This window comes from Paenibacillus amylolyticus, assembly GCF_036894225.1.
GTDB lineage: Bacteria > Bacillota > Bacilli > Paenibacillales > Paenibacillaceae > Paenibacillus > Paenibacillus amylolyticus.
Genome location: NZ_CP145892.1, coordinates 1 through 461,373 on the forward strand (window position 1 = coordinate 1; position 461,373 = coordinate 461,373).

Consider the following 461,373-nt stretch of genomic DNA (forward strand, 5'->3'; position numbering starts at 1 on the left):
GTGGACAGCCATACTTCTGATTTATGGCAGCAAATTTTATCAATCATACAAAACAAACTCAGCAAACCCAGCTTTGACACCTGGTTCAAAGCAACCAAAGCCACCAAGCTGAATGACCGTTCAATCGTCATTTCCGCACCAACCACGTTTGCCGTCGAATGGCTGGAGAGCCGTTACACCAAATTGGTTGGCTCGACGGTATACGAGTTGCTTGGCAAGCAAGTCGATGTGAAATTTGTCATCGAAGAGAACAAGCCTGCTGAACCGGACCCGCAACTGCCGGCTCCAACGCCTACAGTTGTACAGGAAGAAGCCGTACTCAGCATGCTGAATCCGAAATATACGTTCGATACATTTGTCATCGGGCCGGGCAACCGTTTTGCCCATGCCGCATCGCTGGCGGTCGCTGAAGCGCCCGCCAAAGCTTACAATCCTCTCTTTCTGTATGGAGGAGTAGGTCTCGGTAAAACTCACTTGATGCATGCGATCGGACATTATGTTCTGGAGCATGATCCGGGCAGCAAAGTCGTTTATTTGTCGTCTGAGAAGTTCACGAACGAATTCATTAACTCGATCCGTGACAACCGCGGGGAGAGCTTCCGTAACAAATACCGGAGCGTCGACATTTTGCTCATTGATGATATTCAGTTCTTGGCGGGAAAAGAATCAACACAAGAGGAATTTTTCCATACGTTTAATGCGCTGCATGAGGAACGGAAGCAGATTATCATCTCCAGCGACAGACCACCGAAGGAAATTCCGACATTGGAAGAACGGCTTCGTTCTCGCTTTGAATGGGGGTTAATCACGGATATCCAGCCTCCAGATTTGGAGACAAGGATCGCAATTTTGCGGAAAAAGGCACGTGCGGAAAACTTGGATATTCCGAATGAAGCGATGATGTACATTGCCAACCAGATTGACACCAACATCCGTGAACTGGAGGGCGCCCTGATTCGGGTCGTTGCTTATTCTTCACTGACTAATCAAGATGTAACCACTCATCTGGCAGCTGAAGCACTGAAGGATATTATTCCTTCCAGTCGTCCCAAAATGATCACTATTCATGACATCCAACAAAAGGTCGGCGAGTATTATAGCCTTAAGCTTGAAGATTTCAAAGCACGGAAACGGACCAAGGCAGTTGCTTTTCCAAGACAGATTGCCATGTATCTCTCTCGTGAACTGACAGACTTTTCTCTGCCCAAAATTGGGGAAGCATTCGGAGGACGAGATCACACCACTGTCATACATGCTCACGAAAAAATCTCCCAAGCGATTAAAAACGATCAGGATCTCTATAAAGTTATCAACAACTTAACCGAAAAAATAAAGAATCCAACCTGAACAAGTCCCAAGCCTATGCACAACGTATACACATGTGGATAGGCTTGGGTGTACGGGTTTATACCCACTTATCCACATATTCAGTGCCCCTATTACTATTATTACTAAAAAGATCTTAAAGATATCATCTCCAAAATAGCCATTTCGGAGCTTAGCCTTCGGCCTTTGAAAAACACCTTTTAACACCCCAACACCCAAAAAAACAGCTAGGAGTGAAACCATGAAAATCAGCATAATGAAAAACTACTTAAACGATTCCATACAGCAAGTATCCAAAGCGATCTCGAGCCGTACGACGATTCCGATTCTGAGCGGTATTAAATTCGACGTGAATCATCAAGGTGTAACGTTGACAGCAAGTGACACCGATATATCCATTCAATCCTTCATCCCGCTTGAAGATGGAGATAAAAGCGTAGTTCAGGTAGATCAACCCGGCAGTGTAGTTTTGCCAGCCAAGTTTTTTGTGGAGATCATCAAAAAGCTGCCATCACAGGAAGTGCACATGGAAGTCAAAGAGAACTTCAACACCTTTATCTCCGCAGGTGCTACCGAAATTCAACTGGTAGGTTTGGATCCGGAAGAATTCCCGGTACTGCCAAGCATCGAAGAAAACCAAACCGTCTCCATTCCAGGAGATTTGCTGAAAAATATGATTAAACAAACGGTCTTCTCCATTTCCACACATGAGACTACTCCAATCCTGACAGGTGTACTCTGGAGTTTGGGTGACAATGAATTGAAATTTGTGGCAACAGACCGGCACCGTCTTGCTACTCGATCAGCAATGCTGGATAATGCAGAAGGTATCCGCTTTAACAACGTGGTCATTTCCGGTAAAACGCTGAACGAGCTCAGCAAAATTGTTCCGGATCAAAATACCCTTGTGGATATCGTTGTTGCAGATAACCAGGTTCTGTTCAAAATCGACCGTGTATTGTTCTACTCCCGTATTTTGGACGGAACATATCCGGATACTTCTAGAATTATTCCAACGTCATACAAAACAGAACTTGTTTTAGATACAAAAAAATTAAGTGAATCCATTGACCGGGCTTATTTGCTGTCGCGTGAAGAGAAAACAAACATCGTGCGTATGCAAACGATGGATTCGGGATCCGTTGAAATTTCTTCCAGCTCTTCCGAGCTAGGTAAAGTAAGAGAAGAAATCGAACCTGCCGAGTTTACAGGAGATCCGTTAAAAATCTCGTTCAACTCCAAATACATGCTGGATGTGCTGAAAGTTGTTGAAAGTGAGCAGCTGATGATTGCTTTTACAGGAGTCATGAGTCCAATTATCTTGAAACCGCTGGATGACAGTCACAGCCTTTACGTGATATTGCCATATCGGACGACCAACTAACGAAAGGAAGATCATAGTGAACCAAGTTACGATTCGTACGGAATATATTAAGCTTGATCAATTTTTGAAACTGGCTGATTGCATCCCAACTGGAGGTATGGCCAAAGCTTTGCTTCAGGAAGGTCTTGTACGTGTGAATAAAGAGCCTGAGGAACGCCGGGGACGTAAGTTATACCCTGGGGATATCGTTGAAGTGGACGGAGAAGGCACATTCGAAGTTGCTGCAGAATAAGAAGACCAGTTCGATCCTGCTGCCTCCTGACGGACGGGATAAAAGGGAGGTTACCGCGTGTTTGTGAACAGCATTGATCTGCAGAATTTCCGCAATTATGAACATCTGAGACTGGATTCTTTTGGTCCCGTAAACTTGTTGATCGGGCAAAATGCCCAAGGCAAGACCAATCTTGCAGAGGCGATTTTTGTACTTGCACTCACCAAGAGCCACCGTACATCCCGTGACAAGGAGTTAATCCGTTTCGGTGAGGAACGTGCCAGACTTGCAGCAGAGGTCGACAAAAAGTACGGATCGGTCAAGCTTGAACTATCTTTGTCGCAACAAGGCAAAAAAGCAAAGATTAACGGCCTGGAGCAGCGCAAGTTAAGTGATTTTGTCGGAGCGCTCAATGTTGTGATGTTTGCGCCGGAGGATCTGGAGATTGTAAAAGGCACACCGGGGGTCCGCCGCCGGTTTCTTGACATGGAGATTGGACAGGTTGCACCAGGTTACCTGTATCACCTGCAGCAATACCAAAAAGTGCTCGTCCAACGAAACAATTTGCTTAAGCAGTTATGGGGAAAAGGGGCATCGGCCCAGACCATGCTTGAGGTGTGGAACGAACAACTGGTCGAGCATGGTGTTAAAATCGTCAAAAAAAGGAAACAATTCATAAAGAAACTGCAAAAGTGGGCAGAAACGATTCATCAGGGGATCACCGGAGGCGGAGAAGTCTTGCGGCTGGCCTACCTTCCTTCCTTCAGCGAAGCCGCTGAGGAAGATGAAGCTGTCTTAATGGACCAATTTATGATAAAATTATCACAAATGAAAGAGCAGGAGATTCGCCGAGGCACAACCCTTAGTGGGCCGCATCGGGATGACCTGTCCTTTTTCATTAACGATCGGGAAGTACAAACATATGGCTCGCAGGGGCAGCAGCGCACAACGGCGTTGTCCCTTAAACTTGCGGAAATTGAACTGATTCATGAAGAAATCGGAGAATATCCAGTTCTGTTGCTGGATGATGTTCTGTCCGAGCTGGACCCTTTTCGCCAGACGCAGCTGATCGAAACGTTCCAGAGCAAGGTGCAAACCTTTATTACGGCTACGGGGATCGAGAGCCTGAACGTTGACAAGCTCAAAGATGCCAGTATTTATCACGTTCATGCCGGACAGGTTGAACGCTAAGGAGTGAGGGGCTTATGTACATTCATCTGGGCGGTGAGAAGATCATCCGTTCTTCCGAATTGGTCGCTATTTTTGATATATCGATTGAAAAATCCTCAAAGATCTCCAAGCAGTATGTCACGCATGCCGAGCAGGAAAAAACAGTGGAACACATCGGCGAAGAGGAAGCCAAGTCCATTGTGGTGACCAAAAACATTGTGTACTACTCGCCTATTTCCTCAGCCACGCTGAAAAAGCGGGCTCACATTTTTCCGGATCTCTAGCGTTGTGTGGCATAAAATTAGTTAACGCATATTTACGATATTGAATCTATAGAAGTAGGTGAAAGGCATGTCTATGAATCAACCGTCATATGATGCGAATGAAATTCAGGTCCTTGAAGGATTGGAAGCCGTACGGAAGCGTCCGGGCATGTATATCGGTTCCACCAGTTCCAAGGGCCTGCATCATCTGGTCTGGGAAGTAGTGGACAACAGTATTGACGAAGCGCTTGCAGGTTACTGCGACCACATTGAGGTCAGTATCCATGAAGACAATAGCGTGACTGTAGTCGATAACGGACGGGGTATTCCTGTCGGCGAACATACCAAAATGAAACGTCCTGCACTTGAGGTAGTTATGACTGTCCTCCATGCAGGGGGAAAATTTGGCGGCGGCGGATATAAAGTATCCGGTGGTTTGCATGGTGTTGGTGTGTCCGTTGTGAATGCACTCTCTGAAAAAGTGGTTGTAACGGTTAAACGTGAGGGACATATCTATCAACAGGAATATCGCCGTGGAGCTCCACAGTATGACCTGAAAGTGATCGGTACAACCGACGAAACAGGAACAACGGTTAGATTCCATCCAGATCCTGAAATTTTCACGGAAACAAGAGTGTTCGAATATGACATCTTGCTTGCCCGGATTCGTGAGCTGGCATTCCTGAACAAGGGCATCGGTCTTACATTGACGGATGAGCGTACAGGTGCAACCAACTCGTTCATGTACGAAGGCGGCATTATCGAATACGTCTCCTACCTGAACCAGAAGCGCGAAGTCCTGCATGAGAATCCAATTTACGTCGAAGGTTCCAGAGATAACATCCAGGTGGAAGTTGCCCTGCAATACAATGACAACTACACCGAGAATATCTATTCCTTCGCGAACAATATCAACACGCATGAGGGCGGAACGCATGAATCAGGTTTCAAGAGTGCCCTTACGCGGATTATCAATGACTACGCCCGTAAGGCGGGGGTAATCAAGGACAGCACGGGGAACCTTTCCGGAGATGACGTGCGTGAAGGTTTGACGGCCATTATTTCGGTCAAGATTCCGGAACCACAATTTGAAGGACAGACGAAGACCAAGCTGGGCAACAGCGAAGTGCGTGGTATTGTCGAATCCTTGTTTGCCGAGAAACTTCAGGAGTTTCTGGAAGAGAATCCTTCCGTATCCCGTCGCATTTTGGAAAAAGGGCTGCAAGCAGCACGTGCGCGTGAAGCTGCCCGTAAAGCCCGTGAACTGACACGTCGTAAAGGTGCACTCGAAGTAAGCTCACTTCCAGGTAAACTGGCAGACTGTTCATCCAAGGATGCTTCAATTAGTGAATTGTACATCGTCGAAGGTGACTCTGCAGGCGGATCAGCAAAGCAAGGTCGGGATCGTCATTTCCAAGCGATTTTGCCGTTGCGTGGTAAGATTTTGAACGTGGAAAAAGCGCGTCTGGACCGGATCTTGGGTAATGCCGAGATTAGAGCAATTATTACGGCGATGGGTACAGGTATTGGTGATGACTTCGATATTGCCAAAGCCCGTTATCACAAAATCATTTTGATGACCGATGCCGATGTCGATGGTGCTCATATCCGAACACTGTTGCTGACATTCCTGTATCGGTACATGCGTAAAATCATTGAGGCAGGCTATGTATATATTGCTCAGCCGCCATTGTTCAAGATTGAGCGTAACAAAGTGATTCGTTATGCCGGTTCCGAGAGAGAGCGCGATGAAATTATTGCAACGCTCGGCGAAAATGCGAAATTCAACGTTCAGCGTTACAAAGGTCTTGGCGAGATGAATGCCGGACAATTGTGGGAAACGACGATGGATCCGGAGAGCCGGACCATGATGCAAGTATCGATTAATGATGCCATACTTGCTGATACCATGTTTGACACCCTGATGGGGGATAACGTTGAACCGCGTCGTGACTTTATCCAGGAAAATGCAAAATACGTGAAAAACCTCGACATTTAACATATTCGAAGAGGCGCCTGAGAGGGCGCCTTTTTTATATTAGGGAAGGTATGGAACAGGGAAGGCGTATACTTAGATATCCATATCCCTTTGTTATCTGCGTACACGTTTTTTGGCAGATGAAGCCTGTGCTTTAGGGGATGGCCGGGAGCTCTTACCCTTTTTGGAGGGCAAACGACCGTACGCAATCGCATAACGTTTGATCTTCCGGTACGCCTCCTTGTCCGGTAATAAGCCAAAGGCATAAATGCCTGGCAGTGTGTTGACTTCAAGAATCCAGGGACGCCCTGCTTCGTCTAGCGCAATATCAATACCAATCTCTTTGAGTCTTGGAAATGATGTTTGCAATTGCACAGCGGTATGAATACCTAAGCGGTACAGCTCAGTGCGAAGTTTTTTGAAGCCATCCTGGTGAAGATGGGGGAGTACAAGTTCTTCAAACGTAGCCAATCGCCCACCACCATGAATGTTAGTGATGATTTTGCCCGGGGCAGCAATACGTCCCAGAACACCTGTTGTTTCCCAGTTGTGTTGCAGATTTTTCTGAGTTAACACACGCAAGTCAAAAGGCAAATTTTCATGCTTCATCAGCGAGATTCCCTGTTGAATGATATATTCACGTTCCTGAATACGATCATTCAGTGCTCGTTCGAGTTCGTCAAGGGAATGAAATGATCTCTCCTCTGTACCGTATTGGAGATGATATGTTGTTGTGAGATAGGTAGCTCTGGAGATAACAGCACTTGCTTCGGGTTCATCAGCCAGGTTTCGATCATTGGTTTCTTCCGAAACCTCTGCATCTGTGGTGGAATCTTCGGAATTAACAACAGGTTCGTATAAACGGGTTGTTCTCACCCGCATAACGCCATTACCGTAAGTGCCACGGTCCGGTTTGATATAGTTGGACTCAAATAATTCAGTCATTCGTTCCAGAGTTTGACGGCTATATTTTCGGGTCACTGGGATATATTCATTCACAATGCGACTGCGTTGTAACACGGCTGTTTTGGCCCATTTGCTGGAGACGCGTTGGATACCCAAGATTCATCAGTCCTTTCATGTTTTGTTCAGTTCTAAAGAGGGACCAGACACGGAGAAATCAAAGGACAAGAGACGATTTCAGTGGTATAATAGAGAAATATGGCGTTTTGTGCGATGAGCTGCACAATTTGCAGTTTGATCGTAGGACGGGAATGGCTTTAGCCTCGGTAGGCACAGTACATATGCCGTTTTTCTAGCATTGTATGTGCAATTGGGGAGGAAGGCAGGGCGTATCCCCAGACACGCAGAAGTTCCCGGAAGAAAGGCTATTGCCCAGCGGACGTTTAATTGTGTAACTTTTGTGAAAGTAATATAATAAAGAGTAGCGTTCTTGCGCGGTTTTAGCCTTGTTAGGCTTTTCACATATAATCAACTTTTTTGCATGACGGAATGGAACGTTTGTTGAAGGACAAGAAGGAGGTCCAGCATGGCGGAAGAAATGAACTCTCAGATTACAGATCGGGATATAGGCGTCGAGATGCGTGAATCGTTTATGGATTATGCGATGAGCATCATCGTTAGCCGTGCCTTACCTGACGTGCGTGATGGATTGAAGCCGGTTCACCGGCGTATTCTGTACGCGATGTCAGAGCTCGGCATGACACCCGATAAACCACATAAAAAATCAGCCAGAATCGTCGGCGAAGTTATCGGTAAGTATCACCCACACGGTGACTCTGCTGTTTACGAGACGATGGTACGGATGGCACAGGATTTCTCCCTGCGTTATATGCATGTAGATGGACATGGTAACTTTGGATCGGTCGATGGTGATATGGCAGCAGCCATGCGTTATACCGAAGCACGTTTGTCCAAGATTGCTATGGAAATGCTCAGAGATATCAACAAGGATACGATTGATTTCCAACCGAACTATGACGGTGAAGAACATGAGCCAATCGTTCTGCCTGCTCGTTTTCCTAACTTGCTTGTCAATGGGGTTGGCGGGATCGCGGTAGGTATGGCTACCAATATTCCTCCTCATAACCTGGGTGAGGTCATTGATGGTGTACAGGCCATGATTCAAAATCCGGACATTACATCCATGGAACTCATGGATTACATTCAAGGACCAGACTTCCCTACGTCCGGCTACATTTTGGGCCGCTCAGGCATTCGCCAGGCGTATCAGACCGGACGTGGTTCAGTAACGATGCGGGCTAAAACCAACATCGAAGAGAATAACAACAAGGCACGAATTATCGTTACAGAGCTGCCTTATCAGGTAAACAAGGCGAGACTTGTTGAGAAAATCGCTGAGTTGGTACGTGATAAAAAGATTGATGGTATTACTGACCTTCGTGATGAGTCTGACCGTAATGGTATGCGGGTTGTAATTGAGCTTCGCAGAGACGTGAATCCGGGGGTTGTCCTGAACAACCTGTACAAACATACATCGATGCAATCCACTTTCGGGATTAACATGCTTGCGATTGTTAATAAAGAACCTAAAATCCTGAACTTGCGCGAAGTGTTGTATCACTACCTGCAGCATCAGATTGAGGTTATTCGCAGACGTACGCAGTTTGAACTGAAAAAGGCTGAAGCTCGTGCACACATTCTAGAAGGTTTACGTATTGCGCTGGATCATATCGACGAGATTATTACGTTGATTCGTTCATCCAGTAATGCGGATGCAGCAAGAGAAGGTTTGATTGAGCGCTTCTCACTCAGTCATGATCAGGCTCAAGCTATTCTCGATATGCGTTTGCAACGACTCACAGGTCTGGAACGCGAACGTATTGAAAATGAATATAACGAACTGATGGTCAAAATCAGAGAGTATCGCGAAATTCTGGCCAATGAGCATCTGGTGCTTGAGATTATCAGTACGGAACTGCAAGAGATCCGCGACCGCTTCAGCGATGATCGTCGTACGGAGATCACTGTAGGTGAAGAGAGTATTCTGGATGAGGACCTGATTCCACGTGAAGAGGTTATCATTACGATTACTCATACAGGCTACGTGAAACGTCTGCCGGTATCCACATACCGCAGCCAGAAACGTGGTGGACGTGGAGTCGTGGGTATGGATACAAAAGATACCGACTTTGTCGAGCATCTGTTTGTGACAAACTCCCACAATTACCTCATGTTCTTCACTGACAAAGGTAAAGTGTACCGTCTCAAAGCTTACGAGATTCCAGAGCTTGGACGTACCGCACGGGGAACGCCGATTATCAACCTGATCCAAATCGAGCAGGGCGAATCGGTCAATGCCGTAATTCCGGTCCAGGAATTCGAAAGTGACAGATACTTGTTCTTTGCTACCCGCCAAGGGGTTGTGAAGAAGACGCCACTTGAGGATTACACCAATATTCGCAAAGGCGGCTTGATCGGTATTTCCTTACGTGATGATGACGTTCTGATCGATGTTAAGCTGACCGATGGATTGCAAGAGATCATCATGGGTACAGCTCACGGAATGTCTATTCGATTCTCGGAAGGTAACGTACGTTCCATGGGACGAAGCGCAACCGGGGTCAAAGGGATTACATTGGATGAACAGGATGCTGTTATCGGCATGGATGTAGTTGATAAAGAGCTTGATGTTCTGATCGTTACAGCCAAAGGTTACGGTAAACGTACACCTGTCAGTGATTATCGGATGCAGACTCGTGGCGGTAAAGGGATCAAGACTATTAATGTCACAGAGAAGAACGGCTCAGTAGTCAGCCTCAAAATGGTTAAAACCGAAGAGGATCTGATGATTATCACGTCCAGCGGTACGTTGATCCGGATGAGCATGGAAGGCATATCCACTATGGGTCGATACACGCAGGGTGTGAAGCTGATTCATATTCGTGACGAGGATTCAGTAGCTACAGTCAGCCGAATTGACAAAAATGAAGAGGAACCAGACGATGAGTCGCTTGAAGGCTTGGAAGGCGAGGAGTCCCAAGCTCCGGAAGTAAGCTTGGAAGAAGGCACCGTTTCTGACGCTGAGGTTAATGAAGTTGAGGGCGACGACGATTCCGGTTCGGAAGCATAAAATAGAATTTTATAAAGACTGATCTCTTTGAGATTGGAAGAAGATTGCGAGGGCTCCCACCGGGAGCCCTTTTGTTTGTATAAAGGAATCTCTTCTTTTATTCTTCCGAATCTGGGATGTACAGCCTGATTCCTGAGTAATATAATGGGAAATATCATGAAAAACCGGGACTATGGTCTTGTTTGTATTAACATAGAAGAACGATGAGTGAGGGGAATACATATGGGATTAATCACCCTGTCAGAAGTCAAACCAGGACTCAAACTTGGGAGTGATGTGCAAACACTTCGCGGCAACGTTCTGCTTCAGAAGGGAAAAGTCATTTTACCCAAGGATATGGAAGTGCTCAAAGCCTTTATGATTCAACAGGTAGATATTGAACAGGAAAGAATGGTGTCGAGTAGTACAGGAACCAAAGGTGCATCTGTGTCCGCAGGAAGTTCTGCCAATGACAACAATGGTGAACGGACAGGGAAGACAGGGAACGTCACCACAGCTCCTGTAGTAACGTCTTTGCAGGATGAGTATGAGAAGATGGTCGGACTAACGAAAAATGCTTTCCTGTCCTCTCTGGCGGCTGAATTACCGGTCTATGAGTTACGTACACAGTTGGAGGCTGTGTTTGCACATCTCAAACAATATAATGTGCTTACCTTCAGTCCACGAGTAATGCAAGAACATGATTATGTATATCACCATGCCGTACTGAGTGCGATCACATCCTATCAACTGGCTCAATGGATCGATCTCCCCTCCAAGGATTGGATGCAAGTGGCTTTTGCAGGCTTGTTCCATGATATTGGTAACAACAAGGTAGATCCGCAGATACTCCATAAACCATCCACGTTGACGGCTACAGAGCAGGAAGAGATTCGTCAGCATACGAAATATGGTTATCAGATCCTTAAACAGGCAAAGGCCATTAATGAGGGAGCCAGACTTGCAGCTTTACAGCATCATGAAAAAGTGGATGGTTCAGGCTACCCGTTGCAGCTTAGTGGGACGCAGATTCATATTTATGCCAAGATTGTAGCTATCGCTGATATTTTCCACGCCATGACGCTGGAGAAGATCTACCGCAAGGCGCAATCACCATACCTAGTCCTAGAACAGATCCAAAGTGAGGCATTTGGGAAATTGGACCCTGCAATTGTAAGAGTATTTGTTCAACGGTCGACCCAGATCCATAATGGCATCCGAGTAAAACTCAGCAATAACCAGATTGGAGAGATCGTATTCTCTGATCGAGATCATCCTACACGGCCTATGGTGTCAGTAGAAGGAACCATCATTAACCTGATGCAGCAACGGCAGCTTCACATCCAAGAGGTTATCGGATATTAATAGATATTAAAGTAACTTGATGAGAGGGCCTTTCTTTTATAGAGAGGCTTTTTATGTGAGATAAATGTGGAAATGTAGAAAAAAACAAAAAGATTATAGAAAGATATATAATTACTCAAAAAAAGACTTGCATTCAATATCTGTACATGGTATATTCTAAGTCCGGCCAAGAAAACACGGTTTACACGGTGCGGCAAGCAAATGAAATAAGCTTCGAAAGAAACTTAAAAAAAGAGCTTGCAAAGTTGGTTCGGATGTGATAAGATATAAAAGTTGCTGAAGAGAACAACATTCGGTAACGAAAAAAGTTTGATCTTTGAAAACTGAACAACGAGTGAGTAAACATTCTGCTTGCAGAATGAACGCGAAAGTTTGAAACAAGCCTTGGCTTGAATCGACTGGAGCACAAATGAGATTTTAATCTCGTCAGATTCAAAATGAGCTTATCGCTCTTTTCAATACTTTATTGGAGAGTTTGATCCTGGCTCAGGACGAACGCTGGCGGCATGCCTAATACATGCAAGTCGAGCGGACTTGAAGAGAAGCTTGCTTCTCTGATAGTTAGCGGCGGACGGGTGAGTAACACGTAGGCAACCTGCCCTCAAGTTTGGGACAACTACCGGAAACGGTAGCTAATACCGAATAATTGTTTTCTTCGCCTGAAGGAAATTGGAAAGACGGAGCAATCTGTCACTTGGGGATGGGCCTGCGGCGCATTAGCTAGTTGGTGAGGTAACGGCTCACCAAGGCGACGATGCGTAGCCGACCTGAGAGGGTGATCGGCCACACTGGGACTGAGACACGGCCCAGACTCCTACGGGAGGCAGCAGTAGGGAATCTTCCGCAATGGGCGAAAGCCTGACGGAGCAATGCCGCGTGAGTGATGAAGGTTTTCGGATCGTAAAGCTCTGTTGCCAGGGAAGAACGCTTGGGAGAGTAACTGCTCTCAAGGTGACGGTACCTGAGAAGAAAGCCCCGGCTAACTACGTGCCAGCAGCCGCGGTAATACGTAGGGGGCAAGCGTTGTCCGGAATTATTGGGCGTAAAGCGCGCGCAGGCGGTCATTTAAGTCTGGTGTTTAATCCCGGGGCTCAACCCCGGATCGCACTGGAAACTGGGTGACTTGAGTGCAGAAGAGGAGAGTGGAATTCCACGTGTAGCGGTGAAATGCGTAGATATGTGGAGGAACACCAGTGGCGAAGGCGACTCTCTGGGCTGTAACTGACGCTGAGGCGCGAAAGCGTGGGGAGCAAACAGGATTAGATACCCTGGTAGTCCACGCCGTAAACGATGAGTGCTAGGTGTTAGGGGTTTCGATACCCTTGGTGCCGAAGTTAACACATTAAGCACTCCGCCTGGGGAGTACGGTCGCAAGACTGAAACTCAAAGGAATTGACGGGGACCCGCACAAGCAGTGGAGTATGTGGTTTAATTCGAAGCAACGCGAAGAACCTTACCAGGTCTTGACATCCCTCTGATCGATGCAGAGATGTATCTTTCCTTCGGGACAGAGGAGACAGGTGGTGCATGGTTGTCGTCAGCTCGTGTCGTGAGATGTTGGGTTAAGTCCCGCAACGAGCGCAACCCTTATATTTAGTTGCCAGCATTTCGGATGGGCACTCTAGATAGACTGCCGGTGACAAACCGGAGGAAGGTGGGGATGACGTCAAATCATCATGCCCCTTATGACCTGGGCTACACACGTACTACAATGGCCGGTACAACGGGCTGCGAAATCGCGAGATGGAGCCAATCCCAACAAAGCCGGTCTCAGTTCGGATTGCAGGCTGCAACTCGCCTGCATGAAGTCGGAATTGCTAGTAATCGCGGATCAGCATGCCGCGGTGAATACGTTCCCGGGTCTTGTACACACCGCCCGTCACACCACGAGAGTTTATAACACCCGAAGTCGGTGGGGTAACCGCAAGGAGCCAGCCGCCGAAGGTGGGATAGATGATTGGGGTGAAGTCGTAACAAGGTAGCCGTATCGGAAGGTGCGGCTGGATCACCTCCTTTCTATGGAGAATCGTTTCCTGCAACGGAAACATTCAAATAAGCAGGTTCTTAGAACCTGCAACAGCGATTCATTTCGGTCCGCCACTTCGGTGTGGATGAAATGAAGAGCACAAAACACTCACTCGTTGTTCGGTTTTGAGAGCTCAAACTCTCAAAACAGCTTGCTTTTGCATGGAGCTTGTTCTTTGAAAACTAGATATCGAAACGAAACAAACGCGAATTAGAACATTCCTTTAAGCTGATCTTGTGTAAACAAGTCAAGTGTATAAAGGTAGTTAAATTGCTTTTGTGAGGGTATCGGGTGAGAGCGACTTTTGGCTTTGCGCAAGCAAAACAAGGGAAGCGAGCGACCGAAACCGGAACAAAATGGTTAAGCTACTAAGAGCACACGGAGGATGCCTAGGCGCTAGGAGCCGATGAAGGACGTGGCGAACAACGAAACTGCCTCGGGGAGCTGTAAGCAAGCTTTGATCCGGGGGTGTCCGAATGGGGAAACCCAGCTGGGGTAATTTCCAGTTACACCTAACTGAATACATAGGTTAGTGTGAGGCATACCAGGGGAACTGAAACATCTAAGTACCCTGAGGAAGAGAAAACAATAGTGATTCCGTCAGTAGCGGCGAGCGAACGCGGAGAAGCCCAAACCAGAGAGCTTGCTCTTTGGGGTTGTGGGACGTCTCACATGGAGTTACAAAGGAACCGGTTAAGCGAAGAGGTCTGGAAAGGCCCGCCAAAGAAGGTAAAAGCCCTGTAGTTGAAAGTCTGTTCCCTCCGAGACGGATCCCGAGTAGTGCGGGGCACGTGAAACCCCGTATGAATCCGGCAGGACCATCTGCCAAGGCTAAATACTTCCTAGCGACCGATAGTGAAGCAGTACCGTGAGGGAAAGGTGAAAAGCACCCCGGAAGGGGAGTGAAATAGAACCTGAAACCGTGTGCTTACAAAAAGTCAGAGCCCGTTTTAGGGGTGATGGCGTGCCTTTTGTAGAATGAACCGGCGAGTTACGTTCCCGTGCAAGGTTAAGGTGAAGAGCCGGAGCCGCAGCGAAAGCGAGTCTGAATAGGGCGACTGAGTACGTGGACGTAGACCCGAAACCGGGTGATCTACCCCTGTCCAGGGTGAAGGTGCGGTAACACGCACTGGAGGCCCGAACCCACGCATGTTGAAAAATGCGGGGATGAGGTGGGGGTAGCGGAGAAATTCCAATCGAACTCGGAGATAGCTGGTTCTCCCCGAAATAGCTTTAGGGCTAGCCTCGGAAAACAGAGTCGTGGAGGTAGAGCACTGATTGGGTGCGGGGCCCGCAAGGGTTACCAAGCTCAGTCAAACTCCGAATGCCATAGACTTACTTCCGGGAGTCAGACAGTGAGTGCTAAGATCCATTGTCAAAAGGGAAACAGCCCAGACCATCAGCTAAGGTCCCCAAGTGTGTGTTAAGTGGGAAAGGATGTGGAGTTGCACAGACAACCAGGATGTTGGCTTAGAAGCAGCCATCATTGAAAGAGTGCGTAATAGCTCACTGGTCGAGTGACTCTGCGCCGAAAATGTAACGGGGCTAAACACACCACCGAAGCTATGGCTTGATGCTTTGCATCAGGGGTAGGGGAGCGTTGTATAAGGGTTGAAGGTGTACCGTAAGGAGCGCTGGACATTATACAAGTGAGAATGCCGGTATGAGTAACGAAAAGATCAGTGAGAATCTGATCCGCCGAAAGCCTAAGGGTTCCTGAGGAAGGCTCGTCCGCTCAGGGTAAGTCGGGACCTAAGGCGAGGCCGAAAGGCGTAGTCGAAGGACAACAGGTCGAAATTCCTGTACCACCGTAAGCCGTTATGAGCAATGGGGGGACGCAGTAGGGTAGTGACGCGGACTGATGGATGTCCGTCTAAGCAGTAAGGCTGATGTGTAGGCAAATCCGCACATTGTAAGGCTGAGCTGTGATGGGGAGCGAAAATTGTAGTAGCGAAGGTCATGATCTCACACTGCCAAGAAAAGCCTCTAGCCAGGTGAAGGTGCCCGTACCGCAAACCGACACAGGTAGGCGAGAAGAGTATTCTAAGGCGCGCGGAAGAACTCTCGTTAAGGAACTCGGCAAAATGACCCCGTAACTTCGGGAGAAGGGGTGCCCCGGTAGTGTGAATAGCACGAGGGGGCCGCAGTGAAAAGGCCCAAGCGACTGTTTAGCAAAAACACAGGTCTGTGCGAAGCCGTAAGGCGAAGTATACGGGCTGACGCCTGCCCGGTGCTGGAAGGTTAAGGGGAGTGGTTAGGAGCAATCCGAAGCTGTGAACCGAAGCCCCAGTAAACGGCGGCCGTAACTATAACGGTCCTAAGGTAGCGAAATTCCTTGTCAGGTAAATTCTGACCCGCACGAATGGCGTAACGACTTGGGCGCTGTCTCAACGAGAGATCCGGTGAAATTTTAATACCTGTGAAGATGCAGGTTACCCGCGACAAGACGGAAAGACCCCATGGAGCTTTACTGCAGCTTGATATTGAATTTGGGTACGATCTGTACAGGATAGGTGGGAGCCTTTGAAACGTGAGCGCCAGCTTGCGTGGAGGCAACGTTGGGATACCACCCTGATCGTATCTAGGTTCTAACCTGGTACCGTAATCCGGTGCGGGGACAGTGTCAGGTGGGCAGTTTGACTGGGGCGGTCGCCTCCTAAAGAGTAACGGAGGCGCCCAAAGGTTCCCTCAGAATGGTTGGAAATCATTCGAAGAGTGCAAAGGCATAAGGGAGCTTGACTGCGAGACCTACAAGTCGAGCAGGGACGAAAGTCGGGCTTAGTGATCCGGTGGTACCGCATGGAAGGGCCATCGCTCAACGGATAAAAGCTACCCTGGGGATAACAGGCTTATCTCCCCCAAGAGTCCACATCGACGGGGAGGTTTGGCACCTCGATGTCGGCTCATCGCATCCTGGGGCTGAAGTAGGTCCCAAGGGTTGGGCTGTTCGCCCATTAAAGCGGTACGCGAGCTGGGTTCAGAACGTCGTGAGACAGTTCGGTCCCTATCTGTCGTGGGCGTAGGAAATTTGAGAGGAGCTGTCCTTAGTACGAGAGGACCGGGATGGACGTACCGCTGGTGTACCAGTTGTTCCGCCAGGAGCACCGCTGGGTAGCTATGTACGGACGGGATAAACGCTGAAAGCATCTAAGCGTGAAGCCCCCCTCAAGATGAGATTTCCCAGTATGTAAGACCCCTTGAAGACGACGAGGTAGATAGGCTGGGGGTGGAAGTGCAGCAATGCATGGAGCTGACCAGTACTAATCGGTCGAGGGCTTATCCAATAGCAAGTTGTAATTCGCGTGTTTCGTTTCGAATCTAGTTTTCAGAGAACAACAACTCTGAAATGTAAGCTACGCGTTTGGTGGCGATGGCGGAGGGGTTCCACACGTACCCATCCCGAACACGACCGTTAAGCCCTCTAGCGCCGATGGTACTTGGACCGCAGGGTCCTGGGAGAGTAGGACGCCGCCAAGCAAAGAACCACTGCCGATGTTATTCGGTGGTGGTTTTTATTTGTTTATAAGGATTAAATATGATAAGTGGAAGCTCTGACATGATCGATACTGGAAGGTAACATTTTTGTTACGGATAACAGCGGCAAAACCAGTATAATAGGACTATGTTAAATATGCTAAAAGTACCTGACCACAGAGCTGGAATGTGCAGCTGTGAAAAGGAGGGTGTGTGTGTTAAGTTGGCGGAGACTTGGACTACAATCATTTCTGTTGCTTTGTTTGACCGTTGTTCTAGCAGGATGCGGTGAAGCTTCAGGATCTGTATGGACTTCATATGAAGGTGCGGTGAACGAGAAGAGTTTTCCGGTGCCGAAAGTAGCGAATAAATCTGACCAGTCTGAAAATAATTCGGATATGGATTATGTTCGATATACGCTGTCTGGTATTAGTGAGAGTACTAGCTTGCCTGAGGTATATCTAGACGAGATTAAAAGCTGGGGTTGGACAGAGAGGCAAGCCAAGGGTACATCCAATGAATCCAGTACCTTGCGTGTATTTGCAAAGGAAGGACATACTGTGCATTTAGCAGTACATGATGGTTCCTTTACACTAATGGTTCCTAGAAATGATGCTACTCAAACGACAGTTAAATCATTGGCTGAAGATGATTAAGCTGGTTAAAGTATGGTTTGGTATGATTAATTAACGCTGTGATGTTCCTTATAATATAGTAAAGCTCCCGTGTACGATCGGGGGCTTTTTTTTGCGAAGTAGGCTTTAGTAATGATGGGAGAATCTATCACGTATGGTGGATCAGAGGTCATAAAGGTACAGAAGGAATGAATGGCTGATGGAAAGCAGCTTGAGGGCATATAGAGCTGAGACTGAGTGAGAGATCGCTCAAGGCGTAAGTTCTACAAGATATCTGGGGTTATGAGGATATGGAGCAGCGGGAGGAAAAGAGGAGAAGAACGGAGTCACGAGTGGGGATAACTCATTTAACTATGCCCATGCTGTGGATAATGGATGAGAAGGGAACAAGAAATAAAGGTTATCCACAGTGGATAACCTTTATTTGAGCATGTGAGGCTGAGTCAACTGAACGATACACGATTATGTTTTTGCATCAGATTATTCGAAGGGCTCAGCGGTTATGTATTACAAGTAAGTAAGGTACATTGAGTATTGCATAAATGAGGGAGTGTTATTGCAGATAATATGAGACATCTTGTTCATTCAATTTGATGAGTCCGTCTTTACGCTCACGGGAGAGAACCATTACAACATACAAGCGAGGACCCAGCAACCACAAATGCCAGAAGATCAGCGAGAGGGTGAAGGACAATGGCGACCATATCAAACATACTGTAATGATACATAGTCCAATCCAGCTCATGTTAAGGTGTACCCGGACAAACATCCGGAAGCTAAAATGCTGATCAGGGATATAACCTAACCAGGGCATACGCATATTCCAGCGCCAGCGTTTGGCGTAAGAGGTACGGACCAGAAGTAATATGGTTCTGGCGATGACATAATGAATCCAGATGGTGATTGGACCTGCCAGTACAAAAAAGAAGAGGCCAGTCCAGGAGAATGCGAGTAGATTGAATAAGAGCATGATGACCGGCAGACACAGATAGCTGTAAATGACACTGCGGGCGATAGCCTTTTTTTTCAGAAGCCGGTATTGATAAAATGTTGCTTTATTCTCCGGTTCGGCGATCATACGATTATATATCCTCCTTCGGATTCACGTTTGTGTGGGGTAGGTATTCATTGTTCTTACACGAGTAAAAGGGAATGAATCATACATGTATGTATATATGAACCTTGTATCTCACGCCATGACGATTGTACAAGATATTGAGATTCGACGGAGCTTATCTCAGTATACTCCCGAGTACACGGACTGTCAGGCTTTAATATCGTTATCATGTATTATATATCGGCTGGGATTCCAAGTTTTTTTAAGGAAATTAAATATAAGTTTGAGTCAGGCCAAGGGATACGTGATGTAGAGGTAAATGCGATGGAATGTAGGATAACTGTATATACATAAGCAGGTGAATGTTCTTGTAGGGAGAATGAATGTATTTTTCGGTACAGACACCCAAGAGGGGGTGGGCGAATATATATATTTTATAGAAAGAAAGCACTATGAAAATGTTTAAAATAATAGAAACTGTGCAATACTGATAGTAAACGTAAAACAAGGTGGGATGGTTCATGGAAGAACATGCCGAACACACATGTATTATCTGCGAGCAAAGAAAAAGAGAAGGCATTTTTATTGTATCTGAATTCATATGTGACACTTGTGAAGCAGAAATGGTTCATACCGACGCGCAGGATGCCAAGTACAATTATTTTATTCATCAAATGAAGCAAATTTGGGTACAAAAAAACGCATAATAAATGTTGCTAATAGAAGTAGAAGCGAAACATCACATTGTAACGATGCTGATGTGTATAGAGGCCCAATGGGCCTTTTTCTGTTTTTAAGAGGAGAGATTGTCTTGTATGCCATCTTGGGAAGGCGTATGCTGATATAATGGTATAGATCATTTGCAGTAACGCGTGTGGAGATGGGGGAAGAAGTGAGTTCCTTGGATTAGGAAGCATTTTGAAGCGCATAGGACGCACATAATATATGTACAGGATGGTTATTTCATGGAACATAAAAATAAATCAAGTAGAGCCCCTTTATATGAAGCGTTGCTTGCGTATCGTGATTCGAAGCAGCGTTCTTTTCATGTGCCTGGGCATAAGAATGGACAAGCTTACCGACATTTGCTGGAACAAGCAGAAGCAGGGCAATCTCCAGCTAAGGATATCGTTAATGAGGAACAACAGCACAACGGAGTGATCCAGAACGATGGAGGAAAGAATGTTAACCAGAAGGTAGAGCGTTTCAGTTCGGTGGGTGAACATGGGGCTGATCTGGAGAGTGTGGAACGACTCAGCGTTGAAGGGGCTCACTCGGAATTAGAACTGGTACCGGTGCGTTCATTTCTGGAGATGATGGAGATGGATGTTACGGAGATTACGGGCACCGACGATTTGCATCATCCGGAAGGTGTAATCCAGGAAGCACAGGAGCTTGCGGCAGATTGTTTTGGAGCGGAGGAGAGTTTCTTCCTTGTGGGAGGCAGTACGGCAGGTAATTTGTCTCTATTACTAACTGTGTGTGATGAGCCGGACAGTATTGTGCTGGTGCAACGAAATGTGCACAAATCGGTTATTCACGGGTTAATGCTGGCAGGCGCAAGAGCTGTATTTCTGGAGCCGTGGGTCGATCCTGCGTCTGGACTTGCGGTCATGCCGTCGGTGGAGACGGTTCAGGCTGCTGTCCAGTCCTACCCTGAGGCAAAGGGCGTGTTAGTCACGTTGCCCAATTATTACGGCATGGGCGCTGATCTGACGCCCATAGCCGAGGTATGCCACGCCGCTGGCATGCCATTGCTCGTGGATGAAGCGCATGGCGCGCATTATGGGCAGCATCCGGAGCTGCCTGTCTCTGCACTGTCATGCGGAGCAGACGGTGTCGTGCAGTCGACACATAAGATGCTGACGGCCTTCACCATGGGTGCCATGCTGCACATTCAGGGACCACTGTTAAACCGGTCCCTGTTAAGGCAGCGCCTGGGCATGGTGCAAAGCTCAAGCCCATCATACCCGGTGATGGCTTCGCTTGATTTGGCGCGCCGGCTGTTGCACGTGCAGGGCGCGAACACTTTCACGGCGGGACTCGCCGCCGTGAATGCCTTTAAGCGCGGCCTCGCGGAGCTACCGCGCTTCCAGTTGCTGCAGCCTGCACAGCCGCTGCAGCCAGAACCGCCAGCCGGAACAGCGAAGCCGGCTGGCATGTCCGTGTCCGCTGCGCAGCAGACACGGGAGGGCCTGACCGCGGCGGCGATGCCAGCTGCCGCGGGGTATACCGCTCAGGACCCATTCAAGGCCGTCATCTATGACGGCGCAGGGGTGCTGAGCGGTTATGGGCTACAGCAGCAGCTGGAAGCATGCGGCTGTGTGCCTGAGATGAGCGACGAACGGTACGTCGTCTTGCTCTTCAGCCTGGGCTCAACGGTGCAAGATGCTCAGCACCTGTTGCAGGCTTTACACCATATCAGCTCTGCCAACGGGCATGAGCAGGTCCAATCTAATGCAGAGCCATCGCAACAGATTGCGAAAGGTTCGGCACATTATATTTCCACGTGGAACAATTTACAAGAAACCACTCGCTACTCGGAACCGATCTCCTTTACACTGCAACCAATTGTGGAGACGAATACGATCAATGTGCCGATAGAAGAAAGCGTAGGCTGTCGATCAGCTGAGATGGTAGTCCCGTATCCTCCAGGGATTCCGCTTGTATATCCGGGTGAACGTATTAGTACATCGATGGTGGCTCGTATACAACTCCTGCGGGATGAGGGTGCAAAATTTCATGGGGTATCCGATGCATCTCTACGGTCATTGAAGGTTATGAAGGAATGAAGGGAACACATGAGGATCTGAATTGCATTCACCAATAGGTAGGCAATATGACCAATACGGATAGCGATACCGGACCCTACACATGTGAGGGTCTCTTGGTCATTAATCTAGTTGCTAGGGTGTGTCTTCAAACTCAGGCATGCAATACGTTGAAGGATGTCAGGGTCCAACATCTTGAAGTCAAGGAATGCTGATCCTGGCGAATTGTCCAGACGATTTTCTAAGGAAGCGAGGACGTCTTATTTAGCCTTCGAGTACTCCTTTTATTTTGTAAGGAACCTGAGACACGTTATTAACCAAATTGACCTAACAAACACGCTGTAAACGGCTGGTTATTCCAATATAACGTGTTTCAGATTCCTTAGATTGCTGCGGGCGCTTCAAATCGCTGAATAAGACGTCACAGGGTCGTTAGCGCTCCCGCTCCGTGCCCTGCTCCAGACACATTCAGTTTGAAGACACGCTTTAGTTCAACTTATACAGATAGACATAAGAAAGAAGGGAACACTTTGGGTATTCCGCTAAAAAAATATACAGGAATAGTCCTGCAAGTTTTGTTGATGTACGGTTTTTATTGGATTGGAAACTTGATTCAAGCTGTACTACATCTGCCGTTAACAGGAAGTATTGTGGGCATGCTGGTATTGTTTGTCGCCATTCAACTGGGATGGATCAAAATGAGCTGGGGAGAAGAAGGGTCGACGTGGCTTCAATCTCATCTGCAATTGTTGTTCATCCCGCCAACTGTGGGCATTATTAATCATTTTGATTTTTTTAGAGCGAACACCTTGTTATTGGTTCTGGGTTTGATCGTTAGCACATTAATCACATGTCTGATATCTGCCAAATTAAGTGAGTGGCTTATGACATGGAGATCGTCTCATTCAGGCAAAAAGGAGGCGATCACTTGTCAGCATTCATCCTCGGAATTGGAATGATCGCGCTAACCATCGCTGTATATATTCCAGCTACTCGTCTATATAAAAGGCTGAAATGGCCGATCCTTATGCCTGTACTCACAACGACTGCCATACTGATCCTGATATTGGTGATTTCCGGTATAAAGCTGGATACCTACATGCTGGGTGGAAAATGGATACAGGAGCTTTTGGGTCCAGCAGTTGTATCGCTCGCTTTTCCCTTGTCCAGATATCTGCATGTGCTGAAGCAAAATATCATTCCAATTGTGGGTGGAACAATCGGAGGCAGTATTACAGGTATCGCTACAGGCGCTTTAATCGCCATTCTGCTCGGCTATCCGCAAGAGATGGTCATCGCTTTATTGCCAAAATCAGTGACAACTCCTGTGGCTATTCAACTCGCTAATCAGGTTGGGGGGAATGCTTCATTCACATCGCTGTTTGTGATGATTGCAGGATTCTCAGGGATACTATTGGGGCCGATGCTCTTGAAATGGGCCAAAGTCCGCAGTAAACATGCCTATGGAATTGGACTGGGTTCAGCATCTCATGCCCTCGGCATGGCAAGGTCTTTTGAATATGGAGAGAATGCGGTAGCCCTCAGTTCAGTTTCCATGATTGTCAGTGCTATTGCCGGATCAATTATGCTTCCATTATGGGTATGGATCATCTACGGTTGAATGCTTTACTTTGTTGTTCATGTTGGAGTAACCGCTGACCTATAGTATGATAGAAAGAAACAAGCTTGTATGATCTTGGTGTTATTAATACGTACCGATATAGCTGTAGCTATACACCTCTGGGCAGGGGATATCATATCTTGTAGCAAGAGGGTCTAAGCATATTCCATTACAGCAGCAATACATGCAATTATCGACATAGAAAGCAGGGAAGCATATGCAGGGCAGAGGTAAATTCATTACGCTGGAAGGGGGAGAGGGTTCCGGTAAGACAACGATGATCGGTAGAATAGGTTCTTATTTTGAAGAACGGGGTATACCTTACGTAGTTACGCGAGAGCCTGGTGGAATTGAGATTGCGGAGAAAATACGTTCAATTATTCTGGACCCTCTTCATACGGCAATGGATGCTCGAACCGAAGCGCTATTGTATGCAGCTGCACGCAGCCAGCATCTGGCGGAGAAAGTAGAGCCTGCGCTGAGAGCTGGAAAAGCAGTCATCTGTGACCGATTTGTCGATAGCAGTCTGGTCTATCAAGGATACGCCCGTGGACTCGGGATAGAGAATGTATGGGCCATTAACCGTTTTGCGATTGGTGATCTCATGCCGGATGTGACCTTATATCTGGACATTGAGCCTGAAGTGGGGCTTGCCCGGATCGATGCTCATGATGGCCGGGAAGTAAACCGTCTAGATCTGGAAAATCTGGAGTTTCACCGTAAAGTGCGAGAGGGTTACTTCCTATTAAAAGAGCAGTTCCCGGAACGGATCAGAGTTATCGATGCTTCCATGAAGCAGGAGGATGTCTTGGAAGCAATGATTTTGTCGCTGGAGACAGGGATTTTGAAGGATTTTGACGAGTAATTGTCTAATATATAGACAGGGCATTTGATAAAGGTGCTTATTCTAAAGGAGGTTATGCAGGATGAAACTGATTGTTGCGATTATACAGGATAAAGACAGCAACCGATTATCCAGCGCATTGGTCAAAGCAAACTTTCGGGCAACGAAGCTTGCCAGTACGGGCGGATTTTTGAAGGCAGGCAACACGACGTTTATGATCGGTGTCGATGATGGTCAAGTCGAATCCGTAATGAACGTCATTCGCAGCAGCTGTAAGGTTCGTGAACAGCTCGTGACTCCGGTCACACCGATGAGTGGAACAACCGACTCTTACCTGCCGCTACCTGTTGAAGTTCAAGTAGGCGGAGCTACTGTATTTGTTCTCCCGGTAGATCGCTTCGAACATTTCTAATTAAACCTATTGCATGGATCTCATGAGGGTCCTTCATGATTGATAGCATGTTGGAAACGATGGATGCAAGAAGAGTTAACAGAGTTCGTGCGTGCCACTTACGGAACGCCTTTCTTGATGAGAAGAATCAGCATACTCTTTCCGGATGAGCATTTCCCAGCTGGGGGAATGGTTCATTTCGGAAAGAGGTTGACTACAAAGAACAAGTCCTTGATGGTGATGTGTATCTACCATTATATATAGAGTGTGATCAGCATATATAAAAGCCTCATTCTCACGCACAGGCGCAACGCGCACTGTGCTGATGGGCGATTGGCTAACTATGATAGAAAGCGGGCGTATCCATGAAAATCAATCCTGGATTCAGACCGATTCAGAGCGGGATCAGTTCTACTGATTCAGGTTCCAAACCGGTTCAATCCAAAAATTTCTCTGATATGATGAATCACCAGGGGGAACGGGCCTCACAAGCTGAACTGAATCGCCGGTTTAGTGAAATCCAGCTTCAGGGAGATCGCTTGGCACGTTCCATGACGATTCGTGAACTGAAGGCATATAAGCAACTTGTTAAAAGGTTCCTGGAAGAGACCGTTCGTCGCGGTGTATCCATGAAAGAGACAAGGGGTTGGGATCGTCGTGGCAGAGGTAAGCGGTATAAGCTGATTGATGAAATTGACTCCGCTCTGTTATCCATGGCTGATGAATTGCTGGATACAGAAGAAGGAAAAATCTCTCTATTACAACAAGTAGGGGAAATTCGGGGGATGCTTATTAATTTAAGCTTCTGAGGAGGAAGTATGTCCTTTCAACAGATTATGGGTCAACAAGCGGCCAAGAAAATGTTACAAAGCAGTTTGAGACGTAAGGCAATAAGCCATGCGTATTTGTTTAGCGGTCCAGCTGGTAGCGGGCAACGGAAGACGGCAATTACCTTTGCCAAGGCAATATTCTGTACAGAGCTTGAAGATGACGCTTGTGGGCAGTGTCTTGAATGTCGTAAGGTAGATCATGGTAACCATCCGGATCTAACCATGCTTGCACCAGATGGAAACAACATTAAAATAGATCAAATCCGGGATCTGCAGCGTATTTTTTCATACCGATCAGAGGCAGGCCATCCCAAAGTATATATTATAGAACAAGCCGAGAAAATGACGGTGCAGGCAGCAAACAGTTTGCTCAAATTTCTGGAGGAACCGCAGGTACCAGCAGTCGGCATCCTGATTACAGATAATGGACAGGCCATGTTGCCAACGATCCGCTCACGCTCCCAATTGGTACCGTTCAGCGCACTGAATCCGGAAGAGATGCTGCAATCACTAATTGAGGAAGGGCACCCTGCCAATCTGGCTCGCTCTGCCGTCCATTTAGCGTCAGGATTGGAAGCATGTAGAGAAATTCTCCAGCAGAATTGGTTTGCAGAAATTAGAAACGTAATGTTACAATTAGGGAAGGAGTCCCTGGGTAGAGGAAGTACATCATTGATCTCTGCACAGCAGAAGCTTTTTAAAACCGGACTCTCTGAACACCTGGACATGTTACTCAGTTTGTTCCATCTATGGTTTAGGGACATGCTGTATGTTCAGTACGATAGGCATGAACATATCGTTTTTATAGATCAGTTAGACATGTTATCTCAGTTGGCACATACCCGCAGCACAGAGCAGTGGGTCTCCTATATGGATATGGCCGCAGCATGCAGAAAAAAATTGCGTTTCAACGTCAATGGCCAGCTTTGTCTGGAGCAATTTTTGATCGGTTTGGCATAAGACTGGGAGAGGGCAAAGTTAGCTCCAATCATATGCAAACGGTTATAACTTCGGCCGGTTCCCTAAGAAGACGGGGCTTCAGACGAAGTGGGGTTGGCTTACAAGGGGGTTAATTTTTTGTACAGTGTAGTGGGTGTCCGTTTCAAAAAAGCGGGCAAAATTTATTACTTCGATCCCCTGGACCTTCCCATTGAGAAAGAAAACTGCGTTATCGTGGAGACAGCGCGGGGGGTTGAGTACGGTAAGGTTGTCGTAGGTAAGAAGGAAGTGGGCGAGTCCGATGTGGTGTTGCCGCTGAAGAAAGTCATCCGCGTTGCGGGCGATACAGATGCCCGTGTGGTTGATGAGAACAAACGTGCAGCCAAAGAAGCATTCGGTACTTGTTTAAATAAAATCAAAGACCATGGCCTCAAAATGAAGCTGGTCGATGTGGAATTTACGTTTGATCGCAATAAAATTATATTTTATTTTACAGCTGAAGGAAGAGTTGATTTCCGGGAGCTGGTCAAGGATCTGGCAAGCATATTCCGGACACGAATCGAGCTGAGACAGATTGGTGTACGTGATGAAGCGAAGATGCTTGGCGGAATCGGACCTTGCGGCCGTGTGTTGTGTTGTTCTTCCTGGCTGGGAGACTTTGAGCCGGTATCAATCAAGATGGCTAAAGATCAGAGCCTGTCACTGAATCCGACGAAAATTTCAGGGTTGTGCGGAAGACTCATGTGCTGTCTGAAATTTGAGCATGATAACTATGAAAGTGTGAGAGAAGAACTGCCAGCTGTAGGCAAATTGGTCGTCACCTCATTGGGTGAAGGAAAAGTTGTCGGAATTAATGCCGGTAGCCGCACAGTCCATGTTCAACTGTTCGACATCAGTAAAGTCAAAGAACTTCCGCTGGATGACGTCGTTATCAAGTAAACCATAAAGGTTGCTTCGGGGTGGAAACTTGGAAAAGAAAAATCTGTTTACGCACATTCATGAAATGGAAACCCAACTGGGTCAGTTGCACGGTGATTTAGGAGAGTTAAAAATGATTGTGAAGGAGCTGCTTGAGGATAATCAGCGGCTTACCATCGAGAATGAGCAGTTGCGCAAACTGCTCAAACGTGAGGCTCCGGCAGATCTGCCAATCTCCTCAGCACTCGCTCCTGTAGCAAGACCAGCAGGTCCGGCTACAGGCGAGGATGTTGTGGGTGAAGGGTATGATAATCTGGCTCGGTTGTATCACGAAGGCTTCCATATCTGCAACGTCTATTATGGACATTTGCGGACGGAAGGCGATTGTCTGTTCTGCCTGTCTTTTTTGAATAAATGAAGTGACCGTAGGGATCCCCTACGGTTTTTTTTCAAGGTTATAAACCTAAAATAAACGAACATGAGATATAGAGTACCGGAGGATGAGCGTAACATATGGAAGAAAATGAAGTTGTGTTACATGAGTCAGAGCGGATTGATGATCTGCTCTCTCATGATCTGAGAATCATTCAAAGTGATGAAGTGTTTAGTTTTTCGATGGATGCCGTATTATTAGCCCGGTTTGCTTCCGTACCTAAACGGGGTCGTATACTTGATTTGTGTACGGGTAACGGGGTGGTTCCCATTTTGCTTACAACGCGTACGCAGGCTAGTCTGGAAGGGATCGAGATTCAGCCACGTTTGGCTGATATGGCGCGTCGCAGTGTGCAATTAAATGCATTGGATGAATCGATTATGATTCGTGAAGGTGATTTGCGAGAACTCGTGAAAGAAACAGGACATGCTGTATACGATGCAATAACCGTTAATCCTCCATACATGCCTCTGAATGGCAGTGATCTCAAGATGAACACACATCAGGCAATGGCACGTCATGAGATCGGATGTACCCTGGAAGAAGTGATTCAAGCTTGCAGTCGGCTTGTACGTAATGGCGGCAAAGTATCGATGGTTCATCGTCCGCAGCGCCTTGCAGAGATTATCTCGCTCATGCGCGAATATAAGCTGGAACCAAAACGGATTCGGATGGTACATCCCCGTGCTCATCTGGAAGCCAACATGGTGTTAATTGAAGGAATGAAAGATGGTAAACCCGAAGTAAGGATGCTTCCTCCACTCATTGTCTACAATGAAGAGGGGAAATACTGCGAAGAGATTATGGATATTTACTATGGTCAGCAACATGCTGAGCGTACTACGAAAGGAGGGCTTTAGATGACTTTGCATATCCAAAAAAGCTATGCGGAGCAGCCTGAAGGATCAGGCAAGCTCTATCTGGTTGGAACACCCATTGGTAATCTGGAGGATATGACCTTCCGTGCCATCAAGACATTGCAGAGTTGTGACATCATTGCAGCAGAAGATACACGCCAGACCCGAAAGCTGCTTACCCATTTTGAAATTACACCTTCGATGCTGTTTAGTTATCATGAGCATAATAAGGGGGCGAGTGGACCTGAACTGATACGATATATAATAGAAGGAAAAAATTTGGCACTCGTCAGCGATGCCGGTTTGCCAGCTATTTCGGACCCTGGTTCTGACCTTGTACAGCTTGCACTGGAAGCCGGAATAACGGTCATTCCCATCCCGGGGCCCAATGCTGCGTTGTCTGCTCTGATCGTGTCCGGATTACCGACGGAGCGTTTTACATTCGGCGGTTTTTTGCCGCGGGAGAAAAAGGACATGCGAAAAGTGCTGGAGGCGTTTGACGAATCCAACGGGACTTTGTTATTTTATGAATCGCCTCATCGTATTCGGAAAACATTAGTCCACCTTGAAGAAATTCTGGGTGATCGCTCGATTGTCCTGGCTCGTGAACTAACCAAGCGTCATGAGGAATTCGCAAGGGGTACTGTGAGGGAATGCATAGACTGGCTTGAAGAGCATCCACCTCTTGGCGAGTACTGCTTGCTAGTAGAAGGCATTAAGGAAGAGGAGCGTAAGGCTGAGCGCGAAGCATGGTGGCAGCTCATGTCACTCGCGGATCATGTCAGCCATTATGAGGGTGAAGGACATAACCGCAAAGATGCAATGAAAAAAACGGCTACCGATCGCGGTCTGGCGAAGCGTGATGTATATAATGCATTAATCGAGTAGTAATCTAACCAAATATCTTCTGTTGTGGGGAACATAACCTGAAAAGAAGCTTATATCCAACCTTAGTGGAATATTAAAAAGAGCAGAGTGGCTAAAAAAAATTCCGAACAAATTTCATCGTTCTCTCCCAGTTCGCGTGTGACAGAATCATTTTGGGTAATGGAACCCATAACAAGGCAAAAAAATACCTTCCGCGGTGGGGTTCACACCGGGAAGGTCATTAAGGAATATTAAAAAGGTTAGAAATAACAATTTAGATAAGTCCAGTATACCTGGTTTTTCTTATTTTGCCACAGGTGCAGGGATTTCGGAAATACATTCGTTACAAACAATTTTACCTTTGAAGTAAGTAACGTTCTCTGCATTACCACAGAAGATACAAGCAGGCTCGTATTTTTTCAACATGATGCGCTCGCCGTCAACGTAGATTTCCAGAGCATCTTTTTCACCAATACCGAGCGTACGGCGCAATTCAATTGGAATAACTACCCGTCCCAGTTCGTCCACTTTTCTTACAATACCTGTTGATTTCATCATTATAATCAGTGCTCCTCTCAGCTAACTATCTTTGTCATTATTCGACATTATTTTATGTTTTATGATACTCATCATACCAACGATTCCCAAATCAGTCAACCTTAAAATTAGCTTAAAATTAAGGCTGTTTTTCACAAGGTTACTGGTGGTAAGGGATTGGAAGCCATTTTTCGCATTTAAACCTCAATGTCAGCTTTGTCGATTTGGAAAACGACAAAACTACTTCATTCGACAAAGTTCGTCATATGGTGTCGAATCTTAGGTGAATCGCAGAGCTCAAAGCGTTAATATAAAAGAAATTAAAGGAGTGAGTCGACATGGAACAACGTTTAACGGAAGAGAAAGTATTCAAAGATCCGGTACATAATTATATCCACGTGCAAGATCCGGTTATATGGCAGTTAATTAACACCCCGGAATTTCAGCGTTTACGCCGGATTCGTCAACTGGGTACTTCTTACCTTACCTTTCACGGAGCAGAGCATAGTCGGTTCTCACATTCACTAGGTGTTTATGAGATCACACGCAAGATCATCTCTCAATTTGAAAGAAGTCATTATTCGGATTGGCCGAAGGAAGAAAAGATTGTAGCTCTGTGTGCAGCTCTACTTCATGATCTCGGGCATGGGCCATTCTCTCACTCCATCGAGGAAGCTTTTGACATGAATCACGAAGATTGGACTTGTCGCATTATTACAGGTGATACCGAAGTAGGGGCGATCTTAAGACGGTATGCTCCTGATTTTCCTGAGAAAGTAGCGTCTGTCATTCAAAAAACGTATGAAAAGCCGATTGTGGTGAACTTGGTGACCAGTCCGCTTGATGCAGACCGAATGGATTATTTGCTCAGGGATGCCTATTTTACAGGTGTAAATTACGGCACGATTGACCTTGATCGTATCCTTCGGATGCTACGTCCTTATCATGGGCGGATTGTAGTCAAGGAGTCAGGCATGCATGCTGTGGAGGATTACCTAATGTCTCGGTATCAGATGTATTGGCAGATTTACTTCCATCCGGTAACTCGTAGTTCTGAAATTATATTGCGGCAAATATTCAAGCGAGCGAAAACACTCCTACAACATGGTTTTCAATTCCGCTTCATGATTGATCCACTCCCTCAATTATTTGAAGGAGAATTATCCGTGGATGAATATTTGCAGTTGGATGAAGCATTAATTCAGACGGCATTTACGCAGTGGCGCAAGGAGGACGATACTGTTCTGAGTGAGTTATGCGAACGTTTTATGGATCGCAAGTTATATAAGTATGTAGAGCTTGAACAGGTCGACTTGACAATGATGGAAGAGATTCGGGAAGCTTTTGTACAGGCTGGCCTCGATCCCGAATATGATCTTGAAATTGATTTTCCTTCGGATAATCCGTATGATGTGTTTCGTCCGGATGAATCCACAGATAAGCAGATTCTTCTTCTGGATCGACAGGACAATTTACGTGAGTTGTCAGAAGTATCTGACATTGTCCGTTCCATCAGTGGGCTTCACCGAGGGAAACATCATTTGTATTACCCGCAAAACAAGGTGGATGCGATTATTCACGAATTACCGTCACATATACGCCCCTATTTCTTGTAATCATGTGGGTATAATCCGATGAAGAATTTCGATATCAAAACACTTTCTAAAAGAGCTATTTTCCATGATACAGTAATCTGCTTTAATGGGGAGTATATGTAGATCGACATAATTTTGTAAATGCAAGCAGGCAGAATGAGCACAATTAGCAATATATAGATCAGAATATCCGTATATCTTCTATATATTGTAGTTGTGAAGAAACAAACGTAATGATGTAATACACAGATTACCCAAAATGTTTTATGTATGAGTCATTGAATTATTGAATTTTACAAATTGGATTTTGAAAAAAAAAGATAGTCGTTATTTCGACATGAAGGGAGATACAGACATGATGCTGTTCGACACACATACACATCTGGATGCACCACAATTCGACGAGGACCGCGAGGACATGATTCAGCGTGCTGTGGATGCAGGAGTTGGTCGCATGATCAACATTGGCTTTAACCGGGAGACAATTCCAACCACAATGAAACTCGCTGAAACATATGACTTTATATATGCAGCTGTAGGGTGGCATCCTGTAGATGCGATCACAATGCAGGAGGGCGATTTGGAGTGGATTGCATCTTTATGCAAGCATGAAAAAGTGGTTGCGATCGGTGAGATTGGATTGGATTATCACTGGGATACTTCACCAAAAGAAATACAGCATCGCGTATTACGACAACAAATTGCTTTGGCGCGTGAAGTGAACATGCCAATTGTCATCCATAATCGGGATGCGCATGAGGATATCATAAGAATTTTGCGTGAAGAGAAGGCGGGTGAAGTTGGTGGTGTGATGCACTCGTTCTCGGGCAGCTGGGAAACAGCAAAAAGTTGCCTCGATATGGGCTTCCATCTCTCCTTCGGAGGACCGATCACATTCAAAAATGCAAAGCAACCCAAAGAGGTGCTGGAGAAGGTTCCTATGGACCGGTTTTTCATTGAAACAGATGCTCCATATTTGACACCGCACCCTTATCGTGGGAAGCGAAATGAGACAGCGCATGTACGTCTGGTTGCAGAGGCAGCTGCGGAAATTAAAGGCATTTCGGTGGAGGAAATTGCTGCAATAACAACCAAAAATGCCATGGAACGATTTGGGATTCGTTAAAAAAACGAGCAAATGAGGTGAAAAAGGCAGGTAAGCGGAGGTAATTTGCCCTTTGATCCAAATAAATCAAGAATATTACAATATTTTAACCAAATATTCAGAAAAACGTACTTGATCAACGCTTTACAACATGCATCAAAACAGGATATCATCTTTTCAGTGAATTGTTGTGCGGAAAATTGGACAGATGTTCGGGGGATGAACAAAGGGACACTTTCCGATGAAACAACATTACTTTCATGAATCAGTCTCGCTGAGTCTCCGTTAACGGAGAGCGGGGGAACCAATAGGGCTTAAACATCGGTGTATTTGGCCGATGCGCAACGTTCGCTGACCCAAAAGCAGCGAAGGGAACTGCGAAGCCGTATTTGATTTCTTCTTTGGGTCTCGGGGTGAATTCAAGGGCGTCCGCCATGAGCGGGTGACCCAAGATAGGGCGGCTCTCTTTCGCCCGAACCCGACAGCTAACCTCGCAAGCGGAAAAAGAGAGGCAACCTCGTGCATGAATTTCCGATATTCAGAATCATTCGGAAGCCACGAAAGAGTTCCTCTTACACTCTTTCTTTGGCTTTTTTGTTTTTGAATAAAAGAAATATTGTCATCATACGGTAGGTATTCAGGAGGATGACATCATGTTGCGAAGATTGATTCATGGTGCAGAACCGGATTATGTTGGTCCAATCTGTGTTCTGTAGAAAATTTGGTATAGTCACGTCAAAGACATCATGCATTACTTTAGACGGCGAGGCTATGAAGGAGGACGGAGAAGTGGGCACATTCCAACCAGAAGAGACCCATGAGTCACGATCATCCAGTAAGTCTTTCGCGTTGCGGTGGAAGCATGAGAACATGCGTCAAATGGCATTGATCGCGATTTTCTCAATTGCGCTTACAATCATGATCTTGTTAGTCGTTTACGGTCAGGCCGGGAAACAAATTTCGCTGGTTATTGATGGCAAAGCTCAGGTGGTAGAGACTCGTACAGGAATGCTTCAGGAAATGCTGGAGGAGCAGTCGATCACAGTCAGCCCTCACGATAAGGTATCCATGTCCATGAATGGGGCGATTACAGATGGAGACCGAATCGTTATTGAGCGGGCCGTTCCAGTTAACATTACGGCAGACGGAGACACCAAGACTCTGTATACAACCGATTCATCGGTAGAAGATGCAATTCAAAAATCAGGTATTCAAGTTGAAAGTAATGATAAAGTGTATCCGGCGCTTGGAACTGCTATCAAAGCGGAGATGAAGATCCGTGTAGTGCGCGTAACAAAGCGTACAGTGGATGTAGAGCAACCGATCGCTTACAAAGTCATTAAAACGGCTGACCCTAGCTTGTACAAAGGTGATAACCGTGTCGTTGTGAACGGCAAAGAAGGCACAATTGTACAGCATATCGAAAAGGTATTTCAGGATGGAGAATTGGTCTCCAAAAAAATGGTCGGCAAATCTGTCGCTAATAATCGTGTAGATAAAGTGATCGCTGTCGGCACCAAAGCAAAACCGGTCGTGAAAGAACCTGAGATTCAGACCGTATCGGCTCAAACTTCAACAACCAAAAAGGCTACAACAACGAACTCGAAGAAAACATCTGCCTCGGGCAGCAAAGTGATTACCGTATCCGGGACTTCTTTTAAATACTCCAAAGTACTTAAAAATGTATCCATGACTGCCTACTCTTCCGAAGAGCCTGGCATTGGAACTAAAACAGCTTCCGGTACTCGTGTAACGGAAGGACGCACCATTGCGGTTGATCCCAAAGTCATTCCAATTGGCTGGTGGGTATATATCGAAGGTCTGGGATTCCGTCGTGCGGAAGATACAGGCGGTGCCATTAAAGGCAACAAAATTGATGTGTATTATGACAGTGTGAAGCATGCCCTGAATTTTGGACGTAAGAAAGGCAAGACGGTCTACGTGATCGGTCCGGTGAAGCCGGAAGCGAACTAAAATCGTTTTACTTTGAAATGGGAATGCTATAAAATAGTTGCATGAATGATTCATGCGGAATATGCGGCGGAGGAGTCTGAATTCAGTCTCCCCCGCCGTTTGGCAGAGAAGAGGATATTCCTCTTCTTTTTGCGTTAGAAAGGAAGAAATGGAACATGATAAAAGAAGTCATTGTGGTGGAAGGCCGTGACGATACGGTAGCTATCCGTCGGGCCGTGGAGGCCGATACCATAGAAACAGGTGGATCAGCTATCAACCAACGCATTCTGAAGCGGATTGCGCTTGCTCAGGAGAGACGGGGAGTCATTATACTGACAGATCCGGATCATGCTGGCGAACGCATTCGAAAAATTATTGCGAACAAGGTGCCAGGTTGCAAGCATGCCTTCATTCCGGAAGCCGATGCAACGCGCAAAGGGGACATTGGGGTGGAGAATGCCTCACCAGAGGCGATCCGTCATGCTCTGGCGCGCGTACATACTTCATACGAAGGTGCTCCGAGCCTGATCGATTGGGAGGACCTGATCGCGGCAGGACTTATCGTGCATCCGCAGGCTGCTGCACGTCGCATGGAGATGGGCAATCTGCTAGGCATCGGTTATTGTAACGGGAAGCAGTTCCACAAACGTCTCAGTGTATTTCAGATTACACGGGAAGAATTCTCTACAGCATTAGCGCAAATTGAACGTGAAGGATTGTGAGCATATGAAGAACATGGAAGAGACGATTGAAATTGCAACGCCCAAGCGTACGAAAGAGATTATTCAAAGACACGGATTCTCATTTAAGAAAAGTCTGGGTCAGAACTTTCTGATCGATCAAAATATACTGAACAAAATCGTTAATGCAGCCGATCTGGACGAGTCTAAGGGCGCACTGGAGATCGGGCCGGGTATTGGAGCCCTCACGGAGCGACTGGCTCGGGTAGCCGGTCCCGTCACAGCCGTAGAGATTGACCAGCGCTTGATCCCAATCCTGGGAGAAGTGATGCAGCCTTATTCGAATGTACGTGTTCATCATGGGGATGTGTTGAAGCTTGATCTGGCTGAGTTGTTTAATACGGATTTTGCATCCGTGGACAAAGTCAGTGTCGTAGCTAACCTGCCTTATTATGTAACGACTCCAATCATGATGAAACTGCTGGAAGAGAAGCTGCCGGTAGACAGCATTGTTGTCATGATCCAAAAAGAAGTGGCTGAACGCATGGCTGCTGCACCTGGATCAAAAGACTATGGCAGTCTGAGCATCGCAGTTCAGTACTACAGTATGCCGGAACTTGTGTGTATTGTGCCTCCTACGGTCTTCATTCCGCAACCTAATGTGGAATCAGCTGTCATTAAGCTGAAGGTGCGTGAGCAGCCACCAGTGGAGATTCCGGATGAAGCACACTACTTCGAAGTGGTACAGGCTTCTTTTGCTCAGCGGAGAAAAACAATCTCAAACAACTTGAAGGCACGTTTCTTCACAAAGGAGAACCGGGAACAGGCAGACATTCTGCTGGAGCAGGCAGGTATTCAACCGTCCCGGCGTGGAGAGACATTGAGTCTGCAAGAGTATGCCACACTCAGCACCGTAATGTGGGAAGCAGGGGTACGTGCAGCGCTGTAAAATTTGAATGAACCAAACCGGGTCTCTGCCCATACGATGGGGTAGAGGTGATTACGTTGATGAATATCGGAGACTTGGTCGTTCGGAAGTCATACGGCGGCGATGTGACTTTTCGGGTGGAAGGCCTCCAGTTGGATGCTGCGGTCATTAAAGGGACTGAGTTCCGGCTGATTGCCGATTCCCCGGTGGACGATTTGATACAGGTTCCCTACGAACCACAAAGCGCCAAGACCAGACAGGCGCATATTAAAGCACATCAGACCCTGTCCCGTCTGCAGCAGAATCGTATGGAACAGGCTGAGCGGAATCGTGAAGGTCTGGTACAGGATTGGTCTGCCCAGCAGGAACCAGCTTATTTTGAAATGCCTGGAAAGGTGCTTCATCTGGATGGAGATCCGAACTATTTGAAAAAAAGTATGGATCTCTATGAGCAACTTCGTGTGCCCGCAGAGGGACAGTATGTCCATGAATCGGCAATGGCAGATACCTTATACCGCTTATTACCCAAAGTACGTCCGGATATCGTAGTTATTACGGGTCATGATGGGGTGTTAAAGACACGTCAGCCCTATGACTTATATAGTCTTGGTAGCTACAAGAACTCGCAAAATTTTGTGTCGGCCATTCAGGTGGCCAGACAATATGAACGCCATCTGGACGCACTCACTATTGTGGCAGGGGCCTGTCAGTCCCATTTTGAGGCACTGCTGCGCGCTGGAGCGAACTTTGCCAGTTCTCCAGGCAGAATTCTCATTCATGCACTTGATCCGGTCTATGTGGCAGCCAAGGCTTCCTTTACCTCTGTGCGGGATACGGTCAACATGAGTGATGTTCTGCACAATACCATCAGTGGTAGTCAGGGTGTGGGTGGTGTCGAGACACGGGGGAGTTACCGGGTAGGCCTGCCTGGGCTGAATGATTTATCTACGCTAAAAGTGAACCCGTCGGCAGTCTGATGTAGGCCATTTAAAGTCCCAATTTGGGGCTTTTTTTGTTTGCAAAAAAATTCATTGACAACAACTTTTTGATGCTGATATAATAATTAGTTTTGATTTGACAATGACTGTAAAATCCGGTATAATGGACAAGAAAAGAGGTGGTCGTCGACAATGGCTAAAAACACGCTGTTGGATATCAAACGCAATCTCGATGCACATATTGGTCAGAAAATTATGTTGCGGGCTAATGGTGGCCGCCGTAAGACCATTGAGCGTACGGGTGTATTGGAAGAAACGTACCCTTCTGTTTTTATTGTTAAGCTTGATGAGGAGCAAGAAACCTTCAAGCGAGTATCTTATAGTTATGCGGATATACTTACGGAATCGGTGGAAGTCATGGTTTATGACCCGGGCAGCCAGACGCATAGCTCCTATATGGAGACGTAAGTATCGATTTACAGGCGATTCGCCCCACAAGGCGGATCGCTTTTTTATTTTCTTTAAACATCAATTCACCCTCTATCGTAACCCATACATACTCAGGAATGAGCGAGGAACGGTCGCGGCATACTATATGGACAGGTGAAGGGACAGTTTCTTAAGCAATGCAGGAAACTGAATATGGCCTGGTGACAAAATGTCCAAAACGTGAACGAACAACGAACTCATCACATTATGAAGGATACTTTGGAGGAGGATGGTTCATGAGTCGCAGAAGAAGAAGTGTCATGTCAGAGGATCTGAAGAATGAGCTCGCGAAAGATCTGGGCTTCTATGATACTGTGCAACAGGAAGGCTGGGGCGGAATTAAAGCCAAGGATGCAGGAAACATGGTAAAACGTGCAATTCAACTTGCTGAACAGGCTGCGCGCAAATCTTAATCCGTTTCAAGCAGACTGAAAAGCGGGGAAATCCGTCAGGAACAACCCCGCTTTTTCCCCTTAGATGCGGAATACAAATGACTTGACAGCCCCATTTTGATATAATATGTTAAGTTGTCTTAGGGAAAAGGTGAGGACGGGTGAACGCCTTGAAAATTTACGAAAAAGCGCCTGCTAAAATTAATTTGATGCTGGACGTTTTACATAAAAGAAGCGATGGATTCCATGAAGTTGAAATGATCATGACCATGGTCGATCTGGCTGATCGGCTGGAAATGTCGGAGCTGCCGCGAGATACTATTTTCATCTCCAGTCAGGCGGGTTATATCCCGCTCGACGAGAAGAATCTGGCTTTCCAGGCAGCCAGACTCATTAAGGAGCGCTATAACGTGCGTACGGGTGTCCATATTCATCTGGATAAAAAGATTCCAGTTGCAGCCGGACTCGCCGGCGGCAGCAGTGATGCAGCAGCAGCGCTGCGTGGATTGAACCGTCTGTGGCGGTTGAATATACCGGATCACGAACTTCAGGAGCTTGGGGCTGAACTCGGGTCGGATGTTCCATTCTGTATCACAGGAGGGACTGCACTCGCTACAGGCCGTGGTGAGAAGTTAACTCCCATTCCTAATCCGCCGCAATGCTGGGTAATTCTGGCCAAGCCTCCGATTAATGTGTCTACAGCCGACGTGTACGGAAGGTTCCGCAGTGACAAGATTGTTCGTCATCCGAGTGCAGCTAAAATGGAGCAGGCTATTCGCAATCAATCATTTACGGAAGTCTGTGACCAGATGGGCAATGTGCTTGAAGATGTAACGTTGAAGCTGTATCCGGAAGTTCAGCATCTGAAGGATGCCATGATTCGATTGGGTGCAGACGGCGTGTTAATGTCTGGTAGCGGTCCAACGGTATTTGGCCTGGTTTCCAAAGAATCCAAGGTTGCCCGGATATACAACGGTCTGCGTGGGTTCTGTAAAGAAGTGTACGCTGTGCGTATGTTGACGTGAAATTCGCTTTTATAATGTACAAACACGTATAAAGGTGTTATATTCTTAAATAATTATTCGGATTTGGATGTTTCCGTGATCGTGAGGATGGATCTCTGTGAAGAAGTTAAAACGAAGCGCAAGGCTGGTTGAAATGACGCAATACTTATTGTCCAGACCGCATACGGTTATTCCGTTGACCACATTTGCCGAACGTTATGGTGCCGCAAAGTCTTCAATTAGTGAAGATTTGGCGATTATCAAGGAAGTGTTCGAAGAAGGTGGGTCAGGAGAACTGCATACACTGGCTGGAGCAGCCGGGGGAGTAAGATGGATTCCGAAGGTATCCCGAGAACTGGCATTGGCATTTGCGGAGCGGCTCTCGACCCAGCTCGCGCAACCTGATCGGATCTTACCTGGAGAATACCTGTACATGTCCGACTTGCTTGGTCAGCCCGCATTGATGAATGAAGCCGGCAAGATTTTTGCAACGGCCTTTGGCAATATGAATATTGATGTGGTTATGACGGTAGAAACCAAAGGAATTCCACTGGCTTATGCGACCGGAGCCCAGCTCAACCTGCCTGTCGTGCTCGTACGCAGGGACCATCAGGCTACAGAAGGATCGGCCGTAAGTATCAATTATGTATCCGGGTCCCATAAAAGTCTGCATACCATGTCACTCTCTCGTAGGGCGATGCGTGAGCATTCCAGAGTACTTATTGTGGATGACTTCATGAAGGCCGGGGGTACGGTGCAAGGAATGATCGATCTTTTGGCCGAGTTTAATGCTACAGTTGCCGGGGTAGGGGTACTGGTGGAATCTGGTTCTGTAGATTCAGAAGAACGCCTGTTAACAGATTACGTATCTCTGGCGAAACTGACAGCGGTTGATGCCAAGAGCAGACAGATTTCCGTCAAGCCTGGCAACTATTTTGACCTGTAGAAAGATGACGAATGTTATGTCGTTAAAAGGTCTTTTCCATCGACCTGGCACTAACGTTGTCGAATTGTGTATTAAATAAAAAAATTCCTGAAATTAGGAAATTTTTGTGGTTATAAAAAGAAGGAGTTCGTATATGCTGTGTGGAATTATACACCAAGTTCTGATGGAAAAAGGTGGTGAACACACACATGCAAATTACGGATGTCAGACTCCGCCGTGTTAACTCGGAGGGGAGAATGAAGGCTATCGCATCCATTACCATCGATAACGAATTCGTCGTTCATGACATTCGTGTCATTGATGGTAACAACGGAATGTTTGTTGCTATGCCGAGCAAACGTACTCCTGATGGAGAGTTCCGTGATATCGCCCACCCGATCTCTTCCGGTACGCGTGAGAAGATTCAGGCAGCAGTTTTGACTGAATACGATCGTGCGGCAACTGAGGAAGAAGTCATTGAAGAAGGTGCCTGAGAACATTATTGGGGTTCGAAGGAAAAGAGAGCCATGTCTTATGGCTCTCTTTTCTTTTTGACCGGAATAAGATATATTCAGTATTGAGTTTATTAGCAGAGAACAAAAAGCGCATCGTGCGCTTGGTGGCAGGGCGGCATCTTAGGAATCATTGGGATTCGGTTAAGCTCGCAGGTACACGGCGTATACATATAGGTCACGATTCGTTGGTGTCCGCGTTGTTACGTGTGATTACAGAGACAGCAGGCGATGAACAGGACCGGCTTGAAGCCGGCTGAACGATACTCATTGGATACAGATCAGCAATGCATTTCAATGGGATTTTCAGAACAGGAGGTCGTTAATTTTGAAACGAATGGCAATCGTTCTTGCCGCAGGGCAAGGAAAACGAATGAAATCAAAATTGTACAAAGTACTGCATCCCGTATGCGGTAAACCTATGGTTGGACATGTGCTGGATGCAGCACTCAGCGCAGGCGTTGAACGCAGTGTAGTTGTAGTCGGTCATGGTGCCGAAGCGGTGCAGTCATTTTTGGGTTCCAGAGCGGAGTATGCACTTCAGGCGGAACAACTGGGTACAGGTCATGCAGTGAAGCAGGTTAAATCCTTGCTTGGCGGTGAAACTGGCTCTACGATTGTGGTCTGCGGAGATACACCACTTGTGACCAGTGAGACGTTGGAAGGTCTGATGAAGCTGCATGAGAGCAGCGGAGCAGCAGCCACAGTTCTTACGGCTCAGTTGGACAATCCCAAAGGTTATGGCCGCGTCATTCGCGGAGAAGATGGATCTGTACAACGGATTGTGGAACAAAAGGATTGCACAGAGCAGGAAGATGCTGTGAATGAGATTAACACAGGCACATACTGTTTCGATAATGCAAAATTGTTCGCTGCCTTGGAAAAAGTGACGAACCAGAACGCTCAGGGAGAGTATTATCTCACAGACGTGGTTGGCATTTTCCGCAATGATGGAGAAGTGGTTGAAGCTTACATGTCGGATGACATCGCAGAATCCATCGGGGTTAACGACCGACTTGCACTTTCGCAAGCCGAAGCCTTCATGCGTGAACGTCTTGCCGTACGCCATATGTTGAACGGTGTGACAATCATTGATCCGTCATCGACATATATCGGAGCGGATGTTACGATTGGATCAGATACAGTTTTGTATCCGGGGACAATCCTCAAAGGCACAACTTCCATTGGTGAAGCATGTCATATTGGTCCTCAGGCAGATGTGGAAGACAGCGTTATTCAGGACGGAGTTACGATTAAACATTCGGTAGTATCCAATGCCGAGGTTGGTTCTGATGCAACGGTAGGCCCATTTGCTAATTTGCGTCCAGGGACCAAACTGGGTCGCAACGTAAAAATTGGTGACTTTGTTGAAGTGAAAAATGCTACAATTGATGAAGGTTCCAAAGTATCTCATCTCAGCTATATTGGGGATGCCAAAGTAGGGAAAAACGTAAATGTTGGATGCGGGGCAATAACTGTCAATTATGATGGTTATAATAAAGCTGTGACAACGATTGAAGATGATGCTTTTGTAGGCAGCAACGTCAATCTGATTGCACCGATTACGGTAGGAAAAGGCGCTTATGTGGTTGCTGGCTCCACCGTTACCCATTCCGTTCCCGAGAATGATCTGGCCATTGCTCGTCCACGTCAGGAGAATAAACCTGGTTATGCGGAGAAGATTCGCGGACGTGCCAAAGCCAAGAAACAAAATGCCAAACCCCAATAAGGGGTTTTGATAACAAGATTGCCTCCCGAAGATCGGGGAGGTGCCGACATGTCGCAGACGCTTATTGATTCCAATGAACCAGCACGGAGGGTTTTTATTTTATGACTTATTTTGATTCGAAATTAAAAATATTTACTTGCAATTCTAACCCCAAGCTCGCCCATCAAATTGCTGATTATATCGGGATCCCTATGGGTGAATCTCACACAACCAGCTTTAGTGATGGCGAGATTCAAGTGAAACTCTCCGAGAGTGTTCGGGGTTGTCACGTTTATATCGTGCAGTCCACTTGCTTGCCGGTTAATGATAACCTGATGGAAATGCTCGTTATGATTGATGCACTCAAACGGGCATCTGCCAAGACGATTAACGTCGTTATTCCTTACTATGGCTATGCAAGACAGGATCGCAAGGCACGTTCACGTGACCCAATTACTGCGAAACTGGTTGCCAACCTGATCGAAAAAGCGGGTGCAACCCGTGTCATCGCGATGGACTTGCATGCAATGCAGATTCAGGGATTCTTCGACATTCCAGTCGACCATTTGCTTGGCGTGCCAATTCTGGCTCAATATTTCCGGTCGAAACAGATCGAAAATCCGGTTGTTGTGTCGCCTGACCACGGTGGCGTAGTGCGCGCACGTAAACTGGCTGATTTCCTGAATGCACCCCTGGCGATTATCGATAAACGTCGTCCTGAGCCAAATGTGAGCGAAGTGATGAACATTATCGGTAACATCGAAGGTAAAACAGCCATCCTGATCGATGACATTATTGACACGGCGGGAACGATTGTACTGGGAGCGAATGCTCTGATGGAAGGCGGCGTAAAAGAAGTATACGCGTGCTGTACTCACCCGGTATTGTCCGGACCTGCGATGGAACGTTTGGAGAATGCACCATTGAAGGAAGTCATCGTAACGGATACCATTCCAATTACGCATGCTAATCCGACAAGCAAACTCAAAGTGTTGTCTGTAGCGCCTTTGCTCGGAGAAGCGATTATCCGGGTTCATGAGGAATTGTCAATCAGCAAGCTGTTTGAAATTGAATAAGGATGTCTGCATAAAGTAGTAGAGGGGTTACGTTTTCCGGTTCAATGGAAAATGTAACCCCTGTCGGCGTGCCGTTTTATTAAGAGTGAAACAGACGCTGGTCAGCTAATACCCCGGGCGGGAGATAAATCGGAAACGACGCCGATGAAAAAGCGTGTCGGCAATTTCGACGAATTGATTATCGAAACGTGTGATTAGACCAATCTCAATATGGGTGTCGCGGTCGTATACCTGTACAGGTACGTGATATTCGAGATGATAGATAAAATCGCTATGTTGAGTCAGTTGTCCATTGTCTTCGCGCAAAACCCGCTCACCTTCCTGGGTCGATAAAATATTAACTGTGAACACTACAGTAAATCGATCTTTACTTTCTTGATATTATATGAAATATAAGATTCGAAGTCTATGCCTCACCTCAGGCTAATCCGAAGGAGGGAACAAGATGAAGTGGATTGTCGGACTTGGAAATCCAGGCTCGAACTATGCCAAAACCCGTCATAATATCGGTTTTATGGCACTGGATCGGTTGGCTGATCGTCATAATATCTCCATTACACAGAATAAATGTAAAGCGCTGATTGGAGAAGGCAATATTGGCGGTGTGAAAACCGTACTGATCAAACCAATGACCTATATGAACTTGTCTGGTGAATCGGTTCGAGCATATATGGATTTTTATAAAGTTAGTCTTGAAGATCTGATTGTTGTGTACGACGACATGGATACAGAGATTGGCAAAGTCAGATTGCGTTACCAAGGTAGTGCAGGCGGACATAATGGAATCAAGTCCATTATTCAGCATACCGGTACACAGCAGTTTAACCGGGTGCGCATGGGAATATCCCGGCCTGAACCAGGACATGCCATTGTTGATTATGTACTGTCGACATTTATGAAGAAAGAAAAGGAAGCCCTTGATCAGACCATTGAGCAAACATGTGATGCCCTGGAGCATAGCTTGACTCATACGTTTGAACAAACAATGGCGAAGTTTAACGGTTAATTTTGTAAGACATACTGGTAAAATGATCATAAAGACGGGTTCGATTCAGCCATACTGGACATACTGGATGTATAAACCATGTTCAGGAGGCATAAACATGTCAGTGAATTACGTGTGTAGGCATTGCCGTACCTTTATTGGACGAATCGATTCTGCCCGGATAACGGAAGTAGAGCTCGGCTTTCATTTCTTGACCCCCGACGAGCGGAGGGATATAATAGCGTATAATTCCGGTGGTGACATTACCGTTCGGATTACATGTGATTACTGTAAGGAAGCCCTGGAGCACAATCCGGAGCTTAGCCTGCTCGCGAGTCCGCTTCAGTAGACATCGCCTGTACAGGATCGAATGACAGTTGAGGGCGGTTGCGTAATAACGCTCCACCTTTTATAGCCTTGGCAGCCTGCTGAGGCTTCTTTTCAGTTGGCATGAAAGTCATCGCTATTTCGAAATCAGGCTCAGCCGCATCAACAGATGTGGCAATGTTGCGAGTAATCCGATATGATGAAACAGGACAAAAAGGAATTTGTATCCATTTTAATAGTGATGCTACGCGTATGCGTGAGATAATCAAGTAAGTTATAAGAGAGGTGCCCCTTTTGTTACAAGCACTTATACAGGCTTTTTCCAAAGATCCAGACTTCGGATCCATTACAGCCGGAATCAAGTCCGGCATGAAGGAACAATTGGTTTCGGGTTTATCCGGCTCGGCGCGTCAGATTATGCTGGCTGCCTTGCATCAGGAAATGAACCGACCATTGCTCGTAGTAACACATAATATGTTTTCAGCTCAAAAAATTGCAGAAGATTTACAGGAAGCGCTTTCACCTGATCAGGTGTTGATCTATCCTGCCAACGAACTTGTCGCTGCGGAAGCTGCTGTTTCCAGCCCGGAAACATTGGGTCAGCGTATTGATGTGTTGGTCCGCTGCGCCCAGGGATTCAGGGGCGTTGTTGTTATTCCTTTTTCCGGGGTAAGACGTTATGTTCCGCTTCCGGAAGTGATGGCCAATGCTCGAATTTTGATTAAACAGGGTAACACACTTCAACTGGACTCCTTCCTGCTGGAGATGGTAAAGCTCGGGTACGAGCGTGTGGAACGCGTGGAATCTCGTGGTGAGATGAGTGTACGCGGAGGTATCATCGACTTCTATCCGGTTACTTCATCGATCGCATATCGGGTGGAGTTATTTGATGATGAGATCGACTCCATTCGGACATTTGATCCAGCGGATCAGCGTTCAATTGAACGGATTGAAGAAATTACGGTTTTACCATGCAAGGAGTTAATTGCAGATCGTGAACGTATGGAAAAGGCTGCTGATGCGGCTGCTCTTTTGCTGGAGCAACAGCTGGAGAAAATGACGGACCGGCAGGCGAAGCTGCGTCTTCGTGAGGAAATTCACCGGGAGATCGAGCTTTTGCGGGAACACGTGTATTTCTCCGAAATGTATAAATATATTTCTCCGCTCTATCCGGAGAACAAAACGATCTACGATTATATGCCAGAAGATACCCTGCTGGTTCTTGATGAGCCTGCCAGACTATCGGAGACATCGAAACAGCTGGACCGTGATGAATCAGAGTGGAACCTACATTTGATGCAAAACGGAAAAACACTTCCGGATCTTCCATTATCCGCAGACGGTGATGAACTCTTGTATGAGCGTCCATTCCAGACGCTGTTTATGTCGATCTTTTTGCGCCAAGTTCCACACACTCAACCACAAAACATTCTGAACTTCATCAGTCGTGGCATGCAGGATTTCCATGGACAGATGAACGTACTGAAGGCAGAGATGGAGCGTTGGCAGAAGGCCGGAGTCAAAGTGCTCATGCTGGCGAACGGTGAGGAGCGACTCGAGCGGATGCGCCGGGTACTGATGGACTATGATATTCCAGAGCCAGAGATGATGATCGGTAATTTGCAAACGGGATTTGAAATGCCGTCCATTCACTTGGCTGTTGTGACCGAGGGCGAGATGTTCTCGCAAAAACAGCGTAAAGTACGCAAACCGATTCGGAATGTGGATAATGCTGAACGGATCAAATCATATAGCGAGCTAAAAGTGGGCGATTATGTCGTTCATCAGAACCACGGGATTGGTAAGTACCTGGGGATCGGCACCCTCGAGGTTGGCGGTATTCATAAGGACTACATGCATATTCTCTATGCGGGTGGAGACAAACTGTCTGTACCTATTGAGCAGATCGATCTGATTCAAAAATATGTTGGTTCCGAAGAGAAAGAACCGAAAATATACAAGCTGGGCGGCAATGAGTGGACACGGGTTAAAAATAAAGTCCGCACATCTGTACAGGATATTGCTGATGATCTAATTAAGCTGTATGCAGAGCGTCAGACCTCCAAAGGGTTTGGATTCGACAAGGATTCTGCGGAGCAGCAGGAGTTTGAGGACATGTTCCCTTACGATGAGACACGTGATCAGGTGCGTGCGATCGAAGAAATCAAAAAGGACATGGAACAAAACCGTCCAATGGATCGTTTATTGTGTGGGGATGTTGGTTACGGCAAAACCGAGGTGGCTATTCGGGCTGCATTTAAAGCAGCTATTGAAGGCAAACAGGTGGCTGTCCTCGTGCCAACAACTATTTTGGCACAGCAGCATTTTGAGACGTTCCGTGAGCGCTTCTCCGGTTATCCGTTCAACATTCATGTGCTTAGCCGGTTCCGCTCCCGTAAAGAGCAGAATGAAACAGCGAAAGGCATCAAGGCAGGTACAGTGGATATTGTCATCGGGACACATCGATTGCTGTCGCAGGATCTGGTGTTCAAGGACCTGGGACTGCTCATTGTTGATGAAGAACAGCGCTTCGGTGTAACCCATAAGGAAAAACTGAAGAAGCTGAAAACCAATGTAGACGTGCTGACACTGACGGCAACGCCGATTCCGCGTACGCTTCATATGTCCATGCTGGGTGTGCGTGATCTGTCCGTTATTGAGACTCCACCAGAGAATCGTTTCCCGGTGCAGACCTATGTGGTTGAACACAGCCAGGCGCTTGTTCGTGAAGCGATTGAGCGTGAGCTTGCCCGTGGTGGGCAAGTGTATTACCTCTACAACCGTGTTCAGGGAATTCAGGAGATGGCTGCCGAAATTTCTGAGCTTGTGCCTGAAGCCAAAGTTGGTGTAGGACATGGTCAGATGTCGGAAACAGAGCTGGAGAAAACGATTCTGGACTTCCTGGATGGTGAATATGACGTGCTTGTGAGCACAAGTATCATCGAGACCGGGGTAGATATTCCGAACGTAAATACACTGATCGTACATGATGCGGATAAAATGGGACTCTCCCAACTGTATCAGCTGCGCGGACGTGTGGGTCGTTCCAACCGTATTGCGTATGCCTATTTCACGTACCAACGGGATAAAGTGCTTACTGAAGTTGCTGAGAAACGTCTGCAATCAATCAAAGAATTCACCGAACTGGGTTCGGGATTCAAAATCGCCATGCGTGACTTGTCGATTCGTGGGGCGGGAAATCTGCTAGGAGCGGAGCAGCATGGTTTCATCGCTTCCGTCGGGTTTGATCTGTATTCCCAGATGCTTGCGGAGGAGATCAACAAACGCAAAGTTACGATGCTTGGCGAGGAGCCGGTACCTTCAGATCAGTGGAACACAACCCTGGATCTCAGTATCGATGCCTACTTGCCGTCCGATTATATCTATGACAGTATTCAGAAGATTGAGATCTACAAAAAAGTGGCGGTCATTGCATCCTTCGACGATGCGATGGAGTTGGAAGACGAATTGGTTGACCGATTCGGTGATCTTCCGGAAGCCGTCATTAACTTGCTGGCTGTTGCGCGGATGAAAGTATACGGCAAAATCTACGGTATTGAGTCCATTTCCCAACGTGGTGAGGACATTACCGTGAAGTTCTATGAAGGGCGTGAACATGCCTTTGAACTCTCGAAAATCGCGCACATTGGAAATCAGTTCGAAAGACGTGTACAATTTGAACAAGGACCCCATATGCTGATTCACGCAAAAGGCAAGGGGCTTGGGGATAAGCAACTGATGGAGCTGGTAGAGAAAATTCTGGAGTCCATGAAAACTGCTTTTAAATCAAAGGGGGAACTAAAGGATGTTACCAAAGTATAAAAAAGTAGGAAAAGTACTGTCTGTGAGCATGGTCGCAGTACTATCCTTATCACTGCTTGCTGCATGTGGCAAGAAGGAAGAAGCAAAAACACCTGAATCGACGGATACAAGTGCTGTAGTCGCAACGTATGATGGTGGTACTATTACAGCCAATGAATTCGATATGGAGCAACGTGTCATGAAATTCCTCTATCCGGAGTATGCACAAATGATGGATATGGACGATTTCAAAGAGTATCTGGTAAAACAGGAAGTTGCTTATGAATATCTGAGTGGCAAAGCAAGTGAAGAAGCCAAAACAGCAGGTACAAAAGCGGCAACTGAGCAATTCGATAAAATGAAAGCTTCTGTTCAGGCAGATCAATGGACAGAAATGCTCAAAGCTCAGAAACTGACTGACGACAACATTAAAGACTACATGACTCGGATCATGACAGTAATCAAAGATAAAGAAACAGGCGTTACGGACGATGCAATCAAGGCTGAGTTTGAGAAAAACAAAGATCAGTTCACAACGGCTTCCGTTCGTCACGTGCTGATTAACTTCACAGATCCAAAAACGCAAAAAGAGCGTAAAAAAGAAGATGCACTTAAAATTGCAAAAGAAGTAAAAACCAAGTTGGATGGCGGAGCTGATTTTGCTGAAATTGCAAAAAAATATTCCGAAGATCCAGGTTCTGCTGAAAAGGGTGGACTGTATGAAAATACACCTGTAGGCAGCTGGGTAGAGGCATTTAAGGAAGCTGCAAAAACATTGCCACTGAACAAAATCAGTGATCCAGTAGAGACAGAGTACGGTTACCACGTCATGAAAGTGGAAGCTCGTACAGAAGCTGACTTTGCCAAATTGACGGCTGAACAAAAAGAAAGTCTGAAGAGCCAATTGGCTGCAGCTGAAATCGATACGTTCATGCAAAATGAATTGGACAAAATCGTAAAAGAAGTTAAACTGCCAAAAACAGAAAAAGCTGAAGAAGGTAAGACTGAAGGCACAACTGAAGGTACTACGGGTACAGGAACTGAAGGAGAGAAAACAACCGAACCAAAAACGGATGACTCCACAGGTACGGATACCAAGACTGACCAAGGTACGACTGGAACAGACAAAGATGCAACTACAGATGAAGGTACAAGCAGTAAGTAAGCTGGTAAAATTGCTGTGTTTGCATACGTTCAGGTTAAATTCGCCCGAATGAATGCCTTGTACTACGTAAATATGGACAACCATACAGAGAAGCAAGGGGAGGACTTAGGACCTCCTTCTTGCTTCTTCTTGTATCTATTCAAGTCGTATGGGTACATGGTCGCCTTCTTCGAAAGTTACACAACTATATTCTCCGAAGCATGTATAAGGAAATGGGAACAGATGAATACTATGGTCAAGATATCACACTAAACGTTCTGGGACTTTCCTCTACCCATTAAGGAACAGTAGTTGAAAAATCTTCTCGAGAAAGTGGGGCAACATGTGAAATGAAAGCTACTGGTATTGTCCGCCGTATAGATGACCTTGGTCGTGTGGTCATTCCAAAAGAAATCCGCCGTACGTTACGTATTCGTGAAGGTGATCCACTGGAAATTTTCGTGGATCGTGATGGAGAAGTTATCCTTAAAAAATATTCGCCAATTGGCGAACTTGGTGATTTTGCCAAAGAATATGCAGAATCCCTGTATGAGAGTACAGGACATGTAACGATGATTTCTGACCGGGATACCATTATCACGGTGGCAGGTGGTTCGAAAAAAGAGTATTTGGACAAGCAGGTAGGTCAACTGTTAGAGGGATGTATGGAAAACAGAAAGACCATTTTGGAAACAAACAACGGTTCTTATGAACTTAGCAAAGATCATGACGAGACGTTATCCTCTTTTGTTATTGCGCCGATTATTTCAGGTGGTGACCCCATCGGAACGGTTATCCTGTTCAATAAGGACGAATCAGTTAAGATGTCTCAGATGGAAGTGAAGATGTCTGAGACGGCTGCTGGTTTCCTTGGCAAGCAAATGGAACAATAGACCGCAGATCAACTCCTGGTGCCCTGTCTTGGGCATACGGGAGTTTTTGCATTTTAAGGGACAACGAAGTTAATCCGGATGATTGTGATGGGGGAGGGTTAGTCTGTGTGCCTTCAGGCAGTTATAATAGCAAGGTATGCTTAAAAGGATTACGCGGGAGGGAATTATGAAACAGCCGTCTACAGGCTCAAGGTTGCTACAGGGTGCTTTTATACTTGGGCTTGCTGCCATTATCTCTAAAATCATTGGTGCTTTTCAGAAGATTCCGCTGCAGAACCTGGGGGGAGACGGTGTATTTGGCATCTACAATACGGTGTATCCGTTATATATGCTCATTATCACGCTTGCTGCTGCAGGACTGCCGCTGGCCGTATCCAAATTCGTAGCAGAACAGAACGCACTCGGAAGACCAGACGAGAGCAGAAGAATTATTCGACTATCTTCCCTACTGCTCGGGGGAATTGGAATTATAATGGCGCTTTTGATGTATGCAGGTGCGCCGCTGATCGCTGACATGATTGGCAACCGCCATGTGGTTCCATCGATTCGTGCTGCTTCATGGGCGTTATTGTTCGTACCGGTGATGACAGGGCTGCGGGGATATTTTCAGGGATTACAACAGATGGTTCCAACAGCAGTATCACAAGTGGTGGAGCAGACGATACGTGTCACCGTCATGATTGTTCTTCTTCTGTGGTTGATGAGACGGGACGCTTCGCTTGAGACTATTGCCGCTGGCGCCATGATGGGCTCCGTTGCTGGTGGAATGGTTGGGCTGTTAACCATGTTAGGGTACATGGTCCGTCATCGGCGGAAAGGCAGAGAAGTGGTCACCGAACAATTGGATTCGGAATGGAGCAGTAACAGTGGAGAGGTTGGATCAGATCATCATGAACGTCAGGAGAATACACCGGTTACGCCGCTGAAGAAAACGGTGAGTGCTATTAACCCGACTCTGGCAGAAAGATCACGATCCAATGGTGAGTGGATCAAGACGCTACTCATGTATGCCATTCCCGTCTGTCTCGGGTCACTCGCCGTGCCGTTGATGAATCTGGTGGATACCTTCACCGTGCCACGGCTTCTACGAGGAGAAGGGCTGGATGAACTCCAGTCGATGGTTTCCTTCGGCATCTACAACCGTGGATTGCCGCTGGTTCAACTGGTGACGATGCTTGCCACGTCACTATCTGTGCTGTTTATTCCGGCGATGGCGGAAGCCCGGTTAAAGGGCGGGCCAGAAGCCGTCCGGCAGCAAGCAGGCCTCGCGCTACGCTGGTTCTGGTTGATCGGCCTGGCGGCATCCGCGGGTCTCGCGGTGTTGGCGGAGCCGATTAACCGCATGCTGTACGGAGATGCCGCAGGCACCGAAGCACTGCGGTACATGGCGCTGACGGCTGCGGGCAGCACCGTCAGCATTATTGCGGCGGCGCTGCTGCAAGGCCTCGGCGCCGTGCGCGCACCCGCGTTCAGCATGCTGGCCGCCGCAGGCATCAAGGCGCTGCTGAACGTCATGCTTGTGCCGGCGCTGGGCATCAGCGGCGCGGCTCTGGCAGGCGCAGTCGCCTACATGCTGGCGGCTGGCCTGAATGTGACGCTGCTGGCGCGACTTGTCGCCCTGCGCCCTGCCCCTGGCGCCGTCCTGGCGAAGCCGGCGCTGGTGATCGCCGCCATGAGTCTGGCGGCGTTAGGCACTGCCTGGGCCGCCGAAGCGATGCTCGGCGGCATGGGTATCGCGGCCGACCGCCGGCTGGCCGCGATGGGCGTGAGCCTGCTGGGCATTGCCGCAGGCTCGGCCGTGTTCTTGCTGGCGGCGGCCTGGACAGGGCTACTGACCGCCGCGGAGCTGGCGGCTGTGCCCAAGTTGGGGCCTCGCCTTGCCAAGCTGCTGCGCAGACTGCGTGTGCTGCGCTAGCTCCATGCTCACGGTGCTTCTACACCCATCACAGCTAATATGCAATTATAGGATATCGAATGATTCTGGTATAATACGTGTAATTAGTCCTCTTCAGGCATGATGAATCAGTGAGCCTGGACAGGATAGTCCGGATGGAGGTTTACGTAATGAGTGCAGCTTTAACCGTAGTGGGTCTTGGATCTGGAGATGCAGACCAACTGACCGTAGGTATTATCAAAAAAATGAAACATGCAGCTACGCTGTATGTACGTACCCTGGATCATCCCGTATTGAATGATCTGAAGCAAGAGGGGCTGGAGATGACATCATTTGATGCCATCTATGAGGCGAAGTCCTCCTTCCCCGAAGTATATGATGAGATCGCGAACCAACTGATAGAAGCTGCTCGCAAGGGTGAGGCTGGAACGGAGATTGTGTATGCCGTACCTGGTCATCCGATGGTGGCAGAAGCAAGTGTACGCCTGCTCAAAGAACGTTGTCCGCAGATGGGCATTTCACTGCGTGTCATGGGCGGAGAGAGTTTCCTGGACGAAGCCTTTATACGGCTTGGATTCGACCCGATTGAAGGGTTTCAACTTCTGGATGCCAGCAGCCTGAACACGGAATTGGTACAACCACAGCTACATACATTGATTGGACAAGTCTACGATGTGTTTACTGCTTCGGATGTGAAGCTATGCCTGATGGAGGTTTACCCGGATGATTATCCGGTATTTGTGGGTCACGCGTTGGGTGTACAGGGCCAGGAGGTCATTCACAAGATTCCATTGCACGAACTGGACCGGATCGAAGGGTACGGCAATCTGTCACTGATCTATGTACCGAAGAACACTGATGATGCGATGCGTCGCCGTTCCTTTGCGCGTTTGCATGAGATCGTCAATATTCTTCGCAGTCCGGGTGGCTGTCCATGGGATCAGGAGCAGACACATCAGTCCATTCGCAAAAACCTGATTGAAGAGACCTATGAGGTCATTGAGACGATCGATGAGGATGACCCCGACCATATGAAAGAAGAACTGGGTGATCTGCTGCTGCAGATTTTATTGCATTCCCAGATGGAAGAAGAAGTGGGCACATTTAATGTGTATGATGTCATCGAAGGTTTGAATGATAAGCTGATCTTCCGCCATCCACATGTTTTTGGCGATAATCAGGCAGAAGATGCGAATGAAGCTCTTCAGAACTGGGAACAGATGAAGGCAGAGGAGAAGAAGCGCAAAGGGCAGGATCAGCAGCAGGTTTCCGTGCTGGATGGCATACCGCGTGACTTGCCTGCATTGATGAAGGGATACAAGTTACAGAAGAAAGCAGCCAAAGTAGGCTTTGACTGGGATGATGTTGAAGGTGTGTTTGCCAAGATCGAGGAAGAACTGGCGGAGTTGAAAGAAGCGGTGCAACAAGGCCAGTCTGCGGAAGAACGGAAGCTCGAACTGGGTGATTTATTATTCGCAGCTGCCAACGTTGCAAGATTCATTGATACGGACCCGGAAGAGGCGCTTGCTGCGACCAATCGCAAGTTCATCGGGCGGTTCCAGTACATCGAGGGGCGTTTGCGTGAACAGGGAAGAACACCAGCAGATAGCAATGTAGAAGAGATGGAGCAATTCTGGCAGGATGCGAAGAAGGCAGGATTATAACGGGTTCAATTTTCTGGGAAATACCGATAAACCTTATTCCATCATGTTATGCAGTGTGTTATGATATACGAAATACGAACATGTGTTCATCTGTCTTGACTGGGATAGGTGTTTAGCGACGGAGGGTTTCGGGTACTGGTCTTAGACTGTTGCCTGCGGACCATCGACAAAAAGCTAAAAAAAGTCGCGGACTAAGGCAGGATTTCAGATGCCAAGCCAGAATACATGTGTAGTGACCTAACGCGAATCAGCGGCAATCGATGTATTGTCAGGAATCGCAGATACTTTTTTTTCAATTTGGGAGGCTTTTAAAAATGAACAAAACAGATCTGATTAACAACATTTCAACCAAAAGTGGTTTGACTAAAAAAGACGTTGAGTCCGTATTGAACGGCTTTTTGGGAGAAATTACAGATGCACTTGCCAGCGGAGACAAAGTACAATTGATCGGCTTTGGCACTTTTGAGACCCGCAAACGTTCCGGTCGTACCGGACGTAACCCACAAACAGGGAATGAAATCGTGATTCCTGAGTCCACTGTTCCTGCATTCAAAGCAGGCAACAAACTTAAAGAAGCCGTAAAATAATGCGTCTTGATAAATTCCTGAAGGTCTCCCGGCTAATCAAACGCCGCACTGTGGCCAAGGACGTCTCTGAACAGGGACGTGTTCTGGTAAACGGACGTGAAGCTAAGCCCAGCGCCGCTGTCAAAGTGGGCGATGAGCTGACGGTTCAGTTCGGTCAGAAACTGGTCACTGTGAAGGTGGAACGAATTGCCGAGAGTACCAAGAAGGATGAGGCGAGCAGCCTCTACACCTTGGTGAAGGAAGAGCCGATCGCCAAGGATAACGGAATGAACTGGTAACAGTACATCTGGTATAAATATTCATTCAATGCAAGTTGAATCGAAACGTCCTCCTGTAACAGGGAAGGGCGTTTTTGTTTTTTACTGAATGCCGGGTTATTTGTTCAACAACGCTGGTTCTATTCCAACCTCCATACCCATAAGCTAGGTGTAAGAAGGAGGGGTACATGCCATGGTTGAGCACGGTAAGGCCAAACAGCATCATCTGAGCATGCAGAATCGGAAACTGCTGGATCTGACGGGTGTCTCCAATGTGGAGAGCTTCGACAGTGAGGAATTTTTGCTGCAGACTGAACTTGGGCATCTGACCATCCGGGGGCACAATTTACATATCAAAAACCTGAGCCTGGAGGAAGGTCTGTTATCCATTGAAGGCACAGTCAGTTCGCTCCAATATCTGGACCCCGGTTCCCAGTCCAAAAATGGTAAAGGCCTGTTTGGCAAGATGTTCCGATGAGTCCGGATACTCAATGGATCACATTGATGTGGATGCTTACTTCGGGGGTCGTGATGGGAATGGCCTACGACAGTTACCGGGTACTGTCCGGACAGCTGCGGTTTCCGAGATGGAGTATTCACACGCTCGATCTGTTGTACTGGGTTGCTTCCGCGCTGTTCGTTTTTCGGATGCTATACGCCGGAAACCACGGACAGTTGCGGTTTTATGTCTTTTTGGGGCTGATTATAGGGGTTTGCTTCTATTTTTGGCTTTTAAGTGTTACAACCCAGCGTTTTGTGGTAATGTTAATTAAACTCGCAAGAACGCTGATTCATTGGTGTGGACATATCCTTAACATCCTGATCGTTATGCCGGCTAAAGGAATTTATAAGTTAATTCGCGTATTATTCGGTTTTGTAATTGCGATACTATTATTCCTGGGCAGGCTGGTGCTACAGTGTTTGGTACCTTTCGGCAAGTTGTTCCGCTGGATGTTTAGGCCGCTCCTGAAACATTGGGTAACGCCACGCTTCATGATCCGTGTGGGTACAAGAATTGCAGCGATGTGGAAACGCTGGTTTTAAGGAGGTCCGTAATGGGTAAAACACCTGTGGGCAGATCAAAGGCTCCAACTAACCAAGGAAAATCTGCCGGTGCAAAAAGGCGCCTCATGCTTTGGATGACGTTTATGATTGTATTTGTAATATGGGCAGGATATACATTCCTTGTGCAGACTGCACAAATTTCGGACAAGAGTTCTCATCTGGCCACTCAGCAAGCTTCAAAGGAAGATACGTTGAAGAAGCTGGAACAGTTGAAGTACGAAGTCAGCCGGTTGAATGACCCTGAATACATAGGACAGCTGGCACGGAAAAAAGGATATTATCTTCCTGAGGAAACGCCGATCCAGGTTGAAGAGTCAGGGAACTGATGGAATTCGGTCTATTACCGAGCTAGGTTTGTTATCCGTGTGTCTGAAGCCGTTAAACCGGAAAAAATAGGCTCTCTGATGGGGTAGTGTTCAGTTGACCTTGGTTTATGGCATAAGGTATAATTACATTAGCGCAGCATTGATTTTGGCATTCAAAAAATCGGGTTGTATATTTTTAAGGGAGGATCATTTTATTCTATGGCAATTGAAGTGGGCACCAAGTTAGAGGGCAAGGTGACAGGAATCACGCATTTTGGAGCATTTGTGGATCTGTCAGGAGGTGTCACGGGTCTCGTTCACATCTCGGAAATCGCCGACAATTATGTCAAAGATGTCAACGACCACCTGAAGCTGAATGACCTCGTTACAGTGAAGGTTATCAACGTTGACAAGGATGGCAAGATCGGACTTTCCATTAAGCAAGCTGTTGACAAACCGGTTGAGCAACAAACCCAATCTAGACCCCCGAGAGCTCCTAGACCGGAACGCAGTGGAGGAGATCGCGAACGATTCAGCGGCGGAGGCCCAAGTGGTGGCCAAGGTCGTGGTGGTGGCGGCGGTGGATTTAACCGTGGTGACCGCGGAGGCCGTTCTTTCAAGCCCGCAGCAGGCAAACCTTCATTTGAGGATAAAATGTCACGCTTCCTGAAAGATAGTGAAGAGCGGATCTCTTCGCTTAAGAAGAACACAGAAGGCAAACGCGGAGGCCGTGGAGCCAAGCGTGTGTAATCTGTCACAACCTGATCTAAACATATAAGTAAAACCGTTAGCCCATGGGCTAACGGTTTTTTTGCGTTTCTTTCACAGATAAGTAGTTGAATAGCTTTTTTTGTAAGGTGAAGCTCCATATCCCCAGTTTTTCTGCACGGCAAAATGAAACCATAAGAACATTTGTCGTCTACCATTTTTTACCGACAGGTTTCCGTGGCATTCCACAGTTATCCTGCTCAAATGGTGGCGAGACCAAACCATATCCGGTTCAAAATCAGACATTCCGATTGTCGGAATCAAGTAGGAGAATGAATGAAACCACAATAAGGCCGGGGTTTCGCTCCACCGCGCCAAGCTTGTTTCTTTTGTCGTAAACTTTTTGGACCCTGCCCACCTATTCTGACAAACTACGTCTTCTAATCTATCTATAATCAGAACCATCGAGAACGAAACACGAAAATTCAAATTAATCGAATGGGGTGCCTTGAGGATGATGGAAAAGTGGAATGTCATTCAATTTCCGGGAATGAAAGCAGGTAAAGGAGGTACGGAAGCTCGGGAGGAGCTGTCGGTACGTCTGAAACAATGGCTTGGCTCCCGCAAGGCTGTCCAGATGGTTGCTTCCCGCAAATGGGTACTGCTGCTTACGTTTATGGGGTTCCTGCTCGGAAAGGCAATGATCCTGAATGAGTTATCTCCCTTTGCCATTGCTTACTTCGCTGTAATTGCTTTCATGCGCAGGGATTACATCATTCCGGTAGGCGCCGCTCTACTCGCAGGTAGTCTCTTTGCACCGTTTCCAGTACCACTCATTGTTGCATCGGAGATCGCCATCTTTTATCTGCTCTTCCGCGGTCTGGAGTCATATGATCGTGCTGAGTTATCTTATGCACCAACGATGGTGTTTACGACTACATTTATGGTCAAGTTATTCGCGGTTGTGATTGGACCATCCTTCAGCTGGTACGCGATGCTGATGCTCACGATGGATTCGGTATTAAGTTTCGTGCTCACCCTAGTTTTTATACAAGCCATACCGATCTTCACCTACCGCAAAAAAAAATTCAGCCTAAAGAACGAGGAGATCCTCTGCCTGATCATATTGCTCGCTTCCGTTATGACGGGAGCCGTAGGGTGGACCATTCAGTCTTTATCCGTCGAGCATATGCTCTCCCGTTATCTCATATTAATCTTTGCGCTGGTGGGCGGAGCCCCCCTTGGAGCCTCAGTTGGGGTCATTACCGGCTTGATTCTTAGTCTGGCTGACATGTCAGCGGTGTATCAGATGAGCCTGCTTGCTTTTGCCGGGATGCTGGCGGGTATGCTTCGAGAAGGCAAACGTGCGGCGGTTGCACTGGGCATGCTACTGGGTTCGTCCATTCTATCCATATATCTGGGCGGACCGGGCGATGTGATGAACTCATTATGGGAGACGTGTGCAGCTATCGTACTATTCATGTTAACACCTAAAAGCCTGATGACGGCGATATCCAAATATGTACCGGGTACGCAGGATCATACCAAATCGCAGCATGAGTATGCCAAACGGATACGGGATATCACGGCAGAACGGGTAACCCGGTTCTCACAGGTATTCCGTCAATTGTCACGTAGCTTTGATCAGATGTCCGGTGCAGGGGAGCAGGTACAGAAAGAAGGTGGAATGGACCATTTCATGAATGCGGTTGCCGAGGGCACATGTGCAAGCTGCTTCAAGCGTACACAATGCTGGGATGCGAAGTTTATTCAAACCTACAAATATATGACGGACGTGATGAGTACGATTGAAGGAAACCCCGAGATTTCAGGCAAGCAGATTCCAGTCGACTGGAACAGGGTGTGTGCGAAACCGGAAGAGGTCCTTGAGGTCATGCGTGCCCAGTATGGACTGCATCAACATAACATGCAGTGGAAGCGTCAAATTATCGATAGCCGGCAGCTGGTTGCAGAGCAATTATCTGGTGTATCTCAGGTCATGGAGGACCTGGCCAAAGAAATTCAGCGGGAAAGTGATGAGATGGTACAGCAGGAGGAGCAGATTCGGGACGCACTGGAGTCACTGGGCTTGTCCATTCACTCCATTGAGATCATCAATCTGGAAGCGGGCAATGTAGAGATTGAGATTGTACATGCATATACACGTGGATTCGATGAGTGCCGGAAAATGATTGCTCCGCTGATCTCGGATGTACTGGACGAGCATATTGCCGTCTTGCATGAGACCATGACCGATCCTCGTCAGGGACTGGCAACCGTCACGTTTGGTTCGGCCAAAACCTTCGAGGTTACCACGGGTGTTGCTGCCGCCGCAAAAGGGGGAGATGTGATGTCAGGCGACAGCTTCAGTACGGTTGAGTTAGGCAACGGTACATTCGCGGTGGCGCTCAGTGATGGAATGGGCAATGGAGAACGGGCACGCATGGAGAGCAGCGCGGCGCTGAACATACTGGAACAGTTGCTACAGTCCGGCATGGACGAGAAACTGGCGATCAAATCCGTGAACTCCGTTCTGATGCTGCGCTCCCCTGAAGAGATGTATGCCACAGTGGATATGGCGCTGATTGATGAATATACGGCAGAGACCACGTTTATGAAAATCGGATCGACGCCAAGTTTTATCAAACGAGGCCAGGAGGTTATTCAGGTTTCGGCCAGCAATTTGCCAATCGGTATTATTAAAGATATTGAAGTGGATCTGGTGACGGTACAGCTTCAGCCAGGGGATATCCTCATTATGATGACGGATGGCATCTATGATGCACCGGGGTATGCGGTGAACAAAGAGTTATGGATGAAACGGCTCATTCAAGAGATTGATACAGATGATCCGCAAGATTTGGCCGATTGCCTGCTTGAAAGTGTCATAAGATATCAGCAGCATGAGATATTGGATGATATGACCGTCGTTGTTGGAAAAGTAGAGCATTTCCGCCCTGAATGGGCCACACTGCGTGTGCCTGGCATCAACCGGATGGAGCGTCCACGGACCGTCAGTTAATTGCATATTCTTCTGTTTGAAGTCTCTTCATTCTGGCAATGCTAGTCATAGAGTTGGAGAGTAACGAATAACGGAGGGATATCGGATGAAGCAAATCTTATTGATCACCGACGGTTGTTCCAATGTAGGACCAAGTCCGGTGCTGGCAGCGGCCGAAGCGCTGGAAGAGGGGATTACGGTTAATGTGGTTGGCGTGATTGATTATGGAACCATTGGTGAGTTGGGTAGCCGGGAGATTGAGGATATTGCCAGAGCTGGAGGTGGAATCAGCCAAATTGTAGGTACACGTCAGCTTGCCCATACGATGCAGATGATGACAAGGAAAACGGTGGTTCAGACCATTCAGCAGGCGGTTAATAGAGAGTTAACACAAATTTTGGGAGAGAAGGAGCCCAAAACGGTAACCGATCTGGAGCCTGCACAACGCGCCCGGGTCGTGGAAGTGATGGATGATATGGCTGAAACTACAGCGTTACAAGTTATATTGCTAATAGACGTCAGTGCCAGCATGAAGCCCAAACTGGCTGCGGTAGAAGAAGGCATTCGTGATTTAATGTTAAGTTTGCAGGCGCGTATAGGTCAGAGCAAGCTTTCCGTATTTCATTTTCCCGGACGACACAGCGGAGAAGATGCGGTAATGGATATTGACTGGACAACGGATCCAGGCCGTGTTCGGTCCTTGTTTGGAAGGTTGCAGATGAAGGGTGCAACGCCGACAGGTCCTGCAATTCAGAAGGTGATTGATTTTTACCGTTATGGTACACTGGAGAAACAGCAGGAAATAGAAGGGAACTATCGCATTGAAAGAGAAGGGATGCTCGGTGACAACGTTGTCTGACGCCTCTTTCCCACCAGGAACAGTGGTTACAGGGAAATGGAATCGCAGTCGTTACACGATTCGGAAGCTACTGGGCAAAGGAGCTAATGGCATCGTTTTTCTTGTCCAACGGGGTGAAAATGGCAAACACTATGCGCTAAAAATGGGATTTGATCCGGTTGATCTGCAATCGGAAGTCAATGTGCTCAAATCTTTTCAACTACAGCGTAATCATGAGGCCCTTCGGCAGAGCGGCATTCCTTCCTATCTTAAAGATGTGGATGATTATGCCGTTCGTGGCCGGGATATTCCCTTTTATGTGATGCGTTACGTTAGAGGTGAGGCACTTCATCACTTTATTCGGCGTCAGGGGACAGACTGGACACTTCTGGTGGGACTTAGACTCTTGCAGAAGCTGGCACAATTGCATCAGGCGGGATGGGTGTTTGGTGATCTCAAACCTCAGAATGTGTTGGTATCCGACTATGGGCAGGTGGAATTGATCGACTACGGCGGAGTTACGTCGATTGGTCGAAGCGTCAAACAGTTCACCGAATGGTATGATCGGGGCTTCTGGAATGCAGGCAGCCGTACGGCAGATGGTACCTATGATGTATTTGCATTTGCATTATTGTTGATTCATGTACTTGAAGCAGACGCGCTCAAGGCACTGGCAGCCGAGGGATTACCGCAACTGCGAAGTGTGAATCAGCTCGTAGCACTGGTGGAGCGCAGTGAACGACTGGGTCCTTTTCGCAATTGGACAACTCAGGCATTACGAGGTCAGTTTCGTGATGCAGGTCATGCGGCACAAGGGTGGAAGGAAATGATGGCACGCCCCACACCTCTCCGCCGTCGTTCCAAAAGCACAACACCGCGCTGGCTTAAAAACGCATTCGCTGTATCTGTGATATTACTTATTGGAGTGCTCATCTATGCACTACTTTTCTGATCTGTGAGAGTGCATATACATAACGCAAGGAATGAGGAACAGGTATGGAGGCTTTACGCTGGAACATGCTGGTGAAGAACGTGCTGGATGCAGCGGAAGAGCATCAGTTATGGGTTCCCGGGGATCGGATTGTCGTCGCAGTATCGGGCGGGCCGGACTCGGTAGCTTTTTTGCATATCATGCACGAGATCAGCAAGCGGCATGTGCCACTTGAATTGATCTGTGCCCACGTGCATCATGGCTTCCGGAGTGAATCTGATGATGAAGCGGAGAAAATGATGGAACTGGCACAGCAGCTTGGTATTACATTTGAATGGACCAAGGCCGATGTACCTTCATATATGGAGTTGACGGGTCAAGGACCACAGGAAGCAGCCCGCAACAAGCGATATGCCTTTTTGCACGAAGTGGCTTCCAAATATAATGCGGCAAGCATCGCTTTGGCACATCATGCCGATGATCAGGCGGAGACGGTCATGCTTCATTTGCTTCGTGGAACCGGCTTGTCGGGACTCTCAGGAATGAAGTTTAAAAGACGAGAAAAAAATGTGGAACTTATTCGTCCATGCCTTCGTATAAACAAGACAGACCTTGTAGAAGCTTGTAATACCCAGGGTTTTATGTATTTCAATGATGAGAGCAACGCCCTGCGTAAATATCGGCGTAATGCCATTCGCTTGGATGTGCTTCCTTTTTTGGGGCAGTATAATGGACAACTCACGCCGTCATTGAATCGGCTTGCCGAAATTGTGGGTGATGAAGACGATTTCATGGAGCAGAGTGCATATGACACATACAGGTGTCTAGTGCAGGTGAACGGCGGAAGGCAAACCTTTGAGGTGCCTTCCTTCTTGAAGTTACATGTCGCTTTACAACGAAGGTTGATTAAACTAATATTGAATTATCTGCCTTTGGACAGTGATTTTGTCGACTTTACCCGTATAGAAACCATTCGGCGCAAGGTCATGGAGACCCATGTGACGACCTGGAGCCTGGATATAGGACAGACACTCGCCTGCACTCGGGAGTATAATCTGATTTCTTTTGGCATACGGACGGACGTACAGGATCAATCTTACGAGTATCGTCTTGCGCAATGGAGTGGAACTTATGAGCTTTCACTCACCCCAATTAACCGGTATATTCGGTTGATGACGGTGAGTCCCGAGGACTATCATGTACCGGAATCGGCGGATCAAGCCGCGTTTGATGCGGATCAACTGCTTATGCCGCTGGTTGTGCGTTCACGGTTACCTGGAGATACCATGAAAGTGATGGGATTAAACGGAAGCAAAAAGGTGAAAAATATTTTCATCGATGAGAAAATCCCCCCATCTGTCCGTCCACGTATTCCTGTGGTATGTGATGGAGCAGGTCATATCATCTGGTTACCGGGTGTTCGACGGTCCAATGTGGCTCCTGTCAGGGAGGGCACTTCCGCAATCCTGTACATGACTGTAGGCGATTCAGCGATTCAGGGGTAGTGGTTATGGTTCAGGTAAGGCTTTCATAGTATAACTTAGGAGGTTCGCACAGTTGCAGAACGACATTCAGGAAGTATTGATCAGTGAAGAAGAAATTCAGAGTAAAGTCAAGGAATTAGGCGCAACACTAAGTGCCGAATATGCAAATCGCAATCCTTTGGTCATTTGTGTGCTCAAGGGTGCGTTTATATTTATGGCTGATTTGGTTAAAAACATAACGGTACCTGTTGAAATGGATTTCATGGCGGTATCCAGTTACGGCGCTTCCACCAAGTCATCAGGTGTTGTCAAAATCATTAAGGATCTGGATGTATCCGTAGAAGGACGGGAAGTTCTGATTGTCGAAGATATTATCGACAGCGGACTTACACTCAGCTATCTGATTGAACTGCTAGAAAACCGCGGTGCCGAGTCGGTGCGAGTGGTTACGCTGTTCGACAAGCCTTCAGGCCGTAAAGTTGAGTTGGAAGCTCATTACACAGGCTTTGACATTCCTGACGCGTTCATCGTTGGTTACGGTTTGGATTTTGCGGAGAAGTACCGGAACCTGCCCTATATCGGGATTTTGAAGCCGGAAGTCTATAGTAGCTAATATCCTGCCCGACCCAAGCCTTGAGCTGTTCTTGGCTTCTGTTGAGAAGCCATGTCGGGCTATGTTAAAATAATTAAAGTGTCTCGAGAGGAGGTAGGGGATGAATCGGTTCATCCGGAATTCTGGTTTTTATTTGATTCTTTTTTTAGTTGTGGTGGGGATAGTCCAGTTCGTCAGCAATGGCGGCGAAGCCACCGATAATCCTAGATATGATCAGTTGCGTGCAGCGATCAAAGCCAACAATGTCTCTGAATTGACGGTTCAATTCAACGGTCAAACGTATCTCGTGACCGGTCAATACAAGAAGGCACCTGATGGCGCCAAATCAGAAAATTTCTCAACGTATATTCCTCCTACGGATGAGGCAATTAGTGAGCTTGTAGCTGCAAGTGAAACTAACAATTTCCAATATCATCAGGAGCCAATGAAAGGTGACAGCATCTGGTTGACGTTGCTGACTTCCTTTATTCCTTTGATCATTATGTTCCTGCTGTTCTTCTTCCTGTTTAATCAGGCTCAAGGCGGCGGCGGTAAAGTAATGAACTTTGGTAAAAGCCGTGCTCGTCTCTACAACGAAGAGAAGAAGCGGGTTACATTTGAAGATGTTGCGGGTGCTGACGAAGAGAAACAGGAACTTGTTGAGGTTGTAGACTTCCTCAAGGACCCTCGTAAATTCGCAGCAGTAGGTGCGCGGATTCCTAAGGGCGTATTGCTCGTAGGGCCTCCAGGTACCGGTAAAACATTGCTCGCTCGTGCCGTAGCCGGTGAAGCGGGTGTACCATTCTTCACTATTTCAGGTTCCGACTTCGTGGAAATGTTTGTCGGTGTCGGTGCATCACGTGTTCGTGATTTGTTTGAAAATGCGAAGAAAAATGCCCCATGTATCATCTTTATCGATGAGATTGATGCTGTAGGACGTCAGCGTGGTGCTGGTCTCGGTGGTGGTCACGATGAGCGTGAACAGACACTCAACCAGTTGCTCGTTGAGATGGACGGATTCGGAGTTAATGAAGGTATTATCATCATTGCCGCAACGAACCGTGCAGATATTTTGGACCCTGCCTTGCTGCGTCCTGGACGTTTTGACCGTCAAATTACGGTTGACCGCCCTGATGTAAGAGGTCGTGAAGCTGTCCTGAAAGTACATTCCCGTAATAAACCACTGACCAAAGATGTGAAGATGGATATTATCGCGAAGCGTACAACAGGTTTCTCTGGTGCGGATTTGGAGAATCTCTTGAACGAAGCGGCATTGCTTGCAGCGCGTCGTAACCGTAAAGATATTTCCATGAAGGAAGTTGACGAAGCGATTGACCGTGTCATCGTTGGTACGGAGAAGAAAAGCCGTGTCATCAGTGATCGCGAGAAACGAATCGTTGCTTATCACGAAGCAGGTCATACCATTGTTGGATACTTCCTCGAACATGCTGATATGGTACATAAAGTGACCATTATTCCGCGCGGACGTGCGGGTGGATATGTAATCATGTTGCCAAAAGAAGACCGTATGCTGGTTACCAAGCAGGAATTGCTGGATAAAGTAACCGGACTTCTCGGGGGTCGTGTAGCTGAAGAATTGTTCATCGGAGAAATTGGTACTGGTGCATACAGTGACTTCCAGCAAGCGACAGGTATTGTTCGCAGCATGGTTATGGAATACGGTATGAGTGAGAAATTGGGACCTATGCAATTCGGAAGTTCACAAGGACAGGTATTCCTTGGTCGGGATATCGGTCATGAACAGAATTACTCGGATTCCATTGCTTACGAGATTGATCAGGAAATGCAACGCTTTATCAATGACTGTTATGAGAAGTGTAAGGACTTGCTTGTTAAACATTCAAAAGAGATGCACCTGATCGCTCAAACTTTGCTTGAGGTTGAGACTTTGGAAATGGATCAGATCAAGCAATTGATCGAAACAGGTTCTTTGACTCCAAAAGCAGAGAATGACAATGATGGTGAAGGCACACCAACTGAAGGCGGAGAGCCAATCATCGACACCATCGGTGATGTGCGTGTTCGTATTCAAGGTAAAGATGAAACGCCTGAGCCACCAGCCGGAGATATCCCAAACGAAGCTCCAAATCTGGAAAAGGGTAATAACAATAACCCGGATGATGGCGGAACTAAGCCAACGTCTTAATGCACAATACATCTGGCTATGATAGCAGGTGAAATCAAGAGAGCCCTCGGGGCTCTCTTTTTTTATCCATTATTTTAAAAGAGGATAGATAAAGATAAACGGGAGTTAGATGGCGAACCAGTTAGCAAACAGGTGGTTACAGCGCTGTCCCGGGCCTTTTTCATTTATTGACAGAGTCGTGAACGTTGTGTAAATTAGTTGTTAAACCGCTTGTGATTCGTTTCTCAAGCGAAGATAACGACTTAGGTTAGCCCACGAAACAGCGCATGACGCTGTCCCGATAAAGGAGAGGATCACAGGTGGAAGCTCTGGCTTTAGAGCGCAAGGCTGAGATGAACCGCGAGCTGCGTGAGCGGCTTATGGTGTTGAAGAAGGAACGTAATGCCATTATTCTTGCCCATTATTATCAACGTGACGAAGTACAGGAGGTTGCCGACTTCCGTGGAGATTCGTTTCTGTTAGCCCAGAAGGCAGCACAGACAGATGCGGATGTGATCGTTTTCTGTGGTGTTCATTTTATGGGTGAAAGCGCTAAAATTCTTGCGCCAAATAAAACAGTTATTATCCCGGACGAACGTGCGGGCTGCCCAATGGCAGATATGGTGAATGTGGATGGACTACGCAAATTGAAAGCACAACATCCTAATGCCAAGGTGGTTACGTATATCAATTCCTCGGCTGAGATCAAAGCAGAGACTGACATCTGTTGTACATCAGCGAACGCAGTCCGGGTTATTCAATCGGTGGATTCCGACGAAATTATCTGGGTACCGGATAAAAACCTGGGACATTATGTGCAGCAGCATACAGACAAGAAAATGATTATCTGGGAAGGCTACTGCAACACTCACGATATGCTTACAGTCAAAGATGTGGTGGAGATGAGAGCCAAGCATCCCAATGCGGAGTTTGTTGTCCATCCAGAGTGTCGCCCTGAGGTTGTAGAAATGGGTGATTTTGTAGGCAGCACAACAGCTATTCTGGAGTATTGCAAAAATTCATCAGCGAAGGAATTTATCGTAGGTACCGAAGATGGTACAGGATATCAGCTTCGTCTGGATAGTCCGGATAAACAGTTCCACTTTGCTACCAAGTTCCTCGTATGTCCCAACATGAAGGTGAACAACTTGAAGAAACTGGTGAAATGCCTGGAAACGATGAAGCCGCAAATCTACGTGCCACCGGCCGTTGCCGACAAAGCCAGAGAATCGCTAGAGCGCATGTTGTTGGTAAAGTAGGATGCGCTACTCTTGCTCCAAGACAGGTGAATAACATGATACCGCAATATTTAGTTGATTTCGATCTGTCTGCGCTACCCATGGTAGAGACGGATGTACTGGTTATAGGCTCAGGGATTGCTGGTTTGTTTACTGCCATTAAGGCAAGCGAACAACAACGTGTATTAATGATCACAAAGAAGTCATTACTTGAAAGTAACACCAGATATGCGCAGGGAGGCATCGCTGCGGTTATTGCTGAGGATGATTCGCCTGCTTACCACTTGCAGGACACACTTGTAGCAGGAGCGGGCTTATGCCGCTCCGAAGCGGTAGAGGTATTGGTGAATGAGGGGCCGGACGGAGTGAAGGAACTGATTCGTTTGGGTACTTTATTTGATCTGGAGAACGGCGAGTTGGCGTTGACGCAGGAAGGTGCGCATAGCCACCGCCGTATTTTGCATGCTAACGGAGATGCAACAGGATATGAGATTGTACGTGCGCTTGCTGTTGAAGTGAATGAGCATCCCGGGATTGAAGTTTGGGATGAGCATTTTGTTGTTGACCTAATTACGGATCGAGATCGAGGGGAATGCATTGGCGCTCTGGTTCAGAAGGATGACGGATCGCAAGTGTTCGTGAAGGCACAGGCAACCGTTCTTTGTTCTGGTGGGGCAGGACAACTGTACCGATACACGACGAATCCGGATGTAGCTACTGCCGATGGTGTAGCCATGGCTTATCGGGCTGGGGCTATTGTTCGTGACATGGAATTTATCCAATTCCACCCCACCTCTCTATGTTACCCTGGGGCCCCGCGTTTCCTTGTGTCAGAAGCCGTACGCGGCGAAGGAGCATATTTGCGCAATGTGAAGGGTGAGCGCTTCATGGATCGTTATCATGCCCAGCTTGAACTGGCCCCACGAGATATCGTGGCACGAGCGATTGTTAGTGAGATGGAGTCCACCAACAGTACCTTTGTGTACTTGGACATTACACATGAACAGCCAGAGATGATCAAGCATCGGTTCCCTACCATATATGAGACTTGTATGCGTTATGGATTAGACATGACAACGGACTGGATTCCCGTTGCACCTGCTGCCCATTACATGATGGGTGGAGTGAAAACGGATTTAAGTGGAGAGAGCAGCATCTCCCGATTATTTGCTTGTGGCGAGGTGTCTTCTACAGGAGTGCATGGAGCCAACCGCCTGGCAAGCAATTCTTTATCAGAAGCGATTGTATTTGGGCGGAGAATTGTTGATCGTATTCAATCTCTCCCTCCGCTTGGTTTATTACAAGCAAGAGGGGCTAAGCCTTCATCTGTGGACATGAATAACATGAATAGCAAGATCATGAAAGAGCAAAAACCTATATCTGAAAGACGTTTACGACTACAGAAAATGATGGTTCGTCAGGTAGGCTTGCGCCGGAATGGTGAGGACCTGCAGAAGGCCATGGACAAGCTGCAACAGGAATTGCAATTTTTTGATCAGACACTCACGCATAAGGAAGAGCTGGAGTATGCCAACCTTCTGACCTGTGCCTGGTTAGTTACCAGCGGGGCATTACACCGCGAGGAGAGTCGGGGGGCTCACTATCGAGAGGATTTCCCGGCGCGTGATGATATCGTGTGGCAGAAGCATAGTCTGCAACAGCGAGAACAAGCGATTGTGGAGGAATTGATGTCATGATACTGAATGGATATAATGAAGGGCTTATCGAATCGATCAAAAACTGGCTTCGTGAAGATGTTGGTGCAGGTGACGTTACAACGAGTGTGACGATCCCGGCAGGCAACCAATCCAAGGCCATTATACACGCCAAAGACAATGGTATTATTGCAGGCATGACCGTAGCTGAACTTGTATTCCAGGTCGTTGATCCTGATCTTGTATTTACACCGAAGGTAACAGACGGAGACAAGGTTAGCCATGGCACAATTTTGGCTGAGGTAGAGGGAAGTACACATTCACTGCTTACGGGGGAACGACTGGCACTTAACTTGCTGCAACGTATGTCCGGAATAGCTACGCGTACGCGTGCCTACGTGGATGTGCTGGATGGTCTTGAGACCAGGCTCGTGGATACACGTAAGACAACGCCGGGCCACCGACTACTTGAGAAATACGCAGTGCGCGTGGGTGGCGGAGCGAATCATCGATTTGGACTGTACGATGCCGTTATGATTAAGGATAACCACATCAAGGGTGCAGGCGGAATCACCGAGGCGGTACAGCGTGCGCGAACCGTTATCCCACATACGATGACGATTGAAGTGGAGACTGAAAATCTGGAGCAGGTGAGAGAAGCCTTGCAAGCCGGGGCAGATATCATTATGCTGGATAACATGCATCCAGAGCGGATGCGTGAAGCGGTTGAACTTATTCGTGAACAGGCTCCTCATGTGAAGGTTGAAGCATCCGGTAACGTGTCTCTTCAGACCATTCGTGGTATTGCAGAGAGTGGTGTGGATGTAATTTCGGTTGGCAGGTTAACCTATTCCTTTGAGAGCCTGGATATTAGTCTGGATTTAAATGAAAAGAAAGAGGGGTGAACCTCTTTGATTCTAGTTGTAGACGTGGGGAACAGCAATATGGTGCTCGGCGTATATCAAGGCCGGGAATTGCTGCACCACTTTCGTCTGAGTACATCACGTCAGTCAACAGTGGATGAATACGGCGTATTGATTTATAATTTATTTCATATGTCCGGCATCAGGGCAAGTGACATCGAAGGTGTCATCATCTCATCTGTGGTTCCGCCACTGGTGAATGTAATCGAAGCGATGTGTGAGAAGTATGTAGGCAAAAAAGCTTTGCTCGTTGGGCCTGGTATCAAAACTGGCTTGAATCTGCGATACGAGAACCCTCGTGAAGTGGGTGCAGATCGTATTGTTAATGCAGTGGCAGCCGTTGAGAAGTATGGCGGCCCTCTCGTCGTGGTCGATTTCGGTACCGCAACGACTTTTGACTGTATTGACGAGAAAGGCCACTATCTGGGGGGAGCTATTGTACCTGGCATTCAGATCGCCACTGAAGCGCTCTATGAGCGGGCATCCAAGTTGCCTCGTATAGAGCTGGAGAAACCTAAAAAGGTTATTGGCCGTAATACTATTCATGCCATGCAAGCAGGTATTATATATGGCTATGCAGGGCAGGTAGATGGTATTGTAGAACGTATTCGCGAGGAGATGGGAGCGAAGCCCCGAGTCATCGCGACGGGTGGTCTCGCTACACTTATCGCAGAAGAAACCCGTAGTATAGAGGAAGTTGATCCGCTGCTTACGCTTGAAGGGCTGCGTATTATATATGAGCGGAACCGGGAAAGGTGAGCATAGTGACGGCATACAGCGGGCTGAGATTACAGCTTAAGTGTTGTGCCGTTTTTTCTGTGTTACGACTATTATGGCGATACGCCAAAGGAGGCTGAATGACTTGGAAAACAACAACAAGCATGACCGGTTAATTCGTGGTACAGCAATGAATGGAAAGGTAAGAGCCTTTGCTATCCAGACTACGGAACTGGTTGAGGAACTACGCAGAAGACACGATACGTTTCCCACGGCTACAGCAGCCATGGGGCGTACGGTTACAACAGCAGCCATTATGGGTGCAATGCTCAAAGGTGAAGAGAAGTTAACGATACAAGTCAACGGTGATGGGCCCATTGGACAGATTGTAGCTGATGCCAATGCGAAAGGCGAAGTACGAGGATATGTTTCTAATCCGCATGTACATTTGCCAAGTAATAGTATGGGTAAACTGGACGTTGCAGGCGCAGTTGGAACGGAAGGTTTCATCAACATAACGAAGGATTTGGGGCTGAAAGAGCCATATCGTGGCAGTGTGCCTATTATTTCAGGAGAACTGGGCGAAGACTTCACGTACTACTTTGCTCAATCGGAGCAAACCCCTTCTGCTGTAGGTGTTGGTGTGCTCGTTGATACGGATAATTCCGTTATTGTCTCAGGTGGATTCATTATGCAGCTGTTGCCGGGATTGACAGATCCAGAGATCACGGCGATCGAAAACGCCATTAGTACGTTGCCGCCAGTGACGACGTTGCTGGAGCAGGGACTTGAATTGGAAGAGTTGCTTCGCCGATTGTTGCCAGATGTACAAGTGATGGAAGGATTGGATATTCATTTTAGCTGTGAGTGTTCACGTGAGCGGGTAGAGAAGACACTAATCAGCCTGGGCCAAACGGAGATGGAGCAATTAATTGAAGAAGAGGGCCAGGCTGAAGTGGTCTGCCAATTCTGTAATGAAGCCTATGACTTTAACAAAGAACAACTTGAGACCATCCTAGAGCAAGCCAAGAACTGATCTATGCGGGGACGGGATGCGGAATGACAAGACAGGAAAAAGGGTTGTGGACGGCTGTAATTGTCTTGACGCTAGGTATGCTGGTCATGGGTAGTGTGATGGCTATGCATGGTCTCAGACAGGGCAAAGACGAGGCAGATGCGTCTCATGATGCCAATACGGAAGAAGGAAGCACCGTAGCGACGATCAACGGAGAAGTTATCACGGACAAAGAGTGGACCGATGCGCTGAAAAAACGCTATGGCAGCGAGTTATTACTCCAGATGTTAAACCGTAAAGCAGTATTTGCCGAAGCAATTGAACGCAAGCTGATCGTCACTCCCCAAGAGATTGCAAGAGAACTTGCCGCCGCGATGGATGGGTACGATTCAGAGAAATCATATTTTGACGAAATGAAGTCCCAATTGGGTCTGTCGAAACAGGAGCTTGAGTTGGAAGCCGGTTACAGGCTGCTGCTTGAGAAAATCGCAACGATCGGCATACAGATCAAGGATGCAGATATTGAGCATTACTGGACTGAACACCGTGAGGATTACGTTTCCCCCGAGAAATATGACTTATCCATCATCGTAGTGAAGGAAGAAGAGGAAGCCGATTCCTTACTAGATGCGTTGGAGAAGGGGGAAGACTTTGAAGAAGCTGCTCGCAAGCAATCGACAGACAGCTTCTCTCGTGATGCTGGTGGCAGGCTGGGATGGATTGAGCGGAATGATCCATTCCAGTCAGAAGAAATCCTTCAACTTGCTGCCGGGCTGGATGTAGGCGATATTGCCGGACCGGTTCGAGTGGAAGAAGGTTATGTTATTATCAGACTTAATGATAAAGAAGAACGCCAGGTGCAATCTGCCGAAGAAGTCCGTGAGGAGATTCGAATGGAACTGGCTCTGAGTCAGGCTGATCCGTTGCCGCAGGTAGAGCAAATGCTGCGTAACAAGTATGAAGCCGTAATCCTGTCCGAGATTCCTGCCTCCTGAATGCAATGGAAAATATTGTCTCGTACTGCTGCATCTTGATAAAAATACTCTGTCTGCGGTCTTAGGGCCAAAGGCAGAGTATTTTTTTTGAGTACTCATATTGACAATAAGGGTTAACGTTGATAAGATAAAAATAATAAATACCTACTCGTTTACTCGGATATAAAAGATTTATTTATGAACAAAGAAACTTTCGGAAACCTCCGCCCTGTCTAGAAATCTTAGCAGTAAGGGATAGGATCAACAGGATTTCCGCAGTTCTTCTATAACAGCTAGAGGCTATCGGCCGCACAGTATAGGTTAACAGGACTCAAGTTTTATTCATCCACTAAGGAGGGCATTCATATGGCTAAAGTAGTTAATAACGTAACAGAACTCATCGGAGGTACTCCGCTTGTTCGTCTGAACCGTATCGTACCTGAAGGCAGTGCTGAAGTATTCGTGAAGCTGGAGTACCAGAATCCAGGTTCAAGCGTGAAAGACCGTATCGCAATTAGCATTGTGGAAGAAGCGGAAAAAGAAGGCAAGCTAAAACCAGGTGATACCATTATTGAAGCAACAAGTGGTAACACGGGAATTGGACTCGCGATGGTGGCTGCAGCCAAAGGCTACAAGTCCGTTATTGTAATGCCTGAGACGATGAGCTTGGAGCGTCGTAACTTGCTTCGTGCGTATGGTGCTGAGCTTGTGCTTACACCTGGAGCTGAAGGTATGAATGGTGCTGTTAAAAAAGCCGAAGAACTGCTGAAAGAAAACCCATCCTATTTCATGGCTGAGCAATTTAAAAATAAAGCCAACGTGAAGATCCACCGTGAAACGACTGGCCCTGAGATTGTTGAAGCAATTCAATCTGTAGGCGGTACGTTGGATGCTTTCGTTGCAGGAATCGGTACAGGTGGAACAATTACAGGTGTAGGGGAAGTGCTGAAAGAAGCTTTCTCTGGTATTAAAATTGTTGCAGTTGAGCCAGCAGCTTCGCCAATTCTGGCGGGCGGCAAACCAGGACCACATAAGATCCAGGGGATTGGCGCCAACTTTATCCCTGAGATTCTGGATCAGGAAATCTATGATGAGATCATTCACATTGAGAATGATGATGCATTCGAGACGGCTCGTCAGGTAGCGAAGGAAGAGGGCATTCTGTCCGGTATTTCTTCCGGTGCGGCGATCCGTGCAGGTCTTCAGGTTGCGAAACAGTTGGGTGAAGGCAAGCGCGTGGTCGTAATCGTGCCAAGTAACGGCGAACGTTACCTCAGCACACCTCTTTACAACTTCGAAGGCTAAGTCTACAAATGACAAAACCAATCCTCCTTGCCCGTATGACGGGTAAGGAGGATTTTTGGCGTAATGCTTTTAAAAGGGGCGACGCTTTAGTATACTATCAGACAATAGAACTAGCGACAGATGGAGGGCGGCACACCGCAATGACACACCTGATGACAACATACGCCGACTGGATGGAGTGGGCTGAACAAAACTGGACCATGATGCCCTATATCACAAAGTCGGATGAGGGACCGTATCATGGCGGTTTACCGTTATCGTGGGAGGCAGCCTGGGAGCAGGCGTCACCATACGCAATTGTGCTGGAGAATGGCAAAGGCGGGAGATATACATTTCTGGGGTTAGACCCCGTATCCGTTATTTCCGGTAAAGGTCAAGAATCGGTTATTCATGATGTGACGCAAGGAACCACCTCGACGGACAGCGGTAAGCCGCTTGATGTATTGAAGAGATGGACTGCCCCATATAACGCACCCAAGGTTAATGGGGCTCCAGACTTTGGGGGTGGATACGCAGGTTATCTCAGCTACGATGTAGCAAGATCATTGGAGAAGCTTCCAGTCTTGGCTGAAGATAATCCGGCTCTACCGGATTATTGGTGGATGCGCTTTGAAGAAATATGGGCGTATGACCATGAGCAGCAGGCACTTTTCTGCATGGTTCATCTGGCTATAGAGCCTAACCGGAACGAAACGGATATCCGTAGTCTATATTCAGCGGCAGAAGCACGAGCGACAGCGATGCAGAAACGTTGGCTTCATATTATGGGGGCTGCACAGGCTGAGGAACAACAACAGGCACTGGAACGCCGCAACAAGCAGGTCAATCGTACCCCGCAGCCTGAAGATGCGGAAAGGGAATCGGAAGGATGGGAAACCTCCTTTCCCCAGGAGGACTTTGAACAAGCTGTGCGTACGGTACAGGAATATATCAGGCAGGGCGATGTGTTCCAGGTGAATCTGTCCTTAAGACAGGAAAAGCGTCTTCATTCGAGCGCTGAGCATATTTATGAATGGCTGCGCCTTGTGAATCCATCACCATATATGGGTATGCTGCGTAGTCCAGACTTTCAACTGGTAAGTGGTTCTCCCGAACTTCTGGTCAAAGTGGAGAATGGCAAAGTCAGTGCACGTCCCATCGCAGGGACCCGAAGAAGGGGCCGGGATAAAGCAGAGGATGAAGCTATGGCGGATGAACTGCTCAGCAGTGAGAAGGAACGGGCGGAGCATATTATGCTCGTTGATCTGGAACGTAATGATATCGGACGGATTGCAGCCTACGGTTCGGTTCATGTGCCTGAATTGATGACCATCGAGAAGTATTCCCATGTCATGCATCTCGTTTCCCAGGTGGAAGGCAGGCTGGCAGAAGGGTTATCCGTATTTGATGTGATCGCTGCGACATTCCCGGGTGGAACGATTACCGGAGCGCCGAAAGTCCGCACCATGGAGATTATCGAGGAACTTGAGCCTGTGCGGCGTGGGCCTTATACGGGTTCCATCGGGTGGATGGATTACAGTGGAAATATGGAATTGAACATCGTCATTCGTACACTTGCCATTAAGGACGGTATTGGTTATGTACAGGCCGGGGCAGGGATTGTTATTGATTCCGATCCATATCGGGAATACAAGGAATGCCGCAACAAGGCAAGAGCCATGATGAGAGCTGTGAATTACAGCGAAGAGGCGGAAGCAAGCAGAGCTATTGAACAAGAACAAGCGAAAAGAACAGAAGCTGTTAACTAAACTAAACTAAACTAAAATAAAATAAAACGAAGCAACCGTCACTTGCATTGACGGAAGATGAGGAGGAGCAGGCATATGATACTGGTTATCGATAATTACGATTCCTTCACGTACAACCTGGTTCAATATCTGGGTGAACTGGGTGAGACGGTGGAAGTTCGCCGCAACGACGAGATTGATCTGGCAGGCATAGAGGCACTAGCACCTGATCATATTCTGATCTCTCCGGGCCCGTGTACACCGAATGAAGCAGGCATTAGCTTGGCAGTCATTGATCATTTCAAGGGAAGCATTCCGATCTTTGGTGTTTGTCTGGGGCATCAGTCCATTGGACAAGCGTTTGGTGGCAATGTCATTCGTGCGGAGCGCATGATGCACGGCAAAACATCCGAGATGCACCACAATGGGACATCGGTATTTGCCGGATTGCCATCTCCATTCACAGCTACCCGTTATCACTCCCTGATTGTCGAGCGCAGCAGCTTGCCTGACTGCCTGGAGATTACAGCGGAGACAGCTGAAGGCGAGATTATGGGTCTGCGCCACAAAGAATATGCGATTGAAGGTGTTCAGTTCCACCCGGAATCCATTATTACAGACCATGGTCATCAGATGCTTCGTAACTTTTTGTCCCAACAAGTGAAGGTATAACATGCAATATGCCGCGATAAACGGAGAGTTGGTCAATATGGCGGCGGCCGTGGTTCCTGTAACGGATCACGGCTTTTTGTACGGACTTGGACTGTTTGAGACGTTCCGGACGTATCAAGGTGTCCCCTATCTTTTGGAACGGCATCTGGAGCGCATGGCCTCGGGGTGTAAGGAACTTGGCATTCCTTTTACAACGACCGTGGCAGAGGTGACAGATTGGATTGAACGTCTGATGAATGCGAACGGACTTCGGGATGCGTATGTACGTTATACGGTATCAGCCGGTGAAGCACCGCTAGGCTTACCTTCTGGTGATTACTCGAAGCCAAATCATATTGTACTGGCAAAAGCATTACCTGAACCTTCTCCTTCTTTATATGAGAGCGGCAAAATGCTCCAACGGTTGTCTACACCTCGCAACACGCCCGAAGGAGAAGTTCGGTTCAAGTCGCTACATTATATGAACAGCATTCTAGCGAAACGGGAGCTTAATGGATACGGGCAGCATGTGCTGGGTGCGGAAGGGTTACAATTAACCCGGGATGGGCATGTCGCTGAGGGTATTGTCAGCAATGTGTTTTGGGTACGGGAAAATGTGCTTTACACGCCAGCACTCTCAACGGGCATTCTGCCGGGTATCACGAGAGCTTTGGTACTGGAGATTGCCTTGCAGCAAGGAATCCCCTGCATAGAAACGTTAGCTTCCTGGGAAGAACTCCTGCAAGCAGATGAAATATTTCTAACCGGCTCGGTGGCCGAACTGGTTCCGGTGACAACTCTGCGGGATCAGGACGGAGCCGAAACGATAATTAGCAACGGACATATTGGCCCGGTTACAGCAGTCCTTCTGGGTATGTACCGGCAGAAAGCGGGGTATACTTCATGACACTTACACCTGTCATCTATGAACGGAACTATGCATGGGGGCCAGCTGAATTGAAGCTGGGTACAAGAACACAGATCATGGGCATTCTTAACGTCACGCCTGACTCATTTTCAGATGGCGGACGTTATACCAACGTGGAGCGGGCAGTTGCGCATGCCAAGCAGATGATGGAGGACGGGGCGGACCTGATTGATATCGGCGGGGAGTCCACCCGTCCAGGTTCAGATGTCGTGGGCGCCGATGAAGAGCTTAGCCGGATTATTCCGGTTATTGAAGCATTGCATCAGCAAGCCCCGCACATTCCGATATCGGTAGACACGTATAAGGCCGAGGTTGCACGTCAGGCTATTCTGGCAGGTGCTCATATTATTAATGATGTGTGGGGTGCCAAGGCAGATCCAGATATGGCCCGCACGGCAGCAGAGCTGGGGTGTCCCATCATTCTGATGCATAATCGGCAGGATCGGAATTACACCGATTATCTGAGTGATGTCGTGAGCGATTTGCAGGAGAGCATACAGATTGCATTAACAGCGGGCGTGAAAGCAGAGCAAATTATCCTGGACCCGGGTATCGGTTTTGTGAAGGAGCTCGGAGAAAATCTGAAGCTCATGTCATCGCTCGGTTTGCTCAATGAAATGGGATATCCCGTTCTGCTAGCCACCTCACGCAAAAGATTCATCCAGAACACCCTGGATGTCGGGGCGGATGATGCGCTGGAAGGAACGGCTGCGACCGTTGCATTTGGCATCTCCCAAGGCTGCCAAATGGTTCGGGTTCATGATGTGAAACCGATTCGGCGGACGGCAGACATGTGTGATGCCATGTTGTATGCTTCTCCGGGTATACGGAGGAAATAATGTTGGCGGGTCCGAATGACCCGTCCAGTGGAAGCGCAGCGTTTTTCAAAGGCGAAGCTAAGGCATAACTTCAAATAGATTAAAATTTCAATATATATAGAGGGTAGGCGGATCGTATGGATAGAATGGTATTGCATCGTATGGAGTATTACGGATATCATGGTGTTTTTGCAGAAGAACGGAAGCTTGGGCAGCGGTACTATATTGATCTGGAGATTGATATGGACCTGGGTGAGGCCGGACGTAACGATGATCTGACCAAAACGATTAATTATGCGGAGATCCATGAGCTGGTAAAACAGATTGTAGAGAATAAGTCATTCCAGTTAATTGAAGCTTTGGGCGAACATATTGCATCTTCTTTACTAGACACTTATACTATTATCAATGCATTGACAGTCAAGGTGACGAAGCCACATCCGCCATTCGATATTCATTTTGAGGGCGTAACGGTAGAGCTTCGCCGCACAAGAAAGTGAGAACCGATCATGATTGCACATTCGACCTCTGAATCTTCAGAGGCTTATATTGCTTTAGGGGCCAATTTGGGTGACCGGGAACAGACGCTGTTTGAAGCATTGTCTTTGCTGGATGAACACCCTCATATATCCGTTCTGCGTTGTTCTGCACTATATGAGACGGAGCCTGTGGGATATGTAGATCAGCCTGCATTTCTGAATATGGCAGTCGCCGTACAGGCGATGCTGACACCTGAGCAGTTGCTCACGGAATTATTGGATATCGAGAACCGTCTCGGTCGTGTTCGTGATATTCGCTGGGGACCGCGCACTGTTGATCTGGATCTGCTCTGGATGCACGGTGAGACGCGAGATACCGAATTGCTTCAATTGCCTCATCCTCGTATGGGAGAACGGGCTTTTGTGCTGGTCCCACTGTCGGATATCGTACCGGAGGGCGAGATTTCAGGTTTGTATACCTTTGTACACTCATCGTTGTCTGTACTGGATGGAAAGGATGGAATACAGCTTTGGAAAACATGCAATTGGCCAACCGAATCCGGGCATTCCGGAAGCTGAAAGGTTTAACACAACATGAACTTGCGGCCGAGACCGGCATCTCGCTGGCCATTCTGGGAACCATTGAACGGGGAAACCGTAAGGTATCACAGCAAGAGCTCGATCGAATTGCTGGTGTGCTGGCAATCAGTATCGAGGAGTTGCGGGGCAACTAGGACCGTTTCGGTCTCGCCATGTTACAACAACCAAGACACCGATCGAACTTTATATCGTGATATATACAGAATTAAAAAAGGAGTGGAACGACTACCGTGCTTAACATTGGTGGCATTGAAATGAAAAACCAGGTCGTACTTGCGCCGATGGCTGGCGTATGTAATCCGGCTTTTCGTTTGATCGCAAAAGAATTCGGAACAGGCCTCGTATGCGCGGAGATGGTGAGTGGCAAAGCCATTGTCCATGGCAACCAGCGTACGCGTGAGATGTTGTTTGTAGATGAGCGTGAGAAACCGCTGAGCCTTCAGATTTTTGGGGGAGATCGTGATTCCCTTGTAGAAGCAGCCAAAATCGTGGACAAAGAAACCAATGCAGACATCATCGATATTAACATGGGATGCCCTGTGCCAAAGGTAACAAAATGTGATGCCGGTGCACGTTGGTTGCTTGATCCGAACAAAATCTATGAGATGGTATCCGCTGTCGTGGACGCGGTGGAGAAGCCGGTGACCGTCAAGATGCGTATCGGCTGGGATAACGAGCATATCTTCGCGGTGGAGAATGCGCTCGCGGTTGAACGTGCTGGTGGACAGGCGGTAAGTGTACACGGCCGTACGCGTGAGCAACTCTATACAGGCACAGCTGACTGGTCACACATCAAAGATGTAAAAGAAGCTGTCTCTATCCCAGTGATCGGCAATGGTGATGTTCATACGCCAGAGGATGCACGCCGTATGCTGGATGAAACGGGTTGTGACGGAGTTATGATCGGTCGTGCCGCCCTGGGTAACCCATGGATGCTGTATCGTACCATTCAATACTTAAGCACGGGGGAATTGCTTCCTGACCCGAATGGCGAAGAGAAGATCCGTGTTGCCATCCTGCATATGGATCGCCTGATCGCATTGAAGAATGAGACAGTTGCCGTACGCGAGATGCGCAAACATCTGGCTTGGTATTTGAAAGGCCTGAAAGGATCTGCCCGCATCAAGGATGTTATTATGGAAGGAACCAAGCGGGACGAGATGGTACAGATTCTGGAGAACTTTGTGAGTCAGCTGAAAAGCGAAGGTAATTTGGAGTCAGAACCGGTAATCGCCGGAAATGCATCTTAATTATAAACGCATCTGTAAAACGTTTACACCTATAGGGGACGTAACATTGACTTTTCGAGATCGTTCCCCTATAATTTCTCAGTATAAATTCGCCATGTGCGTTAATAAGGATATAGCATCAGGAGGAATATTCTATTCCTCTGGAGAACTTCATATAGTTTTGAAGATGTATGCGAGCGGAGCTCTGTAACAAGCACTGATTCCGTTGCCGTACAATCAAATTTATTCCCATGACAGGAGAATCGGTTGAGATGAGCGACAAGGAAGTTATCCTTACACCAGAAGGACTCAAGAAGCTGGAAGAAGAATTGGAAACATTGAAATCAGTGAAGCGCCGCGAAGTGGCTGAACGGATTAAGGTAGCCATCGGGTATGGAGATATCAGTGAAAACTCTGAATACGAAGACGCGAAGAATGAGCAAGCTTTCATCGAAGGACGTGTAATCACGTTGGAGAAATTGCTTCGTAACGCGCGGATTATTAACAGCGACGAGATCGATACCGATGCTGTAAGCGTGGGTGCAACCGTCACTGTAGAAGATCTGGAGTTTGGCGACATCACGGAATATACGATTGTAGGTACTGCGGAGGCAGACCCGCTTCAGAACAAGATATCGAACGAGAGCCCTGTAGGTAAAGCGATTCTCGGCAAGAAAAAAGGTACAGTTGTTGATGTAAGTGTGCCTGCTGGCGTAATTCAATATAAAATTATGGACATTAAAAAGCTATAGCAACGAAGCAGTTGGGCGCGGTAAACAAAAGCTTCCTTAGGGAAGCTTTTTCAACATTAGAGGAAAAACGTCCTCTCGCGATGCCTGCAATGTAAATAAGGAGATGAATACAGATCATGACGGATGAAGTCTTGAATCAGGAAACCGAACTTAGCGAGCTTTTACAAATTCGCCGTGACAAATTGGACGAGCTCCGCAAATTGGGAATCGACCCTTTTGGCCAAAAATACGTACGTACCGAAGAAGCCGGCTCCATTCTGAAGAAGTATGAAGAACTGACCAAGGAAGAGCTGGAAGAGAAGCACATCGAAGTCAGTATTGCCGGACGGATTATGGCGAAGCGGGGAATGGGTAAAGCAAGCTTCGCACATATTCAGGACCTGAGCGGCAGAATCCAGATCTATGTTCGTCAGGATAGCGTGCCTGAAGACAAGTATGCGGCATTTAGCCTGCTGGACCTTGGCGATATCGTTGGGGTAACGGGTGTGATCTTTAAGACCAAAACAGGTGAAACTTCTGTCAAAGTGAAAGATATTGAAGTGCTGTCCAAATCGCTCTATCCGCTTCCGGATAAATTCCATGGTCTCACTGACGTAGAGCTGCGTTACCGCCAGCGTTATGTTGACCTGATTATGAGCCCGGACGTACAACAGACCTTTATCGCACGTTCCAAAATCATTCAATCGATGCGTCGTTACCTGGATTCCCTTGGATATCTGGAAGTGGAAACACCTACGTTGCATACGATCGCAGGAGGAGCGGCAGCACGTCCGTTCATCACACATCACAATGCGCTGGATATGGAACTGTACATGCGGATTGCGATTGAACTTCACCTGAAACGTCTGATTGTTGGCGGGCTGGAGAAGGTATATGAGATCGGCCGTGTATATCGGAATGAAGGTATGTCCACACGTCACAATCCGGAGTTCACCATGATTGAATTGTATGAGGCATATGCCGACTACAAGGATATTATGCAATTGACGGAGAACCTGGTTGCTCATATTGCACAGGAAGTACTGGGTACGCAAGTGATCCAGTATGGAGATTATGAAGTAGATCTTACGCCGCAGTGGCGCCGTGTTACGATGGTGGATGCAGTTAAGGAAGTTGTAGGCGTAGACTTCTCCGTACACATGACGGATGAGGAAGCACACAACTTGGCGAAGGAACATAAGGTTCCGGTTGAAAAACATATGACATTTGGTCATATTCTGAACGCGTTCTTTGAAGAATTTGTAGAAGAGACGTTGATTCAACCGACATTCATTATGGGACATCCTCTTGAGATCTCACCACTGGCGAAGAAAAATGATGTAGATCCGCGCTTCACGGATCGCTTCGAATTGTTCATCGTTGGACGTGAGCATGCCAATGCCTTCACAGAGCTGAATGATCCAATCGATCAGCGTCAGCGCTTTGAAGCACAGATGCTGGAGAAAGAACATGGGAACGACGAAGCTCATGAGATGGATGACGACTTCATCCGTGCGCTCGAATATGGTATGCCACCAACAGGCGGATTGGGAATCGGGGTTGATCGTCTGATCATGCTGCTTACCAACTCCCCGTCGATTCGTGACGTACTGCTCTTCCCGCACATGCGTCCTCGTACGCAAGATTAAATAAGGAACGTAGGATACGTTCATAATAGAAGAGGAACCTGCCGTTCAGTATCATGCTGGGGCAAGTTCCTCTTTAGGTTTACATAGACGCTAAAAATAAAGTTTGTCAGAAGGCCCTTGGTCACAGCACACCATAAGGGTAACACCGCGTCTTGAAATTGTTAGATTAACCTGTTCGTATTTTTGTTAAAAGAGGTGCCCTTCATGAAGTTCAGGCTTCACTTTGCCAAATTCTTATCTCCTCCGTTAATTCTGGTCGGTGGTTTTCTGCTTATCATTGCGATTGGAACGGTGCTTCTCATGTTGCCAATCTCCAACCAAAGCGGTATGCATTTGGCGTTTATTGACGCGCTCTTTACATCAACCTCTGCCGCATGTGTAACTGGACTTGTCGTTGTGGATGTAGGGACAACGTTTAATTTGTTTGGTCAGTTCGTCATTATGGTATTAATGCAGCTTGGTGGACTCGGATTCATGACCATGGCTACTCTCTTTGCCCTTGTATTGGGCAAGCGAATCTCACTCAAGGACAGGTTATTACTTAAAGAAGCCATTAATGCAGACAGTATGGAAGGGATAGTACGCATTATCCGCAAGGTGTTGATTTTCTCCTTTACCATTGAAGGGGTGGCTGCTGTCATACTTGCGCTGCGCTGGGCAACGGAGATGCCATTGGGTCAGGCCGTATACTATGGAATATTTCATTCCGTTTCATTGTTTAATAATGGCGGCTTTGATTTGTTCGGCAACAGCTTTCAATACTACACCGGAGACTGGATATTCAATGTGACTGCTTCTGTGCTCGTTGTCTCTGGTGGACTGGGTTTTGTTGTATTAAATGATCTGTTCGAGTATCGCAAACGCCGCCGTTTGTCTCTTCAGTCCAAACTGGTGCTGTCTGTATCCGGAGCGCTGATCGGTATAGGAGCGATTGTGTTGTTTGTTTTCGAATTCACCAATGGACATACACTGGCTTCACTCACATGGAGCGAGAAGATCTATGCGTCCTTCTTCCAGTCTGTCTCTACACGTTCGTCGGGAACGAGCACAATCGATATCACGGAGATGAGGCAGGCTACCCAATTCTTCTTCATTCTGCTGATGTTTATCGGGGCTTCCCCAGGATCGACCGGGGGCGGAATCAAGACGACTACATTCCTGATCATGATTGGTGCGGTGTATGCCATGATTCGGGGAAATAAGGATATTGTGTTTTTCCGCCAGCGTGTTCCGAAAGAACTGCTGATGAGGGCGTTGACCATTATTATGGTTTCTCTGATCATATTCATGATCGTGGTGATGCTTCTGCTTACGACAGAGGATGCGCCATTCCTTTCACTGATGTTTGAAGCTGCATCCGCAATCGGTACCGTGGGTCTTTCTGTGGGAGTGACTGATGAGTTGACCAATTGGGGAAAAATTATTATTACCTTTACCATGTTTGTAGGTCGGATCGGGCCATTAACCATCGCGTATGCTCTTCGTCCGCGCAAAGAGAAGAAACTGTATCGTCATCCGGAAGGCCGGATCATTATCGGATAAAAAGAAAAACCGTCAGACATTCAGAACTAACTCCTGTTATCGTAACGGGCCTTAGTCACAACGAATGTGCTGCGGTTTTTTTTGGTTTAACGACACAAGGAAGCAAGATGCAAAGTGAGAACATCGTCCATGAGCTTGGCATTCATCTGATCCGGTCTAAGCACGGTGTGTATGCCTAAGCCATCTACCAGTGCATACAATCTCTCGATCTCCAGTTCTTTGTCCAGATCGGGTCTGGAGAGGTCGAGCTTTATCAGGTAGGTGATAACAGAGCCTACAGCTTGTCTGAGTTCATCATATACGGTATTAGCAAGTTCTTTGAGTGTAGGATCGGTTTTCGATCTGGCTGTAAAAGCGTACCACACCTCCATTTCGGCCAGTTTTTCTTCCGTGTTTGGTAAGAATTCAAGCAATAGGCATTTCATATTGTCCATGGGAGAGCCAGTAAAGGACATTTTTTGGACTCGATGAGACACCCGTTCAGATACCAAATTCATGGCATATCGTAGTAGTTCCGATTGAGTAGAAAAGTAGTGACGCATCGAACCGACCGAAACTCCAGCTTCTTCAGCAATATTCCGAACAGAGGCCTGTTCCATGCCATCTCTTCGTATAATACGCCAAGCTGCCTCGGCCACGAGCACGCGCTGTTTATCGTGATCAACAATTTTAGGCATAGGCATATTATATCACTGTTGATTATTATAGTACACACGTGCTAAATTGTAATTAATACATTTGTATCATAAAAAGGAGAGGCTGAAATGATTGGTTATTTCATTATAGGTTGTGAGATTGCCTTTTGGGTGTTTGTGTTCGCAGGTCTGAGTGTCAGGTATCTTCTTGGCATGAAGCGGTTAGGTATCGGTTTGTTAATGGCAACGCCGGTTATCGATCTGTTATTGCTGGTAGCTACAGTTATGGATCTACAGCGAGGAGCTACAGCAAGTATGATTCATGGTATAGCTGCGGTGTATATAGGAGCAAGCATTGCCTATGGTCACCAGATGATCGCTTGGGCGGATCGATATTTCCTATATTGGTTCAAGGGTGGAGAAAACCCTCGTAGCAACAAGTTATATGGTAGAGAACATGCCAGTCGTGAGCGTGGTGGATGGTTTAGACATCTATTGGCTTGGGCTATAGGAAGTGCTTTTTTATTGGCCATGATATGGTGGATTGGAGATGCTGAACGTACAGCTGTCTTCAATAATCTGATCAGAGTGTGGGGATTGATACTCGGTATCGATTTTCTGATAAGTTTTAGTTACAGTTTATGGCCAAGAAAGGTTCCTGCTAGGAATGTTAAACGTTAAAGTAAAAATGGACGTGTGTATGAACTTGCTAAGTTGGGAGAATACCATATGTACGTCCGTATTAGATCAAACCGATTGTTAATATAGTTTCAAAAAAAGACTTGCATTCAATATCTGTACATGGTATATTCTAATTCCGGCCAAGAAAACACGGTTTACACGGTGCGGCAAGCAAATGAAATAAGCTTCGAAAGAAACTTAAAAAAAGAGCTTGCAAATTTGGTTCGGATGTGATAAGATATAAAAGTTGCTGAAGAGAACGACATTCGGTAACAAAATAAGTTTGATCTTTGAAAACTGAACAACGAGTGAGTAAACATTCTGCTTGCAGAATGAACGCGAAAGTTTGAGACAAGCCTTGGCTTGAATCGACTGGAGCACAAATGAGATTTTTTAATCTCGTCAGATTCAAAATGAGCTTATCGCTCTTTTCAATACTTTATTGGAGAGTTTGATCCTGGCTCAGGACGAACGCTGGCGGCATGCCTAATACATGCAAGTCGAGCGGACTTGAAGAGAAGCTTGCTTCTCGGATGGTTAGCGGCGGACGGGTGAGTAACACGTAGGCAACCTGCCCTCAAGTTTGGGACAACTACCGGAAACGGTAGCTAATACCGAATAATTGTTTTCTTCGCCTGAAGAGAACTGGAAAGACGGAGCAATCTGTCACTTGGGGATGGGCCTGCGGCGCATTAGCTAGTTGGTGAGGTAACGGCTCACCAAGGCGACGATGCGTAGCCGACCTGAGAGGGTGATCGGCCACACTGGGACTGAGACACGGCCCAGACTCCTACGGGAGGCAGCAGTAGGGAATCTTCCGCAATGGGCGAAAGCCTGACGGAGCAATGCCGCGTGAGTGATGAAGGTTTTCGGATCGTAAAGCTCTGTTGCCAGGGAAGAACGCTTGGGAGAGTAACTGCTCTCAAGGTGACGGTACCTGAGAAGAAAGCCCCGGCTAACTACGTGCCAGCAGCCGCGGTAATACGTAGGGGGCAAGCGTTGTCCGGAATTATTGGGCGTAAAGCGCGCGCAGGCGGTCATTTAAGTCTGGTGTTTAATCCCGGGGCTCAACCCCGGATCGCACTGGAAACTGGGTGACTTGAGTGCAGAAGAGGAGAGTGGAATTCCACGTGTAGCGGTGAAATGCGTAGATATGTGGAGGAACACCAGTGGCGAAGGCGACTCTCTGGGCTGTAACTGACGCTGAGGCGCGAAAGCGTGGGGAGCAAACAGGATTAGATACCCTGGTAGTCCACGCCGTAAACGATGAGTGCTAGGTGTTAGGGGTTTCGATACCCTTGGTGCCGAAGTTAACACATTAAGCACTCCGCCTGGGGAGTACGGTCGCAAGACTGAAACTCAAAGGAATTGACGGGGACCCGCACAAGCAGTGGAGTATGTGGTTTAATTCGAAGCAACGCGAAGAACCTTACCAGGTCTTGACATCCCTCTGATCGATGCAGAGATGTATCTTTCCTTCGGGACAGAGGAGACAGGTGGTGCATGGTTGTCGTCAGCTCGTGTCGTGAGATGTTGGGTTAAGTCCCGCAACGAGCGCAACCCTTATATTTAGTTGCCAGCACTTCGGGTGGGCACTCTAGATAGACTGCCGGTGACAAACCGGAGGAAGGTGGGGATGACGTCAAATCATCATGCCCCTTATGACCTGGGCTACACACGTACTACAATGGCCGGTACAACGGGCTGCGAAATCGCGAGATGGAGCCAATCCCAACAAAGCCGGTCTCAGTTCGGATTGCAGGCTGCAACTCGCCTGCATGAAGTCGGAATTGCTAGTAATCGCGGATCAGCATGCCGCGGTGAATACGTTCCCGGGTCTTGTACACACCGCCCGTCACACCACGAGAGTTTATAACACCCGAAGTCGGTGGGGTAACCGCAAGGAGCCAGCCGCCGAAGGTGGGATAGATGATTGGGGTGAAGTCGTAACAAGGTAGCCGTATCGGAAGGTGCGGCTGGATCACCTCCTTTCTATGGAGAATCGTTTCCTGCAACGGAAACATTCAAATATGCAGCTTAGCTGCAAAACACTCACTCGTTGCTCAGTTTTGAGAGCTCAAACTCTCAAACAGCTTGCTTTTGCATGGAGCTTGTTCTTTGAAAACTAGATATCGAAACGAAACAAACGCGAATTAGAACATTCCTTTTTAGCTGAACTTGTGTTAAACAAGTTTCAATAAAAACGGTAGTCAAATTGCTTTTGTGAGGGTATCGGGTGAGAGCGACTTTTGGCTTTGCGCAAGCAAAACAAGGGAAGCGAGCGACCGAAACCGGAACAAAATGGTTAAGCTACTAAGAGCACACGGAGGATGCCTAGGCGCTAGGAGCCGATGAAGGACGTGGCGAACAACGAAACTGCCTCGGGGAGCTGTAAGCAAGCTTTGATCCGGGGGTGTCCGAATGGGGAAACCCAGCTGGGGTAATTTCCAGTTACTCATAACTGAATACATAGGTTATGCAGAGGCATACCAGGGGAACTGAAACATCTAAGTACCCTGAGGAAGAGAAAACAATAGTGATTCCGTCAGTAGCGGCGAGCGAACGCGGAGAAGCCCAAACCAGAGAGCTTGCTCTTTGGGGTTGTGGGACGTCTCACATGGAGTTACAAAGGAACCGGTTAAGCGAAGAGGTCTGGAAAGGCCCGCCAAAGAAGGTAAAAGCCCTGTAGTTGAAAGTCTGTTCCCTCCGAGACGGATCCCGAGTAGTGCGGGGCACGTGAAACCCCGTATGAATCCGGCAGGACCATCTGCCAAGGCTAAATACTTCCTAGCGACCGATAGTGAAGCAGTACCGTGAGGGAAAGGTGAAAAGCACCCCGGAAGGGGAGTGAAATAGAACCTGAAACCGTGTGCTTACAAAAAGTCAGAGCCCGTTTTAGGGGTGATGGCGTGCCTTTTGTAGAATGAACCGGCGAGTTACGTTCCCGTGCAAGGTTAAGGTGAAGAGCCGGAGCCGCAGCGAAAGCGAGTCTGAATAGGGCGAATTAGTACGTGGACGTAGACCCGAAACCGGGTGATCTACCCCTGTCCAGGGTGAAGGTGCGGTAACACGCACTGGAGGCCCGAACCCACGCATGTTGAAAAATGCGGGGATGAGGTGGGGGTAGCGGAGAAATTCCAATCGAACTCGGAGATAGCTGGTTCTCCCCGAAATAGCTTTAGGGCTAGCCTCGGAAAACAGAGTCGTGGAGGTAGAGCACTGATTGGGTGCGGGGCCCGCAAGGGTTACCAAGCTCAGTCAAACTCCGAATGCCATAGACTTACTTCCGGGAGTCAGACAGTGAGTGCTAAGATCCATTGTCAAAAGGGAAACAGCCCAGACCATCAGCTAAGGTCCCCAAGTGTGTGTTAAGTGGGAAAGGATGTGGAGTTGCACAGACAACCAGGATGTTGGCTTAGAAGCAGCCATCATTGAAAGAGTGCGTAATAGCTCACTGGTCGAGTGACTCTGCGCCGAAAATGTAACGGGGCTAAACACACCACCGAAGCTATGGCTTGATGCTTTGCATCAGGGGTAGGGGAGCGTTGTATAAGGGTTGAAGGTGTACCGTAAGGAGCGCTGGACATTATACAAGTGAGAATGCCGGTATGAGTAACGAAAAGATCAGTGAGAATCTGATCCGCCGAAAGCCTAAGGGTTCCTGAGGAAGGCTCGTCCGCTCAGGGTAAGTCGGGACCTAAGGCGAGGCCGAAAGGCGTAGTCGAAGGACAACAGGTCGAAATTCCTGTACCACCGTAAGCCGTTATGAGCAATGGGGGGACGCAGTAGGGTAGTGACGCGGACTGATGGATGTCCGTCTAAGCAGTAAGGCTGATGTGTAGGCAAATCCGCACATTGTAAGGCTGAGCTGTGATGGGGAGCGAAAATTATAGTAGCGAAGGTCATGATCTCACACTGCCAAGAAAAGCCTCTAGCCAGGTGATGGTGCCCGTACCGCAAACCGACACAGGTAGGCGAGAAGAGTATTCTAAGGCGCGCGGAAGAACTCTCGTTAAGGAACTCGGCAAAATGACCCCGTAACTTCGGGAGAAGGGGTGCCCCGGTAGTGTGAATAGCACGAGGGGGCCGCAGTGAAAAGGCCCAAGCGACTGTTTAGCAAAAACACAGGTCTGTGCGAAGCCGTAAGGCGAAGTATACGGGCTGACGCCTGCCCGGTGCTGGAAGGTTAAGGGGAGTGGTTAGGAGCAATCCGAAGCTGTGAACCGAAGCCCCAGTAAACGGCGGCCGTAACTATAACGGTCCTAAGGTAGCGAAATTCCTTGTCAGGTAAATTCTGACCCGCACGAATGGCGTAACGACTTGGGCGCTGTCTCAACGAGAGATCCGGTGAAATTTTAATACCTGTGAAGATGCAGGTTACCCGCGACAAGACGGAAAGACCCCATGGAGCTTTACTGCAGCTTGATATTGAATTTGGGTACGATCTGTACAGGATAGGTGGGAGCCTTTGAAACGTGAGCGCCAGCTTGCGTGGAGGCAACGTTGGGATACCACCCTGATCGTATCTAGGTTCTAACCTGGTACCGTAATCCGGTGCGGGGACAGTGTCAGGTGGGCAGTTTGACTGGGGCGGTCGCCTCCTAAAGAGTAACGGAGGCGCCCAAAGGTTCCCTCAGAATGGTTGGAAATCATTCGAAGAGTGCAAAGGCATAAGGGAGCTTGACTGCGAGACCTACAAGTCGAGCAGGGACGAAAGTCGGGCTTAGTGATCCGGTGGTACCGCATGGAAGGGCCATCGCTCAACGGATAAAAGCTACCCTGGGGATAACAGGCTTATCTCCCCCAAGAGTCCACATCGACGGGGAGGTTTGGCACCTCGATGTCGGCTCATCGCATCCTGGGGCTGAAGTAGGTCCCAAGGGTTGGGCTGTTCGCCCATTAAAGCGGTACGCGAGCTGGGTTCAGAACGTCGTGAGACAGTTCGGTCCCTATCTGTCGTGGGCGTAGGAAATTTGAGAGGAGCTGTCCTTAGTACGAGAGGACCGGGATGGACGTACCGCTGGTGTACCAGTTGTTCCGCCAGGAGCACCGCTGGGTAGCTATGTACGGACGGGATAAACGCTGAAAGCATCTAAGCGTGAAGCCCCCCTCAAGATGAGATTTCCCAGTATGTAAGACCCCTTGAAGACGACGAGGTAGATAGGCTGGGGGTGGAAGTGCAGCAATGCATGGAGCTGACCAGTACTAATCGGTCGAGGGCTTATCCAATAGCAAGTTGTAATTCGCATGTTTCGTTTCGAATCTAGTTTTCAGAGAACGATCTCTGAATGTAAGCTAAGCTATGCGTTTGGTGGCGATGGCGGAGGGGTTCCACACGTACCCATCCCGAACACGACCGTTAAGCCCTCTAGCGCCGATGGTACTTGGACCGCAGGGTCCTGGGAGAGTAGGACGCCGCCAAGCAAAGAACCACTGCCGATGTTATTCGGTGGTGGTTTTTATTATATAATCATATTATGTAGTATGGGATTAAAATACAGATTGAATTTGTTGATTTATCAGCACAATAGGATGTATATAGGTAACGTTATTCGATACGAATTGACGTTTTTTTGCGTAATAACTAGACTTGTCCGCTCTGGAAAAACAGTTGTGTTCATCAGGCAATACACCTGATATAACCAAGTACTTTTCCTTGACAGTCTAAATATCGCTTTGCTAAGATGGCAATAATAAATTTTTCAGAAAACGTATTTTCGGCGTAAAATACAGCCTGGAATCTTCGGGTTTTGGACCGTAAAGCTGAGCAAACATAAGGAGGAACACTTGCGTGTGGGAAGATAAATTTGGTAAGGAAGGCCTCACCTTTGATGATGTATTGCTAGTGCCACGGAAATCGGAGACACTGCCTAAAGAAGTAGATGTATCTATTCGTTTGAGTGATACTGTAAAGCTAAATATTCCTTTGATCAGTGCGGGTATGGATACAGTAACTGAAGCGACATTGGCTATTGCCATTGCGCGTGAAGGCGGTATCGGTATTATCCATAAAAATATGTCAGTTGAACAACAGGCAGAAGAAGTAGATCGTGTTAAGCGTTCGGAGAGTGGTGTTATTACGAACCCATTCTCACTGACGGCAGATCATCTGGTATCTGATGCGGAAGCAGTAATGGCGAAATATCGGATCTCCGGTGTACCTATTATTGAAGGAGATCAGAAGCTGGTTGGTATTTTGACCAACCGCGATCTGCGTTTTATCCATGATTACGGCATCAAAATTAGCGAAGTCATGACTCATGAGAATCTGGTTACCGCTCCTGTAGGCACTACACTTCAAGAAGCTGAGGGTATCCTTCAGAAGCACAAGATTGAGAAACTTCCATTAGTTGATGAGACAAACACGTTGAAAGGTCTTATCACGATTAAAGATATCGAGAAAGCCATTCAATTCCCTCATGCAGCCAAAGATGCTCAAGGACGTTTGTTGGTTGGTGCAGCGATTGGTATTTCCAAAGATACATTTGAACGTGCAGATGCTTTGGTACAAGCTGGTGTCGACCTGATTACGGTAGACTCGGCTCACGGACACCACATCAATATCATTGAAGCTGTACGTCAGCTTCGTGAACGTTTCCCTAGCCTGACCATCGTTGCAGGTAACGTCGCTACTGGCGCTGCCACTCGTGACTTGATCGAAGCAGGGGCTTCGGTAGTCAAAGTGGGTATTGGTCCAGGTTCGATTTGTACAACACGTGTTATTGCTGGTATTGGTGTACCTCAAGTAACTGCAGTGTACGATTGTGCAACGGTGGCACGTGAATATGGAGTTCCGATTATCGCGGATGGCGGAATTAAATATTCTGGTGAAATTACAAAGGCACTGGCTGCAGGCGCACACGCGGTGATGCTGGGAAGTTTGTTTGCCGGCACAGCAGAAAGCCCGGGAGAAACTGAAATCTTCCAAGGACGTAGCTACAAAGTATACCGCGGTATGGGTTCAATGGCTGCAATGAAACAAGGTAGTAAAGATCGTTACTTCCAAGATGATGACAAGAAACTGGTTCCGGAAGGAATCGAAGGTCGTGTCGCTTACAAAGGACCATTGTCTGATACGATCCACCAACTGATTGGTGGTCTGCGTTCGGGTATGGGATACTGTGGTACAAGTAACTTGGAGCAACTTCGTAACGATACAGGCTTTATCCGAATTACAGGTGCGGGTCTGCGCGAAAGTCATCCCCATGATGTACAGATTACCAAAGAAGCACCTAACTACTCGTTGTAATCTGAAGAGAGTTAATCATTTCCAGGACAGGCTCGGTGATTTTCACCGGGTCTGTCTTTTTTTGCAGATACCCCTGTGATAGAATAGAACAAGCGGTGACGATCCATGGATGGATTAAGGCGTTGCGGCGGCTTTTTGACGTGAATCTATGAATATGGTTTTGAAAAGCAAATGCAGTGCCAGAAAAGGCTGCCAGGTAAACAGAAGCGCGGACGTCCTTTTACATAAGCATTTGCAAAATGCGGACTAAGTGACAATCGATAACGAACTTTGGGAGCAATAATATTGCTCGTTCGATACAGCGCATATAGCACACATCTCATACATCAAACACACAGGTTAGGGAACAAGAAAATCGCAGCATAAGCTGCACTGAAGCAATTAACAATGCTTTGGATCGAAGGGAGTATTCATCATTGAAAGCCAAACACATGAATAAAAAGAAACGCCAAATGCTCAAAAAGAGCGTAGCCTCGGTAATGCTAATTAACATGCTTTGCATGTCTGCAGTAATGCCGGTCATGGCTGCTGCGGACAACTCCAGTCAGCTTCTGACTGCTGCGGCAACAACAACAAAGACGGAAAAAGCCGTAAAGGTGCCTGGGGTAGACTCACTTGGGCTTGAGGTTAGATCAGCGGTGCTAATGGAAGCCTCAACGGGACAGATTCTACTAAATGTCGATGCGGATAAAGCGATGCCACCTGCAAGTATGACCAAAATGATGACAGAGTACATTGTCGCCGAACAAGTCAAACAAGGTAAATTCGGTTGGGACGATATTGTAACTGTTAAAAAGAATGCTGCACAAAGTATCGGGTCGCGAATTTTCCTCGCGGAAGGTGACCAGCACACAGTTAAGGATCTCTATATTGCTATGGCTGTTGGCTCTGCCAATGATGCTACGGTTGCTTTGGCTGAACATGTTGCCGGTTCGGAAGAAGCTTTCGTGAAAATGATGAATGATGAAGCGAAGCGTATGGGCATGAAGGATACGTTCTTCATCAACTCTTCGGGTCTGGATCGAGCAGATATGCCTGCTGACTTCCGCCCAGCTGAAGACAAGGAAACAGTGATGTCCGCTCTGGATGCTGCAATTCTATGCCGATACATCATTATGGATCACCCGGACTACACAGAATTTACAACGATTCAATCCTACAAGTTCCGTCCCAATGATAAAGCTCCAATTATCAATTACAACTGGATGCTGGAAGCGAATAAAAATATAACCAATTTCAAAAGCTATGCCTATGAAGGTCTGGATGGAATGAAAACAGGCCATACCACGAACGCAGGTAATAACTTTACAGGTACAGCAGAACGTAACGGTATGCGTCTAATTAGTGTTGTTATGGGCACAGATTCGGAATCCGCACGTTTCAGAGAAACTAAAAAGGTATTGGACTATGGATTTAACAACTTTGAAGTGAAACAGGCTGTTGCAGGCAAGACCAAAGTGACGGGCTGGGAAGCGGTACCTTTGAAAAAAGGGAAAGAAACAACCGTTCCTGTTGTAACAGATAATGCGGTAAGTTTTGTTGTACCCAAAGGTACTCAGAACCTGGATGTGACGTTCAAAGCCAACGTAACTGAGGCTGACAAGTTGGTAGCACCACTCAAGGCAGGTACGAAGGTTGGTACGGTAACGTACACGTATAAAGCAGATGGAATTGAGCCACAGGAAAAAACAGTGAACTTGATCACTGCTGAAGAGGCTGAAAAAGGCGGATGGTTCCGTTTGTTCTTCCGTGCTGTGAAGGATTTCTTTGTGGATCTTTTTGACGGGATTAAAAACCTGTTTTAGTCCATAACAAACTTCATGGAAAGAGTATGATCATGATTTTAATGTTTACATGGTCATATCATTGACAAAATACAAGTTATTCCGACCGGATGGATTGTATATTTACAATTTTTCCGGTAAAATATCAAGTTAGAATTCACGTATGATGAAGTGAAAAAGTACAATGTTCGTTTACCGTATGCAAGATCGTGGCTGGTAAGAGAAGGGGAATGAGCGTATGAAGATCGGCGTTTTAGCACTTCAAGGAGCTGTCACAGAGCATATTCGAAGTATTGAACGTGCTGGAGCAGAAGGTATAGCTATCAAGCAGGTTCAGCAATTGGAGGACTTGGATGGTCTTATCCTTCCTGGCGGGGAAAGCACAACGATTGGTAAACTGATGCGCAAGTATGGGTTTATGGATGCCATTCGGGCGTTTGCTGCTGAGGGCAAACCGGTATTTGGTACCTGTGCTGGCTTGATCGTTATGGCTAAACACATTGCAGGGCAAGAAGAAGCTCATTTGGAGCTAATGGATATGACAGTATCCCGAAACGCATTTGGACGGCAGAGAGAAAGTTTTGAGACGGATTTGCCAGTCAAAGGCATTGAGGAAACGGTAAGGGCTGTATTTATACGGGCGCCCTTGATCGAGAGTGTCGGAGACCAGGTGGAGGTTCTCTCCACATACAAGGATGAGATTGTTACGGCTCGTCAGGGACATTTGTTGGCTTGCTCCTACCATCCGGAATTGACGGATGACTATCGTCTGCATACTTATTTTGTAGACATGGCCAGATCCTACAAACACACGGTAGACTCTAAATAATGCATGATGTACAACCTATGATCTCCCGGTCATCGGATCACTTCACCAGAAGCCGTGTAAGGCCACTGGTTGGCAGTTGCATCTGAACGGATGCCTGATGTTGCCTGTATCTGCTTCATAGCGGGAATCGCAGCGGAGGGTGACAAGGGGGATATAGGTTGTTTTTTGGGTTACAGGTTCCGATAAGTATATAGTAAGGTGTATACAGTAGAGTTATGAGAATGGATTTAACATAAGGCTTCACGTTGTGAGGTTATTTAGGAGGGGTATATCGTGCTTGATGTGAAAATATTGCGGAATGAGTATGCACGTGTAGAAGAAGCATTGACTAAACGTGGCAAATCGCTGGATCTTATCGCTGGATTTACCGAGATGGATGCCAAGCGTCGGGAATTGCTTCAAGAGAGTGAAACACTGAAGAGCCGTCGGAATACAGTTTCCGCAGAAGTTGCTAGACTGAAGAAGAATCGTGAGAACGCTGATGATCTGATTGTGGAGATGCGTGAAGTCTCTGATCGAATCAAAGCCATGGACGAGGAAGTTCGGGAACTGGAAGTGAAGATCAATGATCTCACAATGGCGATTCCGAACATTCCTAACGAAAGCGTACCTATTGGAGCTTCTGAAGACGACAATGTTGAGATTCGTCGTTGGGAAGAGCCGAAGTCATTTACTTTTGCACCAAAAGCACACTGGGAAATTGCGCAGGATCTCGATATTCTTGATTTTGAAGCGGCTGCCAAAGTAACAGGTTCCCGTTTTACCTTTTATAAAGGATTAGGAGCACGTCTGGAACGTGCATTGATTAACTTCATGATGGATCTGCACAGCGATCAACATGGATATGAAGAGATTCTGCCTCCATACATCGTTAATCGGGACAGCTTGTTTGGAACAGGTCAACTGCCTAAGTTCGAAGAAGACCTGTTCAAGTTGAAAGATACCGAATATTATCTGATCCCTACTGCTGAAGTTCCGGTAACGAACTATCATCGCGAAGAGATTTTGAATGTAGATCAATTGCCTAAGCACTTTGTGGCATACAGCTCTTGTTTCCGTTCTGAAGCCGGTTCGGCTGGGCGGGATACACGCGGTTTGATTCGTCAGCATCAATTCAACAAAGTAGAGCTGCTCAAGCTCTCTACTCCGGAGACTTCGTATGAAGAGCTGGAGCAAATGACTCAAAATGCGGAGCGTGTGCTTCAATTGTTGGGCTTGCCGTATCGCGTCCTGACATTGTGCACGGCAGATATGGGCTTCACTTCAGCTAAAACGTATGATATTGAAGTGTGGTTGCCTGAGAGCGACACTTATCGTGAGATTTCTTCGTGCTCCAACTGTGAGGACTTCCAGGCACGTCGTGCCAATATCCGTTTCCGCAGAGAGCCAAAAGCCAAACCGGAATTTGTTCATACATTGAACGGGTCAGGATTGGCTGTTGGACGGACGGTAGCCGCTATCCTGGAGAACTATCAACAGGAAGATGGTACGGTTGTCATTCCTGAAGCATTGCGTCCTTATATGGGCGGTGCAAGTGTGATTGCACGTCGCTCTTAAGTAAGAGTTAGCTAACCATCCTCATCAAGGGGAATACAAATTCAATCCGTCATTTCGGAATGGCGGATTGGAGTGTTTTGTATAACTGAGGAAGTTGTCTGATACGGGATTATCAATTTTAATATAAAAAGGTTGCATTATAATGTCGAGATGTGGTATGATACTTTTCGTGGCAAGTTTATAAAAGTTAATTTCCCTGGAGAGGTACCGAAGCGGTCATAACGGGGCGGTCTTGAAAACCGTTAGGGGGCAACTCCACGTGGGTTCGAATCCCACCCTCTCCGCCATACTACACTTATAACAAGGATTCGAGCGATCTCGCTCGGGTCCTTTTTTGCGTTGTGAGTTTGTCCAGCGTAGTGAGCAATACAGATTGGTGACCGATGTATACGTTGCTCAGTACAACGTTATATTTTGAATAAGGCTAATATGTATAAAAACATCTTCATCGCCGCACTTTATAGGAGTGGAGGTGGTAAGATGAACCGCGAGTTAAACATCGATCAGACAGAGCTTGTAGGGGCTTGGCAAGAACGTTTGCCTCAAGTCCTGAATGTTGGAGACCAGGCTCAGGTAATGGCCGATGAAGCCGATCAGCAGGCGATTCGGATACACATTGCTACAGCAGGGCACGAGATGTACTCTTTTGATTTCAAATGTGCATATGTCGATTCCCGTGAAGTCAGCGTACAGCTGATTGATGTGGAACGGGATGGACGAACGACGGATGAGCGTACAGAACCGATTCAGGAACTGGCTCACGATTATACACGGCACATTCATGAATGCGCCCAGTCGTTACAATCCCAGACAAGATAATAGCCTGAAATCTGAAGGAGTGAACTCAATTGACTAAAGCCAAAGCGGGAGTAGACAAAAACCTGCAAAATGTAGTCGATGATCTGGAGCAGCCTGCCGTAAACAGTCATCATGCCCAGCAAATTCAGCAAGATATTAATGATCGCCGTCATCAGGATGCACTGAATCATGACAAAACGGAAGATAGGGACCCATCCCATTCCTAACAATGATGAGGGGGCAATAATATGAGCAAACCAAAAACAATTCCCGTGCCGGAAGCGCAAGCATCCGAACAGCATCGTCATTCATCCAAACGCTCTTCCATGCAGGAACCATTATCCGGTTCCAAAAAAGTAAAAAATCAAAATCATGTGGATCATTTGAATCCCCAAGGTTAATAGAAGAAACAGAATCACGCAAAAGTCCCTTGTTACCTAACAGGGGGCTTTTGCGTATTCATACATATATAAAGACAGGCACATGGTTATTCCCAAAGCTGACATAGGTCTTTGTAGCCATTTTAAAGAGGAAAGATCACATTTTTCCCAAATTAGGTTTCGGTATCTGGTGATATGGTATATCATTGATATTGAATTACTTTTTTTTGGGGTTATCACGAGAGGAGAGAAACAAATGACTAAACGTATGGGGGCGCTTCTTCTCACGTTGCTGTTGACCGTATCTATGGCATTGACAGCATGTAGCAGCAAGCAGGAACCAAAAGAGGCATTGAAGACGGCTGCGGCCAATGCTTCCAAATTGACTTCGTATGAAATGAGTTCTAATTTCACTATTAATGAATTGAGCTATAAACCTGGGGATGCTTCACAAACTGATCCTACCATGACTCAGTTTATGAGCATGCTGAAGGATGCTCAGTTGAATGTAACAGGTGTATACCAAAGTGAGCCAATGCAGACAGAGATGACTCTTGGCATCGAGCTTAAAGGCGACATGGGTATGACTTTTAACATCCCAATGGTGATGACGGCAGAGAAACTCTATGTGAAAGTGCCGAATATTCCGTTCTTCCCGATTCCGGAGAATGTTGTTAACAAGTTCCTAGAGTTGGACCTGAAAGAACTGGCTGAGCAAGAGGGTACGGAATGGAACCCTGATGCTATGGACGCAGCCAAAACGCAAAAGCTGAGCAACGAAGTCATGGACGCAGTGCTGAGCGAGTACGATCAAGCTAAATTCTTCAAAAATCTAGACACCAAAGATGCACAACTTCCTGAAGGCGTAGATGCGAAGCAGGTTGTACAATTCTCGGTGAATAATGACAATGTTAAAGAAGCAGTTACTGTACTGGTAACAAAAGCTATGCCTAAAGTATTGGATATTCTGTCCAAAGAGGAATATCGTGAAATGCTGCAAATGGATCAGGCTGATATCGACAAAGCTAAAGAAGATCTGAAGATCACTGAAGCAGATCAGGCTGAAATGGCTAAAGACTTGGATAAATTGAAAGATGTTCTGACAATCAACCAATTCAACATCGATTTCGCATTGGACAAAAACGACTTCCCTGTATATCAAAAGATGGTCGCTGATGTGCTGATCAAGCCAGAAGGTACAAAAGACGAAGTGAAATTGGCATTTACCGGTTCCAATACGTACACCAAGATTAATGAAAAAGCAGCATTCAAAATCAACATCCCTACTGGCGATGACGTAATTACTATGCAAGAGTTCGAAGAACTGATGAACGCTTCATACGGATACTAATCTCGCTGAGTTCAAACCGTCTGTGATTCAAGTGAAGGATAATTTCCTTCCGCTTGGGTACAGGCGGTTTTTTTTGTTAGACAGCGTAAGAGGGGACATACGCAAAATAATGATCTTTGATTTTGAATCGTGGCTGGTGATCTATAAAAATAAAACCGCACTCTCTCCTACATAACTAGGGTAGTGCGGTTTTGTACATTAAACTTGTATATTGTTAAATTGGGAATACAGACCAGACAGCTTTATTGGGAAGCTTCTAAATCAATTAATTCGTAAGTTCGTCCAAGTCTTCAGCAAGTACAGCATAGATCTGATGATCCTGATATTTGCCGTTGATCTTGAGGTATTTGCGCGCAGTACCTTCAAACTGGAATCCGTTCTTCTCCAGTACGCGCTGTGAACCTTTGTTGGAGGGCAATACTGCAGCCTGAATCCGATTTAACTTTAGCGCACGGAAGCCATAAGCTACGGCCAGTTTAACCGCTGCTGTCATTCGTCCGCCACCCTGATAATCTGGATGGATAAAGTAACCCATATCCGCATAATTGGCAACGCCCAATACGACATTGTTGATACTTACTTGTCCAATTAGCAGGCTGTCTTTAATAGTATAGATTCCAAATTGATATCCTGTACCATCTTCTGCTGCCTTGACCCGATCCTCAATCCGCCGAGTCTGAGCATCCAGTGTATAGAATTCATCGTCTCGCACGGGTTCTACAGACTGGTAGGGGACGCGTGTGACCTGAATCAGGTCCAAATAGGACTGTGTATCTTGGGGTGTGAGCAACCGAAGGCTTATGCCATTGGCTGTATCATAGAGTGTTAGTGCCATTACAGCACACTTCCTTTCTAATTGGGATGTTTGTAGTCGGTGACTACTTTAACTTTTGGCGCAGACTTCTGAAAAATTGAGTTAGCATCGTGGAGCATTCAGGTTGGAGAATATCCGCAATAACCTCGGTGCGATGGTTAAAACGCGGCTCCTGTAGCAGATTCATCAGTGTACCTGCACAGCCTGCCTTGGGATCAGCCGTACCATAGATTACGCGGGGGACCCTGGATTGTACAATTGCACCTGCACACATTGGACAAGGTTCCAGTGTGACGTACAGAGAACAATCCAACAAACGCCAAGCTCCGATGGTCTCGCTGGCCTGACGAATAGCCACCATCTCTGCATGGGCGGTGGAATCCAGTGTAGTTTCACGCAGATTGTATCCCCGACCAATAATTTGGTTATTTTGTACGATTACAGCTCCAATCGGCACTTCCCCAAGAGCCTCAGCTTTGTAGGCCTCGGCAATGGCCTCCCGCATCCAGTGCTCATGCTGAGCTTCCTCAGATAAATGCGCAAGATCGGTCTGAAGAAAATGGTCAGTCATTACTATATAACTCCTTCCAAAATCGTTTATTCAGCGAACAAATATTCGGGTTGTTAACATGTTGTGTATAGAATTGTGGATAACCGTGTAGTTGCTCACATAGTTATAAACAAACTATCCACAAGCCTGTGGGTATGTGGATAAATATAGTGATTAATTTCATTGTAGAGTTCGAAAATGCAAAAAACAACGAATTTCGAGCTTTTCAGTCATTCGGTAACTTTTGGACACAGGTCAATTATCCTTTTCAAAAAGACATACAAGCGTTATGATGGAGATAGGTTTTGCCATATATCGCCAGAGGGTACAAGCCGAGAGGTGAACAAAAAAACTTGTCTATTAAAACGAAATTATCCATGATTATGTCGTGCTCAGTGCTCGTTATTTTAGTGTTGAATATCGCACTGAGTTATTATACTACAGAAGAGAATCTGAGGCAGGACAGTGAAACCAAGATGGTGCTCACTGCAAAGCAGATTGCAATTGCTGTCGAACAGAATCAATACAGTTCGGATTATGTAAAACGGCAGATTGGAAACAATCTGTGGCTTGCTGCTGTCATGGCAGCGGAAGAATTGGACCCGGATATTAATAATATCACAAATGAAGAACTTGTACGCTTGAGCCAAAAGGTCGGCGTCTCACATATTTCGTTAATGGAACAGACGGATGATGACATCGTTGTTAACCGCTCCTCAGATCCGAGAGAAATCGGGCTGTCCACCAAATCCATGACTTATTGGTATCAGGCCTTTAAGCAATTATTTGAAAAACAACAGGTGACGATTCCCCAAGGACAGAAGTTGGAGCATTTCTGGTCAGATGGATTCGAATATTCGACATCCAGTCCTTCGGATATTGATATCTGGGGTTACTACCATGATGGAAAGAGAAACTACATAATCAATCCCTTCTATAATAATACGGAAGTTGATGACTATGTGAAAATCTCTAGTCCGGATGAGATTTTAAATAAAATTCGTGAGGTCAATCCCTCCATTCTGGAGATTACAGGCATCAATCCGTTGACTTTTGGTAGCCCGAACATGAGTGATGACGGAAGAGATTCGAACTTTAGCAAGTTGAATAACAGACCGATTCGTTTTGGTACATACCAGTATGGTTCTACGGATGAGGATCATCGTGCTGTGGTGCGCGCCATTCGAACAGGCCAAAATGTATCTTTTGTCAGTGAAACGCACGAACAGAAGGTACTGAAGAGTTTTATTCCCATTTTTACACCCAATCAGTCTTCCTATGTGATCAGTATTGTCATGGACTATAAGCAAATATCCTCCATGGTATCTGAGCAGTTGGTGAGCCATGCCTCCATATCGTTGGTTTTGCTGGAGATTGTGATCTTTGGCAGCTATTTGCTCGCAGGGTATATTACACGTCCGATCCAATCCATACTGGGCAAAGTGAATGATGTAGCGGATGGGCACTTTGATTTCCGTCTGAAAGTACGGAGGAAGGATGAACTTGGCCAACTGGCCAATCGTATTAATGCCATGATACGTAATCTGGGCCATTATACGAGTCGTCTGAAACAGATGTATGAAGAGAATCGGGCGGTGAAAGAACATCTGGAGTCCATTATCAATCAGACAGCGGACGCCATTCACATTACGGATCTTGAAGGAAAAGTGCTGCGGGTTAACCGCGCATTTGAACAATTATATGGCTTTCGAAGTCGTGAGGTGGAAGGTCGTAATCTGAAGATCATCCCGCCAGAGGCAGAAGAAGAAATGAAACGTCAGCATGCCCAACTCGTTGAGGGGATGTCCATTACGTCCAACGAAACCACCTGGATGAAGAAAGACGGAACCCGAGTAGAGGTCAGTGTCAGTACGGCTCCGGTACGAGACGAGGCTGGAGAGATTACCGCGCTCATTAGTGTCTCCAGGGACATTACAAGCCGTAATCGGATGGAAGAGCTACTGAGACGTTCTGAGAAGCTAACAACCGTGGGCCAGCTTGCAGCAGGTGTGGCACATGAGATTCGTAATCCACTGACCACGCTGCGCGGATTCCTGCAGTTACAGCAAGAGAGCAACAAGCTGAATCATCGTCATCTGGATCTGATGTTATCGGAGCTGGATCGAATCAACCTTATTGTTGGTGAATTTTTGATTCTGGCGAAACCGCAGGCGGTTCATTTTCAGAATCGGGATATTCGTTTTATTCTTGGCGATGTCATCTCGTTACTGGATAGTCAGGCGCATCTGCATGGTGTAGAATTTGTACTGCGTGCCTCATCCGATTCGGCTATGGTACACTGTGAAGAGAACCAATTGAAGCAGGTATTCATCAATTTGCTGAAAAATGGTATGGAGGCCATGCCAAATGGAGGAAACATCCATATCAAGCTCAAGCATGACGAGCAATCGAAACGCGTCAGAATTGAGATCAGGGATGAAGGGATCGGTATCCCGGAAGAGATGATGCCCAAGCTTGGGGAGCCTTTCTTTACGAATAAAGAGTCTGGAACAGGGCTTGGCCTGATGGTCAGTCAGCGCATTATTCAATCACATAAGGGCATGATGGATATTAAAAGCGTCATGAACAAGGGAACAACGGTTATTATTGAACTGCCTGCATCCGAGCAACAACCGGAAGTTATTGAGGTGGATCAGGTAACAGATGACACACTTACAGATGAAGAGAAATAGATGAGGTGAGATTACCTTTTGCGTATTAATAAATTTATTAGTGAAACAGGTTATTGCTCCCGGCGTGAAGCCGACAAGTTGGTGGATAGTGGTCAGGTAACCATTAATGGAGTTAAGGCTGAACTGGGCAGTCAGGCAGAAGAAGGCGACGATGTACGAATCAATGGCAAGCCAATCAAGGAAAAGAGAAAACACGTATATATCGCGCTGAATAAACCGATCGGGATCACAAGTACAACCGAGCAGCATATTCAGGGCAATATCGTTGATTTTGTCGGGCACGATGAACGTATCTTTCCTATTGGACGTCTGGATAAGGACTCGGAAGGTTTGATCCTGATGACCAATGATGGTGATATCGTTAACCGGATTCTTAGATCAGAAGGGCGCCATGAGAAAGAGTATATCGTTACTGTTGATCGATCTGTAACCCCGAGTTTCCTTAGAGGTATGAGCACTGGGGTGAAGATCCTGGGTGAAATGACCCTGCCTTGTACAGTGACCCGGATGACGGATCGAGTATTCCGTATCATCCTGACTGAAGGAAAGAACCGTCAGATTCGGAGGATGTGTAGTGCCTTTGGTTACGAGGTTCGTAAGTTGAAGCGTATTCGGATCATGAACATCCATCTTGGAGAAATGGCGACAGGTTCATGGAGAGAGCTTACTCCTGCTGAAAAAGCGGAGCTGGGCGGTCTGTTGGACTATTCGCTGGAATAGTTGATTCGAGTTCGACTAATTAACTGATTGAAGCCCTGCTTTCCGAAAAGGAGTGCAGGGCTTTTTGGTGCAGATTTAATGAAGACTGGTCAATAATACCGAATAGTACGGAAATATGTAGATGAACCAGGCATAAGCCTTATAAAACCAAAAAGACCGTTCTCCTTGTAACTGGAGAACGGTCTTTGGTTAATGAATCGCTGCAGGCCTCTAGTTTCCTCCGCCAACGGCTTTTACATTTGTATTGTTACTTTGATACTTCCGAATGATAGATACCTCTACACGGCGATTCTGTGCCCGTCCAGTATTGGTGTCATTGCTGGCAATTGGGTGATACTCTCCATAACCACTTGGTGTGAATTTGGAAGGGTCCAATTGAGAGTTCAGCAACAGGATTTTCAGGAAGTTGAGCGCACGATCTGCGCTTAGATCCCAGTTATCCTTATATTGGTTGTTCGAAATGGGAATATTATCGGTATGACCGGATACAACCACTTCATATTCAGGGAACTCCTGCAGCATGCTTGAGATTGCTTTGGCCAGGGATCGTGATTCAGGCTTCACATCTGCTCGGCCTGAGGAGAACAGGGCGTTATCACTGATGGTGATCTTCAATTCAGACTGATTCAGCTTGGTGTTCAGCTGGTCTGAAAGTCCGTTCTTCGAGATATATTTGTCGAGTCGCTCTTTGAGTTTCTCCAGGTCTTCTTGTTCTTTCTTAGCCATCTGTGCATCTGTAATCTGAGCTGGTGTTTTCTTGGTGATTTCTGTAGGTTCCTGTTTGTTCTTACCCAAATCAGCACCTGGCGTATCCGGATTCATGGACGAATGGTCCAGAATTCCGGAACCTCCATTTAATGCACTGTTTAGTGCGGAAGCCATCTGCTCGAACTTAGCTGCATCGATTGAACTCATACCGAACAATACAATAAACAGAGCGAGCAACAAGGTCATCAAGTCGGAATAGGGAAGCAACCAGCTCTCGTCTATATGCTCTTCATGTGGTTCGTGCTTCTTAGCCTTTTTCACCTGGTGATCCCTCCTTCTCTTCCAGTTGTTTACGTTCGGAAGGTGTCAGGAATACGGATAACTTTTGGTTGATGGCGATGGTGGAGACACCGGATTGTATGGATAACAGTCCTTCAACCATCATCAGCTTGATCTCCATTTCTTGCTTGGACATCCGTTTCAGCTTGTTAGACATCGGGTGCCATAACACGTAACCACTAAATATACCAAGGAGTGTTGCGATAAATGCTGCCGCAATCGCATGGGAGAGTTTCTCCATGTCACTGAGATCGGCAAGTGCTGCGATGAGACCTACAACGGCCCCGAGAACCCCGAGCGTTGGTGCGTACATCCCCGCCTGAGCGAAGATCAAGGCACTGCCACGGTGGCGCTCCTCTGTAGCATGAATATCTTCCATGAGCACATCACTTACAAATTCCTGATCGTTGCCGTCTATAATCATACGCATACCGCCACGAAGGAACTGATCGTCAATCTCTTCTACTTTTGATTCCAGTGCAAGCAAACCTTCACGACGGGTAGTGGAAGCCCAATCCATAAATGTGCCGATCAGGGATACGCGATCAATAAGTACTTGATTTTTGAAAACAATCCCGAAAAGCTTAGGGATTTTCTTAACTTCAGACATCGGAAATGCGATAAAGATGGTTCCTGCCGTACCAACAAAGATAATAATGTAGGCTGCGGGATTGTTAACCAGGTTGATTAAGGGCGCACCCTTCAAGAACATACCAAATACAAGGGAGACCAGCCCCAAAATTAGTCCAATAATCGTTGAAATGTTCATCATACACCTCATCCATGAGATAAAATTGAATCCTTTCAAGCGGCTGTGTTCGGGCTTCCGGACGAATTTTTGGCCGCAATCCGTTCAATGTTAGGCATTCCTTACGGTTGCTAAAACAGTTAAAACGGTCATATATGTATTTATCGACCAGAAGGCCTTTTTTTTTAAGGGCTATTTTCAGGTATAATAAGATCAAATCCGCTCCTTAGGGGCCGAATAGGAGTGAAAAGCCAATGGGCGTAAAGCATGGACGGGATTATGAAGGAATTTTGACAGATCTGACAACGGCAATCGGACGCATACCGGATCGGTATGTTTTCTTTGAAATGGACGCGGAAGAGTGGGGGAGACTGGCTGCATCTGACCAACTTGAAGTGGATGAGGCATTGGCGGAGGATTTGTTCTATGCGCTGGGCGAGGAGTCCGTTATTCCGGTTGGAAGTGGCGTGGTCATCCATGATAAGGAACAGCACCGCATTCATATTTTGATCGGGGAAGAAGAGTTGACATTTGTACCTTTAATTTAGTGTGTTTACATGCATTTTCAGGGGTGTAAATGGAATTGGAATTCCCCTCAAAGCCTTATGGTTATTGGTTCTATGCCATGTAGTTGATTGGATTTTGAAGCTTGTCCGTGGTAAGATGTTAGTCGTGAAATGGGCCAACCGCATGGCGGTGAGCCTGGCCTTTGAGGTTGCTGTTGATAGCGCCGAAGGTGTCGGTGGTTATACGGACGCATGTCTGTAATGTACCACCCTATGGGGAGGAAGATAACGCATGGTTTTTTCGCAAGAGGAAGTCGAAGCTCATCTGGGAAGGCTGGAAGGCTGGGAACTGGAAGAGGGACGGTGGATTGTACGTAAATTCGTGTTCTCCAACTACATGAAAGGGATTGCATTTGTGGATGAGGTCGCTGCGATCTCGGAAGCATTCAATCATCATCCTTTTATTACGATTGATTATACAACGGTTACGCTGCGTCTCACATCATGGGATGCGGGTGGTATTACATCTGTAGATATCAAGGAAGCAGGGCAATATAACGAAGCTTATGACAAAATGAGGTCGCAATAACGAGGTTGGTTATTATCACGCGGCCAGAAGTGAGTGAACCATACATGTCAGACTATAATCAGAAACAACCTCTTATTGCTGTCGTAGGCAGTCTCAATATGGATCTTGTAGTGAAGACAGACACGATTCCGGAAGAGGGAGAGACGGTGAGCGGTGAGGAGCTGCATTATCTCGCTGGTGGCAAAGGGGCGAACCAGGCTGTTGCTGCTGCGCGTCTGGGTGGACAGACTACGATGATTGGTGCGGTGGGATCGGACGGTTTTGGCGAACGTCTGCTGCACAGTCTGACGGAAAGTGGTGCAGATGCCTCGCGGGTTCGCATATTGGAAGACACGGTTACAGGGACGGCTTCCATCTGGCTTTCTCGGGGAGACAACCGGATTATTGTTATTCCTGGTGCGAATGGGCAAGTGGCGCCTGAAATGCTGGAAGAGGCGGATACGGTTAAAAGCCTGACTGCAGCCGCAGCGGTGCTGCTACAGCTGGAGATCCCGCTGCCAGCGGTTACCCGCGCCGCCCAACTGGCGGCTGAAGGCAGCGCACTGGTGGTGCTCAACCCGGCTCCCGCGGTGCCGGGTCTGCCCCAGGAGCTCCTGCGGTGCGTCGACGTTGTCACGCCAAACCGCAGTGAGCTTGCCGTGCTTACCGGCCGGGATCATCTCCGGCCGGAAGACCTGGATGCGGCGGTCGCAGAGCTCGCCGCATCCCTCGGGGCCGCTGTCGTCACGACGCTCGGCCCCGAGGGGGCTGTCTACGCGGCGGCGCCTGGTGGCCGCGTACAAGCAGGGCGTGCCGGCGCGTGCCGTGCGCCCGGCTACGCCGTAAGCGCCGTCGATACGACCGGCGCTGGCGATTGCTTCAACGGCGCGCTGGCAGTAGCCCTCGCGCGCGGTGAGACTTTGGACGCGGCCGTAGGCTTCGCCATGGGTGCGGCCGCGTTATCCGTGACAAAGCTCGGCGCCCAGTCCGGGATGCCGTCCGCACGTGAAGTTGAGGCCTTCCTGGCTGAGCATGCCGCAGAGGCTTAATAATTGATATAACAAAGAGGCTCTTATTCTCCGAAAAGGGGATTAAGCGCCTCTTTGTTATGCGTGTGCAGAGATTATTTCTTCTCTGACAGCCACATGGCGATATTTGCAATCTCTTCGTCCTGCAGTTTGCCCTTGAAGGAAGGCATACCACCTTTACCTTTGACAATCGTAGAATAGATCTTCTCCAGATCATCCTGGCTGCCGATGTTGGCCAGAGCAGGTCCTACGCCACCTTGAAGCTGATCCCCGTGACAGGAGATACAATTGGCTTTGACCAGTGCTTCAGCTTGTCCGGCATCCAATGTTACTTCCGGCATGGTTGGCTTGGCTTCTTCAGCTACTTCTTCTTTCCCTGGAAGCGTAAACATTAAAACAATAGCTAAAGCGCATGCTGCAAAAAATACTCCGCTCATGATCCATTTGTGCATCCCTTATGTCCCCTCCAGAATGAAAGATCATCTAACCTGAAACTATCCATATCATTATAACGGAACCTGTACTGACATCATAGCATTTTGTGGGAATTTTTTGAACTAATCACATAACAAGGGGCAAATTTGGTTGTTTTGCAATGGATTCTAACCGCGAGGCCCTTCATAAACCATACAGTGAAAGGGCTTCAAGCCGCTGGGGGTCTGTCGTTCGTATGTATCCTGGGTGACAAATCCACTCTTCAGATAGACTTGAATGGCACGAGCATTCCAAGTGAGTACTTCCAGATCAATCTCATTCGTGGGATTTCGGCGAATAGCTTCTTGTACAATGGCAGTGACAAAAGCTGTCCCTTGACCCTGACCACACAGCTCTGGATGCATGCCAAGGCCAATCCGGGTTACCCCTTGAAGTGGGAAGTATTGAGCAAACCCACATATACGATCGTTCTGATCCAGGACGATCGCATATTGCTCCTGCCGCAGCTGTGCATCTCCGAATTCCACTTCCAGAGCTTTCATCTGCTCCCAGGGGAGCCAGCTGTAGATATTGTAAGGCGGATCATACTGCCAACTGCAGATAAGCTCCGCATGTTCTTCTCGCATGGGTACAACGTGAAACGTCACAGGGGTTTCCTTCATACACCTGCATGCTCCTTTCCTTGAAACAGAACTCTTTGTCCACTCTACAAAAGAGATGTTCATTTAGCAAGTCTTCCTTCCCAAGAAAAAAAATGAAACAAAAGTTCCGGTAATTTCGTTTATATTATAACGGGATGGGTAAAAACATCATAAGGGCACGGACGAACGAACGCAAAATGAACCTGTTGATGTCGCAGGATATGCCCCGAGTATAACTTGCAACATGAATAAGGATTGAAGCACAAAAAAACCGCCGGATACATTCCTGCGGAGAATGTACCGGGCGGTTCTGTTATGCTTCTTGCTTCGTTCCAATATGGTTAATGGTTACAGCATCATGTTGCTCAGCTTGTCCCTAGTCAAGGGCCAGTGATTCATATGCGTCCGTGCTCATAATCCGTTTTGCGCCAACATAACGATTGGCCCAATAGTTTTCACTCAATGCACTGATCGTAACGCCTTTGGAAGAAGAGGAGTGTGCGAACTTTCCATCCCCTACAAAGATTCCTACATGGGACACGCCTTTACCTGTTGTATTAAAGAACACCAGATCGCCAGCTCTCATCTCCATGCGGGATACGGAATCGCCCATGTCGAATTGGGAACTGGATTGGCGTGCCAAATCAATACCCAACTTGTCGAATACATACCGGGTAAATCCGGAGCAATCAAAGCCGTTAAGCGTTGTTCCCCCACTTTTGTATGTAGTTCCCATTGCTGAATCAATTACTGTGTCCATCTTTGAATCTGCGAATGCGCTACCTGCACCAAGCGATAAAGCGAATGTGATGCTAAGTACAGCTGCGGTTAATTTCTTCTTGAACAAGAGATATTCCCCTTCCAATGCCTGCGAGGTTAGCTTAAGGATTCGGTTGAAGGTCCCCTATGATCCCTCTGTAGCAAGATCAATTCACCCATAACTGGTTCCCCCGCTTCCCAGGTGCCAGGAATTTGGCTATGCTAGTTATGCACCTGCGAAATCAAGAAATGACGATTTAATTTTAAGTAGTTACAAATATGAATGTAAAGATTACAAAGTTGTTACTAAAAACTCACTGCGATTATTGTAACAGAGGAGTACGGCTTTGGCAACGTTTAGCAACAAATTTAGCAAAAAAAACCTCGACCTTTGACGGGGAAAGGTTGAGGTTTGCCTATTTATAAGTACATATTAGGCCATGAGTTTAACATGTGATGGTAACAATTTTTAAACTATCTGCTCTCGCCTTTGGATATTTTGGACTGCCATAATCGGAAATGGCTGCATATTTTCCACAGACTCAATAGACATCTGGCAAGTGGATACGTCTGTTGTAGTATAAGTCCGGTCAGTCCAGTTAATAACCATGAGGCTGTAGTGAATGCCCCAAAGACGAGCAGGTGTACTCCGCCCAGCAGTAATGCAATGCCGATTACAGCGATGAGATGACGCAGTGCAATCCAGAGTGCTTTGAGGGTACCGTGAGCCCCGCCTTCTCCTTCTGGTGCCGAAACACCGAACTGCATATAGAGTATGACATGGTGGATGATCCAACCATATACAATCCAGGCAGCAACATAAGGTATGCCAGGTAAAAGTAATTGAAGGGAATGAAATCCGTCCATGAGAATCGAGTAGAGCTTCGGTATGAGCCAGTAGGCGGGCAGAAGTATCAATAATGTACGTATGGTGTGGAGCAGCAGCATCGGTTTCCACAGATTTTTGATTCCGCGGACAAAGGGAATGCGCTCTTCTGTAGAATTAAAGTGCTGAAGTGAGTAGAGCAGTCCTGCCTGAATGAGGGGGCTGATCAACATGCGAACCAGCAGCATGCCCCCGAGAATCCATAGATAACGATGAACCTCCGGATGGGTAGACAGGTTAAGTTGACTTTCCATTTTGAACAAAAGTGTACTCAGCTCACCGGCATCAGCATCTGGATAGCGAAGGAGCAGTGGGATGACGGCCGATTGTACCATTCGATAGAAGAAATATCCCCAAATGAGTTGATAGAGAAATAAGAGTGCGGCAATGAACATATGCTGACGGACGAGAAACCAGCCTTCACGTATTTTCGCTTTCACCGTTTCCACCTCACCATGACAGACCTCCGAATATGGCTTCTATTAGTTTGGTTACACTCATGCTCCAGCGGGACTTCGTCTGCTCATCCAGTCCGGATTTCAGGAAATTGTTCATATGGCGGTTCTCCAGCACGATCGAGTACAGGGGATCGGTCATGGCCCAGGATACGGGGGATGTGTGAGTTAATTTATACGTGATGCGATCTTCTTTGCCATTCCATTGCTTGGTGAGGATATGCCCGTCTTCAAAGGCAATGCGAACAGGAACGGCGTTGTAATCACTCCCTTTTTTTGCGATCGTCACGGATGACTCGTACAATGTTTGACCGTCTTTCTGTACGGGCGTAACACGAATCTTCTCTACAGCAAAGTCAGCCATCCCGTTACTATAGACATATTGGTCAAAATAATCAGACCAGGAAGTGCGGGTCACTTGTTCCACAATTTTCTGAAAATCAGCCGAAGTGGGATGTTTGAAACGGTACTTCTTCACATAGGTAGAGAGAATACGCTCCATCTTCTTGGCACCAACTTGATGTTCAATGCCGAGCAATACTAGCTTGCCGCGTGTGTAGACATTGGCTGCATACTCATCCTGTGAATCGAACTTCCAGGACTCTTGTGTTAAGGATGAAGGAGATGTAATCAGTCCCGATTGTACCGGCAGATTCGGAATCAATCCGTATTCCTGCTCCATCAGTTTGTCTTCAGCATAAGAGGTGAATCCCTCATCCAGCCAGGCTTCTTCGAATTCGTTGCTGGCAACCATGCCGTAGAAGTACTGGTGTCCGATCTCGTGGACTACGGTACGTTCCAGGTCATAACCTGGCGTAGTGTCATCGGCTCCAAAGGCCGTAACTAGCGTAGGGTATTCCATACCTCCAGCACCGTTCCCCGCTTTGGGTGGAACTACGATGGATAAGGTGGCGTAAGGATATGGGCCAAACCATTTGCTATAATTGGCTAGCGCGGCCTTCGCGGCGTAGAAATAACGTTCTTTCAGATCCTGATGAGCTGGGTCCAGATATAACTTGATTCGAACACCAGGCACATTGGGTGCAGAGAAGGGTTCCTCGGCGTAGACAAAATCCGGTGAAGCTGCCCATGCGAAGTCATGCACATCATCGGCGTAAAATTGATAGACCTTTTCTCCATTCTTCACCATGGCTTGCTGCGTCGGAAATCCGGTAGCAGCCACTTTGTATGTTTCAGGCACCCGAATACGTACACTATATATACCGAAGTCAGCGTAAAACTCTGAATTGCCATGGTACTGGTGCAGATTCCAGCCTTCCGTTGTTCGTCCACGTCTGCCCACAGGTTCATAGGCACTTAATTTGGGAAACCATTGACCTGCCATGACAAAATGATCAGCAGTTCCCATCCGGGCAAAAATCTTCGGCAGATTCACTTCAAATCGGGTGTGGAGCGTGATGCTTTCCCCGCCTTTGACGGGTTTGGGCAAGCGTACTTTAATGAGGGTGGTGTCCTTGATATTTCCGTCATCTGGTTGCACATACTGCATCCGGTGCAGCAGAGAGAGCCCGTCCTCCGTTTTCATTTCGGTAATGTTCATGGAGCCGTAGCCATTGGTAGGCATGACATCACCCCGAAGCTTTCCACCGGATTCCTTCATAAAGGTGGTGTCAGCAGAAGAGAAGGCGTTGGGATACATATGAAAGTAAAGCTCGCTGACGGTTTTTTTACCTGGATGTGTCCAGGTAATCGTCTGAGTCCCTTCCAGTACATTCCCTTCGACCAGTTTTACATCCATGTGATATTCCACAACACGGTTGCTGTACACTTCGGCAGTAGGGGTCTGTACACTTTCTGGAGGTGCTGGCGTTGGGGCTATTGCCTTAGGCTTGCCCGATTCGGGGGCGAGTACTGGCAATTCGGAATGAGTTGAGCGATTATAACCCAGAGTGATCCATATCCCTCCGGCAAGTACACACAGGGCCAGGGATGCAGTGAGCCAGCTCTTGGCGCGTCGTGGAATCATCGTTAAATACCTCCCGTTGACAAGCATCTACAGCATGTATATGTTTGCAATGGGGCAATTATTAGTTAAAATATTTGTATCAACCCTTGGAGGTTATAAACATGGACCAAAATGAGCAAAACGGCAAAAAACAGATTGCCTTGAATATCGTTAGTGCAAAAAGCAAGCATAAAGGCTTCGGTGCAGGCTCCATTGAGCTGAATAACCTTTCCCCGGTCATTATTGATAATGGCGAAGCCAAAATCGATATCGGTGCGATGCATGCGAAGAGCAAAGTGGAACGCAATATCAAGTTCTCTACCAATCGTGAAGATGTGCCCAACGGACGCCAGGTATGGCTGGTGTGGGTAGCTGTCGATCGCACGGAGGAAGGCCAACTCTATGGTGGAGCAACGGCATGTGAGATGTGGATTGATACGGAAGCAAGACGTGGATGGAAACTGCTGGCGGAACATGTGAATCGCATGGATTATGCCTTGAAGCGTCGCTTCATGTTGGATGAGCTTGGACCTGAAGCTCGAGCTGCACTTAAGACACTGCTGATCTCACACAACGAAGACTGGTGGAATGCTTCTCCAGATGTATTGAAGGAAGCACTCGCCTAAGGCAGATCTTTCAACACAGTCTAAAAGAAAAAAGGCAAAAGGCCCTTGACCGGAAAGTTCGGTTGGGGGTCTTTTGCTTGTGCCTTAATCATATTCATCGATCTGAATAATTATGAGTTTTCATCCAAAGTGAATTTCCAATTGTTCAATATAACCAGGGGTTATAGGTGACGCAACTAAGTCATTGCGCATTTGCGTCATTCTACCCACCAACGTTTGAAATCTCCCCACCAAGAATGTTTCTCTTCCTGTATGCCTTGTTGATTCTGTACCTGACGAGTCTTCTCATCTTCTCCAGAATCCGAATCATCCGTCGTGCCATGGCATACCTCTGTCGGTTCAGTACCATCAATAAAAACTTCCAATCGTTTCTCTTCACAACCGTTGCCTGCCAGCTTGCCGGATTCCGGATCAATATATACACTTACGACATGATCAGGCACGGTGAAGATTTTGGGTGGTACGCTCGCAAGGGCCTGTTCTGTGAACTGGGCAAAGATCGGCGCTGCCCGGCGGCCATCCGAAGTCGAGATGGATTTGCCTTGATCGTAACCAACCCATACAGCGGTGGAAAGCTCCGGTGTGAATCCAACGAGCCAGGCATCCGTGTTGGTTGTTCCTGTCTTTCCCGCTACCGGACGTTTGATCGCCTTAGACACGCGGTTGCCCGTTCCTCCATTTTCGAAGACACTTTCCATTAAACGAGTCAGTACATAAGCTGCCGCAGGTTCCACAACGATCTCAGCCTTCGTCTGAGGCGATTCATAGAGCACACGTCCTGCGGCATCCGTCACTTGCAGAATGGCGACAGGTGGCGTCCGTTGTCCACCAGCAGCAATGACGGAAAAGGCCGACGCCATCTCCAGCGGGCTGACAGGTGACGTTCCCAGTGCAAGAGAAGGTACGGCACTCAGGTTGCTTGTAATGCCAAGGTTTTTGGCCATACTCACAACCTGCTCAGGACCGATCTGCATAATGGTGTTCACCGCATAGATATTGTCTGAAGCGGCGATCGCCTGTCTTAGATCAATCTCACCCAGATACTTGTCTCCAAAATTGCCGGGTTTATAGGTTTTGCGGTCATTGTCATAGTGAAAAAGGGTAGGTTCACTGTTAAATATGGATGCACTGGTGAGCTGCTTGGATTCCAGGGCTGCCAGATACATAATCGGTTTAAACGCCGAACCCGGTTGGCGTGTAGTCGCCAATACATGGTTAATCTGATTGGTGCGGTAATTCTTGCCGCCTACCATGGCTTTGATGTAGCCCGTACGAGGGTCGATGGACACCAGAGCCGTCTCCAGCTCACTTTTGGCATCCATACCCTTCGCTATGGCGTCTTCCGCTGCTTTTTGTACACGCAGATCTAGGGTGGTGTAGATGTTCAATCCCCCATGATCCAGCATCGCTTCACTGATTCCCAGCTCTTTGATGGCCAGATTCCGGATATAGTCACGGAAATACGGGGCGCTTTCCACCGTTTTACGCTCGCTCTCCGGTTTGAACGAAAGCATTTTCTCATAGGCCTTATCCGCTTCGTCCTGGGTGATCTTGCCTATATCGGCCATGGCATTCAGCACAATCTTCTGTCGGTCTTTGGCATTCTTCATATGGTTATAGGGTGAATAGTAGGTAGGTCCTTTCGGAATTCCTGCCAGCATGGCACTCTCTGCAAGATCCAGCTGTTTGGCTGATTTGCCAAAATACATTCGTGAAGCCGCTTCGATTCCGTACGCACCATGCCCATAATAGATTTCGTTCAGATACATCTGCAAAATTTCATCCTTGCTGTATTTCATCTCCAATTGCGCCGTGTACATGGCTTCCTTGGCTTTGCGAGTCCATGTTTTCTCATGAGATAGATATAGGTTACGCGCCAGCTGTTGAGTCAATGTACTCGCACCTTGCGACATCTGCATATGTTCGAGGTTAACGAGCACAGCCCGTCCCATCCCTTGCACGTCGAACCCGTAGTGATTATAGAATTTGCGGTCCTCTACAGCCAGAGTGGCATGGACCAAATCTGGAGCGATATCCTCCAGTTGAACGGGTACAGAGTCTTTGCCACCTGCGGAGAAGGTAGCGATGACTTCACCCTGACTGTCCAGTAATCTGGAATTCCGATCAGAGTCTGCGAGGGGAAGGCTGGTTGCGTATAGATAGACCAATCCTGCAGCGGTAGCAAGTATGGCGAGCACGGCGAGCAGAGACAGGTTTTTAAACAATTTACGTACACGGAACCCGCGTTTGCGGGTCTTTTGATTTGGCTTGGTCATGGAACGGGCTCCTCTCTTTTCTTCCAGTATGGGACTTGATTGGCAGGGATATTCAATCGGGTGCATAAGCAAACAAAATGTAGCATTTCCGCCTTAAAAACCGTTTTGCAGTATAAACGTCAATCGCGTATAATGCAAAAGGGTAATGAAAAGGTAAGATTCGGCACAAGATACTATCTATATAATGAAGTGAACCGCGGACCTTTCCCGCAGGCCAGCAATGATAACGCGATATGGCGCCGAACGCTGGACGTGCTTGGGCGAACCGATTATAGTGCACAGCGCTTGGTCGGGTATGGCTGATCATTAACTTTACGGAAAGAAGGTAGAGATTATGGAATTGTGGTTTACGGAGAAACAGACCCCGGTATTCGGGATCACCGCGAAGATTAAGCAGACCTATGTTACAGAGAAAACGGATTTTCAAGATTTGGCCATGGTAGAGACCGAGGAATTCGGTAACATGTTGCTTCTTGATGGCATGGTGATGACGACTGTAAAAGACGAATTCGTATATCACGAAATGGCGGCACACCCTGCGCTGAACACTCACCCGAATCCGAAAAAAGTTCTGGTTGTCGGTGGCGGCGATGGCGGAGTCATTCGTGAAGTCATTAAACATGCTGCTGTAGAAAAAGCTGTTCTCGTCGAAATTGACGGTAAAGTTATTGAATACTCTAAAAAATATTTGCCTGAAATCGCCGGCAAGTTGGACGAGCCTAATGTTGAAGTGCTCGTGAACGACGGCTACATGCATATTATTGAACATAAAAATGAATACGATGTGATCATCGTAGACTCCACGGAGCCTGTAGGCCCGGCTGCACCATTGTTTGAGCGTGGGTTCTACCAAGGCATCTACGAAGCATTGAAAGAAGACGGAATCTTCGTTGCCCAAACGGACAACCCTTGGTTCAAGGCGGATCTGATCCAGAAGGTGAACAAAGACGTCAAAGAAATCTTCCCGATCGTACATGTGTACGGCTGTAATATTCCAACCTATCCAAGTGGTTTGTGGACATTCACTATGGGTAGCAAGAAACATGACCCGCTCGAAGTGGATGAGACTCAAATCCCGGAGATGGATACCAAGTATTACTCTCCGCGTCTGCACAAAGCAGCATTTGTACTTCCTAAATTCGTGGAAGATTTAACGAAATAAAAGGGGAAATCATTAATGAAACTGGATCAAGCTTATTCAGGAAACGTATTTATTTGCAGCTCTGAGGATTATGAGAACTCCAAAGCGGTTATCTATGGCATGCCGATGGATTACACCGTCAGCTTCCGTCCGGGTTCCCGTTTCGGCCCATCTCATATCCGTCAGGCATCGGTTGGACTTGAAGAGTACAGCCCATATCTCGACAAAAGCATTGTAGACATGACATACTTTGACGCTGGAGACCTGCTCTTGCCTTTCGGTAACGCGGGACGCAGCCTTGAAGTAATTCATGAATACATCGGCAGTCTGCTCGCTGACGACAAATTCCCAGTTGGTCTCGGTGGCGAGCATCTGGTTACTTGGCCAGTCATCCAACAGATGTACAAGAAATACCCGGATCTTATTCTGATTCATATTGATGCACACGCAGACCTTCGTGAAAACTATGAAGGCGAGCCATTGTCCCACTCCACACCAGTGCGTAAAGCAGCTGAGTTGATGGGTGGCAAAAACATCTATCAGTTCGGTATCCGTTCTGGTTCCCGTGAGGAGTTCCAGTATGGTCGCGAGAACATCAACTTCTATCCATTTGAAGTGGCAGCTCCGATGAAGGAAGCTCTTCCGAAGATGGGCAACCGTCCGGTGTATGTGACCATCGACATCGATGTGCTTGATCCGTCAGCAGCGCCAGGAACAGGTACAGCAGAAGCGGGCGGCATTACGTCCAAGGAACTGCTGGAAGCCATTCATATGATCGCAGGATCTGATGTAAATGTAGTTGGTTGTGACTTGGTTGAAGTTGCACCAATCTATGATCCAACACAACAGACACAGATTGTAGCTGCGAAGCTGATTCGTGAAATGCTGCTTGGATTCGTGAAATAATCACAGAATAATCGATAAGTATAACGCTCTCTGTCTGCGCGGGTTCAACTTTGCGCAGGGGAGGGCGTTTTGTATTGTTAACTTTTGTACAGAGCTGTGCTATACTGACTACATAAGTATTCAGTAGTATATTAATTGATATATTACATTCGTGAAGTATATGGTGATCGGGTTCGGTCATATACTAAAAAGAGCCTTTACCGCTGCCAACGGTAAAGACTCTTAGGACCCGAAAGGCTGTGGATTGCCACGGCGCGCATGAACTAAATAATGCTATTCAAGCAAAACCCACCGTCAGGCTTCCGACCTTATGAGGTGGGTTTTCGCTTGCTACGAAACTTTTTGCGCAACCAACGGTAAAGCTTTCGCCCACTCAGTACAATACTGAGGATCGCAGCAATCCATCGGATTACATCAAGCAACGCCACAAGTTTGACCAACGACGTCACCCCCTTTCGGGAAGCTGCGCCGTGGTCTGGAAAACATCCACCGATATTCAAAAGTCCATAACATTAATTATAGCACGTATGTTCCCTTGCCTCTACCATTTATTTCATGTATTTAGTATAGCTCGCACATGCAGATTTCCTGCCTTGGCATGACTCCATCTTAATATTTATGCCTTTTATTAAGTATCAGTTTTGTTATCCTTGCTGTGGTGACGTATCCCATTTAATTTAGAGTACACAATGTTTGGTGATGAACCACCCTTGCCTACATGATCCAATCATGGGTAAAGGTGGTTTTTTTCTTGCGAAATTGTCATCAGGGTTAATCAGATTGTTACGTTAGAACCATCATATTTGGGTAAAACCATAGAAGGAGGTGTTACGATGACAACCAAGAGTACAATGACATGGAAACGGATTAGTGCACTCGCATTATCGTTAACGCTGGCTTGGGGGATGGGTCCGGTACATACGCTATCAGGTGCTAACGCTGCATCCTCACAGGCATGTGGAAAGGGAGATCATGGACTATCTGCTACATTAAAAAAGGGCAGCGGTGTGGAAGAGCAACACCTGCAATTTACGGACATTGATTTTCTTAATGATATGACTGGACGAGCTGGGGGTGAAGGCTTCCTGATCGGTACCTCGAATGCAGGATGTACGTGGCAGTCCATATATACCGGGCAGTGGCAATTCACTCAGCTTGATTTTCCGAATAATGTGAACGGATATGCGCTAGCGCGAGTGAAGGATTCACCTGCAACCTATCTGATCCGTACCCATGATGGGGGATCGCACTGGACGCGGCTCGATACGCCGGGCATTCAATTCAAACGAATTGATTTTCGCAATAAAGATGTAGGTTATGGTTACACCTATAATGGTGCATATCAGACGAAGGATGGTGGGGTAACCTGGAGTAAAATGAATACACCTGCCAACACGCGTGCAGCTGCCTTTGCAACAGAGAAACAAGGGTATGCCGTCGTGGTTGTACCTGGATCGGGATATCATCTGAAGCAAACGAGTGATGGCGGCAAGAACTGGACAACCTCTCTTCGAGTTGTCTCAGACACATGGAGCGGAGGGGATCTGTATGCACATGGCCAGCAAGTATGGGCCCTTCTGTATGGTGATGCAGGCATGTCCCAACAATCGTACTCCCTCTATGCGAGCGGTAATCAAGGCAAGAACTGGACCCAAGTATTTGCGCAATCCACAGCAGGGGGAGGTCCTGCACCGGGTACAAACAGTACGGGCAAAGGAAACGGACCAGCCAACCCGGGTGGTCATCCCGGCAACATGGCGTTGATTGGTAATCAGACGGCGTATCTGTCTGCAGGTTCACCCGCAGCTGGCAAAGTGGGTATTGGACGTTCTTATGATACAGGTTCCACGTGGAAAAATATTGACCTGAAAGATCCGGGATACAGTTCCCGTATCTCGTTCCCATCGGCCAAGACGGGTTGGCTCGTAGTCACAAGTGATAACTCTCCTGCGATCTATCAGACTATAGACGGTGGAACGACGTGGACACAAAAAATGTTGTTGCCTTCAGAGCAGGATTAAGTAGCCTGTTATTCTGAAATAATAAACGGGCAAATCCAAATTAGAAATGTATAAAAATCAATTTGGTAAGTCTCTGTATGAATTTCTATAACAAACAAGCCTCTTCCTAATCAATTACACAGGAAGAGGCTTGTTTGTGTAGAAATAAAAACGGTTGAAACCTACTCAGAAACGAGTTATTGTAAGCGATAACAATATAATTTTTGGGGGTTGAAATAATGGTTGATGTTATTTTAAAGGCCGATTCAGATCAAGGATTAATAAATCGCAATATATATGGTCACTTTTCCGAACACTTGGGACGTTGTATTTATGAGGGGCTGTGGGTAGGAGAAGATTCACCTATTCCGAATACGGATGGGATTCGAAATGATGTATTGACGGCCTTGCAGAAGCTTAATATTCCAGTACTTCGCTGGCCAGGCGGTTGTTTTGCCGATGAATATCACTGGAAAGATGGTGTAGGTCCGAAGAGTGAGCGTGCTCGTATGATCAATACACACTGGGGCGGTGTGGAAGAGAACAATCACTTTGGTACACATGAATTCTTGAGATTATGTGAGCTACTCGGCACGGAGCCATACATCAGTGGCAACCTGGGTAGCGGTACAGTGCAGGAGATGCAGGAATGGGTGGAGTACATCACATTTGACGGCGAATCCCCGATGGCGAACTGGCGTAAGAGTAATGGTAGGGAAGAACCGTGGAAAATGAAGTATTTTGGCGTGGGAAATGAGAACTGGGGATGCGGCGGCAATATGCGCCCTGAATATTATGCGGATGAATATCGCCGGTATGCTACATATGTACGTAACTATTCCGGGAACGAGATTTATAAAATCGCTTGTGGACCGAACGAAGGTAACTATGAATGGATGGAAGTCCTGATGCGGGAGGCTGCTCGCTTTATGGATGGAATCAGTCTTCATTATTACACCATCCCTACAGGAGAGTGGAATGATAAAGGCGCAGCTACAGGATTTGGTGAGGCTGAATGGTTCACGACCTTGAAAAAGACGCTCCATATGGATGAATTACTGGTGAAGCACTCCGAGATTATGGACAAATATGATCCAGAGGGCAGAGTCGGCATTATTGTGGATGAATGGGGCACGTGGTATAACGTTGAGCCGGGAACCAATCCAGGGTTCCTGTATCAACAGAATACGATGCGGGACGCTGTGCTTGCAGGTGTTAACCTGAATATTTTCAACCAACATAGTAAACGGGTACACATGGCAAATCTTGCGCAGATCGTCAATGTGCTTCAATCGCTTGTGCTCACGGAAGGGGACAAAATGCTCCTGACCCCTACGTACCATGTATTTGATATGTATCAGGTCCATATGGATGCACAGCGACTGGATTTGAATTATGAAAGCCCAGGATACACATTCGGAGAAGAGACCATTCCGCAGCTCAGCTTATCAGCTTCCCGCAACAAGGATGGGGTCATTCATGTGACAGCTTGTAATCTGAGTCACACGGATGAGTTGGAAGTTGTGTGTCAGCTGGACGCAGCTCAAGCGGCTAAAGTAAACGGGCAGATTCTGCACCATACTGATTTTGGTGCATTTAATACCTTTGAACAGCCGAATCATGTTCAGCCTGTGGCGTGGGATGGAATCACACTGGAGAATAACACACTGCGTTTTGTCCTTCCACCAGCATCGGTTGGGGTGCTCGCTGTCGAGGGTTAATGCATGAAAAGGCAGGAACCTTGCAAAGGCTGTAATAATCAGTACGATGTGAAGATTAGCGATGCCAAAATGGCCAGACTTGTGGAGATTGCCTCACGTTCGCGTCCGACGGTACAGGATGAGGAATATGAACGTCGGCTATCCATCTGCTCTGCTTGTCCGGGATTGCAATATGGCACAACTTGTCGGCATTGTGGTTGTCTCGTACAGGTGCGAGCGAAGCTGAGTGAGTCGACATGTCCTTTTCCTTATGAATCCCAATGGGCCTGATCGGAGGAACGAATCTTATTATAATGAAGCAAAAGGGAGTTGCACTTTACAGGTGCGGCTCTTCTTTTTTGGCTTGATGAGGAAAAAACTCTGAATTTGGATTTGAATTGAGCGAGGGAACTGGATATAGTTATACAGTAGAGTGTAGGATAGCGAGCTATCCGGGAATATGAGCGCGTATAGCGACACAACAATACGGGAAGGGCTGTTCTCACCAGCCGTGCCTGATTTTGCGTCGCCTCGAATATAATGGAGGTTAACATTCATGTCGAACATGCGACCGGTACACATCCGGCTGCACAGCCGTTATGAAGGTGAAGATGTGCTGCAGGAAATGCAGGGTGAAGCCGTGTTAAAAGGGTCTGTTCTTTATGTTCGTTATGAAGAACCGCAGGTTGGACCTGAGGGAGGTACAACCCGTACAACATTGAAGCTGGGCGGACAATCCATCAAGATTATACGTCATGGTGAGGTGGAATCGGAGCAGACTTTTGAATTGAATCGGAAGCTTCCTGGTTTCTACCGATCACCATACATGTCGTTTGCCCTGTCCACGCATACACAGAAGCTGGAACTTTCCATTCAGGGATTGAGCGCACGCGCAGCGTGGAGCTACGACTTTTACCGCTTTGATGAAGAATCTGGACATTTCGCGATTAGTTTGCATATACAGGAGGAACCAATTTCATGACACGTAATCCACTAGATACGATTAACGAACGGGTAAGTACGGCCATCGGCAACGCCATTGTGACGGCCGGAATTGTTACGCAGGACGAATTGCCAGCCATCACATTGGAAGTGCCACGTGAGAAGACACACGGGGACTTGGCGACCAATGCTGCCATGCAGCTGACCAAGATTGCCAAGCGCAATCCGCGTCAGATTGCTGAAGAGATCATTGCCAATCTGAATCTGGCTGAAGCCGGAATCGAGAAGGCTGAGATTGCGGGCCCAGGATTCATTAACTTCAAATTGGACAAGAGTTACCTTTATCCAGTACTTGCGCTTGTGCAGGAGCAGGGTAAAGATTACGGAAGAATTAACATCGGAGAAGGACGCAAAGTCGAGATGGAGTTTGTCAGTGCCAACCCGACAGGCAGTCTGCATCTGGGCCATGCCCGTGGAGCAGCTGTAGGTGATGCGCTGTGTAACATCCTTGACTACGCAGGATATGATGTAACCCGTGAATACTACATTAATGATGCAGGTAATCAGGTGTTTAATCTGGCTCGTTCCATTGAAGCTCGTTATCTGCAAGAGCTGGGTCAGGATGCTGAGATGCCTGAAGACGGTTATCACGGTGAAGATATCAAAGGATTCGCCAAGCAGCTTGTTGCTGAAAAGGGTGACGAATTGCTGTCCATGCATCCGGGTGACCGTGCGGCTTATTTCCGTGACTTTGGCCTAGAGAAGGAACTGGACAAGATCAAACGTGACTTGAATCGCTTCCGTGTTAACTTTGACATCTGGTTCAGCGAAACTTCCCTGTACGACAACGGAGAAGTGCTGCGAGTGCTTGATGAATTGCGTGACCGTAATGAGATCTATGAGCAAGATGGAGCAACTTGGTTGAAAACGATGCAGTACGGTGACGACAAAGAACGTGTATTGATCAAGAACGATGGCACGTATACTTACCTGACGCCAGATATTGCTTATCACCGCGACAAATATGCTCGTGGATACGACACGATGATCAACATCTGGGGTGCCGATCACCATGGATATATTCCACGGATGAAAGCCGCGATGCAAGCACTGGGTAATGACCCTGAGAAACTGGTGGTCTTGATTGCACAGATGGTGAGTTTGTTCCAGAACGGTGAAAAAGTGAAGATGTCCAAGCGTACAGGTAAAGCTGTAACGATGGAAGATCTGATGGATGAAGTCGGCATTGATGCCATCCGTTACTTCTTCACAATGCGCAGCATGGACTCCCATCTGGACTTTGACATGGACCTTGCGATTTCGACATCCAATGAGAATCCGGTATTCTACGTACAATACGCGCATGCACGTGTATGCAGCGTATACCGTCAGGCTGAAGAACAAGGTATTGAACTGCTGCCACTGGCACAGATTGACCTGTCCAAGCTGACAACAGAGCACGAGTATGACCTTCTCCGCAAAATGGGAGAGTTGCCTGAGGAAATCTCGGCAGCAGCAACAGGATATGCGCCTCATCGTATCATCCGTTATGTATACGAGTTGGCATCCCTGTTCCACAGCTACTACCGTGCAGAACGTGTCATTACGGAAGACACGCAGCAAACTCAAGCACGTCTGGCACTGATCGGTGCTGTACGTACCGTTATCGCAACAGCGCTTCGTCTGGTAGGCGTAACCGCTCCTGACAAAATGTAAATTCCAGGCTAGCGGCACATCCGCCGCTCTGCCTAACAAAAAAGTCTCCAAGTCCACGTTGCAACTGCAACGTGGTACATGGAGACTTTTTTTATTGTGTACCCGGAGTTGAAGAAAACGAAATGCCTGACCCATCCAAGGCACACTAGCCTGCTCTGACATCACAGTGGGCGTAACCTAGAGTTTCAGCCGCTACGTAATACTCCCTCGTTGCCTAGGCCGGGCTACTGCGTTTCGCCACAAGCCTCAATCAAGTTCTGCTGACGGCTGACAGAGCTGGCTCACTCCCCGCCCTCCTGCATTAGCTTCAGGGCATCAATCTCACCACCACGCACCTTGCTCTTTGCTGTGGTGGTCTTGCGAGCACGCAAAGGGATCGTAGCACGTTTGACGAGTGTCTTGATTTCACTAGGGGATAACCCCGGATGTTTGGAGAGTAGCAAGGCGATAGCGCCACTCACATGGGACGTCGCCATGGATGTGCCGCTCATCTCGTGATGCTTTCCTTGTACCCAGGAGGAGACAATTTTATCACCGGGTGCATAGACATCCACATATGCGCCACGATTGCTGAAGGACGCAATACGTCTGTTTTTGTCGGTTGCCCCAACAGATATGGTCTGGGGATACCGTGCAGGGTAATCAATACTGCGGCGTTTGCCGTCATTTCCTGACGAAGCAACAATAACGATTCCAGCATGGTATGCACGATTGACAACGTCAAGAAGCGCCTTGCTGCGTGTTTTCATGCCAAAGCTCATATTGATGATATCGACCTTGTTGCGCACACACCAGTCGATGCCAAGTACAATATCGGATACATAAGCCGATCCGTTGTGGTCAAATGCTTTCACCGGATAGATCAGGGAGCGTGGAGCTACACCAATCATGCCTGCGGTACTGTTGGCAGCAGCGATAGTCCCTGCTATGTGGGTGCCGTGTCCGTTATCATCATGAGGAAGCAGGCTGCGGTTTAACAGATTGATTCCGCGTGCCAGGGAATAACGAAGATCAGGATGGTGATAATCAGCACCTGTATCAATCACACCGATTTTAATCCGGTGTCCGGTAGACACAGACCATACTTTGGGCGCCCGAATCTGCTTCACTCCCCAGGGTATGCCTTGAGCATTGCTTGGTTTGCTGTGGAGTGCGTTGGCATGAAGGGAGATGGGAACGTCTTCTTCAATCGTAATTTCATCCCCATAGCGGTATAGGTCCTCCGGGCGTTGGACTGGAGCGATAATGGAACGAGCTAGTCGCGAGGAACGGACAGCCCCAAGGTCGGTGAATTCATTCCGCATTCGGGACAATTCTACGAGACAGGCCTCGTACTGCTGCGGTTTGGCAAATCGGATCAAATATCGCCCTCCCTGTTCTGGTTCAGGGCGTCGCATTCCGTCAATCAATTGATGCAATAAACCAGTATAGTCCATAATGGGCAGCCCCCTTCGGGATGAACATGCTGAGGTATTCTATGAATGCGCTCATCCCGCCGCATGGGGAACTTGCCCTTTTTTTACAAAAACACATTCTCTTCGTGTCAAAACGGGCGCAGGGACATATGATGGATGGAGAGCTAGAGGGCTCTTGCGGGGAACCTGGTGAGGAGTAATCCTCCAAGGGTATACAGTCAGAAGGCGGAGGGGACTCCGTCTTTTTTATTATGGATTTGTCTCTTTGGCAAAGAGGATATTCCTGTGGGTTTGATGTCACTTCACGTTTAATATGTGGACATATTGTTGCTGCTCTCCGCATTTGCGTCACATCCGTACATAAAAACTTGCTTTTTAACGCTAAATAGGTTTTACTTAGGTTTGTTAATGGATATGTTATACGTAACAGTCCAGTTCGTAGGGGTTAAAAAGTGAATTTTGTGTGAGAGGAAGTGTCTGCAGTGAGTACCTCGCTCAATTTGAAAATTGATAAAGAAAAGGTAAAAGAGATCCCTTTGGTGGACCTTGCCTTTATGGTGCTGAAAGCGGCTAATACGCCGTATTACTATCGTGACTTAATGAATGAGGTAGCGAAGCAGCGCGGAATGACTGATGAAGAAATCAACGAGTTTATCGCCCAGCTATATACCGAGATTAATATCGATGGCCGTTTTGCTTGCGTCGGTACAAGTCTGTGGGGCTTAAAGCGCTGGTATCCGGTAGCTGGAACAGAAGATTCCATGACGGGTGCGAAGCGTCCGCGTATCATCAACGATGAAGACGATGATCTGGAAGATGAAGACTTCGGTGAAGAAGAAGACAGCTATAGCAGCGATGAAGGCTTCGACAGCACGGATAAAGACGAAGAAGAAGACGAAGAAGAGGAAGAAGAAGACGACATCTTTGACGAAGAAGACAGCGAAGAAGAAGTGCTGGTTGAAGATGACGATCTGGAAGATGAAGACCTCGAAGAAGACGAAGAAGAGTCCGAAAACGAGGATGAATTTGACGACGATTCTGATAATCGGTAGTCATTTTTGACGTCTATAATTTACCCGTTTCCCCGGAATAGTCAGCCTTGACAGCAGACGGGGTAACGGGTAAACTATTGCATGGGCTTATGAATGAGCGACAATATATTTATGTTTTTTATAGAAGGTGCCCCGTCCTGCGGGAGTACTTTTTTTTGTATTTTTAGAGGCATAATTTTGCAAAATGATTTTTTTTCGTATGCTCCCGGCCAACATTTCGTGGCCCGTTTTTGTATATCAAAAACACCAAATGGAATGAAGGCCAGCGGAATATTTGCACCATTTTTTGCTGTAGAACAACGTGTATTTAAACCGTCTTCGCAGAAAGAGCAGTTCGCAGATGCAGGGAATTTCTGCCATTGCTCTTTTTGACGATGATTACCTGGGAAACAGGTTACGATAACACCATATATCGCCTGAATTTCTGTACTTATATTAGGAGGGTAATAACAGTGACAAAGTATATTTTCGTGACGGGCGGAGTTGTGTCCTCCCTGGGCAAAGGGATTACGGCTGCTTCTCTGGGCAGATTGCTGAAAAACAGAGGGCTTAAGGTAACGATCCAGAAATTTGATCCATATATTAACATCGACCCGGGAACAATGAGTCCTTATCAGCACGGTGAGGTTTTTGTAACGGATGATGGCGCGGAAACGGATCTGGACCTTGGCCACTATGAACGTTTTATTGACATCAATCTCTCCAAAAACAGCAACGTCACGACTGGTAAAGTATACTCTTCCGTCATCAGCAAAGAGCGGCGCGGGGAATATCTGGGCGGAACGGTACAAGTTATTCCACACATTACGAACGAGATCAAAGAGCGTGTATTCCGCGCTGGACGTGAAGCGGGTTCGGATGTGGTTATTACGGAAATTGGTGGAACAGTGGGCGACATTGAGAGTTTGCCTTTCCTGGAAGCTATCCGTCAAATCAAGAGTGATGTAGGTCGCGACAATGTGATGTACATCCACGTAACACTTATTCCTTATATCAAAGCAGCTGGTGAAGTGAAAACCAAACCAACGCAACATAGTGTTAAGGAATTACGCAGCATCGGTATTCAACCGAATGTGATTGTATGCCGTACGGAGTATGAATTGTCTAAAGACATGAAAGCCAAGATTGCTCTCTTCTGCGACATTGATGAGAATGCCGTGGTTGAATGTCGTGATGCAGACACCTTGTATCAAGTACCTTTGAACCTGCGTGAAGAAGGCTTGGATGAGATCGTGGTAAATCACCTGAAACTGACTACTCCTGCACCGGATATGAGCGAGTGGGAAGGGCTGGTTGACCGGATCAACAAGTTGGAGCATACAGTTGAGATCGCTATTGTTGGTAAATATGTAGCGTTGCATGATGCATACCTGAGTGTTGTTGAGTCGTTGTCTCATGCAGGATTTGCATCCAATGCTGATGTGAAAATTCGCTGGGTTCCTTCTGAAGATATTACGGATGAGAATGTAGGCGACCTGTTACATGGTATTGGCGGTATCCTTGTTCCTGGTGGATTCGGAGATCGTGGTATTGAAGGTAAAGTATCGGCAATCCGTTATGCTCGTGAGAAACAAATTCCGTTCTTCGGTATTTGCCTGGGTATGCAGGTTTCCGTTATTGAGTATGCACGTTCCATCGTTGGTTTGAATGGTGCGAACAGTTCCGAGATTAATCCGGCTACGGAATTCCCTGTGATCGACCTGTTGCCTGAGCAAAAAGATATCGAGAATCTGGGTGGCACGATGCGTCTGGGTCTGTATCCTTGTAAGCTTCAGGAAGGTTCTTTGGCGATGGCTTGTTATGATGACGAGCTGGTGTACGAGAGACACCGTCACCGGTATGAGTTCAACAATGAATACCGTGAAACGATCGAAAAAGCAGGACTAGTTATCTCGGGTACATCCCCGGATGGACGTCTGGTTGAGATCGTGGAACTTCCAGGACACCCATGGTTCCTGGCGGTACAATTCCATCCGGAATTCACTTCCCGTCCGAACCGTCCGCAACCATTGTTCCGTGATTTTGTAAAAGCTTCTCTGGTGAATGCGCAGAAGTAATAAATTTTTTTGTGTTAACGTAATAGATATTGGGGATGTTCCTGGCAACCATAGCGGCTGCCTGAACATCCCCTTTTTTTTGCGTAAAGAGCAGGTGGGAATGCTTTTTTGTCATTTTGTGAAGGTAGCAGGATTTTAATGGAAGAGGTAGAATACTTATCATGACGACTATGGGATAGTTATCCAGATTCGAAGGTGTGCATGCTTTCCTAATTCTAGGAGGTTACAGAGTGGAAGATAAAAAAGTTTTGATTGTTGATGACCAGAATGGTATTCGAATCCTGTTAATGGAAGTGTTCAGCAGTGAGGGGTATAACACGTTTCAAGCACCCAACGGCAAGGTTGCTCTGGAGATTGTGAATAATGACAAGCCTGACCTGGTATTGCTCGATATGAAGATTCCTGGGATGGACGGTCTGGAAATCCTGAAGCATATTAAAGAAATTGATCCGGGTATCAAGGTGATCATGATGACCGCTTATGGTGAACTGGACATGATTAAGGAAGCCACGGATCTCGGAGCGCTCATGCACTTTACGAAACCGTTTGATATCGACGAGATGCGAGTGGCTGTGAATATGCAACTTCGCAACGGTACCGCCAATAAATGCAGCTGAATCCTGTTGATACAGGATTTTTTTGCGTGTGGAGAACATACAAGGTACTTGGTGGGAAAATGAGGTATTTCACTCCTTTATCCGGGGAATATTGGAAATGGGGAAGTTATAAAGCGGTGTCTATGAAAACTGTGCTGCAAAGCACAGCATTTTTGCAAATGCTTGTTTAGTATTTGACATGGGATGTGGTATAATAAGCCCGTATGTGATTTCGGCTAAAAACCATAGACACAACCCAAACCCCTAGGAGGATTGAAACCATGCCATTAGTATCTATGACAGACATGTTGAACAAAGCACTTGAAGGAAAATATGCAGTTGGTCAATACAACATCAATAACCTTGAGTGGACTCAAGCGATTCTTGGTGCTGCTGAAGAAGAGAAATCCCCAGTAATCTTGGGTGTATCCGAAGGCGCAGCACGTCACATTGGTGGCTTCTACACTGTAGTTAAAATGGTAGAAGGACTCATTCACGACATGAAAATCACTGTTCCAGTTGCAATTCACCTGGACCACGGTTCAAGCTTCGACAAGTGTAAAGAAGCGATCGACGCTGGATTCACATCCGTAATGATCGACGGTTCCCACCACTCTATCGATGAGAACATCGAAATGACTAAAAAAGTTGTTGAATATGCACACGCTAAAGGCGTTTCTGTAGAAGCTGAAGTAGGTACTGTAGGCGGACAAGAAGACGACGTTATCGGCGGTATCATGTACGCTGACTTGAACGAGTGTATCCGTATCGTTAAAGAAACAGGTATCGATACATTGGCACCAGCTCTTGGTTCCGTACACGGTCCTTACCATGGCGAGCCTAACCTGGGCTTCAAAGAAATGGAAGAAGTTCGTGACGCGGTACAAGTTCCACTCGTATTGCACGGTGGTACAGGTATTCCTAAACACGACATCGACAAAGCCATTTCTCTGGGTACGTCCAAAATCAACGTAAACACAGAGAACCAAATTGCTTTTGCAAGAGTGGTTCGTGAAGTGCTTGCAGCTAAACCAGACGCTTACGATCCACGTACATTCATCGTACCAGGCCGTGAAGCAATTAAAGAAACCGTTAAAGGTAAAATCCGCGAGTTTGGTTCTAACAACAAAGCGTAATTTATCTTTACCAGTTCCATACTGTGAAATGGAAAAACACCGCCTAGCCGGTGTCTTTCCATTTTCACACCTTATTTCTACATCGGAAGCCAACAGCACGTATTGCCGTTCATCGGCTGCAAAACACGTAGGGGGACATTAAGCTTTATGGAAAAATTGATGATTAGTGGCGGACGTCCGTTACAGGGAACTGTAACTATAAGCGGCGCCAAGAACAGCGCCATTGCGCTTATTCCTGCAGCATTGCTTGCCGAGTCAGAAGTCGTGTTGGACAACCTGCCGCTTTTGAGTGACGTGGCGGTTTATGCAGAAATTTTGGAGGAACTCGGAGCACATGTGACTTGGGAAGGCAGTCAGATGAAGATTGACCCTTCTGACATTAAATCCATTCCTATGCCGAATGGTCCCGTGAAGAAGCTTCGTGCTTCGTATTATATGATGGGTGCATTGCTAGGGCGTTTCAAAGAAGCGACCATAGGTTTACCAGGGGGCTGTAATTTTGAGCCTCGTCCAATTGATCAACATATCAAAGGGTTTGAAGCGCTTGGCGCAACCGTAACAAACGAACATGGCTCCATTCATTTGCATGCCAAAGAGCTGCGCGGAGCAAAAATCTATCTTGATGTAAGCAGTGTCGGCGCAACCATTAATATCATGCTGGCGGCTACTCGTGCCAAAGGCTCTACAATTATCGAAAACGCGGCTAAAGAGCCTGAGATTATAGATGTAGCAACACTTCTGAATTCCATGGGTGCCAGCATCAAGGGTGCAGGTACCGAAACGATCCGTATTGAAGGGGTCTCGGAGCTTAAAGGCTGCCGTCATTCCATCATTCCGGACCGTATCCAAGCAGGTACGTATATGATCGCTGCAGCGGCGACGCGCGGAGATGTTCTGATTGACAATGTGATTCCCAAACATCTGGAAGCTTTAACGGCAAAGCTGCTAGAAATGGGTGTTGGCATTGAGGAATTGGATGAAAGTATACGTGTCATTGGTAAACCAAGCTATAACCATGTGGACGTGAAGGCACTTGTATATCCTGGTTTCCCAACGGATCTACAGTCACCAATGACTAGTGTTTTAACACAGGCAACCGGTGTGAGCGTCCTGAGCGACTTTGTATACAGTAATCGATTCAAACATGTGCCTGAGTTAGTGCGGATGGGTGCAAAGATTCGAGTAGAAGGACGGTCAGCGATTATTGAAGGCAGTGCATTAAACGCGGCCAAAGTAAAAGCATCCGATCTTCGCGCTGGAGCAGCGCTGGTGATTGCAGGTCTCACCGTCAGTGAAGGTGTGACTGAAGTAACGGGGGTCGAATATATCGACCGCGGTTATGATCATCTGGTGACTAATCTGCGCCTGCTCGGTGCAGATGTATGGCGGGAAACTGAATAATAGGAAGCATTATGCATGATTCGGTCCTACACATGTTTATTTTAACTGAACTGCATATCTTTTTGATGATTAGGTAAACCTGTTTTAATAGAGTTCTCAGTCTCTCCGGCATAAGACGAAATGTTTCTGTTTCCTTTACCGGAGGGTCTTTTTTTGAAATAAACTTCATATGGCTGTAAGAACATCATTTCTCATCCCCAACCCCCGGTTTTGTTTGAACTGCGCTCCATAGCCGGTCTATCCGGATTGATCGCCTCAATGCATCGTTCACTCAATAGCGGATCTTGCCGAATGTTGGCCATCCCACCCGGAAACTTACACTCAAAGACAAGTATTTGCATTATAACGGTTACATTCCGTACAATGGACAGAAGGGATTGTGGCAGACGCCGCTCTCTATAGCCGGAACATCTAGCGAAACTATCCATTTCACACGGACTTATTAATTGAATAGGTGGTTATTATATGGATCTACAAATTTCCGATTTGGAAGAAATGAAACTAACGGACCTCTACAAACTGGCCAAAAAATATCAGATACCGTACTATGGTACGTTAAAAAAGAAAGAATTAATCTTTGCTATACTGCGTGCACAAGCTGAACAGAGTGGCCTGATGTTCATGCAAGGCGTACTCGAGATTTTACCTGAAGGTTACGGATTTCTTCGGCCGATCAACTACTTGCCAAGTACGGAAGACATCTACATCTCAGCTTCTCAGATTCGCAAGTTTGACCTAAGAACAGGTGACCTCGTATCAGGTAAGTGTAGAACGCCTAAGGAAAACGAGAGATACTTCGGTTTGTTGCAAGTCAACGCTGTAAATGGTGAGAATCCATCGGCGGCTGCAGAGCGACTTCACTTCCCGGCACTAACCCCACTGTATCCGCAGAAAAAACTGGTTCTCGAAACATCCCCCAACCATTTGTCCACACGAATTATGGATGTGCTCGCCCCGGTAGGATTGGGACAGCGCGGATTGATCGTAGCACCTCCCAAAGCGGGTAAAACGCTTCTCCTCAAAGAAATTGCCAACAGCATCTCAACTAACAATCCTGAAATTGAACTGTTTGTCCTGTTGATTGATGAACGTCCAGAGGAAGTAACGGATATGTCGCGTTCGGTAAAAGGGGAAGTTGTGGCTTCGACATTTGATGAACTGCCTGAGAATCATATCAAGGTGGCGGAATTGGTGCTTGAGCGTGCGCTTCGTCTGGTTGAGGCCAAAAAGGATGTTGTTATCCTGCTGGATAGCATTACGCGTCTTGCCCGTGCATATAACCTGGTTATTCCACCATCCGGTCGTACACTTAGTGGTGGTATTGATCCAGCTGCGTTCCATCGTCCGAAACGTTTCTTCGGTTCTGCCCGGAATGTGGAGGAAGGCGGAAGCTTGACGATCCTGGCAACGGCATTAATTGATACGGGATCACGTATGGATGACGTCATTTATGAAGAGTTTAAGGGTACAGGTAACATGGAGCTCCATCTGGACCGTCGTCTGGCAGAGCGCCGCATATTCCCGGCGATCGACATTCGTCGTTCGGGTACACGTCGTGAAGAAGTGTTGCTGAGCAAGGAAGAGTTGGATACAATCTGGGCAATTCGTAAAAACATGAATGATTCCCATGACTTTGTTGAAGGATTCCTGAAAAAACTTCGTAACAGCAAGACAAATGCAGAGTTTTTGGCGGCATTTGATTCGGCTGGTAATAGCCCGACAAGCAATTCGGGTACAACAACAACCCGTCGCTCACCTAGACAGACAGCAACGTCAGGTACATCGACTTAAGTGTCGTTCGACCAATAACATACTTTTACAGCGTTGCTGTGAATTTTACAATACACTCGTCGTTAGGTTTAACCCATTAGATGTGAGGAGAACATCATGTATTTAGTATACGCAGATGAAAAAGGTAATGTATTTGATCATCCTTCCCTGTACGGGCTTGCCCGCAGTGGAGATATGATCGTTGAGATTATGGAGGATGAGTTGATTCCTCTGCCAGAAGGTGCAACGTTGGTTGGACTCCCGAGCACCCGGCCCATTGGTATGGACCCGGATACCGGTGAGATGCTACCAATGCCAACGGACACACAGGCTGTAGGTGCTTTGCTTCCACAGGGATTCACTCGTTTGTGTCTCCCTGGATACGTGAAGACGGATAAGGAGTATAAGTTGCCTTTGTTCGGTTATTCCGCTGTAGTCTGGAAAGATGGCGGTTTCTATGTCACCGCTTCGAAGTCGGATAGTCCTGAAAAATGGAATCCACTCAACTGTGATCGTGACGATGTGCGTTCCGGGGTCAAACGATTGACGGAGCAATACCCCGAGAACCGTCTTTACACCCATCTATCCAACTGTGCGCTTGGATATGAATGTCTAACTTCATCAAACACGTTCCTGAATCGTTGGGAAGGTGGAGTGCCGGTATCCTATTCTTGCAATGCGGGCTGTTTCGGGTGTATCTCCGAGCAACCGGATGATAGTGGCTTTGTTTCCCCGCAGACACGTATGAACTTCCGACCACGTGTGGATGAGATTGTGGAGGTTATGCTGGAACACCTGAAGACGCCGGAGTCCATCATTAGTTTTGGACAAGGTTGTGAAGGGGAGCCTTCCACGCAGGCCAAGCTGATTATTGAAGCGATTCGCGAAGTGCGTTCCGTAACGGACATGGGGTATATCAACATTAATACCAATGCCGGTCTGAATGATCACATTAGAGGTATTGTAGATGCTGGATTGGATCTGATGCGCGTAAGTACAATTAGTGCACTGGATGACCATTATAACGCCTACTATAAACCACGTGGTTATACCTTAGCCAATGTTGAGAAGTCGATGAAATACGCAGCGCAGCAGGGTGTATACACGTCCATTAACTATCTGATCTTCCCAGGCGTAACAGATCGTGAAGAAGAGATTGAGGCGATGATTGAGTTTGCAAGAAGAACCGATCTACGCTTGATTCAGATGCGTAATCTCAATATTGATCCAGAGAGCTATCTGGAATTAATTCCTCCTGCTCAAGGTGATATCTTGGGCATGAAGCAGATGATTGAGATTTTTGAAGACGAGTTGCCTGGTGTTGTGATCGGATCGTATACCCATGTTCCACCCGCTGGAATGGCACGTCCAAAACGGTTGATTACCTCTTAACAATAATGGATTGCAACAGGCGCGAGGTCGTGTTATAATCTCAGGGTTGTGCCATTTACTCTGGGTCCGCTTGAGGCTCAGGGCGGAAAGAGGTGAAAGGTAATGAAAGAAGCAATTCATCCTAATTACACGATTGGTCAAGTATCTTGCGCTTGCGGGAATACTTTTGAGACAGGTTCGGTTAAAGACGGACTTCGTGTAGAGATTTGCTCCGCGTGCCACCCGTTCTTCACAGGTAAACAGAAGTTTATCGATGCTGGCGGCCGTGTTGATCGTTTCAAAAAGAAATACGGAATCTAATTGGACAATTCTTGGAGTTGTCTGCTAATTGCATCCAACACACCCCTGCTGATCTGGCAGGGGTTTTTATATGTTATATGTTAATCATAATCGCATTCACGTTCCTCTGGTTGCAATTTGGATAACCTTACGTTATACTATTTCTTACCGTGCTAGATGGGGAGGTAGCGGTGCCCTGTAACTCGCAATCCGCTATAGCGAGGTTGAATTCCTGCTAGAGGTTTTGCCGATGTGAGGTTTGGTCCCTAAACGTGGTGTTGACGGTTGGGTCCTCCGCAATGAGTACTCATGAACCTGGTCAGGTCCGGAAGGAAGCAGCCATAAGTGAGATCACTCTTGTGCCGGAGGGTTGCCTAGCCCGAGCTATTGTTCAGGGGTGCCACTTGGATCGCAAATATCGATAGCAGGTGCACGGCTTACCTTTTAAATGTAGAGACCTTTGCAGTTGTATGTATGCAGAGGTCTTTTTGATATGTCTTAATAAACCACGCATGAATGAGTCAGATAAAGTTTGGATTCACCCTAGAATATAGTATAATAGGGGAACGACAAAGGACTCGAATGCGAAGTGGAAGGAAGGTAACGCATCATGGAGCATATCGCGTTATACCGGGCTTGGCGTCCCCAGTCGTTTCAAGATATGGTGGGGCAACAGCATATTATTCAGACCTTGCAGAACGCGATTCGTGAACAGCGGACTTCCCATGCCTACTTATTTAGCGGGCCCAGAGGAACGGGAAAGACAAGTGCCGCCAAGATTTTGGCCAAAGCTGTGAACTGCGAACGTGGGCCTGCGCCTGAACCTTGTAACGAGTGTGAAGCTTGCCGCAGAATTACGACTGGCGCTGTGATGGATGTGCAAGAGATTGATGCTGCATCCAATCGGGGCGTTGAAGAAATCCGTGATCTTCGGGAAAAGGTTAAATATGCGCCAACCGAAGTCCGGCAGAAAGTCTATATTATTGATGAAGTGCACATGCTGACAACGGAGGCATTCAATGCTTTGCTCAAAACATTGGAAGAGCCACCACCACATGTGATGTTTATTTTGGCAACAACGGAACCGCACCGCCTTCCGGCTACCATTATATCGCGCTGTCAGCGATTTGATTTTCGCCGGGTATCCCTGGAAGAGCAGACAGCAAGACTTACACTGATCTGTGAACAGGAAGGCATGGAAGCTGACCAGGATGCGCTCCAATACATTGCCCGTTTATCGGACGGTGGAATGAGGGATGCACTTAGTGTGCTGGATCAGATCTCTTCATTTACGGATGGACGAGTAACGTACCAGCAGGTTATGGACATGACCGGTGGGATTGCTTCAGAGCAATTTGCCAAACTGGCTGCTTCGCTGCTCAAGGGTGATGTTGGTCATATTTTGCAGATGATTGAAGGTTTCATGCATGAAGGAAAGAGTGCAGACAAGTGCATGGAGAATTTACTGTATTATTTCCGTGATTTGCTTATGATTAAGATGGTACCTGATGCAGACAAACTGACGGACCGGGTGCTTAATCCGGAGTCTTTCCGTGATATGGCGGAGTCATTCACCAAGGAACAATTGTTCCATATGATCGACACCCTTAATCGGTACCAGAGTGAAATGAAATATGCAGTACAACCACAGACATTATTTGAAGTTGCATTGCTTAAACTGTGTAGTATTCCAGCTCAAGGTGAGGCTTCTGTTCAGGTGGGAGCTTCAGCTCATGCAGCACCTGCTGATGGGGGGGAGATCAACCGCTTGAAGCAGCAGCTTGCTGAGTTGGAGAAGAAGTTGGATCGTGCATTGAAAAGTGGTTTGTCTGGTGGAGAAGGTGCATCGAGTGCTCCATCTCGTCCGGCAACAAGGGCCCCTGTATCGAGAGGCAATTCGCCTGCGAAGCTTCCTGCACAGTTGGATCAGTATGTTGCGCGCAAGGGAGCCCCTGAGTTCGCAGATATCAGCAAAAAATGGAGTCAGATCCTGCAACGAGTGAAGGAAGAGAGGGTTACCGTTCACGCCTGGTTTGTGGATGGTGAGCCGGTATCATTGCTTGAAGACAATGTATTGGTTGCTTTTAAAAACAACATTCACCGTGAAACAACGGAGAAGCAGGCTAACCGTGAAGTCATTGAGCGGGTGTTGTCCGAACAGCTTGGGCGACCTGCACGATTGGTGACGATGATGCTCAAAGATTGGACCGGAGCAATGGAGGGAGCTTCTGAAGCGCCAAAGGAGGACTTTAAGCTTGAACCTGAGCATGAAGACGGCGGTTCAGGCAACAAACAGCCTTGGATTGATGAAGCGATCCAGCTCTTTGGTGAGGACCTTGTAGTGATCAAAGAATAATGCGCATAGCGCGATAACCATAACAAAGGAGATGAACAATTATGAACAACATGAACCAAATGATGAAACAAGTGAAGAAAATGCAGGAGCAAATGCTGAAAGCACAAGAGGAACTGGCGGACAAAACAGTCCAAGGTACTTCTGGTGGCGGTGTAGTGACGGCTGAAGTTAACGGACACAAGAAATTGCTTGCTATCACGATCAAACCTGAAGCGGTAGATCCGGAAGATGTTGAAATGTTGCAAGATCTCGTTATGACAGCTGTTAATGATGCAATGGCCAAAGCCGATGAGATTGCCAACAAGGATATGGGCAAGTTCACAGGCGGCATGAATATTCCGGGATTATTTTAATTAAAAAATTGATCCTGTCAAAGGAGACACAATCGATTGTATTATCCCGAACCAATAGCCAAGCTGATTGATGCCTTCACCCGGTTGCCGGGTGTGGGTCCCAAGACGGCAGCGCGTTTAGCTTTTCATGTGCTTAACATGAAGGAAGATGACGTTATCGATTTTGCCAAAGCGCTCGTTAGTGTGAAGCGTAATCTTCATTACTGTTCTGTATGTTGTAATATTACTGATACGGACCCATGTCGCATCTGTCAGGATAAGTCCAGGGATGTATCTGTTATCTGTGTAGTTCAGGATTCGAAAGATCTGGTGGCCATGGAGCGCACCAAGGAATTCGATGGGTACTATCATGTGTTACAGGGCGCGATTTCACCTATGGAGGGAATTGGCCCAGACGATATTCGTTTGAAGGAACTCCTGGTTCGATTAAGTGATGAACGTATAAAAGAGATCATCTTGGCAACGAACCCCAACATTGAGGGTGAGGCTACAGCGATGTATATCTCCCGGTTGGTGCGTCCGTTTGAGATCAGTGTGACTCGTATTGCGCATGGATTGCCTGTAGGTGGCGATCTTGAGTATGCGGATGAAGTGACCCTTTCCAAAGCGTTGGAAGGTCGCAGGGAGATGCGTTAGTGTGATCAATTTGTATTACGCAGCGGACTTCCTTGGAAACTTCGGATGCTAAATAAGTTTCGATATGCAAAGAGAGCCTTAGGGCTCTCTTTTTTTATGGAAAAAATGAATGTCCGAGTTCTAAGTTTGTCCTTTCCCTGATAAGTATGAGAATATGCTGTGCTGATCAGGAGGGGGAGAGATTATGTTTTTGTGGCGAAACACACGGAACTCGGTAGAGAAACACAACAGAATGTTGAAGGAACTTGAGGCGGATCAGATCTATGCAGATATTCAGATGGCTAAGCAGGAATGGGAACGGGCTATGAGACAGTTTGAAGATGCACAGGGACAGGATGAGATTGATTATGCTATTTATGTATTGGAGGCAGCTGAGCGGAAGTACCAGATCCACTTGAGAAGAGCAAAGCGAGCCAGAGCTAATGATGATGTTACATCACAGCGAGGGGTTAGTATGTAGAGTCACGTTTACATTAAACACGGAGGTGAAACATATGAAGAGTATTATACTGGGAAGTGTATTGGTTATATCGTTACTGGGGCTTATCGTTATTTTATTCAGAAAGCGGATAGGGTTATCATTTTTCACGTCATTAGGAATTCATCTGGTGCTGGCTGCAGTAGGGATATATATCGTGAATTATTCCGGCTGGATTACAGGAACCTACATCCCGCTGAACCCTGCAACGATAGGGACTGTAACTGTTTTGGGATTGCCAGGTGTGGGGCTATTATTAGGGCTGAAAATTTCTTTGTTCGGATAGTTGACTCGCAGGATATTTATATGGTACATTATATCTCGTTGCTTTGCTTGCTTGGTTAGATGCTTTAGATGAAATCAAGGAGTTCATTACGAACTTCGAAAAAGAATTTCAAAAAAACACTTGACCAAAACAAACGAAGTATGATATATTATAAAAGTCGCCGCTGAGAGAAAATGGTGACGAAAAAACGAGTTTGATCTTTGAAAACTGAACAACGAGTGAGTAAACATTCTGCTTGCAGAATGAACGCAAAAGTTTGAGACAAGCCTTGGCTTGAATCGACTGGAGCACAATTGAGATTTTTAATCTCGTCAGATTCAAAATGAGCTTATCGCTCTTTTCAATACTTTATTGGAGAGTTTGATCCTGGCTCAGGACGAACGCTGGCGGCATGCCTAATACATGCAAGTCGAGCGGACTTGAAGAGAAGCTTGCTTCTTGGATGGTTAGCGGCGGACGGGTGAGTAACACGTAGGCAACCTGCCCTCAAGTTTGGGACAACTACCGGAAACGGTAGCTAATACCGAATAATTGTTTTCTTCGCCTGAAGAGAACTGGAAAGACGGAGCAATCTGTCACTTGGGGATGGGCCTGCGGCGCATTAGCTAGTTGGTGAGGTAACGGCTCACCAAGGCGACGATGCGTAGCCGACCTGAGAGGGTGATCGGCCACACTGGGACTGAGACACGGCCCAGACTCCTACGGGAGGCAGCAGTAGGGAATCTTCCGCAATGGGCGAAAGCCTGACGGAGCAATGCCGCGTGAGTGATGAAGGTTTTCGGATCGTAAAGCTCTGTTGCCAGGGAAGAACGCTTGGGAGAGTAACTGCTCTCAAGGTGACGGTACCTGAGAAGAAAGCCCCGGCTAACTACGTGCCAGCAGCCGCGGTAATACGTAGGGGGCAAGCGTTGTCCGGAATTATTGGGCGTAAAGCGCGCGCAGGCGGTCATTTAAGTCTGGTGTTTAATCCCGGGGCTCAACCCCGGATCGCACTGGAAACTGGGTGACTTGAGTGCAGAAGAGGAGAGTGGAATTCCACGTGTAGCGGTGAAATGCGTAGATATGTGGAGGAACACCAGTGGCGAAGGCGACTCTCTGGGCTGTAACTGACGCTGAGGCGCGAAAGCGTGGGGAGCAAACAGGATTAGATACCCTGGTAGTCCACGCCGTAAACGATGAGTGCTAGGTGTTAGGGGTTTCGATACCCTTGGTGCCGAAGTTAACACATTAAGCACTCCGCCTGGGGAGTACGGTCGCAAGACTGAAACTCAAAGGAATTGACGGGGACCCGCACAAGCAGTGGAGTATGTGGTTTAATTCGAAGCAACGCGAAGAACCTTACCAGGTCTTGACATCCCTCTGATCGATGCAGAGATGTATCTTTCCTTCGGGACAGAGGAGACAGGTGGTGCATGGTTGTCGTCAGCTCGTGTCGTGAGATGTTGGGTTAAGTCCCGCAACGAGCGCAACCCTTATATTTAGTTGCCAGCATTTCGGATGGGCACTCTAGATAGACTGCCGGTGACAAACCGGAGGAAGGTGGGGATGACGTCAAATCATCATGCCCCTTATGACCTGGGCTACACACGTACTACAATGGCCGGTACAACGGGCTGCGAAATCGCGAGATGGAGCCAATCCCAACAAAGCCGGTCTCAGTTCGGATTGCAGGCTGCAACTCGCCTGCATGAAGTCGGAATTGCTAGTAATCGCGGATCAGCATGCCGCGGTGAATACGTTCCCGGGTCTTGTACACACCGCCCGTCACACCACGAGAGTTTATAACACCCGAAGTCGGTGGGGTAACCGCAAGGAGCCAGCCGCCGAAGGTGGGATAGATGATTGGGGTGAAGTCGTAACAAGGTAGCCGTATCGGAAGGTGCGGCTGGATCACCTCCTTTCTATGGAGAATCGTTTCCCGAGTGGAAACATTCAAATACAAAATCTAGCCAGGTTGGCTAGTTACTCACTCGTTGCTCAGTTTTGAGAGCTTAAACTCTCAAACGTTTGGTGGCGATAGCGAAGGGGTTCCACACGTTCCCATCCCGAACACGACCGTTAAGCCCTTCAGCGTCGATGGTACTTGGACCGCAGGGTCCTGGGAGAGTAGAACGCCGCCAAGCGTAACCCATTTTGGGTTCAAATAGTATATGTAATGTGGGCCCTTAGCTCAGTTGGTTAGAGCGCACCTCTGATAAGGGTGAGGCCGGTGGTTCGAGTCCACCAGGGCCCACCATCTATACCTTTAAACTTTATATGGGGCCATAGCTCAGCTGGGAGAGCGCCTGCCTTGCAAGCAGGAGGTCAGCGGTTCGATCCCGCTTGGCTCCACCAAAAATGTTTTACAAGTTTGTTCTTTGAAAACTAGATATCGAAACGAAACAAACGCGAATTAGAACATTCCTTTAAGCTGATCTTGTGTAAACAAGTCAAGTGTATAAAGGTAGTTGAATTGCTTTTGTGATGGTATCGGGTGAGAGCGACTTTTGGCTTTGCGCAAGCAAAACAAGGGAAGCGAGCGACCGAAACCGGAACAAAATGGTTAAGCTACTAAGAGCACACGGAGGATGCCTAGGCGCTAGGAGCCGATGAAGGACGTGGCGAACAACGAAACTGCCTCGGGGAGCTGTAAGCAAGCTTTGATCCGGGGGTGTCCGAATGGGGAAACCCAGCTGGGGTAATTTCCAGTTACTCATAACTGAATACATAGGTTATGTAGAGGCATACCAGGGGAACTGAAACATCTAAGTACCCTGAGGAAGAGAAAACAATAGTGATTCCGTCAGTAGCGGCGAGCGAACGCGGAGAAGCCCAAACCAAAGAGCTTGCTCTTTGGGGTTGTGGGACGTCTCACATGGAGTTACAAAGGAACCGGTTAAGCGAAGAGGTCTGGAAAGGCCCGCCAAAGAAGGTAAAAGCCCTGTAGTTGAAAGTCTGTTCCCTCCGAGACGGATCCCGAGTAGTGCGGGGCACGTGAAACCCCGTATGAATCCGGCAGGACCATCTGCCAAGGCTAAATACTTCCTAGCGACCGATAGTGAAGCAGTACCGTGAGGGAAAGGTGAAAAGCACCCCGGAAGGGGAGTGAAATAGAACCTGAAACCGTGTGCTTACAAAAAGTCAGAGCCCGTTTTAGGGGTGATGGCGTGCCTTTTGTAGAATGAACCGGCGAGTTACGTTCCCGTGCAAGGTTAAGGTGAAGAGCCGGAGCCGCAGCGAAAGCGAGTCTGAATAGGGCGATGTAGTACGTGGACGTAGACCCGAAACCGGGTGATCTACCCCTGTCCAGGGTGAAGGTGCGGTAACACGCACTGGAGGCCCGAACCCACGCATGTTGAAAAATGCGGGGATGAGGTGGGGGTAGCGGAGAAATTCCAATCGAACTCGGAGATAGCTGGTTCTCCCCGAAATAGCTTTAGGGCTAGCCTCGGAAAACAGAGTCGTGGAGGTAGAGCACTGATTGGGTGCGGGGCCCGCAAGGGTTACCAAGCTCAGTCAAACTCCGAATGCCATAGACTTACTTCCGGGAGTCAGACAGTGAGTGCTAAGATCCATTGTCAAAAGGGAAACAGCCCAGACCATCAGCTAAGGTCCCCAAGTGTGTGTTAAGTGGGAAAGGATGTGGAGTTGCACAGACAACCAGGATGTTGGCTTAGAAGCAGCCATCATTGAAAGAGTGCGTAATAGCTCACTGGTCGAGTGACTCTGCGCCGAAAATGTAACGGGGCTAAACACACCACCGAAGCTATGGCTTGATGCTTTGCATCAGGGGTAGGGGAGCGTTGTATAAGGGTTGAAGGTGTACCGTAAGGAGCGCTGGACATTATACAAGTGAGAATGCCGGTATGAGTAACGAAAAGATCAGTGAGAATCTGATCCGCCGAAAGCCTAAGGGTTCCTGAGGAAGGCTCGTCCGCTCAGGGTAAGTCGGGACCTAAGGCGAGGCCGAAAGGCGTAGTCGAAGGACAACAGGTCGAAATTCCTGTACCACCGTAAGCCGTTATGAGCAATGGGGGGACGCAGTAGGGTAGTGACGCGGACTGATGGATGTCCGTCTAAGCAGTGAGGCTGATGTGTAGGCAAATCCGCACATTGTAAGGCTGAGCTGTGATGGGGAGCGAAAATTATAGTAGCGAAGGTCATGATCTCACACTGCCAAGAAAAGCCTCTAGCCAGGTGATGGTGCCCGTACCGCAAACCGACACAGGTAGGCGAGAAGAGTATTCTAAGGCGCGCGGAAGAACTCTCGTTAAGGAACTCGGCAAAATGACCCCGTAACTTCGGGAGAAGGGGTGCCCCGGTAGTGTGAATAGCACGAGGGGGCCGCAGTGAAAAGGCCCAAGCGACTGTTTAGCAAAAACACAGGTCTGTGCGAAGCCGTAAGGCGAAGTATACGGGCTGACGCCTGCCCGGTGCTGGAAGGTTAAGGGGAGTGGTTAGGAGCAATCCGAAGCTGTGAACCGAAGCCCCAGTAAACGGCGGCCGTAACTATAACGGTCCTAAGGTAGCGAAATTCCTTGTCAGGTAAATTCTGACCCGCACGAATGGCGTAACGACTTGGGCGCTGTCTCAACGAGAGATCCGGTGAAATTTTAATACCTGTGAAGATGCAGGTTACCCGCGACAAGACGGAAAGACCCCATGGAGCTTTACTGCAGCTTGATATTGAATTTGGGTACGATCTGTACAGGATAGGTGGGAGCCTTTGAAACGTGAGCGCCAGCTTGCGTGGAGGCAACGTTGGGATACCACCCTGATCGTATCTAGGTTCTAACCTGGTACCGTAATCCGGTGCGGGGACAGTGTCAGGTGGGCAGTTTGACTGGGGCGGTCGCCTCCTAAAGAGTAACGGAGGCGCCCAAAGGTTCCCTCAGAATGGTTGGAAATCATTCGAAGAGTGCAAAGGCATAAGGGAGCTTGACTGCGAGACCTACAAGTCGAGCAGGGACGAAAGTCGGGCTTAGTGATCCGGTGGTACCGCATGGAAGGGCCATCGCTCAACGGATAAAAGCTACCCTGGGGATAACAGGCTTATCTCCCCCAAGAGTCCACATCGACGGGGAGGTTTGGCACCTCGATGTCGGCTCATCGCATCCTGGGGCTGAAGTAGGTCCCAAGGGTTGGGCTGTTCGCCCATTAAAGCGGTACGCGAGCTGGGTTCAGAACGTCGTGAGACAGTTCGGTCCCTATCTGTCGTGGGCGTAGGAAATTTGAGAGGAGCTGTCCTTAGTACGAGAGGACCGGGATGGACGTACCGCTGGTGTACCAGTTGTTCCGCCAGGAGCACCGCTGGGTAGCTATGTACGGACGGGATAAACGCTGAAAGCATCTAAGCGTGAAGCCCCCCTCAAGATGAGATTTCCCAGTATGTAAGACCCCTTGAAGACGACGAGGTAGATAGGCTGGGGGTGGAAGTGCAGCAATGCATGGAGCTGACCAGTACTAATCGGTCGAGGGCTTATCCAATAGCAAGTTGTAATTCGCATGTTTCGTTTCGAATCTAGTTTTCAGGGAGCAATCCTTGAATGATGTTGATGATTGTTATTTGGAGAGATACCCAAGTGGCTATAAGGGGACCCTCTGCTAAGGGGTTAGACTGCGTAAGCGGTGCGAGGGTTCGAATCCCTCTCTCTCCGCCATCTTTACCTAAAGATGGACAAGCAATCAAGACACAATTAATATGGCGGTGTAGCTCAGCTGGCTAGAGCGTACGGTTCATACCCGTAAGGTCGGGGGTTCGATCCCCTCCGCCGCTACCATATTACCCAGGAGGCTTAGCTCAGCTGGGAGAGCATCTGCCTTACAAGCAGAGGGTCGGGGGTTCGATCCCCTCAGCCTCCACCATATACGCCGGTGTAGCTCAACTGGTAGAGCAACTGACTTGTAATCAGTAGGTTGGGGGTTCAAGTCCTCTCGCCGGCACCATTAATGCCTGGAACCGTGGTGTAGTTGGCCTAACATGCCTGCCTGTCACGCAGGAGATCGCGGGTTCGAATCCCGTCGGTTCCGCCATTAATCCTAAAAATTAAATATGGCTCGGTAGCTCAGTCGGTAGAGCAGAGGACTGAAAATCCTCGTGTCGGCGGTTCGATTCCGTCCCGAGCCACCTTTAATCCCTGGAGGATTAGCGAAGTGGCCAAACGCATCAGACTGTAAATCTGCTCCCGTACGGGTTCGGTGGTTCGAATCCATCATCCTCCACCAGTTTTATGAGTCATTAGCTCAGTTGGTAGAGCACCTGACTTTTAATCAGGGTGTCGAAGGTTCGAGCCCTTCATGACTCATCTTTAAGAAAAGAGTGATTAATCATTAATTTGATTAGTTGCTCTTTTTTTGTTATGTAATTTTAGCTCAATATGGATATTTATTAATGCTGGGCAAGATATGATAAACTAATAGAAAACATGCAGAGTGGTGACGTTCATTATATGAAGCTCATACCTGATTTAAAACAGCAAATTGAAGTCATTATAGGCACAAATTTGGACGAATATGAAATTACAATAGAAGAATGGATGCAATCTGTTGCCAATCTAGTTGGTAATCATGAAAATTTAGAGACCTTTGGTGATGAAGGTGAGTGTCAGGAGTTATCTGATCAATCTGCATCTCCAATTTCATCCGATGTAATCAGTTTGAATACGGGAAAGCGTATATTTTTTAAGGTTCGGATGAATGAGCAAGAAGAGACTGTCGTGTGTTGGGGATGCCCTGCAAAATCAATTACCGTAGAAACACGACAATTGATTGAGCTTTTGATCCGCACTAACACGGCTCTACCCGATGAGGTACAACCTGTTGTATATGAGAATGATAGGGAGCAGTATTTGACTGAATTGGGTCTCTGGCTTAAAGAGCAGATCGAAGAACCAACCAAGCAGGAATCTGAAGCGGTTCCTGATCGCTTTGTGGTGCCCGCAGGATTAAATGCTGAGAAGATTCTCTTCTTGCTGCAAGGCGATACACCGGATGCACATCGTTTACGGTCCAAGGAACTCAACAAGTTGCTTGAGAGTTACTTTGGCGAGGAAATTGTCTTGATTCCTTTGGGGGAGCAAGAGTGGATTTTCATGGGTGATAAAGAAATTGTTACTGAAGAAGCCGAAGAAGATACAACGGAAGCCAAAAAGGATTCACTGAACGCTTTTTGTCTGGGGTTGCATGAATTGGTTGCCAGTGAGTGGGCTGGGGTGTTCCATCTGTCTGCATCTCTGCCATGCATTCCTGCGCAACAACTTGTATCGGTCACAACTCTTCTTAGAGAGAGTGTTCACTTAGGGAGAGCATTCCATGTTACGCAGCATATTCATCTCCCATGGGATCTTCACCTGGAGAGGTTGGTAGCGAGCATTCCAGATGATCAACGTATACGTTTTATAAAGGAAACTGGTAAAGACACGGTAATCTTCAATGACAGTGAGACACTTGCTACGCTGGAGACTTTTTTTAGCCTGGACTGTAATGTCAGCGAGACAGCGAAACGACTTTTCATTCATCGTAATACGTTGGTATACCGCCTGGACAAGATCAAACAGGAGATTGGCTATGATGTGAGGCACTTCGAAAGTGCCGTTCTAGTGCAGTTTTTACTACTAATGTACAAAGTGACGAAAAAGCATTGATATTTTTGTGCAGTTTGCGAATAGTCAAACCTCACGTAGATAGGGTATTATAAAAATACAAATTGTATTCGATTACAAAATGATCTCTGAGGAGGCAACAATCATGGCTGGAGTACGTTTAGAGCATATTTTCAAAAAATACCCGGGTTCTGATAAAGCAACTGTAGTTGACATTAACCTGGACATTAAAGATAAAGAATTTCTGGTACTGGTAGGTCCGTCCGGTTGTGGTAAGTCAACAACACTTCGTATGATCGCAGGCCTTGAGGAAATTTCTGAAGGTAAACTCTATATCGGTGACCGTGTCGTTAATGATGTTGCACCTAAAGACCGCGATATCGCGATGGTATTCCAATCCTATGCCTTGTATCCACATATGAGCGTATATCAAAACATGGCGTTTGGTTTGAAATTGCGTAAGGTTAAAAAAGATGAGATCGACAAACGTGTACGTGAAGCAGCTAAAATTCTGGATATCGAACATTTGCTTGAGCGTAAACCTAAGGCATTGTCCGGTGGTCAACGTCAACGTGTCGCTTTGGGACGTGCGATTGTCCGTGATCCACAAGTGTTCTTGATGGATGAGCCTCTCTCCAACTTGGATGCCAAACTGCGTGGTCAAATGCGTGCTGAGATCACTAAACTTGCGAAACGTTTGGAAACAACTGTTATCTACGTAACGCATGACCAGATCGAAGCTATGACGATGGGTGATCGGATCGTTGTTATGAAGGATGGTATCATCCAACAAGCAGCTTCTCCGGAAGAGTTGTATAACCTGCCCGCTAACCTGTTCGTAGCTGGTTTCATCGGTTCCCCGACAATGAACTTTATCTCGGGTAAACTCGCTGAGCAAGGTACTAGCATGCATTTCATAGCTCCTGGTGTGGATGTTGAAATCCCGCAAGGTAAAGCACAAGTGTTGAAATCTAGAGGATACATTGGTAAAGAAGTGATTCTGGGTGTTCGTCCAGAAGACATTCACGAAGAGCCAGTATTCCTGGAAGCATCCCCGAACTCTGTATTCTCTACACACGTAGATGTTACAGAGAACCTGGGTCACGAAATGCTCCTCTACTTGAGCGGTGTTGGTAATGATACAACGATCGCACGTGTAGACGGACGTTCTAACACTCGTGATGGTTCCACAGTTAAAATGGCCATCGACATGAACAAAGTTCATATCTTTGACAAAGAGACTGAAGTGAACGTACTTCTTCAAGACAAATAATACTGGGATTCCTCGGTGACGATGGAACCTGACAGTTAACGCAATTATACATTGTAATGAGAGCCCCTTCCGTTATTGCTGGAAGGGGCTTTTTTAAGATTAATGAATTTATAAGTTTCGACAGAGTTGAAGGATTAATAATCGTAAGAAAAACACCCCTTAAACTACGAATGTAGTATCCTAGAAGGTGCTTCGATCAGAAGACTTTTCTTACTAATGGTTGTCGGAGGCTGCGATTGCATTCATCCCGGAATTCATTTAAGATTATTTGAAGGTCTGTCTTCATATATTTGAGAGAATCGACTGTTGGAAGGGTATGCATTCTGTACCCCATGTTGTGAATGCGCTAATAATGGAAATAACTGATACACGATCTGATGTACATAGAGGGACAGCTAATGCTGAAAGGAAGAGACAAATGGCGAAAAAAGTGAAAGTATCTGAACTGGTGCAGCAATTTCAGTTGGAGGTTGTTTCTGGATCTCACGGATTGAAAAGAGTCATTACGGTAGATGACCTGAACCGTCCTGGTCTGGAAATGGCCGGTTATTTTGAATACCATCCACAAGAACGGGTACAGCTGCTTGGAAGAACGGAGTTAGCTTTCTTTGCAATGTTACCTGAGCAAGAGCGGCGCGATCGTATGCAACGTCTTTGTACGGAAGAGACGCCTTGTATCGTTGTCACGCGTGGACTGGAAGTTCCGCAAGAGCTGATTGATATCAGTGAAGAGCAGAATCTGGCTGTACTTCGCAGCAACATGGCTACTACGATTCTATCCAGCCGGATCACGGGATTCCTGGAAAAGAAATTGGCACCAACAGCAACCATTCACGGTGTACTTTGTGATGTCTATGGCGTAGGTATGCTGATTACAGGTAGCAGCGGTATTGGTAAGAGTGAAACAGCGCTTGAACTGGTGAAACGTGGACACCGACTGATTGCCGATGATGCGGTAGAGATCCGCCAAACGTCAGATTTTCAGCTGCACGGTACTGCACCTGAATTGATCCGCCACTTGCTCGAGATTCGAGGTGTCGGTATTATCAACGTCATGACATTGTTCGGGGCTGGTGCGGTTCGGAATAACAAACGGATTACTTTGGTTGTACGTCTGGAAGCATGGCAGCAGGATAAACAATATGATCGTCTGGGTCTGGATGAAGAGACTACACGTATCATTGATACGGATGTACCTCTCGTTACGATTCCTGTTCGTCCGGGACGGAACTTGGCGGTTATTATTGAAGTGGCAGGTATGAACTATCGCCTGAAACAGATGGGTCTGAATGCTGCACTGCAATTCACGAACAAGCTGACAGCAACCATCTCGGAAGATATGGAAGACATGGATTAAGAAACATTTTATACAAGGAAATGAAGATAAATGGTTGACATGTACTGCTTCTCTTAAGGCGCAGTGTATGCCAACCATTCGTCATGCGTGCGATTGATTGAATAAATAGGAGTGTGAATGAATGGATACATTATTACTGTTGAACCCGATTGCGTTCTCTATTGGAGCGTTAAAGGTTCACTGGTACGGGCTTATTCTTGGTGCTGCGGCACTTATAGGACTCCTGCTCGTGATCCGGGAGGGCAAACGTTACAATATTCCACAGGAAGTGTTCATGGACATGGTCTTGCTGGGCGTGCCTTCTGCCATCATTGGTGCCCGCATCTACTACGTCGCATTTAAATGGGAAGATTATAAAGATAATTTCTGGGATGTCTTTAAAATATGGAATGGCGGTATCGCCATCTATGGTGCCCTTATTGGTGCAATCATCTGTGCAGTTATTTTCTTCCGTCGTAAAGGGTATAACTTCTGGCGTATGGCCGATATCTGTGCGCCTGGACTGCTCGTTGGACAGTTGATCGGACGCTGGGGGAACTTTGTGAATCAGGAAGCCTACGGCGGACCTGTAGAAGAATCATTTTTGAGAGACAAGCTTCATCTGCCGGACTTTATTGTGAATCAAATGAACGTAGAAGGCGTATTCCACCACCCTGCATTTTTGTATGAATCGATGTGGAGTCTCGTTGGTCTGGTCTTGCTGCTGGTTCTGCGTCGTCAGAAGTTTCTGCGTTCAGGTGAACTGTTCATGTCTTATTTCATCTGGTACTCTATCGGTCGCTTCTTTATTGAAGCTTTGCGTACGGACAGTCTGGGCTTCCAGGCTCCGCAGTGGGTTGCTTCACTAGTGAACGGGTTGTGGTCTCCAATGACTGCAATGGGCTTTGAACAAGGATATCTTGATCCTGCTTACGGTAACGTAAGAATCTCGCAACTGCTCGCGATTGGCATCATTATTGTTGCTGTTGTATTCATTGTGGTGAGAAGAGTGACAGGTAAAGCAGATGTTCGTTACAGTGATCCGATTGTATCGTCCAAAGTTACCTCAGATGATATGGAGCATACGGGAACAGTTGCTGGCAAAGAGAATAAGTTAACACCTCCAGCCAAAGATGAATTCAAGCAAGTTGATGATAAAAAGGAGTAATGCAACATGATTGACACGGTATTGTTTGATCTGGATGGAACAATTATTGATACCAATGAGTTGATTATCAGCTCATTCCAGCATGTCATGGGGGGATGGGAGCATTCAGCTCCATGGACACGGGAACAGATCATTCCACATATGGGTGGCACACTGGAGCAGCAAATGCGCACTTTCTCTGGCCAGGAGGAAGTCTCCGAGTACGTGAAAGGTTACCGTGCTTATAATGATATCCATCATGAAGCGATGGTTAGACCTTTTCCACATGTTATTGAGGTAGTAGAGGCGCTGCATCAGGCGGGCATTGTTATGGGTGTGGTCACAACCAAAATTCGTCCATCTACATTAAAGGTGCTAGAACGTTTTGACCTATTGAAGTATATGAAGACGATTGTAACAGTAACTGACGTAACGAATCCGAAGCCGCACGCTGAACCTGTACTGAAAGCGATGACGGAACTAGGTGCAGATCCTGCCAAAACGTTAATGGTGGGTGACAGTCCAGTGGATATCCAATCGGCACAGAATGCGGGCGCACTCTCGGCGGGGGTTGCATGGTCCCTTAAAGGGGAAACAATCCTGAACGGATATGGACCCGATCATATGTTGCATGACATGAGAGACTTGTTGAAACTCATCCGTATTGACACGGGACGTTCATGAGAAAAGTAACCCGCTATCCGGTAGAGGACCAGAATGCACTTTGGCATATCTACAAGACAGTGAGTCCGTGGAAGGGCGTTCGTAATTTTATCTGGATCCAGTTGTCACGTTATTGTCCGATCCTATCGGTGAAGAATTGGATTTACCGCCGAATGCTCGGTATGAAGGTGGGAAAACACACGGCCTTTGGCCTGATGGTGATGGTGGATGTGTTTTTTCCGGAGAAAATAACGGTCGGCGAAAACTCGGTCATCGGTTACAACACAACGATTCTCGCTCATGAGTATCTCATTAAGGAGTACAGGCTCGGTGAGGTGATTATCGGGGAAAATGTACTAATTGGTGCTAACACAACGATACTTCCCGGGGTAACCATAGGAGATGGAGCCGTTGTGGCTGCTGGAGCAGTCGTACATAAGGATGTTGCACCAGGAGCTTTTGTTGGAGGTAATCCACTGCGTGATTTATCCCGCGCGGCAGCTTCTACGGAAGAAACTGTCTTTAACACGGATGATTCTTCTCAGGGTAGTGTGCATTGAGTCAATAAAGTAATGAATGAAGATGAATCAATGAAGATGATTCGAAGTAAAAAGCTGCTGACGGCAGCTTTTTTCGTATATAAATACCGATTGGCGAGCGTTACGGTGTGTATATAAAACGATATGTCGATCCAAGGGCAATCAAGCTTTGGTATTGTTGACGGTAGTGCGGATTTCATGTTATCATATCCCATATCCTTTAGTTTGTTAGCACTTTACCATGTGAAAGTATTCTTGGAGAAATGAAGCATGATAAGGATTGGAATAAACCAATAGTTGAAGGCTTATGCGATAATACTGTGATTCAGGTTTATAAGATAGAATGGGGATTTACACTACATAAATCCTGTTGAAATAGAACGAGTGCAACTCTTAAATTACTGACTCGGGGTGAATATTACCAATGTCCAAACCAAAAGGTTTTGAAAAACCGACCGGATTCCGCGACTATACACCACATGTAGTATCCAAGCTGCGGACGATTGAACGCAATGTACTGGAATGTATGGAACGCTGGGGTTACCGTCAGATTATCACACCAACGATTGAATATTACGATACGGTAGGTGTGGCAAGCTCTACATCAGATCGTAAATTATTTAAATTGCTAAACAGCAGGGGAACCACACTGGTACTCAGATCGGATCTAACGGCTCCGATTGCACGCGTCGTTTCATCCATGCTCAAAGATGAGCAGTTGCCGCTGCGTCTGTCCTATCATGCGAACGTATTCCGTTCTATTGAAGAGGAAGCTGGACGTGAAGCTGAATTTTTCCAGACGGGCGTGGAGCTGGTTGGAGACGACTCACCTGAGGCGGATGCAGAAGTTGTTGCGCTTGCGATTGCCTCTTTGCAGGCAGCGGGTGTGTCTTCTTTTAAAATAGCGATGGGTCATATGGGATTCCTGAACGGATTACTGGAGGAAGTGATTCCAGGCCAGACCGCTGAGCAGGAGCAATTGAAGGAAGGGTTGCTCGGACGTGATTATGTCGGCTATCGCCAGTCAATTGAAGCATTGAATCTGGAGCCGAAGTTGAAAGAACAGCTTGAAGCGATCCTGCGTCTGCGTGGTGGCAAGGAAGTATGCACACATGCGGTAGAGCTAAGTTCAAGTGCTGAAGCAGCACAGTCGATTGCACATCTGTGTGCCGTATTCGAAGTGTTGGAAGCGTACGGTGTATCCGAGCATGTGCTGATTGATCTGACGATGATCGGTGATTTCTCCTATTATACGGGCATGACCTTTGAAGGGTATGCAGCCGAACTGGGATCCCCGGTATGTAGCGGCGGACGGTATGATAATCTGTTACAACAGTTTGGTCGTTCATTGCCAGCTACAGGATTTGCACTGAAAACGAACCGTATTATTGATGGTGTTCATGGCATTACCATTGAAGAGAAAAAACCGGTACTTATCCAATATACCCCGAAACGTCGGGCCGAGGCACTAACAGAAGCGGCAAGATTACGCAGTATGGGACAAAATGTAGTGACACTCCTTCTTCCCGAAGACGGGGCTGGGGCAAGTGCCGTATCGGTTGAAGCAAGAACTGCTCAGGCTGAGCAGGTTATTACTTACGGATCTGAAGAAGGAGGACGCTGAGATGTCGGATATTCTGAAGGTGGCCATGCCGAAGGGCCGAATCTATAAAAAAGCCTCCAAATTGTTTCGTGAAGCGGGGCTGGATATTCCAGAAGACGTGGACGATACACGCAGATTGGTCATCGAAGTACCGGAAGCGGGAATGGAATTCATTATGGCTAAGCCAGTAGATGTTCCAACATATGTGGAGTACGGTGTTGCCGATATCGGAATTGTTGGTAAAGACGTGCTGCTGGAGGAAGATCGGGATGTGTACGAACTGTTGAATCTGGGAATCGCTCAGTGCCGTATGTCTGTGATCGGACTTCCAGACTGGAAGCCAGGCATCCAGCAACGTGTTGCAACGAAGTATCCAAGGATTGCATCACAGTATTTCCGGGAGCAGGGGCAGCAGGTCGAGGTGATCAAGCTGAATGGTTCCATTGAGCTAGCGCCCCTGATTGGTCTGGCAGACCGGATTGTCGATCTGGTGGAGACAGGTCAGACGCTGCGTGAGAACGGATTGGTGGAGATGACAGGCATTCTGGATATCACGAGCCGTCTTATCGCCAATCGGGTAAGTTACCGGATGAAGAATGCACGAATCCAGGCTTTGTGTGATGCACTTCAACAGGTCATACCGGTATCGAATGAGATATCGGCGGGAAGCTTTCGGGGATAAATTACTGCTTCGGAAACATAGATGAGAAACATGCAAAGCAAAAGCAAAAGTAAAAGTAAGAGTAAGAGACAAAATAAAGAAGCAAATCGGCCACAAGAAGGCAGGTATTACAGAGGGTGAGGAGGTTGTACGTATGAAAATTGTACCTGCACGGGAGTTTGATCTGAAGCGGGAAGTGGAGTATGGCACGCCGGAGCAAAATGAAACGGTACGGCGTATTGTCAGCGACATTCGCCGTGAGGGTGATGCGGCACTGCTGCGTTACACGGAGCAGCTGGACCGTACAAAGCTGACGGCCGCGGAGTTGCGCGTGCCGCAGGAAGAGCTGCAGGCGGCTTATGCAGCCGTGGAGCCATCCTTTGTGACGGCGATCCGGCAAGCCGCCGCCAACATTCGTGCGTTTCATGAGAAACAGAAACGCAACTCGTGGATGGATTGGCAGCCGGACGGCAGCCTGCTGGGCCAGGTCATCCGACCGCTGAAGCGGGTCGGCGTCTATGTACCTGGCGGCAAAGCAGCGTATCCATCGTCTGTGCTGATGAATGTGATTCCGGCACAGGTGGCAGGCGTGCCGGAGATTGTTCTCGTGACGCCGCCGTCAACGAACGGTGGCGAAGGTATTAACCCGTACATCCTCGTTGCTGCTGCGGAAGCAGGCGTGAGCGAGATGTACCGGGTTGGCGGCGCTCAAGCTATCGCCGCCTTGGCTTACGGCACGGAGAGTATTGCACCGGTCGACAAGATCTGTGGACCGGGCAATATTTACGTGGCGCTCGCGAAGCGCGAGGTGTACGGTGCGGTCGATATCGATAGTATCGCCGGGCCGAGTGAGATTGTGGTGCTCGCCGATGATACGGCGAATCCGGTGTATGTCGCCGCCGACCTGTTGTCGCAGGCGGAACATGACGAGATGGCATCGGCCATTCTCGTCACGAATTCGGACACGCTGGCGGAAGCCGTGCAGGGCGAAGTGCAGCGGCAGCTTGAAGTGCTGCCGCGGCGTGATATCGCTGCTGCTTCCGTGGAGCAGTATGGCGCTATTATTGTGGTTGATTCCATCGATGAGGGAATTGACGTGGTGAACCGGCTCGCACCGGAGCATCTGGAGATCATGGTGCAGGAGCCGATGGCTTACGCTGGCCGGATCGAAAATGCCGGCGCGATTTTCCTCGGCCCGTACAGTTCGGAGCCGGTGGGGGATTATTTTGCAGGACCCAATCACATTATACCGACCAATGGCACTGCGCGGTTCAGTTCGCCAGTGGACGTGGATGATTTTATCAAGAAATCGAGTCTGATCTATTATAGTAAAGAAGCGCTGCTGCAGAACGGAGCGGCTATTATAGAGTTGGCCCGCCATGAGGGTCTTGAAGGGCATGCCCGTGCAATTGCTGTACGGTTAGAACAGGAAGGAAAGGCGGAATCGGACAATGGATAAGCAAAATAATGGTGTGGAACTTGAAAACAAAGGTGCAGCGCGCCAAGCAGAGGTTGACCGCAAAACAAACGAGACCAATATCCAATTGGCCTTTACTGTAGATGGAACAGGACAATCCACGATTGAAACGGATGTACCTTTCCTGAATCATATGCTGGATCTGTTCACAAAGCACGGACAATTCGACCTGAACGTGCAGGCCCGCGGAGATATTGATATCGACGATCATCACACGGTTGAAGACATCGGAATCTGTCTCGGACAGACGTTGCGAGAAGCGTTGGGTGACAAACGTGGAATTAAGCGTTACGCCAGTGTTTTTGTACCAATGGACGAGGCACTCGCTCAGGTCATTATTGATGTGAGTAACCGACCTCACTTTGAATACCGTGCAGAATACCCTTCCCAACAAGTAGGCAGTTTCTCCACGGAGCTGGTACATGAATTCCTGTGGAAATTAGCGCTGGAAGCTCGGATTACGTTACATGTCATTGTGCACTATGGTCAGAACACCCACCACATGATTGAAGCGATCTTTAAGGCGCTGGGACGTGCACTGGATGAAGCAACGATGATTGATCCACGTGTAACGGGTGTGCCTTCCACGAAGGGAGTGCTGTAGACGATGGCGATTGCAATTGTCGATTACGGTATGGGTAACCTGCACAGCGTCGGCAAAGCGGTCGAACGTCTTGGCTACGAAGCGCTGGTCACGGGTGACCGGGAAGAGATTCTTGGCGCAGATGGTGTCATTCTGCCAGGCGTAGGTGCTTTTGGTGATGCGATGGTTCATCTGCGGGAGAGTGGACTGGATACGGTGGTGAAGGAAGCCGCTGCCGGGTCCAAGCCACTGCTCGGTATCTGTCTGGGCATGCAATTATTGTTCAGCTCAAGTGAAGAGCATGGCGAGCATGCGGGACTGGATATTTTGCCAGGTAAAGTGGTGCGATTCGCACCAGGAGAGCTGAAAGTTCCTCATATGGGATGGAACCGTTTGGAATTCCTGCACGCGGAAAATCCTCTATTTACGGGGCTTGAAGCAGGGCACGTCTATTTTGTCCATTCCTATCATGCGCTCACTGAAAACAGGGACGATCTGCTGGCCGTAACGGATTACGGACATCCGGTGACAGCCATTGTAGGCAGAGGATCCAACTTCGGCATGCAATTCCACCCGGAGAAAAGTGGAGAGCTTGGTATAAAGCTGCTCGGTAACTTTTTGGCTCTGACAGGAGCACCTGTACAAAGGTAAAACATCATCTCTTCTTAACTATAGAAAGCGTACAAATCTAATTCATATTCAGGAGGCCTTGTATGTCATCTTTTATCCTATATCCGGCGATTGATATCCGGGACGGCAAATGTGTAAGACTGGTGCAGGGAGATTATAATCAGGAGACCGTGTATAACGATGACCCGGTTCAAGTGGCTTTATCTTGGGAGAAACAAGGCGGTACATATGTCCATCTGGTGGATCTGGATGGTGCGAAAGCAGGGCACCCTGTTAACGATGAGCTGATCGGGCGGATTGCCTCGGCTGTGAACGTACCTGTTCAGGTGGGCGGCGGACTTCGTACGGTAGCGGATGTAGAACGTTTGCTGGGTCTGGGTGTTAGCCGGCTGATCATTGGAACAGCAGCGATTGAGGATCGTGCTTTTACAGAGGAAGTACTGGGACGTTATGGCGACAAAGTGGCAATTGGCATCGACGCTCGTAACGGTTACGTGGCAACTCGCGGTTGGCTTGAAACATCGGAAGTGCAAGCAGAGGTACTCGCAAAGGAATTGGCGGCATATGGGGCAGAAACGTTTATCTTTACGGATATTTCCCGTGATGGCATGATGCAGGGTCCTAATGTGGAAGCGATTGTGTCTCTAGCCAAGGCAAGCGGACGGACGGTTATTGCTTCCGGCGGTGTGAGTGTAATGGATGATCTGCTCCGTCTGAGTCGCCACGCGGATGATGGTGTTGGTGGAGCAATTGTGGGTAAAGCACTGTATACGGGAAGCATCGATCTGTCTGAAGCAGTACGTGCGGTCAATAAGTAAGGGATATTCGGATAGAGAGGAAGAGGTAGCATGCTGGCAAAAAGAATCATCCCCTGTCTGGACGTGAAGGACGGCCGGGTCGTCAAAGGCGTCAACTTCGTTAATCTCCGCGATGCGGGTGATCCGGTAGAGCTGGCGGCACTATATGACCGCGAGGGCGCGGACGAATTGGTGTTTCTCGATATCTCCGCTTCGGTAGAAGGTCGCGAAACGATGGAAGAAGTCGTGCGGCAGACGGCGGGCGAGATCGCTATTCCCTTTACGGTAGGTGGTGGCATCTCCAAAGTGGAGGACATGAAGCGGATTCTCCGTGCAGGTGCCGACAAGATTGCAGTGAATACAGCCGCAGTACTTAATCCACAGTTGATTGCCGATGGCGCACGTCGTTTTGGTTCACAGTGTATCGTCGTAGCGATCGACGCCAAGTATAATGAAGCTTGGGGTGAGTGGGAAGTCTATACCCATGGTGGACGGAAACCCTCCGGGATCAAGGCGCTGGAATGGGTTAAACAGGCTGAGAGCTTGGGCGCGGGGGAGATTCTTCTCACAAGTATGGACGCGGACGGAACAAAAGACGGCTTTGATCTGAAGCTGACGGCAGCGGTATCCGAATCTGTGCGTATTCCAGTCATCGCATCGGGCGGTGCGGGCAAGGAATCTCATTTCTATGATGTATTTACCACAGGCAAAGCGGACGCAGGGCTGGCCGCAACGATTTTCCATTACAAAGAAATCGCCGTACCGGCGTTAAAACAACATTTGAGAGAACAAGGGGTGGAGATCCGTGACTAAAGTGAGCGATGAAATCAAGGAACAGTTATCCTTGGAACAGGTTGTGGAACACATTCGTTGGAGTGACGGTTTGGTTCCTGCCATTGTGCAGGATTTAGATACTCGTGAAGTTTTAATGATGGCTTATATGAATCGCGAATCCCTGAAGTTGTCGCTGGAATCCGGTGAGACCTGGTTCTGGTCACGCTCGCGTCAGGAGTTGTGGCATAAAGGGGCAACATCTGGCAACGTGCAGACGATTACTTCCCTAAAATATGATTGTGACGGCGATACCTTGTTGGTTGAGGTGAAACCGAACGGTCCGGCTTGCCATACAGGGGCGGTAACTTGTTTCCATAATGAAATCATTGGTTTGCCAGAGAAATCGGCAGACGAGGCTTCGGATGAAGCGGGTGCGGCATCTGCTTCTGCAAGTTCCGGTTCCGAAAGTCGCTTTGAGGTATTGGCTGAACTGGAATCCGTTATTGCAGAGCGTGAACGTGAGCGTCCTGAGGGTGCATATACAACGTATCTGTTTGATAAAGGTGTAGACAAAATACTGAAAAAAATCGGTGAAGAAGCGTCCGAGACGATCATCGCCGCCAAAAATAAAGATAATGACGAGCTTCGTCTGGAAGTCAGTGACCTGATGTATCACCTGCTCGTCCTGTTACAAGAACGCAAGCTGCCGCTGGACGACATTATGTCAGAGCTGAGCCGCCGTCATGAACGGCCTCGCCGCGATTAGGAGGCGAGTTTCGTGCGTATAGACTATCATACACACCATGAGCGGTGTGGACATGCCGTGGGCAAACTGGAAGAGTACGTGCAGCGTGGTGTGGAGATCGGACTATCCCAGATTGGATTGTCCGATCACATGCCCTTGTTGCATGTCGATCCGGCTCAATATTATCCGGAAATGGCGATGCCTATGGATGAACTGCCGCGTTACGTAGAGGAGTGTTTCTCCCTGAAAGAACGTTACCGTGGGCAGATTGACGTACGTGTTGGTCTGGAAGGTGACTATATCGAAGGCTGGGAAACAGAGATCCGTGCAATCATTGAGCGTTATCCATGGGATTATGTGATTGGCTCTGTGCATTTTCTTGGGGAATGGGACATTACGGATTTCCGCCAGACCCATCACTGGGAGGGCAAAGACATCCTTGAAGTATATCGTCAGTACTACGATGCCGTAAGCAAGGCAGCCGCCACGGGCATGTACGATATTATGGGCCATACGGATGTCATTAAACGGTTTGGCTATGTTCCTTCAACGGAGCAGACAGAAGAACGTATCTCACTGGAGAACGCAGCGCTGCAGGCTATTGCCAAAAGTGGTTGCGCCATGGAGCTGAATGCTTCCGGGATATCGAAGCCTTGTGCCGAGATGTTCCCTAGTCGCAGAATGCTGACAGAAGCCATTCGCTTGGGTATTCCATTAACCATGGGCTCTGATGCACATGACCCAATGAAGCTGGGCGATTATTTGCCTGAAGCTGAAGCACTTTTACATGAGTTGGGCTGTACGGAAGTCGCTGTTTTTGAAGGCCGTCATCGCTCGTTCATTCCTTTAAATGTATAAGCCATTGGAGTATAATGAGGGTAGGAAATAACCTTTTAGAGGTAGTTCAAAAATTCCGCCTTTGATTACGAAGGATGCCTAATGGCATCTTCAGCATCGAAGCTGGAATTCAGCCGAAATGTCCGTTGCTCACGTAGTTTTGCCTACGCTCCGCTACTCCATTTCTAGCTTTATCCCATCTTCTCGGTACTGAAAACCGGTCTTTTTGAACACTCGCTTTTAGATAAGGGATTATATAGGGACTTCAACCCTCGGGAGGGCATTATGCAGCATTCGTTACGTATTTTTTCCGGTTCATCGAACCCTAAGCTGGCAGAACAGGTATGTGACAAGCTGGGTGTACAACTGGGCAAGATCAAGCTGTCCAGGTTCAAGAGCGGAGAAATATACGTTCATTATGAAGAAACGATTCGTAATTGTGATGTGTTTCTGGTACAGTCGTTGTCTCATCCGATCAACGAGCTGTTTGTCGAGTTGCTTGTGATGATTGATGCTGCAAAGAGGGCTTCAGCGCGCACTGTTAACATCATTGTTCCGTATTACGGTTATGCTCGTCAAGAGCGCAAATCCGCACCACGGGAACCGATCTCGGCCAAGATGGTAGCAGATGTATTAACTACGGCTGGCGCCAATCGAGTGGTAACGATTGACCTGCACGCAGCGGCCATTCAGGGATTTTTCAACATTCCGGTTGACCATATGACATCACTGGATCTGATTAGTGATTATCTGTTAAGCAAAGGAATCGAGAACCCTGTTGTCGTCTCCCCGGATGCGGGACGAGCATCGATGGCAGAGAAGCTGGCGAACCGTCTGGATTCTCCATTTGCCATTATGATCAAGAAACGTCCAAGCCATAATGAATCGGTGATTACCCATGTCATTGGTGATGTAGAAGGACGGACACCTATTATTATTGAGGATCTGATCGACACTGGAACAACCATTCTGAATGTCGTGGAAGGGTTGAAGGAACGTGGCTCCAAAAATGTATATGTATGTGCAACACACGGATTGTTCTCGGATGGTGCAGTAAGTAAATTGAATCACCCGTCGATTGAAGAGGTGGTAGTTACGGACTCGATCGCACTGCCAGATGATCACCCTGAATGCTTCAAAGTGTTACCTGTTGCGCCAATGCTGGCCCGCGCTGTACGCATTATTGTGGATGGTGGCTCCATGGCCACATTGTTTAAGGATTCTGGCATTTAGAGCATCGAAGATATAACGGTGTGCTGCCAGATGAATTGTTCCGTGTCTGAGTTGTTATCTGCTCAGCACGGTTTTTTTTGTTTTGGCTCTTTGAATTCAATTCTTGCTTTGCTGCTCAGAGGCTTGTGCTATAATAACATAAAATCAGTTATGATAGCGTTATCATATAGTATTCAGCCCCTAAGGTGAGATGGATGCTGAACAGTAGAACCACGGCTGAGAACATTGGCATCGTGGAGTGAGGAGTGGGGTCTATTGTCTCGTAATTGGTACTATCGGTTATTGTTCTCGTACTTCCCAATTTTTTTTCTTACGGTGACCATACTCATTTTCATCGCGTTTGTTTTCATCAATGACATCTCTAAAGAGGAAACAAAAAAAGCAGACCGGATTTCCTCCAGTTATATGATAGACACGGTGGATCGCACAATCAGGGATATTGAACTATCCATCCTGGAAACGGTACAGAGTCAGCAGGCATACAAACTCTATTTTAATAACACAAACCTGACCAGCTCGGACACGGTGTATGCAATTGCGCAGAATTTACGTGAGCTATCCAATTCGTCCTCATGGATTCAGTCCATCTATCTATATGACAAGCGAAATAAACATGTTCTGACCGTAAGTGGTTCCAGAGAAGTGGAAGGTTTCTCGGATAAGGCATGGATTGATCAGATGGGTACCGGGTCGATCGGTTCAGGCTGGCAGCCGGTCCGGGAATTCGATGCGGACTCTGTTCAACGTACCCCTATTCGCGTATTAACCGTGAACAAGGACATGCCTTTGCCTTTTGGCTCTCAGGGCACATTGGTCATTAATATCAAGATGAGCAGCATTGAACAGAGTGTAGATAGTATGGTTAATGGTCAGCTCTCATTCCTGACGATTACGGATCGGGACGGTAAGGTTGTGTATAACGCACATTCGGACCAAGAGGGCTCGATAGACGGTCAGGAACTGAATAGGCTAGCGCTAGAAAGACTGGGCTGGACAATATCCAGTGGAATTAAGGCTGGCAACTTGTTTGGCTGGGTATCGGTCATATCTTATGTATGGGTGATCATTGCTATTGTGACTGTCATCTGTGCGATTGTATATATCGTGTATATTACTCGCCGTAACTATAAACCCATTCAGATCATCATGAACCGGATTGAGTCTCATCAGATTCGGGCGTTCGAACACTCAGGTGCTCGCACGGATGAGATGAAGATGATTGACGGTGTGCTTGAGAATCTGATTAATCATATGATGGATTATGACAAGAAAAGCAGGGAAAATGTACTTATGCAGCGCAGCAAGTTGTTCAATGCCCTGTTGCATGGTGAACACATGGAAAATGCAGCAGAGCAATTAAAAGAGCTTTCTCCATTGAATGACGTGCATGACTCGTCGCGTTTTGTCGTTGTTGTTGGAGAGATTAACCGTTATGAGAAGGGATTTCAGGAGAGGTACACGAGAGGTGAACAAAATACGCTGAAATTTGCCTTGATGAACGTTTTGCAAGAGCTGTCACGTAATACGGGAGTCCAATGCTGGACGGAATGGATTAGTGTGGATCGAATTGCAATCCTTTTTGTGTTCAAAGAACAGAATGATAACAACTTGGATATGTCTGGGCAGATTCGTGTTGTAGCTGAGGAATGCAAATCTTGGGTAGAACAAAATCTACGCATTTCCTTAAGCTTTGGCATTGGACCTATCGCTCAGGGAATCGGTACAATACGAGATTCCTATGCGGCCGCAGAAGCGGTAATGCAACGTAAACTGTTGATGACTGGAGATGTCGGCCAAGCCGACTGCGGTGAAACGCAGCATCCTTTGCTGGATACCTATACCTATCTGCAGATGATTGCGGACTTTGTTAAGCGGTTCCGGATGTCGAGTGGACAGTGGCGGGAACAGTTGGAGGAGATCTTTACAGCGTTTGAACAGAACAAACTGCCGGATGATGAGATTCGTTCTCTGATTCAGGCCATGTTACAGATGCTCAGCCGAGAGGTGGCCATGATGTCGGAAGGACTCCAGGAAGAGCTGTCCGAAGAAAACATCAACAGATGGTTGAGTGCTGTAGAAGAGGCAGAGACGCTTGCGGATGTGAAAAGTCTTTTGTTTGATGGTCTGACGGACTTGTTCAGAACGTATGTAGCGGTAACGGAAACCAAGAGCTACAAAGCCATGGTCAACGAAATGAAAAATTATATCGAAGAACAGTTTGCGAATCCTGATCTTTCATTGAAACATCTGAGCGATCGATTCCAGATTACGGGCAAACATGCGAGTTATTTGTTCAAGACAGAATTCAACATGAAGTTTGTTGATTTTGTTACAGAGCTTCGCATGAAGGAGACGGAGCAGCTTCTGCTCAATACCGATTACTCTTTGCAGGATATTGCCCTGAAGGTGGGGTATGCAAATGGAATTACGTTGGGACGTGTATTTAAGCGGGTAACGGGTATTACACCAGGAGATTATCGTCGTTTGAAACGTGAACATCGAGAACCCGAAGAGTAAAGCAAAAGTGATCCTATTCTGAGATCTGTACATCAGGATAACACAGGGTGAATTTCATGTAGTCACTTTCCACTTAGGAGAGAGGCTTGCAGAGGTTCGCCCTGTTTTCGTTGAACAATACTCTTATACTAAATCGGATGCAACTGTTTTCGCAGGATAACAAGCTAATATTCCTGTTTTTTTCCCGTTTACGAATATAGGCAGTGTGTGAAAATGGTTTATCCGACTTGGGACAGGCAGTTCTGATCCTTGAGGCGAAGAGTGCCGTCAAAGCCTAGAGCAGCGCAGCTTTGGGAAAAGAATCAGTCTGCGAAAATAGGCTTAACATATAAACCATAATCCGTTTGTAAGCGCTTCCGAAAGAGGTTTATTGCAGGATGACGGAAAAATGTGAAATACTCTGGGCAAGCTTTAAACATTCACGCAAAGCCAAAGGGGATGACAAAATGAGAAGCAAAGCAACCAAAGGGAGTCTAAAGAAATGGATGGGTTTGGCGCTTACGATGGTAATGGGCGTTTCTTTACTTGCGGGATGCTCATCAGCATCAGAAGAATCAGCTGAAGGCGGAACATCAGGCAATGGCGAGCGCGTTACCTTAAAGGTGGAGATTTTTGACCGTGGTAACAGTCCTTCACCGTACACAATTACGAACAACTATCTATCTAAAATGATTCAGGAGAAGTTCGGTGATCCCAACAATATTGACGTACAGTTTGTACCCGTTCAGCGTTCTGAGGAAGTTACCAAGCTGAACGTCCTGATGGCTAGCAATACGGATGTCCCTGATATTGTCTTTGTTTATGACTCAAGCGTGTTTTATCGGTATGCCCAGCAGGGTGGTTTGACTGATGTTGGAGAGTTGATTGATCAGCACGGTCCGAACCTGAAGAAGTTCCTGGGTGAAGATACTTTGAAGTTTGGGCAAGTGGAAGGACAACAGTTTGCTGTTCCGGGTAAACGTGCTATCACAGGCCGATACAGTTCTTACATCCGTCAGGATTGGCTCGATAAGCTGGGATTGCCAGCGCCGAAGACCACGGATGAATTATATACAACTTTGAAAGCGTTCAAGGATAAAGATCCTGGTGGTCTCGGAAGCAAAAACATCCCAATGGGTATGGCTCTTGCACCAGCTCAATTCGAAACGCTCATCTACTCATTCATCAAGCCAGTTAGTGGCGACCTGACCTATGGTCAACGGTATGAATTGCCACTGCATGAAGGATTCAAAGAATCGATGCAGTTCCTGAACAAACTGTACAACGAAGGTCTGATCAGCAAAGACTTCAGTTTGGATGAAGACAAAACGCAGTTAGGGAAAGACATTCAAAACGGTAACGTAGGTTACTGGTCTGAAGATGTGGATGCCATGTTCTACGGAGATGGCACACTGGATAATTTGCATAAAAATGTGAGTGGCAGTGAAGTGTTGCCGGTTGATGTGTACACCAATCCAAATGCAGACAACAAACACATCAAGTCACGCTACGGAACAAATGGTATGTACATTATGATTCCGAAGAGCAGCAAACGTTCTGTCGAAGCGATCAAATATCTCGACTGGATGGCATCTGACAACAATCTGATTGATATCTACAGTGGTGTGGAAGGCGAGAACTATGATTTGGTAGACGGCATTCCAGTAGTGAAAGAGGATGCATCCCAGGAAGCGCAGGATCGTCTGTTTAACGCAGGGGATACAGCCATTATCTCGAACGGTAAAAACATTGGTGATCAAGCGACGAATGAAAAGGCATGGATTATGGGCTTCCCGCAAAATAATCAGGAGATGCTGAAACAATCCATTGATATTGCTAACACCGATACGGTAGGACCAATCATTTTCGACAAACCGATTGAAGCAGAGATGAAGTACAGCACAGCTCTCAAAGACAAATTAAATGTCATTATCGTAAAAACAGCGATGGCTAAGCCAGCAGAATTCGATGCGGTATATGAAAAAGAAATGGCTGATTTCATGTCTCTGGGTGGTACTGAACTGAAAAAAGAACTTGAAGAAGCAGTTCAGGCACTTCCTGCAAATTAAGTAGCTCCACATTTCAATCTCCAAGACAGATACCCATACTACTGCTTAACTAGAAAGGAACGTGTGCCGCCGGACTGGCGGCACAGCCGTTTCCTTGTTGATAGGAGGAAACCGACTTGACCACCACATACTTGAAGAGGTATTGGCAATTATACGCTCTGATTTCACTGCCCATTATCTACTTTTTAATCTTTCGTTATGGACCGATGTACGGTGTACAGATCGCCTTTAAGGACTTTAACCTGTTTCAGGGAATCAGCGGCAGTGAGTGGATCGGTTTTGATGCTTTTCGCGAAGTATTTGGAATGCGGGACTTCTACACGACATTGCGCAACACCTTTATGCTGAATTTTCTTGATCTGGTCGTTTCATTTCCAGCTCCTATTATTCTGGCGATCATGCTTTATGAAGTTCGATTCAAATGGTTCAAAAAAATCTCACAAACGATATTGTACATTCCTCACTTTATCTCATGGGTAATCATCGGGGGAATTGTGTACCAATTGTTCGGTAATCAATCCGGTATGGTTAACGGTGTACTGGAAAGCATGGGCTTAAATTCAATACCATTTTTGACAGAAAAAAATCCATGGCTTGTGACGTATCTCTTCACAGGTGTCTGGCAAAGTGCAGGATGGGGAACCATTCTATATCTGGCCGCATTAACCGGCGTCAACAAGGAATTGTTTGAAGCAGCTGAGATCGATGGAGCATCGCGGCTGAAGAGAATCTGGCATATTACATTGCCAAGTATTAAACCAACCATCGTGACCTTGCTTATTCTCAATCTTGGACATATGGTCAGCATCGGTTTTGATCGGCCTTATATCATTGGTAATACGGCCGTGCGTGAATATTCCGATGTACTCAGTACCTTTGTATACAGAGTTGGTCTTGAATCAGGACAATACACGCTGGCAACTGTCGTCGGACTGTTCCAGGCAGTGGTGGGACTCATATTCGTGCTAGGATCTAACTATATTTCGAAGAAAGCAACCGGTGAAGGTATTTTGTAGGTTGTGGATGAACGGAAGAGACGCCAATCGGCTTGTTTGTATAGACCATCAGTAAAGGAGCTGTGCGCATATGAGTGAACGCACCTCAAACCGGATTTTTGATATCGTTAATATCTCCTTTATCACCTTGTTTGTTATATTCTGCCTGGCTCCATTTCTGCACACGATCGCGATCTCATTCAGTTCTAACCGTGCGATTACGTCAGGCGAAGTGACCATATTCCCGAAAGAATTCAATTGGGATGCGTATATCCAGGTGTTCTCTGATCAGTCGATGATCTATTCACTGGGTTACACGACAGTTCTGACAATTGCTACTACTGTGCTGTGCATGGTGTTCACACTGGCAGCTGCATACCCGTTAACTAAGAAAAAATTGAAAGGGCGCAAGCTCTTCATGTATGTCATCATCATTACGATGTTCTTCAGTGGCGGGATCATTCCCGAGTACTTGCTCATTCGTGACTTGAACTTGCTTAATTCCGTGTGGGCACTGATTCTGCCAGGACTGGTCAGTCCGTTTAACCTGATTATCCTGATTTCCTTCTTCAGAGGTATTCCTGAAAGTCTGGAAGAATCCGCTGAGATTGACGGCAGTTCCCATGTACACACGCTCTTCAAAATTATATTGCCACTATCCATGCCAGTACTGGCTACACTAGCGCTATTCTATGCGGTTGGACGCTGGAATGGATTCCAGGATTCCCTGATGTATATTAATGATCCGAAGCTGTACCCGCTTCAACTGAAGTTATTCCAAATGGTACAGAACAATATGGTCAGCGAGCTTACCCAGATGGAGGGTGCTAACCGTACGCCATTGACTCCCGAGAGTCTCAAGGCCGCAACCGTTATTTTCGCAACCGTTCCGATTCTACTCGTTTATCCGTGGCTGCAAAAGTATTTTGTCAGTGGTGCGATGCTTGGCGCGGTAAAAGGTTGAGTTAAGGCTGATGTAAAAAGTTTAGCCAGAGGGAGGAGAAGGAAAACAGATGCAGCACATAGACAAGGGCGAATACTCATTCTCAACATGTTGGAACATCAGGAAACATCCCATAGGGGAAGATATGATTCGGGAGATTGCGGATCTCGGCTTTCGTCGGGTGGAGCTCAATTATAATGTGACGAAGGAGATGCTCACGACGATTGAGCCCATGATTGAGCGTGGAGAGATCGGAATTTCTAGTGTCCACAACACCTTTCCACATGACCCTGATCCAGACTACGGTACGGATTCCATCTTGCTCGGCTTCGAAGATGAAGTGAAACGCAAGCGGGCGATCGAACTGCTGGTAGAGTCGGCTGAATATGCCCAACGTTATGGGGGAGAAGCTGTTGTTGTACACCCGGGAGAGGTACCTTTTCCTGAGGATATCAGCAAAGACCTTGGAAAGATCTATAACGAGGAAGGTCCGGATTCACCGAAGTATCACAGCAAATGGGCTGAATTGATGGAGCGGCGGGAAGCTCTCAGTTCAGGGTATGTAGAGAAAATTATCGCCAGTCTCGATGAGGTATGCAATCGGGCGGCAGCTAAAGGTCTGGATGTTCGTTTTGGTATCGAGACGAGATCCCGACCACAACAGATTCCTACCCTTTCCGAAGCCAAGACCATCATCACAGCTCTCAAAGGGGCTCCGGTTGGTATCTGGTACGATACCGGTCATGCCATCATGATGGACCGAATGGGCCTTTATGACAGTGTGGGAGAAATGCAAGGCCTGATGGATGATATCGTAGGGGTCCATATCCATGAGACACTTGGTCTCTCGGATCACTGGTGCCCGTATGTACACAGTAAGGATATGAACTTCTATGATGCCTATCTGCCGATGATTCGTCGCGCACAGGTGAAGGTGTATGAGTTGAAGTCTGCCTGTAAGGCAGAAGAGATTCATGAGAGTCATGACTTGCTAATGAAGAAGCTTGGAGTGACAGAGTAGGCGCGGTGAAGTGGGGAACAGTTTGCATGTTCACAGCCTGTGTTCAACGACTGTTTCCTCAGTGACGGAGACACATGAGTATTTAGTAAAACAAGCACAGATTTTCTGGCGACTTTTGTAGAAATATGATATATACTGACGAGAAAAATGAACTCACCTACGGGCGGTATGAGTAGGCTTCCGGTCTGAATTGAAGGCACTGAAGCAACATACTCCGCACATCGGGAGAATGCATTGGTATGGAGGGGACTGCACATGTACAAACAACTGGTGGACAGTAATGACAGAGCGGTAGAAAGAGGCATATCCCGGCAGATGCTTGACCCGGAAAGCCGTTACTATGGAGGGACAATTGATCCCTTCACAGGTGTTGCCTGGGTCAACCATACGACTGGAACGCCCACGGATATGTGTTACTGGGGAGCTGCGCTCTCCAATCCGGACTCTATCTATTACCGGGATGAATCGTTGTTAAATCGACTGCTGTTAGCTACGGAATTTGTACTCCGCTTCCAGCATGAAGACGGTTCAATATCGCCTGGCTGGACCAATTACCATTCCCCTCCAGATACTGCATTTGTCGTTGTGGGGTATTCACAGTTGTATCAGCTTCTTCAGCAGCAAGAATGGGAGCCGCTTCAACCTGTATTGAACAATATGAGGCTGTTTCTGGAACGGACAATCCCAACCATGCTTACGGGAGGTTGTCATACGCCCAATCATCGCTGGGTGCTATGCGCGGCGCTTGGTTTCCTGCATGAAATATTTGATCTGGAGGAAGCTGTGCAGCGCGCAGAGCAGTGGATGGATGAAGGCATGGATATTACACCCGATGGGGAGTGGACAGAACGGAGCAATGGGATATACAGCGCAGTTAGCGACATCATGTTAATTCATGCTGCGCGCCTGCTCAATCGTCCTGAATTGCTGGAACCAGTGAGGCTTAATCTCCGCATGATGGTGTATCTGGTCCATCCAACGGGTGAAATTGTTACGGATTATTCAGGGCGACAGGATCTGGGCAGTGTTCATGATCTGTCACCTTATTATCTGCCTTATGCCATTTTGGCTCGGCTGGACGGTGATCCACTCTTAGCCGGTATGGCAGCCTGGGCTGGAGATACATTGACAGATCCGGGAGTATGTTCGGTGAATACGCTCATTCGATTAATGCTTGAGCCGGAGCTTCAGCAGACGAATGATACACGTGATGCATTACCGGAACAGTATGAGGTCATGCTGAATGAACATTTTGTACGGGGAGAATATCTGGAGCAGATGGACTCAGTAGGGCATCACGGACGGATCTCTCACAGTCGGATGCATACGGATTTTGGTGCTCCAGTAGCCCGAATTCGGGATGGCGCTACAAGTGTGACTGTGATGACAGAAGTTCCTTCTTTCTTCGCTCTTCGTCATGGCAAGGTGCGCCTGCTGGCTGTGCAACTGGCCTCTTACTTTAATCCAGGGTATGTACCTATGCAGCAAATGACGAGGCTGTCCGAAGGCTATCGACTAACTGGTGAGCAGAAAAAAGGTTATTACGGCCCAATCCCTGCGAACCTGCTGCCAGAATCGGCTGCATCAGATATAAGTCCATGGTATTTGTTACCTCATCAGAGTCGTCAGCTTACTCATGAGCAGACATTCCGTGTAGGAGCAGAATTACAGCCAACGGAAAACGGATGGAACATGCATCTATCTGGACAGGAACCGGAGGACATTATGATGCAGTTATCCTTTGTATTCGGAAGCGAAGGTGAGCTGACCTGTGAGGACGCGATTGAAACGAGTGAGGGTCACTATTTGTGGAAAGGCGGTACATTACGCTATACCTGCGGAGAAGACTGGCTGGAGATCACCGGGGGCGAACTGGGTCATCTGGCGGCAACGGTACGTGAGGCAAAACTGCCGGACAAGTGTAAGGTTGTGCTGGTCAATTTCATGACGCCGTTTGATAAAACCCTTCATATTTCACTTTCTCCTTCGATGGCGTCGAAAATCTAGATTTATTAGATATTTAAGCCATAATAGTTAGAAGACCGAGCCCAAATGCTCGGTCTTCTTTTTTTACGAACGACGAATGACTGCAATTAACGTTCTAAAATGATATTCCCACTGTCCAGCTCAGTCCAGTAATGTATGAACTATGATCATTTAAGTTGCTCTAACGCAGTTTCGATTGGTTTAGTGAACAGAGGATCATCTTTGGTTTTGCTCCAGTAAACGATAAGAACATTTCCTTTCTCATATAGAAAAGGGAATGTTGTGAATTGGGCGCTTTCCATGTGTTTATTGAATTCTTTTGTCCCGTTGATGCGACCCTTTTCTGAATTGAAAATATAAAAATGTATAAATTCAGGGCTATATGGTTCTTCTTCCACGGGCACTTCAACGGAGTACACCTCAGGTACAACATCATCTAATTTCAAAGGATACCCGGTTATACCAAAGGACACTAAATCCAGTTCTTGAGACTCGAGCGCGCTCAGTACATCCTCTAATGTGAACTTATTTTCTATGTTTTCTATATCTTTTGAACATCCATTCAAAGCAAACAAGCATATTAAGATGAATATAAGTGGTTTTATCTTTGAGATCCTCAATATAACATCCCCTTAAAATAATAATGATGTGTCTTTATTTTTTATTACATACGCGAAAAAGAGGCTGACGGACAGAGCTAATATACGTTGTTTAATTTTTAATGGAGATAAACCACTAAAAAGGACAATGAGGATAATAATACCATAGACTACACTCGTATTATTATAACCGGACCGAATCCAGTTAAATGCCGCGTAACCGACAAGAATAGACTAATGCAATACTGCAAAGAGAGCCTATGGTAAGTGAGTGTAGGAGTCTCTAGGTAAACATGGTTTTCCTTTGAATAAACAACGCTCCAAGGTGATAGGTTTCCGCAAAATGGAATATCATCTTCTTTTGCATTTTTTTCATAAACGACATGAAACTACATATTGAGAAGTGGGCCTTAAGATGTGGTATACTGAAGAGTATGAATGAAATGCAAAGAGGAGGTGCCTTGGAAGATGAAGGGCAAGCTAGTGCGGGCTGAGGGACACCTTGCCAATATTATACCGATTCACTTGGATGCTTCTTTCTTCTTTGAAAGAGCTGTCCGCTCGCTGGACCGTAATCATGTCGACAAGGCATTAAAATATTTTCGCAAAGCTGTTGAATACGAACCGGAAAATCCGGTAAATCATTGTAATATGGCGGGTATATTATCGGAGAAGGGGGATTACGAAGCCTCCAATGCCATTCTGGCTAACGTGCTGGAAGTGGTAGATCCATCGATGACGGAATGTTATTTTTATATGGCGAACAATTATGCAAATATGGATCGGTTTGAGGAAGCCGAGCAAGCACTTGTTACCTATCTGGAGGAGGACACTCAAGGTCAGTTCATGACGGAAGCCGAAGAGATGATGGAGCTTCTGTATTATGAGCTGGATCGTCCGACTAAACTGAATCGAATCAAATCACGCAAAGGTGTAGTGGAGCACGATCAGGCACGGGAACTGCTGGAAGAAGGAAAATTTGCACAGGCTGCTGAATTGCTCGAAGGCATGTCTTCTGATTATCCTGATTACTTGGCTGCCCGTAACAATCTGGCACTCGCCTACTATTATATGGGTCTGTTTCCCAAAGCAAAAGAGACTATTGCCGAAGTGCTTGAACAGGAACCAGGGAATCTGCATGCACTCTGTAATCTGGCCATTTTCCATCAAAATGAGAACCGGGCTGATCAAGTACTGCTTTTGATCAAAAAATTGCGGGTCATCGTGCCATTCCAGCACGAACAAGTCTACAAACTGGCGACAACGATGGGAATTCTGGGCCAACACGATACGGCTTATGTTCACTTCCGGCGTTTGCTCAAGGACGAAGAGACAGCTGCTGATCCGGCACTTGCTCACTATGCAGCAGTGGCGGCTTATAATACAGAACGTTATGATGCTGCTGAGCGTTTATGGCATCATGTGTCCAAGCTTGATCCGGGTTCCGAAGTATCCCGGTATTATCTGTCAGGTCTTGAGGCTGTAAAACAAGGCGAGCAAGAGCCAGAGAAGCTGAGCTATCACTATCATCTGCCATTTGATGAGCAATTCAGACAGTGGGAGAACTACGGTAGTGGCATACCTGAAGAAATGAAGAATGATCCACTGATTCGCTCATCCTTCTTCTGGGCATTGCGTCATGGTGATCGGGCAACCAAGCTACAGGTTATTCATGCGCTTGGGATGATCGGTGACTATGAGGTGCAACAGGCTCTGCAATCCTTTATTGAAGAGCCTGGAGAAGAAAAGGATCTGCTTGAGGCAGCACAAACTGTACTGAACGGATTGAAATCGGCTGAACATGAGGATCGGAATTCTCAGGTGGTTCGCCCCTTTTCTCCTATAGCCTTGAAGTCTATTGGGAAGGTTCCATCCACATCAGAGCAATCGGACACTGGATCAACTTCCCATTGGCAGGCTGTTGTTGATCGTGCGTTACAGATGTCTGAAGCAAAGGCTGAGTTGCAGCACGAGATGGAACGGCTCTGGACGGATTATGTATCCCGGGTACATCCGGAAGTTCCGGGTACGAAGCAGATTGAGGGTTGGGCTGCAGGACTTGAATATTTGGCAGCGAAGAATCACAGTCGGCCCGTTACCTATCAAAGCATTGCTGAGCGGTATGGGATATCGGCATCAACGGTTAGCAAGTATGCTAAACAGATTCATTCGGTTTGTAACAGCAAGCCACCACTAGTATAGAAAGTTCGCTTCAACTCGTTTTCAGAAAGACATCATCAGGTGAAGGATACAACAACCGGGAAAACGGGTAAACTTAACGAATGGGCTTCGTAAACGCCTGTAGGATATCATCTTGGCAAGTTCATCGCTAGTACAACACATTCTCACCTTAATTAAGGAGGCTGTATCTATATGTCTAAATACAGAACGATTGTGATCGGAACGGGACCTGCGGGTCTGACAGCAGCGATATATCTGGCTCGTGCTAATCTGAAACCACTGGTTATCGAAGGTCTTCAGCCGGGTGGTCAATTGACGACGACAACGGAAGTTGAGAATTTCCCCGGTTTCCCGCAAGGTATCATGGGTCCGGAACTGATGGACAACATGCGTAAGCAAGCTGAACGTTTTGGAGCGGAATTCAAAAACGGTTGGGTGGAAGAGGTTGATTTCAGCAAACCGCCCTTCAAGGTCAAAGTTGGAGGAATCGGTGAACTGGAAGCTGAATCGATCATTATCTCCACAGGTGCTTCCGCTCGTTATCTCGGTATTCCGGGCGAGCAGGAAAATGTGGGACGTGGTGTAAGTACATGCGCGACATGTGACGGTTTCTTCTTCCGTGGCAAAAAAATCGTGGTCGTGGGCGGTGGAGACTCCGCGATGGAGGAAGCGAGTTTCCTGACTCGTTTTGCAACAGACGTGACATTGGTTCACCGCCGGGATGAATTACGTGCATCCAAGATTATGCAGGATCGGGCTCGCAGCAATGAAAAGGTGAAGTGGGCGCTGAACCGTACTCCACTCGAGGTCGTACCAGAAGCTTTGGGTGTCAAAGGGCTGAAAGTGCGCAACAACGAGACGGGGCAGGAAGAGTTGCTTGAAGCAGATGGCGTATTCGTTGCCATTGGTCACACACCGAATACCGGATTCCTGGGTAATGCGATTGCACTGGACGAACATGGCTATGTTGTCGTTAAACCCGGAACAACGGAGACCAATATTCCAGGTGTATTTGCCTGTGGCGATGTTCAAGATACGAAGTATCGTCAAGCTATTACGGCTGCAGGATCAGGATGTATGGCGGCAATGGATTGTGAGAAGTTCCTTGAAGGAAGCATTGTCCATGATTGGAGCGAAACGTTGGATAAATAAGCATTACATGCGTGAGGTTAGGCATATGCTGGGAATAAGAGACAACGGGAAGTCTCATGAAATGAGAGAAGCCGGAAGGCTTCTCTTTTTTTGAAACTACAGTGGGCATGAGATCGTATACATATAGGGCATATTAGCTGTGAGGTGAAGATTTTGGGGGAAATGATAAAAGATTGGTTACAGAATGCGACAGTGAGACGATTTTTAATCCTGCTCTTGTTCTGTTTAATTTTGTTCAGTATGGGGAGTATGCTGCACATGATTCTGCTGTTGTTCCTGGTGACGTATGTCATGAACAGGTTACAGCATTTCATTACAGGTGGTTTAAATCGGTTGTTTCCAATCAATTATAAAGTTGTAGTCATCCTACTCTATATGATTGTGATTGCAGTCATTGTGCTTGGCATTTCCAGATATTCACCACGGATCGTGGATCAGGTCGTCCAGTTGACAAACGAGATTATGAAATTTCTGGATAGTGCAGACGGTGATAATTTTGCGTCCAAAATTGCGGGTTATCTTCAATCCTTCGATATTAAAAATTACACCAATGATGCATTGAAATATATTTTCGCTTTGAGCAAATGGCTGGAGTTTATTCTGCTCGTCATCATTCTGAGTCTGTTCTTCTTGTTGCAGAAGCAGGAGATATCCAAGTTCACGTCCAAGTTCAAAACAAGTAAAATTGGATGGTTCTACAATGAAGTTGCTTATCTGGGAGACAAGTTCGTATCTTCTTTTGGTAAAGTCATTGAGGCACAGCTTCTTATTGCGGTGTTTAATACGGTACTGACGATACTGGGCTTATGGATTCTGGGTTTCCCGTATCTGTTCGCTCTGACCATTCTGGTGTTCATGCTCAGTCTGGTTCCCGTTGCGGGGGTTATCATCTCACTTGTACCGCTCTGTCTGATTGGGTATCAGATGGGTGGACTGAAATTAAGCATTATTGTGATCATCATGATTATTGTTATTCATGCTTTGGAGACGTACTTCCTGAATCCAAAACTGATGGCACACAAGACCAAATTGCCAATGTTCTACACCTTTATCGTACTAATTCTGTCGCAACACTTTCTGGGGATCTGGGGACTGATCATTGGTATTCCGATCTTTGTCTTCCTGCTCGATATTCTGGATGTGAACAAGATGGAGAAGACGGAAGAGCCGGTACGTGTGGAAACGAAGTTATAACGTAGAAAAATCAACTGAGTCAGCCCAATTTCTACAATTTTAGATTTTCATAAAAGTAAGGGAGCCTTCCTGTGGATGGAAGGCTCTTTTTTTGTTGGCAATACCGTCATTAGATAGCTTTCTGCGTAAAAATGACAGGTGGCGGGGTGCATAAGATGAGTCACCTATATGAGGGGACGATGTTGATCTTTTATGAATGGAACGAGTGAAGATGCAATATCATGAGTTGAGGCTTCCTCTGTTATGGGGAGGAAGGAATAAAGCGTGCGTTTATAAATGAAGGTAATGAGGATGTATACGTATTCAAAAACGGTGCGTGATGTGGTTCACAACCCCGGCGGAGCAGGAGGTACTAGAGGTCTTCTCGTCTTGACCCAGGCGTATCCTTCAATTATAGTTGGTACGTAGGACTTAAACTATTTTAGATAGATAAAGGTGGCTTGCAGCATGTCTGAGAAAATCTACGTTGGGGTCGATCTCGGCGGAACAGCAATCAAGGTCGGTATATGCGATGAACAAGGTCAGCTAATGCATACGTATGAAGGACCGACTGAAGTGGATAAGGGCGTAGACACGGTCATCGCCAACATCGAGAAGTATGTCCGACATATCGTAGCCGAATCACCGTACAGTTGGGAACAGCTTGAGGGTGTAGGTGCTGGAGTGGCCGGTTTCACGAATGTACGCGAGGGAATTATCGTTCATGCCCCTAACATCGGATTTCGGAATGTGGCCATTCGTTCGATTCTGGAAGAACGTCTGGGCAAGCCAATCAAAATAGATAACGATGCAAACGTGGCTGCACTGGGTGAAGTCTGGGCAGGTGCGGGTAAAGGCGTAGACAACTGCGTATGTTATACACTCGGTACGGGTGTTGGCGGAGGCTTGATCCTGAATGGTAACATTTATCAGGGTTTCTCCGGTATGGCGGGAGAACTGGGTCATATCAGTGTTGTACCTGATCTGGAAGCCATCAAATGCGGTTGTGGTAAAATGGGATGTGTAGAAACAGTATCGTCTGCAACGGGTATTATCCGTATGGCAAAGGATGCCGTAGAGCGCGGGGATCATACGTCACTGGCACTCGTCGACAAGATTGCAGCCAAAGAAGTATTTGATGCTGCCAAGGCAGGCGATGAAGTGGCACAGCGCATTGTGAATCGTGCGGCCTTTTACCTGGGCAAGTCCATGGCTACTGTAGCAGCTGTCATTAACCCGGAGATGTTCATCATCGGTGGCGGCGTATCCAAAGCGGGCAATTTCTTGTTTGATGAAATCCGTACTGTGTTTGCTAAGCTGACGCCAGAACCGTTGCAAGATGGGGTTCAGATTCTGGAAGCTACACTTGGTAATAATGCAGGTATTGTGGGTGCAGCAGGTCTTCTCTTGCGTTCCTAGTATCCTCGTAACAATATATGAAGACAGCAATATGATAAGGAGGGGACATTTATGCTTGAAGGTGAAGGATCACCAGGCACAGGCGCCACGCTCATTATCATTACGGGCATGTCCGGAGCAGGTAAAACCATTGCAGTACAAAGCCTGGAGGATCTGGGTTTCTTCTGTGTGGATAATCTGCCGCCGGTATTGATTCCAAAATTTGCGGAACTAATTGAACAGTCAAACGGCAAGATTGGTAAGGTTGCATTGGTTATCGATCTGCGCGGGCGTGAATTCTTTACGGCTCTGTCCGAGTCTTTGAACTATATTAAAGATCATTTTACCATTCATTGCGAGATTTTATTCCTGGATGCTACAGATTCTGTACTTGTTCAGCGTTACAAAGAAAGCAGGCGCAGACATCCTCTGGCTCCTGAGGGCATGCCGCTGGATGGCATCCGACTGGAACGCAAGATGTTGGAGGAACTCAAAAACTCTGCGACTCAGGTACTGAATACAAGTACAATGAAGCCTGCTCAACTGAAAGAACGTATCATATCCCGTTTTTCTCATCTCGAGAGCCAAATGCTGTCGGTGAATATTACATCGTTTGGATTCAAGTATGGGATTCCGATTGATGCTGATCTGGTGTTTGATGTACGTTTTTTACCGAATCCACATTATATTGATCATTTGCGACCGAATACGGGACAGAATAGTGATGTGTACGAATATGTTATGAAGTGGCCAGAGACACAGGCGTTTCTGACCAAGCTGCTGGATATGCTGCATTTCCTGATTCCGCAATACCGGAAGGAAGGCAAAAGCCAGGTTATTATTGGAATCGGCTGTACCGGAGGCAAGCATCGTTCGGTAGCAATATCGGAATATTTGGGCAAGATGTTGGGAAGCAGCGAGACAGAAGCTGTTACCGTGAGCCATCGCGACGCTGACCGGGACCGTCATTGAAGAGGGTGAAGGGATGAAAGAGGCCGGACCACGAAGAGAACGTCCGAGAATAGTTGTAATGGGCGGCGGAACCGGATTATCCGTGATGCTGCGCGGTTTGAAAGAGAAGCCGCTGGATATCACGGCCATCGTCACAGTTGCAGATGACGGTGGAAGTTCAGGCATCCTGCGCAATGAGCTACAGATGCCGCCTCCGGGCGACATTCGCAACGTGCTTACGGCACTGGCTGATGTAGAACCATTGCTTTCAGATATGTTGAAGTACCGTTTCAATACAGGCGCGGGGCTTGCAGGCCACAGCTTGGGAAATTTGATTTTGGCTGCAATGACGGATATTTCGGGCGACTTTGTGACCGCAGTGCGGGAGCTTAGCCGCGTGTTTGCCGTTCGAGGTGAGGTATTGCCAGCCGCAGGCCAGGCCGTTGTGTTGCATGCCGAGATGGAAGATGGGACAATTATTACAGGTGAGTCCAAAATCCCTGAGGCGGGTGGACGCATCAAACGTGTTTTCCTTGAACCGGATCACGTGGAGCCGTTGCCAGAGGCAGTAGAGGCCATTCGTCAAGCTGATGCTATTCTGATCGGGCCAGGCAGCCTCTATACAAGCATCCTTCCCAATTTACTCGTACCTAAGCTTGCAGAAGCTGTGGTAGAGGCTGATGCGGTGAAGATGTTTATCTGTAATGTGATGACACAGCCGGGAGAAACAGATAACTATACGGTAAGTGACCACCTTAAGGCGGTACACGAGCATATAGGTCATCAGCTCTTCGACTATGTTATCGTAAATAATGGTGATATTCCGCTGCAAGTGCAAAATAAGTATGCGGAAAAAGGAGCAAAACCGGTTGTACTGGATATGAATGTACTCGAAAGTGCCGGTTATCAGGTGGTTGCAGATACCCTTGTTCTGTTCAAAACCTATCTGCGTCATGATGCTGACAAGTTAAGTCATCACATCTACCAACTGGTACAAAATTGGATGTTACGGAAGAGGTGAAGTCCCATGTCGTTTGCAGCACAGACCAAAAAAGAATTAACCATGATCGAGAGCGAACCGTGCTGCGAAAAGGCGGAACTTTCAGCCCTCATCCGTATGCTTGGTGCAGTGCAGTTATCGAATAAAAAAGTGATCTTGGATATTTCGACGGAGAATGCCGCGATTGCAAGACGGGCATACTCTCTGCTTAAAAAGCATTTTCAAGTGCATACGGAATTACTGGTCCGCAAAAAAATGCGGCTGAAAAAGAACAATGTATATATTGTTCGTATTCCAACCATGGTACAGGAGATTCTCAATAGTCTTCATATTGTATCTGAGGGCTTTCTCTTTACCCCAGGGATCAGTACGGAATTGTTTCAACAAAACTGTTGTAAACGGGCCTATCTTCGCGGTGCATTTCTGGCCGGTGGATCGGTTAATAATCCGGAAGGTTCCTCGTACCATCTGGAGATTGCGTCCATGTATGAAGAGCACTGTCAGGCACTGGTTGACCTGGCCAATGAATTTCATCTGAATGCCCGGTGTATAGAACGGAAAAAAGGATTCATCCTATACATTAAGGAAGGCGAGAAAATCATTGAGCTGCTCAGCATCATTGGTGCTCATCAGGCCTTGTTCAAGTTTGAAGACGTACGGATTATGCGCGACATGCGTAACTCCGTTAATCGGATTGTCAATTGTGAGACCGCCAACCTGAATAAGACCATCGGAGCGGCGGTGAGGCAAATCGATAATATCCGGTTGTTACAAAAGGAAGTTGGTCTGGAATCTTTGCCTGAGAAGCTTCGCGAAGTGGCGGAAGTTCGACTCGCTCATCCGGATATCAACTTGAAGGAAGTTGGCGAGCTCCTTAAAGGTACAGTCAGCAAGTCGGGAGTGAACCATCGGCTTCGTAAAATTGATGAGCTGGCTGAGAAAGTACGCACAGAACGTTATGGTTAAGACGGAGTAGGGTAAAGTAACAAGGTCGGGAAAGTCAGCCGTTAAGGATCTGGGAGACTCACTTAGGTCATTGGATGCGCTGTGCAAAAGATGAAATTAGGGCAAGATAATGTCCTCCAAAGCACCCTGAGTTTTTTCTTCTAGTGTCCTGCACGGGTTAATGGTATAATGTTGTATAAATATAATTGTGTATTTAATGTCCAGATTTCATAATAGGGGGTAAGTTTCCATGACAAAGCACCCGGTAGTTGTCCGTTTGAAAACGGGTCTCCATGCCAGACCTGCGGCACTGTTCGTTCAAGAAGCGAATAAGTACTCGTCTGAAGTGTTCGTCGAGAAGGACGACAAAAAAGTTAATGCAAAAAGTATCATGGGGATCATGAGCCTTGCAATTAGCACAGGTACGGAAATCCAGATTAGTGCAGAAGGCGCGGATGCCGAACAGGCTGTAAACGCTTTAGTTAGTCTGGTAAGCAAGGAAGAGCTCGAAAACCAATAAGATATGATCAATCTAATGAAGAAGTCCCGAAAGGGGCTTTTTTGTGTTTTTCACGTTTATGCTATCGTCAAGTGCAACATTATGGAATTTGTCCCGTCTGTTAAGGTATCAAATCGTTTAAAGTTTGAGATGTTAACACATAAGGAGGCTATCGTGATGGGTAAACAATGGATGAAACCGTTTGGTGCGGTGCTGGTGGCAAGTACGTTGCTTATTGGAGGAACAGCATGGGTTGCACCAGGTAACTATGCTTACGCTGCAGAGGTTCAGGGTGTACAACAGAATGTGATTAATGTTGTGGGTAAAGGTGAGATTCAGGTGAAGCCTGATATCGCTTATCTGTCCATTGGTGTGAACAGTACTGCAGAGACAGCTGCATCTGCTCAAAAAGCGAATGCTGCCAAAGTTCAAAAGGTATCCAACTTGCTGAAGAATACGTGGAAGATCAGTGCAGACGACATTCAAACGAGTCAGTTCTCTGTACAACCCAACTATACGTATAGCGAAAAAGACGGACAACAAATTAAAGGATATACAGCGCATCATACGCTGACAGTCACATATCGTCAGATGGATAAGATTGGCGAGTTGCTCGATGCTGCTTCGGGTGCGGGTGCCAACAATATTGAAAACGTGCGCTTTACTGTAGAAAATCCGGAAAGTTATGAGTCCCAAGTGATTGAAAAAGCTGTTGCCAATGCAGATGTGAAAGCGGGCGCCATTGCAAAAGCAGTTAAACGTCAACTGGGTGCTGTTCTTTCCGTGAGCCAAGGTGATGCCAATGTGCCTGTATTCTATGCAAGCGAGGCGTTGATGTCCAAAGCACAAGATACAGCAGGTGGCACTGAGATTGAAACAGGCCAGGTTAAAGTAAGCACAATCCTGAATATCACGTATGAAATGAAATAAACAAGAGTGAACTAAGGATTGTAAGCTCAAGTAACCTTTATAAGTGTCATTTGAAGGGTACAACGAAATAATGACAAAGACTTTGTCCTGTGGACAGAGTCTTTTTTTGTTGGAAAAGCAAACTTTGATGAAGTTAGATAGGAGGGAACTTTATTCGAAGCAACATGAAATGTTGTATATTGGTATCTTTTTTGTATAGTTGTTCGTGACAAAAAGGTCATATCCCCATATATTTTCCTACTGATATTCATCAACATTGTAACTCGAGCTGTAAACCTTTCCGAAATCGGGTTAATTATAATAGAGAGGTGAGCGTATGAGATATGCGATCAGGTCAGGATTACATACGCAATGATCCCTAATTGTGAATTCGGAGAGGAGTTTTATATATGACATCATGGAAAAAATGGACAAGTGCATTGCTCGCAGCAGGAATTATTGTAGGTAGCGGTTCGGTGTGGCAGGACAGTTCGGTTCAGGCGGCATCGGTATCCTCGAAAGTGACAACCACAGCTGAGGTGACCCTGAAGTCGGGTGGAAAAACACTGACTCAAAAAGGACTTCTTCAAGGTGGTTCAACTTGGGTATCTCTTACGGCAGTTAAAGATGTGGCAGGTGGAACGCTGAAATATGATGCGAAAACCAAAGAGTACGCTTTGACAGCAGCCAATAACACAATGACGATCAGCCTATTGGATGGCGAGCCGAGTGTTCGAATTAACAACTATTATCCTCAAGTGGACGCAAAGCTGATCAACGGCAGATTATATATCCCATTCTCGGCAATGAGAGATTATCTGGGTGTACAGGGGAATTGGGATAGCAAAACCAAAACGTTGACACTCAGCAAAGTGAAACAAAATAACGTTAAAATTAAAGCGGCAACAGTTAATGTTACTGTAAAAAATGCTGAAGTAGATGTTCAATATCCGCAAGTGAGTGGACTTGCCAGCAAAGAAGCTGAAGCGGCGATCAACAAAGTGTTGAAAGACGAAGTGGATGCGTATGTAGCTGACTTCAAGAAACAGACATCTGAATTCGGCGGTGCAACAGCCAACCGTCCATATGCATTTGAGAGCTCCTATGTAGTGACGTACAACGAAAAAGGCGTGCTGGGACTCATTACACAACGATACGAAGATTATGCTGGCGCTCATGGTATGACGTACCGTACGGGCCACACCTTTGCACTGGACACAGGTAAGGAGCTTACGTTAGATGATGTGCTGCAAAATAACAAAACCATGCGCGAGACGTTGAGTAAAAAAGTGGGTGAACAACTGAAAGCCCGCGGTGGATACCTCGACGGTTATAAAGGGTTAAATAAAGATCAAGATTTCTATGTGACACCAACGGGTGTAGTTGTGTTCTTCCAGTTGTATGAGTATACGGCGTACGCAGAGGGATTCCCTGAAATGCCATTTACGTACAAAGAGCTTCTCCCTAAAGGCACGGAACCTTTCAATAATGTAAATGGAACCAAATAAAGAATCATTATTATGCACTCTTAAGTTTTCTTCCTTATAAAATGAAAAAAGAAGCCCCCATCATAATTATGATGAGGGCTTCTTCTCGTATAGACAACACAATTATATGTTGCTGATTACGTTAGGTGTTGATTATGTTAACGCATAGACCGTGGTCTACGTCACACTTAGATGCCTTGTGATCCTACGTTTTCGATGACTTTATCAATGATACCGTAATCGGCGGCTTCAGCAGCACTCATGAAGTAGTCACGATCTGTATCTTTCTCAATCCGCTCCAGCGGTTGACCTGAACGCTCAGAGATGATGCGGTTCAACGTATCACGCATTTTCAGGATGCGACGAGCACGGATTTCGATGTCAGAAGCCTGACCTTGTGCACCACCAAGTGGTTGGTGAATCATAATTTCACTGTTTGGTAATGCAAAACGTTTACCTTTTGCACCGGCATTCAGCAAGAATGCACCCATGGAAGCCGCCATACCTACACAGATGGTAGATACATCCGGTTTGATGAATTGCATTGTATCGTAAATGGCCATACCGGCTGTAATCGATCCGCCTGGGCTGTTGATGTATAAGTGAATGTCTTTCTCCGGATCTTCCGCAGCCAGGAACAACATCTGTGCCATAATGGCATTAGCCACTACGTCATTAACATCGCTACCAAGGAAAATAATACGATCCTTCAGCAATCTGGAGTAGATGTCGTAGGCGCGCTCACCCCGGTTGCTCTGTTCAACGACCATTGGAATAAAACTCACGTGAAAAACCTCCTTGGAATGTAAATGTTATTGGTGTTTATACTTAAACTGTTACCGTATTACCCACATAATAAACAATTCCAAACAAAAAGTCAAAGAAAGTCAAACTAACTTGCAAAAAAAAGAAACCTTTCCGGTTTCATTGGTTAAATGGGTTATGAGCTGTTAAATAAAAATGGCGCGCCCGCCAAGAATCGAACTTGGATCTCAGGCTTCGGAGGCCTACGTCATATCCATTGGACCACGGGCGCACATTATGTGACAGCAATAATGATTATAGCTCATGGAATATTTAATTGCAAGCAGTTCGTTATGTATGTTGGTTTGGATTGAGCTAAAAATGATCATGATGAAGAAGAGTGGATAAAGAGTGCATTTAAGTAAATGCTATTAGAGGTTTTGGACATGCCGTATGAAATGTGATTCTGAGCGATATGTAGATTGAATTCATTTGTTTCTTCTATATATGGTATGCGTGAGCTAGTCCTTGATCATGGAAGTCTAGGATTGTGAAAATAGGCGCGTACAAACGCTGAATGCGTGTCGAAATAACACGTTGAAACACTTGCATGTCACGTCAGTTTTAGGTAGAATAGACGTGGGACTTAAAAAGTTAACCCGGGACGTTTTAGGGCCATGAAAGAGAGCTTAGAACGAGAACTTGCGGGAGTGGAAAGCATGCGAACGATTTTAGAAGTACAAAAGCAGCTTCTGCCTGATCTCATGGATATCTTGAAAAAGAGGTATACGATTCTACAACAGATCATGTTATCGGATGTGATCGGACGGAGAACGTTAGCTAATTCCATGCAGATGACCGAGCGGGTTCTGAGGGCTGAGACCGATCTGTTAAAGGCTCAGGGACTTATTGAAATTGACAGTGCAGGAATGAAGATCAGCGAGGCAGGGTATGATTTGCTGCAGCAGTTAGAGCCCGTAGCCAAAGAGTTGTTCGGATTATCCGAGCTGGAAGAGCGCATCAAGCAAGCCTACGGTCTGCAAAAGGTAGTTGTGGTTCCTGGCGATTCGGACGTTTCTCCATTTGCCAAAAGGGAACTGGGCAGAGCCGGAGCGAAGGCTCTCGGCAATATCATGAGTGACAACGACGTTGTCGCCGTTACTGGTGGTTCAACAACGGCCGAAGTCGCAGAACAACTAAATCCGCCAACATCGCTCAAAGGTGTCTGGTTCGTACCAGCACGCGGTGGACTTGGAGAAAGCCTTGAAATTCAGGCTAATACGATCGCATCCACAATGGCAAAACGGGTAGGGGCGCAATACAAACTCCTGCATGTACCGGATTTGCTCAGTGATCATGCCTATGAATCATTAATCCAGGACCCTAGTGTTCAGGAGATTCTGCAGCTGATCAGGCAATCACGGATTGTTATTCATGGAATTGGTGATGCCGTAGAGATGGCCAAAAGACGCAAACTTGCGACGGAGATTATAGATGAACTTCAGGAGCAAGGGGCCGTATCTGAATCTTTCGGTTATTACTTTAATGATCAGGGTAAGGTGGTACATACCATGCTTACACTGGGTATGCGACTTCAGGATATTGAACGAACCGATGTTGTGATTGGAATTGCAGGTGGCAAAAGCAAAGCTGCTGCTATACATTCCGTGTTACGATTTGGTCAGGAAGATATTCTGATTATTGATGAGGCTGCTGCCGAAGTCATCGTTGCTGAAATGGAATAAGGTTTTACTTTGTATCACAACTATTGTTGTCTTGACGGACTTCACCGTCTGTCTTGAATATATAAGTTTCATAAAAAATTAATCAAAACTTGGGAGGAACTTACTCATGATTAAAGTAGGTATTAACGGTTTTGGACGTATTGGACGCTTGGCATTCCGCCGTATTCAAAATGTAGCAGGCATCGAGGTAGTAGCAATCAACGACTTGACTGACGCTAAAATGCTCGCTCATTTGCTCAAATATGATACAACTCAAGGTCGCTTCGATGGCGATGTTGAAGTACACGATGGCTTCTTCAAAGTGAACGGCAAAGAAGTTAAAGTATTGGCTAACCGTAACCCGGAAGAACTTCCTTGGGGCGACCTGGGCGTAGATATCGTTCTGGAATGTACTGGTTTCTTCACAACTAAAGAAGCAGCTGAGAAACACTTGAAAGGTGGAGCTAAGAAAGTTGTTATCTCCGCACCAGCTACTGGCGACATGAAAACCATCGTTTACAACGTAAACCATGAAATCCTCGACGGTACTGAAACTGTAATCTCCGGCGCATCTTGCACAACAAACTGCCTGGCACCTATGGCAAAAACACTGCAAGACAAATTCGGAATCGTTCAAGGTTTGATGACTACAATTCACGCTTACACTGGCGACCAAAACACGTTGGATGCTCCACACCCTAAAGGTGACTTCCGTCGTGCTCGCGCAGCAGCTGAAAACATCATCCCTAACACAACTGGTGCTGCTAAAGCAATCGGTCTGGTAATCCCAGAACTGCAAGGCATCCTTGATGGTGCAGCTCAACGTGTACCAGTAGCTACTGGTTCCCTGACTGAGCTCGTAACTGTTCTGAACAAAAAAGTAACTGCTGAAGAAGTTAACGCAGCTATGCAAGAAGCTTCCGATCCAGAAACTTTCGGATACACAGAAGACGAAATCGTATCTTCCGATATCCAAGGAATCACTTTCGGTTCCCTGTTTGATGCAACTCAAACTAAAGTTCTGACTGTTGGCGACCAACAATTGGTTAAAACTGTAGCTTGGTATGACAATGAAATGTCCTACACTGCACAATTGGTTCGCACTTTGGAGCACTTTGCAAAAATGATTAAGTAATATCTGTAATAACATAGAGCGGAAACAGATGCTATATTGTTTCCGCTCTTTATATATCTACATTTTGCAAATTTCTCAAAAACACCAGGATTTACGAGGGATTTTAGCTCTTGATTGGTCCACCAAATACATGGGTGCGGAGGAAATACAGATGAACAAAAAAAGTGTACGCGATATCGAATTGACAGGAAAACGGGCTTTTGTCCGTGTAGATTTCAATGTGCCGCTCGAAGATGGTAAAATTACAGATGACAAACGTATTCGTGCAACGCTTCCTACAATCAACTTCTTGATTGAAAAAGGCGCTAAAGTCATTTTGGCAAGCCACATGGGTCGTCCTAACGGCGAAGTGGTTGAATCCTTGCGTTTGACTCCAGCAGCTGAGCGTTTGTCTGAATTGCTTGGTAAAACAGTTGTTAAAGCTGACGGTTCTGTTGGTGACGCTGTTAAAGCTCAAATCGCTGAACTGAACAACGGCGACGTATTGTTGCTTGAAAACGTTCGTTTCCACGCAGGCGAAGAGAAAAACGATCCGGAACTGGCAAAACAATTTGCTGAACTGGCTGACGTTTTCGTTAACGATGCGTTTGGCGCGGCTCACAGAGCACACGCTTCGACTGAAGGAATCGCTCACTTGCTTCCAGCAGTGTCCGGTTTGTTGATGGAGAAAGAACTTGAAGTGTTGGGTAAAGCAATCTCCAACCCTGAGCGTCCTTTCACAGCTATTATTGGTGGATCCAAAGTTAAGGACAAAATCGATGTAATCGACAACCTGCTGAACATTGCAGACAACGTAATCATCGGTGGCGGTCTGACTTACACGTTCTTCAAAGCACAAGGACATGAAATTGGACAATCCTTGCTGGATGACTCCAAACTTGATGTTGCTCTTGGTTTTATCGAAAAAGCGAAAAAATTGGGCAAAAACTTCTACCTGCCGGTAGATATCGTAGTGTCTGACGATTTCAGTGCGAAAGCAAACACACAAATCGTTGACATCGATGGTATCCCAGCAGATTGGGAAGGTATCGACATCGGTCCTAAAACACGTGAGATCTATGCTGATGTAATCAAAAACTCCAAATTGGTTGTGTGGAACGGACCAATGGGCGTATTTGAAATCGAGCCATTCTCCCACGGTACTCGTGCAGTAGCGGAAGCTTGCGCTGAGACAGAAGCTTACACTGTAATTGGTGGCGGTGACTCCGCAGCAGCAGCTGAGAAGTTCAAATTGGCTGACAAGATGAACCACATCTCTACAGGTGGCGGTGCATCGCTCGAGTTCATGGAAGGTAAAGTACTTCCAGGCGTAGTGGCATTGAACGACAAGTAAGTTTTAGTAGCCTATAGCATGAAGGAGTTGAAACCCATGAGAACACCGATTATCGCAGGTAACTGGAAAATGTTCAAAACGGTTTCCGAATCCAATGACTTCATTCAGGAAGTTAAAGGAAAAGCGGAAGTTGAAGGCGTGGAAACTGTAATCTGCGCACCGTTTACAAATCTGCCATCCCTGGTAGAAGCTGTTAAAGGCACAAACATCAAAATTGGTGCACAAAATCTTCATTTTGAAGATAACGGTGCATTCACAGGTGAAATCAGCGGCGTGATGCTGAAAGACCTGGGTGTGGATTATGTCATTATTGGTCACTCGGAGCGCCGTCAATATTTTGCGGAAACCGATGAGACTGTCAATAAAAAGTTGCATGCAGCATTCCGTCACGGATTGACTCCAATCTTCTGCCTTGGTGAGACGCTTGAAGAGCGTGAAGCGAACCAAACAAAAGACGTATGCAAAGTGCAAACAGTAGCTGCTTTTGCAGGTCTGTCTGCAGAGCAAGCGGCACAAGTTGTTATCGCTTATGAGCCAATCTGGGCGATTGGTACAGGCAAATCCTCCACTTCCCAAGATGCGAATGAAGTTATTGCTTACATCCGTACGCTGGTGAAGGATCTGTACAACGAGACGGTTGCGAATGCAGTTCGTATTCAATACGGCGGCAGTGTTAAACCAGAGAACGTAACAGAATACCTCGGACAAAGCGACATCGACGGCGCACTTGTTGGCGGTGCCAGCTTGCAGCCGGCTTCGTTCATCGCGCTTGTTGAGGGGGCGAAGTAAGATGACAGCTCCAAAACCTGTAGCACTGATCATCATGGATGGCTTTGGTCTGCGTAACACGGTGGAAGGCAATGCGGTAGCGCAAGCCAAGAAACCGAACTATGACCGTTTCATGAGCCAATTCCCACATACAACGCTCACTGCATGCGGTGAAGCTGTAGGTTTGCCAGAAGGGCAAATGGGAAATTCCGAGGTAGGTCACCTGAACATTGGTGCCGGCCGGATCGTATACCAGGATTTGACCCGTATCTCCAAATCCATTCGTGACGGCGAGTTCTACGACAATGAAACACTTGTCAAAGCCGTTCGTGAAGCGAAACAAAGCGGCAAAAAACTTCATCTCTACGGCTTGTTGTCTGATGGCGGCGTACATAGTCACATCGACCACCTGTTTGCTATGCTAGATCTGGCCAAAAAAGAAGGAATGAATGATGTATATATTCATGCTTTCATGGATGGCCGTGATGTTATGCCAGACAGTGGTAAAGACTTCATGCAGAAACTGATCGCTAAGATTGAAGAAGTCGGTGTAGGTAAAATCGCTACGGTTCAAGGTCGCTATTACGCGATGGACCGTGACAAACGTTGGGAACGGGTTGAGAAATCATACCGTGCCATCGTTTATGGAGATGGACCAAAATACACTGACCCACTCAAAGCGGTTGAAGAATCGTATGAGAAATCCGTATTTGATGAATTCGTTGAACCAACGGTTATCGTTAAAGCGGATGGTGAGCCGGTAGGTTTGGTTGAGAGCGGCGATTCCGTTATCTTCCTCAACTTCCGTCCTGACCGTGCGATCCAGTTGTCGCAAGTATTCACGAACCAGGATTTCCGCGGTTTTGATCGTGGTCCGAAGTTCCCTGTGGGCTTGCACTTTGTATGCTTGACTTTGTTCAGCGAGACGGTTGAAGGTTATGTGGCTTATTCGCCGAAGAACCTCGACAACACCCTGGGTGAAGTTCTGGTACAGAACAATAAAAAACAACTGCGTATTGCAGAAACTGAGAAATACCCGCACGTTACCTTCTTCTTCAGCGGCGGTCGTGATGTGGAGCTTCCGGGCGAAACTCGTGTACTGATCAACTCACCAAAAGTTGCAACGTATGACCTGCAACCAGAGATGAGTGCGTATGAAGTAGCTGATGCATGTGTTCGCGAGATCGAAGCAGACAAACATGACGCCATCATTCTGAACTTTGCTAACCCTGACATGGTTGGACACTCCGGCATGCTGGAGCCTACCATCAAAGCGGTTGAAGTAACAGATGAGTGCATGGGCCGTGTTGTGGATGCAGTACTTGCCAAAGGCGGCGTTGTACTAATCACTGCGGATCATGGTAACGCGGATATGGTGTTCGATGAGAAGGGACGTCCGTTCACAGCTCATACAACGAACCCGGTTCCATTCATCGTTACCGATGCAAATGTAACCCTGCGTGAAGGCGGAATCCTGGCAGATATCGCGCCAACGATCCTTGACCTGATGCAATTGCCTAAACCGGCTGAAATGACAGGTACATCTGTCATCGCTACCCGCAAATAAGTTACACAACAACATATATAATTGGGCGGTTTGGTGTTTGCGCATTGAACGAAGGCAGCAGAAATAGTCTGAAGAAGCGAAGCGTTCGCCTTTATCACATGATTTCAACTTATGAAAATAAGTTCAAAGAAATCAGGGGATAACAGCGATTGGAAGACGATTCTGCTGATGTAGTAAAATAAGGGCAAACACAAGTTGGTCCAAAAATTAAATCCCAACTATAAAGGAGATTATCACAAATGACTATTATTTCTGACGTGTACGCTCGCGAAGTCCTCGACTCCCGCGGTAACCCTACAGTAGAAGTTGAAGTATACCTGGAGTCCGGCGCAATCGGACGCGCAATCGTTCCATCTGGTGCATCCACTGGTGCCCACGAAGCCGTTGAGCTTCGCGATGGTGACAAATCCCGTTACCTCGGTAAAGGCGTTCTGCAAGCTGTTAAAAACGTAAACGAAACAATCGCTCCAGAAGTTATCGGTATGGATGCATTGGATCAACTGGGTATCGACAAATTGATGATCACTTTGGATGGTACGCCAAACAAAGGTAAACTGGGTGCTAACGCAATCCTGGCTGTATCCATGGCAGTAGCTCGCGCAGCTGCTGACGCTCTGGACCTGCCATTGTACGTATACCTGGGCGGATTCAACGCTAAAGCATTGCCAGTTCCAATGATGAACATCATCAACGGTGGTGAGCATGCTGACAACAACATCGACGTTCAAGAGTTCATGGTTCTTCCAGTTGGAGCACCAAGCTTCAAAGAAGCTCTTCGCGTAGGTGCAGAGATCTTCCACAACTTGAAATCAGTATTAAGCTCCAAAGGCTTGAACACAGCTGTAGGTGACGAAGGTGGTTTCGCACCGAACCTTGGTTCGAACGAAGAAGCAATCACTACAATCATCGAAGCAATTGAAAAAGCTGGTTACAAACCAGGCGTTGACGTATTCTTGGGTATGGACGTTGCTTCCACTGAGTTCTACAAAGATGGTAAGTACACACTTGCTGGCGAAGGTAAATCTTACACTTCCGCTGAGTATGTTGACCTTCTGGCTTCATGGGTTGAGAAATACCCAATCATCACAATCGAAGACGGTATGTCCGAAGATGACTGGGATGGTTGGAAATTGCTCACTGAGAAATTGGGAGACAAAGTACAACTCGTTGGTGATGACCTGTTCGTAACAAACACTGAGCGTCTGGGCAGAGGTATCAACGAAGGTATCGGTAACTCCATCCTGATCAAAGTTAACCAAATCGGTACATTGACTGAAACATTCGATGCAATCGAAATGGCTAAACGCGCAGGATACACAGCTGTAATCTCCCACCGTTCCGGTGAGTCCGAAGACAGCACAATCGCTGACATCGCTGTTGCAACTAACGCTGGTCAAATCAAAACGGGTGCTCCTTCCCGTACAGACCGTATCGCGAAGTACAACCAATTGCTTCGCATTGAGGATCAACTGGGTGAACTGGCTCAATACAATGGTCTTAAAGGATTCTACAACCTTAAAAAATAAGCTGGATATTCAGCTTTTACAGGCAAGCCGGGTAACCGGCTTGTCTTTTTTATTGCAACGAAGTAATGGTATAAAGTAAGCATCACGCGATGGTGAAATTTAGGGCATTGTATAAACTGTACTACTTGTAGTACAACCATAGCTATGTTACAATTAAAGTATCTGTTTTTATGGTGAGATGTATGCCCACATGGGTAGGAGGTGGAAAGAATGGATATTGCTTTGAAATTGCTGCTCGTTGTTTTCTCGATCGGTCTAATCACTGTAGTATTGCTGCAGCACGGGAAAAGCGCTGGTTTGGCGGGTGCCATCTCCGGTGGTGCGGAACATCTTTTCGGTAAAACGAAAGCGCGCGGATTGGATCTCTTCCTGCAACGTGCAACGGTGGTACTGGGTGCAGGATTTATGATTTTGTCTATCGTTGTTACGGTGGTTTCCAAGTAAGAATTGGAACTGCTGTTCAATGAATAGCTTAAGCTAATGGCTTAATTGATGAACCTTCGTTTCGTGAAGAAACGGGGGTTTTTTAATAAATTCTTACGCGTCCAAACTTTTCCAACAATTTAATCTATAGACTCCATGATTTTCGGTCTTCTTCTCACTTCTGTTTGGTTTTCCTTCCTTAACATGCAACACACCCCTATCATGTATGGTATGTCCCTCGCTTATTCGTTACGCGAAATCACTCCCTATAATGAATGTCATGTGTACGAAAATTTTCGGATGTAGTTCTTTGCCAGATGCGCACAGCACGTGTATCGCATAAAATGTCTGTATAGATACGTGAAAGCGTGATTTTAGAGGAGCGTCCGGGAACTGTGGTTTTTTTGCGAGGTACGGATGGGTCGGATTGAATTCGTGTATACTAGGGTATGAGATAGTATGGTTGCACTACTACGCTCTTCACAACAGTGAAATTGCATTGCATGAAAATGGTAATAATTCCGATACATAAAGAGATGAGACTTGCTTACACTTTTATGTTTCCCGAGGTGAATATATTAATGATAACAGAACAACAATTGCTCGACTTCATGCGGGAAACCGCTTATAAACCTATGACTTATCAGGAGTTGGAACAGCACTTCGCTATTGAAGATGCAGCTGATTTCAAAGCCTTTTTGATTATGCTTAATACGCTGGAGGAATCCGGTAAAGTTTTGCTGACCCGTAACAATCGCTATGGCATGCCAGAGCGTATGGATTTGGTACGTGGACGTTTACAGGCTCACGCCAAAGGTTTCGCTTTCCTTATCCCTGAGGATCGGGAGCACCCGGATGTGTACATTCACGCCAATGATATGAAAAGTGCGATGAATGGTGATACGGTATTGGTTAAAGTCACATCTCAAGGACCTTCAGGTGGTCGTTTGGAGGGTGAGATCGTCCGTATTGTTACTCGTGCTGTGACACAAGTCGTTGGTGTGTTCCAGAGCCATGAGGTGTACGGATTTGTCATTCCGGATGATAAACGGATTAATCGCGATATTTTCATCCCACGTACCAACTTTGCTGGGGCGGTTGATGGACAGAAGGTCGTAGCCAAGATCGTCAGCTATCCGGAGGGCCGTGCGGCTGCCGAAGGTGAAGTGATCGAGATTCTCGGTCATAAGGATGAGCCGGGTATTGATATTTTGTCCGTCATTCGCAAGCATCAGTTGCCTGAAGCTTTCCCTGATGAAGTGGTAGAAGAGGCGGAAAAAGCACCCGACTCCATCACGGATGAAGAGATTGTACAACAGGGTCGCCGTGATCTGCGCGGACTTAACATTGTCACGATTGATGGCGAAGATGCCAAGGATCTGGATGATGCTGTAAATGTAGAGAAACTGCCTAACGGGAACTACCGTCTGGGTGTTCATATTGCCGACGTTGGCTATTATGTGCAGGAGAATTCCAAGCTGGATCAGGAAGCCTACAACCGTGGATGCAGTGTGTATCTGGTAGACCGGGTTATTCCTATGCTGCCACAACGTCTGTCCAACGGAATCTGTAGTTTGAACCCCCAGGTAGACCGCCTGACCCTGTCTTGTGAGATGGAGTTTAACGACCAGATGAAGGTTGTTAAACATGATATTTTCACGAGTGTAATCAAAACCAAAGAGCGGATGACGTATTCCAACGTCCGTAAAATCCTTGAAGGTGAAGAGCCGGAATTGCTCGAACGTTATAAGGATCTGGTAGATGATTTCCATCTGATGAAAGAGATTGCCTTGAAGCTGCGTGCTATGCGTATGCGCCGTGGTGCGGTTGACTTTGATTTTGAAGAATCCAAAATCATTGTGGACGCAGAATGCAAACCGGTAGATATCGTAAAACGGGAGCGTTCGATTGCAGAGCAAATCATTGAGGAATTCATGTTGGCAGCGAACGAAACAGTGGCAGAGCATTTCCACTGGTTGAAGGTTCCTTTCATTTATCGTGTGCACGAAGACCCGGATCAGGAAAAACTGCAAAATTTCCTCGCCTTTGCGGCGAATTTTGGACACCAGGTCAAAGGACGTGGCAATGCGATTCATCCACGGGCGCTTCAATCGTTGCTTGAGGATATCAAAGAAACGAAAGAACAAACCGTGATTAGTACGATGATGCTGCGTTCCATGAAACAGGCGAAGTATGACTCTGAAATGTCGGGTCACTTTGGCCTCGCGGCAGAATTCTATAGTCACTTTACGTCTCCAATTCGTCGTTATCCCGATCTTGTCATTCACCGGGTGATTCGCGAAGTCATTGAAAATAATGGTGCATTGCCGGAGAACCGTCAGGAGTATTTGGCAGCACGTATGTCCGATATTGCGCAGCAGTCTTCGGAACGTGAACGTGTGGCGGTAGAAGCTGAGCGGGATACGGAGAAAATGAAGAAAGCCGAGTACATGCTCGACAAAGTAGGCGAAGAGTTCGAAGGCATGATCAGCAGTGTGACCAGCTTTGGTATGTTCATTGAGTTGGAAAACACGGTTGAAGGCTTGATTCGCCTGAGCGCACTCACGGACGACTATTACCATTTTGACGATCAGCATATGGCTCTGATTGGTGAACGTACCTCGAAAGTCTTCCGCATCGGTGATGAAGTGAAGATCCGTGTGGCACGTGTAAGCATGGAAGAGTATACGATTGATTTTGAAATGGTAGATATGAAACCTCGCGGTGAACGTCCTGGCGGCTTCGGTGGCGGACGTGGCGGTAAAGGTGGACGCCCAGCAAGTGGTGGCGGTCGCGGCGGTGCCAAGGGTGGACCGGGTGGTTTCGGCGGTTCACGTGGCGGCAAAGGCAGTTCGGCAGGTGCTGGAGCCAGCCGTGGTGGCAGATCAACGGAAGAAAGCAGCAAAGGTGGACGTGGCGGTCGCGGTGGAGCAGCAAGTGCAGGCGCGGGCGCAGGCTCATCTGGTGGCTACGCAGGTAAAGGCGGCGGCAAACCTAAAAGTGAGCGTCGTGCTGGTGATGCTGGTGGATCAACTGGTCGGGGCAAAGGCGCGGTGAGCTTTGGTTTTGGCTCAGGTAAAGGCGGATATAGCTCTACATCGGGTGGATCGGATAGTAGTTCAACCGATGGACAAGGAAGTGGCCTGAACAGCGGCAGCGGTCGCGGTGAAGGAAGCTTTAAGTCCGGCAAGGGCGGCGGTAAAGGTGGCAAAGGCGGAAGTGGGCGCAAAAACACTTCGCCAAGCGGCGTATTTATTGGAGAGAATGCAACTCCTGGTGGCGCTCAGGAAAGCGGAGCACCACGACGCAAGCGGAAGAAGAGCAAAAGTGCAGCTGGTAACGGCACGGCAGCTTTTGTACGGAAAAAGAAAAAATAAAGCTAACGTAACTTGGAGAGATGGATTACAATTCGTTCCTTCAGGTTAATCGTTGGAGAAAATACCCACTTCAGCCGGTGTGTTGTTTCGCACAGTCTGGAAGTGGTGTAATGAGGAGGGGCGGCAGAGGTCGCCTCTTTCTTGATTTTAACAGCCGTACTTGCTACAATTAAGGTCTGGCACGTGGTACCTTGGTGCAACATTGGGTGCGCTGCTATAGAGCATGGTACCGGCTTATTTTACGGAGAAGGAGTGAGGACATGGGCAAGAATGATGGACAGAGTAAAGTGCTCGCACAGAATAAAAAGGCTTCCCATGACTACTTCATTGAAGATACGTATGAAGCGGGCATGGTGCTTACCGGAACGGAGATCAAATCTCTTCGTAACGGCCGTGCGAATATTGGTGATGCATTTGCCACGATTCGAAACGGTGAGATTCATATTCACAATATGCATATTAGTCCTTTTGAACAAGGGAACCGAAATAATCCGCTCGATCCAACACGTACGCGCAAGTTGTTGATGCATAAAGTGCAGATTCACAAGCTGCTCGGGCTGTCGAAACAGGATGGGTACAGCATTGTTCCGCTGAAAATCTATATCCGCAATGGTTATGCAAAGCTTTTGCTTGGACTGGGTAAAGGTAAGAAGCAATACGACAAACGTGAAACTGCCGCGAAGCGCGATGCTCAACGTGATATCCAACGGGTACTGCGCGACAAGCAGAAGGTTGCGCGTTAAGTGGAGCGCTGGGCGTAAATGCTTTACTTTTAAGTGTATAAGATAGTTTTTTTATGATGAAGCTAGGAAGATTGATGTATGAGTTAAGGAGTCTCAAGGTTTGTCCTGCAATGGGCAAGATTGAGGCTTTTTTTATTTGTGTTTGGGGAAGGTGATTTGATGTGAATAGCCGAAGTGTGCAGTTGGCTGATTTTTGTTGTGTGTGACTAAGAAAATTGCCAGGAGCATGGAGAGTGCGGTGATGAATTTAAATTATCAGCTGTTGCGTAGTTTATCAGGCGCGTGGGTAAAATACTAAGGTACAGTTGTTCGTGAGCCGATCTGGGTAAACTTTACTTCCGATTGGCGACGCGGTATAATATGTAGACGATTGAGCCTGTTGTATTGGATAACCTTGTACACATGCTCAGCCTGCTGGAATGTCTTCCAGCAATCTGTACTATTTCGGTGATGTGTCCTGTGTTATGATTACTCATGTAGCAGACTGGAATGCCGAGTTTGAAAGAAGCATCTTTTTACCTTGGAGGAAAAAGATGTGCAGCACCTTTGCTCCGTATTCACGGATTAATCCTGGAGCCCTTCTTCATTGAGGGGGCGTTTATGGATTCGACGGGGATAGTTCGAGCATGGGTAGCGGGTAGTGGGGACGCGTCCGCTTTATCAACGCTAAAGCCTATTAAACGGCAAACAACAAACAAACTACGCTTTCGCAGCCTAAGAAACTGTGTGCGTGCTTCTACCCTGCATCGCCCATGTGACAGGGATAGGGGCTAACTAGTAGTGGGATACGCTGTCACATCTCCGCCTGGGGTGTGCTGAAGAAGACAATCAGGCTGACCCAACGTATAGCCGGTTACGGGGCGATACTCGGGTGACATCAAAACTGTGACTACACCCGTAGAAGCTTATGTGTCGTTATCTTCGGACAGGGGTTCGACTCCCCTCGCCTCCATTAGAGTCAAAAACCATCAACCAGTAAATCTGGTTGGTGGTTTTTTAGTTTATGATATAATAAACAGAAATTTAGATTGGGGGACTCAGGATGTTTACAAATCGAAAACAACTCCAAGAAATTTTAAACAAAGCAAGTCAACATGCACGGAAACAAGCTAAAGAATCAGGCGCCTCTATTTATTATATAAAGAATAACAAACGCGTTCGTGAGGATGCTGCGGGTAATAAATTTGAAATTATATTTGATGCTACTGGGAAACGCCAGGAGTTTGAGTATCATGAGTGAAATCAGACCAGTCATGACGGTATTTGCTGGAACCAATGGAGCAGGGAAAAGTACACTCAGTATGCAAATGAGAGAGTGGCTTGGTGAACTGGTTGATCCGGATCAAATTGCAAGAGAGTTGAAGCCAGAGAATCCGCGCAGTGCTGACCTGTCTGCTGGCAGGGAAGCTGTGAAAAGAATCCGATCTCTCATTAAAAGTGGTGTAAACTTCGCTATTGAAACGACATTGTCCGGATCATTTGTTTTAAAACATATGGAAATTGCAAAAGAAAACAGTTACGAAATTGTCGTATACTATATCGGCCTTGAGGATGTGCAAATGCATATAGATCGTGTTGCCTCTCGTGTTGAACAAGGTGGACATTGGATTGCAGAAGAAGACATTCGTTATCGATATGGTCAGTCTTTGAAGAACCTTAAACCGGCTCTATCTATCGCAGATCGGGTTATCATCATTGATAATACATACGAGCCTTTAATTGTTGCTGAAATCATACAGGGTGATTTGATCTATTGTGTTGAGTCCATACCTGCTTGGGCTAATCCTGTTCTTGTGGGTTACTGATACACGGGACATCACAACAGTGACTATACCCGTAGAAGCTTTTGTTCCGTTATCTTCGGACATGGGTTCGATACCCCCTCACCTCCATTAGAGTAAGCAAAATCCACCAACCATTGTTCTGGTTGGTGGATTTTTATTTTATGATATAATAACCTAAATTATATAAATGGAGGGAATCGAGGTATATGTAGGTCGAAAAGCTTTAAGAAAGTATATCAGGTACATTTAGGTTCTGAAACGTATATAGGTATCTATAGCCTGCTTTAACTAGACCAAATTATGATAATAGAAAATACATACGGGCCATCCATTGTTATGAGGATTTTTAATAGCTTGTTGATTCTATTTTGTGGAGCCTACGTTGATTTGTGCTCGAATTTAGTATTAAGAAATTAGATTAGGTAACATCCATACTGAGACTACTCCCCGCAGATCTTTGGAAGAGGCTTGACTCTCAGGGTCTATTTTATGAAAAACTAATTTTATAGTGTGTAACATTACATAGCACAATGTTGATTCTATAACAGAGTAAAGGAGTAGTTATTTTGGATCCGTACTTATATTTGTTTTTTCATGTTCTATCACATGCTCTTCTTGGGGCGGTAATTGCATACTGCTTTTTGCCAAGGGATACATGGAAAAATCTTATGATATGTCTATGTTCGGGTGCACTGTGTGGAATATTTCCTGATATTTTTGGGGATAGAAGTGTAGCTCCGTGGTCTCATTCTATATTGTTTACACCCCTTTTAGCTTTAGGAATAGCATATTTGACAAAACTGTTCTATAAAAAGACAAGTTTCAAATTAATCTGGGGATCTTCTATTTTGTCTGTCTTGTTTGGACACTTATTTTTAGACTATATGGGACATGATTTACCAGCATTCTATCCCCTTAGCGATAAGTCATATATTATGGGAGCCATTACATTGGGAGATCCATGGATATGGTTTCCATTAATTATTGGTCTTGGATTGAGTGTTTTTTTGAGGAACAAGCCTAAATTACCCGTAGTTACTTCGATACTATTCATATTGGTATATTTAGTTTTTCGAATAATATCCAAAGAAATAATCGAGCATAAAGTTCAAGTTCAACACCCAGTTCCTGAAAAGTCATACATTATAGTGGAGCCCGATAGTCATTATGAATTTCCTTTAGATCCCAGAAAGTGGTTAGAGTTCAGGTTTCGAGTCATCAGTCCTCATTTCTCTAAAGGTGGTGATGCGGGTATACTGGGAGAGAAATCAGACAAACTATTCTGGTACGATTTTTATCCAGTAGCCTTTGAGATAAATTTATCAAGAGGAAAGTATGTTCCAATAAATTCACAGGATTCTAAAGTTGTGATATCTGTTACTAAGGAATGGAAAGAAGCGGGTTCTAACTTTATTCAGGGAAAGTATGATGGAAACCTTCTTACCTACAAAGAAACCACCAATGGTCAGTGGGAAGAAGTTATACCGCAATAGTTTTCTACAGTTTCTATCCACCATCAACCAGCGGTCTGGTTGGTGGTTTTTCTGTTTATGCTATAATCTTTGTAAAATAAGCTGATGCAAGCCTAATTTACTCTGTAATCTCCCAAAGGAGGCAAAAAAGCATGAGCGAAACGCAGCAACATATCTGCGAGTTTGTTGCAGGGATACAAGCATATGTCTCGCCAGTAAATGTGATTAATCCTTGGAGAGATTATGTGACGGGCTATGATATCGGCCCCGAAGCGGTGAAGATTCGTTCTGAACATTTGGTCAGGTATTTGGAACCACGAATATCCAAGGCTCGGTACATTTTTATTGCTGAAGCCGTGGGATATCAAGGGGCGAGGTTCTCCGGCGTACCTTTGACGTCCGAGCGAATGGTTACCGGGAATCACTCACTGGTGAATCACCAGATGATTTTTGCAGGTGATCCGGGTGTCCGAACAAGCCTGCCCAATATCGCCAAACCTAACCGGAGTCAGGCACTGTATGGTTTCGCAGAACCGACAGCATCCATCATATGGGGCGAAGTGTTATCCAGTTCAAGGTGGAAACCAACGGACTTTATATTTTGGAACATCTATCCCTTTCATCCTTATCAATCTGCCGAAAACAGGATGACGAATCGAACGCCGACTTTGGCAGAGTTGGAGGATGGTGTGGTATTCGCCAGACAGCTTATGCAACTGAATCCTGATGCTCAGATCGTGGCTATTGGCAGAAAGTCAGCAGACACGTTAAGCTCCCAACTCATTAAACATCACCATGTTCCTCATCCTGCAAATGGAAGGGCAGTACAATTTCAAAAAGCAGTAAGGTCAATGATCTAGCCCATTTTGAACTGGAGAAATGTAAGGCTGACATATGCATTTTTATCGTTCAAGTGCCCTACACATAATGTAATGTCCTATCATATAAAGATTGGTTGGTGAAGCTAAATGAATGAAAAATACTGGCTTGTGGTGCAATATCCGCTGAAGAGCGCGCAGGGTAGCAAACGTGATCATTGGTTGAAGGAAAAGGTGATGGAATATCTGGAAACCGTTCTGACCCAGGCGGAGTTGGGAGAGGTGGATGGATGTGACCTGGGCAGCCGTATGGCTGATCCGAAGGAATATGTAATGAACATTTTCTGTGTGGTAACGGATGAAGATCGGAGCATAGCGCTAGTTAAAAAAGTGCTGAGAGAGAGTCGGTTGGATTATACCCGCATCCAAATCGCTACGATGCCATATGGCACAGAAGGAAGCTACACGCTGAAATATGCCTCCAAAAAAGGCGTTACCGAATTCTCGCTTTGATCACGCTTCGTTGTTTCTTACCATAACGAACGCTATGCTTGTCCTGCACTAGGGCAGTATGCTCCCGACATTTTTCCCACTTAAATTCATCATACGAGAAAACGATAATTGGATTTTCCCAACCTTAACCACTCGATCAACACTCTGTAAGTAGTAAGAATTATGCCCGTAGATATTGTAATTTTGCTCAAAAGTATGTACATATCAAGGTAGACGTTTATCATCGTCTTTTGTGTATCCAGACCCTCCGCTTCTGCCCCGCTTCACTCTCCATCCGGCACAAACCACAGCTTATTATCTGTACCTCCAACATTTTATAAAGCAGTACTTCTTGCGGCTCCAATTAGGGGCCCCTACCCGCAGCATTCACCACGATCAGATCCCCAAAGCCTCATTTCACTTCACTCAGTCAAGCTATATCCAAGCGATAAAAAGAGTTGAGCCTCCTCCATACACAGTCCTATAATATACAATTGTATAAAATCCGAGAGAGTGGTGGATATCACAACAGGTCATCCGATCCCAGCCGATAAACCCATCACACCTCGGAAACAAAGGAGGGTTACAATGCAAAACAGAGCAAAGGATACAACAACAGAGGCAACAGAAGCAGCAGAAGAAGATGCCACGATTGAAGCGAAAGCAACAGCAACAGCCCAATCAGATATTGAGACCGATGCAGAAGTAAACGCAAATACAAAAGTGAACATTGGTGCAATGAAGAACAATTGGACTCCCCGTTTCAAAGAGTTCATTCAACGCAAGCCCAAGACACTCGCTTTTAAAATCCCGTTTGCTTACTTTGTCATTATTCTGCTAACGGTGGCGTTCAGTGCGTTGGTGTTGAATCGAATCTCGGAAAGTGACGCGCAGCGAAAGATCAATGAAGCATCATTGCAAACAATTACATCCATTGAGACCAACGTTAATCTGATGATCGAGAACGTGAACAATTATTCGAAAATGATTTTCTCTGATCCCAACTTGCAGAACCTGCTGCGGCAGGGCAATGTGTACTCCAATTTACAGACACAGTCCAAGGTCAGCGCGTATTTGACCAATCTTATGCAAGCGGTTCCAATTATCGATTCAGTATATATTTACGATAATTCGGGGCACCGATTCTCGGTTGGTACACAGGAATGGCTCACGTTTATGGAAGCGAATGTGAAGGAAGCGCCGTGGTACGAACAGGCACTGAAGCATAACGGAAGATATCTGCTCAGGCTGAATGGTGGCAACAACGACAGCGGAGTCTCGGCGACGGGGGAGAATGATAGGCAAGAGGTGGTCTCATTTATTCGCCTCATTCGGGATTTGGATGATACGTCTCCACTTGGATTTCTGGTCATGAACATCAAGGGGAAATCCATTGCTCAGGCCTATGCCAACCTGTCTGCACCGGATTCATTTCAGGTGGCCATCCTGGATGAGCATCAGCGGGTGATCGCAACGAACGCAACCGATGGAAAGAAGGCCGTGCCTACTGTATCGGACTCATCCATGTCTACCGCTTCTGGACAGGAAGGGATGCGCGAGATATTAGAGGCCAATCAGGCCAAGTTAAAACAAACATTTCAAGAGCAATCCTCCGGCTTCATCACCTTGCAATCGGGTGGTCAGGAATATGCTGTGACCTATCGATCGGCTGGTGATGATCAGTGGAAATTCATCAGCATGAGCCCATACCAGGCTACCGATACCCGCAATAAATCCATGGTGATGCTTGCGCTGATCCTACTGGCGGTAAACGGGACTGTCTTTTTTGTCAGTTCATTCATCATCTCGCGCAGCGTCATTAAGCCGATTCACAAGCTGCTTCGCTCCATGCAGAAAGCACCAAGCGGCAACTTCCGCAAAGTGACGGTTGAGCTGAACAGTTACGAATTCGCACAGCTATATGGAGGTTACAACCAGATGATCGAGCAGATTGAGCAGATGTTGAAACGCATCATTCAGGAGCAGCAGACGATCCGCCGAGCAGAGCTGAATACACTTCAGGCGCAGATCAAGCCACATTTTCTATATAACACACTTGATTCCATTACCTCCCTGGCGATGTCCGGCATGAACGAAAAGGTATGTGAGCTGTTAGAAGCGCTCGGAAGTTATTATCGGCTGAGTGTCAGCAAAGGGCGTGAACTGATTACACTGCACGAGGAGGTTGAGATTGTACGCAATTATCTGACGATCCAGCAGGTGCGATACCCCGGTGTATTTGAGGTGCAGTATGATATTGCTCCAGACTGTGAGCGAGTGATGATTCCCAAGCTTGTGCTCCAGCCGCTGGTGGAAAATTCGCTATATCATGGCATACGCCCTAAAAGCAGTCCAGGCACGATACGCATCCAAGCTCGTCGATCCAAGGAGGGAGTACTTCTAACGATCACTGACGACGGAGTCGGCATGTCCGAGGAAGAAGTGAAGCAGATTCAACGAACAGAAATGAACAGGTCTAATCGCTCGAACTCATCTAACCCATCTAACACTTCTAACTCTTCTAATCCTACTCATAACTCTAAACACAATCCAAGCTTTGGCTTGTGGGGAACGATGGAGCGGCTTCGCATTTTCTATGACAGAGAAGATGGACTCAAGCTGCAGAGCGAAGTTGGAAAAGGAACCACCATTATCATAACGATCCCGAAGGGAGCCGATGAATCATGGAACTAACTGTGGAACCATTAAAGGTATTGATTGTGGATGACGAGTACCTCATCCGTAATCTGCTGCGCATGCGTATCGATTGGGAGCAGCAAGGCATGAACATCATTGGCGAGGCCTCCGATGCTGCAGAGGCTTTGGAACAGGTTGAGCTGTTGCGTCCAGACATTGTGTTCACGGATATATACATGCCAAAGATGGACGGCATTGAACTGAGCGGCATCCTCATGGAGCGTTACCCGAACTTAAAAATCGTGGTTGTGACGGGACATGATGAATTTGAATATGCTCGTCAGAGTGTGAAGCTGGGCATATCCGATTTTATTTTGAAACCTATTCGTGCTTCTGAGTTATTACAGGTTACGGCGAAGCTGCGAGCGGCAATCGAGCAGGAGATGGGGCGTGAGTACGAGCTGATGAAGCTGCGGGAGGAGATGAAGCAGAGTTTGCCTTATCTCAGAGAGAGGTTTGTAAATCAATGGTTAAGTGATGTGATACCTGAGGATGAACTACAAGAGAAGGGGCGTTTCTTCGGCATTCCTATCTCGTCTGGCGAACCAGGATTGCGCATCGCAGTAATGGAGGTGGAGGTTGCTGTACCGCAAGCGAAGATATCTGCACCAGAGGTATATCCACATCTGTCCGAACCATATCACCAAACACCCGAAACACTCCAAACACTCCAAACACATGAAGCACATCGAGGACCCCAACAACAACATGGTCAGCCCCAATTAAGCCAGCATCAGACTGAAGCCCATCGACAACCCGTTGAGGAAATACATATTTTGCTGCGAATGGTAGGCATGAAGCAGGTGCAGGCATTTTATCCGCAGGATTCGCAAACCATTATCGTCATGGACCCGCATAACCGGATAGTTGTGCTCTCATTTGGTGAGGATACGGAATTTGCCAATCAGGTGCAGCAGCTTCAGGAAGAACTTCAACATACACTTAAGCTCAAAGGGTGTGAAGTTGATGTGACCGTAGGGATTGGGCAATGGCAATCAGGATGGGGAAGGGCCTGTGTGGGATACCGGGAAGCTTGTCGTGCACTCGATTATCAGGCGTTTGTGGGGAAAAATCAGGTTATTTGCTTCGAGGATCTGGTCATCGAAGGCGGAAAAAGGCGGTACCACTCGGATGCTCAGCTGCTCCAACAACTGCAATTTTACGTCAGTGTTGGTGCGGGGGAAGAAGCCGTATTGTTGCTGGAGCGTATGCTGTCTGTGCCGTTCTCGGACGTTTCACAGTTTCGGATGGCTGCCATGGATGTGGTTACGGAGTGCCAGCGTGCTGCCATAGAGCAGCAACTTGAGGGAGAACACGCATTGAACAAAGAGGCCGTTGCGGCCATTTTTACAGCAGGTCATCTGCCTGAACTAAAAAGCATGCTGGAGCAGCATGTTCGCACGGTATCGGATGTCATACAAGCCAAACGACAGGCCAAGGAAGGTAATCTGATCGACCGGGTGATGGCTTATCTTGAAGAGAACATAGGCAATGCGGAAGTGGGGCTTTCCAGCACTGCGGCTGCTTTTTACGTAAGTTCGGGCCATCTGGGACGGCTGATGAAAAAAGAAACCGGGCAGACATTTGTGGAATATATGACGCAGCTTCGTATGAGAAAGGCCGAAACGTTGCTGAAGCAGACCGATTTAAAGGGGTATGAGATCGGGCAGCAGGTAGGCATCCCGGACCCACACTATTTCAGCGTCTTGTTCAAAAAACATATCGGACGATCCATGAACGAATATCGGAATGTAAAAACCTGAACAACGAGAATACCAACTCGGGAGTGTAGAGAAGGTGTGAGCGTATCCCCACTTCCAATTCCACATATGTTCGAATATTACAAATCGATGCCTGTTTTCTAAATGGAGAACAACGCACGGTTCGCCTAAAATATGGGCTAGAACGAACTAAAACACATAGGGAGGTCCATAGAGATGAAAGCGCTATTAAAAAAATCGGCAAGTCTAATTCTGACTCTGGGAATTGTAAGCAGTCTGGCGGCATGTTCATCCGGTTCGTCCGGTGGTACACAGGGGGAAAGTAATGGCAAGATCAAACTGACGCTATGGGATCAATCGGTTGGCAACACCGATCCTTCGGCCAAGCTGCTGCCCGAGATTGTTGAGAAATGGAACAGCGAGCATCCGGACATCCAGGTTGAACGTACGGGCACGACAGGAGAACAGTATAAAACCAAAGTCAAAACATCGATTGCGGCTGGTGAGGCGCCAGACCTGTTCTATGGCATGGGTGGCGGCAGCTTCATGCAGCCGTACATCAAATCCGGCAATGTGCTGGAAATCTCAAGTTACCTGACGGATGATATCAAAGAACGAATGGGCCCGGGAATGGCTGAGGCCATTAATATGGACGGCAAAATCTACACCTTGCCCGTATACACACATATCGCCAACCTTTACGTGAATACGGAACTGTTCGAGCAGGCGGGTGCCAAGATTCCGACCACCTATAACGAACTGCTGGATGCAGTCTCCAAGCTGAAAGCGGCGGGGATCACCCCAGCTGTGATTGGAGAGAAGGACCGCTGGCCGGGCATGTACTGGTACGACATTATTGCGATGCGTCAGGCAGGCAATGCTGCGGTGATGGAAGCCTTTAAAGATCCGTCGAAGTGGGATTCGCCCGACTTTGTAGCCGCTGCGACTAAGATGCAGCAGCTCGCGCAAGCAGGAGCGTTCAACAGCAGCATGTTCAGCATGAGCTATGACGAGATGCTTGGGGCATTTAATGCAGGCAACGGGGCAATGATGTTCCAGGCCAACTGGGTAAATGCAGGAATTGAGGACCCGTCCTCCGCAGTCAAAGGCAAAGTGAAAGTGATTCCGTTCCCGGTGTTTGAGGATGGAAAAGGCACAAATACCGAAATCTTTGGCGGAGCCGTCGATGGTTTCTACATCAACCAGAATACCAAACATCCGAAGGAAGCCGTGGAATTCCTCATGTATCTGAGTGAGCAGCTTGGTACGCAAGGTTTCCTGGCTGGAGCGGGTCTGCCAAGCTGGAAAACCGATGCACTCGACACATCCAGCCTGTCCTCCCTTGATCTGTCTGCGGCAGATATTATGAAAACGGCGACCTCATTCATTGCGTGGTGGGATAACATTCTGCCTGCGGAGTCTGCCGAAGCGCACAAAAACCTGATTGCCCAGCTGCTTGCCGGCGATGTAACACCTGAAGAGTTCTGCAAACAGATGGCACAGCTCAAACCAACAGAGCTAAGTCTATAGGAAACAGGTAGGCAGGTATGAGTACGTGCAAGCATACAAGCTTAAATGCTTACAAGTCCTAGAGGGTCCTTACACGACATGTCTTTGCCAATTCCCCGTGAATACCTTACGCATAGACCTTGTGGGCTTGCCCGTCTGAAGCATGCTAACAATGAAGATGAACCCAAACAAGGCGTGGTCCGGAATATCCCGGTCACGCCTTTGAGAGGAGAACAACAATGAACTCTGTATTTTCCAATAAAGGCACGATCGCCGTCTTTGTACTGCCCACCCTGCTTCTGTTCTGCGGAATCGTGCTTATTCCGATCTTTGTCTCCAGTTATTACAGTCTGCTGGACTGGAACGGCGTAGGCAGGGGTACATTTATCGGCCTGGACAACTATGTAGAGATGTTTAAGGATACCCGGGTGCTGAATTCGATCAAAAACTCCCTGTTATTCGCGGGTGCTTCGGTGTTCATTCAACTGCCGATCTCGCTGGTGCTCGCACTGATTCTGGCGTCCAACGTCAAGGGGGAAGGTTTCTACCGGACCGTATATTTCATCCCGGTGTTGATCTCAACGGTGGTTATTGCCCAGTTGTGGTCAAAAATCTACAATGCCGATTACGGCCTGCTGAACGTGCTGCTGCAAAGTATCGGCTTATCCAGCCTGGCACAGGACTGGCTGGGGCAGAAGGACACCGCGCTGGCGGCATCTTTTATTCCAACCTTGTGGCAGTACGTGGGGTATCACATGCTGCTGATGTATGCAGGTGCGAAGTCCGTGTCTCAGGATGTGCTCGAAGCGGCTCGAATGGATGGTGCTTCCCGTATTCGGACGGCGTGGTCCATTATGATCCCGCTGATGAAGCCCATTCTGAAGGTAAGCCTTGTTTTTTCGGTCATCGGTGCATTCAAGGTGTTTGACCTGATCTATGTGCTGACAGGTGGCGGGCCATTTTACACCACTGAAGTGCCAAGCACACTGATGTACGCTACCATTTTTGATACGTTCCGGTACGGATATGGCAGTGCGATCTCGGTCTTTATCATTGTGGAGTGTTTGGTGTGTACGATCCTCATTAATTCATTGTTCAAAACGGAGTAGAGGGAGGCATAAGGCATGAGTACCGTAGAAGTCATGTTGCAAAAAAAGCCCAAGCCGGGGTCCATCTCCGGACCGATCGGGAAAGTGTTCCTGCAAGCGTTTCTGATCCTCGTCGCGATTGTGCAGATCTATCCGCTCATCTGGCTGGCGCTGTTTTCCCTGAAGGATAACAGTGAGATTTTCAGCGGTGATGTAGCCGGGTTGCCCAAAGCGTTTCTGTGGAGCAACTACACCAAAGCAATGTCCGACGGCCATGTGCTGACCTATTTTATGAATAGTGTGCTGGTTACTGCGGCCTCCATTGTCTTGGTACTGATCCTGTCCTCCATGACGGGTTACGCAATCACGAGAATGAACTGGAAGCTCAGTGGGTTGACGATGACGATTATTTTGCTGGGCATGATGGTGCCGATTCATGCGGCGCTGCTGCCATTGTTTATTATTTTGAAGAATCTGAGCCTGCTCAACAGTTACTGGTCTCTGATCATTCCCTATGTGGCATTTGGCATTCCGATGGCGGTATTCATTCTGGGCAGTTTTTTCAAAGGTATCCCAAGAGAGATGGAGGAGTCGGCGGTTATCGACGGCTGCGGCATATACCGGACGTTTTTCTCCATTATCCTGCCTCTGGTAACCCCGGCTATATCAACGGTAGCCATCTTCACATTTCTGTCATGCTGGAATGAGCTGATGTTTGCAGTTACGTTTATCAATAACACGGCTTACCAGACGTTGACGGTGGGTATGATGTCGATGGTGGGAACGTACATTACGCAATGGGGTATCATTGGTGCTGGACTGATGATTACGACAGTGCCAACGGTGGTCATCTATCTGCTGCTGAACAAACAGGTGCAGAAGAGTATGATCGCAGGTGCAATCAAAGGTTAGCTGGAGGCTGGACTGGAGGGCGTGGCGGTAGAAGGGCTTGCTGCTCGCTCGCTTGCTTGTACTCTCTTTCTGGTAGATCTCGACTTGATTCGGGATTTCGCAAGGTGTGATCTCTGGACTAGACCGGAGCCTGTGGTCATGGAATAATAAGGGGGTATGTAGCCAGGCAGTTGCAGAGAGGGGTCATTATTTATGGTCAATATCGTGATGGTAGAGCAGGAGTCTGTTCGGGAAAAGGTTGTGGCGTTCACGTTTGATGACGGGCCACATCCGGTGTATACACCTCAAGTGCTTGAGATATTCCGCCGTGCGGGTGGGCGGGCGACGTTTTTCATGATTGGTCAAGAGATGGAGAACCACCCGGAGATTGCGGCGGAGGTACACCGGGAAGGGCATGAGATCGCCAACCATACGTATACGCATCCAGACCTGACCAAGTTGACGCTGGAGGAAGCCGGGGAGGAGCTGCAACGCGCAGAAAATCTTGTTCAAGAAGTTACGGGGCAACCTGCCCGCTGCTTCCGCCCGCCGTATTTTGGCGTAAACGATGATATACTGTCTCTGGCGGCGGAGCGTGGATATCGTACGATTGGTGCTGTCAACGGTGATGCGAAGGATTGGGACAATCCCGGCGTTGAGCATATTCTGGAGCATACTCGGTCTGTAGTGAAACCCGGCAGCGTGCTCATATTCCACGATGGGTACGGGGATCGTTCCCAGACGGTGGAGGCGGTTCGTGTGCTGGTGGATGAACTGGTCGCGGAAGGGTACCGTCTGGTGACGGTGAGTGAGTTATTGGACATTTCTCGTGATCATGATGCAAAGACGACATAATTAAGTGGACCCATCATTCTTTGAATGATAGGGTCCTTTTTTTAATATATATAATACATAGGAAGAATGAAGCGGGAGCACAAACTTTGCTTGCCCTCTCAAACTACTTTATAATAATAGGCTAAACTAGATTATGTCAGGAGGAAACAATGGACTTTATCAGAAATCAACTAGAAGAACTCGGCATGAGTGGACCCTCCATTGGTTATCTTTCAAACATCATTATGATTATTTTTATAGCAGTGATCTCGATATTGGCGAATGTGATTGCCAAGCGAGTGGTACTGAAGACGGTCCATCGTATCGTAAGTAACAACCGTTTCAAGTGGGGCCATATTGTGGTTCAGAAAAATTTATTTCAGAAGCTGTCGCATCTTGTGCCAGCCATTATAATCTATTATTCTGCTTATATTTTCTCGCCCTATCAGGCCATAATTGAAAAATCAGCAATGACCTATATGATTGTTATCATGATTACGGTTCTGAATGCTCTGCTGAATGTCTTCGATGATATCTATCGTACCTATGAGGTGTCGAAGATTCGCCCAATCAAGAGTTACATTCAGGTAGCCAAGATTGTCCTGTTCATTATCGGGGGCATCATCGTCATCTCCAGCCTGATTGGACAGAACCCGCTCATTATCCTTAGTGGACTTGGGGCGTTATCGGCGGTATTAATGCTCGTATTCAAAGACTCGATCCTGGGCCTCGTGGCCGGTGTACAGCTATCGTCGAACGATATGGTACGCGTTGGTGACTGGATCGAGATGCCAAAGTATAATGCGGACGGTGATGTCATCGACATTACATTGAATACGGTAAAGGTTATGAATTTTGATAAAACCATTACGATGATTCCAAGCTACGCCCTCATTTCGGATTCGTTCCGTAACTGGAGAGGCATGCAGGTGTCCGGCGGCAGAAGGATTAAGCGGAGTATCTATATTGATATCAGCAGTATCCGTTTTTGTACGGAAGAGATGGTGGCTGAATTTGAGAAAATCCACTACCTGACTGATTATGTCACGGAAAAATTAAAGGAAATTCAAGCATACAATATGGAGCACGAGGTGAATACCGAAAGCAACGTGAACGGCAGACAACTGACAAATGTCGGTGTATTCCGGGAATATATCCATCAATATTTGAGGAATCATCCAAAAATCAATAAAGATATGACGATGATTGTGCGACAATTAGCACCGGAAGATCGCGGGCTGCCTCTGGAAATCTATGCATTCAGCAATGATATTAACTGGGGTGTATATGAGAACGTTCAGGCGGATATCTTTGACCATATTTTCGCGGTGGCGTCAACATTTGGACTACGGGCCTTCCAGAATCCAACCGGACATGACATTGTGCAACTGAAAGAGGATAAGCAATATGCGCGAGAGTACTAAGAAGATTTATTAAAATAGATGTGACGGCCACCATATTGGTGGTCGTTTTTACGTTTGGATGCCCTCCATTTCGGCCACGGGTGAGGATATGTGGAGTCTTAACAAGTTGGCTAATTTTAAAATCACAGGAACACATCCAAATGTTTTATTTATGAGACTGACGGCACAGTTCTGGAATCGGGATCAAATACAGTTAGCAAAACAGAATTACTGTAAAAACAAGTAGACAATACATATATTTTTCATTATATTATAATTAATTCCATATTTTGAAAGGAGTGATTTGGAGCTTTTTCTGATCATGCGTGTCTATGAACGAGGGAAAAGCATGAAGTCTCTTTGGCGTGCTAACTTTTCAAAAGAAATGGAGGGAGAATGAAATGAAGAAAACATTGTATTCTGCTATTATGATAACGCTTTTATCAGGATCGATTGTGGGTACGGCCTTGGCGGATAATTACGAGTCGAATGACACTTTGAGCAGCGCGTATAAAATCCCAACGCAAACGGTGGCCACTCCCTACGGTCCGGCTTACTGGGGTGGAAGTGCTTGGTCTTATCTATCATCCCCGACAGATGTAGACTACTTTACATTCAGAGGGCATGGCAAATCTGTCGTGCTGGGTTCTCCTTCCGGCTATGATTACGATCTGTACGCCTATGACAGCGCTGGAAATTTGGTTGCTTCTTCTACGAATACGTCAGGAGCGGATACAGTTCTTGTCGACTACAATAATGTATATTTTAAAGTGATAAGCAAAGATGGACGATACAGCGATACCGATGCTTACAGCGTAACCTTTTATAAAAGGGATGTCTGGGTGCCGTGACCAGCTCGTGAGAGTAAAAAACGTTAGGTATCGTAGACTTTAATGCTTCCGTCTCATGAATAGGAACTCTACCGCCTCAATGAGGTAGTAGAGTTTTATTTATTCAAGCCAATGGTCTGGAAGAATGGGTTACCATATCCCCCACTTGAGTGCATTGGAAAATTTAATGGAGGTGAGTGCCGTGGCACGTGTATTAGTTGTGATGATCCCTGCAGAAGGCCATATCAATCCGTCGCTTGGATTAATCAAGGAACTGGTAGAGAACGGTGATGAAGTGGTTTACTGTTGTACCGAAAAATACCGGACGAAGATTGAAGCGTTAGGCGCACAATTTAAGGCCTATTCCTTCAACGAGGCAACCCTGCTCAACAACCCTGGTATGAAGCCATTTGAACTCAAGCATCCTTACCAATTTTTATATATGATATTGGCAAAAATTATTCAACGGTTTATTCCAGATGTTCTGAATCTGATCGAACATGAAACCTACGATTATATCATTTTTGACTCCATCATAGGCTGGGGAGGACAAATTCTAGGTGAGAAGCTAGGTATACCAACGGTATGCTCAACCAGCACCTTTGTTTTTGTGGAGCCTCTTGGGTCAGACAAACAACTGAATGATGATACGGAGGAGGTCAAGGAGCTATATAACAGCATCGTGGAAGTGTCCCAGCAAATAGCTTCCCAGTTCGATGTGGCTGTACCTTCCCTGGCGGAACTTTCAGGGCATTCAGGACAACTGAAGATTGTCTATACAAGTCGTTATTTTCAACCCATGGGGGACAAGCTGGACGACAGCTTTGTGTTCACCGGCCCATCCATTATCCCACGCAAGGATGCGCCAGCTTTTGCAAATGAATCTCTGCATGCTCTTTATAAGCAGGTCGTTTATATTTCGATGGGAACCATTTTAAATAAAGATCTTGAGTTTTATAAGCTTTGCTTTACGGCCTTTCGTGATTTGCCTGTGCAGTTTATCTTGTCTTCTGGGAAGGATACCGATTTGGAGCCCATTGCTGATCTCATTCCTGACAATTTCATCATAAGACCCTATGTCCCTCAACTGGAAGTGTTACAGTGTGTAGATGCTTTTCTGACACATGCAGGCATGAACAGTACCAGCGAAGCTTTGTATTACAATGTACCGTTAATCATGCTTCCGTTAACATCGGATCAGCCGCGTGTAGCAGGCCGGGTACAGGAGTTGGGAGCAGGAGTCATCGTGGACAAAAATAACCTTACACCCGATGTGCTTAGAAACGCAGTATTAGAAGTGCTCGGTAATGCCTCCTACAAGGAGCATGCTGAGGTTATTGGGGAAACGTTACGCGATGCTGGCGGGTATAAGCAGGCTGCTATGGCTATTAAGAACTTTATAGGCAATCAACGGTTATCGGCCACGCCCATCTCTTCGTTTGAATGAAAAGGAGACCGTTCTTCATGAGAGCTAGAAGAGGAAGCCGTCATCGACTAAAACGGAGTGGTGACTTCCAATTGATTCAAGCACGTATGGAGGGGTAGATAAACGGAGAGGGGCATTATTTTTACCATATTGTTCGTATACCTTTTGCAAAGGAGAGTCTTCAGATGAATCATCGAATTCCGGAATATACATTGAACGATGGCTTGAAAGTGCCTGCAATTGGATTTGGTACCTATAGTTTAAAAGGTGAAGAAGGTGTTAAATCGATCGCCTCCGCAATGGATGCGGGTTATCGATTAATTGATACGGCGTATAACTATGAGAATGAGGCAACGGTGGGCAAAGCAATCAAACAAAGCTCCATCGCCAGAGAAGATCTGCTCATTTCCTCGAAGCTGCCGGGGCGTTATCACGCTCATGATAAAGCACTTGTGGCGATTCAGGAATCCCTGTACAGAGCGGATCTTGATTATTACGACCTGTATCTGATTCACTGGCCCAATCCGAAGAAGGATATGTATGTCGAGGCATGGCAAGCGCTGATCGAAGCCAAAAAGCGTGGATATATCCGATCCATTGGAGTCAGCAACTTCCTGCCTGAGCACAATGAACGGCTGATTAAGGAAACGGGGATAGCGCCGAGTCTGAATCAGATTGAGCTGCATCCGTTCTTTGACCAAGCTGATCAGCGGGAACAGGATACAAAGCATGGCATCGTGAACGAATCCTGGAGTCCGATTGGACGTGGCAATGATGCCGTACAGGATATTCTGAAGGATGAGAACATTCTTCGGATTGCGGGAACGCATGGCAAAACACCAACCCAGATCATTCTGCGCTGGCATGTTCAGCTGGGTTCCATTCCCATTCCGAAAGCTGGCTCCTTGCAGCATCAACAGGAAAATATCGATATATTCGATTTTGAGTTGAGCACAGAAGAGATGCAGGTCATCTCTGCATTTAATCGTCCAGATGGACGTTTGTGGGATCAGGACCCAAGCGAGTACGAAGAATTTTAAAGAACGACAAATGAAGGGCTGCTCTCATGTCAGATATGACAGGAGGCAGCCCTTTATTGCTTTATTGTTGAAGCATATTAAGCAATGTTGCAGTTTTTCATGTTGCGTAATTTCTGTTTACTGTTCAGCAGGGATACGGAAGGTCAGAATCTCATACGGTTTGATATCAAAAGAAATTCGACCATTTTCCACGGCGCATTCCGCTTCGTTGTTTTCGAGCAAATCACACGCGTACGCCGTAGCACCTGCTTCCTCAGGCAATTGCAGGGAAGCACGGCTGCGGCGGCCATGTGCTTCGTAGACTCGGATGATCATATCATCGTTGTTCTCGGCTTTTTTGATAACCTCCAGCACGACATTATCCTGATCGACCGATGCAATTGACCATGTTCCCGGCAACGTACCGGTTTGCGATGTAATCTCACGGGCAACCAGCGGACGGTTGAGATCATAAGCAGCTTGGATGACACGTCCTTCACGGAAGTCGCCCTGATGCGGATAGAGCGCGTAGGTGAATACGTGCTGCTCTTTGTCGGCATTTTCATTCGGGTACGTTGCGCTCTTGATCAGCGACAGTCGCATCACCGAGTTATGAATATCATATCCGTATTTGCAGTCGTTCAGCAGAGCAGCACCGTACCCGTTCTCCGCCAGATCGGCCCACTTCTGCCCGCATACTTCAAACCGGGCCTGATCCCAGCTCGTATTACGGTGGGTAGCACGCTCAACGTTGCCGTACTGGATTTCGTAGACGGCCTTTTCACTCCAGATATCCAGCGGGAAAGCGGCTTTCAGCAGCAAATGCTCTTGCTTCCAATCCACAAACGTACGGAAATCAATCCGGCGCGTGTGCGCATAGAAGATGATCGTCTGCTCAATGACCGAGTCCAGGAACTGTCGCTTCACTTGAAGCACGGAACGTACCGGCCCACTTTCAACCCACTCCAGCGACTGCAGGTCATTAATCTCCCACATATGCTGTTCATAATAATCGTCAATGTTCCATGCCTCGTATTCCGCAGGTCGATCCTCGAACACTTGCAGCACGTTACCACGCTTGCCAGACTGAAGCAGCTCACGGCCCTCCAGCTTGTCCCATACGGATGTGAACTCGGCACTTTCATTCAGATGAATATCGTACCAAGGTGTATGGATGTGGCGCCGATCTGCTTCCCACTGTGCAACCGATACGCCCGCAACAAGCTCGTCTGTCAGATCTGGTGTGATTCGGAAGGATTTATACCCGGATGCAGGCACGTTCTCTGCAAGGAACACAAGTCCGCCTTCGGGAGTCCGCTGGCTTGGTACAGGGCGATCTCCATCATAGACGGTTACTTTTCTCGCAAAAGCAGGCAGTTCAACCACATCCGTCCGTACAAATCCGGTCGTGTTGAATACTACAATGGCTTCGCCATCAGATGTAATTTGGCTTGCAATGCCGTTCAGCGCACTGTCTTTCAGCTCATCCGTGACACGCAGAACTTCTTCATATTGCTCCTTGGAATCCACATATACCTGCTCAATGGAGCTGCCCGGGAGAATATCATGGAACTGGTTCAGCATCGTCAGCTTCCATGCATGCTCCAGTGCATCGGTTGGATAGGCCGCCTGTGCATTCGCCTGACGATGAATCATGGCATACAGCTCGGCATCAGCCAGCGCAAATTCGCTATGACGGTTGTACCGTTTGTTACGCGCCATGGAAGTATAGGTACCCCGGTGATACTCCAGATACAGCTCACCCGACCAGCGAGGAACGGAAGGAACATCAGCCAGATTTTGCTCCAGCTTCTCGAAAAACTCGCGTACAAAGGTGCGTTTCACTGCGGGTACACCCGGCAGTCCAATATCAAGTCGTCTGCCATGCTCCAGCATCTCTTCGGTTGGTCCACCGCCGCCATCTCCGAATCCGAAACATTGCAGGACATCTGCATTGATGTTTTTGTTCTGGTATCGCTGCCACGTACCTTTTACTTGCGAAGCATTAAACCGACCATTATAGGTCGTTTCGAAGCGACGCTGCCTGAAATCAGGGTGTTTGTCATAGTCTGTTGCTGTGATGAAATGGGTCAGGACCTCTGATCCGTCGATTCCTCGCCAGTACATCGTGTCGTTTGGAATCTGGTTTGTATCATTCCAGGCAATTTTGGTTGTCATAAAATAATCAATGCCGCTCTTGCGCATAATCTGCGGCATCGCTGCACTATAACCAAATACATCCGGCAGCCAGAGCACACGGTTCTCTACGCCGAATTCTTCCTTGAAGAAACGTTTCCCGTATATAATCTGACGGATCATGGATTCACCCGAGATCAAGTTACAATCAGCCTCCAGCCACATTGAACCTTCCGCTTCCCAGCGGCCTTCGGCCACCTTTTCCTTAATTTTCTCATATAGGGATGGGTAGTCTGCTTTCAAGTACGCATACAGCTGGGGCTGAGAGGACATGAAGGTATACTCTGGGAACTTGTCCATCAGATACAATACACTCGCGAAGCTACGAATGACCTTCTCCCGAGTCTGATCCAGCGTCCACAGCCATGCCACATCGATATGCGTGTGTCCGATACAGTGCACGGTAGGGATGTGATCACCGGCAGGGCGGATATCACCATAGACATGATCTTGCAGATATCGGCGCGCTTCCAGTACCGATGCATGGAATTCTGAGCTGTTTTCCTGGCGCAAATCCAGCAGATTCACGGCTTTATTCAGATGTTCGACCAACTTCAGGCGCTCCAGATCATCCTCACGCAGTAGATCCGCAGCATCCAGCGCAGCCTTGAGATCGTAATACAAATCGGAGACTTGCTGATGATGCTCGGCGATATATACATTTAGAAAAACATCCGCGGCAGACGTACTGCAATACGCATATAATGCCAGTTCGAATTCATCACCTTTTGCCGCAGCGGGTGTCAGGTCAATTTCCGTATGGTTCACGTCTAGACCGCAGATCAGTTCCCCATTGAGGAATGCTAAGAATTGCGGATTATCGTAATTCCAGATATCGTCAGCACCGGTGACGATGGCACAAACGACCTTTTTCCCTTCCATTTGATCCGGGATTTGAATGCGGGTTTTGAAGCAACTGTGTACGTCTTTGCCACCCCAGCCATCACCCTTACGGAATACGTTCCAGGAGGAAGGGTCCTCATGCACCAGTTCCCAGGAGTGGTAACCACTTTCTTTATGATAAAGCTCAGGGATATATGTCTTTGAGGTAAGTCGAGCACGTTCCAAGTGTTTAACAATGGTATGGATTCGAGTATATAAGGAATTCATTTTCATGTTGGTTTCCCACCTTGGTTTGTAGTAAGTACAGGCTGTAGTCGTTGTTGGAGTGATAATACTGCAAGCGCTAACATATCAACTCTATCATAACAAAAGAGAAATGGGCGAAACTATGTATTGTATGCTGAAAATAACGTCTTTTTATTGCATTTCATGCTAAAATAAAATCATTAGAATCAGGATAGGGGGCATGTCCATGACACCATCGGTTTTGGCATACGAGCAAGGATATGCGATCCATGTGAACCAGCCTGGAGATTCACTTTTTTATCATCTGGATTATGACGAGCGCTCCCATGAACTGAATATGGAATTTCAGCATTTCCATGATTTCTATGAAATCTGTATCCTTCTCGATCGCACGGCTGCACACATCATTGAAGGCAGTTTATATGAGATCCAGCCTCTGGATATCGTTCTGCTGCGGCCTTCATTGCTGCATAAAACGCAATATCCGAAGGGTGCCCCGCCGAAACGATTGATGATCACCTTTGCCATGCCACGTAATACACCTGGTCTTGATAGCGGTTACACAGAGCTGTTTTCGATTTTTAATAAACCGGTCCCGATATTCCGATTTACAGAAGAAAGACGCAAGGAAGTCCTCGCGCCAATCAATGATATTTTTGCTATATCGCAGCACCCTTCTGTCCTTCAATCGGTTATGATTCATAGCAAGTTCGTGGAGTTTCTCTGTGCTCTTCATCGTTACTCACCAGAGAACGGGTATGTGCGTGAAGAGACTGGATCAACGATGTCCAGGCGCATGTATGCCATTGCCTCTTATATTCACAGCCATTATCAGCAGGATTTATCTTTGGACGAGGTATCCAAGCGCTTTTATGTAAGTGCCCATCACTTGTCTCGCCAATTCAATAAGGTTACCGGCTTCACCTTCACAGAGTACGTGCAGATGACCCGTATTCGGAATGCCCAGCAAATGCTGCTGAATTCGAGTGAGAAAATCACAGATATTGCTGCACAGTGTGGGTTCACAAGCTTTTCCCAGTTCAACCGCATCTTCAACAAACAGAACGGAATGTCACCAAGTGCATATCGCCGAAGCAGACATTCGCAGAGCGAACGTGAAGTGATACTTGTGGGTGAGAGACCCGAACCACTTGGGAGCCTAGAGTGAGAGGGACGAGGAGAGTGATGGACAGACCTAAAATCTACTTAACATGTTACTCTTTTCTGAATAGAAGCTTTTTATAAAAGAAAGAATAGAGAAGAGAAATGGTATATTGTTTGGTCCATATATTTACGATTCAGCTAGGGACAAACCGCCATCATACATCCGATATACTCTGTCACAATATTCAAGCATACGCTCATCATGGGTAACCATAATGGCCGCTTTTTGGCGTGATTTCACTTCTCGCGCGATTAGACTAACCACTTCATGGGCTCGTTTGGTATCCAAACTGGCGGTTGGTTCATCGGCTAAGATGATGTTGGGATTATTCATTAAAGAACGAGCAATGGCTGTCCGTTGTTTCTCACCACCGGATAACTCTTCGGGAAAACTTTTTAACTTCAAACCCAGCCCCAGTTCTTCCAGCAGCTTGGTTGCAAATGCCTTATCCTCTTTTTTAATCGTCCCGGCCATCCTTTTTACAACTAGCAGTTGATCCAGAACATTTAGATAGGGAACTAGATTTGAAGATTGCATAATAAATCCAACTTCTTGCAGCCTTATATTAGATAACTCTTTCTCCGTAAGCTTCGAAATATGATTTCCGTTTAGTTGAATATCTCCTTCGGAGGCTTTCAGCATGGCCCCAGCAATAGATAAGAATGTACTTTTACCAGAACCAGAAGGTCCAACTACAGCAACAAACTCCCCCGGTTCCACGGATATGGATACATGATCAAGCGCGGTGATCCGATTGTTTCCTTCGGCATAATACATGGTGACTTCCCGCATGTGTAGTCCCGTACTCATTATTCAACCCTCCCGAGCGCCTTAAGCGGATCAATCTTAGTAATTTTGCGAACAGATACCAGTGAACTTAACATAGCAATAACCAGCAAGATAATAGAATAATTGAAGACAAGACTGGTTTCCAGCTTAAATGGCATTCCTTTTGGCATAATTGCTGCTGTCCCATAAGTCAGCAAGATTCCAACAACAATACTAGTCAGCGAAAGTACAAACACTTGCGAGATAATGGCTTTTCCCAAGAAACGGTTACTAGCGCCTATCGCTTTCATAATGCCAAACTGGTTGGTTTTTTGCATCGTAATGACATAGAAGAATACCCCAAGTACAAATGCAGAGATCGCGAGTAGGAATGCAAGCATCATTAGAATCGTACCGTTCTCTTCTTTGTATCCGGGCATTCCTTGTACAGCTGCTGCTCGGGTAACTGTATCTGTGCTGGATAACTCTTTATTTATAGCTTCTGGATCAATATTCTCGCCTTGTAACATGATCGCATTAACCGGTCCGGCGATTCCTTTATCTGAACTTGGAGCCGCGAAGGTAATCTTCCGCCATTCAGCCATTGGGGTAAATACGGATGCAACGTGGTTATACGTCTGATTCTCCACATATCCGATAATTGTCAATGATTCCGTCGTGCCATCCAGTTGAAAGGTGTCCCCGATATTATAGCCCTCATCTTTTAGGGTCGAATTCACAACCACCCCGGTGGGATTCTCGGAAGACAGGCTTTCACCTTCTACAATAGCTGGTTCCAGGAAGCTTCCTGGGTTAACTCCTATAATCGCTATATCGACTTTATCTTCATTCTTGGTACTCGTCTCTTTCATTGCTGTTGCCATCGTACTTCCCATAGGGGATGCAGCATCCACATTAGGAAGTTGTTCCGCCTTCGCCACCAGTTGATCTGACAGCAGTGACTTGCTCATGGAAGACTGAGCTCCTTCTTCAAAGATGACATAATCAGCCTTCATGGTCTTGAATGTTGATGCGGCTAGCGTAGACAATCCATTCCCCAGACCGGATAAAATAAATACCAACCAAGCCATTAGTACGAAGATAATGATAATCATTAAAAACTTCATTTTACTATGCATTAACTCCTTCATCGCTAAAAACATGATCTGTTCAACTCCTTCTTTCATTTTTTATTGACACATGTGTCAAATTAGAGGTACAGCCACGTGGTTTATATAATTAAACGATATAAATGACACTTGTGTCAAATTAAAGCCAAGAATAAAGTTAGCTCTTGGCTCCTCCGATCCACATTTGGAACAGCAACTTTCCCCAATCAGGCGTAGGGATATTTAGCATATTAGGCGTATTAATTAAGTTAAAAAAAACACCAATAAGTACAGGTAGAGGAATATCTTGTCGCAGGGCTTGATCCTGCTGAGCGCGTTCAAACAAGCGTGATAATTGAATTTTTAGGGTCCTATGTGCTTCCTCAATAAATTCAAGATCTCTCGCTGCCGCAGCAGAATTAGTTGTATTAATTTTACTGGCATCTCCCAGAAGTTGATGGAGCGTAGATTCTTCTGCGTAGATCAGAAGCAGTTGCTCAAGAGCATCCATTGGATCAGTCTCATCAATGGCTAATGAATTCTCTAATACGGTTGCAATTGATCGCTTCATACAAGCAGCAACAATCTCTTCTTTATTAGAGTAATATTGATATATCGTGCTCCGGGCTCCGGACAGATGCTGTGAGAGCAGCTTGAGATGAAAACCGTCATAGCCATGCTCAAGTAATAATTTTTTAGTTGTGTCCAGTAGCTCTGTTTCAGTAAAAGATTGTTTTCGTCCCATTAAATCTCTTCCTTTTTATCATTTAAAGTCGGTGTGAACTTCACGTAATCGATGTGTACTGCAGGTCTACAGGAGTTCTTCACTTTACTTGCTTATTATGATCAGTTTAGCATATGTTTGATGGCCATAATACCAACCAAGACTATTGGTCTGGATAAATGGGTGGACGATATACAAAAAGTCAAACCCTTAAACTTACAGAGGGTTTGACTTTTTCCTTCTATTTATTGAATACCGAATATATACCGATACGAATACAATTGATCTTACGATCAGACTCACGCATGTACCGGATGAATCTTGATGTTAAACTTGATCCTTCGGCGCCAGCTCAATAGCAGAGCGGATGGCAGCCAGCATGCTTTTATCATCTGCGATATTTTTACCGGCGATATCGAAGGCCGTACCGTGGTCAACGGATGTACGGATGATACCACCTTTCAGGCCAACGGTGATGTTTACACCTTCCTCAATGCCCATCACTTTGATCGGCGCATGACCTTGGTCGTGGTAGCAGGCTACAACGATATCGAAGTCACCTCGACCAGCGCGGAAGAACAGTGTGTCCGCCGGGAGTGGACCAACGACGTTAATGCCTTCCTGCTGCGCACGCTCAATGCCGGGCTGCAGTTTCTCTTCTTCTTCTCCATTACCGAACAAGCCGTTCTCCCCGGCATGAGGATTGATTCCGCATACGGCAACGCGCGGATTCTCAAAGCCTGCTTTTTTCAACGTATCATGAGCAAGCTTCACGACGGTGTAGGTTCTTTCCGGGTTAATACTTGCAATGGCATCGATCAGACCCATGTGTGTTGTCAGGTGAATAACGCGCAGATTAGGCGTGGTCAGCATCATCGAGAAGTCTTGTGTATCCGTCAGGTCCGCCAGAATCTCGGTGTGCCCCGGATACAGATGCCCTCCTTGATGCAGAGCTTCTTTGTTCAAAGGCGCGGTGCAGATGGAGTGAATCTGCTGTTTTTTGGCAAGATCAATGGCTTTGGCGAGAAACTGGAATGCTGCATCTCCAGCCACGGCAGATACTTTACCATATTCCAGATCCGCAGGAACGAGGTTCAGATCAATCACATCCACTGTACCGAATTCATACTTGGCTTCAGAAGGCTCTTGAATCGCATTAACGTTCAGACTTGAACCGATGACAGGCAACACACGCTCCAGAATCTTTGCATCACCGATAACGAGTGGATTGCACTGATCGTACATTTCTTGATGACCCAGTGCTTTCATAATAATCTCCGGTCCAATACCTGCTGCGTCGCCCATCGTAATTCCAATTGTAGGTTTCATACGAGAATACCCCCTTTTAATTTTTGAATCGCATGGATAAAGACATCCGGTTTGCCGAATCCGCCTGCTTTGGTAATCACATGCAGATCATCAATCCCGATAAACTTGGAGATCGGCACGCCGATTTCAAGCTCATCCAGCAGCTCGAAGCCGCTAATATTCCATTTCAGACAGATTTGTTTTGCCGTATCACCGCCGGTCATGGATACCCCTTTGAACAATCCCTCTTCCAGCAGTCTGGCACAGATCTCACCCATCGCAAGTACAATCTCGTTGCTGACTTCCGTGTGATTGAGACCACGAATTTCGCCCGTTGCTCGTGCCAGTTCGATATCCACCTGTTCAGCGGTGGAGTAGAGGACAACATCTTGTCCTTCCAGCGCTTTGTCTCGAACCTCGTTATAGACACGTTCCATCTCTTCCGTGCGGTCTGCGGTTGCGGATACCGCTTTGAAGGAATGGAAGGAGACTGAAGCTACGCGGGACTTGCGCATCAAGCGATGCAGCTGCTCTCGGGAGTTTTTGTTCACGCTGCCGACCACCGTTAGGATTGGACCGGGATTCTCCGGGATATCAAGTGACGCAGCCCTGGATTCCAACTCGTAATGTGCGGGGAGGTAATTGGCAATGCCCGCCGAACCTGCCCAAGTAAACGTATACTCCAACTCGCGAGTCATCTGCAGAATCAGTTCCAGATGTCTTTCTTCGGTGGAGTCCACCATTACATACGGAATATTATTTGTTTTCAACTGCTCTAGCTTGGTGCGAATATGATTCTGCCCGGCTTCCAGATCGGCGACGGTGATTTCGCCAACTTCGTACTTGGTCTGTTGTTTCAACAAGTCCGGAAGGTAGGAAATCGTTACAGGTGTCTTCGGATCATGGGCAATTTCAGTATCTGCCAGCGGAACGCCGTTCAGGTAGTGGATTCCTTCCAATATCGTCCGGTTATTTTTGGGATAACCCGGGGCAATCATCATAAAGTCCGGCTTTACGACATCATATACAGCATCAATCTCGATGCCGATATTACCACGCATGGTGGAGTCCATTTTTTTGAAAATCGTCTCAAATCCGTTGTTCGTCAGCAATTCAGCAGCCTGATATACACGGTCATACGATTCCTGCGAGGATATGGAACGACTATCTGTATCAAAGACGACGGCATCGTAACGTGTAAGAGGACCTTCATCTATATTAAAAAGAACACTGGTCTTCAAGCCGTGACGGGCAAGCTGCACCCCGCTGTCATTGGCACCGGTCAAATCATCTGCAATAATGGCTAATTTCATGCAGTCATCCCTCCTTGTAAGCACAATTTAATAAAAAGTCCTTTCAGATCATCCATTAAGCACAGATTAAGCACATTAAATCAGGTGAAACCCATTTATGTGGTTGGTCGTTGATTGTATTTCTCAACTCCACCTGATTTCTCCAGTCGTTTGGAGAGGAACCCGATGAAGATCGGCAATAGGATGGCTGTTGTTACAACGCTCGCTGCAATTTGTACCGTAGCAATCTCGGCAATTGGGCCAAATGAAGCATTAGCAGCCACGATGGCAGCAGGTGTACCTACGGCATTCCCTGCAGTTGAACCTTCGGAAGCACCAACGATGGGGTTCCAGCCGATGGCTTTAAAGAGCAGGAAACCGATTCCGCCCGTTAATAACACGGTTAACACACCTAGTAAAATTCCGCTAAGACCACCTTGAATGATGGAGGAGAAGCTAATGTTCATACCCAGAGCAAATGCAAAGAACGGAACAAGTTTGTCACTGCCTTTATGCAGCCATTCCCCCAGATTGCGGTCCAGATTACCAATAATGACACCAACGATGAGCGGAAGCAATACCGCGACAAAGGCCATAGGGGAAAACATGCCGTTTGCAAAACCCATCGCACCAAAGATGGAGAGCGCTACCATGGTAAGGAAAGGACCATCACTGAGAGCCAGGAAAGGGTAGGCTGCTTTGTCATCTTCCTTCCCGTATTGGCCGGCCAGAGCAATGTACAAACCGCCGTTGGAGTTAGTCATCGCAGCAATAATGGCAAGCGGGGCAAGACCGAGAAATAATCCGTTTGAATCCGCGAACAAAATAGCGATAAAACCAAGGGCTGCACCAATCACCCATTTGAACGTAAGCAAGGTCAAACCTTTGCCGACAGAGGAACCTGCTGTTTTAAACGTAATCTGTGTACCCGCAATGAACAGGAACAGGGCAATCAAAGTACTGGCACTGTTAACAAAAAGTGCTTCCGTGAATCCGCCAATGCGCAGGGCATTTGGGAAGAATGTATTAATGGTTGCACCAAGTAACAGGGGAACGACCATCATACCGCCAGGGATGCGATCTAAAGTTGCTTTAATGTTCATAGTAGTAGCTCCTTATGAAGTAATCGTTTTTATGAAGCGCTTGCAGGGATTATATTATCCCATATCGTTTAATATAGCAACAATAAATTATTGTAAATTTTAAATACGCTGTTAACTGTTTAAAAACGCAACACATAAAGGCGATAAAAAAGACGCAAACTTAAAGTTAATCTTTAAGTTTACGCCATAATGTGGCCCGGTTAATCCCCAGACGCTCTGCGGCCTTTGATTGATTGTTATTTTCCTCCTGAAGCACGAACTGAATAACTTCCTTCTCAATCTCCTTCAGCGTACCGTTCAACTTCATTGGGCTTGAAGAAGGTTGCTGATCCAGCAAGCGGGACAAGGTAGCCGTGGTGATTACATAATCTTGTTCGTTGAGTGCAGCCTGCTTGATCAGATGTTTCAGCTGGTTGACATTCATATGTGTGATCTGATCTTGGATCAGCTGTAGAGCATCTTCTTTGATTCTCACCGCAGTAGTTCCGTATTTGTGGTAGTAATCCGTCAGGAAATGCTGCATCAGTGGAGCCAGATCCTCTGGTCTATCCGCAAGATTTGGCATCATGATTGTATTAAGCTCCAGATCGAGTGACCACTGCGGGTTCAATATCTGTTCCCCGAGTATAAACACACCTATTTGGTTTTGAAGGCAACTCTGGATAAAGGCGAGCAACTCCGAATCTTCCATACGTGTTTCCATGTGGTTGATCTCTACATTTCTAACCTTGGCGAGTGGTATCTTGTGCAAATGACCGGGCGGAACTTGCGTGAGATCCATCTGTAATAACAGTCCACCACCGGAGTACATCTGATGAATATGTTTGACCAGAAAAGATTTACCGGAATCTGCTTCACCCCACAGATAGATCGGTTCATGATTCTCGTAAAGTGCTCGCATGTTCTTCAATACCGCCTGCATGGCAGGGGATTCGGCAACGATAGGCTCCATCGATGCGTCCGTAAACGTTGTTATGCCGAATTGTGCAAAGGCATAGGGTTGTCCTTTTTCCAGCATATATACCTTGTAGTTCTTGTTGTCCAGGGTCGTTTCATAGGCGTTAACCGTGAGCTGGTAATCGTCCACCATGAACACATTTTGGATCTGGGATTGATGGAATTCCAGACTGGTATTGGTCAGATATATGTGATTATCGGTCAGCGGATTTTTCCCAAAATCGGTCAGGTTCTCGAATACAACTTCATTCCGTTCATTTAAAATAAGTAAATTGGGATGTTCCCGTGTAACCAGGTCATTCAGGATGATCGATATCGCATGATTTTTGCTCAAATAACGGTAGACCAGCTGTGCATCCTCCATCGCTCTAAGGATGGATTCCTGGCCAGATTGGATTAATAATCCCTCCAGACCATAGGTCTTCGCGGTGTTGACGGTGATCACATCTCCAACAATCTGTCGGTACCCGGAAGCCTTCAACTCCAGGAGCAATCGTGCCACATCTTCCGAGCTATGTATGGTATAGACCTTGAGGGGCAGATCCATCAAATCAATAATCGATTGTGCACCAGAGGTGATGTTGGAGAAGCCAACAATGGCTGTTTGGCCGTTAAACTGGCTTGCCAGTGTAAGTGAACGAATCATATCATAGCCCGATAACTGCACATCAATGACGGGAATGGTCACTGCTTTTTTAATGAGTTGGGCGGTTCCGCCGCGGCTGATGATAATCTCTGCACCATTTTTCTCAGCTTGAGTTGCTAATTCCACACCGTTTGCCAAGTCGCCCACGTCCGTCTGAATGGTTAACTGGGGAAAGCGAGGAATGCACTCTTGTATAATAGGAATCATCGATTCGTAGGGAGCAATAAAGTGAACTCGTGTACGCATATTTTTCCTGCCTTTATAGAAAACTTTGATCCCCTTATTATAGCCAACTTGCGAAGGAATGGCACCTATGGGGGAACCAGCCCTGTTGTGTCTGCAAAATGCTTGTGTGATATGCCTTCATAGCTCTCCGAGTGGAATGTGATGAAGTGCACTGAATCGAATCGTTATGTATTTCAAAATTAATGCATAATTGCACACGATAAGTATAGAGAAATGAGGAGATTTCATATGGGAGACATTCATAAAGTAGCTGAGCCGGATCACATCATTAAGGATGTTGTCGGGAAGTTCCCGTGCAGGGTGCTGTGGAGTGAGGGCCGCCCATGCTTGGAGTATCAGGGGGAAGAGGATGTGGCGTTAATAACCGAATACGTCCATAAAACGTATAACGTTGAGCTATTGGATGTGTTTTTCACAGCGGTGGAGAGCCTTCCGGTCGAGCCGTAGATCAGGTAGGGATTTGTGGATTGCGGGCAAAGGACTAAAACCCATAATACCGATCCAAATCGGATCGCAGAGGAAAGTGTGCTGTTCATTACGAACTGTGATTGAGGAAGAATGATACTGATAATTATGAGTGATTTTTTTGATTATAAGGCGACACTATAAAGTGCTCGTCTTTTCTTATATTACGTTTTATAGTACGTATTTGGATCGTAGTAACTCCACTTGCCATCGTGAAATGTGAAACGTATGTCGCCGTATTCATGTATTATAGTATACATATGAACTTTTCGGAGGAGGAACAAGTAATGGGAATCTTATCGAGGTTTAGAGACGTGATGAAGGCCAATGTGAACCACATGTTATCTCGGGCGGAAGACCCGGAGAAGAGTGTGAATGAATATATGCGAAGCCTGAGCAGTGATCTGGGTCAGGTGAAGGCTGAAACGGCAGCGGTGCTGTCGGATGAGAGCCGGGCGAAGCGAGCATTGGATGAGTGTAGCGCCGAGGTCAAGAAATTACAGCGGTATGCGGAAAAATCAGCGGAGTCGGGAGACGAAGACAAGGCACGTGGTTTTCTGGAGAAGAAAGTGAAGCTGGCTGACAAAGTGAATGAATTACAAGCCGCCTATGAACGTGCTTCTGCCAAAGCCAAGATGATGAAGCATATGAACGATAAACTGGTTGCAGATCTAGGGCAATTGGAGGCGCGGCATTCAGAACTGAAAGGTCGCATCGCAGATGCAAAGGCGCAGCAACAGGCCAACGAACGGAATGCATCTGCGGGCAGAGCTGATGCTGCATTGAAGGCCATGGAAGATAAGGCGAATCAGGCGCTGAACGAAGCAGAGGCTTTGGCAGAACTTCGTGCTGGGGCACAGGAAGATGATTTGGACGAATTAATTGCCGAGTTGGAGAGGGACATGAACGCAGATGCGGGTAATAATGAGAGTGCGTCGCCAAGTGCGGAGGAAGAACTCGCAGCGATTCAGGAAAAGCTGAAGAATAAGTAATACGTTAAACCATTTCGTTAACATTGAGGTGAGCAGATGCCGGTTATAGAATATAAATGTCCAAACTGCGGCAGTGGTATGATCTTTGACAGTGTGTCAGGTGCATTATCCTGTCCCAGCTGCGGCCGCGAGGACAACATAGAGCAGATCCCCGATCCCTTGAAGAGACAAGTATTCACCGAAAATGAGGTCAAAGAATACCACTGTAACAGCTGCGGAGCTGACATTGTGACAGAACCGGAGACCAGTGCGACGACATGTAGTTTCTGCGGTGCAGCGGTTGTACTCAGTGATCGGCTGACGGGCAATCTGGCCCCTGCGATGGTGATTCCCTTTTCGATCAACAAGGATCAAGCCAAGCAGGCTTTCAAAAAGTGGTGCAGAAATGGCCTGTTAACGCCAAGTGGCTTCATGTCCGCCGATCGGATTCAGAGCATTACCGGCATGTACGTGCCGTTTTGGTTGTACGAGTTACATAACAAAATCGAAGTGCATGGTCGTGGCACCAAGGTCAGATCCTACACCCAGGGCGACTACCATTACACGGAAACACAGCATTTTGATATATACCGCCGGATTCGGCTGAATTACGTGAATCTGCCCATTGATGCATCGGAGAAAATGAAGGATGAACTGATGGATAAGCTGGAGCCTTTCCCATATAACCAGCTGAAATTGTTCAAGACCCCGTATCTGGCGGGGTACATTGCGGAAAAATACAGTTATACGGACGAGGAACTTTTTCCAAGAGCCAAGGATAAAACGAGATCGTACATTGATTCTTATATTGCCTCAACTGTATCCGGATATACCAGCGTGAGCTACACGGACAAACAGATTGATACCACGCTCAAAAATGCAGACTATGTGCTGCTCCCGGTGTGGATGGTCAACTATGACTACAATCGGGCACAGTATACCTTTGCCATGAATGGTCAGACAGGTAAAGTGGTCGGCAAACCACCGATCAGCAAAGCCAAAGTGGCTGGATGGTTCGCAGGGGTATCTGCGGTCTCGTTACTGTCACTGAAGCTGGTTTCCTGGATGATGGGAGGTGGATTCTTATGAGAAAAAGAACCCCTCTGGCCGTGATGGCTACGCTCATTTTACTTATGATCACCCTTGTTGCTCCGTTGATTCCCATGTCATCGGCATCCGCAGCGGAGAGCAAAAATCTCATCTACGATGAGGCCAACCTGCTGAGTGAGCAGGAGAAAAGTGAATTGAATCTACTTGCGAATCAGTATGGCACGGAACGGCAGACGGATTTTGTTATTTTGACAACAAATAATGTTGAGAATCAGGATGTTATACTCTTAACTGAAGATTTTTATGATGAGCAGAGGCTAGGATACGATAAAGAACATGGTAATGCTGTCATATTGACGATGGATATGAATAATCGTAAAGTGTATCTGGCTGGATTTTATAAGGCAAAAGAATATCTGAGCGATCAGCGGCTTGATGCTATCCGTACCCGAATTACCTCTGAATTGTCCAGTGGGGATTATAAACTCGCATTTGAGAAATATATTGAGCTCTCTTACAAATATATGGGGTATGAACCTGGTGTGAATCCAAACAATATTTTGTTCAACGGTTGGTTTCAGTTGGGAGTATCTGTAGTTCTTGGCGGTATTGTTGTTGGTATTATGACCTATCGATCCGGGGGACGTGTCACGGTCAATCGTGCGACTTATGAGGATTCAAGCAATTCCAGTGTAATTGATCGTCAGGATCGTTATATCCGTACAACCGTAACCAAGCGCAAAATCGAGAAGAACAACAACAACGGTGGCGGAGGAGGAGGCGGGGGTACCTCCCGAGGCGGTCATTCACACAGTGGAAGTAGAGGTTCGTTTTAGTAACTGAGTAATCGGATTATGTTAAATAGAAGGGATGGGAATTAGTATGGGATTTTTCAGAAATCAATTTTCGAATGTGGTGGAATGGGAAGAGTTCAGAGATGACATGATATTTTGGAAGTGGAGCAACCGGGAGATCAAGAAGGGGAGTAAACTTATCATCCGTTCGGGTCAGGACGCCATTTTCCTAAATAACGGTAAAGTGGAAGGGATTTTCGAGGACGAAGGATCATTTAATATCGATTCCGAGATCATTCCGTTTCTTTCTACCTTAAAAGGGTTCAAATTTGGATTTAACAGCGGCATGCGGGTCGAAGTCTTGTTTGTAAACACAAAAGAGTTCACCGTGCGCTGGGGCACACAAAGCCCGGTGTTGATTCCAACACCACAACTCCCTGGCGGGATGCCGATTCGGGCCAACGGTACATTTAATTTTAAAGTAAGTGACTATGTGACCCTGATTGATAAGATTGCAGGCATCAAACAGAGTTATCTGGTCGAGGATGTCAAAATCCGAATCACTTCTGTGCTGGATCAGCTTCTAATGAAGTGGATCAGCCGTGAAGGGAAGGATATGTTCAACCTGCAGGCCAATGCATCGGATATTGCCAAAGGTATTCAGGAAGATCTGGATATGCAGATGATGGACATCGGCATTGGGATTACCGGTTTCCAAGTGATGAGCTTCAACTATCCAAAAGAGATCCAGGATATGATTACAAAGACCGCTTCGCATGAGATGATTGGTAATCTGCAAAAGTATCAACAGGTCAGCATGACAGACGGCATCTCATCCGGTAAAGTACAGGGCGGCGGCGCAGCTTCGGATATGGCGGGTATGATGATGGGCATGAACATGGCCAATGAAATGATGAAAAACATGAACCAGAATCAAGGCCAGAATCAGAACAATAATTCCAATTCGTCTCAGAATCAAAATAACGACCAGAAACCAGCGGGAAATAACAACGGTGATTCGAATACATCTTCATCTACAGAAGGCAACAAGAAGCCAAACTTCTGCCCGAACTGTGGAGCCAAAAATGAAGGAGCCAACTTCTGTCCGAATTGTGGTCAAAAGCTGGGCTAATGAAATAAATACATGTAGGGATAGTTCAGCAATGGTTGAGATATTGCGGAGCTATCCCTTTTTTGTTTCGTTTCATAGTTAAAGCAACATGACGTAAGGTGGGGAAGCAGGTTCATTTATTTTAGTTTAGATAAAAGAGTTGACAACCGATCACAAATCATTTATCTTTAACTTAAGATATTTAATTTAAATATAAATAACAACCCAAACAAATATCTTTAATCCATTACATGAGGAGAGATCAAGATGATGATCCCAACATTGACCAGAATAAATGAACTTTCAAGAAAAGCTAAAGAGGGCGGATTGACGGAGATGGAAAAAGAGGAACAGGTTCGTCTTCGCCAGGAATATCTGCAAACTTTTCGCGGTTCGGTCAACGACATTCTGCTGAATGCAACCATCTATGATCCAAACGGCGATGACGTGACTCCTGATAAATTGAAACAAGAACAGGCCAATCAAAATAACAATTAAAATATAATTCGCTAGATCATATATCTTAATTTAAAGATAATACAAACTTACTATAAATCACTTACCAAACCAAGGAGGAATTAATCATGACTATTCAAACAGCAGGTATTCACCATATTACAGCTTTCGCAGGAGATCCACAGGCCAACGTTGATTTTTATGCCGGAGTTCTGGGACTTCGTCTGGTGAAAAAAACAATCAACTTCGATGCACCTGATGTATATCATCTGTATTTTGGAGATGAACACGGAAGCCCAGGTACCATCATTACCTTCTTCCCATCGGCTGGATCACCACGGGGCAAAATTGGCGGAGGTCAGGTCGGCATCACTTCCTATGTCATTCCTCCTGGGTCGATTGGCTTCTGGCAGAATCGGCTGGAACAGTATAACATTGAGGTAACCAAAACAACTCGCTTCAATGAAGACCTGCTTCAATTCGAAGATGGCGAAGGCCTGCGGCTTGAGCTTGTTGAACGGGAAGAGGGAGCAATCAGCACTTGGGCGCATGAAGGGATTCCGACCGATAAAGCGATTAAAGGCTTCGGTGGTGCTGTCCTGTTCAGTGTTAACCCGCAAAGAACGATGGATGCTCTTGAGAAAATTTTGGGATTTGTCAGAGTGAGTGAAAATGAAGAGTATGCTCGTTTCCGGTCCAGCGGGGATATCGGTAATGTTGTAGATGTTCCAGTGACCCGTATGGCTCTGGGTATGGGCGGCGCAGGAACCGTGCACCATATTGCATGGCGCGCCAAAGACGATGAAGAGCATGCACAGTGGAGTGAAGCTGTACGTGATTACGGGTACCAACCGACTCCAGTGCGGGATCGTCAGTACTTTAACGCAATCTACTTCAGAGAAGCTGGCGGCATTCTGTTTGAAATTGCTACAGATCCTCCGGGCTTTGCCAAAGATGAACCTGCTGATTCGCTTGGACAAAAATTGATGCTGCCTGAATGGTTTGAGAAATACCGCCCTCAAATTGAGGACAATCTGCAACCGATTGTGGTAAGAACGCTCGTACCTGCTACAGCTGCGAATTAATAAGAGTTCTAGAAAAAACCTGAAAAAGCGAAGCGTTCGCCTAAAAGCTTTCTGAAAGAAAGCTACATCGGAAGTATACGCTATCCCCGGATTTTCCCTTAGGAAAAGGGAATCAAAAAAATCTGGGGGTAACAGCGATTGAAGGGTTACTCGTCATCGAAGTGTATGTGTAATGAAAAACCTAAAGGAGCAACGAAGGATGATGGAGAAAAAGGTTACCTGGCTGGAGCTGTTTTACGATCTGCTCTTTGTAGCAGCGGTCTCCAAAGCAGGTCATGTCCTGTTACATGCCGAACATGGAGTAATTACGTTTGAATATTTAATGAAGTTTGTGCTTATTTTTATCCCTGTTTGGTGGGCATGGGTCGGTCAGACCTTGTTTATTAACCGCTATGGTCAAGATATCCTGATCCATCGAATATTCCTCATCCTTCAGCTTCTGTCCGTTATGGTCATGACGGCAAGCCTCTCTACCCATTTTGACCAATACTATCTGTCCTTCTTCATTGGATATATCGGCTCACGGGCATTTACGGCGATTCAGTATCTGACGGCTCACAAGTCAAAAGGCGAGCATCAGCAGCAAGCGGCTCGTTACTTGGGTATCTGTTTCCTTATTGGCATATTGATCTCATCAGGTTCATTGTTCTTCGATTCCTGGTTACGCTACGTGATTTTGTATGCGGGGATTGCTGTGGACATCGTGCTTCCGCTGATCGGACGCAAAAATCTGGTGAAGGTACCGGTTCAGACCCATCACTTGTTGGAACGTTTCGCGCTCTTTACACTTATCCTGCTGGGTGAATCGGTGGTAAGCATTATCGCGGTGCTGCAAGCCGATCATTGGGATATGAAATCCATTCTGTTTGCCGCCTTTACATCCATCTTTGTCATTGCGATATGGTGGCAATACTTCGACAATGTGGAGAAAAAGGTCAGCAAAGAGATTCAGACTGCCGGGCAAGCGATCATATACGGCCATCTGTTCATCTACATCTCTATGAGTATGATCGCCGCCTCAATTCAGCTGTTATATCAGAACCAGTTAAACTATGTGTTCATGATAGGGTTTGTATTTGGATCAGCGCTGTTGTATTTCTTGTCGACATCACTTGTGTTCCACCGTTACAGACACGCACATCTACGACTCCGGCCACGTCATCTGGCAGTCATGGTGGGGTTACTGGTGGCATTTGTCCTTGTTGATCTGGTCTACCAGGTTCCGGGTTATGTCATCATGGGCGAAGACATGTTATTCTTCCTGGTGTATGCGAAACTTACGACTTGAAATAGTGATCTAAAATCAAGAAAAGTCACGGACAACAGGCGTCCGTGGCTTTTTATTATGCCGCTAATCCTGGACATTTTTTAATAATATAAATAAAGCACAAATCTAATTTAATTTCTTCTATAGAATCTGTTAATATGAGACTATGTACAAGTGAATCTACCAGATCATAGAATATCTTTTATATAAAATGAGTGTACGTTTTGTTATATAAATTGAACTAAACATTTACACGAAACGGAGAGGACAGAAAAAACCTGAAGAAGCGAAAGCGTTCGCCTTTATCCCCGGATTTCCCCCATATAAGGGGGATTCATAAAATCTGGGGATAACAGCGATCGGAAGGTTATTCTGTCATCGGAGTGTCCAGTGTAGATATTCTTTAGTTCAATTTATATAGTTCATTTTATATATAGCGATTCGTTGGTATGGGGATGACAATCAGGAGGGAAATCATTGAGCACACATCAAATCGGAGTTCCATTGGAAGGGTTTGCAGAGTTTAGTCGTACGGTTGCCGCTGAAGGAGCCGTTTTACTCAGAAATGAAGGCCAAGTGCTTCCACTTCGTGAAAACGAAAACGTTTCAGTTTTTGGTCGAATTCAAGTCAATTATTATCGCAGCGGCACAGGTTCAGGCGGTAGTGTACATGTGGCTTATACAACGAATCTATTGGATGGTCTGCGCAGCAAGAAGAATATAACGGTTAATGAAGAGCTTGCAGCTGTCTATGAGAAGTGGATTGAGGAAAATCCATTTGATGATGGCGGAAAAGTATGGGCGGCCGAGCCATGGAATCAGAAAGAAATGCCTTTGACGGATGAACTGGTTGCACAGGCCAGAAGCAAGTCTAGCAAAGCCATTATCGTGATTGGACGTACAGCAGGAGAAGACCAGGATAATGCGGATGCGCCAGGAAGTTACCAACTGACAGAAGATGAGAAAGCGATGTTAAAGCAAGTTACTTCGCAGTTTGAACACACAATCGTTGTGCTGAATGTCTCAAATATCATCGACATGAGCTGGTTAAACGAAACGTATCTACATCCGATCCAAGGCGTAATTTACTCATGGCATGGCGGTATGGAGGGTGGTAATGCGACTGCCGATGTGCTGGCGGGGGACGTTACACCAAGCGGTAAACTGACAGATACGATTGCATATTCCATCGAAGATTACCCTTCGACAAGCAACTACGGCAATGAGTTCAAGAACCTGTATCAGGAAGATATCTATGTAGGTTATCGTTATTTCGAAACGTTTCGACCTGAGCGCGTTCAGTTTGAATTCGGTTACGGCCTGTCTTATACGACGTTTTTGGCCCAGCACGAAGAAGCAAAATCCGTTTCCAAAGACGGCGAAACCTACATTGAAGTTCGTGTAAATGTGACCAACTCAGGTACAACATATGCGGGCAAAGAGGTTGTGCAAGTTTATTATGAAGCACCACAAGGCAAACTGGGACAACCGGTCAAGGCTTTGGTGGCTTTTGGAAAAACAGGATTGTTGCAGCCGGATGAGTCAGAACTTCTGACGATCAGCTTCCCGATCCATGCCATGGCATCTTACGATGATGCAGGTGTTACGGGCCATGCTTCCGCATATGTTCTGGAAGAAGGCACATACAGACTGCATGTAGGAACCAGTGTGAAACAAGTGCAGCATATCAGCATTGATGGCCAGGATGGATATGTGATTGAATCCCTTCAATTGGTGGAGCAACTGCAAGAAGCGATGGCCCCAACTGAAGATTTTACACGGATGAAACCAGGTTCGCGCAAGGAAGATGGATCTTATGAACTGACTTATGCAGAAGTACCGAAACGTAAGATATCCATGGCGAACCGGATTGAGCAGAATCTCCCGCAAACGCTGGAGCAGACAGGTAACCAGGGCCACAAGCTGAGTGACGTTAAGGCTGGCAAAGTGAGTCTGGAAACCTTCATCGCTCAACTGAGTGATCAGGATCTGGCGGCGATTGTCCGTGGTGAAGGCATGAGCAGTCCGCTCGTTACATCGGGAACAGCATCTGCATTTGGTGGTGTCAGCGACAGCCTGTTTAATTACGGTATTCCGGTAGCATGTACGGCAGATGGCCCGTCCGGTATTCGTATGGATAGTGGCGAGAAGGCAACACAGGTATCCATTGGTACGTTGCTTGCGGCGACATGGAACAAGGATCTTGTTGAAGAGTTGTATGTGATGGAAGGACAGGAATTGCTAAGAAATCAGGTAGATACCCTGCTCGGACCTGGACTCAATATCCGCCGGAGCCCGCTTAATGGCCGGAACTTTGAGTACTTCTCCGAAGATCCACTGATCTCGGGTGTATTTGCTGCAGCATGTACGAAAGGTATCATGAAGGGTGGTTCCAATGCCACACTGAAACACTTTGCCTGCAACAATCAGGAGAAACACCGCAGTAAAGTAGATGCTGTTGTCTCCGAACGTGCACTGCGTGAAATTTACCTGAAAGGGTTCGAAATCGCTGTAAAAGAAGGCGGAGCAAACTCCATTATGACCTCCTACAACCCGGTTAACGGACACTGGGCGGCATCCAACTACGACCTGAATACCACGATTTTGCGCGGCGAATGGAATTTCGAGGGTATCGTAATGACCGACTGGTGGGCGATTATGAACGATGTGACCGAAGGTGGCGAGGCTGATCGCAAATACACGAACTGGATGATTCGGGCACAGAATGATCTCTACATGGTTGTACCGAACTACGGCGCAGAGATTAATGGCTGGGACGATAACACGATTGAATCCTTGGAAAATGGAACATTGACTCGCGGAGAACTGCAACGTTCCGCGATTAACATCTGCAAGTTCATCATGAATGCACCGGTGTCCGGTAGAAAACATGAGATCGTGGAGAACGTTGCTTCGTTCCAAGCGAATGCATCCCTATCTGCTGCAAAAGCTCAGGCGCTGGTTGAAAACGCACAGGTGAAACCTGCGGTAGCTGAACCTGTCTACATGAAAGTGGATGAGGCAGGCCATTATCGGATTATCGTACAGATCATGTCCCCTGAGCCGGAACTTGCTCAAAGTGCATGTAACCTGCTCCTGAATGACCAGTTGGTAACCACCATTCAAACAAATGGTACGGAAGGCAAATGGATCAGACAGAAACTTGTCAAAGTAGATCTTGAAGCAGGACTGTATGAATTGAAACTGGACTTCACCAAACCAGGTCTCCAGATTGACTGGATCGAATTCAAACAGGTGTAGAAGATAATCGGAAATATCAGGTGATAAGAGCAATCGAAAGGTTGTTCTGTCATCCAAAACAGAATACGTTGGTATATGACAAAGGACACTGTACGCGGGTGTCCTTTGTTGTAACACAGAATAGCTACTGTTATGATAGTGTTATGAGATTCGTAGTTCTGAACAATGGGGTCAGGGGTGTGTTGCGAGGAATGAGAAATTATAATTTTTTGAGTCCAATCCTGCTGGTTGTGGTGGCGTTGATTGTGAGAGGCCTGGTGACTAACCTGGGAGTTCTTTTCGGATTATCACAAGAAGTGGCGAGTAATATTGCCATGATAGCCATGATTATTGCTGCACTGATTATGTTTAATCGAATGACGAAGGCTCGGCGTAGAAAATAGAAAAAACTCGGATAACCAGAAGGTTATCCAAGACACGAAGACACCCTCCGGGTGTCTTTTTTTGTATTGACGTTCTGATCCTAACGTTTTAGACTATTGCTAATTGATAATAACATTATAAATAACAAAAATAACAAAATCATTAAACAAAGTATATGATGTCCATTGCACTCTCTATTTGCTAGCCCATTCCGGTCCCCAAAGGAGAATCCAATCATGAAGATCATTACCGACAAACCATATATCGTTCAGGACGGCCAGCCTTTGCAGATTGCAATCTGGAAGCTGACCGTCGTCAAATAATGATGAAGAAGGACCGCAGGAGCGCTGATGAAGCGTTCAGTCGGTCCTTTATGTCATGGATTAGGCCGTGTGCAGTTCGAGAGATGTGTATCGATAGGGGTTAACGGTCGAGAGTCGGGTGAGAACACGGCATTACAATCTCGGCAGTAGCTACTTCGACATAATGTCCTGCTGATGATCACCTTAATACGTTAGAATATTCAACGATGAAGTGAAGGGAGCGACCTTATGAAGAGACAGCCTGTATTGGAAGTCATTGCTGTGGATGTGGAAGATGCCAAGGCAGCTGAGGAGGGAGGGGCTGATCGGATTGAGCTGGTGTCTGCGATGTCTGAAGGAGGACTTACCCCCAGTTATGGCGTCATGGAGCATGTGGTATCCCAGGTATCCATTCCGGTGTATGTCATGATCCGTCCCCATAGCTGCTCGTTCCGCTATAGCGCAGATGACATCCACGCCATGACCCGGGATGTACGCGTGGCGAGGGAACTTGGAGCCGCTGGCATCGTAATCGGTGCCCTCACCGGAGATGGTGAAGTGGACCTTTTACCCATGCAATTATGTATGGCCGAAGCTCAGGGTTTGGGCGTTACGTTTCATCGTGCAATTGATGTGAGCACAAGCTTGACTGAGGCGCTCAAGGCTATTAACACATTGGGCAACGTGGAGCGTGTTCTTACATCGGGAGGGAAACAGACAGCGCCTGAAGCCATACTGGAACTGAAACAACTTCAGCAATTGGGGCAAACCTTGAACATCGCTGTCATGGCAGGGTCGGGGGTCACCATAGAGGGAATTCAAACGCTAGTGAGTCAGACGGGTATCACGGAAATCCATATGGGATCAGGCGTGAGGTACAAAGGCAGCTTTAATTATCCCATTGATCCACATTTGGTTGAAGAGGCCAAGCAGCAGTTATTGCTTGCATCACAGCCATTTCATGGACAGTAGTGTACTGAGTAGTGGTCCAAGCAAGGGTGGTCCAATGATATAGGGATGCGCTAAATAAAAGGAGTGATACGCCATGAATCGTGAACTGCAACCAGCCGAATGGATTAAGTCCGCAGCACAGGTCAGCCCATCCGAACGCCAGCTGATATGGCAGGAGATGGAGTTCTACGCGTTTATTCATTTTACGGTAAATACATTTACGGATCAGGAATGGGGCACTGGGGAGGAAGACCCGGCGATTTTCAATCCTTCTGAACTGAGTGCAACGCAATGGGTGCAGGCGTGCAAGGCTGCGGGGATGAAGGGGCTGATTCTGACATGTAAGCATCATGATGGATTTTGTTTGTGGCCCAGTCAGTTTACAGCGCATACGGTCGCGGCTAGTCCGTGGAGGAATGGTACGGGGGATTTGGTTCGGGAAGTCGTCGATGCTTGTCGTGAGGGTGGATTGAAGTTTGGCGTGTACCTGTCTCCTTGGGATCGGCATGAAGCCACTTATGGAGATTCCGAGAGGTATAACGAGTTTTTCCTCCAACAGTTGCGCGAGCTGCTTACGAATTATGGCGACATCTTCTGTGTATGGTTCGACGGTGCGTGTGGGGAGGGTCCGAATGGCAAAAGGCAGGTCTATGACTGGGACGCCTATTATGCGCTTATTCGTGAACTTCAGCCCGAAGCAGTCATCTCGGTATGTGGCCCGGATGTTCGCTGGTGTGGCAATGAAGCGGGACACACACGGGAATCGGAATGGAGCGTTGTGCCAGCGCATATGCAGGATAAGGAGAAGATTCAGGAGCAATCGCAACAGGTGGATGACGGTGAGTTCGCCACAAGGATCAATACGCAGGACAGTGATTTGGGAAGCCGAGAGGTCATTCGTTCCCAAGGTGACCAACTGATCTGGTACCCTGCCGAGGTGAATACCTCGATTCGCCCAGGATGGTTCTATCATGCCAGTGAAGATGATCAGGTCAAAACACTGGAAGAACTGCTCGCCGTTTATTACGGCGCAGTGGGAGGCAACGCCACCTTTTTACTCAATCTGCCACCGGATACGCGTGGTCTCATTCACGAAACGGATGTGGAGCAACTACAGGAATTGGGAGATTCGCTGCGTACCATTTTTCAGGAAAATTTCGCCTTGCAGGCGCTGGTAAAAGCATCGCAGACGATGGATGAACAACATGCTGTATCGAAAGTGCTGACGGAACGACGGGATACGTATTGGTGTCCTCACGAAGGGACAGAGCAGGCTTGGATCGAGCTGGATTTGCAGGAAGAAAGATCGTTTGACCGGGTGGTGCTGATGGAACATATCCAGACAGGCCAACGGATTGAACGTTTTACACTGGAGTCGCAGAGGGCAGATGGTGGTTGGGAAGAGTTTTACAAGGGGACGGTGGTGGGGCATAAGCGAATTTGCTGTTTCTCACAGGTCACATCGAGAAAGATGCGTTTAAGCATTCATGAATCCAGATGGTGCCCTACGTTGTCCGGATTAGGCATATATCTGAGCGAACGGGGAGGGCTGTAACATGGCGGTGCTGACGTATAAAGGTTCACATTTCATGTATGATGGCGAGCCTATTCGGGTTTTGTCGGGTGCCATCCATTATTTCAGAGTGGTCCCCGACTATTGGGAGGATCGGTTACTCAAGTTGAAAGCCTGCGGTTTCAATACGGTGGAAACGTATGTGCCGTGGAATGTCCATGAGCCGCAGCCGGGTCGGTATTGTTTTGAAGGGATGGCTGATCTGGAACGTTTTATTCGCATTGCGGGAGATGTGGGTCTGCATGTGATTGTTCGTCCAAGTCCTTATATATGTGCCGAGTGGGAGTTTGGCGGATTACCTGCCTGGCTGCTTGCTGATGATGATATCCGTCTTCGGTGTATTAATGCAAAATTTCTGGCGAATGTGGATCGTTATTATGATGTGCTTTTGTCCAAATTAAAACCCCTTCTTAGCACTAATGGCGGGCCGATCATCGCGATGCAGATTGAAAATGAGTACGGCAGCTTCGGGAACGACGCGAGTTACCTGCGATATTTACGTGATGGCATGGTGGAACGCGGTATGGATGTGTTGTTATTTACCTCGGAAGGCCCGACAGACCACATGCTGCAGGTGGGATCAGTGCCGGGGCATCTGGCTACGGTTAATTTTGGATCAGGGACGCAGGGATCGTTCAACAAGCTGCGTGAATATCAGGCGGATGAACCTTTGATGTGCATGGAGTATTGGAACGGCTGGTTTGATCACTGGGGAGAGTCACATCACACCCGAGAAGCCACAGATGTGGCTGGTGTGTTTGAAGAGATGCTTCGAGCAGGAGCCTCAGTCAACTTTTATATGTTCCACGGTGGAACGAATTTTTCATTTTACAACGGGGCGAACTGTCAGCAGAAGGATCAATATGAACCGACGATTACAAGTTACGACTACGATTCACTGCTCAGTGAATCGGGGGAGCCGACAGCGAAGTTCCATGCGGTGAGGGACCTTATTGCTCGGTATAGCAATGAAGATCTGGGTGAGCTTGTGCTGCCGGAATCGAAGGGGACCATCGCTTATGGGCGGGTGGAGTTGACCCAACAGGCGTCATTACTGGCGCAGATGGACCGGATATCAGCCCCGGTGCAGCGTACGAATCCGGAACCGATGGAGAAGCTGGGTCAGGATTATGGCTTTATTTGTTATCAGACCCGGATATCCGGGCCCAGGGAGCGACAGGAACTGGTGGTTCAGGAGGTGCGTGACCGTGCGCTTGTGTTTGTTGATAGGCAATTTCAGGGTGTATTGGAACGCGGAAATCCAGCATTATCGGTATCCTTTGAAGTGCCGCCAGAGGGCGCAGATCTATTGATCCTTGTTGAAAATATGGGGCGAATCAACTATGGTCCTTACCTGAGAGATCCGAAGGGCATCACCGAGGGTGTGCGACATGGCTTTCAATTTTTATATGATTGGACGATTCATTGTCTGCCATTAACTGATCTGTCGGGTTTACAATTTAGCAATGCGATTAGCGAAGCAATTAATGAAACAGTTAATGAAGTACAGGGACCAGCATTTTATCGAGGAGAGTTTAATATCACGGATGTAAGAGATACTTTTCTGCGACTGGATAGCTGGACCAAGGGAGTTGTATTTGTAAACGGATTCAATCTGGGGCGCTACTGGAATAAAGGACCGCAAAAAACGTTATATGTACCAGCCCCGCTCCTCCATGAAGGTGAGAATGTAATCATGGTATTCGAGCTTCATCAGACGGCTGATCAGGCCGTAACGTTTGTAGATACACCGGATTTGGGCTAGAAAAGGAAAATAGTAGAGTCAAACGATTAATGGCAATTGTCGTGTCCGCCGGAAAAAGGTATACGTTGGGTATGGACATTGACTACAAGAGAGGATGAGGAAAAATGAAAGTTGGACTCAGCACCTACAGTCTGCAACAAGCATTGGATCGCAAAGAATTAAACGTACCAGATGCCATTCGTTGGATCGCCGATCAGGGCGGGGAACATGTGGAGATTGTACCGATGGGATTCAGTCTGATCGATAATCCGGAGTTGATTGATGAGATTAAAGCTGTGGCAAAAGAGGTCGGGATCGACATTTCCAATTACGCCATCGGCGCAAACTTCGCTGTTCAGGAGGACGCCGAAGCGTTGGAGCAAGAGATCCAGAATGTGATGCGACATGTGGATGTGGCTGCTGCGCTCGGCGTGAAGCTGATGCGTCATGACGTGGCTTTCCGCCCTGCACCAGAGGGAACTGTAGCACAGTTCGAGATCGACCTAACGGTACTGGTGAAGGCTTGTCAGCGGATAGCCGATTATGCAACGGATTTTGGAATCACAACAAGCGTCGAGAACCATGGGTACTATGTGCAGTCGAGTGAGCGAATTCAGCGTTTGTTACACGAGACGGCGCGAAGTAACTTTAAGACCACGCTGGATGTCGGCAATTTCCTCTGTGTGGACGAAGACCCGGTGAGTGCCGTGAAAAATAACATTCCGTACGCGTCGATCGTGCACGCCAAAGACTTCTACTGGAGACCTTCCTACCGAAATCCAGGTGAAGGCTGGTTCCAAACCTCGCATGGCAATTACCTGCGCGGTGCCATTGTGGGCCATGGCGATATCGACATGCCTGAGGTGTTCCGTGTGTTGAAACAATCCGGGTATGACGGATATATCTCGGTTGAATTTGAAGGCATGGAAGATTGCAAAACAGCCTCACGCATTGCCATGGATAACGTCCGTCGCCTATGGGAAGAGGCATAGGGCTGAGTACTTGTTTTACATGAAATATGGCTTGTTACGTATGGCTCAAACAGAAAGTTAGTTCAGTCAGAAAAAGTAGTGGAGGGGGCGAAATCGATTCTGAAGAAACGAAGCTAAAAGCTTTCTGCAAGAAAGCTACTTCGTAAGCATTAACTCGCCTTTATCACCGGATTTCCCCTTTTGAGAAAGGGGATTAAAGAAATCTGGAGACAAGAGCGATCGGAAGAACGATTCGCAACCGGAACGTCTACCTGCTGGACGTTAATTATTTTATATATGGAGGAATCAGCACTATGCCCAAATTGAAAGTCGCCGTTATCGGTGCCGGATCCATATCCGATTGCCATTTGCAAGCGTACGCCAGTAACCCGGAGGTTGAAATATACGCCATCTGTGACCTGAATGCAGTACGTGCCACTGAAGTCGCGAAGCAATATAATGCACCTCATGTGTTTACCGATTATAAAGAACTGCTCGCAATGCCCGAAATTCATTCCGTCAGCATCTGTACATGGAACGACTCCCATGCGGAGATTAGTATTGCTGCTCTGGACGCGGGCAAAAACGTGCTGTGTGAGAAACCACTCTGCCAAACGGTAGAGGATGCCCTCGAAGTAGAGAAGGCGGTTCATCGCAGCGGAAAGCTGCTTCAGGTCGGTTTTGTTCGCCGCTATAGCGACAATGCACAAATTCTGAAGAAGTTTATCGACGAGGGTGAACTGGGCGAGATCTATTATGCCAAAGCCTCCAGTCTGCGTCGTCTGGGCAATCCGGGTGGCTGGTTCTCGGATATCAACCGTTCCGGCGGAGGCCCGCTGATCGATATCGGGGTGCATGTAATCGACATTTGCTGGTATCTGATGGGCAGACCAAAGGTGAAATCCGTCTCCGCCAACGTGTCCAATCGATTGGGAAACCGCTCGAATATTAACAATCTGTCGTTCTACAAGGCAGCGGACTATGACGCGGGGCAGAACACCGTTGAGGACATGGCGAATGCACTGATTCGTTTCGAGAACGGTGCGAGCCTGCTCGTGGATGTCAGCTTCACGCTCCATGCCAAAGCGGATGAGACTTCGGTCAAACTATATGGCGACAAAGGCGGTGCCGAGTTGGAGCCGGAAATTTCGATCATTGGCGAGAAATTTAACACTATTTTGAACATGACCCCACAGGTAGATTTTAAATCATTCGATTTCATGGGCTCGTTCCGTAATGAAATCAACCATTTTATCGATAGTACACAGGGCCGCAAAGAAACACTTAGCCCCGTCGAAGACGGCGTCGAGGTAATGAAGATGCTCTGCGCCATCTACGAATCAGCCCGTCAGTGCCGCGAAATCACACTGTAAAGGGGCAATGCATTGCGTTGATACACTACGTTGATACTTTACTACTCCGTTTCATTGAAAGTTATGAGCACTTCGCTCCTTTTGATGAAAAGCTCCGCTCCGGGCGGGTGTGGATTCGTCCTTCCCGCTCGCCGGTGGAGCAGAGTAGGGAGCGAATGCTAACGAATCTCAGACATCTTATTTAAGGATTCGAAGCCCCCTCAGAAATCTAAGGAACCTGACACACGCTATATCAGAATAAACAGCAGTTTACAGCGTTTTTACCACCTGATTTCGGGAAATAACGTGTCTGATGTTCCTTACAATTTTAAAATAGGATCATAAGGTTAAATAAGACGCCCTGTGTTCCTTAGAAACAACTTTACCCATTTGCCAGGATCAGCCGCTTGGATTTCCCTTATAGAGACAAGGGAAATAAGGGGTTCCATAGTGATTGAAGATGGCACCGCACTCGAAATAACAAAGTTACTACGCCCCTTAATAGTTAAACTAGCGTTTACGCCAAAACGGAGAGTGCAGAACCAATCTGAAGAAGCGAAGCGCTCGCCTTTATCACTGGATTTCTAACAATTATACAGTGAAATAAGAGAAATCTGGGGATAACAGCGATCGAAAGATGGTACTGCACTCGGAGTGACCAGGCGTAACATGCATGGTTTATCTTTTATCCAATCCAGAGGAGATGAAACAGGATGAGCGAAACCAAAGAAACCGTATTGGAGCAGGAAGAGCAGATTGTCGAAGCCGGCGTGCACAATTTTAGCAAAGAGGAAGAGTGGATCAAACCGGAAGATCCGCTGCTGAATGAGCGGCTGGAGTGGTTCAAGGATCAGAAGCTGGGGCTGATGATGCACTGGGGGCCGTATTCACAGCTTGGTCTCGTGGAATCCTGGGCGCTGAGCGATGAGGACGGCGATTGGTCGCGTGATGACATCGACTGGACGGATGACATGGAAGACTTCAAGCGGGAATATTTCGATCTGAACAAAACCTTCAATCCGATTCGTTTCCAGCCTGAGGAATGGGCACAGATGGCGGCAGATAACGGGTTCAAATACTTCCTGTTCACCACCAAGCACCATGACGGTTTCTGCATGTGGGATACCAAAACGACGGATTATCGAATTACGGGTAAGGACACTCCTTTTCATACCCATAAGTATGCGGACATCTGTCGAGCACTGTTTGACGCTTTCCGGGCCAAAGGACTCGGCATCTCAGCGTATTTCTCCAAAGCGGACTGGCATACCCCTTATTACTGGGCACCGGGCATGGAGCGTGGACGTCATATGTGGCGCGGCCCTTCGTATGATCCCCATAAGTATCCGTGGCTGTGGGAGAAATTCGTGGAGTTCACACATGAGCAGATCATGGAGCTGCTGACGAATTACGGGCGGATCGAATGTCTGTGGCTGGATGCCGGCTGGGTGCGCGAAGGTCGCCATGGTCAGGATATCAGGCTTGGAGAAGTCGTGGAACGGGCACGTCAGACCACACAACCTTGGCTCCTGTCCGCAGATCGCACTGTCGGTGGACCGTATGAGAATATCGTTACCCCCGAGCAGACCATACCGGAACATCCGATGAACATTCCATGGGAGAGCTGTATTACGGTGGGGAACTCCTTTGCCTTCGGATTCGATGATCAGTATAAAACGGGAAGACAGCTGGCACATATTCTACTTGAAGTTGTGTCCAAGGGCGGTAACCTGGCGCTGAATGTAGGACCACAACCCGATGGCCGTCTGCCAAAAGGGGCAATTCGAGGCATCAAGGGCCTCGGTGAATGGCTGAGTACTCATGGAGAAGGCGTCTATGGAACCCGGATCTGCGGGCCATATTTCACGAAAGATTGGGCTTTCACTCAGAAAGAAGAGATCAACACCGTGTATGCCTTCCGTATATACCGAAACGAGAATGAGACCGTACAACCACAGTTAATCATTCCTTATCTGGAAAAGGTAGAGAGGATCGAACTCGTCGGTAGCGATGACGTACTTTCGTATCAGCAGACAGAAGACGGACTTCTTGTGGATCTGCCCCAATCCGCTTCAACGAGTGAAGCGCCCATCACACATACGTTCAGATTGATCACAAGCGCATAGAGGTTGTTCAAAAAGTCCCCAATTGATCACGAAGTAGTCCACGAAGTGAACTCGACATCGAATCTTGCGTTCACCTTCGGAGTCCGGTGCTCATGTAGGTTTGCCTACACTCCGCTCCTCCTCCTTCAGGTTCTCGCAACCTTCTCGGTGCTGAATCGTTAACTTTTTGAACTTGTATGTAAAGAATTCCATGTCAATTCCGGGGGAGATATAACCACCTCCGGGATTTTTTTATTCATACATAAGGGACACGATTCCCAATAGAAACGGCTCGCAATCGCTTGTCACACAAGGGTTTGTGGAATAAAGAGAAGTCGGAGAAAATTGCAAATTGATAAAAGTTTATCGGGCGATGTACTATCAAATCAAGAAAGCGCTACCTGATATGAATGTTTACATCATGTTTGTTAAACAAGGAACTAGGAACAGAAAAAAGGATGTTTAAGGGATGTAAATGTAATGTATTATTACACTTGAGGTGTAGAAGGAGTGACGCAAATGAGTCGAGCTACGGAAAGCATACCCGCCAAGATGGAACTCCAACAGAGGAAACATGTGGAGCCCAAGCGGCAGCATCCATTCATCAAAAGCCTCAAGAAACACTGGGAACTCTACCTGCTCGTGTTGCCCCCGGTATTGTATCTGTTAATCTTCAAGTACATTCCTATGGTGGGTGTCCAGATCGCCTTCAAGGACTTCAGTGTAGTCAAAGGAATCTGGGGAAGCCCGTGGGTCGGATTCAAACACTTTGAAGCCTTCTTCCAATCTCCAAACTTCTGGCTGTTAATCAAAAACACGATAGGCATCAGCTTTTATTCCTTAATTGCCGGTTTCCCCATTCCGATCCTTCTGGCGCTGGCGCTGAATGAGATTCGAACGGGTTACTTCAAAAAGACTGTGCAGATGGTCACTTACGCTCCGCATTTTATCTCAACGGTTGTTATGGTATCCATTATCATTCTGATGCTCTCCCCGCATGTCGGCGTGGTAGACAAGCTGTTCACACTGCTCGGCTTCCCGATGACGAACTTCATGGGTATTCCGGAATACTTCAAATCGATCTATGTCTGGTCAGGTGTGTGGCAGGGCATGGGATATTCATCAATTATATATATCGCAGCTCTTGCTGGTGTTGATCCATCTCTCTATGAAGCAGCAAAGATGGACGGCGCATCAAGGCTTCGGAAAATATGGCACATCGACCTCCCGTCGCTCGTTCCAGTCACCGTTATCATGCTGATTCTGAGTCTGGGCAGCATTATGGGCGTGGGCTTTGAGAAAATATACCTGATGCAGAATCCACTCAACACAAGCGCTTCGGAGGTCATCTCCACGTATGTGTACAAGGTGGGTCTGATCGGGGCGAATTTCAGCTTCTCCTCGGCAGTAGGGTTCTTCAACTCCATTATCAACCTGATCCTGCTGGTTATCGTCAACGGCATATCGCGCAAAGTATCCCAGAACAGCTTGTGGTAAAGGAGGAGTTTATCCATGTTCAACCTGATTAATCGTAACCGGATCAAGGACCCACTCGGTGACCGCATTTTCATGACATTCAACTATATCTTTCTGTTCGCCATACTGCTAACAGTGTTTTATCCACTTTTGTATATCATCAGTTCTTCGTTCAGCTCTTCACGAGCCGTGACATCCGGTCAGGTGTGGCTGTTCCCGGTAGACTTTAACATCAAGGCGTACATCTCCATTTTCAAAAGCCAACAGCTTATGCTCGGTTTTTATAACACGATCATCTACACCGTGGTGGGCACGTTCATTAACGTGGTGCTGACCGTCATGCTGGCGTATCCTTTGTCACGCAAATCGTTCTATGGACGAGGTGCCATCATTATTTTCATGATGATCACGATGTTCTTTGATGGTGGTCTGATTCCCACCTACCTCTTGATGAAGGATTTGCACCTGCTCGATACACGTTGGGCGATGTGGCTGCCCGGGGCGCTCGCAGTATTCCAGGTCATCGTGGCAAGAACTTTCTTCCAATCTTCCATTCCGGAAGAACTCGGGGAGGCCGCGGAAATGGACGGTTGCCGGGATATCCGGTATCTGATCAGCGTAGTTCTTCCCTTATCAAAGCCCATTCTGGCGGTCATGACACTTATGTATGCCGTAGGTCACTGGAATGCGTACTTTGATGCATTGATCTACCTGCGTTCCGAGAAATTGTTCCCTCTACAATACGTGCTTCGCAATCTGCTTATCCTGAACGCGGCTGATCCGGCGATGCTCGCCAATACCAGCCAACAGATGCGGGACCAAGGGTTCGAGCAGGTGTTGAAATATGCACTGATCGTTGTGGCGAGTATTCCAATTCTGATCATGTATCCATTTGTACAGAAGCATTTTGTTAAAGGGGTCATGGTTGGTTCCCTCAAAGGTTAATCCTTGTGAGTTAAGCCTGGTTGCCTCTTGAAAGGAGGTGGAAGGAACACGCCGGCTTCCGGGGTCGATTTTATAAACGTGCAGTACAAGTCAATAATTTGCCGTTATGAACAAAAAGGAGGAGTCAGATTGAGAAAATCTTGGATTTCGATGTTGTTTCTGGTCTTTGCTTCGGTGGCTTTGTTGTCCGCATGCAGTTCATCCGAGGAGTCGGGTGGAAGTAGCGACGGTAGCGGGGAGAGCGGCGGTCCTGTAACCATGACCCTCTTTGCTCCGCAAGGCAAAGCGTCCATGGAAGAGAATGAATTCACCCAATTTATCGAAGACAAGTTCGACGTTACCCTAAAATGGGATCTGGCCCCAACGGACGCCTTGCAGGATCGTAGACAATTACTGCTGGCGAGTGGTGATTATCCCGAAGTGTTTCTTCACGGCAAGTTCACCACCTCAGATCTTCAAACCTATGGAAAACAGGGCGTGTTCCTTCCGCTACAAGATCTGATTCAGGAGTATGGTCCGAATCTGACCAAGATTATGGAAGAGAAGCCATACTTCAAAGAAGCTATTACGGCACCGGATGGCAACATCTATGCGCTGCCGATCTTCAATGAATGTTACCACTGTACGTATGCACAGAAATACTGGATCAACACGGAGTGGCTTGATAATTTGGGCCTGAAAATGCCAACCACAACTGATGAACTGTATACCGTTCTGAAGGCGTTTAAGACACAAGATCCAAACGGTAACGGGAAAGCGGACGAGATTCCACTTACAGGCGCACCGAACAAGTATGTATGGAATGGCAACATTGATGCCTACCTGATGAATAGCTTTATATACAATGACAACGACAAATATCTGATCGTGAACGATGGCAAGGTGAGTTTTGCCGCCAATCAGGAAGGCTGGAAGAAAGGGCTGGAGTACATGAACAAGCTCTATGCAGATGGCCTGATTGATCCGGCTTCCTTTACACAGAATGATCAGGCAATTGGACAGCTGGGGAACAAGGAAGGCGATGAAGTGGTCGGCTCCATTACAACGGCGCTGGTCAGTTATCTCGTGAATACTTATGACAAAGACATCACCCGTCACCAGCACTGGGAGATCGTTCCTCCATTGAAAGGACCAGATGGAGTGCAGACGACAGGCGCCACGCAGAGCGTAGGTGAGTTTGAGTTTGCCATTACGAACAAAGCGACAGAAGCACAGCAGATTGCCGCCATCAAAATCGTAGACTACATGTTCAGTGAAGAAGGTGCGCTGTACGCGGAGTATGGACCAACTGAAGGAAAAGGCTGGAAGAAGGCAGATGCCGATGAGAAAAACATCAATGGTGAGCCGGCCAAATACAGCTACTACAACCTGCCTGAGCGTGATCCAAACGTTGTTGTGAACGAGAGTTGGTCACAGATCGGAGCACATGACTTGTCCAACACTTTCCGTAATCTGTTTGCAGAAGGACAGAATCCTTTAGAAGCAGAGGGTTATGGTACACGTCTGGCTCAAGCTACCAATGTGTATGAACCTTATGCACCCAAAGAAGTATACCCTGCGAACGTATTTATTCGTCCAGAGGATACGGAATCAGCTGCACAACTGACTACGGCCATCAAGGATTATGTGCAGACGAATATGGCACAGTTCATTATTGGCAGCAAGAGCATTGATAAGGAATGGGATTCGTATGTCAAAGGCTTTGATGGTCTCGGACTGAGTAATTACCTTGAGATCTACCAGCGTGCCATTGAGAAGAATCAATAATTGAAGGATTCAATATAGAGGCTGTCCCGTCTGTCACCCGTGACCGGGACGGTCTTCTCCTATGACAACCCCACGTCATCCGATATAATGTACTGAATATTTATGGGAAATTAGCGATCAGCACAGATGTTTGTCGTCATTCAGCATGAACAGTAACGGTGGGGGGATCTCGGAGATGAACAACAATTGGTTTAGACGTTTGCTGTTATCGTATCTGCCTGTTTTCTTTATTGTGACGACCATTCTATTCTTTATTTTCTTTCAAGTATTCAATGAACAGAACCGTAGAGAAGCGCTCAAGGCCAATGAATTTCTGGCCTCTCAGGTCACGCAATATCTGGACAACTCCCTGCGTTCCATCGACTTCAAGGTACTGCGTGAGATTTTGACCAACCCTAACTTGAAGAATTATTTCTCGGTATCTGGCAGCGATGATGTGTATGCCGGCATTCAGGCGGTCCAGGTGGTTGATGAATTGAAAATAGAGTATCCGCTGATTGATTCAATTTATCTCGTTCGATACGGGGATGGCACGGTCTTCAGTAACGGGAAGGCTGTTCCGATTGAAGAGTTCCCGGATGCAGACTTTATTGCAGATAGCCGGTCAAGGGATGAACAGAAGTGGGTAGGGGCACGAGCGTTCCGAGCTTTTCCTTCACAAGCGACGGAGCAGGTGATTACGATTGTGCGAAGTGTAGGAAACGGCAAAGGACTTGTGGTGACAAACGTGGACCTGAGTACCCTGAGGAAATCCATTATGCAGATGTATGATCCGGAATTTACGTTTGTGAACATCTTCAACCGTTCGGGCGGCAATCTGTGGGATAGTAGCATGCCAGGAGGGGTTGCAGCTTCTACTAAAACCACGTCGGGAGAAGTCTTCTCCGAATTTACGTCGAGTTATAGTGGTTGGAAGGTGCAGACAGGTCTTAACAATGGAAAAATCGTCAAATGGACGCTGCAATTTTATAATATCTGGTTTGCCTTTGCTGTAGTGGTTGTGTTGATTGGTGTGGTGTGGGTGATCTATGTTACCCGCAGAAACTACAAGCCGATTCAGCAGATTGTCACGTTAATTCAGACCGTCTCTTCGCAGAAGCAATCGGGGCTGGGCTATGGCAAGGAGAATGAGTTTCGATTCATCCATACAACGCTGGAACGCATGATTGATCAGACGAGACAATATCAGGAGGAGCACGAAGAGAATCTGATTTTGCAGAAAAAAATGTTCTTTCAGGAGTTGCTGGAGGGCACACGAGACTTTACGAGCACGGAGCTGACAGCGGAGATGAAGAAGTTCAAACTGCCTGAGCTGGAGCATCATTGGGCCGTCATGGTAGTTGAAATGGATCGGTATGATGCATTTGTGACGAAGTATCATGATCAGGACCAATCCCTCTTGAAATTTGTGTTATCCAGTATCCTGCAGGAGAGTGCGCGTCATGAAGGAACGGAAGTATGGGCTGAATGGATCTCCGATCAGCGTCTGTACGCCATCCTCTGGATTCCGGCAATGGAACAGGCCGAGGAGACCGAGCATCGATTGCTCGCTGGTTATCTGGACAGAATCGATCAGTATCTGAACTTCACCGTAACCATTGGTGTTGGTCGGGTCGCTGTTGATATTCGGGGGCTGAGAGCTTCATTGAAAGAAGCTGTGCACGCGCTGGAGTACAAGGCTGTACTGGGGATAAATCGTATCATTCCGTGTAGCGATGTGCCGAACTCGACCAATGATGTGTATGAGTTCCTGAAAACCATCTCACTGTTGGTACAGGCGATGCGTTTATCGGACGATGTCTGGGAAAAACATTTTGAGAGACTGTTTGAACAAATCAGTGAGTCCGTTCTATCCCGGCAGGAGATTATGAATACGATCCAATTGTTATTTCAACATTACAATCGGGAATTCGCCGAACTTCCACGGGAGTATCAGGAGTCATGGGCTGCTATATTCACTCCACTGCTTCCGAGGCTTGAGGGCTGGGAGACGTTAGACGATCTGCGTGAGCTGTGCTGGGAAGGGTTCAGAGAACTGGCGCTGCAGATGCAGACGCTGCATTGTTCCCGAAAACACAGATCACATATTCTGGAGATTCGCAAATACATCGAAGAGCATTACAACAATCCTGATCTGTCGCTGAACTACCTTAGTGATCTATTCGATATTAATCCGAAGTATCTGAGCAAGCTTTTCAAGGATGAGATTGGGGAGAAGTTTGTGGATCTGCTCATTAGTCATCGCATCGAAAAAGCTAAGCTGCTCATGCAGGAGACCGATAAGGCCATTCAGGAGATCAGTGAGGAAGTGGGATACACGAACTATAATTCCTTCAACCGGGCTTTCAAGAACGTGGTGGGTGTGGCACCAAGTGACTATCGCAAAGCCATGTGAGTGCACGCGCCTAACTAATTCCGAACGCATAAGGAGAATGTGCATATGGACTATAAAGATGCTTCGCTTCCCATTCAGGAGCGGGTTCAGGATCTGATCGGACGGATGACAACGGCAGAGAAGATTGGACAACTCATTCAGCCGATGGGATGGAAGACGTATGATAAAGCAGCTGATGGTACAGTACAGGTGACGGAAGAGTTCAAAGCGGACATGGAACAGGGCGGTGTCGGTTCTCTGTATGGTGTGCTTCGGGCCGATCCATGGACTGAAGTGACGCTGGAAACGGGGCTTACCCCACGGCAGGGAGCCGTTGCCACGAATGTTATTCAACAGTATGCCATGGAGCATTCCCGGCTGGGCATTCCCATTTTGTTCGGGGAAGAGTGTTCCCACGGGCATATGGCGATCGGGGCGACAGTATTTCCGGTACCGTTAATGGTGGGAAGTACGTGGAATATGGAGTTGTACCGCAAGATGTGTGAAGCCATCGCTGTGGAGACCCGGAGCCAGGGGGGAGCGGCAACGTATTCCCCGGTGCTTGATGTCGTACGTGACCCGAGATGGGGACGGACGGAGGAATGTTTTGCCGAAGATCCCTACTTGATTGGTGAATTTGCAGTGGAAGCCATGAAGGGACTACAGGGTGAAGGCCTCGATTCCAACCAGACGATTGTGGCGACACTCAAGCATTTTGCGGCTTATGGCAGTTCAGAGGGTGGGCGCAATGCAGCACCTGTGCATATGGGATTACGTGAATTGCATGAAATAGATCTGTTGCCGTTCAAAAAAGCAGTGGAAGCCGGGGCATGTTCCGTGATGACCGCTTATAACGAGATAGATGGCGTACCTTGCACGTCCAGTACGTATCTGCTGAATGACCTTCTGCGCGAGCAGTGGGGTTTTGAGGGATTTGTCATTACTGATTTTGGTGCCATTCAGATGCTGGTTCATGGACATAACACCGCCGAGAACGGGGAGCAGGCCGTGGCACAGTCCCTTCAGGCAGGTGTAGACATGGAGATGTCCGGGTACATGTACCGCAAACATCTTGGTCAGGCGCTTGAGCAGGGATTGATCAAAGAGAAGGATCTGGACTTGGCTGTGTGGCGAGTGCTGGAGATGAAATTCAGACTTGGGCTATTTGAAAAGCCTTTCGTTGATCCAGAGTTTGCAGAGCGGGTTATTGGATGTGAAGATCATATTCAGCTGGCAAGGGAAGTTGCACAAGAGGGGATTGTTTTACTGGAAAATGAGGGAAATACTCTTCCGCTTGCCAAAACAGGTCCAAAGCTAGCTGTCATTGGTCCGAACGCGAACCATATCTATAACCAGCTTGGGGACTATACCTCGCCACAGCCGAGAGAACAGATCGTCACCGTACTGGATGGCATTACGCGCAAGCTTGGCGCGGATTCGGGGCAGGTGCTGTACGCACCTGGCTGCCGGATTAAAGGCGATTCCAGAGAGGGCTTTGCACAAGCGCTCGTCTGTGCGGAACAGGCCGATGTCATCGTGATGGTGATGGGTGGTTCCAGCGCCCGCGATTTTGGTGAAGGTACGATCGATTTGCGGACAGGTGCTTCAATGGTGACCGATGATCCTTGGAACGACATGGAGTGTGGTGAGGGCATTGACCGGGCTTCCCTGAATCTCATGGGTGTTCAATTAGAGCTGGTGCAGGAGGTACATAGGCTGGGGAAACCCGTTATCGTGGTGTATATTAACGGCCGCCCCATTGCTGAACCTTGGATTGATGAGCATGTCCATGCGATTGTGGAAGCGTGGTACCCCGGACAGGAAGGTGGTAACGCGATTGCGGATATTCTGTTTGGCGATGTGAATCCATCTGGCCGCCTTACCGTCTCCATTCCCAAGCATGTTGGGCAACTTCCGGTCTACTATCATGCCAAACGCACTCGTGGCAAACGGTATCTGGAGATGGATCTGGCGCCGCAGTACCCGTTTGGATATGGACTGAGCTACACCGAATTCAAATACGAGAATGTAAGAGTAATGCCAGAAATCATCGGCCCGGACGATGAAGCTCAGGTGATGGTTGAAGTCACGAATACCGGAGCGGTTGCGGGAAGCGAGGTTGTGCAGTTGTACATCACGGATGTGTCGGCTTCGGTTACGCGGGCTGAAATGTCACTTAAGGGTTTTCGTAAAATTCATCTGAAGCCAGGACAGACCCAGACCGTTACATTCCCTGTGCAAAAAGAACACCTCGCACTGATCGACTCTCGTCTCCAGTCTGTCGTAGAACCGGGTGAATTCAGGCTCATGGTTGGCCGCAATTCTATGGATTGGACCGCCTGCAGTCTGCACATCCAGAAGGTGGAGGTGGAGGTATGATTCGAATTCAGCGATTCATCGAAGATCTGAAACAGCGACAATGGCTGGATACGATCGAGCTTCCAGCGTGGGAGATGCAGAGGGCCAGATACATTCGGCCAGGGGAATACGAGTACGAACAGGCAGAAGTAAATAAAGATGAGCCGGCAGACAAGGCCATGCAAAGCTTGAATCCGCTGAAAAGCGTACACGGCACGACGTATTTTCTGAGTAATCGTGTGGAGATTCCGGCGGAATGGCAAGATCAAGCTGTTGGGCTGATCTTCGAGGCTGGAGGAGAAGGGCTACTTAAGGTGAATGGCATACCTTATCACGGATTGGACCGGAACCACGGGTTCGTACCCCTTCCGAGAAGTCGGGTAGGAAATACACCGCAGTTGGAGATTGAACTCTACGATCCGATTCCAGAGCCGCATGATCCACTCAACCGACAAGCTGTCATTCAGCCGCCTATTCAGGGCATTCGGGCAGCGTTGGTTCATGTTAATCAGCCACTGCAGAGCCTGATGTACAGCGTTACGGTACTCGCCGAGTCGCTCCGGGCATATAACGAGAAGGAGCCCAAGCGGATGGTACTTGTTCAGGCTATTCATCAGGTGATGGATAACATGTACAATGACCCGGAACGCTGGAATGATGCAACCTGGATACAGAACTTCGAATATGTATTAGCACAGTCAGTACAGCAGGAAGACCCGGAGGAATATCGAAGTGGCTTCATGCATCTGGTTGGACAATCCCACATTGATATTGCCTGGCTGTGGCCTGTACGTGAGACGGTTCGCAAGTCCAGTCGCACGTTCTCGACCATGTGCACCTTGATGGATACGTACCCGGATTTTGTGTATTCCCAGAGCCAACCGCAGTTGTATGCCTTCGTGAAGGATCATTACCCGGAGCTGTACGAGCGAGTTAAAGCCCGTATTGCTGAAGGCCGCTGGGAGCTGGTCGGAGGCATGTGGGTCGAGCCGGATCTGAATATTCCGAGTGGCGAGTCGTTAGTTCGGCAGATTCTGTATGGACAGAACTTCTATCAGGCGGAGTTTGGCAAACGCTCCAACATCGAGTGGCTGCCGGATACCTTTGGTTACTGTGCTTCCTTACCGCAGATGCTAAAGCTTGCGAATATTCCTTATTTTATGACCACCAAGCTGAATTGGAATGATACCAATGCGTTTCCGTATGACCTCTTCGACTGGGTAGGCATTGACGGTACTTCGGTGCTTGCGTATCTGAACCATGGAGTGAATGAGCATACCCGTCCCAAAGATGTGGATGAACATTGGCAATCATTTAAACAAAAGGATGTGCACCCTGAGCAAATGTTGCTTTACGGACATGGCGATGGTGGTGGCGGCGTGACGAATGAGATGGTGGAGTTTGCGGAGCGATCCCATTTGATGGTGGGACAGCCAATCAGCAAATTCAGCACAGCAGGGGCTTTTTTTGAAGACATATCATTAAATAATCCGACGTTGCCGAAATGGCACGGGGACTTGTATCTGGAACTGCATCGCGGAACGTATACAACTCATGCAAGGAACAAACGTAGCAACCGTAAGGCAGAGGTATTATATCGGGAAGCGGAAATCTGGGGGCAATTTGCCGGGGCTTACGGCGCGCACACGAAGAATGATTTGGATGAAGGCTGGAAGTTGATTATGCTCAACCAATTCCATGACATTATTCCGGGAACGTCGATTCCAGAAGTTTACGTAACGTCCACCGAGGAGTACACGAAGGTATTTGCACTGGGTACATCCGCACTGCGGGAAACGCTGGATACCCTTGCGGAAAACATTGAAACAGATGAAGTCGATGGTCTTCCTTACATTATATTCAACAGTCTTGGCTGGGAACGTGGAGAAAATATCACCATTACAGGGGATGCTCACCTCGCCAGGATGGCAGCATTTGATCGTCAAGGAAACCGTCTGGCCTGTGATCTTGAAGAAAAGGAAGACAAGTATACGCTACTCGTGCATGTTCCATCGATTCCTGCTTTTGGGTATACAACCATATGGCTGCGCGAGGCATCGGATGTTATCCTTCCATTAAGGGAAGAAGAATCTTTCCCTTCCACGTGGGAAACCGAATTTTACACGCTTGAGTTTAATGACTTGGGAGAGATCACTCGATGGTATGACAAAACGGTAGGACGTGACTGGCTGAAGCCCGGTGATCGGGCGAATGAGTGGCAGTTTTTCCACGACAAACCGACGTACTGGGATGCATGGGATATCGATCCACGATTTGAATCCCAGCGAGCTGGTGCGGTACAGTTGATCTCCAGAGAGATTGTACAGCGCGGGGCTACGCGAGATGTACTACGCTTTGTCTGGAAGTTGAATCAATTGGAGATCAGTCAGGATATCATTTTGTATCGTTACCAGCGGCGTGTTGATTTCCGTACAAAAGTGAACTGGAATGAGAGCCATAAACTGCTCAAGGTGGCATTTCCGGTGGACCTGGTGGCAGCCAAAGCGGCTTATGAAATTCCGTTTGGAGCGTTGGAGCGTCCAACTCATAACAACACCAGTTGGGAGCAGGCGCAGTTCGAGGTCTGTGGACATCGTTGGGCGGATATCTCGGAGGGCAACAGCGGTGTGAGTTTGCTGAATGATTGCAAGTACGGGTATGACATCAAGGATCGGACGATCCGCCTGTCTCTGCTTCGTGCTCCGAAATGGCCGGATGAACATGCCGATCAGGGCGATCATGAATTCACGTATTCGATCCTGCCCCATCAGGGCGATTGGCGACAAGCTGCCGTCGTTCGCCGGGCGATGGAGCTGAATCATCCGGTCGAAGTTGTGGCAGCGAGTCAGTCTTCGGGTCACTTGCCAGCTGAACATGCTTGGGTTCAGTTCTACAGTGAACATGTTATTCTGGATGCAATCAAGCCAGCGGAAGACGGTTCGGGAACAGTACTACGTTTCTACGAATCATCCGGAGGTCGGGAAACGGTGCAGGTTCAGTGGGCTGAAAAGGAAATCAAAGCGTCCATCATTAATCTTCTGGAGGGTGAGATCCATCCGTTGGCTTGTTCAAACGGCACAATTGAACTGACATTCAAACCGTATGAGATCAAGTCGGTGAAACTTGTTGATATCAGTAATGAGTCGAACCTTACATTTACATGAGAACGTAGAGTTACTCACTCAATCACAGGAGGTATGACATGAAATTAACGAATAAGATCGGTGTCATCGTGGATAGCTTTGGCGTAGGTGTACGGGAAGGGTTGAACAAAGCCAAAGACGTAGGTGCAGAAGGTGTGCAGATCTACGCCGTCAAGGGAGAGATGGACCCTGAAAATTTGTCACCTGCGGCGCGCAAAGAGTTGAAGAGTTACATCGATTCTCTGGGTCTTGAAATTTCAGCACTGGTTGGCGACCTGGGTGGACATGGTTTTCAGGTCAAGGAAGATAATCCGTGGAAAGTAGAGAAGTCGAAGCGGATCGTGGATCTGGCCCTCGATCTAGGCACCAACATTGTCACTACACATATCGGCATTGTTCCACATGACCCTTCATCAGAAGTTTATGCCACACTGCATGCTGCTTGTGAGGAACTGGGCCAATACGCGAAAAGTGTTGGCGCATACTTTGCCATTGAGACAGGACCGGAAACGGCTGCTGACTTGAAAGGTTTCCTGGATACGTTATCGACCAACGGAGTATCGGTGAATTTTGATCCGGCGAATATGGTGATGGTGACCGGAGATGATCCGGCGCAGGGCGTTCATCTGCTCAAGGATTACATCGTACATACTCATGTGAAGGATGGTGTACGGCTGAAGGAAGTTGACCCACGAGACGTATACGGAGCGGTTGGTTATGCCCCTATGGATCACGATAAGATTGCCGAAATGGTCTCTTCCGGAGCCTTCTTCCGTGAGGTGCCACTGGGCGAGGGTGGCGTTGATTTTGACGGATACTTTGCAGCGCTTCAGGAGATTGGTTACACCGGTTATCTGACGATTGAACGCGAGGTTGGTCATCAACCGGAGCAGGACATTCGCAAGGCGGTTCAATTTATCCAACAATATCGATAGGGAGCTGAGCAGATGAAAGTGGGCCTGAGCACGTATAGTTTGTTGAACGATTTGAATTCGGGTGAGATGACGGTGCTGGATGTGATCGACTGGATTGCGGCGAACGGCGGCGAGCATATGGAGATGGTGCCTTACGGTTATACCGTGGAGGATAATCACGATCTGGCGGATGCGATTCGGGAGCGGGCGGCGATTGCGGGTATTGAACTGTCCAACTACTCCATGCCAGCGAATTTCGTGCAGGAGACGGAAGAGGCCTTTGAAGAAGAGATGGCTCGGGTCAAAAGACATGTGGATGTCGTACACCGAATGGCTGTAAAACATCTGCGGCATGACGTCACGGCGTTTACCCTGCCGAAGGAGAAGATGACCATCACCTGGTTCGAGGAACATCTGCCGCTGATGGTGCGGGGAAGCCAGATCATTGCGGACTATGCCGCGCAGTTTGGCATCACGACAACCATTGAGAATCACGGCTTCAGCGTGCAGGCGAGTGACCGGGTGCAGCGTGTGCTGCATGCTGTGGATCGTCCGAACTTTAAGACAACACTCGATATTGGCAACTTCATGTGTGTGGATGAGAACCCGATCATCGGCGTCATGAAAAATCTGCCGTACGCTTCTCTGGTCCACTTCAAAGATTTCTACTTCCGTCCTTATGATGAGCATCCGGGTGAGGGTGAATGGTTCACGACAGCCTACGGCAACTTTCTGCGTGGGGCCATCGTTGGACAAGGTGACATTCCAATTCGTAAAATTGTAAAGCTGATCAAAGACTCCGGCTATGATGGAAACATTACGGTGGAGTTCGAAGGCATGGAGGAATGCAAATCCGCATCCAAAATCGCCATGGACAACCTGCGCCGCTTCTGGGAAGAGGCGTAACGAAGCATGATGAAACATAATAAGGGAATGGATCAAGGGCCACTTTTCGAAGTGGCTCTTATTGTTGATCATCAGGATTCTGGACTGTCCATCGGTCCAGGATCATTTCGATGTAACGCATGGTTTCCGTTGTCATACCATATACACGAGCTGACCGATCATCCCCTGGGGTGATATAATCCCAATATTTTTCTGCCAATTCTGCATTCCCTTGAAAAGCCCTTTCAGCATAATCAGAGATTCGGATGGCCAGTAACCGTGAGGCTTCGGAATCCGGAGGTTCCATCTTGCATGTATGAACATCTTTAAGAATATCAGCCCATTCCATGGATATTGAATCGTTCTGATTATTCAGAGGTAACGATTCCATTTCTTCAGGTGTAAAAACATCTTGACGGAACTTGCCCTGAGGCTGATCCAGTTCACGGATGAAACCCAGCATCTCATCCAGACTGATTTTACCGGAGGCTCTGATGGCATATATAGTTGAAAAAAGAAGATGCTCGACCTTGCTTAATCTCTCCTGCTGTTCCTTAACGACGGCCAGTTGTTGTTCCAACGTATTATTCCATAAAGTGAGATTACTCTCTGGTTCAGAGCGAGTAGCATCCTGATCGAGGAATTCTCCAATCTCATTCAATTTAAAATGCATTTTCTTCAGAATGGTAATCTGCTGAAGCCGTAAAATATCCTTTTCACCATATAAGCGATACTGATTGTTCTCATTACGGGCCGGTCGCAGTAAACCCAGCTTCTCATAATAATGCAGTGTTCGGATGGATACTCCGGTATGTTTGGATAGTTGTCCTACGGTATACAACAGGCAGATCCCTCCCTCATGATTTATGTATTCTCCACCAGCGCCATGCATTGAGCACCGCCAGAATGATCCCACCGACAAAGATTATCATCATATACAAAATAAATATTTCGGCCAACCCGTTATCTTGCACGGTATAGTTTAAGAATGCCGGTCTATCACCTGGCATAACAACGAATCTGGCTACTTCCAGGTAAGCGACATGAAATCCGATGGAGGCCCATAAAGATCCGGTCAAACTGCGCAGAAGCTGTAACGTAATACCATAGGTCAAGAGCAGGATCATATAATCCAAGGTTATCCGGTTTCCGGCATCGATACCGACGAGCTCTTGCAATAGGCTGACAGTCATCGGAACCAGCAGAAAGAGTATGATTTGAGTTACATAAGCGAAAAACACAGGAAGTCGCAGTCTGGAGCGTAATCCATCATAGACCATGCCTCGCATGGATAGTTCCTCTGGCAAAGCTTCGTACAAGAAAGCAATACAACTATTAAGTGCAACAGCAAGCAAGAACTCGGCTGAGAAGTGCCACTCCGTAATCGTAATCCAGTTGTTCATACTAGCTATCGCTAACCCGATGAAGGCCAGAGAAGTGGCAAATAATGCGCCAAAGAGCAAGTGAATTATGCTTTTTCCTGTCAGAGGAAGAAGAGCGGACTTCATATGGAAGTGTCTTCGAATGACGAATAGTACGGGCAAGACGATACTAATAATGACAACAGCTTGGGTGAGATGAACCATCCAATCAGCAGCACCAATAGTGCTGACAAACTCCCCTTCGAGTGTAGCAAAAAACAGACCCAATGTCATCGTTAACCAACTCATTCCAATAATAGCTATTCCACTACTGCGTCGTTTCTTGGTTACATGTTCAGGTGACATACTCATGCTAATCCCCTCCTGAAGCCAGTATAAACCCTCGAGTTAACGTCAGGGTCAAGCAGGAAATATGCCTATCAGAATATGGTTCTGCGCAAGGATTAAGTTACGAGCAGCACAAGTGTGGTATACTGGATATATTCAGCCTGATAATAACTGGCTATGGATAGGAGATGTCACTGATCTATGCAGGTATTCGAGGACTGGAATCAGAAAGTAAAGAGGACGTTTAATGCTACGAACCCCGAGGTAGTGTTGACGGTATCGGAAGCTGGAAGTTTGCTTGGTTTGACCAAAGACCAGATGAAACTGTACGTGGACAAGAACAAACTAACGAAGGTCCCGATCATGAGAAGTGTTCACCGATACCTCTTATTGAAAAGTGAAATAGATAACATCGTTCAAGCTCGATAACTTCATAGGATTGAACACAACCATTTTACCGATAGGATTCGGGAGAGTGGTCTTTTTTTTATCTGAAAGGGGACAGAACGTGCTGAATAAAGTGTCAGGTTGGTTCTATCAGCGGGTGAATTGGAAATGGGTTGTAGCTGCAATTGTTGTTTTTGCCTGTTTCATTGCATTTATTCTGCCCTGGCAGGCGGCAAAGTCGGAGGAGGCCACAGGTGGTGGACAGTCCCCGGATTCCTCTTTTCTGTACACGGCGGATGATCTGTATCAGATGGCAGAGCAGTATGGTGAAGCAGGGCGGAGCGCCTATATTCAGGCACGGTTCACATTTGACCTCATATGGCCCTTGGCCTATCTGTCCCTCTTGGTTGTTCTGTTATCGATACTCTATCGCGAACTTCCGATAAAGAGTCGCTGGCGTTGGGTGAATCTGATTCCGGTCTTAAGTTGGGTTATGGACATGCTTGAAAATATAGGTGCGTCCCTGATCATGTATCGTTATCCTGAACGTACGCCTGTGCTTGCTGAACTCACTCCGCTATTTACCCTGTTGAAATGGTGTCTGATCTATGCCAGTTTTGCAGCACTGGTTCCGGGTGTTCTGATCACGGTTCTCTACTACATACGCAGGCGCAAGAAGTAGTGGGAGAGGGATGGATTAAGAATATGTTGGTAACCCTAATCGTGTAAAGGTCCGCAGTGATGAGTGCAGAAATATACGCTTGTCAAAGGACAACCTGTTCATATATACTCATGTCGCAAGTGGCGTGAATCGTATAATTAGAAGAGCCCAAGGAGATGAAGAACGCATGTCGATCAGCTTGAATGTGTATCTGGTTACAGACGGTAATGGACGTGAAGCGGTAGATTTTTATCAAAAGGCATTTGGAGCCGAAGTGCTCGCGCTTCAAACATTTGGCGACGGTCCATCTGACCCGAATCACCCCATCCCGCCAGAAGCGAAAGACCGTATTATGCATGCTTCTTTGCAGATTGGCAGCTCGGTATTAATGTTGTCTGATACGTTTCCAGGTATGCCGTACACTGTAGGTAATCATGTTACGGTTACTGTGAACACGGATACGACGGATGAAGCCAAAGCGATTTTCAACCAGTTGCAAGACGGTGGCGAAGTGAAAATGCCGATACAAGAAACGTTCTGGAGTCCAGCCTACGGTTTGGTTGTCGATAAGTTTGGCGTACAGTTTCAGATCAGTGCTACGCCGGGACAAGCTTAAGAGTGTACTCTTCACTAATATAAACTTCAAATGGAAAAAACCTCCGCAATCTGCTTTGAGCAGTTGTGGAGGTTTTTTTGCTTTTTTTGTAATGACTCGTGATTAATCTTCCTTGATTAGTCTTCCTTCTGAATCTTGGAAGGATTGTTGATTTTATAGGGAACCGGGTTACGTGTCAGCTTTTTCTTGATAATTTTCGCTTCAAACGTGATAACATCTCCCACTTCCAGTTCCTGTTTCTTAACGGTGGCACTGTGGCTTGACCAGGCTTCCCCAACATCAATGACGTCTGGCTCCGTAATGGTAACTGCTTCATAGATGATGACTTCATCGTCATTGTCAGAGAAGTGATTCGGTACGGTGGTGAACTCTTTGACAACGGCACTCATCTTCACTTTGCCTTCGGGCAGATCAATCTTGACGCTCTTAGCTTTGCTCGCTGTTTTGGCTTTAGGTTTGGCTTCACTGGCTGCCCCAGACTGAGGTCCAACATACTCTTCTACTAGCCCATCCGGATCACCCTTCATCCCCGAGGAGAATTCATCTGTGTCCGTGTCGTCCGAATCATCCAGATCCGGCGGAATTTCATCCAGGTTAACCAGGGCATCTGGAATTTGCGTAAGTTCAGCAGGGGTAACTGGTACGACTGTATCCGAAGTTGTCGATTCTGTGCTGCGATCTGACCCGGCATTACTTATGCTTCTGGCACTGTAACTGGACGCTTGCATTTCCTTCAGATAAGACGGGTGAATACAATGCTTTTGTCCATTATCCAGTTGAATAACGGCTGCCATGTGATCGACATATCCAATGATGGTGCACGGCATGTTTAATACGTTTCCTTTATAATAGAACGTTTTGAGTTTGGTCGCTTTACCAGAAAGCAGACCCCACTCCTGACATTTCTCAATCAGTTCATCTTCGTTATCCAGCGCAATAAAATCCTGCGGTTCAATCATAAATGCGTATGTCATATGGAATTTCCGCCCTTCCAATCCATTCTTCATGTTCATCGTTTCCAAATTACAACCAGTGTATCACAAATGAGCATTTTGCATAAATCGAAACGCTGAAATCTGTACTCGGAGATGAAGATTATCAACGCCTGCTCACAGAGGCCTATGCTATAATTTGATCAGAATGTAAGGTGGGAAGGTTGCCTTGATATACATAGTTTAAGAAGGGATGATCTGTATGGATAAAAAGGTGAATCATCAAGCCGTATGGCTGGCTATAGGTGTTGCCATGGGAGTCAGCATTGGTACGGCTACGAAGCAGCTTGGACTCGGGATTGCTTTTGGCTTGGCGCTTGGCATAGTGATTGGTTCGGTGGTTAGCAAACGTGCAGGGTCAGACTCGGAACATATGCTCAGCGAACATGTCCGTGAATTGCACAAACCAGATGACTGGGAAGACGCGCTGCATTGCTCGCAGGATCATCCGGTGCTTATCCTGATACACAGCACGACTTGTCCAACCAGTGCGAGAGCGTACAGAGAGTTTATGGCGTTTGTAGGCACCCATGCATCAGATCCCAAACAACCTATGGACTACCGCATCGTCAAAGTGATTGAAAATCGCTCGTTGTCCCGTCACATTGCGGAAGAGACAGAGGTTCACCATGAGTCACCACAGGTGCTTCTGCTCGATCAGGGAAAAGTCGTCCATCATACCTCTCATGGCAAAATCACAAAAAAGAGATTATTGCAGTGGGCACAGAATCCATTTGGATAAATAGTAAACCTTATAGACCCGTTCTTTTCAGCCCATTGCTGAGGAGAGCGGGTCTTTTTTACGTTTTTTTTACACCCATGGAGGCATTTCTTTACCCCTTTTTTACAGCGTTTCATATTACGATTTTACATGTAGCAGGTGCAGAGAACGGTAGAGAGAGGGAGGAAGGACGCATGGTGAATGATGCCACGATGATTGGATTGGTTGTGCTGCTGTTTGCGGTGTTTTGGGGATTCGTGAAATTCTGCGAGAAGGCTTGAGGGTAGAGAGGGGGATGCCAAATGATTGTCATCGGCATGATTGTACTCGCACTGGTGATATATCTCGGTTATGTGCTGGTGAAGCCGGAGAAATTCTGATGCTGACAATGTGCGTAATGCACGAACAAGTGAACGTCGAATAGGGAGGAAATGCGGATATGGGTATCGGTGTAGTGCAAGTAGCGGTGACGCTGCTTATCATCCCGCTGCTGGTGAAACCGGTGGGAAAATATATAGTGAACGTGTTTGATGGACAGCGAACGGGGTTGGATCGGATTTTTGGTGGACCGGAGCGACTGCTCTATCGAGTAATGGGAGTACGCGAGAACGAATCCATGGGGTGGAAAAAGTACCTAACGGCTGTTCTCCTCTCCAACTTTGTAATGTTGGTGTTGATGTTTCTGGTGCTGCGGTTGCAAAAGTATTTACCGCTCAATCCGGATGGCATCGGCAATATGCCAGCGGCGCAGGCATTTAATACGGCGGTATCCTTCATGACCAACACGAACTGGCAGTCGTATACGGGCGAGAACGCCTTGTCGTATCTGTCACAGATGCTGGCCGTGACGTTTCCGATGTTTACGTCGGCAGCAACGGGATTTGCAGTGGCTATTGCGTTCATTCGCGGGCTGATAGGCCGCCGGGATGAACTGGGGAACTTTTACGTCGACCTTGTACGGTCGATTACGAGAATTTTTTTACCGCTGAGCTTCATCGTGGCCTTGTTCCTCGTGTTCCAGGGGGTGCCTCAGACACTCGCGGGAGCGGTGAACGCAACCACGCTGGAAGGCGCGCAGCAGACGATCTCACGTGGAATGGTCGCCTCACTGGAGTCGATCAAACACATCGGAACGAATGGTGGCGGCTGGTTTGGAACCAATGCTGCACATCCATTCGAGAATCCGACGGCCCTGAGCAATCTGGTGCATATCGTCTGTATGATGCTGTTACCCACTGCACTGGTATACGCCTTCGGCTTGATGGTCAATAACCGGAAGCAGGGTTGGGCATTATTCGCAGCGATGAGTTTTCTTTTCCTTGTGATGTTGACCACAGTCTTTGTCTCCGAATATCACGGTGTACCCGCGTTGGATGCAGCAGGCCTTCAGGGCAATATGGAGGGGAAAGAGGTCAGGTTCGGCATACCCGAATCGGCTTTATTCACGGCAGTCACGACGGCGGCTACAACAGGTTCGGTCAACAATATGCACGAGTCGCTTACCCCGCTTGGAGGTCTGGTGTCACTGGCTCAGATGATGCTCAATAACGTGTTTGGCGGTAAAGGGGTAGGGCTGATCAACGGACTGTTGTATGTGATTCTGGCTGTGTTTATCTGTGGATTGATGGTGGGACGAACACCTGAGTTTCTGGGCAAAAAAATCGAGGGCAAAGAGGTGAAGCTCGCATCCATCGCCTTGCTCATTCATCCTTTGATTATTCTGGTGCCAACGGCACTCGCGCTTATGCGGCCTGAAGCTATTGCGTCCATCTCGAACGGGGGCATGCATGGCCTGACTGAAGTTCTCTATGCTTTTGCCTCGGGTGCAGCCAATAATGGATCGGCCTTTGCCGGACTGAATGCCAATACAGACTTTTACAACATCGCAATTGGTATCGTTATGCTGCTGGGAAGATACGTTTCGATGATCGCCATGCTGGCTATTGCGGGTTCACTCGCCACCAAACGGGTTGTGCCTGTAACTACGGGCACGTTGCGGACACACACACCTCTGTTTGCTGGCATTTTGGTCATGATGATCATTGTAGTCGGTGCACTTACGTTCTTCCCGTCGCTTGCCCTTGGACCGATCGCAGAGCATCTGGCAATGATTCAATGAGAGATATGACAGGAGAGCAACAGAGGAATTGGTATAAGGACGTAACGTACGGAGGTGGCAGTGCACGATGAATGCAGTCGAACGAAAGAAGGAGCAGACGATGCAACACATGGATACAGAAATGTTTAGAACAAAGGGCAATGAGCCAGATAACAACCGCGGTAATATTCAACGTGATTCCGGATCGAAACGGTCGTTAAGCAAGGATATGATACTTCAGGCTTCACTCGATGCGTTCAAGAAGCTGCATCCGGTGGTCATGATCAAAAATCCGGTCATGTTTATTGTCGAGGTGGGTACATTCATTACGCTCTTACTCTGCATCAATCCCGATCTATTCACCGCATCCGAGGCTGGGCGCGGGTACAACATTGCCGTGTTTTTCATTTTGCTGTTCACGCTGCTGTTCGCCAACTTCGCGGAGGCACTTGCAGAAGGCAGAGGTAAGGCTCAGGCGGATACGTTACGCAAGACGAAGTCGGACACCCTGGCCAATCTGGTGCAGAAGGATGGAACAATCCGGCAAGTGTCTTCGACCCAGTTGAAAAAAGGTGATATGGTCCGTGTGGAAGTCGGTGAACTGATCCCGACGGACGGTGAGATTATGGAAGGCTTGGCCTCCATTGATGAATCGGCCATTACGGGAGAATCCGCCCCGGTCATCAAGGAAGCAGGGGGAGATTTCTCCTCCGTTACCGGAGGGACCCGCGTCGTGTCCGATTACATCGTCATGCGTGTTCAGACCGATCCGGGTGAGTCATTCCTTGACCGGATGATCTCTCTGGTTGAGGGTGCTCAGCGCCAGAAAACACCCAATGAAATCGCGCTGACAACCCTGCTCGCCGTTTTAACCCTGATCTTTTTGATCGTCATTCTCACGATGGTTCCGATGGCAAATTACCTGGGTATTCGACTGGATCTGGCGACATTGATCGCACTGCTCGTCTGCCTTATCCCAACCACAATTGGTGGATTGTTATCCGCCATTGGTATTGCCGGGATGGACCGTGTTACACAGTTCAATGTGCTCGCTATGTCAGGTAAAGCGGTGGAAGCAGCTGGGGATATCGACACGCTGATTCTGGACAAAACAGGAACGATCACATACGGAAACCGCATGGCATCTGAGTTTATTCCCGTTAAGGGAATTACTTTGTCAGAGATGACGCAAGCTGCTTTACAGGCTTCTGTGCGAGATGAGACCCCGGAAGGACGTTCTGTTGTGGAACTGGCAGGCAAACAAGGCCAGAGCTGGGCTGAGACGGAGTATGCAAATGCGGAAAATGTGGAGTTCACGGCAGAGACCCGGATGTCCGGTCTGAACCTGAGTAGCGGAATGAAGATCCGCAAAGGTGCGGTAGATGCGATCAAACGTCATATTGCTTCCGAAGGAGGCCGCATACCTGGTGATCTGGATGAGATTGCAAATCGCATTGCGAAGGCCGGGGGCACGCCACTTGCTGTGGCCATCGATGAACGAATCTATGGTGTGATCTATCTGAAAGACACTGTGAAGCCAGGGCTGAAAGAGAAGTTCGCCGAGATGCGCGCCATGGGCATCAAGACCATTATGTGTACAGGCGACAATCCGCTGACCGCAGCGACCATAGCGCTTGAAGCGGGCGTGGATGATTTTATTGCCGAAGCGAAGCCCGAGGACAAGATTGCGGCGATCAAAAAAGAGCAGCAGGAGGGCAAACTCGTCGCCATGACGGGCGATGGTACGAACGATGCTCCTGCTCTGGCGCAGGCCGATGTGGGCCTGGCGATGAATTCGGGCACCATGGCGGCCAAAGAAGCGGCTAATATGATTGACCTGGATTCCGATCCGACCAAGCTATTGTCGGTCGTCTCCATTGGCAAGCAGCTGCTGATTACACGCGGCGCACTCACAACCTTTTCGATATCCAATGATATCGCGAAGTATTTTGCTATCATTCCAGCTATGTTTATTCTCGCCATGCCGCAGCTTCAGGCGCTTAATATTATGAATCTGGCTTCACCACAGTCTGCGATCCTATCGGCGCTGATCTTCAACGCCATTATTATTCCGCTGCTTATTCCCATCGCGATGAAAGGGGTTAAGTATCGGGCGATGTCAGCCGAAAGGTTGCTTGGCCGCAATGTGTTCATCTATGGCGTAGGTGGCGTGATTGTACCTTTTATCGGCATTAAGCTGATTGATATGGTTCTGTCGGGGATTCTTTAACGAGATAACAACGCTTATCAAAATTGTCCTTCTATCCTAATGAATTCAGGAAGTGATCTGTATGAACATGTTCTTGCCCGCCATACGGTTATCCGTTGTGCTTATGCTGATATGCGGCTTAATCTACCCGCTTGTAACGACTGGCGTAGCTCAACTTCTCTTTCCTGCGCAGGCGAATGGAAGTTTGATTACGCAAAATGAGAAAATCATCGGCTCGTCCCTGCTGGCGCAGGAAATCCAATCGCCGGGGCTGTTCCAGCCCCGGGCATCAAATGCCGGTTATGACCCAACGGCTTCAGCTGGTTCAAATCGCGCCGTAGCTTCGGAGGAATATATCGGCGAGATGAAGGAAAAGATGGCCCAGCTCCAGCAGGAAAATCCGGGATTGAAGCAGATCCCTGCTGATCTCGTGACGGGTTCAGGCTCTGGACTTGACCCGGATCTCTCTCCCGAAGCCGCTGAGGCACAGATCCCGCGCATTAGCGAAGCTACCGGGCTTAGTGAACAACAGCTTGTACAACTTGTAAATGAGCATATACAAGGCAGGCAAATGGGTATATTCGGGGAACCGCGTGTGAATGTAACGGCTCTGAATCTGGCGCTGACAGCAGAACTGAACTAACGAACGAACATATTAGCCTGCTCTCGATATATCGGGAGGGGCTTTCTCCATTTTTATCTTCACATTAACAAGAAAGGGGAGAGGGCGGATGGAAGACAGCTTTAAGCGCAAGTCACCGGAAGAGATGTTGAAGATGATTACGAAGCTGCAGCAGGGTACCCTCAAAATTTACATCGGCCCAGTCAGCGGATCGGGCAAAACGTATCACATGTTGCGGGAAGGGAACACGTTGCGCGAGCAGGGCATTGATGTGGTCATCTGTGCCGTCTCCACAATGCGCAGACCGGAAACGGTGGAACAGCTTGGCGCACTCGAACGGATTCCAAGCATTCACTGGTTACGCGAGAGTGATGATGTAGAGATGAAGGATCTGAACTTGGATGCACTATTGGCACGTAATCCGGAGGTTGTGCTGGTGGATGGTTTGGCACATCGGAACAGAGAAGGTGCTCGGTATGCTACCCGGTTGGAGGATATTCAGTTTTTGCTCCGAAACAACATCAGTGTCATGACAACGGTGAATGTGTATGAGCTGGAAGGCTATACAGAGCTGGCACGACAACTTACGGGGATCGCAGCAGAATATACGGTGCCTGCCGATACATTGGAGCTTGCGGATGAAGTGAAGCTGATAGACGTCACACCAGAAACCATACTGAGCCGTCTGGCAGAAGGTCATCTGCAGGGGCATGAGGGAGAAGCAGTTTTTCGTCAAGGCAATCTGGGTATTCTGCGCGAACTGGCCCTGAGATTGGTTGCAGAAGGGGTGAATGAATCCCTGCGTGAGCATCGGGAGGAGATGGGAATTACCGTCACAACAGGCATCATGGAACGGATTCTGGTGTCCACGCAATATCATTGGAATGGCTCCATCTATATCCGGCGTGGGCAACAGATTGCCAAACGGCTGAATGGTGATTTGTGCGCCGTTGTTTTCCGGAATATGAAGCAGCCATTAACCAAGGAGGCAATCGTATTTCGGCGTAATATGATCAAGTTGGTAGAGAAGTTTGGCGGCCATATGGAGGAGCTGTCTATATTACACCGTCGTAACATCCCGTCTACGCTGGCGCGTTACGCCATGGAGCACCAGATTACCCGGATTGTGATGGGACACTCCCGGCGTACACGCTGGCAGGAACTGTGGCAAGGGTCCGTTGTTAACTCGCTGCTGCGCAGATTACGTGGTGTCGATCTGTTTCTGGTTGCTGATCGAGCGGCCCGGGAGGGTGAACGTGTGGTTCCGGCTAAAGTTAACGATATGGAGTCGCTGACATACCGCAGACTAAGCGAGCAGGAAATGAAGGAACAGATTGGCCAGATTCAGCGCGGCACATTCAAAATATATATTGGAGCTGCACCAGGTGTAGGCAAAACCTACATGATGCTTCGGGAAGGCAATGATTTGCTCCGCAAGGGCATCGATGTACAGATTGGCTTGCTTGAGACACATGGGCGGGCGGAAACCGTGGAGCAGAGGGATCACCTGTCTGTGATCCCTCGCGCGAAGCGCGTTTATCAGGAGACTCGTCTGGAAGAGATGGACACGGAGGGCATTCTGCAACTTTGTCCGGAAGTGGTGCTTGTGGATGAACTGGCGCATACGAATGTGCCCGGAAGTGTCCGGCAAAAGCGTTATGAAGATGTCCTGCTCCTGCTGAATGCAGGCATCTCGGTGATTACCACAATGAACGTACAGCATCTCGAAAGTCTGAATGATGCCGTTGAACATATTACCGGTGTTCGTGTCCGCGAGACCGTACCCGATCGGATCATTCAGATGGCGGATGAGGTGCAGTTGATTGATGTCGCGCCCCAGGCCTTGCGGCAGCGCATGAGGGAGGGTAAAATCTATGCAACTGCCAAGGTCGAGCAAGCCCTTGCGAATTTCTTCAAAATCGGTAATCTGATTGCCTTGCGAGAACTTGCCCTGCGCGAACTGGCGGACGATGTCGATGAACGGCTTGAAACACAGCAGGCCAAAATTGCACTTCGAGGACCTTGGCGCAGACAGGAAGCGGTCTTTGTATGTGTAAGCAGTGATCGTCATGCCGAGCGGCTGATCCGGCGCGGATTCCGTATGGCTTATCGTCTAAAAGCCATCTGGCATGTACATCATATCCACATCGGTGAGTCCATGAGTGACGAAGTGAAGTGCCATCTGGAAGCGTTGGAGCAGCTGACAATTCGGCTTGGTGGTCAATTTCATATTCATCACAGTCCAAGACTGCGCGATGTACCTGAGATTTTGGCAAGAAAGGCATCGGAGGCAAGAGCAACCCAGCTGGTGGTCGGGCAGGCAAGACGGGTGTGGTGGCTGAATGGCTACCGCGGCTCAGGGTCGGTGGTCAACCGACTTGTACGCTTGTCGCGGCATCTGGATGTATTAATCGTTGCAGATTATGATTATGAACTGAGCGGGATGTGAATGGATATTGTCTGAACGAATAAAAAAAGAAACGCGGGCAGCCCATGGGAAAAGGGTTCCGGCATATGTATGGGTGACCCTCGGGGTGACGCTGCTAACTTTGCTGCTTCATGCCATCGGTATGAGTGGCGATCTGGTTAATGTAGCACTTGTATACCTATTTCCTGTATTGGTGAGTGCCGTGTATTGGGGAATGGGGCCAGCTATATATACTGCGAGTATTAGCGTCATTATGTTTGACTTCTTTTTTGTACCGCCATATTTGAGCTTTACGGTTGAAGACTTGAGATATCTCATTTCCTTTGTCGTGTATCTTGCGGTGGCGATCCTGACAGCGAGTCTTGCAGGTCGATTGCGACAACAGCTGGAGATGGTAAAAGCACGTGAGGCCACGACTAACTCCCTATACGCATTGAGTCGTCAGATGACAGCTATTACGGATCTGAATACATTACTGGTTAACATTGCAACCCAAGTATCGCTTACCATGGGTAAGCCAGTAGCTGTGTATCTTCCGAATGGGCAGGGTGATCTGCTGGTTACAAGCTCTTCTGCACCCGCATCAGAAGGGGAAAAGGATGGCTGGGGAGATGGAGAGTCGGAGATTGCCATTGCCAAATGGGTGTATAATCACGGACAGATCGCTGGTAAAGGATCATCCACATTGCGGGAATCTCTCGGGCTATATGTGCCGCTACGCACAGAGGAGCAGATTCATGGCGTGCTCGCCGTAAGCATGGACGCTGGCGAGATTCATGAGCAGCAAGAAGAGCTTCGTCTGTTGGAGGCATGCGGAGGACTGGCCGCAGGTGCTATTGCCCGAGTGAAGCTGGCGGAAGAGGCCAGATTGGCGCAGATTACTGCTGAATCAGAGCGCATACGCACAGCGCTGCTGGATTCTGTCTCTCATGAATTGCGTACACCCCTAACCGCCATTATCGGCTCGGCTACGGGATTGTTGGAGAATGATACTCTTTTTACACCCGAGGATCGGAGAGAATTAACAGGCAACATTCGGGATGGGGCCTTGCGTATGAATCGTCTCGTCACAAATCTGTTGGGTATGGTTCGGCTGGAGAGCGGCATGTTGCAACTGAACCGGAAATGGTGTGACGTGGGAGACATAATTAGCGTTGTACTGACACAAGTTCGGGGATTCAGTCCGCATCGCAACATTCAAGTTAAACTGCCTGATGACCCTGCCTTTATCTACGGAGATGAAGTATTGCTGGAACAGGTGCTGGTCAATATCGTCAGCAACGCCATCAAATATTCGCCTGATGAGAGCCAGATTGTCATCACTGTGGCAAGCGATAAGAGTACATATCAATTGACGATCTGGGTAGCTGATCAAGGCATCGGTATAACGGAAGCGGAAAGATTGCGTATATTTGATAAGTTCTATCGCTCAGAGTCGACTCAACATGTCACAGGAACGGGGCTTGGTCTGGCAATCTGCAAAGGCATTGTTGAAGTCCACGGAGGTACCATTGTTGCAGAGCCGAATCCGGGCGGGGGGACGAGAATGCGCATAGATATCCCCATGGAGGCTCACGGATCACGGTTTCCCTATTCAGAACAAGGAGAGGTTGAAGAATAACATGAACGCACCACTAGGGGCTCGCATACTGGTGATCGATGATGAGCCGCAGATTCGCAAATTACTCAAGGTCACCCTTCAGGCACACCAATTCGAAATCCACGAGTGTGGGGATGGCGAAGAGGGCGTTATCCAGGCCAGTATTGTACATCCGGATCTGATCATCCTTGATCTTGGTCTGCCGGGCATGTCTGGCATGGAGGTACTTCGCCGGATTCGCGAATGGTCACAAGTGCCAATTATTGTGCTGACAGCGAAGGATCAGGAGGGAGACAAAATTGCCGCGCTGGATGCTGGTGCAGATGATTATGTGACCAAACCATTCGGAATGGGTGAATTGGTTGCCCGTATTCGGGTGGCGCTGCGTCATGTGGCCAAAACAACGGATGAGCCAATACTGCGCTTCGGATCACTCACGATTGATCTGGCCCAAAGGCAGGTCGAACTGGAGGGGAATTTGGTCAAATTAACCCCAACAGAATATGAGATGCTGAAAGTGCTTGCCTCCAATGCAGGGAAAATCATTACTCAGCGTCAGCTTTTGCAGCAAGTATGGGGAGGGCATCATCATGAGTCCGACAGCCATTATCTTCGGGTATATGTGGGACATCTCCGTAAAAAATTAAATGAAGATCCAACGAATCCGCGATATATTCAGACGGAGCCTGGCATTGGTTATCGCTTTTTGCTCCCTGCCGAATAAGGTTCAAGGGGGTGAGGCATTTCTGATAAATGATGTGATGCACGATTCAGTTCGTGAGCGCCATGGAACGAACAAAACACCGTCCCCTTTAACAGCAAAGGAAACGGTGCTTTTGTATTATGATGTGTATTTTGGCAACCAGTCGCCGTGAGCCTCAATCAACTCATCACACATGGCTACGATGTCATCGATAGACAGTTCTGCAGCTGTGTGTGGATCAAGCATGGCGGCGTGATAAATATGTTCTTTTTTGCCAGTGATTGCTGCTTCAATCGTCAACAGTTGCGTGTTGATGTTTGTCCGGTTCAATGCCGCGAGTTGTGGAGGCAGATCCCCAATATACGTAGGGCTGATTCCTGATCCATCCACCAAACAAGGTACCTCAACACAAGCCTCGCGAGGCAGGTTGGTGATCAGTCCGTTGTTCATAACGTTTCCGCCAATTTTGTACGGGTTATTCGTCTCCATCGCTTCGATAATATGCGATGCGTATTCACGGCTGCGGGTATGTTCAATATTTTCGCTGGCAAACAGCTTGGTACGCATTTCTTTCCAGCCTTCAATCTGGTTCACACAGCGGCGGGGATATTCATCCAGTGGAATATTGAAGCGTTCAATCAGCTCCGGATAATTCCGCTTGATGAAGTAAGGGTGGTACTCGGCATTATGCTCAGAGGATTCCGTTACATAATAGCCAAAACGCTGCATCAGCTCAAAACGAACCATGTCGTCATGCTGTTCCTTCTGTTTTTCCTTCGCCCGACGTTTAATCTCGGGGTACAGATCCTGCCCGTCTTTGGTAACTTCGAGCAGCCACGCCATGTGGTTGATCCCTGCAATCTTAGCCACAACACCTGTCTGATCGATCCCCAGTGCATCAAACAGATGTGGTACACATACCTGAACACTATGACACAATCCTACAGTTTTGATCCCACCATGCACATTCATGACGTTGGTAAGCACGGCCATCGGGTTGGTGTAGTTCAGGAACCACGCATCTGGACATACTTCCTGCATATCTCGGGCGAAATCCAGCATGACCGGAATCGTCCGCAAGTTACGGAAAATTCCGCCAATGCCGAGTGTATCTGCAATTGTTTGACGCAGTCCATATTTCTTTGGAATCTCGAAGTCCGTAATGGTGCATGGATCATATCCACCGACCTGGATGGCGTTGATGACATATTTGGCCCCGCGTAGCGCTTCTTTGCGGTCATGATATACGTTCACAACGCAACGACTTCCGAGTGAACGGGCCAGACTGGTCAGCAAACGCTCTGAATCGCTCAAACGTTCAGCATCGATATCAAACAATGCCAGTTCAAAATCCTGCAGTGCTTCGGTCATCATGACATCACCCAATACATTTTTGACAAAGACGGTGCTTCCCGCACCGAGAAATGTAATTTTATTCATTTAAGTTCAGCCTCCCTGAAAAATGTTGTACCCCAACTATAGGCCGATTCGGCACATATAACTATGGCTCAAACCCTTTCAAACATGGCATAATCCCATTTTTGTTTTCGCTTTCAACTGATATGTAAGTGTTTTAGCTGTTATAATATAAAATATTAAATAAAGAGGTAAGCGGAATGAAGTCAGGATGGAGGGCGAAAAATGAGTCGCATTGAGATGAATGTGGTTCCTGCAGGCTGGACACAGATGGAGCTGCTGTTGTTGTTTTTCGGGTGGGAGGCCTGTGATCCTGCGCATTATTGGGGACCCGGTGTACGTGATTCTTACATTGTGCATTACATCCATGAAGGACAGGGTACCGTGTACATGGGGGATCAGGAATACAAGCTTAGCGAGGGACAGGGTTTTGTCATTCTCCCGGACACACTCATTCATTATGAGGCAGATCCGAAGGAGCCCTGGACGTATTCGTGGTTTGGATTCAAGGGTGTACAAGCCAAAGCATTCATGCAACGTGCCCAATTGACCCCGGAGCGCCCGATATATAATGCCCATGATACAAATACGATGGAAAAGTTGTATACGGAGATGGTCCAGGCTTCTACGCGTCCGGGAGGCGATGTGATGAATCAGAGTCTCTTGTACCGCTTGATGGCAGAATTAATCTCTTCTTCGCCTGTAGAGGAAGAAATAGGACAGCTTCTTTCGAACAAAGAGACGTACATCCGACAGGCGGTGCAGTTTATGGAGAACAGGTACAGCCAGCGAACCTCCATTCTGGATATTGCCCAAGCTGTAGGGCTGGATCGCACGTATCTATCGGGATTGTTCAAAGAGCGATATGGCATGTCGCTACAGTCCTTTTTTCTGGAGTACCGCATGAATCGGGCTGCCGAACTTCTTCAGAATCCAGGGCTGTCGGTCAGTGAAGTGGCCCATTCTGTCGGCTATACGGACCCATTACTTTTTTCCAAGATGTTCAAGCGAGTGACGGGTGTGTCTCCAAAGGGTTCGAGAAATCGAGATTAGACGCATCTAGTGTTTCAAATTTAAAAGAAAAGTTTTGATCATTAAACGTCGTCCCCCGCTATACTGATACAGAAGTGTAATTGAATATGTAGAACTTGGTGCTTTGCCCGTCAGGGTGGAAGCTCAATAGGGAAGTCTGGTGTAATACCGGCGCGGTCCCGCCAATGTAACAGAGGAGTCAGGTAGCGATAATCCACTGGTGTAAGCCGGGAAGGGGCTGCAAGTGACGATGATTCTGGAGCCAGGAGAAATGCCAGGTTTAACAAACACAGTAGTACCCTACGGGAGATAGGAAGGTGTTTAGAGAGCATGATTTTTTCTGAAAATCTGTTTATTTAAGGCGTCCTCATCCAGTAACACGGAGAGGGACGCCTTTTTTGATAGAATTTATAAGTTTCCAGCGGAGCTGTGGACGGAGAACATCATGGCACATACATTAAGTTGTGGGGAAGGACGTTAGAGCACTCGAGCAGATATATCGTTAAACGATTATTGCAACTCGTAGTCGTATTGTTCGGCATCACGTTCCTGACGTTCCTGCTAACCTACCTGTCTCCTGGAGAAAGTCTGTCAGGATAATACTAATGTGCGGGTTTTCTTTATAGTCTAAGTAAGGTTATGAAAAGAGAATGATGCAAGAAGGGTTACCCCAGAAGTCCATAGATGACTTTCAGGATACCCCTTTTGTTGTATAACAGGCATGTTGTGTGTAGTTGGGATGTGACACTGGAATCACTTGTGAATGCTTTATCGTATGTGGTTCAGTACACCTATGTCATTAAGCGCACCATAGTTTTGCGCAGGCTGTATAGTACTCAGTCGGGCGCTTCATGGCTATTTCATCATATATTTATTGATTGCTTCATTGGGTGATTATCGGTATACAGATATTCAGTCTTCTTTTGGAGAGGTACTCCGCATATAGACTCTTCTGTCCACATGTAGTTGGCTACATATGCTTAGCAAGTCGTGCTGATATGAGAGATTCAAACTAGTGCGGTACTTGGGATTGGAAGTCATTCCGGCTAGACTGATCAGCATGGTAAAAGACAATGTCGCCATCCTTCAGCGGCCAGGTTCTACCTTGACTGTCTGTTGGCTTTTTGTTGAAACCTTCCATCTGCCATTGATTCATCAGTGGTGCATGAATGTATTGCAGATGGGGCGCATCTGTATTTCCATTCCGCAGGCTCTCCATGTTGAAGTTGACTACGATATAACCATTCTTTAGAAAAACATTCGATTTCTCATCCAGTTGATTTTGTCGAGCAAGAGGTTCGAGATCTGTACCTTTTGGTACGGCATATACATCGGCAGGTAAGCTGTACTCCCCGTACCAGCGCTGGATTGATGCATTGGCCCGATCCACGTTGACCCCGGAAGGAATGTCCGTTTTGGGTCCAATGAGTGTCCGAATTGGAGCAGACAGGATCATCCAGTCATAACGACCTACCCATGTTTTTTGATGAGAAATCTGATCGACCAAGCGAACCATATATTCTGCCAACGTACGCTGATTACGTTCTTCAGCTGACAGTTCATAAGTATACTGGTAACGCGCTGTATCGCCTAACTCTGTGCCGGGTACATTTCGAAGACGTGAGTTCAGGACAACAAAGCGTTTCTCCAGATCCTGCACCGATCCGATACGGATCAGGCGTTCCTGGCCTCGATGGTAGTACAGATCCACTTCTTGTCGGGAGGACCCGTCTTTACTCACAAAAGCAAAAGTGGGTGTAATTCGAATACCATCCTGTTTGCCAAACATATTGCCCTTGGTCTTCAGATCGAACTTGAAATGGTACCCTGTCTTCACAGTTGCGTTAGCGAATCCCTGTACCGGATGGCTTCCTGGTCGAATAGGCAATACAAATGGAGCCAGATTACCTCGTGGATCACCATCAATGCTATTCATCCCGGTCCAGTAGCTATAGCCCGTTGGTTCGGGACTACCCAACCGCTTGCGAAATACACTTTCCCAGTTGTAATCGGAGATATCAGTGACGTGAAAATCATATAATCTTCCGATGACATCTACCGGTACGGTATCTGCTGCAACATGATGTGCCAGATTGGTATTGGCATCCTGTTGCTCGGTAAAGTTTGCAGGTGCATTCTCTGCAATATTGCGGAATACAATATGGTATTTGCCTTCGTCTACCCATACAGGGAGATAGAATGTGGTGTCCAGTTGATTGACCGGAATATCCACCCATGTCTTAGCAGGGATAAACTGGCTCCGATCTACGTTATAGACATCAAACGGGAATTGCACCTGTTTGATTCGAAAATATTTGGCATAGTCCCGATTCCCATAACCGGGATAACTCACTGCGTCCAAGTGCTGTCCTGATGTGGGAATTCGCACAATGAACGGACGTTCCAGAATGAGTGCAGCGCTGGTTGGGTCCGGTACGGTTTTCTGATTATGCGGTTGATCATCCGATACCCAGGCGTAGTTGACGACAGGGGTGTGTACCGTGACCGTGTTGATGCCGTTAATCGGTAATATTTTATTGGCACCCCCATTCACGTTACCCGGTAGCAAATCATAATAGATTTCACCAGAGCTTGTGGTGTTTGCTTTATTAAGCAGGGAATTGCTGATCATATTACCCGGTTTGTACAGCACATCACGCCCAATCATCGTTGGATTAGGAATATTGGATGGCGTTGGGCCATCTTTGGTTGCTTCCACATCATTCATAATGGTTGTGTTGTTGAATTTCACTAGATCATTATTCACTTTACTTTGAGGTGTGTTGGACTCAGCCATCCCTTTTAACCGTGATGTATCATCAGGCACACTGGGAGGTTGGTTCAAACCACCTGTTAATTTGGGTGGAGTATATGAGATTGAAGTGGTTTGCCCTGGTCGTACATGGCTTTCTACGGATTCATCATTTTTAGACTCTAGTGTTGGTGGTGTGTATCCTGTTGGATTCATCGTAACGGTCTCACCGGGCAAAGCGTAATTATTCATGGTTGCTTTAGCGATCTTGTATACTTCCAGATTGTTAATTTTCCAGTAGGAGTAGTCTCTTGTGATCTGGAAGTTGTATGGCTTGGGTACCGTGTCGTTCGCGGGTATAGGTGGCCCTGGTGTACAACCATCATCATCACATTCCTCTGGTCCAGGTACTGTCCACTCTCTGTCGTACGAGATTGTGACATTACAGTTGTATGTAACTTTACCGCTCATTTTCGCCCAGGCTTGTTTAAACAGATAATTGTCAGCAAAGGCATTTGTGTAGAGTGACTCGGAAGTAGGGATTCCTTTTAACACGTTGAATGTTTCATTATCTCTGTTATCTGACTTAACAACACCGTTGGCATTTGGATCAAGATCATTCATGCTCATGATGGTTCCAGCAGAAGGTGGTCCAATCGTTGGCGTGCAACCTCCACCACCGCCCCCGTTACCGTCGCCCTCGCCAGTACCTGGGTTCTCTTCAACACCAATGTTTGTTGTGGTAGTTAACTGAAAATCGTCCTTCTCCCACAATACGGTGATGGTTGTTGTTCCTCTGCTGACGGCTTGGACTACTCCGGAGTTACTAACGGTAGCGACACCAGGATTGGATGATTCCCATGTAGTTGTACCACCGCTTCCAGTGTTTACATTGGTCTCTGCTCCAAAGTTTCCATCTCCATTTTTGGTTTTGACCGTTGCATTCAATTGTTTAGACTGGATCAAGCTAAGTTGCCCGCCAGCGGTAAGATTGATCTCTTTTGTTATTTCAACAAGACCTTTCCAGTAAAGATCTGTATTGAAGATGTAATCTGCTGACCATTTAGGTGGGTTATATTCTCTAGCGGCTGTTGCATTGATAACGCCGCCTATTTTCATGGTGAACATTGTTCTTCTACCATTGAAGGAGTCAACAGAAACAAGTTTAGGCATATTTAAATCTGCATTGTAATATTGGTTGTCATCCATATAATGAGGTGTTAGGGATACCTCGGTTAATTCTGATCGTGGATAAGGGTCGCTGTTCTTATCCATATATACTGCAGGTTTGTACAATTCTTTATCAAGATCAAGATCAACACAAACTGTCGAAGAAACCGGACGATTTGTTGATGGATCGTTAGCTAGCAAAATATTATCATTAGGCCCACTACATCCGCCATCAACGCTCCATCTTAAATCATCAATTTGATAAATATAAATACCAATATTGGTCATTTTTTGTCCTTCAACAGGTATAACTTTTAGTTGAGATTTAGCTGGTGTTTCAGGTACCATATATTGCGGTTTTATTGCAGGTTTAGTACCAGGTCCGCCACCGGCGTGCACAAATGAATAAGGTGTTAATACAGCGCAGATGGTTAGAAAGGCTATCAGTAATTTACTGATAGCTGGCTTCAACCTCAAATCTTTTATTTTATTTTGTATCGATGACACTAAAGATTGCCCCCTCTTTGGTTTCTAAGGTCACAGCCCTCGTCACAGATTGATTAAAATGTAACATTCCTTGTGCCCAATATATAGGGTTTTTAACCCCAAATACTCCTCTGTTCAAGGTATAATCTCCTGTTTTTGGAGCTTCATATGACAAAAATGATTTTGACTGAGGGGAAGCTAAAGGATTAAAGGTAGCTGAATTAAGGAGACTTCCGGCTTGTGGTTGGTTCATGGAGGCCGATTTAATATTTAAATCAAACTCAACGAAAGAAAAATATCTATCGTTTTGGAGCTTTACTCCTTCATCTATAAAAGCGGGATAATAAATGCTACGGTTATTGCTAGCGACATTAGTATCTACAATAATCCAATTCAAAATTTTAAGATCTGCATAATTTGTATCGGTAACAATCTCTTTGTTTCTAACTTTTGAAAAGTCATCGTTCACAACATCATCGTATTTCTGATTGCCTGATAGAATAATTTTTCTTTCAGGTGTTTGTTTGAAAGACTTTGCAATAATACTCAAATTCGTACCCGTCAAACCCACCGCCCGCAGCTCATTTAAACCCTGAAAATCGGCAGGTTTTGTCTTGGAAACTGCTGCATAACGGGCGATCAATACAGCAACTTCCGCCCGAGTGGTGGTACGATCAACGCCAAATGTTTTATCGTTTGCCACACTCATAAGTCCTGTTCCCAGGGCAACGGCTACTGCATTTTTTTGAGCGCTTGCGAGTTTACCTATGAAATATTCCTTTGCGGGCACAACGGTGTTGGTTACATCAGAGAGTGCTTGTTTGTAATCAGGATCAACCACGGTTAGTCCTTGCGTCAGCCATATAGCCATTTCGCCTCGTTGAAGAGCGCCTTGTGCATCCAATTTTCCCTTGTAATTAGAAGGATCGATAAAACCTTTTGCGATAGCAATTGAGACACCACTCTTTGCCCACTCGGGTATGTCCGTGAAATTGTTTTGTTCTTGTGTTGATGCATTAGGCTGTTCGGATAGACGTCCCAAGATACTTGCCATTTCAGCTTTGGTGACAGGTGAGCTTGGTTTAAATGTTCCGTCAGCATACCCTTTGAAATACCCTTGTTCCACGGCTGAATTAATCGCTGCGGATGCCCAGTGTGTAGCTGGAACGTCCTTGAATGTAGTTGTAGCTTGTGCGGCTTCTACAGAACTCCCAACACCTCCAAAACCTGCGATACCCCCTGTTAATAAAGCTAATGCCGTTACGCCGGAAATCATCATTTTTCTCATGAATCTTACTCCTCTCAATTGTGAATTTCTTTCCTTGATATGTACTTTTCAGGCTACTAGATACTAAATTTGTAATAATAATCAATATTCTACCATGTATAACTAGGCTATTGGTATGATTTATCAACAAAACTCCTCCTCTCCACTCAACCCTCACTACTTCTCCAGACCTATATTTCCACAAAAAACACAAAAAAAGGCCACGAATCCGCAGATTCATAGCCTTATGCTTTAAGGTCTCCAACATATGTAATTCCATCAACAATCAATAAATCAAGAATACTCGATTTCCAAACATTTGAAAAGCCCTATTCTTCTTACTCAAAATAAAGTCAGGCTATCGGTGTTCCATTAGGTAATGGGCTATCCGGTGAGAGCAAGACAACATCGCCTTCACCAGGCACGCCGCCCAGCACAAGTACTTCAGAGACAAAACCGGCAATCCGCCGAGGTGGAAAATTAACTACAGCAACGACCTGTTTGCCAATGATCATGTCAGGGGTATAGCGCTGGGTGATCTGAGCACTGGAACGTTTCAGGCCAAGTGGTCCGAAGTCGATCGTCATTTTAATAGCGGGAATGCGAGCCTTGGGGAAGGGATCGGCTTCCACCACGGTACCAACCCGGATGTCATGTTGCATGAACTCTTCAAAAGTAGCCATAGGGGAGATCTCCTTTCAATTATGGGGATTATTATAAATGAAAAATCAACAAAAAATCCAGATTACGCTGTATCGTAATCTGGATTTCAGTTGTGTTGCTTGCAGCAAATTAAGCGCCGTTCCAATTTTCCCCGGTGAGGTATTTCTCGGTGAGGATGGATAACATCTGAATACCTACTTCATTATGTCCGCCTTCTGGAATAATGATATCGGCATACTTTTTGGATGGCTCGATAAAAGCATCGTGCATCGGTTTTACCGTTTCGAGATATTGTTTGTACACGGATTGGATCGTGCGTCCGCGTTCCTCAATATCCCGCAGCACTCTACGCAAAATCCGCACATCGGAATCAGTATCAACAAATACTTTGATGTCCATTAGACTGCGAAGGTGTTCGTCAATCAGCACATGCAATCCTTCTACAATGACAATATGGTTCGGTGCCAGTTCAACCGTCTCATTGGCAGCACGGTTATCTATGGTGAAGTCATATACGGGGGCATACGCCGCTTGGCCTTTTTTCAACAGGGTGAGATGCTCAATCAACAGATCATTATCGAATGCAAACGGGTGATCGTAATTGGTGAGTCGGCGTTGCTCAGGTGTGAGCTGCGACTGGTCTTTGTAATAATTGTCTTGGGATATAAACGTAACCTTACCTGATCCCAGACGGTCTATAACGGAGCGAGCTACCGTCGTTTTACCGGAGCCGGTTCCTCCGGCGATACCAATGATGAGCATGGTTGTTCCATAAGCCTCCCTAGAATGGCAGCATAATCATGAATAAAGGGCACTGATCCACAATCGATTCAGCACCTTTACCCACATGTCTGTCTGTGAATACACAATTCCTTCATTGTACCACAGCGCTTTGTTTTTTTCATCTGCTTTGCAGAGCCATGTTTCCCTAAGATTGGATGATTGACTTTTTCGAAAACAGCACTATAATAAACTTATATTCATAACACGGACTGTTACTGGGGAAACCAGGCATGACCGAATTCGATTGCTTTACTGTAATCGCTTTCGGTCTTTTTTTATTTTTGTTGGGGGGTGAGAACATTGAAGGTTATCAAGAAAGTAAACAATAACGTAGCCATCGCTATTAATGAACATAACGAAGAGGTTTTTGTCGTAGGCAAGGGTGTAGGATTTCTGAAAACGCCCTATGAGCTGACGGAGACGGACTTGGTGGAGAAAATATTTGTAGCACCAAAGAACATCCGTATGTATGACCTGCTGAACAGTATTCCGATTGAGGATATTTATCTCGCGGAGGAAGTCATCAAGCTGGGCAGTCAGATCCTGAATAAAACATTTAACCCGAATCTGCTTCTCACCCTGTCTGACCATATCAGTTTTGCATTAACCCGAACCAGAGAAGGCATCCGTATCAAAAATCCGCTGGAATGGGAAGTGCGGACACTCTATCCGGACGAGACCCGGGTGGGGGAGGCTGCGCTGAAGCTGATTCAGGAAAAAACGGATATCGCTCTGCCAACAGCCGAAACAACACTGATTGCTCTGCATTTTGTTAATGCACAGGTGGGCTCTGGAGAGATGACGGATACCACCAAGGTGACCACAGTTACGGGCGAGATTCTGTCCGTGATCAAATATGCGCTCAAAATTGACTTTCAGGAGGATTCCATCCATTTCATGCGCTTTGCCACACATATCCGGTATTTCATTCTGAGGCAGATGAGCGGTAAGTCGCTCAAGGATGAGAATGAATCGCTTTTCCTGATGGTGAAGGAGAAGTTTCCGAAAGAACTGGCTTGTGTGGAGAAGATTGCTGACTTCCTGAAAAATAATTACGGCTGGACCTGTTCGGATGATGAAAAATTATATTTGATCTTGCATATTCAACGATTGATCTCAAATGAACCAACGGAATGAACTAACCGAATAATCCATATTGGACTGTTACTGATTCGATCAGGCATGACCAAGCGTAGGGAATGACGATTCCCCGGCTTGGTCATTTTTTATATATCCAATTTATTCATGTAGAGGAGAAGGGTCATGAACAACAAAGACTTGGCTAAAAACGTACTTGATCTCGTTGGCGGCGAGCAAAATATATCGGGTCTGACACACTGTGCAACCCGTTTGAGATTCGTATTAAAGGATGATAACAAAGCAGACCTCAAGGCGCTGGATCAGCTCGAAGGCGTGCTCAAGGCACAAAATTCCGGTGGACAGGTTCAGGTTGTTATCGGTGCTAAAGTAGACGCGGTATACAGTGAAGTGAAGAATTTAACTTCTGACCATATTGGCGAGCTTACGGAGTCTACAGACAGTGGACCGAAAAAGAGACGTAACCCCGTCAACGTAGTGCTTGAAACCATCGCAGGTATATTCACGCCTGTTCTGCCAGCACTTGTTGGTTGCGGGATGATCAAATGTTTGGCTACCGTTATAACTGCCATGGGTTACCTGGAAGGCTCCGGTTTCCTGACGATCATTAACATGATTGGGGACTGCATTTTCTACTTCATGCCGTTCTTCCTGGCTGTCAGTGCGGCAAACCGTTTCAAAACCAATCCCTATTTGGCGGTAGCTCTTGCTGCGGGACTAATGCATCCAACCATTTTGAACGCTGCGGCTCAGATTGCTGAGACGGGTGTAAATAGTATTGATTTTCTCGGCATGCCGATTCTGTTGATGAAATATTCCTCTTCCGTCATTCCAATCATTTTGGCGGTATGGATTATGAGTTATGTGTATCCGATCGTCAATCGAGTGATTCCCAAGTTTCTACAGGTCCTGCTTACCCCAATGATTGTTTTGTTCATTATGATTCCAGTGGAACTGATTGTGCTTGGCCCAGTAGGATCATATATCGGTGATTGGTTGACCAATGGTATTAACTCATTGTTCTCTACTGCAGGTGTTCTTGCTGGTGCGATTCTTGGATTTTTCAAACCAATCATGGTTATGTTCGGTATGCACTATGCCATCATGCCTATTCAGGTTCAACAAGTGGCTACACTGGGCGCAACCGTGTTGTTACCAACGGCACTGGCGGCGAATTTGGCTCAGGCTGGAGCAGCCTTCGGTGTATTTGTCCTAACGAAGAGTAAAACGATGAAATCAGCGGCTGCTTCGAGTGGATTCACCGCTTTATTCGGGATTACCGAGCCGGCGATCTATGGTGTAACGCTGAAATACAAACGTCCGTTTTTCGCAGGTTGTCTGGCAGGAGGATTAGTTGGTGGATTCTACAGCTTGGTGCATACAACAGCGAATGCAATTTCACTTCCAGGTGTATTGGCAATTGGCACGTATTCATCGGATCGTTACATGTATGTCGTTATTGGTTGTGTTGCCGCAGTTGTACTCGGGTTTGTGTTCACGCTGTTGGCGGGCATCAAGGAAGATACAGATGGAAATAAATCGAAGCAGCAAGCTACGAATAAAGTAAATAGCAATCAGACAGTGGTTGCCTCAGAGGTAACTCCAGCGTCCGTATTATCACAGACATCCACATCTTCTGACATGCTTATCGTTAGTCCAATGACAGGGGAGATCAAACCGATCTCTGAAGTGGAGGATCAAGCGTTTGCCCAAGAATTAATGGGTAAAGGCATTGCAATCGTTCCGACAGATGGCAAGGTATATGCTCCATTTGACGGAGTAGTCGAGGCGCTTTATCGCACCAAACATGCCATCGGATTGAAAGCTGCGAATGGTGTCGAGATCCTGATTCATATCGGAGTGGATACCGTCAGTCTGAAAGGGAAATATTTTAACGCCCATATCGAACAGGGACAGACAATCAAGGCAGGGGATTTATTGGTGGAGTTTGATCCGGAGGGCATTACGTCAGCAGGATATAACACCATTACATCGATTGTGGTAACCAACATGCAACAGTATGGAGATGTACTGACTACAGCGACCAGCGGCCCGATCCGGGAGAGTGAACCTTTGATCAAGCTGATTCCGTAAGAACTGCTCATCTTTTCATTAAGCTACAAGTTACAAGCTAGATGGTCTTAATAACACGTAATAACAGGAGGAAACTAAAATGACGAATTCCAATTTTCCAAAAGATTTTTTATGGGGCGGTGCACTGTCTGCCTGTCAGGCCGAGGGAGCTTATAATGTGGACGGCAAGAGTCTGACCATCCCTGAAGTGATGAAATTTAACGAGAAGAACGACCGCAAAGTGACCAAGCAGATCAGAGTGAATTGGGAGATGATTGAAGAGGCCAGGAATGACCAGGATACAGTTAAATATCCCAAGCGCCGGGGAATTGATTTTTATCATTCTTTCCGTGAGGATATCGCCTTGTTTGCCGAGATGGGCTTCAAAGTATTCCGTTATTCGATTTCATGGGCCAGAGTATTCCCGGGTGGCGACGATGCTACTCCGAATGAAAAGGCATTAGAGTTCTATGATCAGGTGATTGATGAATGTCTTAAACACGGTATGGAGCCCCTGATCACTATCAGTCACTTTGATACACCAATTGTACTGATGGACAAGTTCGGAGGATGGTATAACCGGAAGCTGATCGATCTGTATGTGAACTATTGTGATGTGTTGTTTAATCGCTACAAGGGCAAAGTGAAATATTGGGTGACGTTCAACGAGATCAACATGAGCGTGAAAGCATCGGCCAAAACGCTGGGAATCATTGATTATGATGCTCCAAATTATGAAGAAATGCTGTTCCAGGGGCTGCATCATCAATTTGTAGCTGCGTCCAGAGCAACCAAGATGGCACATGAGATTGATCCGAATAACCAGATCGGAAGTATGGTGGCTTATTTTACAACGTATCCTTACACTTGCAAGCCGGAGGACGCACTCCAGATGCAACAGGATGATCAGATGAAAAATCAGTTCTATCTCGATGTGCTCAATAAAGGCGAGTACCCTTACTATAGTAAAACGTATTTCAAAAACAAGGAGATCCAGCTGAATATCGAGGACGGTGATCTGGATAGCATTAGTGCACACACGGCTGATTTCGTGGGGATGTCGTATTACAACTCGATGATTTCCAGCAGTGATACGGAGCAGCTCGAACTAACGGCAGGTAATGTACACAGCGTATATAAAAACCCGCATCTGCCCGCTAACGAGTGGGGGTGGCAGATTGATCCGATTGGCCTGCGGTATACGCTTAATCTCGTCTATGATCGGTATCAAAAACCTGTCTTCATTCTGGAGAATAGCTCAGGTTTCTACGATAAACTGAATGAAGACGGAACGATCAACGATCCTTACCGGATTGATTTCCTAAGCAAACATATCGAACAGATGGGACTCGCCATTGCTGATGGGGTCGAGGTGTTGGGATACACGATGTGGGGACCAATCGACATGATCAGTTCAGGGACCTCCGAGATGAGCAAACGGTACGGATTTATCTACGTCGATCAGGACGACTACGGCAATGGTACGCTGAAAAGATATCGTAAGGATTCCTTCTTCTGGTATCAGAATGTGATCCGTACCAACGGAGCAGAACTGTAACACACCATGAACATTTTGGGTCGTATCAAAAAAATACCCGGCGGCTTGCTGATTGTTCCTATGCTGGCCGCTGCGGTCATCAACACGGTGTTTCCATTGTTTTTTCAGATCGGAGATCCAACAACAGCGCTACTCACATCGAAAGGTACCATGGTGCTGATCGGTATGATTTTACTGATATCAGGAACACAGCTTAACTTGTCACAGCTTCTGGTGACCTTGAAGAGAGCAGGAGTGCTCTGTATTTCACGCATCCTCATCAGCTGCCTGTTCGGCTGGGCGTTTGTACACTTTTTCGGTATCAGTGGGGTTGGAGGAGTGTCAGCGGTAGCTTTCATTGCCGTTCTGACCAGTTGTAATCCAGGATTATATCTGGCCTTGATGAACACGTATGGAGATGATGTGGATCGTGCTGCGTTTGGCATTCTGAATCTGATCGCCGTACCGGTTATTCCGGTCATGATATTGAATTCGGCAAGCGGTGTCGGTATCGATTATCTCAGTGTACTTGCTACACTAGTACCTTTTTTGATCGGGATACTGCTTGGTAACCTGGATAGCAACATCCAGAAGATGTTTGCTCCGGGAACACTGATTCTGCTACCTTTTCTAGGTACCAGCTTTGGGTCCAATATTGATCTGCGTATTGCATTTCAGTCCAGTTTGTCCGGCTTGCTGGTCACAGTATTATTTTTGCTGATCTGCATGTTACCGCTCATTGGAATCGATCGCACGATATTAAGACGACCCGGTTACGCAGCGGCTGCGACATGTTCGGTTGCTGGATTGTCCATGGTCGTGCCATCGATGGCGGCAGAATTCAATCCAACGTATGCGCCATATGTGGACACAGCTATCGCTCAGATTGCGTTTGCCGTGATCCTGACATCGGTGACCGTGCCTTATATCGTGAAGCGTTTGTCTGGAGGAACAGCAACGGAAGTTTCTACTTCGACAAATCACTAGAAAAAAACAGCATGTGTTCTGTCAGATTATGACGGATCACGTGCTGTTTTGCTTTGTACATCTATATGATCTCCTGGGGGAGGAGAGGGATCGATCGGTTTATTTTACAGACCCAGCAGTTGTTTAACACTTTCAGCTACAGCTTTGCTAGATTGCGGATTCTGTCCTGTGACCACGCGGCCATCTGTTGTGACATAGGAACTGAAGGCAGCAGCTTTATCATATTGTGCAGCGCGTTCTCTCAAAGCATCTTCCAGCAGGAAAGGAACATACTCGGTTTGTTGAGCCAATGTTTCTTCTTCATTCGTGAAGCCGGAAACGGTTTTGTCGTTGATCAATAGCAGGCCGTTGGACAGCTTCACATTCAACAGGGCTGTAACCCCGTGGCACACGCCGGATACAACGCCACCTTTTTCATAGATATCACGAGAAAGCTCTTGAAGTTCGGCATTGTCCGGGAAATCCCACATTGTACCGTGACCTCCTGTGAAGTAGATTGCATCGTAGTCACTCGCGTTTACTTCGCCAGGTTTCAACGTATTTTTCAATTGGTTCATGAACGTTTCGTTCTCGAAATAGGCTTTGGTGCTCTCATCCAGAGAGTCGCCCAGACTTTTCGGATCAAGAGGTACGTTCCCGCCTTTAGGGCTGACCAGATCGATCTGAACATTGTCATTATGGTCAAACTCTTCAATAAAATGAGTTGCTTCGCTCAGCCACAAGCCAGTAGGCTCGTCCTTTGTTGCGTACTTATCTACATTTGTTAGAACAACCAGTATCTTTTTCATATTAAAACCTCCCGTAAAATATATAACATAAATTTATAATAAATATCACAAAATTAAATTGCGTAAAATATATTATTAAATATAACATAACCATTTTCCAAAGTAAAATCATGAGCGTATCGTCGATCTCCAATGTGACTTTCAAGCGTAGGAGTAAAGAACAATCTAGTCGTAGTAAATATGCCTGTAAGAATGTACTTTTACTTATTATGCCCTGCTTAATTTACTCAAATTGTAAGCGGAGGTAGCCGTGTGTAAGGGGAAACGAAATTAATTCAAATTTGAAGTTAATTTGATTGTACAACTAGTTCTTTTGATTTAGAATGGCGGAAGATGCCAACAAAAAACTGGTACAAATTACATATATACTTGGAGGAACATTCATGAAACGTTCAGGCAAATTTTTCGCTTCAACAGTGGTTGCTGCTGTTGCTGCAGTATCCATCGTCTCTTCAGCTTCAGCGAGCACAGTTTCAGTCTCCAACATCTCTGGCGTAACACCTATCAACATTAGCAGTATGGATATCGAAACGGCTTTGATGATGGTTCAGAGCGAACGCGCCAAATTGCTGGATGCGCAATTGCAAACGCAAATCCAGGAAGTACAGAACCGTAATCAACAGATCGCGGAGTTGAACTCTCAATTGCAGGTAGCCCAGCAAAACGGGGATGAAGCAGCTGTTCAAAAGCTGAAAGGTCAAATTGATGCTGCAAGCAACTCGCAACAGATGGACATGCTTCGTCTGCAGTCCATGTCCAACAAGCGCAATGAAGCGTTTGATGTCATGACAAACTTTGTCAAAAAAATGCAGGATTCAAGATCATCCATCATCGGTAACATGCGTTAAGAACGGATAATTAACTGCAACAACACAAAAAAAGCGAAGCCGGAATTTACTTTCCGAAACTTCGCTCTTTTTGTATTTCTCTTTTTTATGATATATCTCATCTATTCCGGGTGTGGACCCAGTCTGTATACTGTTTTCTTCAATCCAAGTTAGCCCGACCAGTCACGACGCCGAGTGAACAGATCCTGCAACTCGTCCGTGGACAATTCGGTAATCCAGTTCTCAGAGCTTGTGATGATGTTATCGCTGAGCTGCTGTTTGCTCTCCAACATCTCGTCGATCCGCTCCTCTAATGTGCCAAGAGAGATGAACTTATGCACCTGAACATCTTTGGTCTGACCCATCCGATAAGCTCTGTCGGTGGCTTGATTCTCAACAGCGGGGTTCCACCAGCGGTCAAAGTGGAAGACATGATTGGCAGCCGTCAGATTCAATCCCACGCCGCCTGCCTTGATGGACAGAATGAAGACGGACGGCTGTTTGTCCTCAGGTAGTGTGCGGGATTGGAATTCCTCAATCATACGATCGCGCCCCGTTTTGGACGTACCTCCGTGCAGATATAGCACAGGCTCCTGCAACTCCTGACGCAGTACTTGTTGCAGCATCTGTCCCATACCGATGTATTGGGTGAAAATAAGGCATCGCTCGCCTTCGTCCCGCAATTCCCGGACAAGTTCCATCAGTCGTTCCAGTTTTGCGGAGCGACTAATCAGCATCGCCATATCTTGCGGACTGTACACGTCATAAGCAGATGTTAATGCGCCGTCTTCAGGCAGTTCCTCAGGCAAAGCCTCTTTGGTCAACAGCAGAGGGTGGTCACACAGCTGCTTGAGCTGGGTTAACGCCGATAGAATGGCACCTTTGCGCTTGATGCCTTCCAGCTCTTTCATTTTATCCATCAGGGCCTGTACGGACTGGTCATACAATGCACTTTGTTCGCCCGTAAGGTGAATATAGGTTTTCATCTCGTTTTTGTCCGGCAGATCAAGCTGGATATTGGGATCTTTTTTCTTACGGCGTAGCATGAATGGTTTCACCAATTGCTGTAGATCCTGCATGCGCTGCTCATCTTTATCTTTTTCAATGGCACTGATGAAGCGAGTCTGGAATGCCCGGGCGTTGCCCAGATATCCTGGATTGATAAAGTCATAGATCGACCACAGCTCGGACAACCGATTCTCGATCGGCGTACCTGTCATGGCAATGCGGTGTTTCGCCGGGAAACTGCGGACCGCCAAGGACTGTTTGGTCTGGGCGTTTTTGATATTCTGCGCTTCATCGAGACAGATGCATGCCCAGGTGTAGGTTTGTAACATCTCTTGATCCAGTGTAGCCGTAGCAAAGGACGTGATAATAATATCCACCTGCTCGGTCTGCTCCCGGAATTCTTCTCCACTTAATCGGCGTGCGCCATAATGCAGACTGACATTAATGGAGGGTGCGAAGCGGCTAATTTCCTTTTGCCAGTTGCCCAGTACGGAAGTTGGGCAGATCAGAAGAACCGGGGCTTGTCCCGGCTTACGTGGTTCATGATCCTTGATGTGTAACAGATACGTGATGAACTGAATGGTTTTCCCGAGACCCATATCATCGGCAAGACATGCCCCAAGTCCGAATCTGCGCAGGAAACCAAGCCATGCAAAACCTTCCTTCTGATACGATCGCAGCTCGGCATGTAGCCCTGTCGGAATGGGCAGGGAAGGTGCGCCGCCTTGTCCGCCCCCGAGTTGTGCAATAACCCGGTTCAGGTGCTCATTCAGTTCTACTTCCAGCCGAATGTTCTGATCATCCTGTGGTTGCTGGTCTTCCTCGGTTTGTTGTCCTTCCTTCCATTTCTGGTTGCGATATTCTCGTTGCTCATTATGCAGCAGATGCAGGTGTAGAATATCCTGGAATGAGAGTCCCTGTTCCCGACCTACACCGCCCATGGCACGACGTATCTGTTCCAGCAGGTCGGGGTCGAGAGGAACCCATTCTCCACGGAAGCGAACCAGTCGTTCATTACGGGCAACAAGGTCGGCGAATTCATCTTCGCTAAGATCCGTGTCACCAATCGCAATGCGCCAGTCAAAATGAATAATCGAGTCCAGTCCAAAGAACGACTGTCCCCGTTCACTGCCTTCCTCCGGCTGCACCTTGGCACGCAGCTTTGGTTTCTTCTTACGGGCTGCTTCCCACCAACCAGGCAGCAGAACTTGCCAGCCCGCTGCGAGCAACCTGCCGCTATCCTGCGTCAGAAACTGCCAGGCTTCCTGATCTCCCAAAGGGTCACTCAGCACATCCCGCCTGCCGCTAATGGAGCTTCCGAGACGCGGCAGATGTGCACGCAGCTGATCCAGCCATCCGGCGGAGCGATCCAGAATGAACGGTGTCCATACCTCTGGCCATTCGCCTTCAAGTCTGCCGCGTGAATCCAGCATGACGGGCACCAATACAGCGGCATCCAGCTTATTCTGCAATACCAGTCGCAGCCGCCAAGATGGCTCATCCTCGTCCGGCTCCTGCAATTGCAGCATGGGTCTGAATGGTGCGGCATCTGCTTTCCAGCCAATGGATACGAGCCAGGACTGAGCATCCATCCCGGCTGTCTTGGGTAGAGTGCCGCGCTCTGGGAACAACTGCGGGAATTCACGCCGCAGATCCGTTGCAGCTTCTTCCGAACTGTACCAGCGCTGGAATACAAAGGCGGAATAGGCCGCCCCAAGTCCTTCGGCATAACTCTCGTCCGTTTGCTGAATCACTTTGGTGAGCGATGCCCGATCCTGCTTTTTCAAGCTATCCGGGTCCCAGGTCCACTGAAGCTGTCCTGCACGGTATGCCTCGAAGCTAGGTACGTATTTTCGTTTCTCTATGGAGGATGCCAGTGCTGGAGCTAGTCGAATCAGATGTTCCGCTTGCTCGTCCCACTTCCATTCAATATGAAGCAGAGTATGCATCTCGGCAAAGAAGGGAATCACTTCTTCCGCAGGCAGAACAACCAGCTCAATCTCCTCAATCTGCCGAACTTCCAGTTCGGTCCCGTAGAAGGAAGGCGGATGCCAAGCGAACAATCGCTGCTTAAGCGACTGTCCCGGTACAAAGTGGTGTGTGTTGAGTGCTCCGTAAAACAAAGCATCGCCATATCCGGTTAAAGCGACGTGAACCTCAATCGTTTCAGTGTAAGGATGAATTAAGCTCATGAGATCAGTTTACCTTTCCGAAGCTCTTCCTGCAGGGCGCGCAGCCGACTGTTACGAACGGCGAGTGTGGTGATGAATTGCTCCCAGTGCGCTTCTTGCTTCATTTTTTTATAGATTTTGGACAGACGTTTCAACAGCTTCACCGCTGCTTTGTATCCGTCCCTGTTTTTGTGTCCGATATAACGCTCCACTGCCTGATGATAGAAGGGAAGCAGCAGCTCAGGTGCATCTTTTTCGATTGGTTGCAGCATCGCTACGCGGAATTCGAGAGGTTCCGTTCCCGTACTCAGCTGAAAATCAATCCATCTGCGCCACTGTCCACGCGAATGCATAGCATCCTCGTAGGCGGGGCGGGAGTGGGGAAGCATACTGACAAGCGTGTCCCACATACGGTTCTCTGCATCGGGCAGATGTTGAATGGCCGTATCCCATAGATGCATGTAATCATTCAAAGGTGTATTACGCCGATTCGCCAGAAGGGGGCCAAGTTGTACCAACCAATCCCCAAGCCGCTCCCATTCAGCCGAATCTGCGAGTACATGGAGAAAATGCAACAGTTGTTCTGGCGGGAAACCGTAGGCCGAGCTTCCATGGATGAGTCGCTGCCATGCCTGATCATCTTGTCCCAGATGGAAGTGCATCCAGCTCTGCGCGAGTACTAGCGGCAGAGGCAGTGTTACGGCTTTGCCTGGTCTATCACTACTACTTCCATTACTTTGAGCGCTACTCAAGACACTTCCACCTGACTGGGAAGGTGACGAAGCGGCGGTTATATTGCGTTCTATATCATCTAAGATGGCCTGTTCCGACACTAACATGTCCCGCGACCCTTGCAGCTCAGGTACGATCCAGTTCAACCACAGTTGTCGATAGATCGGAGTGAAGAACATCATGCTGGCTGTCTCAGGCATCATCTGTTTGCGTAAATAAGCCGAGGTTTCGGCCAGTCTGTTCCAAAGTTGTTCAAGCTTGTTTCCCTTTAGACCTGACAGGTCTAGCGGATGGTTAAAGATCCGTTCAATGTCTTTCTGAAGTGCATCCACCGCGAGCTGGGCAGGGTAGCTCAAGTACACGGGGGTATGCGTGATGGAGTTACGAGCCGGAGGCACGCAGAATCGGATGAGGTGCAGCTGCACATGTAGTTCAAAAAGTTGGTCCATCGCAGCGTTAAGCCTTGGTTTAATGGCATACAGCTCGTCCGTTGCTTCTTGCACGTAGGATGTGCTTGCTGTGCCAGTCCCCAGCCGTCTCAGACAGGAGTGGAACAGCTCGTGCCATTCCGAGATTTCGAGATCAGCAAGCTCTGTTGCACGTTCCTTGATCTGGCTGTATCGGTTGTCCGGAATGTCCATATCCTGTTGTTCATCGGCATCTGCATAGCTGGATATTCCTGCGGACATGGCCCCGATGGGTTTGGTCGTTTGTTTGAGTGCGGTACTGGAGTGTGCATTCACAATCGCATGCACAGGTCGCTCCAGTTGCTCGGCATAACTCATTAATACAGCCGTCATATGTTTGCATACGGAACTCACCGGGCAGGTACAATGACTTGTAGTCAGGGATTGCATGCTCAGGGTGACCTCGTACTCTTCCGATCCTTGTACAACGGCCGAGATCCCTTGTTGTTCGGAATAGGTTAATGGTCCGACACGTTTCTGTTTATAATATTGGAATCCGCGCATAATCGTCAGGTTATTAAAATGCTCTGCAACCTGCCTGATCAACTGTTGCCACTGCGCATCATCCATCCTCATGTTATTCGGTATGTTCATCATTCCATCTCCTGGGGTAAACATAGGTTCAGTAATCACCACGTCTATGACATGATGTTGTAAATTTGTTGTATCCATCATATCAGTTATGAGCCAATCCGTGCATGGGTTATGAAGAATTTGAAGTTATTTTAGACCAACTGGAATCAGGATGAACACGTCGGTTCTGCTGGCGGACGGAATGCATGATTGCACCATATTGTGTATGCTTATGGTATGTATTCCTTTCAGGAACGATGCAGGCCGGGGAAACGGCCATATTACACACAACAGGAGAGAGCATATGAAAATACTTACGTTAAACACACACGCTTGGGCGGAAGAGGATCAACTGAACAAGATCAGTCAGCTGGCTGATTTTATTAATACACATCAATTCGATGTGATCTCCATGCAGGAGGTCAACCAATCGATGCAGGAAGTCGCGCTTTCTGAAGAAGAACTGAAGATGTATTATGCTACTGAACCCGATGCAGTGATTAAAAAAGACAACTATGCCTACGTCCTGCTTCAGAAGCTGACAGAGCAATATTACTGGACGTGGATTCCCGCGCATGTTGGGTTTCAAAAATACGATGAAGGACTGGCGATCCTTAGCCGGACGCCGATTAAGCAGGCTTTTGGGGAATACGTGTCTCACATGCGGGATTATAACAACTATCGTACACGCAAGATTGTGGGAATTCAGACGGTCGTCCAAGGTGAAGCAACCTGGTTTGTGAACGGACATTATAACTGGTGGGATGATGCGCAGGAACCTTTCAAGGGACAGTGGGAGTTGACGGAGAGCAAGCTTGCCCCCTACATGGACCAACCGTTATATATAATGGGTGATTTTAATAATGTCGCGGAAGTGCGTGATGAAGGTTATGATTATATGATGAGCAAAGGCTGGAATGACCTGTACACCACAGCATTGCAAAAGGATGAAGGAGCAACCGTGGTGAAGGCCATTGCCGGCTGGGCAGATAACAAACGCGATCTTCGGATCGACTATATTTTCTCCAATCGTCCGATTCAGGCTAAATCTTCTACCGTGGTCTTGAACGGTAAAAACGGACCGGTCGTGTCTGACCATTTTGGCGTCGCTGTAGAGATATAACAGCCGTGTGAGCATAAACCGTAAAGGTGATATCACCGCAAGTACGAAACAAAGCCTCCGCTGACTTCCTGTAAAGGGAAGTGGCCGGAGGCTTTTCACATTCTAAATCATTTGTTATGTACATTTCATATCGTTTGTTCTTTCTGTTGTGGAACTCTATTGTTATTCGAGCGCCAGCATCTGATGTACGAACTTTTTCAGATTCGCGCTTGTCTCACTAAGCTGTTCGATACTTTCCATGAACTCGGTAACAAGCTTGGCCTGATCCACTGTTGCGGTTGTAATCTGACCGATCTCCTGCTCCATATGTTTCATGGAATCTTGCACGCTGCCTAGGGACGATTCGATATCAGCTGCTGCTTGTTTCGTATGATCCGACAGTTTACGTACTTCACTGGCCACCACACCGAATCCGGCCCCCTGATCGCCCACACGGGCTGCCTCTATCATGGCGTTTAGTCCAAGCAGATTGGTTTGTTCCGATACTTCACGAATGACGTTTGTTACTTTACTTACACTGACCGAGTTCTCTGAAGCTTTTTTGGAATTGCGCAGAATCTCTTCCGAGGTCGCAGAGAGTTCTTCGGAATGTGCAGCAATCTGCTGAATGCCGCCGACGAGCGCATTAATGGTTGTTTCGTTTTCACGGATCAGCGTTTCCAGTGTCATGTGACTATCCAGTGCGTAGTTCACACCCAATATACCCACGACCTGATCGTTCTCTTTAATAGGGATTAGAATGGCATCAAAAGGTCTGCCCTGCAGATCACCAGGCATGCGTGCCACGGTACGGGAATCTCTGTTAGTCAGCATTTTGAAATGTTTATAATCATCATGCAGCTCATCCCCAACCTTCACGCCAATCTCCAGACTTTTTGCTTCGGAAAAATACAATACTTTCTCATGATCATTAATGGATATGGATATGTCGTCACGGAACATTTGGCTAACAAAAGGCATAGCATTTACCAGAGATTCAAGAGTATTCAATGTGCATCTTTCCTTCCCGATACAAAAAGTGGAATTTTTCAATCTAGTATTTATATCGGTAACGTTTTCTTGTTTTTAAACCATTGTTTAAATTTAAGTTAACCTAGAGAGAAAAGGCGACTAAATCCGATATAATTGTAAGCGTAATCAAAAATCTGTAGCCACCACCGAACATGTCAGTTATACTGGGATTATTATTCGGCTATTCAGAAGATAACCAAGGGACATACCTACTTCCCGGTAAGGGGATTACCCACCTAGGTTAAGCGCTATACTTTATTACTGCATATTAGTTTGGTGCTCCAGTGTGGATGGTATGAATGCCATGATATAAGACTTTATTTCAACGGGAGAAGGATGTGTGCCATCGATGACGACCTATTTCAGTGAACCACAGAGCATGTATTACCGATTTGGAGAAGATCAGGATCAGGTGCTGAAGGTACTGGCCGAGAGGTATATTGGAGCCAATGCGCAGGCTGATTTTGTATATCGGGTATTCCAAAAGTCTGGTATTTTGCAAAATGAAAAAGGGCTTTATGATCTGAATTTAGGTAAACGCTTTCCTGATGCGCCTAAAGACCATATATCCTACGCAGCTGCATTGGTTTGGGGGGACGAGGACCGGAATCTGGACGTGTTGGTCCGCTGTTATGGGCCTGTTCGTTTCTATTTCAATGAGCAGTTGGTCTATCGCTCTACCGTAATGGATGAGATTAGTCCAGACGCAACGGTGAAGCTCAGCATCGATATCAAGCCTGGTTGGAACACCATTTGGCTGGAGATGAAAAACACCCCTGCCGGATTTGGCTGCCAATTTGGGTCAGATGAAGGAAAAGTGCGCATTTTGAATGTATATGCTCCATTTCAGGAGAGACAGGGGCAAGCGGGGTGGGTGTTCTCCCAACCGAACCCAGCCACGAGTAAACAACCGGACCTGCTTGGAAAAGAATCAGACGTCAGCTTGAACTGGCTGCCTGAGACAGGCTGGTCTGATGAAGATAAAACCAAGCCAGCTTTCGAGCGAATATTCGGAAATCTTGCTGGTAAGCATGCTTATGCTTGGACCCATCTGAACAATAACGATTCAACCGGGAATGCAGTGCGATTGTCAGGTCAATCTTCCGGTTCTCTAAGTATATGGATTAGCGGCAAGCCTGTGGCGCAAGTGAAGGAAGCGGGCCCGTTCGAGGTGGATGTACCAGCTTCTTTTGGGCGGAGTGACCTGCTTGTCCGAAGTGAATATGACGATACGGCTGGACCTTGGCATTTTAATTTGAACGCAACCGTGTCGGGTAAGCCGCTCTCACTGGAACTTCCTCAGCGTGTGCACGGAGCTAATGGAGAGTCTTGGTTATATGTTGGACCTTTTGAGTCGGAGGTTGAACCGGACTTGGCGGATCTGACTCGAACGGACCGAGTGTATCAAACGGGTCTAGAACAGACGTATTGGCGCTTAGATCGACCGGATGCTTGGATCAGACCTTATTATGAGAACGCGATGTTAAGCAACAAATGGACAGTGGGCAGTGTGACCAATTATGGTCGCTGGGATTATCCATTGGGTGTCACTGTATATGGTCTATTACGGACGGGGCGTTATTTGCAGAGACCGGACATTACACGTTATGCGGCTGAGCATGTGCAGGCATGTACCCAGATGTATGAATACTCCTTATGGGATCGGGAGCAGTATGGTTTCCCGGCAGTCAATCAACAATTGGTCATGCTGAAAATGCTGGATAACTGTGGTTCTTTTGGTTCGGCCATGCTAGAAGCGTATTCAGAGTGTCATGAACCAACGTTTCTTCCGATTGCTGAACGGATTGCAGATTTCATGCTTTCCCGCCTGGAACGGCAGGAGGATGGTGCATTTTATCGCACATGTGTAGGGGAGTATGCCGAGAATACCATGTGGGCAGATGACCTCTATATGAGCACGCCGTTTCTCGTTCGTTATGCACGGGTGACAGGCAACTCAGCCGCATTGGATGAAGCCGCTAGACAATTTTCACTGTATCGGAAGTATCTGTTTATGCCTGAGTTCAAGATCATGTCCCATGTGTATGATTTCAAATACGGACAGGCAACGCAGATTCCATGGGGACGGGGAAATGGCTGGACACTGTTTTCCTTGACAGAGGTATTGGAAGCTTTGCCAACAGAGCATCCCGAGCGCCCAGCCTTAATAGATTTCTTCAATGAGCTGTGTGAGGGGTACGCAGCGCTTCAAGGGGAAAGCGGGTTGTGGCATCAGGTGTTGAATGTTCCGCAGACGTATGAAGAAGCCTCCTGCACGGCGATGTTTGCCTATGGTTTTGCGAGAGGTGTACGCTTTGGCTGGTTCAAAGACCCTGAAGTTTACGTCACAGCTGCCGAGCGGGCTTGGAAGGGACTTATCTGCAAAGCCATTGATCGTCAAGGGAGTGTGCATGGCGTGTGTAGCGGATCACGATATGCGTTTACGGCAGAGTATTATGATCAGGACTTGCGTACCGTTACCAATGACAATCACGGAATAGGCATTATGATGCTGGCAGGAACTGAAGTAGCAAAAATGAAGAAACATCTGGCTGAACACAGGGTGTCTTCACCTGCCGTCTCACATTCCTGACAGACCACCGAGGTCTGATTTTCATACTATCGTTTCTATACAACAGTCTTCTGCTCCACGTAATACGGTTGTATATCCGTAATCATATTTGAGACGGGATCATCACCGCCGGGAATATCATTCCTGGTGGTTTTTGATTCCTGTAACTCCTTACTTTTTTGACAGGAAAGCTTACTTTTGTTTATGTCATGTACAGTAATAGACCGATACAATAGGTTTTGTAAGCGATTCCATAAATGCAAAAAGGGGAGGAAATTCATTTATGATGATTACAAAAAAGTGGGTAACCCTGTTCTGTCTGTCCCTGTTATTGTTCGCTACAGCCTGTTCTGGAGGGGCCACCGATACATCTTCTTCTTCTGGGGAAGCAAGTGGAAGTGAAGGAGATTCATCAGGCAAGATTGAACTGCGCATGACCTGGTGGGGATCACAGACCAGACATGATCTGACGACCAAAGTGATCCAATTGTTTGAAGAGAAACATCCGGGAATCACCATTAAACCTGAATATTCCGGTTGGGACGGTTACTTTGACAAGTTGACTACACAGGTAGCTGGTTCGAATGCACCAGATATCATCCAGATGGATTACGCCTTTTTGACTGACTTTGCCCGGCGTGGTGCCTTGCTTGACCTGACTCCGTTTGCAGAGAGCAAAGAGCTGCGGACAGAGGATCATGATCAGAGCATGATTACAGCCGGTTCGATTGACGATAAATTATATGCGATTACCCTCGGAGTAAACGCACCAGGTGTCATATATGACGCCACTGTATTTCAGGAATTAGGTATCGAAGAACCACAAGAGAGCTGGACATGGAAGGATTTTGGGGATATTGCGACCAAGATCGCCGCAGCCAAAGGTGAGGGGTTCTATGGATCGGCAGACATTTCCGGTACAACGAACATGTTTGAAGTGTTTATTCGGCAATCAGGGAAAGGATTGTTTGATGGTGGCACAATGACAGCTACCAGCGAGGAGCTTCAACAATGGTTCGATATGTGGAGCGCACTACGTGAGAATGGTGGAGTGACTACAGCGGAGATAACGGCATCCACAACCAATGCGCTGGAGACACGACCGATCTCACTGGGCACAGCCGCCATGGACTTTGCATGGTCCAATCAATTGCTGACATTCCAGCAGGTGAACAAAAACCAGGATCATAAGCTTGGCATCCAAGTGCTTCCGCATGGTGTAGGTGAAAAGCAAATCGGTGAATATCTGAAACCAGGTCAGTTCCTCTCCGGTTATGGCAAAACCAAACATCCAAAGGAAGTTGCCATGTTCATTGATTTCATGGTCAATGATCCAGAAGCAACCGCTATTCTTGGTTCTGAACGTGGGGTGCCGGTCAATTCCAGCATTCGTGAACAGATGCAGCCTACGCTGCCGGAAGCGGAGCAAACCATTTTCCAATTTATCGATACTGTATCGAAGAACTCCAGCGAGATTGACCCGCCATACCCGCAAGGATTTGCTGAAGTGGACACAAGTTTCAAGAGCGCAAGCGAGCAGATCGCCTTCGGTCAAGGTAATACTCCAGATGTCATTGCCCAGTTTATTGAAGGAGCCAAGGCTACGCTTGGATCGAGTCAATAATGACTGAAACTGTCTCACACTTCTAATTCTGCGGGGAGGTTGCGAAGATGACGACATCACAGGTCAGTCAAGCCCGAATCGAGCGTGTAACTACCCGGCGGGTAAAACGGAGATATGCGCATAATGGAGCCGCACTTCTGTTTCTCGCCCCATGGCTTGTCGGATTGTTATTCCTTACCCTAGGTCCAATGTTGGTATCGTTATACATCTCGTTCACCGATTACAGTATCCTGGCCGCCCCTTCCTGGGTCGGTCTGGATAACTACACCACGATGTTTACATCGGATAAACTGTTCACCCAGTCGCTCAAAGTCACCTTCACGTATGTCGCTGTATCCGTACCGGTCAAATTGATTTTCGCGCTGCTTGTAGCGATGTTGCTGAACAAAGGGATTCGAGGACTCGGTATTTACCGTACGGTGTATTACATCCCGACATTGCTTGGAGGTAGCGTGGCGATTGCAATGTTGTGGCGTAAAATGCTGGGTGGGGACGGGCTACTTAATAGTATGCTTGCCATGGTGGGCATTAAGGCGCCCGATTGGGTAGCGAATCCGAAATATGCTCTGTACTCCATCGTGCTGTTATCCGTGTGGCAGTTCGGATCGTCGATGATTATTTTCCTGGCAGGCCTGAAGCAGATTCCACCCGAGTATGATGAAGCCTCAGCGGTAGATGGTGCAGGTCCTCTGCGGAGATTCTTCTATATAACGTTGCCGATTCTGTCACCCGTTATCTTCTTCAATCTTGTCATGCAGCTGATTACATCCTTTCAATCGTTCACGCAGGCTTTTGTTATCAGTAATGGTAGCGGAGGGCCAGTGAACTCAACCTTAATGTACTCTCTGTATCTGTACAAAAAAGGATTTTCATTCTTTCAGATGGGCTATGCTTCTGCGATGGCCTGGGTGCTGGTCATCCTGATTGGCGTATTTACATTGCTCGTATTCCGCAGTAGCAAGCTGTGGGTGCACTATGAGGATGGTGGGAAATCATGATTGGACAACGGAACTCTACAGCATGGGTCGTCAGCAAACATGTGTTGATCTCAGGCATCGCCTTTGTCATGCTCTACCCGATCCTCTGGATGCTGGGCAGCTCATTCAAACCGGGACATATGATCTTTACAGAGACCTGGTTTTGGCCACAGGAATGGAATTGGCAAAATTACATGAATGGCTGGTCGGGAATTCAGGGCAACCCGTTCTCTCGGTTTCTAACTAACTCTGTCATCCTGTCGCTTGGCGCCGTACTGGGCAATGTCATCTCCTGCTCTATGGCGGCGTATGCCTTCGCCCGACTGAATTTTCGTTTCAAAGCCATCTGCTTCGGACTGATGCTTATGACGATCATGCTGCCCCATCATGTGACGCTGATCCCGCAGTATATTCTCTTCAACCACCTGGAGTGGGTGAATACGTATCTGCCGCTTGTGGTGCCAAAATGGTTGGCGACAGACGCCTTCTTCATTTTTCTCATGGTACAGTTCTTCCGGGGATTGCCTAAAGAGCTGGATGAGGCGGCAACTATTGATGGGTGCGGTCCTGTGAAAATATACACCAAAATCATCATTCCACTGGCTTTCCCAGCATTGGTCACTACGATGATCTTTACGTTCTTGTGGACATGGGACGACTTCTTCAGTCAGTTGATCTACCTGAGTGACGTTAGCAAATACACCGTGCCGCTGGGTCTGCGCCTGTTCCTTGATTCCAGCTCTCAATCCGATTGGGGTCCGATGTTTGCCATGTCGGTATTGTCGCTGGTGCCATGTTTTATCGTATTTATCGTGTGTCAAAAGTACTTCGTGGAAGGAATCGCGACTTCTGGGCTCAAAGGGTAATTCCAAGACGAAACGAGTTGATTTTTCCATGAGGAAAGGAAGATGGTCTTCATTTATTAATCAAAAGCTGCAACAAAGCAAGCTCTCCACGTTGATGGTGACTTGCTTTATTGCGTTTAACCTCCTGCTCGTCTCGGTTGTGGTCTGGCTAGCATATCAGTCTTTCTCAGCAGTCACCTTTGCCGAGATTAGCAAAGCACGCCTGGCTCTTCTGAACGAAAGCACACGTCGGGGATTTGATTTCATCACAGGGGTAACCGGAACTTCCTATGCCTTGGCAAGCAATCGGGAACTGTCCAGTCTGCTCGAAACGGCTGATACGGGCAGGCTTGCACAGATTCACCAGCGGAGAGAGGTCTCTCGAATTCTGGATCATACCATGGTCGTGAGTGAAGGCATCACTTCCATCGAACTGTATACGGATGCCTTTAATGAAGTGACAGTGACTATGGCTGATCGCATATTTCCGGTGGACACCATCGCACACGACTCTTGGTTTGCTACGCTGGAAAAGGCTGATGCGGCTTGGGTTCCGCTGCGTGAGAACGAATCTGGCCAATCCCTGGTCGGATACGCCCAACGGATTTTCGACAGTCGTGGTGGGACGGTTGCCTATGTACTCATTCGACTGAGTAGAGCCGACATCGTACGCAGGTTTGCTGATGTACCCATGGTGCTTGATGGAAAAGTCCTGTTGGTAGATACGGCTGGTAATGTCGTAATGCAGATGGGGAGAGTTGATCCAACAGGGGAGAATGAACGAGCGGATCGAAGAAATGAAGCGAGTACAGTACAGGAAACGGGTGAAGCTGTAAATTCATCTTCTTCTATTATAGATAGTGCATGGATTCAGGAACATGTCCAGCATGGTGCAGACGGGTACGAAGTAGTTTCCGGCCAACCTGGAGGTGCTCAATTGGTGCTGTACTCCAGACCAGCGATGCTTCAGTGGCGCCTCGTACAGACTATTCCGGTATATACACTGTTATCTCCGCTCAGACAAGCAGGCTGGCAGATCCTTGGCATCGCCGTGCTGGGACTATTATGCTCGGCTGTGTTGGCGTACCTGTTTGTAAGGCAGATCATCCGACCTTTGCGACAATTAATCAAGCGAATGAGACAACTGGAGAAAGGGGACTTCGATACCCGGGTCCAACTTTCGTTTACGGAGGAATATGCCCATTTGGCTTATGGCTTTAATCACATGGCTTCACAGCTCACGACGCTGATGGAACAGGTGAAGGAGGAGAGCCGGGCCAAGCGTGAAGCCCAGACGGGGTTACTTGAGGCCCAGATCAAACCCCATTTTTTATACAATACCCTCGACATGATCCACTGGCGCGCACTTGATTACGAAGCCAAGGATATCAGTCGCATGATTGTACAACTAAGTAAGCTGTTACGGATCGGACTGAGTGGAGGGAGACTGTTTATACGGGTTCGTGATGAGTTGGAACATGCCCGTTGCTACGTTAACATCCAGTCAGAGCGGCTGCCGTTCTCCATTCAATATCAGGAGCAGATCGATCCGCATATTCGCGGTTGTTACATTCCCAAGATCATTTTGCAGCCCTTCATCGAAAATGCCGTTATGCACGGGCACCCTGAAGAAGGCACACTTCGAATTCATGTGCATATGCACGAAGAAGTTGACCCGCATGAGGATATCGTCATTCGTATCACGGATAATGGGCGGGGTTTGCCGGAGGGGTGGAAACTCGAAGAGACGTGTGGCATCGGCGTACGGAATGTACATCAGCGCATTCAGCTTTATTGTGGGAAGAGGTATGGTGTTCAACTGAGCGATAGAGAGTCAGGTGGCGTGGAAGTGACCATTACGCTGCCGCGTATTGAGACCGACGAGCAATTAAATCTATGGCTGGACGGTGAAAAATGATGAAGACCATTATGCTTGTTGATGACGATCCTCATATTGTAAAGGCATTAACGGATCATATCGATTGGCCTTCTCTGGGCCTCAGCATTGCAGGCACTGCTTCCAATGGCTTGGATGCGCTGGAGCTGTTTCACCGCATGCATCCAGATGTCGTTATGACTGACGTCTACCTGCCGGGGATGACCGGGCTTGAGATCACACAGACGTTGCGACGTGATCATCCCCACTTGCCGATCATCATTCTTAGTGGATATGACGAATTCGAGAACGCCCGGGCAGCCATGCGCTGGGGGGTGAATCACTTTTTGCTGAAGCCGGCAGAGGTTGAGGAGATTGAGTCTGTGCTGCGTGAGGTGTTACTGGAACAAGATGTGCGAGAGCGGCATGAGCGACTGGAGCAGACGTACAAGCAGGAGGTTGGACGGGTACTTCCGTATTTGCGCAAACAATTTCTTCACGAACTGCTGACTACGCGATATCGGGCAGACGAGCTGCCCAAAGAACGCATGGACTATATAGGCATTCATATGTCCTCCCAGACACGCGCCATTAGTCTGCAACTGAATCGCCCCGTATTTTTGACACGAATGAAAGAACGGGATTGGCAACTTCTCCGCTATGGGGCGGCCGATATTATTCAGGAGACGGTGAAGGAGCATGCATCGCGCATGAATGGTCAGGTAGAGATTGTTGATTATTCGGATCAGGTATTTGTGTTGCTTCTATTAGGAGATAAAGATCATCTGGAGGAATGCCTGCCACTCGTGGAGAGGATGATCGATCAGATCTTTACGTATCTGAAAATTGAAGTGAGTGCTGGAATCGGAAGATCCAAGAGTCACCCATGTGAGGTGATAGATTCCTATCTCGAGAGCAGGGAAGCGGTGGAAACAGCAGAGTTCCAAGGTGGAAGTCGTATCTACCACTATGAAACATCGAAGGAAACAGAACCAAGTGTGACCGATTATTCATTATTGCTTCGTCAATGGAACGAGGCTTGGGCGGATATTCGACCTGACCTGGCCGAAGAGGTATGGCATCATATTTGCCTTTTGCTGAAAGAGGGGAAATGTGTTGGGATACAGGATGTACAGGTTGTGGCGGTCAGTCTGTTTGACACGTTGATGCATAGCTGGAACCGACTTCATCCTATGTTAACGCCGCCGCTGGCGATGAGTGATTTTTTGCGTGAAATTCAATCGAAATATGCTTTGCATGATCTGGTAAACTGGATGGATCGTATTATCTGCGACTGGCTGGAACAGATACGTAAGGAGATGGGCGAGAAGAAAAGCAATAAACTTATCGAGCAGGTGAAACAGTATGTAGAGCTTCATTACGCCGAAGAGATTAGTTTTGAAGCGATAGCCAAGGGGCTGTTCGTACATCCGAAGTATCTGAGTCAACTTTTCAAAAGGGTGACCGGTGAGAATTTCGTCAGTTATTTGAACGGGTACCGGATTCAGAGAGCGTTGGAACTGTTGCAGTCGGGACATTACATGGTATATGAGGTGAGCGAGATGACGGGGTTCCGTAATGCAACGTATTTTAGCCAGGTGTTCAAAATGCTTACGGGCAAGAGTCCGTCTGAGGTGGGGTAGAGCGATACAGGTACAGTAATTAAATAAAGTGGAAGAGGAGGTATGGTTCTTATGATGATCGATCAGCAGGAATATTACATTAGAGGCTTATCTTACTCCATTAGATCGGCAGAGGAAAAGGATGCTGAGGCCTTGTCTTCACTACGTGTACAGATCGATGGGGAAACCGAGAACATGGATCGTGAAGAGGGCGAGGCGTATATCGACGCAGCCGGGTTTAGGCGGATCATCCATTTGGACACTGAGAAGTCACGTAATCTGTTCCTTGTTGCTGTAGTAGCGGGTGAGATTGTGGGATACTCCCGATGTGAAGGTACAGAGCTGAAGCGCTTTTGCCATAAAGTTGAGTTCGGCGTGTGTGTAGCCCGAGAGTTCTGGGGGCATGGGATTGGCAAGAACTTGCTGGAGAAGTCGATAGAATGGGCAGGCCAGACTGGTGTAGAGAAGATGACGTTGAACGTGCTGGCATCCAATGAAAAGGCAATCGAGTTATACCAAAAGAGTGGCTTCGAGATTGAAGGTATTTTGAAAAAGGATCGGCGACACACGGATGGACAGTATCACGACACGATAGTGATGGGCAGGTTCAGAGACTAATAGTATAAAAAGTGAAAATCACAATCTATATAAGCCCACAGCTTATGGAGTTCAGTTATTAGATTCGAAATCCACATAACAGATAGCAGCGTTATTGAGTAGAGGTATTATGTTTCTTGTTTTATAGAACGAATGTAATGATGTTGAATGGGTCTGTTCACAACCTATATTGAGATAGATTAGACCGGTGAGTGTATATAGGATATAGTAAGAGGATATTGCCATTGGAAAAAGAGCTTATGAAGAGGTTGAATCAAATATATAGCTAGTTTTCTAATGGGATATTTTACAAGTAGTAATTGTGTTGTGTATATGATATATTCTATTTCCGGCCCAAAAAACACGAGAAACAAAGTGCCGCAAGCAAAACAAATAAGCTTCGAAAGAAACTTAAAAAAAGAGCTTGCTAAGTTGGTTCGGAAGTGTTATGATATAAAAGTTGCTGAGGAGAACAACACTCGGTAACGAAAACAAGTTTGATCTTTGAAAACTGAACAACGAGTGAGTAAACATTCTGCTTGCAGAATGAACGCGAAAGTTGGAGACAAGCCTTGGCTTGAATCGGCTGGAGCACAAATGAGATTTTTAATCTCGTCAGATTCAAAATGAGCTTATCGCTCTTTTCAATACTTTATTGGAGAGTTTGATCCTGGCTCAGGACGAACGCTGGCGGCATGCCTAATACATGCAAGTCGAGCGGACTTGAAGAGAAGCTTGCTTCTCGGATGGTTAGCGGCGGACGGGTGAGTAACACGTAGGCAACCTGCCCTCAAGTTTGGGACAACTACCGGAAACGGTAGCTAATACCGAATAATTGTTTTCTTCGCCTGAAGAAAACTGGAAAGACGGAGCAATCTGTCACTTGGGGATGGGCCTGCGGCGCATTAGCTAGTTGGTGAGGTAACGGCTCACCAAGGCGACGATGCGTAGCCGACCTGAGAGGGTGATCGGCCACACTGGGACTGAGACACGGCCCAGACTCCTACGGGAGGCAGCAGTAGGGAATCTTCCGCAATGGGCGAAAGCCTGACGGAGCAATGCCGCGTGAGTGATGAAGGTTTTCGGATCGTAAAGCTCTGTTGCCAGGGAAGAACGCTTGGGAGAGTAACTGCTCTCAAGGTGACGGTACCTGAGAAGAAAGCCCCGGCTAACTACGTGCCAGCAGCCGCGGTAATACGTAGGGGGCAAGCGTTGTCCGGAATTATTGGGCGTAAAGCGCGCGCAGGCGGTCATTTAAGTCTGGTGTTTAATCCCGGGGCTCAACCCCGGATCGCACTGGAAACTGGGTGACTTGAGTGCAGAAGAGGAGAGTGGAATTCCACGTGTAGCGGTGAAATGCGTAGATATGTGGAGGAACACCAGTGGCGAAGGCGACTCTCTGGGCTGTAACTGACGCTGAGGCGCGAAAGCGTGGGGAGCAAACAGGATTAGATACCCTGGTAGTCCACGCCGTAAACGATGAGTGCTAGGTGTTAGGGGTTTCGATACCCTTGGTGCCGAAGTTAACACATTAAGCACTCCGCCTGGGGAGTACGGTCGCAAGACTGAAACTCAAAGGAATTGACGGGGACCCGCACAAGCAGTGGAGTATGTGGTTTAATTCGAAGCAACGCGAAGAACCTTACCAGGTCTTGACATCCCTCTGATCGATGCAGAGATGTATCTTTCCTTCGGGACAGAGGAGACAGGTGGTGCATGGTTGTCGTCAGCTCGTGTCGTGAGATGTTGGGTTAAGTCCCGCAACGAGCGCAACCCTTATATTTAGTTGCCAGCACTTCGGGTGGGCACTCTAGATAGACTGCCGGTGACAAACCGGAGGAAGGTGGGGATGACGTCAAATCATCATGCCCCTTATGACCTGGGCTACACACGTACTACAATGGCCGGTACAACGGGCTGCGAAATCGCGAGATGGAGCCAATCCCAACAAAGCCGGTCTCAGTTCGGATTGCAGGCTGCAACTCGCCTGCATGAAGTCGGAATTGCTAGTAATCGCGGATCAGCATGCCGCGGTGAATACGTTCCCGGGTCTTGTACACACCGCCCGTCACACCACGAGAGTTTATAACACCCGAAGTCGGTGGGGTAACCGCAAGGAGCCAGCCGCCGAAGGTGGGATAGATGATTGGGGTGAAGTCGTAACAAGGTAGCCGTATCGGAAGGTGCGGCTGGATCACCTCCTTTCTATGGAGAATCGTTTCCCGAGTGGAAACATTCAAATAGCAGACTAGATCTGCACAAACTACTCACTCGTTGCTCAGTTTTGAGAGCTCGAACTCTCAAACAGCTTGCTTTTGCATGGAGCTTGTTCTTTGAAAACTAGATATCGAAACGAAACAAACGCGAATTAGAACATTCCTTTTTAGCTGAACTTGTGTTAAAGCAAGTTTCAATAAAAACGGTAGATTGCTGGAGCGAGTGATCGAAATGGAGCGACTTTTGGATTTGGACGTAGTCCAAACCAAGCGGAGCGACAGCTCGAACACGAGCGCAATGGTTAAGCTACTAAGAGCACACGGAGGATGCCTAGGCGCTAGGAGCCGATGAAGGACGTGGCGAACAACGAAACTGCCTCGGGGAGCTGTAAGCAAGCTTTGATCCGGGGGTGTCCGAATGGGGAAACCCAGCTGGGGTAATTTCCAGTTACTCATAACTGAATACATAGGTTATGCAGAGGCATACCAGGGGAACTGAAACATCTAAGTACCCTGAGGAAGAGAAAACAATAGTGATTCCGTCAGTAGCGGCGAGCGAACGCGGAGAAGCCCAAACCAAAGAGCTTGCTCTTTGGGGTTGTGGGACGTCTCACATGGAGTTACAAAGGAACCGGTTAAGCGAAGAGGTCTGGAAAGGCCCGCCAAAGAAGGTAAAAGCCCTGTAGTTGAAAGTCTGTTCCCTCCGAGACGGATCCCGAGTAGTGCGGGGCACGTGAAACCCCGTATGAATCCGGCAGGACCATCTGCCAAGGCTAAATACTTCCTAGCGACCGATAGTGAAGCAGTACCGTGAGGGAAAGGTGAAAAGCACCCCGGAAGGGGAGTGAAATAGAACCTGAAACCGTGTGCTTACAAAAAGTCAGAGCCCGTTTTAGGGGTGATGGCGTGCCTTTTGTAGAATGAACCGGCGAGTTACGTTCCCGTGCAAGGTTAAGGTGAAGAGCCGGAGCCGCAGCGAAAGCGAGTCTGAATAGGGCGAATGAGTACGTGGACGTAGACCCGAAACCGGGTGATCTACCCCTGTCCAGGGTGAAGGTGCGGTAACACGCACTGGAGGCCCGAACCCACGCATGTTGAAAAATGCGGGGATGAGGTGGGGGTAGCGGAGAAATTCCAATCGAACTCGGAGATAGCTGGTTCTCCCCGAAATAGCTTTAGGGCTAGCCTCGGAAAACAGAGTCGTGGAGGTAGAGCACTGATTGGGTGCGGGGCCCGCAAGGGTTACCAAGCTCAGTCAAACTCCGAATGCCATAGACTTACTTCCGGGAGTCAGACAGTGAGTGCTAAGATCCATTGTCAAAAGGGAAACAGCCCAGACCATCAGCTAAGGTCCCCAAGTGTGTGTTAAGTGGGAAAGGATGTGGAGTTGCACAGACAACCAGGATGTTGGCTTAGAAGCAGCCATCATTGAAAGAGTGCGTAATAGCTCACTGGTCGAGTGACTCTGCGCCGAAAATGTAACGGGGCTAAACACACCACCGAAGCTATGGCTTGATGCTTTGCATCAGGGGTAGGGGAGCGTTGTATAAGGGTTGAAGGTGTACCGTAAGGAGCGCTGGACATTATACAAGTGAGAATGCCGGTATGAGTAACGAAAAGATCAGTGAGAATCTGATCCGCCGAAAGCCTAAGGGTTCCTGAGGAAGGCTCGTCCGCTCAGGGTAAGTCGGGACCTAAGGCGAGGCCGAAAGGCGTAGTCGAAGGACAACAGGTCGAAATTCCTGTACCACCGTAAGCCGTTATGAGCAATGGGGGGACGCAGTAGGGTAGTGACGCGGACTGATGGATGTCCGTCTAAGCAGTAAGGCTGATGTGTAGGCAAATCCGCACATTGTAAGGCTGAGCTGTGATGGGGAGCGAAAATTGTAGTAGCGAAGGTCATGATCTCACACTGCCAAGAAAAGCCTCTAGCCAGGTGATGGTGCCCGTACCGCAAACCGACACAGGTAGGCGAGAAGAGTATTCTAAGGCGCGCGGAAGAACTCTCGTTAAGGAACTCGGCAAAATGACCCCGTAACTTCGGGAGAAGGGGTGCCCCGGTAGTGTGAATAGCACGAGGGGGCCGCAGTGAAAAGGCCCAAGCGACTGTTTAGCAAAAACACAGGTCTGTGCGAAGCCGTAAGGCGAAGTATACGGGCTGACGCCTGCCCGGTGCTGGAAGGTTAAGGGGAGTGGTTAGGAGCAATCCGAAGCTGTGAACCGAAGCCCCAGTAAACGGCGGCCGTAACTATAACGGTCCTAAGGTAGCGAAATTCCTTGTCAGGTAAATTCTGACCCGCACGAATGGCGTAACGACTTGGGCGCTGTCTCAACGAGAGATCCGGTGAAATTTTAATACCTGTGAAGATGCAGGTTACCCGCGACAAGACGGAAAGACCCCATGGAGCTTTACTGCAGCTTGATATTGAATTTGGGTACGATCTGTACAGGATAGGTGGGAGCCTTTGAAACGTGAGCGCCAGCTTGCGTGGAGGCAACGTTGGGATACCACCCTGATCGTATCTAGGTTCTAACCTGGTACCGTAATCCGGTGCGGGGACAGTGTCAGGTGGGCAGTTTGACTGGGGCGGTCGCCTCCTAAAGAGTAACGGAGGCGCCCAAAGGTTCCCTCAGAATGGTTGGAAATCATTCGAAGAGTGCAAAGGCATAAGGGAGCTTGACTGCGAGACCTACAAGTCGAGCAGGGACGAAAGTCGGGCTTAGTGATCCGGTGGTACCGCATGGAAGGGCCATCGCTCAACGGATAAAAGCTACCCTGGGGATAACAGGCTTATCTCCCCCAAGAGTCCACATCGACGGGGAGGTTTGGCACCTCGATGTCGGCTCATCGCATCCTGGGGCTGAAGTAGGTCCCAAGGGTTGGGCTGTTCGCCCATTAAAGCGGTACGCGAGCTGGGTTCAGAACGTCGTGAGACAGTTCGGTCCCTATCTGTCGTGGGCGTAGGAAATTTGAGAGGAGCTGTCCTTAGTACGAGAGGACCGGGATGGACGTACCGCTGGTGTACCAGTTGTTCCGCCAGGAGCACCGCTGGGTAGCTATGTACGGACGGGATAAACGCTGAAAGCATCTAAGCGTGAAGCCCCCCTCAAGATGAGATTTCCCAGTATGTAAGACCCCTTGAAGACGACGAGGTAGATAGGCTGGGGGTGGAAGTGCAGCAATGCATGGAGCTGACCAGTACTAATCGGTCGAGGGCTTATCCAATAGCAAGTGATAATTCGCATGTTTCGTTTCGAATCTAGTTTTCAGAGAATGATCTCTGAATGTAAGCTAAGCTATGCGTTTGGTGGCGATGGCGGAGGGGTTCCACACGTACCCATCCCGAACACGACCGTTAAGCCCTCTAGCGCCGATGGTACTTGGACCGCAGGGTCCTGGGAGAGTAGGACGCCGCCAAGCGAAACCCCATTGGGGTATTTTTTTTCGAAAATTGATAAGGGCCCTTAGCTCAGTTGGTTAGAGCGCACCTCTGATAAGGGTGAGGCCGGTGGTTCGAGTCCACCAGGGCCCATAGCAAGACCACAACAATGAAATACACCAGAGTATGGGGCCATAGCTCAGCTGGGAGAGCGCCTGCCTTGCAAGCAGGAGGTCAGCGGTTCGATCCCGCTTGGCTCCACCATTCCCTGATAGCTCAGTTGGTAGAGCACTCGACTGTTAATCGAGTTGTCACAGGTTCGAGCCCTGTTCGGGGAGCCAGTAAGGCCCGTTGGTCAAGGGGTTAAGACACCTCCCTTTCACGGAGGTAACAGGGGTTCGAATCCCCTACGGGTCATAATATGGAGGCTTAGCTCAGCTGGGAGAGCATCTGCCTTACAAGCAGAGGGTCGGGGGTTCGATCCCCTCAGCCTCCACCATATAAACTTTATAACGACGCGGGGTGGAGCAGCCCGGTAGCTCGTCGGGCTCATAACCCGAAGGCCGCAGGTTCAAATCCTGCCCCCGCAATTATACTTTCCTTTGAGAAAGTGATCTGGAACCGTGGTGTAGTTGGCCTAACATGCCTGCCTGTCACGCAGGAGATCGCGGGTTCGAATCCCGTCGGTTCCGCCATTTTTTTTAATGTAGTAAGGCTCGGTAGCTCAGTCGGTAGAGCAGAGGACTGAAAATCCTCGTGTCGGCGGTTCGATTCCGTCCCGAGCCACCATTTATAACACCATGTAATACGCCGGTGTAGCTCAACTGGTAGAGCAACTGACTTGTAATCAGTAGGTTGGGGGTTCAAGTCCTCTCGCCGGCACCATGTAATCCTGGAGGATTAGCGAAGCGGCCAAACGCATCAGACTGTAAATCTGCTCCCGTACGGGTTCGGTGGTTCGAATCCATCATCCTCCACCAGTTTTTCTATGAGTCATTAGCTCAGTTGGTAGAGCACCTGACTTTTAATCAGGGTGTCGAAGGTTCGAGCCCTTCATGACTCACCATTATATGCGCGTGTGGCGGAATTGGCAGACGCACTAGACTTAGGATCTAGCGTCTTTGACGTGGGGGTTCAAGTCCCTCCACGCGCATCCTTTATTCGCGGAAGTGGCTCAGCGGTAGAGCATCGCCTTGCCAAGGCGAGGGTCGCGGGTTCGATTCCCGTCTTCCGCTCCAATATTTTGCGCCCTTAGCTCAGCTGGATAGAGCGTTTGACTACGAATCAAAAGGCCGGGAGTTCGAATCTCTCAGGGCGCGCCATTATAACTTCATATTTTGCCGGCGTGGCGGAATGGCAGACGCGCTCGACTCAAAATCGAGTGGGAAACCGTGGAGGTTCGAGTCCTCTCGCCGGTATAGATAACGGGATGTAGCTCAGCTTGGTAGAGCACCTGGTTTGGGACCAGGGGGTCGCATGTTCAAATCGTGTCATCCCGATTGTTGTTATGCGGGTGTAGTTCAATGGTAGAACTTTAGCCTTCCAAGCTAATAGCGTGGGTTCGATTCCCATCACCCGCTTATATATTGAAAAAGAAAGAGACGGTACTCACCGTATCTTTCTTTTTTTGCATTCACAGGCATATATTCCATGATTTTATACAAAGACCACGGATTATTTGGCTGAATATCATGTACCAGCATGTATCCCATCCTCACGATATATTTCCCTCTCTTTTAAGTCTGTCCTTAGTCATTGTGGAAGTGTTCAAATAGAGAAGGTCTAACACATGTTCGAACACAAGAATATCTTTTCTTTATCACAATTTATAAAAACGCTTACAAAAATAGCTTGCGTAAATCATTAACCTGTAATACCATATCAATTAAGCGCTTAACCTTTAGGGGTAAGGCGCTTAAACTTAACGTAGATTAAGCGCTTAACCCGTAAAGGAAAGGACGGCGATCAATTCATGAATACAATTCGACTAACGATGGCTCAGGCACTGCTTCGATACCTGGATCAGCAATATATCTCGGTTGACGGGGTGGAAACCAAGTTTGTGAAGGGAATCATCGGTATTTTTGGACATGGCAATGTAACAGGCATTGGAGAAGCGCTGGAGCGCAGTCCGGGAAGCCTGACGTATATGCAAGGCAAGAACGAACAAGGCATGGTGCATACGGCAGCGGCTTATGCCAAGCAGAAGAACCGTAGACAGATTTATGCATGTACAACATCCATTGGACCTGGTGCTTTGAATATGATTACAGCGGCAGCTACTGCAACGGTGAACCGGATTCCGGTTTTATTGCTTCCTGGAGATAACTTTGCTACACGGGAACCGGACCCGGTACTTCAGCAGTTGGAAGTGAGCAGTGATTATACAATCTCAGCAACTGATCCATTCAAAGCCGTCAGCAAGTACTGGGATCGCATTGTTCGTCCCGAACAGTTGATGATTGCTGTTACACAGGCGATGCGTGTGCTAACCGATCCAGCAGAGACGGGAGCAGTAACGCTCGCATTGCCGCAGGATGTGCAGGCAGAAGCGTACGATTACCCGGAATCTTTCTTTGCCCGCAAAGTACATTATCTGGATCGTCGTCCCCCGGTACAGGCAGCCATTGAGCGGGCAACGGAGCAGATTGCCCGAGGCAGAAAACCGCTGCTCGTTGCAGGCGGCGGTGTGTTGTACTCTGAGGCGTCCGTTCAACTCTTGGAGTTCGCCGAGGCATTTGGTATTCCGATCGCCGAGACGCAGGCGGGCAAGAGCGCAGTTTCTTGGGACCACCCACTAAATGTGGGGGCAATCGGGGTTACCGGCTCTCTGGCAGCCAATAGGCTGGCGAGAGAAGCAGACGTTGTGATCGGCGTCGGTACGCGGTTCTCGGATTTCACGACGGCGTCCCGCTCTGCTTTTCAGCACCCAGAAGCTTCATTCATCAACATCAACCTGAACGGCATGGATGCCGCCAAGTTAGGCGGAGAAGCCATTCTGGCAGATGCACGCGAAGGATTGCAGGCTTTGCAAAAGGAATTGCAGGAAAGACAATACCGAAGTGCATATGGTGCATCCGAAATCGCTGATCTCCGCGCTGAGTGGAATGCAGAAGTGGATCGGCTGTATGCAGCTCAACATGAAGCAGGGCTGGCACAGACTACAGCAGTTGGCATCGTTAACCGGACCATTGATCCATCCTCCGTCATAGTGTGTGCGGCGGGCAGTCTGCCAGGCGATCTGCATCGTCTGTGGCGTGCGGCTGAACCAAAGACGTATCACATGGAGTATGGGTTCTCCTGTATGGGGTACGAGGTAAGTGGAGCGTTCGGAGCAGCACTTGCCGAGCCGGATCGTGAAGTGTACGCCATGGTAGGGGATGGCAGTTATCTGATGCTGCATTCGGAGTTTGTGACCAGTTTGCAGGAACAGAAGAAGATGACTATTTTATTATTCAACAACAATGGATTCCAATGTATTCATAATTTACAGCGGGAACATGGTAGTGACGGGTTCGGCAATGAGTTCCGTTATCGGGAATCCGAGAGTGGACGACTGACCGGGGATTACATGCCAATGGACTTTGCTGCACACGCCCGAAGCATGGGAGCCAAATCCTATAGAGCGGAGACAGCAGAACAGCTGGAACAAGCACTCCGAGATGCGAAGAACGAAACAGTGAGTACGTTGATTGAGATTCCGGTCGTGCCTGGAACCAACGCAGGTGGATACGAGTCATGGTGGAATGTGGGTGTACCTGAGGTATCTGCCGAAGAAAAGGTAGTTCATGCTCATCACACCATGCAAGCCAACCGTGCCAAAGCAAGACCGATTTAATCCGGTTTAATATAGTGAACAACAATGTTGAACGACAAAGGAGACGTGGAGCAATGAGCAAGCTGCCATTCCAGCTTGGGATTCATCCGATCAATTGGGTCGGTGAAGATGTGAAGGAGCATGGTGATGCGACAACGTGTGCACAGATTCTGGATGACATTCAGCGTCTTGGGCTGACGGGTACAGAGATGGGACGTAAATATCCTACCGATCCTGCTATATTGCGTGAGGAATTGAGCAAAAGGAATATCAAGCTGGTCTCCCAGTGGAAATCCGTACTTTTCTCCGACCCGGCATATCGTCAGTCGGAGCTGGACAGTTATCGCAGACATGCGGAGTTTCTGCAATCCATGGGCAGTAAGGTAATCAGTACGGCGGAGGTAGGCGGGTCACTTCATTTTGATCCAAGACGAACTCCGAATGAAAAAGAAGTGCTCAGACTCAGCGAATCTGAATGGCATATTCTTGCTGAAGGGTTGAACGAAGCAGGAGCTATTGCTCGCGAACATGGGTTGAAGCTTACGTACCATCATCATGGAGGCACAGTGGTAGAGCAACCGGATGAGATTGATCGACTGATGGAGCTGACAGACCCTTCTCTCGTGTATCTGCTCTATGATACTGGTCATGCCTACTATGGCGGAGCCGATCCACTTGAACTGCTGCGCAAACATTATGATCGGATCGCCTATATCCATCTGAAAGATATCCGCCCGCATGTGCTGGATGAAGCACGCGCGGAGCAGTCTGATTTTGTTGGTTGCATTCGTAGAGGCGTGTTCACCGTACCAGGGGATGGATGCATTGACTTTGCTCCTATTCTGCAAGAACTGATCACACGAGGGTACGATGGCTGGGCGATGCTTGAAGGAGAGCAGGACCCTGCGATTCATAACCCGTATGAGTATGCGAAGCGATCTTTGAACTATATGGAGTCTTTATACTAACACAGCTGATCCGTTCAGCATTGCAGCGGTCAGAGGCCACACCTATGAAGCGAAAAAGGAAGAAGGCCAGCAAGAGTATAAAGTTACGATTGGAAAATAAAACTGACTTATTCTAGCCGTTTACGAGTTCTTACGATGGAATGAGTAACTAGTCTAGATATCCATATAGAACATGGAAAATCCCACTACAGAAAGGGGCTCACATGCAATGACTTACGTATCCTTTCCGGTATCCAGGAAGAAGGATTTCACCGCGATTGGCCGCTTGTGCATCGACTTGAACGCCAATGAGATCAATCGCCCGATGGAAGAGACGATGACGTTTACGAAGTATGTTGGCGGCTCTCCGGCCAATATTACGATTGGCATGTCCAGACTGGGTATGGAGACGGCTTTTATCGGTAAGATCGCGGGTGACCAGATGGGCAGATTCATCCAGAGTTATTTGGAAAAGAACGGCATCGACACATCAAATGTAGTTACAGATGACACCGGAGCAGTGACAGGGCTTGCTTTTACCGAAATCAAAAGCCCAACGGATTGCAGTATCCTGATGTACCGGGACAATGTTGCGGATCTGTTATTACAGGCGCAAGAGGTACAAGAGCAGTTGATTGCTGACTCCAAAGTGCTGCTAATCTCAGGCACAGCCCTCGCGCAGAGCCCATCCCGTGAAGCCGTATTACAGGCACTAACGTATGCGAAAAAACATAGCACAGTTATTGTGTTTGATCTGGACTATCGCCCATACACTTGGACATCAGATGAAGAGACAGCGGTCTATTACAACCTCGCAGCTGAGAAATGCGATATCATCCTCGGTACACGTGAAGAGTTCGACATGATGGAGACATTCGACCACAATCCGGATCATAGCGATCAGGTGACTGCACAGAAATGGTTTGATTTCTCAGCGAATATTGTAGTAATCAAACACGGCAAGGAAGGATCCATTGCTTATACGCGTGAAGGGCTTTCTCACCGTGCGGACAGCTATCCGGCAAAAGTGGTCAAAACGTTCGGGGCAGGCGATTCCTATGCGGCTGGGTTCCTGTATGGATTGATGCAGGGCTGGACGATTGAGCGCAGTATGGCCTATGGCAGTGGCGCAGCAAGTATCGTCATTTCAAGCCACAGCTGTTCGGATGCGATGCCAACGGTGGAACAGGTAAATGACTACATTGAACGTTGCAATCGGGGCGAGATCACCGTGTCTTGAAGCTCGTTGCAATACTTTGAATAACACACTCATACAGATCAACATCAATCATATAAGTTCAACATAAGGGATCACACATAAGCGAAGGGAGACAGGGCTATGGGAAAAGGAATTTCTGAAGCGTCTGCAACAGCGACAATGGTACAAAACTGGATCGGAGGTGCCTGGGTAACCCCAGCGTCAACTCGCACGGAGCCAGTGGTGAATCCGGCTACAGAAGAGGTTATTGCACATGTGCCATTGTCCGAACAAGCGGACGTGGATCTGGCGGTTCAGACAGCACGAGAAGCGTTCAAATCCTGGAGCAGCACACCGGTTCCACGCCGTGCACGTATTCTGTTCCGATACCAGCAGTTGCTGGTTGAACATTGGGAGGAGCTCGCCCGCCTGGTAACGCTGGAGAACGGTAAAAGTTATGCCGAAGCGTATGGCGAGGTATTGCGTGGCATTGAATGCGTCGAGTTCGCGGCTGGTGCCCCGAATCTGATGATGGGCAAACAACTGCCTGACATCGCTACAGGACTGGAGTCGGGCATGTACCGCTACCCAATCGGTGTAATTGGGGGGATTACCCCATTCAACTTCCCGATGATGGTGCCGTGCTGGATGTTCCCGCTGGCTATTGCGTGTGGTAACACCTTTGTCTTGAAGCCGTCCGAGCGCACACCGCTGCTGGCAGGCCGCCTGGCAGAGCTGTTCAAGGAAGCGGGGCTTCCTGACGGCGTGCTCAACATCGTTCACGGTGCGCATGATGTCGTGAACGGGTTGCTGGAACATAAGGATGTTCAAGCGATCTCCTTTGTCGGATCACAACCTGTAGCTGAATACGTCTACACCACTGCATCCAAGCATGGCAAACGGGTACAGGCACTGGCTGGTGCCAAAAACCACTCCATCGTTATGCCGGACGCCGATCTGGATCTAACCGTGAAAGAGATTACCAGTGCAGCTTTTGGTTCAGCAGGGGAGCGTTGTATGGCATGTGCGGTTGTTGTAGCTGTGGGTGATGTGGCTGACGATCTGGTACAAAAGCTGGTGGAAGCGGCAGACCGCATTACCATTGGTAACGGCATGGATGAGGGCGTGTTCCTTGGTCCTGTCATCCGTGGACCACATAAAGAGCGTACACTCAGTTACATTGAAGCCGGAGAGCAGGAAGGCGCGGCATTGATTCGGGATGGACGTAAGGATCAGGCGACAGGTGAATCCGGTTATTTTGTAGGGCCTACGGTATTCGACCAAGTTGATAGCAATATGAAAATTTGGCAGGATGAGATCTTTGCTCCGGTACTCTCGGTGGCAAGAGTGTCTACGCTGGAGGAAGCCGTTGAGCTTGCGAACCGTTCCGACTTTGCCAACGGGGCGTGTCTGTTCACTCGCAGCGGGGCGAGTATGCGTCAATTCCGTGAAACGATTGATGCGGGCATGTTGGGTATTAACCTGGGCGTACCTGCACCAATGGCATTTTTCCCGTTTTCCGGTTGGAAAAAGTCCTTCTATGGTGATCTACATGCCAATGGTACGGATGGTGTTGAATTCTACACTCGCAAGAAGATGGTAACGGCGCGCTGGTAACAACCAGAGCATCACTCGGGCTAAGGGGAACGCCCAGCCCATATGGACGCACATAGGGAGGATAACGGAATGGGCAAGGACAAAGTGAGAATTGGCATCATCGGTGCTGGACGGATCGGCAAAATTCATGCAGACAATCTCCTGCGTAACCCGCATGCCGAGATTGTGGGAATCAGTGACTTATTTGCAGGTCCTGAATTGGAGGCTTGGGCCTCCAGTCGTGGCATCCCTGTTGTAACAACGAACAGCAGCGAGTTGATCTCGATGCCTAATGTAGACGCGGTGCTGATCTGTTCTTCAACAGATACACATGTGCCGCTGATCGAACAGGCCGCCCAGGCGGGCAAACATATCTTCTGCGAGAAGCCGGTCAGCATGGATCTGGCACAGACCCAAGCGGCGGTAGCGGCAGTTCAGAAGGCTGGCGTGAAGCTGCAAATTGGATTTAACCGCCGCTTCGATCACAATTTCAGACGGATACGTGCGCATGTGCAGGATGGTACGATTGGTGATCCACATATTATCAAAATTACGTCTCGCGACCCGAGTCCACCGCCTGCGGAGTATATCCGGGTGTCTGGCGGGATCTTCATGGACATGATGATCCACGATTTTGACATGGCCCGTTATCTGTCCGGGAGTGAAGTGGAAGAAGTGTACGCTCAGGGCAACGTGCTGATCAATCCGGTTTTTGCGGAACATGGTGACGTGGATACAGCGATTGTAACGATGACTTTTGCCAATGGAGCGATTGGTGTTATTGATAACAGCCGTCAGGCAGTATACGGATACGATCAGCGTGTTGAAGTATTTGGCTCGAAGGGCAGCGCCGCAGCGGCGAATGATCATCCAAATACGGCTGAGATCAGTACAGCGGCCGGGCTCATGCGCGACAAACCGTTACACTTTTTCCTGGAACGCTACAATGAAGCATATGTACAGGAGACAGCCCTCTTTATCGATGCAATCATTCATGATACACCGGTTATCGTTGATGGCCATGATGCAGTACAGGCAGAACGAATTGCACTGGCAGCAAAAATGTCCATGGAGCGGGGAAGACCTGTGAAGCTGAGTGAAGTCCCTGGGGTGTCACTGGAATCGCAAACGGCAACGCCATAGGTGGATGATTAAAGTCACTTTTTTCTAATAGAGCGTAAGAATGGTCCAAGTTTTTGTTTTTTATAAGTATCAGGTTGTTGTGGACGACTACAGAAAGGAGTGGATGGCAAGATGTCAGAACGTATTGTGAAACCCGTGGTCAACCCGGAGGGAGACGGTACACTTATAAACGTAACACCGGAGTCGGCGGGGTGGGAATATGTTGGCTTTCAGGTAGCGAAGCTGGCGGAGGGGGAGACGCTAACCCGTGAGAGCGGTGATCAGGAACTCTGTGTGGTGCTTCTCAGTGGTTTCGCCAATGTAAGTACCCGGGAGCACACATGGGATAATATCGGAAAAAGAATGAGTGTTTTCGAGAAAATTCCGCCGTATTCGGTCTACGTCTCAACTTCCGATCAAGTGCAGATCACAGCACGTACCGAACTGGAAATCGCTATATGTGTTGCACCCGGTAAAGGCACGTACCCGGCTCGTCTCATTGCACCGGAAGATGTAGGGGTAGAGGCACGAGGATATGGCAATCTGGAACGCCAGATTCACAATATTTTGCCGGAACAAAAAGAAGCGGACAGTCTGCTCGTTGTTGAGGTATTCACGCCAGATGGGCATTGGTCCAGTTACCCGCCACATAAGCATGATCGGGACGCTCTCCCGGATGAATCTTTGCTGGAAGAAACGTATTACTTCCGTGTACAGCCTGAGCAGGGATTTGCCATTCAGCGCATATACACGGACGATCGTTCTGTGGACGAGACGCTAGCAGTGAAAAACGGAGAAGTGGTGCTTGTTCCGGACGGATATCATCCGGTAGGCGCTCCTCCAGGGTATGAGGTCTACTATCTGAACGTGATGGCTGGACCAACCCGGACCTGGAAATTCCATAACGATCCTGACCATGAGTGGTTGATGAAAAAGTAAAACAGTTCATGCTACGCACATTGTGCTGGCTTCAAGTTGCGTATGCAGACTTCCCCCTGCATAATGAGAAGAGAACAATTATCTATGTATAACGAAACTTATATATAGCACAAATGGGGAACAACAATGAAAGCAACCATATACGATATAGCACGCGAGGCGGGTGTATCCATTGCAACCGTCTCGCAGGTCATTAATGGCAAAGGCAAGATCAGCGAGAAGCGGCGCGCTGAGATTATGGAGATCATGGAACGCCTTCACTATCAACCCAGTGCGATCGCAGCTGCACTTACAGGGAAGCAGACGTATACATTGGGGCTGCTCGTACCGGACATCTCAAACCCTTATTTCGCAGAACTCGCAAGAGCCGTGGAGGATCGAAGCCGTCAATTGGGTTACAGCGTGGTCATCTGCAGTACGGATAATAAGGACGAGCGGGTAGAGCGTTACCTGAATCTGCTCCAGCAAAAAAGGGTCGATGGCATGATGATCGGAACCGGGGTCGATAATGCAGAAATTTTGTCACCCCTCTTGCAGCAGTCTATCCCTGTTGCTCTGATTGCCCGTCATATGCCATCCCTGTCGGTACATACGGTCACTATTGACGACATACTTGGCGGAGCACTCGCAGCCGATCATCTGCTTGAACTTGGACACACCCGTGTAGCAGTTCTGTCGGAACCGTCCAAAGTCAGCAGCAGTCAGGAACGTGTACGTGGATTCCGTGAAACACTGATTAAGGCAGGCCATACGCTGGAACCGAATCAAATCCGAGAATCGGCAGCTGACCTGAGCTCGGCCAAAAAAGAGGCGTTACTGCTGCTCGGTGAGAAGGATCACCCGACAGGTTTGTTCTGTTGTAATGACATTCAGGCCATTGGTGCACTTCAGGCAGCCAAAGAGCTGGGGCTACGCGTACCAGAGGATGTGTCGATTATCGGGTTTGATAATACCATTCTGGCTTCGGTGACCAGTCCACCGCTTACGACCGTTGCCCAGCCAATTGAAGAACTGGGACATCGCGCTGTAGATCTGTTGATTGAAGAGTTAAAGGATGAGCGAAAAGAACCGCAGAAGATTGTCCTGAAGCCCGAGCTGGTTATCCGAGAATCAGCAGGTCGTGTATTGAGCTGAAAACAAATAGTTTTTCGGCGTACGCTGAACAGACGTGAGGCCAAGTCTACGAGTGTCATATTCATGGCTCGGGATAAGTGTTATCGTCTTACCTCGTTCTGAATAGGTAATAAAACAATATAACAAAGTAACAAACAAGCCGCGTTTACCCTATGGGAGAACGCGGCTTGTTCATTTAAATCTTTAATTTTTAGTGTAGCCCAAAACGTCATCGTAATTGAGGGACCAGAGATAAGAAATGACATTGGAACAGAAGAAGTGAGATGTTATACTGGAATATATCAATAATTACCAATTTATATGTTTTGTGTAGGTATAGAGAGGGGATTGGGATGACTAAACGAATCAAGATGATTATGGGTATCGCCATGATTATTGTTTTTTTAGCTATTGCAGTGCGTATGTATACCTCTGGTCAATATACTAAGTATATCCCCAGCAAACATACGACGTTTCGAGCAGAGGTCACAGATCATATGACGATGCTGGATACATTGGATCGACTGACGATTAGGAAAATTTCAAGTACAGATCCGGATAATGAAGATGATGAAGTGACGATTACAGATCCCAATGAGATTAGAGATATGCTGAAGCTATTAAAGGATGTTGATCTTAAAAGAGTACGGGAATTCGACGTTTCCGAAAGGAATCCGCATTACTATGAGTGGCGACTTACCATTAATAAAGAAGGTCGCTTTACCGATGGATTTGGACTGACGTTTTATAATGAAAAGTCCATCTCAATCTACAGCGAGGCAAAAACGAGAGACAAATTTGAGGACTACGAGATTACCAATGAGTTTAATCTGAATGAGATGGACCGCCTTTTTGAAAAGCTGAAGGAGGAGCAAACATGACCATCATATCCAACTATTATATACGCCCTATTGAAGAACAGGATATCCCTTTCCTGTGGGAGATGTTATACGCATCCCTGCATAGAAGAGAAGGTGATGAAGCTTTTCCAATCGAAAGTATTCATACTCCCGGACTGTCCAAATACGTTGAAGACTGGGGAAGAGAAGGGGATTTCGGGTATGTTGCAGTTGACCAGCAGGGCAAGAGACTAGGTTCAATAACATTAAGATTCTATACGGATCAGAATGCGGGATACGGTTATGTGAATGCAGCTACGCCAGAGATGGGGATGGCTGTAACGGAAGATGCACGTGGAAAAGGAGTAGGTACCTTACTGCTTCAGACCGCATTAGATGAGGTTGAACGGCGGGGAATTGCAGCAGTCTCGCTCAGTGTTGACCCGGATAACCAAGCGATTCGCTTATATAAGAGGTTAGGATTTGTGGAGGAGTCCCTAAATGGTACATCAGTAACGATGGTGCGTGTAAGTAAACTTGAATCTTAAATGATGAGCGTTCGGATCACTGGCAAAACTGAGTAAGCCACGTGGAACTGCAAAAGAAAAGGCGCTTCCTCATGGGGAACGCCTCTTTCTGTGTGCCATGTACAGCATCGGTATCTCTCTTATTATACTTAGTCCGTATCACTTCAATATTATTTCAACAAAAATGCCAAAGCCTCGTCATACGTTTCCCATTGGAATTCAGTCTGGTGCGCGGACTCTTTGGAGATCCGATTCAATTGCATTTTGGCGATCGCACCACCTACGGCTACACTAGCTCGCTTCATCCCCCACTGTGTCAGTAGTTTCTGGTGTTCCACAATTTTTTCTTTGGTGTCCTGAGGGAAAGCCTTCATGTTCCGCATATCTACTAGCACATCAAACGAATTCCCCAATTGTTCCGCTATTCTCTGGATTTCTGTATTCGTTTGTTCGACATGTTCAGGAGAAACAATACCTTCCCAGATAATTTCAATAATAGGTTTAGTTGAATCCAAACTTCTAACAGACATGTAGGCAACTCCTCGATAATAAAATAATATGTAATATATGAGACTATAAGCCTATTAATTATACCTTTTTATAACGAGAATGAAAACTAAATTCATAATTAAGTGGTTCTTATGGACTACTTATTCCTAGGGAAGTTAAATTCAGGGATTGTTATCATATCTTCATTGGAAGGAAGGTTAAATAGCTAAAAGCCGCCCAGAGAATGAACTCCAGACGGCCTCTATAACTGTAACATGATAAATTGAAAATCCTACGTAAATTAGAAGCCAATCTTCAAACTGTTACCTTCCGTTGCTACACCTTTGGAAAGGGAAATGCTCAGCTTTTGTTCTGCCGAGAAACCAAGTGTTTCCCCATCATGCAGTGTGACGTCGTTCTCAACCACATACGTTGTGGTCATGAACATCATCTCAAATACATCGCTTAAGGATTCAGACGATTGCATAATCTCCATCTCTTCTTTACCAAAGTTACGTAGTCCGTAAGTGTAAGCTGAAGCGCCTTCGGCATTTTGGAATAATCCGATGAAAATCCAGAGCGAGACGGGCAACTCATCATGTTTGATCCCACGGCTGGTTTCGACATATTGACTGGCTTCAACAACAAGTGGGGCCATGTATATGGCCAGCGCGTGATCCAACTGTAACAAGGCACTTGCTGTTTGAGTGAACAGAACATGTCCTTCAATTGCATCTGTTGCGTTCAGAACAGAGACAATAATCTGAGACTGGTGCCGTGAGGTAACTTGCTCCGCTTCTCGCCAAAGGATATTGAGTTTGGCATTCTCCTCAACTTCACGGTCAGGCACAGGCGCGGCAATGTGGGCACATACTACCTGCATTCCATTCACTTCGAAAAAGAGATTGCCCTCCTCTGGGCGTTCTTCAATCTCGATATCCCATTCGTTCTTCATGTTCCTGATGAAGAGGTCAAAATCACAATCCTCACGCTCCAGCAGGACAAAACCCACGATGGTTTCACTGTAATTCGTCGATTCGACAGCACCACCTGCAGGTACGTTCTCCTTTTTGCGCCGCCGAAGCTTGTCAAACAATCCCATGACATGTTCTCCTTCCAATTCCAGAACGATTCTGGTCATTGTACACTGCTATCTATTCACTACCTTACCATAAAGGAGTTAACATGAATCGAAACAATGCACCATTCGACAGAAATTACAGGAACAGAACTAGCAACAACGCAATGATCGCAGGCAAACCTTGTTTGATAATGATCGACCGTGAAGAAGTTGCTCCTCCATAAAGAGCCGCAATAATCACACACGCCAGGAAGAAAATCTGAATATGCTGTCCAACGGCAGCATCCGGATATACGAGTCCCCAGATCAGACCTGCCGCAAGAAATCCATTGTAAAGACCTTGATTGGCCGCGAGAGATTTGGTGGATTTGGCGAATTCCGGCGTGAGATTAAAGGTTTTCATTGTGCGTGGACGAGTCCACATAAACATCTCCATCACCATGATATAGAAGTGTTCGACAGCTACAAGAGCTACAAAAATGATACTAATCAAAGGAAACACCTTGCTTTCTGATATGTAATTTATTTACTTGTCCATCCTAGTATAAGTGTTTGCAACAAGAACGGAAAGAGCAAATTTAATTTGTGACAATTTAATTGCGTATTATTAAAATCGTTTATCGTTTTCCAGTTGAGTTATGATGTTGAAATTAAAAAATGGTTACAAAGGTAAGCATACGCCGATTGTCGACAATCCATTCATTGGGTAATAATGAACAATAAAGAAGTAATATTGCTCAGGAAAGGGAGGAGATTACTATGGGAACAGTTCAATTCGTCATGTTGGCTGATGATCCATCCACATTTGTGACCCGAGTTGTACCTTTTATCGACATTGAGCTTGCAGGAATTCCGGGTGACCGTCATTATGGTCTGCTTCGTCCGGCGGACTCACGTCAGAAAATCTACAAGCGTGGCACACCGATTGCGAATCGCCGCCAGATCAGTATTGTGTCTGAGGAAGAATGTGCTCTTATTGCTGAGAAAATGAACATTCCTGAAGTGCGTCCAGAGTGGCTTGGTGCCAATATACTGGTTCGTGGCATTGATCGATTGACGGAACTGCCTGCTGGAACGCGGCTCCTATTTCCGAACGGGACAGGGTTAATATGTGAAGGGGAGAACCTTCCCTGTGTACATCCGGGAAAAATGATTGAACAATTCTATGAACAGGACGGTTTGCGCAAAAAGTTCGTGCCAGCCGCTCGCAAAAAACGTGGAATCGTCTGCTCGGTTGAGCGGGAAGGTGTAATCCATACGGGGGATACCATCGAAGTCATTCACCTGTCCTGATTTTCAGGACAGGTTTCTAATTGATCAGCCCTCGGCGCTCACCATGCGGATGTTTAGAGTGTAGGTACTCCTCTGGTGTACTGCCAATAATGGACTTGAAATCTCGGATGAAATGGGATTGATCATGATATCCAAGATCCTGAGATAGCTTAATCAGGTCACAGTGAAGACCGCGGTCCATCCATTCTGCAGCATTTTGCAGACGATACAACTTGATTACCGTTTTGGGTCCGATACCCACATACTGATTGAACAGCCGTTGAAGCTTTCGGGTATGCATATTCCAATAAGAAGACAGATCATCCACTCTCAGCATCTCTCGGTTCTGTTCAATCTGTTGCACAATATCATGAACCATTCTCGCTTGAGCATCTTCAGCAGGAAGGTGTGCACACAATAGCTGGTCGATGTAACTGGTTTTATCCGCATCATCCCCCGCCCCAAGAAGCCGGTCTTCCAAGGACTCCGCTGTGACGTCAAGAATATTGGATACATTCATCGGTTGTCCGTACAATGAAGAAACAGGAACCCGAAGGAAGGGATAAAATCCTCCTGGTTTGAACTTCACGCCAAATACACGACCTTTCTCGCTCACAAGATAGGAGAATTTACGTCCCGATGGTCCGAAGAAAAACGTATTGTTCCGTTCCACAACCAGATTGACACAGGGGTTAGGCACGACATGTTGGGGATACGGTTCAAGTCCAGTCAGATCCCACGATACGATCCAGTAATGTTTAACAAAAGGGCGAAGTGCTTCGGAAGGAGCATGGCGTGTCAGTTGATATTTATGATCACCTTCATTCAGATTCAGCAGGCCCATACTTGGTCTGTCTCCTTGTTCTACCTGTTGCATCCGAATCATCCCTCCTGCTCATCTCACATTATTTAGGTTCTCTGAACAACAATGCCCGCACAGCAAAACGGGGTAAAATGAGTTGCCTGCGCCATCTCGAAGGTTGACTGAGGAGGCGATAGAGCCATTCCAGGTTAAGCTTCTGCCATATCGCAGGGGCACGTTTGGTTTTGCCAGCCACGATATCGAGACTGCCTCCAACACCTATGGCTACACGAGCGTTCAACTGGTGGCGATACTTGTTAATCCAGTGTTCCGCATGGGGTGCGCCAAGAGCCACGATAAGAAAGTCTGGTTGAGCAGTACAAATCTCTTCCACAATCTGTTGTTCCTCATCTGCCTGGAAATAACCATGGTGTCTACCTTTTACGATAACTCCGGGGTAACGCTGCGCAATGATCTTTACTGCCTGTTCACTGACGCTTTCCTCTGCTCCCAGCATGTAGAATGACCAGTGTTTTTGATCGCCTTCCTCCAATAAACGAAATAGCAGATCACAACCGGTTACCCGTTCGGTCAATTGTCCGCCCCGAAAACGGGATACCATCACAATGCCAGCACCGTCAGCCGTGACCAACCCGGCTTGATCGACGACTTTCCGAAGAGATGCATTCTTTTGACAGGACATAACAATCTCGGGATTACCTGTGATGACATGGAAGAGTTCATTGCTTTCCTGATCTACGACTTTATCAAGGATCGCAACGGTTTGATCCATCGTGACATTGGGAAAAGGGATACCCATAATATTGGTTGATTGGCTCATATCTCATTTCCTTTCTAAATTAGTCGCATTACCTTGAACAGACCTGTTATTTCATTCCAGTTTAGTATATCTGATCTTCTGGGAAAGCACTATATGGGCGCAATCCATTTGGATTATGGTATTACATTCCCGAAAACATAAAGAGCTTATATTTTACCTCTTGTCGCGTTTTTACAATACGGCCTTTGGGGTATAACGATAGGATAGGAGTGCGAGCTTGGCAGATCGCGTATCCAATACATAAAGGGAGTGAGTCCATGGAACTGAAATATGAATTCTATATCAATGCAGGACTGGAAGATGTGTGGAATGCTCTAATATCACCAGACGGCACACGGAACAGCTTTTTCGGTAGCGAACTTCGCACCAATTTCCAACCAGGCCAGCCGTTTGCTTATGTAGGGCCGGGTAATGATGGTGCGGAGACTGTCCATGTGTATGGAGATATATTGGAATTTGAACCGTTGTCCAGACTTAGTTATCAGGAGCATCCCGGACCGTCGTACCATGCGAATCATGCCGAGCTTCAATCCAGAGTGGTCTTCCAGTTGGAAACTGTAGGTGAGTGTACGAAGCTGACGCTGATCAATGATCAATTTACAGATAACCATCCTTCCATTGCGAATGCACAGAGCAGCTGGTGGATGATTCTAAGCAGTATCAAAACTTGGGTGGAGACGGGGAAAACACTGAATTTTGGCTGGTAGCTGGGAAGAGGTAGTCATTTAAGATTTATTTTCATAAAAAATAAAGGCAAATAATATAAGAACCAGTGCTGTTTCAGCGCTGGTTCTTGTTTTTATACAAAATTAAGACCATTGCTCTACACTTAATGTCTGATAATGTCGAAATATATATCATATGAGATAAGAGGAGAAATGAGCATGTTTCGTAAACGCACTGAATCGACCAAACACCTTCGTACAGATACTCATCAGAAATTATTGGAGTATAGTCGTAAACTGGTAGCAAACGCAGAAAAGGGCGACTATGACGCATGGATCGAAGATGGCATTGAGTTTCAGGATGCTGATGAAATAGCTAGTAATATCAAAAAAGCAGTACATATGATGAAAGCACAAAACGAAGCCGTGGAAATGCGCCTTAGAATGCTTAATCAGGCTATGAATGTGGGATTATGGGAATCAAAAATTGTTGCTGGTGATCCACTGGATAACAATAATATCGTTTCATTTTCGAATGAATTCCGCCAAATGTTAGGCTTCCATAATGCCAAGGATTATCCCGATTCATTTGCAAGCTGGGCGAAATCGATCTATCCGGATGACAGACCCCAACTGGTGCAGGAGATTATGAAACATGTGAATGACACAAAAGCAACAACTGCCTATAACGTCATCAGCCGTATGATTACAAAAAGTGGAGAAATTCGCTGGTTCCGATGCCTTGGACAAGTCATCCGAAATCAGGCTGGAGTTCCGGTCAAACTTCTGGGCATCATGTTTGATATTCATGAGGAGAAGAGCAAGTCTGATGAGCTGGAAGCACTCGTCACCCGATATGATCTGGTTAACCGCGCCTTGGTGGAGGCACCGTGGGATATGACCGTTGTGGCTGGAGATGTAGTTAATCCAAACAATGAATTTTGGTGGTCACCCCAGTTCCGTAAAGAGTTAGGGTTTAAAGACGAGCAGGATTTCCCGAATGTGTTCAGCAGCTGGAGCAGCCGACTTCATCCGGAAGACCATGATCGGACGATCAACGAATTTGCCAGACACATGAACGATTACAGTGGTCGTACGCCGTACGATCTGGATTATCGTCTGCAGCGCAAAGACGGGGAGTATCGGTGGTATCACGCGGGTGGGGAGACCATTCGGGATCAGGATGGAGTACCACTCCGTGTAGCTGGAACCATTCGAGATGTTACCCATGAGAAGAATAAGGAACAGATCGTGGAGGCCATGAATCTGAAAACAAAACAATTGTCGGAGTCCATTGGCGAGATGGTACGTGGAATCAACTCGATCACCGATCAGGCACAGGATCTGGTTACTGCACAGGAGTTATCCGCCGATGCGGCCATTCAAGTGAAAAGCAGTGCAGATGATACGAAGAATATCACCGTGTTTATTCGAGAGATTGCCAGTCAGACCAATCTGCTGGGGTTGAATGCAGCCATTGAAGCTGCACGAGCGGGAGAGCTGGGACTGGGATTTGGCGTCGTTGCAGGTGAAGTGCGGAAACTGGCTGATCACAGTTCGGAGGCCACAGTAAATATCGAAGATAGCATGCAGAAAATGAAAACATTGATTGATCAGATTCTTGAGCACATCGGTAATATGTCCACGTTAACGCAAAATCAAGCTGCTCTGACACAACAGGTGAATGCTTCAATGGATGAGATCAACACCATGTCACAGGATCTGGTTAATTACTCGAGGAATCTATAATCTCGAAGCCGTTTGTTGTAACATAACGATCATTGGCAACAACATCAACAAAAAACCACCGGGAAGCATTTCTGCTCCCGGTGGTTTTTTGTATTTCTATTTTATAGCTAAAATGTATAGCTTCAGTTTCAGCTATTGAATTAAACTTGTTGAACTTTGATCAGGTTTGTATTACCGGATTGACCGATTGGAACACCAGCGGACAATACAATGATGTCACCTTTTTCAATGTAACCAGTTTTGATTGCGTTACGCGTAGCCGATTCGAACATTTCATCCGTTGTCGTTACTTTGTCGCCCATAACCGGAATGACACCTGAGAGCAGGCAGATTTTCGCCAATACTTCTTCATGTTGTGTAACTGCGATGATTGGTGCTTTTGGACGATACTTGGAGATCATACGTGCTGTGAATCCACTCTCAGTCGAAGTGATGATTGCTTTTGCATTCAGTACGAGGGAAGAACTTACAGCGCCCTGACTGATAACTTCAGTAATATCAGCGATCTGTTGAGCCGATTTTTGTGCGAATTGCTCTTTGTAATCAATCATTGTTTCGGCACGGCGAGCAACAGCAGCCATCGTGCGCACGGATTGTACCGGATATTTACCAGCAGCTGATTCACCGGACAACATCACAACGTCAGCACCTTGAAGTACAGCATTGGCCACGTCACTAACTTCGGAACGAGTAGGGCGTGGGTTCACTTGCATGGACTCCAGCATGTGTGTAGCTACGATAACCGGTTTACCAGCGCGGTTACATTTATCGATCATTTCTTTTTGCATCATTGGTACGTCTTCGATTGGCACCTCAACACCGAGATCTCCACGAGCTACCATGATACCGTCAGAAGCCAAGATGATGTCGTCCAGATTAGTCATACCTTCTTGATTCTCGATTTTAGAGATGATCTGTACGTGCTCTACACCGCGTTCTTTCAAAATGCTGCGGATTTCACGGATGTCGTCGCCTTTACGAACAAAGGATGCTGCGATAATTTCGATATCGTTTTCGATCCCAAATCCGATGTGCATAACGTCACGCTCGGTTACACCTGGCAATGTCGTTTTGATTCCTGGCAAGTTAACCCCTTTGCGTGGTTTCAGAATGCCGCCACTGATGATTTTACAATGGATATCGGATCCTTCCACAGACAGTACAGTCAGATCCACAAGGCCATCATCGATGAGGATACGATCGCCAGGTTTCACAACGAGGTTCAGTTCCGGATAGTTTACCGAGATACGCTCAGCGTCACCAAGAATTTCTTCAGTAGTCAGGATCAGCTCTTTACCAGCTTGCAGATGGCAGGATGCTTCTTTCAGTTTACCGATACGTACTTCCGGCCCTTTGATGTCCATCATGATCGGTATATAGGTGTTCAGTTCGGAAGCTGCTTTGCGGATATTGTTAATCCGTGTAACGTGATCTTCCAGTTCGCCATGAGCCATGTTCAGACGGGCAACGGTCATACCTTCCTGAATCATTACTTTTAACAATTCGATTGAGTCACAAGCAGGTCCCATGGTACAAATAATTTTTGTTTTTAACATGCTAATTTCCTCCTCATATTTAAGCTTATATGTGTATTGTAGCGTTTTCTGTCGAATCAGGGTATGAACTATAGTACAATGATTAGAGTATAGTCCGATAATGAGGTGTGTTATGGTCACTCCACTTGAAGTACGACATATTAATGGTGTCGGTTGGTACGAAGAAGCTGTGCAATCTCAAGAAACTTGGCGGCTTAGCTTGGTTACTTATGGAAAATGTGTATATTGGGTGAACGGTGATAAACAGATCATGGAAAAGGGGGAATTGCTCCTCATTCCAGGTGGTACCCCATATTACGGCAAGAGTATTCCTACAGTAACGCACACACAGATTGTAATTCAACTGCAACGCGACCAGACGGAAACTCTGCCTGCACTGGAACGGTATGAGGCTTTGCGGCATAAACCTGGATGTTATGAGCTGATCCATCAACGCATGAGCGCTATTTATCAACAATGGCAGGAGCGTCCGTCTTATTATGTCATGATGAGCCAAGCCTTATTGATGGAAGTGTTGATTTATATGAACAGGGAGCTTGATCGTGGAGTTATCCCGCCGGAGAGGCATAATCATGTTGAACGGATGAAGCGATATATTGAGCGGCATTATCGGGAGAAAGTGACGAAGGAAGAACTCGGGGACGAGATCAATAAAACTCCCAATTATGCTGCCGCATTATTCAAAAGCATGACAAATCAGACCATCAGTCAATATGTCCATGATCAACGGATGAAACGAGCCATATATCTGCTTACCGAGTCACAACTCTCCATCCAGGAAATTGCCGAATTTCTCGGCTACCGGGATCTGTCTTATTTTTACCGCATATTCAAACGTATAACCGGAAGTCCACCGTCTGACCTTCTTCATGAACGGCCACCTATAGCATGAAACGCGTAGTCCAACCCAAATAAAGTTCTTCTATATAAGTAGGTTTAATTAAATGAGTACAAAAAAAGAGGGCCTATGCCCTCTTTTGCTGTATAGCAGGATCATCATCCCACCTGTTACATCAATAAATGTCGTTATACATGACTGCTTGGGTTAGAAGCTGTGAGTGGCTGCTTGCCTTTTTTTCGTGCCTGCCCAAGACGAAGAGCAAAGACATGTACAGTCCAATACGCGGCCTCAGCAAACAAAATGCCTCCAGCGATGTCCAGCAAGGAATGCTGTTTTACAAACACCGTTGAAGCAATGATCAACCACAGCCATACCGACCAAGAAATCCGTGCCAAAGGCCTAAAGTTCAAGTCTCTGTTAATCACAATAAACAGCAAATAGCTGGTCAGAACGTGAACACTTGGGAAACAGTTGAAGGGCGCATCATTGGTATAGATAAACTGTACTAACACGCTGCTCAGATCAGTTCCGCCGATCTCCGGGCGCGGGACATGGGTAGGAAACACCGCAAAACAGACATTGGCAGCCATGACACCAACATTATAGGTAATCAACGTACGCCAGAATAGCGACTTGTTCGTCAGACCCAAATAGAGAAATCCAAGATACAGAATGGGCATCCAGCTAATGTACGGATAAATAAATTCTTTGAGAAAAGGAATCTGTGTGTCAATCCAAGCATAATTGTAGAAGACATCACTTCCGGTGTTGCTGCCTAGAAATACGTAAATGGAGCCTTGGAGCGGTATGCACAGAATAGCCAGTAAATGCCCCCAGCGCTGAAAGAATGCTTTCATAGTATCCCCCTGATTTCATTATGCATTGTGAGTCTATCGTTATGGGTACTTCATAGATATAAGACGCTGAAGAGTCGCCACACCCCTGCAACTTTGAACTCTTGTAATACTATAATGGACAGATAAAGGTATAAGCCATACCTGATTTTAGGGGAAAAGAAGTCAGGATAAGTCTCTTTTTTGTTACTTTTATAGTTTTATCCATAATAGGAATATTCAATATACGGATAATGTGATACAACTATATTGGCATATAAGTTCTTATGACAACGGAAAACATAAATGAAACGAGGTAGGCAAATGTATGATTAATCCGCAAGCCAAGCCAAAACATTCCTTTTCCGAGCGGAAACCTGTACTCACCGTTGTGATTATTGAGCTGCTTCTCCTGTTAGCCGTATTTGCAGCAGGGGCCATTGCAACGATAAAACAACTCGACTACACTTCCCCTGTACTCATTTCCTTTACACCCATCGCCATTGTTCTGATGATCTATCTGACGTTAAGGCGCAAGTGGAGAGAGACTGGCTTCCGATCTTTGCGAAGTATCCCAGCTGGCCATGCAAAGTATTATATTCCACTACTCCTTGTACTGGGTACACTTGCCCTGAAAGGATTTGGGGAGCTGAGCTTGTCACGAGTAGCCTTTTTCATCTTTTTTACCTTGCTCGTAGCTTTTGTTGAGGAAACGATCTATCGGGGGCTTATTTTCAAAACATTGCTTCAAAAAAGTGCAGTGGCCGCAGTTGTGACCTCCAGCATCTTGTTTTCGATTACACATCTGTTGAACGCATTGTCTGGTCAGGATATGACGGATACGATCATACAATTGATCTATGCGCTGCTCCTGGGAGCTGTACTTGCGTTATTGATGCTGAAGAACGGAAATATTGTACCGCTTATATTGTTTCATTTCATACATAATCTGATTCAATTTCTAGGGAATGATCTGGAGGACACAGGTACACTTCCTTACGATCTGTTTATACTGGCAATACTGATTGCTTACTGTGCATGGTTAGTGTGGAGCATTCGAACAAATTCGTCTATTCCATCCAAAGGGAGTGAGCAAGTGAATACGGTTGTCCATTAAGGGTATTGCTTGAAAGTAGTTATCATACAGTTTCCCGTCAGCAGTTGGATCATGGTATACTTCAGTCTGGCGGGAAGACAGATATGTTCATGATACGAGGTCTGCCTATCCGTACATTAGGTTTAGACAGTAGGTGATATAGTGGAGAAGACAGCACAAGGTGTAGCAGAATGGATGGTACAGGAGATTAAATTCACAGGAACACTTCATCAGGAAGCTGCCATAGAATATGTGAAGACCCATTTTGGTGAAGAGTTTGTTTTTGTGAACGAGAACGGCAATACATCATTGTCCAAGGAAGTGAAGAAAGCTTTCCGAAAGCTTCATCGTGGGCAGATCGCCTGGGATCGGGATGCATTTATGTGGGCATGGACATAGTGTGTTATACTGGAGTAAGATGATTCATTGGTTGTGTTGGATATGCATGTCAGAATGTTATATAAAAAATGTATAAGATGGATTAGATCTGCATATCCTTTCATAAGACCGTACATAAGCGGCCACACACATAAGTGTGATAAACCCTGTCCCCGCGCGTGTTAATAACATGTATTTCCAAAGCTGTTTGAAAAGAAAATACAAAGATTTGCTTTTTTGCTGAATTGGAGTTATAATAAAAACAAGTTGTAGAGAGTGGAAAACCTAATTCATATATTGTAAAGGGCGATCACTTATAGGTTTATGACTGGTACCTTTTTCAATGTGTGAATTTTTATTTGCTTGCTGCAAAGAACAAAGGAACATGTTAATTTTTATTTGGAGGTGTAATTCACATGCAAAACGGAACAGTAAAATGGTTCAACGCTGATAAAGGCTTCGGTTTCATCGAAGTTGAAGGCGGAGAAGATGTATTCGTACACTTCAGCGCTATTACAGGCGACGGCTTCAAAACTCTGGACGAAGGTCAACGCGTACAATTTAAAATTGTACAAGGAAACCGTGGTCCTCAAGCAGAAGAAGTTGTAAAACTGTAATTAAAGCATAGCTGCCTTTAACATGTTAAAATGGTAAAGGCAGCTTCTTTTTTTTGATCAGTTATATAAAAGTCGACCCATTAGTTGACGAGGCAGGAGTCCGGTGGGACGTGAAACTTCCGCTAAGTGTAGGCTTCTGTGAAATAACGTCGGTTAGATGTTTTTCCATAACAAAGGGGGTAGAAGTCATGTATAATCGCAAAAAACCGTTGGAAGAGATTCCACAAGCTGATGCGGCAATCTGGGAATGTACGAGTGATACGTGCAAAGGATGGATGCGGGACAATTTTGCGTTTGATAACGTACCTACTTGTCCGATATGTGCTTCTGAGATGGTCAGCACGACTAGGATGCTACCATTGCTTGAGAATTCGAATAGTAATCTGAAAACGATGCCTAAAGGAAATCGGATTTAACATAGCTTACCCGCCTCTAACGAGGTGTTTTTTTTTAAGATCAAACAGACACCCTGTGCGAAGGTAAGGGTATTAAATATGAAGTTCCCGGCATTCGTTTTGGCGAATGCCTTTTTTTGTATCATTTTTTAACAGAAAATATAGTGTAATTGACGTGAATCGTATGAAAAAGATAAAGACCCTTTTCGCTATAAGCAAAAAGGGTCTTTGTTATGACTACAATTTTACCACGATCAGAATGGAATTTAGATGAACAGGAATGGCAGCAGAAACAATGTTGTTACCAGAGCCAGATCGATTCCCGCTCCATAGCCGTAACCCCCACCGTATCCTCCGTATCCATATCGACCGTATGCCGAAGATTTAACTTTTTTTGTTACAACAGCGTTTTTCTGGCTGCTTTTCACCAACTGCTGTTTGGATTTGACTGAACACAGCCGTGGTCCCTCGAAACACCCGTTCAAATAAATTTTGCCATCACGACATTGACTAAGCGTACCATACATATGCTTACCGTCGTTCATAACGAGACAAACGGAACGTCCAACGTGCGGAGAAACCGTTTCTTCACATACCCGATTAATTCTGTACATGCAAATCCTCCTCATTAGATGCGGTTGCCGCTTGAATTCAACGGTTTGTATATCATAGTAAAAAGAAGAGCAATTGGTATGGACGAGTACCCGGAAAATCGAATGGGGAGGAGCCGTTTTTGAATCTGCTCCATACACTGGGAGAAGTGAGGAGGGGATGTCGCGTGGATTATCATGACATGCTGGCTCGGTTAGGGGAGGGAAGTGCCCATCCTGGAGGATTTTTAGCAACACTGAAGTTGCTGGATAGCTTATCTCTGCCTGTGAGTAATCATATTCTTGAGATAGGGTGCGGCACTGGGAGGACTGCGTGTTACTTGGCTAAAGGCGGATATCGGGTAACGGCGATTGATCTTCATCGCAATATGCTGGATAAGGCAGTTCGGCGAGCGAGACGAGAACGGGTGGATGTTCGATTTGTTCAGGCGGATGTAACATCGTTACCTTTTCCGGAAAATCATTTTGATGTGGTATTTGTGGAGTCGGTCACGATCTTCACCCCATGGCGGAGTGCACTTGCTGAGTATAGAAGAGTGTTGAAGCCTGGTGGACTTTTGGTGGATCGGGAGATGGTTCTATCAGGCCAGAAGACCGAATTGATGTGTCGCAGGTTAAAGCAATTTTACGGTATACGAACCCTTGTAACGGCCACAGCATGGAGAAAACGCCTCAAGCAGTGTGGTTTCACCAAGGTAGAGGTCAAAGAACATTCGCGATCCATGGCAAAATGGGGCGTTGATCATGACCCACATCGCGAGATCGATATGAATTGGTTTGAGGATGAACGTATGCAGCGTATGAGTCTTACCAATGATCGTTTGCTCGCGAAATACGGCAAAAAGTTGGGATATGCTGTTTTTGCGGCTAGGGCACCGTTGGAGGTCAAAAACGAAAAATAGGAAAAAGACAACTCACACAATCGTGTGGGTTGCCTTTGGTTTGTTCTGACAGAACGTACTACAGCATATCGTTGTCGATAATCCGCCAGTGATGTTTGAGCAGGGCTTCCAGTTGGTTCTTATCCTTGGCTCGAAAAGCACTTAAAATTTGCCGGTGCTCCTCATTAACTTCGAGCAGTACCTCAGATAGCTTTGGTTTATTATCACTAACATACGACTGCCGGATGAAACTGTTCTTCAATGTGTTTAACATCTCAATGACTGTGGCGTTACCACATCGCTGAATGTACAGATTATGGAACTGATATTGGTTTTTGTTGTAGGCAGCAAGACCAAGCTGGCTGATATCTTCGTCCATTCGAACAACCAGAGTTTCCATCTCCATAAGTTCTGATGGTCTGAGATGGTCTGCTGCAAGTGTGGCAGCGAGTGCCTCCAGCACACCGATCGCTTGGGAGAATTCCAGTTTTTTGCCTGCATCAAAAGGAGTGACAATAAATCCCCTGCGCGGGATGTATTGCAGCAGATTGTCTGAAGCCAGCTGGAAAAGCGCCTCCCGAGTAGGCGTGCGACTGATGTCCAGCTTTTTGCATATTTCTGCCTCGTTGATCTTCTGGTTGGGAAGCAAGGTTCCGTCCTGGATCTTCTGGGCAATGTAATCGTATACGTGATCTTTCAAGGACCGGTATTTGGGTACCTCCATACCGAATCCTCCTTTCTATGTATAGTGAATAAATAGATGGGTGTGAGGCCGTACTGTACGCGCCGTTCAGGAGTTTCAAGTTTTTATCATCTTAACACCGAGGGGGAAGTTGGGCAAGCAAACTTCATGTTTCAGCCGATGTAAATGCCATGTTATAAATAGCACATTTTATGGAATTAAAGCGTATAAATGTTTAAATAATGATTGTGATAAACCAGAATGTTTGTTAGTATTACTTACATATAAGTCCATATATTGTCTTATGTATATTGTATACAAACCATTATGTTACTCATTCAAAAAAAGAATAGGGGTATGATGTGTGAAAAAAGTGCTTTTGCCAATGATGCTGTTGTTAGTGGTTGTATTCATGTCCGCATGTGGGCAGGAAAAAACGACAGAGACCGGATCAGACGCTACTTCGTCTTCGGGCAGTAGCTCTGCGGAAAAGGAAGTCATTGTACTTGGAACCAGTGCGGACTATGCACCCTATGAATTTCATAAGAAAATCGATGGTAAAGATACCATTGTAGGTTTTGACATCGAGATTGCCAAAGCAATTGCGGCTGATCTGGGAGCCGAGCTGAAGATTGAGGACATGGACTTTGATGGCCTTCTTATGGCCCTTGGTACAGATAAGGTTGATTTTGTGATATCAGGCTTAACCCCTACCGAAGAACGAAAGAAGAATGTTGATTTTACGGATATCTACTATTATGCAGAGCAGGCTGTACTTGTTAGAGAAGGGGAAGATACCGCATTAAAGTCCATAGATGATCTATCAGGCAAACAGGTTGGCGTGCAAAAGAGTTCCATTCAGGAAGGGATTGCTCAGGAAATAGAGGGAGCAAAGCTCACTTCTCTGGCCAAAATACCTGAGCTGATTCTGGAGTTGCAGACGGGGCGTGTAGACGCACTCATCTTGGAGAAGCCGGTGGCTGAACAGTATGTGAAGAACCAAGAGGGGCTTGTTGTTGCAGGTGTGGAGGTTGAACAGGCTGAAGACGAGGGTGGTTCGGCCATCGCGGTGAAGAAAGGTAATCAGAAGCTGCTGGATCAGATCAACACTACATTGGAAAAGCTCAAAACAAACGGAGATATTGAACGGTTCGTCGTTGAAGCGAATGAGATGCTCGGCGAATAAACCGGACGAGTGAGGGATATGCCGTGAATTTAGATTTTTCCTTTCTATTAGAACATTGGCAGGATTATGCACGAAGTGCGTGGGTCACGCTTGAACTTTCCTTCTTCGGCGTATTGTTTGGTACGTTGCTGGGTGTAATCATGGCGCTAATGCGAATATCCCGAATATGGCCAATTAAATTTGTGGCATCGACGTATATCGAACTCATTCGGGGAACGCCAATGCTCGTACAGATTCTTATTATTCATTATGGTCTGACGGTTGTAGGTGTGAACTTGCCGGCATTTATGTCGGGGGTGGTAGCTCTGACGATGAATAGCTCGGCTTATATGGCGGAGGTGTTCAGGGCCGGGATTCAAGCGATTGATAAAGGACAGACTGAAGCTTCGCGCTCCCTTGGTATGACAAATGGTATGACACTTCGTTATATTATACTGCCGCAGGCTTTTCGTAACATGCTTCCAGCCATCGGTAATGAATTCATTATTATCATTAAAGATTCTTCGCTTGTCTCCATGATCGGCATAGCCGAGATTATATACACGGCCAGGACGATTCAGGGTGTTACGTTCCAGCCGCTTGCTCCGCTGCTTGTTGCCGCCGGCCTCTATTTTATAATCACATTTACACTGGCTAATTTACTCTCTTGGTTGGAACGTAGACTTTCTACTTCTCGCTAACTATGGATAAAGGATTGGATTCGAGAAAGGCATGGGGTAGGCTGGAGTGGAAAAAGAGAGATGTAGTCGTAAATGGCGATGGCATCGCATACATTGTTATTGTATTTTGTATACAATATTTTGGAAAGGTGTTGGGTGTGTATGTCAGATTCCAAAATGTTAATTGATTGGTCGGAGCGTTATGCTGCACCTAATTATCATCCGCTCCCTATTGTTATTGAACAGGCGGAAGGGGTATGGGTGGAAGACCCTGAAGGCCGCCGTTATATGGATATGTTAAGTGCATACTCTGCATTGAATCATGGTCATAGACATCCTGTGATCATACAGGCGCTCAAGGATCAGGCAGATCAGGTTACGCTGACATCACGGGCATTCCACAGCAGCTCAGCTTCTGTTTTTTATCAGAAACTCTCACAATTCACGGGGAAATCGAAGATTCTCGCCATGAATACAGGAGCGGAAGCGGTAGAGACTGCGGTGAAGGCGGTACGTAGATGGGCTTATCGTTGCAAAGGTGTACCGGAAAATCAAGCCGAGATTATCGTATGCTCTGGTAACTTTCACGGAAGAACTCTGACAGTTACGTCCTTTTCTTCTTCAGCGGAGTATAAAAAGGATTTTGGACCGTTCACACCTGGATTCCGGATTATTCCCTATGGAGATATAGAAGCGCTGAAAAAGGCCATTACGCCAAATACGGCTGGTTTTCTTATAGAGCCTATTCAGGGCGAAGCTGGAATCGTTATCCCGCCTGATGGATATTTGGCAGAAGCTTTTGCTCTGTGTAAGCGCCAGCAGGTGTTGACTGTATCTGATGAGATCCAGACCGGATTTGGCAGAACAGGTCGCCGTTTTGCCTCCGACTGGGAAGGGGTTGAACCAGACATCTGGGTTATGGGCAAAGCGCTGGGGGGAGGAGTCATGCCCATCTCGGCTATCGCTGCTGATGCGCAGATACTTGATTTGTTTGAGCCGGGGTCTCATGGTTCTACGTTTGGGGGTAACCCACTCGCTTGCGCCGTGGCTATAGCAGCTCTGAAAGTTCTTGAAGATGAGAAGCTTGCCGAGCGATCGGAGCGTCTGGGAAACTATTTTATGAAAAGACTTCGAGATATTCGCAGTTCAGCCATACGGGATATTCGGGGGAAAGGCTTATTTATTGGTGTTGATCTGCATGAACCAGCCCGCCCTTATTGTGAGCGTTTGATGTCTGTTGGACTGCTGTGTAAAGAAACACATGAGACAACCATTCGATTTGCCCCACCACTGACGATTAAAGAGTCCGAGATTGACTGGGCACTGGAGAGAATTGAGCAGGTATTGATCACCAATGAGGGAGCTGACCTACATGAAAAATGATGATGTCCATGGTGGAATAAAAGATACTTCTATTGATACAAGTCAAACATCTGTGCAACGTAATATTGCTATCATTAAGGTTCCTTTTGGACTCGGTGGAGCAAGAGGTGGAGCAGAGTTGGGGCCAGATGAATTGATTACAGCTGGACTGAAGCGGGAGATTGCGAGTCTTGGGCTAGTGCTTTCCAAAGAAGTGCGGGTAGATTGTCCTTCTGAACCTGCTGCCCCTATTGAGCGGAATCGTGTAAAACACTTAAATGAGGTACGTCAGGTCAGTGAGAAGGTGTGTAGTGAAGTATCAGGCGCAGTAGAGGAGGGGGCTTTCCCACTTGTGCTTGGGGGAGATCATAGTGTAGCGATTGGTACTTTTGCCGGGCTAACAGCGCACTATTCGAATTTGGGTGTGATCTGGTTTGATGCGCATGCAGACTTGAATACGGAAGAACGCAGCTTGTCCGGTAATATGCATGGGATGAGTGTGGCTGCATCCTTGGGGCATACTGCATTCAATCTGTCGCACATTGCTGGAGCGGGCGCGTTTATTGATCCGTCCAACTTAGTCTATATTGGTCTGCGTGATCTGGATGAGTATGAGAAAGAGCAGATTAAGGGACTGGGAATCCGAGCATTTACGATGCATGATATTGACCGTATGGGAATAAAGCAAGTTATTGAGGAAGCAATAGCTACAGCGGGAAAAGGGACAGATGGTATTCATGTCAGCTTCGACATGGATTGTCTGGATCCGCGGGAAGCTCCGGGTGTGGGCACCCCAGTACCTGGTGGTCTGAATTACCGAGAGGCACATTATGCATTGGAGATACTTGCTTCCACAAATCAAGTTACGTCGATGGAACTGGTTGAGGTGAATCCGTTGTTTGATCACAATAGACATACGGCAAGGCTTGGTGTGGAACTGATCGCTTCCTTACTTGGTAAGCGCATATTGTAAGCACTGAGAAGTGAAGTGGAGTATGTAGGCTGTGCCTAAGGAATATACTTTCTTATCTATTATAGAAGGAAAGAAAACTGAGATCTCCGAAAACTAGGGCTAGTCACAATCAATTGTTCACTGCAATCGCAGTGGAAGTGGCTTCCCTGGTTATGTTTAATGGATATGTATATTAGAAGCGCCGTAATAAGGATGCTGAGAGTGATTTCTATAATACAGGAGCGTCAGATTACATATTGTGCTGATGATGTGGATTGATTATCATTTTTGAAAAAAGACTTGCAATTGAAATCTGTACATGATATATTCTAATTCCGGCCAAGAAAACACGGTTTACACGGTGCGACAAGCGAATGAAATAAGCTTCGAAAGAAACTTAAAAAAAGAGCTTGCAAAGTTGGTTCGGACATGATATTATATAAGAGTTGCTGAAGAGAACAACATTCAGTAACGAAACGAGTTTGATCTTTGAAAACTGAACAACGAGTGAGTAAACATTCTGCTTGCAGAATGAACGCGAAAGTTTGAGACAAGCCTTGGCTTGGATCGACTGGAGCACAAATGAGATTTTTAATCTCGTCAGATTCAAAATGAGCTTATCGCTCTTTTCAATACTTTATTGGAGAGTTTGATCCTGGCTCAGGACGAACGCTGGCGGCATGCCTAATACATGCAAGTCGAGCGGACTTGAAGAGAAGCTTGCTTCTCGGATGGTTAGCGGCGGACGGGTGAGTAACACGTAGGCAACCTGCCCTCAAGTTTGGGACAACTACCGGAAACGGTAGCTAATACCGAATAGTTGTTTTCTTCGCCTGAAGGAAATTGGAAAGACGGAGCAATCTGTCACTTGGGGATGGGCCTGCGGCGCATTAGCTAGTTGGTGAGGTAACGGCTCACCAAGGCGACGATGCGTAGCCGACCTGAGAGGGTGATCGGCCACACTGGGACTGAGACACGGCCCAGACTCCTACGGGAGGCAGCAGTAGGGAATCTTCCGCAATGGGCGAAAGCCTGACGGAGCAATGCCGCGTGAGTGATGAAGGTTTTCGGATCGTAAAGCTCTGTTGCCAGGGAAGAACGCTTGGGAGAGTAACTGCTCTCAAGGTGACGGTACCTGAGAAGAAAGCCCCGGCTAACTACGTGCCAGCAGCCGCGGTAATACGTAGGGGGCAAGCGTTGTCCGGAATTATTGGGCGTAAAGCGCGCGCAGGCGGTCATTTAAGTCTGGTGTTTAATCCCGGGGCTCAACCCCGGATCGCACTGGAAACTGGGTGACTTGAGTGCAGAAGAGGAGAGTGGAATTCCACGTGTAGCGGTGAAATGCGTAGATATGTGGAGGAACACCAGTGGCGAAGGCGACTCTCTGGGCTGTAACTGACGCTGAGGCGCGAAAGCGTGGGGAGCAAACAGGATTAGATACCCTGGTAGTCCACGCCGTAAACGATGAGTGCTAGGTGTTAGGGGTTTCGATACCCTTGGTGCCGAAGTTAACACATTAAGCACTCCGCCTGGGGAGTACGGTCGCAAGACTGAAACTCAAAGGAATTGACGGGGACCCGCACAAGCAGTGGAGTATGTGGTTTAATTCGAAGCAACGCGAAGAACCTTACCAGGTCTTGACATCTGAATGACCGGTGCAGAGATGTACCTTTTCTTCGGAACATTCAAGACAGGTGGTGCATGGTTGTCGTCAGCTCGTGTCGTGAGATGTTGGGTTAAGTCCCGCAACGAGCGCAACCCTTATATTTAGTTGCCAGCACTTCGGGTGGGCACTCTAGATAGACTGCCGGTGACAAACCGGAGGAAGGTGGGGATGACGTCAAATCATCATGCCCCTTATGACCTGGGCTACACACGTACTACAATGGCCGGTACAACGGGCTGCGAAATCGCGAGATGGAGCCAATCCCAACAAAGCCGGTCTCAGTTCGGATTGCAGGCTGCAACTCGCCTGCATGAAGTCGGAATTGCTAGTAATCGCGGATCAGCATGCCGCGGTGAATACGTTCCCGGGTCTTGTACACACCGCCCGTCACACCACGAGAGTTTATAACACCCGAAGTCGGTGGGGTAACCGCAAGGAGCCAGCCGCCGAAGGTGGGATAGATGATTGGGGTGAAGTCGTAACAAGGTAGCCGTATCGGAAGGTGCGGCTGGATCACCTCCTTTCTATGGAGAATCGTTTCCTGCAACGGAAACATTCAAATACGCAGCTTAGCTGCAAAACACTCACTCGTTGTTCGGTTTTGAGAGCTCAAACTCTCAAACAGCTTGCTTTTGCATGGAGCTTGTTCTTTGAAAACTAGATATCGAAACGAAACAAACGCGAATTAGAACATTCCTTTTTAGCTGAACTTGTGTTAAACAAGTTTCAATAAAAACGGTAGTCAAATTGCTTTTGTGAGGGTATCGGGTGAGAGCGACTTTTGGCTTTGCGCAAGCAAAACAAGGGAAGCGAGCGACCGAAACCGGAACAAAATGGTTAAGCTACTAAGAGCACACGGAGGATGCCTAGGCGCTAGGAGCCGATGAAGGACGTGGCGAACAACGAAACTGCCTCGGGGAGCTGTAAGCAAGCTTTGATCCGGGGGTGTCCGAATGGGGAAACCCAGCTGGGGTAATTTCCAGTTACTCATAACTGAATACATAGGTTATGCAGAGGCATACCAGGGGAACTGAAACATCTAAGTACCCTGAGGAAGAGAAAACAATAGTGATTCCGTCAGTAGCGGCGAGCGAACGCGGAGAAGCCCAAACCAAAGAGCTTGCTCTTTGGGGTTGTGGGACGTCTCACATGGAGTTACAAAGGAACCGGTTAAGCGAAGAGGTCTGGAAAGGCCCGCCAAAGAAGGTAAAAGCCCTGTAGTTGAAAGTCTGTTCCCTCCGAGACGGATCCCGAGTAGTGCGGGGCACGTGAAACCCCGTATGAATCCGGCAGGACCATCTGCCAAGGCTAAATACTTCCTAGCGACCGATAGTGAAGCAGTACCGTGAGGGAAAGGTGAAAAGCACCCCGGAAGGGGAGTGAAATAGAACCTGAAACCGTGTGCTTACAAAAAGTCAGAGCCCGTTTTAGGGGTGATGGCGTGCCTTTTGTAGAATGAACCGGCGAGTTACGTTCCCGTGCAAGGTTAAGGTGAAGAGCCGGAGCCGCAGCGAAAGCGAGTCTGAATAGGGCGAATGAGTACGTGGACGTAGACCCGAAACCGGGTGATCTACCCCTGTCCAGGGTGAAGGTGCGGTAACACGCACTGGAGGCCCGAACCCACGCATGTTGAAAAATGCGGGGATGAGGTGGGGGTAGCGGAGAAATTCCAATCGAACTCGGAGATAGCTGGTTCTCCCCGAAATAGCTTTAGGGCTAGCCTCGGAAAACAGAGTCGTGGAGGTAGAGCACTGATTGGGTGCGGGGCCCGCAAGGGTTACCAAGCTCAGTCAAACTCCGAATGCCATAGACTTACTTCCGGGAGTCAGACAGTGAGTGCTAAGATCCATTGTCAAAAGGGAAACAGCCCAGACCATCAGCTAAGGTCCCCAAGTGTGTGTTAAGTGGGAAAGGATGTGGAGTTGCACAGACAACCAGGATGTTGGCTTAGAAGCAGCCATCATTGAAAGAGTGCGTAATAGCTCACTGGTCGAGTGACTCTGCGCCGAAAATGTAACGGGGCTAAACACACCACCGAAGCTATGGCTTGATGCTTTGCATCAGGGGTAGGGGAGCGTTGTATAAGGGTTGAAGGTGTACCGTAAGGAGCGCTGGACATTATACAAGTGAGAATGCCGGTATGAGTAACGAAAAGATCAGTGAGAATCTGATCCGCCGAAAGCCTAAGGGTTCCTGAGGAAGGCTCGTCCGCTCAGGGTAAGTCGGGACCTAAGGCGAGGCCGAAAGGCGTAGTCGAAGGACAACAGGTCGAAATTCCTGTACCACCGTAAGCCGTTATGAGCAATGGGGGGACGCAGTAGGGTAGTGACGCGGACTGATGGATGTCCGTCTAAGCAGTAAGGCTGATGTGTAGGCAAATCCGCACATTGTAAGGCTGAGCTGTGATGGGGAGCGAAAATTGTAGTAGCGAAGGTCATGATCTCACACTGCCAAGAAAAGCCTCTAGCCAGGTGAAGGTGCCCGTACCGCAAACCGACACAGGTAGGCGAGAAGAGTATTCTAAGGCGCGCGGAAGAACTCTCGTTAAGGAACTCGGCAAAATGACCCCGTAACTTCGGGAGAAGGGGTGCCCCGGTAGTGTGAATAGCACGAGGGGGCCGCAGTGAAAAGGCCCAAGCGACTGTTTAGCAAAAACACAGGTCTGTGCGAAGCCGTAAGGCGAAGTATACGGGCTGACGCCTGCCCGGTGCTGGAAGGTTAAGGGGAGTGGTTAGGAGCAATCCGAAGCTGTGAACCGAAGCCCCAGTAAACGGCGGCCGTAACTATAACGGTCCTAAGGTAGCGAAATTCCTTGTCAGGTAAATTCTGACCCGCACGAATGGCGTAACGACTTGGGCGCTGTCTCAACGAGAGATCCGGTGAAATTTTAATACCTGTGAAGATGCAGGTTACCCGCGACAAGACGGAAAGACCCCATGGAGCTTTACTGCAGCTTGATATTGAATTTGGGTACGATCTGTACAGGATAGGTGGGAGCCTTTGAAACGTGAGCGCCAGCTTGCGTGGAGGCAACGTTGGGATACCACCCTGATCGTATCTAGGTTCTAACCTGGTACCGTAATCCGGTGCGGGGACAGTGTCAGGTGGGCAGTTTGACTGGGGCGGTCGCCTCCTAAAGAGTAACGGAGGCGCCCAAAGGTTCCCTCAGAATGGTTGGAAATCATTCGAAGAGTGCAAAGGCATAAGGGAGCTTGACTGCGAGACCTACAAGTCGAGCAGGGACGAAAGTCGGGCTTAGTGATCCGGTGGTACCGCATGGAAGGGCCATCGCTCAACGGATAAAAGCTACCCTGGGGATAACAGGCTTATCTCCCCCAAGAGTCCACATCGACGGGGAGGTTTGGCACCTCGATGTCGGCTCATCGCATCCTGGGGCTGAAGTAGGTCCCAAGGGTTGGGCTGTTCGCCCATTAAAGCGGTACGCGAGCTGGGTTCAGAACGTCGTGAGACAGTTCGGTCCCTATCTGTCGTGGGCGTAGGAAATTTGAGAGGAGCTGTCCTTAGTACGAGAGGACCGGGATGGACGTACCGCTGGTGTACCAGTTGTTCCGCCAGGAGCACCGCTGGGTAGCTATGTACGGACGGGATAAACGCTGAAAGCATCTAAGCGTGAAGCCCCCCTCAAGATGAGATTTCCCAGTATGTAAGACCCCTTGAAGACGACGAGGTAGATAGGCTGGGGGTGGAAGTGCAGCAATGCATGGAGCTGACCAGTACTAATCGGTCGAGGGCTTATCCAATAGCAAGTGATAATTCGCATGTTTCGTTTCGAATCTAGTTTTCAGAGAATGATCTCTGAATGTAAGCTAAGCTATGCGTTTGGTGGCGATGGCGGAGGGGTTCCACACGTACCCATCCCGAACACGACCGTTAAGCCCTCTAGCGCCGATGGTACTTGGACCGCAGGGTCCTGGGAGAGTAGGACGCCGCCAAGCGATTTCCCTTTGGGGTATTTTTTTTGCCCCCCTTGCTAAGGAATAAGGGATATATATTAGGGCCCTTAGCTCAGTTGGTTAGAGCGCACCTCTGATAAGGGTGAGGCCGGTGGTTCGAGTCCACCAGGGCCCATAGCAAGACCACAACAAGAAATACACAGTGTATGGGGCCATAGCTCAGCTGGGAGAGCGCCTGCCTTGCAAGCAGGAGGTCAGCGGTTCGATCCCGCTTGGCTCCACCATTCCCTGATAGCTCAGTTGGTAGAGCACTCGACTGTTAATCGAGTTGTCACAGGTTCGAGCCCTGTTCGGGGAGCCATATGGAGAGGTGTCCGAGCTGGCCGAAGGAGCACGATTGGAAATCGTGTAGGCGTCACAAGCGTCTCGAGGGTTCGAATCCCTCTCTCTCCGCCAGATATTTTTTAGCAAGGCCCGTTGGTCAAGGGGTTAAGACACCTCCCTTTCACGGAGGTAACAGGGGTTCGAATCCCCTACGGGTCATAATATGGAGGCTTAGCTCAGCTGGGAGAGCATCTGCCTTACAAGCAGAGGGTCGGGGGTTCGATCCCCTCAGCCTCCACCATATAACTTTATAACGACGCGGGGTGGAGCAGCCCGGTAGCTCGTCGGGCTCATAACCCGAAGGCCGCAGGTTCAAATCCTGCCCCCGCAATTATACTTTCCTTGAGAAAGTGATCTGGAACCGTGGTGTAGTTGGCCTAACATGCCTGCCTGTCACGCAGGAGATCGCGGGTTCGAATCCCGTCGGTTCCGCCATTTTTTAATTAAATATACACCGTGCCGGTGTAGCTCAACTGGTAGAGCAACTGACTTGTAATCAGTAGGTTGGGGGTTCAAGTCCTCTCGCCGGCACCATTTTTAGTATTTACATCTGAATTTGTGATAGAATGTATATTACAAGTGAAATTGTTAATACTAAGATTCTCTTAGTGGATGAATGGCTTACTCTATGGCGGTCGTGGCGAAGTGGTTAACGCACCGGTTTGTGGATCCGGCATTCGGGGGTTCAATTCCCCTCGATCGCCCCATGATTTTTTAATGGGGATTAGCCAAGCGGTAAGGCAACGGACTTTGACTCCGTCATGCATAGGTTCAAATCCTATATCCCCAGCCATTTCATTACGAGTCATTAGCTCAGTTGGTAGAGCACCTGACTTTTAATCAGGGTGTCGAAGGTTCGAGCCCTTCATGACTCACCATTATATTTTGCGGTCGTGGCGGAATTGGCAGACGCGCACGGTTCAGGTCCGTGTGGGCTAACCCCCGTGGAGGTTCGAGTCCTCTCGACCGCACCATATGTTTTGCGGAAGTGGCTCAGCGGTAGAGCATCGCCTTGCCAAGGCGAGGGTCGCGGGTTCGATTCCCGTCTTCCGCTCCAATATTTGCGCCCTTAGCTCAGCTGGATAGAGCGTTTGACTACGAATCAAAAGGCCGGGAGTTCGAATCTCTCAGGGCGCGCCATTATTCTCATAAGTATCGGGATGTAGCTCAGCTTGGTAGAGCACCTGGTTTGGGACCAGGGGGTCGCATGTTCAAATCGTGTCATCCCGATTTTTTTTATTTGCGGGTGTAGTTCAATGGTAGAACTTTAGCCTTCCAAGCTAATAGCGTGGGTTCGATTCCCATCACCCGCTTCCGAGTAACATATAGAAGAGCCTTTGCTTATAGTAAAGGCTTTTTTTGTGTTAAAAAGAATAAGTGTAATTTATTTAAAATAGGGTCAATTGTCATTTGATTAAGGATGGAATCTTTGTTTAAATAAATAGAACAATTCGTATCTGATTAACCGTATTTATTTATAAAGGAGGACAAACAGTAATGAAAAGAGCTCTGGTCATTGGTGGAAACGGAACATTAGGTAAAGCCGTTGTTGCGAAACTGAGAGATTATTCCGTTGAGGTTATTACAGCAGGTAGACAATCCGGGGATGTTCAGGTGGATATGACGTCGACAGAGAGTATTACTATCCTCTTCGAAACGGTGAGAAATATTGATTACGTCATTGTGGCGGCGGGCCAGACCCATTATGCGAAACTGGAAGAATTGACACCTGAGAACAATATGATTAGTGTGCAGGGTAAACTGCTTGGACAGGTCAATATCGTATTGATTGGACAGCACTATATTAACGACAAGGGAAGTTTCACGCTGGTCAGTGGCATTATACAAGACCACCCTATTGAGAAAGGCGCATCAAGTGCTATGGTCAATGGGGCTATTGATTCGTTTGCCAAAGCGGCAGCGTATGAGTTGCCAAGAGGTATTCGTTTGAACTCAGTTAGTCCTAATCTGTTTGTAGAGTCGGCGGAGAAATATAAGGATTTCTTTATTGGATTTAATCCTGTACCTGTAGAGAAAGTGGCTAATACGTTTATCCAGAGTGCGCTTGGGATTGAAACAGCCCAAAATTTCAAAATATATTAAAAGCCGGACAGTTATATATGATTTGATGATTACCTATCCCTAATTAATTGCAGGATGAGAAAGGTGTACATGAAATACATTTAGCTGTTAAGCATGTAGAATGATTTTTCATAAAACAGGACTGAATGAGGCCATTTGGAATATTAAATATAAAGGAGATCCACCGAAAATCCGGTGAATCTCCTTTTGTTTGCTGTGGATGAAACAGACGGTATGTTTACTATTATGGAGCAGGTAGTCCAAGAACTTCGAGCATTTCATTACGTTTGAGCGATTCGGCAATAGGGCCGTCAATGAGCCATTTCTTAGCATTGAGGACATAGACATGACCATTTTGAACAGCGGGTAGGCTTTTCCATACTTGGAGTTGCTGGATTTCATTGAGTTCATCTTTTGTTTTTTGCAACGCTTCAGCTGACCCATCTGAGCTAATGGACACGATAAACAGATAGTCTGCTTTGATTTCAGGCAAAAGTTCTACCGAGATACTGGCATTCATCCGATCCGGGTTCTCTGCCTCAAGTTTGGTAACGAGAGCGTCGGGAGTGAATCCAACCTCATAACCCGCTCCTACATAACTGGAAGCTGGAAATGGCGTGGATGGAATGGAAGAGAAGAACAAACGCATATCCTTCTCTTCCAGGCGCAGGAATGCAGCTGTAGGTTTGGTCTTGGTGATATCGGCTGCGAGCTTCTGAGCTTCAGTTACTTGGTCTTTATTTTTTTGTAAAAGCTGTTCAGCCTGCTCTTCAATATCTAGTGCAGTAGCTACCTGCACGATAGATTCCTGCCAATTACGGCGATCATAAGTGATCGTAGGCGCGATCTTCTCGAGTTGTTCGAGAATTTTGGCATCCAAACTGGCATTGGCAATAATGAGGTCCGGATTGGCGCTGACTACAGCTTCAAAATTGACACTTTCATTGATGGGTTCGACATCCACGCCTTGAGCTTCAAGTTGCTCATTCAGATAATCTTGCCGGCCAATAGGTGTAGCAAGTACCAGTGGTACCTCCAAGGAGAGGAGAATATCCTCCATATTAATGGACACAATCCGTTCAGGATGTGCCGGGATTTCTTTGCTGCCACTGGCGCTCTCCACGGTCTTAGTAGCTGATTCAGTGGATGAGTCCCCATCTGTCCCCGCAGCTGATTTTACGCCATCTGCAGATGGCTGCGAAGTGCTTGCAGGTGTCTGTCCACACGCAACAAGTAACATCGCGAGTATGAACAGGATCCCCGTTATTTTGACATATTGCTGTTTGTACATCATAATCCCCCTGTGTTTCTAATGATATTGATTCTCAGTACACTTTATATTGTAGCGGTCTCATGTTGGGGGAGACATAGCCTTCTGTGCTATCCGGTCATGGATTAATGTGCTGAGTTCCACCAAAAAGTTTCAGGGTTTCATCGATGATCTGATCATGAGCATATGGTGAATAATCCAACCACGGCATTTCATCTAGCAGATATACATGTTGGTTCTGCACAGGCATCAAATCTTGCCATTGCTGAGTATGTTGTAGTTTATGCCAACGTTGCTGGGATTCTGAGTCCTGGTCCACAATCAGTAACATGCGATCTCCAACCATTTGAGGCAACTCCTGTTCATCCAATGCACGATAGACTTGCCCTGGAAGCAGATCATGTGAAGGCGCCACGCCCAGGTCGTTATATAGAACAGCGCCCCCATTGCGTCGCCCGTAGATTAACAGATGACCCATCATGATATGAATAATGGAGACCGTATCCTTACCGATTAAATGAGTAAGCTGCTCTTTGGCTTGGATTACCTTGTCATCGTACTGCTCCAACCATTGCTGAGCATCTTGTTGCTGTCCCACAATGGAGGCAACTTGTATGAAGTGTTCCCGCCAGCTCAATCCTTTCCATGGGATAACGATGGTAGGCGCAATTCGCTGTAGCGTTCTTTTTAACGTATGGGCTTCGTACTCATTACAGAGTATGAGGTCAGGGCTCGCTTGCATCAACAACTCAACGTTGGTTTGCCAGATATGAGGATTCATTCGTTTGCTACGCCCCAGATGATAAGGGATATTGGAGAAAAAAAGATTCCTGTGTTGATCCCGTCGGTTATCGATCAATGCCGCATGGGGGATGATCTGTAATGCCAGCAGATGGCCAGTGGTTCCGAAGGAGAGAGCCGCAATTTTGCTGCGTTTCTGCCGCTGATAGGTGGAGGGAGACACGCCAACATATTTTTTGAATTTGCGACTAAAGTAAAACTCGTCCTGAAAACCAACCTGTGAGGCGATATGTTTGATGGTTTGGCCGGGGACGAGCAGCATCTCTTTGGCCCGGTCCATGCGGATGCTATTCACGTATTCCATGGGACTGATGCCAGTGCGGTTTTTGAATACCCGCGAATAGTGCCACACACTCATGCCTGCCACTCCGGCAAGAACTTCACGAGAAAGATGCTCAGCATATCCAAGCTCAATAAGTTCAAGCGTTTGATCCAAAGCAGAGGTATGTTCGGAATCTCCTATTGCACTTTCTTTGGGAGGAGCATACACATGGGTCAACAATTCATGCATCAAAGTCTGAATGCGAAATGGACGATTTTCTTGAGGTACAGAGATACACTCATGGAGCTGTGAAGCAATTTTGGTACATTCCTGAAAAAGTTCATGCGGTAACTCATCGGCATAAGACGAACGAAGTAACCCTTTTTGGTAAATCTCCCTTACAGTAGAGCCGGAAGTAGCTTTATTGATATCGGAGAGAGGCTTCAACATATCAAAATATATCGCGATGCCCTGTAAAGGATGAACCTCATCCGTTGTATATTCTATCGCTGTTCCTGGCAGGATCAGATACATCTTGCCGAGTGTGGCATGATTCAGCCTGTGCCCAATACGAATATCGGCTTCACCACCAGTACAGATGAGCAGAAGATGTGAGTCCGTTAATACGAATGGGGGAAGAAAAGACGCTTGATCTAGAACTTCGGATGTCTTGAATCTTGCATATAGGTCACGGGTATGGTCACCGTTAGATATCAGTGGAAAGACTTGCAAAGTCACCAGAATCCCTCCTTAACTTGCGATAGTAATATTACATATGATGTATTTGAGAATAATTATCAATTATCGCATATTGTCATTCAAATAAGAAGTCCATATGATAATATGAAAATGAAATAGCGAATTCTGATCATTGAACCGCGTAACTTTCCACTATAACTTGAATTGAAATAGGTTACCGAGTTGGAAAATAGCCATTACATAGTTACTATCATGCAAACCGTTGAGAAAATAATTAGTGAAAATCTTAACTGATGTTAATCGTAGAATTACTTAAATAACAGATCATTTAATTCACTACGCAAAAAAAGACAAGCCCCTCTCCTACGATGTCCGCAGGAAGAGGAACTTGTCTTTTTAATTAGAGCTTGCGATTAGTATCTTTCCAGAATCGTCTGTGTTTTCAAGCCATCAGCCGGAATCAGCCAGTTGTTGTTCTCCAGTAATTGCAACAGTTGGGTACGCAGTCCGGATACGGCTACAGCATCATCGGTTTTGAAAGAAACCTCTACGATATTCTCAATACCTGTACCTGCTGCGTCACGGATCGGCCATACTTCGAGTGTAAGCTCTTGACCACTCCATGTACCTTCATATCGTTGGAATGTGATTGGACCATATGCACGGGATTGAGTCAATTGCTGCTTGCCCCAGTTGGAGGCAGACCAGTTTTTCAATTTGCCCGGAAGCTTGTCCAGTAACATGTTCAAGGCTTCTTGCTGGGAAGGAAGTTGGACTCCTGTCGCTTTGGTATCGACTTTTTTGGTGTTGGAGAAGCTCAGCGTCTGTTTGCCGTATCCCCAATCAATTTCAGCCTCGTAGTTATCATCTGATTTGTCAAATCCCTCTTGGTTAGCCAGAGTCAGCGCTGCGTTGATATCGCCATTGATCACAGGGTAGCGTTTTTTATAAGTCAATTCGTAGTTATTTTTATCATCCTTTTTGCGAAAACGAACGTTCCATCCTTGTTGATCCAATCCGAGAGCATTGGTGTCGAAGTACTCTACGTTAATATTTCTTGGCGTGGAATTTAGGCCGAGTGTCTGGATCACTTCACTGCGTGGTGTCCCATCTGTATTCAATACAAGTTCCGGCTTGGCCAGAAACTTTACTTCATAAGCAGGAACGGCATTGGCAGCAGCTGAAGCCTGGGGTGCTCCCAGAAATGTCATTCCACTTCCCAATGTTACGATGCTCAGCATCAATGAGGCGGTTACCTTTTTCCACTTTTTCAAAACCAATCACTCTCCTAATCTGGATTAACGTACAGATCCCACTTTATCGCCCGAATATATGAAAGCGATTAAAGGGAAGCGCACATTGCGTTAACCCTGCATAGATTTGATGAATGGCAAACGATAGTTTATAGCGGATCAGGGCAATCAGCCATGGAAAATGGGGAAGCCGTGACTCACCTCTCGCAGCACTTCTTTGAAGCGGTTTACCTGAACGGAAGGGTGGCGGTCCTTGTTATGTACGGTGTATATATGGCGTGGTGCCTGCTCTCCCGGAATGGGAAGAACTTGAATGAGCCCGTGCTGTTCCTCCCACTGTACTGCCATCCGAGACATGAATGAGACATGCCCCCCGATTAACACCAGCTGTTTGATCGCTTCCAGGGAATCCATCTCCACGGTACTCCGCAAACGAATATCATGTTGCGCAAGCCATTGATTGGTTAACCGACGAGTACTGGATTCATTGCCATGTAAGGCAAAAGGAATCTGCGCGATATGATCAGGTGTTAATGTATCCTTCTGGGCCAACCCATGCTGCGGAGAACAGATCAATACTAAGTCGTCTTCACACAGCGTCTCAGCTTGCAGGGCGGGTCCAACAAATGGCTCGGAAGAGATCACTCCTAGATCAATCTGATGTCGAATTAACATCTCGCGAATAACAGGTGATGGTTTGACGGATAAGACGATACGGATGCCCGGGAATTCCTGAGAAAAGGTATTGAGTATGGTGGGCAGTAAATATGTAGCCGGTACATAGCTTGCTCCAATGTGGAGGGTGCCCCGATAGAGACTGTCATATTCCTTTACGACCCGTCGTGCCTCTTGGGTCAGAGCATTGATTTTGACGGAATAATGGAGCAGAGCTTGTCCGGCCTCCGTTAGAAAGGTCTTTCCACTGCGTGATTCGAATAATCGTACACCCATCTCTTCCTCCAATGACTTCATATGAAATGTAACGGTAGGTTGTTTGATCCCCAGTAACTCGGCCACGCTTGTCATGTGATGATGCTTGTCGATCAGTTCAACAATTTGCAATTTGATCAGATTCAATGTCCCGACACTCCTCTCACTTCTACTAGCCCCAATATATAAGATGATCTAATGTTTTTCATAAAGACGGAGAGTACAGAACCAATCTGAAGAAGCGAAGCCAAAAGCTTTCTGGAAGAAAGCTGCTTCGGAAGCATAAGCTTCGCCTTTATCCCCGGATTTCTCCCTTCATAAAGGGAATATAAGAAATCTGGGGATAACAGCGATCGGAAGATGGTGCTGTAATCGAAGCGACAACATGAAAATTAATTTAGTTCACCTACTATAGATTTAATCTATGAACATCAACAGAATTCATCTAAAAAGTTAATTCCAATTTTACATACAAGACATACAACTCGCGAAAGCGGACGTTAGACTGAGAACAGTGCAAGAGATCAAGTAACAGAAGACAGGCAGGGATGCTTATGAAATTAGAGATGACAGGAATTCAAAAATCATTTAATCAAACACCCGCACTGCTGCCGACAGATCTAAAGCTGGAGCATGGAAAGTTCACGACCCTGCTCGGCCCATCGGGCTGTGGCAAAACAACACTGCTTCGCATGTTGGCCGGGCTGGAACAGCCGGACGCGGGGGAGATTCGGGCAGATGGTCAGTGTATCTACTCTGCGGCGAAGCGGATTGACATACCAACACACAAGCGTAATCTGGGCATGGTGTTTCAGGATTTTGCATTATGGCCGCATATGACCGTATACGAAAATGTAGCTTTTGGCCTGAAGGCCGGAAAACAGAAATCTGATCTGCGGCAAAAGGTGAATGAAGCCCTTGGCATGGTTCGCCTGCAAGGGATGGAAGATCGATATCCTCATCAGCTGTCTGGTGGACAGCAGCAACGGGTTGCTTTTGCCAGAGCCGTAGCGGTCAGACCTGGTGTGATCCTGTTCGATGAACCACTGAGCGCACTGGATGCTGTACTCCGGGAAGAGATGCGGATTGAGATGATGTCACTGGTTCGGGACATGGGATTGACTGCGCTGTACGTCACACATGATCAGATTGAAGCGATGTCGATGTCGGATGAGATTGTGGTGATGCAGAAGGGGCGGATATTGCAAAAGGGAAGCCCGGAAACGATCTACTCGGCGCCAAGTGATCCGTATGTCGCTTCGTTTATCGGAAAGTCCAACTGGCTCACGCCTAATCAATCGATGGTGCGTCCAGAGCATGTCACCTGGAACAAAACAGGTCATGACGATCTGTGTTATCCGGGGACGGTACTTAGTGTCAGCTATGTAGGTGAACGTTATGAAGTACGAGTGCAGATGGAAGGGCTTGGCGTGTGGACAGCCTATATGAACCAAAGGGTGCGCGTAGGGGAGCGTGTGCAGCTCTATGTAACCCCTGAGCGGATATGCCGAATGGACGGTTATGACCACCCGAGTATGAAGCAGAATGAAGCGATCGCAGTGGCATATTAAATTGTTGAACGAGCACGCAGTTGGAAGCAGAAGTACACATTTTATAAGAAACCAGGGGAGATGGACGAATATGTTGGGTATGAAAACACGGAAAAAGAGCGCAATGCTGTTATTAACAGCGGTAATGAGTATCAGTTTGTTCGGATGTAGTACAGGGAACTCGACCACAGGCAACGCGGCACAACCCGCGGGCGAAGGAAACACGGCAGCAGCGGCGGAAACAACGAAACCGGCTGGTGGCAAGTTGGTCTTGTACAGTGCTGGCCCACAGAAGCTGGCGGATAACATCGTGAGCGGATTTACAGACAAAACAGGGATCGAAGTTGAGATGTTCCAGGGAACGACAGGCAAAATTCTGGCTCGTATGGAAGCTGAGAAATCCAATCCGGTTGCAGACGTTGTAATCCTGGCCTCTTTACCTTCAGCACAGGCTCTGAAAGCGGATGGACTGACTATGCCTTACCCGAACGCAGCCAATGCAGACAAGTTGAACAAGGACTGGTCGGATGCAGAGGGCAACTATTTTAGCAGCAGTGCTTCCGCACTGGGCATTGTGTATAACACCAAACTGGTATCTACACCACCAACAAGTTGGGCAGAGCTGGCTACGCCTGCGTGGAAAGATGCAGTAAACATTCCCGACCCTACATTATCAGGTTCAGCACTCGACTTCATCACAGGCTACCTGAGTGCGAATGGTGAAAAAGGATGGGATCTGCTGAGTGCCTATAAAGCCAATGGTGTAGCGATGGCAGGCGCCAATCAGGAAGCACTTGATCCAGTCATTACGGGTGCCAAAAGCATCGTAGCAGCAGGTGTGGACTACATGGCGTATTCCTCCAAGGCAAAAGGCGAACCACTGGATATCGTATATCCTGAGGAAGGCACGGTAATCAGCCCAAGACCGGCAGCGATTCTGAAATCCAGTCCAAATGTAGAGAACGCCAAAGCGTTCATTGACTACCTGTTGTCCGATGAAGCACAGAAGCTTGTTGCAGATGCTTATCTGATTCCGGGCCGCGAAGACATTGAAGCGACTAACCGTGCCAATGTGAAGGATATTCCACAACTTAAAGTGGATTGGAACTGGATGAGCGAACATGGCGAAGAGACAGCGGCGCGTTTTTCCGAGACTTTTAAGTAAGAAGAACAAGTATAGAGACAATTAGGCAAAAGGAATACCTGCTGTCTGTGGAAAGTCATGTGAGGTGAACGTAGTGAAACCTGTTGGAATGGACAACAACCGAATTTTTCGGAGAGTGGGCGTGATTCTGGCCCTCTTTCTGCTGACCATAAGTATTGGCGTGCCGCTCTTGCTGATCTTCTGGCAAAGTGTGTATCCGGATGGACAATGGGACTGGATGGCTCCGATTCGCACGATTACAGGTCATCATCTATCAGGTGTATTGCTGAACTCCGTCTGGCTTGGCATCTGCGTTGTAGCGGTAACCACGCTGCTGGCGCTGCCGCTGGCCTGGATGATGGCGAAGACTCGGATGGGTGAGCATCGCTGGGTCGATGTAATCCTGATGATTCCGTTCATGACTCCGCCGTATATCGGATCGATGGGCTGGATTCTGTTTATGCAAAAAGGGGGATATCTGCAGCAATGGGTGCCCTCATCTGCGGGTTGGAGTGAGCTGTTCTTCAGCTTCTGGGGCATGGTGCTCATCATGAGCTTGCACCTGTTCCCGTTCCTGTATCTGCTGCTTCGAGATGCGTTGATCCGCATCGGTGGCAATCTCGAAGAAGCGGGAGCCGTGCACGGTGCACGTGCAGGATACCGTTTCAGACGTATTATTTTACCCTTATTGTTGTCGTCCTACGGCATGGGGATCATGCTGGTCTTTGTCAAAACGATTGCGGAATTCGGAACACCGGCAACCTTCGGGCGCAAGATTGGCTATTATGTCATGACCTCCGAAATTCATAAGTACATCTCCAGTTGGCCGATTGACTTCGGTAAGGCGACTTCGCTGGCATCGGTGCTGTTGTCCGTCTGTCTGGTGATGTGGTATATGCAGTCTGCGATGAGTCGAAAGTTCACGTATCGTCTGGTTGGTGGCAAAGGGCAACGTTCGAAGCGATATTCTCTTCGTGGCGGAGCAGGATGGTTATGCGGGGTGTATCTTGCGATTCTGTTGATCCTGTCGATAGGTATCCCGTATTTCTCCATCATCGCCGCTTCGACCATGAAGTTACGGGGATCGGGAATTGCATTTGATAATCTGACCTTGGATCATTACAAAGAGCTGTTATCTTGGGGATCGGTGAGCATGAAGGCCATCGGGAACAGTCTGGGATTATCCCTCGCGGCTTCAACCGTTGCTGTTATTATCGGAACTGGATTTGCGCTGGCGATCGGCAGATCATCTTCATTCATGCAGCGTGTGATTGACTTGTTCAGTCTGTTGCCTAATACGGTGCCGGGTATCGTGATGGTCGTGGGTCTGATTCTGTTCTGGAACTCACCCTGGATGCCAGTTACGTTGTATAACACCTACGGCATGGTTGTGCTCACGTACGTTGTGCTCTTCTTGCCTTACACGGTGCAGTATGTAAAATCGAGCTTTACCCAGATTGACGGAACATTGTTCCAAGCTGGGCAAGTGTTTGGCGGGAAGCCACTGTATATTCTGCGGCGAATCCTGATCCCGCTGATCCTGCCCGGCATGCTGGCGGGTTGGATGATGACCTTTACGATTGCTACCCGGGAGCTGGTAGGTTCGTTATTGATTCTTCCGCCGTCGATGCAGACGTCGGCTACGTATATTTTTGCCCAGTTTGAACAAGGTCAGGTATCACTGGGAATGGCGATGGCCGTTGTGACTGTAGGTATGACGGTGCTGATGCTGCTTGGAATTGAACTGCTGAATTCAAAGAGAAAGTGGAATGCATCATGATCAAACTGAACGTATGGGGCGGTGCAGGGGAACATGGACGTTCCGCCTATCTCCTGAGCGGGAGCAATGTTCGCCTTTTGCTGGATTGTGGTGTGAAAAAAGAAGGCACGGGCGAATATCCGCTGATTGACCCGGAGATTGTCCCGCAACTGGATGCGGTCCTCTTGTCCCACGCCCATGAGGACCATTCGGTCGCTATCCCTTTACTGTATAAGTTGGGCTACCAGGGTGAAGTGTGGACGACGAGGGAGACGAGGGCGCAGCTGCGTACGTATTTTGCCAACTGGCGTAGGTTTGTAGAGCGTGTAGGGGAAGAACTTCCTTATGATGAAGCAGATGAGCAAGCTATTCGTTATCGGTATCTGGAGGATGAGGTTGTATCCCAAACCTGGTTCGAACCCATTCCTGAAGTAAAAGTGATGTGGGGACGCAGTGGACATCTGGCCGGATCGGTGTGGTTTGGGGTTGAAATGGAAGGTAAGCGGATTTTTTATTCCGGGGACTACACGTCCGAATCGATGCTTTTACAGGAGGATTGTCCAGCGGAGGCGTTCTGGCAGACAAGCATGCTTCGTGAGAATCCGGTGTTCGATGCTCCGAGCAGCGAACAGTGGAGTACGGAGGAACTAATCGCTATAAACTGTGGGCAAAAGGCTGGAGAAATCATAACGTCACCAGATCAGACATCTGTTGCATCAGAAGCGTCGTCAAGAACACTTGTATCCATGGAGATACCCATGAAGCAGAGAAATTTCACATCCAATGGAGCAGATGGAACAGTCAGAGCAGGCAGAGTAAACGTAGCAGACGCTGCGCCAATATCTTCCGTCGGGCTGGTAGATCTGGCGATCGTTGATGCGGCCTACGGTACGGACCAGGATACACAGGCCGACAAACTGGAACAGCTTGAACGAGCCATTCGCCAGACGATTGCTCAAGGTGGAAAGGTGCTCTTACCTATGCCTGTCGTAGGGCGTGGACAGGAGATCATACTGTGGGCACAGCAACAATTCCCGGCTATCCCAATCGTAGTAGAACAAGGGCTGGTAGACGGCATGAAGCAGCTTATGCATGTTCCGTATTGGTTGAGGGAGAAGGGAGAGCATGTCATCGGAAGTTCGTTGAAAGACAAAATTGTTGGCTTTCTGACTGGACGAGGATGGGATCTGCCTACGACCACCCAAGAGCGGGAACAACTGTTGGAACATCATGCTGCTTCGCTATGGTTCATTCCGGACGGCATGATGCAGTCCTCGCTTGCCCGTTGGTATTATAGTCAATTATCGGACAGGGAGGAGAATCTGATTCTGCTCACCGGGCATGTTGCTCATGGTACATTTGCTGATAAGCTGCTACAGGTTCCTGACAAGTATGGAGCATGTGAAGTACGGAAAATACGTTATAAAGTGCATCAGGGCTGGAAGGATGTTGAACGGATGCTGCATCAGGTTCCAGCAAGGCACACGGTCCTTGTGCATGGTGACCGGGCAGAGACGGACAGATTAAAAGAAGGTTTGCTCAGAAATAGCCCGTCACTGGGAACAGTTATACATTCACTGTCTGCTGGTGACGAGCTATATGTGTGAATTGTGCATGAATCGAATTGATGCGTCAGATTGGAACGTCCCTGGGGACGTTCTTTTTCCATTGTTGTCTGATCATTTAGGGTTCACGATGAATGGGGTGGTCCAGTTCGGCATGACCCATCAAACTATCAACGGCTTCACCATCCACCAGTATATCCAGGCTGTTCACTTCATCAAATTGAAACATCGTTGTAGTTAAAGCTTCCAATGCGAGCAATTCTCCACTGGTACCGAGATTGGCTTCAGCGGGGATATGAACATCCAAAGTCACTGTACCCTCAACATATTGGATAGAGAGCAATTCCACCTGCTCCCAGAGGGAAACAAGCTCCGAATCGGTGTTCGTTTGCAACGCTGCAAATGTTTTTTCATATTTTTCGGAATCATCCTTGTATTCAATTTCCTGCTCTGTTTTCTCAAGCTCAAGTACCTGAGAGTCTGCCAAATATACATCGACGACTTGTGTATTCATTGTGCCCAGATCCACCTCCGTTTCGGATGGGTTTGGTGACTGCGTCTGTCCTCCCTGAACAGCAGGTTCATTTGAACCGGATTGGCTCACTGGCTTCTGTGCACATCCAACTCCGATAAGGATCAAGCATGATAATATAAGTGCACAACCTAACTTCTTATTCAAAGAATCACTTCCTTCATTTGATTTATTTGATAATTTATAGGCCCAAATACTCCTTGATTCCATCGGCTATCGCTTGAGCGGCTTTCATCTGAACAACTTCGGACGACATCAGTTCTTCATCGAGTACATTACTCAAGAATCCCACTTCCAAAAGCACTGCAGGCATGGTCGTGTCTCGGATTACTTCCAAGTTGCCATTCTTCACACCACGATCTCTGAGACCCATGGCTTTCACCAAACGTTGATGAATGATAGTAGCTAATTCCTTGCTGTTACTGCGTTGATAATAATATGTCTCTGTACCTGTGGCTTGGGGGGCGGACTTCACACTATTGCCATGGATAGATACAAATACATCTGCATTTAATTGATTGGCGAGCTGAACACGCTCAGGACGGGTCGGATAGGTATCACCTTCACGAGTCATCACCAATTCGATATTAGGTTCATTGAGCAACAGGGCTTGTACTTTGTGAGCCAATGCCAGGTTGTATTCTTTTTCGGGTTTGTTCGTGATGCTGATCGTCCCCGGGTCACTGCCACCGTGTCCTGGATCGATGACCACAACCTTGCGTCCTGAATCGCCTACTGGAGTGACTGGAGCAGGTGTGACATTGTCTCCCGCAACATTCAGATCAATAATCAGTTTATCGGCAATGATGTTCTGGCTGTACTGGACATCCTTCACATTATTCAATTCTACGACAATGCGAACTTGTGCCGGTTCTCGTTTGAACAGTGAATATCTCACTTCTGTCACATTGGGATAACCGCTCACATCCAACTTGCCATTGAGTCCTTGATCCAGCGGCTGGGAGATATCACCAAAGGTGGCTCCAGGCAAGTCCACAACCAGACGATCAGGGTACTTGAGGGTTGTTACTACCGGCTGAACGGCCCCATCGGTGGATAAAACGAGCTGATTATTGGCAAATTGGATATCGGTAACCTGAGCGGTAGAGCTTGAATCCCCTTTTCCAGGACTATTTCCTGGTTCAATAGCAGGTTCCTTACTAGTGTTCGTTAAGTATACGATCTTATCTTGATTGTTCCATCTCACCTTAAGCCCCATCTGTTCACTGACAAACCGAATGGGAACCACCAGCGTTTTATTCAAAATCTGCGGTGCTGTGTTCAAATTGACTTGTTTGTCAGCAACCATGGCTTGCTTTTGATCGACGGTTAGGGAAATCGTCTGTTGATCTTGCTGAATTTTTACAGTGCGTGCTTGTTGGTTCCAATCGACTTTGAATTTCAAATTTTCGGCAACGACACGAATCGGGATCATCACGTTTTTATTGATAATCGTCACCTGTACATCACTTGGGAGGACTAATTCCTCTCCATCCATAAAGATTTTCGACGTGCTTGCAGCGGCATTTCCCTGATTAGGGAGCAAAACGAGTAAGAACAGACTCAAAAACAGTAGTAAAATGGTTTTCTTCATTATGCACCTCGACTAATATTAGATCATTTTCTTAATACCAAAATATCCCTACATATTATAAACGGTAAAAATGTAAAAATGTTTCTCTTCTGATATCTAATTATCAATTGATGGAAGAAAACATGATGTGTGATCGCAAATGGGATGAATATCTCTCTTTTATTTTCAATGATGTAATTAAATTTCATATAATGTTTGACTTGTGAAATTTAATATCATATACTGGGTGAAATTATGGCAGGATGACGTGTTCATCGGGTCTTGCAGGAGGTTGGAAGTGGATGGATACAGGCAGCTATCCGATGTGGGAGAAGTATCGTTTGAAGCAGGAGCATCTGGTCATCGGACTAATGTCAGGAACGTCACTTGATGGAACTGACGCGGCACTGGTGCGTATTCAAACCGATATGAGCGGGGCATTACAGCAGATCGAGCTGGTTGATTTCGTCTGTGTGCCGTATTCGAATGGATTGAGAGACCTACTGATCCGGTTATGTTCACCGAGGACGGCGCGTGTCGACGAGCTGACAGCCGCGCATTTTGGTGTATCGGAGTGGTATGCGCATAGCGTTACGGAACTGATGCAGTCTGCTGGTATCTCAACGCAGCAGGTGGATATGATTAGCATGCATGGGCAGACGGTATGGCATGCTCCTGTAGCATCTGCATTTCCAGGGCCAACGGGAGCAAGTATTGATGTGGTATCGACATTGCAGATCGGTGAATGTGCTGTCGTTCGAGAACGGACAGGACTGCCAGTGATTGGCAACCTGCGGGCAAGGGATATGGCCGCTGGTGGGGAAGGTGCCCCGCTTACGCCTTATGCGGATGCTCTGATGTTCCGTAGCCCGACGGAAGGACGGCTGGTGCAGAATATCGGTGGTATTGGCAATGTGACGGTGCTTCCCTCCGAGTCATCTACCGAAGGTATTTCGGCTTTTGATACGGGACCAGGGAATATGGTGATGGACGCCATTGTGCGGCAGGCAACGGATGGGCGGCAGCATTATGATCCGAATGGAAGTATTGCCGCACAGGGAAAGGTCGATCAGGGTCTGGTAGACCTGTGTTTGGAGGATGAGTATTTCAAAAGACTTCCACCGAAAAGTACCGGGCGAGAAGTATATGGAACCGCGTATGCAGTGAGACTGATGGAGATGGCCGCAAAGCGTTCCTTATCTCTTGAAGATACGCTGGCTACTGCCACCTGTCTGACCGCGGAAACCATCGTGCGTGCAGTGAAAGATTTTATTCTGCCCAAGGTGCAAATATCGGCCATGCTCGCGTGCGGTGGTGGCACTTCCAATGCCACGTTAATGGAGATGATCCGTCAGAGACTACCGAAGGATATCCGTTTGGAGCGAACGGCAGATCATGGTATACCCGATGATGCTCGGGAAGCCATTGGATTTGCTTTACTTGGCCATGAGGCACTTATGGGAAGAACCAATACACTTCCAGCAGTAACCGGCGCAAAACACGCCGTAATCTCGGGCAATCTCACACTTTAGTGAGACCTGAATTTAATATGAGTTCAGTTATGGAAGGGCGAGGAATTCGATTAGACGCGAGTGGAATTATAAGATAAAATGCTTGTACATGAATGCAGTACGGAAAGGAGGAGCGAATGGAAGGCATGAAAGGTGGACTTGTACGTTTACGCGCATTAATGGATGACTTGACCCCGTCCGAACGGAAGATCGGAGCTTATATTCTCGATCACCCGCAAGAAACTGTTCAATCCTCGGTGGCCCAGTTGTCTGAACGGAGTGGAGGTAGCCCAGCTGCCATTATCCGTCTCTGCAAATCACTAGGTGTAACGGGTTTTCAGGAGCTGAAGCTGAAGATTGCCGGAGATTTGCAGACGAGTGAGCCATATCAATATACGGAGATTCGTCCCCAGGACTCCATGGAGAGCATTATTCAGCATGTGTCCGCAAACAATATTCAGTCGGTGAAGGATACGGTTCATATTCTGGACCCACGTCTGGTGGAAAAAGCCGTGGACGTGCTTCATCAGGCAAACCGGATCTTTTTCTATGGAGTAGGGGCCTCCAACCTGATTGCGCTGGATGCACATTACAAGTTCATGCGAATCAATCGCACAAGCTTTTCGTTCGCCGATCCGCATATGCAGATTTCGTCCGCAACGACGCTTCGTGAGGATGATGCGGTGGTATGTATCTCGTATTCAGGGGAGACGTCGAACGTAATCTCCTGTCTCAAGCATGCTCATGATGGCGGTGCAGCGACAATCAGCATTACCAAGTGGGGCAGCAATACACTCAGTAGTATGGCGGGTGTGCCCCTGATGATTACTTCCACCGAAAGTGATATCCGAAGCGGAGCAACTTCGTCACGCATTGCACAGCTGAACGTGATCGACATTTTGTATCTGGCGATTGCTAGCCGCGACTACAACCAGTCGGTGGAGTATTTGGAGAAGAGCCGACAGGCTATTCTGGAGCACAAGTGAAGTAAAACCATATGAATCCCTTTCTGTTTATGCAGGAGGGGATTTTTTGACGGATTATATCCGCTTTTAGAATAAAAAAATAAAAAAAGAGCCCAGACTAATGTTGGGCTCCTCTCTTTCAACCTCTAATAATACCCCCTGTACGGCTCAGGAAGGCCCCGCAATGGCGCTGCGGACAAATCCGTCAGCCAGATCAAGCCTGTGCTGGGCTTCCGTTGCGTCCACACCTGCCATCAGCATGACGATTGCCGTTTTTACATGACCGTCTGCACCGGTAAAAGCCTCTTCAATATCCGCTTCATTTGCTCCGGTTGCCAGATGTATCATGCGTTTGGCCCGATGGACAAGCTTTTCGTTCGAAGGGTTCAGATCAACCATGAAATTACGGTAAACCTTGCCCAGACGAATCATGGCGGTAGTGGTGAGCATATTCAGAATCATTTTCTGGGCGCTGCCTGCCTTCATACGTGTTGAACCCATGACAACCTCTGGGCCGACAACAGCCTCAATGCTCACATCAGCCAACAGGGTCATCGGCGTGCCTGTATTATTACTCAGGCTGATCACCGTAGCCCCGATCTCCTTGGCGTGTCTCATCGCACCCAGCACATACGGCGTTCGTCCACTGGCTGCAATGCCAACCACAACATCGTTTTTGTCTAAGCCATGTTCATCAAGGTCGGCAGCTCCCAACTCCTCATTATCTTCAGCACCTTCAACCGGGTCCTTCACTGCCCGGAATCCCCCTGCAATAATACCCTGCACCATGGAGGGCGGGGTTCCGTAGGTAGGCGGGCATTCCGAAGCGTCAAGTATTCCTAATCGTCCACTGGTACCTGCGCCTACATAAAAAAGCCTGCCGCCAGACTGAAATGCCTCCAAGATCCGATCCGCAGCTTGAGCAATGACCGGAATGAGGGGCTGAATGAGCTCCGCAATCCGTTGATCTTCCTTATTAATGAGCTCCATAATTTCTGCCGAAGGCAATTCATCTATATGATCCGTTAGTGGATTGGGTTGTTCTGTTAGTAGTGAATTCAGCATGTGATTCATCCGTATGGCCTCCTTCTCTCTTTTAAAATGATTCATTCAGGGAACAGCGTTTTCTTGCCAGTTGTGCTGCGCCAACCGCTGGAGCGGGGGCATCTTCACGATATACAAAGTCCAACTCTCCATAATATCCCGATAACTTCAGGATAAATGTATTTCGGAAAAGTGTAGCGTATCGAAACATTGATCCGGACAGGACAACCGGAGTGGATGCAAATTCGGGATGACGTGCAATCAGCGCCTTGGCGGTATCCGCCAATTGTGAGGCTTCGTCAATGATCAGTGCGCGGGCGGCCTCATCTCCGAGTTCAGCAGCTTCCATAGCTAGGCGGGCGATGGATGCGGTCTCGGTTTTGCCCCAATCCGTCTGATACACTCGCGTCTTTAGCTCCGATATATCCCGAAGGTTCAGATTCTTTAGAAGAAGAGGGGTTAAGCGGGTTGGAGGAAGAACACCGTCATAACTCTGCATAACCACTTGGAGTGCACGCTGCCCAATACGATAGCCGCTCCCCTCATCTCCGAGCAGATGACCCCAGCCTCCTGCACGGTATCGCTCTCCTTCCCGCGTAAATCCGTACACGATGGACCCTGTTCCAGAGATGCATAATACACCGTGCGTATGTCCAAGAGAGGCCATCAGAGCAATCTCTCCTTCGGATACAACCCAGACTGGACAGTCTTCTGGTGCCTGTTGATTACGAATCTTCATATAGTTATTTACTGCTTCGGCTATAAGTTGCCGTTCTTGGATCGTGTCTACACCTGACATACCAAGGCATATACCCTCACAATTTGTCGATAAATCACTTATTAGATTAAATAGCTGTTCCAGCACTCGTTGCAGTTCGGAAATGGCCTGTTCAGTTGATACGCTGTGAGGATTCGTGGGACCACCGCTGAGTCGGGCGAGAATTTCACCAGATTCAGAAATGACTGCTGCATCAGTATTGGTACCGCCTCCATCTACGCCTACATATACTCGCAAAGTGGCTCACCTCGCTTGCTTGGGTTTTCTTTTTACATAGTATAGTTGCATGAAAAGAAAAAGTAAAATTAAATTTTATAATAAAAAATAATGTTGAATTTTTATTTTACAACTCATATAATGAATTCAATCTACAATTTTGGAAGGAATTAATACTGTTAATGTCAATTAAGTTGACGTTAATATTGCATTTAAGAGATTTAGCCTGCGACTAGCAGGCCCAATCTACAGGGGAGGTGCTTTTCCTTACTGCCGCGTGTATAGGTGGATTGCGTTTGAAGGCCGAACGATCACAAAGGGGTAGCATGGTTAGGCAATGAAAGAATCGGATGATGACATGCAAAGGAGATGAAGGGATGAAAAAGAAGGGTCTGGTATGGGCAATGTTGTTGATGATGGTCTGGGTTACAGCCTGTGGGAATAGCGGAGGTGCTGCTTCGGATGACCCGAATGCCGATGATACGGTAACGGTATGGACCTATCCTGTACATGGCACATATGAAGAAGAACTGAAGGATCTAATCTCTGATTTCAATAAAGAACACCCGAACATTACCGTGAAGACGGAAATGCTCTCCTGGGCGGAAGGGCCCAAAAAATTCGATGTCGCTTTGAACGCGGGCAACCCGCCGGATCTTTACTTTCATAGCGTAGACGGCACATATGTGAATACGGGATTGGCACTTGAGCTGGACAGCTACCTGACACCTGAGATCAAGGACGACTACCTGCCAGGTACGCTTGATTTAGGCCAGATTCAGGGGAAACAGTACGGACTACCGTTGTATCAATTCCAATGGGCATGGGGTGGTAACAAACGCATTCTGGAGGAAGCGGGCATTGATTGGAAGTCCATTCAACAAAATGGCTGGACCTGGTCCGAATTCAACGATGCTGCTGCCAAGCTGACCAAAACGCTGGATGGCGGGGCCAAGCAATATGCACTGGTTACCGACGGAACTTCGCTTGACTTCATTGAAATGCTGTCTCGTAACAACGGGATGATCGATGTTCTTGATAAAGACGGCACGTTCCAATGGAATGATGGTCGCATTCTGGATACCCTCTCTTTTATCAAAAACCTGATGGATCAAGGGTATATGCCGAAGGAAACGGCGGCTCTCGCTCCAGCGAAACGGACGGATATGTTCTACGCGGGGGAAACGGCGATTATTTCCAAAGCGATTCCTTATTATGATGTGATGATTCAGAATCGCAACAAGGACATCGATGATGGCAAGGTGCAGGGAGAGAAGATTGATTTTGTCCTGTTGCCTGTACCACATAATGATGATCAACCTGCGGCCACAACGATGGGCGGCGAAGGGTATGTAGCCTTCAAACAGAAAAAGGACAAGGGCGAACAGCATGCCAAAAATACGTTCCTGGTGATGGAGGCGCTTAGTGGTGCCAAAGCAGGGAACTCGGCCAATGAACTGGCGCTTCCATTCGTAAGACAGTCCCAGGTGGATCTGTTTAAAGGAAAAGAGCTTGGTCAACCGGATAATCTGGCTGCTGCAAAAGTCATGGCAGAGAATATCGCGATGCCGGTTGTACTGGAACTGGATATCGACAAAGCATCTCAGCAAAAACAATTCAAGGAACAGGTTGTGAAGCCTAATATTCAGGCGCTGTTCTCGGGTGAAAAATCACCGGAGCAGATCGCAGAAGACTTCAAGAGCAAAGGCCAGCAGATGTTTGGACAATAACTTGGACAATCAAACATAACGTAAAACCACACTGATTAGGAGAGGAGGATTCGCCATGCAGACCGCCCTTGCGCCAAAATCGTCAGTGCCCCGGACTTCCCGGGTTGCCCGGTTTTGGCGAGACTACGGGTGGGCGTATTTGTTTATTTTGGCGCCTGTCCTGCTGTTTCTCATTTTCACACTGTATCCCGTTCTGACGGCTCTTGTGATGAGCTTCCAGAAATACAATATTATGAACTCGACGTGGGTTGGATTGGATAACTATGAGCGTTTGGTGAAGGATGAGACATTCTGGAAGTCGATTAAAAATACAGTCATCTTCACCGTAGGCACAGTCCCGGTCAATATTCTCATTACATTTGTACTGTCCTATTTCATCTATCAAATGAAAAGCAAATGGCAGACATTTTTCAAAGCTACCATGTATCTGCCTGCGGTAGCCTCCGGGGTGACCATCTCCATTGTATGGCTGGCGATCTTTGACCCGACGGATTCAGGACTGCTTAACCGTTTCCTCGGTCTGTTCGGCCTGGATCCGGTGATCTGGCTGGGCCAGTCGGGAACGGCACTCTTTTCCCTCATTCTGATGAACTGGCTTGGATCGCACGGAGCGGGCATTATTCTGTATCTGGCAGCCATGGGTGGTATTCCGAAATCGCTGTACGAAGCGGCGGATATTGATCATGCCAGCGGCTGGACCCAGTTCAGCAAGATTACATGGCCGCTGCTCAAACCAACGACGCTGTATCTGCTCGTCACGGGTGTCATTACATCCTTCCAGGTGTTTATCTCGGTATATCTGATGACACAGGGTGGACCAAACTTTGCGACAACTACAATCGCTTATCTGATCTATGAAACGGCATTTAAATTCTATGAGTTCGGATTGGCTTCGGCTCAGTCGTTTGTACTGGCGATTATCATCATTGTCATCTCCGTCATACAGTTCAAATATTTCTCCAGCGATATTGAGTATTAGAGGTAGTTCAAAACACGTACTATTAGGGCACGTTGCATTAAGCATCCGGGGGTGAATGAAATCCATGAAATCAACACAGAAAAAGATACTGCTCGTTGTTGCATCCATTCTGCTGGTGGTCTGGGCGCTGGTGACGGTCATTCCGATGTATTGGATGCTCGTTGGTTCGGTGCAGGATAGTGCGATGTCGGCTTCGTTTAAACCACAGATGATTCCGGAGCAGTTGTCGTTATCACCATATGAGCGCTTCTTTGCCAAAACTGATGCCTGGCGCTGGTTATACAATTCGCTGCTCATCTCGATCATTCTGACCGTAACAAATGTATTCTTCGCCTCCCTGGCGGGATATGCATTTGCCAAACTAAAGTTTCCGGGTAGTCAGGCGGTATTCTGGACTTTGCTTGGGACCATGATGATCCCGGCGCAGGTGACACTGATTCCTTTGTACATTCTGATGGTCAACGTGTTTGACCTGGGAGATACGTACACGGCCATTATTCTGCCTGCTGCCGTTAGTGTGGGCAACATTTTCTTGATGAAACAGTTCATGTCTACGCTGCCCACATCGCTGATACATGCGGCACGTATCGATGCATGTAGTGAATTTGGTATCTTCTGGAAAGTCATTCTGCCGATGGCAAAGCCGGGAATCGCGGTGCTGGCGATATTCACGTTTGTGGCTTCGTGGAATGAATTCTTCTGGCCGTTCCTCATTACCAATTCCAACGAGATGCGTACCATTCAGGTGGGGCTGGCCTCGTTCGTATTTGCCGAATCAACGGACTTCGGCGCGATGATGGCGGGGGCTACAATAGGTGCTCTGCCCATGATCATTCTGTTTTTCTCACTGCAACGTTACTTCCTGCAGGGCATTACGATTGGTGCAGTTAAAGGTTAACTGTTAGTTCAGGACAAGCGACAACGTAAAGGGGGATCTACCTATGGCACGCGTGGAGTTTCGCCAAGTGCGCAAAGAATTCAAAGACGATCATAAAGGAACGTTCACGGCTGTGGCCGGCTCGGACTTTGTTATAGAAGATAAGGAATTCGTAGTGTTTGTGGGTCCTTCGGGCTGTGGCAAGACAACGTCACTGCGGATGATTGCCGGACTTGAAAAGCAAACGAGCGGTGATATTGTGATCGGTGACCGGCTTGTTAACGATCTGCATCCGAAGGATCGGGATATCGCGATGGTATTTCAGGATTATGCACTCTATCCGCATATGACCATCCGTGAGAATCTTTCCTTTGGCCTGAAAAACCTGAAAAAGCCAAAGTCCTACATTGATGAACAGGTGCAGAATGCGGCCTCCATTCTGGGACTGGAAGCGATGCTGGAGCGCAAACCACGCGAGCTGTCTGGTGGTCAGCGCCAGCGTGTTGCGGTGGGACGGGCGATCGTCCGTGATCCGCAGGTGTTTTTATTCGACGAACCACTGTCCAATCTGGATGCCAAGTTGCGGGTACAGATGCGGGTGGAGTTGGGAGAGCTGCATAAACGTCTCGGTGCCACGATTGTGTACGTGACGCATGATCAGGTGGAGGCTATGACACTTGGGGAACGCATCGTGGTCATGAATCATGGAGATATTCAGCAGGTGGCTTCACCGAAAGAATTGTATGCGAGTCCGCGGAATATGTTTGTTGCCGGATTTATCGGTTCCCCGGCGATGAATTTCATTGATGCCCGGATTGAAGGCACGCAGGTTGTCATCGAGGGAGCATCATTCACCTTGCCAGCAGATGTACTCGCTCGTCTTCAGAGTCATCAAGGCAAGCCGGTGATTATGGGGCTGCGTCCAGAGCATATTTTTGGTGACGATGTTGCTCCGAATATCCCGACAGACCACATGCTGCAGGCGCGAGTTCAGGTTGTAGAACATCTGGGCTCCGAGAATTTGGTGTATTTCCATTCCGGTGCCCGTACTGTTACGGCCAAGGTTCATCCGGAAACACATGCTTATGTAGGTATGGACAAAAATTTTGTACTGGACCTGCGTAAGGCGCACTTTTTCGATCCAGAGACGGAGCTTGCGATTGGACGGGAGTAAGCGGCACTGAAGTTCGTTACAATTGGCATGCCTCGGAAATCCGTCGTTTAAGGTGCGGTAGATTCGTTAGCACGTTGCAAGTTTGGTACAACATACTGACCGGCGGTGCGGCCAAGCCAACCCAAATGGGGAGCCCTTTTAAGACAGCCCTTGTGGGCGAATGCTTCGCTTCTCCAGATTTGTTCTGTTTTCTCCGTATCGTGTAAATGTTTGGTCCAACTTATATAGAAGGGAGAATAAAAATGCGTAAGCTGAGTGAAGTATTGATCAAGTCGGGCGCGGAAATCTATCGGGATATTATTCCGGTGGCCTTGTACAGTGTCGTTAGCTCCATCGTATTGGTTCCCATTCTGATGTTTGCTCCGCTGCCGATCGCGGTGCTGCTACTGGCCTTGATATATATGCCCATCCTGTTCGGTGTTTGTTATGCCGTGCATCACAGATTGGAACGTAAGGAACGGCGCAATGGACTTAAGGATATTTGGATCGGAACGTTGAAGGGAATAGTCCCGGGAGGATCGGTGGGTGTGCTTTTCGCGGTGCTTGGCTTCATTCTATGGTCAACCTGGTGGTATTACGGTGGACAGGGTGGAATTACAGGTACAGCAGTGGGTGTATTCCAGACTTTCTTTGTTCTCATGGCGCTGATGTCACAGTTCTATACCTGGCAGCTTGTTTTACAAAAAAACATGGGCATCGTTCAGGCGATGGGGGAAAGTGTAAAGCTGTTCTTCCGTCACCCGGGGTACACGATGGGCGCTTGTTTTCAGGCCATGTGCTTAACTGCTTTGCTGATGCTGACTGTCGTTGGTTTTGGAGCGCTGTTTGGAGGTATGTTTGCCATCTATCAGCATAAGGTTGCTCTTAATATGCTGGAGCCTGAAGAAGAGCCTGTCGTAACAGGCGGTAATGATCACCAGCATACAGGCTGGATCAGCCAGGGGAATGTGTGATGGGTCAGTTGAATGGGACCGAGCAGATCCCGGCTGTAAAAACGGGAGTTGATCTTCTATCCAGAGGGTTATCACATCCATGGATAACGGGTAATCGAATCGGTCTAATTACAAACCCGACTGGTATTACAGCGGATTTTGTATCGACAATAGATGTGTGCGCCAGACTGGCTAATGCCATGCTTACAGCGCTTTATGCCTGTGAGCACGGACTGTGTGGAGAGCTTCAGGCGGGTGTCAGATTCGGAGACATGCTTCATCCACGTCTGGACATTCCGGTGTTCAGCCTGTATGGAGATTACAAGAAACCTACGCCTGCAATGCTGGCTGGAGTGGATACGGTGCTGTTCGACATTCAGGATGTGGGCATCCGTTATTACACGTATGCCTCAACCTTGTTCCATATGATGGATGCCTGTGCTGGAGCAGGCAAACGCATGTTGATTCTGGACCGTCCCAATCCGCTGGGTGGAAACGTTGTGGAAGGCGGTGTGCTGAACGCGGGGTATGAATCACTCGTTGGCGCTTGGCGTGTACCTGTACGTACCGGATTGACGATAGGTGAACTCGCCCTGATGGTCAACAGCGAGATGGATGTACCTTGTGAATTGGACGTGGTTACCATGGAAGGATGGCAGCGCTCCATGGAGTTTGCGGATTGTGGTCTTCCCTGGATGTTACCCTCTCCCAATATGCCCACGCTGGACAGTGTGCGGGTATATGCGGGTACGTGCCTGTTCGAAGGCACTAATGTATCGGAGGGCAGGGGCACGACCCGCCCATTCGAGTGGATTGGGGCACCCTGGGTTGAGGGTGAGCGTTTGGCGGAACGATTTCGGGAATACAAGCTGGAAGGTGTGCATGTGCATCCAGTGTACATGTCGCCAACATTCTCCAAACATGCAGGTGAGCTGTGTGGTGGTGTAAGGATTTTTGTAACGGACAGCAGGAAATTTCGGGCGGTAGAGACAGGGTTAGTGCTTTTGCATGAACTGGTTTCACTTTATCCGGAGCAATTCTGCTGGCTGGAGCCGCCAGAGCCAGGTTCAAGGTACTTTATCGACCTGCTGGCAGGGGGGAAGGAAGTCAGGGAAACGATCCATGACCGGGCGGGCTTCGTTCGTTTAATCGAAGATTGGAATGTACAGGCAGCGGAATGGAAGGAGCGGCGAAAGCCGTTTTTGTTATATGAATGAACGGATGTTTGTTAGCGGAGGGAGGCATGAAATGAGTGGGCCAAAAGAGTTATACCAGTCGAAGCTGAAACAGATGACTTTGCGTGAGAAAATCGGGCAAATGCTGCTTTGTGGCTTTCATGGCACTGAAGCTGCTGGCGATGTGGAACCCTTTCTCCGAAAGTATCCAATCGGTGGCGTGATCTATTTTGCGCGCAACGTTGAGTCGCCAGAGCAGGTAGAGCGGTTATCGTCAGGGCTACAGCAGATTGCCAAAAGCAGCGGTAATGTGCCGCTCTGGATATCCATTGATCAGGAGGGCGGCATGGTTGCTCGAATTACCGAAGGAATCGCCTTGATGCCTGGACCAATGGCCATTGCCGCTGCCGGTTCCATTGACGATGCATATCAGGCGGCATATATCAGTGGGTTGGAGCTGAAGTCCATGGGCATTAACATGAACTTTGCTCCAGTATTGGATGTAAACAATAACGCGGCCAATCCGGTCATCGGTGTACGATCATTCGGCGAATCTCCACAATCCGTTGCAGAATATGGAGCCAGAACCATTGCGGGAATACAGGACGCTGGAATTGCAGCGACAGCCAAGCACTTCCCGGGGCATGGGGATACGGATACCGATTCCCATCTGGACCTCCCAATCATCACTCATGATCGTGAACGGGTAGAGCGCCTGGAGTTGATTCCATTCCGAGCCGCTATCGCCGAAGGTGTCGATGCCATGATGTCGGCGCATATTTATTTTCCTGCACTGGAGCCAGAGCGTCTGCCCGTAACGCTATCGCAAACCGTATTAAGCGGTCTGCTTCGCCAGGAACTGGGTTATCAGGGCATGATCGTGACAGATTGCATGGAGATGGATGCCATTGCCGTGAACTATGGCACTGTCGATGCAGCCGTAATGGCGGTAGAGGCCGGGGCAGATCTGGTGTTAATTAGCCATACGGCTAAGCTTCAGGCAGAGGCATTTGAAGCATTGTTAGCAGCTGTGAGGAGTGGACGGATTAGCGAGAGACGTATTGATGAGTCGGTGAATCGCTTGCTGATGTACAAGGCGAAACGTGGTTTGTTGGAGAGTGAAGCGGGTGGTGCAGGTGATGAGGAAGTGTATGGCGTAGTATCGAATGCATCATTGCCAAAGGCATCAAACGTTCCTGCTCTATCCAGTGGGTCGAAGCGCAACAGTTCATTACACCAAGAGGTTGCTCGCCGTATTAGTGAGAACAGTATCACACTGGTGCGCGATCAGCTGAATATGCTACCTTTGAAGCCGGAACGCACGCTGGTCATAACGGTTGCCACGTCCGTGACGACAATTGCCGACGAACAGCTGACTCAGACATTCACCTTGGGCTCAGCCTTATCCATGTATGGTCTGGATGTTGTTGATCTGACGGTCACACCCGAGGAAGTCGCCATTCGTTCCGCACGTCTGCTTCAGGCAGCGGAAGCAGATGACATTCGGCAGATTGTGGTGGGAACCTACAATGCGGGAAGTCCCTCCGGCGATCCACAGTGCAGGCTGATTGGTTGGATACAGCAATTGGGTAAACCACTGGCTGTTGTGGCATTGCGAAGCCCCTATGATCTGCTGGCGCTCCCGGATGCCGAGGTCTATGTAGCGGCTTACGAGAGCCGGCCACTTGCCATGGATAGCGTCGCTCAGGCGCTGATGGGGCGCATTCCTTTTGCGGGGAAACTTCCTGTAACATTAAAGCAAACAGATGATGAAGAGCGGATGTCTCCTAGGCATTAATAAGAATATGAGTAAATCTACCTTTTGCAGGATGAAGAAGAGATGGATTGTGGGTTGAGCGAAACGGAAGTGTGAGTCGTTAAAATGAGAACATATACAACACAAAGAGACGATCCTTTAAAGGACCGTCTCTTTGCTCATTATAAGCTATAAATTATAGATTATTGCAATTGCAGTGCTTTGGCTGTCTGTGCCTCAACTTCATCCAAAAGTGAAGTCATGTCCATACCTGCGTGGTTGCCAAGCAGGATAATGGTGATATCATCGGACAGATTACGTGAAAAGGCTGTGGCAAACCCGCCACCACTACCGTTGTGGAAGACGGTACGGTTTGCGCCATTCTCTTTGAGAATCCAGGCGTAGCCATAGTTTTTATCAGAATAAGGCTCATACATCTGTTCAATCGTATCCTGGCTTAGAATCTTGTCCGTATACAGCGCACGATCCCATTTCAGCATATCGTCCACCGTGGAATAGATGGTTCCTGATCCGGATTGAGACACATAGTAAGGTGCAGTTACCCATGCGTTATCTTCTTGAACAAAACCACTAATCGTGTGCACTTTACGGGAAGCTTCTCCCGAATTTTTCATGCCAAGTGGTTTCAATATCGTCTGCTGCACGTAATCGGCATAACTCATGCCAGATACCTGTTCAACGACGTATGCAAGTAAAACATACCCGCTGTTGCTGTACAGATAGGCACTTCCTGGTTCAAACTTCAGCGTTTTGTGGCGAATCTCTTCTACAGTCTCTTCCATAGAAGTTCCTTCACCCCGACCAAATGCTGATGGCAGACCTGAGGTCTGAGATAAGAGCATATGCAGCGTGATCTGATCTCCCTTCGGTATACCGGAGATGTACTTGGAGATTGGATCTTGCACATCGACCTTTCCTTCTTCCGCCAGACTAAGAACGGAAGCGGCCGTGAAGGATTTGCTCAGCGATGCGATTCGAGTCTTCTGATCTGGACGATTCAGTGTCTGTTCGTCGGCAAGTCCGTAGCCTTGCTTTAGGAGTACTTCACCATCGCGGGCGATCAGAGCCATACCTGGATAGTTGATCTCGCGCAGATACGTATCAACGCTGGCAACCTCGCTGTTCAGCAGGCTGACTTGATCGGTGACCATCTTTACACTCATCTGCCCCGTGGCTGTACGTTGGACCTTGATGTCTGCCTTGATTGCATTAGCCATGGCCCGGACAGGTACCATCAACGTACCGTTAACAGTACGTGAATTCACACCTGTAGCCAGATCGACCTTGTTTACTTTAATGGAATTGCTGCCAGCCTGATGAATCAGCTTGTCTCTGCCAACGGTAATGGTAGCCGTCTTGGTGCGATTATCCCATTTCAACGTGCCTTTAACCGATGTGACCACATCCCGCAGTGGAACAAACGTTGAGCCTTTGATGATAAGTGGTGCGTTCTTCCAGGATTGTTGCTCACCATTCACTTCAATGTGAACTGCTTGCGTCGCCTGCGCTGCGGATGCCGTAATACCAGCCTGTCCCAGAATCGGGCCTGCACACAGGATGAGCGCTAACAGAATGCGGAACATGGATGAATATACCGTGGAAACATGTTGCCTTTCATTTGCCTTGCGTAAGATTTGAATCCTCTCCTTCCAATCGTTTCATGAATAGCCAGCTTATGAGCATTGTAAACGATCTCGCTAAGGGGGTCAAAACGAATAGAAGGATTAGGTGAATCCATCTAAACTGACCGAAAAGATTAAATTTATTCTAATTTAGTATCTATACATAATATTTTTACAGCAATTGTCCGATAAAAGGATGGGTGAAGATTATGATGGGGGATAGTTTAATGAAGAAAAGGATTCGAAATTGGTTTACTTTAACCGTAAAAAAACGCCTGATCGCTGCATTGCTCCTGTTCCTGATTGTACCGAGCATTACTGTTGGTTGGTTGTCTTATCAAAAAGCTGCTGACCAGGTTAAAATGGAAATTATTCGTTCCGCACAAGCCAAAACAGAAATGCTTAGTCTGCAGATAAATCAAATGCTGGATATGGAGAAGGATAACGCAGCGCAGATGGCTGCGGGTATGACTTCAAACGATATTATTAATAAATCCCCTGCACTGCAAAGGCAGATGGATCGGATGTCTCAGAATCATAAGGAACTGGGTGTACTCACCGCAGGTGCGGAAGATGGTAGCTGGATGAAATCTCCTGATCCCGGGGAACAGATCTATGACCCACGTGAACGTTCATGGTATACGATGGGCATGTCCCAGGACGAACCTGTAATCTCGGATACGTTCCAGTCGGTCACAACAGGTGAATGGGTTGTAACGGCAGCTGCCAAGCTGGCTGATGGCAAAGGGGTATTCGGGGCCAATGTCAGTCTCAATCATCTGAAAGAATCCGTTGATCAGATACGTATTGGTAAAGAAGGCAAACTGTACATGCTAGATAACGGGGGTAAATTCCTGTTCCACTACAATATTGAATCCGGTACACAGTCGGATGAAAGCTACATTAATGAGATGTATACGAAGGAAAGTGGAACGGTGAAGTATACATATGATGGTCACGAAGTGGAAGCTGTGTATTTCACCAATCCGGTGACAGGTTGGAAAATTGTTGGCGAGATGGTTCCTTCCGAAGCAAGTGAAGCTGTAATGCCTATTTTGATCCGTGCAATTACAATTGTGGCATCTGCATTGGTTATCGGGTTGATTCTGCTTATATTCATTATCCGCAGCATTCACCGGCCATTGCTGCAATTAACGCAGGCAGCATCCAAAGTAAGCGCCGGGGACCTCACCGTAAGGGTAGGTTTACAGCGCCGGGATGAGTTCGGACAGCTCGGGGAAAGCTTCGACACGATGACGACTTCCCTACGTAGTGTGCTTGGAGAGGTGCATGATACATCCAGCCAGCTGGCGGCATCTTCTGAAGAACTGATGGCGAGTTCCGAGCAGACATCCAAAGCCACAGAACAGGTGGCTGAACTGATGCAGGATGCAGCTGCGGGAACGACTTTGCAGAACAATAGTCTTGCTGCTACAGGTCAACTCGTGGGCGAAATGTCCATTGGAGTAAAAGAGATCTCATCAAGTGCTGAAGACACCGCTCGTATCGCTCTGGATGCATCCACTAAGTCGGAAGCAGGTATGGTTACAGTAGAAGAAGCGGTTACCCATATTCAGCAGGTGAATGATGAGAGCAAAGCCATGTCTGTGGTCATTGAGGATCTGCGCGCGAAAAATGAAGAGATCCTTGTGATTGTGGCCGAGATTACGGCCATTGCCAAGCAGACGAACATTCTTGCATTGAATGCATCCATTGAAGCTTCAAGAGCTGGCGAGCAAGGGCGCGGATTCGCGGTTGTAGCCAACGAAGTGAAGACACTGGCTCACAGTTCAGGCGCTTCAGCCGAGCGGATTAATGAGCTTATGCATGAGATGCAGGAGAAAACCAATGCGGTGCAATCCACTTTTGCCCGTACGGGAGAAGGTATGGTGAAGAGTTCGCAGATGGTTACAGAAGCAGGCGAAGCATTCAATAACATTCGTACTGCGGTACAGTTGGTGGCTGCACAAGCTGGAGAAGTATCCACGGCTTCCCGTCAAATTGATGGGGGCATGAGTCATATCAACAAGGCAGTAAGTGATACAATGGTTCTGTCGGACAGAATTGCCTCTGGAACGGAAGATGGATCAGCGGCGGCTCAAGAGCAGTTGGCTACAATGGAAGAGGTTGCGGCTTCTTCGGCAGCATTGTCACGTATGGCTGAAGATCTGCAAAGCATGATTGAACGGTTTAAGTTGTAACAGAGATTGAAATGAGACAATGATTGAGGATAAATGCTTATGGAAGGTGCTGAAATGCCCTTTCTGCGATGAGACTGCAGGGTTGCGACCCTGCGGTCTTTTTTCTGTTGAACAAGGGGCATCCGTTATGTCTTTAAACATAGCATTCTTTTCCGTTATATTGACATAAAATAAACAAAACTATATTATATCTATAAATAAACAAACATAATTATAAAATATTTGATTGATATACGGTTGGAATGACCATACAATGATAAAAAGGAGCTTTTACATGAAATCATCGGAATCCTGGTTGCAAACAGCTTCATTGGAAGAGATCAAGCGTGGTTATATGGAGGAGGGTCCCGCCTATATATGTGTCTGCTGCGGATACAGGACGGAATCGGGGATTATCTATCCTGAAGAAGGAGTGCTCTATGAGGCAGCCCGTTATATGCGAGTGCATATTGAGAAGGTTCATGGATCGGTATTTGAATATTTGCTGGAGCTGGATAAAAGCGTAACCGGATTGTCTGATGTCCAGCGGGGCTTGTTGTCACAATTCTATGAAGGCAAGAAGGATGCTGAAGTACAGAAGACCCTTGGCATCGGGAGTGCTTCCACGATCCGGAATCATCGGTTTGTATTAAAGGAGAAGGAACGGCAGGCCAAGATATTTCTGGCATTAATGGAGCTTCTCAAGAGTAAAGATACCCAAGCCCCGGCTGAATGGGTGTCGTCGGTGACAAGACATGGGCATACGATCCATCCGAACTCATTTGATATTACAGAACAGGATCGGGAGAAGGTGTTAAACAAGTATTTTCCAGAGGGTACTGGCGGTCGGCTGACGACATTTCATATGCAGCAAAAGCATAAATATATTGTGCTCATCGAAATTGCCAAACGATTCGAGACAGAGCGCAAATATTCCGAAAAACAGGTCAATGAGCTTCTGAAGGAAGTTCATGATGATTACGTGGAAATACGGAGGTATCTCGTCGACTATGGTTTGCTGGAACGTGAGCCAGACGGCAGTCAGTATTGGTTGGGAAGCCACACAGATCAACAGAGCGCCAAAGTTGGAAAACAGAAGCGCAAAGAAAAGGGGGAGCAGGAGAAGATGAATCGTCGCAAAGAATTGCAGGAACAGGCCAAAGAAGTTAAAACGGAAGCGGGCGTCTACCAAATTCGGAATGAACGTAACGGCAAAGTTTATATCGACAGCACACTGAACCTGAAAACCATTAACGGACAACGGTTTATGTTACAGATGGGTAGCCATCTGAATCGAAGATTGCAGGCTGAATGGAATGAATATGGAGAGACTGCGTTTGTGATTGAGGTGCTGGAGACATTGAAACAAGACGATAACCCGTATTACGATTCCAAAGATGCACTCGCCAAATGTCTGAATCGCTGGTTTGAACAGTTAGAGCCCTACGGAGATCAAGGGTACCACGGAGATAAAAAGCAATCTGCTGAATAGGAGAGGCATTTTCCTCTCTAAAATGCCTGACCTTTTATAACCCATAAGCCCCTTTGCCAATATGATGGCAAAGGGGCTTTGGGTGTTACAGACTACTTATTATTATATAAGTTGAACTAATCTTTTACACGATAACAGCGATTGGAAGGTTATTCTGTCATCGTAGTGTTAGTGTAAACAATCTTTAGTTCAACGACTACAGCTTGAATTGTTCAACCAGCTTCTGCAGCTTATGAGCCAGATGGGCAAGGGAATCAGCAGAAGATGATATCTCCTGCATGGAAGCCACTTGCTCCTCCGTAGCAGCAGAGATGTTCTCCGTTCCATCGGCATTGGTTTCCGATATGGCGTGGATCTGATCAATGGATTGCACCACTTCGGCTGTACTTGCAGACATCTGTTGTGAGGCGGCTGCAATGTTCTCGAGCTGATGATTGACGACCCCAACAGCCTCACTAATCTGGGCAAAAGCTTCATCTGCAAACTGAACGGCACGAATGCCGTTGCTTACATCCTGTTGCCCGATCTGTACATTGTGATTGGCCATTGAAATCTCCTGTTGAATCGCTCCGACCATCTCTACAATCTTCTGGCCGGACAGGCTCGATTGTTCCGCCAGCTTGCGGACTTCGCTGGCAACAACGGAGAAGCCGCGTCCATGCTCACCTGCACGTGCTGCTTCAATAGAAGCATTGAGAGCAAGCAAATTGGTTTGTGTAGCGATATCTGTAATGACAGATACCATCTCACCAATGGATGTGGAATGCTGTCCAAGTCGTCCAGCAGTATCTGCCATACCTTGCACAAAGCGACTGACGGAACTCATCTCGGATACGGCCGTCTGCATGGTTGCATTCCCTTTATCCGCGAGCTCACTTGCTTGCATGGCAGCTTCGGATACTTGCTGTGTGCTGTTCGTTACCTGTCCCACACCTCCAGCAAGTTCATTCATCTGCAGTGCCGTATGTTTCAGGTTGCTTGTTTGTTTCTCAAGTCCAGCTGCGGATTCTTCCGTGATCAGGGCGACTTGCTCTGTTGCTTTGGTTGTCTCCGATGAGTTGACTGCCAATTGTGTGGATGAGGCGGTTAACTCGTCAGCTGTGTGTCGCACGTCCTGGATAACGGTTCGCAAGGATTCGCTCATCTTATTGAAGCTGGTGCTCAGCTTGCCGAATTCATCCTGTCCCAATACAGCAACCTCGATGGTCAGATTACCATTACTAATTTCGTCAGATGCCTTCACCAAGCGGTTCAGTGGTTTGGTGATTGATTGCACAATCCAGAAAATAATGATGGAGCTTACCGCAATTGCAATCGCGACAACAATAAGTGTGGTATATAGGATCGGACGGACAGAAGCCGTCACTTCCCCACTGTCAATGACACCAACCACGGTCCAGCCCGTCGTTTCATTGGTGGAGAAAAAGGCGTGTTCCTGGTTTCCATTTAGTGTATAGGTCAGACTTCCGTTTTTCTGTGCAAAAATATCTTTATAGGGTGCCATGGTTCCTTCGGTCCCCGGTTTTTCGGTAGGATGTACAATGATTTTATTGGCATTATCAATGATATAGATATAACCCTTCTCGCCAATCTTCGTGGAGTTAACCGTCTTCGAGAGGGCTTCAAGCGACAGGCTGACAGAGACGACACCATGGCCATCCGCTGAGGTCTGAGCTACTGAAGCAACAACATTGCCGGTATTGCTTGATAAGTAGGGGGTGATTACGGTAGGGACATCTTTGTTCTGCGTAGCAGCCTGATACCACGGGCGTTCGCGCGGGTCATATCCTTCTTTGTTCACCGCAGTTACAGGGGAGTTAATATACACGCCCTGATCGGTACCGATGGAGGCAAGTTCTACGTCATCATGCGTTTCCTTGTACGCGTCGAGCAAGGTACGGATGGTATCTGTTTCGTCACCCTGATTGGGTCCGACATTGCCTGCATCCAGCTGACTTGCCAGGAAATCAACATTTTTGCGTGTTGCACCAATGATCTGGTCAATAGTTTGGTTGAGCACAGTAACACTGCTGATCGCGTTCTCATACATTTTCTCTTCAACCTTGGCATCAGCTGTTTGGAACGAGATAATGCCCAGACTAATGGTTGGAATGAGCAATACAATGGCAAATGACAAAATCAGTTTCTCTCTCATCTGCATTGTTCTTTTGACCCCTTGTTTACGAATTTTTTTCATACACATTCCCCCTCTGTGTAACCCATCCCCATGTCTAGTGGACAAGCCCATCTGGTAAAAGATATTTCATTCCATCCTTTCCAGAAGTTTCTGGTGCTATCGTATGACAAATTTCGCGTTTATTCAACATAATTTATGAGTTTCGCGAAAATATTTTTCGGTTTTGTAGGTATTTAGGATTACATCTGTTCTATAAAAAGTAATCTGTCTCTCCCTTAGTGCACATCTTGTGGTATATTTCTGAATTAATGTGAAGTGAATTCTGCAAAATGTGAAATCCATAAGACATGTAACTGGTCATGTTGAATACACAAAGAAGTTGTTTTCATGAAGAGTGGACCTTGATGGATCTACATCCATATATATCGGTTTATGGGGACTGAAATTGGAGAGGGGTTGTAAGGCAGTTGGACCAAAGTACACTACAGATATCTGGACAGGAGAACATGGAAGAGGTCCAGGATCAAGCTACATTCATGCAGGGGGTCAAAGATTGTATCCCAACCCTGCTTGGTTATTTGAGTATTGGCTTTGCGGCGGGTGTTATTGAAATGACCGCGGGTCTGAGTCTGGCGGAAACGGCACTGCTCAGCCTGATTTTATATGCAGGATCGGCTCAGTTCATTGCAGCAGGCATGCTCGCATCGAATGGATCAGCAATAGCCATCATGTTTACCATATTTTTTGTGAATCTTCGTCATTTGCTGCTCAGTGCAGCTGTATCACCGTATTTTCGGCATCTGACCCCGCTTAAAAATATGTGGATTGGTTCACTGCTTACCGATGAGTCTTTCGGCGTGGCGATGACACGTGCGATTGGCAGGGAAAGGCTTAGTGAACGCTGGATGCATGGTCTGAATATTACCGCATATCTGAACTGGTTCGTGGCTAATATGGCGGGAGCGTACTTTGGACGCTGGATCACCAATCCTGAACGACTGGGTCTGGATTATGCCCTGCCAGCGATGTTTATTGGACTGGTTGTACTCCAGTTGGTGCATCGCAAAAACAAAAAAATACACATTAATGTGGCTATTATCGCCGTTGTCTGTGTAATCTTCGCCAGCATGGCTTCACTTGGCAGCATGAGTGTCATTGTGGCTGCGGTCATTGCGGCAACGATGGGAGTGTTCATGGAACGATGGAAGTAAGATGGGATGTATTCTGGATTATTATGGGTTCGGCGCTATTAACATTTATCCCGCGTGTACTGCCACTGATGCTGTTCAGCAAGATACAGATTCCAATGTGGTTATTACGCTGGCTGGAGTATGTACCCGTAGCAGTCATGGCAGCACTGATTGGTCAGGAACTGTTCATGTCGGGCAACCAGTTAGTGCCGATTAGGCACAATGCAGCTCTGTGGGCCTCCCTGCCTACGATTGCAGTAGCCATCTGGACACGCAGTCTACTTGGAACCGTATTGGTCGGTATTGTGGCTATGATGATTTTGCGATATTGGATCGGATAATTGCTAGGAGAGTCATAAGATGGCGACCCTCAGTGATGAAAACGCTATTTTCTATTGTGACCGAAAGGGATAAAATGGAGACTGAGGTGTTCAGTGTTTCCATTTTGCACAAGAGGAAGGAACGATTTCAATCATGAGTACAAGTCCATCCGTTATATTGTTTCAGGGAGACTCGATTACAGATGGGGGAAGATCACGTAATGATGATCCAAATCATTTTCTCGGACACGGATATGCGTATCTGATCTCCAGCAAACTGGGTATGGAACTGGCGGGCAAGCAAAAGACCTTCTATAACAGAGGCATCAGCGGGGATCGGGCATCCGATCTGTACGCACGCTGGAATGAGGATACCATTAGTCTAAAACCGGATCTGATCAGCATCCTGATTGGGGTTAATGATGCCTGGCGCACGATGAATGGTGAACCTAGCGGGGTAACGGATCGTTTCGGACGGGCGTATCGCCATTTGCTTGAAGAAACTCGGGAAGTGATGCCGGATACGGGGCTGATTTTGATAGAGCCGTTTATTCTGAGAACCGGAGCAACTGCGGAGAAATGGGAAGCCTGGGAAGAGTATATCGGTCAATATCAGAAACTGGCTCAAGGTCTTGCTGAAGAATTTGGAGCTGTGTGGGTGCCATTGCAGCAGACGTTTAATGATGCTCTGAAACAGGCGGATGCAGCGTACTGGTTATGGGATGGCGTACACCCAACCGCAGCAGGTCATGAGCTGATTGCACGCCAATGGTTGTCTGTTGTACAGAATTCTTCGCTTGCGATTGTGTAATAACAACAGCGGACAGTTGCGATATGGGCAGCGGCATTATAGGTATTCAAGATCAGTTGAGGATATAAGATAGTTAAGAATATGAGATAACCATAAAAAGCCTGTGGTGACAGGCAGAATGCAACGGAGAACCTGACGAAGGTTCTTCGTTTTTTTTGGTTAGGAAGGAGAAGGAAGTAACGTCGTGGAAAGGGTTCTAATGGATAATTCTTCAAAAATGCTATCATATCCGGTAAAATGAAATCGATTACATTATAATATGGGCATGACAATCCATTAACGAAGAGTGGTGAATCCAATGGAAGATTCCATTCACGAAGTCGAAAATGAAAATATAAACCAACGTGGTACTGAGAGCAGAGCATTGAGTTCCTTAAGTGCCGACAGACTCTTGGAGAAGTTATCCCGGCCTGAATTGGCTACGTTATACACAGACTTGAAGGCTTACGGTGAACGTGCCTTGAAAGAACCCATGCCTTCCTTGTCGTTCCGTCTATATCGACAGTTCAGCGATAGGGGTGAGCGAAAAGCCTATGAAGAGGCTTATTTCGATCGAAGGGGCAGACTTGCTGCTGTGGCGATGCTCGCATTAGACACAGCTAGGCCGGATGCACTGCAGGCGCTGGAAGAAATATTGTGGGACGTGTGTGGTGAGTATACGTGGTGTTTGCCCGCGCATCTGGGTATGGGAGAGGTCAACCAGGTGAATGGGAACATCGATCTGTTCGCCGCAGAGACAGTACATATGCTGGCCGAGATTGTGAACATTTACGCCGAGCGGCTGGATCGCCTTGTCATAGAACGGATCAGGTCTGAAGCAGAACGGCGAATCTTCACTCCGCTTTACCGGGAGCAACGGAAGTTGCACTGGCAGACAGCGGATCACAACTGGTCGGCGGTCTGTGGTGGGTGCTGTGGCATGGCCGCATTGTTGCTGCTCGAGGATGAGTCCACACTACAGGAATCGATCTCCCATACGGTCAGCTGTATGAACGCATTCTTGAGCGGATATGGCGAGGATGGCGGCTGTGCCGAAGGCATTGGATATTGGGTATATGGATTTGGTTATTTCACCTATTATGCCGAGATGCTTCGTGAGTACAGTGAGGGCGAACTAGATCTGCTGACGGGTTCCAAAATAACAGCTATCTCAGCCTTCCCGCTGCGAGTTCATTTGTCAGGTGGAACATTCGTAAATTATTCGGACAGTGCCGAGCAGGAAGAGATCCCTTCCGGATTGCTTTCCCTGCTCGCATCCCGATTTGGGTTGCAGGTGGATTTGCCGCTTCATATCCCACTGCTTACCGATGATCCCTGTCATCGCTGGGCTCATCTGTTGCGGAACGTGATGTGGAGCGATCCGGCAGTGTATGGTGATGAAGGTGCCTCTGCGCAGGCTGAACGGGGATTTATTTTTCAAAATCTGTGCTGGATGATTGCAAAAGGATCGTTCGATTCTCCGGATACAAAACATGCGAACGGCGCACCCCTTCATGTGGCTATTTCCATTAAAGGCGGGCATAACGATGAACCTCACAACCATAATGATCTGGGGCAGTTCATTATCCATTGCGGTGGTGAGAATATTCTGTGTGATCCAGGAGCAGGGTTGTATACCCAAGCGTATTTTGCGCCAGGCAGAGAGCAGCTGTTCCACATCTCGTCATCCGGTCATAACGTTCCGCTCATTGAAGGCCAGGAGCAATGCTCCGGTCGGCAAGCGCAAGCCCATGTGTTAGAGGCAAAGCTGGCAGAGGGTGGCGGTGAGCTGGATACTACTTTAGATCTGACATCCGCATACCCTGGGGCTGCTTCACTGGCTCGGTATACGCGCCAATTTCATTGGAAAATTTCTCCTGACGGTAGTAGAGATCGAGCAGAATTGCGTCTGATTGACCGTTTTCAATGGAAGAGCAGGGTGGTGTCTTCGGCAGAACGATTCTCTTCGGTGGATGATTCAGATGCAGGATGTTCGAGCGTAGTGGAGCGCTGGATGAGCAGAGTACAACCTGAGGTGGTGAAGAGCGGTAACCTTCGCTGGCAAGGCATACATGGAACGGTCCATATGACGTATGATGCGAACCAGTGGCAGGTTTTTACGGAGGTTATGAACACAGTTGATCATGGAAATGTTCCAGTCACATTCTATCGGACGTCACTATCATGGACAGGTGCAATTGATGAGACAGATGTTCGGACAGAACGCCCTAATTCGCTTGAAACGGTATGTGAGGTACGCTTCATCATTGAACCGAAAATGGAAGAAACCGAGGTGAGCATGCGTGAGTAAATATACATCTGCGTCCACATATCCATGGAAAGATGAACTCGAACATTACCGTACATTGGCAGAACAAGCGGGCCGCCCTCCGGCAGACGGCTGGAATAGGGAGCGCAAGTTGGCACTTGTTGAAAGTGTTGTTCGCGCTTACACACCATATCAGGACAGCCAGGGTGCAATTATCGACCCGTTCTCGGGTGTGGAGAGATATTATTCTACACCGGCCTATGCGATGGCTGCGGCAGTTCTGGTTGATGCAGGGCGTACAGATTTGCTCCAATCGGCAGCAATAGCCCTGTCACAGAGCATTGATGCCGTAGTCAATGGTAGCGCACCAGACAATCACCCTGATTTTTTTCCGGTGCTCATGATGAGAGCTTATATGTTGTTGAAACCACACCTGCCTGAACAAGCACAGATCTGGGCTGAGGCACTCAAGACGATCAGTCCTGAACAAGATTATGTATTTACGATGAGCAAGATGAACAATCCCAATCGCATGATTAACTGGAACGCCATTATGATCTCTGGCGAATATCTGCGGTGGCATGAACAGCTGGCGAATGAGGGTACTGCGTGGATGGATCGATATCTGGAAGCCTATCATCTACCCCGGTTTACAGCCCTTGGGTTGTATCAGGATGGACCGCTGGACCGCCCGAATTGTCCATTTTCCTATGATATTGCCACCCGTTATCACCTTGGGGTGATGCTCGAAGCAGGTTACGAGGGAACCACTGCCGATACGTTACGTGAGCAGCTGCGCCATGGTGCCTTCAGCTCGTTACTTTCGCTCTCGCCGCTAGGTGAGATTCCACCCCGTGGTCGCAGCTCCCAGCATCAGTGGAATGAAGCTGCCGCAGCTTATGTATGTTCTACACATGGAACGCAGGCTCTGGAGGCGGGAGATCCGGTGATGGCGGGTGCTTTTGCACGTGCGGCCAATCGGTGTTTTGCTGCTGTGGAGCGCTGGAAGATGGATGATGGACGCTTGAAAATCGTGCGCAATGAATACGCGCCAGAAGATCGGCACGGGTATGAAATCTATACCAACCACACCTGTTACAACCTGTGGACGGCAGCAGCGCTTGCTCACGCTTGTCTCAGTGATCCGGGAGACGATGTGAGCGAAGTATACCTTCCTTCCGAGTTAGGCAGCAGGGTTTTGCAGACCGATGGGTGGTTTGAAACTGTGATTGCTTCCATACCTGGTCAGCAACTGGTATTACACACGGCGATGAATGATCCGTATACGATTCCTGGTTTGGTACGGATTCAACAGATGGGGTTACCTGGTCTGATTGGTCCGTCCGCTGCCAGCCATGTGCAGGCCGGGTTTACGGAATTTGCCGAAGGGGCGGTTCGTCCGCTCAGTTACTGTCCTACCTGGAAGACACCAGATGGGGTATGGCACAGTCTTGCAGAGGGGATTCCATCCGGTGGTGCATATGATCGGGATGTTGGATTAGACCCTGCTCAGGGAGGTGGTTCCATTGTGTATGAGAAGGTGGACCATGATACACGGAACCAAGTGGAGCAGCATCTGGAGGAAAGAGCGGCAGAAGATGGCGTGAACGCCTTGGAGAATGCTTTTGCCGTGACATGGGTCGGTCCATTACCCGGAATTAAAACATTGCTTACCCATTATGTACAACAGGCGGATGTGCTGACTATAACGTATGAATTCGAAGGAGAGATCGCTGCAGCAGGGGCACTCATTCCGTTGATGTTCCATGATGGTCGTGAACAGGCGGTGATTACCCATACGGATCATAGCGTACGAACGGAGTATCGAGGGGCGTATGTAGAATCCACTGCGCTGGATCAGGGAGCCATAATTCATCTGGAGGAACAGGCTGTGGCCTCCCGTAATGGTTTACTGAAGGAAGCCCGGATTGAAGTGAACGGAGCACGTAGGTTGTCATTTGCGATCCGATTGGGCGGGGTTAACTGAAGGTGTTCAGGTTGAGGATCATTAGATCTTCAAACATCTCAAAACAGCTCGAAGCATAGTTGAAAGTGTTATTCGTGGATGATTAGTGATATTTATCGGATAGCTATTGCAGTTACGGCATACGACGCTATAGATAAGTTGAGGATGAGCTGGAGCATCAAGCTTAGATGTCTGGTATTGAATCGAGGAGGGATATGTTCATGAACACATCAACGTCGGTAAAATGGCTCGAGGAAGCGTGGCAACAGGGAGCTGCCAAGACGATTCGGAATGCAAAGCGGATTAAGGATACATTTCCGCACATTGCCCCGCAAGGGACGTATGATCGGAATGATCCGGAATGGTGGACAGCAGGTTTCTGGCCTGGATTGTTATGGCTGGTCTATGGGGATGCTCCTGAAAGTGAAGCGGCGGCTTCGCTACATCGCATTGCCGAAAGCTGTGAGCGGCAACTGGAGGGTTGTCTGCGTGATCCCGAATCGGTGGATCACGATCTGGGGTTCATCTGGCTGCTTAGTGGCGTAGCCAACTACCGCCAGACGGGCAGCATGGATGGACGGCGGCGTGGCATGCTTGCCGCCAACCTGCTCGCTGCCCGGTTCCACGTGCGCGGTGAGTTCATCCGCGCCTGGAACTTCAGCTCGTCAGCAATGGATACGCGCGGCGTAGCCATCATTGACAGCATGATGAACCTGCCGCTGCTCTACTGGGCATCCGAGCAGAGCGGCGACCCTCGCTTCCGTTGGCTGGCGGAAGCACATGCGGACACCGTGGCGCGCGAATTCATCCGCGCGGACGGGTCCATCTGCCACGTGGTGGAGTTCGATCCACACACGGGGCAGAAGCTGCGAGAGCATGGCGGACAGGGCCATGCTCCAGGTTCCGCCTGGGCGCGGGGGACCGCCTGGGCGTTGCACGGGTTTGCGCTGTCTTTCCGGTATACGGGCGAAGCCCGATATCTGGAGACAGCGGAGCGTGCGGCCGATTTCTTCCTCGCCATGCTTGGCGAAGAGATCGTGCCGATGTGGGATTTCCGCGCACCTGCGGAGCATCAGGTGGCGTGGGACTCGTCCGCTGCGGCGATTGCCGCGAGCGGGTTGCTTGAGCTGGCGAAGCTGTCGCCGCGCGGGGAGACCTATGCTGCCGCGGGAGAACGTATCGTCCGCGGCTTGCATGAGCACTATAGCTCTGGCGACTCGGCAGCGGAAGAAGGTCTGATCATGCAGGGAACGGTGCATTACCCGGAAGGGCGAGGGTTGAATGTGCCGATTATATACGGCGATTATTTCTATATGGAAGCGCTGGCGAAGCTGCGTGGACATGCGGGGTTATTTTAAAAGAAGAATTGAGAACTACGGGCTGGAAGAACTGAAGGGGAGAACGGATTAGTAAGGTATTAGTGTTGTGAGCCTTCGAATTATTTCATTAGATTCAACTAGTTAACCGGTTATATATTCAGTATTTAGTTGTCAGTAGCATCAGTAGCAAACCATCATCACCTGTCCGCATAAGGCTGTCTCCAGGATTAGGAACGATATTCCCTCTACTGGAGAAGGAGTATACCTAAGCTTGAGCTTTGAATAGACAAATCAAGGTGAGCGGACAGGCGGATGGTGTACATAATCCAAGGAAGACAAAAGAATATCTGACCTATGAATATTCATTCTTACGGGTCCAGTTGGGGTACAGACTTAGCTATGCTCTACTGAAAAGATCGCTTTTCACTTCGAAGGTGTACGTCTCAGGATGACAAAGTCGGCAGAAGATTGATCTGGATAGCGCTGCGGAATAATCTCATGAACTTTGAAATCAGGATAGTCGAAGAGATACTCGAACAGATTACGGTCCTGGATTGTATCAATCCCCGGGTTGCCGTTTTCCTTCAAACGGGTGTAAAGCACCACCCATGCTGTTGAGGAGTGCAGAATATCATAGAGGGTATTGCGAAAATCTGTTTCATCCGTGATGTGATATAACACATCCAGACAGACCGTCAGATCGGCTTGCAGGAAACCACGGTTAATCCATAGGCCTGGTGTATACAGCATGAAACTCTTGGACGAATCCTTGGCAAATTGGGAAGCACAACGCTTTACTGAAGAAGCCGCTACATCCACGCCCAGGTAGTCCTCATAATTCATGTATTGCAACTGGTTGCCATCCCCACATCCAAACTCAATGACACGATGAATCCCTTCACGTTGAATCAGTCCGTTCACGACCTCGGCCTTGAATTCAGCCAAAACCCCGTATGAACCCCTCCCGGAAGTTTCACCCGAACGATATGTTTCCTCCCAATACCCGATGTAATCAAAAGGCTGATGCATTATGTTTCCTCCAATCCTGTTAAAAGAAGTTCAAGACAGTCAATATACATAGGTATGCGCAATATTCGCAGGTATGATCGGTTGAAACAGGAATAGAAGATAAATTAATTTCCATAGAATTCCCTGAAAATTTCCTGAAAGTCTAAACATCTGGAAAGGACTTGCCGACATAAAACATAAGGAAAAAAATGATGATAATCGGGGGGAAATGATGTTAAAGCCAAGATTGACCAAGTACATGGTGATGATGCTGGTGTTGATGCTGAGTATTTCCAACGTAGGCTTGGCCGCTGCGGCAGACAAAGAACTGTCCAAAATTGTGGTTTCCAAGAATGAGATGTCGCTCGAAGTTGGTGATTCTGGGTCTGTTACGGTGACAGGGGTATATTCAGACAATACCTCGGCTAATGTAACGATTAGTACAACCTGGAGTAGCGAAGATACTTCGATAGCAACTGTATATAATGGTGCAATCACGGCCAAAAAAGAAGGTAAAGCGACGATTACGGCAGCTTACCAGGGTCAGAGTCAGACTGTTCAAGTGAAAGTAACGAAGAAGGTCAAAGCCCTTTCGAAAAACGTGCAAAGTCTGGATTTGCGCACGGGAGATACAAAAGAAATTATTTTGACAGCAACGTATAGTGACAATGAAACAAATAATGCAGCAGCAAATACTGCAGAATGGTCTACCAGTGATGAAAAGGTTGCTACCGTTGTGAATGGTAAAGTAACTGGACAAAGCGCGGGTACGGCAGTTATTACTGCGAAAGTTGGCAGCCAAAGCGTGACGGTGGATGTTAACGTTGAAGTGGTTAAACGTGTAGATGTAGATAAACAGCAAGTTAACCTGTTGTTGAACAAAAGTGAAAGTGTGAAAGTGACGGCTACGTATCCAGATGGCACAACCAAAGATGTAACGGATCTGGCGGAGTGGACATCCAGCAACGAGAAGGTCGCAGACGTTCTTAAAGGCGAAATTACAGGATACTCGGCAGGTTCTGCCAAGATCACAGCCAAATACGGTACGAAATCAGTTTCCGTTGACGTGGATGTGGATCTGACGAGCAAGCTGAGTGTGGAGAAACAAAGTATTTTCTTCCGTTTGAGCGAGACAACCAAAACGGCTAATGTCGTTGTAACGGCTTCTTATCCAAACAGCAGCGATGTGAATGTAACGGATCAGGCAACATGGACATCCAGCAACGAGAAGGTTGCAACGGTGTTTAAGGGACAGATCACAGCCATTAGCGCAGGTTCAACAACGATCAAAGCAACCTATAGTGGAAAAACTGTAGAAATTGCTGTAGATGTAGATACGGCAAGATATCTGGATATCAAAGATGTAAATGACAAGCTCGCCATGAGTGTTACCGGTGATAACAAGTCTAAGACATTGGTAGCCAATGCCGAATATATTGATGCCAGTACAGAAAATGTAACTTCCAAAGCAACATGGACTTCAAGCAATCCAGATGTTGTATATGTATCAAACGGCGATCTAATTGCATACAAATCCGGTACGGCTACGATCACTGTAGCTTATGGCGGTAAAACGGTTAAATTCACAGTGAATGTAGACGTAGCAGACAAGTATGAGATGGACAAGAAGAAAGCATCGGTAGCCGTTGGTGGAACGACTTCTGCCAAAGTACTGGCGTTGTATGGTGAAACATCCAAAGATGTATCTGAAGATGCAACTTGGAGCAGCAGCAGCGACAAAATCGCTGAGGTAGATAGCAAAGGGGTTATCACAGGTGTTGCTACAGGTAAAGTAACCATTACCGCGAAGATTGAAGGCAAAACACTGACTCTGCCTGTTGAAGTAGGTATGGCTAGTGGACTGGAAGCAGACGTGAACTTCGTTGTTCTGTCTGCCAAAGAAACTCAGACGATCCTTCTAACAGGTACGGATGAGGACGGCAACACGTTGGATGTAACATCCGAAGCAACCTGGAAATCCAGCAATGCACGTGTAGCGGATGTGAAAAAAGGCGTGATCACAGGTAACAGCAGTGGTAAAGCCAACATCACAGCAGAATACGGCTCCAAAAAAGTGACGATCCAAGTTGAAGTGGATGTCATCACACGTATTGAAGCTTCCGAGCCGGTTCTTTCCCTGAAATCAGGCGATACAGCTGATCTGACGGTAACTGCCTTCTTGAGCGATGGTAGCGAGCGTGATGTTACGGACAAAGCTGAATGGAAAACGAACAGCTACAAAGTAGCTCAAGTGACCAAAGGTAAAGTCAAAGCTACAGGTTCAGGTAAAGCCAAAATCACAGCAAAATACGGCAGCAAGTCTGTAACGATTGCTCTAGATGTGGATACACTGAAATATTTGCAGACGGATAAAGTAACGTTGACCATGAAACCTGGTGAAAAGGTAACTGTGGCGGCTACTGCAACGTATGCTGATGGCAGTGAAGCGAATGTATCCAAACCGGCTCTCTGGAAATCTTCCCGTATTGCAACAGCATCAGTGAAAGATGGAATTATTCAGGCGAACGGCAAAGGTAAAGCAACAATTACGGTGACATTTGCAGGTGTGAAAACCAAAGTAACGGTAGTGGTTGAAGCAAAGTAAACGATATTTTTCAACTGTGAGTGTGAAACGTGGAAATAAAAACGGTGATGCCAGCTAATAGCTGGTATCACCGTTTTTTGTTTATAAACTAGGCATGTCTTCAAGCGCTAACGAATCTGAAACGTCTTATTCAGGGGTCTGGAGCGTTTGCAGAAATCTAAGGAATCTGAGACACGTTATATCGGAAATTACAGTCTGTTATAGCACTTTTGTCAGGTTATTTTGGTATATAACGTGTCTGATGTTCCTTACAATTTATAAAGAGGACCTAAAGACCAAATAAGACGTCCTGAGTTCCTTAGAAAATGAAAATAATCTAGCCATTCGCCAACGTCCTGAATCCCTGCATACACCACCCTATTACAGATGTATAACCAAGTGATTCTGTGACGTTCCCTGTATGTTCTACTACTACATCGTGTGAGACAGTACCAGCGCACCATAGGCAAAAGCGATCACGATCAGAATGGCCGGATGCAGCTTGGTTTTGGTCATGACCCAGAGCGAGATGCCTGCAATGATCAAGGTCTGCCAGATGCCGATGGAATTAGTGGACAGCTGTCCAAATTCCCATGTGAGCAGAATCATGAGTACGGCGATAACAGGCTGTACGAGTAGAGTCATACCTTTGACTTTTGGTGACGTGCGATGTTTGTTCAACAGACGAAGTAATATAATTAGTGCGGTCGCGGAAGGTACGATTGTGGCAAAACTTGCGATAATTGCCCCAAACCAGCCTGCTACGTGGTACCCGACAAATGCAGCAATTTTGGTTGCAATCGGGCCGGGAAGGGCGTTACCAATCGCCAGTACATCACCGAATTGCTCGGTGGTCATCCATTGGTAGTGGTTCACAATCTCTTCCTGCATAAGCGGAATGGAAGCTGGGCCGCCCCCATATCCCAATATGTTTGCTACGAAAAATCCCCAAAATAGTTCCCACCAGGTCTGGAGCATCCTTAGGACACCCCCTTATCGGACTCGCCTTTGGACTTGAAGCGCTGAACCAGATCCAGATGGAAGACACCATATCCAAGGAAAACCGCGATCACAATCCCCGGATGGATATCCAGCAACTGCAATAGTACAAAGGCAATTACGCCGAATAGGGCGGCAAAAACTTTACCAAGTCCCTTCCAGGCTTTCATGGCAAATTCATAAGCCATCATGCCTAGCATGACAAAAATGACCGGCCGCACGGCGGCTACCATGCCTGCTACCACTTTCGACTCGCGTAGCGCGTACATGGAACCGAGCAGCGCGATAATGGCAATGCTTGTCGGTAAAATGTGAGCGAGTACGGACACGATCGCGCCCAGCACACCTTTGGTTTTATAACCGAGATATGCGGCCATCTTGGTCGCGATGGGACCCGGCAAGGCGTTGGCGATAGCCAAAATCTCGCCGAACTCCTCATCACTGACCCATTTGTAACGCGTAACGGCTTCGTAACGGATTAACGGGATCACCGAAGGGCCGCCGCCATATCCGAGAATTCCGGTTCGTACCATTCCGATGACGAGACCGTTGTAATCTTTCCAACCCATGCTGATTTCCTCCTAGAGTCTCATGCCCATCCGGCTTTTATAACGTTTCAACAATAGCTGTGATTCCACTTTGACGATACCCGGCATCTTATAGAGCTTCTCCAGCAAAAACTGCTCCATCTCTTCCATATCCGCAAAAATACCGTGCATGTGCAGTGTACTCGGGCCTGTCATATGATAAAGGCTGGTGACGGCTGGCTCTTCATCCAGTTTCTCAGCGACTTCATCCAGGAAGGGCGGTTCAACATCGACATTGAAAAAGGCCGAGACCTGAAGCCCAACTTTGCCAGGGTTGATTACAACGGTGAAGCGTTCGATGATTCCTTTTTCGGATAACGCATTAATGCGGGCCTGAACAGCTACACGTGACAACCCGATCTGTGTACCCAGATCCGTATAGGATATTCGGCTGTTTTGGTGAAGCGCGGCGATGATTTTGCGATCCATCTCGTCCAGATTGTACATTTGTGGAATTTCTCCTCCTTTGGAGGAGCGTTTCTCTGACATGTTGACCATCCTTTTCTCTCGCTATATGAAATGAACAATGAAATTTTACTAATCATACAATGTGTATGTGGCATTCATAGTTTAATGACGAATCGTAACTGGAGTCAATCTATTTATCATGATTATTGAATTTAACCGATTTTTAGCCTTCATTTTGTCATTTCGACCAATCGGAAATAAAAAGACCACTCGCACAGTCCAATAGCGAGCAGCCGTTAAATAATAGATAAGCTGGATTGAAGCGCAAAGTGTGATACGAAGCATGTACGGTTATCCCTGTGCTGTCTTGGGCAGTAAAAGGGTAACGGTGGTCCCTTCGCCAGGCTCGGAAGAAACTCTCAACGTTCCTCCTGCACCGCGGGCACGCTCTTCCATACTGAACAATCCAACGCCATTGCCAGCGGTTGCTTCGCTGAATCCAGCACCCTGGTCTTCAATAATAACCATCGTCATGTTCTCAGCATCTTCTATAGTAACACGTGCCTCGGCAACATCGGCATACTTCGCGACATTGGTTAAGGCTTCCTGAATAATTCGGTAGATGGCTATCTCCCGGTTCATCTCCAGTCGTTTGCGCAAATTACATTCCAGATCAACTTCGATCCCGTAGTGACGGGTGTAATTCTCGATATACGTACGAATCGCCGGAACAACACCCAGGTCATCCAGAACGGATGGTCTCAGCTCCCATGCCATACCGCGTACATCTTCCATAATACCCGTGACCTGTTTACGAAGTGCTTCAACCCCGGGGTGAGGCTGGTCTGCCAGCAGGCGATCCATCTGAATCACCAGAGAGAAGAGACTCTGTCCAATCCCGTCATGCAGTTCACGCGAGATCCGGCGTCGTTCCTCTTCCTGAATGTTCATCACTTGGGACATCATCTTTTGCAATTCGGCTTCGACGGATTTCAGCTTGGTGACCTCGCTGCGTACAGCTAGGTATTGATATGGCTCCCCGTCGTTATCAAGGAAAGGCACGATGGTGGTGTTGACCCAATAATGACTGCCATCTCTGGCACGATTGAGAATTTCCCCGTTCCATACCTTACCTGAGGATATCGTGTCCCACAGGTTTTTCATAAAGCTTTTGCCATGGTATCCGGAATTAATGATTCGATGATCCTTACCGATCAGTTCCTCGCGCTCATACTGTGAGATTTCACAGAATTTATCATTCACATACTGGATTTTCCCCTTGCGGTCTGTCAGGGCTACAATGGAGGATTCATCCAAGGCAAATTTCAGATCACTCAGTTGATGCAGGGAACCCTTCAACCTGCTGCGAAATTCATTATCCGTAATGTGATTATCGATTTCGTTCAGCAGGAGGCGTACAGGCTGGTCTGCAAGTCCACTTAATCTGTTCTTGCGTGCACTACTCAAAGTTCAGCAACCCCTTTTTCATGGCAAACTTCACCAGTTCCGGTCGTGTACGCAGGCCAAGTTTCTCCATCAGATTGCTTTTGTGGGATTCGACCGTTTTGACACTGATGATCAGATGTTCGGCGATTTCCTTGTTGGCGTAACCCTTGGCAATCCAGGACAAAATCTCTTTCTCCCGCTCGGATAACGTGTCATACGGTCCGGCGTTTTCCTGTTTGGCTTTGTCCAGGTATTCACTCATCAGCCGCTTGGTTGCACTGGGGTACAGATAGGCGCTACCCTCTGCTACGGAACGAATCGCAGCAAGCAATTCTTCATGCGGCGCACTTTTGAGTATATATCCGGATGCTCCCGCATGGATGGCGCGGAACAGATATTCTTCATCGTCATGCATGGTTAGTATCAAAATGGAGACATCTGGCATCAATTTCTTCAATTCAGCCGTAGCGGTCAGACCGTCTTTTCCTGGTGGCATGCTGAAATCCATCAAGACTACATCTGGTTTCAACTCTTGAGCCTTGGCAATGGCTTCATCGCCATCTGCGGCATCTCCAACGATATGTATATCATTCTTTCCTTCAAGTAAGGCGATCAGCCCGGAACGCACGACAACATGGTCGTCTACAACTAATAGTTGAATCACATGATTTCCCCCTGTCCGCTTCCTTAGTTCTATCTATATCATAACAAAAAAAGAAGCCATTCAGAGCTTTAATCTCCGAATAGCTTCTCTTACGCTCCAGTTCAAACTTTTATCCAAACACCTTCGGCTGAAGATGTAGAGCGATTTGCTCCGTCTGCCGGATCATGTCCGGTGAGAAGGTGCAAGGCAGTCTGCTGCCAACGAGCAGCACGGCGCCAGGCACGCTTCCTTCCTGGAACACAGGTACCGCTATGGCACATACCAGCCGCTCAGCGAGCATTAACGGGCAACGACCGGGTGTATGCTCCCCGGTGGATTGTGCATCAGATCGAGCTGTGCGTCCAGTCCGAAGGGCTGTGCCCACCAGATCTTGTCCGGGGCGCATTTCCATGCGTTTCACCCGTTCATTACTAGCCCCAGAGGTATACTTCCAGCGTAGCATCGTCCCGTTAAGACAGGCAAGTCCACAGAAGTCGCTGGATGTGTTCAGGCGCAGGCCGTCGATCATCTCCTGAATGCCAGATGGCAGTTCATCATGCATGAGAGGACACTTCCTTTTTCGAAATTATAACGTACGTGACGTGTAATTATTATCATTAACCTTTGAACAGGATCATCTTAAAGTAAGGGTATTACAATGTTAGTTCTATTGTAGACCCTTTCTCTTACGTTGTAATTCAGGGAAAACCCCTATTTCCGTTCTATAATTTACTGAACTTGGGCAGTGAAGGACTCCTGAGTCAGGTGCACCAAGGGATTGAAGAAATGCGAAGGATGAGGCATATCGGTGAAATGTGACTTTTCTCACAGCAAACTCAGGGAGTTTCTCGTTAATGATCAGGTAATCCCCCGATAACCCTCGCGCTACTTTCGCGGTATGATGGATACATAAGGAATCACCGAGGGGGACGAAGGTTATGGGTACAGTATTTGTAGAAAGAACAACCCAAAGAGCAGAGCAGAGCAGAGCAGAAACAAACGGAGGCGGGCAAAATGACACGGGAAACAGGCGGAATCCTTTCGTTCGTTACATCTGAGCAATGGGACCTGATTGAAGCAAAAATGCAACCCAAACGGGTGAAGTCGGGATATAGTCTCTTTCTCGAAGGCGATGAAGCCGGATATCTGTACTACATTCGTTCGGGACGAGTGAAAATGACCAAGTCGACGGAGGATGGCAAGGAAATTATTTTATCCATTCAGCAGAGCGGCGATCTCATCGGTGAATTCGGCGGCATCGGCGGATTGAATCATAGCTACAGTGCAGAGATGGCGGAAAAAGGGGAGCTGGCCATTATCTCGCTTAGCGATCTGGAAAGCATACTCAGCAAACATGGCGACCTTGCCTTGAAATTCTTGCAATGGATGGCGCTGTCGCAGCGGATCACCCAGTCGAGATTCCGTGATTTGCTGCTCTATGGCAAGGCGGGTGCGCTCGCTTCGACACTGATCCGTGCCAGCAATTCGTATGGCAGGGTTACACCGGATGGTATTGTGCTGGACATGAAGCTGAACCATACCGATCTTGCCGAGATGATTGGAGCTACCCGGGAGAGCGTAACGCGGATGCTGGGGGCATGGAAGGAACAAGGTACGCTGGATATGATGGACGGCAAACTGATGATTCGTGACCTGGCAGCCCTGCGTTGTATGTGTGGATGTCCTACATTCCCGAGCTGTCCGGTAGAGCTGTGCCGGTTGTAATATAGCTTGTTCAGAGGCTTCACCTCCATTGGCGATTGGGGTCGTTACGGAGTAAAAGAAAAAAAGCTGGCGTCCCATATATGGGAGTCAGCTTTTTGTGTTTCTTTGTAATTGTTCACCTGCATATTCCTTTGCAAGAATCGAATAGATCACAGAGTCATGAAAGGAACCTTTGTAGAACCAGTGCTCCCGCAGCAGACCTTCACGCTGCATGCCAATCTTCTTCATGACATTCTCCGAAGCTGTGTTGTGCGGACGACATTTGGCGTAAATCCGGTGAATGCCCAGTTCGTTGAAACCGAAGCCTAGTAGAGCACTGGCTGCTTCGGCGGCATACCCTTTTCCTTGATAGGCGGGATTAAGGACGTAACCGATCTCTGCATTGGTTTTCTCCATCACATGAATACCTACTCCGCCGAGGAGAGTTCCATCACTTTTCAAACATATTGCAAGTTCAAAGCCCTCTCTTGGATGTGCCTGCTGTGTGTCCAACACAAACTTCACGTATACTCGTGTATCTTCTTCGGTATTCGGCCCCCACGCTGTATGCTGTGTAACTTCCGGCATGGATGTGTAGCTATGTATACTTTTCCAGTCTGTCTCCAGAATATCCCTGATGATGAGTCGTTCAGTCTCCAGTTGCATCGTTGTTCACTCCTTCACGTTTGAATAACTTTACTGTACATTGTACAACAAAAATAGCCCATATCAGATTCAACGAATGAATCGGTTATGAGCCATGATGTAGATCTATGATGTATGTGGCATGCTATTGTGGTTGTTTACATTGAACTGCGGGATAAGTATAAGCCAACTTACGGATAATTTCCTTTTGCCATCTCGTATCACCCAGATTGGTTGCCAGGTTCAGAAGATCCAAATAATCGTCAAGCTGCAGATCAGCCTTTTGCAGAGTTGTATTCATTCGATGTTCGTTCCCCTTTATCTATAAAATCGTAAAATCATATGCAGTAGAAAGTTACAAAGAGACAAGTTCAAGAATGATAATCATTATCACGTTTATATATTCATTATGCAATGAACGTTGGTAAAATGCAATCCCAAGTCCGCATCGAATTTAACTTTTTTCTGAAAATAGGCTCATCCACAGCACATAGGGAATGTATACACCGAGATATGCAGACGGATACAAGAACCAGCCATTCAGCAGGAAATGGTGAATCTCGGTGGTGAATGTGGTCATATGAGCATTCGTCGCATACACATCACCAGCGATGACGGTTGCCGCACTGTAGAAACAGAGTAGCGCAAGAATATGGAATACTCGGGTAACCATGCGGGAACGAAGAGCAACATAAGCCATAATCAGCGGAACAATCAACAAGAGCAACAAAAATATTAACTTCATCATCATTTTACTCCTTTGGTAAATGGAATCCTAATGATTATCAGTATGGGCCAATAGACTCAACTTCTAAACTTTTTCATAAACTTTACAAAAAGAAAGAGGAATTCAGCATATGAACAATTAAATTAAAGGAGGATAACCCATTATCAGGTAATTTGGAGGAGGAGAAAGGGAATATGAAGAAGGCGTTATGGCAGCACTGGATCGGGGCATTCCTGGTCTTTATCATGATGGCAACTGCACTGCTGGGGCCGGGTTCGCAAAGTCCGGTACAAGCTGCAGCACCACTTACGGTATCTCAGGCCATCGCTGCCCAGAGCGGTGGAGGAACAGCGACGGTTGAAGGAATCATTGTTGGACATGCTACCGGGTCACTTACAGCCAAGTTTACATCTCCTTATGCCAATGATTTTAATGTTCTGATTGCCGATTCAGCGTCAGAGCGAACTAACGCCAGATTATTGGATGTGCAAATTCCCTCATCTTTCCGATCGCAATATGGATTGGCGTCCAACCCCAGTCTTGTAGGCAAAAAGATCATCGTAACCGGAACCTTAGGTGCCTACAACAGCTATGCAGGAGTCAAAAACCCAACGTCCATCACACTTTCCTCCGGAACAACCAATCCTGATCCAGAACCAAACCCGGGCACAACACTGCCGGACGGTACCGGCAAGAAAGTATTGTTTGATAATACCCACGCCCAGACAGCAGGTGCTGCCGACTGGATTATTGACGGGGCATTTTCGGATTTTGCCAATGGTTTGCGAAACGCAGGCTTTGCCGTGGATCAGCTGGAACGCAGCATCCCGTATACATTCGGTGAGCAAGCTATCACCTATAATAAATTGAAAGATTACGACGTCTTTGTCATCGGCGAAGCCAACGTGCCGTTCAAAGCGACTGAGCAGGCAGCGCTTGTGCAGTACGTGCAGAACGGAGGAAGTATCTTCTTCATCTCCGACCACTATAATGCAGACCGCAACAAAAACCGCTGGGATTCTTCCGAAGTATTTAACGGCTATCGCCGCGGTGCCTTCCTGAATCCGGCCAAAGGCATGTCCTCGGCTGAAGCCGAATCACCAGCGATGCAGAGTGTGACGAGTTCAGACTGGCTCGCGACGAACTTTGGTGTCCGTTTCCGCTACAATGCCCTTGGAGATGTAAATGCATCGGATATCGTTGCACCTGCACAATCCTTCGGCATTACGACTGGTGTTAATTCTGTAGCCATGCATGCGGGATCGACCATTGCGATTATAGACCCGAACAAAGCCAAAGGCTTGGTCTATGTACCAAGTGGTGTATCCAAGTGGGGCAATGCCGTGGACCAGGGCGTATACAATGGTGGTGGACGAGCTGAAGGAGCCTATGCTGCCATTGCAAAGGTTGGTGTAGGCAAAGCCGCATTTATCGGTGACTCTTCACCTGTAGAAGACGCGACTCCGAAATATTTGCGTGAAGAGACCGGTGCTACCAAGAAGACCTATGATGGATTCAAAGAAGTGGATGATGCAACGTTCCTTGTGAATACTGTGAAATGGCTCGCGGTCAAAGAGAGCTACACCAGTCTGGCACAAGTGCCAGGATTGACATTGGATACGGCAACAAGCCTGCTTCCTATCGAAGCTCCAGCCGCATCAACCGAGCCGCAACTTGAGCCATGGGCTGCACCAGCGGCAGGGTACAAATGGTATGATCCAACTACATTTAAGACAGGTTCATACGGCAAAGCGCAATAAGTAAAGTAGACAAACATCAAATTATTATGCGAATAGGGTCTGACCGTGGAGTTTTGCGGACAGGCTCTTTTTTTGCTTGTTATATCAGTTACAATGAAGATCGTGATTAGCTCCTACAGCCCTGCCATTGCATAAATATGTGCTCCAGAGGGGAAGGTATGGGTACTAATGATGCGGCGTGAAGCCCAACCCAACCAAGGAGGCGGCGAATGATGACTCAGCAAGCAGACTGTGACAGTTCCTCGATGAGGCAGAAGCTTAAGGCAGACCTCCATCGTGTAGCAGAGCGTATGAATCTGACGTTATCCCGATTTGACAATGACAGTGCCTGTCTGCTGGGGCAATTTGCAGAGATTCGAGCGGAGATCAAGCAGATCGAGGTGCTCGCCTCTTCGTTTTATCTGGATTGTTATCTGTCACCCTTTACCGAGAAGTTTGCCGAATTAACATCGAGCGTACAGCATCTATCTGACCGGAGATATGGGGCGTTGATTGTGATTGAACGGGAGATTCCGTTGGAGTCGATCATTCACTCAGGCGTGACTGTGGATGCACGAGTGACGCATGCGTTGCTGGAATCGCTGTTTATTCCCGGTGCACCTCTGCATGACGGGGCTGTGTTGATACGTGGCAATCAGATTGTATCCGCTGGTAATGTGCTGCCGTTGTCGCAAGCGGAAGTGCATGAACGGAAAATAGGCACTCGTCATCGGGCAGCACTGGGGCTCAGTGAATTGACGGATGCGGTTGTATTAGTTGTCTCCGAGGAGACAGGACAGGCTTCATTTGCTGTAGATGGCGATTTGCATCCAATCAATGTGGTTGAGACGCTCCCTTAAATGTGAACGATTAATTGGCCTACTCGGGGCGAATAGGTTGATGTAGTTGAGAGAATTGTACCTTTCTCCTGTAAGGGAGAGAGGTTTTTCTATGGATAGACGATAAAATTATAATCTGAAATTCGACAGCTTTGCTCCCGCCATATGAGAAACATCGATCGATGCTTCTCTGACATTGCGATGTGATTTTGCACAAACTGGGTATTCATGGGTACAATAGAGGATGGTCAATGAATAGAGAACAATGCGATTGGATCGCAAAAATGGTTGGAGGAGACGGTTAGCACATGAGTTGGTTTGAAGCAATGGAGGATCACGATTATGAGGAACTGGTTCTGTGCCAGGATCGAAATTCAGGGTTAAAAGCAATTATCGCCATACACGACACAACACTCGGCCCTGCGCTGGGAGGCACACGGATGTGGACTTACGCTTCAGAAGAAGCAGCCATTGAAGATGCCCTGCGCCTTGCCCGTGGTATGACATATAAGAATGCGGTATCTGGCCTGAATCTGGGCGGTGGCAAAACCGTTATCATCGGAGATCCGCGGCGCGACAAAAACGAAGCGATGTTTCGGGCGTTTGGACGATATATTCAAGGATTGAACGGACGTTATATCACTGCCGAAGATGTGGGAACAACGGAAGAGGACATGAACCTGATCTATCAGGAAACCGATTATGTGACAGGCATCTCCGCGAGTTATGGTTCATCCGGTAACCCATCGCCTGCAACGGCTTGGGGTGTATATCGGGGGATCAAGGCAGCGGCCAAAGAAGCATTTGGTACCGATCTGCTGGAGGGTAAAACGATAGCGGTCCAAGGTGTCGGCAATGTGGCGATGCATCTGTGCAAATATCTGTATGAGGAAGGTGCACATCTGATCGTTACGGATATCCATAAGGACTCGGTGAAACAGGCTGTGGACCGCTTCGGCGCAACAGCAGTTGATCCCGCAGACATCACGAGTGTGGAATGTGATATATATGCACCATGTGCACTGGGCGGCACGATTAATGACGATACGCTCAAAACGCTCAAGGCAAAGGTTGTAGCGGGCTGTGCCAATAATCAGCTGTTGGAGACCCGTCATGGGGATCAGCTGTATGATATGGGCATCGTATATGCGCCTGACTATGTTATCAATGCAGGTGGCGTAATTAACATTGCGGATGAGTTGAACGGTTATAACGCGGATCGGGCGTGGAGCAAGATCGGAGAGATCTATTCCACTCTGGAGAAAATATTCGAAAGCTCACGTACCGAGGGCATCGCAACCTATGTTGCCGCAGATCGTCTGGCTGAGCGACGGATTGAACAGATGAAGAATACGCGCAGTACATTCTTGCAGAATGGTCATCACTCATTGAGTTCCCGGAGATTGCGCAAGTAAACTTAATAGATTCATAAAAAAACTTAAAACGGTCTGTTAGATAACGGCAACATCCATTCCCAAGATGGATAGTCGATCTGACAGGCCATTTTTTTATGTTGCTATCAGAATTTCAAAAAAAAGAAAAACAGTGGCAATATCTCCCTAATTGATCAATTTTACTATGGATTTTTCCGATAATGTATGTACATCGTTCAGATGCAGATGGTTCAGGGAAGTGGGGAGAAGTGGGAATGGGAAAAACTGGGGAAAAGCAAGGGATAGGGTATAAGATCAAAAATATGTCACTTAAGATCAAGCTGCCTTTCATGATCAGTGTATTGGTTGTTTTGGTTCTGCTTGGTGCAACGACCACAAGTTATATGATTTCATCTGATGTTGTGGTCAAGAAAAGCAAGGATGAAATGAATGTGATGGCTGACCGCCTTGGGGAAGGGCTTTGGACAGCTATGCAACTTCAACAACAATTGAGTCATTCGATATCCGTACATAGTACTTTTAAAGAACTCTTAAAGTTGCGTGATACAACTGACATGACGGATGAAGAATTTTTATCGGATGAGAACCCGTATTTCAATAAGGCCAATACGATCTTGACCGACAGTATATCGGAAACGGAAGGAAGTAAGCCAGATCTGTTCGTTTTTGATAAGGAAGGAATCATGGTGGCAGGAACCATGCCAGAAGTCATTGGTCAGTCACGGGGAGATCGGGAATACTTTAAGGAATCTATACAGGGGAAATCCTTCATCAGTGACGCGGTCGTCTCTAAGACTGGCAAGAAGCTCATTATTGTATTCTCGGAGCCTATCACCGATGAAGAGGGGAATAACCTGGGTGTGCTTGCTATGTCGGTGGACAGCAACTTCTTCCTGGGGCAACTCGGAGACATTAAAATCAATGGTCAAGGCAGAGTTGAAGTACTGAGTCGGAGCGGCATCATTATGTATGATTCACTGGACCCTTCCGTTGTGGGACAAACGCTGGAAGAAGATAAGGACGCGATGGGAATTATCGAGGCTAGAGCCACCGACAAAGTGAAAATCACTTCGATGGATCGAGAAGATACCTACTATCGTATTAATCAGATTCCGGGTGCAGATCTCTCTGTGCTCATTATTGACGATTATGACGATATCAAGCGTCCGATAGAGGATATGCAGCGCCAGATGGTTATCGTGATATTGATCGGGATTGCTCTGGCTATTGGTGTGGGATTGCTGATTTCTCGCAGTATTACAAGACCTATCATACGTCTGAGCGGTCTGTTCCAACAGCTTGCTCAAGGCAATCTGACCGTTAAGGCCAATGGCAAGTATAACAGCGAATTCAAGGATCTGGCGGAGAGCTTCAATGGTATGGTGGAGCAGAACAGGAACCTTATTACCGATATGAACAGTTCGATTCATGTCCTTCAGGCCAGCACTCAGGAGTTGGAGGAGACATCCAGACAGACGGCAAGATCCATTGATGAGACATCGGCAACGTCCATGGGAATTGCCAAAGCCATGGAGGCTCAATCGGAAGATACCGAGCAGATTGCAGGCAAATTCAACAGCTTTGGCGATAAAGTGGCTGCCATGAACAACAGTGCACAGGATGTGAAGGCAAGAGCAGATGAGATCGAAACGGTATTCCACAATGGGAATGAAGTCGTGAATGAACTGATGCGTATCAACGAGGTGAACGAACGGGAAGTGGAGAAAATCTCGGAGATTACCGTCAAACTTCAAACCAGTTCGGGCAGTATTAGTCAGATCACGGAAGCCATCAGCCAGATTGCGAAGCAGACCAATCTGCTTGCATTGAATGCTTCCATTGAAGCATCACGGGCAGGTGAGCATGGCAGAGGATTTGCAGTTGTAGCCGAGGAGATCCGCAACCTGGCAGAGCAGAGTTCCCGCCAGTCCAAGGAAATCTCCAGCATTATCGAGCAGAATCTGGCCGATGTCGCCGAGAACAACCAAAGTGTTGCCGAAATTCACACCATCTCGTCCAGACAGGATGAGCTTGTCTTGCAGACTCGTCAGGCATTTGATTTGATTTTGGAGAAGGTAACGGTCATTAATCAACAGATCGCTACGATGGCAGGACAGATGCAGGAGATGTTACAGAACAAGGATGACGTACTGGAGTCTGCCCATAGTTTGTCGGCTTCAGGAGAGCAGGTATCCGCTTCGGTTGAAGAGGTAACAGCAACCATGATGGAGCAATCTTCAACAGTACAGCAGTTGGCCAACATGGTTGATACGATCGATCAATTGACGCAAAAGCTGGCCGAATCGGCTGCGCGATTCAAGGTGGAGTAAGGGTCTCAGCTTCATTAAAACAAAATAACACGAACAAAGGGATGTCCCCTGTCATATTCATGACTTATAGGACATCCCTTTCTTTTTTAGGGTCTCGATCAATGTGCTTTAGTCCATTTAGTGATCAATAAGATCAGCGGTTGAAAGAGGGGTACTAAGTTATCTATATCAAAACGTGATGCACTTCTGGTTCAGTAGCTTAGTGAATTGATCCAGCGCACTACTGACATACCGATCCTCACCGCGGACAAAGGTTGTCGTGGTATGGGTAAAACGATCTGCCAGATCAAATACGGAGAATTCATCCGGTTTCTTGTGAATAACATTGCACGGCATAATGGTAAAAGCAATTCCAGACTCCACACAGCTGAGCAGGTTTTCCATCGTACTCACTTCGATGATATTACGTGCGGACAACCCTTCTTCCTGCAAAAATTCTTCGGTCATTTCACGATACGGACAGCCCTCGGGGAAAACAACCCACGATACTTGGCACAGACTTTCGGGTGGTACGTCTGTCTGCTTGGAGATGATATGAACCGTGTCCTGCATCTCATATTCCACCTTCAGACCCTCCTTCACACAAGCCCCGCTGATAAAAGCACCATCAATCTCATCGTCCTGTATTTTCTTGCGCAGTACTTTGGGTGAAGTGGCGTTAACGAGTGAGATGGACACCTTCGGGTAAGTTATCTGATATTCATTCAGGATCTCCATAAAGCGGCTGGATGCCGCCGTTTCCACAATGCCGATTTTCAGCGTGCCAGAAGGCTCACCGGGATCGGTCATATCCTGCTTTAGATCATGCAAAAGGTTGTGAATCTGTGTGGCGTACTGGATGAACTGTTCTCCTTTGGAGGTCAGTACAACGCCTTTGGGAAATCGGTTGAACAACTGGATTTGATATTCCTGCTCCAGTTTTTTGATGCGCGTAGTGACATTGGATTGCGCGTAATTCAGTTCTTTGGCGGCCTGTGAGATTTTGCCTGAACGCGCCACCGCGAGAACAATATCGATATCGGAAAGTTCCATGCTGTATCCTCCTGAACGTGGATTACCTTCAATTACTTCTGCAGATGCTGATGTTAGGTATCTCTCTGAGAGATACAACTATATATTTCAATCATTTTACGATATATCGGAGCCGCCGTACAATATCCTTAATGACAAAGAGAGTAGGGATATGACATGGATAACATGAATACACGTTCAACATTATTAAGCCCGGTAACGATTCATCAGTGGCAATTAAGGAACCGAATTGTGATGGCGCCGTTGACCCGGGGATTTGCTGATGATCGGAAGGGGACCGTAACGGATAAGATAGTCGCATATTATGAGCAGCGTGCGCGAGATGGCGTGGGACTGATCATTACCGAGGGCATTAACCCGAATCTGGCAGGCAAAGGCACTTACGGCATCCCCGGTTTATATACAGATGAACAGACGACTTCTTGGAAAAGGGTAACGGATGCTGTCCACAGACATGGCGGCACCATTATTGCTCAACTATGGCATGTCGGCAGGTTGTCCCACTCCGATCTGATCGGAACCTCTCCAGTGGCACCTTCCAGCCTTGCGGCAGAGGGAAGAGTGCATAAGCTACATAAGCCGTATCAGGTTCCTCAAGCGATGAGTACACAGGATATAGCGGATACAATTCAGCATTTTCAGACGGCCGCCCGCAATGCGGTTCTGGCAGGGTTCGACGGGATCGAGCTGCATGCTGCGCATGGGTATCTGATCGACCAGTTTATCAATGAGAAGACCAACCACAGAACAGACAAATACGGAGGAGACACAGCGGGCAGATTGCGGTTCTTGCGGGATATTATTGTGGCTGTGAAAAAAGAGATCCCTGTGGATCGCATATCGGTACGATTTTCAGAGAAAAAGGATGATGATGCATCCTATGCTTGGGCAGACAAAGCTGGAATGATCGATGCATATCTGAACTTGTTCCGTGAGACGGGAATTACGATCTTGCATCCCTCAACAGACCAATATACAAAAGCGTGGGAAGAGGAGCAGTCCTTTCACGAGCGGATTCGTAGTCGGTGGGATGGGATCATCATTGGTGTGGGGAATCTGGATATTCAGACCGCAGAGCACGCGATTGGTAAGGGAAGCATAGATCTGGCTGCGTTCGGCAGACCGTTTATCGCCAATCCAGATCTGGTACAGAGACTGCATGCGGGTCAGCAATTGGTCGAGTATAATGCGAATGCACATTTGCCTGTTTTGGTGTGAAAATAAAGTGGAAAAAAGGGCAGAACAGGCTGCCCTGAGGTTCAGATACTTTTTGAGTGATCCAGCGGTTTCATTTCGTTTCTTCTTGTTGAGCTTTTTTCGATATACCAGAGAATAATCATAGACAACGCATAGAACAGACTGACAGCCAGAATAATGATCCATACACTTTCCATGTCCATGCTTTTGATGAAAATGCCTGTCAAATATGGGCTAAGTGTATAACCCAGGCAACCTACGAATAACAGCAAGCCATTAAACCGCCCTTGATGTGTATCGGGTACACGCGAAGCAATATACAGATTGATGTTGGTCTGCACGAGAATCTCTCCAATGGTCCACAGCACCGTGGATAAGGCGACGATGGAAAAGTGGGGGAAGGTTCCGAGCAGGTTCAAGGCTCCAAATCCGATTCCATAGAAGAGTGCGCCTGTAGCTATGGAGTTTAGGGCAGTTAATTTGCGTGTAGCGGACAGGATCACGGTGGTAAGAATAATGACGCTAATGGCATTGATGGTCATGACAGAGCCGTAATATGCTGCCCCGTTCTCGCCAAATGAATGATTCATCTGAAGTGGGAGGCTAAATGAGTATTGCATATAGATAAAATAGTTAAGAAATGACACAACGATGAAGAAGGCAACGAGTGGGTTTTTCAGCAGTAGTCTGAATAATGGCGAAGGCGGTTGGCTCAATCGTTGTTGTTCTTGTTGTCCAGCATGTTCGCTGTTTGTTGATGCCAATTCCTTGCGCGTGCCGATCTTAACCTGGTTGATGATGATAAAGGTAGATATCAGAAACACGGTGCCGATACTTATAAAGACAATGTTGACATGATCCTTGATAAAAAAACCAGCGATCAGTGGTCCGATGGCTATACCCAGATTGGCCCCCAGATACATGAGGGAAAAGGCGGACTTTCGCTCTTTCTCCTCCGTACACAGTTGAATAATCAGTGCATTATAAGCAGGCCGGGTAATACTGATGAAAAACATGACTGCAATCAGAAGATAACCAACGGTAATGGTGCCTGACCAAAAAGAGCAGCTTATAATCATGATGGCAGACAACAGTTGTCCGATGACAATAATCGTTTTTTTGCCCATAAGATCGCTTAAATAGCCGCCGAGAAGTACACCGGGTCCGCTAATCAGGGCTGCCATGGACACAAAGATCCCTGCACTGACCACATTCATGCCCATCTGTAACGTAAGCACCAAGGTAATCAGGGAGAATACAAAATCTCCCGTGCTGTTAATCGTTCTGGCTAAACAGAGATAATAGATATCGCGGCTCAGACCCGCGTAGGTTTTGAATAACGACAATAATTCCAGCCCTCCCCAAGATAACCGTCACTCCAGACCAAAAATAGTGAGGATGATCCGTACATCTTATACGGTTTCAGCAACCGTCACTTCAATCTTGAAACGATCGTACATATCCAACAGGGTTTGACGCAATTCCTCGAACGAATCACCCTCCACGATAGCATAGCCTGATCGGGTCATGGTATCGTTGACGTCCCCGGCGCGCTGCCCCACTTGATAGGATACATTGAACTCAATGATGCCAGGGATATCCGCATAATCCTCTATCCCGGATATGTGTTGAATTACCCCTGCGCGTGAAGGGAAGCAGATCATGCCTGTGAATTTATGGCTCGTCTGCTGTTGCTTAAATTCATATATTCCAACTTCCAGATCAGTGACGGCTTCGAAGAAATCAACGCCATGGGTGTTCTTGATACAAGGAGGCATAACATGTGATCCCCCGATTCTTGCACCAATTTCTCCAAACACCACTTCTCCTTCCGGAGTCAGAAAAAGTTCGGCATGTGTTACGGATTGATTGATACCCAAGGCAGCAATGACCTGTTCATTGAGTTCTTTGATGTGATGGATAAAATCAGCTTCCGTGCCTTCAGGGAACGTAATACTGGCTGGAGGTTTCTGCTTTGTCGCAATATCCAGGCAGTTATACAGGTATTGGGAAACAGATGCAAATACAACTTTGCCCTTGGACACAATGGAATCACAATGAAACTCCGTACCGTGGATGAATTCCTCCAGCAAATCCCTTTGCTGTGCTTGTCTTGTATGGTGTAGATAATGTACCAGTTCATCCATGCCGGACAATTTGAACGTATTGATACTTCCATATCCGCTGAGTGGCTTCACAATAATCGGGAAGCCGTGTATAGCAGTGAAACGAATATAGTCCTGTTCATGTAGAGCAATGGCAATTTCGGATGTCCGAATTCCGCGTTGATGCAGCATTTGTTTCATGATCCATTTGTTGCGAACAGCCTCAGCCTGATTGCGCTGCATACCGGGGATCCCGAACTCGGAACGGAGCTGACCACCGATCTCAATCGCATTCTCACCCGGCGTTAACAGAGCAGAGATGGAATGGGATTCTCGGATCTGCATCATATGCTCCCGGATGGCATCTACGGACTCCAGATGATCGACATATCTAATTTCATCAAAGAAGTCCCTGAGGACCTCATCATGATGCAAATTATGCCGTTCAATAATCAGAATTTTCTTATGATCCGCCAATTTCTGCAAAGGTTTAACGAAGTTTAATCCAGTTGGAAGCCTGAAATCAGATATGTATACAATGGTTTTCATACGTTCTCGTATATCCCCTTTCAACAAAATACTAAAAATAGTAAAAATTCATTTCATAACATTATAGCTCAATATTTTCCATTTTGAATACACCTTTTGGTTAAAAATATGAACCAAAATACATATTTATGTTGCGTTAAAGTGTTAATTGACAATAGGAAATTTTTGGTATACGATCTTTAGCGGATTAGAAATAAAAAGGAGGAAATAGAAATAAATGGAGATCATTAAAGAGAAATATGCCATACTGGGAACGCTGGGAGACGATGAAGGATTCCTGACTTGTAGCATGCATATCGCGAAAAAGCTAGGCAACTCGGAACGTATCAAGCCATACCCTGAATTTGAAGCGGCTGCGGAAGACTTGAGATCAGGGATCATATCCTGCTTACTGGTCCCCGGGGCGTATCCCAAGCTCAACAGCTTTATCATGGATTCTGAACTAGCGGTGTCTGAGAGCTTTGTGGAGAAAATTCCTGCGCTGGTTCTATCCGGCTTCCATGCGGTATGTCCCGATCAGATCGATATTATCTATCATCATCCAGCAACCACATACTTGTTATCTGAACTTGATACAACCTATAGAGAGAACAGCACCGTATCGTCCAACCCTGAAGCTTGCAGGAAGGTCATGCACAACACGGAGAAGTCCATTGCGCTCACGAATCAGCTATGCGCTGATCATTACGGGCTTGTGACCTACAAAGTATTGCGCGAGGGAATCAATATGCCATGGATATGTTTTACACAAAATACACAGAGGGTGAATACAGTCATATGAAAAGAATTGCTATTATACTGGATAAAAATCTGGAACCTGGCGCCGCCGCCAATGTGGCTGCCCTGTTAATGGGACAAGCAGCCCTGAATGAGCCGGGGTTATATTCTGATCAACCTGTGCTGGATCATAGCGGCGTTCAGCATGCGGGCATCCGATATAGCACTGTCATTCTGAAGGCCGGGGAGAATCAACTGATCAATCTGGCCAAACTCTGCTCAGATGATAGCGGGGGACTGAGCCATGTTGTTTTTTCACAGACAGGCCAGTCGCTCAACAATGCCTTTGAACAATATGCAGTTGAGATTGCTTCGATGGAATTGGAAGCTACCAAAGTGGTAGGTGTCATTGTATGGGGCGAGGATGATCAAGTTAGGGCAGCGACCAAAAAATTCAGTGTCATGAAATAAGGGAAAAGGGCAGAAGCGGATCTTTAGAGATCACTCTGCCCTTCTTTATATATGAAAGAATTGTTATAGAGGTTGTTCTCGGTACTGAAAACCGCCCTTTTTGAACACGCACTTATAGATGTTTGCTGGCAACGGCAGCTTTCTTTTCCGTAAAGTAATACACCAAAGCGAGCAGCGGCATAATCAGGCCAATCAGCGTTGTGAGACTCCAACCTCCGTTAGCATAAGACCAGCTTCCAAGAGATGAACCAATCGCACCGCCGACAAAAAAGATCGACATGAATATGCCATTCACACGTCCTCTCGCTTCACTTCCTAAGGAGTAGATAATGCGTTGACCCAGCACCAGATTTCCCGAGACAGCCATATCCAGTGTGATCGCGACGATCACAAGCAGTATCAGTGCTAACGTGGAGTGACTCTGGAACGCATAAGCAAGACCAAACGAAGCAGCAGCGATCACCATGGCAGCACCTGTCAGAATACGTGTTAGTCCGCGATCAGCCAGTCTCCCGGCAATGGGAGCGGCAATAGCACCACCGACACCAGCCAGTGCGAACCAGGCAATCCCTTGCTGTGACATATCAAAATCGTTAGCGAGCCTGAGCGGAACCGTAGTCCAGAACAAGCTGAAAGCACCAAACAGACTGGCCTGATAGAACGCCCGGCGGCGCAGCAGCGGCATCGTTCTGAACAGTGTGCCCAAGGACACGATTAATTGCCCGTATTTCAAGGTGGGTTCAGGCTGGCGAGCAGGAAGAGCACGTGATAGGAGCAACATGAGAAGTGTTATGACAATGGCGGAGAATACAAAAACCGTCTGCCATCCGAAGAGGCTGGTGATAAAGCTTGCGACAGGACGAGCCAGCATGATGCCCAGCAACAGACCACTCATTACATTGCCAACAACCCGTCCGCGCTGTTCCTCGGAAGTAAGATATGTCGCATAGGGCACCAGAATTTGAGCGACCACAGAACCTATCCCAATGAACAGAGAGGCAGTCAGAAATACAACAGCAGTGGGCGAGAAAGCCGCAGCAATCAGGGCAACAACCAGTACGATAAGGAAAAGAACGACCAGGCGTCGATTCTCGGTAATGTCACTGAGCGGCACGATAAACAGCAAACCAATGACATAACCAATCTGAGTCAACGTTACGATCAATCCGGCAACGGCAGAAGACAGACCCGTTGTCATGCTGATCGGACCGATAACGGTCTGTGCATAATACAGATTTGCCACGATCAATCCACAAGCGGATGCCAGCAAAAAAATAATCCAGGTGGGCACAGGTGCCTTCTTCACTTGTTGTCTCATATCCATCATAATCATCCTCCACAGTTCTAAATTGATATTCCCAATAAACAGGTGATATTTAAAAACGTTAATTACTAAACGGTGTGTTCACTAATCACAAATATATAATAAACTAAACGTATAGTATTGTAAATAGGCTCTACATATTTTAATGAGAAAGTTAATGAGGATGAAAAGGTGAGCGTAGGATGGAATTGTGTGTACTCATGGCAGTTTAGTATAATGAACGTATCGTTTTTATGAATAATACTGCTGATTAAATATATTTTATACATCCAGGAGGGCTCAAGATGACTGCCAAAAGAGGACGTCCACGTAACATGGAAACCCAGAATGCCATTCTTACAGCATCGTATGAGTTGTTGTTGGAACACGGATTCGGGGCGGTTACAATCGAGAAGATTGCTGAACGTGCACAGGTGAGCAAAGCCACCATCTACAAATGGTGGCCGAACAAAGGCGCTGTCATCATGGACGGATATATGTCTGCCGCAACCGCAAGATTACCAGTACCGGATACAGGCTCGGTATTGGAGGATATACGCATACATGCGAGTAATCTGGTTCGTTTTTTGACCAGTCGGGAAGGAAAAGTGATTACACAGATTATTGGGGAAGGGCAGTCGGATGCAGGGCTCGCCGAAGAATACCGTACAAGGTACATCCAACCACGTCGGCGTGAAGCTCGGGGAATTCTGGAGAAGGGTGTGGAGCGCGGCGAATTAATGAGTGGGACGGACATTGGATTATATATTGATCTGATCTATGGGCCGGTGTTCTATCGTATGTTAGTGACGGGGGAAGCGATGGATGATGCGTTTGTAGATGTGATGCTTCGTTCATTGTTGGAAGGCATTCAGTCCAAGTAGATATAGGGATAGTCGCGATACAAGTGGGAGTAAGAGGGAAGAGGGCGATTCGTAGGAATCACCCTGGAAGGAGCACATGTATATTGTACGTGGGAGATTGTTAGACCTGGAATATAGGTGAGATGGCTGTGGGCCACGAATCTGTAGCATTAGAGGAAAGGAAGGATGAGTGCTGGGTTAACACCGGGGGTTCATTCCATACCGAACTGGGCAGTTCGCGGCGTAATACAGGGGCAACTTCCTTGGCAAAACGCTCCACTTGCTCCAACTGCTCGCTATGGGTCAGTCCATCTACGCTGATACTCAGCACCTGATGTCCGTAAGCGGCATGATAGTCCAGAATTTTCTCAATGATCTGCTCCGGACTGCCAATTAACGCAGGACCTCGTGCAATGTTATCTTCCAGATCGGTAAAGGGCGACTGGTTATGTTGTGCGGCAGCGGTGGCATGGAACGCTTCATAATATGGCTTATAACGGCGAATGGCTTCTTCGCCCGTATCCGCAAGATAGAGACTGCCGGCACCAGAGCCAATCACTGCTTGCTGTGGATCATGACCATAATAATCGAGGCGTTCCCGATAATGATCAATTAACGCTTTGTATTTGGCTTGCGGGTGAAAAGAATTCGACGTGAAGAGCGGCTCGCCATATTTGGCAGCGAGTTCGGTCGAGACCGTGCTGGACGCGCTACCATGCCAGATCGGGATGGATTGCTGAAGCGGCCTGGGCCACGTGGTCACTCCCTCAAGCGGAGGGCGATACGTTCCCTGCCAGGTTACATTCTCTTCAGACCACAGCCGTCTTAGCAGATGGTAGCGTTCATCGAGTGAGTCCCATTGTTCCTCTTCGCTTATGCCAAACAGCGGATAGTGCCGAGGGTCATTGCCTTTCCCGATGATCATCTCCAGCCGTCCGCCCGATAATTGATCCAACGTGGCATAATCCTCGGCAACCCGGACTGGATCAAGTATACTAAGAACAGTGACGGTGGTTAGTATCCGAATGCGTGTGGTTGCTGCGGCTATTGCGGTTAATACGACAGGTGGCGAGGAAGATAGAAAAGGCGCACCGTGTCGTTCACCGATTCCATAGGCATCGAATCCCAATCGTTCAGCCAGCTTCGCTTGCTCTAATATATTGTGGAATTTCTGCTGAGTCGTCAGAGCTTCCCCGGTTACGGCATTGGGCAGATTCATCATGAGACTAAACAAGGCAAATTTCATCTGACCTTCTCCTCGAACTGAATTAATAATTTCTGTGTTGTATAATCCTATTGAAATAGTAGGATATATAAGTTGGATTAAATGTATCACGTTCTTACGGATTCTTCTAATGGATTTTTTCTATAAGCAGGAACAGCGAGGCCTCCTTGCATAAATGTGAAGGGAATTGCCACGATTTTTATTGACCGCTGTAAAATTTAGGATTAAAATTGTGCTTATCATATAAATTCAAAATTATGGATTTTCATTGTGGAGGTGGGATACATGGAACCTACAACTACGATACGCTCATATATTGAGGACTACATCAGGAAACAGGGGTACACCCTGCAGTATTTTGCCGATATATCGGGAGTTAACGCTGGAACGCTTAGCGCAATTATTAAGGGGACTCGGCCCATCGCTATGGCGCAACTGGATCTGATTACCCAAGGCATGAAGCTGGAAGAGGGGTATTTCTACGAGATTTATGGGGCTGAATGTTTCGTGGAATCGGCACCTCATTGGAGGAGACTGGAACCTTTCCTGCAACGCTGTGCTGAATTGGACAAGCTGGAATGTATTCATAAGGTTATCCAGGAAGTGACGGATGATCGCTCGTATATCTCGGAGTTGTTCGAGATGGCGGAAGGCATGCTTGAACGTGGACAGACGAAGGCTGCACGGATGTTGTACGAATGTGTGGCGGAGTGTGAGAAATATCAACACTCGGAACGTCTGGCTCTGTGCCAGTATCGCATCTTCACCCTCTCGCTTGGTCAGAATCAACATGATAACCTGCGGGCCGCTGTGCACTTTGAGCCATATATTAATCGGCTGGATGAGGAGAGGCAGCTGGATGCGATTAAGGATTTGGCGAATACGTATGCGTCTCTTCGATATTGGGAAAAGGTATTTAATTTGGCTGAAGAATTAGATCAGAAAACGAAAATTTTGCAGTCATATACAAAGAAAAAAATAGACAAAATTGATAGACTTACCGCCTATCCTTTGTTTGTATATAGAGCTTATTCAAATTTACTTAAATCATCGGTATGCGAGAAGCAGGGGCGGTATGAAGAGGCTCTAGTCTACACAGAGTTCTATGCCAAACTTGCTAATGTCTCGGAACTGGATGAAGAAGATCAAATATTTATTGATAATTTTGCTGGATGGGCGGAAGCCAATACTTATTTATATAAATTGATGATGGGTGACCACAGTGTTTTACCTGCTTATATGGAATTTATTGAAGAAAATGAAGAGGAAATTTTACCTGCAATCATTAATATTTTGGAGGCAGCTAATAAGTTCGATAGAAATATTGATGATATTTTGTATAAGTTCAGCGATCGAATTAACTCGGAAATTAACTGTTTAAAAGGATATACTGAGCAGATGAAAAATGAAATTTATGCTGCATTCTTGTTGGAACGTTCTCTTTATCACTTAAATCGTCATGAATATCCAGAGGGTTTGAAGCAACTTATACACTGTCTGAGAGAGTCTGTACGATTTAACAATCAAACAGATATCATTCATTGTGTTTCCTTGTATGAGAAGTACAAAAACATGGGTACCACTGAAATCGAGCATCAGTACAAACTTATCATGATGGAGGTTCAGAAATCCTATGAAAAAAAAGAAAATCTACTATATAATTTTGCTTAGTATTATGATTATTAATGTAATTGAATTAGCTAATTTCAATAGTAATGAAATCATACAAATAATGGGTACTTCGCATGGTGTTGGGAGAATATAATGGTGGAGATATTTTAAAGAGTCAATGAGGTTTACTTTCAAGTATTGAGAGTAAGCTTTTTTTGTATTTTCATAGTTAATCAATGTAAAATACAGGATTAAAATAACATTTATTATATTTAGTTGAAATATAAGTGGTTTGGATGGCGGAGGTGTGATAATGGAAATGGTACCTACAATAAGAGCACATATTGAGAAAAATATGAGAGAACAAAATCTCAAGTTGCAGCATTTTTCCGATATTACAGGAATTAATGTTGGGACTTTAAGTGCCATTCTTAAAGGTAGCATACCGATGTCTATGAACCCGCGCCCACTGGAGGCTTGTGGAACCATACCTATACGAGTGTGTTGAACTTGGTAAGCTGGATTGCATACAACAAGTTATCATTCATGTGACGGACGAACGATCCTATTCAGAAGAGTTATTTGCTGTAGCTGAAAGCTTTTTTGCCAAAGGATTCAATAAAAGAGGAACTTATTTTATTTGAATGTGTGGCAGACAGGATGTGCTTAAAGATTAAGCGAACCTTTATGCAACAACCATCTTTATACCCCTTCCCTTCTACTCCAAAAATGAGCGACAATAATTACCAGTAAAGAGTTAACTTCTGCAACAAACTGTGCTAAACTGGAGATAATAAAAAAAGAGCAAGGATGCGCGAACATCCCTACTCTTTACAACAGCCGCTTCTAAGGGCGGTGGCTGTGCATAGGTAGCTGAAATAGACCATTACCTTAGCTGGGGCGGTCTATTTCTTTTTGTTTTGATTATTTAAGGCGATGACAATAGTTACAATCAGTCCAATCAAGGTTACAATGAACCCCGCAAAACTGATCATTAATGTCAATACCGTTTCAATCGCCACAGGCATCACCTCCTTTGCAGGAGACTAGCCGACCACCCATATTAGCCATTCTGTTGATAGGAATATTATACCATACATACTATTATGGTGGATACCGTTGCAGCGATCAGAACACATCTGATTTATATGTCTAGTGATTGCAATCGACAACAGTGTGTTTACACCATCAGTATAAGTATAATTTCAGAATTAGTGGGCCTGATAGCCCATACGTCTCTTGAATCAATGTACCAACTGCGGGGGTTATTAGTTCCTTTAACCGTGAAGGCCAAGGATCTGTTTCGTTTTTTTCTCTACTCTGACCACTCAAACCAGATTGTCGTGAACAATGAACCCTAGGTAGATGAAGAGATGAGTCCGGCTGAGATCAGTAATCTTTAAGCGGATCATATGAGGCGTTTATTTCAAACGGGAGATGGCATCAATCCTGACTTAGCTTTTTTGAGGCAGGTAAAGTAGGGAGATATAAATTAATTTTTGTTTTATGAAAACCACCTTTGCAAACAATCAATTAGTTCTGCAAAGGAATATAATATGAATTTTTTGGCAATGTATCCTAAAATGTTATACAAAGAGGGGGTGCATGCTGTGAGTGAACCGGTACAGATCACAGATAAAATCGAACGGAACAGGCAAGAGTTAAGTCGTTTGGCGGAGAATCATGGCATGCAGGACAACCAAGTCCTCCGACAGTCCATGGTACTGGACGAGCTTATTAATGAATATAATCGATTCAAATATAAAAGCCATCTTAGGAACAGACAACCGATTGCATAATGCAGTCGGTTATTTTGTCTAATTAGTGTTCTATAGAAATAGCGTAGTCGACTGTAGCGATACAGTCGGCTTTTTGGCGTTCACCCTGAAACCTATGCGGATAACTTGAAATTCCGTACCAATTCCAGGATTGGCAGGATAGCGGATGATCATTAAAACTGGATATGATGACCCCAGTTATATCCAGATTGATCTGTGAAGGGGGCTCATACAATGATCGGGAGAGGGAGGGATGAACGGAAATGATGGACAAGGTACGCATTTTTTTCGGAAAAAACGTAAACCTGCGCACCAAGTTGCTCCTGTTGTTCCTGGCGCTGACGTTGCTGCCGCTAAGTTTGCAGGGATTGATGAACTACAAGCATTTCTCGCAGACGATGGATCGCAAGACCGAACAGTTCACCATTGATATGGTTCGCCAGATTAACGCCAATCTGAATCGATTGCTGAAGGACTTTGAGCGGTTGTCGCTCTTGCCGCTTTACGATCAGATGGTGCTTGGCATTCTGGGCAAATACAATGCTTCAATGGGGTCGGGTACATGGGCGAGGTCTGAGGATTATCTGAAAATGAAGCTTTACACATCGGGTCAAGCTTATGACCGGCCAGAGATTCGGGGAATTCATCTGATCAGCAACAGCGGCATTTTGTTCTCCAATCTCGATTCACTGGCGGTCAAGCCGGTATGGGACAGCAGACAGGATGACTGGTTTGCAGAGCTTGAAGACTCGGAAGGGACATGGCGCCTGCTTCCTCCGCATGACCCCGGCTATTACACGGGCGGTCAGCAAGAATCGTATATATCGGTGGGCAGAGTGCTTCGAGATCCGGGTACGCTCCAGCGACTGGGGTACATTCTGATTGACATCCGTCTGGAGGCCTTTGGTCAACTGTTATCCAATCTGAATTATGAGCAAGATGCAAGCCTGATGATTGTAGACAGCAAACAGCGTCTTCTGTTCGAACGGACCTCGACCGGAGGAATGTCTGCGTACGACCAGTTGCTAATGCAGGGACAGCTTCAAAGCTATGCAGGAAACCAAAAAGTTGTTCTGGATGGGCAGCCCTATCTCTATGTACAACACCATTCCAGCTATTCTGGGCTTTCGGTGATCAGTCTTACACCTATTGCCGTGATTCAAAAGGAGTCAGGTGAGATGCTCACCTTCACAATATGGTTCGCAGTGTTATGTATGGCGGGTATAGCGATTCTGGCGGTTCTGTTATCCTATCGTATCACCCGGCCACTGATTCGACTGAAGCACCACATGATTCGGGTGGAACAGGGAGATTTTAGCCAGCGTGTAGCACACTTCAGCAGTGATGAATTCGGACAGATTAGCCGGGGATTTAACCGAATGATGGAAGAGATTCATCGACTGTTCAATGAGGTGTTTCTGTTGGGCATTCAAGAGCGGGAGGCCGAGTTGTCTGCGTTGCAAAGCCAGATGAATCCCCATTTTATATACAACACGCTGGAGTCCATTAACATGATGGCCATTCGCCAGAAGCATGCTGAGGTGTCGGACATGGTGACGGCGCTTGGCAAGCTGCTGCGTTATACGATTGATAAGGTGGACCGGAAGGTTCCACTTGGGGAAGAACTTGCTTTTGTACAATCCTATATACTCATTCAGCAGGTACGTTACGACGGCAAGTTAGAGATTCTCTATGACATCGAAGAAGCAATAACGGAGTATTTGATTCCCAAGCTGGTACTGCAACCGCTGGTGGAAAATGCCGTCTACCACGGCATTGAAGGGCAGGAAAATGGAGGAGTAATCTGGGTATCTGCCTTGAAATTCGACCATGAGCTGCTGATTAGTGTACGAGACAACGGTAAGGGTATGGCTCAGACAAAGATTGACGAGTTAAATGAGTCTATATCAAAACAGCCTTCCAATGAGGCATTACGTTGCCATGCCGGGGACAGTCTGGGGCTTAACAATATCGCTCAGAGGCTTCGCCTCATGTATGGAGAAGGCGGCAGCCTAAGCATTGATGGAAGTCCGGGGCAGGGCCTGGTGGTCACGATATCCATTCAATTTCTACCGAAAGGGGATTGAAGCGCATGTATAAAGTATTGCTTGTAGAGGATGAGACGGTCATCCGTCAGGGACTGAGGGAACTGATCGTACAAGTGTCTTCTCAGTTTCAGGTAACGGGCGAAGCATCGAGCGGTACCGAGGCGCTGGATTTTCTGAGATGTGAGGTGCCGGACGTGTTAATCACGGATATCCGCATGCGTGAAATGGACGGATTAACTTTGGTAAGCAAAGCAAGAGACATGTACCCTGAATTGCTAATGCTCATCATTAGCGGCTACGGCGAGTTTGAATATGCACGCAGAGCGATGGAGTTCGGGGTGTTGAACTACCTGTTGAAGCCCATCGATCGTTATGAACTGGCATTATGCATACAAAAGATTCAATTGCTGCTGGATCGCAGATACGGTATTACAACTCTTTCTATCCCTGAGCCATCTGGCAAAACAGAACACGCTGGTGGAGATACACGGAAGATTATCCGAGATGTGAAGGAGCACATCAAGCAACATCCCGATGGAGATCTGCGACTTCAGACGATAGCCGATCTTGTTAACTTGAACCCTACTTATTTAAGCCAATTGTTCAAGAACGAAATAGGCATCAATTATTCCGAATACATCACGGAGGCACGTATGGAGCGGGCCAAGTGGTTGCTGATCAACACGGGTCTCAAAATCTATGATGTGGCACGGTTATCCGGGCATCAGAGCCCCAAACACTTCATGCTGGTGTTCAAGCAGCAGGTGGGATGGACCGCAGGAGAATATCGAGACCGATTCAGTATCTCTTGAAAAACCATACCATTTCTGTAGTTGACGTGATTTAAGGGGGAACGATGCTTTCGTTATACTTTGGTTGCACATGTATACCACGACGTCCATAAGGGGGATTTCCATGAAAAAAGCAGGACTGATACTGGTGTTTATATTCATGATGATGGCTTCAATCGCGTGCACAAGCTCCAATTCCGGCAGTGAATCTGGCAGTTCAAGCGGAGAGAATGGAGAGGTCGAGCTGAAGTTCATGATGTGGGGCAATCAGGCGCATATGGATGTATACAACAAGTTGATCGATGACTTCACAAAGGAAAATCCAGGCATCAAAGTAACGATGGAATCCGTACCTTTCGCAGAATACCAGCAAAAAATTTCGGTGCTTGCCGCCGGAGGCTCCCTTCCCGATCTCGCCTGGGTATCGGAGCGAATGGTGCCGCAATTCAAGTCCAACCACATTCTGGCCGATGTATCGGAGTTCAAGGATGATGCACAGTTTAAGCTGGATGATTATATTCCAAGTACATTGGATTTGTTCCGTGATGGCGATCAACTGCTGGGACTACCTTTTTCTACACCTCCGGTGGTCATGTTTTACAATAAAACGCTGTTCGACCAAGCCGGCCTGACTGATCCAAACACACTTGCCACCCAAGGACAATGGACATGGGAACAGTTCGAAGAGTCCGCCAAAGCCATTACCAGCAAGGATGCGACCAACCGAGTCTACGGCGCCAACTTTTTTCGCGACTGGAAGACCTGGGCGGTGCTTTCCTCCTATTCCTGGTCCAATGGAAGCGGTCCATTCGACGAAGGCATGACAACGTTCACCTGGAACGATGCCTATGGCGTACAGACCTTTGAATTGCTGGAACGCATGATGTTCACCGATGAATCACACCCGAAGGCGGGTGAGCAAGTCAGCTTCGATGCGGGTAATGTGGGCATGTTCTTTGATAATTACAGCTATGTTTCCAAAGCAAGAGAAATTACGGATTTTGAATGGAGCATCGCTCCTATGCCTTCCGGTTCTCAAGGCAGTGTGCCGATGCTGGGGCAGGCCGGATATGCCATGTTCAACGACAGCAAACATCCAGAGGAAACGAAGAAACTGTTGAAGTATTTTGCCAGTGAGCAGGGGATTCAGGCGACAGCCACCTACTTTGTACCTCCGCGTACCTCTGTTCTGAACTCAGATGCATTCATTCTCCAGCCAAATAATCCGAGCAAAGAGCATATCGTGCAGGCCGTCATTGATGAAATGCCAAAAGCGCGCTTAATTCCCGGTCATATCCGTTGGCAGGATATCGACAATGCGTTATTGCAGGGATTTGACCGACTGTTTGCAAAGACAGCGACAGCTGAGGATAACCTGAAACAAATGCAGGAAGAGATCCAAAGCGTGTTGCAACCCTAAATAATTTGATTGAAACCGGAGGTGAGAACGATGAGCAAATTCAAAGAATTACTTGAACGGAAACCGCTGTCGCTGGTGGTCAGCCTGCCTGAGAATGATATTGCTTTGGCTCGGGCAGCTATGGAAGAGGGCGCTGATGCACTGAAGGTGCATTATAATGTCGGTCATCGCGCCAGCGGGAATCATTTTGGTCCATTGGATATGTATGCCGAGGTGTTTCGGGCGATCCGCAGTGAGTTTGGTGGTCCACTTGGAATCGTACCTTCTGGCAGTATTGATGGAGCAAGGCGAGAGGATGTGGAGAGGCTTTCCGGGCTGGGTTTTGACTTCTATTCCATCTATGCACATCACTTGCCATCTTTCATGCTGAGTGACTTGGGGCTTGACCCAACGTTTGCGATCAATGAGGAATATGATGCTTCCCTCGTAACATCAGCAGCGCACTTCGGCTTTACCGCTCTGGAGGCATCCATTGTACCTGGAAAAGAATATGGTACACCGCTCAGCTTCGCGGATGTGCTTAAGTATCGCCGTCTGGTCCTGCAAGCTCAGATACCGGTATTGGTTCCTTCCCAGCGAAAGCTGGTGCCGGAGGATGTTCGAGTGCTGCGCGATACTGGGGTAAAGGCGATCATGCTTGGGGCGGTCGTGACAGGCAACACGGAGGAACAGTTGCGAAGGGCAGTGAACGGGTTCCGCAATGCGGTGGACAGTCTGAACCGTCCGGATTAATCCGTTGAAAGTCACGTGAATCACGGGGGACACCCATGTTAGCATTCATTTGTTCTAACGAATCGAGGACATGTTATTCGCGCCTATTTGTATGGATCTGAAGTTTAAGGAATCAGAGAGACGTTATTTCGTCCATTTGGTCGATCTTTAAAGTTCTGGCGACATTTTATAGAGATATAAGATGACTGAGATTCGTTACCCGGTGCATTCTTTAAAAATCTGCCTTATAAGATGCGGTTGATTCGTTAGCGCTTGGAGCGAGGGGGATCATTCCTTTTGAGACAGCAACTTATATAGAATCGTCGCAGAGTTCAGCTTCGGAGGAAATTTAATTAAAAGGGGGAGGCCTGATTGACCCATTCACGCAAACGCAAAAGAGGGGGGCCGCTCGCCAGAGAGGCCCAGATCGCAGGTTGGCTGTTTGTATCGCCGATGGTGCTTGGGTTTACCCTGCTGCTGTTATTTCCCATGGGTCTCGCGTTATACATGAGTCTAACCGATTGGCCGCTGCTGGGGGATCATCATTTTATTGGATTGGATAATTACCGGAATATCATGACAGACGCGATGTTCTGGAAAGTGCTCGCCAATACGGTTTATTTCACAGCGGGGCTGGTGCCGCTTAATATTGTGCTCGCCCTACTGCTCGCGTTGCTGCTATCCAGAAATCTGCGGGGTATCGGAATTTTCCGAACAGCGATCTTTGTTCCGGTCATGACCTCGTTGATCGTATGGGCCATCGTGTGGAAGCTGATGTATGCGACAGAGTCTGGATTGATTAATCAGCTTCTGTTGATGCTGGGCATCAAAGGTCCGGCCTGGCTTTACAATCCGGATTTGGCAATGCCAGCGATTATCGTGACAAGTGTGCTGAAAAATGTCGGTCTGAATATGGTGCTGTTCATTGCAGCGATTCAGCAGGTACCGCGTTCACTATACGAAGCAGCAACATTAGACGGGGCGGGCAAAAGGGGAACCTTCTTTCACGTCACGCTGCCCATGATCACGCCAACCGTGTTTTTGACCGTAGTCATGACCGTGATTGGTTCACTCAAAGTATTCGGGCAGATCTATGTGATGACACAGGGCGGGCCGAGCAACAGCACCAAGGTATTGGTTTATTATATCTGGGAAAAAGCATTCAAATTATTTCAGTTTGGTTATGCTTCTGCTCTCGCATATGTACTGTTCTTTATCGTGCTAATTCTGACGCTGCTGCAATGGCAGCTCCGAAAGAGGTGGGTATTCAATGAAGGCGATGCCTAGTCCTTCGGGGCGGAAGATAGGAAGTACTCTGGGGACGTATTTGTTGCTGACTCTGATTTCGCTGATTATGATTGTGCCATTTATCTGGATGATATCGACATCATTCAAGGAACCCCGGAGCATATTCACCTATCCACCGCAGTGGATACCGGATACTTTCCGATTTCAGAACTATATCGATGTCTTTCGATTGATTCCGTTTCACCGTTTTTATTGGAACAGTATCTACATTTCTGCGTTGGTTGTGCTAGGAACAGTATTTTTTGCTTCCCTCGCCGGTTACGCATTCGCCAAAATTCCGTTTAAAGGACGTAATGTGGTATTTCTCATCCTGCTGAGTGCGATGATGATTCCCCATGAGGTGACGGCGATACCGATGTTTCTGTTCATGCGGCAGCTGGGGTGGATTGATACCCATCTTCCGCTGATATTATTGCCGATCTTTGGCGCGGGCGGTGTATTTGGCATCTTTGTGATGCGGCAGTTCTTCATTACGGTGCCAACTGAATTGGAAGAAGCGGCGATGATTGATGGTTGCAACCGATTCCGGATATATGCGCGAATTATGCTGCCCATTGCCAAGCCGGGTATGGCTACGCTGACGATCTTTACGTTTGTGACGATCTGGAATGAGTTTTTTGATCCGTTGATCTTCATTAACTCGCGTGATCTAATGACGCTGCCGCTTGGATTATCCCTGTTTACAGATGAAGTGGGTACAGCCTGGCAATATCTGATGAGCGCCACCGTCATGGCAACCTTGCCACTGTTAATTGTTTTTTTTCTGGCACAGCGGCGCTTCATTGAGGGGGTTGCCATGACGGGACTGAAAGAGTAAGCCGTGTAATACGTGCAATAGAACGAAGGAGGGACAACATTTGCGTGAACGGATGAGCATGAAAAAGGAAGAAGCAGATGTCGTTATTGTGGGAGGGGGTCCTGCGGGTATAGCGGCAGCCATTGCGGCTGGACGGCAGGGGATACGAACAGTGCTGGTGGAGCGATATGGATTCGTGGGCGGGATGTCAACCGCCGCTATGGTTTATCCTTGGATGACTTTCCATACGGAGCGCGGTGAGCAGGTCATTAAAGGTATTGCGCAGGAGATTGTAGATCGTTTGCAGGCACGTGGCGGCTCTCCGGGGCATCTGCGCGATACGGTTGGATTTGTTCATACCGTCACGCCGTACCATCCAGCCATCTTTCAGGTGGTTGCAGCAGAGATGTTACAGGAGGCAGGTGTCCGGCTGTTATTGCACAGCTTTGTGGACGAGGTGGTCGTTGTAGAGGATCGGGTGGAAGCGGTGCGAGTGACCAACAAATCTGGAAGAATGGAATTCCAGGCGAATGTATTTGTGGATGCAAGCGGGGATGCGGATCTGGCTTATCTTGCGGGTGCTTCTGTGGCAAAGGGAAGAGACGGAGACCACCAGTCACAGCCGATGACCATGAAATTCCGCATGCGTGGTGTGGATCTTGGACGAGTGAAACAATACATGCTGGAGCACCCGGAGGATTTCTATGTGAAAACTCCTTTTGCTGAACTGGACAGCATTCCGTTAACCGGGGTGAGTGGTTTCTATTCCCAGTGGAAAAAAGCAGGTGTGCCGATTAATCGCGACCAGGTGTTGTTTTTTACCGGACCGGCAGAGGATGAAGTGCTGATTAATTGTACCCGGGTGCAGGGACTTGATGCGACAGATGCCGAGGATCTGACTTCTGCGGAACAGGAAGGCCGGAAGCAGGTGCTAATGATCGCTGAGTTTTTGCAGCGTGATGTGCCTGGATTCAAACGGGCTTCGATCTCGGCAGTAGCACCGCAGATTGGTATCCGTGAATCCAGGCGAATTATTGGGCAGTATGCATTGACACAAGCGGATGTAGTTGCAGGACGGAAATTTGACGATGTGATTGCCAGAAGCGGTTATCCGATTGATATTCATGACCCTTCGGGTCAAGGTGTTGTGGCTGCCTTTATAGAGGGGGATGGGGCGTACGATATTCCGTATCGCTGTCTGATCTCTCGCAATATCCGCAATCTGCTGGCGGCAGGACGTTGCATCTCCACCACACATGAGGCGCATGCAACGACAAGATTGACTCCAAGCTGTATGGCTACCGGGGAGGCGGCAGGGACAGCGGCTGCACTAACAGTGAAGATGATGCTGGACCCGGTGGAACTTCCGATCGAGCTGTTACAGGCGGAATTACGTCACAACGGAGCGGCGATCTAGCGGATGAGCTGATTATGGACGAATTGGGCGAATCGGGTGAATCATTAATAGTGGGAGTGGGTGTTTATTTAATTCGCGGTGGTGTAAATTTTAACGAACCTGAGACGTCTAATTCCGGGCTATAAGCTGAAATGAAAAATGTAACGAATCTCAGTGAAGCTATTTTACTCCAAACGCTTAAATAGGGGGTAAAAGCGGGATGAATCGAAAGAATAGAGCGTCTACGATTCGTTAGATTAGAAACTATCCCCAAAATAGCTAAATAAGCTTCCCTCAGTTCGTTAGAAATTGGTGGGAAGCTCGTGAATTGATGAGCATAATTGTAGCCCCAAAGACTCCAAATCCACTGCATAGCATAGGTGAATTTAGAGTTTTTGGGGCGTTCTCATTCTTTTCATCTATTAGGTTCTTTCCTTCAAGTTCATTTCTTCATATCTGATCAATCATGGGGTCTTGGTTCCTTGATGTTCCTAGTTGTTCCTTCATTTTTCGTATCCTTTCATGCCTTATTCTCTCCGATTATCAATTCATCCGTGCCTCAAGTCGCCTTGCGACAATGGACAGCGCGTAGTTGATGACAAAATACAATACGGCTGCGAGCAGCAGGGCCGGGATAATGTAATCGAAACTTTGACCGCCAAGGATCTGCACGTTGTGCATCAGCTCCGGCAGAGAGATGATGATCGCCAGTGAAGTATCCTTCAGGAGTGAGATGAATTGGCTTACCATCGGCGGGGACATGCGGCGTAGCGCCTGTGGCATGATGATGCCACCGAGAGTCTGCATGTAACTCAAGCCCGAGGAGCGGGCAGCTTCCACCTGACCGCGCTCAACAGACTTCAGACCGCTACGGACGATCTCGGCGATCATCGCGCCTTCAAACAGACTCAGTCCAACAACTGTGGACCAGAAGACGGACATTTTAATCCCGAGCTGTGGAAGCACCATGTGGATGAAGAAAATGATGAGCAGCAGCGGCAGATTTCGGATCGTGTCCACGATCACTGCCACGATCTGTGACAGAACAGGGATACGGGTAAACCGGATCGTACCCAGCACAGTGCCGAGCACAAAGCTGAATATAATGGATAGCCCTGCTACCTGCAGGGTAATCAGGAATCCTTGAAGCAGGAAACGAAGGTTGGGCCACGCATAGGCCCCGCTAAAGTCCATATTTTATTAGCCTCCTTCTGTATGCAGGAATGAAATATCGAAGATCAATAGATGGGGCATGGACAAGCCGATATATTTCCCTAAAAATCTGCGCAGGTACAAGTCAATCTATTACATGGTAACCTGACCTGCCGGTTTGTTTTTCTTCGGTTTGCCTTTGGTACTGCGCGCTTCTGCATCACTCTGTCCAAACCTGCGCTCCATATAATGCACCAGGAAGCTGAGTGGTAGCGTCAGCACCAGATAGAACAGCGCAACAATGGTGTACACACTTAGCGGCTGGAACGTATCCGAGTTAACCAGGTCGGCAAAATACATAAGATCCATACCGGCGACAACGGCAAGAATAGATGAGTTTTTGACCAGGTTGATAAACTGGTTGCCGATGGACGGCAGTACAATCTTGATGGCCTGGGGCAGAATGATCAGGTTCATGGCCTGTACATAGGACAAACCTGAAGACCTTGCTGCTTCCAGTTGTCCACGCGGCACGGTCTGAATGCCCGCTCGGATTGCTTCGGCAATGAAAGCGGCGGTGTAGATGGTCAAACCCAGAGTACCGGAGACAAATCCATCCAGCGAGATGCCTAGTGCAGGCAGTCCAAGATAGAAGAAAAACACAACCAGTAACAATGGGATGTTTCGGATAAATTCCACAAAAGCCGTGCCGATCCAGTTCAGCGGTTTCACAGGGGATATCCGAAAGATAGCCAGGATCGCGCCAAGGATAAAGCTGCCAATGAGAGCCATAATGCTCACTTGAATCGTATTCAGGAATCCTTCCAGAAAACGATCCGAGTGTCGCATTAGTACGCTGAAATCCAATGTGCCCATATAGGCGAAGCCTCCGTTCTCCAGATGTAGAAACGGCGATTACGTCTGCTCATGCTTCGCATCCAGCAGACGAATTCGCCGCTTACCTATCTTAATTCGGGTTACTCGGGCTTCGCGCCCAGCCATTTCTCATGTAAAGTGTCATATTCCCCACTGTCTTTCATGCTTTTGAGCAGCGCGTTGACTTCCTCCACGAAGGCAGTGTCACCTTTGCGAATGGCCATACCATAAGGTTCGCTTGTGAAATTGCCACCAACCAATTGGAAGCTGTTATCCGTCTGTTGCATACCGATGAGGATGATGTTATCTGTGGTCAGCGCTTCGCCTTTACCTGCTTTGAGAGCAGTGAATGCATCCTGATAGTTATCGAATTCAAGCACCTCAGCATCCGGGGCTTTCTCGCGAATATTCTGAGCGGATGTGGAGCCTTTCACCGCGAGTACTTTTACCCCGCTGAGGCTTTCCAGGCCGGTAATCGCACTGTCGTTTTTCACCAGCAGGGATTGGCCTGCCTCGAAATAAACATCACTGAAATCTACTTGTTCCTTACGCTCATCCGTAATTGTCATCGTGGCGATGATGATGTCGATGTCTCCATTTTGCAGCATGGGAATACGCGTCTTGGAAGTGACCTCTTTCAGTTCGACCTTGGTCTCATCTCCAAGGATCTGTTTGGCGAGTGCTTTGGCGATATCAATATCGAATCCTTCAACGTTGCCACTTGCAGGATCTTTCAAGCCAAACAGCTTCGTATCGTATTTCACACCGGCGATGAGCTTGCCACGTTCCTTAATCCGCTCAATCGTGCCTTTCGCCTCGGCGTCACCACCACCGCTCGCTGAAGGTGTATCTGTACCTGTACTACAACCTGACAATACAAGGGAGAGAATGAGGACAAGCATAAATGATGGCCATTTCAATAATTTCTTCATGAATAAAAGACCCCTTTCAAAATGGAATAGTGGATTATTCTCAATGATGAATCAGACGGCTCAGGAATTGCTGTGCTCGTTCTTCTCTGGGGTTGTCAAAAAATTCTGCAGCGTTGGCCTCTTCAACAATTCGGCCTTCGTCCATGAAGATGACCCGGTCCGCAACTTCGCGGGCGAATCCCATCTCATGGGTAACGACGACCATGGTCATGCCATTATGGGCAAGGGAACGCATAACATCGAGGACTTCCCCGATCATCTCGGGATCAAGAGCAGAGGTAGGTTCGTCAAAAAGCATGATTTTGGGCTCCATGGCAAGTCCTCTGGCGATGGCTACCCGTTGTTGCTGTCCACCGGACAACTGGGAGGGATAACTGTCTGCTTTGTCGGCAATGCCCACCCGGGTCAGATACTTCATTGCTGTTGCGGCTGCCTGTTCTTTGGGTTGTTTGCGCACCTTCATGGGTGCAAGGGTAATGTTATCGATGACTTTTTTGTGAGGATAAAGATTGAAGTGTTGAAATACCATGCCGATGTCACGGCGGAAGAGGTTAATGTCCACCTTTTTCTGATGTAGAGGAATCCCACTGACGACAAGTTCACCTTCGGTAATGGTCTCCAGGCGGTTAATACAGCGGAGTAACGTGCTTTTGCCGGAGCCGGAAGGTCCGATAATGACGACAACCTCTCCTTCTTCAATGTGAAGATGGATATCCTTGAGGACATGAAAATGACCGAAATGTTTCTGGACACCCCTAAATTCAATCAAGAGTACACCCCATCCTTTCTGCAACGTCTGTGTGTAAAAGGAATAATAAGGAATAAATTGAAACTAGTTATTTAATCATACATAGTCATCCTGCTTATGGCAATTGGTTTGTGATAAAACATGACATAAGTAATGGGTTCCCTAGGGCTATAGCCAGAAAATATGTTATATATCTGTCATGTTATTAAACTCCTTGTGACGAATCCTGACAGAAAAATGAATCTATTCTCCTAGTTGCTTTCCAACCTTTGGAATAGTTGTATAGAGTATACTGAAAGTGATGTTTGATTTATGACTCTGATTAACAAAACAAATAGCATCAAGTTCCACGTGTACATGGCAAAAAAGCTCAACCCTACACGTCATGCCATTGATATGATGGAGCGAGAGAGCGTCCGTTTGAACGTAAGTAAGGAAAGTAAAAGCGATGTATTGATCCCATAACAATTCCATTACATGTAGAGAGGATGATTCTGCACGATGAATACATATCACTCCCCAATGTCGACAGGAGCAAGTGCCCAGTCCGATGTTCGAGCTTATGAAGCTAATTTGCCCGTCATTCCTGCTCAGGATTTTCAGCTTACAGACTATGGAGCTGTTGGAGACGGCGTAACAGATAATACGGAGATGTTCCGACTTGCCATCGCTTCATGTGCTGAAGCAGGAGGTGGGAGAATCGTAATTCCTGCCGGGGTATGGCTCACAGGCCCGATTGTAATGCGTAGCCGGATCGAACTACATGTGGAAGCAGGGGCACTGGTTACATTTAGCCGAGATTTTGATCAATACCCATTAATTGCATCAAGCTTCGAAGGATGGCAGGTGGTCCGTTGCCAATCCCCGATCGATGGTGATCAACTGGAGGATATTGCGATTACTGGTGAGGGGATATGGGATGGGGGCGGGGAGGCATGGCGTCCGGTGAAACGCTCCAAAATGACCACTTCACAATGGAACCAATTGGTCGCTTCCGGTGGTGTTGTAGAGCAATCCGGCGGAGATGAAGAAATCTGGTGGCCTACCACAGCTGCACTTGAAGGCGGCACCATCGCGAATCGATTGCATCAGGAGCAGGTGCGTGATGTCGCTGCCTATGAAGAAGTCAGAGACTTTTTACGTCCCAACATGGTCAGTTTACGGAGATGCAAACGGGTACTGCTGGACGGTCCAACGTTTCAGAACTCGCCTGCATGGAATCTGCACCCCTGGGCATCTGAGCATGTCACCATTCGTAACGTGAGAGTGCGGAATCCGTGGTTTTCTCAGAATGGAGATGGGCTGGACGTTGAATCCTGCTGTCATGTGGTAGTGGAGAATAGTGTATTCGATGTCGGTGATGATGCGATCTGTCTGAAATCAGGCAAGGATGCCGAAGGCCGTGAACTGGGTCTTCCATCGGAGTTCATCACCATTCGGGATTGCACGGTGTATCACGGTCATGGCGGGTTTGTAATTGGCAGTGAAATGTCCGGTGGTGTGCGGCATGTGCGTGTGTCGGATTGTACGTTTATCGGAACGGACATTGGACTTCGCTTCAAAAGCGCACGTGGGCGCGGCGGAGTGGTTGAGGACATTCAGATTGAGCGCATATATATGAAAGATATCATTATGGAAGCGATCTCGTTTTCCTTTTTCTATGCAAATCAGGAAGGGTCTGCCCGGGGCAGTGATCTATCTCAGGAGATTAGCGAAGAGACGCCAGTGTTCCGAGATATTCGAATATCGGATGTGGTCTGTGCCGGTGCCGACACTGCGTTGCTTGTGAGTGGATTGCCGGAACAGCCTTTGGATGGGGTGATCATCCAGCGTTACAACGTGCAAGCTCGCAGTGGTATCCAATGTGCTCATGCAAAACATCTGCATATCGCTGAATTGAAGGCGCAGATCACTGAAGGTCCGCTGGTTCATTTGCACCAGTGCAAAGGGGCAGAATTAGAGAGCATTCAGGGCAAAGGTGCAGATGGCCGACTTCTGATGGTGACCGGACACGAGTCCGCAGGCATTGTATGTCGTGAAGGCGATGCTGACACAGACGGTCGTCAGATATCTGTGGGTCCCGAGGTGCGAAGTGGCGTGATCATTCGTAGATAAAAAGTATGTAATAGGGTTTATACAAGTTGGTCCAATTCAGCCGTAGTGGCGTAGCCATAGATCCAGTAATCGTGATGCCTTTTGATATAAGGGGTACGTAATCTCTGGAGCAAGGCTACCCACTCAGCTTTTATATGAAGTTATCTGAAGATCTACCGGTGTTCCTTACGATAGCGTAGCGGTGTTGTACCGGTAACCTGTTTGAATGTTTTGTTAAAATGAGCCGTATGTTCAAATCCTACCTTCTCAGCGATCATCTGGACACGCTCTTGTGTGGACAGTAATCTTCGTTGTGCTTCCCGGACACGAACAACACGCAAATATTCGCTAAATCGAAACCCGGTAAACCGGCTGAACATTCGGCTCAGATAGGATGGACTGATATAAAAACGATTGGCTGCACCCTCCAGTGTAAGTGGTTCGGTATAGTTTTTATTCACATAAGTGACAATTTCACTGATTTTGTCCTGCATTGGATGCAAGGGACCGGGGCATGACTGCCGGATGTCCTCCTCTACCCGATGAATACGGATCAAAAGTTGGGCAAGCAGACTTCTTACGGCGATCTCATAGTGAGGGCGTCGCTCTTTGCATTCTTGCAGCATCTGCCACAATATACGCTCCATCTCGGGCTGTTCCGCTTCAGGCAGGCGAAGGAGTCTTGAACAATTAAAAGGCAGCAGACCACATATGCCAAGTTCCATCCCCGTTGCAAAAGCAGGAGAAAAACCGATTAATATCCGTTCGAAGCCGGGAATACTTCCTTTGGAGGTGGTATGTACATCGTGTGGATTAATCAGAATGAAATCACCCTTGCGGGCGGACAGAATCTGACCATTCATGGAATACACTCGTTCACCTTCAAGTAAGTAATACAGTTCGTAGAATGGATGAGCGTGAGGTTGTGGCATACCATTCCCATCATGTCTGCGCATATGTTCAATGGTAAATGAATGTTCACCGATTCGGTATTTGGGTCCAATCCGGTCCTCTATGAGACTCATGGTACAGCTCCCCTCTGCTTCACGGATTAACAACGATATAAATATCATAACGGAACATCCATCTTTTTGTAAACGCTATCATTGGAAATGAAATATTTCTTTAATCCTATCGTTAAATACCGAGAGAATGAATTCGGCATGGCACTTATGTGCTGTCAAGGTGACAAAACTTGAATGATGTTTTAGAGTAGGGGGAGAGAGGCGAAACTCTGGTTAAGGAGTGTCTTCAATATGATTTGGAAGGAAGGAAACAGGTTATGACGACACATGAATTATCGCCATTGGTTGCTGCGCTCAATATGCAACCTCACGTTGAAGGCGGTTGGTATAAGGAAGAATGGAAGGCGTCTTATCAGATTCCACAGTCCGTTCTGCCGGATACATACTCCGGTCCACGATTCTCGGCAAGTTCCACGTATTTCCTGCTGCACGCACATGAAATCTCCGAGTGGCATACGGTTCTGTCCGATGAACTTTGGCTGTGGCACAGCGGCAGTCCAGTTGAACTGAAGCTGGGTGGCAATGGGGAGAACCCGGAGAACGAGGAAGTTCTTGTTCTGGGGATGGATATTGCTGCGGGGCAATCACCACAGGTGCTCGTTCCTGCCGGCGTATGGCAGACAGCGCGTCCGCTGGGTGATGAGCCTGTACTGGTAACTTGCGTAGTAGCGCCAGGTTTCCACTTTGATGATTTCAAGCTGGTATCCAAAAGCGAATAGGTTTTAATATGTGAAAATCCCGATCCGAGATGCTCAGGGCATCCGAATCGGGATTTTTTTGGATCGAGCGTATTAAATATGCTGAGGTCTATGTCCAGTTCAGGGATGTAGGATTCCTTTTAGATCAGCATCACTTTTGGCAATAACTAATCACTTCGGATTCTCGTTACTCATCCAGCTGTCCACATAAAACTCCTCATGATAATCCGGTTGCTGAGCTAGTTCTTTGAGCTTCTGTTCAGCTTCTTCAGCGGTAAGATATTCTCCAATAACTGCTGTAAACTCACCAGTGGACGTTTTGAGGAAAGAGATGTCCTCATCCGGATATGATTCTTTAATTATACCCATCGATTCTCCAAAAGGCATTGATTCTGTGCGGAGAGAGTATACCTTCCGAGGTGTGACCGGTTTGCCGTCGGAAGTCAATTTCACTTCCAGGTATCCAGGGTTCTTGAATTCCGTTACGGCATACTGTACCCCTTCTTTTAAAACAACTACGAATCCGACGGAAGAGTCGTCTAAAATCATGGAACCATAAACATCTTTCACTAAAGGCTGGGTCATGAAGTCGGCTTTGACTTTCTCTATATCCATGTAACGTGCACCGCTAAAAGTGAAGAGGATACGATTCGGTGCTTCTTTGTGTACCACATTATAATGGGGTGCATCATTAGTCTGAGCATGCTCGTCGGTGCTAAAATTGATTTTTAGCGTATTTTCGGTTGCTTCCGATCCCACAGTTACTCCATCTGTAACTTTGCCTCCATCGCCAAATTGCAACACCTGAACAATAGAGCCGACCACAGGTATTTTGGACATGGCGTTTGCTACGGAAGGGATGTTGACTATGAACAGAAAAGCGGCACACGCTGCCAGAATGGAAGCGTAGCGAATGATACGGGAGGAGCTTTTGCGAGCGGCAGCCTTTTGCTGGGCTTGACGAATAACATCAGTAAGTTGAGCTGGAATTTCAATGTTTTCGTAACGTTCTTTACCTGTCATAGATCTCCAACCTCTCCTTCAATTAAATCCATTTTTAATTTGTTGATAATCCGATAGAATTTTGACTTAACGGTATTCTCCGACAGGGAGAGCACTTCAGCGATCTCCCGGAAACGCATATTACCAAAGAACTTTAATATAATATAGGCTCTATCTTCGGGCACGAGTCGATCCAGTGCGTCATATAGATCCATTTTTTCTTCCAGCGACGCCCCTCGCTCTGGAGCCACAAACTCCTGCACATGATCCTCCATATAGGTCACTCGCTGGTTACGTCGAATATGATCTATCGCTGTGTTAATCACAATTCGTGACATCCAGGAATCAAAATAAGTCATGGACTCTATCTTTCCATAAGCGATGTACCCTTTATAGACCGCTTCGGATACGATATCCAGCGCTTCTTGTTCATTTTTAACATAGCAGTATGCCAGTCGATATAATTTATTTTGAATCTCTGTTATTTTTTCGCTGAACTGTTCTTCTTTTGTCTTTTTATGGTTCAGTCTAATCACTCCTGATCCCCCCTGATCAACCTAAATATTCAAGTCACCGCTCGTTCCAGGCCTGGATTCTATATAAGTGCTTGAGTTCGCTTGACACTCGTTAGACTGGTGAGGAGAAGAAATAGTTCTAAACGGTCAAAAAAACTTTTTTCTTTCGGTCCTGAACAGGATAACGAGCCTCGCCTCCATTCTTAACAACGAATAGATTGCCTATAACATCACATACCAAAACACCCGCTCTTCTAAGATCGAAGGCGGGTGTAATCGAATTAATCTGCTTATATTAGAAGTTAAAGTTGTCTGGATCAGAACCAAATCGTTTATTCTCGTTCAGACTGTTAATCTGCTCTACTTCTTCCGAAGTTAACTCAAAATCATAGAGATCAGCATTCGCGTGAATACGCTCAGGCGTAACGGATTTTGGTATCGTCACGATGCCGTTCTGCAGATCCCAGCGCAGAATTACTTGTGCGGGGGACTTGCTGTATTTGGCTGCGATATCCTTCAGCAACGGATGATCCATCAGATGACCATGTCCGAGCGGAGACCAGGCTTCGATCTGAATCTGATGTTTGTTGCAGTACTCACGAAGCTCTGACTGAATCAATAGTGGGTGAAGCTCCACCTGATTAACTGCTGGTTTGATCGTGGCATCGATCATCAAGTCTTCCAGATGGTGAATCTGGAAGTTGCTCACACCGATCGCCCGGATGCGTCCTTCTTTATGAAGTTTCTCCAGCGCTCGCCATGTATCTTTGTACTTGCCCTTAACCGGCCAGTGGATAAGATAGAGATCCAGGTACTCCAGTTCGAGTCGTTCCATGCTTGCCTCGAAGGCTGCCAGCGTGGATTCATATCCCTGATCACTATTCCATACTTTAGTGGTAATGAACAGATCCTCACGAGCTACTCCAGATTCACGAATACCCTGAGCGACACCTGTTTCGTTGTTATACGCTTTGGCTGTGTCGATGCTGCGATAACCAGCTTGAATGGCTGTTTTGACAGCATGAACGACTTCGTCTCCGTCTTTAACTTTGAATACCCCAAAACCCAGCCATGGCATTTTGACTCCGTTATAGAGTGTGGTTGTGTCCTGCACGTGTTTCATGGTCCGAAATTCCTCCTCTTATTGATTCATTGTTCCACTATGTAATTACCCTGCTGTTCAGTAGCCAATCGATATCGAAGGGCCGTCTTGATTGATTATACTAAAATCTGTCTGGTCTTGGTAAAGGGAGTGATCCATTTTACGAAGTAAACGCCGCTATTATCCTTTTTCTTCAACCAGAGGTTTGGTTTTGACGCTTGTGGGTGATAAGATGAAGTATACGAAATATGGAAGCCAAGACTTTGTAATTGGAGAGTTTACATAAGAACAGACGAAGTACGGAATCGGGTATAGACCAGACCGTACGATTAACGATAAAGGAGCAAGAATACAATGGCTAAACCTAAACAAACCAAAAAAGCAGCTGCCTGGTCTCTCGTGGTCATGGGAGCAGGATTTGCTGCATCCTTGCCGTTCCAGGGCGTTCCTGTGGGCAAGTTGCTGGTAGGATCATTTGAAGCGGGACTCGTGGGTGGACTTGCGGACTGGTTCGCCGTTACCGCATTATTCCGTCACCCGCTCGGCATTCCAATTCCACACACGGCATTGCTGCCGAAAAATCGCGATAAAATGACGGAAGGTCTGGTCTCCGCAGTAGAGAATAACTTGCTCAACAAAGACAGCATTACCGAGAAAATTGCAGATTTCAAAGCAGCAGAGACGGTGCTCGATACGTTGACCCGTGAGCTTCACAGTGACGGGATCAAGACGATGATTGATACACTCTGCAAACGAATTCTGGCTGGTCTGCCGTTAGAGCAGATTGCTCCGCTCGTGGCACGTGAGATCAAGTCACAGGCGGGCGCATTTGATCTGGGTCCGATTCTGGAACGGGCTGCCCACCAGATGACAGAGCGCGGTTACGACGCCAAAGCGCTGGACTACGGACTGAAGCAAGCCGAGGAGTGGCTGGTTAAACCCGAGACGATCATGTTTTTGGGTGAAAGCGGCATGAAAGCCATCAGCGGCATTCAGATGAACGGATTGATGCAGTTTGCGATGAATGCATTCCTTGGTTATATGAACGAGGAGCGTCTGGGTGGCATTTTACAAGGATATCTCTTCGATCGGGTAGAGGATATGAAACGTGAAGGCAGCACTCTAAGGTACAAGGTGCTTGATATGGTACGTACCCAGACGGTGCGTTTGGCAATGAGCGAGGCTATGCAAGATGGAATCAACAGTTGGAAGAACAATATGTTGGAGGGCTGGAACGCAGAGCAAACGGTGCTGAACAAACTCACCGACCTGAGAGACAAGGCGCTCGCCGCGATGGAAGATGGACAGTATGTAGATACGTATGCACTGCCTGCCATTGAGCGGGTACTGGTTGATCTGCGGGCAGATGACGAGTTGATGACAGGCATGAATGCCAAGATCGTAAATGGCGTCACAACACTGCTGGAGAAAAATCATTCCAAAATCGGTAAACTCGTACGCGAAAATGTGGACAAAATGGACAATGCCACTTTGGTTTCGATGATTGAGGATAAGGTTGGACAGGATCTGCAATGGATTCGGATCAACGGAGCCGTTACCGGATTTGTTATCGGGATTGCGCTGACTGCGCTGCAGATGGCATTGGCATAACCTAAAAGAGCCACCCTTGAAGTAATGGGGCAAGGCTCTTTTTGTTATGCAAATATCAATGGAGATATAGATACGCATCTTTTTTCTATTTAGAGGTTAACTGCTTGGCTTGCCCCGGCAGATCGTCCGCTGTGACCTCTTCCCAGTGTGTAACACCACGCAGCGTGGATACATATAGTTTCAGATAGGCCCCATTTTTGAGTAGCTTACTGGTGGAGAAGCTAAGTGTTTTGGATTTTCCTTCGTCTGTATAGCCGATCAGTTCATAAGCATATCTGCCATTGTCATCCTTGTTGACTGTAGTCTGATTCACAGTGGTATAGTAGGTTGTTTTGCCGGCAGGGTTATCGGGAGTCAATTTAGCAGGGTCCATGAAGAAGAGCCACAGGCAAGTCAGAATAACGAGTACCAATGCGAGAATAGTGAATGCTTTTTTCATGTTCTTGTCCTCCTTTGATCTCGGTAAATTTAGGACGATGCGATGTCTTTATATTTCAGGCGGCGGATCGACCAGGTAGCAAACAGAAGGATAAAGAGACTGTTCATGAAAAGAAAGACGATATTCTCCGAGGATGTCAGTCCCTTTTGACTCAGAACGCCCATGCCTATAGTTAACAAGGAGTAGGGGAATAACATGCCGATTTTCAGCACATACATGCCTAGTCCTAGAAAGACTGCACAAAGGCTGATGCCAATTGGCGTCGCAAAGCTTCTTATCCGGATCGACAACCCTAGTTGCAGTGCAGCAATAGAGATAGAGGCAAACCATCCTCGTAGGCTCCATACGACGGTCTCCATCGGGAACGGACCGGGAATGACGAACAGTTTGCCTGCTGCCCAGTACATGAGCATGAAGAAGGCTTGAGCCGAGAAGATCAATATGCCAACAATGACCAACTTGGCAACAAATAGGCTGGTGACTGACACTGGAGAAGCCAGAATCATATTCCAGTTGCGATTGCTGTGTTCCAGGCGGCATACAAAGGCACAACAGATAGCGATCAGGATGGGCAGGAAGAATTCTCCGTAAAACAAACTGACCTGTGTCCACAGGCTGTACCACCCGTTTTGTAAAGCCGCTTGATTGAAATAAAAGTTAAAGCATCCGATAAGCAGACTGAAAATAGGCAGAATGGCCAGTACCAGGCTGATCCGGGAATGCCGAAGTTTAAGCCATTCTGCGGAAATGCTCCTCAGCATGTGTTCCCCTCCTCAAATCTCTTGTCTTGAAGCATGAATATTCCCTGCAAAATAGAAGATGGCAGCCATCAACAAGGCGGCTAAGAAAAGACCGACAGGCAGCATACCCGATACATAGGTACCCGAAGATGCGCTGTAAATATAAGTGACTGGATTCAGATCCATGTAGTAAGACCAGATGAAAAGGTGACGTACACCTGCTGGAAACAACCCCGATGTTGTTCCGATGAATCCGCCCAGCATACCCAGACATAACGCAAAAGCCTGATTGCGTACTGTAAGAGACAACCATTGCTGAAGAGCGGTGATGGCGAGTGTAGTTAGCATTGTGCCTATAGCGAACTGCACAAGCAGGGAAAGTGGCAGCGGACCGGAAATATTTTTGGATAAACCGAAACCGACAATGAACACAGCTTGCGCAAGGATACCATAAAGGATCAGGCTGTTCGCACATATGTATTTGGCTGTGTAGACATGATTACGTCCGGTGTTGGTCGTCATTAGCATCTTCCAGGTGTTCCCCTTATGCTCCATATCACAGATGCGGGATACAACGATAGCCGATATAATGGGCAGAAACAGACCGTTCATGGAAGCGATGCTGAAGATCAAGGCTTCCCAGCTCGCATTGGCTGCACTTCGGGAGATGGAGATACTCATGGACATGGAGGCCCAGATCATCTCAGCGGCCAGAAAAAGAGATAGCATGACCCAGATCTTTTTGCGGCGGATTTTAAAATACTCTAGGGATAGAGCTTTCATTACAGGCTCCGCTCCTTTCCGGTCAGATCCAGGAATATACCTTCCAGACTTTTCTTGTATTCCTCGATACGAATCACAGGAATATCGTGTTGTACCAGCACTTTATTCATCTGCGAGACTTCTTCGTCACGAAGGTAGTCGAACACCAGTTGTTTGCCCTGGACTGTAGGCATGTAGCCTTGAGTCAAAAGGATTTTTTCCGCCCTTGCCGTATCCGTCGTCTGAAAACGTATGGTAGCCTTGTTATTGGCCTGAAGACTCTGCATGCTTCCCTGAAACAGAAGTTTGCCATCACTGATAATGCCGACTGAGGTAGCAATCTGTTCGATCTCTGATAACAGGTGGCTGGATAGCAGGACTGTTATGCCGTATTGGCCTGGAAGGGACTTGATCAATTCCCTGATCTCACCGATCCCGGACGGATCAAGTCCGTTCGTAGGTTCATCCAGAATAAGCAGGCTTGGGAAGGCAAGCAGGGCCATGGCAATACCGAGTCTTTGCTTCATCCCCAGCGAATACTGATCGGCCTGTTTATGTTTTTGATTTTCAAGTCGAACAATTTTGAGAGCTTCATCAATATTTTTGTTCGGTACGTTCCGTAGTCGCTGCATGACTTTCATATTCTCAAGTCCAGTCAAGTGGCCGTAATAAGATGGAGATTCGATCAGTGAACCTGTCTGATTCAGAATGGAAGGGCGATGTTTATTCAGATCTTTGCCAAACACCTTTACAGTGCCTTCGGTAGGTTTGATCAAACCCAACAGCATTTTTAATGTGGTTGTTTTGCCTGCTCCGTTCGGACCCAGGAAGCCAAAAATCTGTCCCGTCTCAACTGCCAGATTGACCTGATGTACGCGGTTAGTACCGCCATAAGATTTAGACAGGTTATGCGTTTCCACGATGGGGGAACTGTTTATCATTGATCTCAACTCCATTTCACTAATGTCTCTGTTGCTCTAAATATAGATCAGGCTTCTTGCTCGTAGCTGAAGATAACCTTACAATTACCTTAAATGGAAATGGAAAATATCGGATGAATGCCTTTATGATGTATAATAAAAAGGGTGATATCAATGGAATTATTGAAGAATAAGAAAATATTGATCGTAGATGATGAGCCCGAAATACGGGAAATGATTGAACGTTTTTTACGGAAAGAAGGTTTTTTCCGGATCTATACGGCTGGTAACTTCGTGAATGCTTTGGCGGTATGCAGACTTGAAAAGCCGGATGCTGCTATTCTGGATGTGATGCTTCCGGATGGAGATGGGTTCTCTCTGCTCTCTTCGATCCGGTCATTCTCGGACATGCCTGTTCTGTTCCTGTCTGCACGTGGTGAAGATGAGGATCGACTGCTCGGTCTGGGGCTTGGAGCAGATGATTATATGGTCAAGCCCTTTCTGCCAAGAGAGTTGATTCTCCGGCTTATGGCTATTCTGAAGCGGGTATATGCTTCCAACACAGTGGAGAGATTGCCTGTATTTCGTTTGGGTGGACAAACCATTGATCTGGAGAGCGCTGTTGTACAGAGGACAGACAGGGAGCTTCCATTGACAGCTAAGGAGCATGCCATACTGATCAAGTTGTATGAGAATCAGGGCCGAATTGTAACCAGTGATGCCCTGTGTCAAGCCGTCTGGGGAGACGAGAGTTATGGGTATGAGAATACCCTGATGGTGCATGTTCGGCGAATCCGGGAGAAGATTGAGGAAGATCCATCCAAACCGATATTTCTGCTGACGGTAAGGGGACTTGGTTATAAATTGATGGTTCAGGAGTCTAGGTAATGGATGGCGTTGTTCGAATTTTAAGAAGGTTCGTCGGATCAACCATTCTGGTATCTGTGGTGCTATTACTATTCAATCTGATTCTGCTAGGTTCGCTGATCTTCAAGGAAATTCATGAAGGGCCTTCCCCTGGTGCGGTTGTGAAGCAGATGGCTAGTGGCCTGAGCAAGGGAGAGCAGGGGGAATATGCGCTGGACAGCGATGGAATGCAATTGCTGGATACATATCAGGCTTGGGCTATGCTGCTTAATCCCCAGGGCAAGGTACAGTGGAGCGAACAGCTTCCGGCTGAAATCCCGCGCTCTTATAACGTGACGGATGTTGCGAAGTTCTCCCGATATTATCTTATGGAATACCCAGTGTATGTGTGGGAGCGTAAAGACGGATTATTGGTCGTAGGCTACCCCAAGAACACGTACGGAAAATACCAGTTCGACTTTTTGGCAGAGTGGCTTAAGTCATTACCTGTTCGGATCATCCTATTATTGGTGTGTAATGTGGCTCTTGCTCTTCTGGTCTCCGTATTAATTGGAACACGGGTAATCCGTAGTATTCGACCGTTGATCAATGGCATTCATGCGCTGGCAAAGGAAGAGCCTGTTCATGTCGAGACCAAGGGTATATTTAATGATCTGTCTCAAAGCATCAATTCAACATCTCGCATGCTTCAGGATAAGGATGATGCTCTTAAAGCGAGAGATGAAGCGCGATCCAACTGGATCGCAGGCATTTCTCACGATATACGGACGCCATTGTCCATGATTCTGGGTTACGCGAGCGAGTTGGAAGAGCAAGTGGATTTGCCAGCTGAGCAAAAACAGCAGGCATCCATTATTCGTCGCCAGGGTGAACGTCTGCGGTCACTGGTCAGTGATCTGAATTTGGTGTCCATGCTGGAGTATGAGATGCAGCCCCTGCAGTTGAAGTCGATTCGACTCTCTGTTCTGGCAAGACAGGTCGTGTCAGATTTTTTGAACAATGGCCTGGATGAACGTTATCCGATCTCGCTTCATGTTCAGGACGAAAGTCTTCAGGTTATGGGGGATGAGCGATTACTATATCGTGCAGTAACGAACCTGATACATAACAGTATCAGGCATAACCCGGATGGATGTGCAATTGTGCTGGAAACGAGCCGTTCAGCGGAGGATTTATGTTGTGAGTTTGTGGTATCTGATGATGGGATAGGAATTCCAAAAGAGTATCTGGACGATGTGGTGGTACTCCCTTATGCCGCAGGACGTGTACGGCCTTCCCGCCAGGGACATGGCTTGGGGCTTCCAATGGTATCAAGGATTGCAAAGGCTCATCGGGGAAGGCTTATTCTCACGAGTGACAGTGGGGAAGGGTTTAGAGCTGTATTGCAGTTGCCTGCTACTTAGAAAAACACCTGCCTTGGACAGGTGTTTAAAACTTTATACATGTAACAACGAACTATCGCAATTTTGTCATCGTCATAGTAAAAGTAATGTTTCTTGTCAAAATGACGCGAAAATCCAAAGAATGGATTTACAAAAAATAGCAAATCGTGCTAGGATGAATATAGGAAATAATTACATAAATTAAATATTTTGGGATTGTAAAGACTTGAATTCAACCTTGGTGTTTAGCTTTTTTTAAGCTATACATATAAAAAAAATTGAATGGAGGTTTTTTCAATGAAACAATTCAATCTCGAAGCATTGGGAGCAATCGAGGACATCAGTGATGATGAGCTGATGGTCATTACAGGTGCGGTATCTGTAATTGATGTTGAAGCAAGCGGCGGTGTATTCTGTACGGTAAGTCATGAATGTCATTATAATTCGGTTTCGCCTTCTTCTTGGCTGACTTGTTGTTAATTTTTACTCTTATCTTCGGGCACATAGCTGATTTCAGTTATGTGCTTGATTTTGTTATATGAGGTTTTGGGCACGAACCATCCAATAGAAGGGGAGATAAAACGATGAACATACAGGAGCGGTTACATGACTCCCGGTGGAGTGATGCACTCTACTTAACGGAGAAATACAAGCAGTTTGTGCAGCGATATGCTGCCCAAGTTCCCAATGATCTCTTATTTAGCGAGGAAATTGCTGTTGATATAAATGAAAAAAATATAACTGCTGACGTTCAGCATGGGGACATGCCTGTGGAGCACACTTCCGAGTCGGAAAGGATGCAGAAATGGATTGAAAAGTTTTTTCAGGACCAGGAGCTATTGTCCAATCGTTTCCGGGCTGAATCCATGAATATGGAGACGGTGCAGGCTATGTTTAACGATACAGGCTTCATGTACGACTTTGTGCAGATGCCTTGGCATCAGGAACTCTGTAGCACATTTCTGGAGAATGAGCATTTGGAGATCGAATATTTTATTGAGGGGAATACGGAAGAAATCCCGTTCTTTGAGTTTTCTAGACCCTTCCTGCAACGATCCATTCAGATCATGACGGACGGCTTGAATGATGGATATGAATGGCTGGACAAACGACGTGTTACTGGGCTTGTTCTGAAGACCGTCTCGGATAAAGTGTTCCACATGTCTGCCAAGACACTAATCTATGAATTAAATAAAGCGAGATTGCAAGATGAACTGAGAGGTGAGGACTCCCGGCAGCGGTATCTGCACTTTGTGAACCAGAACATGCAGTCCAGAGATCAGATTCTCTCCTTACTACTGGAATATCCTGTTCTTGCACGAGGACTTGTCGAGCACACTCTTCGTATCAGTCTGAATATGATGCGTGTTCTGGAGCGGCTGACAAGAGATCGTCGTGAACTGGAATCTTTTTTTGATTTCAAGCTGGATAAGCTGGAGGATATCGTATTTCTCGGGGATTCCCATAACGGTGGAGCTAGTGTATTGCGGTTGGCATTTGCCGAAGGGATCAATGTCATGTACAAACCTAGGAACATGGCCATCGACACCGCTTTTGCCAGTCTGTTGCAATGGTTTAACGATCAGCGAATAGGATTACCCTTCCGTATTGCCAAATCGCTGGATCGCACCGAATATGGCTGGCAGCAATTCATTCCCTATGAGGAAGTCACCAGTCTGGAGGGAGCGGAACGCTTTTTTGAACGGCAGGGGCAGTATCTCGCTATTTTGTATGCCGTTAATGCAACAGACATGCATATGGAGAACATTGTTGCTCAGGGCGAGCATCCCTTCTTCGTCGATCTGGAATCACTGTTGCATAATCAACCTTTCAAATATGAGGAGGAGAAGGCACACTATACAGCGCTGGAGAAGACCCTTTCGATATTGAATAATTCCGTGTTAAAAACGAGCATGTTACCAACGTTGGATTCCAACGCTTTGTATCACAGTGATCTGAGCGGACTTGCAGGGGATGTGGATCAGGTACTCAATACGTATGAGATTCATGATAAAAACACCGATACCATGAGAATCCAACGAAGCAAGGTGAGTGTGAGTCGATTTAGTCATTTGCCTTCATATGAACATACACCCATTAAACCTGAGCGATATATCCAAAGTTTGAAGGAGGGTTTCTATCGCATATACAGTGCTATTATGGAGCAAAAGGAGTCATTTATCTCAACAGTCCGCAATGACTTCCATGGTTGTGCTGTACGTACCATTGTTCGTCCGACCGTTACGTATTTTACGCTCATTGAAGCCAGTTCCCATCCGAAATATCTCAGAGACGGGTTGGATAAGAATCTGTTGTTCGACATGATGTGGATGATTGTGCGGCAGGATCGTGATCGTGAAAAACTGGTGAGATATGAGTGCCATGATCTATTGCATGGCGATGTACCCATGTTCCAGACGTTTATCGGTGAGCAAATGTTGTTCCACCACTACGACAACCAAGCGATTGACGGCGTGTTTTCCTCCGATATTTTAACGCAGACCGCGGATAAAGTGCGGGCGATGAATCCCAAAGACATGGATATGCAATGGGAGTTTACCGAGCGTACAATCCAGACTAAATATGTCCTGGAACGCTCATTCGCCATGGAGAAAAGCACGGAAAGCGTCCGACCGGAAATATTGAATGAACATCAAATACACATGACCAAAGAAGAATATTTGCAAGAAGCCGTGAGGATTGGGGAGTACATAAAAGATATTGCTATTATGGGAGATGAAGGTCTTTCAGTGTCATGGATCAGTATGGGTATGGATGCAGACGAGAAGCTGATCTACAAATCTTCCGAGTTGGGGTTATATAACGGGGTAACCGGTATTGCCTATTTCTATCTGTATCTGAGTCAGGAGACAGGTGACCACAAATATATGCAGATGGTTAATCTGTGCATTCAGACTGCCTGGGAAATGATTCGAAAAAACATCGACAAAAACATCTCATTGTTCACTGGCTACGGGTCGCTTCTCTATCTGCTGGTGCATAAAGCTAACGTATGTTCCGAGCCGGGGATCAACCCGGATACGCTGGAATTACTCGATATCTTGGACGATATGATTGATAGTGATCAGCAATTGGATGTGATCTCAGGTTGTGCGGGCACATTGATGGCATGTGTGGACATGTATACGAGCTTCCAATCGCAAAAAGCGCTGGATGTGGCTGTGCGATGCGCAGACCGATTGCTGGATCTTGCCCAGCCGATGGATCAAGGTATGGCTTGGGTGACGTCAGCGATCAATAAAACGCCACTTAGCGGTATTGCACATGGCAACGCAGGTATCTGTCTGAGTCTGGCTCGTCTATACAGTGCTACAGGCAACAAAGCCTATCTTGAAACTTGTATGGAAGGACTGAAGTATGAGGAAGCCCTCTACAGCCCTGAAGTAAACAATTGGAAAGATCTGCGGTTCACCGATGGCGACATGCCGGAAGAACACTATGTTATGTACTGGTGTAATGGCGCACCCGGTCTAGGGATCGCCCGCGTAGGGATAGCGCAGCAATTGAGGTCATTGGGAGCTATGGATACGATAGAGACAGATATCCGCAGGGCGTTAGCCAAGACGATGGAAGAAGGGTTTACAGAAGTTAGCTATTCGCTCTGCCATGGGGATATGGGCAATCTGGAGCTGTTCCTTCTCGCAGCCGATTACTTGCAGGATGAAGAGTTGAAAGAGTTCTCGGTTCATATGGCAAATTACATTGTGACACAGGTGAGACGTGATAACCATCATTGGAGATGCGGCATTCCGGGTCGTCAGCAAATCCCAGGACTGATGCTAGGGCTTGCCGGAATTGGATATCAATTGCTCCGACTATACAATCGTGACCTGCCTTCAGTACTGATGATGGAAGGACCAAAGGGCAAGGGGATAAGGGATATGGCTCAGACATACGCTATGGAAACGGCGTCCGCTCAGCAGCAGATGACTACTATGGAGCAGTCATCCCATATGGGGCAGCATCATGCCTGAACGGCCTGTATTCAGTCTGCGCCGGAAGAGACAACGCAAAATCCCTGTCAAACTGCAAATGAATCAATATGATTGTGGTCCCAGTTGCTTGCACATGTTACTCGCATATCATGGCTATGAAGCTGATTTCACCGATCTGAGGGAACGTTTTGCAATGCTGGGAAACGGCAGGGATGGTAGCTCCATGCTCAAAATGAAAGAGGTTGCTCAGACCTATCACTTGAAAGGGATAGCCAAAAAAGCGCCTGTTGAATCACTTAACAATGATTTTCTGCCAGTCATTTGTTTCTGGGAGGACAATCATTTTGTCGTGCTTGAGCGGATCAAGACGAGTGGGCACTTCATTATTGTTGATCCGGCTTTGGGAAGGCTGGTTATCAGTACGCAGGAGTTTGCGGAGAAATATTCAGGTGTTTTTTTGCTCGTATATCCGGATGAGGGCTTTGTACCCTTGTCCGAGAAAAAGATTAGTAAAGTGGCGTACTTCAAGGATTTGATTCGCAGTAACAAAAAATATTTTGGTTGGACCGTTCTACTTGCTCTGGGGCTGCAATTGGTTTCGGTGGCCTTTCCGTTCTTGATGCAGGTCTCGATTGATGCGGCCACTAGCGGTGAGGGCTACTCGTTATTTCCTGTCCTGATCACCAGCATTGTGCTGTTAACCCTATTTCAGATCGGTTTCAGTTATATGAAGGATATGTGCATCGTACGGCTTCAGGAATTGCTGGATTCCCAACTGACGACAAACTTTGTCTCTCATATGCTCAAACTGCCTTATCAATATTTTGAAATTCGTTCGCGCGGGGATTTGATGCTGCGGATTAATAGCAATACGACCATTCGAGAGATATTATCCCAGAAGATGATCTCTACGCTAATCAATCTATTTTTAATTGTTGTGACCTTCACGTATATTGTAATCCAGTCCCGTTTGATCGCTTTTACACTGCTTGGTGTTGGACTGGTTCAAATTCTTGTTTTTGTATACACACGTAGCAGATTCAAGAAACTGACACAGACCCAAATTGTTGCCCAAAGTTTGGCTGGATCATTCATGACGGAAGTGTTGGAAGGCATCTCGACCATCAAATCACTTGGGATTGAAGAGCGTACCGGGGAAAAATGGAGAGCACTATTCATGCGTCAGCTCGCAACGGTCAAGGAAAAAGCTATTTTTCAGACAAGAGTAAATACCGTGACGAATACGCTGAGTTTTATGACTCCGATGCTCATTCTGCTGGTGGGACTATATCAGATTATGCAGGGGAATATGACACTTGGTATGCTCGTTTCATTCCAGTCCCTGGCCGCGCTGTTTCTGGGGCCGCTGAACTCGCTTGCTTTGATGCTGAACGAGTTCGTGATGGCGGATGCGCTGCTGGATCGAATCTATGATGTCATTCAAGCCGAGGAAAGTAATAAATTCAAGAAGAAAACACCGACCCTCCGAGATGTAAAGCTGAATGGGGATATTACAATTGATCAGGTCAGTTTCAGGTATACGGACTACGGGGAAGATGTGCTGAAAAATATTAATATTACGATTAAAGCAGGGCAAAGGGTCGCTCTGGTTGGCAAATCAGGCTCAGGAAAGAGTACCTTGGCGAAATTGCTGGTAGGGCTGTATACGCCCACACAGGGTAATATCTATTTTGACGGCGTGGTTGTAGAAGAACTGGAGCAGCAGGATATTCGCAGCCAGATCAGTATCGTGCTTCAGGATAACTTTGTGTTTAACAACACCGTGTATGACAACATCAGGCTACATGCAGAGGGTTCAACGCTGGAGGATGTAATGTTCGCAGCGAAGCTGGCGGATATTCATGACGATATTGAGAAGATGCCAATGAAGTATAACACACTGATCTCTGAAGCGGGTTCGAATCTGTCTGGAGGGCAGAAGCAACGTGTTGCTCTCGCACGAGCATTGGTAAGCAGACCCAAAGTTCTTCTGTTGGATGAGGCAACTAGTGCTTTGGATACTGTTACAGAAGCGACGATTGCCCATAATCTGAATATGTTGAAATGCACCCAGATTATCATTGCTCACAGACTCAGTACCATTCGAAGCGCGGACACCATATATGTACTGGATCAGGGTGTACTCGTGGATGCTGGAACACATGATGAATTGATTGGACGGTGTAAATCCTACAATGATCTCGTGTGTGAACAACTGGACGAAACCGGGGCCAGACAGTATGGATGAGGCTAGTGAGGATGATGTTGACGGAAGACAAAAGGCTTTCTTTTCTACACAATATGTGTTGAAGAGAATGCTTTTTTGTTATATATGGAAAATTCGAGAAGCTAAACTGATGCAAAATTCAGGAAATCGGGTAATATACACGCGAACACGCGTATGAATCATATTAGGAAGAAAGATACATAAAAACGATGCTCTCAGCCGATGTGGTCATGTTGATTTTGTACTATGATTCAGTTAACAGAAGCAGAAGGCATGGGTGAATGATCCTGATTCATTGGGTGCACATATACATTGAAATCATAAGAAGAAGGTGATTGGTATGAGGCCAATACAAAAAAAGGTATGTGTATTCTTACTAATTGTGCTATCTATCTTTATTTTGGGAGGCTGTCAGAACATGAAAGAAAGTGAGAAACAGGCACTTTTTCAAGAAGCAGAAGCGAAAGCGGTCAAATATTTCAAAGACAAGTATGAGATGAACGTTGTTATTACCAGCAAGGAGTTGCTACCCGAAATGGCACTGGACTCGATTGCAATGGAAGGGCATGTGGTAGAGCAGGAGGATCAGGAGTTCACTATTTCCTATGACTATAGTGATAAAAAAATCAAAAATTTTGGAATGAGCCCTGCCATCAAGGTAGCCATCATTGAGAAAGGCTACGATCCTTTTGCCAAGTAGATTGTATTGAATTTTGGGAGGTGAACATAACATGGGGGATACACCAAGAATTGATGATGAAACATACCGTCTGATGTCGGAACTGGCTTATGAAAATGCCAAAGCAGGTACCGAATATGCGAATCTACCAGGCTGGCAAGTGCTTGAGGATACGCATGGCAACGGTTATTCCGGTTTTGACGCAGTGACTTTTTACAATCCGGAAACGGGGCAGGCGGTCATTTCTTACCGAGGAACAGAAGGAAGTGCCGGATGGGATCGTAAAGGGCCTGATTTTCTGGCGGATGGTCAGATTGCGATCCCCGAACTGGGCAGAAAAATTGAACAATCTACCGATTTCACACCCGATTGGTTATCAGGTGGAATTCAAAAGGTAAAAGACGTCACCGGACTGACTCATTTGGATAATGCGGTGGGTGAGCTGGATAGACAGATTGATAAAAAGCTGAATCCTTTTCCAAATCAAATGTACGAAGCAGAAGACTACGCGAAGGATATGCAGAACAAATATAAGAATTTGGACTTCTCTCTGACAGGGCATTCATTAGGCGGCGGAAATGCTCAGTATGCAGCAGCGCATACGGGAATGACGGCAGTAACCTTTAGTGCGCCATCTGTAATATCCAGCTTGACTCCATCACTGAAACGTAAGGCAGAAGAGGGTGGATTCGATAATCAGATCGTAAACTTTGGTCACCCGGGTGACTTTGTCGCCAGTGGATTCTTTGGTGGCTATGATCGTCATGTGGGTTCCATGTATTACATCAACTCTAATTACAAGGACATGAATGACAACATGAGCATGGGAGATAAGATGGGTAACACCTTTGGTGGGAAGGAATACCACGACCTGAAGCAGTATCAGTTCGAGAATGGTTATATTTCCAATGATCTATACGACCCTACCACTGGTGAGAAAATCAATAAAACTCCCCGTGAACCTTCCAATATCATGACGGAGCTTGCGGATGTTATGCGTAGCTTTGGTGTGCAGACTAACAAGATGGTTGCAGGTGTTGGCTCAGTGGGGGGAGCTTCAGGTCTGATTCAGGTAACGCCGGAAGAACTGAAAAGTGTCGCTTCACGGTGGAAGCAAAATGCACAACAGTGCAATGCGGAGCTGAATCAGGTGCGAACCCGCATGGCCCAATATCTGCATACGAGCCGCAGTCGCAGACTGGAGCCAATTGTCACCCAATTGGACGCATCCATTCATGAGCTTGGCACATGGCATATGAAACACACCAGCCAGTTCCTGAACTTTATTGATGAGAAGGCGGATGCTTTCCGGCAGGCGGACGAGAGTCCGGTTCATTTTTAATTAGGATTTCTGGGTGGCTAGCGTTGATATCACGTACATAGGGGAGGGGAACACGAGTGGGTGGACAATTGCTGGTGGAATTGAATGATCTTCGGATTGCGGAAAAAGAACTTACACAGCTGCTGGCCCGTCTGCAAGCCGATGAGCAAGAAGCGCGGGCGCTATACAGTCGGCTGAACGATTGGAAAGGCCAGTCCGCAGATCATACAAGACAGCAGATTGAAGAGTTTTTTGCGGGCTTGTCCAGACGTATTCAATCCATTGAACAGCAGAAGAAAAGCTTGCTGCAATACATTGAGATCATGATCCAGACGGATCAGGAACGCTAAAGGGTGGTAAGGCTGATGCCAAATTGCGGATGGTAATCAGCGTGGATAAGAGTGTGACCGTGGAGCGGCATGATTAGTGCCTTAACCACGGATTGTAAAAAACATGGGTAGCCAATCAAAATGATGATAGCTAAAAAGCCTACGGCACATCGGGTTTGATCCCGTATGCCATAGGCTTTTTGTTATCTGAATTTTTCTCAGGTTTTCGTAAAACTGTAAGTTAGTTCTTAACGTTTTTTGCGACGTGTAGCCAACGCAATCCCCAAGAAGGACAGGATCAGGGCCAGAATGGATACGATCAATGTTGCTTGTTGAAGCTTCAGCGTACCCGGGTCTGTATCCGTGTTGTTTGGTTCACCTGTAACGGTGTCATTGAGTGCATCGCCCAGCGTGGTGTCATCGTTTGCTTTGCTATCGTCGGTAGCTGCATTATCTCCAGTGGCGCCTTCTGTACCTGCACTATCATGTCCATCGTTGGCATGACCTCCACCTGCCGCAGCATTACCAGCAGCAGCCGGATCTTCGCTAATCGTTGTGATACTGTGCGGGTTGGCATCACTTGGTTGGCCTGTCCATTCTACGATGCTGCCATCACTGTAGTATTGGAAGGCATCCCAAGCTATTTCAGCTTCCGCCTTAGGGTTCTGTGCAACGAAGTTGAACTGCTGGAATTGTCCTGCCAGAATGCCTTCGTTATCGCCGTCAATTTCCCACGTAATCGATGTTACTTCATTGGAATCGTTCTTCTCTGTGGTGATTTTCCAGCCTGCCAGTGGTTGATATTGCTTGAATGCAACACCTTCCGGAACTTTCATGGTGATTTTGGTTGTAGGCAGTTCTTTCTCGGATGGAATCTTAATCGTGTACGTCTGCCATGCACTTGTCTGTGCAACGGATGGGCTAACGGTAACATGAGCGCTAGCGAATCCGGCGAATAACATGAATGCTGCGGTACCTGTTGCGATAGTGGATGTTAGTTTGGAAATCCATGATGTTTTCTTCAAAATAAATAACCCCTCTCAGTTCTTATCATATATGATTCGGCCCATTTTCTTAAATGAGTGTCTACGTTCTGCAAAGGCCGTTTCGGTTACGAATTGTTCTTTCGATCACCGTTATTCCCGGAATTTATTGATCCAACTATATAAATTGAACTAAAGATGGTTTACACATACACTCCGATGACAGAATAACCTTCCAATCGCTGTTATCCCCAGATTTTTTGATTCTCTTTTCTCAAAGGGGAAAATCTGGTGATAAAGGCGAACGCTTCGCTTTTTCAGGTTTTTTCTGCCCTCTCCGTTTCAGTGTAAATAATAGTTCAATTTAAATAGTAATAAGTTGAAATCCGGGAATAAAGGCGAGTGCTTCGCTTCTCCAAAATC

The 461,373-nt window shown here is 47.3% G+C and carries 379 protein-coding genes, 46 tRNA genes, 15 rRNA genes, 2 other RNA genes and 3 riboswitches; of the genes, 353 read left to right on the forward strand and 89 right to left on the reverse strand.

Annotated features, from left to right (window positions below; translation table 11 throughout):
• From dnaA to gyrB, 6 genes are all read left to right on the forward strand, one after another.
• A complete protein-coding gene (gene dnaA, locus V6668_RS00005) occupies positions 1-1,347 on the forward strand; it encodes a chromosomal replication initiator protein DnaA (protein WP_036611990.1) in 1,347 nt (448 codons plus the stop codon).
• Between the two features lie 220 nt (positions 1,348-1,567).
• On the forward strand, positions 1,568-2,710 hold the full coding sequence (gene dnaN / locus V6668_RS00010) for a DNA polymerase III subunit beta (RefSeq protein WP_017691408.1): 1,143 nt from the start codon (positions 1,568-1,570) through the stop codon (positions 2,708-2,710).
• Between the two features lie 16 nt (positions 2,711-2,726).
• Positions 2,727-2,942, forward strand: a complete 216-nt coding sequence (yaaA, locus tag V6668_RS00015; RefSeq protein WP_036611994.1) for a S4 domain-containing protein YaaA — start codon at positions 2,727-2,729, stop codon at positions 2,940-2,942.
• A gap of 57 nt (positions 2,943-2,999) precedes the next feature.
• On the forward strand, positions 3,000-4,112 hold the full coding sequence (gene recF / locus V6668_RS00020; protein WP_017691406.1) for a DNA replication/repair protein RecF: 1,113 nt from the start codon (positions 3,000-3,002) through the stop codon (positions 4,110-4,112).
• A gap of 14 nt (positions 4,113-4,126) precedes the next feature.
• Complete coding sequence (gene remB, locus V6668_RS00025) at positions 4,127-4,375, forward strand: extracellular matrix regulator RemB (protein WP_017691405.1); 249 nt, start codon at positions 4,127-4,129, stop codon at positions 4,373-4,375.
• A 67-nt stretch (positions 4,376-4,442) separates the two neighbouring features.
• Complete coding sequence (gene gyrB, locus V6668_RS00030; RefSeq protein ID WP_036611997.1) at positions 4,443-6,353, forward strand: DNA topoisomerase (ATP-hydrolyzing) subunit B; 1,911 nt, start codon at positions 4,443-4,445, stop codon at positions 6,351-6,353.
• A gap of 93 nt (positions 6,354-6,446) precedes the next feature.
• On the opposite strand, the gene V6668_RS00035 is transcribed toward gyrB, so the two are convergent.
• A complete protein-coding gene (locus V6668_RS00035) occupies positions 6,447-7,394 on the reverse strand; it encodes a YheC/YheD family protein (protein ID WP_338707443.1) in 948 nt (315 codons plus the stop codon).
• A 427-nt stretch (positions 7,395-7,821) separates the two neighbouring features.
• Here V6668_RS00035 and gyrA point away from each other — a divergent pair, with 427 nt between their 5' ends.
• The 6 genes from gyrA to V6668_RS00065 all read left to right on the forward strand — a co-directional run bounded on the left by gyrA (position 7,822) and on the right by V6668_RS00065 (position 17,886).
• Complete coding sequence (gene gyrA / locus V6668_RS00040; RefSeq protein ID WP_036612002.1) at positions 7,822-10,386, forward strand: DNA gyrase subunit A; 2,565 nt, start codon at positions 7,822-7,824, stop codon at positions 10,384-10,386.
• A gap of 222 nt (positions 10,387-10,608) precedes the next feature.
• Entirely contained in the window at positions 10,609-11,730 is a 1,122-nt protein-coding gene (locus V6668_RS00045; protein WP_338707444.1) for an HD-GYP domain-containing protein, read from the forward strand.
• Between the two features lie 463 nt (positions 11,731-12,193).
• A 16S ribosomal RNA gene (locus tag V6668_RS00050) occupies positions 12,194-13,746 on the forward strand.
• Between the two features lie 368 nt (positions 13,747-14,114).
• Positions 14,115-17,040, forward strand: a 23S ribosomal RNA gene (locus V6668_RS00055).
• A 76-nt stretch (positions 17,041-17,116) separates the two neighbouring features.
• Positions 17,117-17,233, forward strand: a 5S ribosomal RNA gene (gene rrf, locus V6668_RS00060).
• Together the 16S, 23S and 5S rRNA genes form the textbook arrangement of a ribosomal RNA operon.
• 212 nt (positions 17,234-17,445) lie before the next feature.
• Positions 17,446-17,886 carry a hypothetical protein gene (locus V6668_RS00065; RefSeq protein WP_017691399.1) on the forward strand — a complete coding sequence of 147 codons (441 nt, stop codon included), beginning with the start codon at positions 17,446-17,448 and terminating at the stop codon, positions 17,884-17,886.
• 532 nt (positions 17,887-18,418) lie between these two features.
• On the opposite strand, the gene V6668_RS00070 is transcribed toward V6668_RS00065, so the two are convergent.
• Positions 18,419-18,943 carry a hypothetical protein gene (locus V6668_RS00070; protein WP_036606136.1) on the reverse strand — a complete coding sequence of 175 codons (525 nt, stop codon included), beginning with the start codon at positions 18,941-18,943 and terminating at the stop codon, positions 18,419-18,421.
• Positions 18,944-19,443: 500 nt separating this feature from the next.
• Here V6668_RS00070 and V6668_RS00075 point away from each other — a divergent pair, with 500 nt between their 5' ends.
• From V6668_RS00075 to rsmI, 12 genes are all read left to right on the forward strand, one after another.
• Positions 19,444-19,629 (forward strand): sigma factor G inhibitor Gin, encoded by a 186-nt coding sequence (locus tag V6668_RS00075; protein ID WP_017691396.1) that lies wholly within the window; start codon positions 19,444-19,446, stop codon positions 19,627-19,629.
• Between the two features lie 258 nt (positions 19,630-19,887).
• A complete protein-coding gene (locus V6668_RS00080; RefSeq protein WP_338707445.1) occupies positions 19,888-21,714 on the forward strand; it encodes an aminotransferase class I/II-fold pyridoxal phosphate-dependent enzyme in 1,827 nt (608 codons plus the stop codon).
• A gap of 587 nt (positions 21,715-22,301) precedes the next feature.
• Positions 22,302-22,652, forward strand: coding sequence for a CidA/LrgA family protein (locus V6668_RS00085; protein WP_338707446.1), 351 nt, complete (start codon positions 22,302-22,304; stop codon positions 22,650-22,652).
• Positions 22,622-23,314 (forward strand): LrgB family protein, encoded by a 693-nt coding sequence (locus V6668_RS00090; protein WP_338707447.1) that lies wholly within the window; start codon positions 22,622-22,624, stop codon positions 23,312-23,314. Before V6668_RS00085 ends, V6668_RS00090 begins: the two co-directional genes overlap by 31 nt.
• 217 nt (positions 23,315-23,531) lie before the next feature.
• Positions 23,532-24,179, forward strand: a complete 648-nt coding sequence (gene tmk, locus V6668_RS00095) for a dTMP kinase (RefSeq protein ID WP_338707448.1) — start codon at positions 23,532-23,534, stop codon at positions 24,177-24,179.
• Positions 24,180-24,240: 61 nt separating this feature from the next.
• Positions 24,241-24,570: a cyclic-di-AMP receptor gene (locus tag V6668_RS00100; RefSeq protein WP_017691391.1), complete on the forward strand. Its 330-nt coding sequence runs from the start codon at positions 24,241-24,243 to the stop codon at positions 24,568-24,570.
• Between the two features lie 344 nt (positions 24,571-24,914).
• Positions 24,915-25,358, forward strand: coding sequence for a YaaR family protein (locus V6668_RS00105; RefSeq protein ID WP_017691389.1), 444 nt, complete (start codon positions 24,915-24,917; stop codon positions 25,356-25,358).
• A gap of 9 nt (positions 25,359-25,367) precedes the next feature.
• Complete coding sequence (gene holB, locus V6668_RS00110) at positions 25,368-26,339, forward strand: DNA polymerase III subunit delta' (RefSeq protein WP_036606132.1); 972 nt, start codon at positions 25,368-25,370, stop codon at positions 26,337-26,339.
• A gap of 117 nt (positions 26,340-26,456) precedes the next feature.
• Positions 26,457-27,257, forward strand: a complete 801-nt coding sequence (locus V6668_RS00115) for a PSP1 domain-containing protein (protein WP_017691387.1) — start codon at positions 26,457-26,459, stop codon at positions 27,255-27,257.
• A 28-nt stretch (positions 27,258-27,285) separates the two neighbouring features.
• On the forward strand, positions 27,286-27,654 hold the full coding sequence (gene yabA / locus V6668_RS00120) for a DNA replication initiation control protein YabA (protein ID WP_017691386.1): 369 nt from the start codon (positions 27,286-27,288) through the stop codon (positions 27,652-27,654).
• Between the two features lie 95 nt (positions 27,655-27,749).
• Entirely contained in the window at positions 27,750-28,529 is a 780-nt protein-coding gene (locus V6668_RS00125) for a tRNA1(Val) (adenine(37)-N6)-methyltransferase (protein WP_036606131.1), read from the forward strand.
• Positions 28,530-29,414, forward strand: a complete 885-nt coding sequence (gene rsmI / locus V6668_RS00130; RefSeq protein ID WP_036606130.1) for a 16S rRNA (cytidine(1402)-2'-O)-methyltransferase — start codon at positions 28,530-28,532, stop codon at positions 29,412-29,414.
• 282 nt (positions 29,415-29,696) lie between these two features.
• On the opposite strand, the gene V6668_RS00135 is transcribed toward rsmI, so the two are convergent.
• Entirely contained in the window at positions 29,697-29,951 is a 255-nt protein-coding gene (locus V6668_RS00135; protein ID WP_017691383.1) for an AbrB/MazE/SpoVT family DNA-binding domain-containing protein, read from the reverse strand.
• A 317-nt stretch (positions 29,952-30,268) separates the two neighbouring features.
• On the opposite strand from V6668_RS00135, the gene V6668_RS00140 reads away from it, so the two are divergent.
• The 14 genes from V6668_RS00140 to V6668_RS00205 all read left to right on the forward strand — a co-directional run bounded on the left by V6668_RS00140 (position 30,269) and on the right by V6668_RS00205 (position 43,235).
• The gene (locus V6668_RS00140) at positions 30,269-31,546 is read left to right on the forward strand and encodes an HD domain-containing protein (RefSeq protein WP_036606129.1); all 1,278 of its coding nucleotides are present in this window, start codon (positions 30,269-30,271) and stop codon (positions 31,544-31,546) included.
• Positions 31,547-31,880: 334 nt separating this feature from the next.
• A complete protein-coding gene (locus V6668_RS00145) occupies positions 31,881-32,651 on the forward strand; it encodes a TatD family hydrolase (protein WP_179087975.1) in 771 nt (256 codons plus the stop codon).
• A 241-nt stretch (positions 32,652-32,892) separates the two neighbouring features.
• Positions 32,893-33,146: riboswitch (cyclic di-AMP (ydaO/yuaA leader) on the forward strand.
• A 273-nt stretch (positions 33,147-33,419) separates the two neighbouring features.
• Positions 33,420-34,604, forward strand: coding sequence for a 3D domain-containing protein (locus tag V6668_RS00150; RefSeq protein ID WP_091039099.1), 1,185 nt, complete (start codon positions 33,420-33,422; stop codon positions 34,602-34,604).
• A 155-nt stretch (positions 34,605-34,759) separates the two neighbouring features.
• Positions 34,760-35,305 (forward strand): ribonuclease M5, encoded by a 546-nt coding sequence (rnmV, locus tag V6668_RS00155; RefSeq protein ID WP_338707449.1) that lies wholly within the window; start codon positions 34,760-34,762, stop codon positions 35,303-35,305.
• A gap of 4 nt (positions 35,306-35,309) precedes the next feature.
• A complete protein-coding gene (rsmA, locus tag V6668_RS00160; protein WP_100528122.1) occupies positions 35,310-36,212 on the forward strand; it encodes a 16S rRNA (adenine(1518)-N(6)/adenine(1519)-N(6))-dimethyltransferase RsmA in 903 nt (300 codons plus the stop codon).
• A gap of 59 nt (positions 36,213-36,271) precedes the next feature.
• Positions 36,272-37,168: a sporulation peptidase YabG gene (gene yabG / locus V6668_RS00165; protein ID WP_017691377.1), complete on the forward strand. Its 897-nt coding sequence runs from the start codon at positions 36,272-36,274 to the stop codon at positions 37,166-37,168.
• Positions 37,169-37,321: 153 nt separating this feature from the next.
• A complete protein-coding gene (gene veg / locus V6668_RS00170; protein ID WP_017691376.1) occupies positions 37,322-37,597 on the forward strand; it encodes a biofilm formation stimulator Veg in 276 nt (91 codons plus the stop codon).
• Positions 37,598-37,854: 257 nt separating this feature from the next.
• Positions 37,855-38,031 (forward strand): small, acid-soluble spore protein, alpha/beta type, encoded by a 177-nt coding sequence (locus V6668_RS00175; protein ID WP_017691375.1) that lies wholly within the window; start codon positions 37,855-37,857, stop codon positions 38,029-38,031.
• Positions 38,032-38,180: 149 nt separating this feature from the next.
• Positions 38,181-39,035: a 4-(cytidine 5'-diphospho)-2-C-methyl-D-erythritol kinase gene (gene ispE / locus V6668_RS00180; RefSeq protein WP_026081373.1), complete on the forward strand. Its 855-nt coding sequence runs from the start codon at positions 38,181-38,183 to the stop codon at positions 39,033-39,035.
• Between the two features lie 97 nt (positions 39,036-39,132).
• Positions 39,133-39,960 (forward strand): pur operon repressor, encoded by an 828-nt coding sequence (gene purR / locus V6668_RS00185; RefSeq protein WP_017691373.1) that lies wholly within the window; start codon positions 39,133-39,135, stop codon positions 39,958-39,960.
• Positions 39,961-40,148: 188 nt separating this feature from the next.
• Entirely contained in the window at positions 40,149-40,433 is a 285-nt protein-coding gene (spoVG, locus tag V6668_RS00190) for a septation regulator SpoVG (protein WP_017691372.1), read from the forward strand.
• 83 nt (positions 40,434-40,516) lie between these two features.
• On the forward strand, positions 40,517-40,711 hold the full coding sequence (locus tag V6668_RS00195; protein WP_124118801.1) for a hypothetical protein: 195 nt from the start codon (positions 40,517-40,519) through the stop codon (positions 40,709-40,711).
• A gap of 77 nt (positions 40,712-40,788) precedes the next feature.
• Positions 40,789-42,180: a bifunctional UDP-N-acetylglucosamine diphosphorylase/glucosamine-1-phosphate N-acetyltransferase GlmU gene (glmU, locus tag V6668_RS00200; RefSeq protein WP_260633062.1), complete on the forward strand. Its 1,392-nt coding sequence runs from the start codon at positions 40,789-40,791 to the stop codon at positions 42,178-42,180.
• 101 nt (positions 42,181-42,281) lie between these two features.
• Positions 42,282-43,235 (forward strand): ribose-phosphate diphosphokinase, encoded by a 954-nt coding sequence (locus tag V6668_RS00205; RefSeq protein ID WP_017691370.1) that lies wholly within the window; start codon positions 42,282-42,284, stop codon positions 43,233-43,235.
• A 105-nt stretch (positions 43,236-43,340) separates the two neighbouring features.
• On the opposite strand, the gene V6668_RS00210 is transcribed toward V6668_RS00205, so the two are convergent.
• A complete protein-coding gene (locus V6668_RS00210) occupies positions 43,341-43,541 on the reverse strand; it encodes a hypothetical protein (protein ID WP_024633712.1) in 201 nt (66 codons plus the stop codon).
• Between the two features lie 139 nt (positions 43,542-43,680).
• Here V6668_RS00210 and pth point away from each other — a divergent pair, with 139 nt between their 5' ends.
• The 37 genes from pth to V6668_RS00395 all read left to right on the forward strand — a co-directional run bounded on the left by pth (position 43,681) and on the right by V6668_RS00395 (position 84,038).
• Positions 43,681-44,241 carry an aminoacyl-tRNA hydrolase gene (gene pth / locus V6668_RS00215; RefSeq protein WP_036606126.1) on the forward strand — a complete coding sequence of 187 codons (561 nt, stop codon included), beginning with the start codon at positions 43,681-43,683 and terminating at the stop codon, positions 44,239-44,241.
• Positions 44,242-44,338: 97 nt separating this feature from the next.
• On the forward strand, positions 44,339-44,569 hold the full coding sequence (locus V6668_RS00220; RefSeq protein WP_017691368.1) for an anti-sigma-F factor Fin family protein: 231 nt from the start codon (positions 44,339-44,341) through the stop codon (positions 44,567-44,569).
• Between the two features lie 272 nt (positions 44,570-44,841).
• On the forward strand, positions 44,842-48,369 hold the full coding sequence (gene mfd / locus V6668_RS00225) for a transcription-repair coupling factor (protein WP_036606125.1): 3,528 nt from the start codon (positions 44,842-44,844) through the stop codon (positions 48,367-48,369).
• Positions 48,353-49,513: a peptidylprolyl isomerase gene (locus V6668_RS00230; RefSeq protein WP_036668467.1), complete on the forward strand. Its 1,161-nt coding sequence runs from the start codon at positions 48,353-48,355 to the stop codon at positions 49,511-49,513. Before mfd ends, V6668_RS00230 begins: the two co-directional genes overlap by 17 nt.
• Before the next feature lie 329 nt (positions 49,514-49,842).
• The gene (spoVT, locus tag V6668_RS00235; protein WP_036606123.1) at positions 49,843-50,385 is read left to right on the forward strand and encodes a stage V sporulation protein T; all 543 of its coding nucleotides are present in this window, start codon (positions 49,843-49,845) and stop codon (positions 50,383-50,385) included.
• Positions 50,386-50,551: 166 nt separating this feature from the next.
• Positions 50,552-52,300, forward strand: a complete 1,749-nt coding sequence (locus V6668_RS00240) for a polysaccharide biosynthesis protein (RefSeq protein ID WP_338707450.1) — start codon at positions 50,552-50,554, stop codon at positions 52,298-52,300.
• 149 nt (positions 52,301-52,449) lie between these two features.
• Positions 52,450-53,943, forward strand: a complete 1,494-nt coding sequence (gene mazG / locus V6668_RS00245; protein ID WP_338707451.1) for a nucleoside triphosphate pyrophosphohydrolase — start codon at positions 52,450-52,452, stop codon at positions 53,941-53,943.
• Between the two features lie 314 nt (positions 53,944-54,257).
• Entirely contained in the window at positions 54,258-54,530 is a 273-nt protein-coding gene (locus V6668_RS00250) for an HU family DNA-binding protein (RefSeq protein WP_017691362.1), read from the forward strand.
• A complete protein-coding gene (locus V6668_RS00255) occupies positions 54,530-54,808 on the forward strand; it encodes an RNA-binding S4 domain-containing protein (protein WP_036606120.1) in 279 nt (92 codons plus the stop codon). The genes V6668_RS00250 and V6668_RS00255 overlap by 1 nt, the downstream gene beginning before the upstream one ends.
• A gap of 172 nt (positions 54,809-54,980) precedes the next feature.
• Positions 54,981-55,265 (forward strand): sporulation protein YabP, encoded by a 285-nt coding sequence (gene yabP / locus V6668_RS00260; RefSeq protein WP_036606119.1) that lies wholly within the window; start codon positions 54,981-54,983, stop codon positions 55,263-55,265.
• Positions 55,262-55,831 (forward strand): spore cortex biosynthesis protein YabQ, encoded by a 570-nt coding sequence (gene yabQ / locus V6668_RS00265; protein WP_017691359.1) that lies wholly within the window; start codon positions 55,262-55,264, stop codon positions 55,829-55,831. Before yabP ends, yabQ begins: the two co-directional genes overlap by 4 nt.
• A gap of 11 nt (positions 55,832-55,842) precedes the next feature.
• Complete coding sequence (locus V6668_RS00270) at positions 55,843-56,178, forward strand: FtsB family cell division protein (protein ID WP_017691358.1); 336 nt, start codon at positions 55,843-55,845, stop codon at positions 56,176-56,178.
• 198 nt (positions 56,179-56,376) lie between these two features.
• A complete protein-coding gene (locus tag V6668_RS00275) occupies positions 56,377-56,907 on the forward strand; it encodes a S1 domain-containing RNA-binding protein (protein WP_017691357.1) in 531 nt (176 codons plus the stop codon).
• A 472-nt stretch (positions 56,908-57,379) separates the two neighbouring features.
• A complete protein-coding gene (gene spoIIE, locus V6668_RS00280; protein WP_179088724.1) occupies positions 57,380-59,887 on the forward strand; it encodes a stage II sporulation protein E in 2,508 nt (835 codons plus the stop codon).
• Positions 59,888-59,972: 85 nt separating this feature from the next.
• Positions 59,973-60,725: a VWA domain-containing protein gene (locus V6668_RS00285; RefSeq protein ID WP_036668461.1), complete on the forward strand. Its 753-nt coding sequence runs from the start codon at positions 59,973-59,975 to the stop codon at positions 60,723-60,725.
• Positions 60,709-61,656 (forward strand): serine/threonine protein kinase, encoded by a 948-nt coding sequence (locus V6668_RS00290; protein ID WP_036668459.1) that lies wholly within the window; start codon positions 60,709-60,711, stop codon positions 61,654-61,656. Before V6668_RS00285 ends, V6668_RS00290 begins: the two co-directional genes overlap by 17 nt.
• Positions 61,657-61,700: 44 nt before the next feature.
• On the forward strand, positions 61,701-63,140 hold the full coding sequence (gene tilS, locus V6668_RS00295) for a tRNA lysidine(34) synthetase TilS (protein ID WP_076216754.1): 1,440 nt from the start codon (positions 61,701-61,703) through the stop codon (positions 63,138-63,140).
• Positions 63,141-63,192: 52 nt separating this feature from the next.
• The gene (gene hpt / locus V6668_RS00300) at positions 63,193-63,732 is read left to right on the forward strand and encodes a hypoxanthine phosphoribosyltransferase (protein WP_017691352.1); all 540 of its coding nucleotides are present in this window, start codon (positions 63,193-63,195) and stop codon (positions 63,730-63,732) included.
• Between the two features lie 100 nt (positions 63,733-63,832).
• Positions 63,833-65,878 (forward strand): ATP-dependent zinc metalloprotease FtsH, encoded by a 2,046-nt coding sequence (gene ftsH / locus V6668_RS00305; protein WP_036606115.1) that lies wholly within the window; start codon positions 63,833-63,835, stop codon positions 65,876-65,878.
• 299 nt (positions 65,879-66,177) lie between these two features.
• Positions 66,178-67,116 (forward strand): quinolinate synthase NadA, encoded by a 939-nt coding sequence (nadA, locus tag V6668_RS00310; protein ID WP_036606114.1) that lies wholly within the window; start codon positions 66,178-66,180, stop codon positions 67,114-67,116.
• Positions 67,117-67,151: 35 nt separating this feature from the next.
• Positions 67,152-68,792: an L-aspartate oxidase gene (gene nadB, locus V6668_RS00315; protein ID WP_338707452.1), complete on the forward strand. Its 1,641-nt coding sequence runs from the start codon at positions 67,152-67,154 to the stop codon at positions 68,790-68,792.
• Positions 68,789-69,655, forward strand: a complete 867-nt coding sequence (nadC, locus tag V6668_RS00320; RefSeq protein ID WP_338707453.1) for a carboxylating nicotinate-nucleotide diphosphorylase — start codon at positions 68,789-68,791, stop codon at positions 69,653-69,655. The genes nadB and nadC overlap by 4 nt, the downstream gene beginning before the upstream one ends.
• A gap of 6 nt (positions 69,656-69,661) precedes the next feature.
• A complete protein-coding gene (locus V6668_RS00325; RefSeq protein WP_036606111.1) occupies positions 69,662-70,432 on the forward strand; it encodes a type III pantothenate kinase in 771 nt (256 codons plus the stop codon).
• A 73-nt stretch (positions 70,433-70,505) separates the two neighbouring features.
• On the forward strand, positions 70,506-71,426 hold the full coding sequence (gene hslO, locus V6668_RS00330) for an Hsp33 family molecular chaperone HslO (protein WP_338707454.1): 921 nt from the start codon (positions 70,506-70,508) through the stop codon (positions 71,424-71,426).
• Between the two features lie 23 nt (positions 71,427-71,449).
• Entirely contained in the window at positions 71,450-72,400 is a 951-nt protein-coding gene (locus V6668_RS00335) for a peptidyl-prolyl cis-trans isomerase (RefSeq protein WP_338707456.1), read from the forward strand.
• Positions 72,401-72,745: 345 nt separating this feature from the next.
• Positions 72,746-73,684: a cysteine synthase A gene (gene cysK, locus V6668_RS00340; RefSeq protein ID WP_036606108.1), complete on the forward strand. Its 939-nt coding sequence runs from the start codon at positions 72,746-72,748 to the stop codon at positions 73,682-73,684.
• A gap of 140 nt (positions 73,685-73,824) precedes the next feature.
• Positions 73,825-75,432: an anthranilate synthase component I family protein gene (locus V6668_RS00345; protein ID WP_338707457.1), complete on the forward strand. Its 1,608-nt coding sequence runs from the start codon at positions 73,825-73,827 to the stop codon at positions 75,430-75,432.
• 75 nt (positions 75,433-75,507) lie between these two features.
• Entirely contained in the window at positions 75,508-76,083 is a 576-nt protein-coding gene (gene pabA, locus V6668_RS00350; RefSeq protein ID WP_036606106.1) for an aminodeoxychorismate/anthranilate synthase component II, read from the forward strand.
• Between the two features lies 1 nt (position 76,084).
• A complete protein-coding gene (locus tag V6668_RS00355) occupies positions 76,085-76,969 on the forward strand; it encodes an aminotransferase class IV (RefSeq protein ID WP_338707458.1) in 885 nt (294 codons plus the stop codon).
• Positions 76,966-77,829, forward strand: coding sequence for a dihydropteroate synthase (folP, locus tag V6668_RS00360; RefSeq protein ID WP_338707459.1), 864 nt, complete (start codon positions 76,966-76,968; stop codon positions 77,827-77,829). Before V6668_RS00355 ends, folP begins: the two co-directional genes overlap by 4 nt.
• A gap of 116 nt (positions 77,830-77,945) precedes the next feature.
• Positions 77,946-78,308 carry a dihydroneopterin aldolase gene (folB, locus tag V6668_RS00365; RefSeq protein ID WP_036606103.1) on the forward strand — a complete coding sequence of 121 codons (363 nt, stop codon included), beginning with the start codon at positions 77,946-77,948 and terminating at the stop codon, positions 78,306-78,308.
• A gap of 9 nt (positions 78,309-78,317) precedes the next feature.
• Positions 78,318-78,866, forward strand: coding sequence for a 2-amino-4-hydroxy-6-hydroxymethyldihydropteridine diphosphokinase (gene folK, locus V6668_RS00370; protein WP_047844503.1), 549 nt, complete (start codon positions 78,318-78,320; stop codon positions 78,864-78,866).
• Positions 78,827-79,021, forward strand: a complete 195-nt coding sequence (locus V6668_RS00375; protein WP_036668438.1) for a helix-turn-helix domain-containing protein — start codon at positions 78,827-78,829, stop codon at positions 79,019-79,021. Before folK ends, V6668_RS00375 begins: the two co-directional genes overlap by 40 nt.
• A gap of 96 nt (positions 79,022-79,117) precedes the next feature.
• Complete coding sequence (gene dusB, locus V6668_RS00380; RefSeq protein WP_036606100.1) at positions 79,118-80,137, forward strand: tRNA dihydrouridine synthase DusB; 1,020 nt, start codon at positions 79,118-79,120, stop codon at positions 80,135-80,137.
• A 251-nt stretch (positions 80,138-80,388) separates the two neighbouring features.
• A complete protein-coding gene (gene greA / locus V6668_RS00385) occupies positions 80,389-80,868 on the forward strand; it encodes a transcription elongation factor GreA (protein ID WP_036606099.1) in 480 nt (159 codons plus the stop codon).
• Positions 80,869-80,984: 116 nt separating this feature from the next.
• Complete coding sequence (gene lysS, locus V6668_RS00390) at positions 80,985-82,496, forward strand: lysine--tRNA ligase (RefSeq protein WP_036606098.1); 1,512 nt, start codon at positions 80,985-80,987, stop codon at positions 82,494-82,496.
• Positions 82,497-82,700: 204 nt separating this feature from the next.
• Positions 82,701-84,038, forward strand: a complete 1,338-nt coding sequence (locus V6668_RS00395) for a TrkH family potassium uptake protein (protein ID WP_076320270.1) — start codon at positions 82,701-82,703, stop codon at positions 84,036-84,038.
• Between the two features lie 86 nt (positions 84,039-84,124).
• Here the strand turns inward: V6668_RS00395 and V6668_RS00400 are convergent, their stop codons facing one another.
• Positions 84,125-84,715: a TetR/AcrR family transcriptional regulator gene (locus tag V6668_RS00400; RefSeq protein ID WP_076329925.1), complete on the reverse strand. Its 591-nt coding sequence runs from the start codon at positions 84,713-84,715 to the stop codon at positions 84,125-84,127.
• A gap of 87 nt (positions 84,716-84,802) precedes the next feature.
• Between V6668_RS00400 and V6668_RS00405 the strand changes: the two genes are divergently transcribed.
• The 13 genes from V6668_RS00405 to V6668_RS00465 all read left to right on the forward strand — a co-directional run bounded on the left by V6668_RS00405 (position 84,803) and on the right by V6668_RS00465 (position 99,302).
• Entirely contained in the window at positions 84,803-85,354 is a 552-nt protein-coding gene (locus tag V6668_RS00405) for a hypothetical protein (RefSeq protein ID WP_338707460.1), read from the forward strand.
• Between the two features lie 439 nt (positions 85,355-85,793).
• Positions 85,794-87,346 (forward strand): 16S ribosomal RNA (locus V6668_RS00410).
• A gap of 311 nt (positions 87,347-87,657) precedes the next feature.
• Positions 87,658-90,583 (forward strand): 23S ribosomal RNA (locus tag V6668_RS00415).
• A 78-nt stretch (positions 90,584-90,661) separates the two neighbouring features.
• Positions 90,662-90,778, forward strand: a 5S ribosomal RNA gene (gene rrf / locus V6668_RS00420).
• Positions 90,779-91,145: 367 nt separating this feature from the next.
• Positions 91,146-92,603 (forward strand): IMP dehydrogenase, encoded by a 1,458-nt coding sequence (guaB, locus tag V6668_RS00425; RefSeq protein WP_036607306.1) that lies wholly within the window; start codon positions 91,146-91,148, stop codon positions 92,601-92,603.
• Between the two features lie 416 nt (positions 92,604-93,019).
• Positions 93,020-94,408, forward strand: a complete 1,389-nt coding sequence (locus V6668_RS00430; protein WP_338707461.1) for a D-alanyl-D-alanine carboxypeptidase family protein — start codon at positions 93,020-93,022, stop codon at positions 94,406-94,408.
• A 217-nt stretch (positions 94,409-94,625) separates the two neighbouring features.
• Positions 94,626-95,216 (forward strand): pyridoxal 5'-phosphate synthase glutaminase subunit PdxT, encoded by a 591-nt coding sequence (gene pdxT, locus V6668_RS00435; protein ID WP_036671585.1) that lies wholly within the window; start codon positions 94,626-94,628, stop codon positions 95,214-95,216.
• Positions 95,217-95,489: 273 nt separating this feature from the next.
• Entirely contained in the window at positions 95,490-96,773 is a 1,284-nt protein-coding gene (serS, locus tag V6668_RS00440) for a serine--tRNA ligase (RefSeq protein ID WP_076254817.1), read from the forward strand.
• A gap of 198 nt (positions 96,774-96,971) precedes the next feature.
• A tRNA-Ser gene (locus V6668_RS00445) sits at positions 96,972-97,060 on the forward strand.
• A 193-nt stretch (positions 97,061-97,253) separates the two neighbouring features.
• Complete coding sequence (locus V6668_RS00450; protein ID WP_036607297.1) at positions 97,254-97,592, forward strand: hypothetical protein; 339 nt, start codon at positions 97,254-97,256, stop codon at positions 97,590-97,592.
• Between the two features lie 29 nt (positions 97,593-97,621).
• Positions 97,622-97,798 carry a hypothetical protein gene (locus V6668_RS00455; protein ID WP_017691325.1) on the forward strand — a complete coding sequence of 59 codons (177 nt, stop codon included), beginning with the start codon at positions 97,622-97,624 and terminating at the stop codon, positions 97,796-97,798.
• Between the two features lie 21 nt (positions 97,799-97,819).
• On the forward strand, positions 97,820-97,972 hold the full coding sequence (locus V6668_RS00460; protein ID WP_036607296.1) for a small acid-soluble spore protein P: 153 nt from the start codon (positions 97,820-97,822) through the stop codon (positions 97,970-97,972).
• 235 nt (positions 97,973-98,207) lie between these two features.
• Positions 98,208-99,302 carry a hypothetical protein gene (locus tag V6668_RS00465; protein ID WP_017691323.1) on the forward strand — a complete coding sequence of 365 codons (1,095 nt, stop codon included), beginning with the start codon at positions 98,208-98,210 and terminating at the stop codon, positions 99,300-99,302.
• A 265-nt stretch (positions 99,303-99,567) separates the two neighbouring features.
• On the opposite strand, the gene V6668_RS00470 is transcribed toward V6668_RS00465, so the two are convergent.
• Together V6668_RS00470 and tadA are read right to left on the reverse strand one after the other, a co-directional pair.
• Positions 99,568-100,137: a GNAT family N-acetyltransferase gene (locus V6668_RS00470; RefSeq protein ID WP_036607294.1), complete on the reverse strand. Its 570-nt coding sequence runs from the start codon at positions 100,135-100,137 to the stop codon at positions 99,568-99,570.
• Between the two features lie 43 nt (positions 100,138-100,180).
• Positions 100,181-100,687, reverse strand: coding sequence for a tRNA adenosine(34) deaminase TadA (gene tadA, locus V6668_RS00475; RefSeq protein ID WP_076329954.1), 507 nt, complete (start codon positions 100,685-100,687; stop codon positions 100,181-100,183).
• 332 nt (positions 100,688-101,019) lie between these two features.
• On the opposite strand from tadA, the gene V6668_RS00480 reads away from it, so the two are divergent.
• Complete coding sequence (locus V6668_RS00480; RefSeq protein ID WP_422395235.1) at positions 101,020-103,359, forward strand: ATP-binding protein; 2,340 nt, start codon at positions 101,020-101,022, stop codon at positions 103,357-103,359.
• 18 nt (positions 103,360-103,377) lie between these two features.
• Positions 103,378-104,079: a 23S rRNA pseudouridine(2604) synthase RluF gene (gene rluF, locus V6668_RS00485; protein WP_036607293.1), complete on the forward strand. Its 702-nt coding sequence runs from the start codon at positions 103,378-103,380 to the stop codon at positions 104,077-104,079.
• A gap of 210 nt (positions 104,080-104,289) precedes the next feature.
• Here the strand turns inward: rluF and motB are convergent, their stop codons facing one another.
• Both motB and motA read right to left on the reverse strand, forming a co-directional pair.
• Entirely contained in the window at positions 104,290-105,108 is an 819-nt protein-coding gene (gene motB / locus V6668_RS00490) for a flagellar motor protein MotB (protein ID WP_036607292.1), read from the reverse strand.
• A complete protein-coding gene (gene motA, locus V6668_RS00495) occupies positions 105,095-105,895 on the reverse strand; it encodes a flagellar motor stator protein MotA (RefSeq protein ID WP_036607291.1) in 801 nt (266 codons plus the stop codon). The genes motB and motA overlap by 14 nt, the downstream gene beginning before the upstream one ends.
• 233 nt (positions 105,896-106,128) lie before the next feature.
• On the opposite strand from motA, the gene V6668_RS00500 reads away from it, so the two are divergent.
• From V6668_RS00500 to rbsK, 4 genes are all read left to right on the forward strand, one after another.
• Complete coding sequence (locus V6668_RS00500; RefSeq protein ID WP_036607290.1) at positions 106,129-106,422, forward strand: hypothetical protein; 294 nt, start codon at positions 106,129-106,131, stop codon at positions 106,420-106,422.
• Between the two features lie 64 nt (positions 106,423-106,486).
• Positions 106,487-106,642, forward strand: a complete 156-nt coding sequence (locus V6668_RS00505) for a hypothetical protein (protein ID WP_155985029.1) — start codon at positions 106,487-106,489, stop codon at positions 106,640-106,642.
• A gap of 30 nt (positions 106,643-106,672) precedes the next feature.
• A complete protein-coding gene (locus V6668_RS00510) occupies positions 106,673-106,969 on the forward strand; it encodes a 4a-hydroxytetrahydrobiopterin dehydratase (protein ID WP_017691315.1) in 297 nt (98 codons plus the stop codon).
• Positions 106,970-107,013: 44 nt separating this feature from the next.
• A complete protein-coding gene (rbsK, locus tag V6668_RS00515) occupies positions 107,014-107,997 on the forward strand; it encodes a ribokinase (protein WP_036607312.1) in 984 nt (327 codons plus the stop codon).
• Between the two features lie 74 nt (positions 107,998-108,071).
• On the opposite strand, the gene V6668_RS00520 is transcribed toward rbsK, so the two are convergent.
• From V6668_RS00520 to V6668_RS00540, 5 genes are all read right to left on the reverse strand, one after another.
• Entirely contained in the window at positions 108,072-108,428 is a 357-nt protein-coding gene (locus V6668_RS00520) for a c-type cytochrome (protein ID WP_036607288.1), read from the reverse strand.
• A gap of 150 nt (positions 108,429-108,578) precedes the next feature.
• On the reverse strand, positions 108,579-109,073 hold the full coding sequence (locus tag V6668_RS00525) for a GNAT family N-acetyltransferase (RefSeq protein ID WP_036607287.1): 495 nt from the start codon (positions 109,071-109,073) through the stop codon (positions 108,579-108,581).
• 355 nt (positions 109,074-109,428) lie between these two features.
• Positions 109,429-109,899 (reverse strand): C40 family peptidase, encoded by a 471-nt coding sequence (locus V6668_RS00530; protein ID WP_036607285.1) that lies wholly within the window; start codon positions 109,897-109,899, stop codon positions 109,429-109,431.
• Positions 109,900-109,902: 3 nt separating this feature from the next.
• Positions 109,903-110,040: riboswitch (cyclic di-AMP (ydaO/yuaA leader) on the reverse strand.
• A gap of 245 nt (positions 110,041-110,285) precedes the next feature.
• A complete protein-coding gene (locus V6668_RS00535) occupies positions 110,286-111,137 on the reverse strand; it encodes a hypothetical protein (protein WP_036607309.1) in 852 nt (283 codons plus the stop codon).
• Positions 111,138-111,147: 10 nt separating this feature from the next.
• Positions 111,148-113,139: a M1 family metallopeptidase gene (locus V6668_RS00540; protein WP_338707463.1), complete on the reverse strand. Its 1,992-nt coding sequence runs from the start codon at positions 113,137-113,139 to the stop codon at positions 111,148-111,150.
• Positions 113,140-113,240: 101 nt separating this feature from the next.
• Between V6668_RS00540 and V6668_RS00545 the strand changes: the two genes are divergently transcribed.
• Positions 113,241-113,744, forward strand: coding sequence for a YwhD family protein (locus tag V6668_RS00545; RefSeq protein ID WP_017691308.1), 504 nt, complete (start codon positions 113,241-113,243; stop codon positions 113,742-113,744).
• 197 nt (positions 113,745-113,941) lie between these two features.
• Here V6668_RS00545 and V6668_RS00550 read toward each other — a convergent pair whose 3' ends face one another.
• Positions 113,942-116,020, reverse strand: a complete 2,079-nt coding sequence (locus tag V6668_RS00550) for a PBP1A family penicillin-binding protein (protein WP_338707464.1) — start codon at positions 116,018-116,020, stop codon at positions 113,942-113,944.
• Positions 116,021-116,354: 334 nt separating this feature from the next.
• On the opposite strand from V6668_RS00550, the gene speE reads away from it, so the two are divergent.
• Together speE and speB are read left to right on the forward strand one after the other, a co-directional pair.
• Positions 116,355-117,182 (forward strand): polyamine aminopropyltransferase, encoded by an 828-nt coding sequence (gene speE / locus V6668_RS00555; protein WP_017691306.1) that lies wholly within the window; start codon positions 116,355-116,357, stop codon positions 117,180-117,182.
• A 15-nt stretch (positions 117,183-117,197) separates the two neighbouring features.
• Positions 117,198-118,067, forward strand: coding sequence for an agmatinase (gene speB / locus V6668_RS00560; RefSeq protein ID WP_036607280.1), 870 nt, complete (start codon positions 117,198-117,200; stop codon positions 118,065-118,067).
• 308 nt (positions 118,068-118,375) lie between these two features.
• Here the strand turns inward: speB and V6668_RS00565 are convergent, their stop codons facing one another.
• Positions 118,376-118,507: a hypothetical protein gene (locus tag V6668_RS00565; RefSeq protein WP_017691304.1), complete on the reverse strand. Its 132-nt coding sequence runs from the start codon at positions 118,505-118,507 to the stop codon at positions 118,376-118,378.
• Between the two features lie 393 nt (positions 118,508-118,900).
• On the opposite strand from V6668_RS00565, the gene V6668_RS00570 reads away from it, so the two are divergent.
• From V6668_RS00570 to argS, 5 genes are all read left to right on the forward strand, one after another.
• Complete coding sequence (locus V6668_RS00570; RefSeq protein WP_338707466.1) at positions 118,901-120,088, forward strand: hypothetical protein; 1,188 nt, start codon at positions 118,901-118,903, stop codon at positions 120,086-120,088.
• 218 nt (positions 120,089-120,306) lie between these two features.
• Positions 120,307-121,788 (forward strand): alpha-N-arabinofuranosidase, encoded by a 1,482-nt coding sequence (locus V6668_RS00575; protein WP_338707467.1) that lies wholly within the window; start codon positions 120,307-120,309, stop codon positions 121,786-121,788.
• 3 nt (positions 121,789-121,791) lie between these two features.
• A complete protein-coding gene (locus tag V6668_RS00580) occupies positions 121,792-122,058 on the forward strand; it encodes a DUF6171 family protein (RefSeq protein ID WP_338707468.1) in 267 nt (88 codons plus the stop codon).
• Positions 122,059-122,323: 265 nt separating this feature from the next.
• A complete protein-coding gene (locus V6668_RS00585; RefSeq protein ID WP_017691299.1) occupies positions 122,324-122,749 on the forward strand; it encodes a DUF1934 domain-containing protein in 426 nt (141 codons plus the stop codon).
• Positions 122,746-124,425 (forward strand): arginine--tRNA ligase, encoded by a 1,680-nt coding sequence (argS, locus tag V6668_RS00590; RefSeq protein WP_036667693.1) that lies wholly within the window; start codon positions 122,746-122,748, stop codon positions 124,423-124,425. The genes V6668_RS00585 and argS overlap by 4 nt, the downstream gene beginning before the upstream one ends.
• Before the next feature lie 281 nt (positions 124,426-124,706).
• Here argS and V6668_RS00595 read toward each other — a convergent pair whose 3' ends face one another.
• Positions 124,707-125,861: a S8 family peptidase gene (locus V6668_RS00595; protein WP_036667694.1), complete on the reverse strand. Its 1,155-nt coding sequence runs from the start codon at positions 125,859-125,861 to the stop codon at positions 124,707-124,709.
• Between the two features lie 461 nt (positions 125,862-126,322).
• On the opposite strand from V6668_RS00595, the gene rpoE reads away from it, so the two are divergent.
• The 50 genes from rpoE to V6668_RS00845 all read left to right on the forward strand — a co-directional run bounded on the left by rpoE (position 126,323) and on the right by V6668_RS00845 (position 171,041).
• Entirely contained in the window at positions 126,323-126,892 is a 570-nt protein-coding gene (rpoE, locus tag V6668_RS00600; protein WP_047841137.1) for a DNA-directed RNA polymerase subunit delta, read from the forward strand.
• A gap of 93 nt (positions 126,893-126,985) precedes the next feature.
• A complete protein-coding gene (locus tag V6668_RS00605) occupies positions 126,986-127,264 on the forward strand; it encodes a hypothetical protein (protein WP_338707469.1) in 279 nt (92 codons plus the stop codon).
• Positions 127,265-127,344: 80 nt separating this feature from the next.
• On the forward strand, positions 127,345-128,949 hold the full coding sequence (locus V6668_RS00610) for a CTP synthase (RefSeq protein WP_036607266.1): 1,605 nt from the start codon (positions 127,345-127,347) through the stop codon (positions 128,947-128,949).
• A gap of 230 nt (positions 128,950-129,179) precedes the next feature.
• Positions 129,180-129,566: a response regulator gene (locus tag V6668_RS00615; protein WP_017691292.1), complete on the forward strand. Its 387-nt coding sequence runs from the start codon at positions 129,180-129,182 to the stop codon at positions 129,564-129,566.
• Between the two features lie 260 nt (positions 129,567-129,826).
• A complete protein-coding gene (fba, locus tag V6668_RS00620) occupies positions 129,827-130,681 on the forward strand; it encodes a class II fructose-1,6-bisphosphate aldolase (protein ID WP_036607263.1) in 855 nt (284 codons plus the stop codon).
• A gap of 147 nt (positions 130,682-130,828) precedes the next feature.
• Entirely contained in the window at positions 130,829-132,082 is a 1,254-nt protein-coding gene (locus V6668_RS00625) for a UDP-N-acetylglucosamine 1-carboxyvinyltransferase (RefSeq protein WP_338707470.1), read from the forward strand.
• Positions 132,083-132,547: 465 nt separating this feature from the next.
• Complete coding sequence (gene rho, locus V6668_RS00630; protein WP_036607258.1) at positions 132,548-133,873, forward strand: transcription termination factor Rho; 1,326 nt, start codon at positions 132,548-132,550, stop codon at positions 133,871-133,873.
• A 96-nt stretch (positions 133,874-133,969) separates the two neighbouring features.
• Positions 133,970-135,244, forward strand: coding sequence for a radical SAM protein (locus V6668_RS00635; protein WP_047841136.1), 1,275 nt, complete (start codon positions 133,970-133,972; stop codon positions 135,242-135,244).
• A gap of 102 nt (positions 135,245-135,346) precedes the next feature.
• Positions 135,347-135,544: a 50S ribosomal protein L31 gene (gene rpmE, locus V6668_RS00640; RefSeq protein ID WP_036607255.1), complete on the forward strand. Its 198-nt coding sequence runs from the start codon at positions 135,347-135,349 to the stop codon at positions 135,542-135,544.
• Positions 135,545-135,691: 147 nt separating this feature from the next.
• An RNA gene (ffs, locus tag V6668_RS00645) (signal recognition particle sRNA large type) lies at positions 135,692-135,959 on the forward strand.
• 174 nt (positions 135,960-136,133) lie between these two features.
• Complete coding sequence (gene dnaX, locus V6668_RS00650; protein WP_338707471.1) at positions 136,134-137,879, forward strand: DNA polymerase III subunit gamma/tau; 1,746 nt, start codon at positions 136,134-136,136, stop codon at positions 137,877-137,879.
• A 41-nt stretch (positions 137,880-137,920) separates the two neighbouring features.
• Complete coding sequence (locus tag V6668_RS00655; protein ID WP_036607248.1) at positions 137,921-138,232, forward strand: YbaB/EbfC family nucleoid-associated protein; 312 nt, start codon at positions 137,921-137,923, stop codon at positions 138,230-138,232.
• A gap of 36 nt (positions 138,233-138,268) precedes the next feature.
• Positions 138,269-138,868 carry a recombination mediator RecR gene (gene recR / locus V6668_RS00660; RefSeq protein WP_036607246.1) on the forward strand — a complete coding sequence of 200 codons (600 nt, stop codon included), beginning with the start codon at positions 138,269-138,271 and terminating at the stop codon, positions 138,866-138,868.
• A 232-nt stretch (positions 138,869-139,100) separates the two neighbouring features.
• Positions 139,101-139,328, forward strand: a complete 228-nt coding sequence (locus V6668_RS00665) for a DUF2508 family protein (RefSeq protein ID WP_051447031.1) — start codon at positions 139,101-139,103, stop codon at positions 139,326-139,328.
• A 34-nt stretch (positions 139,329-139,362) separates the two neighbouring features.
• Positions 139,363-139,632 carry a pro-sigmaK processing inhibitor BofA family protein gene (locus V6668_RS00670; RefSeq protein WP_338707472.1) on the forward strand — a complete coding sequence of 90 codons (270 nt, stop codon included), beginning with the start codon at positions 139,363-139,365 and terminating at the stop codon, positions 139,630-139,632.
• A gap of 348 nt (positions 139,633-139,980) precedes the next feature.
• Positions 139,981-141,533, forward strand: a 16S ribosomal RNA gene (locus tag V6668_RS00675).
• Positions 141,534-141,638: 105 nt separating this feature from the next.
• Positions 141,639-141,755, forward strand: a 5S ribosomal RNA gene (gene rrf, locus V6668_RS00680).
• A 36-nt stretch (positions 141,756-141,791) separates the two neighbouring features.
• A tRNA-Ile gene (locus V6668_RS00685) sits at positions 141,792-141,868 on the forward strand.
• Positions 141,869-141,890: 22 nt separating this feature from the next.
• Positions 141,891-141,966, forward strand: a tRNA-Ala gene (locus V6668_RS00690).
• Between the two features lie 206 nt (positions 141,967-142,172).
• A 23S ribosomal RNA gene (locus V6668_RS00695) occupies positions 142,173-145,098 on the forward strand.
• 81 nt (positions 145,099-145,179) lie between these two features.
• Positions 145,180-145,271 (forward strand) — tRNA-Ser (locus V6668_RS00700).
• A 43-nt stretch (positions 145,272-145,314) separates the two neighbouring features.
• Positions 145,315-145,391 (forward strand) — tRNA-Met (locus V6668_RS00705).
• Positions 145,392-145,400: 9 nt separating this feature from the next.
• Positions 145,401-145,476 (forward strand) — tRNA-Val (locus tag V6668_RS00710).
• A gap of 5 nt (positions 145,477-145,481) precedes the next feature.
• Positions 145,482-145,557, forward strand: a tRNA-Thr gene (locus V6668_RS00715).
• A gap of 9 nt (positions 145,558-145,566) precedes the next feature.
• Positions 145,567-145,644: transfer RNA gene (locus V6668_RS00720), tRNA-Asp, on the forward strand.
• 21 nt (positions 145,645-145,665) lie between these two features.
• A tRNA-Phe gene (locus tag V6668_RS00725) sits at positions 145,666-145,738 on the forward strand.
• A 12-nt stretch (positions 145,739-145,750) separates the two neighbouring features.
• Positions 145,751-145,836, forward strand: a tRNA-Tyr gene (locus V6668_RS00730).
• Positions 145,837-145,843: 7 nt separating this feature from the next.
• Positions 145,844-145,916 (forward strand) — tRNA-Lys (locus V6668_RS00735).
• A gap of 120 nt (positions 145,917-146,036) precedes the next feature.
• Positions 146,037-147,254: a helix-turn-helix domain-containing protein gene (locus tag V6668_RS00740; RefSeq protein WP_143781510.1), complete on the forward strand. Its 1,218-nt coding sequence runs from the start codon at positions 146,037-146,039 to the stop codon at positions 147,252-147,254.
• A 103-nt stretch (positions 147,255-147,357) separates the two neighbouring features.
• Positions 147,358-148,485 (forward strand): ABC transporter ATP-binding protein, encoded by a 1,128-nt coding sequence (locus V6668_RS00745; protein ID WP_017691279.1) that lies wholly within the window; start codon positions 147,358-147,360, stop codon positions 148,483-148,485.
• A 418-nt stretch (positions 148,486-148,903) separates the two neighbouring features.
• A complete protein-coding gene (gene hprK, locus V6668_RS00750; RefSeq protein ID WP_017691278.1) occupies positions 148,904-149,842 on the forward strand; it encodes an HPr(Ser) kinase/phosphatase in 939 nt (312 codons plus the stop codon).
• A gap of 121 nt (positions 149,843-149,963) precedes the next feature.
• Complete coding sequence (lgt, locus tag V6668_RS00755) at positions 149,964-150,989, forward strand: prolipoprotein diacylglyceryl transferase (RefSeq protein WP_338707473.1); 1,026 nt, start codon at positions 149,964-149,966, stop codon at positions 150,987-150,989.
• Positions 150,990-150,995: 6 nt separating this feature from the next.
• Positions 150,996-151,652 carry a pyrophosphatase PpaX gene (gene ppaX / locus V6668_RS00760; protein ID WP_338707474.1) on the forward strand — a complete coding sequence of 219 codons (657 nt, stop codon included), beginning with the start codon at positions 150,996-150,998 and terminating at the stop codon, positions 151,650-151,652.
• On the forward strand, positions 151,649-152,191 hold the full coding sequence (locus tag V6668_RS00765) for an acyltransferase (protein WP_036616162.1): 543 nt from the start codon (positions 151,649-151,651) through the stop codon (positions 152,189-152,191). Before ppaX ends, V6668_RS00765 begins: the two co-directional genes overlap by 4 nt.
• 403 nt (positions 152,192-152,594) lie before the next feature.
• Positions 152,595-153,794, forward strand: a complete 1,200-nt coding sequence (locus V6668_RS00770; protein WP_076254314.1) for an ATP phosphoribosyltransferase regulatory subunit — start codon at positions 152,595-152,597, stop codon at positions 153,792-153,794.
• Between the two features lies 1 nt (position 153,795).
• On the forward strand, positions 153,796-154,455 hold the full coding sequence (gene hisG / locus V6668_RS00775) for an ATP phosphoribosyltransferase (RefSeq protein ID WP_338707475.1): 660 nt from the start codon (positions 153,796-153,798) through the stop codon (positions 154,453-154,455).
• A 133-nt stretch (positions 154,456-154,588) separates the two neighbouring features.
• Complete coding sequence (hisD, locus tag V6668_RS00780) at positions 154,589-155,893, forward strand: histidinol dehydrogenase (RefSeq protein ID WP_338707476.1); 1,305 nt, start codon at positions 154,589-154,591, stop codon at positions 155,891-155,893.
• On the forward strand, positions 155,886-156,515 hold the full coding sequence (gene hisB, locus V6668_RS00785; RefSeq protein WP_338707477.1) for an imidazoleglycerol-phosphate dehydratase HisB: 630 nt from the start codon (positions 155,886-155,888) through the stop codon (positions 156,513-156,515). The genes hisD and hisB overlap by 8 nt, the downstream gene beginning before the upstream one ends.
• Before the next feature lie 3 nt (positions 156,516-156,518).
• Positions 156,519-157,145, forward strand: coding sequence for an imidazole glycerol phosphate synthase subunit HisH (gene hisH / locus V6668_RS00790; RefSeq protein ID WP_338707478.1), 627 nt, complete (start codon positions 156,519-156,521; stop codon positions 157,143-157,145).
• Positions 157,146-157,207: 62 nt separating this feature from the next.
• Positions 157,208-157,942, forward strand: coding sequence for a 1-(5-phosphoribosyl)-5-[(5-phosphoribosylamino)methylideneamino]imidazole-4-carboxamide isomerase (gene hisA / locus V6668_RS00795; protein ID WP_047841450.1), 735 nt, complete (start codon positions 157,208-157,210; stop codon positions 157,940-157,942).
• Between the two features lie 30 nt (positions 157,943-157,972).
• Positions 157,973-158,734, forward strand: a complete 762-nt coding sequence (gene hisF / locus V6668_RS00800; RefSeq protein ID WP_017691268.1) for an imidazole glycerol phosphate synthase subunit HisF — start codon at positions 157,973-157,975, stop codon at positions 158,732-158,734.
• A complete protein-coding gene (gene hisIE, locus V6668_RS00805; RefSeq protein ID WP_422395236.1) occupies positions 158,727-159,461 on the forward strand; it encodes a bifunctional phosphoribosyl-AMP cyclohydrolase/phosphoribosyl-ATP diphosphatase HisIE in 735 nt (244 codons plus the stop codon). Before hisF ends, hisIE begins: the two co-directional genes overlap by 8 nt.
• Before the next feature lie 12 nt (positions 159,462-159,473).
• Complete coding sequence (gene hisJ, locus V6668_RS00810; RefSeq protein WP_036616181.1) at positions 159,474-160,298, forward strand: histidinol-phosphatase HisJ; 825 nt, start codon at positions 159,474-159,476, stop codon at positions 160,296-160,298.
• 264 nt (positions 160,299-160,562) lie between these two features.
• Positions 160,563-161,510: a ribose-phosphate diphosphokinase gene (locus V6668_RS00815; RefSeq protein ID WP_036616184.1), complete on the forward strand. Its 948-nt coding sequence runs from the start codon at positions 160,563-160,565 to the stop codon at positions 161,508-161,510.
• Positions 161,511-161,765: 255 nt separating this feature from the next.
• Positions 161,766-164,027, forward strand: a complete 2,262-nt coding sequence (locus V6668_RS00820; protein WP_036616187.1) for a helix-turn-helix domain-containing protein — start codon at positions 161,766-161,768, stop codon at positions 164,025-164,027.
• A gap of 446 nt (positions 164,028-164,473) precedes the next feature.
• Complete coding sequence (locus V6668_RS00825) at positions 164,474-166,075, forward strand: extracellular solute-binding protein (protein WP_036674794.1); 1,602 nt, start codon at positions 164,474-164,476, stop codon at positions 166,073-166,075.
• A gap of 116 nt (positions 166,076-166,191) precedes the next feature.
• Entirely contained in the window at positions 166,192-167,091 is a 900-nt protein-coding gene (locus V6668_RS00830) for an ABC transporter permease (protein ID WP_036616191.1), read from the forward strand.
• A 70-nt stretch (positions 167,092-167,161) separates the two neighbouring features.
• Positions 167,162-168,034 (forward strand): carbohydrate ABC transporter permease, encoded by an 873-nt coding sequence (locus V6668_RS00835; RefSeq protein WP_036616194.1) that lies wholly within the window; start codon positions 167,162-167,164, stop codon positions 168,032-168,034.
• Positions 168,035-168,083: 49 nt separating this feature from the next.
• Positions 168,084-169,034 (forward strand): sugar phosphate isomerase/epimerase family protein, encoded by a 951-nt coding sequence (locus V6668_RS00840; RefSeq protein WP_036616197.1) that lies wholly within the window; start codon positions 168,084-168,086, stop codon positions 169,032-169,034.
• A gap of 255 nt (positions 169,035-169,289) precedes the next feature.
• Positions 169,290-171,041: a hypothetical protein gene (locus tag V6668_RS00845; RefSeq protein ID WP_036616200.1), complete on the forward strand. Its 1,752-nt coding sequence runs from the start codon at positions 169,290-169,292 to the stop codon at positions 171,039-171,041.
• Between the two features lie 146 nt (positions 171,042-171,187).
• Here the strand turns inward: V6668_RS00845 and V6668_RS00850 are convergent, their stop codons facing one another.
• Positions 171,188-171,595 carry a hypothetical protein gene (locus V6668_RS00850; protein WP_143781148.1) on the reverse strand — a complete coding sequence of 136 codons (408 nt, stop codon included), beginning with the start codon at positions 171,593-171,595 and terminating at the stop codon, positions 171,188-171,190.
• Between the two features lie 492 nt (positions 171,596-172,087).
• On the opposite strand from V6668_RS00850, the gene V6668_RS00855 reads away from it, so the two are divergent.
• The 10 genes from V6668_RS00855 to V6668_RS00900 all read left to right on the forward strand — a co-directional run bounded on the left by V6668_RS00855 (position 172,088) and on the right by V6668_RS00900 (position 183,335).
• Positions 172,088-173,821 carry a tetratricopeptide repeat protein gene (locus V6668_RS00855; protein WP_036616205.1) on the forward strand — a complete coding sequence of 578 codons (1,734 nt, stop codon included), beginning with the start codon at positions 172,088-172,090 and terminating at the stop codon, positions 173,819-173,821.
• A 171-nt stretch (positions 173,822-173,992) separates the two neighbouring features.
• A complete protein-coding gene (gene trxB / locus V6668_RS00860; RefSeq protein WP_036674745.1) occupies positions 173,993-174,952 on the forward strand; it encodes a thioredoxin-disulfide reductase in 960 nt (319 codons plus the stop codon).
• A gap of 162 nt (positions 174,953-175,114) precedes the next feature.
• Complete coding sequence (locus tag V6668_RS00865) at positions 175,115-176,146, forward strand: AI-2E family transporter (RefSeq protein WP_036616412.1); 1,032 nt, start codon at positions 175,115-175,117, stop codon at positions 176,144-176,146.
• Positions 176,147-176,593: 447 nt separating this feature from the next.
• Positions 176,594-177,544 (forward strand): ROK family glucokinase, encoded by a 951-nt coding sequence (locus V6668_RS00870; protein ID WP_017691252.1) that lies wholly within the window; start codon positions 176,594-176,596, stop codon positions 177,542-177,544.
• A 51-nt stretch (positions 177,545-177,595) separates the two neighbouring features.
• Positions 177,596-178,495 carry an RNase adapter RapZ gene (gene rapZ / locus V6668_RS00875; protein WP_017691251.1) on the forward strand — a complete coding sequence of 300 codons (900 nt, stop codon included), beginning with the start codon at positions 177,596-177,598 and terminating at the stop codon, positions 178,493-178,495.
• 13 nt (positions 178,496-178,508) lie between these two features.
• Positions 178,509-179,495 (forward strand): gluconeogenesis factor YvcK family protein, encoded by a 987-nt coding sequence (locus V6668_RS00880; protein WP_017691250.1) that lies wholly within the window; start codon positions 178,509-178,511, stop codon positions 179,493-179,495.
• 6 nt (positions 179,496-179,501) lie between these two features.
• On the forward strand, positions 179,502-180,440 hold the full coding sequence (whiA, locus tag V6668_RS00885) for a DNA-binding protein WhiA (protein WP_036616210.1): 939 nt from the start codon (positions 179,502-179,504) through the stop codon (positions 180,438-180,440).
• 229 nt (positions 180,441-180,669) lie between these two features.
• The gene (locus tag V6668_RS00890; RefSeq protein ID WP_017691248.1) at positions 180,670-180,939 is read left to right on the forward strand and encodes an HPr family phosphocarrier protein; all 270 of its coding nucleotides are present in this window, start codon (positions 180,670-180,672) and stop codon (positions 180,937-180,939) included.
• A gap of 156 nt (positions 180,940-181,095) precedes the next feature.
• Entirely contained in the window at positions 181,096-181,848 is a 753-nt protein-coding gene (locus V6668_RS00895) for an SIMPL domain-containing protein (protein WP_051447418.1), read from the forward strand.
• Between the two features lie 389 nt (positions 181,849-182,237).
• On the forward strand, positions 182,238-183,335 hold the full coding sequence (locus V6668_RS00900) for a stalk domain-containing protein (RefSeq protein ID WP_036616213.1): 1,098 nt from the start codon (positions 182,238-182,240) through the stop codon (positions 183,333-183,335).
• 167 nt (positions 183,336-183,502) lie between these two features.
• Here V6668_RS00900 and clpP read toward each other — a convergent pair whose 3' ends face one another.
• Positions 183,503-184,099, reverse strand: a complete 597-nt coding sequence (clpP, locus tag V6668_RS00905; protein ID WP_017691245.1) for an ATP-dependent Clp endopeptidase proteolytic subunit ClpP — start codon at positions 184,097-184,099, stop codon at positions 183,503-183,505.
• 176 nt (positions 184,100-184,275) lie between these two features.
• Positions 184,276-184,350, reverse strand: a tRNA-Arg gene (locus tag V6668_RS00910).
• A gap of 427 nt (positions 184,351-184,777) precedes the next feature.
• On the opposite strand from V6668_RS00910, the gene V6668_RS00915 reads away from it, so the two are divergent.
• From V6668_RS00915 to rnr, 8 genes are all read left to right on the forward strand, one after another.
• A complete protein-coding gene (locus V6668_RS00915) occupies positions 184,778-185,803 on the forward strand; it encodes a sugar-binding transcriptional regulator (protein ID WP_036616216.1) in 1,026 nt (341 codons plus the stop codon).
• A gap of 106 nt (positions 185,804-185,909) precedes the next feature.
• Entirely contained in the window at positions 185,910-186,917 is a 1,008-nt protein-coding gene (gap, locus tag V6668_RS00920) for a type I glyceraldehyde-3-phosphate dehydrogenase (RefSeq protein ID WP_017691243.1), read from the forward strand.
• 151 nt (positions 186,918-187,068) lie between these two features.
• Entirely contained in the window at positions 187,069-188,250 is a 1,182-nt protein-coding gene (locus V6668_RS00925) for a phosphoglycerate kinase (protein WP_036616219.1), read from the forward strand.
• 36 nt (positions 188,251-188,286) lie between these two features.
• The gene (tpiA, locus tag V6668_RS00930) at positions 188,287-189,039 is read left to right on the forward strand and encodes a triose-phosphate isomerase (protein ID WP_036616221.1); all 753 of its coding nucleotides are present in this window, start codon (positions 188,287-188,289) and stop codon (positions 189,037-189,039) included.
• A 1-nt stretch (position 189,040) separates the two neighbouring features.
• Complete coding sequence (gene gpmI / locus V6668_RS00935; protein ID WP_036616224.1) at positions 189,041-190,585, forward strand: 2,3-bisphosphoglycerate-independent phosphoglycerate mutase; 1,545 nt, start codon at positions 189,041-189,043, stop codon at positions 190,583-190,585.
• A gap of 239 nt (positions 190,586-190,824) precedes the next feature.
• The gene (gene eno, locus V6668_RS00940; RefSeq protein WP_036616228.1) at positions 190,825-192,111 is read left to right on the forward strand and encodes a phosphopyruvate hydratase; all 1,287 of its coding nucleotides are present in this window, start codon (positions 190,825-190,827) and stop codon (positions 192,109-192,111) included.
• 210 nt (positions 192,112-192,321) lie between these two features.
• A complete protein-coding gene (gene secG / locus V6668_RS00945) occupies positions 192,322-192,555 on the forward strand; it encodes a preprotein translocase subunit SecG (RefSeq protein WP_036616231.1) in 234 nt (77 codons plus the stop codon).
• Positions 192,556-193,115: 560 nt separating this feature from the next.
• Entirely contained in the window at positions 193,116-195,911 is a 2,796-nt protein-coding gene (gene rnr / locus V6668_RS00950; protein WP_036616234.1) for a ribonuclease R, read from the forward strand.
• Between the two features lie 2 nt (positions 195,912-195,913).
• Here the strand turns inward: rnr and V6668_RS00955 are convergent, their stop codons facing one another.
• Complete coding sequence (locus V6668_RS00955) at positions 195,914-196,114, reverse strand: hypothetical protein (protein WP_143781149.1); 201 nt, start codon at positions 196,112-196,114, stop codon at positions 195,914-195,916.
• 57 nt (positions 196,115-196,171) lie between these two features.
• Between V6668_RS00955 and smpB the strand changes: the two genes are divergently transcribed.
• From smpB to V6668_RS01040, 17 genes are all read left to right on the forward strand, one after another.
• Complete coding sequence (gene smpB, locus V6668_RS00960) at positions 196,172-196,654, forward strand: SsrA-binding protein SmpB (protein ID WP_036616237.1); 483 nt, start codon at positions 196,172-196,174, stop codon at positions 196,652-196,654.
• 590 nt (positions 196,655-197,244) lie between these two features.
• Positions 197,245-197,609, forward strand: a transfer-messenger RNA (tmRNA) gene (gene ssrA / locus V6668_RS00965).
• An 87-nt stretch (positions 197,610-197,696) separates the two neighbouring features.
• A complete protein-coding gene (locus V6668_RS00970; protein WP_036674733.1) occupies positions 197,697-197,894 on the forward strand; it encodes a hypothetical protein in 198 nt (65 codons plus the stop codon).
• Entirely contained in the window at positions 197,887-198,459 is a 573-nt protein-coding gene (locus V6668_RS00975; RefSeq protein ID WP_036674731.1) for a zeta toxin family protein, read from the forward strand. The genes V6668_RS00970 and V6668_RS00975 overlap by 8 nt, the downstream gene beginning before the upstream one ends.
• Positions 198,460-199,004: 545 nt before the next feature.
• Positions 199,005-199,931, forward strand: coding sequence for a metal-dependent hydrolase (locus tag V6668_RS00980; RefSeq protein WP_036674729.1), 927 nt, complete (start codon positions 199,005-199,007; stop codon positions 199,929-199,931).
• Positions 199,932-200,062: 131 nt separating this feature from the next.
• On the forward strand, positions 200,063-200,770 hold the full coding sequence (locus tag V6668_RS00985) for a uracil-DNA glycosylase (protein ID WP_036674727.1): 708 nt from the start codon (positions 200,063-200,065) through the stop codon (positions 200,768-200,770).
• Positions 200,771-200,878: 108 nt separating this feature from the next.
• Entirely contained in the window at positions 200,879-201,241 is a 363-nt protein-coding gene (locus V6668_RS00990; RefSeq protein ID WP_036616245.1) for a hypothetical protein, read from the forward strand.
• 567 nt (positions 201,242-201,808) lie between these two features.
• Positions 201,809-203,914 carry a sensor histidine kinase gene (locus V6668_RS00995; protein ID WP_338707481.1) on the forward strand — a complete coding sequence of 702 codons (2,106 nt, stop codon included), beginning with the start codon at positions 201,809-201,811 and terminating at the stop codon, positions 203,912-203,914.
• On the forward strand, positions 203,905-205,680 hold the full coding sequence (locus tag V6668_RS01000) for a response regulator (protein ID WP_338707482.1): 1,776 nt from the start codon (positions 203,905-203,907) through the stop codon (positions 205,678-205,680). Before V6668_RS00995 ends, V6668_RS01000 begins: the two co-directional genes overlap by 10 nt.
• Positions 205,681-205,854: 174 nt before the next feature.
• On the forward strand, positions 205,855-207,168 hold the full coding sequence (locus V6668_RS01005; protein WP_338707483.1) for an extracellular solute-binding protein: 1,314 nt from the start codon (positions 205,855-205,857) through the stop codon (positions 207,166-207,168).
• A gap of 218 nt (positions 207,169-207,386) precedes the next feature.
• Positions 207,387-208,256, forward strand: a complete 870-nt coding sequence (locus V6668_RS01010) for a carbohydrate ABC transporter permease (RefSeq protein WP_017691225.1) — start codon at positions 207,387-207,389, stop codon at positions 208,254-208,256.
• A 15-nt stretch (positions 208,257-208,271) separates the two neighbouring features.
• Positions 208,272-209,147: a carbohydrate ABC transporter permease gene (locus tag V6668_RS01015; protein ID WP_338707484.1), complete on the forward strand. Its 876-nt coding sequence runs from the start codon at positions 208,272-208,274 to the stop codon at positions 209,145-209,147.
• 192 nt (positions 209,148-209,339) lie between these two features.
• Positions 209,340-209,981: a polysaccharide deacetylase family protein gene (locus V6668_RS01020; protein ID WP_338707485.1), complete on the forward strand. Its 642-nt coding sequence runs from the start codon at positions 209,340-209,342 to the stop codon at positions 209,979-209,981.
• 149 nt (positions 209,982-210,130) lie between these two features.
• Entirely contained in the window at positions 210,131-211,384 is a 1,254-nt protein-coding gene (locus V6668_RS01025; protein ID WP_036616263.1) for a mechanosensitive ion channel family protein, read from the forward strand.
• Between the two features lie 380 nt (positions 211,385-211,764).
• Complete coding sequence (locus V6668_RS01030; protein ID WP_047841473.1) at positions 211,765-212,214, forward strand: hypothetical protein; 450 nt, start codon at positions 211,765-211,767, stop codon at positions 212,212-212,214.
• Between the two features lie 181 nt (positions 212,215-212,395).
• Complete coding sequence (locus tag V6668_RS01035) at positions 212,396-213,640, forward strand: macrolide family glycosyltransferase (protein ID WP_338707488.1); 1,245 nt, start codon at positions 212,396-212,398, stop codon at positions 213,638-213,640.
• Positions 213,641-213,804: 164 nt separating this feature from the next.
• On the forward strand, positions 213,805-214,659 hold the full coding sequence (locus V6668_RS01040; protein ID WP_338707490.1) for an aldo/keto reductase: 855 nt from the start codon (positions 213,805-213,807) through the stop codon (positions 214,657-214,659).
• A 117-nt stretch (positions 214,660-214,776) separates the two neighbouring features.
• Here V6668_RS01040 and V6668_RS01045 read toward each other — a convergent pair whose 3' ends face one another.
• Positions 214,777-217,950, reverse strand: a complete 3,174-nt coding sequence (locus V6668_RS01045; protein WP_338707492.1) for an alpha-mannosidase — start codon at positions 217,948-217,950, stop codon at positions 214,777-214,779.
• A gap of 199 nt (positions 217,951-218,149) precedes the next feature.
• Between V6668_RS01045 and V6668_RS01050 the strand changes: the two genes are divergently transcribed.
• Positions 218,150-219,091, forward strand: coding sequence for an AraC family transcriptional regulator (locus tag V6668_RS01050; RefSeq protein ID WP_338707493.1), 942 nt, complete (start codon positions 218,150-218,152; stop codon positions 219,089-219,091).
• A gap of 123 nt (positions 219,092-219,214) precedes the next feature.
• On the opposite strand, the gene V6668_RS01055 is transcribed toward V6668_RS01050, so the two are convergent.
• From V6668_RS01055 to V6668_RS01085, 7 genes are all read right to left on the reverse strand, one after another.
• On the reverse strand, positions 219,215-219,898 hold the full coding sequence (locus tag V6668_RS01055; protein WP_338707494.1) for an ABC transporter ATP-binding protein: 684 nt from the start codon (positions 219,896-219,898) through the stop codon (positions 219,215-219,217).
• Positions 219,898-221,019 carry an ABC transporter permease gene (locus V6668_RS01060; protein WP_338707495.1) on the reverse strand — a complete coding sequence of 374 codons (1,122 nt, stop codon included), beginning with the start codon at positions 221,017-221,019 and terminating at the stop codon, positions 219,898-219,900. Before V6668_RS01060 ends, V6668_RS01055 begins: the two co-directional genes overlap by 1 nt.
• 124 nt (positions 221,020-221,143) lie before the next feature.
• Complete coding sequence (locus V6668_RS01065) at positions 221,144-221,710, reverse strand: TetR/AcrR family transcriptional regulator (RefSeq protein WP_338707496.1); 567 nt, start codon at positions 221,708-221,710, stop codon at positions 221,144-221,146.
• A gap of 306 nt (positions 221,711-222,016) precedes the next feature.
• Complete coding sequence (gene pdxA / locus V6668_RS01070; RefSeq protein ID WP_062837729.1) at positions 222,017-223,018, reverse strand: 4-hydroxythreonine-4-phosphate dehydrogenase PdxA; 1,002 nt, start codon at positions 223,016-223,018, stop codon at positions 222,017-222,019.
• The gene (locus tag V6668_RS01075; RefSeq protein WP_338707497.1) at positions 223,015-224,310 is read right to left on the reverse strand and encodes a four-carbon acid sugar kinase family protein; all 1,296 of its coding nucleotides are present in this window, start codon (positions 224,308-224,310) and stop codon (positions 223,015-223,017) included. Before V6668_RS01075 ends, pdxA begins: the two co-directional genes overlap by 4 nt.
• A 95-nt stretch (positions 224,311-224,405) precedes the next feature.
• Complete coding sequence (locus V6668_RS01080) at positions 224,406-225,392, reverse strand: 2-keto-3-deoxygluconate permease (RefSeq protein ID WP_338707498.1); 987 nt, start codon at positions 225,390-225,392, stop codon at positions 224,406-224,408.
• A 166-nt stretch (positions 225,393-225,558) separates the two neighbouring features.
• Positions 225,559-227,241, reverse strand: coding sequence for a PrpR N-terminal domain-containing protein (locus V6668_RS01085; protein ID WP_338707499.1), 1,683 nt, complete (start codon positions 227,239-227,241; stop codon positions 225,559-225,561).
• Between the two features lie 228 nt (positions 227,242-227,469).
• Between V6668_RS01085 and V6668_RS01090 the strand changes: the two genes are divergently transcribed.
• The 24 genes from V6668_RS01090 to V6668_RS01205 all read left to right on the forward strand — a co-directional run bounded on the left by V6668_RS01090 (position 227,470) and on the right by V6668_RS01205 (position 260,945).
• A complete protein-coding gene (locus tag V6668_RS01090; protein WP_100526457.1) occupies positions 227,470-227,688 on the forward strand; it encodes a hypothetical protein in 219 nt (72 codons plus the stop codon).
• A gap of 305 nt (positions 227,689-227,993) precedes the next feature.
• A complete protein-coding gene (locus V6668_RS01095) occupies positions 227,994-228,698 on the forward strand; it encodes a PspA/IM30 family protein (protein WP_338707500.1) in 705 nt (234 codons plus the stop codon).
• Positions 228,699-228,734: 36 nt separating this feature from the next.
• Positions 228,735-229,766, forward strand: coding sequence for a TFIIB-type zinc ribbon-containing protein (locus tag V6668_RS01100; RefSeq protein WP_338707501.1), 1,032 nt, complete (start codon positions 228,735-228,737; stop codon positions 229,764-229,766).
• Positions 229,763-230,563, forward strand: a complete 801-nt coding sequence (locus V6668_RS01105) for a TPM domain-containing protein (RefSeq protein WP_338707502.1) — start codon at positions 229,763-229,765, stop codon at positions 230,561-230,563. Before V6668_RS01100 ends, V6668_RS01105 begins: the two co-directional genes overlap by 4 nt.
• A 46-nt stretch (positions 230,564-230,609) precedes the next feature.
• The gene (locus V6668_RS01110; protein WP_338707503.1) at positions 230,610-231,653 is read left to right on the forward strand and encodes an SPFH domain-containing protein; all 1,044 of its coding nucleotides are present in this window, start codon (positions 230,610-230,612) and stop codon (positions 231,651-231,653) included.
• Positions 231,654-231,902: 249 nt separating this feature from the next.
• The gene (locus tag V6668_RS01115; RefSeq protein ID WP_076254330.1) at positions 231,903-232,130 is read left to right on the forward strand and encodes a DUF896 domain-containing protein; all 228 of its coding nucleotides are present in this window, start codon (positions 231,903-231,905) and stop codon (positions 232,128-232,130) included.
• A gap of 86 nt (positions 232,131-232,216) precedes the next feature.
• A complete protein-coding gene (locus V6668_RS01120) occupies positions 232,217-233,173 on the forward strand; it encodes a ring-cleaving dioxygenase (protein WP_338707504.1) in 957 nt (318 codons plus the stop codon).
• 199 nt (positions 233,174-233,372) lie between these two features.
• Positions 233,373-234,461 (forward strand): low temperature requirement protein A, encoded by a 1,089-nt coding sequence (locus tag V6668_RS01125; RefSeq protein WP_338707505.1) that lies wholly within the window; start codon positions 233,373-233,375, stop codon positions 234,459-234,461.
• A 456-nt stretch (positions 234,462-234,917) separates the two neighbouring features.
• Entirely contained in the window at positions 234,918-237,701 is a 2,784-nt protein-coding gene (locus tag V6668_RS01130; RefSeq protein ID WP_338707506.1) for a glycoside hydrolase family 3 C-terminal domain-containing protein, read from the forward strand.
• A gap of 191 nt (positions 237,702-237,892) precedes the next feature.
• A complete protein-coding gene (locus V6668_RS01135; protein ID WP_017691199.1) occupies positions 237,893-238,084 on the forward strand; it encodes a hypothetical protein in 192 nt (63 codons plus the stop codon).
• A 531-nt stretch (positions 238,085-238,615) separates the two neighbouring features.
• Positions 238,616-239,338: a copper homeostasis protein CutC gene (locus V6668_RS01140; protein ID WP_338707507.1), complete on the forward strand. Its 723-nt coding sequence runs from the start codon at positions 238,616-238,618 to the stop codon at positions 239,336-239,338.
• Positions 239,339-239,411: 73 nt separating this feature from the next.
• Positions 239,412-240,872 (forward strand): alpha-L-fucosidase, encoded by a 1,461-nt coding sequence (locus V6668_RS01145; protein ID WP_338707508.1) that lies wholly within the window; start codon positions 239,412-239,414, stop codon positions 240,870-240,872.
• Position 240,873: 1 nt separating this feature from the next.
• A complete protein-coding gene (locus tag V6668_RS01150; RefSeq protein WP_338707509.1) occupies positions 240,874-242,655 on the forward strand; it encodes a glycoside hydrolase family 35 protein in 1,782 nt (593 codons plus the stop codon).
• A gap of 104 nt (positions 242,656-242,759) precedes the next feature.
• Positions 242,760-243,626, forward strand: coding sequence for a sugar phosphate isomerase/epimerase family protein (locus tag V6668_RS01155; RefSeq protein WP_338707510.1), 867 nt, complete (start codon positions 242,760-242,762; stop codon positions 243,624-243,626).
• A 293-nt stretch (positions 243,627-243,919) separates the two neighbouring features.
• Positions 243,920-244,978 carry a Gfo/Idh/MocA family oxidoreductase gene (locus V6668_RS01160; RefSeq protein ID WP_338707511.1) on the forward strand — a complete coding sequence of 353 codons (1,059 nt, stop codon included), beginning with the start codon at positions 243,920-243,922 and terminating at the stop codon, positions 244,976-244,978.
• 692 nt (positions 244,979-245,670) lie between these two features.
• Positions 245,671-247,083 (forward strand): alpha-L-fucosidase, encoded by a 1,413-nt coding sequence (locus V6668_RS01165; RefSeq protein WP_338707512.1) that lies wholly within the window; start codon positions 245,671-245,673, stop codon positions 247,081-247,083.
• Positions 247,084-247,581: 498 nt separating this feature from the next.
• Positions 247,582-248,559: an ABC transporter permease gene (locus V6668_RS01170; protein ID WP_074093076.1), complete on the forward strand. Its 978-nt coding sequence runs from the start codon at positions 247,582-247,584 to the stop codon at positions 248,557-248,559.
• A gap of 15 nt (positions 248,560-248,574) precedes the next feature.
• Positions 248,575-249,483, forward strand: coding sequence for a carbohydrate ABC transporter permease (locus V6668_RS01175; protein ID WP_017691189.1), 909 nt, complete (start codon positions 248,575-248,577; stop codon positions 249,481-249,483).
• Between the two features lie 129 nt (positions 249,484-249,612).
• Positions 249,613-251,250, forward strand: a complete 1,638-nt coding sequence (locus V6668_RS01180; protein ID WP_338707513.1) for an ABC transporter substrate-binding protein — start codon at positions 249,613-249,615, stop codon at positions 251,248-251,250.
• A gap of 175 nt (positions 251,251-251,425) precedes the next feature.
• The gene (locus tag V6668_RS01185; RefSeq protein ID WP_338707514.1) at positions 251,426-253,645 is read left to right on the forward strand and encodes a helix-turn-helix domain-containing protein; all 2,220 of its coding nucleotides are present in this window, start codon (positions 251,426-251,428) and stop codon (positions 253,643-253,645) included.
• Between the two features lie 45 nt (positions 253,646-253,690).
• A complete protein-coding gene (locus V6668_RS01190) occupies positions 253,691-256,003 on the forward strand; it encodes a glycoside hydrolase family 3 N-terminal domain-containing protein (RefSeq protein WP_338707515.1) in 2,313 nt (770 codons plus the stop codon).
• A complete protein-coding gene (locus V6668_RS01195) occupies positions 256,000-259,146 on the forward strand; it encodes an alpha-mannosidase (protein ID WP_338707516.1) in 3,147 nt (1,048 codons plus the stop codon). Before V6668_RS01190 ends, V6668_RS01195 begins: the two co-directional genes overlap by 4 nt.
• Positions 259,147-259,184: 38 nt before the next feature.
• The gene (locus V6668_RS01200; protein WP_282319713.1) at positions 259,185-260,060 is read left to right on the forward strand and encodes a sugar phosphate isomerase/epimerase family protein; all 876 of its coding nucleotides are present in this window, start codon (positions 259,185-259,187) and stop codon (positions 260,058-260,060) included.
• Between the two features lie 12 nt (positions 260,061-260,072).
• Positions 260,073-260,945, forward strand: a complete 873-nt coding sequence (locus tag V6668_RS01205; RefSeq protein ID WP_282319712.1) for a sugar phosphate isomerase/epimerase family protein — start codon at positions 260,073-260,075, stop codon at positions 260,943-260,945.
• 58 nt (positions 260,946-261,003) lie between these two features.
• On the opposite strand, the gene V6668_RS01210 is transcribed toward V6668_RS01205, so the two are convergent.
• Positions 261,004-261,765 carry a MerR family transcriptional regulator gene (locus V6668_RS01210; RefSeq protein ID WP_338707517.1) on the reverse strand — a complete coding sequence of 254 codons (762 nt, stop codon included), beginning with the start codon at positions 261,763-261,765 and terminating at the stop codon, positions 261,004-261,006.
• Between the two features lie 16 nt (positions 261,766-261,781).
• Complete coding sequence (locus V6668_RS01215; RefSeq protein WP_338707518.1) at positions 261,782-262,657, reverse strand: type II CAAX prenyl endopeptidase Rce1 family protein; 876 nt, start codon at positions 262,655-262,657, stop codon at positions 261,782-261,784.
• 177 nt (positions 262,658-262,834) lie between these two features.
• Here V6668_RS01215 and V6668_RS01220 point away from each other — a divergent pair, with 177 nt between their 5' ends.
• The 3 genes from V6668_RS01220 to V6668_RS01230 all read left to right on the forward strand — a co-directional run bounded on the left by V6668_RS01220 (position 262,835) and on the right by V6668_RS01230 (position 264,297).
• Positions 262,835-263,062, forward strand: a complete 228-nt coding sequence (locus tag V6668_RS01220; RefSeq protein WP_017691180.1) for a hypothetical protein — start codon at positions 262,835-262,837, stop codon at positions 263,060-263,062.
• Positions 263,063-263,141: 79 nt separating this feature from the next.
• Positions 263,142-263,702 (forward strand): hypothetical protein, encoded by a 561-nt coding sequence (locus V6668_RS01225; protein WP_338707519.1) that lies wholly within the window; start codon positions 263,142-263,144, stop codon positions 263,700-263,702.
• Between the two features lie 166 nt (positions 263,703-263,868).
• Positions 263,869-264,297, forward strand: a complete 429-nt coding sequence (locus V6668_RS01230; protein ID WP_338707520.1) for a VOC family protein — start codon at positions 263,869-263,871, stop codon at positions 264,295-264,297.
• Between the two features lie 116 nt (positions 264,298-264,413).
• Here the strand turns inward: V6668_RS01230 and V6668_RS01235 are convergent, their stop codons facing one another.
• Positions 264,414-265,271 (reverse strand): hypothetical protein, encoded by an 858-nt coding sequence (locus tag V6668_RS01235; RefSeq protein WP_338707521.1) that lies wholly within the window; start codon positions 265,269-265,271, stop codon positions 264,414-264,416.
• 220 nt (positions 265,272-265,491) lie between these two features.
• Here V6668_RS01235 and ytxJ point away from each other — a divergent pair, with 220 nt between their 5' ends.
• The 9 genes from ytxJ (at position 265,492) to V6668_RS01275 (ending at position 275,691) form a co-directional block, all read left to right on the forward strand.
• Positions 265,492-266,031, forward strand: coding sequence for a bacillithiol system redox-active protein YtxJ (ytxJ, locus tag V6668_RS01240; RefSeq protein WP_338707522.1), 540 nt, complete (start codon positions 265,492-265,494; stop codon positions 266,029-266,031).
• 77 nt (positions 266,032-266,108) lie between these two features.
• Positions 266,109-266,291, forward strand: a complete 183-nt coding sequence (locus V6668_RS01245) for a hypothetical protein (protein WP_338707523.1) — start codon at positions 266,109-266,111, stop codon at positions 266,289-266,291.
• 36 nt (positions 266,292-266,327) lie between these two features.
• Positions 266,328-266,390, forward strand: coding sequence for a potassium-transporting ATPase subunit F (locus V6668_RS32190; RefSeq protein ID WP_353884092.1), 63 nt, complete (start codon positions 266,328-266,330; stop codon positions 266,388-266,390).
• A 59-nt stretch (positions 266,391-266,449) separates the two neighbouring features.
• Positions 266,450-268,129 (forward strand): potassium-transporting ATPase subunit KdpA, encoded by a 1,680-nt coding sequence (gene kdpA / locus V6668_RS01250; protein WP_422395237.1) that lies wholly within the window; start codon positions 266,450-266,452, stop codon positions 268,127-268,129.
• Positions 268,130-268,337: 208 nt separating this feature from the next.
• Positions 268,338-270,338, forward strand: a complete 2,001-nt coding sequence (gene kdpB / locus V6668_RS01255; protein WP_338708877.1) for a potassium-transporting ATPase subunit KdpB — start codon at positions 268,338-268,340, stop codon at positions 270,336-270,338.
• Between the two features lie 61 nt (positions 270,339-270,399).
• Positions 270,400-270,960, forward strand: coding sequence for a potassium-transporting ATPase subunit KdpC (gene kdpC / locus V6668_RS01260; RefSeq protein ID WP_338707524.1), 561 nt, complete (start codon positions 270,400-270,402; stop codon positions 270,958-270,960).
• Between the two features lie 88 nt (positions 270,961-271,048).
• Positions 271,049-273,388 (forward strand): histidine kinase, encoded by a 2,340-nt coding sequence (locus V6668_RS01265; RefSeq protein ID WP_338707525.1) that lies wholly within the window; start codon positions 271,049-271,051, stop codon positions 273,386-273,388.
• A gap of 7 nt (positions 273,389-273,395) precedes the next feature.
• Positions 273,396-274,988, forward strand: coding sequence for an ATP-binding protein (locus tag V6668_RS01270; RefSeq protein WP_338707527.1), 1,593 nt, complete (start codon positions 273,396-273,398; stop codon positions 274,986-274,988).
• Between the two features lies 1 nt (position 274,989).
• Entirely contained in the window at positions 274,990-275,691 is a 702-nt protein-coding gene (locus V6668_RS01275) for a response regulator (protein WP_076329652.1), read from the forward strand.
• A 117-nt stretch (positions 275,692-275,808) separates the two neighbouring features.
• On the opposite strand, the gene V6668_RS01280 is transcribed toward V6668_RS01275, so the two are convergent.
• Positions 275,809-277,110, reverse strand: a complete 1,302-nt coding sequence (locus V6668_RS01280) for an alpha-glucosidase/alpha-galactosidase (RefSeq protein WP_076320072.1) — start codon at positions 277,108-277,110, stop codon at positions 275,809-275,811.
• Between the two features lie 201 nt (positions 277,111-277,311).
• On the opposite strand from V6668_RS01280, the gene V6668_RS01285 reads away from it, so the two are divergent.
• On the forward strand, positions 277,312-278,139 hold the full coding sequence (locus V6668_RS01285) for an AraC family transcriptional regulator (protein ID WP_338707528.1): 828 nt from the start codon (positions 277,312-277,314) through the stop codon (positions 278,137-278,139).
• Between the two features lie 79 nt (positions 278,140-278,218).
• Positions 278,219-278,411: riboswitch (cobalamin riboswitch) on the forward strand.
• 719 nt (positions 278,412-279,130) lie between these two features.
• Here V6668_RS01285 and V6668_RS01290 read toward each other — a convergent pair.
• From V6668_RS01290 to udk, 4 genes are all read right to left on the reverse strand, one after another.
• Positions 279,131-282,166: a DUF5704 domain-containing protein gene (locus V6668_RS01290; RefSeq protein WP_338707529.1), complete on the reverse strand. Its 3,036-nt coding sequence runs from the start codon at positions 282,164-282,166 to the stop codon at positions 279,131-279,133.
• A gap of 361 nt (positions 282,167-282,527) precedes the next feature.
• Positions 282,528-283,814 (reverse strand): S-layer homology domain-containing protein, encoded by a 1,287-nt coding sequence (locus tag V6668_RS01295; RefSeq protein WP_338707530.1) that lies wholly within the window; start codon positions 283,812-283,814, stop codon positions 282,528-282,530.
• 332 nt (positions 283,815-284,146) lie between these two features.
• On the reverse strand, positions 284,147-284,476 hold the full coding sequence (gene csaA / locus V6668_RS01300) for a chaperone CsaA (protein WP_338707531.1): 330 nt from the start codon (positions 284,474-284,476) through the stop codon (positions 284,147-284,149).
• Positions 284,477-284,585: 109 nt separating this feature from the next.
• On the reverse strand, positions 284,586-285,218 hold the full coding sequence (gene udk, locus V6668_RS01305; RefSeq protein ID WP_017691162.1) for a uridine kinase: 633 nt from the start codon (positions 285,216-285,218) through the stop codon (positions 284,586-284,588).
• A 312-nt stretch (positions 285,219-285,530) separates the two neighbouring features.
• Between udk and V6668_RS01310 the strand changes: the two genes are divergently transcribed.
• The 4 genes from V6668_RS01310 to V6668_RS01325 all read left to right on the forward strand — a co-directional run bounded on the left by V6668_RS01310 (position 285,531) and on the right by V6668_RS01325 (position 290,934).
• Complete coding sequence (locus V6668_RS01310; protein WP_235200849.1) at positions 285,531-286,376, forward strand: PRD domain-containing protein; 846 nt, start codon at positions 285,531-285,533, stop codon at positions 286,374-286,376.
• A 126-nt stretch (positions 286,377-286,502) separates the two neighbouring features.
• Positions 286,503-288,431: a beta-glucoside-specific PTS transporter subunit IIABC gene (locus tag V6668_RS01315; RefSeq protein WP_338707532.1), complete on the forward strand. Its 1,929-nt coding sequence runs from the start codon at positions 286,503-286,505 to the stop codon at positions 288,429-288,431.
• Positions 288,432-288,510: 79 nt separating this feature from the next.
• On the forward strand, positions 288,511-289,968 hold the full coding sequence (locus V6668_RS01320; protein WP_127546510.1) for a glycoside hydrolase family 1 protein: 1,458 nt from the start codon (positions 288,511-288,513) through the stop codon (positions 289,966-289,968).
• A 6-nt stretch (positions 289,969-289,974) separates the two neighbouring features.
• On the forward strand, positions 289,975-290,934 hold the full coding sequence (locus V6668_RS01325; RefSeq protein ID WP_338707533.1) for a 2-keto-3-deoxygluconate permease: 960 nt from the start codon (positions 289,975-289,977) through the stop codon (positions 290,932-290,934).
• A 104-nt stretch (positions 290,935-291,038) separates the two neighbouring features.
• Here the strand turns inward: V6668_RS01325 and V6668_RS01330 are convergent, their stop codons facing one another.
• A complete protein-coding gene (locus V6668_RS01330; RefSeq protein WP_100526493.1) occupies positions 291,039-291,722 on the reverse strand; it encodes a type 1 glutamine amidotransferase domain-containing protein in 684 nt (227 codons plus the stop codon).
• A gap of 383 nt (positions 291,723-292,105) precedes the next feature.
• On the opposite strand from V6668_RS01330, the gene V6668_RS01335 reads away from it, so the two are divergent.
• Positions 292,106-292,570, forward strand: coding sequence for a hypothetical protein (locus tag V6668_RS01335; protein ID WP_051447427.1), 465 nt, complete (start codon positions 292,106-292,108; stop codon positions 292,568-292,570).
• Positions 292,571-292,719: 149 nt separating this feature from the next.
• Here V6668_RS01335 and V6668_RS01340 read toward each other — a convergent pair whose 3' ends face one another.
• Both V6668_RS01340 and V6668_RS01345 read right to left on the reverse strand, forming a co-directional pair.
• A complete protein-coding gene (locus tag V6668_RS01340; protein ID WP_338708878.1) occupies positions 292,720-295,740 on the reverse strand; it encodes a DEAD/DEAH box helicase in 3,021 nt (1,006 codons plus the stop codon).
• 5 nt (positions 295,741-295,745) lie between these two features.
• Positions 295,746-297,524 (reverse strand): hypothetical protein, encoded by a 1,779-nt coding sequence (locus V6668_RS01345; protein ID WP_338707534.1) that lies wholly within the window; start codon positions 297,522-297,524, stop codon positions 295,746-295,748.
• Positions 297,525-297,804: 280 nt separating this feature from the next.
• On the opposite strand from V6668_RS01345, the gene V6668_RS01350 reads away from it, so the two are divergent.
• On the forward strand, positions 297,805-298,623 hold the full coding sequence (locus V6668_RS01350; RefSeq protein WP_338707535.1) for an endonuclease/exonuclease/phosphatase family protein: 819 nt from the start codon (positions 297,805-297,807) through the stop codon (positions 298,621-298,623).
• A 162-nt stretch (positions 298,624-298,785) separates the two neighbouring features.
• Here the strand turns inward: V6668_RS01350 and V6668_RS01355 are convergent, their stop codons facing one another.
• Entirely contained in the window at positions 298,786-299,613 is an 828-nt protein-coding gene (locus V6668_RS01355; protein WP_017691152.1) for a methyl-accepting chemotaxis protein, read from the reverse strand.
• 370 nt (positions 299,614-299,983) lie between these two features.
• Here V6668_RS01355 and V6668_RS01360 point away from each other — a divergent pair, with 370 nt between their 5' ends.
• The 36 genes from V6668_RS01360 to V6668_RS01535 all read left to right on the forward strand — a co-directional run bounded on the left by V6668_RS01360 (position 299,984) and on the right by V6668_RS01535 (position 327,462).
• Positions 299,984-302,227 carry a glycoside hydrolase family 88/105 protein gene (locus V6668_RS01360; RefSeq protein ID WP_338708879.1) on the forward strand — a complete coding sequence of 748 codons (2,244 nt, stop codon included), beginning with the start codon at positions 299,984-299,986 and terminating at the stop codon, positions 302,225-302,227.
• A gap of 262 nt (positions 302,228-302,489) precedes the next feature.
• On the forward strand, positions 302,490-303,830 hold the full coding sequence (locus tag V6668_RS01365; RefSeq protein WP_076329661.1) for an ABC transporter substrate-binding protein: 1,341 nt from the start codon (positions 302,490-302,492) through the stop codon (positions 303,828-303,830).
• Between the two features lie 47 nt (positions 303,831-303,877).
• Positions 303,878-304,828 carry a sugar ABC transporter permease gene (locus tag V6668_RS01370; protein ID WP_338707536.1) on the forward strand — a complete coding sequence of 317 codons (951 nt, stop codon included), beginning with the start codon at positions 303,878-303,880 and terminating at the stop codon, positions 304,826-304,828.
• Positions 304,825-305,673: a carbohydrate ABC transporter permease gene (locus tag V6668_RS01375; protein ID WP_036616400.1), complete on the forward strand. Its 849-nt coding sequence runs from the start codon at positions 304,825-304,827 to the stop codon at positions 305,671-305,673. Before V6668_RS01370 ends, V6668_RS01375 begins: the two co-directional genes overlap by 4 nt.
• Before the next feature lie 28 nt (positions 305,674-305,701).
• Positions 305,702-307,570 (forward strand): sensor histidine kinase, encoded by a 1,869-nt coding sequence (locus V6668_RS01380; RefSeq protein ID WP_338707537.1) that lies wholly within the window; start codon positions 305,702-305,704, stop codon positions 307,568-307,570.
• Complete coding sequence (locus V6668_RS01385; protein ID WP_338707538.1) at positions 307,567-309,171, forward strand: response regulator; 1,605 nt, start codon at positions 307,567-307,569, stop codon at positions 309,169-309,171. The genes V6668_RS01380 and V6668_RS01385 overlap by 4 nt, the downstream gene beginning before the upstream one ends.
• A 51-nt stretch (positions 309,172-309,222) precedes the next feature.
• Positions 309,223-309,768, forward strand: a complete 546-nt coding sequence (locus V6668_RS01390; protein ID WP_338707539.1) for a GNAT family N-acetyltransferase — start codon at positions 309,223-309,225, stop codon at positions 309,766-309,768.
• Between the two features lie 631 nt (positions 309,769-310,399).
• Positions 310,400-311,952: ribosomal RNA gene (locus V6668_RS01395) — 16S ribosomal RNA — on the forward strand.
• Positions 311,953-312,263: 311 nt separating this feature from the next.
• Positions 312,264-315,189 (forward strand): 23S ribosomal RNA (locus V6668_RS01400).
• Positions 315,190-315,267: 78 nt separating this feature from the next.
• Positions 315,268-315,384, forward strand: a 5S ribosomal RNA gene (rrf, locus tag V6668_RS01405).
• 38 nt (positions 315,385-315,422) lie between these two features.
• Positions 315,423-315,496, forward strand: a tRNA-Ile gene (locus V6668_RS01410).
• Between the two features lie 35 nt (positions 315,497-315,531).
• Positions 315,532-315,607, forward strand: a tRNA-Ala gene (locus V6668_RS01415).
• A gap of 1 nt (position 315,608) precedes the next feature.
• A tRNA-Asn gene (locus V6668_RS01420) sits at positions 315,609-315,684 on the forward strand.
• Between the two features lie 4 nt (positions 315,685-315,688).
• A tRNA-Glu gene (locus V6668_RS01425) sits at positions 315,689-315,760 on the forward strand.
• A gap of 6 nt (positions 315,761-315,766) precedes the next feature.
• Positions 315,767-315,842, forward strand: a tRNA-Val gene (locus V6668_RS01430).
• A gap of 17 nt (positions 315,843-315,859) precedes the next feature.
• Positions 315,860-315,933 (forward strand) — tRNA-Met (locus tag V6668_RS01435).
• Between the two features lie 27 nt (positions 315,934-315,960).
• Positions 315,961-316,038 (forward strand) — tRNA-Asp (locus V6668_RS01440).
• An 18-nt stretch (positions 316,039-316,056) separates the two neighbouring features.
• Positions 316,057-316,132 (forward strand) — tRNA-Phe (locus V6668_RS01445).
• Positions 316,133-316,152: 20 nt separating this feature from the next.
• Positions 316,153-316,228, forward strand: a tRNA-Thr gene (locus tag V6668_RS01450).
• Between the two features lie 9 nt (positions 316,229-316,237).
• Positions 316,238-316,323 (forward strand) — tRNA-Tyr (locus V6668_RS01455).
• Positions 316,324-316,333: 10 nt separating this feature from the next.
• A tRNA-Lys gene (locus V6668_RS01460) sits at positions 316,334-316,409 on the forward strand.
• Between the two features lie 6 nt (positions 316,410-316,415).
• Positions 316,416-316,496, forward strand: a tRNA-Leu gene (locus V6668_RS01465).
• Positions 316,497-316,506: 10 nt separating this feature from the next.
• A tRNA-Gly gene (locus tag V6668_RS01470) sits at positions 316,507-316,581 on the forward strand.
• 7 nt (positions 316,582-316,588) lie between these two features.
• Positions 316,589-316,665, forward strand: a tRNA-Arg gene (locus V6668_RS01475).
• Between the two features lie 17 nt (positions 316,666-316,682).
• A tRNA-Leu gene (locus V6668_RS01480) sits at positions 316,683-316,761 on the forward strand.
• Between the two features lie 7 nt (positions 316,762-316,768).
• Positions 316,769-316,842 (forward strand) — tRNA-Pro (locus V6668_RS01485).
• 10 nt (positions 316,843-316,852) lie between these two features.
• A tRNA-Gly gene (locus V6668_RS01490) sits at positions 316,853-316,923 on the forward strand.
• 392 nt (positions 316,924-317,315) lie between these two features.
• On the forward strand, positions 317,316-319,181 hold the full coding sequence (iolD, locus tag V6668_RS01495; protein WP_076320391.1) for a 3D-(3,5/4)-trihydroxycyclohexane-1,2-dione acylhydrolase (decyclizing): 1,866 nt from the start codon (positions 317,316-317,318) through the stop codon (positions 319,179-319,181).
• Positions 319,182-319,234: 53 nt separating this feature from the next.
• Positions 319,235-320,128 carry a myo-inosose-2 dehydratase gene (gene iolE, locus V6668_RS01500; protein ID WP_076320392.1) on the forward strand — a complete coding sequence of 298 codons (894 nt, stop codon included), beginning with the start codon at positions 319,235-319,237 and terminating at the stop codon, positions 320,126-320,128.
• 208 nt (positions 320,129-320,336) lie between these two features.
• Positions 320,337-321,347 carry a 5-dehydro-2-deoxygluconokinase gene (iolC, locus tag V6668_RS01505; protein WP_338707540.1) on the forward strand — a complete coding sequence of 337 codons (1,011 nt, stop codon included), beginning with the start codon at positions 320,337-320,339 and terminating at the stop codon, positions 321,345-321,347.
• 99 nt (positions 321,348-321,446) lie between these two features.
• A complete protein-coding gene (locus tag V6668_RS01510; protein ID WP_338707541.1) occupies positions 321,447-322,922 on the forward strand; it encodes a CoA-acylating methylmalonate-semialdehyde dehydrogenase in 1,476 nt (491 codons plus the stop codon).
• A 69-nt stretch (positions 322,923-322,991) separates the two neighbouring features.
• Positions 322,992-324,044, forward strand: a complete 1,053-nt coding sequence (gene iolG, locus V6668_RS01515) for an inositol 2-dehydrogenase (protein WP_036607993.1) — start codon at positions 322,992-322,994, stop codon at positions 324,042-324,044.
• Between the two features lie 111 nt (positions 324,045-324,155).
• Positions 324,156-324,962: a 5-deoxy-glucuronate isomerase gene (iolB, locus tag V6668_RS01520; protein WP_074093115.1), complete on the forward strand. Its 807-nt coding sequence runs from the start codon at positions 324,156-324,158 to the stop codon at positions 324,960-324,962.
• A 126-nt stretch (positions 324,963-325,088) separates the two neighbouring features.
• Positions 325,089-326,096, forward strand: coding sequence for a LacI family DNA-binding transcriptional regulator (locus V6668_RS01525; RefSeq protein ID WP_338707542.1), 1,008 nt, complete (start codon positions 325,089-325,091; stop codon positions 326,094-326,096).
• Between the two features lie 332 nt (positions 326,097-326,428).
• Entirely contained in the window at positions 326,429-326,956 is a 528-nt protein-coding gene (locus V6668_RS01530; RefSeq protein ID WP_338707543.1) for a hypothetical protein, read from the forward strand.
• A complete protein-coding gene (locus V6668_RS01535) occupies positions 326,953-327,462 on the forward strand; it encodes a GNAT family N-acetyltransferase (protein WP_083685194.1) in 510 nt (169 codons plus the stop codon). Before V6668_RS01530 ends, V6668_RS01535 begins: the two co-directional genes overlap by 4 nt.
• Positions 327,463-327,611: 149 nt before the next feature.
• Here the strand turns inward: V6668_RS01535 and V6668_RS01540 are convergent, their stop codons facing one another.
• The 3 genes from V6668_RS01540 to V6668_RS01550 all read right to left on the reverse strand — a co-directional run bounded on the left by V6668_RS01540 (position 327,612) and on the right by V6668_RS01550 (position 329,504).
• A complete protein-coding gene (locus V6668_RS01540; protein ID WP_338707546.1) occupies positions 327,612-327,971 on the reverse strand; it encodes a hypothetical protein in 360 nt (119 codons plus the stop codon).
• Between the two features lie 260 nt (positions 327,972-328,231).
• The gene (locus tag V6668_RS01545; protein ID WP_338707547.1) at positions 328,232-329,071 is read right to left on the reverse strand and encodes a DUF4261 domain-containing protein; all 840 of its coding nucleotides are present in this window, start codon (positions 329,069-329,071) and stop codon (positions 328,232-328,234) included.
• 76 nt (positions 329,072-329,147) lie between these two features.
• Entirely contained in the window at positions 329,148-329,504 is a 357-nt protein-coding gene (locus tag V6668_RS01550; protein ID WP_036608019.1) for a DUF1304 domain-containing protein, read from the reverse strand.
• Positions 329,505-329,770: 266 nt separating this feature from the next.
• On the opposite strand from V6668_RS01550, the gene V6668_RS01555 reads away from it, so the two are divergent.
• On the forward strand, positions 329,771-330,304 hold the full coding sequence (locus tag V6668_RS01555) for an MOSC domain-containing protein (protein ID WP_017691131.1): 534 nt from the start codon (positions 329,771-329,773) through the stop codon (positions 330,302-330,304).
• A 16-nt stretch (positions 330,305-330,320) separates the two neighbouring features.
• Here the strand turns inward: V6668_RS01555 and V6668_RS01560 are convergent, their stop codons facing one another.
• Both V6668_RS01560 and V6668_RS01565 read right to left on the reverse strand, forming a co-directional pair.
• Positions 330,321-331,160, reverse strand: coding sequence for a helix-turn-helix transcriptional regulator (locus V6668_RS01560; RefSeq protein WP_338707548.1), 840 nt, complete (start codon positions 331,158-331,160; stop codon positions 330,321-330,323).
• Positions 331,161-331,188: 28 nt separating this feature from the next.
• Positions 331,189-331,926 carry a WecB/TagA/CpsF family glycosyltransferase gene (locus V6668_RS01565; protein ID WP_100528689.1) on the reverse strand — a complete coding sequence of 246 codons (738 nt, stop codon included), beginning with the start codon at positions 331,924-331,926 and terminating at the stop codon, positions 331,189-331,191.
• Between the two features lie 257 nt (positions 331,927-332,183).
• Between V6668_RS01565 and V6668_RS01570 the strand changes: the two genes are divergently transcribed.
• Together V6668_RS01570 and V6668_RS01575 are read left to right on the forward strand one after the other, a co-directional pair.
• Complete coding sequence (locus V6668_RS01570; protein WP_150364027.1) at positions 332,184-332,633, forward strand: SRPBCC family protein; 450 nt, start codon at positions 332,184-332,186, stop codon at positions 332,631-332,633.
• 177 nt (positions 332,634-332,810) lie between these two features.
• Complete coding sequence (locus V6668_RS01575; protein ID WP_338707549.1) at positions 332,811-334,340, forward strand: methyl-accepting chemotaxis protein; 1,530 nt, start codon at positions 332,811-332,813, stop codon at positions 334,338-334,340.
• 140 nt (positions 334,341-334,480) lie between these two features.
• On the opposite strand, the gene pyk is transcribed toward V6668_RS01575, so the two are convergent.
• Positions 334,481-335,896: a pyruvate kinase gene (pyk, locus tag V6668_RS01580; RefSeq protein WP_074093123.1), complete on the reverse strand. Its 1,416-nt coding sequence runs from the start codon at positions 335,894-335,896 to the stop codon at positions 334,481-334,483.
• 112 nt (positions 335,897-336,008) lie between these two features.
• Here pyk and V6668_RS01585 point away from each other — a divergent pair, with 112 nt between their 5' ends.
• Positions 336,009-336,788: an AraC family transcriptional regulator gene (locus V6668_RS01585; RefSeq protein WP_338707551.1), complete on the forward strand. Its 780-nt coding sequence runs from the start codon at positions 336,009-336,011 to the stop codon at positions 336,786-336,788.
• A gap of 134 nt (positions 336,789-336,922) precedes the next feature.
• On the opposite strand, the gene V6668_RS01590 is transcribed toward V6668_RS01585, so the two are convergent.
• The gene (locus V6668_RS01590) at positions 336,923-337,594 is read right to left on the reverse strand and encodes a phosphatase PAP2 family protein (RefSeq protein WP_338707552.1); all 672 of its coding nucleotides are present in this window, start codon (positions 337,592-337,594) and stop codon (positions 336,923-336,925) included.
• 304 nt (positions 337,595-337,898) lie between these two features.
• On the opposite strand from V6668_RS01590, the gene V6668_RS01595 reads away from it, so the two are divergent.
• From V6668_RS01595 to V6668_RS01610, 4 genes are all read left to right on the forward strand, one after another.
• Positions 337,899-338,687 (forward strand): CPBP family intramembrane glutamic endopeptidase, encoded by a 789-nt coding sequence (locus V6668_RS01595; RefSeq protein ID WP_338707553.1) that lies wholly within the window; start codon positions 337,899-337,901, stop codon positions 338,685-338,687.
• Between the two features lie 141 nt (positions 338,688-338,828).
• Positions 338,829-339,065, forward strand: coding sequence for a DUF6953 family protein (locus tag V6668_RS01600; RefSeq protein WP_036607962.1), 237 nt, complete (start codon positions 338,829-338,831; stop codon positions 339,063-339,065).
• Positions 339,066-339,460: 395 nt separating this feature from the next.
• Positions 339,461-339,661 carry a cold-shock protein gene (locus V6668_RS01605; protein WP_017691122.1) on the forward strand — a complete coding sequence of 67 codons (201 nt, stop codon included), beginning with the start codon at positions 339,461-339,463 and terminating at the stop codon, positions 339,659-339,661.
• Positions 339,662-339,849: 188 nt separating this feature from the next.
• Positions 339,850-340,077: a cold-shock protein gene (locus V6668_RS01610; protein ID WP_017691121.1), complete on the forward strand. Its 228-nt coding sequence runs from the start codon at positions 339,850-339,852 to the stop codon at positions 340,075-340,077.
• A 245-nt stretch (positions 340,078-340,322) separates the two neighbouring features.
• On the opposite strand, the gene V6668_RS01615 is transcribed toward V6668_RS01610, so the two are convergent.
• Positions 340,323-340,670, reverse strand: coding sequence for a hypothetical protein (locus V6668_RS01615; RefSeq protein WP_036607959.1), 348 nt, complete (start codon positions 340,668-340,670; stop codon positions 340,323-340,325).
• Positions 340,671-340,834: 164 nt separating this feature from the next.
• Between V6668_RS01615 and V6668_RS01620 the strand changes: the two genes are divergently transcribed.
• Entirely contained in the window at positions 340,835-341,569 is a 735-nt protein-coding gene (locus V6668_RS01620; RefSeq protein ID WP_338707554.1) for a class I SAM-dependent methyltransferase, read from the forward strand.
• A gap of 58 nt (positions 341,570-341,627) precedes the next feature.
• On the opposite strand, the gene V6668_RS01625 is transcribed toward V6668_RS01620, so the two are convergent.
• Entirely contained in the window at positions 341,628-342,272 is a 645-nt protein-coding gene (locus V6668_RS01625) for a GntR family transcriptional regulator (RefSeq protein ID WP_338707555.1), read from the reverse strand.
• A gap of 322 nt (positions 342,273-342,594) precedes the next feature.
• On the opposite strand from V6668_RS01625, the gene V6668_RS01630 reads away from it, so the two are divergent.
• The 25 genes from V6668_RS01630 to V6668_RS01750 all read left to right on the forward strand — a co-directional run bounded on the left by V6668_RS01630 (position 342,595) and on the right by V6668_RS01750 (position 354,456).
• Positions 342,595-343,416, forward strand: a complete 822-nt coding sequence (locus V6668_RS01630) for a transporter substrate-binding domain-containing protein (protein ID WP_338707556.1) — start codon at positions 342,595-342,597, stop codon at positions 343,414-343,416.
• Between the two features lie 23 nt (positions 343,417-343,439).
• A complete protein-coding gene (locus tag V6668_RS01635) occupies positions 343,440-344,096 on the forward strand; it encodes an amino acid ABC transporter permease (RefSeq protein ID WP_338707557.1) in 657 nt (218 codons plus the stop codon).
• A 141-nt stretch (positions 344,097-344,237) separates the two neighbouring features.
• Positions 344,238-345,458 (forward strand): ornithine--oxo-acid transaminase, encoded by a 1,221-nt coding sequence (locus V6668_RS01640; protein ID WP_338707558.1) that lies wholly within the window; start codon positions 344,238-344,240, stop codon positions 345,456-345,458.
• Positions 345,448-346,410, forward strand: coding sequence for an arginase (gene rocF / locus V6668_RS01645; protein ID WP_338707560.1), 963 nt, complete (start codon positions 345,448-345,450; stop codon positions 346,408-346,410). The genes V6668_RS01640 and rocF overlap by 11 nt, the downstream gene beginning before the upstream one ends.
• A gap of 616 nt (positions 346,411-347,026) precedes the next feature.
• Positions 347,027-348,579, forward strand: a 16S ribosomal RNA gene (locus V6668_RS01650).
• A 311-nt stretch (positions 348,580-348,890) separates the two neighbouring features.
• A 23S ribosomal RNA gene (locus tag V6668_RS01655) occupies positions 348,891-351,816 on the forward strand.
• A 78-nt stretch (positions 351,817-351,894) separates the two neighbouring features.
• Positions 351,895-352,011: ribosomal RNA gene (gene rrf, locus V6668_RS01660) — 5S ribosomal RNA — on the forward strand.
• Positions 352,012-352,070: 59 nt separating this feature from the next.
• A tRNA-Ile gene (locus V6668_RS01665) sits at positions 352,071-352,144 on the forward strand.
• A gap of 33 nt (positions 352,145-352,177) precedes the next feature.
• Positions 352,178-352,253: transfer RNA gene (locus V6668_RS01670), tRNA-Ala, on the forward strand.
• Position 352,254: 1 nt separating this feature from the next.
• Positions 352,255-352,330, forward strand: a tRNA-Asn gene (locus V6668_RS01675).
• Positions 352,331-352,333: 3 nt separating this feature from the next.
• Positions 352,334-352,425: transfer RNA gene (locus V6668_RS01680), tRNA-Ser, on the forward strand.
• A gap of 15 nt (positions 352,426-352,440) precedes the next feature.
• Positions 352,441-352,512 (forward strand) — tRNA-Glu (locus tag V6668_RS01685).
• A 6-nt stretch (positions 352,513-352,518) separates the two neighbouring features.
• A tRNA-Val gene (locus V6668_RS01690) sits at positions 352,519-352,594 on the forward strand.
• 16 nt (positions 352,595-352,610) lie between these two features.
• Positions 352,611-352,684 (forward strand) — tRNA-Met (locus V6668_RS01695).
• 26 nt (positions 352,685-352,710) lie between these two features.
• Positions 352,711-352,788, forward strand: a tRNA-Asp gene (locus V6668_RS01700).
• Between the two features lie 23 nt (positions 352,789-352,811).
• A tRNA-Thr gene (locus tag V6668_RS01705) sits at positions 352,812-352,887 on the forward strand.
• Between the two features lie 97 nt (positions 352,888-352,984).
• Positions 352,985-353,060, forward strand: a tRNA-His gene (locus tag V6668_RS01710).
• An 11-nt stretch (positions 353,061-353,071) separates the two neighbouring features.
• Positions 353,072-353,146 (forward strand) — tRNA-Gln (locus V6668_RS01715).
• A 9-nt stretch (positions 353,147-353,155) separates the two neighbouring features.
• Positions 353,156-353,231, forward strand: a tRNA-Lys gene (locus tag V6668_RS01720).
• A 9-nt stretch (positions 353,232-353,240) separates the two neighbouring features.
• A tRNA-Leu gene (locus tag V6668_RS01725) sits at positions 353,241-353,327 on the forward strand.
• 8 nt (positions 353,328-353,335) lie between these two features.
• Positions 353,336-353,410: transfer RNA gene (locus V6668_RS01730), tRNA-Gly, on the forward strand.
• A gap of 6 nt (positions 353,411-353,416) precedes the next feature.
• A tRNA-Arg gene (locus V6668_RS01735) sits at positions 353,417-353,493 on the forward strand.
• 16 nt (positions 353,494-353,509) lie between these two features.
• A tRNA-Pro gene (locus V6668_RS01740) sits at positions 353,510-353,583 on the forward strand.
• 12 nt (positions 353,584-353,595) lie between these two features.
• Positions 353,596-353,666 (forward strand) — tRNA-Gly (locus tag V6668_RS01745).
• Positions 353,667-353,850: 184 nt separating this feature from the next.
• Positions 353,851-354,456 carry a short chain dehydrogenase gene (locus tag V6668_RS01750; RefSeq protein ID WP_338707561.1) on the forward strand — a complete coding sequence of 202 codons (606 nt, stop codon included), beginning with the start codon at positions 353,851-353,853 and terminating at the stop codon, positions 354,454-354,456.
• 223 nt (positions 354,457-354,679) lie between these two features.
• Here V6668_RS01750 and V6668_RS01755 read toward each other — a convergent pair whose 3' ends face one another.
• From V6668_RS01755 to V6668_RS01770, 4 genes are all read right to left on the reverse strand, one after another.
• Positions 354,680-355,729 carry an ABC transporter substrate-binding protein gene (locus V6668_RS01755; RefSeq protein ID WP_338707562.1) on the reverse strand — a complete coding sequence of 350 codons (1,050 nt, stop codon included), beginning with the start codon at positions 355,727-355,729 and terminating at the stop codon, positions 354,680-354,682.
• 94 nt (positions 355,730-355,823) lie between these two features.
• Positions 355,824-357,506 (reverse strand): AraC family transcriptional regulator, encoded by a 1,683-nt coding sequence (locus tag V6668_RS01760; RefSeq protein WP_338707563.1) that lies wholly within the window; start codon positions 357,504-357,506, stop codon positions 355,824-355,826.
• Between the two features lie 374 nt (positions 357,507-357,880).
• Entirely contained in the window at positions 357,881-358,741 is an 861-nt protein-coding gene (locus V6668_RS01765) for a hypothetical protein (protein ID WP_076319606.1), read from the reverse strand.
• A gap of 147 nt (positions 358,742-358,888) precedes the next feature.
• Entirely contained in the window at positions 358,889-359,797 is a 909-nt protein-coding gene (locus tag V6668_RS01770) for a LysR family transcriptional regulator (RefSeq protein ID WP_036672999.1), read from the reverse strand.
• Between the two features lie 407 nt (positions 359,798-360,204).
• Between V6668_RS01770 and V6668_RS01775 the strand changes: the two genes are divergently transcribed.
• The 4 genes from V6668_RS01775 to V6668_RS01790 all read left to right on the forward strand — a co-directional run bounded on the left by V6668_RS01775 (position 360,205) and on the right by V6668_RS01790 (position 365,710).
• Entirely contained in the window at positions 360,205-361,221 is a 1,017-nt protein-coding gene (locus V6668_RS01775) for an ABC transporter ATP-binding protein (protein WP_076319626.1), read from the forward strand.
• 70 nt (positions 361,222-361,291) lie between these two features.
• A complete protein-coding gene (locus V6668_RS01780; protein WP_076319605.1) occupies positions 361,292-362,365 on the forward strand; it encodes an ABC transporter substrate-binding protein in 1,074 nt (357 codons plus the stop codon).
• Positions 362,366-362,453: 88 nt separating this feature from the next.
• Positions 362,454-364,124 (forward strand): ABC transporter permease, encoded by a 1,671-nt coding sequence (locus V6668_RS01785; protein ID WP_076319625.1) that lies wholly within the window; start codon positions 362,454-362,456, stop codon positions 364,122-364,124.
• On the forward strand, positions 364,121-365,710 hold the full coding sequence (locus tag V6668_RS01790; protein WP_338707564.1) for an MBL fold metallo-hydrolase: 1,590 nt from the start codon (positions 364,121-364,123) through the stop codon (positions 365,708-365,710). The genes V6668_RS01785 and V6668_RS01790 overlap by 4 nt, the downstream gene beginning before the upstream one ends.
• 76 nt (positions 365,711-365,786) lie before the next feature.
• Here the strand turns inward: V6668_RS01790 and V6668_RS01795 are convergent, their stop codons facing one another.
• Together V6668_RS01795 and V6668_RS01800 are read right to left on the reverse strand one after the other, a co-directional pair.
• A complete protein-coding gene (locus V6668_RS01795; protein WP_338707565.1) occupies positions 365,787-366,347 on the reverse strand; it encodes a GerMN domain-containing protein in 561 nt (186 codons plus the stop codon).
• 34 nt (positions 366,348-366,381) lie between these two features.
• Positions 366,382-367,794: an N-acetylmuramoyl-L-alanine amidase family protein gene (locus tag V6668_RS01800; RefSeq protein WP_338707566.1), complete on the reverse strand. Its 1,413-nt coding sequence runs from the start codon at positions 367,792-367,794 to the stop codon at positions 366,382-366,384.
• A gap of 281 nt (positions 367,795-368,075) precedes the next feature.
• Between V6668_RS01800 and V6668_RS01805 the strand changes: the two genes are divergently transcribed.
• Positions 368,076-369,305, forward strand: a complete 1,230-nt coding sequence (locus tag V6668_RS01805) for an anhydro-N-acetylmuramic acid kinase (RefSeq protein WP_338707567.1) — start codon at positions 368,076-368,078, stop codon at positions 369,303-369,305.
• A gap of 125 nt (positions 369,306-369,430) precedes the next feature.
• A complete protein-coding gene (locus tag V6668_RS01810; RefSeq protein WP_338708880.1) occupies positions 369,431-370,270 on the forward strand; it encodes a MurR/RpiR family transcriptional regulator in 840 nt (279 codons plus the stop codon).
• Positions 370,271-370,417: 147 nt separating this feature from the next.
• On the opposite strand, the gene murQ is transcribed toward V6668_RS01810, so the two are convergent.
• Together murQ and V6668_RS01820 are read right to left on the reverse strand one after the other, a co-directional pair.
• Positions 370,418-371,323 (reverse strand): N-acetylmuramic acid 6-phosphate etherase, encoded by a 906-nt coding sequence (gene murQ, locus V6668_RS01815; protein WP_338707568.1) that lies wholly within the window; start codon positions 371,321-371,323, stop codon positions 370,418-370,420.
• A gap of 22 nt (positions 371,324-371,345) precedes the next feature.
• Positions 371,346-372,308 (reverse strand): N-acetylglucosamine kinase, encoded by a 963-nt coding sequence (locus V6668_RS01820; RefSeq protein WP_338707570.1) that lies wholly within the window; start codon positions 372,306-372,308, stop codon positions 371,346-371,348.
• A 356-nt stretch (positions 372,309-372,664) separates the two neighbouring features.
• On the opposite strand from V6668_RS01820, the gene V6668_RS01825 reads away from it, so the two are divergent.
• The 7 genes from V6668_RS01825 (at position 372,665) to nagZ (ending at position 380,952) form a co-directional block, all read left to right on the forward strand.
• Entirely contained in the window at positions 372,665-374,017 is a 1,353-nt protein-coding gene (locus tag V6668_RS01825) for an ABC transporter substrate-binding protein (RefSeq protein WP_338707572.1), read from the forward strand.
• A 55-nt stretch (positions 374,018-374,072) separates the two neighbouring features.
• Positions 374,073-374,996 carry a carbohydrate ABC transporter permease gene (locus tag V6668_RS01830; protein WP_036616502.1) on the forward strand — a complete coding sequence of 308 codons (924 nt, stop codon included), beginning with the start codon at positions 374,073-374,075 and terminating at the stop codon, positions 374,994-374,996.
• 64 nt (positions 374,997-375,060) lie between these two features.
• Positions 375,061-375,894 carry a carbohydrate ABC transporter permease gene (locus tag V6668_RS01835; RefSeq protein WP_017691096.1) on the forward strand — a complete coding sequence of 278 codons (834 nt, stop codon included), beginning with the start codon at positions 375,061-375,063 and terminating at the stop codon, positions 375,892-375,894.
• A 43-nt stretch (positions 375,895-375,937) separates the two neighbouring features.
• Positions 375,938-377,047: an ABC transporter ATP-binding protein gene (locus V6668_RS01840; protein WP_017691095.1), complete on the forward strand. Its 1,110-nt coding sequence runs from the start codon at positions 375,938-375,940 to the stop codon at positions 377,045-377,047.
• A gap of 242 nt (positions 377,048-377,289) precedes the next feature.
• Entirely contained in the window at positions 377,290-378,000 is a 711-nt protein-coding gene (locus V6668_RS01845; protein WP_338707573.1) for a hypothetical protein, read from the forward strand.
• Positions 378,000-379,196, forward strand: coding sequence for a DUF1343 domain-containing protein (locus V6668_RS01850; RefSeq protein ID WP_338707574.1), 1,197 nt, complete (start codon positions 378,000-378,002; stop codon positions 379,194-379,196). Before V6668_RS01845 ends, V6668_RS01850 begins: the two co-directional genes overlap by 1 nt.
• Positions 379,197-379,227: 31 nt before the next feature.
• Positions 379,228-380,952, forward strand: a complete 1,725-nt coding sequence (gene nagZ / locus V6668_RS01855) for a beta-N-acetylhexosaminidase (protein WP_338707575.1) — start codon at positions 379,228-379,230, stop codon at positions 380,950-380,952.
• Positions 380,953-381,113: 161 nt separating this feature from the next.
• Here the strand turns inward: nagZ and V6668_RS01860 are convergent, their stop codons facing one another.
• Entirely contained in the window at positions 381,114-382,514 is a 1,401-nt protein-coding gene (locus V6668_RS01860) for a serine hydrolase (protein ID WP_338707576.1), read from the reverse strand.
• A gap of 266 nt (positions 382,515-382,780) precedes the next feature.
• Between V6668_RS01860 and V6668_RS01865 the strand changes: the two genes are divergently transcribed.
• Complete coding sequence (locus V6668_RS01865) at positions 382,781-384,754, forward strand: methyl-accepting chemotaxis protein (RefSeq protein ID WP_338707577.1); 1,974 nt, start codon at positions 382,781-382,783, stop codon at positions 384,752-384,754.
• Positions 384,755-385,028: 274 nt separating this feature from the next.
• A complete protein-coding gene (locus tag V6668_RS01870; RefSeq protein ID WP_076329888.1) occupies positions 385,029-386,225 on the forward strand; it encodes a DUF2087 domain-containing protein in 1,197 nt (398 codons plus the stop codon).
• A gap of 196 nt (positions 386,226-386,421) precedes the next feature.
• Here V6668_RS01870 and V6668_RS01875 read toward each other — a convergent pair whose 3' ends face one another.
• Positions 386,422-388,422 (reverse strand): methyl-accepting chemotaxis protein, encoded by a 2,001-nt coding sequence (locus V6668_RS01875; RefSeq protein WP_036673048.1) that lies wholly within the window; start codon positions 388,420-388,422, stop codon positions 386,422-386,424.
• A 446-nt stretch (positions 388,423-388,868) separates the two neighbouring features.
• On the opposite strand from V6668_RS01875, the gene V6668_RS01880 reads away from it, so the two are divergent.
• The 6 genes from V6668_RS01880 to V6668_RS01905 all read left to right on the forward strand — a co-directional run bounded on the left by V6668_RS01880 (position 388,869) and on the right by V6668_RS01905 (position 396,255).
• Positions 388,869-389,573, forward strand: a complete 705-nt coding sequence (locus V6668_RS01880) for an AzlC family ABC transporter permease (RefSeq protein ID WP_036673217.1) — start codon at positions 388,869-388,871, stop codon at positions 389,571-389,573.
• Complete coding sequence (locus tag V6668_RS01885; RefSeq protein ID WP_036673050.1) at positions 389,564-389,893, forward strand: AzlD domain-containing protein; 330 nt, start codon at positions 389,564-389,566, stop codon at positions 389,891-389,893. The genes V6668_RS01880 and V6668_RS01885 overlap by 10 nt, the downstream gene beginning before the upstream one ends.
• A gap of 133 nt (positions 389,894-390,026) precedes the next feature.
• The gene (locus tag V6668_RS01890) at positions 390,027-390,683 is read left to right on the forward strand and encodes an SGNH/GDSL hydrolase family protein (protein ID WP_051449896.1); all 657 of its coding nucleotides are present in this window, start codon (positions 390,027-390,029) and stop codon (positions 390,681-390,683) included.
• A gap of 298 nt (positions 390,684-390,981) precedes the next feature.
• Complete coding sequence (locus tag V6668_RS01895) at positions 390,982-392,973, forward strand: heparinase II/III domain-containing protein (RefSeq protein ID WP_051449897.1); 1,992 nt, start codon at positions 390,982-390,984, stop codon at positions 392,971-392,973.
• A complete protein-coding gene (locus tag V6668_RS01900) occupies positions 392,966-394,918 on the forward strand; it encodes a glycosyl hydrolase (protein ID WP_338707578.1) in 1,953 nt (650 codons plus the stop codon). Before V6668_RS01895 ends, V6668_RS01900 begins: the two co-directional genes overlap by 8 nt.
• A gap of 200 nt (positions 394,919-395,118) precedes the next feature.
• Positions 395,119-396,255 (forward strand): glycosyl hydrolase, encoded by a 1,137-nt coding sequence (locus V6668_RS01905; protein WP_338707579.1) that lies wholly within the window; start codon positions 395,119-395,121, stop codon positions 396,253-396,255.
• 384 nt (positions 396,256-396,639) lie between these two features.
• On the opposite strand, the gene V6668_RS01910 is transcribed toward V6668_RS01905, so the two are convergent.
• Positions 396,640-397,245, reverse strand: a complete 606-nt coding sequence (locus tag V6668_RS01910) for a methyltransferase domain-containing protein (protein ID WP_036616541.1) — start codon at positions 397,243-397,245, stop codon at positions 396,640-396,642.
• A 226-nt stretch (positions 397,246-397,471) separates the two neighbouring features.
• Between V6668_RS01910 and V6668_RS01915 the strand changes: the two genes are divergently transcribed.
• A complete protein-coding gene (locus tag V6668_RS01915) occupies positions 397,472-399,829 on the forward strand; it encodes an Ig-like domain-containing protein (protein WP_338707580.1) in 2,358 nt (785 codons plus the stop codon).
• Positions 399,830-400,240: 411 nt separating this feature from the next.
• On the opposite strand, the gene V6668_RS01920 is transcribed toward V6668_RS01915, so the two are convergent.
• The 6 genes from V6668_RS01920 to V6668_RS01945 form a co-directional block, all read right to left on the reverse strand.
• Positions 400,241-400,786, reverse strand: coding sequence for a chromate transporter (locus V6668_RS01920; protein WP_036616547.1), 546 nt, complete (start codon positions 400,784-400,786; stop codon positions 400,241-400,243).
• A 2-nt stretch (positions 400,787-400,788) separates the two neighbouring features.
• Positions 400,789-401,376 carry a chromate transporter gene (locus V6668_RS01925; RefSeq protein ID WP_017691071.1) on the reverse strand — a complete coding sequence of 196 codons (588 nt, stop codon included), beginning with the start codon at positions 401,374-401,376 and terminating at the stop codon, positions 400,789-400,791.
• Between the two features lie 12 nt (positions 401,377-401,388).
• Positions 401,389-401,883 (reverse strand): Lrp/AsnC family transcriptional regulator, encoded by a 495-nt coding sequence (locus tag V6668_RS01930; RefSeq protein ID WP_105406131.1) that lies wholly within the window; start codon positions 401,881-401,883, stop codon positions 401,389-401,391.
• A gap of 270 nt (positions 401,884-402,153) precedes the next feature.
• On the reverse strand, positions 402,154-403,269 hold the full coding sequence (locus V6668_RS01935) for a PAS domain-containing sensor histidine kinase (RefSeq protein ID WP_036616552.1): 1,116 nt from the start codon (positions 403,267-403,269) through the stop codon (positions 402,154-402,156).
• The gene (locus tag V6668_RS01940; protein ID WP_017691068.1) at positions 403,262-403,912 is read right to left on the reverse strand and encodes a response regulator; all 651 of its coding nucleotides are present in this window, start codon (positions 403,910-403,912) and stop codon (positions 403,262-403,264) included. Before V6668_RS01940 ends, V6668_RS01935 begins: the two co-directional genes overlap by 8 nt.
• Positions 403,913-404,021: 109 nt before the next feature.
• Positions 404,022-404,453: a GAF domain-containing protein gene (locus tag V6668_RS01945; RefSeq protein WP_338707584.1), complete on the reverse strand. Its 432-nt coding sequence runs from the start codon at positions 404,451-404,453 to the stop codon at positions 404,022-404,024.
• A gap of 452 nt (positions 404,454-404,905) precedes the next feature.
• Between V6668_RS01945 and V6668_RS01950 the strand changes: the two genes are divergently transcribed.
• Positions 404,906-405,616, forward strand: coding sequence for a Crp/Fnr family transcriptional regulator (locus V6668_RS01950; RefSeq protein ID WP_091038354.1), 711 nt, complete (start codon positions 404,906-404,908; stop codon positions 405,614-405,616).
• An 87-nt stretch (positions 405,617-405,703) separates the two neighbouring features.
• Here the strand turns inward: V6668_RS01950 and V6668_RS01955 are convergent, their stop codons facing one another.
• The 3 genes from V6668_RS01955 to V6668_RS01965 form a co-directional block, all read right to left on the reverse strand.
• Entirely contained in the window at positions 405,704-406,261 is a 558-nt protein-coding gene (locus tag V6668_RS01955) for a GNAT family protein (RefSeq protein ID WP_338707585.1), read from the reverse strand.
• 124 nt (positions 406,262-406,385) lie between these two features.
• Positions 406,386-406,541 carry a hypothetical protein gene (locus V6668_RS01960; RefSeq protein WP_017691064.1) on the reverse strand — a complete coding sequence of 52 codons (156 nt, stop codon included), beginning with the start codon at positions 406,539-406,541 and terminating at the stop codon, positions 406,386-406,388.
• A 153-nt stretch (positions 406,542-406,694) separates the two neighbouring features.
• Positions 406,695-406,991, reverse strand: a complete 297-nt coding sequence (locus V6668_RS01965; protein WP_338707586.1) for a hypothetical protein — start codon at positions 406,989-406,991, stop codon at positions 406,695-406,697.
• 221 nt (positions 406,992-407,212) lie between these two features.
• Here V6668_RS01965 and V6668_RS01970 point away from each other — a divergent pair, with 221 nt between their 5' ends.
• The 4 genes from V6668_RS01970 (at position 407,213) to V6668_RS01985 (ending at position 413,269) form a co-directional block, all read left to right on the forward strand.
• Positions 407,213-408,727: a DUF6359 domain-containing protein gene (locus V6668_RS01970; protein WP_235193913.1), complete on the forward strand. Its 1,515-nt coding sequence runs from the start codon at positions 407,213-407,215 to the stop codon at positions 408,725-408,727.
• Between the two features lie 209 nt (positions 408,728-408,936).
• Complete coding sequence (cdaS, locus tag V6668_RS01975) at positions 408,937-409,566, forward strand: sporulation-specific diadenylate cyclase CdaS (RefSeq protein ID WP_047840418.1); 630 nt, start codon at positions 408,937-408,939, stop codon at positions 409,564-409,566.
• Positions 409,567-409,853: 287 nt separating this feature from the next.
• Positions 409,854-410,960, forward strand: a complete 1,107-nt coding sequence (locus V6668_RS01980) for a Glu/Leu/Phe/Val dehydrogenase (protein WP_338707587.1) — start codon at positions 409,854-409,856, stop codon at positions 410,958-410,960.
• Between the two features lie 233 nt (positions 410,961-411,193).
• Positions 411,194-413,269, forward strand: a complete 2,076-nt coding sequence (locus tag V6668_RS01985; protein WP_338707588.1) for a methyl-accepting chemotaxis protein — start codon at positions 411,194-411,196, stop codon at positions 413,267-413,269.
• Positions 413,270-413,437: 168 nt separating this feature from the next.
• On the opposite strand, the gene V6668_RS01990 is transcribed toward V6668_RS01985, so the two are convergent.
• The gene (locus V6668_RS01990) at positions 413,438-414,301 is read right to left on the reverse strand and encodes a LysR family transcriptional regulator (protein WP_338707589.1); all 864 of its coding nucleotides are present in this window, start codon (positions 414,299-414,301) and stop codon (positions 413,438-413,440) included.
• Between the two features lie 165 nt (positions 414,302-414,466).
• Between V6668_RS01990 and V6668_RS01995 the strand changes: the two genes are divergently transcribed.
• Positions 414,467-415,519, forward strand: coding sequence for an alkene reductase (locus V6668_RS01995; RefSeq protein WP_338707590.1), 1,053 nt, complete (start codon positions 414,467-414,469; stop codon positions 415,517-415,519).
• A gap of 41 nt (positions 415,520-415,560) precedes the next feature.
• Here the strand turns inward: V6668_RS01995 and V6668_RS02000 are convergent, their stop codons facing one another.
• Positions 415,561-416,844: an MFS transporter gene (locus V6668_RS02000; RefSeq protein WP_338707591.1), complete on the reverse strand. Its 1,284-nt coding sequence runs from the start codon at positions 416,842-416,844 to the stop codon at positions 415,561-415,563.
• 66 nt (positions 416,845-416,910) lie between these two features.
• On the reverse strand, positions 416,911-418,152 hold the full coding sequence (locus V6668_RS02005) for an ATP-grasp domain-containing protein (protein ID WP_338707592.1): 1,242 nt from the start codon (positions 418,150-418,152) through the stop codon (positions 416,911-416,913).
• 217 nt (positions 418,153-418,369) lie between these two features.
• On the opposite strand from V6668_RS02005, the gene V6668_RS02010 reads away from it, so the two are divergent.
• On the forward strand, positions 418,370-418,933 hold the full coding sequence (locus V6668_RS02010; RefSeq protein WP_338707593.1) for a hypothetical protein: 564 nt from the start codon (positions 418,370-418,372) through the stop codon (positions 418,931-418,933).
• The gene (locus V6668_RS02015) at positions 418,930-419,340 is read left to right on the forward strand and encodes a DUF2000 family protein (protein ID WP_047840412.1); all 411 of its coding nucleotides are present in this window, start codon (positions 418,930-418,932) and stop codon (positions 419,338-419,340) included. The genes V6668_RS02010 and V6668_RS02015 overlap by 4 nt, the downstream gene beginning before the upstream one ends.
• A gap of 112 nt (positions 419,341-419,452) precedes the next feature.
• Here the strand turns inward: V6668_RS02015 and V6668_RS02020 are convergent, their stop codons facing one another.
• The gene (locus V6668_RS02020; RefSeq protein ID WP_338707594.1) at positions 419,453-420,667 is read right to left on the reverse strand and encodes an MFS transporter; all 1,215 of its coding nucleotides are present in this window, start codon (positions 420,665-420,667) and stop codon (positions 419,453-419,455) included.
• A 281-nt stretch (positions 420,668-420,948) separates the two neighbouring features.
• Here V6668_RS02020 and V6668_RS02025 point away from each other — a divergent pair, with 281 nt between their 5' ends.
• Complete coding sequence (locus tag V6668_RS02025; protein ID WP_076253916.1) at positions 420,949-421,527, forward strand: TetR/AcrR family transcriptional regulator; 579 nt, start codon at positions 420,949-420,951, stop codon at positions 421,525-421,527.
• Between the two features lie 100 nt (positions 421,528-421,627).
• On the opposite strand, the gene V6668_RS02030 is transcribed toward V6668_RS02025, so the two are convergent.
• Positions 421,628-422,752 carry an LLM class flavin-dependent oxidoreductase gene (locus tag V6668_RS02030; RefSeq protein WP_338707595.1) on the reverse strand — a complete coding sequence of 375 codons (1,125 nt, stop codon included), beginning with the start codon at positions 422,750-422,752 and terminating at the stop codon, positions 421,628-421,630.
• Positions 422,753-423,016: 264 nt separating this feature from the next.
• Here V6668_RS02030 and V6668_RS02035 point away from each other — a divergent pair, with 264 nt between their 5' ends.
• Positions 423,017-424,402 carry a transcriptional regulator gene (locus V6668_RS02035; RefSeq protein ID WP_338707596.1) on the forward strand — a complete coding sequence of 462 codons (1,386 nt, stop codon included), beginning with the start codon at positions 423,017-423,019 and terminating at the stop codon, positions 424,400-424,402.
• Positions 424,403-424,655: 253 nt separating this feature from the next.
• Positions 424,656-424,850 (forward strand): hypothetical protein, encoded by a 195-nt coding sequence (locus V6668_RS02040; RefSeq protein ID WP_338707597.1) that lies wholly within the window; start codon positions 424,656-424,658, stop codon positions 424,848-424,850.
• Positions 424,851-425,247: 397 nt separating this feature from the next.
• Here the strand turns inward: V6668_RS02040 and V6668_RS02045 are convergent, their stop codons facing one another.
• Positions 425,248-425,364: a putative holin-like toxin gene (locus V6668_RS02045; RefSeq protein ID WP_222592206.1), complete on the reverse strand. Its 117-nt coding sequence runs from the start codon at positions 425,362-425,364 to the stop codon at positions 425,248-425,250.
• A gap of 588 nt (positions 425,365-425,952) precedes the next feature.
• On the opposite strand from V6668_RS02045, the gene V6668_RS02050 reads away from it, so the two are divergent.
• The 8 genes from V6668_RS02050 to V6668_RS02085 all read left to right on the forward strand — a co-directional run bounded on the left by V6668_RS02050 (position 425,953) and on the right by V6668_RS02085 (position 434,611).
• Positions 425,953-426,141, forward strand: coding sequence for an aspartyl-phosphate phosphatase Spo0E family protein (locus V6668_RS02050; protein ID WP_223868875.1), 189 nt, complete (start codon positions 425,953-425,955; stop codon positions 426,139-426,141).
• A 242-nt stretch (positions 426,142-426,383) separates the two neighbouring features.
• Positions 426,384-428,207 carry a sensor histidine kinase gene (locus V6668_RS02055; RefSeq protein WP_338707598.1) on the forward strand — a complete coding sequence of 608 codons (1,824 nt, stop codon included), beginning with the start codon at positions 426,384-426,386 and terminating at the stop codon, positions 428,205-428,207.
• Between the two features lie 5 nt (positions 428,208-428,212).
• Positions 428,213-428,980, forward strand: a complete 768-nt coding sequence (locus tag V6668_RS02060; protein ID WP_074093192.1) for a response regulator transcription factor — start codon at positions 428,213-428,215, stop codon at positions 428,978-428,980.
• Positions 428,981-429,083: 103 nt separating this feature from the next.
• The gene (locus V6668_RS02065) at positions 429,084-430,379 is read left to right on the forward strand and encodes a sugar ABC transporter substrate-binding protein (protein WP_338707599.1); all 1,296 of its coding nucleotides are present in this window, start codon (positions 429,084-429,086) and stop codon (positions 430,377-430,379) included.
• 30 nt (positions 430,380-430,409) lie between these two features.
• The gene (locus V6668_RS02070; protein WP_338707600.1) at positions 430,410-431,111 is read left to right on the forward strand and encodes a hypothetical protein; all 702 of its coding nucleotides are present in this window, start codon (positions 430,410-430,412) and stop codon (positions 431,109-431,111) included.
• Positions 431,112-431,462: 351 nt separating this feature from the next.
• Positions 431,463-432,377 carry a carbohydrate ABC transporter permease gene (locus V6668_RS02075; RefSeq protein ID WP_076319558.1) on the forward strand — a complete coding sequence of 305 codons (915 nt, stop codon included), beginning with the start codon at positions 431,463-431,465 and terminating at the stop codon, positions 432,375-432,377.
• Complete coding sequence (locus V6668_RS02080; RefSeq protein WP_338707601.1) at positions 432,361-433,215, forward strand: carbohydrate ABC transporter permease; 855 nt, start codon at positions 432,361-432,363, stop codon at positions 433,213-433,215. Before V6668_RS02075 ends, V6668_RS02080 begins: the two co-directional genes overlap by 17 nt.
• A 58-nt stretch (positions 433,216-433,273) precedes the next feature.
• Positions 433,274-434,611, forward strand: a complete 1,338-nt coding sequence (locus V6668_RS02085; protein WP_338708881.1) for an FAD-dependent oxidoreductase — start codon at positions 433,274-433,276, stop codon at positions 434,609-434,611.
• 522 nt (positions 434,612-435,133) lie between these two features.
• Here V6668_RS02085 and V6668_RS02090 read toward each other — a convergent pair.
• The 4 genes from V6668_RS02090 to V6668_RS02105 all read right to left on the reverse strand — a co-directional run bounded on the left by V6668_RS02090 (position 435,134) and on the right by V6668_RS02105 (position 438,319).
• A complete protein-coding gene (locus tag V6668_RS02090) occupies positions 435,134-435,784 on the reverse strand; it encodes an amino acid ABC transporter permease (protein WP_017691038.1) in 651 nt (216 codons plus the stop codon).
• 111 nt (positions 435,785-435,895) lie between these two features.
• On the reverse strand, positions 435,896-436,618 hold the full coding sequence (locus tag V6668_RS02095; RefSeq protein WP_036616642.1) for an amino acid ABC transporter permease: 723 nt from the start codon (positions 436,616-436,618) through the stop codon (positions 435,896-435,898).
• 101 nt (positions 436,619-436,719) lie between these two features.
• On the reverse strand, positions 436,720-437,550 hold the full coding sequence (locus tag V6668_RS02100; RefSeq protein WP_036673119.1) for a transporter substrate-binding domain-containing protein: 831 nt from the start codon (positions 437,548-437,550) through the stop codon (positions 436,720-436,722).
• A gap of 40 nt (positions 437,551-437,590) precedes the next feature.
• A complete protein-coding gene (locus V6668_RS02105; RefSeq protein ID WP_051449904.1) occupies positions 437,591-438,319 on the reverse strand; it encodes an amino acid ABC transporter ATP-binding protein in 729 nt (242 codons plus the stop codon).
• A gap of 480 nt (positions 438,320-438,799) precedes the next feature.
• On the opposite strand from V6668_RS02105, the gene V6668_RS02110 reads away from it, so the two are divergent.
• On the forward strand, positions 438,800-440,413 hold the full coding sequence (locus tag V6668_RS02110) for a glycoside hydrolase family 28 protein (protein WP_083669883.1): 1,614 nt from the start codon (positions 438,800-438,802) through the stop codon (positions 440,411-440,413).
• A gap of 152 nt (positions 440,414-440,565) precedes the next feature.
• Here V6668_RS02110 and V6668_RS02115 read toward each other — a convergent pair whose 3' ends face one another.
• Positions 440,566-441,417, reverse strand: coding sequence for an AraC family transcriptional regulator (locus V6668_RS02115; RefSeq protein ID WP_036616653.1), 852 nt, complete (start codon positions 441,415-441,417; stop codon positions 440,566-440,568).
• Between the two features lie 257 nt (positions 441,418-441,674).
• Between V6668_RS02115 and V6668_RS02120 the strand changes: the two genes are divergently transcribed.
• The gene (locus tag V6668_RS02120; protein ID WP_017691032.1) at positions 441,675-442,136 is read left to right on the forward strand and encodes a cupin domain-containing protein; all 462 of its coding nucleotides are present in this window, start codon (positions 441,675-441,677) and stop codon (positions 442,134-442,136) included.
• 150 nt (positions 442,137-442,286) lie between these two features.
• Here the strand turns inward: V6668_RS02120 and V6668_RS02125 are convergent, their stop codons facing one another.
• The 3 genes from V6668_RS02125 to V6668_RS02135 form a co-directional block, all read right to left on the reverse strand.
• The gene (locus V6668_RS02125; protein WP_076319556.1) at positions 442,287-443,138 is read right to left on the reverse strand and encodes a DUF4179 domain-containing protein; all 852 of its coding nucleotides are present in this window, start codon (positions 443,136-443,138) and stop codon (positions 442,287-442,289) included.
• A complete protein-coding gene (locus tag V6668_RS02130) occupies positions 443,135-443,653 on the reverse strand; it encodes a sigma-70 family RNA polymerase sigma factor (RefSeq protein WP_076319555.1) in 519 nt (172 codons plus the stop codon). Before V6668_RS02130 ends, V6668_RS02125 begins: the two co-directional genes overlap by 4 nt.
• A 274-nt stretch (positions 443,654-443,927) precedes the next feature.
• Positions 443,928-444,755 (reverse strand): aldo/keto reductase, encoded by an 828-nt coding sequence (locus V6668_RS02135; protein WP_076319554.1) that lies wholly within the window; start codon positions 444,753-444,755, stop codon positions 443,928-443,930.
• A 333-nt stretch (positions 444,756-445,088) separates the two neighbouring features.
• On the opposite strand from V6668_RS02135, the gene V6668_RS02140 reads away from it, so the two are divergent.
• Positions 445,089-446,345, forward strand: coding sequence for a DUF445 domain-containing protein (locus V6668_RS02140; protein ID WP_076319553.1), 1,257 nt, complete (start codon positions 445,089-445,091; stop codon positions 446,343-446,345).
• An 85-nt stretch (positions 446,346-446,430) separates the two neighbouring features.
• Here V6668_RS02140 and V6668_RS02145 read toward each other — a convergent pair whose 3' ends face one another.
• Genes V6668_RS02145 through V6668_RS02160 form a run of 4 tightly spaced genes read right to left on the reverse strand, consistent with a single transcriptional unit; the run spans position 446,431 to position 449,227 of the window.
• Complete coding sequence (locus V6668_RS02145; protein WP_036616662.1) at positions 446,431-446,784, reverse strand: YxeA family protein; 354 nt, start codon at positions 446,782-446,784, stop codon at positions 446,431-446,433.
• A gap of 29 nt (positions 446,785-446,813) precedes the next feature.
• Positions 446,814-447,545: an ABC transporter permease gene (locus V6668_RS02150; protein WP_338707602.1), complete on the reverse strand. Its 732-nt coding sequence runs from the start codon at positions 447,543-447,545 to the stop codon at positions 446,814-446,816.
• 12 nt (positions 447,546-447,557) lie between these two features.
• The gene (locus tag V6668_RS02155; protein ID WP_282319592.1) at positions 447,558-448,307 is read right to left on the reverse strand and encodes an ABC transporter permease; all 750 of its coding nucleotides are present in this window, start codon (positions 448,305-448,307) and stop codon (positions 447,558-447,560) included.
• Positions 448,307-449,227 (reverse strand): ABC transporter ATP-binding protein, encoded by a 921-nt coding sequence (locus tag V6668_RS02160; protein WP_370511453.1) that lies wholly within the window; start codon positions 449,225-449,227, stop codon positions 448,307-448,309. The genes V6668_RS02155 and V6668_RS02160 overlap by 1 nt, the downstream gene beginning before the upstream one ends.
• Before the next feature lie 153 nt (positions 449,228-449,380).
• Between V6668_RS02160 and V6668_RS02165 the strand changes: the two genes are divergently transcribed.
• From V6668_RS02165 to V6668_RS02200, 8 genes are all read left to right on the forward strand, one after another.
• Positions 449,381-450,094 carry a response regulator transcription factor gene (locus tag V6668_RS02165; RefSeq protein WP_036616668.1) on the forward strand — a complete coding sequence of 238 codons (714 nt, stop codon included), beginning with the start codon at positions 449,381-449,383 and terminating at the stop codon, positions 450,092-450,094.
• Positions 450,094-451,476, forward strand: a complete 1,383-nt coding sequence (locus tag V6668_RS02170; protein ID WP_338707603.1) for a HAMP domain-containing sensor histidine kinase — start codon at positions 450,094-450,096, stop codon at positions 451,474-451,476. The genes V6668_RS02165 and V6668_RS02170 overlap by 1 nt, the downstream gene beginning before the upstream one ends.
• 276 nt (positions 451,477-451,752) lie before the next feature.
• Positions 451,753-451,935 (forward strand): type A2 lanthipeptide, encoded by a 183-nt coding sequence (locus V6668_RS02175; protein ID WP_036616672.1) that lies wholly within the window; start codon positions 451,753-451,755, stop codon positions 451,933-451,935.
• 104 nt (positions 451,936-452,039) lie between these two features.
• Complete coding sequence (locus V6668_RS02180; protein WP_338707606.1) at positions 452,040-455,450, forward strand: type 2 lanthipeptide synthetase LanM family protein; 3,411 nt, start codon at positions 452,040-452,042, stop codon at positions 455,448-455,450.
• Positions 455,443-457,659, forward strand: a complete 2,217-nt coding sequence (locus tag V6668_RS02185) for a peptidase domain-containing ABC transporter (RefSeq protein ID WP_338707608.1) — start codon at positions 455,443-455,445, stop codon at positions 457,657-457,659. Before V6668_RS02180 ends, V6668_RS02185 begins: the two co-directional genes overlap by 8 nt.
• Before the next feature lie 397 nt (positions 457,660-458,056).
• Complete coding sequence (locus V6668_RS02190) at positions 458,057-458,338, forward strand: hypothetical protein (protein ID WP_076319547.1); 282 nt, start codon at positions 458,057-458,059, stop codon at positions 458,336-458,338.
• A gap of 31 nt (positions 458,339-458,369) precedes the next feature.
• Positions 458,370-459,659, forward strand: coding sequence for a lipase family protein (locus V6668_RS02195; RefSeq protein ID WP_036616678.1), 1,290 nt, complete (start codon positions 458,370-458,372; stop codon positions 459,657-459,659).
• Positions 459,660-459,715: 56 nt separating this feature from the next.
• Positions 459,716-459,988 carry a hypothetical protein gene (locus V6668_RS02200; protein ID WP_017691024.1) on the forward strand — a complete coding sequence of 91 codons (273 nt, stop codon included), beginning with the start codon at positions 459,716-459,718 and terminating at the stop codon, positions 459,986-459,988.
• 227 nt (positions 459,989-460,215) lie between these two features.
• Here V6668_RS02200 and V6668_RS02205 read toward each other — a convergent pair whose 3' ends face one another.
• Complete coding sequence (locus tag V6668_RS02205; RefSeq protein WP_036616680.1) at positions 460,216-460,992, reverse strand: YcnI family protein; 777 nt, start codon at positions 460,990-460,992, stop codon at positions 460,216-460,218.
• Positions 460,993-461,373: the final 381 nt, after the last annotated feature.

What these genes read in the sequence shown, in the direction of transcription:
- dnaN (WP_017691408.1), top strand. Translation starts at nt 1,568, where the DNA reads ATGAAAATCAGCATAATGAAAAACTACTTAAACGATTCCATACAGCAA.
- remB (WP_017691405.1), top strand. Translation starts at nt 4,127, where the DNA reads ATGTACATTCATCTGGGCGGTGAGAAGATCATCCGTTCTTCCGAATTG.
- gyrB (WP_036611997.1), top strand. Translation starts at nt 4,443, where the DNA reads ATGTCTATGAATCAACCGTCATATGATGCGAATGAAATTCAGGTCCTT.
- gyrA (WP_036612002.1), top strand. Translation starts at nt 7,822, where the DNA reads ATGGCGGAAGAAATGAACTCTCAGATTACAGATCGGGATATAGGCGTC.
- V6668_RS00045 (WP_338707444.1), top strand. Translation starts at nt 10,609, where the DNA reads ATGGGATTAATCACCCTGTCAGAAGTCAAACCAGGACTCAAACTTGGG.
- V6668_RS00070 (WP_036606136.1), bottom strand. Translation starts at nt 18,943, where the DNA reads ATGATCGCCGAACCGGAGAATAAAGCAACATTTTATCAATACCGGCTT.
- V6668_RS00075 (WP_017691396.1), top strand. Translation starts at nt 19,444, where the DNA reads ATGGAAGAACATGCCGAACACACATGTATTATCTGCGAGCAAAGAAAA.
- V6668_RS00080 (WP_338707445.1), top strand. Translation starts at nt 19,888, where the DNA reads ATGGAACATAAAAATAAATCAAGTAGAGCCCCTTTATATGAAGCGTTG.
- tmk (WP_338707448.1), top strand. Translation starts at nt 23,532, where the DNA reads ATGCAGGGCAGAGGTAAATTCATTACGCTGGAAGGGGGAGAGGGTTCC.
- V6668_RS00100 (WP_017691391.1), top strand. Translation starts at nt 24,241, where the DNA reads ATGAAACTGATTGTTGCGATTATACAGGATAAAGACAGCAACCGATTA.
- V6668_RS00105 (WP_017691389.1), top strand. Translation starts at nt 24,915, where the DNA reads ATGAAAATCAATCCTGGATTCAGACCGATTCAGAGCGGGATCAGTTCT.
- holB (WP_036606132.1), top strand. Translation starts at nt 25,368, where the DNA reads ATGTCCTTTCAACAGATTATGGGTCAACAAGCGGCCAAGAAAATGTTA.
- V6668_RS00125 (WP_036606131.1), top strand. Translation starts at nt 27,750, where the DNA reads ATGGAAGAAAATGAAGTTGTGTTACATGAGTCAGAGCGGATTGATGAT.
- rsmI (WP_036606130.1), top strand. Translation starts at nt 28,530, where the DNA reads ATGACTTTGCATATCCAAAAAAGCTATGCGGAGCAGCCTGAAGGATCA.
- V6668_RS00135 (WP_017691383.1), bottom strand. Translation starts at nt 29,951, where the DNA reads ATGATGAAATCAACAGGTATTGTAAGAAAAGTGGACGAACTGGGACGG.
- V6668_RS00140 (WP_036606129.1), top strand. Translation starts at nt 30,269, where the DNA reads ATGGAACAACGTTTAACGGAAGAGAAAGTATTCAAAGATCCGGTACAT.
- V6668_RS00145 (WP_179087975.1), top strand. Translation starts at nt 31,881, where the DNA reads ATGATGCTGTTCGACACACATACACATCTGGATGCACCACAATTCGAC.
- rnmV (WP_338707449.1), top strand. Translation starts at nt 34,760, where the DNA reads ATGATAAAAGAAGTCATTGTGGTGGAAGGCCGTGACGATACGGTAGCT.
- rsmA (WP_100528122.1), top strand. Translation starts at nt 35,310, where the DNA reads ATGAAGAACATGGAAGAGACGATTGAAATTGCAACGCCCAAGCGTACG.
- yabG (WP_017691377.1), top strand. Translation starts at nt 36,272, where the DNA reads ATGAATATCGGAGACTTGGTCGTTCGGAAGTCATACGGCGGCGATGTG.
- veg (WP_017691376.1), top strand. Translation starts at nt 37,322, where the DNA reads ATGGCTAAAAACACGCTGTTGGATATCAAACGCAATCTCGATGCACAT.
- V6668_RS00175 (WP_017691375.1), top strand. Translation starts at nt 37,855, where the DNA reads ATGAGTCGCAGAAGAAGAAGTGTCATGTCAGAGGATCTGAAGAATGAG.
- spoVG (WP_017691372.1), top strand. Translation starts at nt 40,149, where the DNA reads ATGCAAATTACGGATGTCAGACTCCGCCGTGTTAACTCGGAGGGGAGA.
- glmU (WP_260633062.1), top strand. Translation starts at nt 40,789, where the DNA reads ATGGCAATCGTTCTTGCCGCAGGGCAAGGAAAACGAATGAAATCAAAA.
- V6668_RS00205 (WP_017691370.1), top strand. Translation starts at nt 42,282, where the DNA reads ATGACTTATTTTGATTCGAAATTAAAAATATTTACTTGCAATTCTAAC.
- pth (WP_036606126.1), top strand. Translation starts at nt 43,681, where the DNA reads ATGAAGTGGATTGTCGGACTTGGAAATCCAGGCTCGAACTATGCCAAA.
- V6668_RS00220 (WP_017691368.1), top strand. Translation starts at nt 44,339, where the DNA reads ATGTCAGTGAATTACGTGTGTAGGCATTGCCGTACCTTTATTGGACGA.
- V6668_RS00230 (WP_036668467.1), top strand. Translation starts at nt 48,353, where the DNA reads ATGTTACCAAAGTATAAAAAAGTAGGAAAAGTACTGTCTGTGAGCATG.
- spoVT (WP_036606123.1), top strand. Translation starts at nt 49,843, where the DNA reads ATGAAAGCTACTGGTATTGTCCGCCGTATAGATGACCTTGGTCGTGTG.
- V6668_RS00240 (WP_338707450.1), top strand. Translation starts at nt 50,552, where the DNA reads ATGAAACAGCCGTCTACAGGCTCAAGGTTGCTACAGGGTGCTTTTATA.
- mazG (WP_338707451.1), top strand. Translation starts at nt 52,450, where the DNA reads ATGAGTGCAGCTTTAACCGTAGTGGGTCTTGGATCTGGAGATGCAGAC.
- V6668_RS00250 (WP_017691362.1), top strand. Translation starts at nt 54,258, where the DNA reads ATGAACAAAACAGATCTGATTAACAACATTTCAACCAAAAGTGGTTTG.
- V6668_RS00255 (WP_036606120.1), top strand. Translation starts at nt 54,530, where the DNA reads ATGCGTCTTGATAAATTCCTGAAGGTCTCCCGGCTAATCAAACGCCGC.
- yabP (WP_036606119.1), top strand. Translation starts at nt 54,981, where the DNA reads ATGGTTGAGCACGGTAAGGCCAAACAGCATCATCTGAGCATGCAGAAT.
- yabQ (WP_017691359.1), top strand. Translation starts at nt 55,262, where the DNA reads ATGAGTCCGGATACTCAATGGATCACATTGATGTGGATGCTTACTTCG.
- V6668_RS00270 (WP_017691358.1), top strand. Translation starts at nt 55,843, where the DNA reads ATGGGTAAAACACCTGTGGGCAGATCAAAGGCTCCAACTAACCAAGGA.
- V6668_RS00275 (WP_017691357.1), top strand. Translation starts at nt 56,377, where the DNA reads ATGGCAATTGAAGTGGGCACCAAGTTAGAGGGCAAGGTGACAGGAATC.
- spoIIE (WP_179088724.1), top strand. Translation starts at nt 57,380, where the DNA reads ATGATGGAAAAGTGGAATGTCATTCAATTTCCGGGAATGAAAGCAGGT.
- V6668_RS00285 (WP_036668461.1), top strand. Translation starts at nt 59,973, where the DNA reads ATGAAGCAAATCTTATTGATCACCGACGGTTGTTCCAATGTAGGACCA.
- tilS (WP_076216754.1), top strand. Translation starts at nt 61,701, where the DNA reads ATGGAGGCTTTACGCTGGAACATGCTGGTGAAGAACGTGCTGGATGCA.
- ftsH (WP_036606115.1), top strand. Translation starts at nt 63,833, where the DNA reads ATGAATCGGTTCATCCGGAATTCTGGTTTTTATTTGATTCTTTTTTTA.
- nadB (WP_338707452.1), top strand. Translation starts at nt 67,152, where the DNA reads ATGATACCGCAATATTTAGTTGATTTCGATCTGTCTGCGCTACCCATG.
- nadC (WP_338707453.1), top strand. Translation starts at nt 68,789, where the DNA reads ATGATACTGAATGGATATAATGAAGGGCTTATCGAATCGATCAAAAAC.
- hslO (WP_338707454.1), top strand. Translation starts at nt 70,506, where the DNA reads ATGGCGATACGCCAAAGGAGGCTGAATGACTTGGAAAACAACAACAAG.
- V6668_RS00335 (WP_338707456.1), top strand. Translation starts at nt 71,450, where the DNA reads ATGACAAGACAGGAAAAAGGGTTGTGGACGGCTGTAATTGTCTTGACG.
- cysK (WP_036606108.1), top strand. Translation starts at nt 72,746, where the DNA reads ATGGCTAAAGTAGTTAATAACGTAACAGAACTCATCGGAGGTACTCCG.
- V6668_RS00345 (WP_338707457.1), top strand. Translation starts at nt 73,825, where the DNA reads ATGACACACCTGATGACAACATACGCCGACTGGATGGAGTGGGCTGAA.
- pabA (WP_036606106.1), top strand. Translation starts at nt 75,508, where the DNA reads ATGATACTGGTTATCGATAATTACGATTCCTTCACGTACAACCTGGTT.
- V6668_RS00355 (WP_338707458.1), top strand. Translation starts at nt 76,085, where the DNA reads ATGCAATATGCCGCGATAAACGGAGAGTTGGTCAATATGGCGGCGGCC.
- folP (WP_338707459.1), top strand. Translation starts at nt 76,966, where the DNA reads ATGACACTTACACCTGTCATCTATGAACGGAACTATGCATGGGGGCCA.
- folB (WP_036606103.1), top strand. Translation starts at nt 77,946, where the DNA reads ATGGATAGAATGGTATTGCATCGTATGGAGTATTACGGATATCATGGT.
- folK (WP_047844503.1), top strand. Translation starts at nt 78,318, where the DNA reads ATGATTGCACATTCGACCTCTGAATCTTCAGAGGCTTATATTGCTTTA.
- V6668_RS00375 (WP_036668438.1), top strand. Translation starts at nt 78,827, where the DNA reads ATGCAATTGGCCAACCGAATCCGGGCATTCCGGAAGCTGAAAGGTTTA.
- greA (WP_036606099.1), top strand. Translation starts at nt 80,389, where the DNA reads ATGAGCGACAAGGAAGTTATCCTTACACCAGAAGGACTCAAGAAGCTG.
- lysS (WP_036606098.1), top strand. Translation starts at nt 80,985, where the DNA reads ATGACGGATGAAGTCTTGAATCAGGAAACCGAACTTAGCGAGCTTTTA.
- V6668_RS00395 (WP_076320270.1), top strand. Translation starts at nt 82,701, where the DNA reads ATGAAGTTCAGGCTTCACTTTGCCAAATTCTTATCTCCTCCGTTAATT.
- V6668_RS00400 (WP_076329925.1), bottom strand. Translation starts at nt 84,715, where the DNA reads ATGCCTAAAATTGTTGATCACGATAAACAGCGCGTGCTCGTGGCCGAG.
- V6668_RS00405 (WP_338707460.1), top strand. Translation starts at nt 84,803, where the DNA reads ATGATTGGTTATTTCATTATAGGTTGTGAGATTGCCTTTTGGGTGTTT.
- pdxT (WP_036671585.1), top strand. Translation starts at nt 94,626, where the DNA reads ATGAAGATCGGCGTTTTAGCACTTCAAGGAGCTGTCACAGAGCATATT.
- V6668_RS00450 (WP_036607297.1), top strand. Translation starts at nt 97,254, where the DNA reads ATGAACCGCGAGTTAAACATCGATCAGACAGAGCTTGTAGGGGCTTGG.
- V6668_RS00460 (WP_036607296.1), top strand. Translation starts at nt 97,820, where the DNA reads ATGAGCAAACCAAAAACAATTCCCGTGCCGGAAGCGCAAGCATCCGAA.
- V6668_RS00465 (WP_017691323.1), top strand. Translation starts at nt 98,208, where the DNA reads ATGACTAAACGTATGGGGGCGCTTCTTCTCACGTTGCTGTTGACCGTA.
- V6668_RS00470 (WP_036607294.1), bottom strand. Translation starts at nt 100,137, where the DNA reads ATGGCACTAACACTCTATGATACAGCCAATGGCATAAGCCTTCGGTTG.
- tadA (WP_076329954.1), bottom strand. Translation starts at nt 100,687, where the DNA reads ATGACTGACCATTTTCTTCAGACCGATCTTGCGCATTTATCTGAGGAA.
- motA (WP_036607291.1), bottom strand. Translation starts at nt 105,895, where the DNA reads ATGAACATTTCAACGATTATTGGACTAATTTTGGGGCTGGTCTCCCTT.
- V6668_RS00500 (WP_036607290.1), top strand. Translation starts at nt 106,129, where the DNA reads ATGGGCGTAAAGCATGGACGGGATTATGAAGGAATTTTGACAGATCTG.
- V6668_RS00510 (WP_017691315.1), top strand. Translation starts at nt 106,673, where the DNA reads ATGGTTTTTTCGCAAGAGGAAGTCGAAGCTCATCTGGGAAGGCTGGAA.
- rbsK (WP_036607312.1), top strand. Translation starts at nt 107,014, where the DNA reads ATGTCAGACTATAATCAGAAACAACCTCTTATTGCTGTCGTAGGCAGT.
- V6668_RS00520 (WP_036607288.1), bottom strand. Translation starts at nt 108,428, where the DNA reads ATGCACAAATGGATCATGAGCGGAGTATTTTTTGCAGCATGCGCTTTA.
- V6668_RS00525 (WP_036607287.1), bottom strand. Translation starts at nt 109,073, where the DNA reads ATGAAGGAAACCCCTGTGACGTTTCACGTTGTACCCATGCGAGAAGAA.
- V6668_RS00540 (WP_338707463.1), bottom strand. Translation starts at nt 113,139, where the DNA reads ATGATTCCACGACGCGCCAAGAGCTGGCTCACTGCATCCCTGGCCCTG.
- V6668_RS00545 (WP_017691308.1), top strand. Translation starts at nt 113,241, where the DNA reads ATGGACCAAAATGAGCAAAACGGCAAAAAACAGATTGCCTTGAATATC.
- V6668_RS00550 (WP_338707464.1), bottom strand. Translation starts at nt 116,020, where the DNA reads ATGACCAAGCCAAATCAAAAGACCCGCAAACGCGGGTTCCGTGTACGT.
- speE (WP_017691306.1), top strand. Translation starts at nt 116,355, where the DNA reads ATGGAATTGTGGTTTACGGAGAAACAGACCCCGGTATTCGGGATCACC.
- speB (WP_036607280.1), top strand. Translation starts at nt 117,198, where the DNA reads ATGAAACTGGATCAAGCTTATTCAGGAAACGTATTTATTTGCAGCTCT.
- V6668_RS00570 (WP_338707466.1), top strand. Translation starts at nt 118,901, where the DNA reads ATGACAACCAAGAGTACAATGACATGGAAACGGATTAGTGCACTCGCA.
- V6668_RS00575 (WP_338707467.1), top strand. Translation starts at nt 120,307, where the DNA reads ATGGTTGATGTTATTTTAAAGGCCGATTCAGATCAAGGATTAATAAAT.
- V6668_RS00580 (WP_338707468.1), top strand. Translation starts at nt 121,792, where the DNA reads ATGAAAAGGCAGGAACCTTGCAAAGGCTGTAATAATCAGTACGATGTG.
- V6668_RS00585 (WP_017691299.1), top strand. Translation starts at nt 122,324, where the DNA reads ATGTCGAACATGCGACCGGTACACATCCGGCTGCACAGCCGTTATGAA.
- argS (WP_036667693.1), top strand. Translation starts at nt 122,746, where the DNA reads ATGACACGTAATCCACTAGATACGATTAACGAACGGGTAAGTACGGCC.
- V6668_RS00595 (WP_036667694.1), bottom strand. Translation starts at nt 125,861, where the DNA reads ATGGACTATACTGGTTTATTGCATCAATTGATTGACGGAATGCGACGC.
- V6668_RS00605 (WP_338707469.1), top strand. Translation starts at nt 126,986, where the DNA reads ATGAGCGACAATATATTTATGTTTTTTATAGAAGGTGCCCCGTCCTGC.
- fba (WP_036607263.1), top strand. Translation starts at nt 129,827, where the DNA reads ATGCCATTAGTATCTATGACAGACATGTTGAACAAAGCACTTGAAGGA.
- V6668_RS00625 (WP_338707470.1), top strand. Translation starts at nt 130,829, where the DNA reads ATGGAAAAATTGATGATTAGTGGCGGACGTCCGTTACAGGGAACTGTA.
- rho (WP_036607258.1), top strand. Translation starts at nt 132,548, where the DNA reads ATGGATCTACAAATTTCCGATTTGGAAGAAATGAAACTAACGGACCTC.
- V6668_RS00635 (WP_047841136.1), top strand. Translation starts at nt 133,970, where the DNA reads ATGTATTTAGTATACGCAGATGAAAAAGGTAATGTATTTGATCATCCT.
- rpmE (WP_036607255.1), top strand. Translation starts at nt 135,347, where the DNA reads ATGAAAGAAGCAATTCATCCTAATTACACGATTGGTCAAGTATCTTGC.
- dnaX (WP_338707471.1), top strand. Translation starts at nt 136,134, where the DNA reads ATGGAGCATATCGCGTTATACCGGGCTTGGCGTCCCCAGTCGTTTCAA.
- V6668_RS00655 (WP_036607248.1), top strand. Translation starts at nt 137,921, where the DNA reads ATGAACAACATGAACCAAATGATGAAACAAGTGAAGAAAATGCAGGAG.
- V6668_RS00665 (WP_051447031.1), top strand. Translation starts at nt 139,101, where the DNA reads ATGTTGAAGGAACTTGAGGCGGATCAGATCTATGCAGATATTCAGATG.
- V6668_RS00670 (WP_338707472.1), top strand. Translation starts at nt 139,363, where the DNA reads ATGAAGAGTATTATACTGGGAAGTGTATTGGTTATATCGTTACTGGGG.
- V6668_RS00740 (WP_143781510.1), top strand. Translation starts at nt 146,037, where the DNA reads ATGCAGAGTGGTGACGTTCATTATATGAAGCTCATACCTGATTTAAAA.
- V6668_RS00745 (WP_017691279.1), top strand. Translation starts at nt 147,358, where the DNA reads ATGGCTGGAGTACGTTTAGAGCATATTTTCAAAAAATACCCGGGTTCT.
- hprK (WP_017691278.1), top strand. Translation starts at nt 148,904, where the DNA reads ATGGCGAAAAAAGTGAAAGTATCTGAACTGGTGCAGCAATTTCAGTTG.
- lgt (WP_338707473.1), top strand. Translation starts at nt 149,964, where the DNA reads ATGGATACATTATTACTGTTGAACCCGATTGCGTTCTCTATTGGAGCG.
- ppaX (WP_338707474.1), top strand. Translation starts at nt 150,996, where the DNA reads ATGATTGACACGGTATTGTTTGATCTGGATGGAACAATTATTGATACC.
- V6668_RS00765 (WP_036616162.1), top strand. Translation starts at nt 151,649, where the DNA reads ATGAGAAAAGTAACCCGCTATCCGGTAGAGGACCAGAATGCACTTTGG.
- V6668_RS00770 (WP_076254314.1), top strand. Translation starts at nt 152,595, where the DNA reads ATGTCCAAACCAAAAGGTTTTGAAAAACCGACCGGATTCCGCGACTAT.
- hisG (WP_338707475.1), top strand. Translation starts at nt 153,796, where the DNA reads ATGTCGGATATTCTGAAGGTGGCCATGCCGAAGGGCCGAATCTATAAA.
- hisD (WP_338707476.1), top strand. Translation starts at nt 154,589, where the DNA reads ATGAAAATTGTACCTGCACGGGAGTTTGATCTGAAGCGGGAAGTGGAG.
- hisB (WP_338707477.1), top strand. Translation starts at nt 155,886, where the DNA reads ATGGATAAGCAAAATAATGGTGTGGAACTTGAAAACAAAGGTGCAGCG.
- hisH (WP_338707478.1), top strand. Translation starts at nt 156,519, where the DNA reads ATGGCGATTGCAATTGTCGATTACGGTATGGGTAACCTGCACAGCGTC.
- hisA (WP_047841450.1), top strand. Translation starts at nt 157,208, where the DNA reads ATGTCATCTTTTATCCTATATCCGGCGATTGATATCCGGGACGGCAAA.
- hisF (WP_017691268.1), top strand. Translation starts at nt 157,973, where the DNA reads ATGCTGGCAAAAAGAATCATCCCCTGTCTGGACGTGAAGGACGGCCGG.
- V6668_RS00815 (WP_036616184.1), top strand. Translation starts at nt 160,563, where the DNA reads ATGCAGCATTCGTTACGTATTTTTTCCGGTTCATCGAACCCTAAGCTG.
- V6668_RS00825 (WP_036674794.1), top strand. Translation starts at nt 164,474, where the DNA reads ATGAGAAGCAAAGCAACCAAAGGGAGTCTAAAGAAATGGATGGGTTTG.
- V6668_RS00835 (WP_036616194.1), top strand. Translation starts at nt 167,162, where the DNA reads ATGAGTGAACGCACCTCAAACCGGATTTTTGATATCGTTAATATCTCC.
- V6668_RS00840 (WP_036616197.1), top strand. Translation starts at nt 168,084, where the DNA reads ATGCAGCACATAGACAAGGGCGAATACTCATTCTCAACATGTTGGAAC.
- V6668_RS00845 (WP_036616200.1), top strand. Translation starts at nt 169,290, where the DNA reads ATGTACAAACAACTGGTGGACAGTAATGACAGAGCGGTAGAAAGAGGC.
- V6668_RS00855 (WP_036616205.1), top strand. Translation starts at nt 172,088, where the DNA reads ATGAAGGGCAAGCTAGTGCGGGCTGAGGGACACCTTGCCAATATTATA.
- trxB (WP_036674745.1), top strand. Translation starts at nt 173,993, where the DNA reads ATGTCTAAATACAGAACGATTGTGATCGGAACGGGACCTGCGGGTCTG.
- V6668_RS00865 (WP_036616412.1), top strand. Translation starts at nt 175,115, where the DNA reads ATGATAAAAGATTGGTTACAGAATGCGACAGTGAGACGATTTTTAATC.
- V6668_RS00870 (WP_017691252.1), top strand. Translation starts at nt 176,594, where the DNA reads ATGTCTGAGAAAATCTACGTTGGGGTCGATCTCGGCGGAACAGCAATC.
- rapZ (WP_017691251.1), top strand. Translation starts at nt 177,596, where the DNA reads ATGCTTGAAGGTGAAGGATCACCAGGCACAGGCGCCACGCTCATTATC.
- V6668_RS00880 (WP_017691250.1), top strand. Translation starts at nt 178,509, where the DNA reads ATGAAAGAGGCCGGACCACGAAGAGAACGTCCGAGAATAGTTGTAATG.
- whiA (WP_036616210.1), top strand. Translation starts at nt 179,502, where the DNA reads ATGTCGTTTGCAGCACAGACCAAAAAAGAATTAACCATGATCGAGAGC.
- V6668_RS00890 (WP_017691248.1), top strand. Translation starts at nt 180,670, where the DNA reads ATGACAAAGCACCCGGTAGTTGTCCGTTTGAAAACGGGTCTCCATGCC.
- V6668_RS00895 (WP_051447418.1), top strand. Translation starts at nt 181,096, where the DNA reads ATGGGTAAACAATGGATGAAACCGTTTGGTGCGGTGCTGGTGGCAAGT.
- V6668_RS00900 (WP_036616213.1), top strand. Translation starts at nt 182,238, where the DNA reads ATGACATCATGGAAAAAATGGACAAGTGCATTGCTCGCAGCAGGAATT.
- V6668_RS00915 (WP_036616216.1), top strand. Translation starts at nt 184,778, where the DNA reads ATGCGAACGATTTTAGAAGTACAAAAGCAGCTTCTGCCTGATCTCATG.
- gap (WP_017691243.1), top strand. Translation starts at nt 185,910, where the DNA reads ATGATTAAAGTAGGTATTAACGGTTTTGGACGTATTGGACGCTTGGCA.
- V6668_RS00925 (WP_036616219.1), top strand. Translation starts at nt 187,069, where the DNA reads ATGAACAAAAAAAGTGTACGCGATATCGAATTGACAGGAAAACGGGCT.
- tpiA (WP_036616221.1), top strand. Translation starts at nt 188,287, where the DNA reads ATGAGAACACCGATTATCGCAGGTAACTGGAAAATGTTCAAAACGGTT.
- gpmI (WP_036616224.1), top strand. Translation starts at nt 189,041, where the DNA reads ATGACAGCTCCAAAACCTGTAGCACTGATCATCATGGATGGCTTTGGT.
- eno (WP_036616228.1), top strand. Translation starts at nt 190,825, where the DNA reads ATGACTATTATTTCTGACGTGTACGCTCGCGAAGTCCTCGACTCCCGC.
- secG (WP_036616231.1), top strand. Translation starts at nt 192,322, where the DNA reads ATGGATATTGCTTTGAAATTGCTGCTCGTTGTTTTCTCGATCGGTCTA.
- rnr (WP_036616234.1), top strand. Translation starts at nt 193,116, where the DNA reads ATGATAACAGAACAACAATTGCTCGACTTCATGCGGGAAACCGCTTAT.
- V6668_RS00955 (WP_143781149.1), bottom strand. Translation starts at nt 196,114, where the DNA reads ATGTTGCACCAAGGTACCACGTGCCAGACCTTAATTGTAGCAAGTACG.
- smpB (WP_036616237.1), top strand. Translation starts at nt 196,172, where the DNA reads ATGGGCAAGAATGATGGACAGAGTAAAGTGCTCGCACAGAATAAAAAG.
- V6668_RS00970 (WP_036674733.1), top strand. Translation starts at nt 197,697, where the DNA reads ATGTTTACAAATCGAAAACAACTCCAAGAAATTTTAAACAAAGCAAGT.
- V6668_RS00975 (WP_036674731.1), top strand. Translation starts at nt 197,887, where the DNA reads ATGAGTGAAATCAGACCAGTCATGACGGTATTTGCTGGAACCAATGGA.
- V6668_RS00985 (WP_036674727.1), top strand. Translation starts at nt 200,063, where the DNA reads ATGAGCGAAACGCAGCAACATATCTGCGAGTTTGTTGCAGGGATACAA.
- V6668_RS00990 (WP_036616245.1), top strand. Translation starts at nt 200,879, where the DNA reads ATGAATGAAAAATACTGGCTTGTGGTGCAATATCCGCTGAAGAGCGCG.
- V6668_RS00995 (WP_338707481.1), top strand. Translation starts at nt 201,809, where the DNA reads ATGCAAAACAGAGCAAAGGATACAACAACAGAGGCAACAGAAGCAGCA.
- V6668_RS01000 (WP_338707482.1), top strand. Translation starts at nt 203,905, where the DNA reads ATGGAACTAACTGTGGAACCATTAAAGGTATTGATTGTGGATGACGAG.
- V6668_RS01005 (WP_338707483.1), top strand. Translation starts at nt 205,855, where the DNA reads ATGAAAGCGCTATTAAAAAAATCGGCAAGTCTAATTCTGACTCTGGGA.
- V6668_RS01010 (WP_017691225.1), top strand. Translation starts at nt 207,387, where the DNA reads ATGAACTCTGTATTTTCCAATAAAGGCACGATCGCCGTCTTTGTACTG.
- V6668_RS01015 (WP_338707484.1), top strand. Translation starts at nt 208,272, where the DNA reads ATGAGTACCGTAGAAGTCATGTTGCAAAAAAAGCCCAAGCCGGGGTCC.
- V6668_RS01020 (WP_338707485.1), top strand. Translation starts at nt 209,340, where the DNA reads ATGGTCAATATCGTGATGGTAGAGCAGGAGTCTGTTCGGGAAAAGGTT.
- V6668_RS01025 (WP_036616263.1), top strand. Translation starts at nt 210,131, where the DNA reads ATGGACTTTATCAGAAATCAACTAGAAGAACTCGGCATGAGTGGACCC.
- V6668_RS01030 (WP_047841473.1), top strand. Translation starts at nt 211,765, where the DNA reads ATGAAGAAAACATTGTATTCTGCTATTATGATAACGCTTTTATCAGGA.
- V6668_RS01040 (WP_338707490.1), top strand. Translation starts at nt 213,805, where the DNA reads ATGAATCATCGAATTCCGGAATATACATTGAACGATGGCTTGAAAGTG.
- V6668_RS01045 (WP_338707492.1), bottom strand. Translation starts at nt 217,950, where the DNA reads ATGAAAATGAATTCCTTATATACTCGAATCCATACCATTGTTAAACAC.
- V6668_RS01050 (WP_338707493.1), top strand. Translation starts at nt 218,150, where the DNA reads ATGACACCATCGGTTTTGGCATACGAGCAAGGATATGCGATCCATGTG.
- V6668_RS01055 (WP_338707494.1), bottom strand. Translation starts at nt 219,898, where the DNA reads ATGAGTACGGGACTACACATGCGGGAAGTCACCATGTATTATGCCGAA.
- V6668_RS01060 (WP_338707495.1), bottom strand. Translation starts at nt 221,019, where the DNA reads ATGTTTTTAGCGATGAAGGAGTTAATGCATAGTAAAATGAAGTTTTTA.
- V6668_RS01065 (WP_338707496.1), bottom strand. Translation starts at nt 221,710, where the DNA reads ATGGGACGAAAACAATCTTTTACTGAAACAGAGCTACTGGACACAACT.
- pdxA (WP_062837729.1), bottom strand. Translation starts at nt 223,018, where the DNA reads ATGAAACCTACAATTGGAATTACGATGGGCGACGCAGCAGGTATTGGA.
- V6668_RS01075 (WP_338707497.1), bottom strand. Translation starts at nt 224,310, where the DNA reads ATGAAATTAGCCATTATTGCAGATGATTTGACCGGTGCCAATGACAGC.
- V6668_RS01080 (WP_338707498.1), bottom strand. Translation starts at nt 225,392, where the DNA reads ATGAACATTAAAGCAACTTTAGATCGCATCCCTGGCGGTATGATGGTC.
- V6668_RS01085 (WP_338707499.1), bottom strand. Translation starts at nt 227,241, where the DNA reads ATGCGTACACGAGTTCACTTTATTGCTCCCTACGAATCGATGATTCCT.
- V6668_RS01090 (WP_100526457.1), top strand. Translation starts at nt 227,470, where the DNA reads ATGGGAGACATTCATAAAGTAGCTGAGCCGGATCACATCATTAAGGAT.
- V6668_RS01095 (WP_338707500.1), top strand. Translation starts at nt 227,994, where the DNA reads ATGGGAATCTTATCGAGGTTTAGAGACGTGATGAAGGCCAATGTGAAC.
- V6668_RS01100 (WP_338707501.1), top strand. Translation starts at nt 228,735, where the DNA reads ATGCCGGTTATAGAATATAAATGTCCAAACTGCGGCAGTGGTATGATC.
- V6668_RS01105 (WP_338707502.1), top strand. Translation starts at nt 229,763, where the DNA reads ATGAGAAAAAGAACCCCTCTGGCCGTGATGGCTACGCTCATTTTACTT.
- V6668_RS01110 (WP_338707503.1), top strand. Translation starts at nt 230,610, where the DNA reads ATGGGATTTTTCAGAAATCAATTTTCGAATGTGGTGGAATGGGAAGAG.
- V6668_RS01115 (WP_076254330.1), top strand. Translation starts at nt 231,903, where the DNA reads ATGATCCCAACATTGACCAGAATAAATGAACTTTCAAGAAAAGCTAAA.
- V6668_RS01120 (WP_338707504.1), top strand. Translation starts at nt 232,217, where the DNA reads ATGACTATTCAAACAGCAGGTATTCACCATATTACAGCTTTCGCAGGA.
- V6668_RS01125 (WP_338707505.1), top strand. Translation starts at nt 233,373, where the DNA reads ATGATGGAGAAAAAGGTTACCTGGCTGGAGCTGTTTTACGATCTGCTC.
- V6668_RS01135 (WP_017691199.1), top strand. Translation starts at nt 237,893, where the DNA reads ATGAGAAATTATAATTTTTTGAGTCCAATCCTGCTGGTTGTGGTGGCG.
- V6668_RS01140 (WP_338707507.1), top strand. Translation starts at nt 238,616, where the DNA reads ATGAAGAGACAGCCTGTATTGGAAGTCATTGCTGTGGATGTGGAAGAT.
- V6668_RS01145 (WP_338707508.1), top strand. Translation starts at nt 239,412, where the DNA reads ATGAATCGTGAACTGCAACCAGCCGAATGGATTAAGTCCGCAGCACAG.
- V6668_RS01150 (WP_338707509.1), top strand. Translation starts at nt 240,874, where the DNA reads ATGGCGGTGCTGACGTATAAAGGTTCACATTTCATGTATGATGGCGAG.
- V6668_RS01155 (WP_338707510.1), top strand. Translation starts at nt 242,760, where the DNA reads ATGAAAGTTGGACTCAGCACCTACAGTCTGCAACAAGCATTGGATCGC.
- V6668_RS01160 (WP_338707511.1), top strand. Translation starts at nt 243,920, where the DNA reads ATGCCCAAATTGAAAGTCGCCGTTATCGGTGCCGGATCCATATCCGAT.
- V6668_RS01165 (WP_338707512.1), top strand. Translation starts at nt 245,671, where the DNA reads ATGAGCGAAACCAAAGAAACCGTATTGGAGCAGGAAGAGCAGATTGTC.
- V6668_RS01170 (WP_074093076.1), top strand. Translation starts at nt 247,582, where the DNA reads ATGAGTCGAGCTACGGAAAGCATACCCGCCAAGATGGAACTCCAACAG.
- V6668_RS01175 (WP_017691189.1), top strand. Translation starts at nt 248,575, where the DNA reads ATGTTCAACCTGATTAATCGTAACCGGATCAAGGACCCACTCGGTGAC.
- V6668_RS01185 (WP_338707514.1), top strand. Translation starts at nt 251,426, where the DNA reads ATGAACAACAATTGGTTTAGACGTTTGCTGTTATCGTATCTGCCTGTT.
- V6668_RS01190 (WP_338707515.1), top strand. Translation starts at nt 253,691, where the DNA reads ATGGACTATAAAGATGCTTCGCTTCCCATTCAGGAGCGGGTTCAGGAT.
- V6668_RS01195 (WP_338707516.1), top strand. Translation starts at nt 256,000, where the DNA reads ATGATTCGAATTCAGCGATTCATCGAAGATCTGAAACAGCGACAATGG.
- V6668_RS01200 (WP_282319713.1), top strand. Translation starts at nt 259,185, where the DNA reads ATGAAATTAACGAATAAGATCGGTGTCATCGTGGATAGCTTTGGCGTA.
- V6668_RS01205 (WP_282319712.1), top strand. Translation starts at nt 260,073, where the DNA reads ATGAAAGTGGGCCTGAGCACGTATAGTTTGTTGAACGATTTGAATTCG.
- V6668_RS01215 (WP_338707518.1), bottom strand. Translation starts at nt 262,657, where the DNA reads ATGAGTATGTCACCTGAACATGTAACCAAGAAACGACGCAGTAGTGGA.
- V6668_RS01220 (WP_017691180.1), top strand. Translation starts at nt 262,835, where the DNA reads ATGCAGGTATTCGAGGACTGGAATCAGAAAGTAAAGAGGACGTTTAAT.
- V6668_RS01230 (WP_338707520.1), top strand. Translation starts at nt 263,869, where the DNA reads ATGTCGATCAGCTTGAATGTGTATCTGGTTACAGACGGTAATGGACGT.
- V6668_RS01235 (WP_338707521.1), bottom strand. Translation starts at nt 265,271, where the DNA reads ATGACATACGCATTTATGATTGAACCGCAGGATTTTATTGCGCTGGAT.
- ytxJ (WP_338707522.1), top strand. Translation starts at nt 265,492, where the DNA reads ATGGATAAAAAGGTGAATCATCAAGCCGTATGGCTGGCTATAGGTGTT.
- V6668_RS01245 (WP_338707523.1), top strand. Translation starts at nt 266,109, where the DNA reads ATGGAGGCATTTCTTTACCCCTTTTTTACAGCGTTTCATATTACGATT.
- kdpA (WP_422395237.1), top strand. Translation starts at nt 266,450, where the DNA reads ATGGGTATCGGTGTAGTGCAAGTAGCGGTGACGCTGCTTATCATCCCG.
- kdpB (WP_338708877.1), top strand. Translation starts at nt 268,338, where the DNA reads ATGATACTTCAGGCTTCACTCGATGCGTTCAAGAAGCTGCATCCGGTG.
- kdpC (WP_338707524.1), top strand. Translation starts at nt 270,400, where the DNA reads ATGAACATGTTCTTGCCCGCCATACGGTTATCCGTTGTGCTTATGCTG.
- V6668_RS01265 (WP_338707525.1), top strand. Translation starts at nt 271,049, where the DNA reads ATGGAAGACAGCTTTAAGCGCAAGTCACCGGAAGAGATGTTGAAGATG.
- V6668_RS01275 (WP_076329652.1), top strand. Translation starts at nt 274,990, where the DNA reads ATGAACGCACCACTAGGGGCTCGCATACTGGTGATCGATGATGAGCCG.
- V6668_RS01280 (WP_076320072.1), bottom strand. Translation starts at nt 277,110, where the DNA reads ATGAATAAAATTACATTTCTCGGTGCGGGAAGCACCGTCTTTGTCAAA.
- V6668_RS01285 (WP_338707528.1), top strand. Translation starts at nt 277,312, where the DNA reads ATGAGTCGCATTGAGATGAATGTGGTTCCTGCAGGCTGGACACAGATG.
- V6668_RS01295 (WP_338707530.1), bottom strand. Translation starts at nt 283,814, where the DNA reads ATGAGAAAAATGATGATTTCCGGCGTAACGGCATTAGCTTTATTAACA.
- csaA (WP_338707531.1), bottom strand. Translation starts at nt 284,476, where the DNA reads ATGGCTACTTTTGAAGAGTTCATGCAACATGACATCCGGGTTGGTACC.
- udk (WP_017691162.1), bottom strand. Translation starts at nt 285,218, where the DNA reads ATGCTCATCATTGGTATCGCCGGAGGAACCGGCTCCGGTAAAACGACG.
- V6668_RS01315 (WP_338707532.1), top strand. Translation starts at nt 286,503, where the DNA reads ATGAACAACAAAGACTTGGCTAAAAACGTACTTGATCTCGTTGGCGGC.
- V6668_RS01320 (WP_127546510.1), top strand. Translation starts at nt 288,511, where the DNA reads ATGACGAATTCCAATTTTCCAAAAGATTTTTTATGGGGCGGTGCACTG.
- V6668_RS01325 (WP_338707533.1), top strand. Translation starts at nt 289,975, where the DNA reads ATGAACATTTTGGGTCGTATCAAAAAAATACCCGGCGGCTTGCTGATT.
- V6668_RS01330 (WP_100526493.1), bottom strand. Translation starts at nt 291,722, where the DNA reads ATGAAAAAGATACTGGTTGTTCTAACAAATGTAGATAAGTACGCAACA.
- V6668_RS01335 (WP_051447427.1), top strand. Translation starts at nt 292,106, where the DNA reads ATGAAACGTTCAGGCAAATTTTTCGCTTCAACAGTGGTTGCTGCTGTT.
- V6668_RS01345 (WP_338707534.1), bottom strand. Translation starts at nt 297,524, where the DNA reads ATGATGAACATACCGAATAACATGAGGATGGATGATGCGCAGTGGCAA.
- V6668_RS01350 (WP_338707535.1), top strand. Translation starts at nt 297,805, where the DNA reads ATGAAAATACTTACGTTAAACACACACGCTTGGGCGGAAGAGGATCAA.
- V6668_RS01360 (WP_338708879.1), top strand. Translation starts at nt 299,984, where the DNA reads ATGACGACCTATTTCAGTGAACCACAGAGCATGTATTACCGATTTGGA.
- V6668_RS01365 (WP_076329661.1), top strand. Translation starts at nt 302,490, where the DNA reads ATGATGATTACAAAAAAGTGGGTAACCCTGTTCTGTCTGTCCCTGTTA.
- V6668_RS01370 (WP_338707536.1), top strand. Translation starts at nt 303,878, where the DNA reads ATGACGACATCACAGGTCAGTCAAGCCCGAATCGAGCGTGTAACTACC.
- V6668_RS01375 (WP_036616400.1), top strand. Translation starts at nt 304,825, where the DNA reads ATGATTGGACAACGGAACTCTACAGCATGGGTCGTCAGCAAACATGTG.
- V6668_RS01380 (WP_338707537.1), top strand. Translation starts at nt 305,702, where the DNA reads ATGAGGAAAGGAAGATGGTCTTCATTTATTAATCAAAAGCTGCAACAA.
- V6668_RS01385 (WP_338707538.1), top strand. Translation starts at nt 307,567, where the DNA reads ATGATGAAGACCATTATGCTTGTTGATGACGATCCTCATATTGTAAAG.
- V6668_RS01390 (WP_338707539.1), top strand. Translation starts at nt 309,223, where the DNA reads ATGATGATCGATCAGCAGGAATATTACATTAGAGGCTTATCTTACTCC.
- iolD (WP_076320391.1), top strand. Translation starts at nt 317,316, where the DNA reads ATGAATACAATTCGACTAACGATGGCTCAGGCACTGCTTCGATACCTG.
- iolE (WP_076320392.1), top strand. Translation starts at nt 319,235, where the DNA reads ATGAGCAAGCTGCCATTCCAGCTTGGGATTCATCCGATCAATTGGGTC.
- iolC (WP_338707540.1), top strand. Translation starts at nt 320,337, where the DNA reads ATGACTTACGTATCCTTTCCGGTATCCAGGAAGAAGGATTTCACCGCG.
- V6668_RS01510 (WP_338707541.1), top strand. Translation starts at nt 321,447, where the DNA reads ATGGGAAAAGGAATTTCTGAAGCGTCTGCAACAGCGACAATGGTACAA.
- iolG (WP_036607993.1), top strand. Translation starts at nt 322,992, where the DNA reads ATGGGCAAGGACAAAGTGAGAATTGGCATCATCGGTGCTGGACGGATC.
- iolB (WP_074093115.1), top strand. Translation starts at nt 324,156, where the DNA reads ATGTCAGAACGTATTGTGAAACCCGTGGTCAACCCGGAGGGAGACGGT.
- V6668_RS01525 (WP_338707542.1), top strand. Translation starts at nt 325,089, where the DNA reads ATGAAAGCAACCATATACGATATAGCACGCGAGGCGGGTGTATCCATT.
- V6668_RS01530 (WP_338707543.1), top strand. Translation starts at nt 326,429, where the DNA reads ATGACTAAACGAATCAAGATGATTATGGGTATCGCCATGATTATTGTT.
- V6668_RS01535 (WP_083685194.1), top strand. Translation starts at nt 326,953, where the DNA reads ATGACCATCATATCCAACTATTATATACGCCCTATTGAAGAACAGGAT.
- V6668_RS01540 (WP_338707546.1), bottom strand. Translation starts at nt 327,971, where the DNA reads ATGTCTGTTAGAAGTTTGGATTCAACTAAACCTATTATTGAAATTATC.
- V6668_RS01545 (WP_338707547.1), bottom strand. Translation starts at nt 329,071, where the DNA reads ATGACCAGAATCGTTCTGGAATTGGAAGGAGAACATGTCATGGGATTG.
- V6668_RS01555 (WP_017691131.1), top strand. Translation starts at nt 329,771, where the DNA reads ATGGGAACAGTTCAATTCGTCATGTTGGCTGATGATCCATCCACATTT.
- V6668_RS01560 (WP_338707548.1), bottom strand. Translation starts at nt 331,160, where the DNA reads ATGCAACAGGTAGAACAAGGAGACAGACCAAGTATGGGCCTGCTGAAT.
- V6668_RS01565 (WP_100528689.1), bottom strand. Translation starts at nt 331,926, where the DNA reads ATGAGCCAATCAACCAATATTATGGGTATCCCTTTTCCCAATGTCACG.
- V6668_RS01570 (WP_150364027.1), top strand. Translation starts at nt 332,184, where the DNA reads ATGGAACTGAAATATGAATTCTATATCAATGCAGGACTGGAAGATGTG.
- V6668_RS01575 (WP_338707549.1), top strand. Translation starts at nt 332,811, where the DNA reads ATGTTTCGTAAACGCACTGAATCGACCAAACACCTTCGTACAGATACT.
- pyk (WP_074093123.1), bottom strand. Translation starts at nt 335,896, where the DNA reads ATGTTAAAAACAAAAATTATTTGTACCATGGGACCTGCTTGTGACTCA.
- V6668_RS01585 (WP_338707551.1), top strand. Translation starts at nt 336,009, where the DNA reads ATGGTCACTCCACTTGAAGTACGACATATTAATGGTGTCGGTTGGTAC.
- V6668_RS01590 (WP_338707552.1), bottom strand. Translation starts at nt 337,594, where the DNA reads ATGAAAGCATTCTTTCAGCGCTGGGGGCATTTACTGGCTATTCTGTGC.
- V6668_RS01595 (WP_338707553.1), top strand. Translation starts at nt 337,899, where the DNA reads ATGATTAATCCGCAAGCCAAGCCAAAACATTCCTTTTCCGAGCGGAAA.
- V6668_RS01605 (WP_017691122.1), top strand. Translation starts at nt 339,461, where the DNA reads ATGCAAAACGGAACAGTAAAATGGTTCAACGCTGATAAAGGCTTCGGT.
- V6668_RS01610 (WP_017691121.1), top strand. Translation starts at nt 339,850, where the DNA reads ATGTATAATCGCAAAAAACCGTTGGAAGAGATTCCACAAGCTGATGCG.
- V6668_RS01615 (WP_036607959.1), bottom strand. Translation starts at nt 340,670, where the DNA reads ATGTACAGAATTAATCGGGTATGTGAAGAAACGGTTTCTCCGCACGTT.
- V6668_RS01625 (WP_338707555.1), bottom strand. Translation starts at nt 342,272, where the DNA reads ATGGAGGTACCCAAATACCGGTCCTTGAAAGATCACGTATACGATTAC.
- V6668_RS01640 (WP_338707558.1), top strand. Translation starts at nt 344,238, where the DNA reads ATGTCAGATTCCAAAATGTTAATTGATTGGTCGGAGCGTTATGCTGCA.
- rocF (WP_338707560.1), top strand. Translation starts at nt 345,448, where the DNA reads ATGAAAAATGATGATGTCCATGGTGGAATAAAAGATACTTCTATTGAT.
- V6668_RS01750 (WP_338707561.1), top strand. Translation starts at nt 353,851, where the DNA reads ATGAAAAGAGCTCTGGTCATTGGTGGAAACGGAACATTAGGTAAAGCC.
- V6668_RS01755 (WP_338707562.1), bottom strand. Translation starts at nt 355,729, where the DNA reads ATGATGTACAAACAGCAATATGTCAAAATAACGGGGATCCTGTTCATA.
- V6668_RS01775 (WP_076319626.1), top strand. Translation starts at nt 360,205, where the DNA reads ATGAAATTAGAGATGACAGGAATTCAAAAATCATTTAATCAAACACCC.
- V6668_RS01780 (WP_076319605.1), top strand. Translation starts at nt 361,292, where the DNA reads ATGTTGGGTATGAAAACACGGAAAAAGAGCGCAATGCTGTTATTAACA.
- V6668_RS01785 (WP_076319625.1), top strand. Translation starts at nt 362,454, where the DNA reads ATGGACAACAACCGAATTTTTCGGAGAGTGGGCGTGATTCTGGCCCTC.
- V6668_RS01790 (WP_338707564.1), top strand. Translation starts at nt 364,121, where the DNA reads ATGATCAAACTGAACGTATGGGGCGGTGCAGGGGAACATGGACGTTCC.
- V6668_RS01800 (WP_338707566.1), bottom strand. Translation starts at nt 367,794, where the DNA reads ATGAAGAAAACCATTTTACTACTGTTTTTGAGTCTGTTCTTACTCGTT.
- V6668_RS01805 (WP_338707567.1), top strand. Translation starts at nt 368,076, where the DNA reads ATGGATACAGGCAGCTATCCGATGTGGGAGAAGTATCGTTTGAAGCAG.
- V6668_RS01810 (WP_338708880.1), top strand. Translation starts at nt 369,431, where the DNA reads ATGAAAGGTGGACTTGTACGTTTACGCGCATTAATGGATGACTTGACC.
- murQ (WP_338707568.1), bottom strand. Translation starts at nt 371,323, where the DNA reads ATGAATCACATGCTGAATTCACTACTAACAGAACAACCCAATCCACTA.
- V6668_RS01825 (WP_338707572.1), top strand. Translation starts at nt 372,665, where the DNA reads ATGAAAAAGAAGGGTCTGGTATGGGCAATGTTGTTGATGATGGTCTGG.
- V6668_RS01830 (WP_036616502.1), top strand. Translation starts at nt 374,073, where the DNA reads ATGCAGACCGCCCTTGCGCCAAAATCGTCAGTGCCCCGGACTTCCCGG.
- V6668_RS01835 (WP_017691096.1), top strand. Translation starts at nt 375,061, where the DNA reads ATGAAATCAACACAGAAAAAGATACTGCTCGTTGTTGCATCCATTCTG.
- V6668_RS01840 (WP_017691095.1), top strand. Translation starts at nt 375,938, where the DNA reads ATGGCACGCGTGGAGTTTCGCCAAGTGCGCAAAGAATTCAAAGACGAT.
- V6668_RS01845 (WP_338707573.1), top strand. Translation starts at nt 377,290, where the DNA reads ATGCGTAAGCTGAGTGAAGTATTGATCAAGTCGGGCGCGGAAATCTAT.
- V6668_RS01850 (WP_338707574.1), top strand. Translation starts at nt 378,000, where the DNA reads ATGGGTCAGTTGAATGGGACCGAGCAGATCCCGGCTGTAAAAACGGGA.
- nagZ (WP_338707575.1), top strand. Translation starts at nt 379,228, where the DNA reads ATGAGTGGGCCAAAAGAGTTATACCAGTCGAAGCTGAAACAGATGACT.
- V6668_RS01860 (WP_338707576.1), bottom strand. Translation starts at nt 382,514, where the DNA reads ATGTTCCGCATTCTGTTAGCGCTCATCCTGTGTGCAGGCCCGATTCTG.
- V6668_RS01865 (WP_338707577.1), top strand. Translation starts at nt 382,781, where the DNA reads ATGAAGAAAAGGATTCGAAATTGGTTTACTTTAACCGTAAAAAAACGC.
- V6668_RS01870 (WP_076329888.1), top strand. Translation starts at nt 385,029, where the DNA reads ATGAAATCATCGGAATCCTGGTTGCAAACAGCTTCATTGGAAGAGATC.
- V6668_RS01875 (WP_036673048.1), bottom strand. Translation starts at nt 388,422, where the DNA reads ATGAAAAAAATTCGTAAACAAGGGGTCAAAAGAACAATGCAGATGAGA.
- V6668_RS01880 (WP_036673217.1), top strand. Translation starts at nt 388,869, where the DNA reads ATGGAAGAGGTCCAGGATCAAGCTACATTCATGCAGGGGGTCAAAGAT.
- V6668_RS01885 (WP_036673050.1), top strand. Translation starts at nt 389,564, where the DNA reads ATGGAAGTAAGATGGGATGTATTCTGGATTATTATGGGTTCGGCGCTA.
- V6668_RS01890 (WP_051449896.1), top strand. Translation starts at nt 390,027, where the DNA reads ATGAGTACAAGTCCATCCGTTATATTGTTTCAGGGAGACTCGATTACA.
- V6668_RS01895 (WP_051449897.1), top strand. Translation starts at nt 390,982, where the DNA reads ATGGAAGATTCCATTCACGAAGTCGAAAATGAAAATATAAACCAACGT.
- V6668_RS01905 (WP_338707579.1), top strand. Translation starts at nt 395,119, where the DNA reads ATGAACACATCAACGTCGGTAAAATGGCTCGAGGAAGCGTGGCAACAG.
- V6668_RS01910 (WP_036616541.1), bottom strand. Translation starts at nt 397,245, where the DNA reads ATGCATCAGCCTTTTGATTACATCGGGTATTGGGAGGAAACATATCGT.
- V6668_RS01920 (WP_036616547.1), bottom strand. Translation starts at nt 400,786, where the DNA reads ATGCTCCAGACCTGGTGGGAACTATTTTGGGGATTTTTCGTAGCAAAC.
- V6668_RS01925 (WP_017691071.1), bottom strand. Translation starts at nt 401,376, where the DNA reads ATGGGTTGGAAAGATTACAACGGTCTCGTCATCGGAATGGTACGAACC.
- V6668_RS01930 (WP_105406131.1), bottom strand. Translation starts at nt 401,883, where the DNA reads ATGTCAGAGAAACGCTCCTCCAAAGGAGGAGAAATTCCACAAATGTAC.
- V6668_RS01945 (WP_338707584.1), bottom strand. Translation starts at nt 404,453, where the DNA reads ATGCATGATGAACTGCCATCTGGCATTCAGGAGATGATCGACGGCCTG.
- V6668_RS01950 (WP_091038354.1), top strand. Translation starts at nt 404,906, where the DNA reads ATGACACGGGAAACAGGCGGAATCCTTTCGTTCGTTACATCTGAGCAA.
- V6668_RS01955 (WP_338707585.1), bottom strand. Translation starts at nt 406,261, where the DNA reads ATGCAACTGGAGACTGAACGACTCATCATCAGGGATATTCTGGAGACA.
- V6668_RS01960 (WP_017691064.1), bottom strand. Translation starts at nt 406,541, where the DNA reads ATGAATACAACTCTGCAAAAGGCTGATCTGCAGCTTGACGATTATTTG.
- V6668_RS01965 (WP_338707586.1), bottom strand. Translation starts at nt 406,991, where the DNA reads ATGATGATGAAGTTAATATTTTTGTTGCTCTTGTTGATTGTTCCGCTG.
- V6668_RS01970 (WP_235193913.1), top strand. Translation starts at nt 407,213, where the DNA reads ATGATGGCAACTGCACTGCTGGGGCCGGGTTCGCAAAGTCCGGTACAA.
- cdaS (WP_047840418.1), top strand. Translation starts at nt 408,937, where the DNA reads ATGATGACTCAGCAAGCAGACTGTGACAGTTCCTCGATGAGGCAGAAG.
- V6668_RS01980 (WP_338707587.1), top strand. Translation starts at nt 409,854, where the DNA reads ATGAGTTGGTTTGAAGCAATGGAGGATCACGATTATGAGGAACTGGTT.
- V6668_RS01985 (WP_338707588.1), top strand. Translation starts at nt 411,194, where the DNA reads ATGGGAAAAACTGGGGAAAAGCAAGGGATAGGGTATAAGATCAAAAAT.
- V6668_RS01990 (WP_338707589.1), bottom strand. Translation starts at nt 414,301, where the DNA reads ATGGAACTTTCCGATATCGATATTGTTCTCGCGGTGGCGCGTTCAGGC.
- V6668_RS01995 (WP_338707590.1), top strand. Translation starts at nt 414,467, where the DNA reads ATGAATACACGTTCAACATTATTAAGCCCGGTAACGATTCATCAGTGG.
- V6668_RS02005 (WP_338707592.1), bottom strand. Translation starts at nt 418,152, where the DNA reads ATGAAAACCATTGTATACATATCTGATTTCAGGCTTCCAACTGGATTA.
- V6668_RS02010 (WP_338707593.1), top strand. Translation starts at nt 418,370, where the DNA reads ATGGAGATCATTAAAGAGAAATATGCCATACTGGGAACGCTGGGAGAC.
- V6668_RS02015 (WP_047840412.1), top strand. Translation starts at nt 418,930, where the DNA reads ATGAAAAGAATTGCTATTATACTGGATAAAAATCTGGAACCTGGCGCC.
- V6668_RS02020 (WP_338707594.1), bottom strand. Translation starts at nt 420,667, where the DNA reads ATGATGGATATGAGACAACAAGTGAAGAAGGCACCTGTGCCCACCTGG.
- V6668_RS02025 (WP_076253916.1), top strand. Translation starts at nt 420,949, where the DNA reads ATGACTGCCAAAAGAGGACGTCCACGTAACATGGAAACCCAGAATGCC.
- V6668_RS02030 (WP_338707595.1), bottom strand. Translation starts at nt 422,752, where the DNA reads ATGAAATTTGCCTTGTTTAGTCTCATGATGAATCTGCCCAATGCCGTA.
- V6668_RS02035 (WP_338707596.1), top strand. Translation starts at nt 423,017, where the DNA reads ATGGAACCTACAACTACGATACGCTCATATATTGAGGACTACATCAGG.
- V6668_RS02040 (WP_338707597.1), top strand. Translation starts at nt 424,656, where the DNA reads ATGGAAATGGTACCTACAATAAGAGCACATATTGAGAAAAATATGAGA.
- V6668_RS02055 (WP_338707598.1), top strand. Translation starts at nt 426,384, where the DNA reads ATGATGGACAAGGTACGCATTTTTTTCGGAAAAAACGTAAACCTGCGC.
- V6668_RS02060 (WP_074093192.1), top strand. Translation starts at nt 428,213, where the DNA reads ATGTATAAAGTATTGCTTGTAGAGGATGAGACGGTCATCCGTCAGGGA.
- V6668_RS02065 (WP_338707599.1), top strand. Translation starts at nt 429,084, where the DNA reads ATGAAAAAAGCAGGACTGATACTGGTGTTTATATTCATGATGATGGCT.
- V6668_RS02070 (WP_338707600.1), top strand. Translation starts at nt 430,410, where the DNA reads ATGAGCAAATTCAAAGAATTACTTGAACGGAAACCGCTGTCGCTGGTG.
- V6668_RS02080 (WP_338707601.1), top strand. Translation starts at nt 432,361, where the DNA reads ATGAAGGCGATGCCTAGTCCTTCGGGGCGGAAGATAGGAAGTACTCTG.
- V6668_RS02085 (WP_338708881.1), top strand. Translation starts at nt 433,274, where the DNA reads ATGAAAAAGGAAGAAGCAGATGTCGTTATTGTGGGAGGGGGTCCTGCG.
- V6668_RS02090 (WP_017691038.1), bottom strand. Translation starts at nt 435,784, where the DNA reads ATGGACTTTAGCGGGGCCTATGCGTGGCCCAACCTTCGTTTCCTGCTT.
- V6668_RS02095 (WP_036616642.1), bottom strand. Translation starts at nt 436,618, where the DNA reads ATGGGCACATTGGATTTCAGCGTACTAATGCGACACTCGGATCGTTTT.
- V6668_RS02100 (WP_036673119.1), bottom strand. Translation starts at nt 437,550, where the DNA reads ATGAAGAAATTATTGAAATGGCCATCATTTATGCTTGTCCTCATTCTC.
- V6668_RS02110 (WP_083669883.1), top strand. Translation starts at nt 438,800, where the DNA reads ATGAATACATATCACTCCCCAATGTCGACAGGAGCAAGTGCCCAGTCC.
- V6668_RS02115 (WP_036616653.1), bottom strand. Translation starts at nt 441,417, where the DNA reads ATGAGTCTCATAGAGGACCGGATTGGACCCAAATACCGAATCGGTGAA.
- V6668_RS02120 (WP_017691032.1), top strand. Translation starts at nt 441,675, where the DNA reads ATGACGACACATGAATTATCGCCATTGGTTGCTGCGCTCAATATGCAA.
- V6668_RS02125 (WP_076319556.1), bottom strand. Translation starts at nt 443,138, where the DNA reads ATGACAGGTAAAGAACGTTACGAAAACATTGAAATTCCAGCTCAACTT.
- V6668_RS02135 (WP_076319554.1), bottom strand. Translation starts at nt 444,755, where the DNA reads ATGAAACACGTGCAGGACACAACCACACTCTATAACGGAGTCAAAATG.
- V6668_RS02140 (WP_076319553.1), top strand. Translation starts at nt 445,089, where the DNA reads ATGGCTAAACCTAAACAAACCAAAAAAGCAGCTGCCTGGTCTCTCGTG.
- V6668_RS02145 (WP_036616662.1), bottom strand. Translation starts at nt 446,784, where the DNA reads ATGAAAAAAGCATTCACTATTCTCGCATTGGTACTCGTTATTCTGACT.
- V6668_RS02150 (WP_338707602.1), bottom strand. Translation starts at nt 447,545, where the DNA reads ATGCTGAGGAGCATTTCCGCAGAATGGCTTAAACTTCGGCATTCCCGG.
- V6668_RS02155 (WP_282319592.1), bottom strand. Translation starts at nt 448,307, where the DNA reads ATGAAAGCTCTATCCCTAGAGTATTTTAAAATCCGCCGCAAAAAGATC.
- V6668_RS02160 (WP_370511453.1), bottom strand. Translation starts at nt 449,227, where the DNA reads ATGATAAACAGTTCCCCCATCGTGGAAACGCATAACCTGTCTAAATCT.
- V6668_RS02165 (WP_036616668.1), top strand. Translation starts at nt 449,381, where the DNA reads ATGGAATTATTGAAGAATAAGAAAATATTGATCGTAGATGATGAGCCC.
- V6668_RS02170 (WP_338707603.1), top strand. Translation starts at nt 450,094, where the DNA reads ATGGATGGCGTTGTTCGAATTTTAAGAAGGTTCGTCGGATCAACCATT.
- V6668_RS02175 (WP_036616672.1), top strand. Translation starts at nt 451,753, where the DNA reads ATGAAACAATTCAATCTCGAAGCATTGGGAGCAATCGAGGACATCAGT.
- V6668_RS02180 (WP_338707606.1), top strand. Translation starts at nt 452,040, where the DNA reads ATGAACATACAGGAGCGGTTACATGACTCCCGGTGGAGTGATGCACTC.
- V6668_RS02185 (WP_338707608.1), top strand. Translation starts at nt 455,443, where the DNA reads ATGCCTGAACGGCCTGTATTCAGTCTGCGCCGGAAGAGACAACGCAAA.
- V6668_RS02190 (WP_076319547.1), top strand. Translation starts at nt 458,057, where the DNA reads ATGAAAGAAAGTGAGAAACAGGCACTTTTTCAAGAAGCAGAAGCGAAA.
- V6668_RS02195 (WP_036616678.1), top strand. Translation starts at nt 458,370, where the DNA reads ATGGGGGATACACCAAGAATTGATGATGAAACATACCGTCTGATGTCG.